Raw genomic sequence first — 405532 nt, forward strand, 5'->3', positions numbered from 1 at the left:
CCGTCTGAACCGGCGTCTGCGCCAGGGATCAGCTTTTCCGCAGGTAACGCTGTGGAGAATAACCTGCTGGGCGCGATCGTAGGTGGTGCGGCGGAAAGTGCAGCGATAGCGGGAGCAGTAGGTCATGGCAGCCAGTCGGAGTCGAACGATGACGACGGCTTCGATATGGGTGGAGACATCTGTGAAGGCACGCGCGAACAGTGTTCGGTACGTGATGGAACGCGCGGGCCGGGACGGATGGAAAGTCGCAACGAAGAGGGCGGCGAGGCTAAACCGAATCTGGGCAAAGACATAGCCAAAGCCGCCGATGCGCAAAAAGCCGAGCTGGGCGGAGTGGGATCGGGAACACCGGGAGGTTGGGGGCCGGAAGACGAAGAGAAAGCCAGAAATAATGACCGAAAAGTTATTACTGTTGAAGAGCTGAGGTCCACCTCCTCAAGGGGGCAAGAAACTTTAGGCAGATCAAAGCTTTTTGAACGAGCAGGTGGAAAAAACGCAGCTAATAAAGAATTTGATGCCTTAGCGCCTGATAATGTTAAACAAATTCCCGGTGGCAGGGTCGGTTCATTGTCTGATGGACGGACAGTCATTATCCGCGAACGTAGTACTGACGGCAGACCTACATTAGAGATACAATCTGGCAGGAATAGAATAAAATTCAGATATGAGGAGTGATTATATATGAAGGAAAAATTAGTTAAACTTGCATATGATGAATGCTCCACGCTGGTTGGTAGCCAATTGATTAATTGTAACTATGCTTCTGGGGCGCTTTTTTTATCTTTACTTGCAAACAATAAAAAAATAAAAATTGCCTTTGATTGGATTTATTGTTTCCGCGTTATTGACGAGGGTGATTTATTGAAAATGCAAGAAGAACAAAAAGGTGAAATGGTCGCTGGCATTTATACTATTTTACATTCACCATATTTGAAGTGGTTTAATGAACAGAGTGCTGATATCCATGCGAAAGAAGGTGTTGTTCACTATTCAATAGTTACAATTGAAGATGTGATAGATGTACTATCGTTAGTTCCACCGGTGATCTCCAGTGAGTAATTTTTTGATTAAAACCCCGGCCTAGCACCGGGGTTCTCCCTCGAGCCAGGACGGTAAAACGGCACTGATATCGCCTGATCAACGCCGTGAGCAAGGTTCTAGGCATACCGGCAACATAGGCGGTAAACCGGTAAGGGGCGGAAATATTTTTGCAAATCCTGGTGCGGATCCTCTTACTATGAGAGATCTGGTTTACCTTTCTCAATAATCTAACAGTAAAATTGAAAACGTCATCACTGAAACATTATCGGGTAAAAAAAACTTCACCAGCTCGACGACGTTAACTACTGACAAAGCATTAGCTGCGGGTTTGAAGTTTTTAGGCTCAAATTACAAGGAAATTGGCAAGACTGGTTCAGGGGTCTACCATAGTGCAGACGGAACAAAAGAATTTAGAATAGATTCAGGTTCTATAAGCGGCATGCATGCTCCCGGTATTCCGCATGTTCATTTTAGTGTAAAAGACCCGGTAACGGGTAAGTATAGTTCGAATAACCATGTTCCTTACGAAGATTAAGGAAAGATGATGATTATGAAAAATGGAACCATAGTTAGTGGAGAGTATAATGGATGGGAAATACAGGTTGTAGATGATACCCTGGGTGATACTGGTGGCTATTATTTAATATTTCAGAACAGTGATAAGGTGGTCTTTGATTATTGGTTTGAAAAAAGGGAATATCTTGATAATCAATTAACCGATTACAGTATCAAATGGAATGATTAGAGGCAGCTTACCCCGACTACTGCCGGGGTTATCACCAGCACCCAAATAGGCATTTAGCATGGGCGATACCTGCGGAAAATCATCCCCTGGACAATGACGGCGCAAGGAGCGGAGGTCGAGGACACCTGATTGATTGCCGAGCCACAGGCAGGTCAAGTGCCCAGAATTTGCGCCAGAAGCGGGCATGACTTTTTAAACGCCCAAGCAGGCAACTCAAGCGTTGCCTGCGATATTGAGCACCAACGCCCGGCAACGCCCGTCCGGTTGTTGCGCCACCGTAAGCGCCAGCTTTAATGCCGGCAGTTCATGTTTAAACCATTTCGGCACATGATCGCAGGTAATGTCGATTTGTTTAAAGGCTCCCGCGCGGAAAAATGGCAGCAGCACCTGTTTTGAGGTTAAGGCGCCATCGCTTTTCAGCGCGTCGATAAGGTTAAGGCAATATTCCCCCGCGCCCTGGCCGGGCTTGATAACGCTTTGGGCCGCCGCTGCCTGCTCCCGCGGCGCGTTTTCTTCCACAAACTGCCGGATACGCGTCAGGAAACCGGCGGGTTCCCCGGTCAGCCGCCACATAGTGATGCCCATGCCGTCAAAATAGGACAGCAGCGCGCCGTGAATAGCGGCGGCGACAAAATGGCGGCAGCCGTCGAGGGACGTCAGCATCTCCAGGGTGCGGGTTCTGATTTCGCTTAATCCCATTTGCGGGCGCAGGGTAAACGGAATATCCGCAACCGGCCGCCAACCGTCGGCGGTTGATTCATACACCCACACCGCGCCTGGCTGGTACAGCGAGGCGGCCCGGCCGCCGGCATCGATAAATACCGCTATCTTCATTTTCCACTCCCTAAAATCCGTGCTGTTTACCCTTCATTGAAATGATATCAATACGCAGCACCAGGGTGGCGCGCACATTGGCGGCGGGAAAGGTCCAGGCTTTGTCGCTGAAGCGGGCGACAATCAGGTTAAGCGCGGCGATCTTTTCCGCCTCGTCCCGGATAAACACCGCGTTGCCCAGACCGATGACCGTACGGTGCCTGGCCTCGAAATTACAGATCACCTCGTCTTCCACCACGCCCTGTTCGGTGGAAACCGCAAAACACAGGGTGCTGTTTTTTTTCAGCATCGCTATTTTGGTGCCGGCCCTGGCGGAATGGAAATAAAGCGACGTGCCGTCCCAGGCGTAAAATACCGGTACCATAAAAGGGATATTGTCCTGCGCCAGGGCGATATACATCACCCTGGCGGAGTCCAGGATCGCCGCTATTTCGGCCGGTTGCGTTATTTCCCGTTCATCGCGACGCATGGCGCCGTGCGGATGTCCCGGGGCCGCGCGCGGTTCTGTCGACTGCATAGGTCGTGCCCTCCTTTATCGCGCCTGGGAACCCTGGGTGCCCAAAGCGGTTAAAATCCCCGACAATTCCCGGCAAATGGCGATAATGCCGACCGAATCCGCCAGGGTCGGGGTGCCGTGGTGGTAGTTTTCCAGCGAACAGAGACCAAAGATGTCATCCAGCGCGCGGATTTTGCCGCTTAATGCCGGCGAAAAGAGAATAACCTCCTCCGCCGTATCCATGAGGCTGCCATAGTTGTGGTTATACGGCATGCTGCCGTACCAGGCGCAGAGTGCGATGAGATAACACTCCACGGCAATGGACGCCACGTTGAAAACCAGACCGGGCGACTGCGCCTGTTCGGCGAACAGTTCCGCCCGCCGGTGATAGCCTTCGGCATCATGGGAAAGCCGGATAAACTTTTGCCGATCGGATTCAAATAACAGTTTTGACATTGGTTTTATCCTTATGAATGACAGGCCGATACCCATTACCAGACGTTAAGGATCCACTCTTTGTTTTTCTTGTATTCCATATCGGTGAACAGCGCGTTGGCAAACTGCTCCGCCAGCCAGATGGCCCCCGCATAGCCCACCACCGGATGGCGCCATAAGCCGGCGCGGTCATAGGTGGGAAACCCAACCCGGACCATGGGGATCTGATTGTCGATGGCGGTAAAGCGCCCTTTGGAATGGCCGAGGATCAAATCCAGTTCCAGCCCTTGGTGGGTAATGCGGTTTTCCAGTTCCCACAGGTCGGCATTGGTAATGATCTCCATGCCGTGATCCACCTGCTCCTGTAGGGCGATAATGCGGGGATCGGTATCATAAAACGCATTATCGTCGCCCAGCAGCAGCAGTACCGGCTTCATTTCCAGATCCAGGCAAAACTCGGCCAGGCCGATGACCAGATCGGGATTGCCGTAAATCGCCACCCGCTTATCGGCCAGGAACATATGCACCAAATCGGTCAAGGCGTCGATGGCGATGCCGCGCTCGCGCACCAGCGATTCCGGAATTGCCTTGCCGGTCAGCTGCCGCAGGTTTTGCAGGAACGTGTCGGTATTACGGATACCAATGGGCGTAGGCCCGATAATGGTGGGGATGGCGAATTGTTCCGCCAGGTAATCCGCCGCCTTGCGTCCTTCATAACGGTTCAGCGCGAGGGTGCCCAGGGCGTTGGCCGTTCCCACCAGGTCCTCGACGGTGGTATTGCCGTGGGAAACGGTGTTGCCGCTGGGCATCACCGGGGAGTCGAAATTTTCAATTTCAAACAGCACGGTGGCATCGATGCGCATTTCCGCCAGCAGATGTTTCAGCGCCGTCACGTCGCCGGGGTTAACCCAGCCGGTGAACAGGTTAATCTTGCCGTTGGGTTCGCTTTTCTTGGCAAAATATTTGATGAAATCCCGCACCGTCACATCGTAGCCGCTTATCATGCTGCCGACAAAACTCGGGGTATGGATCGGGATCAGATAGACCTCGCGGCCGGGAAATTTCTCTTTCAACAGCCCATCATTAAGCTTGCGCACCACGCCGTCCACGTCGTCGCCGATCACCTCGGTGGAGCAGGTGGTGATAATCGGCACCACCCTGACATGGGGGTAGCGCATCAGCAGCACGTCTACCGCCTGCTCCACGCGATCGAGCGCGCCGAATACCGCGCCGTCCTCATGCACCGAGGAAGAGGCGATTTCAAAGCTCTCCTTTAAATGCTGGGAAATCAGCAAGCGCACGAACATCACGCAGCCCTGGCCGCCGTGCACGATGCCGATACAATCCTTGACGCCGATGCTGACATATTGCGCCCCCGCCGGCTGGCAGGTGAATATCGGATTGATAACGCCGGTACGATCTTTCTTTCTTAATTCACACGACATGCTAGTGCCCTCTAATAGCGCCGATCGGTTAATTCCGCGTTTAGCGATCCGGTAATCGTCAGGTAGTTCAGCCGTTCATGGAGCGCGGTGATAAGCGCGGCGATCTCCGCCTTACCCATCATGCCCAGCCAGGAAAAGCGCGTTTTATACGCCTCCACCAGTACCACGGCGTCGGCCCAGTAGCAGCGATTGGCCGGGGTACTGAGATCCACCGGTTCGTCACACAGCAATTGCGCGACGATATGCAAAATGCCCTCATTCTGCTTTTCCCGGTCCCAGACGCGGGAATGAAACTGCCAGAGGCAATTTTTCATGATGTAATCCACCAGCGGCTCGATACGGTCTTCAATCTGGTTTGCCATCGATGGTTCTCCTTATTCCGCCGGAATGACCGTCTGGCCGGGAAAGGTGGGATAAACGCGCTCACGCAACTTGGCTACGCTGTCATAGCCGCCGCTATACTGGCGCAGGGTGGTGGACGTCAGGGTCTGATCGTCAAGGCCTGCGGCCGCGAGCATTTTCTGTGTGGCGAAACCCCGGTCGGTGGGGATGGCATCTTTGCTGATATCCAGCAGGGCCAGCTGATGGATGGGTGAATAAATGGCGTTATAGATATCGCGCGCAAAACGCACCCAGCCTTCGTACCCCTTATAGGGACCGTTATGGTACGCATGGGCGTTCAGGTAGGGGACGCGGATTTTTTTCGCCACTTCGCCCGGGCGCTTGCCGGTAAAAATGACATCCGGCTTGAGCTGGTACATCGCTTCCAGGGTTTCCAGTTCATTGGGATCATCAATGGCCATGGCGCCGGCCTCGCAGCGGGCAATGCCTTTTTCCATATCGCCCTGATGGCCGAATTTGGTATAGACCGACACCACTTCCACGCCCATTTCCGCATGGATCACGTGCGCCCAGTGCCAGAGTTTGGAACCGCCCGGCCATAAGCAGACTTTTTTGCCTTTCAGGCGCGCCATATACCAGTCAAGCTCCGGTTTCCAGCGGGCGGTTTCCTCGTCGATAATGGCCTGCGCGCGGTCTTCGATACCAAAAAACAGTCCGATCTTGCGCAGGGAATCCGATAAGGGGCCAAAACCAAAACCGTCGATATCCAGGCGCGGAATGCCGTAGCGCACCCGCAGTTCATTGGCGATATATTCCGCCGAGCGCGCGCATTCCAGCACATTAAGGTGGGCTTTATGCATGCCGCGCAAATCATCGTAGGAGCCGTTGCCGGTAAAGGTGGACAGCACCTGGATACCCATGCGCTTAAAGTAATCCACCATCACTTCTTGATCGCCCTGGATATTGTATTCGCCCACATAGTTGATGACATGATCGCTGGTGATTTTCGGCTCGACGGTGCCGACCTTCTGGTTAATCCAGGCGATATTGATTTTATGATGGCCGCCGGACTGGCTGGGGCCGGCGAAACCCGGCGAATTGCAGACAAAAATATCCACATCCGGCAATTCGTCCATCACGTCCTGCGCCACGGCGGCGATATCGTCGCCGATCAGCGCCGACGCGCAGGTTTGGTAAATGGTCATGCGCTTAATGGTGGGCTGGGCCTTAAACGCCTCCAGGATATTCTGCTTCAGCACCCCTTCCGCGCCGAACACGATATGTTTTTCCTTCATATCGGTGGCAAAGGTATATTTCAGCTGGAAGTTGTCGTTATCGCTGATGTAGCGTTTGGTTTGCCAGGTATCGTAAGTACATCCCACCGGCCCGTGGCTGATATGGATGACATCCTTCATCGGCGTGCCGATAACATGCTTGGCGCCGCAATAGGCGCAGCCGCGTTCGGACAATGTTCCCGGGATGGTATTCAGATAGCCCAGGGGCAGCACCGAGGTTAAGTCCTCCCCGGCGCCTTTGACTACGGCATGGAGTTTCCGCTCCGGTATACACTTGCTAACCTCAAACTCATGATGTGGCATGGTTCATTCCCCGATTAAGTAACTGGTCATCTTGCCGGCCGGCGGCGATCCGGTCCTTTAGCCCTTGGCGCTGTTCAATCAATCGGCCAGACCGTATTTGACCACCATGGCTTCCAGCGCTTCCATGGTCATGGGTTTAGGGATAACCAGGTTTTTATTTTCAATAATCTTACGTCCCAGCTCGCTATATTCATGGGCCTGGTTAGATTCCGGATCAAATTCAGTAACGGTTTTTTTATTGAATTCCGCTTTCTGCACGATATTATCCCGCGGTACAAAATGCAGTAATTGCGTGCCGATGGCCGCGGTGAACTCTTCAACAAATTCCCGCTCCCCGTCAACCTTGCGGCTATTACAAATAATACCGCCGAGACGGACACCGCTTTGCTTGGCATATTTCACCAAGCCTTTGCAAATATTATTGGCGGCATAGATCGCCATCATTTCCCCCGAGGCGACAATATAGACTTCCTGGGCCTTGCCTTCGCGGATCGGCATGGCGAACCCGCCGCAGACCACGTCGCCCAAAACGTCAAAGAAGATAAAATCCAGATCTTCGGAGTAGGCGCGATTATTTTCCATCAGGTCGATGGCGGTGATGACGCCCCGCCCGGCACAGCCTACGCCCGGCTCAGGGCCGCCGGACTCAACGCAGCTGATGCCGAACACGCCGGTTTTGACCACCATGTCATTGGTGATCTTTTCGGCGCCCCGATCGCGCAGCACGTCCATCAGGGTTTCCTGATGCATGCCGCCTAATATCAGCCGCGTGGAATCCGCCTTCGGATCACAGCCATGAATAAACACTTTTTGACCATGATAATAGGCTAATGCGGCGGCGGTATTTTGTGTGGTGGTCGATTTACCAATACCACCCTTGCCATAGATTGCCAGTTTGCGAGTCACAATAAAGAACTCCTCTGATGAATAATGTATAATGAATAAAAAATAGTAAAGACAGCATGAATAGAGCAATCCCCATGCCAAGGCGTAAAACAGTCCGTACGGCCGCGATAATAATGCGTATTTTTTTGTAGCGGGAATACGTTACCGCCTGTATTTATTGGCAATATCACCATGCGGCGAAATCGCATTTTACTTACCGCCGGTTGCTGACGGGAAAATGCATATCCGCGCATTTAGTACATTCGCGAACATTATTAAAAATAAAAGTTCACGACGGTGTTTTATCCGGTGGGAGGACCCGACCGGCCCGGCGCTTGATCCGTATCATTCACGTTTTAGCGCCGGTTGTGTTATTGGTGATATATCAGGAAGTGGCGACGGCGCATTTACATCATCTCTCTCAACACGACGAGGCACGATCATGCTTTATCTTTCCGATCAGGAACTGGATTCGCTACTGCAGGAAGATATCCGCTACGGCGACCTGACTACCCGCGCCCTGGGCATCGGCAACCGTCAGGGCGTCATGAGCTTTAGCCGGCGCACCGCCGGGAAAGTCAGCGGGCTGGACGCCGCAGCAAGGGTCCTGCAACGGCTGGGGCTCAGCGTGGTGATGGCGATGGCCGACGGGCAGATGGCGCAGGCCGGCGATGTGCTGTTAACCGCAGCCGGGCCGGCCGAAAGATTACACCAGGGCTGGAAAGTGGCGCAAAACCTCTTGGAATGGTGCAGCGGCGTCGCCCAGGCCACTCATGAGATGGTCGCCATGGCGCAAGCGGTAAACCCCAGGATGCGCATCGCCTGCACCCGCAAAACCATTCCCGGCACCAAAACGCTGGCGCTGGGCGCGGTGATTGACGGCGGCGGCATCCTGCATCGCTGCGGAACCGCGGATACGGTACTGTTGTTCGCCAACCACCGTCATTTCTGCGCCGATCCGGCGGATTGGCGCCAGCATGTGGCCACCTTGCGCGGCGCGGCGCCGGACCGGTTAATCGTGGTGGAAGCGGATAATGAAACCGAAGCCATGGCGGCTATAGACGCCGGCCCGGACCTGGTGCAACTGGATAAATTCAGTCCCGCCGCGGTAAGCCGGGCGCTGGCCTATGCCAACAGCCAGGCTACCGGTTGCCGGCTGGCGGCGGCGGGCGGGATCCATTCCGGCAATATCGGGGAATACGCCCGCACCGGCATTGAGCTGGCAATCACCTCGATGCCTTACTACAGTCCGCCCGCCGATATCGGCGTCCGGCTGTATCCCGCCAAGTGATACCGCCGTCATCCGCTTCGCGTCTCAACAGCGCACGCCGTAAGGTATTAGGGATTTCCGGCCGTTATTGGCGGTGAGTCGTGGGTCGCCAGCACAATGCTGGACGCCTTGACCAGGGCAATCACTTCATCACCGTCCTTGAGGCGCATGCCGGCGACGCTCTCATTGGTAATGACCGAAACCAATGACATGCTGGCATCGACGGCGACCGTAACTTCGCTGTTGATGGCGCCTTTGACGATGTTGGTGATGCTGCCGGTAAATTGATTGCGCGCCGAAAACCGCAGGCCGGTGCCGGCGGTCGTCAGGATCACCCAGGGCGCTTTGATAAACGCGCTGGCTTCGCCGCCAAGGCGCAGGTCGAGATAGTGCACGCTGCTATGGGTAATGGTGGCGACCAGCTTCTTGCCGCCCGCCAGGGTGAGTTCTATTTCATCATTGACCGCGCCGGCGACAATGGCCGTTACGGTGCCAGTCAGATGGTTTCTTGCGGATGTCAGCATAGTCTTCTCCAGAAGGTAAAAGGAAGCCTGGGCAAAAAGTCACTACCCCTGCCAATACGCAGCAACTTTTATGCCATATATCCCGGACGGTGTTTATTTAAGTTATGACTCACCAGGAAAATGACCGGGCCGGCGCGGCCTGTTTCCCCAGGATACCTGATAAACGCCCGCCGTTCATCTTGACAACCCCCGTGCGCTTCTGGGGATACCCGACGTTTCGCAATGTGCTCGCCAAGGGAAGGAAAAAGTTATTATCCGTCGCCGGATTTATTTATGACTACTATAAAACATCGGCCATCTAGCCATGGCTTATTAACATTGATTCATCGAACCTTTAATTATTATTCAATATATTTTTCAAAAAATAATGTTTTAATTTTAATAAATATCCCGTTGAGTATTCTCTAAGATTCCTTTGAGGTAAGGATATGAATAAGAAGTTTTTTTTCCTGGCGTGCTGGCTGGGCTGTGGCCTGGCGGGTGTTGCCCGGGCGGTAACCACCACCGGAGCCATTAACGCCTCGCTGACCTTAACCAACGGTTGCCTGATCAACGGCGACCCGGCCACCAGCAATGTTAACTTCGGCACGCTCGATTTCGGTACCCATCCCGCCACTTTCGAGGAGCTGAGCGCGACACTGAGCGGCGCCACCGGCGACGGCATCCGTGTTCGTTGTACCACCGGGGCGACCTTTAGCGTGCAGATAACCGGCAGCAACCCCGCGCCGGTGAATGTGTATGGCGCGGAAACCGCCAGCCCGCGTTATCTGGTGCTCGGCAGCGACGCATCACAGGGCATTGCGTATACGCTGTATAACGACGCCGCGTTTACCACGCCTATTGCCAACAATACCGGCCTGAGGGCTACCGGTGTCCCGGATCCGGTAAACGGCAATATTTATCCGGTATATGGCCGGGTCACCCAGGGCGGGAATAATACCAGCGTGCCGGCGGGTACTTATAGCGACGTGATTAATGTCCAGGTCATTTATTGATAGCGGAATGCTTAAGGGATGTCAGTACTCAACCGACGGCAACGGCCTCATTGCCTGGGCGTGGCGCTCGGGTCGCTGCTGGCGCTGTATCCAGGACCGCTGTCCGCCTTGCCGACGCAAAATTTTCAGATATCGGCGTCGGTGGTGTCGGGCTGCCAGATCCAGGGCGGCGGTGTGCTCGGGACGCTGGATTTCGGTACCTTGTCCGGTATCGATACCCGGGCCGCCAATGCCGCGCTGGTGCAAAGCGCCTCGTTTGCCATCGCCTGCACCCCGGGCACGACCTTAACCATGAATCTGGGCGGCGGTAATCATTTCACCACAACGCGTCATCTTCAGCGATTGAATAATACCGATCTGATTGCCTACCGCCTTTTCACCAGCGCCAGTTTATCGCCGGCCAGTGAAATTCCGGTTAACCAGGATATCGCCATCAGCCACGGCGATGGCGACCACATCCAGCTGCCGGTTTACGGACAGCTGCAGTTGGATGGCTTTCACCCGGCAGGAACCTATACCGATAGCATTACGGTAACCCTGTCCTGGTAACGATTTAGAAGGATCTGAATATGACCATTCTCGCCGTCGGGCGCTTTCTGTTGTCGCTGCTGCTGGGCCTGTGGCTGCCCATCGCCTGGGCGGGGCACGCCGTCCTGATCTGGCCGGTGGATCCCTTTTTGGCCGGCACGCAAAAAGCCACCGAGCTGTGGGTGGAAAACAAGGGCGCCGCCGCCACCTTGCTGCAGGTGCGGATCTTTTCCTGGGAGCAGACGGAGGGCGGGGAGCGCTTTCATACGCAACAGGATATTATCGCCAGCCCGCCCATGCTCAGGCTGGATGCCGGACAAAAACAGCTGATCCGCATTATCAGGCAAGCGCCGCCGGCTTCCGGCCCGGAACAAGCCTTTCGCATCCTGCTCGACGAAATTCCCACCCCTAACGACCGGGCCGACGATCCCGCCAATTCGCTGATGTTCCAGATGCGTTACTCCATTCCGCTGTTTGTCTACGGCGGCCAATCGTCGCCGGACAGCGGCATGCCGCTGTTAAGCTGGCGTCTGGTCCAGGTACGGGGCGAGCCTTATCTGGAGATCCGCAACCAAGGACCGGTACACGCCCGGCTCAGCAAAACGCGGCTGGGGAAATATCAGCTCACCGACGGATTGTTCGGTTACGTACTGGCCAACGCCCGCCATCGCTGGCCGCTTAACGCCGGCGTTGACGCTCACGCGGTGCTGGAGACCCGGGTCGATAACCGCAACAAGGTATGGCGCGGCACGTCTTCCGCGCGCTAGATAATGGACCGTCCTGCGCCGACCTTTCTCCGCCGTTGCGCCGTTACCCTGTTAAGTTATTGGGCTTGCGGGTTTCCCATGGACGGCAACGCGGAAACGTTCTCTTCGCTGCCGCCGCCGCCGGGGATGGCGCCCGGGCAGGCGCAGCGTCAATATATGCTGGAGCTGGTGGTGAATGAATCCGCCGTCGGCCGGATCGTGCCGGTGGCGTTTCGCGACGGGCATTATACCGTGCCCACCGCCGATCTGGTGCAAGCCGGGCTGCCGGCCGATCGGCTAAACGCGCAGCAAACGGATGTCACCGCCCTGCCCGGCGTAACGGCGACTTATGACCGGCCGCGGCAGCGGCTGTTGCTGGCGGTGCCGGCCAGTTGGCTGCCGGAACAATCGATAAGCCTGGAGCCGGGCGGCCGGCGCCATCCTGCACGCGTCAGCCCCGGCGCGTTGTTCAACTATGATATTTATGGCAGTCGCATCAGCGGCGACGTGCGCTTAGCCGTATGGCATGAATTGCGTACCTTTGGCGATGCCGGCCACTTTTCCATTGACGGCGTGGCGCAGCGCCAGATAACCGGCGCGCCTGGCGGCGGCGGCTATATGCGCTACGATACCTATTGGGCCAGCCAGAACGAGGAGCATGCCCTGCGCTGGGCGGCGGGCGATGTGATCACCGACGCGTTATCGTGGAGCAGCAGCGTGCGTATCGGCGGCATCCAGCTCGCACGTGATTTTTCGGTACGCCCGGATATCGTGACCTATCCTCTGCCTTCGTTCGCGGGACAGGCGGCGGTGCCCACCACCGTCGATATGTTTATCAACGGTTATAAAACCAGCAGCAACAACCTCCAGCCAGGTCCTTACTCGCTCAACAATATGCCTTTTATCAACGGCGCCGGCGAGGCGGTTATCGTCACCACGGACGCGGTAGGCCGCCAGGTGATCACTACCCTGCCGTTCTATGTGTCCAGTACCCTGCTCAAACCCGGCTTATCCGATTATTCCGTGGGCGCCGGCGCGCTGCGCCGCGCGTATGGCGTAAAAAACGCCGATTACGGCCCGCCGGTGGCCAGCGGTTCCTTCCGCCGGGGAACAACGGACTGGTTGACGCTGGAAAGCCATGCCGAGGGCGCGCAAAACCTGGCCCTGGCCGGCGCGGGCAGCCTGTTGCGGGTGGGACGCGCGGGAGTGATCAACGGCTCCTGGACCCGCAGCCGTTTTGGCGAATGGACCGGAGAACAATATGGCTGCGGTTATCAATACAGTAACCGGGTCGCCAGCATCGGCACGCAGCATACCTGGCGCAGCAGTCACTTTGCCCATCTGGCGCTCTATGATGCCGGCGCCCGTCATCGGCCGCGCACCGCCTCGACGTTAAGCCGGGCCAGCGCGCAATATAACGCCGGCGTCACGCTGCATCGTTATGGCAGCCTCGGCGCGGCAATGATCGATATCCGCGGCCGGAGGGGCGATCGTACCCGCTTATGGAATCTGTCATGGAGCAGGAATCTGTGGGGCGACGCCAGCCTGTTTGCGACCGCGGGTTTCGATCGGCAACAGCGGGACTATTCCGGCGCCCTCTCGTTGATCATGCCCTTTGGCGGCCTGGCCAGCGCCAGCGTCGGCCTGGAGCGCGACAGGCCCGGCGGCGACGCCCAGCGCCTGACGGTGTCCCGCGCCATGCCCTCCGACGGCGGTTTCAGCTGGGACGCCTCCTATGCCCGCCAGCAAAGAGACAAAGATTATCGCCAGGCCACGCTCGACTGGCGTAACCGTTATGTCGACGCCTCCGGCGGCTTTTACGGCGTCAACGGCAGCGACGTGCAATGGGCGGATATCAGCGGCGCGCTGGTGACGATGGATGGGCGGCTGCTGGCGGCAAACCAGTTAAATAATGCGTTTGTGCTGATAAAAACCGGGCAGCCGCAAGTGCTGGTGCGTTATGAAAACCAGCCGGCGGGCGTGACCGACCAAGCGGGCTACCTGCTGATTCCCAATGTTATCGCCTACTACCCGGCTAAATACGGCATCGATATCTTAAATATCCCCGCTGATTTGACGGCGCCCGCTATCGAGCAACGTTTCTCGGTGCCCCGCCAGAGCGGCTATCTGCTCCATTTCCCTATCGAGCCGCTGCGCGCGGCCAGCATCATCCTGCATGACGGCCAGGGCCGGCCGCTGCCCGTAGGCACCCGGGTCGTGCGCGACGGGCGGCCCGATGATTATGTGGGCTGGGAAGGCCTTACCTGGCTGGAAAACCTGGCAACCGACAACCGGCTGCGCGCCGTCACCCCGGACGGACGGCGCTGCGCCGCCCGCCTGACGCTGCCGGACGGCAGGCCCCGGGCTTTACATACCTACGGGCCGTTGCCATGCCCGCTGTCCGCGACACCTTAAGGAACGCTTGATGAAAACCCTTTCCCCGGGATTGCTGTTGCTCGCATTATTATGCCAGTCCGCCCTTGCCGCCTGCGCCTTGCCCGGCCGTACCGTCGCCTTTGGCAAGGCAAGCTCTTTCAGCATTAACAGCACCGTCAGCACGTCCAGCAACAGTATCGAGGTTAACTGCGGCGCCGGCAGCACGCTTGCCCTGCTGAGCACCGACCATATTGATCTGCAGCTCTATTCCGCCAATGCCACCAGCAGCGGACAGGCGGCGCTGAAAGCCATCGACGGCGGCGATGTTATCCCCATCCAGGTATGCACCGCCGCCAACTGCGCCACGCAACTGGCGCTTAACGGCGCCCCGGTGAGATACCATTCCGCCGAGCTGGTAAACCTGGTTGGGCTGATGGGGGGGTCGAACTTCAGTATCCCGCTGTATTTGCACACCATGACGGGCCAGAACGTGGCGGCGGGAACCTATACCGTCACCCTGAATATCCTGGTGAACTACGCTATCTGCACCGGCATAGGCGCGCTGGGACAATGTATGCCGGGCAGCAGCCAGATGGGTTCCGCCATGGTGCCGCTGACGGTTAACCTGGTCATCACCAACGACTGCGTCGCTATTACCGCCCCCGACATCAGCTTTGGCGCCGCGCCGCTGGTGAGCGGTTTTAATCCGGTATCGCAGACGATCGGCATCGTCTGTACCAAAGGCAGCACGTATACGGTGGGGATGAATAACGGCAATCATGCGGTCGGCAACGTCAGGCACATGGCCAGCGGCGGCAGTCTGCTCGGCTATGAGATCTCTAAATCCAACGGCGCCGAGTCCTGGCGTGACAACGGCAATGACCGTTGGTCCAGCGCGCTATCCAATAGCGTCAGCAGCGACGGCACCCTGCGTACCTACAATTATGTCGCGCGGATTTTGCCAAACCAGCCTACGCCGCCGCCGGGCAATTATACCGATAATGTGGTTATCGATCTGTCGTTCTAGGCCGTGCGGCAGGCGTTAAACAATAAAGAGTGGAAAGGGCTTAATTTCACGAATATCGCTATTATCAATAACCAATCCATTGACGTTTTTTATAGAGTGGATTTTTGCGGCACCCTGGGCGGGCGTTAGCGGACGCTACGCCAGAGGCGTGGGTTTTGGCACCGACTTCCTGATCAATTCATCCGTTTCGAACGCCGGAATAGCCTCGCCGGAAAAGGCGACGGCATACCTTTGTCCCCCTGAACTGATATGCACAACAGTATCGTAGCTTTTACCAGAGGTTTCTTTTCTCCGCTTTGTCCTGCGAGACATCAGCTGAAGCGTTGTTTTTGGCATGACCAGAATACGTCCAAGCCTGAATTCATCATGATAAATAGACGTTTTCCTGTCATTTTCAATCAAAAAGAAATCAACTTTCATATTATCCCCGCATCGCTTGTTATATCGTTTAAAAATGCCCCCAGGGCCTGACTTTATTATACGAATTCATCGTCTCCCTAAAATAGCATCCAATGCCGACAGCAAAATAATATCCAGACTAATTTATAACATGCGCCGTCAGGCCGGCAGATACAAGCCTTTTTAACATTTATTTGACATATCCAGGCAATACCAATGCTAATTTCCTGTTGTAAAGGTAAATTTATTCAAAGAGTTGCTCAGCAATTCATCAGCAATGCTTAAGAAAAAATGCAGCTTTGCCACTTAAGATAATGCGTTAGCGACAAGAGAATTTACGGGCATGATTTATCGATGCCAATTGATTGCCTTTTATAGAAGCGTATTTTATCCCGCCGCGTGCTTTTTATATTTTCACCCGCAGATAAACATATAATCTCAAATATCAGTCAGCTAAATTTTTATAATTAATATATTTTGTAAAACGAATGATGGATTTGCTTATCCCCACCCGGGCCTCAAATCCTTGCCGGCCGTCGTGCCGCGGTTATTTTTACACAGGAAATCACCTGTTCCCGATAATATCGGCTGGCGGGGCTGAAGTGTTTTTCCCAAAACGGGCGCGCTGGTCAGGGACGAGGTTTGCTGCAAAAAAAAAGCACGTCCTAAGACGTGCTTTTTTTCTGCCTTGTCTGGACTGCTGGAGACAAGACCTTGAAGAGGTTGGTCGGTGAGAGAGGATTAGAATTTTAAGATTAACTGATTGTATAATCATAATAATTTAAATTCATCATCATGAAAATATGCCTAATTCCATGCCTAAAAATAGCGATAAAATTTTTTGTTCTCAGTCGCAAATGTGGCATTTATTCGGGCTTGGACCACGAACACAGGTGTTATCCCCTAATGTCATAATAGAACTTCGTCCTTAATAGAAAATCATCCAAATATTAAAAAAATTTAGATTCTTTTCTGCATCGATTGAGGTGAATACAGTTAGTTACAGAATCTCACAGCCTAAAGCTATCCCCCACGTTCCCCCTAAAGGGCACCTTCCCACTTACTCCCCCACTGCGTTCACGTGGATACGGTTTCCCCATTGATTTTAAACTATTTTTTTATGCCCCCACTTACTCTGTGCCTAGACACGCGTAAAGTGGGGGGAATAGCCATTGTTTTTGGTTTTCCCCCAGGTTCCACCACCTCATGCCCTGATTACTCACGACGAAAAAGGCTTCATTTCAGCAAAGCGTGTTCCTGGGATGGTAATGCGCGTTAGCGCATAGCAGGCGGCAAAGAAAGTAGCAAAAAGGAATAATGCTGCTAGCCGCCGTGACCCGGCGTAGCCGGTTGAAGATTAGTAAAATCCACGGAACCCCGCACGCCCTGCAAAGCCATGCGGCCTGTCTGGCAACACAGGCGCTGAGGTACGTCCCGCCCCGTTAGCGCGGCAACACCGCGATGTATCGGGGCTCCGGACGTTGCCCGGTTTTTTGGCAATGTCCGGGGGACGTGTATGCTCATCATATCGTTTAAGGGTGGAACAATAATGTCTGATGATACCGGGCTGCGTGTGACTCACTCCTCTCGATTCGCCTGCCGGGGACGGATAATTTCGCCATCCACAGTCAGCAGACCATCATTGGCCAGCTTATCCAGCCAGCGGGTAAACTTCTTTGACACATCCACCCCCATGGCCCGCAAGTCATCTCGCACCAGCGTCCGGGTACACGGTTCACCGGCTGCGGTACGCGAGCGCACGCACTGCCATAACGCCACATGGTTATTTGTTAAGCGAGGCACCGAGGCCAGGTAAGGGTCCAGGGCCGGATTGTCCGCTTCCGGAGGGTGACCTTCATCGTTCAGCACCAGCGACACAATCTGCTCCTCATCATCATCGGTATACAACGGCACACGATTTAACGTATAGGCCCGGCGCGGCGGTTCTTCCGCATCCTTCATCTTGGTACAATTCAGCACCAGACCCTGACCGGACTCCTCGCGCCGCACATGAAACTCCGCGTCCAACGCCGCTCGAAAAGCGCTGGAGCCGCGTGCGCCCTTTTCCTCATCCTTGCCGGAGTGGTGGATAATCAGCACGGTGGCGCGGGTTTTTGCCTTGATATAATCACAGCCCTGGATGAATGCGCCCATATCGCGGGCGGCATTCTCATCCGAGCCGCCAAAGCAGCGGGCCAGCGTATCGAGCACCACCAGCCTGACCGCCATGCCCGTCTGGTTTTCCACTTCGCGAGCGGCCAATACCACTTGCTCCGCGCTTTCAGGACTGGCCGGGAATACCGGGCAGTCAATGCGCCACAGCGTGCCGATGGGGCTGTCGCCGTTAAAGGTACGCTCCCAGGCTTTAATCCGGCGCGGCACGCCGATACCACCTTCCCCGACGATATACAGTATCGAGCCCTGCGTGACCCGCCGTCCCGCCCAGGGCATGCCGGTGGCAATGTGACAGGCCCAGGCAATCGCCAGGAAGGATTTATAGGAGCCGCTGGGGCCGTAAATGCTGGTCAGGGCGTCACTGGGTAAGTGCCCCTTGATAAGATAATCCTGGCGCGTGTCGTAGCCCTGCGAACCAGGATGCAAGGGTAACGTGGTGGTGAAGGGGGACTTCTGCTGGTCAACCAGCGTTAAGGGTGGCTTCATGGTGACCTCCACAGTCATTTATCCATATTCATAAGGAAGACGTCAGCGCAGCCCGGACAACAAATATCCCTGCGTCCGGGCTGGCGTCTCTGTGGTACTTTTCTCCTGGCTGGCCTCATTTTTTCCCTCCTGCTGCCTGTTGGACATACACCCGTTTGACAAACTCGCCCCGGCCGTCACCGTGCCCCAGGTCCATTGCCACCCGTGCCAGGGCCTCTTTGTGACCCGCGCCCTGCTGTCGGTGCCAGTTCAGGCTGTCCTGCGCCCAGGCGTAACGCAGACTCTGGGACGCCTGCCGTCCGGTCAGACCCAGCCGCCGGAGATGGTAGTGGTAATAGTTCATCGCGGTTTTCAGTTCGGGACGGTCAATCAGTCGCCCGTGGCGCTCAGCGGTAATCTGGCGGGCGGTATCGATAGCGGCGGATACCTGCTCTGTATTGATGGCCGATGTTTCGCGCAGACGTCCGCCCTTGGTGCCGTAAGTTACCGTCAGCCTGGGTTTCCCGCTGTCCAGCTCATGCCGCCAGGTCTCCAGTGATTTCACCGCCTGAACCGCTTCCTGGGCGCGTAGCCCCAGCAGACGCTGCAGTTGTAGCGTGGCTGCCAGCCCGGCATCGCGCTCAAGCGCGCCCTGATAAATTTGTGCATACACCACATCCGGCAGCGGGTCTTTGGTCCCGGCCCGGCTGGCACCACTCAGCCCCAGCGCGGTATTGCTCAGGCGGCTATCATCCGCCAGCCGGTCACGTCCAGCCTGATGGAGTACCGTCCTGATGGCGGCCATCTCGTTTTGCAGGCTGCGCGCACTGATGCCCTCCGCCTTACGGGCCTCGATATAGCTTTCAATATGTTTTGCTTTCAGGTGGTTCACGCTGCGGGACTGAATGTTCAGTGCGCGCAGGTGCTGCACAAACCGCCGGGCCATGCCGGTGCGGTCATGCACGGTCTTGTAACTGCCGCCCGCCTGGCGAGACAGCCGCATTAACTCCCGTTGCAGGGTTGACATAAAACGCCTCCCGTACCTTATCCGTATTGTCTGTAACCCACACTCATCGCTACCTCCCGGCAGCGGTACTGACCTTTCCCCGGTGACGCGGCCCTGAAGACGAATACCTGCACCGGGGCGGGTGTCAGGTGAGGTGTTGCGGGGTACGGTGACGCACTCTGTACGGCCGCCTGACTCTTGTCAGGTTATTCCCCCAGGCCTTCCGGCCTGCCTCGGTATTCGGTCTTTTTCCTCCTTAGGTAGTCGATAGTTGACGGGGATAATCGCAGGCCATAACGGCCTGTCAGATGGTGATGGTTGCGGCAGACGCCGCACGGACAAGGGCTGGCTACGGCAGTGCGGGGACGGTCACTTTGCGCTGTCGCTTAAAGTGACCGTCCCGTCCGCGGGCTGGTGAAACGGCGTATTGCCGCATTTGGCATCGATGAGTGATTGCCGCAAAAGAATGAGGGTCCGCCAAACCGGTGAGCCCGGTGACAGAGAGCAGTAAAAGAGTGGGCAAGCGGAGCGATTGCTCTGAAGAAAAATGCAACAAGGTGAAATCAATGGGCCGTTAAGCCGGAGTAATGAGCATCACACCCATGCGGGAAAGCATGCGCCTGCGTTGACGGTGTGGGAGCAGGCCTGGGCGAGGTCACAGCCGAGGGAATCGGTCTGCACAGCCTTAAAGACCTGGGCTGCCTGGGGTGCTGTTAACAAATAGCTATTGCATAAATTTTATACAACGATTTTGGCATGTGTGCAAGCTCTTGCAGCAGCTCGATAATAGGCTAACGCGCTGCGCTTGTTTTCTTGTGTCTCTCCCTTGCCAGCAAGTAGCAAGGGAGAGACGCAAGAATGATATTTGATATCCTCCCGATTCGGAATTGATAGATATTTATCAATTACGATGACGGAATAGATTAAAAAATTTTGTCATAAACTTAATATAATCGATTTAAAATAGATCAATCTGACATTAATCATAATATAATGCCAGCCAGCTTATATTCATAAGGGATATTCCGTAAATTGATAAAGTGCCAACCGGTAACCATTAGTACGATGACATATTTAATCATTATAATATAAGATAATTAAGTAGAAGATTATAACAACTAAAACCCCTAAATCTAAAAATTAAAGATTTAAAACAAGGAGTTATCTATTTTTTCATCTTATAATAGCATTTTTTCAATTTCAAAAATTTTATTGCTTTTTTCAGAACTCAAATATTCACAAATGACAGACTCAATCAATTCTTTGACTGAATAGAGACTAATATGTTTTGCACAAGTGCCTTTGGCATTATTTTTTAACCAATCAGAACGATTTTGAAGCCAAAAGTTAAGAAAATACTCCCTTATAGAAGCATCAAATATTCTTATGCAAAAAATACAATCACTAACAATGGCACTATTCCCCAAAAAAACTTCTGTTTTACCTAATATCCTTGTGCCCACTCTTGCGATAAGAATATCATTTTTCTGAGCTTTACGTGCTGAGTACTCAATAGAATTCTCAAAAGATTCGAATCTAGCATTGAAACTTGTTGTATGAAAATATGGATAGCTAGATTCTTTACATTCCTTACCTGATAGTTTTCCACGAAATATAATAAAATAGTCATCAAAACTAGTGCTAGTTTCAACGTGACGCTTGGATACAAAATCTTGTAACCTAATTATCTTAGTCCCCTGAAAAGCATTCGGCTTTATTGTTATTTTAAACTCATGTTGCTTTTTTGGAATTCTATTAACCAAATGATATATATGGGTTTTTGCTTCTGTATTGACAAATGAATTATGCTCACACTCAACTATTTGATTGATGACATATTTTTCTGTGAGTGCTTTCCTCAACCACAGGTACTGATCTGAAGAGAAGAAAAGTTCGGGCAAAATAATAGCTAGCTGCCCATTTGGTACTAAATGCAGCAGGTTGATACAAAGAAAAATTATCTCAGCTCGTATTTTTTTCGTTTTGACATTGTAGTTAAAAACTCGACTAATGATACTTCGAAGGTAGTCATTACTAGAAACGGAAAGAAAGGGCGGATTACAAACTGCGACGTCAAAAAGCTGTCCATCTAAGGTGTCCAAAAGTTCTTCATGTGTGGAGTCACAACAAAATATTCTATGCTCAGGATATTTTTCAAGCAGTTTATGGAAGTTTTTATTATCAATATCAATCGCCGTAATTTTAATTCCTGAAAATCTCTTCAAAATTGCGTCTAGCAGAGCACCTTCGCCAGCGCTAAGCTCCAGGCAAGATGCAACGTCTGTGTGCGAAAGTAACGACACCAAAAGATCACTTATAGTTTCGCTTGTGTAAAACTGTTTAAATTCAACCACTTAAACCCTTTGTAATGTCGCCATATATCTTCTATTATGTTAAGCTAATGAGAGAAAAAAATCAAAGGCCATGGTGCTATGGATGATCAACTGGATTTTAATTATTTAGATAGCTTTGAATTCGAAGAAAGGGCAGATTACATACCAGAAAAGATGTTAGTAAGTTGGTCGCCTAAAAATAAACATTTTTTTGATGTGCAAAAAAAATTACTTCAAGTTGGAGCGAAACTTCTGGTTGGGCCCCGAGGCGCAGGGAAAACACATTATATGCGTCATGCATATAGTGACTGCAAACAGAATACTTCGCTCCCCCTACCCTTGTATGTGTCATTTAATCATTATTTACGATTAGAGACTTATTTACACGAGACATCTAATGCAATTGATATTTTTCACTCGTGGGTACTTGCAAAAATCATAAGATCATGTCATGAAGAATATGGAGTTTTTTTACAAGGCGAAGTTTTCAATATTGAAGACCTTAATTCATTCATATCGGATATTGAAAAACAACAATATAAAGAAACGCATAATCCTATTATCGCATCATTAAATATTGAGAAGACGCAACTACTAATTGAAGAATGTATATCAAAAAAAAATAGAAAAAGAGCAGTTCTTTTTTTAGATGATGCGGCCTTGACCTTAACAAAAGAATATATGGTTGAGTTTTTTGATATATTTAGGAGTATCAAAACATCAAGAATATCACCAAAAGCATCAGTTTATCCTGGAACAACTCAATTTGGTCCAAGATTTCATGTTGGGCAAGATGCCGAACCTGTTATGATATGGCAAGATGTAGAGCAACCTGAATATACGCAATTTATGAACGATTTGGTATTAGAAAGGTTCTCTGCAAATTTCAATATCGAGCAGGATATTAATAAATTGTTAATCTATGCCTCATTCGGAATACCTAGAGCATACATTAACTTAATTCGAGCTTATCAAGATTCCAAAGGAAGAAATAAACAATCTAAATTTAATTACGTGATTGAAACTAGGTGCAAATATTTATACGATGAATATTTATCCATAATAGACAAACTACCTCAATATGAGACATATATAACTGCTGGGTGGACATTATTCACAAAAATTATATCTGAACTAAAAGAGTTAAATCACGTAAACATTCGAAAAAACAAAGATCTTTATAAAAAAACAGTTCTAGTTGGCATAGATGATCTTAATCAAGAAAAAATGGAACGTGTAATAAGTTTTTTGATTGAAGCTGGGATTTTATATGAAATAAATAGTACCTCCCATGGTGTCGACAGAAAATTAAGGAGATTCATACCACATTACGCTTATTTAATGAACGAAAAGGTCTTTACATTAAGTAAGGGGTTCAACGCGGCTCAGCTAGCATCAATAATAAGTTCAAATTCAGAGAAACATCCTTTAAGAAAAAAAATATCCACACTTCTTACAAAAGAAAATATTGAATCTATATCACTCACGCTTCCTAGCTGTTCAAATTGTGGAGCGAGAAGACTATCTGATAATCAAAAATTCTGCCATGAATGTGGTACTCAGTTAATAGATGAATCATCCTTTAGGATATGCATGAGGAAAAGTCTGCTTGAGCTACCACTAACGGACTTCCAAAAGAAAGTTATTTCGCAAACTAAGTTCGTAACCGTTGAAGATGTTATATCTTCAAAAAATACGGCAGCAGAATTTATGAAAGTTAAACGAGTTGCCCAAAAAAGAGCTGGATTAATTTCGGCAAAAATAAATGCATGGGTCAACGAGTTTTTAGTTTAATAGGAGCACAGCGTGAGCAAAAAACTTATCTATAATCTTTCGGGGCAAAGAGTGGCGCCGCACATTAACACAATTGATTTTTTTGATAAAAATTACATTGAACCAAATATTTCAGCGATAGATATATTTAATCAAAAAAAAGACTTACATATCAAATTATTAGGGAAGCCTCAGGATACTGATGAATGGCGTTTATTAGCTAATTTAATAATGCTTGGATTTGTTTCTATAGTGGAAAGTTATTGTCGTTGTGTCATTAGAAGAATGCTATCGATCGATCATCAAGCTAGAATATATAGTTATAAAAATACCGTTACGTATGCAGCAGCTTTATATCATAAAAAGGATATATTACCTGAAGCCCTCTTAGAGGATGCATCTTTTACTTCTGTTAGCAATATTATAGATACATTTAAAAAATTCACTGGTTTGGGATTGAATAGACAACAGCCTTTAACATTAGGGTCTGCGTTAGACAAATATGAAGATATTTGCCAGTTAAGACATTGCATCGTGCATAAGTCTGGTCTCTTTGGTACAAATAATGCTTTAAAACTTGGCTTTGATGCTCATCACGATTTTTTAGAAAAACCAATTATCATAAGTTATGATGCAATACAAGCGATTGCATCTTCCTGTGATAATGTTGTCAAAGAATTAAACGATGAACTTTTTTCTTTAATACTTCATAGAAGTATCAAATATTATAGTTGGACAGGTGACTTTAGAACAGATAGAAAATTTTTTGCACCTTACTTTAATCTGTTTTATTCCAACCAGAAAAATGCAGATGTAGCTAAAGAACAGCTAAAATGTTTTCATGGGTTTTGTGCAAATTATGGTTTTAAATAATTAATTCAATATTAGATCAAAGGTACAAAATATGAAATGGTTTTTATATGTTTTACTTATGATTATATTATTTATAACAGGTGCTATTATTTTTTTTAGGACATATGAGATCCAAATTGGCTCAGTTGCGGATTGGGTTAGCTCTATTGCTAATCTAATTATGGCCGGCTCTGCTCTCTACGCTGCAATTAATGCGCAGAAATGGATTACGGCTAAAGCGAACAATAGAGGTTTTGAGTACGCAGAAGATATTTTAAATGATATCGACGAGTTGTTTAATAATTGCGATAAATGCTTGCAGTCGTCTCTAATTATTTATCTTAGACTCAATGACTTACTATTTAATCAAAGCACAGAAAAAGAAAAACTAGGGATATTTAATGAAGAATTCCGGCTCACATTATTTTCCGTACGAAATGGTATATTTTCTTTAAAAAATAAAATTACAAGAATCGAACGTTGGAATATTAAAATTATTGATGTGACTATAATTAATGATATTATGGCTTCTCTAACTGATTTTTCAGAGAAATGTGAATTTACTAGTGAATATGTTGCTAAATTTTTAGCTAATGAAGTCTTAGACGAAGATTTCAAAGTAGTGTTTAACTCCACAAGAGAATCTCACAACAGATTGAAGAAAAGCTACGAATTAATTTCAAAAAACAAATTTGAATCAATTTTTAATTAAAAATACAAAATTTTAACATTATATTTACACGCTTAAATTTGTGAGATTTTAATTTTTTTTGTTCGTGATTTTTTAATATTTATAATATTTTAGTTTGAGACCCCCCCCGAAAAGCATTGATATAGAATATGTTATGTAAATCAAATAAATATAAAATATACTAAAAAATTATAACAATCTTTAGTCTGGCTATATATTGTAATGAAATGTATATTTATAATTCTATATCACATCCAATATTGAATCGCCCTGTTGCGGCCTCCTCCACATACATTCCCCACCAGTCCATCATTTCCCTGCGCTGTTGTAAATACTGTGCCCTGTTGTAGGCCCGGCGCACCTCATTGGTATCGATGTGAGCGAGAGCGGCTTCAATAACATCGGGAGGAAAACCTTGCTCGTTAAGTACGGTCGACGCTATTGCCCGCATGCCATGGGCGACCAGCACATCCTTGAACCCCATGCGCTTGAGCGCCATGTTGGCCGTCTGGCTGCTCATCGACTCTAGCGGATGCCGGTGACTCGGGAAGACATATTCCCGGTGCTGACTGATAGGCCGCATTACCTCAAGCAAGCGGAGCGCCTGCGGTGAAAGCGGGATAACATGCTCTCGCTTCATCTTCATCCGTCCCGCCGGGATACGCCATTCGCGGGCGGTGACATCGATATCGGTCCAACTTGCGCTGGACGCTTCCGCCGGCCGGGTCATGGTCAGCAGTTGCCATTCAATCACGCAGCGGGTTTGGCGGTGGATACTGGCCACAGAGAGCGCTCGCATCAGGTCCGGCATTTGCTCAGGACGCAGAGCGGGCCGGTGCCGGACGTTAGGCCTTTCAAATACCCGGCCAATACGGGCCGCCGGATTGGTGGTGACCAGTCCCGCATTCAGCGCATAGTCCATGACTTCATTAATGCGCTGGGTAAGCCGTTTTACGGTTTCCAGTTTACCGGCGGCGCGTGTAGGCTCCAGTGCGCAAATAAACTGCTGGGCGGTGATACTGGCTATGCCCAGGGAACCAATATGAGGGAACACATATTTGCTCAGGGAGCGCCAGATATCATTGAGGGTATGCTCTGCCAACCCGGCGGATTGCTTGGTTTTGTACCATTGCGCGGTGACTATCTCGAAGGTACTTTCACGGGCCTGTTTATGGCGTAGCTGTTCGCTACGTTGATGTTCCTGCGGATCGATATCTTTGCTCAGAAGGGCGCGTGACTGCTCGCGTAACTGGCGGGCATCAACAAGCGAGACAGCGGGATACACGCCCAGGCTCATCATCGCCCGCTTGCGGGTATGCGGCCGGGAGTAACGCAAACGCCACAGTTTAGAGCCGGTTGGCGTTACCTGGAGCTCCAGGCCGTCGCCATCATAGAGTACCAACGAACGGTCACCGGGCTTGGCGTTCTTGACCTCGGTATGGGTCAGCGGTTTGGTTTGACGGGCCATAAGCCATTCCCCAACGCAAAATGACCGGCGGGTTAGGCATAGCGAATCATCCATCCGGCCATGCCTATGCCCAAACGTATGCCTAAAAGCTGTGGATTTTACTGTATCAGGGGAGAATGCGTTGGACAACAAAAAAACAGCAGGTCATGATAACTTGCTGTTTTATGTTTCTTTTATGGCCCTGTCTGGACGTCTATGGACAAGACCTTTGGGGAATTTGGTCGGTGAGAGAGGATTTGAACCTCCGACCCATACGTCCCGAACGTATTGCGCTACCAGGCTGCGCCACTCACCGAATGCGGGCGCATCTTACTGCGGCCGTCTTTTTGCGTCAATCCCTTTTTCAAGAAATACTGCCGACTGTTTACAAAAGCGCCGCCGGCGGTACCTGTCGCTTACAGGGCCATCCCCTTGGCCGCAGGCTTGGCGCACCAGTTGTTCCGCGGGTTGATGCCGCCGTTAGGCGACGTATAGCCCAGGCAGCCGAGAATGGTATCAAACAGCTCTTCATGGCGATGGGTGGCGCCGATACGCTGCTGGGCCTGCAGGCGGTCGAACGCCTCCCGATGGGGCTGGTCGGCCAGGAACGCATCCGACGCCCAGACCATCATCGGTACGCGGAACTGTTCCGGCGGCGCCATATCGCGCGGCGTGCCGTGTAAATGGTAGTTTTCATCAATGGACTCGCCATGGTCGGAGGCGTAGAACACCAGGGCTTTTTTATTGCGCATCCTGTCGATGACGCTTGCGATAAAACTATCGGTATACAACACGCTGTTATCGAAGGCATTGATAAGCTGCGCTTTGGAGCAGGCATGATCCACGCCCATGCATTCAGGCTGGTAGCGGGCAAAATCCCGCGGATAACGCTGCGAATAGAGGTAATGCGAGCCTTTGGTATGCAACACCATCAGGTGCTTGCCTTTGGGGTAGCGTTTAAGCGATTCGCTCATCTCATCCACCAGCAGCATATCATCCACGGATTTGCCGTCGTTGCGTTTTTCCGCGGCGATCATCTCGCGAAACGAGAAGTTATTGGCATAGGTATTTTTATAAAACCACACCTCGCTCTGCATGGCGAACAGCTCCGAGGTAAAGCCGAGCGAACGCATTACCGCAAAGATATTCTGCTCTTTTAACGTCCGCTGCTGGTTATCCGCTGTCCCGCCCTCGCGCACAAACATGCAGCGCAGGGAGAGTTTGGTGGAGGTATCGCAGGATTGCCCGCGAAACGCCACTAGGTTTTTCTCGCGGGATAATTTGGGCGTGGTATCGCGGTGATAGCCCAGCAGCCCCATATGGTCCCAGCGGGTGGTTTCGCCGATGATAAAAACCACATAGGTATCATCGATACCGGCCGGAGGCACATAGGTAAACTGCTTGGCGGGATCGAACAGCGTGTCATTGTCCTGGTTTTCGTCGAAATGGGTGTAGGCGAACAGGCCGAGGGCCGCCATCCAGTTAACCGGCAGGTAGGAATGCGCGATAACGCCGCCGTAGCTGGGCAGATCGATATTGGTGATTTTTTCGCGCACGTTCTGCGCCTTATCCTGATAGCGCACCGGCAGCCAGATCAGCGCCAACGTAACCAGTAGGATCAACAGAGGCTTAATGCGCTGGCCGGGGGTCTTCATCTGCTGGATCAGGGTACCGCTCACCGAGTGTTTCCAGATCAAAAACAACGGCAAGGCGCTGACCGCCACCATCCACAGGACAAAATAAAACCCGACCACCTCTTTTGATAAATCAATATCCGTGGTCATGACAGAGGCAATAATGCCGTAGCCAATAACGACATTAAAATAGGTCATGTAATAACTGGCGGCAACCGAGATTAACAACAATACTGTAGCCACAGTACGGTAGAAATGACGCCCGCCCAGCGAAATCAGCCGCAGCAAAAAGAAGGTGGATAGCACCGTCACCATAATTTCGGTAAGGGCGATAACCATGTGGCCGACGGTGGCAACCGGATGAAGCACATCGAAACGCCGGATAAAAACCGACAGGTTAAGAAAAAAACCCACATAAACAGCGATTATTATCGATAGTTTTTGCTGCGACAGCTGTTTGACTAATTTAATCAAGGCAATAGTCCATGATAATCAATAAATTAAGGTCTCGCTGCCGGCGATTTGGCTAACGGATTCGCACCCGACTTATGCCGCCATGGCTAACAACGAATGGATAAGCATACCTTTAATGTGCGAAACCATTTTGACAAATTTCATATTAAAAAGTTTTGGGTAGTAACGGTTTACCCTGCGGCGGACGCGCCAGGCAAAAAAAAACGCCGCAAGCAAAGGCTCGCGGCGTTATCCAACCGGTTTCACCGGCAGCCGCGCTGAGCGGCGGCACCGGTTTAACGCTGAAAACTAATTAATGACGTTAAGTTTAACATCAATGTTATTGCGGGTCGCGTTGGAATACGGGCAGACCACATGCGCTTTCTGCACTAACGACTCGGCCAGGCCGCGATCCATGCCGGCTAAATGAATATCCAGCTGGGCTTCAATGGCAAAACCGGTCGGCACCGCGCCGATGCCGACCGTGCCTTCGATAAACGCGTCCGCCGGCAGCTTCACTTTCTCCTGCGCGGCGACATGTTTTAACGCACCCAGAAAGCAGGCGGAATAGCCGGCGGCGAACAGTTGCTCCGGGTTGGTGAATTCCCCGCCCGGGCCGCCCATTTCTTTCGGCACGCCCAGTTTGACATCCAGCACGCCGTCGGATGAGGTGGCCCGGCCATCACGCCCGCCGGTGGCTTTGGCTTTTGCGCGGTACACAACTTTTTCAATAGACATGGTTATTTCCCTCTTACGTTGTTGGATGATGCCTTCGCCGGACCGAGTGCCGGACGAAGATATATTGCAAGCGATTAAATCGCTTGCAACTTAAAAGCAGGGGCTTTATTCAGTATAGCCCATAGCGGTAGCCTGGTCGCCGCTCAGGCCCCCAGGGCGGTTACCACTGCGCCAGCTGGGCGCGCAGGGTTTGCAACTGCCGTTTTAAGTCGTTAAGCTTTTCTTCACTGCAGGCCGTGGCGCACAGGATATCGTCCGGCACCGTGCGCGCGGTTTCCCGTAATGCCCGGCCCTTGTCGGTCAGACGGATAATCACCTGGCGTTCGTCCGCCGCGGAGCGAAAGCGTCCGAGCAGGCCGGCGGTTTCCAGGCGCTTGAGCAGCGGGGTCAGCGTGGCGGAATCGAGATACAGCCGTTCGCCGATATCCGATACCATCACCTCGTCACGCTCCCACAGTACCAGCATAACCAGATATTGCGGGTAAGTGAGATCCAGCTTGACCAATAATTTGCGGTAGACCTTGTTCAAGGCCAGGTTCGCCGAGTACAGGGCAAAGCAGAACTGCTGGTCAAGGGCTAAAGGCGTAGCCGTCGCTTTTGGGTCATCATGTTTCGTTTTCATGGTGTTATTATAAATAGTGCGCGATAGAATCGCAAGTTATTTTTTTGCCCACCTTCCCCCGTCTGGACTGGCGGCGCGGAAAACATACCGTGCGTTTTTGCTACACTTTTTATCGGTAAGTCGTTACCGTAACTTTTCACATCGATGATATCATTAGCAAACTTGCTATTAATCCTTACCTACTGCGTGTGACCCATGGAAGCCTGGAAGATCAATATCTTTTCCGTTTGGTTAGGCTGTTTTTTCACCGGCCTGGCCATGAGCCAAATCCTGCCTTTTTTGCCGCTGTACGTTGAGCAACTTGGCGTGCGATCCCATGAGGCGCTCAGCATCTGGTCGGGATTGGTATTCAGCGCGACGTTCCTGGTTTCCGCGGTAGTGGCGCCGCTGTGGGGCAGCCTGGCGGACCGGCGGGGGCGCAAGCTGATGCTGTTGCGCGCGTCGCTTGGCATGGCGGTGGTGATTGCGCTGCAGGGTTTTGCCAGTAATGTCTATCAGTTATTCCTGCTGCGGGCGCTGATGGGCCTGACATCAGGTTATATTCCCAACGCCATGGCGCTGGTGGCATCGCAGGTGCCGCGCGAGAAAAGCGGTTGGGCGCTCGGCACCCTTTCCACCGGCCAGGTGGCCGGCGTGATTGTCGGCCCGCTGCTCGGCGGCTTTATGGCCGATCACCTGGGTCTGCGGGTGGTATTCCTGGTGACGTCGGCACTGATGTTTACCAGCTTTCTGGTGACGCTGTTCTTGATTAAAGAGAAAACGGTTAACATCAAAAAAGCCGATCAGCTCAAGGGCCGGGCAATCTTTCATTCATTGCCCTATCCAGGCCTGATTTTCAGCCTGTTTATTACCACCATGATGATCCAGCTGACCAACAGCTCGATAAGCCCTATTCTGACTTTGTTTATCAAAGATATCTACAACGATACCGGCAATCTGGCGTTTATCAGCGGCGTGATCGCCGCCGTGCCGGGCGTGTCGGCGCTGCTGGCCGCGCCGCGCCTGGGCCAGTTGGGCGACCGCATCGGCACCTCGCGTATCTTGATGGCGGCGATGATGGCAAGCATAGCGCTGTTTTGTTGCATGGCCCTGGTGAAGACGCCCTTGCAGTTGGGCGTGCTGCGCTTCTTGCTCGGGTTCACCGACGGCGCGCTGATGCCCGCCGTCCAGACGCTGCTGGTAAAATATTCCAGCGATAAAGTCACCGGCCGTATCTTCGGTTATAACCAGTCGTTTATGTATATGGGGAATGTGGTAGGGCCGCTCATCGGCTCCAGCGTCTCGGCGGTACTGGGCTTTCGCTGGGTGTTTTTATTCACGGCCTTGATGGTGCTGATCAATACGGTGCAGCTCTGGTCGGGCTTTCGCAAGATCCCCGCCAGGAACAGTTAAATCCAGGGATAACGGCCGCCCATTTGCACCACCATGATACCGGCGCAGATTGCCACAAAGAATAAAAATACCAGCAGAATTCGGGTCATCGCTTCGCTCCTTATCAAAATATTGCCTGTTTTTTGACCAGCCCTTTTATACTATAGCCGCGCCGGCCGAACCTGAAAAACATCTGTGCAAAAAAAATCGTTCGCCATCCCTTGCCCATGCCGGCAGACATGCAAACAAGCGGGAGCGATGGACGCATGTCCGCCACTCCCGCAAGCCGGGTTTTGCCATCAGACCCGTCTTAGCCCAAGCACAACATGCCCGGGATGTTATTTAAAAATGCGGAAACGTTCTTCATCGTCGATAAATGTTTTTTCGCCCGCCGCCTGCTCAATGGAGCCAAACGGCATTTGCGCGCGCAGTTTCCAGCTGTCCGGCAATTCCCAGGTGCGTTTAACCTCATCGTCAATCAGGGGATTATAATGCTGCAATGTCGCGCCGATACGCTCCTGAGCCAGGGCCGTCCATACTGAAAATTGCGCAATGCCGGTGGAATGTTCCGACCAGATGGGGAAGTTATCGGCATAGGCGGCAAATTGCTTTTGCAAAACATCAATGACCTTGGTGTCTTCAAAAAACAGCACCGTCCCTTTGCCTGCGGCAAATGAGGCCAGTTTGGTTTCAGTGGCGGCGAAGGATTGCGCGGGCACAATCTTCCTCAGCGTTTCTTTAATGATATTCCATAATTTTTCATGCTGTTCACCAAAGAGCACGACAACACGGGAGCTTTGAGAATTAAAGGACGAGGGGCTATGTTTGACCGCGTCTTTCACCAGCGAGGCGATCTGGTCTTCCGATAGCGCGACATTCCTGCCGATGGCGTAAATCGACCGGCGGGCTTTGATGACGTCCAGAAATGCATTGCTCATAGATCTACTCCTGTTAAAGGGAAATTAATGAACGGCGGCTACATGCGGTTCATCGCACCGGCTAGCTTATGCCTTGTCGGTGTAATCTGTAAATCATTCGCATCATTCTCTCGATTAACTATGCTGATAAGACTTATTGCGGATCTTCATGGCATTAGCCCATGACCTACCAGACGAGCAGGAGCGATGATCTTATGACCATAGAAACCCTCGAGTTAAATGAAGCGGTGGGCGGCGTTCCCAACAGTCCGCTGCCCCTGGTCATCTATCGCCGCGTGATACCGGCGCAAACGCCCGATCCGGCGGCCTGGCTGGAACGTCATTTTGCCGCCAATGATTGGCCGGCCCAGTGGCGGTATATTATCTATAACTTCACCCATTTCCATTCCAATTGCCACGAGCTGCTAGGTGTTTACGCCGGCGAATCCCAGGTGCAGTTCGGCGGTGAAAGCGGGCCGGTCGTCACTTTGTCCCTAGGCGATGTGGTGCTGATCCCAGCCGGCGTCGGCCATAAAGCGCTGCAATCAAGCGAGGATTTTATGGTGGTCGGCGCTTATCCCAACGGCATGAACGCCGATTTATGCCGCGACGATCCCGCCAGGCTGGCCTCGGTGCAACAGCATATCGGGCAGGTGCCGTTACCGGCCACCGATCCGATCAGCGGCGATCGGGGCGGCATTACCACGCTATGGCATAATCCGGAACAAGCATAAGCCGGCGCAGAACAGGAGGAAACTATGTCTCGAGTCCAGGCAGTCGATCATTTGGTTATCAGCGTTAGCGATATTGCCGTTTCCAAGAAATTCTACAGCGGATTATTTACGTTCCTGGGTTTTGACGTGATGGACGAAATGCCCGCGGCGATGGGCTGGAGCAACGGCACGACGCGCTTTTGGATTTACCAGGCGGACGAGCAGGGTAAAAAGCATCCTTATCGTAAAGGCGACGTGGGATTCCACCATTATGCCTGGTCGCTGAACAGCCGGCGGGACGTCGATGAGCTGCAGGCGTGGCTGGAACACAACGGCGCCAGCATCGTCGACCCGGCCGGCGAATATTATGCGGACTATTATGCGGTCTTTTTCCTCGATCCCGACGGCCTGAAGCTGGAAGGCATGCATTACGGCAAACAGGAGTAATACGCGGCCGGGCAATGGACCCGCCTGTCATATAGCGGAACCTGGGCCATACTTAGGTGACCCCCACTCACAAGGAGAAATTCCTGATGAAAGAGATCGGCGCAAACGGCCAGGTGGATTACGTTGAGTTCAACGTCAGCGATATCCAGCGTGCCAAACAGTTCTATGGTTCGGCGTTCGGTTGGGCGTTTACGGATTACGGCCCGACCTATACCGAATTCTACGATGGCAGGATTACCGGCGGCTTTACCTCCACCGAGGCGATTACCCCGGGCGGCGGCCCGCTGGTCATTTTCTACGCCAGCGATCTGCCCGGCACGCTGAAAAAGCTGGAAGCCGCCGGCGCGGAAATCGTCAAGCCGATATTCGCCTTCCCCGGCGGGCAACGCTTTCATTTCAAGGATCCCGACGGCTACATATTAGGCGTTTGGACGGAAGATTAGCCGGCGCGGAAAATCTGCGATCCTCCTGTCAAAAATAAAACAGCGTTCTATTTTTGCGACGCCGTCATGCTACCCTATGGCATCAGGTCATGACTTCATAGGATAACAGGAGGAATTATGTCCAAGACAGTCGCCGTATTGCTGGCGAAGGGTTTTGAGGAAGCGGAAGCCATCATCGTAATTGATGTGCTGCGCCGCTTGGATATCAAGGTTGAAACCCTCTCATGTCAGGATAGGCTTGAGCTGGTGAGCTATCACCAGATCCGGATGTTCGCCGACGCCCTGCTCGAGCATCGCCGGGAGACGCTCTATGACGCGGTGGTGATCCCCGGCGGCCTTGAGGGTACGGTCAACCTGGCCGCTAATCCGCTGGTAACGGATTTTATCCGCCGCCACGATGAGGCTGGCAAATGGATTTGTCCTTTATGTTCGGCCGCGGCCCGGGTGCTGGGCGGCAACGATTTACTCAAGGGACGCCGCTATGTGTGCTCCGGCGATCTGCACCGGGGAGTCAGCGACGGCCGCTTTATTGATGAGAAAGTGGTCGAGGACGGCAACCTGCTCAGCGGTAAAGGACTGGGCGTCGCCTTTGATTTTGCCTTTTCCCTGGCCTATCGCCTCACCGGCGATCAACAAAAGACCGACTTCCAGGTTGAGCATATCTATTACGATTACTGGCGCACGTCAGCGCCGTTAGGCGGTATTGTCCCGAATTAGCCCGATCATGGCCGGATTTAGCCTGTTTATGTGCCCTACCCATGGGCACTATAGTGCTACAGCATTATCACGGAGTCCGGAAATGGCACAAAGCGCGTTATTGATTATCGATGTCCAGCAATCTTTCCTGCAGCGTCCCTTCTGGTCGGAAGACGACGTGCCCGCCTTTCAACAGGCGCTGCTGTCCCTTATCGCCGGGTGCCGGCAGCGCGGCGCGGCGCTGGTGGATATTTTCCATAACAGCGGCGACGGCCCCTTTAGCCCGCAGTCCGGCCTGGTAAAACCGCTGCCGTTCCTGACCCATACCGCCGACGCCACGTTCCACAAACATGTCCATAACGCCCTGACCGAATCCGGACTGCGCGCATGGCTGGATGAGCGGGACATCAAGCACGTGATCATCGCCGGCATCCGCACCGAGCAGTGTTGCGAAACCACGGCCCGGGTGGCGTCGGACCTGGGGTATCGCGTCACTTTTGTGACCGAGGCGACGCTGACGTTTCCCATGACCCATGACGGCCGGACGCTGAGCAGCGCGGATCTCAAGCACCACACCGAAACGGTGCTTATCGACCGTTTCGCCGCTATCCGCACCGTGGCCGGCTGCCTGGAGGAACTGGAGCAAGCGTGATGCGTGATGTTTATTTCCTGGTATTGCCCCAGGTCATGGCGCTGGATCTCACCGGCCCGGCGGAGGTGCTGGCGCTGTCCGGCGCCTTCAGGCTGCACTACATCGGCCCGCAGGAGGAGATTACCACCTCCATCGGCATGACCGTCAGCCGGATTGCGCCGCTGCCGGCCTCCCTGCCGCCGGACAGCATCGTGGTGCTGGCGGGTGTCGCCGACTCCCGCCAGCAGCTGGACAGCGCGCCGGCGCTGGAGGCGCAGCGGTGGCTGCGTGAGCGCCGATCATCCTTTCAGGATCGGACATGGACGCTGGTGTGCGTTTGCTCCGGGTCGCTGCTGGCCGGGCGGGCCGGCCTGCTGGACGGGTATCGCTGCACCACCCACCATGACGTGATGGAGCGCCTGCGCCAGCAGGCTCCCGCGGCCCTGGTCAAGGACAACCGGATTTTTGTCGAGGATCGGGGGGTATTTACCAGCGCCGGCATTACCGCCGGTATTGACCTGGCCCTGTACCTGGTCAGCCTGTATGTCGGGCCGCAGCAGGCCATGGCCACTGCCCGGGAAATGGTGGTTTATTTCCGCCGCGGCGGCGACGACCCGCAGCTTTCGCCCTGGCTGCGCCACCGTAATCACCTGCACCCGGCGGTACACCGCGCCCAGGACATCCTGGCCCATGAGCCGGAGGCGGAATGGCGCCTTGACGCGCTGGCGCGGCAGGTATTTATGAGCAGCCGCCATTTGACCCGGCTGTTCCGGGAACATCTGGGGCTTAGCGTCAGGGAATATCACGAACAGCTGCGACTGGCGGTGGCGCAGCAGCGTTTACAGCAGGGCCAGGGCATCGAGAAATCGGCGCTGGCCGCCGGTTTTTCCTCCAGCCGCCAGTTGCGCCGGGCGCAGCAGCGCTGGCAGGAATAACGCCCTGCCGGCATATCAACCCCGGATCCGGGATTTCAGCTGACCCAGCGGCGCACATCAACGCGCCGTAGCCCCGCCGCCAGCAGCAGGCTCACCAACAGCGTGGCGATAAACACATACATGATATCCAGCGGCGGCGCCGCTTTAAAATCCAGGCCATGGGTGCGGATAAAATGAATGATAAACGCATGAAAGCCATAAATAGCCAGCGAATAGCGCGAGATCAGGCGTAGCGGCGGCCACCATTGCCGCCGGCAGGCCTGTTTAAAAAAGACAAACAGGCTGACGGCGCCGATACATACCAGGGGGCCGCAATAAAGGTAATAGGTATCGGCGAAGTCGCCATTAACGATCAGCTGCTTTTTCGTGCCCACCGCCACCAGCACGACACTGATAATAAACAGCGCCGCGGCGATCACGGGGATTTTTTTACCGCGCAGATCAAGCATACCCACGGCCCGGCCCAGCACCGCATACAAGATGTAATAAAACGTATCGCCGCTGATAAACAGGTTTACCGGCAGCAAGGTTATATGGCCGCGATTGAACGTTACGGTGTTGGGATTGGCCATCACCGCCAGCAGCACTATTATCGTCGCCAGAAAACCGGCGGACACCGGTTTGATTTCGATCAGCGGCGACAGCAGATAAATGACCATCACCGCGTAGAAAAACCAAAGATGGTAGAAAACCGGCTTCTGCAAAGCCCCTTCCAGCGCCCGCGCCGCGTTGATGGGGGTAAAAAGCGCCATATACAGCAGCCCGATCAGGCTGTAAAACAGCAGGCATAGCCCCATGCGCAGGAAATGTCTGGCGCCGGCGCGCCTGGCGCCGAAAAAAAGAAAGCCCGATATCATAAAAAATAGCGGAACGGCAACCCGCGACGCGGAGTTAAGCACATTGGCCAGCAGCCAGTTGTGCTCACCGATGTCCAGGCCATGGGTAACATAAAACGAGGTGGTGTGGATCATTATCACCATCATGCAGGCCAGCGCACGCAGATTATCTATCCAGTCAATTCTTTTATCTTCGTCCACTCACTTCATCCCTATCCGCATTTTGTATGCATACGCTTAATCTTCAATATCTTAAAAATAGGCTATATATCTACAAATGAGGAAGCAAAGTAAAAAATGAATTATCCGGATGAAGGATAATTTCGGCCGGGGTTGCGTGGGATTTAAAATAAATGCAAAATAGCCGGCCAATGTTAAAAACATTGACGGATTATTTTGTTTTTAACTTTATATTTCAGCTGGTTATAATATGCAAAGCTCATTATCTCCCTCCGTTCGTTTAGGCCGGAGGGCGTTGCTATTTCCGTTATGCCTGGTGCTGTTCGAATTTGCCGTCTATATCGGCAACGACATGATCCAGCCGGGCATGATGGCGGTGGTCGCATCCTTTAATGCGGGCCGGGAATGGGTTCCGACCTCCATGACCGCCTACCTGGGCGGCGGCATGGTGCTGCAATGGCTGCTGGGGCCATTGTCGGATCGCCGTGGCCGGCGCCCGGTAATGCTGGCCGGGGTGATGTTTTTTATTGCCGCCTGCCTCGGCATTCTGCTGGCGCAAACCATTGAGCAATTTATGGCGCTGCGTTTTTTACAAGGGTTCGGACTGTGTTTTATCGGCGCGGTGGGCTATGCCACCATCCAGGAGTCGTTCGATGAAGCCACCTGCATCAAAATTACCGCGCTGATGGCCAACGTCGCGCTGATTGCCCCGTTATTAGGCCCGCTGGCCGGCTCCATTATTATCCAGCTGGCCTCCTGGCAGGTCATGTTCGTGCTGTTTGCCGGCCTCTCGGCCATCGCGCTGGCGGGCTTGTGGCGCGCCATGCCCGAAACCGCCTCGCGCCTGGGGGAGTCGTTTTCTCCGGGCGGCCTGTGGCGCGACTATAAGGTGGTGCTGACCAACCGCCAGTTCCTGTATGGCGCCATGGCCATCGGACTGGCCTGCCTGCCGTTGCTGTCCTGGCTGGCCCAGTCGCCGGTGATCCTGATGGGCGACGGGGGGATGACGCCGATGGAATACGGCTTGCTGCAGATGCCGGTTTTCGGCGCGCTGATCCTGGGCAACATCACCCTGGCGCGATTAAGCGGCCGGCGTACCGTGGATCGGCTGATCAAGCTCGGCGCCGCGCCGATCATCGGCGGGCTGGTGCTGGCCACCGCGGCCACCCTGTTCTCGCCCCACGCCTATCTGTGGATGACCGCCGGCATGAGCCTGTACGCCTACGGCATCGGCGTCGCCAACGCCGGCCTGTACCGGCTGACGCTGTTTTCCTGCACCATGAGCAAGGGCACCGTGTCCGCCGCGCTGGGCATGCTGAACATTATGGTCTATACCCTGGGCATCGAACTGGCAAAAACGCTGTACGCCCAGGGTGGCAGCGGCCTGTTCAACCTGTTTAACCTGATAAGCGTGCTGGGCTGGTATACGCTGGTGCGGCTGTTTATCCGCCGCCGCGCATCCACGCTGACGTCCATTCCCACGCCCGCGCTATAAGCGTCAGCAAGAGAAAGGCCGGCAAAGGCCGGCCTTTGTCACCCTGGGGTTAAAACAGCCCCATCGGCTGATCGGAGTAGCTGACCAGCAGGCATTTGGTCTGCTGGTAATGCTCGAGCATCATCTTATGGGTTTCGCGCCCGATACCGGACTGCTTATAACCGCCGAAGGCGGCATGGGCGGGATAGGCATGGTAGCAATTGGTCCATACCCGGCCGGCCTGGATGCCGCGGCCCATTTTATAGGCCACGTTGCCGTCGCGGCTCCAGACCCCGGCGCCCAAGCCGTAATCCGTATCGTTGGCCAGCGCCAGCGCCTCATCCATATCCTTAAAGGTGGTTACCGCCAGCACCGGACCGAAGATTTCCTCCTGGAAGACGCGCATACTGTTTTTGCCGAACAAAATGGTCGGCTCCAGGTAGTAGCCCTCGGACAGTTGCCCCTCCATCTGTTTGCGCCGCCCGCCGGTGAGGATCTCGGCGCCTTCTTTTTTGCCGATATCAATATAGTTGAGAATGGTGTCCATTTGCCCCGAGGATACCTGCGCCCCCAGCTGGGTCCGGGCATCAAGGGGATTGCCGCTGCGGATGGCCTCGACGCGTTTTACCGCCCGCTCCATAAACCGCTCGTAAATCGATTCCTGCACCAGCGCCCGGCTTGGGCAGGTGCAGACTTCGCCCTGGTTAAAGGCAAACAGGGCAAACCCTTCCAGCGCCTTATCAAAAAACGCATCTTCCTGGTTCATGACGTCGGCAAAAAAGATATTCGGCGATTTGCCGCCCAGTTCCAGCGTGACGGGAATGATGTTTTGCGCCGCATAGCTCATGATGCGCTGGCCTACTTCCGTGGAGCCGGTAAAGGCCACTTTGGCCACGCGCTTTGAGGTGGCGAGGTATTCGCCGATTTCGGCGCCCGCCCCGTTGACCACGTTAATCACCCCCGCCGGCAGCAAATCCTGAATCAGCTCCATCATCACCAGGATGGAAAGCGGGGTCAGCTTGGCCGGCTTAAGGACGATACAGTTGCCGGCGGCCAGCGCCGGGGCCATTTTCCAGCAGGCCATCAGCAGCGGGAAATTCCACGGAATAATTTGCGCCACCACGCCCAGCGGTTCATGAAAATGGTAGGCGACCGTATCGCCGTCGATTTCGCTGATGCCCCCTTCCTGGGCGCGCGCGCAGGAGGCGAAATAACGAAAATGGTCGATAGCCAGGGGCACGTCGGCGGCGCTGGTCTCACGAATCGGCTTGCCGTTGTCCCAGGTTTCCACCGCCGCCAGCAGTTCGACGTTTTGCTCCAGGCGATCGGCGATGCGCAGCATGATATTGGCGCGGGTCTGTACCGACATTGCGCCCCACTCCGCTTTCGCCTTATGGGCGGCATCCAGCGCAAGGTCGACGTCGTCAGAGCTGGAACTGGCGATTTCGCACAGCGGCAGGCCGGTTACCGGCGTCAGGTTGACAAAATAATCACCTTTTACCGGCGCGACCCAAGCACCGCCGATAAAGTTGTCGTAACGGGGTTTAAGTTCGAGCGGATAACCGTATTCGCCGGGTATTAACCGGCTTGAGGGGGGATTGTAAGCCATGTTTTCTCCTAGACACTGTGACTTTACCAAGAGTGGGCTGGGCTGATAAACGCTATCCTTTAACGTTAGCCGCAGCGGACACCACGAGACAGGTAAGGAGGGAATGAATTTTAACTATTCGAGAGGGTTCACAGTTTGTGTCATAACATTTCAGTGCCATACAGTGCCGCTGCTACTGGCGGCGCAGTACGGGCAAAACTGGTGCGCGCAAACAGCCGTTCCGCCAGCGCCACCAGCATCGGCCGATTCACGCACCAGTTGGGCATCACGCGGCGATAATTGATAAACCCCAGCGTGCAGGCCACGGCAATATCGGCAAGCGTCAGGGTGGGGCCGTTAAGCCGCCTGCCCTCGTGGGCATGTTCCTCCAGCGCGTCCAGGCCGCGGCAGATTTTTGCGCGCTGGTTCAACAGCACGTTTTCATCGGGGCCGCCGCCGCGCCCGCATTCGCGGACGATGGCCATGGCCGCATCCGTCACGCCGTCGGCCAGCGCTTCAATTTGCCTCACCCGCAGCGCTTCCAGGCGATCGGCCGGCAGCAGCGGCGGTTCGGGATGGGCCAACTCCAGATATTCCGCGATGATGGGCGAATCAAAGATACCCTCGCCCCGCTCGTTAAGCAGTACCGGCACCTTGCCCAACGGGTTCACCGCCGTGACGCAGGCATCACGACCGTTAGGAGAGGCGCTGACCAATTCAAAGGCAATATCCTTTTCCAGCAGGATAACTGAGATTTTCCGCACGTAAGGACTGGTATAGCTGCCTAACAGTTTCATTGGTTCGCCTCCGGTGGCCGTGGTCGCACAAATCAGTATGGCTCATGACACAGAAGTTTAAGTTAGAGAAGCCGTATTTAATGGAATGACAACGTGCCCAAGATGTTGCCTACCAGGTCGTCATGAACGGCTGCGCCGGAGGTCGGCGTCAATACCTGGATGGTGATGACGCGATCCAGGTAAGGCGTTATCAGCAAGGTGCCCAGCATGGCTTTGCCCTGCATTTCTTGTTGGGAGTCGATGCGCAGGAATTTATGCTTATCCACCATTACCGGGACCTGGCCGGTTTTCCTGACATTCTTGAACTGGGTTTTCAGGCCCGACAGCGCGCCCTGCGCCATTTTATTAAATGCCGCGTCGCTGGTGTCGTTGGCATCGCCGTTGACCGTGCGCACCTCGCTGATGCCCACCGCCTGCGAATGCGCCCGGTTGGCGAACAGCTGGACCACCACGCCGGTATTTTGCGCGTTGGCGTCCTCCCGCGTCTGGTTAACAAAATCCGGCGGCAGTTGTAAGGTTATCTTGCCGTCCAGCAACGCGACCCGGACACTGTTTTTCAGTTCCGGCGCCGGCGCGGCGGCGGAAGAGGACGCCGCCGGCGCCGATGCCGCCGTAACGCCCAGCACCGATACGCCCGCCAGGGCGATCGCGGTCATAATCCTGATAATACGCCTTGCCATGTCAAACATCCTTCTCGCAATCAACGGAGTGGCCGCCAACGGCAGCCTGCTGTGAAAACATCGTTAAGCAAAAGCATAGCCCCTTTTTAAGCGCAGCGGCGCGCCACATGCGCATTTTGTTACCGCGCCGCCGGTGGAGTAGACTAAGGGCACCAGGCCCACCAGCACAACGGCGAGTAAACCATCGTGACCGACCCTCTTCCCATACAGGATACCGACCCCACCACCCTTGCCGGGATAAGCCGGCTCGGCGTTCGCAAACGGGGGCAGCTCGACCGGGAGCTACCCGACTGGCTGGCCGAGGAAGTGCCGGTGGCGCTGGTCTACAACGGCATTTCCCATGTGGTCATGATGGCCTCGCCAAAAGAGCTGGAGCAATTTGCCCTGGGCTTCTCGCTGTCCGAAGGCATTATCAGCGCGCCGGGCGAGATTTACGGTATGGACGTGGTGACGGCCTGCAACGGCCTGGAGGTGCATATCGAACTGTCCAGCCGCCGTTTTATGGCGCTGAAAGAACATCGGCGCGCCATGGCCGGACGCACCGGCTGCGGTGTCTGCGGCGTCGAGCAGCTTGAGGAGATAGGCAAACCCATCGCTCCCCTGCCCTTTACCCAAACCTGGCCGCTGGCGCGGCTGGACCATGCGCTGGCGCAGTTGAAAAGCGTGCAGCCCATCGGCAGGCTGACCGGTTGTACCCACGCGGCGGCCTGGATCACCCCCGACGGCGAACTGACGCTGGGCTGCGAGGACGTCGGCCGCCACGTGGCGCTGGACAAGCTGCTCGGCTGCCGCGCGCGCCAGGGCGCCGCGCCCGGCGCGGTGCTGGTCTCCAGCCGGGCCAGTTATGAAATGGTGCAGAAATCCGCCATGTGCGGCGTGGAAATCCTGTTCGCCGTCTCGGCCGCCACCGCCCTGGCGGTAGACGTGGCCGAACGCTGCGGGCTGACGCTGGTGGGATTCAGCAAGCCGGGGCGGGCCGCGGTTTATACGCATCCCTGCCGAATCGTTGACAGCAAAAGCTAAACATGTTCTTTAAAAGGGACTGATAAACGTTTTAATAAACGTTTAATTAACTATAATGATCGGATTGCTTACGCGGCACTAACATTCATTCAGGGTGCCGCTCACCTAAAATGGAGAAGATAAATATGAGCTATACTCTGCCATCCTTGCCTTATGCTTATGACGCCCTGGAACCGCATTTCGACAAACAAACGATGGAAATCCATCACACCAAGCATCATCAAACCTATGTCAACAATGCCAACGCCGCGCTCGAAAGCCTGCCTGAACTCGCCAGCCTGCCGGTTGACGAACTGATCCAAAAACTCGATCAGGTGCCGGCGGACAAAAAAACCGTACTGCGCAACAACGCCGGCGGTCACGCCAACCACAGCCTATTCTGGAAAGGCCTGAAGCTGGGCACCACCCTTTCGGGCGATCTGAAAACCGCCATTGAGCGCGATCTGGGTTCCGTCGACGCGTTCAAGGAAGCGTTTGAAAAAGCCGCCGCCACCCGTTTTGGTTCCGGCTGGGCCTGGCTGGTATTGAAAGACGGTAAACTGGCCGTGGTCTCCACCGCCAACCAGGACAACCCGCTGATGGGCGAAGCCATCGCCGGCACCTCCGGCTACCCGATCCTGGGCCTGGACGTGTGGGAACATGCCTACTACCTGAAATATCAAAACCGTCGCCCGGACTATATCAAGGCCTTCTGGAACGTGGTGAACTGGGACGAAGCGGCCAAACGTTTCGGCGAAGCCAAATAACCGGCGACCGTTAAATGCCAAAACCATCCGTGGGATGGTTCGATTGACTGCCAACGTCCCGGCCTTACGGCCGGGACGTTGGCATTTTAGGGACAGCGCCGCCCTGAAGTAGGATTATTTGAGCAGCAGCTTATCCGTAAAGGCTTTTTTGGCGCTGATGCGGACTAAATACTCGGTGGTCGACAGCACCATGGTGGAACGGACAATCTGCTGGTAGCGCTGCTGCTGCATACGCACCAGCGCGTCATCCGCCGGTACGCGGGAAAATTCCGGCAACGGCGGGAACGCCGCGACGCAGTGCAGTTCGCTGAACGGGCCGAGGATTTCATCGTCGGTAAACCGGTATTCCTTGGGATCGTCCTGCAAGGCCTCGTGCAAGGCCATCAGCAGCTCGGCGTCCTCATACTCCTGTCGGCTGATAACGCCCAGGGCGTATACCAGCTTCAGGCGCACCGGTAGTTCGCCCAGCGGACCGGCGCCAATCAGTAGCGGCTCCACGGCATATTTTACCGCGTAATCATCCTTGCGAAAGATTTGCAGCACCAGAATATTGACCGCCTCGGCCAATAATTCCACCGCCGCGCCCATCAAATCCCTGACCGTTGTGCCGGCGTTCAGTTGTTCGAGGACCTGGTTTTCGTACAGTTGAGTATTTTCCGTCATCACCGAACACCATGTAACCCCCGGAGGCGGGATATTGCCCGCCGCCGGATCTTCATCATCATTGCATGGCGTTATAAAGATCCACCACCTGCGCTACCACCTCGCCGTCTTCCTCAAGACCGGAGACCTGCGCCAGCGCCGCTCCGGGGCCTGATTTTTCCAGCAATGCCGCCCATTCCTGCGCCTGGGGATCCTGCTCGCTATGATAATGCATGGCGGCGGCGATGCCCTTAAGCAGGTTGTCGTGGCGCAGGCCGTATTCCATGGTGCCGCGCAGCGGCTTGATCAACCGGTCGCCGGCGCTGAGCTTACGCAGCGGCTGGCGGCCGACGCGCTCTACGTCGTCATGTAAATAGGGATTCTCAAAGCGCTGCAGGATTTTATTGATATAGGCGGCGTGTTTCGCGGCTTCAAAACCGTAACGGTTAATCAGCACCGCGCCGCTTTCTTCCATGGCGCCTTTCACCACCTGGCGGATGTCGGGGTCGAGGATCGCGTCGCGGATGGTCTTATGCCCGGCATGCTGGCCCAGGTAGGCGGTGATGGCGTGGCCGGTGTTAAGCGTAAACAGCTTACGTTCGACAAACGCCATCAGGTTATCGGTCAGCTCCATGCCGGCGATGGCCGGCGGCTCGCCGATGAACTGGGTTTTATCCACAATCCATTCGCTAAAGGTTTCCACCGTCACCGCCAGCGGATCCTGGGTTCCGGCTTCGGCCGGGGGTACGATGCGATCCACCGCGGAATCGACGAAACCGACGTGCTGCGCCACCCAGGCGTGATACTGCTCGGGCAGTGCCTTTAAGACATGCTGTTTCAACTGGCTGGTGCCGCGCACCATATTTTCACAGGCGATAATATTCAGCGGCCGGGTGTTGCCCGCGTCATGGCGCGCGATCAATCCCTTGGCGACGGTACCGGCGATGCGTTCCAGGATCTGCGGCCCTACGGCGGTGGTTACCAAATCAACGTCGGCTATCAATGCCACCACTTCCGCGCCGGTGCTGTTAACGGCGCTGACGCCCCGGACCGTTTCCACATGGGACTGCTCGCCCACGACATGGACCTCGTATTCATGCCTGGCGTTCAAGGCATCAAGCACCGTTTGGTTAACGTCGGCAAACACCACGTCCACCCCGGCATCGGCCAATAATTTACCGATAAAGCCGCGTCCGATATTACCTGCTCCGAAATGTAATGCTTTCATAGATTTAACCTTGGATTCTCTTAGTTAAAAAGGGGCCAACGCAGGCCCCCTCTCAAATACAACCGTTTCCATCGCCCGCGCTGTGGTTAGGCCGTTTTGCCGCCTTTGAGCAGCTCAAGCACTTCATCTACGTCGGTGGTGTTGATCAGGCGTTGGATAACCGCATCGTCGTCCAGCGCGTTTGTCAGGCTGGTAATGACCTGGATGTGCTCGTTATTGCGCGCGGCGATACCAATCACCAGACGGGCAATATCGTCTTCCTCATCACCGAAACGCACGCCCGCCGGATACTGGCAGAATACCACGCCGGTGCGCAGCACCTTATCCTTGGCCTCGATGGTGCCATGGGGAACCGCAATGGACTCGCCCAGGTAGGTGGAGGTCAGCTTTTCACGATCCAGCATCGCTTCCACATACTCCGGCAGCACGTAACCGCCGTTGACCAGTTGTTCACCGGCAAAACGGATCGCCTGTTCCTTATTGTCGGCCTGCCGTCCGAGGAAGATATTGGCCGCGGTCAGGCGGAACAGGTTCTGCTCGCTGTCTTCGAAGCTGTCGTCCAGGGTGGTGATGACTTTATTCTGATTGGTTTCGGTCTTTTGCACCGCGACCAGACGCGCCACCAGATCGGTATACAGCCCGCTGTCCAGGAAGTTGGTCAGCGAGATATGCTGCGCCTGCGGGGCGTGGCGCATGGCCCGCTCGGTCAGGTCGCGGTGGGTGATCACCAGGTCAACATCCTCAGGCAGGCTGTTGATGGCCGTATTGGTGACGCTGATATTGGTCAGCCCGGCTTCCTTGACTTTTTTACGCAGTACCCCGGCGCCCATGGCGCTGGAGCCCATGCCGGCATCGCAGGCCACGATGATTTTACGTACCGAAGCCAGGTCGCCGGTGGCGCCGGCGGTAACCGGCGCGGCCATGCCTTTGGACTGCGCTTTCATGTCTTTTATACGGCGGGTGGCGTCTTCCAGATCGTCCCCTTCCTTGGCCTTCATGCTTTTCAGCAGGATCGAGGCGATAACGAAGGACACGGCAAACGCTGCAATGACCGCGGTGATATTGGCAAAATAGGCGCCTTTAGGCGTCATGGCCAGCACCGCCAGGATGGAACCCGGCGAAGCGGGGGAAACCAGGCCGCCGTGCAACACGCTCAGGGTAAACACGCCGGTCATGCCGCCGAGGATTACCGCTATCAGCAGACGCGGGTTCATCAGCACGTAAGGGAAATAGATTTCGTGGATACCACCCAGGAAATGGATGATGGCCGCGCCGCCGGCGGACTGTTTGGCGTTGCCGCGACCGAAAATCATGTAGGCAATCAGCACGCCCATGCCCGGACCCGGGTTGGCTTCAATCAGGAAGAAGATCGATTTGCCGGTGGCGGTAGCCTGCTGGATGCCCAACGGCGAGAAGATGCCGTGGTTGATGGCGTTATTCAGGAACAGGATTTTTGCCGGTTCGACAAAGATCGAGGCCAGCGGCAATAAATCGTGGCGTACCATCAGGTTCACGCCCGCCGCCAGGATATGGGACAGGATTTCAACCAGCGGCCCGATGGCCAGGAAGGCGATAATCGCCAGGATCATGCCGATGATGCCGGCGGAGAAGTTGTTGACCAACATCTCGAAGCCGCTTTTGATCTTGCCGTCCACCATACGGTCAAAACGTTTAATCGCCCAGCCGCCCAACGGACCGGCCAGCATGGCGCCGAGGAACATCGGCATATCCGCCCCGGCAATCACGCCCATGGTGGTAATGGCGCCCACCACGCCGCCGCGTTCGCCGCCGGCCAGCCGTCCGCCGGTATAACCGATCAGCAACGGCAGCAGGTAGGTGATCATCGGGCCGACTAATTTAGCCAGCGTCGCGTTGGGTGTCCACCCGGTGGGGATGAACAGCGCGGTGATGATCCCCCAGGCAATAAAGGCGCCGATATTCGGCATCACCATATTGCTCAGGAAACGGCCAAAATTTTGTACTCTGACCTTGATATCCGAAGAAGACATAAAAAACACCCCTATTGATACGCGCCGGACAATAAGGGCGCGTGAAAATTGTTGCGACAGTGTTGCATTCTCTGTCGGTAGTTCTATAAGCAGCGGGACTCTACCACGCTGCGTGCCGAATGCGTACTCAGCGGCGTAACTGTGACGAATATCACCATGTCACCCCCTGTTTATCCCCTATATCGGTGATATTCATCACAAATTCCGTATGAAAAAAAACCACAATTATAACTTCAGGGAGTTAACGGCGGGTAAATTGTGATAGAGATCACTCTTGCTTGCTGGGTATTTGTTTGATAAATGTGATTTGTATCACAAATTATTTATCATCCCAGCCGGGCATCGGCGAAGAGAGGGCGATAGCGGCTGATTTAGACGCTAAAAGGCGGAATTGCGTAGCTAAAGCTGTAAGAAAATTACCGCTGTAATACCTGCGTTTTCTCGCACGCACGACAGCCATCATGACGCGGATATGTTACAAAAAGGTGACCCGGCGGGCCACCTTGACTACGCGGCGCGTCATTAACGCAGGGCCGTCCCTGCGGCGGTCTGCGCCTGCATCAGCTGCTGGTGCTGGCTTTGCAGGCCGGCCATCAGCTCGTTATATTGCGTCGCCTGCAGCCGGGTGGGAAAGGCCACCGACGTGGGGCTGTAGGTCACCTGGCTGCCCTGCATATTCAGGAAATTGCCCACCTGGATCAGGGTTTCCGCAAGCTGCGCCGCGCTGGTCACCACCGGCGTCACCTGCTGTGCCGGCTGAATCACCAGCTTGGTATAGGCCTGCTCGTATACCGCCTTCAGGTCGTCGGGCTGCTTTAGCGCGGCGCGGGAGTCATCCGCCTGTTTTTTCAGGCGTTCTATCTGCGGCCCCAGCAGATTCAGCGCCCCTGCGGACTGCTGCAAATCCACCCGGTGGGTAAGATAATCCTGCGGCACGCGGATCTGGCTGACCTGATCCAGCACCGGCAGCAGGCTAGCATTGACCGCCTGGGTATATTGCTGGGTAAAGGTCAGCAGGATCTGGTAGTCGGCCACATAGGTGCCGAACTGTTTTTTCTGATCGTCGGTCAGCGTCGGCAGGCGCTCGCCGCCCGGCAGCACGGTGGTTTGTAGAAACGCCATAAACGCCTTGCGCTGCTCCGGCTCCTTGTCGCCGCAGGCGGTAATCTGCAGCGCCAGCATCAATAGCACTGGAATCATCAGCGCATAGCGCAACTGCGCCAGTCTGTCCCTTAACATCATGACCAACTACTCCTGTAAAATAGCTCACCCCTTTCCCTGGTTACCCAATTAACGCGTCCTGTTTGCAGAGTAAGGATAGTCCACTTTGCGAGGAATAAATATGCTCAAAGCCCTACCGATGGTCTCATTTTTTTACAAAACCCGCGGCGCATCGAACCCATCCACGGCATCAAGGGTAAGGGAGGCACATCCGCTATTGCCATAGCGGTCCGTCAACCGCAACGGCAAGGCCGGAGGAATAAAGCCGTTGCCGGTCAGACTGAAGCCCCAAACGTTATCACCAGCCGGCGAGGGGCCGGCAGACGCATCGTAAACATCGGTCTCGATAATAAAATCAATAAGATTACTTTATTGCATCAGGTCACTTACCTCTATCATGTGATCATTTTAACGAAATGAAATGGCACGACAGCAGCTCTTTTATGATACTTAAATCATTAACGCGGATTTTCTTAGGTTTTATCAAGATGAAAACATGCTAATAAAACACCACATTTATAGTCATGCCGCGCACACAATTATTACTGTATATAAACGATGACTTGATTCAGATATTCCGTCGCTTTATTTAAGACTGAATTTCTTGGTCAAGTGAAAGCGCATGGGATCTTTGATTACGAAGGTATTCGGGGCGTCCCACTCCCATACGCGGCAAAAAATACCGTCAATAGTTTTATAACGCAATCCTTTGTCCTCCAAGTTTTTTAACAAGGTACGTATTGTAACCATTTCAAAATCTTGCGAGGCATGAGAACGCACGGTGATAATATCCACTTTATACTCACTTGCAAGGCGGGACGCAAAAAGATCGTCATCCTTAGGGAATCGCTCTAACCGGTAATTGTGCTGAAAATCACGGCGAGTGACCTCTGCGGGCGTAAAGCTATTGTCGGCTGCTTGCCGCAATCCCAACCTTAGCCTTCTTCCCTCTTTTATACCATACCTCACTTGAGTCCCTTGCGGCGGCGTGAAAAAACCCGCCTCTTGGTGATATTTTCCATGGGACGAAATAATAAGGCGTTCTGAATTTTCAGACCCTTTAAATAAATACAGATCGTCGCCCAACTCTATCCTGTTGCCAAGCGCGATATCTTCAAGACCTCCTCCCCTGGCGGTGTTAGCGCGTCTGGCCGCCAATTTGCCGACGCCCGCCCCCGCCCCCGCGCCTAATCCCAGAGCCAGCGATGCCCATCCCAGCGCCGCCGAGGCCTGCGGATTCTTTTCCTCCAGCGCGATGGAGGCAATGCCTGTCGCCGCCGCCGCCGCTTCAAGGGTAATCAAGACGCCCGCGACCAATGATAGTGAGGCGCCGCCGGTGGGGATGCTCAAGGCAAAGCCTACGACAGCCAAAACGATACCCAGAATGCCCTGCCAGCTGATATGGCCGCTCGGATCGGCGTTATTGACCGGGTCGCCGGCGCAATAGACATAGGCATTGATACCGCCCGCGCCGAACGGACTTAACGAATCCGGCGTATTAAAACGCATCAGCACCGGGTTATAAGCGCGATAGCCGTTGCCCAGGTGATAAGCGCCGCTCACCGGATCGGGACGCTCGCCGGTAAAACCGGGCAACGACGGGCGGAAGGCAGGACTAAAGCCCCAGGGGGTATAACGGACCAGCTCCGAGGTCTGATTTTCGGCCCGTGACCACAGCAGGCTGTTCTGATCATTGGTGGCCGTCAGTCGCAAGTGGGTACCGTCATGCACCGCTGCAGTGGCGCCGCCCAGTTTGGCTAGCCGCACCGGCCGCAACGCGCCGGGTTGCTGCTCGTTGACCCTCTCATCATTGCGGTAATAAAGCGCATGCGCGCCGCGCCCGGTTACCGATTGTCCGACCAATCGATTGAGGGCGTCATAGCCATAACCGCCGCCCGGAGCGGGGCCGCCCGTCACCGAAATCAAACGGCCCAGCGGGTCATAAGCAAGCCGGCGTCCGGCCTCGTCCAGCGTCATCTGGCCGTTGGCGTCATACGTCAGCGCTATCACGGCGGGATAATCCGGATGGCTGTGCTGCACCCGGCTGAGCTGAGTGGGATCGCTGGGGTTATTAAATTGAAACAGCGCATTGTCCACGCCGCCGGGAAACGTGGTGCCGCATTGGGTAATGTTGTCGATGGCGTCATAGACAAAGGTCTGTAACGAGATAGACTTGCCGTAGGGGTCTACCGGCGGCGCGGCGCCGGCGCAGGTATAGCGTTCCAGCCGGTTGCGGCTGTCGTAAAACCAGGCTTCCTGGCGCAGTATTACATTATTGTGCCGTGTTTCGCTGCTGCGCCGCTGGTCGTTGGCATACCAGGTCTGGCTTATGGTCAGCGTTTCGTTATTGGCCGCTGTGACCGAGCGGGCAATCTCGCGGTCAAACTGATCGTAGCCCAGCCTGATGGTGCAGCCATGCAGACCGCGTGGGTCGGCGGTGTGCCGCGTTTCCAGTCTGCCCAGCGCATCGTAGGTCAGTGTTATAACCATATCCGCATCGCTGACCCGAACCAGTTGCCCCACCGCATTATACTGATATTGGGTCTGCGTGCCGGTGACATCGGTATACTGCGTCTGGCTGCCCATCAGGCTCCAGGCGTGGTTTACCCCACGCAACGGCTGGCCCGGCACGGTAAAGGTTTCTCCCTGCAACTGGCCGGAGCGGGTAAACGCGCGCGTGGTAACCACGCCATTATCGCCCGTGGCTCGCGTCATTCTGCCGCTCAGGGGGTCCCAGGTAAAATCCTGGCGCAGGGTGCCGCTGGTCACGCTCCTGACGGCATTATCCAATTGGGGAATATATTCATAGCGCAGCACTTCGCCCATCGGCGTGGTCACAGTGGACGGCAGCGGGCTGGCGCCAGTCCAGCCAAAACGGGTCAGGCGACCGCCGCTGGTACTTTGCATGATGCGCCCACTGCTGTCATATGCCTGGGAGCCCAACTGAAAAATACGCGCAGCGGAATTAGTAACACGGATGGCGGTAGCCCATAGCTGGTCGCTAAACGGCACGTACATTTTACTCACCACGCTACCGTCGGGCAGACGTTGGCCTACTACCCGATCGAAGGCATCATACTGGTAATCGGTGGTGCGGCCCATTTCATCGGTTTCCTGACGCAAACGACCCAGGCCATCATAACGGCGGGTGACCTGCCCCAGCGTCACGCCCGACCGATCGCGCCGGACAATGGTCAGCGGCAGCCCGCGGACGTCCAGAGTGGTCAGGGTCCAGCCGGCATATAGCGTCTGATTATTGGCGAAGCCCTCGCGGGTCTCAGCCTGGGTCAGTGCAATCGGGTCGCTTTGGGTTATCAACGTGGTTCCGTCGTTGAACGCGGTACGCAATAGGTTCCCCCAAATGTCATACGTGATCGCCGCCGTACGCGCCATACGGGCGACCTGGCCGCTACGGGGATAGTCAAACACGCTTTCGGCGACCCGCTCGCCAAAAGCATTATAGGCGGCGGTTTGCGCCTCAAACCACTGACCGTTTGTATCCGGATCGCTAACTTCCTGGCGCGTCACCCGCCCCAGGCCATCAAACCAGCTGCGCGTGGCATTGCCGAGCGGATCGGTGGTGGTGGTGTAAATAGCGGTGCCGCCGGTTACAGGCTGGGTTGCATAGGCAAGCATGGTCACCTGCTGGAACGCGCTGTCGGCATTGCGGGTGGAGCGGGTAGGGCGACCGAGATTATCATAGACATTTACCGTGCGGTTGCCCTGCTCATCGGTCTCGGCCAGCACCCGCCCACTTAATATCGATACTTCCCGGCTGGTAGTGAGCGTTAGCTTATCGTGACCGGTGACCCGCTCGCTGGTGGTCAGCACATTTGCGTTTAACGTATAAAGTTGTTCGAGGAAATTCGGATAACTCAGACTACTGTTGTTGAGGTCATAAAACCAGCGCACCGTGCGCGCAGGTCGCCCATGCATCGTCGGGCTGGCGCGCTGGTTAAGGTAGAACTGCTGGGTATGCAGTATCCGGGTTGCGCCGCTGGCGTCAAAGCGGTCTTCCATCAGCACGCTATAAGGGGCGGGGGCGCCGGCCATGGAGGGCAGGGAAATATAGTTGTAGTTCTCGTCGCGCGCGGGGGTGGAGAACGCCGAGGGAGCCGGGATTGTATTTTTCCGCCGTATAAAGCGTGTAAATCCCCATGGGTCGGGCGGGCAGCCGGGCTCCCCGGCGGGCGAATAATAAAACAGCTCGGTGACCATACCGTCCGGGGTTTGCGTGCGGGTGGGATTGCCTGAGGCATCGAATTCCGTCAGGGTAATTTCGCTACGCGGCGTACCGGAGAGATAGCGCCATATAACAGTCCGGCTGCGCGGCAGCTGAAACTGCGGGGGCTGATTGTCAAAAACCGTGCCCGGCAAGGCATAATACTCGGTAATGGTACGAGTGCTGGCACCCAGGCTTTGCGTTTCCTCTTCGATTTGCAGATGGAAGTTATTGTATGTGCAGATCGTCGCCCGCGAGACGCCGCCGCTGGTCACTGTTCTGCGCGACCAATAGGTATAGGCGTTGAGAACGCCGAAAAGGTTATCGCGGTCCGGCGACCAACTGCCGGCGGTGCCGTAGCCGAGGTAATTCGAGTTGGAGTAGGTATAAGTAGTGTCAATCCCCTCCTGACCGGCGCCGGGAGATTTTAAATGCCTTGATACCGCCGGCAGGGCCGGCAGGCCCGCACTGGTCGGAAACAACATCCGGGCGTTTTGATACCAGACCTGCTCCCTGAGCCCGGTGGGATAGTGAATACCGGTAATCGGATACCAAGACCCGACCGTTGTATAGTCAAACGTCCAGGTCAAGGGCGGCGTCACCGCGTTATTCGTCAACTGGTACAGATTATTATTACGGTAAATCATCGTCAGGACATAACTTTCGCTGCTCCCCGGCCAAAGGGTAAACGTGGAGGCGTTAGTGCCGGAGTAGACCGCCGACAGCAACAGTTTGCCGGTGCTATCGGTAATTCTTTCCAGGCGCGTCAGAGAGCCGAGGATGTTCCAATCAAACTTAAGCCACTGACCGGTGGGTGAATGAATATATTCCGGGACTTTCATCGACCGCGCGTCCTGTGGGCCGGTCAGCACTTCCACGGTGCCGTTTTTCCAGATAATAAAATAATTGGTACTGGTCCGCATAAAGCGAAAGCTGTCCAGCTTATGCTGAACAATGATCGGTTGATCTCCGGTTTCAATAATATTATATCGCTCGCCGGTATTAAGCACTAATAGCCGATTCGCGAAGTCATAATAGGAATAACCCAGTGAGATACCTATTCCGTAACCATCATTTCCAGTGCTAAGCGGTGAATATGTCAACCTGGCGTCAAATGCCGGGCCAACACCGCCGTTACCCACCAAATTGGCAATGGGAAGCGCGATTACAAACAGGCCCGTGCGGGGATCGACTCCGCCCTGCAGACCCTCGATAGAATTTGAGGCCTGGGAAGAAAATAAATTGCTCATAGATCAATCCTTGCGAGTTTATTTACTTTTTTCGTTTATACAATCATCGTAACTGAGGCACATCGAAGTAATCATTGGTATTAAAATACAGTGTGAGATTGCCTTTATTACCGTATTTATCAGTGAGACTAATAACACGCGTGCTCGCTTGGCCGCTACTCCAATAATGAGCCACAATGTCAGTCTCACCCCATATAGAAAACTGATACATGACCAACGTTGCCGGATTCGTAATATTATTATCTACGTCACCGGCATTTAAAGAGGTAAATAATTTAAACGCGAAACCAGAAGCATACCCCAAGAAATGGCCTTGAACTTCTGGATTAAATGGCTTTACATACCAAAAATTCACTTGATAATAAGAGCGGCCCCAGCCACGCTCCATCACAGAAAAAGGCCGACTATAAAGGTAACTAGAGCCTTGAGCAATTCCTGTAAATCCTGCCCCCCCCCAAGGGTCATTACCTAAATTCAAATCGGCGTCCGAAATAATATCCATAGGTTCTGCTAATAAAAAAGTTCCTCCTATTTTTGGATAAAGATTGATAGTTACACAATCGAGCGTTCCATTATAATGATAATAGGTAACTAGTCTATGGGACTCCCAATAAATATTATCCCGTAAAGTTTCTCTCGATCGTTGACTGAGAGTAACGTTTCTCGCGTCAGAATAATCAATGGGGTCCAAGGCATTAATTGTAACAGAACTGAAAAATCCGGGGGTACCGTATAAACCTGTACTTATCACCTTTGGCGAAGCGGCCGGATGGGTCAAGGTTAGTTGCACCGCGATTTCAATGGTTCTGGAAGGACTAGATGCCCCACGTCCTACGAAATAACTAAACGTTCTGCCACTTGTCTCGATAAGTCCATCCACAGGCACCATTTGAGATTCGGTTTCCCTGAACCTTTCGGACATGTTCATCTCATTGATATCACCTTGGTAATATCCCGTTGATGAATAGCTGTTTTCCAACATATGATCTTTTTCAAATGTAGTCTGATGGGCATCTGCATTTGTCTCAGTATTGTCAGGCAGTATGTACGTAGACGGTGTATCCTGGACTGGCGCAAATGATGGTGCCGGAGGGAGAATATCGAACCCAAGGGAACCATAAACAACAAACCAAGTACTGTTGTTAGGATTCTGGCTTAGATGCGCTGTCCTAATAACCTCTATTAGATTTACATTACGTCGAAACTCGTCCAATGAATAATCCGTGAATTCCTGGCCGAATTCATCCAATGCTTTTATATAAATGATAACTTCTACGGTGTTGAAACCATTTCCATAGATATATGCAACACGGTTAGTTGTAGTAAATGAAACCTGCAAGGATTCAATAGATTTGATATCAGACCAAGCCATTTTTTACCTCCTATCATTATAAAATCACAATCGATACTCAAGAAGCTAAAATTATTTTTGTAAAATTCAAATTCCAATTACTGAATTTCATTAACTGAAACGAGAGAAGATTTTTTCATTAACATTATTTTTATATTTTTTCCTATATAAAACAATATGTATTTATTTTCATTAAAATTCCTTAATTATTGTTAAAGGAAAAGTAATTCAAAAGGATGTCAATAAATGGAATTCATAAACGCTACAAAATTCTTTTTTTTCAATCATTTAAAGAATAAATAAGAGAGAGGTGCATACATTAAAAAACTTTATTCTAAGATAAAAACAGATCACATTGCTGTTATAAATTTTTCGCTCACTCGCTATATAACAATAGTACCAGCAGTAAATTGCCATCGGGCATTAATATTTTAATTTATGTCGAGTAAAAGTTAAAAAATGTCATATCAATAAGTTTCATCAATATGATCGATAACGAGGCGTCAGAGAAAAACCATTTGCTGGATTAAGCTCTTTGCTAAAAAAAAACCGGCCAGTATTCACTGACCGGTTCTGTTACCCGCTACGCGGTTACGTCCGAAATGCTATTGCAGCAGCGAAATATCCGCCACCCGCAAAAACAGCTGTTGCAGCTGGCTGAGCAGCGTCAGGCGGTTAACCCGCACCTCGGCGTTATCGTCCATCACCATCACTTTATCGAAAAAGGCGTCCACCGGCTCGCGCAGGGTGGCCAGTTCCGCCAGCGCTTCCTGGTAGCGGCCCGCGGCAAACAGCGGCTCCAGCTTATCGCGCAGCACCGTAAGATGCGTCGCCAGCTGGATCTCCGCCGCGTCTTTCAGCACCGCGGCGCGCACGTCGCCGTTCAGGGTGTCGGTGGCCTTGGCCAGGATATTGGACACGCGCTTGTTGGCGGCCGCCAACGCGGCGGCGGCGTCCAGGGTGCGGAAATAGGTGACCGCGCGTATGCGGGCGTCGAAATCCGCCGGTCGGGTAGGCCGGCGCGCCAGCACCGCCTGGATGGTGTCGACGCTGTGGCCCGCTTCCTGGTACCAGGCGCGGAAGCGGCCGAGCATAAAGTCGACCACATCGTCCACCACCCTGGCATTGGTGAGTTTTTCACCGTACAGGCGCGCGGCTTCGGCGGCCAGGGCCGATAAATCCAGCGGCAGGTTGTTCTCGACGATAATGCGCAGCACGCCCAGGGCGGCGCGCCTGAGGGCAAACGGATCTTTATCCCCTTTCGGATGCTGGCCGATGCCGAAAATACCGGCCAGGGTATCCATTTTCTCGGCGATGGCCACCGCCGAGGATACCGGCGTGGACGGCAGGGCATCGCCGGAGAAACGCGGCTGGTACTGTTCTTTTAGCGCCAGCGCCACGTCTTCCGGCTCGCCGTCGTGGCGGGCGTAGTGCATGCCCATCACGCCCTGGGTGTCGGTAAACTCAAACACCATATTGGTCACCAGGTCGCACTTGGACAGCAGCCCGGCGCGGGCGGCATGCTGCACGTCGGCGCCAATCCGGCCGGCAATCCAGCCGGCAAGCGACTCGATACGATCGCTTTTATCGCGCACGGTGCCCAGCTGCTGCTGGAATAATACGGTATCCAGCCGGGGCAGCCGGTCTTCCAGGCGTGTTTTCAAATCGGTGTTATAGAAAAATTCGGCGTCGGCCAAACGTGGGCGCACGACTTTTTCATTGCCGGATATCACCTGGCTTGGGTCTTTGGAGGCGATATTGGAAACAAAGATAAAGTGCGGCAGCAGCTTGCCCTGGGCGTCGTACACCGGGAAGTATTTTTGATCGCCCTTCATGGTGTAGACCAGGGCCTCGGCCGGTACGGCGAGGAATTTTTCCTCAAACCGCGCGGTGAGCACCACCGGCCATTCCACCAGCGAGGTCACTTCTTCCAGCAAACTGTCGGTCAAATCGGCAGTACCGCCGATTTCCCTGGCCGCCGCCTCGGCGTCGCGCTTGATCTGGGCCTTGCGCAGCTCGTAATCGGCCATCACCTTGCCACGTTCCAGCAGCAGGGCCGGGTATTGGTCCGCGTTGTCCAGCGTCAGTTCGGACTCGCCCATAAAACGGTGGCCGCGCACGGCGCGGGCGGAGTCTATGCCCAAGATACGCCCCGGAATCAGCTCGTCGCCCAGCAGCAGGACGACGGTATGCACCGGACGGATAAACTGCGTGTCGCTGTCGCCCCAGCGCATCATGCGCGGGATCGGCAGTTTAGCCAGCGCGGTGGTGACCATGCCCGGCAGCAGTTCCTGCGCGCGCTTGCCTTTAACCGACGCCCGGTAGAGCAGCCATTCGCCCTTGTCGGTCACCTGGCGTTCCGCCTGCTCGACGGTGATGCCGCAGCCGCGCGCCCAGCCCTCGGCCGCCTTGGTGGGTTTGCCCTCGGCGTCAAACGCCTGGGCAACGGCGGGACCGCGTTTTTCAATGTTGCTGTCGGCCTGGGCGGCGCCAAGGTTTAGCACCTTAAGCGCCAGGCGGCGGGGCGAGGCGAACCATTGCACCTCGCCGTGGGGCAGGTTGGCGCCGTCGAGTTCGGCGGTAAACAGGGTGGCGAACGACTGCGCCAGTTGGCGAAGCGCTTTTGGCGGCAGCTCTTCCGTGCCGATTTCCACCAGGAAAGTGTGTTGCGTCATGGCCGGCCTCTTATTTCTCGTTCTTTTTGCACATCGGAAAACCCAGGGCTTCCCGGGAAGCGTAGTAGGCTTCGGCGACCGCTTTGGTCAGGGTGCGGATCCGCAGAATATAACGCTGACGTTCGGTAACCGAGATGGCCTTGCGGGCATCCAATAAATTAAAGCTGTGCGCCGCCTTGAGAATACGTTCATACGCCGGCAGCGGCAGGGGTTTTTCCAGCGCCAGCAGCGTCTGCGCTTCTTTTTCGTACTGATCGAAACAAACAAACAGGAAGTCGACGTCGGCGTATTCGAAGTTATAGGTGGATTGCTCCACTTCGTTTTGATGGAATACATCGCCGTAGGTGGTTTTGCCCAGCGGGCCGTCGCTCCAGGTCAGGTCATAGACGCTGTCCACGCCCTGCAGGTACATGGCCAGGCGTTCCAGGCCATAGGTGATTTCGCCGGTCACCGGGCGGCATTCCAGCCCGCCCACCTGCTGGAAGTAGGTAAACTGCGTCACTTCCATGCCGTTGAGCCACACTTCCCAGCCGAGGCCCCAGGCGCCAAGCGTCGGGTTTTCCCAGTTGTCCTCGACAAAACGGATATCGTTAATGGTCGGATCCAGCCCGACTTCTTTCAGCGAGCCGAGGTATAATTCCTGGATATTGTCCGGGGAAGGCTTGATGATGACCTGAAACTGATAGTAGTGCTGCAGGCGGTTGGGATTTTCGCCGTACCGGCCGTCGGTGGGACGACGCGACGGCTGCACGTAGGCGGCGGCAATCGGCTCCGGTCCCAGCGCCCGCAGGCAGGTCATGGGATGGGAGGTGCCCGCGCCGACTTCCATATCCAGCGGTTGGACAATGGTGCAGCCTTGGCGCGCCCAGTAGTCCTGTAAGGTCAGGATCAGGCCCTGAAAGGTCTTGGGATCAAACTTTTGCATGTTGAATTCGCACGCGATAAAAGTGGATATATTAAGAATGCGCCAGTATACCCTCTGGCGGTAAGATATACAGCCCAATTAAGGAGTAAGGCGATGATCCGCCCGTTTGTGCCGGGCGATATGCCCGCGCTGCTGGCGCTGTGGCTGGACAGCACCACCCGCGCCCATCCCTTTATCCGCGCCGGCTACTGGCTTGAGAGCCTGCCGTTGGTGCGCGACGACTACCTGCCGCAAGCCCGGAGCTGGGTGGCTGAGCGCGACGGCGTCATCACCGGCTTTATCAGCGTGATGATGGCGCAGTTTGTCGGCGCGGTTTTTGTCGCGCCCCGCTACCATCGCCAGGGCATCGGCCAGGCGCTGATGGCGCGGGTAAAACAGCGCTACCCGGTGTTGACCCTTGAGGTCTACCAGTTAAACCGCGCCGCCTGTCATTTTTACTACCGCCAGGATTTCCGCGAAATCGGCAAGGCGTTTAACGCCGAAACCGGCCATATGCTGCTGACCCTGCAATGGCGCGCCGGTTAAAAGCGGTTGTTACCGCTTCAGGATTGGCTATGCTAACGCTGGTCAGCAGGTTATTTACCCGGGGCGAAACGTTGCCCATGCATGCGCTGGCGCGGCAAGCAAACCAATGCCGCCGGGACGCAGGCACATAATCCGCACATGCACGTTGTTCAATGGTTTAATAATACGCGCCGCCGGGGCGCGGATACATTTATCAGCCGCTCAGGTGCATGAATTTCTATCAGGAGAGGTACGCCGTGAGCCAGCAAAAAGGGACCCGCGCATCGGGACGCGCCACCATCAGCGATGTGGCCAGAGCCGCAAACAGCGGCAAGACCAGCGTGTCGCGCTATTTGAACGGCGAGCTGCACCTGCTTTCCGACGACCTTAAGGCGCGCATCGAAGCGGCCATCGTGCAGCTCAATTACCGCCCCAGCCAGATGGCCCGCAGCCTGAAGGGGGGACAGACCAGGCTGATAGGCCTGATTATCGCCGATATTACCAATCCCTATTCCGTTGACGTGATGCGCGGCATCGAGGCCGCCTGCCGCCGGCACGGCTTCACCCTGCTGGTATGCAACACCAACAACGAAGTGAACCAGGAACGCCACTATCTTCAGCTGCTTAACGGCTATCAGGTGGAAGGGATCGTGGTCAACGCGGTGGGCATGCATGAGGATGCGCTTGCCATGCTGCAGCAGTCCTTGCTGCCGATGGTGCTGATTGACCGCAAAATTCCCGGTTTCGCCTGCGACATGGTGGGCCTGGACAACCGCGAGGCGGCGACCCGCGCCACCGGGCACCTGATCGCGCAGGGATTTGAAGCCATTATGTTCCTCAGCGAGCCCCTGGGCACGGTGAATACCCGCATCGAACGGCTGCAGGCCTTTCGCGCCTGCCTGGCGGCCCATCCGGATCTGGCGGCGGAAGAGGCGGAGTGCGCGCTGAACGATACCGACACCCTGGCCGCCGTTATCCAGGACTTTAACCGCCGCCACCGCGGCATGCGCAAGGCCATTCTGTCGGCCAACGGCGCGCTGACGCTGCACATCGCACGCGTACTGCGGCGCCAGGGCCTGAACTGGGGCAGCGATATCGGCCTGCTGGGATTTGACGAACTGGAATGGGCTGAGCTGGCGGGCGTGGGCATTACCACTTTTAAGCAGCCGACCTACCAAATCGGCTACGCCGCGCTGGAACAATTGTTAAAGCGCATCCAGGGGGCCGACGAACCGGTCAGCGAACAAGCGTTCAGCGGCGAGCTGATCGTGCGGGGGTCCACTACCCGTTAGCGAAGTGGATAAGACCGTAAGGCACCCTTAGGAAACGGAAAAGTCAGATAATAGTTTCCTCCCTGCGGCGACCACGCGCCGTTAATCGCCGCGCACCTCCCCGCCCCGCCCCGGATGCCAGTTGGCTAAATTAGTGACAGCGATCATAAATCTGACATAACGGACTTCTCAATGGAACCGGTACCATCTACCGTAAAACCATCACCGCGGAAAATGTCTCCGCATGGGAGTCCAAGATGAAACATGATGTGTTTGTGGTTACCGCCGCGTACGGCAATGACAATGTCCTCGCCATGGGCGGGCAGCAAAAACTGCTGCCGACCATCGCCGGGGCGGGCGCCGCCGGGGTGGAAATGCGCCGCGAGCTGCTGACGGAAACCGACCTGGCCCGCCTGCCGGAACTGGCCCGGGAGATAGCCGGCCTGGGGCTGCGCTGCTTCTATTCCGCGCCGGAGGCCTTATTTACCCGGGACGGCGCGCCCAACCCGTTGTTGCCGCAGCTGTTCGACGAAGCCGAACGCCTTGGCGCCGAGCGGCTAAAATTATCCCTAGGCCATTATTCCGCCACCGGGGATATGGCCGGCCTGGACGCGCTGCTGACATCCCGGCGCGTGCTGTTAATGGTGGAGAACGACCAGACCGAATGCGGCGCGCTGGCCCCCATCAGCGCGTTTTTGCGCCGGGCGCGGGATGCGCGGCTGCCGGTCGGCATGACGTTTGATATGGGCAACTGGCGCTGGGTCGGGGAAGATCCGCAGGCGGCGGCCGCGGAGCTGGCCTCTTTTGTCAGCTATATCCATATCAAGGTCGCGCTCCCGTCGGATAACGGCTGGCGCGCCACGGCGCCGTTATCCGACGGGCAGGACTGGCGGCGGTTGCTGGCAAGCCTGCCGGACGATGTGCCGCGCGCCATTGAGTTTCCGCTGGAAGGGGACGATCTGGCGGCGGTAACCCGCCGGTTCATCGCGCTATTGCAATAAGCGCGCCGCCTGGCCGGCTTATGACCGGGCCTCTTCCCGGCGGTAGCCGGGTCCGGCCGCCGGCGTCACGACGGCCCCGCCCCCGCGGTGTGCGCCCGGGCGCCGGGGTAATTTATTCGACATAGGGATGGAACCGATACCAAAGAACATGATGATGCCAGCGCGCGCGGCGGCGGATGGCCGGGCAGGCTATTGACGCACCGCGCCGGAACAATAACAACGACATCGGAACACCCGCCCCGGCCCTACCCTGCGGCGGTTGAGACAGCAGCGATATCAATGAAGGAATACATCTATGAGCTTAGCGAAATTAGCACCAAAACGTTGGTGGTATATTATGCCGATTGTATTTATCAGCTACAGTCTGGCATATCTCGACCGGGCCAACTTCAGTTTTGCCTCCGCCGCCGGTATTAACGATGACCTGGGAATAACCAAAGGGGTATCGTCATTATTGGGCGCGCTGTTCTTTCTCGGTTATTTCTTTTTTCAGATACCGGGCGCTATTTATGCCGAACGCCGCAGCGTCAAGACGCTGATTTTCTGGTGCCTGGTCTTATGGGGCGGTTTCGCCGCGCTCACCGGCATCGTCAGTAATATTCCCATGCTGATGGCGATCCGGTTTGCGCTGGGCGTGGTGGAGGCGGCGGTGATGCCGGCGTTGCTGATTTATATCAGCAACTGGTTTACCAAAGCCGAACGCTCACGTGCCAATACGTTCCTGATCCTCGGCAACCCGGTGACGGTACTGTGGATGTCGGTGGTTTCGGGGTATTTGATCAACGCCTTCGGCTGGCGGGAAATGTTTATCTTCGAAGGCATCCCGGCGGTTATCTGGGCTTTTTGCTGGTGGGTGTTGGTTAACGATAAACCCGCCCAGGCAAAATGGCTGTCGGAGGAAGAAAAGCAGGCGCTGCAACGGCAACTGGCCAAGGAACAGGAAGGCATTAAAGCGGTGCATAATTACGCCGAGGCGTTCCGTTCGCGTAATGTGATTATTCTGTGCATCCAGTATTTCGCCTGGAGCATCGGCGTTTACGGGTTTGTATTATGGCTGCCGTCCATTCTGCGCAACGGCATGGAAATGGGCATGGTGCAGGCCGGCTGGTTATCCGCGGTGCCTTACCTGGCGGCCACCATTGCCATGATCATCGTCTCCTGGGCATCGGACAAGCTACAGAAACGCAAAATATTCGTCTGGCCGCTGCTGCTGATTGGCGCCCTGGCCTTTATCGGTTCCTACCTGCTGGGCGCCCACCATTTCTGGGGTTCCTATGCGCTGCTGGTTATCGCCGGCGCCGCCATGTATGCGCCTTATGGCCCGTTCTTCGCCATAGTGCCGGAAATGCTGCCGCGCAACGTCGCCGGCGGGGCGATGGCGCTGATTAACAGCATGGGCGCCCTCGGTTCCTTCGTCGGCTCGTGGGTGGTCGGCTACCTTAACGGCGCCACCGGTTCGCCCTCGGCGTCCTATGTCTTTATGGCGGTGGCGCTGCTGGTATCGGTGTGGTTGACGTTAATTGTCAAACCGGCGGAAAACGCCGTGCCGCGCATGGCCTAAAGCCGGCGCCGCCTGTTCCGTTAACAGGCAAAAATGGTATGCTGGTCTTTATCGCCAAATGACATAACCGACCAACGGAGATCATGATGAAACCTGCCGTAGTATTGTACAAATCGTTGCCCGACGACCTGCGCCAACGTCTGGATGAGCATTTTGACGTGACCGAAATCGGGGATGTGGGCGCAGAAAATGTGCGCAGGCATGCGGACATATTGCAACAGGCTCAGGGTATCATCGGCTCCGGCGGTAAATTCGATAAAACAATGCTCGACGCGCTGCCCAACCTCAGGGCCGCCTCCACCATTTCCGCCGGCTACGATCAGTTCGACGTCGACGAGATGAGCGCGCGCGGCATTGCGCTGATGCATACTCCCCACGCCCTGACGGAAACCGTGGCCGACCTGCTGATGGGGCTGGTGCTGGCCACCGCGCGGCGCCTGGTGGAACTGGCGGAGAGGACCAAGGCGGGCGAATGGCGTGAGAGCGTCGACAGCACCTGGTTTGGCACCGACGTGCATCATAAAACCCTGGGCGTGGTCGGCATGGGACGTATCGGCCTGGCGCTGGCGCAGCGTGCGAACCTGGGGTTTTCCATGCCGGTGCTCTATAACGCCCGTCGTCAGCACGCCGAGGCGGAAAGCCGTTTTGACGCCGAGTATTGCGATCTGGATACCCTGCTGGCCCGGTCTGATTTTGTCTGTATCATCCTGCCGCTGACGGATGAAACCCATCATCTGATCGGCCGCGAGAAGCTGGCCCTTATGAAACCCGGCGCTATCCTTATCAATGCCGGACGCGGTCCGGTAGTGGACGAAGCGGCGCTTATCGAGGCGCTGGAAAACCGTACCATCCGCGGCGCCGGCCTGGATGTCTACGAGCAGGAACCGCTGCCGGTGGATTCGCCGCTGCTGCGCCTGCCGAACGTGGTGGCCATGCCGCATGTGGGCTCCGCCACCGATGAAACCCGCTATCAAATGGCCGCCACCGCGGTGGATAATCTGATCAACGCCCTTACCGGCCGGATTAGGGAAAACTGCGTTAATCCCCAGGTCATCAAATAACCCTTGCTCCCATCGCCTTTACATAACGATTCCCCGTCCACCCGGGCGGGAAAAGCGTATCATGGCCGCTAAAATAAACGTTGCCGGCATCAGCGCTACGCTATGCTTTTTTATGGTATGCGATAAAATGGAATCAAGCGGTATGGAAAGGAACAATAATGACTATTAGTCATACTCACATCAAAATCAGCACCTTTGTGTTGATGCTGCTGTTTATTGCGATCATTATCCCTTTGCACTTATTTCCCTGTTTTGTCGCGGGGTTCCTGGCCTATGAAATCATTTTCGCCCTTACGCCCTGGTTTGAGCGCATCATCGGCGGCCGGGCGCGCTGGGTCGTGGTCAGCATCATCGCCGCCGTGGTAGTGATTGTCATGACGCTATCCATTGTCAGCCTGGTCAGTTTCCTGACCTCGAATATCCAGCGCGGCATTGATTTAACCGCCGAAACCAACCGCATTTTCTCCGGCGTCAAAAATCGTCTGCCCGATATATTGCCAGCCTACCTGCCGGACAGCGCGGAAGAGCTGAAAAACCAGGTTTTCGCCGTGGTGGAAAAAAACCTCATTACCATCCGCAATATGGGACGCAGTTTTTTGCACGGCTTAATCACCATCCTTATCGGGCTGATTATCGGCGCGATTATCTCATTGAATAAGCCATCGGGACGCACCACCTATTTTCGCGAGCAAATGCTGCAGCGCGTACAGAATTTATCCAGCTCTTTTCGTAATATCGTGTTTGCCCAGATCAAGATTTCGCTGGTCAATACCATCCTGACCTCTATCCTGCTGCTGGTGATTTTTCCGCTGTTCAAGGTGCATCTGCCGTTATCCAAGACGCTGGTGGTGGCCACCTTTATCTTTGGCCTGCTGCCGATTATCGGCAACCTGATATCCAATTTCCTGATGATTATCTCGGCGCTCTCCGTCTCGCTGCCGATAGCGGGCGTGGTGCTGGTATATTTGATGCTGATCCATAAGCTGGAATATTTCCTCAACGCCGAGATTGTCGGCAATCGCATCCAGGCCAAATCCTGGGAGCTGCTGCTGGCCATGCTGGTGTTTGAAGCGGCGTTTGGACTGGAGGGGCTGGTGGCCGCCCCCATCTATTACGCCTACCTGAAGACCGAATTGCGCGGTCTGGATCTTATCTGAAGCGCCGTCGCAAAATAGCGGTTGCCTGGCGTGACGCAAACGGTATGGTAACACTCAGGCTTACGTTAATATTATCCGAACCCATTTTATGACCTACTCGCTTTTCGGTAAAAAATTCACCCGCCATTCCGGCATCACCCAGCTGATGGCCGATATGAACGATGGCCTGCGCGCACCGGACGCCATTATGCTCGGCGGCGGCAACCCCGCCGCCATCCCCGAAATGGAGCGTTATTTTCACGCGCTGTGCCAGTCCATGCTGGCCGACGGCACCCTGGGCGAAGCTCTGTGCAACTACGACGGCCCCCAGGGCAAAAACGCGCTGCTGACCGCGTTGGCGGCCATGCTGCGCCAGGAGCTGGGCTGGCCGGTGACCACGCGCAATATCGCGCTGACCAACGGCAGCCAAAGCGCTTTTTTCTACCTCTTCAACCTGTTTGCCGGGCGCGGCGCGGACGGCGGCCTGCGTCGGGTGCTGTTTCCCCTGGCGCCGGAATACCTGGGTTATGCCGATGCCGGGCTGGAGGAGGATATGTTTGTCGCCGCCAAGCCGACCATTGCGCAGTTGCCGGACGGCCAGTTCAAATATCATGTGGATTTCGAACATTTAAAAGTGGGCGGGGATATCGGGCTGATTTGTGTTTCCAGGCCGACCAACCCCACCGGCAACGTGATTACCGACCAGGAGCTGCTGCGCCTTGACGCGCTGGCCCGCCAGCATCAGGTGCCCCTGCTGATTGATAATGCCTACGGCCTGCCGTTTCCCGGCATTATCTTCAGCCAGGCCGCGCCGTTGTGGAATCCCAATATTATCCTGTGCATGAGCCTGTCCAAGCTGGGCCTGCCGGGGGCGCGCTGCGGTATTATCATTGCCAATGAAGAGGTTATCGACGCCGTCAGCAATATGAACGGCATTATCAGCCTGGCGCCGGGCGGGCTCGGCCCGGCGCTGGCCGCCGAGATGATCCGGCGCGGCGATTTAATGCGCCTGTCGCAAACGGTGATCCGCCCGTTCTATCAACAACGGGTGCGGGAAACCATAGCCATCCTGCGCCGCTACCTGCCGCCGGAGCGTTGCCTTATCCACACGCCGGAAGGGGCGATTTTCCTCTGGCTGTGGTTCCAGAACCTGCCGATTACCACCGAGACCCTCTACCAGCGGCTTAAACAGCGCGGCGTGCTGATGGTGCCGGGGCATTATTTTTTCCCCGGGCTGGAAACCGAGTGGCCGCATGCGCAGCAGTGTATGCGTATGAATTATGTGCCCGACGCCGATAAAATCGAGCGGGGCATCGCGATATTGGCGCAAGAGGTGGAGCGGGCGTTTCGGGAAACGGCGGGCAGCGCTGGCCAATAACCTGGCCGCGGTTTTTAATGAGCGAAAACGCCGCGCGGTAACTCCGCGCGGCGTTTTCACGATCAAGACCGGTGTTATTACTGGCCGGCCGCCGGGGCTTCAGCCTGATGCTCAAGCACCTGGGGCTGGGCGTCGCCGATGGCGATCTTGCGCGGCTGCAGGGATTCCGGCACATGGCGTTCCAGCGCAATATGCAGCAGCCCGTTAACGAACTCCGCCTGCGTTACCGTCATATGTTCCGCCAGGGTGAAGCTCAGGGAGAATTCTTTGCAGACCAGCCCCTGATGCAAATATTCAACCTCGCGTTCGGGCGGGGTGGGCTTGCCGGCAATGGTCAGGCGCGGCCCTTCCACTTCAAGCGTGAGCTCTTCTTGCTTAAAGCCCGCCAGCGCCAGGGTGATGCGATAATGGTTATCATCGCTTTTTTCAATATTATACGGCGGGAAGCTAAAGGCTTCCTGATTGCCCTGCATGGTGCTGGCTAATTTATCGAAACCGATCCACTGACGCAGTAAAGGTGACAGATCGTAATTACGCATGGTATTAACTCCTTCTATGAAGCGAGATTATTTTCCCCAACCCGTGGCTGGGTTAGCCCCCGGTTACGGCAGGCGGATGTTATTACATTATCGCGGCGATCGGCCGCGATCGGTTTAATTGATTTCGATACGCCGCGGCTTTAGTGTTTCCGGCACAACGCGTTCTAAATCAATATAGAGCAAGCCGTTTTCCAGATTGGCGCCTTTAATTTGAATATGCTCGGCCAATTGGAATTTGCGCTCGAAATTGCGTTCGGCAATCCCCTGGTATAAATAGTTCCGCTCGGCGGGTTCTTGCGCATGAGCGCCTTTAACCGTTAATAAATTATCATGGGCGGTAATATCCAGCTCATGTTCGGCGAAACCGGCTACGGCGATGGCAATGCGGTACTGGTTTTCATTAACCAGTTCAACATTGTAGGGAGGATAACCGCCATTGCCCTGACTTTGTCCTGATTCAAGCAGATTTACCAGCCGATCAAAGCCAATAGCGGAACGGTACAGGGGTGACAGATCAAAATTACGCATACAACAGCCTCCAACATTCAGCGAGGTGACAAACAACCTTCCGGATGGACAGGTCAGTGACCTAAATACCCTTACGGCGTACTTATCTGGGGTCACATTAATAAAATGGAGCCGGCCGCGGCATTTTCAAGCGTCAATAAGAAAAAAATCTCCTCCATTTAGCAAAAACTGCAAGTCACGGGCTGAATATCCATTACACTGATAACGGCAGTAGGGAATACTTACCGCAATACCGGGCGGAATGCATAGCGTTAGTAAAATTACCACCCTAATGGATGTATAGGAATCATGTTGAAACAAGTATTATTCATTCTGACAACAGGCTGCGCGTTGCTGGCCAGCAACGGGTGCTCAAGCGTGATGAGCCACACCGGGCCCGACCAGGGTTATTATCCGGGTACCCGCGCCAGTGTGAATGTCATCCGGGATGAGGATACCAGTTGGGCCATGGTGCCGCTGGCGCTTATCGATCTGCCGTTCTCGGCGGTGCTGGATACCCTGCTGTTGCCGTATGATTATCTGCGCAAGGATAGCGATAAATCCGCCGATTCACCGCGCGAACGTATGCTGCACAGCGGCGCCAACAGCCCCGGCGGTTCCCGGCATAAAAACAAGGCCGGCGGCGCCCATACCCTATAAGCCGCCACGCCGGCAACCGGGGGAGTTTAAGCTTGCCCGGCCGGATCGGCCTTGCCCTGGGCCTGTTGACAGAACGCCGCCCGCCGGCGGTGCTTAAGCGTCATGGGAATGACCGACTTGACCGGCTCCGTTTCGCCCTCCATGGCCCGCGTCATCGCCTGGAACGCATGCTCGACCCAGGCATCCTCGTCCTGGCGCATCGACCAGGTGTTATTGGGTAAAAAACCCAACATGGGATGCTCATCGAAAGTGCCGATATTCATCTCGGCGGGAATATAGCCATAATGTTCGCGCAAGACGTTAAGCGCGCCTTCCAGTACCGGCAGCGACGAGGCGATAAAGGCCGGCGGCGCGTCCTGGTGCAATTCGAAAAAACGCTGCATCAACAGCTGGCCGTCTTCGCGCCGGTTATGCTGGGCGGTCAGTACCCAGTCCGCGTTTTCGCTGATGCCATGGGCGGCCAGGGTCTCGGTAAAACCCTGTAAGCGCTGTTTTATGGTCGGCTGTTGCATATCGCCGGCCATAAAAAACAGCGGCAATGTCCCGGCATCAATGATGGCATGGGTTAACGCCGCGCTGCCGTTGACGTTATCGCTGACCACCAGCGACACCGCGCTGTCGCTGAAATCGCGATCGAGAAAGACCAGGGGTTTGGTAAAACGCTTGATATGGTGATTTTGCGCCGGCAATGACGAGGGCACCACGAACAACCCGTCGACATTGCGCTGCTGCATGGTTTCCACCAGGGTATTTTCGCGCTCGGTATCGCTATAGGTACAGCTGGTGGTCAGTTGATAGCCCGCCTCGCGGCAGCGGATTTCCAGTTTTTCCGCCAGGGTGGAGAAAAACAGATTGGATAACCTGGGAATAATCAGCCCAAGGGTATCGGTTTTGTTCAGCTTCAGGCTGCGGGCGGCATGATTAATGGTATAACCGTATTCGCCCACATAGCTGGCAATCCTGCTTTGCGTTTTGGCGCTGATACGATATTGCCCGGCTTTACCGTTAAGCACCAGGCGAACGGTGGTGATTGAAATACCCAGCGCTTTGGCTATCTGCTCTACGGTCTTGGCCATCTTATCGGTTAATCCTGTTATCGAATTCTGTAGATAACGCAGTATAACGGACTGGCTAACTCGAATCAGCGGATAATTACGCCAAATACTCACGCCTTGCTCAATAAAAAGTGGTTTTTCCCCTCCGGCCGGCGCGGATGCGTCCATTCCGGTCAGAGTGTCACGCCCTGTTGCCGTGCTTTCTGCGTCCGTTGCCGGGCAATGGGCCCGGCAACGAATGTCAAGATCGCCTCACGCTCAGCGCTGCTTTGCAATAGCGACTCGCCGGTGGCGTAATGAAAATAGCGCCGCCGGGTTATTTTCGTCATGTTGATCAGGTTCAGCGCTCTTTTATCGCGGACAGATCCGCCCGATAGCTCTCCTTGGTAATACACACGCAGCAAATGGTAATCGTCGCCATGACGGCTAAGAATAGCGATACCGGCCAGGAATCGCCGCCGGACCAGGCAATCAGCAGGGTACCGATCATCGGCGTCAGGCCGCCGACAATATTGGCCAATTGGAACCCCAGCGACACGCCGGTATAACGCACATTGGTATCGAATAATTCGGAAAAAAAGGCCGGCTGCACGCTAAACATCATGCCCAGGCCGACGGAATAACAAAAGGTGGTGGCGAAATAGAACATTTTCACCGAGCCGGTATCGATCATCCAAAACAACGGAAACGCAAAAATCAGCGTAATAGCCGCGCCGGCCAGATACACCGGCCGCCGGCCGATTTTATCCGACAGATAACCGAAAAACGGGAAGGTAAAAATACCGACAAAACTGGCCAGCAATAAGCCGTTGAGGGCGGTTTCGCGGCTGAAGTTTAATTGCCGGGTGACATAGGACATAAAAAACGCCACGGTCAGCCAGCCGAGCACGATTTCGCCCATGCGCATGCCCATGGCGGTCAGCACCGCGCGCCAATGGTATTTCAGTACCGCGATAATCGGGAAATCATGTTTTTGGCCGGTGGCTTTGCCTTCGGTAAATACCGGCGTTTCTTCAATTTTGGAGCGGATATACAGGCCGACAAACAACAGGGCGACGCTGAGCAGGAACGGAATGCGCCATCCCCAGCTCATCAGCTGCGGTTCCGGCAGCCAGGCGACGATGGCAAACACCGCCGTGGCGATAAACAGCCCCAGCACATTGCCCAACTGGACAAAGGTGCCGAAAAAACCGCGCCGGTGCACCGGGGCGTATTCCGTGACCAGCGTGGTGGCGCCGCCCCACTCGCCGCCGATGGCGAATCCCTGGCACAAGCGCAGGAAAATCAGCAGCAGCGGCGCCAGATTGCCGATGGCGGCGTAACTGGGCACCAGGCCGATACAGAATGTCGAGGCGCCCATGATCATCAGCGACAGCACCAGCGATTTTTTACGGCCGATTTTATCGCCGTAATGACCAAAAACGATGGCGCCGATAGGCCGGCTGACAAAGGTAATCGACAGGGTAAGAAAAGAAACGATCAGACCCATAAACGGCGTGAGATTGGGAAAGAATAATTTCGGGAACACCAGCGCGGCGGCGGTGCCATAAATAAAAAAATCATAAAATTCGATGGTGGTGCCGCTCAGCCCCGAACCGAGCACCGTCATCAATTTTTTATTCTGCGCCTTTTTTGCCTCTGCGCTGGTGCCGGCGTCGGCCAATGTTGAATCAGTTAAGATAGACATAACTCATTCCTTATGGATAGAGGGAATCATTACCAGACGGACCCGCCGCCATCGACGTTCAGGCTGCAGCCCGTCATATAAAAGGAAGCATCGGGCGCCAGGAAGATAATGGCGCCGTGATATTCCTGCGGACGGCGTCAACGTCTCATTTCTTGCTAAGTCGAGTTAGCAATTTAGCTAACGGCAGATGGGCTGGCAAAGGGTTTTGTTATGAAGTGTGAGCAGGATCGAGGCGAAAGTGTTAACGCCATGATGACGTTAAGATACAGCCAGGGGCAACGCCGCCGGCCGCCGGAAAAAACGGCGGACGGCGGACGGTAAATCAAACGGCGGGCAAACCCCCTGGCAGGGGAAGATCCGTTGCACAGCCCCGGCAATCAGTGATCGAGCGTCAGGTCGCGACGCGAGGTCTCCGGCGCGCGCCAGGCGGCGTAGGCAGCCACCAGCGCGGCAATCACCACGTACGTCGCCACATAGGTCCAGTCGTCATGATCCAGCGCGGTCAGTCCCTTGGCGATAAAAGGAGTAAACCCGCCGGCGACGATCGCGCCCAGCTGCGCGCCGATGGACGCGCCGCTGTAGCGCACCTTGGGGCCGAACAGTTCGGTAAAGAAGGCCGGCTGTACGGCGTTAATGGAATTATGGGCGATATTGATCAGCAGGATATACCCCAACACCATCAGGACAAACGAGCCGCTTTCGAGCAGCCAGAAAAACGGAAACGCCATGGCGGCGGCGAACAGCGCGCCGAAGATATAGATAGGACGACGGCCGACCCTGTCGGACAGCATGCCGAAGAACGCATGCATCGGAAACGCCAGCACGCAGGTGGTCATCACCACATTCAGCATGGTTTGCTTATCCACCCCCAACTGCGAGGTGGCGTACGAAACGGCAAATACCGTGGCCAGAAAGAACGGCACGCTTTCGGCAAAGCGCAACACCATGATCAGCAGAATACTGCGCCATTGGTGACGCACCACCTCCACCACCGGGCTGCTGGCTTTTTCGCCGGGCGCGGTGGTGGGATTTTGCCGCTCGCGACGTTGCACCGCTTGAAATACCGGCGTTTCTTCCAGGCGGCGGCGCATATACAGGCCGACCAGCACCAGGGCGAAGCTCAGCATAAAGGGAACACGCCAGCCCCACGACATCAGCTGATCTTCCGGCAACAACGTGATGAGCGCAAAAATCCCGGTGGCCAGCAGCTGGCCGGAAAAGCCGCCGGTTTGCGGGATGGACCCCAACAGGCCGCGCCGGTTGGCCGGCGCGCTTTCCACCACCATCAGCATGGCGCCGCCCCACTCGCCGCCGACCAGGAAACCCTGGGTAAAGCGCAGCACGACGAGCAGAATGGGCGCCCAGACGCCGATTTGCGCCCAGGTAGGCAGGCAGCCGACCAGGAACGTCGCCACCCCCATGCCGCCCAGGGTAATCATCAGCGTGTATTTACGGCCCAGGGTATCGCCCATATGGCCGAAAAAAATACCGCCCAGCGGCCGGGCGATAAACCCGACGCCGAAGGTGGCGAACGACGCCAGCATCGCCGCCAGCGGGCTGATGGTCGGGAAAAATATTTTGCCGAACACCAGGGCGCTGGCCAGCCCGTACAGCAGGAAGTCATAAAATTCGATGGTATTGCCAATCCAGCTGGAGATCACCACCCGGCGAATATTCGACCTGTCGAGCAGTTTGCGGTCTTGGGTTATATCAAGAGAAATAGACATGGGTTCCTCATTATTTCTTATCTGTCCCGCCTGGGCCGGACAGGTTATAGGTTGTGGCGCGCAGCCGCGCGCCACGGGCGTAGGGCAAAGATCGTCTTAAAACTCTTGTGGCCGGCGTCGGGTTTACTGCGGGAGCACCAGTTGCCGTATTTCGTCGCCCAGGCGCGCCATGCTGTCCACCGCCGCCGGGAAAAAGCTGTCGTTGAACGCGCCGATGCCGCGCACCCGGCACTGCATGGTAGTGAAGTTGCCCAGTTCCCGCTGCCAGTATTTAGCGCAGGCGGGATAGTCCAGGCTCTCGATCAGGGCGGCGGTGGCGAGATAATCAGCCACCCGCCGCGCCTGTTGCGGCTGGCCATGCCAGTTTTCATAGAGCCAGACATAGAGCTGCGGATGGAAATTGGCCATCACGCCGCTGTAGGCGTGGCAACCCGCCTGCCAGGATGCCAGCAGGGTTTGGCTGTTGGCGTTGGCCAGGTGCAGCCGGGAGCCCTGCGTCAGCGCCAGCCGGCGCCGCATGGTGGGCAAATGGCAACTGGTGTCCTTGATAAAGGTGTAGCGATCGCTTAACGCGCACCAGCGGATAATCTCATCCGACAGCAGGCGTTTATACGGCCAGGGACATTCGTAAATACCTAAATCCAGCGTCGCCGGCAGCTGTTGCGTCAGTCGTTGCAGGGTAGCCAGCGTTTTTTCATCGCTCTCGCCTTGCAGCGCCAGACGGTTGCTTATCAGGATCAAAGCGTCAATGCCGGTCTGCGCCATGGCGCCGAGCTGTTCCACCTGCTGGCTCAGCCCGCTGGCGGTGTGTCCCGACGCCACGACCGGCACGCGTCCGTCCACCTGGGCGACGATGCGCCCGACCAGTTCGCGTGATTCTTTATCACTGAGGAAAAACATCTCGCTCGACTGGCAGTCGGCGAACAGGCCGTGCACCCCGGCCGCCAGATACCACTCCACCAGCTTTTCCAGCGACGCCCAGTCAATCTCGCCCCGTTCGTCAAAGGGCGTTAACATCACCGGCCAAATGCCGGCGTATTTTTGCCCATCCCGCGCCGATTGCGTCATGCCCGTGGCCCCGCCAGCAGATCAACCGCGCTGCCCGCCGCCCGTACCCGCACGCCGAGCGTCAGGGCCTGGGCGACAAACGCCTGATAGACCTCGCCCAGCAGATCCTGATCCACATAGGCCAGCGTCAAATGGTTGCTTTGATGGCCCGCCATCAGATCGTCGCGCCCGATGCCGTCCAGCACCGCATTCAGCAGCGGCCATTCATAGTTGGTGGCGCGGCGGCGGCGCTCGAATTCCTCCGGCGGCAGCTCAACGGCGGTGCCGGTGCCCATATGCATGACCACCTGCGTGCCTTCGTAATGGGCGCGCGCCCAGATAAAACGCCCGGCTTTGCCCTGCCCGGCGATGGTGGAGCCGCCGTAGGGGAAAAACATCGCCGGCTGACGATAACCGGTGGCCCCGGCGATACCGCCCTTCAGGTGGGCAAACGGCACCGCGCCGGAGATTTCCAGATCCCAATAAAACGTACCCTGGTAGTCGCTGCCCCAGCGGATATCGTGCAGGGTGGTCTCGGCGGGCAGGCCCAGGCCATCCAGCAGGCGCCACATCATCACCTGCGGGATGGCGCTGCCCATATCCACTTCATTGATGCAGGGAATGGCCTTGCCCGGCCAGATAATCCCGCCCTGCTCATCCGGGATGGGAAACCGCTCGGCGTTGCCGATAGCGCCTTCGGCAAAATCGGACGCGGCGCAGCAATCCTTCAGGCCCTGCTGATATTGCACCCCCACCGCCGCCAGACCGAAGCGCTGCACGAAACGCGCCATGGCAATCATCATCGCGCACTGTTCCAATACCTGCTCACGCGTCAGCGACTGGGCGCCGTCCGTGCCGAAGTCAAATGTCATGCCGCGCTGCTCATACCAGGCGAGGCACTCCTCGCGCAATGACGCCGGCACCTTGGCCATTTCCACCAACAGCGCCGATTGCGACAGGGATTCCAGCGGGATGCCCGCGTTTACCAGCGCCTGCTGCGGAAAGACCCCATTAATCATGCCCATGCAAAAGGTATCGAACAGGCCGATAATCGCCTTATGACGCAGGATGTATTCCCCCGCCGCCCGGCCGATTTGCCCGGCCGGGCTTGCCATCAGCGCATGGGTGGGCGCGATATCGCGCAAATAGCCGGTCTTATGGCTCAACGCGCCGTCGCGCAGCCAGGTGCTTAATCCCTGGTAGAACAACTCGTCGTCAAAATTTTCCGACCACAGGCGGGAATAGGCGGCGCCCAGGCTGGTCAGGGTGCCCGCCATGCAAAGCATACCCACCAGGCCCGGCCAGGTGCCGTCGAAATTGGCCAGCAGTAATACCGGGCCGCGATGATGCGCCAGCGACGGCGCGATATGATGGGAATACTGCCACGCGGTCAGCAGCACGATAACCGGCGCGTCGGGGTCAATGGCGGCGAACAAATCGCCGCCTTCTTTCTGGCTGCTGATAAAGCCATGGCCGCGATCGGCATGGATCGGATGGGCGCGCTTGATGCGGTATCCCAGCTTTTCCAGCGCCGCCTGCAGCTTTTGTTCATAATCCTGCTGGGTCGGCCAACAGGTGACATTAGCCGGTTCACGCAAATCGGCATTGGCGACCAGCAACACTTCCCGATTGCCTGCCTGGATCATCGCCGGTGAAGGCGGAAGGGTAAATTTCAGCATGGTTTGCTCCTGGTAAATAATAAGGTCAGCGCCAAACGCGCATCTCGTTTTCGGCCCGCTGCGCATCGTCATAAAGCCGCAGGTAAACCTGGTATTTCGCCTGATGGAATGCCGCGCTGCCCGCATCGGCGCGGATAACCTCGCCGGGACGCACCAACGCGCGCGCCGCGTCGGTCAGGGTGGGAAAGACACCGGCCGCCACCGCGCCCAACAAGGCCGCGCCGAGAGTGACGGCGTCATCCTCGGCCGACAGCTCGATATCGCAGCCGGTGACGTTGGCGTATTCGCGCAGCCAGAGGGGATTTTTGGTGGCGCCGCCGCAGATCAGCAGCCGGGTAATATGATGACCGGCCTGGTTCATGGCGTCGATAATATGGCGGGTGCCGTAGGCAATGGCCTGCAGGGTAGCCAGGTAGAGCCGGGCCAGCGCATCCGGTCCCTGCTCCAGCGTCAGGCCTATCACCGCGCCGCGGGCGAGCGGATTGGCGCGGGGCGAACGGTTGCCATGATGATCCGCCAGCACATGCAGATGGCGGGTGGGGAACGGGTCGCGCCGTTCAAGGGCGTCCACCCAGGCATTAAGCAGCTCATAGTCGCTGCACTGCCGCTCACGGGCCTGCTGTTGCAGCAACGGCCAGGCGGCATGCCCCCGCAGCGTCCATTCCACCAGCGCGCCGGCGGCGCTCTGGCCGCCCTCGCTCAGCCACCAGTCCGGCAGCATCGCGCCCCAATAGGGTCCCCATACGCCCGGGACATGAATCTCACGCCGGTTAACCAGCATATGGCAATTCGACGTACCGCTGATAATGGCCAGGGCGCCCTCGGGTTGGGTTGCCACCAGCGCCAGTCCGCCCGCATGGGCGTCGATAATGCCGCCTGCCACGGTCACCGCGGTGGTCAGGCCGCACTCCCGCGCCGCCCGGTCGCTGAGTCGCCCTGCGGGCCGGCCCAGTTCCAGGATCGCCGGCGGCACCTTCTCCAGCAGGTCTTCCAGGTCAATCGCCCGCAGCAGCGGGGCGCTGAACTGGTTTTCATGGGCCAGGTAATTCCACTTACAGGTCAGCGTGCAGGTGCTGGCGGCATCCACGCCCGTGGCGCGCCAGACCAGGAAATCCGCCAGATCAAACAGTCGCCAGGCCCGTTGGTAACGCTCGGGAAAATGACGCTTCAGCCACAGGACTTTCGGCAATTCCATTTCCACGCTCACCTCGCCGCCGACATAGTCCAGCGCCCGATCGCCTGTGGCGTTGATATCCTGGGCTTCCCGCACCGCCCGATGATCCATCCACATAATAATATCGTGCCCGGCGGCGTTATCTTCGGCGACCGATACCCCCTCGCCGGCGCTATCCACCGCCACCAGCGAACAGGTCGCGTCAAAGGCCAGGGAAACCACCGATTCAGGCGCCACGCCTGCGGTGGCCACCGCCTCTTGAATCGCCGCGCAGGCCTGCGACCAGATTTCCTGTGACGATTGTTCGACCACATCCGGCCGGGGATGGAACTGACTGATGGGGCGCACGGCAAAGCCCAGCCGGGCGCCTTGCTTATCAAACACGCCGGCCCGGACGCTGGCCGACCCCACGTCCACACCGATAAAGCACTGGTTTTTCATGCTCGCACCCCTTTGCTAAGTCGAGTTAGCAATTTAAGCAAAGGTATTGGCGGTGACAAATGAATTTTATGGGATTTGTGAGCTGGATCGGGAAGCGAGACGTAAGGCGATGATAATCAAAAAATTATAACGACCTGATCTTTCTTTACCGCCGGGCGCGGCAGGCCCTCTGCGCACCGGCCCCGCCGGGCAGGCCAAGCAGCACGCCATAACATTGATAGCCGGACCTTTCTCCCGCATTTAAATGCGGGGCAGCCAGCCTTGGCAGGGGTTTCTCTTGAGCTTGCGGGGGCTTATGTTGCCGCGGTGTGGGCTTCGCTTGCCGTGCGTTAAGGTGTTTTATGAGCGGCCAGGGGGACCCTGCATACGGCTCCCCTGGTCGCTTGCCCGCGCCGGGCAGTTCATCTCTCCGCCCGGCATATGGCAAGCGAAACCCGCGCCGAAGCGACATAAACGTGGCGGCATTCATCTTCGCGGGCACCCCATATTGCCAGGCCACATCAGCCCATAGCGCGCCAAGCGGATTAGTACGGCACCACCGGCGTCAACAGCGGCTTGCCCGCCAAAAACGCCGCGATATTATCAAACACCAGATCCGACATCGCGCGCCGCGTATCATGGGTGGCGCTGGCCATATGCGGCGTAATCACCACATTCGGCCGGTTAAACAACGCCGCGGGCACCTCCGGCTCGTGGCTGAACACATCCAGCCCCGCGCCGCCGATAATCCCCCGCTCAACCGCCTCGATCAAATCACCCTCATCCACTACCGTACCCCGGGCGATATTAATCAAGATCCCCTGGGCGCCGAGGGCGGCCAATACCGGCGCGTTCACCAGCGAACGGGTTTTCTCCCCACCGTTAACGCACACCACCAGGAAATCGCTGGCGGCCGCCAGTTCCACCACCGAGGTATAAAACGGCCAGGGACTGTCAGGCAACTGACGATAATCATGATATGAAATCGCCATATCAAAGGCCGCGGCCCGCCTGGCAATCGCCTGGCCGATACGCCCCATGCCGATAATCCCCAGCCGCCCGCCGGATACTTTTTTGGTCCAGGGATACCCCCCGTCCCGCCAGCCGCCCCGCTCGATAAACCGCTGCGCGCCCACGATCTGCCGCGAGGTCGCCAACAACAGCCCCATCGCCATATCCGCCACGTCCTCGGTCAGCACGTCAGGCGTATTGCACACCGCAATGCCCCGACGCGTGGCCGCGGCCACGTCAATACCGTCATAACCCACGCCGAAATCGGCAATCAGCTCAAGCTGCGGGAATTGCGCGATAAACGCCTCGGTGACGGTGGATTCGCCGTTCACCACCAGCACCCTGGCCTGCTGCGCGGCCGGCAACCGTTCCGGCTCCGGCAGCGAGGAATAATCCACCATATGGAATTGCTCTTCCAGGCGGCGCGTCAGCGCGTCGGGTAACATGGCGGCCTTGATAACGGAATAAGTCATAAATAATCCCTGCGATTAATGTGATAACGGTGAAACGGCGCCTGGCTTTACCGCAGGCGTCCGGGTCCGGCCGACAAAGATGCCCACCACGCCGCCAATCACCAGCGCGACGGCGATAATCATCAGCCCGTAATGATAGCTATTGGTCAAATCCTTGATTTTCCCCAGCAGCGGCGGCAGGCCCAGGCCGGCGAAATTGGCGATGGCATTGATAAAGGCAATGGAGGCCGCCGCCGCCACCCCGGTCAGTTTCTCGGTGGTCACCGCCCAGAATATCGGCGTCAGGGCAAAGTTAAAGCCCACCGTCAATACCAGCAGAATATAGGCCAGCCACAGGTTGGCGGTAAAAATGGAGATGCCCAGCAGCAGCCCGGAGATGATCAGCGGCACGCCCAAATGCAGCGCGCGCTCTTTGGTTTTGTCCGAATGACGGCCGTTGAGATACATAAACAGGCAGGCGAAGACAAAGGGCACCGCCGCCAGCACGCTGATAACAAAATTGCTCTTGTCCGCCACCATGCTTTTTAATATCAAGGGCAGGAATAAGGTAATGCCGATGGAGCAAAACGCTTGCAGGAACCACACCAGGCTCAACAGCCACACCACTTTATTTTTCAGCGCGCTGCCCCAGGAATGGTCCTGGCCCACGACCGCGTCGGCGTTATCCGCCGCCAGGGTCGCCTTCAGCCAGCTTTTTTGCTCCGCACTCAGCCAGTGGGCTTTATCCGGGCTGTCGGAAAGGTAAAACAACACCATCACGCCCATCACAACCGCGGGGATGCCTTCAATAAAGAACAGCCAGCGCCATCCCTCGATACCGCCCAGGCCATGCAGACCCAGGAGACTGCCGGAAACCGGCAGGCCGATAATCGACGCCAGCACCGAACCCATATAAAAAAACGACATGGCCCTGGCCCGGTTGCTTTTCGGGAACCAGCAGGAAATATAATAAATAATACCGGGAGCAAAACCCGCCTCCGCCATCCCCAACAAGAAACGCATGACATACAGCTGGGTCGGGGTATGGATAAAGCCCATGCCGGTGCTGACCAGCCCCCAGGTTATCATGATGCGCGCAATCCATAATTTGGCGCCGACCTTCGTCATTAAAATATTGCTGGGCACTTCGAAGAGAATGTAGGAAATATAAAACATGCCCACGCCCAGCCCATACATGCTGGTGGTCAATCCCAGGTCGGCGTTCATTTGCAACGCCGCCACGGAAATATTGGTTTTATCCAGGTTGGAAATAAAATAGCACAAGATAATAAACGGGATTATTTTTAAATTCAGCTTGGCCAGGGTAGAGGTACTTAAATCGATATTCATATCATCACCTTTAGGCCACGCCCGGCCTGGGAGCACAGGACTCCTGACTGGGCGTGGTGAAGCAACGCGGGATGGTACTGCTTAATATTATGGCATTACTATAATGGCACTCATCTATAGCGGGTAATTACCACTCCGCCACCGCACCGTCAGGATAACGCCATACCGGATTACGCCATTCACCGGCGTTTTTACTGCGCTCAATCACCAATTCCTCATTAATTTCCACGCCCAGACCCGGTTTATTTAATGGATAAAAATAACCGTCAGTCATTTTAAAGTCATCTTTATTAATCACATAATCCAGCAGTTCCGCACCCTGGTTATAATGAATACCCATGCTTTGTTCCTGCAAAACCGCGTTATAGGAAACAAAGTCCACCGCCAGACAGGACGCCAGGGCAATAGGGCCTAACGGGCAATGCGGCGCCAGCGTGACATCGTAAGCCTCCGCCATTGACGCGATTTTCAGGCATTCGGTAATGCCGCCCGCATGGGACAGGTCGGGCTGGGCAATCGCCAGGCCGCCGGCCGCCAGCACGCGTTTAAATTCAAAGCGCGAGAACATACGCTCGCCGGCGGCGATGGGGATCGAGGTTTGCGCCGCCAGGCGCGGATAGTACTCCGCCTGTTCCGCCAGCACTGGTTCTTCGATAAACAGCGGCCGGTAGGGCTCCAGCTCCTTGATCAGCAGCTTCGCCATCGGGGCGTTAACCCGCCCATGGAAGTCGAGGCCGAACTCGATATCATTACCCATGGCTTCACGCACCTGGGCCGCCACCGCCACCGCCGCATCCACCTTGCGTGAATTGTCGAGCAGGCCCATCTCTTCGCAGCCGTTCAGCTTAAAGGTATCAAAGCCAATCGCGGTGAGTTTTTTCATGCCCGCGATCACATCGGCCGGGCGATCGCCGCCGACCCAGCTATAGGCCTTGATGCGATCGCGCACCAGGCCGCCCAGCAGTTGATATACCGGTACGCCCAGCGCCTTGCCCTTGATATCCCACAACGCCTGATCGATGCCGGCGATGGCGCTCATCAAAATTGGCCCGCCGCGGTAAAAACCGGCGCGGTACATCGTCTGCCAAATATCGTTGATGCGCGCCGGATCCTGGCCGATGACATAATCCGCCAGTTCATGCACCGCGGCCTCGACGCTCTTGGCACGGCCTTCAATTACCGGCTCGCCCCAGCCGACGATGCCCTCGTCTGTTTCGATTTTCAGGAACATCCAGCGCGGCGGCAGCCGGTAGGTGGTGAGTTTGGTGACTTTCATACTCTGTTTTCCTCTCAAGCCTGACTTTAATGACTCCAGCCTGCGGTGTGAAGCAGCGCTATCATGCCCATGATTGTAGCACCATCATTTTATATTGTACTACAATCTGGATCACACTTTAGGCAATCCAACGGCGGGAAAACGCCGGCGCCCGGGACTGACAACGGCGTATTCTGGACGCCAGGCATAAAAAAGCCGGTCATATTCTGACCGGCGGGACGAAAAAGGTTTGCGGGCCGGGTGAAACCCTGCCCGGCACCCAGGCGCGTTACAACACTGAAAGCCATCCGCCGTCGACGTAGATGATCTGCCCGCTGACATAGTCGGACGCCGAAGAGGCCAGGTATATGGCGGTGCCGATCAGCTCTTCCGGTTTACCCCAGCGTTTGGACGGATTGCTGCTTTTAACCCAGGCGTCAAATTCCGCGTTGTTCACCAGATCGGTATTCATTTCGGTAATAAAATAGCCCGGGCCAATGCCGTTGGCCTGGATATTATACCCGGCCCACTCCGCCGCCATGGCGCGGGTCAGCATCTTGATGCCGCCTTTCGCCGCCGTATAGGGCGCAACGGTTGCGCGCGCGGCCTCGCTGGTCAATGAACAGATATTGATAATTTTACCGCCGTCGCCTTTGGCGATCATCCTGGATGCCGCCTCGCGGGATACGATAAACGCGCTGGTCAGGTTGGTGTCGATCACCCGCCGCCAGTCGGCAAGCTTCAGGTCGACCAGCGGCTGGCGATGCTGGATACCGGCATTGTTTATCAGGATATCCACGTGCGCGCCCTCGTCATCCAGCCGGGCGAATACCGCCGCCACCTGCTGCTCATCGGTGACGTCAAACGCCATACCGCGCACGGCCAGCCCTTGCCCGCGGAGCTCGGCCACCGCCGCCGCCAGGGTATCCTCATGCAGACCGTTAAGGATCACGGCGGCCCCGGCCCCCGCCAGGCCCTTGGCATAGGCAAAACCCAGGCCGCGCGCCGATCCGGTGACCAGCGCTGTGCGGCCGGACAAATCAAATAAACCCGTCATGGTATTCCCCCTTTCCGTTAAGCGTAACACAGCCTTGGTCGCCTCGCCGGGCGCACGGAAGGGCATCACGCGGCTTGCCGCGCGCGCCGGCCGGCGGGACTAGCGTGCCTGCGCCGCGGCCCGGTAAGCGGCGACAAAAGCCGCGGCCTGCTCCCGCGTGCGGCCGACCGGCTGGCCGGCGCGGTAAAGATCGCTACCCAGGCCCGCGCCGATACATCCGGCCTTCAGGTAGAGATGCAGATTTTCCGGCGTAATGCCGCCGACGGCGAATACCGGTATTTCCGGCGGCAGTACCGCTTTCAGCGCTTTAATATAATCCGGACCGAACGACACCGACGGGAAAATTTTCAGCGCCTGCGCGCCGGCGTCCAGAGCGGTAAAAGCCTCGGTGGCGGTGGCGCACCCGGGACATACCGTCATGCCGTGGCTTACGCCGCGGCGGATCACGTCAGGCTGGATATTGGGCGTGACCAGCAGCTTGCCGCCCAGCCATGCCAGCTCGTCCACCTGCGCGGGCTTCAGCACCGTGCCGCCGCCGATCAGCGCGCGGTCGCCAAACGCCTGCACCGTTTTGCCGATACTTTCCTGCCAGTTCGGCGAGTTCAAGGGGATTTCCACCGCGTCAAATCCCGCCGCCAGCAGCGCCTCGACATGCTCCAGCACTTCGCCGGGCGTAATACCGCGCAGGATGGCGATCAGGGGTAGTTTATCGTTCCAGTTCATTGACTATGCTCCTTATGCCGGCCTGGAATGACGCATCGCCATCCAGTAACCGGTCGTTAAGACCCGCATATTGCAGCGCCTGCCGATAGCGGGCCGCAAGCGACGGATTGCCGATAATGGTAATGGTTTCACCGCCGCCGATGGCCCAGCCGCGCTGCATCTGCGCCACTTCATTGCCAATCAACAGGCCGGAGAGCCATTCGCTCACCGCGCTGGTATCCAGCTGGCCCAGCACGTGGGCGGCGCGGGTTTCGAACAGGCACCGCAGAATATGGCTTTCACGAAAGCCCTGCTCCATTCCCTGGCGGAAAATATCCGGGTTCGGCCGCTGTTCGCCGACGCCGACGCCCACCAGCGACTGCTTCATCAATAAATGGTGCAGTTCTCCGGTCATCACCGTGCGGAAATCATCGATCACGCCGTCATTGACGCGCACCCATTTACTGTGGGTGCCGGGCATCAGGTACAGGGCGCCGGGCTGGGAACAGTAGGCCCCTAGAAGCTGGGTCTCCTCGCCGCGCATCACGTTGCAGTTGCCGTCGCCGATAATGCTGATGCCGGGAATAATCCAGGCCTTCCGCGGCGCGGCCTGCGCCACCAGGGTCAGCCGTCCGGCCAGGTCGCCCAGCCGCGTGGGGCACGGCAGGTAGGGCACCGGCACCCAGCCGGCATTGCTGCCCACCATGCCGGCCATCACCACCGGCACATCGTGCTGCCGCCAGGGCGCCAGCACCTCATGGAATACCTGCTCCGCCGTGCGCGAGCCCAAACGGGTGACCCCGGCCTCGGACTGCTGGCTGCCGGCCAGTTCGCCGTCCAGGTACAGCCAGGCGCGTAAGTTTGTCGATCCCCAATCTATGGCGATATAACTGTTGCTCATGTTATGTCCTTCAGCCTTTTGGTCGAGCTGGCAATCATGGTGACCGCCGCCTGCTCCGCCGCCTCGCAATCCTGATGCCTGATGGCGTCGTATAAGTTTTTATGCTCTTGCAGCGTGCGCGGCATATTGCCTTCGTCCGCCATATAGGTGCGCTCGAACACCGCGCGTTGCAACGAGCTGATGGCCACGCCCAGCTGTTGCAACACCGGATTATGCACCGCGCTCAGCACCGCCTGGTGGTAACGGATATCCGCCTCATTAAAGGCATCACGATCGTGACTGTTGGCAATCATCTCGTTCAGCGCCGTCTCGATAACCGCCAGTTCGCCGGAGGTGGCCCGCTCGGCCGCCCACCGCGCGATGGTCGGTTCCACCAGATGGCGCACCTCGGTCAGCGAGGCGATTAACCGCGGGTCATAATCCAGCGCCAGCACCCACTGCAAGACATCGGTATCCAGGTAATTCCACTTATTGCGCGCGCAAACGAAGGCGCCGCGATAACGAATAATCTCGATTAAATTCTTGGCCATCAGGGCGCGCAGCACTTCACGTATGATATTGCGCGAGGTTTCGAACTCCTCGCACAAATCCGCTTCCGACGGCAGTCCCGTTCCGGGGATATACTTACCGCTGACGATCTGCTGGCCCATTTCATGGATGATGCGATCGGTTTTGCTGAGAGCCTGACGGTCCATAACATTTCCCACAAAGTGATAAAAATAAGGCCACTTTATCATTTAATGGTTTTATGTCGCGGCACTGCTGCACAATTTTGCTTTAAGCGCTAAGAACCTGTGAACTATTGTAGCACCATATTTTTATATTGTACTACAATCTGGATCACGTTTTAGACATGCCATGGGCGGCGAACGCCACGCGCATGGCCGGAAGATGGAAAAGCGGGGAGGATACACTGCTACGGTAAACCGCCAATGCCGCGCGGGCTACTTCCCGTCGTCGAACAGGCGATCGTAGACATGCTGCAGATGCAATTCCATGCACAGCCTGGCACGCGCGGCGTCGCGCTCGATAATCGCCTGGGCGATATCATTGTGATCGCGATTCATGGACAACGGAAAATCGTTATCGGCATAATGGCTTTCCAGCCGGACAAAACGCGAGCTTTTACGTTTGTTCCACAGATATTCCATCATATCGCGCAGCACTTCATTGCCGGTCATTTCACTGATCAGCACATGAAAACGCTTATCCTCGCGCAGGAATTTTTCATCGTTGACATGCAGTTGGGTTAAATCGTGGGTCACTTCCCGCAATTCGGCGCGTTGGTCATCGGTGCCGTTGCGCGCGGCCAGTTCCGCCATCGTTGACTCGAAGATTTGCCGCGCCTTGATCAGGGATTTCAGGCTGAACTCTTCATCGGCGTGGGGCTGGGAGAGTTTGGGCAAGGGATCGGCGACAAAAACGCCGTTGCCGGTGCGGATTTCCACCCAGCCGGTAATTTCCAGCGCAATCAGCGCCTCGCGGATGGAAGAACGGCTGACGCCGAGCTGTTTCGCCAGTTCCCGCTCGGCGGGAATCATTTCGCCTGGCTTGAACTGACCGGTATTGATACACCCGATCAGTAAATTGGAAATCTGCCGGTAAAGACGTTCAACTTTAAGCGTAGGTAATTCCATATTGCCTCCAGCGCAAAACCCGTATCGCCGGCACGTCAGCCGTTAAATTGGCGAGAGCTTAACACAGCGGCCGGGACGGCAAAAAAAATTAATCGCCGCGGATCTCAGCGCTTAAGACGATTAATGAGATCTGCATCACGGAAATCAACCAAATGTTAAGGAATAGTAGCCAGGTCCAGTGGCCTGACCACCAGACCTTCAGTCCTTTTCCCTGTAACCATCGTGAAGTGATTCTCTTACAGGGTCAATAAGACAACAAAAAAATCGCTGTTGAGGATCCTTGTATGCCCACCATTGCCCTAGATCAATTGCAGCCGCTGCAAAAAACGGCCCGGATCAAAAAGATCCAAACGGTCTCGCTGATTTTATTATTTATCGCCGGGATCATTAACTTTCTCGATCGCGGCTCGCTGTCCGTCGCCAACCAGGCGATCCGCGGCGATCTGGGATTATCCGCCACCGAATTCGGCGTCTTGCTGTCGGCCTTTTCGTTATCCTACGGCATAGCCCAATTGCCCAGCGGTATCCTGCTCGACCGCTTTGGCCCGCGCATCGTGCTCGGCGGCGGCCTGTTCTTTTGGTCGCTGATGCAGGCGCTGGCCGGTTCGGTGAATTCATTTTCCCATTTTATTATGCTGCGCATCGGCCTTGGCATCGGCGAAGCGCCGTTTATGCCCAGCGGTGTAAAGGTGATCGGCGACTGGTTCCATCCCAGGGAACGCGGCGTGCCGGTGGGCATATTCAATTCCTCCACCACCCTCGGGCAAGCTTTTGCCCCGCCGATCCTGGTTGCGCTCCTGCTGGCGTTCGGCTGGCGCACCATGTTTGTGATGATTGGCGTCGCCGGCATTGTCATCGCGTTATGCTGGTGCGTCTGGTATCGCAACCGTGAGCGCTTTCCGCTTACCGCCGAGGAGCAGCAATACCTGGATGCTTCCGCCACGCCGCGCAACGTCACCCGCCTGTCCTTCGGCGAATGGGGCGCGCTGTTTAAACGCCGCACGGTATGGGGCATGATCCTGGGTTTCAGCGGCGTGAACTATACCGGCTGGCTGTATTTGTCCTGGCTGCCGGGCTACCTGCAGGCCGAACGCGGGCTAAGCCTGGCCAATACCGGCTGGGTGGCGGCAATCCCCTTCCTGTTCGGCTCCATCGGCATGCTGGTCAACGGCGTGGTGGCCGACCGGCTGGCCAAGAAAGGCTATTCCCTGATTAAAAGCCGCAAGACGCTGATCTGCTTTGGCCTGGTGTGCTCCGCCGCCTGCACCCTGCTGGTGGTACAATCCACGTCCACCACCATGGCGGTGGCCTTTATCAGCCTGGCGCTGTTTTTTATCCATTTCGCCGGTACCTCCGCCTGGGGGCTGGTGCAGGTCATGGCGCCCTCGCGCATGGTGGCGTCGGTAAGCAGCATCCAGAACTTCGGCAGCTTTATCTGCGCCTCTTTTGCGCCAATTGTGACCGGCTGGGTGGTAGATACCACCCACTCGTTTAATCTGGCCTTGATTATTTGTTCATGCGTCACTTTCGCCGGCGCGTTATCTTATTTCTTTATCGTCAAAAATCCGATTGAAGAACAATCCGCTGCGTAGCCCTTTGCGGCTCAAAGCCCGGCTACGCACCGCTACGTTAAACAGCAAGGAGTGAATTATGGAACATACATGGCGCTGGTACGGCCCTAACGATCCGGTATCGCTGGACGACGCCCGCCAGGCGGGAGCCACCGGTATCGTTACCGCCCTGCACCATATTCCCAACGGCGAAATCTGGACCGTCGAGGAAATCAAGAAACGCCAGGCCATCCTGGCGGAAAAAGGACTGGTATGGTCGGTGGTGGAAAGCGTCCCGGTGCATGAGGATATCAAGACCCACACCGGCAATTACCGCCGGTATATCGCCAATTACCAGCAGTCCCTGCGCAACCTGGGCGCCTGCGGCATTGACACCGTTTGCTACAACTTTATGCCGATACTGGACTGGACCCGCACCGATCTGGCCTACCCGATGCCCGACGGATCCCGGGCGCTGCGCTTCGACGCTATCGCCTTCGCGGCGTTTGAACTGCATATCCTCAAGCGTCCGGGCGCCAAAGAGGACTATAACGCCGATGAGCAGCGCCTGGCGGCGGAGTATTTTGCCGCCATGAGCCAGGAACAAATCGACCAGCTGACCGCCAATATCATCGCCGGCCTGCCGGGCGCCGAGGAAGGCTACACGCTGGAACAGTTCCTGGAGCAGCTGGCGCGCTACGACGGCATCGATAAAGCCAAACTGCGCGAACATATGGCCGAATTCCTCAAGGCCATCGTGCCGGCGGCGCAGGAATCCGGCATCGTGATGGCGGTACACCCGGACGATCCGCCGCGTCCGATCCTCGGCCTGCCGCGCATTGTCTCCACCATCGAGGATATGCAATGGCTGAAAGAGACCGTCGACAGCATCAATAACGGCTTTTGCATGTGCACCGGTTCCTACGGCGTGCGCGCCGATAACGATCTGGTTAAGATGGCCGAAACCTTTGCCGACCGCATCCATTTTGCCCACCTGCGCGCCACCCGCCGGGAGGAAAACCCGAAAAGCTTCCACGAGGCCGATCACCTGGACGGCGACGTGGATATGGTAGGCGTGGTTAAAGTCATCCTGGCCGAAGAGCAGCGCCGGCGCAAACAGGGCAATACCCGCGCCATTCCCATGCGCCCGGACCATGGCCACCAGATGCTGGATGATTTAAAGAAAAAAACCAATCCCGGTTATTCGGCTATCGGACGGCTGCGCGGATTGGCGGAAGTGCGTGGCGTCGAGCTGGCGCTTAAGCAGACTTTTTTTAACGACTAAGGCGTATCACCGCTGAATGCCGCCCGTTCCCGACCGGGGGCGGGCGCTCTCCGTTCCACACGCCTCACGCGTCCAGCACGAGCTGGCGAATGGCCACCGCCACGCCGTCTTCCCAATTGGTTTTAGTGACAAACTGGCTGGCCGCCTTGATCTCGTCGATGGCATTGCCCATGGCGACGCCGGTGCCGGCGTAGTTAATCATCGCCAGGTCGTTGGCCTGATCGCCAATGGTCATGACCTCGTCCGCCGTCAGGTGCAGATGCTCCGCCAGCGCTTTAACGCCCTCGCCTTTATTAGCCTGTTTATTCAGCAATTCCAGATAGTATTCGGCACTTTTCATAATGGTGTAGCGCTCATACGCCTGCGCGGGAATGTGGCTAATCGCACGGTCCAGGATGGCCGGCGGGTCAATCATCATCACCTTCGGAAAGCGCATGGCGGGGTCCATTTCATCCACGCGGCGGAATTTAAACGGCATACCGGTTAGATAGGCTTCATGAACGGTATAAGGGCTGATATCCCGATTAGCGGTATAGAGGGTATCGAAGTCCAGCGCGTGAAAATGGACGTTCAGTTGTCGCGACAGCGCCTCCAGATAGCGGTAATCGTTGATATCGAGCGTGGTCTGCGATATGCATTCACCGTTTACCGTTTTCTGCACCAGGGCGCCGTTATTGGTGATGCAGTATTGTCCTTCGCCAAGCAGATTTAACTCCAGCAGATAGCGCTGCACCCCGATAAAAGGCCGGCCGGTGGCCAGCGCCACATAAACGCCTTTCTTTCGCGCCGCGTCTATGGCCTGCCTGACCGCCGGGGTGATCTCATGCTGCGGGTTCAGCAGCGTCCCGTCCATATCAATTGCTATCAGTTTTATCGCCATCTTATCCTCGTTATATAATATCATCACGACCTGAACACCGCCGTGGCGTACCGCTTTCAGATTAGCGCGCTAACGATATAATAATAGCTCAATTTGATGTTATAAAAATAGCAATTTATCACGCCGAATGCTGCGGGTTAAAGAATTCTCCGGCGCGTGGCATCTATATTCGGGGGTTCATTGCCGTGGATTTTTGATTGCTCGCATATCCTAACGCCCATTTGCGGCTATTCATTGCGACAGAATGGCTTTTTAATATTACCTCGATATCTTTGCGTTGGTTTTTTACCGCCAACCCTAAGGCTGTAAAGCCATTTTTTTCGGCGATATGTATATCAATTTCCTCACAGTCTAATAAATTCAACACCATTTTTGTTTCTCCCTTAACCACAGCCTGCATCAGGGCGGTAACGCCGAAGTTATTTTTACAATTTATAATAACATCAAGTTTATCCTTCACATAATCGTACGCATTATCGTCATTATGGCAGACGGCGGCATGAAGAAAGGTATTGCCATTTTTATCTTTATTAAGAGGGTTTACCTTTCCATTCATGAAATACCATTTATACAACGCAAAAATATTTTCTTCCATAAAATCATTTAAAACACTGTAACGATCGCCGCACCAGTCTAAACAAAAATTATTGAGCAGCAATTCCGACGGTGTATTGATAATAGCAAAGCGTAGTAGATCGTCGTCTAAAACGCCTTGAACCTTTTCCGAACACAATGCCACCAGGGTTAACGGCCCTCTAAAGACACTTTCGTACTCCACCCAAAAAAAACCATTAAATGATTTTACAATAATTCTACCAAAAATAAGAACATGCTTAATATGAAATACAATCTCTTTATTATTTTCCGCCGCCAATGCTTCCGCTAAAGCGCCATAAATAGCATCGGCATCCTTAAGTAAGAAGGGCCGATTGTTATCCACATTGCGCGCCAGGACAGTGTTGAGATCGACCGGCGGGCTCGATAATTGCGCAAATTTTTCCACCGCCTGATGACCGCGCTCGCTAAAATACCGCATCCCTTCAATGTCCAGGTGATGCCCCGGCTCATTAAGGATCTTCTCTATCCTATGGCGTATCATGTTGCCAATGTCTTTAATAACACTGACAATATCTACTGCCCGGTTAAGTTGTTCAAGCAAAGGCAAGAAATAAGGCTCCGTCTCGGATAGTATATACTTGCCGACAGTGTTATTTTTATATAAATATTGATATAACCAATTAGCTTTTGTCAAATGACCTTTGTACGCATTAATGTATTGCTTCCTTTTGCCATCATCAAAATATTGATGATGGCATGCGACATGTTGTGCCAGCATGGCGTTAATGATGTCGCACCTTCTGGTGTATACATGCCCGCTAACCGCTTTAAAGCCATCAATCGCCGAATCCGCAAGTAAGATGGCGGTCAAAACTTCCCCTACGTTTTTTTTCAAACTTTTGAAAATATCGCCAAACGAGTCTTTAATATGAACGTTTGCAATAGAAAAACAATTGGAATTTAACTGTCTAAACCTATGCAAACATTGGTTAAGATTGATGTACAGAAGCCTTTTTGATTCAGCACTGAAATTTTCATAATGATTTAATTTTTCGCAAAAACTGATGATATCTGTACGGAATTGATCATGGCACTCCAGAAGTTCCGCAATAGCGATTAAATCATTCTCTGTTTGCTTAATATAGTGTTTGAACGCGTCGCTCTTTTCAAAATTCTCATAACTGCCGTATTTTTCCGCCGTATAAGTTATTCTTTCCATCGGGTGATTCTGTTCCAGGGCTGAGTGTTCAGAGGCGGAAGGGGGGTAATAAACAGACGCTGTTATAACCTGCATAAGCTCTCCTGATGAGACATTTTAAATTAAACGGAAACGAAACAAATGATGCATTTTTAATTAATTTGACACGGTTAGACTGGTTGGAGATAAACGCAGATCTTACCCGTTTCATTATGATGTGCGTTACTAATAGTAAATACAAGATGTGATAGAACCCCAGATTGTTTCTTTTAAGGTTGTTGTTATATTATTTATTCTTTAATGCCCAGACAAAAAACAACCGCAGCATATAACGGATGCCAAAAAAAAACCCGTGCAGCCAAAGGCGCACGGGCATTTTATCTTTAGCATAATATCAGATATCGATATTGGCCGCCTTCAGGGCATTTTCTTCAATAAAGGCGCGGCGTGGTTCCACCGCGTCGCCCATCAGCGTGGTAAACAGCAGGTCGGCGGCAATGGCGTCCTTGACCGTGACACGCAGCATACGGCGGCTTTCCGGGTCCATGGTGGTCTCCCACAATTGCTCCGGGTTCATTTCCCCCAGGCCTTTATAGCGCTGGATAGCCAGCCCGCGACGGGATTCCTTCACCAGCCACTCCAGCGCCTGCTCAAAGGTGGTCACCGTCAAACGGCGTTCGCCGCGTTCCACAAAGGCGTCTTCTTCCACCAGGCCGCGCAGTTTTTCACCCAGGGTGCAGAGCTTGCGGTATTCGCCGCCATGGACAAATTCAAAATCAAGCACATAGTCGGTATCGACGCCATGGGTACGGATGCGCAGCACCGCCTCATACTGCTGACGCTCGCGGTTTTCACGAACTTCAAAACTGTAGTTGCTGCCGTGCTTTTCGTTCTGGTTCAAATCCGCCACCAGCGCGGCAATCCAGGCGGTCACGCGGTCCCGGTCGGCCAGATCCGCTTCATTGAGCGAAGGCTGGTAAATCAGGTGATTGAGCAGCGCGCGCGGGTAGCGGCGTTCCATGCGGCCAATCATTTTCTGTACCGCATAGTGTTCGGCCACCAGGCTTTCCAGCGGCGCGCCGGCCAGCGACGGAGCGTGCTCGTTGGTATGCAGGGCCGCGCCGTCCATCGCCAGGGCAATCTGGTATTGGTCCATGGCGTCATCGTCCTTGATGTACTGTTCCTGCTTGCCTTTTTTCACCTTATACAACGGCGGCTGGGCAATGAACACATGGCCGCGCTCGATGATTTCCGGCATCTGACGATAGAAGAACGTCAGCAGCAGGGTACGGATATGGGAACCGTCGACGTCGGCATCGGTCATAATGATGATATTGTGATAGCGCAGTTTATCGGGATTATATTCATCCCGGCCGATGCCGCAGCCCAGCGCGGTAATCAGCGTGGCCACCTCCTGGGAGGAGAGCATCTTGTCGAAGCGCGCTTTCTCGACGTTGAGGATCTTGCCCTTCAGCGGCAAAATCGCCTGGTTTTTACGGTTACGGCCCTGCTTGGCGGATCCGCCGGCCGAGTCCCCTTCCACCAGGTACAGTTCTGATAAGGCCGGATCGCGTTCCTGGCAATCCGCCAGCTTGCCCGGCAGGCCCGCCAGGTCCAGCGCGCCTTTGCGGCGGGTCATTTCACGCGCTTTGCGGGCTGCTTCACGGGCGCGCGCGGCGTCGATGATCTTGCCCACCACGATTTTGGCGTCGGTGGGGTTTTCCAGCAAATAGGCCACCAGACGCTCGTTCATCTGGGTTTCCACCGCGGTTTTCACTTCCGACGACACCAGTTTGTCCTTGGTCTGGGAAGAGAACTTAGGATCGGGCACTTTCACCGATACCACGGCAATCAGGCCTTCGCGGGCGTCGTCGCCGGTGGCGCTGACCTTGGCCTTTTTGCTGTAGCCTTCTTTATCCATGTACGAATTCAGGGTACGGGTCATGGCGGCGCGAAAGCCGACCAGATGGGTACCGCCGTCACGCTGCGGGATATTGTTGGTGAAGCAATAAATGTTTTCCTGGAAACCATCGTTCCACTGCAGCGCGATTTCCACGCCGATACCGTCTTTTTCCGTGGAGAAATAAAACACGGTGGGATGGATCGGGTTTTTATTCTTGCTCAGGTATTCCACAAACGCCTTGATGCCGCCCTGGTAGTGGAAGTGATCTTCTTTATCGTTACGCTTGTCCTTCAGGCGGATGGACACGCCGGAATTCAGGAAGGACAGTTCGCGCAGGCGCTTGGCCAGGATTTCATATTGAAATTCTACGTTATTGGTAAAGGTGGCGAAGCTCGGCCAGAAGCGGATGGTGGTGCCGGTCTGGTCTGTTTCACCGACCACCGCCAGCGGCGCCTGCGGAATCCCGCCCAGGTAGGTCTGCTCATGGACGCGGCCTTCGCGCCGCACTACCAGTTCCAGCTTTTCCGACAGGGCGTTGACGACGGAAATACCCACGCCGTGCAATCCACCCGACACTTTATACGAGTTATCATCGAACTTACCGCCGGCATGCAGTACGGTCATGATCACTTCTGCGGCGGAAATGCCTTCTTCTTCATGGATGCCGGTGGGGATCCCACGCCCGTCATCCTGGACCGATACGGAGTTATCTTCGTGGATTGTAACCACGATTTCTTTACAATGGCCGGCGAGGGCTTCGTCAATTGAGTTATCCACAACCTCGAATACCATATGGTGCAGACCGGTGCCGTCATCCGTATCACCGATGTACATCCCTGGGCGTTTACGCACCGCGTCCAGTCCTTTGAGTACTTTGATACTTGAGGAGTCATAAGAATTCGACATCAACGTTTCTCGCTCATTTTAAACTTCGGATTGAATACGTATTTTACCTTGTTCCACCTGGAACATCCTGCCCTTTTCGTCCGTAATATCACGGATTTGTTCAGCGCTCAGCGCGCTGACAAACACCTGTGCCCGGGTGGCTTTCAGGCGCTCCGCCAGTAACCGGCGCCGGCCGGTATCCAGCTCGGAAGCGAAGTCGTCTATCAGGTAGAGACACCGCCGCCCGCTCTGGCGGGTGAGAAATTCGCCCTGCGCCAAACGCAGGGCGCACATCAATAATTTAAGCTGCCCGCGCGAGAGGATATCCTCCACCGGCACCCCGTCGGCGCGAATGCGAAAGTCCGCTTTATGCGGGCCGGATGCAGTATAGGTCAAGGCCCGATCGCGCTCAAACTGACGCTCCAGCAGCTCGCCGTAATCGCTCTCGCGATCCCATCCGCGCTGGAAGCTGAAATCCAGCTGGAACTCCGGCAAAAACTGGGCGCAGGTGGCGGTGATATCCACCGCTATCGCCGCGCTGTAGTCGGCGCGCCATTGGCTAATCCTGGCGGTCAGGGGCACCAGTTCCTGATCCCAGGCGCGCAGCTGCGCGTACCGGCTGACCTGGCGCAGCGCCGCATTCCGCTGCCGGAGCAGGCGCTTGAGGTTGCTCCAGGCATTGAAAAAATCGGGATCGTGATGAAAGCACCCCCAGTCCATAAAGGCGCGACGGTATTTCGGCCCCCCGTTAAGCAGGGTGAATCCTTCGGGAGTAATCAGCTGCATCGGCAGCAGTTGGGCCAGTTCGGCGATTTTATGGCCGTCGCTGCCGTCGATGCGCACCCGGCTATCGCCCTGGCGGCTTTTACTTAAGCCCACCGAGGATTGGCGGTCGTCCGCCGTATTGCCGTCAATGCGGCCATGGAGGGTAAATTCCGGCTGCTCATGGCGGATAACGCGCCCAATCTGCAAACTGCGGAACGCCCGGCCGTGCCCGAGGGTGTAAATGGCTTCCAGCACGCTGGTCTTCCCGCTGCCATTGGCGCCGACCAGAAAATTAAAATCGGCCGCCAGGGCCAGATCGGCGGACTCGATATTACGAAAATCACGGATAAGCAGGCGGGACAAGGCCATTTAACACACTACCTTACCACATCTCTAGAGACGCATCGGCATAACAACATATGCTGCCGCCTGGCTGGCGCAGTCTTCGATCTGCACGCTGGACACCCCATCGGTAAGCAATAAACGGACGTTTTCGCTTTTCAGGGCGTTAAGCACATCCAGTACGTAGCTGACGTTAAAACCAATTTCCATCTCGGTTCCCTGGTAAACAACGTCCAGGATTTCCTCGGCTTCTTCCTGTTCGGGATTGTTGGCGGTAATTTTCAGCTGATCGGTGCTGAGGTACAGCCGCACGCCGCGGAATTTTTCGTTGGAGAGAATGGCGGCGCGGGCGAAGGCCTGCTTAAGCACATCGCAGCCCGCTTCCAGGGTTTTATCGGGATTTTTCGGCAATACGCGGCGATAATCCGGGAAGCGTCCGTCAACCAGCTTGGAGGTAAAGATATAATCACCGACGCTGGCGCGAATATTGTTGGTGCCTATCTGCAGTTTCAGCGGCGTTTCGCCGCCGTCCAGCATCCTGACCAGCTCCATGACCCCTTTACGCGGCACGATCACCGAATGGGTGGGCAATTGCTGGCCGACCGGCATCGAACACACCGCCAGGCGATGGCCGTCGGTGGCCACGGTACGCAACTCTTCGCCTTCGGTTTCAAACAGCATGCCGTTGAGGTAATAGCGCACATCCTGATGGGCCATGGAAAACTGAGTCGATTCAATCAGGCGCTTAAGCGTGGACTGGGGCAGGGTGAATTCGACATCGCTCTGCCAGTCGTCCAGATTGGGAAAATCGGTCGCCGGCAGAGTCGACAGCGAAAAACGGCTGCGCCCGGAGCGGATCAACATGCGATCGCTTTCCAATATCACCGTGATCTCCGCCCCATCGGGCAGGCCGCGGCAGATATCAAAAAATTTCCGCGCCGGCACGGTGGTCGCCCCCGGCTCATGGGGCTGGGACAGGGCCACTTTCGCCACCATCTCCATTTCCAGGTCGGTGCCGGTCAGCAACAGACTGTCTTCGGCGACCTGCAATAACAAATTGCCCAGGATCGGCAGGGTGGGACGGCCGCCCAGCGGGCTGCTGACCTGTTGCAGTGGTTTAAGCAGATGCTCTCGTTCAACGATAAATTTCATAGTTTAGGAAGATAATGTTCTGATTAAGTTGGAGTAATCTTCTTTGATATCGTGGCTCTCTTCACGCAGCTGCTCGATTTTCCGGCAGGCATGCAGCACCGTCGTATGATCGCGTCCGCCGAACGCGTCGCCGATTTCCGGCAGGCTATGGTTGGTCAGCTCTTTCGACAGCGCCATCGCCATCTGCCGCGGACGCGCCACGGAGCGGGATCGCCGCTTCGACAGCAGATCGGCCACCTTGATTTTATAATATTCCGCCACGGTTTTCTGGATATTATCGATGGTGACCAGTTTTTCCTGCAGCGCCAGCAGATCGCGCAGCGCCTCGCGCACAAAATCGATGGTAATGGCGCGGCCGGTAAAGTTGGCGTTGGCGATTACCCGGTTCAGCGCGCCCTCCAGCTCACGCACATTGGAGCGTAGCCGTTTGGCGATAAAAAAAGCCACTTCCCCCGGCAGGCGGATATCGTTCTCGTCGGCTTTTTTCATCAGGATCGCCACGCGGGTCTCCAGCTCCGGCGGTTCGATCGCGACCGTCAGACCCCAACCGAAACGTGATTTCAGACGATCCTCCACCCCGTTGATCTCCTTGGGATAACGATCGGAGGTCAGGATGATTTGCTGATTACCTTCCAAAAGCGCATTAAAGGTATGGAAAAACTCTTCCTGCGAACGCTCTTTATTGGCAAAAAACTGGATATCATCGATCAGCAGGGCGTCGACGGAGCGATAGTAGCGTTTAAATTCTTCAATGGCGTTGTTCTGCAGGGCCTTCACCATATCCTGCACAAAACGCTCGGAATGCATATACACCACCCGGGCATTGGCCTTACGCGCCATGATGCCGTTGCCCACCGCCTGCAGCAGATGGGTCTTGCCCAGGCCGGTACCGCCGTACAAAAACAGCGGGTTATAAGCGCCGCCGGGATTGTCCGCCACCTGCCGCGCCGCCGCGCGCGCCAGCTGGTTGGATTTACCCTCGACGAAATTATCAAAATTATGTTTCGGATTTAAATTTGAACGGTAGGACAATTCAGGCTGCACCGGCGAGCTGTCCCAGCTTGGCCGCGCGGGCCTGGGACGGGACGCCTGCACCGGCGCCTCGCTGGCATGGTTGACCGGCTGCTGATGGGCGACCACCACCGATAACGGCGGCTTGCTGCCGACTTCAAAACGCAGCAAAGGCGCATCGGTGCCGCAAAAATCGTTTAACAACCCATTGATATTATTCAGATATTTATCGCGCACCCAATCCAGGACAAAACGATTCGGAGCATATAGCGCCAGCGTGTTGTCGTTGAGCTCCGCCTGCAAAGGGCGAATCCACATACTGAATTCTGTGGCAGGTAATTCATCCTGTAGTCGGGCAAGGCATTGCTGCCAAAGCGAAAGTGACACGGCGGACTCCAATCGAACAAGATCAACAAAAGAAAAGAAACACAACTGTATGATTCAGGATCATCTTTTTGACACCGGCTACCGCGATGGCAGCCCGCGAACCGCCTTTAACGGTTTACCGCGACGAAATCCCCGGAGGATCCCCGTCAGGGACTGCGGATCATAACGCAAAGCGCGTCCAAGATCCTCCTCTTCTACACAGTTTTGATCCTTTTTATCCACAGGCTCCCAGGGGCGCGAAAGAGTGTAACCGATTCTCCATTCGCTGGATAAAATGTAACTCTTATATCAGTGAAATTAAGCATAGTCTGATTTCCGACCACTGCCCGCCGCCGCGGGATCCTAATAATAATGCGCTTGATCCCGGCAGATCCTTGCGCTTTGCCCCGGAACCCGTATAATTCTCAGCCCTACGCGTGACACCTGGTCAGCTTGTCTGGTTAAGTTTGATTTTCAGACGGGGTTGCCGGGATGGACACGGGTATCCAGGTGGGTAAAACGTGATGAGAATTGACTCAGGACTGTACAATTATTACAATCCCCGCCTCTTTGTCCTTTGATGCGATTGAGGCGTCGGTCTTTTTCACGCCGAGTAGCCAAACGCGTTTACTGTGAAGTCACACATTTGTTAGGTATAAATCGCTATGAAACGCACTTTCCAACCGTCCGTCTTGAAACGCAACCGTACCCACGGTTTCCGTACTCGTATGGCAACGAAGAATGGTCGTCTGGTTTTAGCACGTCGTCGTGCTAAAGGCCGTACACGTCTGTCCGTATCTTCTAAGTAATAAAGCTAACCCCCCCGGTGGTTAAGCTAGCATTTCCCAGGGAGTTACGGTTGTTAACTCCCAATCATTTTACTTTCGTCTTCCAGCAGCCACAACGGGCCGGCACGCCGCAAATCACCATCCTCGGCCGCCTGAATACGCTGGGGCATCCCCGCGTCGGTCTGACGGTCGCCAAAAAACATGTCAAACGGGCCCATGAACGCAACCGGATCAAGCGGCTTACCCGCGAAAGTTTCCGGACGCACCAGCACGCCCTGCCCGCCATGGATTTTGTCGTCATCGCCAAGAAAGGGGTGCAGGATTTGGATAACCATGCCTTGACGGAAGCGTTGGAAAAATTATGGCGCCGCCATTGTCGCCAGTCTCCTGGTTGTTAATCGGGTTGATACGCGGGTATCAACTGTTTATCAGCCCGTTGCTGGGATCTCACTGCCGGTTCCAGCCCAGTTGCTCGCAGTACGGTATTGAGGCGATACGCCGGTTCGGAATGTTAAAAGGCAGTTGGTTGACATTGAAACGCGTATTAAAATGCCATCCTTTGAACCCAGGTGGCGATGACCCCGTGCCGCCGAAAACCAACGATAACAGAGAACATTAAAGATGGATTCGCAACGCAATCTTCTTGTCATCGCTCTGCTGTTCGTGTCTTTCATGATCTGGCAGACCTGGCAGACGGACCACAATCCGCAGCAGCAGGCCGTCACGACAACGCAACAGACAGCGAACACGGCAACCGGTGACGCAGCAGTAACTCAGGGACTACCCGCCAGCGGGCAGGGGCAACTGATCAACGTGAAAACCGATGTGCTTTCACTGACCATCAATACCCGCGGCGGCGATATCGAGCAGGCCCATCTGCTGACTTATCCGGATAAACTGGGTTCCGATCAGCCGTTCCACCTGCTGGAAACCTCCCCCGAGTTTGTCTACCAGGCGCAAAGCGGCCTGACCGGCAAAAACGGCCCGGACAACCCGGCCAACGGCGAGCGCCCGCTGTATAACATCAACCAGGACACCTATGTGCTGGCCGATAACCAGGGCGAGCTGCGCGTGCCGCTGACCTACACCGGCGCCGACGGCGTGGTGTACACCAAGACCTTTATCCTGAAACGGGGCGACTACGCGGTGGGCGTCGAGTACGCTGTTAAGAACACCGGCGATAAGCCGCTTGAACTGGCCCTGTTCGGCCAGCTGAAGCAATCCGTCGATTTACCCAAGCATCGCGATACCGGCAGCAGCAACTTTGCCCTGCACACCTATCGCGGCGCGGCCTACTCGTCCAGCGACACCAAATATAAGAAATACAGCTTCAGCGATATTAAAGACGGGCCGCTGAGCATCAATACCCAGGGCGGCTGGGTAGCCATGCTGCAACAATATTTCGCCACCGCCTGGATCCCGGGCACCCAGGGCACCAATACGTTTTTTACCACCCATATGGATAACGGCCAGGCCGCGGTGGGGTTTAAATCCTCGCCGGTCACCGTTGCCCCGGGCGGTGAAAGCACCCTGGACGCCACGTTATGGGTCGGCCCCGAAATCCAGGACAAGATGGCGGCCATCGCCCCGCATCTGGATTTGACCGTGGACTACGGCTGGCTGTGGTTTATCAGCCAGCCGCTGTTTAAGCTGCTGAAGTTTATCCACAGCTATGTGGGTAACTGGGGCTTCTCGATCATCGTCATCACCTTTATCGTCCGTGGCATCATGTACCCGCTGACCAAGGCGCAGTACACCTCCATGGCGAAGATGCGCATGCTGCAGCCGAAGCTGGCGGCCATGCGCGAGAAAATCGGCGACGATAAGCAGCGCATGAGCCAGGAAATGATGGCGCTGTATAAATCCGAGAAGGTCAATCCGCTGGGCGGCTGCCTGCCGCTGGTGGTGCAGATGCCGATATTCCTGGCGCTGTACTATATGCTGATGGGCTCCATCGAGCTGCGCGGCGCGCCGTTTATCCTGTGGATACAAGACCTGTCCGCCCAGGACCCGTACTATATCCTGCCGATCCTGATGGGCATCACGATGTTCTTCATTCAGAAGATGTCGCCGACCACCGTCGCCGATCCGATGCAGCAGAAAGTGATGACCTTTATGCCGGTCATCTTTACGGTGTTCTTCCTGTGGTTCCCCTCCGGCCTGGTGCTGTACTATATCGTCAGCAATATGGTGACCATTATCCAGCAGCAGCTGATTTATCGCGGCCTGGAAAAACGCGGCCTGCACAGCCGGGACAAAAAGAAATAACCCCAGTCGGTTTTCCGGACGCTAAACCCTGCCAAGGCGGTCATCTGACCGCCTTGGTTTTTTTAAGCGCGCCAGCGGCGCGAAGAGAGAACAGTATGAGCCAAATGGATACCATCGTTGCCCAAGCGACGCCGCCCGGACGCGGCGGGGTAGGCATGCTGCGCGTTTCCGGGCCCATGGCCGCGGAGGTGGCGCGCCAGGTGCTCGGCACGTTGCCCAAGCCCCGTTATGCCGATTACCTGCCGTTTCGCGCGGTGGACGGCACCACGCTGGACCAGGGCATCGCACTGTTTTTTCCCGGCCCCCATTCCTTCACCGGCGAGGACGTGCTGGAGCTGCAGGGCCACGGCGGCCCGGTAATACTGGATATGCTGTTAAAACGCATCCTAGCCCTGCCAGGGCTGCGTATCGCCCGTCCGGGAGAGTTCTCCGAGCGCGCGTTTCTCAATGATAAGCTGGATCTGGCCCAGGCCGAGGCCATTGCCGACTTAATCGACGCCAGCTCCGAGCAGGCGGCCCGTTCGGCGGTAAACTCATTACAGGGCGTATTTTCCCAGCGCGTGCATCATTTGGTGGAAGCACTTACTAACTTGCGCATCTACGTCGAAGCGGCCATCGACTTCCCGGATGAGGAAATTGATTTCCTTTCCGATGGCAAAATCGAAGGCAGCCTTAACCGCGTCATGGACGACCTGCGCCAGGTGCGCTCAGAGGCCCGCCAGGGCAGCCTGCTGCGCGAGGGCATGAAGGTCGTCATCGCGGGGCGGCCCAACGCCGGCAAATCCAGCCTGCTGAACGCCCTGGCCGGGCGCGAGGCGGCTATCGTCACCGCCATCGCCGGCACTACCCGCGACGTGCTGCGCGAACATATCCTGCTCAACGGCATGCCGCTGCATATTATCGACACCGCCGGCCTGCGCGAAGCCGGCGACGAAGTGGAGCGCATCGGCATTGAACGCGCCTGGCGGGAAATCGAGCAGGCCGACCACGTATTGCTGATGGTGGACGGCGCCCGCACCGCCGTTAACGACCCAGACCAGCTGTGGCCGGAACTGATTGCCCGCCTTCCGCCGGCCATGCCGCTGACGGTAATCCGCAATAAGGCCGACCTGACCGGTGAAGCGCCGGGTATCACCGAAGTAAATGGCCACTCACTTATTACCCTTTCCGCCCAGTCCGGCGATGGCGTTGATCTGCTGCGCGCGCATTTACAGCAGAGCGTGGGCTTTAACGGCAGCCTTGAGGGCGGGTTCCTGGCCAGGCGGCGGCATTTGCAGGCGCTGGATATCGCTGGCGCGCATCTGGTACAGGGTAAAGAACAGTTAGTAAGTGCTTACGCGGGGGAGTTGCTGGCGGAAGAACTGCGGCTGGCGCAGCAGGCGCTGAGCGAAATTACCGGGGAATTCAGCTCGGATGATTTGCTGGGGAGGATATTTTCGAGTTTTTGTATCGGGAAGTGAGAACGGAAAGGTAATCTTGGAAAAAATAACATCTTTTGCTTTGTTGGACGCCATCATGTCAACACCCGCTATCCCTCTCAAAATCGACGACAGGCTTAAAACGCGTGTCAAAGAGTGGGCGGATGCACGCGAGAGTTTTAAGCGGGAAGCCATCGACTCTTGGCATCACTACCAGGAGAGCGGTTTGCATCTGACCGGTGATGAAATCAACGCCTGGCTGCGTGATTGGGGAATAGAAGCGGGCAAGGATAGTCCTGAATGCCACAACTCATCATCGCAGAGCGAACCGCAACCCCGTTAATTCGCCGCCGTAAGTTTATTACCCGAAAATAAATTTTTAAATCAATTACATATAAATTTTTTAGCTTCTGTAAGAGGGGACGCCCACGCTATGGCGTATTTGCTGCGCGAGTTCGCTCACTGCACGTGGAAGCTGTCCTTTCGCGTGGTAAAGATTAATGGCGAACGGGGGAAGTTTGGGCAGGTTCTCGCCAAAGGGCAGGATGCTGAGATCGTTCGGAACGGTCGAGGCCAGCCACACCGTTACCGCCAAATCAGCCTGAACCGTGGCCCGTGTCGCATCAATGCTGCCGCTCTCGAACATCGTTCGCCAGGCAAGATCGCATGCGCTGAGCGCCTGCAAAACAACGGGGCGAAAAGCGCAGGTTTCCGCGACCATGGAAACCGGAAGCGGGTTCTTAAGATACGCCGCGCCGCCCTTCGCGCCGACCCAGACCAGACGATCCACCGCCAGGCATTCTCCCCCCGACGTCCCGACCGGCTCCTCGATCAGGGCGAGATCTATTGCGCCATCAGTAATGGCGGTCAACAGTTCAGGGGAAGCAAGACAAACAAGTTTGATATCCACCTGCGGATACGCTTGCGAAAAAGCCTTCAGGATCGGAGGTAGCCAGGTTCCGACCAGATCATAAGGCGCGCCAAGGCGGACGAGGCCATCTATGGGTCCTTCCGCCATCTCGGCCCACAGCTCGTCATTCAAAGTGATAAGGCGCCTTGCCTTTGCCAGGAACCGCTCTCCGTTTGAGGTCAGGCGAAGAGCTCTGTTCTGACGTATAAATAATGCGCCGGATAAGTCCTCCAGCCGGGCAATCTGCTGGCTGACCGCGCTCTGCGTAAGATGCAAAGCATTACCGGCCGCTGTCATGCTGGCGTGATCGGCGACGGCGACGAAGGTGCGAAGTAGAACGATATCGAGATTGCGAGCCATGGCATGCATTATGACTTGTAATGCATGCCATGCACAATATGAGATTCAATTATGCATGGCGCCGCGATAGAGTTCCCCAATACGTTTGAGATGCGTGGGGAGAATTGCATGTCCATCGCTGAGTTTTTGCCATTGGTTCTGTTTGTCATGGTCTCGACGATAACGCCGGGCGGCGCCACGACGTTAGCTACCGCGTCCGGCGCCCATTTTGGCTATCGCCGCTCCTTGCCATTGATGTGCGGAATCGCGGTGGGTCTTGCCGCCATGGCCGCCGGTGCCGCTGCCGGACTAGGAAGCGTTATTTTGGCGTTTCCATCTCTCCAGCTTGCCATGAAGCTCGTCGGCACCCTTTACCTGTTATGGCTCGCATGGAAAATGGCGCGCAGCGGCCCGCCACACCTGCATTCGAACATTGCCAGGCCCACGGGATTCTTCGGCGCGGTCTGGCTGGTCTGGCACAACCCGAAAGGCTGGGCGATGACCTTAGGCGCCGCCGCCTCCTTCGCCTCGCTGGCGGCCGGGCCAATTCATCTCGCCCTCACCCTCGGAGGTTCGTTCGGGCTGGCGGCGATCCTTTCCCTGTCCCTTTGGTGCATCGCCGGCTTGCTACTCGCCCGCCTGCTTCGGACAGATACGCAATGGCATGCGCTCAACGCTTTATTGGGCATTCTGCTCGCTGTGTCCATTATTCCGATGTGGCTAGAATGAATAATACTCTTCGCCTTGAGCGGCGCGGCAAAACACGAGCGGAATAACACTGTCTGTGTTACCGATGAAGAAATGACAAACCCACTAAAATCAAAAAAGCCGATCGAACGACGAAAGTCAGCTATTAAATAATGGCATTATCGCATTAATTTAAAAAATAATTATCAAACATACAGGAGCGCGCGCATAGACGTTTCATTAAAATGCGCACCTCCCCACAAATTGATATCGGCCTCCCTCCCCCCGCAATGGCGTTTATATCCTGTATACCATAACGCCGCTACAGTACGCCGATGAAAACATTCCCCACACCCCATGATTCGTTATTCAGGCAATTTTTTAGCGATATCGGCGTCGTAACCGATTTCCTGCACATACATTTGCCGCCGGTGCTGCGGGAAATGTGCGACTTAGGGACGCTGGCCATCACCTCCGGCACCTTTATCGAGGACGATATGAGCACACAGTGCTGCGATATCCTTTACAGCCTGCGTACCACGGCGGGAGCGGGGTATATCTATTGCCTGATTGAGCATCAGTCCAGCGCCGATGAGATGATGGCGTTTCGCCTTCTACGCTATAGCGTGGCGGCGATGCACCGCCACCTTGCCCAGGGCAATAACACGCTGCCGCTGGTGATACCGCTGTTGTTCTACCACGGGACCCGCAGCCCCTATCCCTACAGCACCCGCTGGCTGGACGGCTTTCACGACCCGGCGTTGGCGCAGGCGCTGTATTGTCAGCCGTTTCCCCTGGTGGATGTGACGGTTATCCCCGACGATGAAATCAAAACCCACCGTAAAGCGGCGTTGCTGGAGTATGTACAAAAGCATATCCGGGACAGGGATATTAACCTTCGGCTGCGGGATATCGCCTTATTGCTGGAGTTGGCGCCTCCCGGCAAAGAGCTGGTGGTATGCCTGATGCACTACCTGGCGCAGGAAGCGAATAGCCTTGACCCGGAGATTTTTTTCCGTAATCTGGGAAGAAATACGCCACGCTACAAGGAGGAGATGATGACCATCGCAGAGCACTGGGTATTGAAAGGACGACAGGAAGGACGAAATGAAGGACGCAGCGAGCGAGATAAAGAAATCGCCCGTAACATGCTGGCCATGGGCCTGGATCGGGCCACGGTATCACAGGTTACCGGCTTGGGCGACGCGGAACTTGATGCCCTGGCGGACGCCGGGGCATAAAAGCGACATTTCCGCCCCGGGAACATGCCGCCAGCAGTCTGCCGCTGCCTCTTGATACAACTTATCATGGCGGCTCAATAACGTGAAAACGCCCCACGACCTATCCAGTAGTAAGATAAGCACAAGCCGCGTTTAGCCGCCGACCGCCCTACTGCTCCAGCAGCGCGACATCTTCCGCCGATAGCCGCACTTCGGCTGCCGCCAGATTTTCCCGCAGATGCGCCGGCGACGACGTGCCGGGGATAAGCAAAATATTCGGCGAGCGCTGCAACAGCCAGGCCAAAGCCACCTGCATGGGGGTGGCATTCAGCCGGCGCGCGACATCATTGAGCGCCCCGGATTGCAGCGGCGAAAATCCGCCCAGCGGGAAAAACGGCACCAGGGGAATACCCTGGGCGGCAAGCGTATCAATGAGGGCGTCGTCCTGGCGATTAGCGAGATTATAGAAATTCTGTACACAGGCGATGGGGGTGATCTTCCGGGCATCGTCTATCTGCGTTGGCGTGACGTTACTCAGGCCGATATGGCGAATCAGGCCGCGCTGCTTTAACTCGGCCAGCGCGGTAAGCGGCGCTTCCAGGGAGCCTTCCACCGGATGCTGAATATCCAGCATACTGCGCAGGTTGACCACCTCGATCACATCCAGCCCCAGATGACGCAGGTTATCTTCGACCGCTTGAGTGAGCTCTTCCTTTGAAGAGGCCGGATGCCAACCCCCCTTGTCATCCCGGCGCGCGCCTACCTTGGTCACAATACACAGATCGGCGGCATAGGGGTGGAGCGCGTCTTTGATCAGCCGGTTGGTGATGTGCGGCCCATAAAAATCGGAGGTATCAATATGGTTGACGCCGGCGGCCACCGCGTCTTGCAGCACACGCAGGCACATGGCGGGATCCTTGGGTGGGCCGAATACGCCCGGCCCCGCCAGTTGCATGGCCCCATAGCCGATACGGTTGACCTGGCGGTGGCCGAGTTGATAAGTGCCGGCGGCGGTGTTGTTGTTTGTCATAGTGGCTCTCCTGTGCAATATATCCACCATTGTAGGCGCTGCGGTCCTGTGCGACTATAGGGTTAAATAGAGACGGGCTGTGCGGGATTCTGGACAATGCAAATCGATCTTGGGCTGCTGAACGCGGTAATGGCAGTGGCCAAAGCCGGCGGTTTCCGGGAAGCGGCCCGGGCCATCAACAGCAATCCCTCGCGCCTGAGCGATGCCGTGCGCCGCGCCGAGCAGCAGCTCGGCGTGCGGTTGTTTAATCGCACCACCCGTTCCGTGGCGCTGACCGCCGCCGGAAAGATGTTATTGGATCGGTTGCTGCCGGCAATGAACGAAGTGGAATCGGCGCTTGACGCCGTCAACGCCTTTCGCGATACCCCCAGCGGCACCCTGCGGCTGAATGTGCCCGTCAGCGCGGTGCGTTTGGTCTTACCCGGCATCATCCCGGCGTTTCTGGCCCGATATCCTGAAATACAGCTCGAAATAATGGCAGACAGCAATGTGGTGGATATCTTTTCCGCCGGCTGCGACGCGGGCATACGCTACGACGAAAAGCTGGAGCAGGATATGATTGCCGTCCCCATCGGCCCCAGGCGACAGCGTTTTGCCGTCGCCGCGGCGCCCGGCTACCTTGACCGCCGGGGCCGGCCGGCGCATCCCCGGGACCTGCTGCGCCACGCGTGCCTGCGCGGTAAATATGCCAGCGGCATCATGCCGGAATGGGAATTTGCCAAAGATGGCGAAAGGGTCAGGGTGCAGCCCTCGGGACCGCTTATCGTAAGCGTAGGGGCGGCGGTGGATCTGGCGGTGGAAGCGGCGGTGGCGGGCATCGGGGTGATCCAGCTGTTCGAAGAGTGGCTGCGTCCCCATCTCGCCAGCGGCGCGCTGGAGCCGATACTGGAATCCTGGTGGACGGATTTTTCCGGTCCTTATCTGTATTACCCGGACCGGCGGCTGGTGCCGGCGCCGCTGCGCGCCTTTATTGATTTTATTCGCGAGTAGCAACAGTAACTCTATATAGCGACATAATAAGTCAGACCATTCATTAATAAAAATTGATATTTAAGAGACTAAAGAATAAATTTATTTAATAAACAGCCGCCCGTTTAATATTAATTGTGCTTTTACCGGCAAGCACCGTCCCCGTTCAACCAGGCTCACCGAAAAATATCCGGCTAATTAATTATTACACTCCTGTTAATAAGCTGACCGATCTCTCATTGATAACGGCATGAGGCTGTTATTATTAGGTTACTTTTCATCGCCTTTTTAATACCCAAACGCCGCCGTCGGCCGGGTGTGGCCACGCGGCGGGTCAATGTTATTTCGCTGCGGAATAAAACAACGCGTCATTGTCTTGTAAACATAATCTATTATTTGTTTGCCCTTTGGAGGTCATTACATGGCTACCGCACCGGTAAAACCATCTGTTTCACCAACGAACCCGGACCAAGCCTGGTACAGGCTGGATACGAAGGAAACGTTGCGCCAGCTTGACACCACCGATGCCGGATTAAGCGCGCACGAGGCCGCCGAACGGCTGCGCCGCCATGGCGCCAATGAACTGCCCGCGCGCAAAACCCGGCATCCGTTATTACAATTCCTGGCGCACTTTAATGATGTGCTGATTTATATACTGCTGATTGCGGCGGTATTAAAAGGGATTATGGCGCAGTGGGTCGATATGGTCATTATCCTGGCGGTGGCGGTGATTAATGCGCTGATTGGTTTTGTGCAGGAAAGCAACGCTGAAAAATCGCTGAAAAGCATTCAGGGCATGCTGTCCAGCACGGCGGTGGTGATTCGCGCGGGGATTACCCAAACCATTGCAGCCCGGGATTTGGTGCCCGGTGATATCGTCACCCTGCGCCCGGGCGACAAAATTCCGGCCGACCTGCGGTTGTTGGAGGCCCATAACCTGCTGGTGGAAGAGGCCATTCTAACCGGTGAATCGACGGTGGTGGCCAAACATATCGGCGCGATTGATCGGGAGGTGACGATTGGCGATCGCGTTAATTTGCTGTTTTCCGGCACCACCATCAGCGCGGGCACGGCCAAAGGCGTGGTGATAGCCAGCGGCGGCGATACCGAGTTAGGCCATATTAACCAGATGATGGCCGCCATCGATCCGCACCGCACACCGCTGTTGACGCAAATGGATCGCCTGGGCAAAGGCATTTTCATGCTGATCCTGGTGATGATGGGGCTGCTGTTTATCTTCGCTTTTTTCCTGCGCGATATGCCGTTCACCGACTTGCTGCTGGCGCTGATAAGCCTTGCCGTCGCCGCGGTGCCCGAAGGATTGCCGGCGATCATCTCCATTATCCTGTCGCTGGGCGTACAGTCCATGGCGCGGGCGCGGGCGATTATCCGCAAGCTGCCGACGGTGGAAACCCTGGGAGCCATGACCGTGGTCTGCTCCGATAAAACCGGCACGCTGACGATGAATGAAATGACGGTAAAAGCGGTGGTGGTGGCGGATCGCAGCTATCGGGTGGCCGGGGAAAGTTATGAGCCGGTGGGTAAAATTTACCCGCAGGAAAGCGAGCAGGCGGTGGCACTGAGCGAGGATGCCGCCCTGGCGCGCTTTATTACCGCGGTGGAATTGTGTAATGACAGCCAAATCCGGCAGGACGAACGGGGCCTGTGGGGCATTACCGGCGGGCCGACGGAGGGCGCGCTGAAGGTACTGGCCGCCAAGTCCGGCCTGCGGCTTGGCGAGGTCAGCCTGCTGGATAAAATCCCCTTCGACTCCGCGTATAAATATATGGCGACCCGCCATCAGATCGGCGATGAGACCCTGGTTTTCCTTACCGGCGCGCCGGACGTGCTGTTTACCTTCTGTCACCAGGAACTGGCGCAAGAGGGATTACGCCCGTTTCGCCGTGATTTCTGGGAAGAGGAAATGGCGCGCTATGCCAGGCAGGGATTGCGGATGGTGGCCGCCGCCTTTAAACACCCCATACCAGGAGAGACGGGCCTGGAGCATGCGGATATCCAGCGGGGCATGGTATTTGCCGGCATCGCCGGCATGATGGATCCGCCGCGTCCCGAGGCCATCGAAGCCATCGCCCTGTGCCAGCGTGCCGGCATTCGCGTGAAAATGATTACCGGCGACCATCAGGAAACCGCCATGGCCATCGGCGCCATGCTTGGGATCGGCAATGGGGTTGAATCCATTACCGGCAGCCAGCTGGAGCATATGGATGACAACCAGCTGGCCGGCGCCGCGGTGCATTATGATATTTTTGCCCGCACCAGCCCGGAGCATAAGCTGCGATTGGTCAAAGCGCTGCAGGACAAAGGCGGGGTGGTCGGCATGACCGGCGACGGCGTTAACGATGCACCGGCGCTGAAACAGGCCGATGTGGGTATCGCCATGGGAATTAAGGGTACCGAGGTCACCAAGGAAGCGGCGGACATGGTATTAACCGATGATAATTTCGCCACTATCGCCAACGCGGTTAAAGAAGGGCGACGCGTTTACGACAACCTGAAAAAAACCATCCTGTTTATTTTGCCCACCAACCTGGCGCAAGGGCTGTTGATTATCTTCGCCATCCTGGCCGGCACGGTGATCCCCCTGACCGCCCTGCAAATATTGTGGGTGAATATGGCCACGTCCACCACGCTGTCGTTCGGCCTGGCCTTTGAACCGGCGGAAAAAGGCGTGATGCTGCGCCCGCCGCGCGATCCCGCCCGGCATGTGCTGGACGGCCATGCCATCTGGCGTATCGCTTTTGTCGGCACGCTTATCGCCTGCAGCGCCTTTTGGCTGGAATCATTGCTGCTGCCGCGCGGCTACAGCGGCGAATTTATCCGCACGCTGGTCATGCAAACGCTGGTCACCGCGCAATGGATTTATATGTTCAATTGCCGGGTAATGGACCGCTTCCCATTGAACCGGGAAATATTCCTCAACCGGGGATTATGGCTGGTCACCGGCGTGCTGATAGTGCTGCAACTGGCCATTATCTACCTGCCGTTTATGAATCGGGCGTTCGGCACCGAGCCGCTGCCGGCTTTTTACTGGGGTGTTACCCTGCTGGTCAGCATCGGTATATTCATTATTGTTGAAATTGAAAAATGGGTGTTTGCCCGGTTAAGAACCACGGCTAACGCGGCCTAAGTCCAAAGGCCCGGCCATCGGCGCCGGGCTGGCATACCAAACACAGGATTAACCGGATCTTTTCGTCCCGGCCGTCACTCTAAAAGGGGCGTGCCGGGCAATCATCCATAGACCCGTAAACAGGCGAACAGTAGCGCCAGCATCACGATAATAAGCCCGCTGATCAAAGCCAACTGTTCGGCGACACGTCGTTGCATAATCTAGGTTCCTCAAGCGAAGTTATAGCGTTCGGTATGGTATTTGGCCATCGGCACATCCATCTCGGACAAGGCGTGTTCAATGGCATCCATCATCACGTTCGGCCCGCAAATAAAGTATTCATGCAAATTATACGGCGGCGGCAGGTGACGCCTGAACAAGGCGGCGTTAATAAAGCCGGTCTCTCCCGTCCAGCCCTCATGGGGGTGGGACAGAACATGCACCAGCGTCAGATCAAGCCGTGCCCGCAAGGCGTCCAGCTCCTCGCGAAAAGTAATGGATTCCCAGTCCTTGCTGCCGTATATCAGTACCACCGGGCGTTTATCGCCACGATCGGCCAGGGTGCGCAACATGCTCATCATGGGGGTAATACCGACGCCCCCGGCAATCAGCACATGCATGTCGGCCGGGTTGCCGATGGTGAATGCTCCGTACGGACCGTCGAGATATACCCGTTGTCCGGCGGTAACCCGGGCGATTTTAGCGGTGAAATCGCCCAAGTTGCGGATCGACATCTCTACGCGTCCGCCTTCCGCCTCCGCGCTGGAGGAGAACGAGAAGGGATGGCCAGTAATATTAAACGGACCCTTCCACAGCGTCAGCCAGCCGAACTGGCCCGGCGTAAAACCAAACCCCTTATGTCCCTCCGGCATCATCACCAAGGTGGTGGTGGCGCCGCGTTCGGCTTTCACCTGCGTTACCCGGTAGGGCCGGCGTAGCATAAAAAGAGGTTTTACCAGGCGGACATACAGCAACAACGCCAGCCAGAACAGCATCAGCCCGCACCACAACGCTTTTTTTACCGGGTCATTAAGATAAAAGCCCCATGCGGCCATATGCAAAAGTCCCGCCGCCACGGCCGCCACAGCCAGGATGATATGGGTGAGGTGCCACACCTCATAGCTGAGCCTGAGCTTTACCCGCCATAGCGCCATGACGATCAGGGCAATCAGCGAATAGGTGGATATCGCCGCCAGTCTGGCGCGCCAGGGGGCCGCGAAAAAATTAAGCAGCGCGAGCAGCTCCGGGCGGATAATAAACAAAATCAGCGGATGGGCCAGCACCAGGCCAAGGGCGATTAACGAGATGCGCCGGTGGAAGTGATAGATAACATCCTCGCCCCAGGGTTTGGTTACCCAGCGAAAGCGCGCCGTCAGGCCGAATTGCAGCCCCATGATCGCTAATCCCGAATATCCCAGGGCCATGGATAACTCGGTCCAGAAATCACGCGCGGGCGGCAGCGAGCCTAACAGCAGGACAAACAGCGGAGCCGAAATAAAGAACAGATAAACCAGCAGCCACAGGCTATTACGCAGCGCAAAGGTAAGCATGGTTAACTCCCCGCACAGATCATTATTATCAGATTTCGGTCAGTATAAGCCTGTTTAACCTGGCAAAAATTGCGTCAGCTCTCCGTTTGTAAATAATCTCTATTAAAAAATAGAGTTCATCTCGAGTAAAAATTAAATTGTGATCGCGGTACGGAATAAGAGTAATTATTCTTAATATTCCAATGGCAGAGAGAGTTAAATAAATAACCTTGTTATTAATATTCCATTGATCATTTTATTTATAAGCTTTTTTTATCGTTTATCCGGGTGGCATAACGCATTTTTATAATATTACCGCCGGTCGCAATGATGGCGTCAGACGTCCCCGGTCAGCGCCGTTACCCGCTGGTAAATAACGAAGATACTTGCCGCTGAGCCAGAAACTAATACATGCCGCCGGGCATTTTAGCCCCGCGGCATGGCAGAACGTAATCACCCGCGCGTTGTTCTTGCGGCCATCCCGTCAAACGGGCTTAGCGCGGCAACGTCTTATCGGTAAAGGCGGACAGATCGCGGTTAAAGCGCTCCGGCTCCTCGATAAAAGGCGCATGGCCCGAATTGGCGTAAAGCTTCTTTTGTATCGCCGGATTCAGCGCCTGCGCGCGGGCCATGGTCGTCGTTGGCCGCACCAGCGCGTCCCGGGCGCCATAAATCAGCAGCACCGGCACCCGGACCTTGCCCAGGGCCCTGGCCGCATCGACTGTTATCGACATCACGGCTCGCTGCATATCCCATGAGGCCATGGCGGCATTGGCGTATAGACGCCCGAAAGTGGCCGCGTCCGGCTGGGTATAGAAGCACAGGCTGAGGAAATCACGTACGGCGTCGAGGTGGGCCTTTAAATCAGGCGCATTCAAATCGCGATAGACCGCAGGATGCGGCGGTAGCTGATCGGGCTTAAGTTCAATCACGCCGTCAACATAAACCGCGCCGGCGATAGGACTATCGCCGTACTCTTCCAGATAATTGGAGATAACGACCCCGCCCAGCGACCACCCCACCAGCACCGGTTTTCGCGCATGCGACGTTTTGATGACCGCGGCGAGATCTTCCGCCCAGCGCCGTCCGTCGGTGTAAGACGCGGCGTCGGTGGGCTTACCGGACAGGCCGTGGCCGCGCATATCGTAGGTAATCAGACGATAGCGCGCAAGCTGCGGGCTGTTGATTTGCCCCTCCCAGTTAAGATGGCTGCCAAGCAGGCCGTGGATAAAAATAATGGCGGCGCCGTCGGGATTGCCCGCTTCCTGGACGGCTATTTTTACGCCGTCCGGCGCGGTAATAGTGTAGTTTTTCGTGTCGGCAAGCGCTGCCGGGGGAAAAGTGAACAGCGTGGCGGTCACCACCAGCGCGGACAAGATGCGGCTAAACGTAAATGTGGACATAAGCAATGCTCTTCGGTTGGACAAGAGCCCACAGACTCAACCCTCACACTGATGTCAGGGTCAAGGTAAAAATGTGCTATGCTGTTGCCATGAATAAAACGATTCCGCCAGACTCGCTGACCGTTGGCCAGCTCGCGCGCGCAACCGGCGCCAGCGTACGCTCTATCCGCCACTACGATGAGCAGGGGTTGCTCACGTCCATCCGCACCTGTAACGGCTACCGGTCATTTCCCCCGGCGGCGGTGGCTCAGGTCAGGCAGATCCAGCGCATGATCGCCACCGGCTTTAGCCTGGCGGAGATCCGCGCGTTCCCCGACTGCATGCGGATGATCGAAGGGGCGAGCGCCTGCCCCCAGACCACCGAGGTCCAGCGCAAGCGCCTGGATTCCATCGAGCGCCAGATAGCTGACCTCGAGCGCCGCCGCGCGCGCCTGCTCAAGACGCTGGCCGAGGGCGTTATCCCTCCCCTGGACTGAACCCTGAACGGATTGCCCGCGGCCATGGGCTAAACATCCCGCCCGAACCGGTTATTATCACTGGGGCAAAGGCCGGTAGCTTAGCGACGCAAAGTCGGCGTGGCAGCCGTGCCGGCTGATATCATCGCAATGCACTCCTACAAACGCGCCGGTGAAGCAGCCCTTGCCGAGGGTATAATCATCGGACAGCTTCCAGGATTCCAGGGCCGGGCCGATATCATGCCAGCCGTCGCCGTCAAAGGAGTAGCTGTAGCGATAGGTTAATCCGTTCACCGTCACTTTCAGCCATATCGATTGCGCCCCGGTGGCAACCGAGATACCCGGTTCATCAATATGATAAATGGCCTCGCCTTTATCAAGTTGCATCAGCTTGAGAGTTCGCCCCTGTTTGCCGTCGCCGGCGACAAAACAATATGACCAGTTAAGCGAGCTGTAATAGCAGGCGAGGCCGGCGCTTTGCTGGAAGTTATCGGGATTGAACTGAAAGCGGGTTTCGCAGGTAAAATGCACATGCTGCCAGCGCCGGGCCACGGTGGATTGCAGGAAGGTGGATAACAGCGAGTCATTGCCATACAGGCGCAAATATCCCGGACGCGCCGTTAAACTGCCCATTTCTTCGCAAAAGGGCAGCCGCAGCGTTTGCAAATCGGCATCCAGAATGGCGCGATTAAAGTCATAGTGTTTGGCCTGCGGCGCGGGATCCGCTTGTGTTTCCGGCCAGGGCGCCGGCACCGACAAGGCGGGCAGCGGACCGCCGGCGACATAAGGCCAGCCGTCGCGCCACTCAATTTCGGCGATAGCCGTTTCGCGGCCCAGCGGGCAATAACCGCGCACCTTGGTGGTAATCAACGGCGTATCCGGCAACTTTAACGGCCGGCTGGTCAAATAGACCATATACCAGCGATCCCGATCGAATTGTATTAATGAACCATGCCCCGCTTTTTGCAGGGGATGTCGCGGCTTATCCCAGGCGGTTAAAATATGCCAGTCCGGATGTAATTCATAGGGCCCGTCGATTTGCCGGGCGCGCGCCACGGTAACGGCATGTTCATAACGGGTGCCGCCTTCCGCCGTCAATAAATAATAATATCCATCCTTAAGATAGATATGCGGCGCTTCGGTGTATTTGAGATCCGTGCCTTCAAAAATAACGCGCCATTCACTGGCCAGCTTTTGTTCCTGCGGGAAATATTCTTGCAGGACAATCGTATTATGGGGATTGCTATGGTGTTTCGGCCCCCACAGGCGATAGGACAGGTATTTCCTGCCGTCGTCGGCATGAAATAGCGACGGGTCGATGCCCCCCGCCCCCAGTAACACCGGCTCGCTCCATGGCCCGTTGATATCCGGCGCGGTGACCAGGTAGTTGTAACCGATTTTCCAGGGCGCATTGACCACCTTGATATTGGTATAGACCACCCAGAACAGGCCGTCGTGATAGCTGATATCCGGCGCCCAGATACCGCCGGAATCCGGATTACCCCGCATATCCAGTTGCCCCACGGTGGTCAACACATAACCGGCGGGATGCCAGTTAACCAAATCGGTGGAATGGTGCAGGCGGATGCCCGGAAACCATTCGAAGGTGGAGCTGGCGATATAAAAGTCGTCGCCCCGGCGACAAATACAGGGGTCAGGATGGAAACCTTTCAAAATCGGATTTTCAATATTCATTTTATCCCCAGGTTATGAGCGTTGCGTGGCGTTGTCGCCAACGTTATGCCGGGAGGGCTCATCGGTCTTTTGATGGCGCAAAGCCAGTTCTTCGGTGATGCGCTGGACTGTTTCGCTGTTTAGCCTGTAAAACAACAGCATCAGGATTTGCAGCGCGGAAAAAACGGAGGGAATAATACAGAAAACAAATTTCACCATGAGCACCACGGAACCGTCCTGGATGCCCACGCCCGGCTGGTAATGGGCAAAATGCAACGACCAGCCCAACAGCGCGCCGCCCAGCGCCAGGCCGATTTTGATGCTGAACAGATAGGTGGAAAAAATTAAACCATCCAGCCGGTGGCCGCTGCGGTGTTCTTCATAATCGACAATATCGGAGGCCATAAGCCATTGCAGAGGATTGGTCAGGTTAAAAAAGAACATAAAAATCATATTGAGAACAAAAATCATGCTTATGCTGGTGCTGGGCGTGAAAAAGATGATCAGGTTCAATACGATATAAATCAATACCGTTGCCTTGCAGCTTTTTATGCGGTCATACTTGCCCAGTAATTTCGCCGACAGGATGGAACCAATCATGGCGGCAATACTGCCGTAAAAGACAAAATTCGATGCCAGCTCAGGGTGATCCATTACATATTTCACAAAATACATCATGGCGCCGACCCGGATGGTATTCGACGCCGAGCCGACGATTTTGAACAAGGTAATAATCCGCCATTGGCTGTTGCCCCATAATACTTTAATGTCTTCCTTGATATTAAAATGCTGGCCGCTATTGAGAATATATTTCTCTTTGGTCATGGCAAAACAAACCAGGAAACACAAGGCGCCCAGCACACCCAGCACGCACATGGCGCCGAAATAACCGACACGATCGTTGCCGCCGCCGATGATGTTAACCAGCGGCAGCGATACCCCTGAGACGATAAGCGCGGCCAGGGCGGCCATAAAAAAGCGATAGGATTGCAGGGAGTGCCGTTCCCGTGAGTCTGAGGTAATGGCGGCCGGCATTGAACAATAAGGCACGTTGATCGCGGTATAGGCTAATGTCAGTAAAATATAGGTAACGCTTGCGTAAATAACCTTGCCGGTATACCCCAAGTCCGGGGTATAAAAGGTGAGCGCCAGTATCACGCCGAAGGGGATAGCGCACCAGAGAATATAAGGCCGGAATTGGCCGTGCCGGGTGCGGGTACGATCGACCAGGATACCCATCAACGGGTCGGTAATGGCGTCCAGCAACCGTGAAACCAGGAATATGGTTCCCATCACGCCGGGAGAAATACCAAAAACGTCAGTATAGAAAAATGCCAGAAATAGCAGCGTGGATTTCCAGACAAAATTAGATGCGGTATCACCCAAGCCGTAACCTATTTTTTCTTTTATCGTCAGCATGGCAACCTATAGTCCTGTAGAGGGATAAGAGGAATTTCACTCTATCCAGCCGCTGACCTGGTGTCTTTTCATAAATGTTGCAAGAGGGTTATGAAATATAGTTTTTGTTATCGTTATCACAATTCATATATTGTATTTGTCTTATTTATATTGTTGGCAAATTTGTTGGAGAAAATATTTTTTATAATGTTATCAATTGGTAATAGCATAAAAATACTCTGGTGTATTTTCCCTGATAATGCATTTGCACAATTATATTTGTTATATTTTACAGTGAAAAAGCGAAATAGGCTTTTTGCCAGGGTTAATGGTGTTGCAATAAGATCATTGCCGGTAAAACCCAGAGCCGCGCCGTCGCCCGTCTTAGCCGACTTGGCCTGATGCTATAACTTATGGCAAAAACATATTACCGCCACGCCGGTTTGATACGCTATCTTTATCCATAATGCCCCGTGGCGCGTCCTGGCTCGCTGACGGACGACCAGCCTTTCTGCCCTTTGTTAAGAGCAATAATGACATTCTTTCTCGGTGGTGATACGGCGTTAACCGTGGCGACGCTTGCGCGCATAGCCCGGGAACACCAGCCGGTGGCGTTTAGCCCGGCGGCGCTGCTGCGCATAAAAAAGGGCTTTTCTTTCCTTTATCAACGTATAACCGCCGGCGATCGCATTTACGGCGTAACCACCGGCCTGGGCGCCGGCGTGGATACCTCGGTGCTGAGCGGCGCGGACGGACGGGCCGATATCGCCCGTTTGCCTGACATCCAGCAGCGTATTCCCCTCGCGCGAGCGGTGGGGGTAGGCCCGCTTGCCGATAGCGCCCAGGTACGCGCAATGATGCTGGCGCGGCTTGCCGGCATTGCCGAGGGGTACTCCGGCATCTCATTGCCGAGCGCGCAGGCTTTGCTGAATTTATTAAATCTCGGCGTGCATCCCCAGGTGCCATTGCTGGGTTCGATCGGCGAAGCCGATCTGGCGCCGCTGGCGCATATCGGCAGCGCGCTGGCGGGCGACGGTTTGGCGGAATACCAGGGACAGGTCACCGATATCCGCGCGCTGGCGCGGAGCCTGGGTTTCACCCTGCCGGCCCTCACCGGCAAGGATGGCCTGGCGCTGGTTTCCTCCAATGCGGCAAGCGTCGGCCTGGCCGCCTTGCTGCTGGCCGATATTGCCCAACTGGTTAACGTCCAGGCCGGCGCCATTGCCCTGTCGTTCGAAGCGTTCCGCGCCAACATCTCCCCGCTGTCGCCGTGGGCCAGCCGTATCCGCCGGCTGCCGGGCGGGGCGGAATGCGCGTCCCATCTGCTGTCGCTACTGGCCGGCGGCGCCTTGTCCCAACCCGGCGGCGCGCGTCTGTTGCAAGACCCCTTGAGTTTCCGTTGCTCGGCATCGGTGCTGGCCAGTGTCTACCAGGCCTTTAACCTGGCCCGGCAGTCAACGGAGCTGGAGCTGAACAGCGCCGATGATAATCCAGCCCTGATTGCCGAGGCGGAGCAGGTGTTGCCCAACGCCAATTTCGACGTCACGCATTTGGCGTTGGCGTTTGAAGCCCTGGGTTTGGCGCTGGCGCGCCAGGCCAGCTGCGCCGCTGAACGCATGATGAAACTGATGTCCGAGAGCGCCAGCGGGTTGCCGCGTTTCCTGACGCCGCACCCCGGACAAACGGGGTTCGCCACACTGCAAAAAACCATTTCCGCGCTGACCAGCGATATTGTGCATCACGCCAATCCGCTGTCCGCCATCACCATACCGGTGGCCGATCGGGTAGAGGATTATGCCTCGCAGGCCATGGCCGCCGTCGGCAAAACGGCGCGCCTGGCCCAAAGCCTGCGCTATTTGGTGGCGATTGAACTGATGGTGGCGGCGCAGGCCATAGATTTGCGCCCGGACATCAAGGGGCGACTCGGGCAGGGCGGCGCGGCCATTTATGGCCGCGTGCGCGCACAGGTTGCCGGACTTGATCAGGATCGCGCAACCGCCCGCGATATTGAAAACCTCGCGCAGGCCATCTCCGCGCCCGGCTGGCTGACCGCCGGCGAACGCCTTCTGGATATCGGTCAGGAACTACCCTACACATGATCGCCAACGGACGTATGTATTCGGTCACCGCGGCGGCGGCGGCGGGCTGGAAAACGCTGCTGCAGGCGGTCTACCGGCGCGCCGGCATCTCTGGGGAAGTGATTGATTATCCGGCCCCCGCCCCGCTGGAAGCGCTATGGCAACGTCCGGATCTGGCCGGGGTATTTATGTGCGGCCTGCCGTTTTCGCTCGGGCTGTTTCCCGTCGTGGCCATTGCCGCGCCGGTTCCGCTGCATTCGCTGCCCGATGGCCCCGGCAGCTACCGCAGCCGCCTGATCGTCGCCCGCGATGCGCCCTACCGGCAATTGCGGGATACCTTCGGCGGGCGCCTGGCGTTTACCAACCCGGAATCGCACTCCGGCTACAGCGCCCTGCGCTTTCACCTGCTGCCGTTCCTGCGCCCCGGGCAAACCACATTGTATCGCGAAACCACCGGCCCGCTGGTGACCCCGCGCCGGGTCGTGGAGGCCGTCGCCGGCGGCGACGCCGATATCGGCCCGGTGGACAGCTATGCCTATGAACTGCTGGCGCGCGACGAGCCGGCGCTGATAGAAAAAGTACGGGTGATAGATCACACCGCGCCGGCTCCGATGCCCCTGCTGGTGGCGTCGGCTTCACTGCCGCCGGCCGCGCTTGCCGCCCTGCAACGCGCATTTATCGCCTTAGCCCGGGACAATAGCGGCTCCGCGCTGCTGGCGGCCCTGCAGCTGCAAGGATTTAAGATCCCCGACCCACGCGACTATCAGTTGCTGGCGCGGCGGGCAGCCGCCGCTGAACAGGCGGGATACCGGCTACTGCGCTGACGGGCCGCGCTCATCTTTATACGGCAGGTCATCACGGGTAAGGCCGATGTCCCGCAATTGCGCGTCATTAAGCGACCTCAGCGCCTTGCGGCTGCGGGAGTGTCGCCGCCACTGTTGATACCGGCCATATAACCGCCGCCACCAGCCGGTATTGCCGCAAGCGATGCGCTCAGGCGCGTTATCAGGGTCCGCCGTAATAAGATTCTTCATGGCTGTCGTCCATCCGCAATTGATGGCAACAGCATGAATCCTTTGCCTAAAAACGAGTAGATTCAACCGATTAATGGTTTGTCATAGACAGATGGCGTCACCATGACACATTATGTTATTTATAGAGGCCATCTGTATCCTTTTCCTGGCTGACCGCTACCAACATGGGTTAATTGACGACACGCATATGGCTATGACCCGCTACCACAATCTGGCTGCCCTGCTGGGCCAGCGTATTGAACAAGGTTTATATCCCATCGGTGTTCGCCTGCCCTCTATCAGGGTGCTCAGCAAAGAGCACGGGGTCAGCATCACCACCGTACAGCAGGCTTACCGCGAGCTTGAAGAACAACAGCTGGTCGAGGCACGGGCTAAATCCGGCTATTTTGTCGCTCACCGCAAACTGCGCCCCGGCCTGCCCGCCGGTTGTGATATGACCCAATGCTCGCTGGCCATCCCGCAGTGGGACCTGGTGCTTGGCATGGCCGGCCCGGCGCAGGCGGGCGAGACGGCCTTTGGGACCGCCGCGCCCGACGTTACCGCCAGTAGCCTCAAGCCGTTAACCCGGGCGTTGAGCCATGTGAGCCAGCGGCAACATCTGCGGACGTTCGATGACGAGGATATCCGGGGTAGCGTTGAGCTGCGCGGGCAAATCGCCCGGCTAATGATTGACGGCGGCAGCCGCATGGATGCCGGCAACATCCTGATTACCGACGGCGGCCGGGAAGCGCTGTCGATTGCGATTCGCTGCGTCTGCAAGCCAGGGGATCTGGTGGCGGTGGAAAAACCCTGTTTCCCGGCCGGTTTGCAACTGTTGCACGGACTGGGCATGCATATCCTGGAAATCCCCACCGACCCGATAACGGGCATCAGCGTCGAGGCGCTGGAACTGGCGCTGGAGCAATGGCCGGTAAAAGCCATCCTGGTCACGCCCACGGGGCAAAACCCGCTGGGCTGCCATATGCCGATCGCGCGCCGCAAGGCGCTGCTGGAGCTGGCTCAGGGACATGATGTGGCCATCGTTGAAGACGATGTCTACGGCGAGCTGTCTTATCCCTATCCCCGGCCGGCCACGATTACGTCAATGGATTTTTCCGGCAATGTGCTGTTATGCAGCTCCTTTTCCAAAACCCTTGCGCCGGGCTTAAGGGTGGGCTGGCTTGCCCCCGGCAGCTATATGAACCGCGCCGTCCATATGAAATATATCGGCACCGGCCCCACCGCCAGCCTGCCGCAGCTGGCCATCGCCGATTTTATCAGGCAGGGGCATTACCTCAAGCATGTCAGGCGTATGCGTGGCCAGTACCAGCATAATCGGGATGTGATAACCGGATGGGTGACGGATTATTTTCCCTGCGGTACGCGGGTAAGCCGCCCGCAGGGGGGCTTTTTATTATGGATTGAGCTGGATCGCCGTATCGATGCCCAGCGACTGAACCAGGCATTATCAGACCAGGCGGTTTCCATAGCCATCGGCGCGGTGTTTTCCGCCGCCGGTAAATATGACAACTGCCTGCGGATAAATTACGCGCGCCCGCTTTCAGACGAGATAAAGCAGGCCATACGGCAGATCGGTATGAAGGTTCAGCAGTTGCTGGAGCAACCCTGATTTCGTCCGGACCTTAAACAGCCAATGATTTAGTCAGCGTGATAAGCGCCAGATCGTCGCGTAAAGGCACGCCCACGTTGGGATCATTATAGGGAAAGGGCTCCGTATCACCGGTTTTGGCAAAACCGCGCCGTTCGTACCACGCAATCAGCTTATCCCGCACATTGATAACGGAAATCTTGAGGCTCCCGGCACCCGCGTCGCGGGCAAATTTCTCCGCGCCCGCCATGATGCTTTTGCCGAGACCGGCGCTTTGCGCATGCGGGCTTACGGCCAGCATCGAGAGATACCATTCGCCTTGATCCAAGGGCGTGAGCGCCACGCACCCGCATAATTCGCCGCGAGCGGGCTCCACCGCCAGCAGAATGATCGACGCGCCATTCTCTATCATGTCGGCCAGGTCGCGCCGGCTGGTGCGCGGCCCGTCGATCAGCCCGACTTCAGTGGTCCAATCCGGCGCCGAGAGGCCTCTGTATGCCTGGTTAACCAGTTCCGCCACGCCGTCCAGTTCTTGTGCCCCTGCGATGGATAGCTCCATGTTTTCCTCTGCTTTCTGGCCGTTTTCCAGTGCTTATTAAAGCCGCATTATCACCGGCCCGTCAATAAAATCGGTCATGAGCAGAGGCCGGTATGACGCCCCCTAGGCGGCCACATCAGCGCAGGCGCGCGGTTTTGCGCATTGTCGCCTGACTTACGGCTGTTCAGGTGTGGGAAACCGGCCCAACTGCTGAAACAAACCGAACCAGTCCTCGAGATGCCAGGTCCTCTTAATGCGCGCCCCTTCGAATTCGTGGAATTCATGGATAGCAAAACCGACCTGTTTGCCCGTCGCCGGAATGCCGAACAAAGACCCTAGATGGGTGCCGGTAATCTCCGCCCGCACCCCCATGCGCCCGGCCGTCTGGATGACATCGAGGATAGTGATTTTGACGTCGGGCATCGCCGCGATAAAGGCGCGGATAATCGGCTTAAGACCATCGGGGCCGGGACCCTGGCCGGGCGCCAGGGGAATATCGTCCCAGTCGGCGGTGACGGCGATATCCAGCAAATCCGGGTTCTGGTCGTTAAACGCACGGTAGAGCATGTCGACCGTTTGCCGTTCAACACGCAGTTGTTCTGTTTCAGCGAGCGCGGTGGAGGATGTCATTTGCGGCCGTTCCTTTCTGATAAGTGGAAATATAAGGTTGGAGTCTGATGAATCCGCTATTATTTGTCCAACAGATATAAGATATGAATGAGTATTTGATTTATGGATTTCCACGGTATCGATCTGAATTTGCTGGCCGCCTTTGACGCGCTGATGGACGAGCGGAACGTCACCCGCGCGGCGGCGCGCGTAGGGGTAAGCCAGCCGGCGATGAGCGCGGCGCTGTCGCGTCTGCGCGCGTTATTTGGCGATCCGTTGTTCCTGCGCAGCGCCGAGGGGCTGCTGCCCACGCCGCGCGCCAGGGATATCGCGCAACCCATCGCTCAGGCGCTGCGGCAGATAGAAGCGGCCCTGGTGGCCAAACCGGCGTTCATGCCGGCGAAGGCGTCGCTGGCCTTTACCCTCGGGGTGCCCGACTATCCGGCCTTTGTGCTGCTGGCGGCCCTGGTCACGGCGCTGGAAAAGCAGGCGCCGGGCGTGTCGTTAAACGTGCGCGCCTTTACCGGCCGGGATAGCGCCGTCGATCTGCTGGACGCGGGCACTATCGACGTCGCGGTCGGGGTCATGCCCACCCGCCCGGAGACCCGGATAATGACCCGGCCCATCCTGCGGGACGAGTTTGTCACCATTACCCGCCGCGCCGGCGCGGCGGTGGAAGACGCGATGACATTGGCGCGCTTCCTGGCCCTGCGCCATGTTCTCGCGTCCCCGGAGGACGACCGGCACGGCCTGGTGGATCAGGCGCTGGCGCAGATGGGCAAACAGCGTATCCTGGCGCTGACGCTGCCCCAGATGTTCGCGGTGCCCGGCGTCGTGGCGCGGACCGCATTGACGGCAACCCTGCTGCGGCGGGTCGTGCTGAATTCGCCCGTCCGGCACGAACTGGCCTTGTTTGCGCCGCCGGTGGTATTGCCGCCGATAGAATTCCACCTGATCTGGCACCGGAAAAGCGATCAGCACCCGGCCCAGCGCTGGTTCAGGGAACTGATCGCGTCACATGCTTTAGCGTTGCAATAACCATTTGCCTGGCGGGCAAACCGGCGTTACGGTAATTCAGCGATTATTTTTCCCGCGAGGACATGATGACGGCAAAAAACAGTGAAAACGACAACCCCGCTTCCTTATCGGCCATCGCCCTGGCGCAAAAATTACAGGCTTTGGCGCAAACCGGGCTGACCTATACCAAAGATCGTTATGATATCGAGCGTTACCTGGAGCTACGGAATATCGCCGCGCAGCTGACAGCCGACGTATTGGCGTTAGATAAGCCGCCGGTATTGGACATGTTCAAACAACAGGAAGGGTATGCCACGCCAAAGGTCGACACCAGGGCGGTAATTCTGCGCCAGGGTAAAATACTGCTGGTGAAAGAGGCCGATGATCGGCTGTGGAGCCTGCCCGGCGGCTGGGCCGATGTCGGCGATAGCCCGTCCGACGCGGTGTGTCGTGAGGTCTGGGAAGAAACCGGCCTTACCGCCAGCGTGGAGCGCTTGCTGGGCGTATGGGACCGTAATCAGCATGGCCATCCGCCTTATCCCTGGCATGTCTATAAGCTGATATTTCATTGCCGGGAACTGGGCGGCGAAATCCGCTTAAGCGAGGACTCGCTGGACGTTGATTTTTTCGACCCCCTCGACCTGCCGCCGTTATCGTTAACCCGCATCGTGCCGGTAGAAATTGCAACCAGCCTGGAGATTATAAAAAACAATAAAAGCACCTGGTTTGATTAGCGCCAGGGGAAGAATATCCGCGGGTAAACATCGCCACGGATTTCTTCCGGCGGGATATTATTCCCTATTTTCAGCGGTATTCCCGGCTTTGCGTTGCGATATTTTACCCGCCGGTTTCCGGCCCGTCTTCTGCCAATAAGGCGGTAGCAGAAAGCTGGCCACGGCAATAACGCCCAGCCCCGCCCCCGCCAGCAATAATGTTTGGGCGCCGTAATGGTCCATCCAGATTCCGCCCGACATGGCGCCGGCGCCGATGCCGATATTAAAGGTCATCACGTACAGCGCCGACGCCGCCTCCGCCTGCCCGGGCGCCAGCTCTATTACCCAGCTCTGCAGGCCGATAATCAGCATGGCGATGGATGCGCCCCATAGCGCCATTACCAGCCAGGAAATACCCGGCAGCCCGGCGAAGCACAGCATCAGCAGTTGGCTGATAACAATACCGATGGCGGAAACCACCGCCAGGCGCATCGGCCGCGGCCCCAGCCAGCCGGCCAGCAGCGTACCCGCGGCACCCGCCAGGCCGAAGACCAGCAACGCCAACGGCAGGCGCGCGCCGCGCATCCCCAGGGTCTCGGTCACCAGCGGGGTGATATAGGTATAGCCGTTAAAATGGGCGGTAATTATCAACAGCGTTATCGCGGCGGCCCCGTAGAGCGGCCAGTTGCGACGGGGAAACCCCGCGCCCTCGCCGCGCGCCGCCACGGCCATCGGCGGCAGCCAGAAATAGCCCATGATAAGGATTATCAGCCCGAACGCGCCGAAGATCGCGAAGCCCTGCTGCCAGTTAAAAGCCTGCCCCAGGGCGGTTGATAACGGCACGCCGGCCACGATGGCCAGGGAAATTCCCGAGAACACCCAGGCGGTGGCGCGGCTGGCCGCCATGCTCGGCGCAATTCTGACCGCGTAGGACGCCAGGCTGGACCAGAAGACGCCATGCCCCAATGCCGCCACGATCCGCAGTCCCATCAGCTGTCCCCAGGAATGGGTTATCAGGGCCAGGCCGTTGCACAGGGTAATAATCCCCAGCAGGACCAGAAATAGCGGCCGGCGATCAATGCGGTTGGTCGAGAGCGTCAGGGGGATTACCGTCAGGGTAATGATCCAGGCATACCCCGTCACCAGCGAGCCGACCGCGGCGTGGGAAACCCGCAGATCCGCGGCAATGCGCGACAGCAGTCCAATAGGCAGGTACTCGGTGGTTTGGGAAACAAACGCGCCCAACATCAATACCAGCAACGCACGTATCATCTTTTGGATATCCAGTAATGCACGGGAGGTGCGTAAAGACCGACGGATGGCGTTAACCATAACCGCTAAAGGATTAAAGAAAAATACGATACTATTCACTTCTCAGATGACATTTAAGTCATGAATGGAGGGAGCATGGGCTCTTTAAACGGCCTGGAACTTTTTGTCCAGGTGGTCAGAGCGGGCAGTTTTGTCGAGGCGGCCCGTCTTTGCGGCCTGTCGCCCTCGGCGGTGAGCAAAGGCATCGCCCGGCTGGAGGCGCGTTTAAGCGTCCGTTTGCTGAACCGAAGCACCCGCAGCGTCGCCCTGACGGCGGAAGGCGCCCGCTTTTACGACAGCAGCCAGACTATCCTGCGCGCTGTTGAAACCGCGGAAAATGAGCTGACCCAGATAAAGGAATATCCCCGGGGCAAGCTTAAGGTCAGCCTGGCGGATGAAAGCATGGTATTGCCCCGCCTGGCCGACTTTGCCCTGGCCTGGCCGGCGATATAGCTGGAACTGGATTTTTCCGATCGCATGGTGAATGTTATCGCGGAAGGCTTCGACGTGGTGGTGCGCAGCGGCGCTATCCGTGATTCCCAATTGATGGCCAAAAAACTGGCGGTCTTCAGTTCAAAAGTGGTCGCCTCGCCCGCTTATCTTGCCAGGGCCGGCATTCCTCTGCATCCGGATGATTTACAGCGCCATGCCTGCCTGCATTACCGTTTCCCCCACAGCGGTAAACTTGAATCCTGGCAATTGCTGGGCGTGGATCCGGCATCGGCCAACCCGCTGCCTGTCGCCATGGTGTGCAATAACACTCAGGGACGGCTGAGCTTTGCCCGGCGCGGCGCGGGGCTGGCATGGCTGCCGGATTATATTGTCCGCCCCGCGCTGGATGAGGGCGCCCTGGTCAGCGTACTGGATGAGTATGCCGTCAGGGCGGAGCCGTTATGGCTGTTATGGCCTTCCGGGCCGTACCTGCCGTTAAAGACCCGGGTTTTTATCGATTATCTGGCCGGGTGTTTCCAGCCCGGCGCGAACCTTGCCGGCGGATAGCGCTGTAATGCGCCAGGCTCAGGCCGCGCCGGGCTCGGAATCACCCGCCACGGTCGGACGCCGGTGCGCGGCAAAACCGGACTGCCCCGGCGCAATCTCAGGCCGCAGCGTCAGTTCGGGGATAATATACTCGCCGCCGTTCTGCGCACGAAAAGAGAGGGGCGGGGTGCGCCACAGGTTGTCCAGGCGTTGCGCGAGCGTGTCGCTGATAGCCGAAAACCGCGCCTCGTCCATGCGGCCGGTGCGATAGACCAGGAAGGGCGGCAAGACGTCGAACCCGGGATAATAGAGGATCCCGTGTTGGATCGGGAACAAAATATCCTCTATCGGGCCATTGATGCCGCGCGGGCTATAATGCGGCTCCCATCCCCCCGTGGTCACGATCAGCATCGCCCGTTTTCCCGCCATGGCGCCTTCCCCGTAGCGATCGCCCCAGCGCGCGTCGGAGTGTTCTCCCACACCGTAAGCGAAGCCATACGCATAAACGCGCTCCACCCAGCCCTTCAGGATTGCCGGCATCGAGAACCACCACAGCGGAAACTGCAAAATCACCGCATCCGCCCAGCGCAACTTGTCCTGCTCCTGGGCGATATCCGCGCTTTGCCGGCCGTTTTCGAAGGCGAGCCTGGAATCCAGCGAGGGATCGAAGCGCGCGCCGGCCGGTCCGTCCAGGCTATCGTTGGCATCAAGCGCGGCTTTCCACTTCATGGCATAGAGGTCCGATACCTGGACCCGGTGGCCCGCCTGTTCTAAATGGGTAACCGCGAAATTTTTCAGCGCGCCGTTTAAGGATTGAGGCTCGGGATGGGCATAGACGATCAGGATATTCATAGCGGGACCTTGGTGATGGCAAAAAGGCAGAATAGGCCGTGTTCAGGTATAGTAGAAATTAATTTATTCTATTCCGGGTATAGCGATGATTAATCTCCAACGGCTGGATCTTAACCTGCTGGTGACGCTGGATGTGCTGCTCGCGGAACATAACGTTACGCGCGCGGCGCGGCGGCTGAACCTGTCGCAGCCCTCGGTCAGCGTCCATCTCGCCAAATTAAGGGAAACCTTTGGCGATCCCCTGCTGCTGCCGGGACCCAGGGGCATGATCCCCACGCCAAGGGCCGAGGAGCTGCGCGCGCCGTTACGGCAAGCGCTTGACGCGCTTTCGCATGCGATGTCGCCCGGCGCGCCCTTTGACCCCGCCACATCCAGCCATACCTGGCGCGTCGCCGCCTCCGACTACAGCGAATCGACGGCGCTGCTGCCCGCGCTGCCGGGATTACGCCTGATGTCCCCCGGCAGCAGGCTGGCGGTGCTCGCGCCGGTGCCGTCGCTTATCGCCCGGCAAGCGGAACAGGGTGAAATTGACCTGGCCTTTCATACCAGCGAAGGATCGCCGCCCGGCCTGCATCGCCGGGTGCTGTTCGCGGAGCGCTATGTACTGGTCGGCCGCGCCGGTCATCCGCGCTTGAAAAAACCGCCGACCCTGGCGCAGTTCTGCGAACTCGATCAGGTGATCGTATCGCCGGACGGCGGGGGATTTTACGGCATTACAGACAAAACGCTTGCCGATCTGGGGCTGGCGCGCCGGGTGGTGCTGTCAGTGCCCCATTTCCTGCTGGTGATGGCGGTGCTGGCCCGCACCGATCTGGTGGCCATGCTGCCTTCGCGCCTGGTGCGCGACGCTACCGCGCTGCGGGTGACCGAACCGCCGGTGGAGGTCGAAGGATTCGAACTGGCCATGCTATGGCACGATCGCGCCCATCACGACCCGGCGCATCAATGGCTGCGCGGCCATATCGCGGCGTCGGTGTGAACAAGGGCCTCTTCTCATCCGGCCGGATATTTAGAGGCTTTATATCCCGCTGAAAAGTGATCTGTCGCAAAGGTTATTATGACGATGATTAAAGAATGTATACTGTAAATATAATCTATTGAATATAGATATTTTATTGAACCAACCCTATCTAGCCGTTTATTTATAAAAATTGTATTAGCCACATTATTTATTTTTTTGCGGAGGAATGATGAAAATATTAACCACTGTTGTGCTGGTCCTGTTAATCATTGGCGGACTGAACTGGTTACTGGTCGGACTGTTTCAATATGATCTGGTCGCCGCCCTGTTCGGCGGACAGGCCGCCGTCGTATCACGGATTATTTATGCGCTGGTGGGGCTATGCGCTATTTACACGATCGCGCTGTTGCCGAAACTGCGCACCGCCTGCCACCACGCATAACAACACCGCCTCCCGTCCGCGGCGGGACGGGAACAATAATGACTCTCCCGCCGCGCAGGATGAAAAAACCGATAAATACCCCGGCCCATTCCGGGCCGGGGATATTATTATCACGATTTAAAAATCGACGTTGACCCCCACTTGGAACGAGCGTCCCGGCTCGACGGCCAGCGCCTGGTTGGCGAAATCCTGCCGGGTGACATTGGTTAACTGGCGGCTGCTCAGATAATCCCAGTATTTGCGATCGGTCAGGTTATAAATGCCGCCGCTGAGTTTGACGTTTTTCGCCACCTGCCAATAGGCGGTAAGATCCACCAGGCCGTAACCGGGAATACGCATATAGTCCGTGGTGGCGTCGGTTAATGCGCCACCGCTATTGGTATAGCTTTGGCGGTTGGTGGCGGTGGCCTTTTTCCCCTTCTGGAATGTCGAGGTAATGGCGGTGCCGTAGCGCCGGCCCGGATCGTCCCAGGCCAGTCCCACAATGGCTTTCATCGGCGCGACGCTGTCTAAATCGACATAGTCGTCGCCCATATAGCTGGATTTGGACTTGCCCTTATTATAACCGAACGCGACGGTGGCGCTTAAGCCATTGACCGATTCAAACCAGGTGCCGAAATTAAATTTGCTGCTGAATTCTCCGCCGTAGATATAGGCTTTGTCGCGGTTCTCAGCTTTATAAGCGACAAAAATATTACCCGGAACGCGGGTAAATTCCCCCGGATTGGCGCTACGGGTATAGCGGGTATTGGCAATAAAGTTTTTATAGGTGTTGTAGAACAGCGCACCGTTAAAGGTCACGCCGGGAGTAATATCGCCTTTCAGGCCCCATTCAAAGTTATTACTGGTCTCTGTTTTCAGATCGCTATTGCCAATCAGGGCATATTGCTGGCTGCCGGCATAGCTCGAGCCGAGATTCCACGACCCATATAACTGGCTGGCGTCGGGGAATTGCGCGCCGCGTTTATATTGCAGGTAGGTGGTCATGGCCGGGGTGAGATCGTACAGGAAACTCAGGGACGGCAGTATCTGGGTATCGCTGTTGGTCTTGCCGTACAGGGATTCCACTTCGCCCGGAGTGAGCACCGCGCTGCCCGAGGCCAGGCTGGACAGGTTGGTGGGTTTACTGTTCTGGTAGACCGCCCGCGCCCCGGGCACAATGGCAAAGCCGTGCCCGGCCAGGTCAAGGCTGATGCGGTCCTGAACAAAACCGCCCAGGGTGTAGGTGCGGCTGTCGGCCTCGGGCTGCATAATGGCGGTATAGATGCTCGGGGCCGGGAATTGCGCGAACGGCCGCTCTGTTTCTGATTGACGCGCATTAAGGCCGGCGCTCAGCGCATGAATGCCGACGGTTTTCAGCCAACGGCTATCAAAGCCCCAGGTATCGACATTGTAATCCGACTGCACCCGCTCGCGCGTGGCGGCGGTCAGCGGCATGTCGGTGTTGTCGTGGGCCTCGGCGTTCTGGTAATAGAGCTGCGTATCCAGCTGGTCTACCCAGCCCAGGTCAATCGGCGTCCAGCGATCCTTCACGCTCAGGCTCCAGCGGCGGGTATCGCTTTGCTGCCGGGACGTGCCGATCACGCTGCTGCCCGCGCTGTTCCAGGTATCAAAGTGGGTATGGTTGGTCTTATCGTAATATTCCGCCGTCCCGGTGAACTGATGCTCTTCGTTGGGTTGCCAGATGCCGCTGGTCATGATGGCGGTGGAATGCCAGTTGGCCGGGAAGGCGTCGGCGCTGTCGCTATTGGTCCGCGTCTCCTGTCCGTCCCGACGGCTTATCACCACCAAGCCCCGCAGCTCCTCATCGCCCGCCGCGGCGGTAATGCCGTTGTGCCAGGCGCGGTTGGCCGAATCATAATCGCTTTGATAACCAAAATAGGTGTTCTTTTTATAGCTCAGGTAATCGTCAGGCGACTTGGGCAGGAAGGATACCGCGCCGCCGATGGCGGTGTTGGCGCGTGCGATGGGGGTGGCGCCGGAGGCGATATCCACCTGGCCGTACATATAGGGGTCGATATAGTCGCGGCCGATGCCGAAGGTTCCCAGGCCGGCGCGGCTGGCGTAGGCGCGGCCGGTGGCGTTGGGCAAGGGGATGCCGTCCACGTCGATGGCGACGCGGTTGCTTTCCAGTCCGCGGATGTTATAGCCGGTATAACCGCTGCGATCGAAGCCGCTTTTACCCGACGACGAACCGGCGCTTGAACCGGTGGCGCTGATTAACGGCTGGTAGCGCATGATGGTGCCGAAATCATTGCCGCCGTGGCGTTGCATATCCTCCGCGCTGATGCGCGTAGCGGTGCCGGCCTGTTTCACCAGGCGGGGCGCATTGACCTTCATGACATCCTCAACGGCGGCCGGTTCTTTTGCCGGCTGCCCCTTGGCGTCATTATCCGAAGCGGCCGGCGGCACTTTGTTTTCCACGGCGCTTGCATGCCAGGCCGGCAAGGTAAATAGCATCGCCGAAATAAGGGCGTTAAAAGGCCTGTTTCGCCTTTTTTCAGTGAACATAATAGAGCCTCAAAGCGGTCAAATTATAAGTTAATGCTCAACCATTGCCGGAGTATTAGTAAGGGAATAGCTATCCCAATTATTATTATTGCTAAAACGCGCTGCATTTAATGACGTAAAAACCCTACGGAAATAAGCAGTATTAGTCTGGCTACCCGTTATAAAAGTCAGGTTTTTGCTTTCCTATTCGCTGACGATAACATTATTTTAATTACGGTTATCTGACGGCTTCAGGCGTTGACGCTTGCTGGCGTGGTGTTATATCCCTAATAAAAAGTGGTGAGCCGAAGGCATATTCACAATTGATAACGATAATCTTTACGATAACAGAAATCATTATCATCTTTATACATTTTTAAGTTATATTTGCAACAGTTTCACTGCGAATGATTTACACGCCCGTTAAGCAGGCCCATTCGCAGCCGTATCCCGCTAACATCCGCTTTCGCCGGCACAAAAAGGAACCCTGAATGAACCAGCGTTATCAGCATTACCTTGAGCTAAAACAGCAGCATCCGAAAAAATATGCCCGGGAATTGGCGCAGTTGCTGAATATCAGCGAAGCGGAGCTGGCCTGGGCCAGGGTCGGGCATGACGCGCGGCGCCTGGACGGCGATATGCCGGCGCTATTGCAGGCGCTGGCCGCCGTGGGCGAGACAAAATCCATTACCCGTAATGAATATGCGGTACATGAACAGATCGGCCATTACGACAACCTGCGTCTCGGCGAGCACGGCGGCCTGGTGTTAAACCCGCGGGCATTGGATCTGCGCCTGTTCGTCGGCCAGTGGAACTGCGCCTTTGCACTTATCGAACCGGGTCCGCGCGGCGAGCGCCAAAGCCTGCAGATTTTTGATCATCAGGGCGACGCGGTATTGAAAATCTATGCCACGGAGCAAACCGATCGCCATGCCTGGGAACAGCTTGTCGCGCGTTTCGCCAGTGAAGATAATGCGGCGCTGGCGCTGGCGGCGGCGGATAAACCGGCGCACAACGACAGTCCGGATAACCGGCGCATCGAACTGGACTGGCGCGCCATGACCGATGTGCATCAGTTTTTCCCCTTGCTTAAACGCCACAACATTACCCGGCAGCAGGCGTTTCGCGCGGTGGGCGACGACCTGGCCATACGTGTGGATAACCGGGCGCTGAGCCGGGTATTGCAAGCGGCGCTTGCGGATGCCAACGAAATCATGGTGTTTGTTGGTAACCGCGGCTGCGTGCAGATATTTACCGGCGCCATAGAGAAAGTGGTGCCGATGGAAAAGTGGATCAATATCTTTAACCGCCGGTTTACGCTGCATCTGGTGGAAGACGCCATTGCCGAAACCTGGGTAACGCGCAAACCGACCCGGGACGGCATGGTCACCAGCCTGGAACTGTTTGCCGCCGACGGCACGCAAATCGCCCAATTGTTCGGTCAGCGCAGCGAAGGGCAACCCGAGCAGACCGCCTGGCGCGGACAAATGGCCCTGCTGACGCAAAAAGGCCTACCGGCATGAAAAAATGGCTTATCGTATTGCTGGCCCTGCCGATGGCGGCGCTGGCGCAAACGCGGGTGGTCAGCATCGGCGGCGATGTAACGGAAATCATCTATGCCCTCGGCGCGGGCGACCAACTGGTGGCGCGCGACAGCACCAGCCAGCATCCCGCCGCGGCCGTCGCCTTGCCCGACGTGGGTTATATGCGCATGCTCAACGCCGAGGGCATCCTGGCCATGCACCCCGGGATGGTATTGGCCAGCGATCAGGCCAAACCGTCGGTGGCGCTGCAACAGGTAGCCGATAACGGCGTCACGGTGGTTACGGTGCCCGGTACGCCCGATATCGCCGTCATCGACAGTAAAATCGCCCGCATCGCCTCGGCGCTGGGCCGGCAAACGCAGGGCGAGACGCTGCGCGCGGATATCCGCCGCCAGATGGCGGCCATCCCCGCCACGCCGCTGCCGGTAAAAGTCCTGTTTATTTTCAACCATAGCGGCATGACCACCATGGCCGCCGGCCAGGAAACGGCGGCCGATGCGGCCATTCGCGCCGCCGGCCTGCAAAATGCCATGCAGGGATTTAAACATTACCAGCCGCTGTCGCAGGAAGGCGTCATCGGCAGCGCGCCGGATCTGGTGCTGATTACCACCGACGGGGTAAAAACCCTGGGCGGCGAGGAGAAGGTCTGGGCGCTGCCGGGGCTGGCATTGACGCCGGCGGGCAAGGCGCGACGGCTGCTGGTGCTGGACGATATGGCGCTGCTGGGGTTCGGCCTTGAAACGCCGGCGGCCATTGCCCGCCTGCGCCAGACCGCTGAAACGCTGCCATGATGCGCCAAGCCCGGCCGGGACGGTTTTTACTGTTGCTGGCACTGGTGCTGCTGGCCATGGCGGCGCTGGCGGTAAATGTCGGCGCGATGCATTTGTCGCTGGTTAGCCTCTGGCGCCGGCCTTTTGACGCGGCGCTCTGGCATATCTGGTGGCATATCCGGCTGCCGCGCATCCTGCTGGCGGTGATCATCGGCGCGGCGCTGGCGCTGTCCGGCGGCGTGATGCAGGGGCTATTCCGCAATCCGCTGGCCGACCCTGGCCTGCTGGGCATCAGCAGCGGCGCGGCGCTGGCGGTGGCCCTGTCGGTGGTCCTGTCCGTGACGCTGCCGCCGCTGCTGGCGCTTTATTCTCCCATGCTGGCGGCTTTTATCGGCAGCCTGGCGGTGACGCTTATTATTTTTTCCCTCGGACGTCCCGGTCATCGCTCTTTGTCGCGCCTGCTGCTGCTGGGCATTGCCATTAACACCCTGTGCGGCGCTGCCATCGGCGTCTTGTCCTGGATAAGCGACGACCGGCAGCTGCGGCAGTTGTCGTTATGGGGCATGGGCAGCCTGGGGCAGGCGCAATGGCCGACGGTACTGGCCTGCGCCTCCCTGGTGCTGCCCGCCGCCCTGCTGGTGCAGCGTCAGGCGGCGCGGTTAAATCTGCTGCAACTGGGCGACGAGGAAGCTCATTATCTTGGCGTGGACGTGAAACGCACCCAGCGGCTGTTGCTGATGCTCAGCGCGCTGCTGGTGGCGGCGTCGGTGGCGGTCAGCGGCATTATCGGCTTTATCGGCCTGGTGATCCCGCATCTGGTGCGCATGTGCCTGGGGGCCGACCATCGCTGGCTGTTGCCGGGCGCCACCCTGGCCGGCGCCGCCCTGCTGCTGCTGGCCGATACCCTCGCCCGCACGGCGGTGGCGCCGGCGGAAATGCCGGTGGGATTGCTCACCAGCCTGCTGGGCGGCCCCTGGTTTTTGTGGCTTATCCTGCGCCGGCGCGGAGGCGAAAATGAATAAGGGCTTAACCGCCGAAGGCGTGGGCTATCGCATATCCAACCGGACGTTATTAGAGGATATCTCGTTATCGCTGGCCCCCGGCGAGCTGGTTGCGCTGATAGGCCCCAACGGCGCCGGAAAATCCACCCTGCTGCGCCTGTTGACCGGTTACCTGACGCCAAGCGTTGGGGAATGCCGCCTGCTGGGCCGCCCCCTGCGCCGATGGCCGGCGCAGGAACTGGCACGGCAGCGGGCGGTCATGCGCCAGCAAAGCAGTCTCTCCTTTCCGTTTACCGTGGCCGAAGTGGTGGCCATGGGCCGCGCGCCCTGGCAAACGCAGCCAAACCGCGACCGCGTGGCGGAAATCATGGCGTTTACCGGCTGCGATGCCCTGGCGGGGCGCGATTTCCGTCGTCTGTCCGGCGGCGAGCAGCAGCGGGTGCAGCTGGCCCGCACCTTGGCGCAGCTGTGGCAGGACGACGGCCCGGCCGGCTGGCTGTTTCTGGATGAACCCACCTCCGCGCTGGACTTATATCATCAGCAGCATATCCTGCGCCTGCTGCGCCGGCTTACGCAGACCGGCCGCCTGACGGTCTGCTGCGTACTGCACGATCTGAACCTGGCGGCGCTGTGGTCCGATCGGATTTTGCTGTTGCATGAAGGCAGGCTGGCGGCAAGCGGCGCGCCGGGCGATGTCCTGACCGAAGCGCGGCTAACGCGGTGGTATCAGGCGGATCTGGTGGTGCGGCCCCATGCGGAGTATGGGGTGCCGCAGGTTTCGCTGAAACGGTAAATAAGAACGCTCTGGCATCTGTGACCAGTCATGACTCGCGCACAGATGCTGCGCCCTGTCCTCTACGATATTTTCTCCTGCAAACGCTGCGTTATGAAAGCTGTGGCGACCAGCCGCGATGCCGGAGCGTTAGTCTGGACATCATAGCCGTCGCCTATCGTCAGCCCTGGCGGGTACCGCCCACCACCAGGTTATCCACCTTAAGCGTCGGCTGTCCCACGCATACCGGCACGTTTTGCCCCGCCTTGCCGCACACGGCGGTGCCACGATCCAGCGCCAGGTCGTTGCCGACCATGCTGATTTGTTGCAGGGTTTCCGGGCCATTGCCGGTCAGGGTGGCGCCTTTGACCGGCGCGGTGATTTTGCCATCCTCAATCAGGTACGCCAGGGCGGTCTGGAAACTGTATTGCCCGCTGACGATATCCACCTGCCCGCTGCCCAAGTCAGCCAGATATAATCCGCGTTTGACCGAGGCGATAATCTCACCTGGATCATATTGCCCGCTGCGCATAAAGGTATTGGTCATGCGCGGCATCGGCAAATGCGCATAGGACTGGCGCCGGCCGTTGCCGGTGGGCGGCAGCTTCATCAGGCGCGCGCTCAGGCTGTCGTGCATATAGCCTTGTAAGACGCCATCCTCGATAAGGGACGTGCACTGTGTCGGCTGTCCCTCGTCGTCCACATTCAGCGACCCGCGTCGTCCCGCCACCGTGCCGTCGTCGACGATATTGACCCCCGGCTGCGCTACCCGTTCGCCGATGCGCCCGGAATAAACCGAGGTGCCCAATCGGTTAAAATCGCCCTCAAAGCCGTGCCCCATGGCTTCATGCAGCAACATACCGGGCCAGCCGGCTGCTATCACCACCGGCATGCTGCCGGATGGTGCCGCTACCGCCTCCAGGTTAATCAATGCCTTTTCAACCATAGCGCGCAATGAGACCTGCAGCGCGACGTCATTGAACATGCCGAAATCCCCGCGCCCGCCCATGCCGGTACCGGCCGATTCCTTATTGCCGCGCTGCTCGACCACCACGCCGACATGCAATACCAGCATCGGCCTGATATCCGCCGCCTGATGGAAATCATGACGCAGAATATAATTGACCGAATGGGTTAATTCCAGGCTGGCGGTAACCTGGACGACCCGCGGATCGAGAGCCCTGGTCATGCGGTTAATTTTTTGCAGCAAGCCGATTTTCTGCGCCGCGTCGCACGCCAGCAGCGGGTCATCGTCGATAAAACGCAGCCGTGCCGGGGGGTAAGCCGCAGGCGCTGGCAAAGAGAGCCGGCCCGGCACCGCGATACTTTTTACCGAGCGGGCGGCCTCTTGCAAATACTTAAGATCAATATGCTGAGAATAAGCGAACGCGGTCTGGTCATGTTCGACCGCACGCAGGCCGAAGCCCTGGTCGACGTCAAAAGAGCCGAAATTCACCACGCCGTTCTCCATGGCCCAGCTTTCACGTCTCAGACTCTGTACAAAAAGATCGGCGTAATCCACCCGGTGCGACAGCACCTGATCCATCACCTCCTGTAGTTGCCCATCGGATATGCCATGCGATTCCAGCAACTGCTGTTTAGCCGGCGCCAGATGGGAGGTGGCTAGTGTTTCAATCATGATAAAACTCCTTTGGCTTAGCGTCCTGCCACCTGCAGGCTGTTGATTAACACGGAACCGCTGGTAAAGGCGCCCTGGGTGAAATTATCGGTGCCGACAGCGGCAATATCGCGGAATATATCCGCCAGGTTGCCCGCCACGGTCACTCCATCGACGGCATGGCGTATTTCACCGCCCTCGACCCAAAAGCCACGCAGGCTGCGGGAGTAATCACCGGTTATCAAACGCGCTCCGCCGCCGCTAAATCCGGTAATCAGAAGACCTGTATGCAGTTTTTTCACCATGGCGGCAAAGTCATCGCCAGGCTGGGTCAGGCTGCTGCGCAGCGTCAAATTGCCCGGTCCCCAACCGTTGCCGGTGGGCGTCATTCCGAGGCGCCGCGCCGCATAGGCCGACAGAAAAAAGCCTGTAAGGTGTCCGTCGTCCACCACCCGCCGCACCGCACCGCCGATACCGTCGCTATCGAACGCCCGGCTGGCGAGCCCCTGCGGGATAAAGGGATTTTCCTCAACGGTGATATGCCCGCTAAAGATCGCCTGGCCAAGCCGTCCGGCGAGAAAACTGTTACGGCGATACAACGCCGCGCCGCCGGCGGCCTGCACCAAATGATCAAGCAGCGTGAGGGCGCAAAGGGGATCGAACAACACCGGACAGCGTCGACTACCGGCCAGCGGCGCGCTATCCAGGGCGGCCAGCGCACCGCTCGCGGCCCGGCGCCCAATAGCTTCCGGCGTCATCATCGTCGAAGCAAGATGGGAATGGGAATTACAGAAATCCAGTTGGCTGTGGCCCTGATTTTTGGCCAGCGCCTTGGCGCTCATCACATGGTCGGTTTGCCGCTGGCCCTGGGCGAAACCACGGCTGTTCATCAAAAACCAATGGGACTGACCGGAACGTACCCAAACACCGTCACTCATCGCGCCCTTGCCCGCTGATGAAATACCGGACTCGATACGATGAGCCAGCGCTTGCGCGCCGGGCTCGTCCAGACCCCAGGGATGCCATAAATCGAGCTGTCGCGGCTCCCGACACAACAACGGCTCCGGTGGCAGGCCGGTAAATTCATCCTCGCCGGTATAACCGGCGATACGACATGCCGCCTGCACCGTTTCGCGCAGGCGCGCGGGTGAAAAATCGGTGGAGCTGGTAGTGCCCTGATGCTGTCCGCGATAGACGGTGAGCGACATGCTGGACTGCGCATCGCGGGTGCGCGCCCGCAGCCGGCCCTGGCGCATTTCAATCAGCAAGCCGTTGCTTTCGGAAAATATCACCTGCGCATCGGATGCGCCTTCCCGGACAGCCTGCGCTATGACGTTATCGGCCAGTTCAGCCAATTGCTGCTGGCTGTGCGCAAAAGTATTCGGCATGGATGCCTCCTGGTCAAAGGTCATGGTTTAAAAGTCCGGCGCTTCGGCCAGCAGCCGGTTCAACGCCCGCTGGATCTTGGTGTTTATCGGTTCGCTGAGCTGGTTGTAATTTTGATGAAAGGTATTTTCTTTGGCGATAAACGCCGGATTTTGCGCCAGCCACTCCGCTCTTAACAGAGTGATTTCCTCCTGGCTAAGCTTGCCGGCCGGGGACAAACGCTCTTTTTCGGTAAACCAGGCGAAACGTATATCGGGCGTGGCGCGATCATCGTCGCTCCACCCTGCTAGGATCTGCAATTGCTGGAACTGGGCCCAGCTTACGCCAAGGGCTACGTTGCCCCATTTTTCGTCATCGGCGGCGGCGGGCAACGGCGAGAGGTGCTGCAAAAGCGTGGCGATGATTTTTTCCAGCTGGCGTTCCGGCTGCTGGTAATCATGCAGCAGCAGGTCCGCCTGCTCCTTGATGGCCGACCAGTCGCCCGGTGCCGTCTCCCCTCCCGCAAGCCGCCCGGCGCTCAATGTCAGCCAGCGCATGAGCAGTTGCCCCAGCCTAGGATCGCGCAGGTAATCAGCCCATGGCGCCGATTCCTCACTCAGCCACCAGTGCATAAATCGCTGCGGCACCAGCCGGTAATCCTTGCCTGGGCGTAACGCGGCGAACAAACCGCCGATCTGCTCCGGGGTCAGGTAGCCGCAGCGGTCCAGCAGCCTACCCAGAGCAATCGGTAACCCGGTAATACGTTCAAAGGCAACGCTATCCGGCTGATGAATCATGGCCGCCATAGTAGTGCCTTTGCCGTCAAGCCAAAAGCTCCCAGGGGCAACAGTAATATCCCCGGCCTTAGCATGTCCGAGGGTGCGTTGCGCGATAAAACCATGCAAGCCCTCATCGCCGTAAAAACTGCTCCACTCCAGCGCCTCCGTCTGACGTACCGGCGGTTGCGAAACGACGTCCACCTCATGAGCCGCCAGCCAGGCATTCAACTGGCCCAGGGATTGGGCACCCACCTGGCGTACCGGTTCCGCCTCGCCTCTGAACAGCAACAGGGTGGGAATGCCGCGCACGCCATAGCGCTCCATGATGGCCGGGTATTTTTCCACATCAATCTTGGCGACCAGTAGCTTGCCTTCGGTATTATTGGCCAGCTTATCGATAACGGGCGCCATGGCGCGGCAAGGTACGCACCAGGGCGCCCAGAGATCCACCAGCACCGGCAGTCGCGCGCCCGCCAGGTAATTATCAAAATTGCTATCGGTTAACTCGTTGGGTTTGAGCGACATACAGGTTCCTATAAAATGTTAGCGACCCTGATCGGGTGTCAGGGTTAAAATATGCTGGTGGAAGTGTTCCAGCTCTTTGCGATGGGCCACGCTGATAATGGTGCTGCCGGGCAATTGATCGATCAGCGCCTGGTATAAACGCCGCTCCGTTTCCGGGTCCAGGGCGCTGGTCGCCTCGTCAAGGAAGAGAACCTCCGGGCGATGCAGCAGTACCCGCGCCATGGCCAGCCGCTGCTGCTCGCCGCCGGACAACACTTGCTGCCAGCGGTCGGACTGGGTAAGCGAATCGGCCCGTTCCGCCAGGCAACAGTCCGTCAGCGCCTGGCGGTACTGCCGATCGGTAAAGGCCTCCGGCTCATCGGGATAGGCCAGCGCGCTTTTTAATGTACCCACCGGGATATAGCTCTTTTGCGGTATAAATAGACTACGCGCCGTATCCGGCCGGATGATACTGCCTTCCCCAAAAGGCCATAACCCCGCGCAGGCCCGCAGCAAGGTGCTTTTGCCGCTGCCGGACTGCCCGCGAATCACCCAGCGTTCGCCGGCCTCGACCTGCCAGCGCGCCACTTGGCATAACGCCGCGCCGTCCGGACGCCGCAGGGTTAACGCCTCGCAGCAAAGCGCTGTGCCCTGGCGCATTAGCTGAATGCCATGGGGCTGGTCGCGGGCTTTGTTTAACGCCCACAGCATATCCCGCAGCCGGTTGGCCAGCGCTATCCAGTTAGTAAAGGATTGATAAGCCTGCGGGAAAAAGGCCAGGGTGCTCAATAGCGTACCGTAAGCCATGGTGATCTGGGTCAGGCCGCCGAGGGTAATTTTTCCCGACAGCAGTAAGGGCAGCGCCAGCAGGGTGGGCAGCGGGGAAAATATCTGGGAGAAAATGCTCTGGAAGAAATTCAGCTTAAAGGTTTTACGCATCATCAATAGGGTATTATTCCGTACCCGTATAAAACGGGACAGTAATCTTTCCCCCTCGCGCTCGCCGCCGCCAAAAAAAGCGATTTGTTCGGCGTTTTCCCGCACCTGCATGCCGAGAAAACGAAAATCGGCTTCTACGGTTTGTTTATTCATATTCACGCCGATCAGCACCTTACCCAGCCAGTGGGCCAGGGCGAGATGGGCAAATGAATAAAGGTACACGGCAAACACCATATAGCCGGGGATAGACCAGGTCCTGCCGCCAAGAGGAAACGACAACGTGCCGGACAGTCCCCAAAGCATAATAGTGAAAGTGACGACGCTGACCACGACGTTGATAATATTGGTGGACAGGTTAATCGTCACATCGGTAAAGAGATTGATATCCTCGGCGATACGCTGATCGCCGTTGCTGATTAAATTGTCGCGCTCCAGTTGGTAATACGCTGGATGACGGGTCCAGCGTTCTACAAAGCGGGTGGTCATCCAGGTACGCCAGCGCAGCGTCAAGTAATTAATCGCCAACACACTGACCAGCGGCAATAATACCGTTACAGTGCCAATGGCCAGGCTTCTTACCATCGTAGCGCTGATGAGGCTCCAATTCAGCGCCACCAATGCGTCGGTTAACTGCCCCTGCAGTTTATTTAAAGCCACAAACGCATAGGTGGTGGTGAAATTAATGGTCAGGATGACGGCAATTAAAAATATGGCCAGCCACTTTTCCGGCGATACCCAGAAAGGACGGATTAATTGCCATATCCCCGGTCGATTACCATCATTGGGTATTTCTTTTGTAAACTTTTGAGCCGTCATAATGTCCATTGCTTAAAACGAATAGGTCACCGATAACCTGGCGGTACGGCCTGGCTTGACGCCGATATACGTTGGTGTGGTCGAGTAATAATACAGATCGCGGTCAAAGATATTTTTCACGCCCAGGGTGACGGTATATTTCGGCTGATGGTAAAAAATAGAGGCGTCGGTCTGGGCCCAGCCACCCATTTTGAAGTAATTACCCGTATAGCCGTTGACCGTGTTGCTGGCCGCCTCTACGCCTACGCCGGCGCCCAGGCCTTGCAAACTCCCCTGCTGTAGTTCGTAGGTAGTCCAGAGGCTACCGGAGTGTTTGGGCTGTGCGGTAACCTTGGTTTTATAGCCGGTAAGATCGGTGGTATCCGGATCCTTAGGCTGGGCAAAGGTGTAGCTGGTGGTGATATTCCATCCCGGTAAAATCTGGCCGTTTAAATCAAAATCGAAGCCTTTGGTTTCCCGCCCCTGCGCGCCGACCGCGTCGCCGGCGATATTGTAGACCACCACATTGTCCTGCACGATATGGAATACCGCTGTGGTAATGGTCAGGTTATCGTCCAGCAGGTTAAATTTAAACCCAGCCTCCTTGGATTTACCGGTCGACGGCGCCAACGGTTTACCGGTAAGGGTATTGATCGTGCCGACGGTTTCGAAGCTATTAAGCAGGTTGGCATAGACCGTCACTTCCGGCGTGATATCATAGCTGATGCCATAGCTGGGTATCCATTTGGTCTCATCTGAAAACGAGGTCACATGACGGGTGGCGGAGTAATTCGCCGTGCTTTGCATCGTCCATTCAGCCCGCTTAGCGGAAAGCTGGAGATGCAATTTTTTCCAGAAATCGATCTGGTCTTGCAATATCAGCCCCCTTTGATCCTGGGTGTTTTTATAGGATTTAAAGGTGGGGTCGGGGATATCGGGAAACGACAGGCTGTCGGGATCGTTGTAGTTGGCGGTGGTGAAAATCCTGCCGTCAGATAAATCCCAGCTGGTGGTTTTTGAATGCTGATAGTCGTAGCCGACCAAGATATTATGGGTTAACGGGCCCATATCAATCTTGCCGCGAATATCGTTTTGCAGGCTTAATGAATTTAAATCCTGCTTATTGCCCAGCTCATGAGTGACCAACGAGCCGTTGGGGTACGCCACGTAAGTCTCATGAATGCGATAATTAAGGGTATTATCAAGATAGGTGGCTTTACTGTTAAAAGACCAGTTGTCGCTTAAATTCTGGTTGAATTCATAATAGGCGGTTTTCGCATTGCCCGCAAAATGATTATCTTTATCCCCCAGACGATATTCCGGCAGGCGCTGAATACGGCCGTTGTTATACAGGGTCGCCGCAGGTCCTGAGGTTCTGCCGGTACTGAATTCCGCGCCTACTTTAAATTTGGTTTTATCCGTTACCCAGGCCAGCACCGGCGCAACATAATCGGCGCGCTTGCCGTTAAAATCAGGAAAGCTGTTATCTGCCCGCATAGTGGAAGCGTTAAAACGGTATTGAAAGGTTTTGTCATCGTTTATCGGGCCGCCGAGATCGATGGCGGTTTTCACTTCGCCATACTTGGCGACCTCGAATTTTAGCGTATGCAGCGGATCGGCCGTGGGGGCTTTACGCACTATGTTGACCGAACCGGCGGGAGAACTGTTGCCCGCCAGCACCGCCTGTGGCCCTTTCAGTACCTCGACACGCTCGATACCGTCGATATTGGAATAGCCGGTGGCGCTGCCGTTCATGGTGCTGTTGGGGTTGGAAACGCCGTCCGTAGAGCCGGAGGTGACGTTAAATCCACGAATATTTATCGAATTAATACCGCGATTACCGCCCTGCATCGTGACGCCGCCGGCGTTGCGCAACGCATCCTCCACCGAGACCGCCTGGCGGTCTTCGATCAGTTTGCGGCTGACCACCTGCACCGACTGCGCGGTATCCTGCAATGATAAATTAGTGCGGGTGGCGGAACTGGACATTGACGGATTATAGACCGTGGCGTCTTCGCTTTGCTCGGCGCCGCCGCTGACGGTAATAGTCGGCAGCGTCTGGCCGCTGTCCTGCGCCGCCTGTAAATCCGACGAGGCGGTGAGCGGCTTGGCCGTGGTGACGGCATCAATGGTCAGGGTGCCGTTGGCAGTGGTGGTGACAGACAGCGGCGTACCCTGCAACTGTTGTAAAATGACCTGTTCCAGGGTATAGCGGCCGTCAACGGGTTTAGCCTGGTAAGGGGCCACCAGTTTAGGATCAAATGAGATGGTCTGTTGGCTTTGCCGCGCTATGGTTAATAGCCCTTGCTCCAGGGAACCCGCCGGTACTGAATAATGAGCTAAAGCCGCCGGCGCGGCATAAGCCGTTTGCGGCAATATCAGCGCCATACCCGCCACGGCAAATGTTAAATCAATCGCCAACGCCAGCCGGCCTGGGGTAAAACGAGTTTTCCTTGCGCGTTGCAGTACTGCATTCATTGTTACGGCTCCCGGAGAAAAGGCAAAGGTTAAGCGACGCCAGTTTGGTAGGGGTCTGCGTTTCATCTCAGTGGGTATGTGCAATGAGGGAAAAAATGTGTCACCGGGTTATATTTATTTTTTTGCGACTTATCGGGATTTTTAACTTAATTTATTAATTACATTACTGTTTTTATTTTAACGGATAAAGTTGTTGCGCGTAGACTTTCGGTTAACGCTCAAAAGCTGAGGGTAAAATGGCTTCTGCGGTACTGAATTGGTGCAAAAAAACGTGCATTGATCGACAACAGTGCACGTTTGTTTTCGTTTGTTGTACAAAACGGCTTGCAGTTACGGCCTTATAACAAAAGCGGCCTTAGTTAATAAAAAAATATACTTATACTCTATGGATATAACCTAGATGTAAAAATTATTGGCTCGCTTATTGCTGGCCAGGCTTGAATGCTCATTCCACTCCCCCCGCGCTGACACGCAACGCAGGAAAGAGCGGCAAAACTGAGGATTGGCCGTAACGGTCCTTATTTGAAAGCCTGAGAAAGGTATTTACGTTAGATTTAGCAAGACGGACAAGACGATGCCTGGCGAATTTACCAACCGTTCAGATGTATTAACGTTTATTTTTCGCAGTGATTACCGTTGGCTCACTGACAAATTAAGACGGCGTATCAGCCATGGCACCGGCGCGGAGGATATTGCGTCCGAGGCGTTTGTACGGCTGGCGGCAATTCCTGAACTGCTCAATATCCGCGAGCCGCGGGCCATGCTCACCACGCTCGCCCAGCGGGTGTTGTATGAAAACTGGCGGCGCCGCGACCTGGAGCAGGCCTATCTGAAAGCGTTAGCGGGCAACCCGCAGCTCTGTCATCCTTCGCCGGAAGAACAGGAACTGGTAATTGAGTCTTTACTGGCCATTGACCGGGCGCTGGACGGTTTATCCATTAATGCCCGCAAGGCGTTCTTGTTTAATCAGCTTGACGGCATGACCTATGCGGAAATAGCACAAGAGCTGGGCGTCTCCACCAGTATGGTGCGCAAGTATGTGGCGAAAGCGCTCACCAGCTGTTATCTGATAACCGCTGGCCAACATGAATAACCGGTTGAACAACGCATGATAAAATTAACCCAGCATCCCGACGCCGCCGCCCAGCACGCCATTGAATGGATGGTGCTGCTGCGTTCCGGCGAAGCCACGGAGGAGGATTTCAGGGAATATGAACGCTGGCGTTATGCCGATGCCAGCCATGACGCTGCCTGCGCCAAAATTGAAACCACCCTGGGTAAAATCCAGTTCCTGACGCACGCCATGCCGCCGGAAAACGTGCGCCAGACTCTGCTGGCGCCTTCCAGCCGGCGTAAATTCCTGCAAAACGCGCTGGGCGTGGCCGCTATTGCCATGGTCGGCGGGACGGTGGTAAACCAAAAATACCCTTTGCCCTATCTGTTGACCGATGTGCATACCGACACCGGCCAACGGCGGCGTATTGAGCTCGATGACGGCAGCACCCTGGATTTGAACGCCCGCACGGCGCTGAATATTTCCCTCAGCGAGACCGTGCGCAGCGTTGAGTTACGCACCGGCGGCATTATTGCCCGCGTGGTGGGCGACGGCAATCGCCCGTTTAGCGTCAATACCGCCATGGGACAAATCCTGGCCGGGGAGGGACTTTTTCACGTACGCCAGGAATCCGGGGGTATTCATCTGGCGGTGCTGGAGTCGGTGGTAAAGGTGACGAACCGGCGTGGCGGCAGCCAACAAGTCGGGGCCGGCCACGGCCTGTGGTTTAATCAGCATACGTTGATGCCGGTGGGCATTTCCCCTTACGCGGAAATAGCCTGGACCCAGGGCAGGCTGGAAGTGAGGGATACGCCGTTAAGCTCGGTGATCGCTGCGCTGAAAAATTACAGCCCGGCGGTTATCCGCCTGGATCCGGCGATAGCCAATCTGCGCGTCAGCGGCAACTTCCCGCTGGACGATGTACCCTATGCGCTCGACGCCTTGGCTCAGACCATGCCGATTGCCATTACCCGCACCACCGGCTATTGGATCCGCATCACCGCGGCCGACGCATGATTTTTTTCAATTCTGCGCTTTTTTTTGCCAACGCCGGTGTCACTTTTTATTCCTCGTTGCACATAGAAAATAAGTCTTCCAGAGATTGCTGGTAATACATATTTGCGGGCAGTCAGGATTTATCACGAGGTAGGGGTGAAAGCACAGCACCGGATGTTGAAAGATAAAATCGAAGTGCCTGCACTGACGGCGACGGCGACGGCGACGCTGTTGTCCGCGCTCGCCTCGGCGCCGAAAAAAAATTATCAGCCTAAATTAACCATTGCCGCCGTGGTGCTGGCGCATTTGGCGCTGATTGCCGTGGCGATTACCCATACCACGCAATATCGACCGCTGGACATCATCAATCCCGCCGAGCAGACCAGCGTCGAGGTGACCATGGTCGAAGCGCCGCAGCCCGAGGCGCCGCCGGTGCCCCAGGTTACTGAAACGCCGCCGGTGCTGACCGCGGATAACGGCGAACGCGACGTGGCGCAAACCGAGGCGGCTCCGGTTGTGGCTGCGCCGGAAATCAAGCCGGAAACACCGCCGCCGCCAAAACCGCAGCTCAAGCCGAAACCCAAAATCATCGTAAAACCCAAGCCTGAGCCGGTGATATCTCGTTCGCAAGCACAGGCAAAGCCGTCACCGCTACAAAATGCCAAGGTCGCCGACCAGGCGGCCCTGCCGGCGACCTCTCAGGGTGAAATGCTGAAAAGCGTGCCCAATGCCGTGCCGAAGACGGTTTCCACCGTCGGCTGCCAGGTACCGGCGCCAGACTATCCGCGCAAGGCAAAACGGCTGCAGGAGGAAGGCGAGGTACTGATCCGGCTGGTGATCAACGCCAACGGCACCCTGGGCCGCAGCGACGTTGCGCGCAGCAGCGGTTATGACGACCTGGATCAGGCGGCAATGGCGGCAGTATCCCGGATACGCTGCAACCCCTATGTGGAAAACGGCCAGGCGATCGCTGTTATGACGGTGCAGCCCATTACGTTTAAATTAACCCGCTAGCTCTCACGGGCGGCGCATGAATATTACCGATAGCCTTTTTTGATAATCGAGGTAGCAAAATGAATGAGTTTGGCATTGAGCACGTTTGGCAGCAGGGCGACATAATCACCCGCGCGGTGGCCCTGGTGCTGCTGGTCATGTCCGTAATGTCCTGGTCGGTGATTGTGATTAAATGCATCCAGGGAGCGGGACTGCGTAAAATCGCCCAGCGCACTAAAAACCGGTTTTGGAGCGAAAAGAATTTACCGTCCGCCATTGATTCATTGGGCGACGGCGGCAACAATCCGTTTCGCGAACTGGCGATCGCCGGCCATGCCGCGATGTCTCACCAATACAATGTAGAGACCAGTATCAGTAATAATCTGGATATTAGCGACTGGCTGGCGCGCGGCCTGAAAAACAGTATCGACGACAGCAGCGCGCGTCTGCAAGCGGGCCTTGGCATCCTTGCCTCCATCGGCAGCACCGCGCCGTTTGTCGGGCTATTAGGTACCGTCTGGGGCATCTATCATGCGCTGCAGTCCATCAGCCTGGCGGATCAGCCGGATCTGGCCCACGTCGCCGGCCCGGTGGGCGAAGCGTTGATCATGACGGCGTTCGGCCTGTTCGTCGCTATTCCGGCGGTGCTGGGATTCAACACCATCAGCCGGCGCAACCGCGGCCTGCAGCATGCCATCGCCCGCTTCGCCCACGATCTGCATGCCTACTATCTCACCGGCTCGCGTATTACCACCGGCGATGTCACCGAACTGCGGGCCGGCGACGCCACGGCCGGTAATCGTGTCCAGCCGTTTCGCGCCGGTCAGTCGATGTAAAGGCAAGTGAGAGGAGTAAAAATGAGCATATCCGGTAATTCACAATTCGAGATAGACGAAGAGCCCCTGGTCAACGATATTAATATGACGCCGTTTATCGATGTCATGCTGGTGCTACTGATTGTATTTATGATCACCCTGCCGGTGATCAATCACTCGGTAAAGGTAAATCTGCCCAAAGCCAATGCCAGCGTGGTGGATAAAGACGTTAAATCCGTTGATATCTCGGTCATGGCCGACGGCAGTATCGCCTGGGATAAGCAGGCGGTGGATGACGCTACCTTTAAATCCCGGCTGGAAGAGACCGCAAAACTGCCGCAACTTCCCCACCTGCGCATTTACGCCGATAAAGCGTCGGAATATGGCCGCGTCTCATTTATCATGACCAGCGCACAGAGCGTCGGTCTGACCAAGTTTGATTTTATCGTCGATAAACACGGTGCCTGAGCTCGCCGCCGTCAGCTTTGCGCCAACCCCATCCGCTGCGGGAAGTAGATCGACGGCGCATGACCCAGTTCGCGTCTGAACATGGTGGCGAACGCGGCGCTGCTTTCGTAACCGAGATCGAAGGCGATGGCGGTGACCGGTTCGCCGTCGGCGAGCCGGGCCAGCGCCAGTACGACACATGCCCTGCGGCGCCATTGCGCGCAAGCCATGCCGGTTTGCTGGCGGAAAAAACGCCTGAAGGTGCTGATGCTCATAAAAAACCGCGCCGCCCATTCTTCCGACGGCTGGTGTATGGTCGGGTGATCAAGGAACTGCCGGCACAGCGCCAGCAGGCGCGCGTCCTCCGGCAAGGGAATATCAAACGGTACGCCGGGCATTAGCGCCAGCTCATGCAGCAACAGGTTAATCAACTGTCCGTCGCGCCCCGCCGGATCATACAGCGGCGTTACGGCCACCGCCTCGATAAGCAGCTGGCGCAGCAAGGGGGATACCGTGACGATACGGCAACGGTCTATGGCAAACAGCGGCCGGACCGATTCCGGTTCGATATACAGGCTGCGGGTGGAAACCCCCTCGAAACGTACGCTGTGCTCCATCTCCGGCGGCACCCAGACCGCATGCTGCGGGGGCACGATCCAACTGCCGGTACGGGTGCGGACATGCATCACGCCCGACGCGCCGTACAGCAGCTGCGCGCGCCGGTGCCGGTGGGCGGGCAGGAAAAACCCCCGCGGATAATCAGTGCCGATGGCGACGACCGGACGCGCCACATGATCGACATCGTTTATGGCAATATTGTACATTCACCGCCCGGCATGACGTGAAATGACCGAATCTCGATGATAGTTGATTGGTAATATCAAGTAAACGCCGCCACGGACGCCTATTATCCCCCTGCCCCGTATAAACCCGCCCGGAATAACCCCAAGCCTTGCTTATTCACCGCCAGGGCTATCAGGCATCATTAACCGCAGGAAATAGGATATGAACGAAATCATCATCATACTCGCCGCCGGCTTGCTCACCGGTATTACCACCATTATGTTCGGCTTCGGCGGCGGTTTTGTGGTGGTGCCCTTCGTTTATCATCTGGTATCGGCCACGCCCGGGCTATCTCATGAGGCTATGCATATCGCGGTCGCCACCTCGACGGCGGTGATGGTGGTGAATTCAGGTTATGCCACTATCATGCAATGGCGCGCGGGGGGCCTGCTAAAAGAAACCGTATTGCCCATGATCTATTTTATTGCCGCGGGTGCGCTGGGCGGCGCGCTATTATCCTTAATATTAACGGATCGGATCATCCGGGTATTGTTTATTCTCTATATGCTGCTGACCCTAATGGATTGTGTTTTTCGCCGCGGTTTTCTCGACCGTCCGGCGGAAAAACGCTTGTCAGGCACCGTCTCGGCGGGAGCGGGTCTCGCCATCGGCGCCGTTGCCGCCATGCTGGGGGTGGGCGGCAGCGTTATGACGGTGCCTTTACTGCGCCGGCACGGCTACGCGATGAAGCATTGCGTCAGCGCCGCCAATCCTTTATCCCTGCCGGTGGCGCTGGCGGGTTCGGCGATATACGCCGTTGCGGCGTGGGGCCGCGACTGGGGCCTGGATTATATCGGTTTTATCAATCTCAAGATCCTGGGTTTGCTGATTATCGCGGGTTTTAGCGGCATCTGGCTGGCGAAAAAGTGTATCCCGCCGGTAAACGACGCGCTACATGCCGGGATATACGTCGGTTTACTGGCGGCGGTGCTGCTGGCCATCGCGCTCTAGGATGCGCGGCGACCGTCAGAGCGCCTGGATATCCTCCTCATGGATAGCGCCGTGCTCCAGGCGGAAAAGGCGATTGCACAACCGTTTGACCAATCCCAGGTCATGGGAGGCAAAAACAAAAATATCGGTCCCGGCAATCCAGTCCTGCATGCGCGTCTCGGCCTTTTGCCGAAAAGCGGCGTCGCCCGTGCCGAACATTTCGTCAATCAGCAGGATATCGGGCCGCACCGAGGTGGCCACGGCAAACATCAGCCGCATGGTCATCCCGGATGAATAGGTGCGCACCGGCAGGGCCAGAAAGTTGCCCAGTTCGCTAAAATCCTCGATATCCGCCACGGCGGCCCTGGCCTGTGCCCGGGAATGCCCCATCAACAGCAGCATGCGCATGATATTTTCATAACCGGACAATTCGGGGTCCATGCCTGCGCCCAGCTCGAACACCGTCGCCACCGACCCCGTGCGCGTCACCACGCCGGCGGTAGCGCTGTAAATGCCGGCCATGGTTCGCAGCAGGGTGCTCTTGCCTGCGCCGTTATGTCCAATCAACCCCACGGCATCGCCGCTCTGCAAGCGAAAACTCACCCGATCCAGCGCGGTCACCGTGACGATGGCGCCGGCGCCCTTGCCGATGCGGCCGCCGGTGCCGATCCTGACCAGCTGATTACGCAGGGATTGCGCATGGGCGTTGTAAATCGGATACGCGACCGTGACATTATCAAAGACAAGAGAAGCCATAAGAAGAGTTCCACCCCAAAGAACCGCGCGGTTAAATCCAAAATGCCAGACGCGGAGCGCGGCGGTTAAACAGTATCAGCGTCGCCGTCCAGCCCAGCACGGCCATGGCCCCCGCCGTCAGGTAGACAAAGGCCCCCGGCGCCGCGCCGAAAAGAGGTTCACGCACCAGGGCGATAAAATAGGTAAAAGGATTCATCCAGATAATCGCCTGGTTCACGCCGGCATGGCCCGCCTTATAGATAACCGGCGTCAGGAAAAAGACTATCGGCATCAGCGACTGCACGATTTGCTCCACGTCGCGGAACCGGGCGCCGATTAACCCCAGCAGCACCGACATCCACAGCAGGTTAACCAGCACCAGCGCCAGGCCGGGCAGGCAGAGCAACGTGACCCATCCCGCCGGCTGGGGATAGACCAGCAGCACCAGGACCAGCACTATCAGGTTATGCAGCAGCGTAATGGACTGGCGCGCCATCAGCTGGATGGGATGGATAAAAAAAGGCAATTGCAGGTTGCGGATAATCTGCGCCTGGCGCACAAACACCGAGGTGCTTTCCGTCACGCAGCCTGAGATGAATTGCCATAACAGCAATCCCACGGTCAGCGAAGGGATAAGCTGGCTGCGCTCCTGGTTGAGCAGCTGGCTCCAGACCAGGCCCAGGCCGACCACGCCGATGGCCGCGCCAAGCGTGAGCCACAGCGGCCCCAGCATGCTGCGCTTATACCGCGCTTTGGTGTCGCTGTAGGCCAAATGGCCGATCAGCGGCAGGTGGCGCAGACTGTTAAGCAAGTCGTTAAAAGCAAAGTCCATTGCGGCGGCTCATCCTAAAGCGCGGTGGTAGAAAGGATAAAAGTTCACATCCGGCATTGCCCGGACCCGGGGGCGTCATCAGGTCCCGCCTCCGTGGCACCCAGTGTAGTGATTTACCGGCACGCCACCAATTGCTACAGCCGCAATATCTTTTTCACCCGGGTAAACACTCTATTCCCTGCGCCGGCGACCATTCCTGTACTAGCATTTCCGCAATGGATGCCTGCCTCATCGCCGTATCGAGGCCATTATTTGCCGGAGAGGGAGAGGGACTCGTTTGGATACCTTGCAGCCGCAGAACGCCGACAGGAATAAGGTCGCAATAGTGATGGGCACCTACAACGCCCAGGAATTTCTTGCTATGCAATTGGAATCCATTGCGCGGCAAACCTGCAATGATTGGTCGTTATGGATTTCCGACGACGGCTCGCAGGACGCAAGCCTGGCGATAATTTCCACCTTCGCGCAACGCTGCGGCGCGCGCAGGCTTACCCTGCTGGCAGGTCCGCGCCAGGGCTTCGCCGGCAATTTCCTGTCGCTGATATGTAACCCGGCAATCAAGGCGGATTATTATGCTTACGCCGATCAGGACGATATCTGGGAGCCGGATAAACTGGCGCGGGCGCTGGCTATTCTCGCGCCCAAAGGACAGACGGAACCTGCCATGTACTGCTCCAGAACCCGGCTGGTGGATGAATGCAACCGTGAAATCGGTTTTTCGCCGTTATTTCGCAAGCCGCCGAGTTTTGCCAACGCGCTGACGCAAAGCCTGGGCGGCGGCAATACCATGATATTTAACCACGCGGCGCGCGGCCTGCTGCTGGAAGCCGGGCGGGTCAATATTGTCTCCCATGACTGGTGGACCTATCTGCTGGTCACCGGCTGCGGCGGCTGCGTGATTTATGACGACTATCCGTCGGTACGCTATCGCCAGCATGCCAATAATCTGGTGGGCACCAATAAAGGCGTTAACAACAAAATACGCCGCCTCAAGATGTTATGGCGCGGCGAATTCCGCCAGTGGGTCGATCGCAATATCATGGCGCTGCTGCTGGCCAAAAATCAATTGAAGCGGGAAAACATCGGGCTGCTGCATACCTTTATCCGCGGCCGTGATGTGCCCTTGTTCGCCAGGTTGAAAGTGTTAAAGCAGACCGGCATCTATCGTCAGACTCTATTGGGAAACATAGGGTTATTTTTCGCCGTGATTTTCAGGAAGATTTGAGGCTATGAGTATATTGGTAACGGGCGGGGCGGGATTTATCGGCGCGAACTTTGTCCTGGATTGGTTGGCGCAGCACGACGAACGGGTAATCAACCTCGACAAGCTGACCTATGCCGGAAACCGGCAAAACCTGGCGGGACTGGCCGACGATCCGCGCTATATCTTTATCCGTGGCGATATTGGCGATCGCGATGTGGTCGACAGTCTGCTGAAAATCTATCAGCCCCGGTGCGTGGTCCATTTTGCCGCCGAAAGCCACGTCGATCGCTCCATTCTCAACCCCGGCGAGTTTATCCAGACCAATGTGGTCGGCACCTTCAATTTACTCGACAGCGTGCGGTTATACCTGGACTGCGCCGATAGTGCCGTCAGGACCGGTTTTCGTTTTATTCACGTGTCCACCGACGAAGTCTACGGCACCCTGGACGCCGGCGCGCCGGCCTTTCGTGAAACCGATAACTATCTGCCCAATAGCCCCTATTCCGCCAGCAAGGCGGCAAGCGATCTTTTGGTGCGGGCCTATTGCCATACCTACGGCCTGCCGGCGATTACCACCCATTGTTCGAACAACTATGGCCCGTATCATTTTCCGGAAAAGCTGATCCCGCTGGTAATCCACCAGGCGCTGGCCGGCAACCCCCTGCCGGTCTACGGCGACGGACGGCAAATCAGGGACTGGCTATACGTGAAGGATCACTGCGCGGCCATTCGCTGCGTCCTGGCCTCCGGCCGGGTGGGGGAAACCTATAACATCGGCGGATGGAACGAGCATAGCAATATCGATGTAATAACTAAAATCTGCTTCCTGCTTGATACGCTGCGGCCGAGGGCGGACGGCAAGCCTTACGCCGGGCAAATCCGCTTTATCAAAGACCGGCCGGGGCACGATCGCCGTTATGCCATCGACGCCACGAAGATCGAGGCCGAACTGGGCTGGCGGCCGGCGGAAACCTTCGAGACCGGCATCCGCAAGACCGTACAATGGTATCTGGACCATCAGGACTGGGTCGGCAACGTCGTCAACGGCGCGTATACCCGCTGGGTGGAGAAACAGTATTTATGATGTTGCCCCTGATGTCCGTGGATACGCGTCGGGACGTATAGAAAAATGGCTTCGCCTTGTGTTGGCGCGGTAATCGTCACCTATCATCCCGACCCGGACGTGCTGTCCGAACTGCTCGCCGCCGTCGACGGGCAGGTACAGGAAGTGGTGATCGTCGATAACGGATCCGCCGCCGCATGCGTAGCGGGCCTGCTGGCATTCGCCCACGGCTCGCCGCGCCGGCATATCCTGCCCCAGCCCGGCAATCTCGGCATCGCCGCCGCCCAGAACCGTGGCATCAGGCGGGCGCTGGACCTGCATTGCACCCATGTGTTGCTGCTGGATCACGACAGTATCCCGGCCGCCGATATGGTGGCGCAGCTGTTGCTGCTGGAAACCCGGCTCTTAGCCGACAATATCCAGGTCGGCGCGGTCGGTCCGACCCAAGTGGACAGACGCACCGCCACCCGTTCAGGCTTCGTGCGCAAACAAAGCCTGTTTATTCGCCGCCGCTATCCCCGCCGCGGGGGCTACGCGGAAACAGATTTCCTTATCTCCTCCGGCATGCTGATCCGCGCCACGGCGCTGCGGGAGATTGGCCTGATGAACAGCGGCTTTTTTATCGATCACGTCGATACCGAATGGTGCTTTCGCGCCGCTCACCGCGGCTACCGCCTGTTTGGCGCGCAGCAGGCGGTTCTGCGCCATACGTTAGGCCACGGGGTAGTCAAAATCTGGTGCGGCCGCTGGCGCGAGGTGCCGCAACATAACCCGCTGAGAAATTATTATCTCTTCCGCAATACCCTTGTTATGGTACGCCGCACGCCGATGAGCATGACCTGGCGTCTCGCCCATCTTTATCGCCTGGCGCTGTTCCTGGTCTTCTTCCTGCTTGCCGGCAAGCGTCGGGCGCGGCGCCTGCGCATGATGCTGCGCGGCATCCGGGACGGCGTAATGGGGGTGGAGGGCATGATTGACCGCGGCAAGATTACGCCGGGCGAATAGGCCCGGCGCGGTTGTCCCGCGCCAAGCCGGGTGGGAAAACAGGCTATGTCATCCGCTATTAGCCGCGACGTACTCATAGATGTCCGTCATCTGCCCTTCCCAGTCCAGCGGCGCCATGGCGGCCAAACCGCCGTCCGCCAGGGTTTGCCGCAGCATGCGATCGTGATAGAGCGCGGTAAACGCCTCCAGCATGGCCTGCGGGGTGGGATCCGCCAGCCAGGCGTTGACGCCGTGGCGGCAAAACCACTCCACCTGCGGTCCATTATTGGAAATAACCGGCACGCCGCAGGCCATTAACTCCACCGGCAGGTACGACAGATTAGTACCGGAGAACGCCATGCCCAGATCGCAGGTGCGATACAGATCCCCGGTGTCTTTAAGCGTCATATTGCCCAGCAGGGTGGCCGGGAACGGCGGGCGGGCTTTTAAGTCCAGGCCGGCAATCACGATGTCGACATCGGGGAAATGGCGGGCGATTTTCTTCAGCGACGCCATGCCCAAATCGAAGCAGCGGCGCTCCGTAGACGGCCGGCCGTAAAAGAACAGCCTAGATACCGTCTTGCGCACCCTCGGTTCGCCCGCCGCCGGATAAAAGATGTTGCGATCGGCGGCAAACACATAGTTCCGCGCGCGGCCGCCATGGGACTCGTAACATTGCTTAAGCCAGCCCCCGCCGGTAATACCGGTAAAACCAAAACCATAGGTGGCGTTGGCCTGCATGGACGCCGTGCCATAGGCATAAAACAGGCTTTCATAATCCTGCATAAAATAGAATTTCTGGCGCGCGAACGGGAATGCCCGCACCTGGTATGCGGATTGCCAGGTGGTGGCGATAGCGCCGGCGCACGCGGGAAGCAGGGTGGGGTCGGTAATCACTTCCAATAAACAGCCGGGCAAGGCTTGCATTAACTCCTCCTGTAATTGCGCCGGAGAAGCGTGGCGTTCATTGTTATAAATAAATATAATATTCCGGGTATCATATTTAGCAAAATGGTTGGCAAAACGAAATAAGGTATAATGGCCCCCGCCCCAGACATTAGACCAATCCGGGACAAACCAGATAAAGGCCGGCCGTTCCTCTTTACTGCGGGCGGCAACCGGCGCGCCGCCATAGGCGGTCCAGGGGATATAATCCAGCACGGCGCTAGCGGAAACGACAGGGTCCACCGTCGCCATTTCCGGCCACACCGTATTCGTGCCGGCATTGACTTTTTGATGCAATAAAACAAAAAAGCGGGGACAGAGCTTGAATAACGAAAATATCAGCGCGTTGCCATAGCCAAATTCACGGGCATAGTGAAAAAAATAGTGCATTTTACTTTTTATCATGCCGTTTCATCCCTGAAATGAGGCAACATAGCTTGCCAGATCATCCTTCCAATAACCCGGTGCGCACGCAGTATCCAACGACGGAAGATAAATGGATTGGATGCCCTCGGAAAAGGGACGCGGCGCGGACAAAGGGAATCGGGACGACTCCACCGGCACGATATCGCCCTGGAACTTTAATATATCGCCGATGGCGCGCGCGATATCAAAACGACTGATGGTACCGTGGCTGGCAAAATGAAAGGTTCCCGTCTGGCGATTCGCCATCGCATTCATAATAAAAGCGCTCAACTGACCGGCGGAGGTAATACTGCCCAGACGATCGCTGACCGCTTTAAGTTCGGTAGCGCCGTCCTTGATTTGCCGGACAATCTTGCCGACAAATTTATGATCCTTCCCCGGACCGCCACCTATCATCCAGCCGGCGCGCAATATCAGGTGATTATCCGGACAGTTGGACCTGACCGCCTCTTCGCCGTTAAGTTTCGAGCGTCCGTAATAATTGGTCGGCAGGGGGATATCCAGTTCGTTATAGCTTATCTTGCCCTCGGCGCCAAAAACGTTCGACGAGGAAATATATAACATCCAGGCACCGCAAGCCTGGGCCGCCCTGGCGATTTGTTCCGTTGCCAGGTGATTGCAGATGCCGGCCCGCGCCGGTTCGCGCTCACAGAGATCCACATCGGTTTCGGCGGCAAAATGCAGGACCACATCCGGCGCGATCTCTTTTACGTAGTCATAGATGGCCTTGTGATTGGCTAAATCGAAATGGCGGCGATCGGCAACGATAATCTCGTAGCCGCGATCGTTAAGCGTGACGGTGACATAGCTACCGAGCATGCCGGTACCGCCGGTAAGGAATATTTTTTCCATAACGTTAAAATACCTCGGCATCGGCCAGCAGGTTGCCGCGCTGGTCCTTGGCGGATAATGTCGGTTCAACGGGCCCGCCGTCGGGCGCCGTTATCTCCCGCCATGTCACCCGGATATCGGGATCGTCGAAACGGATGCAGCGGTCGTATTGCGGACACCAGTAATCGGTTACCATATATTGCAGTTTGGCCGTGGCGGACATGACCTGGAATCCGTGGGCAAACCCCTGCGGGATCCACAGCTGGTGGTGATTGTCCGCGGACAGCAGCGCTCCCGTCCAGCGGCCGAAAGTCGGTGACTGGCGGCGCAAATCCACCGCCACATCAAACACCTCTCCCGCCACCACGCGCACCAGTTTGCCCTGCGGCCGGTGAATTTGATAATGCAAGCCGCGAATCACATGTTGCCCGGAAAAAGATTCATTGTTCTGGACAAAACACAGGTCGCGCTTAACGGCCCATTGGAATTTCTCCAAATTAAAGCTTTCATAAAAATAACCGCGTCCATCTGCAAATAACGTGGGTTCAATTAACACGACGTCGGAAATAGACTGGGGGGTGAATTTCATGGCGTATTTTCTTCCAGTAAAAATTTCAGATATTGTCCATAACTATTTTTCATTAACGGCCGGGCCAGCGCGGCAAGCTGCCGTTCGTCGATCCACCGCTGTTTGTAAGCAATTTCCTCCGGGCAAGACACTTTTAATCCCTGCCGGCTTTCAAGCGTGGCGATAAATTGCCCCGCCTCCAATAATGCCGTATGAGTGCCCGCGTCCAGCCAGGTGTATCCCCGGCCCATGACGTGCACCGTCAGCGCCTCTTTTTCCAGATAGAGCCGGTTTAAATCGGTAATTTCCAATTCACCGCGCGGTGAAGGTGTTAACGTTTTAGTTAATTCACAGACCTCCTCATCGTAAAAATACAGTCCGGTTACCGCGCAGGTGGAATTAGGATTGATCGGTTTTTCCTCGAGACTGACGACTTTTCCTCCCGGGCCGAATTTTACGATACCGTAGCGTTGCGGGTCATGGACGTGATAAGCGAAGGCGCAGGCCCCCTTATCGCAACCCATGGCTGTATTCAGTAGTTTTGGCAAATCATGACCGTGAAAGATATTATCCCCCAGGATCAGCGCGCAGGGGTGGCCATTCAAAAATGATTCCGCCAGGATAAACGCCTGCGCGAGGCCATCGGGGGAGGGCTGTACCTGGTAATTCAGATTGATTCCCCATTGTTCCCCGCTGCCTAACAATTGTTGGAAGCGCGGCGTATCCTGCTCGGTGGAGATAATTAATATATTTTTTATACCGGCAAGCATCAGGGTGCTTAGCGGATAATATATCATCGGTTTATCGAATACAGGCAAAAGCTGTTTAGAGATGGCCAAGGTGGCAGGATGCAGGCGTGTGCCCGCACCGCCGGCGAGAATGATTCCTTTCCGTTCCATTTAAATAGTCCTCAACGCTCGGAGCGCACCCTGCCCAGGATATGGGGATAGAGTTTACGGAAATATTGCAAAAAATTGATGATTAACTATTCGTTACCTATTTTCCTTGAATACAATTTTATTGGTTGCGGTGCAATTCCCTTAATATAGCGTATTTGGCGAGAATAAATACCCGCGCGCCGGAAACTTATTATTATCTCAATCGGCCGGACGTAATAACGGACCGAACTCCGCGGCCGCCTTATTCAGCGCAATGGATGCCGGGGCGAGGGCGCTGAACCGCGCCTTGAGATCGCTAAGCGGGGCAAAATAGCCGATGCTGATGGCCGCCAGCTGCTGGCGGGAGCCGGGATCCAGCGCCTCGATTTCCACCGACGCCCCGCCCCGGTCCAGGGGCGCGGCAAACATCGCCACGCTCAGCACGTTTAACGAGGGGGATACGGTGGCGATATCGGTGATCGCGGCGCGGATTTCCGCCGGGCGGCCTTCAGCCGCCGCCGGCAGGCGGTTGATCTGCGCCTGGAGTCCCGCGCGCAGTTCGTTGAGCAGCCTGGCGCGCTCGAGCGGGGACAGCGAATCGCCCTTCTTTACCCGCCATTCCACCGTGGCGATAACCGTATGCGCCGGATCCAGCGCATACGGCGTGCGCAGCCTGCGTTGGCTGCCGTCGGGCGATGGCGCCAGGCGATCGTAGGAACCGAGAAACCCACTGGCTTTGGTCGGCATGGTGGTGCTGCAGGCCGATAACAGCAGGACCGCCGCTGCCAGGCTTAATGTCCGCTGACGCTGATAACGCATATTGACTCCGGTGATAATGCCTGGCCGCTTGCCGCGCCGATGCCCACCAAATTATCATCCGCCGCCGGAGAAAGCGACCCCGGCCGCCGGCGCCGGCGAATTACCGCCATGGGGCGCGTCCGGCCAACCCCTGGCACCCGCCAGGCATTGGCCGCGTGAGCTGTTTCACACATTCCCACCCGCCCCGCCCCGATTACTTGAGTGGCCTCACAAAAGCGGCGCAAATGAATGGAAACCGGTTTCCGTTTTGTGTCCAATGGCGCTCGTAACTTCCCTTTCCCCAGAGGCTGAAAATGAAAAGCATTATGTTGTGCTGTTCCGCCGGGATGTCCACCAGCATGCTGGTGAGAAAAATGCAGGCCGAGGCTGAAAAACGCGGGCTGGATGTGAAAATCGACGCCTACGGCGTGAGCGAATTCGACGGGCAGTTCGCCCGCTACCAGGTGGTGCTGCTGGGTCCGCAGGTCAAATATATGTTGGCTTCGCTTTCGGCCAAAACGGCGGCGCAGGATATCCCGGTGGCCGCCATCGATATGATGGATTACGGCATGCAGCGCGGCGACAAGGTGCTGGATTTCGCCCTTTCCCTGATTAAATAACCGCGCATAATCAAAACAGGACGACACCATGAGTACTCTTTACCAAGCTATGGTCGAGGTCATTGAGCGTTATATCACCCCCATGGCCGGTCGCGTCGGCCAGCAAAAACACATTATCGCCATCCGCGACGGCTTTCTGGCCGCGCTGCCGTTTATGATTATCGGCTCGTTTATGCTGGTGTTTATTTTTCCGCCGTTTTCACCCGATACCCAGTGGCGTTTCGCCCGCGGCTGGCTGGATTTTTCCGTGCGCTATCGCAACCAGCTGATGCTGCCGTTTAATCTCAGCATGGGCGTGATGACGTTTTTTATCTCGGTGGGCATCGGCGCCAGTCTCGGCAAGCATGATAAGCTTGACCCCATCATGACCGGCCTGCTGTCTTTTATGGCCTTCCTGCTGGTGGCCGCTCCCTATCACGACAAACAGATTTCGGTGGCCTATTTCTCCGGCCAGGGCATTTTTACCGCCATTCTTGCCGCCATTTACGCCAGCGAAATGTACGCCTGGCTAAAACGCCGCCATGTCACCATCCGGCTGCCGAAAGAGGTGCCGACCGGCGTGGCGCGCTCGTTTGAAATCCTGATCCCGGTGGTGGTCATCGTCGCCACCCTGCATCCGCTGAACCTGCTGGTGGCGCATTTCACCGGCATGATCATTCCCGAAGCCATTATGCAGCTGCTGGCGCCGCTGGTGTCCGCGTCGGACTCGCTGCCCGCCATGCTGCTGTCGGTGCTGGTATGCCAGATCCTGTGGTTTGCCGGTATCCACGGCGCGCTGATCGTCACCGGCATCATGAATCCCTTCTGGATGACCAACCTGGCGCTGAACCAAAGCGCCCTGGCCGCGGGCACCCCCTTGCCGCATATCTACCTGCAGGGGTTCTGGGATCATTACCTGCTGATAGGCGGCGTCGGGTCCACCCTGCCGCTGGCGTTCCTGCTGCTGGTCAGCCGTTCGGTCCATCTGCGCACCATCGGACGCATGGGCGTGGTGCCGAGCTTCTTTAATATCAACGAACCCATTTTGTTCGGCACGCCGATTATCATGAACCCGGTGATGTTCCTCCCGTTTACCCTGGTGCCGATGATTAACGCCACCTTCGCCTGGACCGCCACCAGACTGGGCTGGGTCGCGCAGGTGGTACAGCTGACCCCCTGGACGACCCCGGCGCCCATCGGCGCGTCCTGGGCCGCCAACTGGACCCTGAGCCCGGTGATCATGTGCCTGTTTTGTATGGTGATGTCGGCGGTAATGTACTACCCGTTCCTGAAAGCCTACGAACGCGCGCTGCTGAGAAAACAGGACGAGAGCCTGGCCGCGGACGCGCGCATGGCGCTGGATTCGTGACGGCGTGACGCCATAAACCCCGGCAGATCCAGCCGGCGGGAAGGGAGCAGGCAAGACGCCCGATGCCGCCGGCATAACATGGAGACCTTTTTATGCAGTATCAATTTCCGGATGATTTTTGGTGGGGCAGCGCCAGCTCGGCGCCGCAAACCGAGGGGGAGAGCCTGGGCCACGGCAAAGCCGCCACCGTCTGGGACCACTGGTATGCCTTGCAGCCCGAACGTTTTTTCCAACGGGTCGGGCCGGGGGATACCTCGACCTTTTACCGCCACTGGCGCGACGATATCGCCCTGCTCAAACAAACCGGCCATAACAGCTTTCGCACCTCGATATCCTGGGCGCGGCTGATCCCGGACGGCCGGGGCGACTGCAATCCGCAGGCGGTGGCGTTTTACAACCAGGTTATCGACGAACTGCTGGCGCAGGGCATTACGCCCTTTATTAACCTGTTCCATTTCGATATGCCGATGAGCATGCAGGCGCTGGGCGGCTTTGAAAACCGCCAGGTGGTGGACGCCTATGCCGATTATGCCGCCCGGTGTTTTGCCCTGTTCGGCGATCGGGTCAGGCGCTGGTTTACCTTTAACGAACCGATCGTGCCGGTGGAAGGGGGGTATTTATATGATTTCCACTATCCCAACGTGGTGGATTTCAAACGCGCCGCCACTGTGGCCTATCACACCATGCTGGCGCACGCCGCGGCGGTACGGCGTTTTCGCCAGGACGGCCGGGACGGCGACATCGGCATTATCCTCAACCTGACCCCCTCCTATCCCCGCTCGCAGCACCCGGCGGATCTGGCGGCGGCGAATAACGCCGATCTGCTGTTTAACCGCAGCTTCCTCGACCCGGCGCTGCGCGGGCATTATCCGCAGGAGCTGATCGCGCTGCTGGCGCGTTACGATCAACTGCCGGCCTGCCGTCCCGGCGACGACGAGCTGCTGGCCGCGGGCATCGTGGACCTGCTCGGCATCAATTATTACCAGCCGCGCCGGGTGCAGTGCCGGATGAACCAGGTCAACCCCGACAGCCCGTTTATGCCCGAATGGCTGTTCGATCATTACCAGATGCCCGGGCGTAAAATGAATCCCTGGCGCGGCTGGGAAATCTACGAGCGCGGCGTCTACGATATTCTCACCAACCTGCGGGAAAACTATCATAACCCGCGCTGTTTTATTTCCGAAAACGGCATGGGCGTAGAGGATGAACTGCGTTTTATGCAAAACGGCAGGATCGAGGATGACTATCGCATCGATTTCGTACGCGAACATCTTATCTGGGTACACCGCGCGCTGGCGGAGGGCAGCCGCTGCCTCGGTTATCATATGTGGACCTTTATCGATAACTGGTCCTGGAGCAACGCCTATAAAAACCGTTACGGCCTGGTGCAGCTCGACCTCGCCACGCAGCGACGCACGGTGAAAAAAAGCGGCCGCTGGTTTGCCGGCGTGGCGCGCAATCACGGCTTTGACGGAGAAAGTACATGATAGATATGGAAACCACGATAATGACCCTGCTGGTCAACGCCGGCGAAGCCCGCAGCCTGTGCATGACGGCGCTGGCCTGCGCCCGCGACGGCGATGTCGACCGCGCCGGGATGCTGCTGGCGGACGCGGATAACTTTATCAAAGCCGCCCATCGCCTCCAGACCGGCCTTATCGGCGCGGACCAGGGCGAAGGCAAAATCCCCATGACCCTGATTTTGGTGCATGCGCAGGATCATTTAATGAATGCCATCTTGGCGCGGGAATTGATTAATGAGATGGTGATACTTTATCAACGGCAACAAGCACAGCAGGATTATGGCGACCATAAATGATGTTTCCCGTTTGGCGCGGGTATCAAAAGCCACGGTATCCCGTGTGCTCAGCGGTAATCGCGGCGTCAGGGAAGAGAGCCGCCAGGCGGTGCTGAAGGCCGCCCAGGCGCTGAACTACCAGCCCAACCTGATTGCCCAGTCCCTAAGCGCCCAGTCCACCGGTTGCGTGGGGGTCATCTGCGCGATGGAGTCCATGCAGCATGCGGTGAATTACCTGCCGGCGCTGGAAAAACAGTTCCGCCGCCATAACAAGCATCTGCTGCTGCGCTTTGCCGATAGCGCCGCCGGCGTCGAGAGCGCCGTATCGTCGCTGGGACGGGGGTTATGCGATGCCATGATTGTTATCGGCGCGCGTTTCGAACTGCCGCCATTGGACGGCAGCGTGGTGCTAATCGACTGCCTGAACGCGCCGGGCGCGCTCAGCATCAGCTTCGATCACGCCTTTGCCGCCGAAACCGCCTGCCAGTACCTGATAAGCCACGGCCGCCGCCAGCTGGCGCTGCTGAACTACCCCGACGGCGAAACCGCGGAAAACGTGCTGCACGGCTACCGCCAGGGGCTCGAATACCATCTGGTGCCCTATAACCGCCGGTTGGTCGCCTGCCGCGCGCCCTCGCCACGCGCGGCGCTCCAGGCGCTGATTAACAGCGGCACCCCGTTCAACGGGCTGGTCGTCATGAACCAGGCCGACGCCCAGGAGGCCATCTCGGTACTGCACGCCTACCGGCGCGACGTACCGGAGCAATTGGCCATCATCAGCCTGGATGGCGCCACGCCCCTGCCCGGATCCCTGCGGCCGCTGCCGGCCATTGAATACCCCCTGGAAAAACTGGCGGAACAGGCGCTGGCGATGATAACCGATGCCGACGGCCGCGGCCCGCTGGTGATCCGCGGCGATCTGGTGGCCGGATAAAACGCCCGCGCCGGCGGCGGCGGGCCTGCATCGGTTATCACCTCGTTATTAAACATACCCGTACCTGTAAATGATAACTGTTAATTGCGGGCGGTCCTTCACCCCTGCATAGCGATATTTACATCCCCGGCCCGGTTGTTTATGATGTTTACACCGCAGCGGACATCATCAGGATAAAACTATTTCTTTAGCGGCTTTCCATCAGCACGTTAATTTTTTTATTAGTCTAATAAACTGACCTAAAGAAATTTTACCGACACCATTAATACTTAAATCATTTACAGGGAAATGTAGAAAATGAATCTTTTAAAACCGGCCGTTGTTTTTTTTGTGTGCATTCTCGCCCTGGCCGGCTGCGCCCGCACTGCCGCCATCGCCAACGTCAATACCCCGCTGGCGGCCCACTATTCCGACGATCGGGTAAAAAACGCTATTTTACAAGCGGGCCTGGCGCGGCAATGGAAAATGACCCCGGTCCAGCCCGGTATCATTAACGGCCGGTTTGACCTGCGCGGCCATCAGGCCGATATTCAAATCGTCTACAGCGCTACCGGTTATAAGATCAATTATATTGCCAGTAAAAATCTGTTGGCAGACGGCAAAGGCCATATTCACCGCAATTATAATAACTGGATAAATAATCTCGATAAGGATATCCAGTTAAAATTGTCCGCAACCGCGCAATAAGTCAAGCCAGTGATTTCAGGGCCGGTCTATAACCGGCCATTTTTGCAGGCCTTGACCTTTCCTGGTTTCTCATCACGGCAAGCTGCCCGACAGTCCGGCTAATTCTCGCCGGAGCGGCCGGATTGCGCCAAACAGCCATGCTATCCTGCCGTCGGCATGCGCGGGTTGGCGGCCAACGGCGCATTTATGCATTGTAAACAAATGTAAACGTGGCATCAACGTATCGGCTATGATAGATAAGAGACCTGAAAGGGTGATGCCAGTGAGATTATATGCAAATATCGTTAAACATCCTTGACTGGCAGGCCTCGGCGCCCGGCTTGTCCGGGCGGGACGACTGGCGGCGCTGGAGCGTTGCCGCGCCGCTTATCGCCCGCGATGCGCCGCTGCCGGACTGCCCTCACCTGCCGATGATGACGGCCCGGCGCCTGAGCGCGGGCAGCCGGCTGGCGGTAGACAACGGCCTGGCGTTGTTGCAGCGCCATCAGCCCGATGCGGTAATTTTTTCCAGCCGTCACGGCGAGCTGGAGCGCAACCAGCGTATACTCGAGGCGCTGGCGGGGCTCACGCCGCCGTCTCCCACCGATTTCGCCATGTCGGTACACAATGCCGCCGTCGGCAGCCTGACGATAGTGGCGAAGGCGCCGCTGGCATCCGCCTCTCTTTCCGCCGGGGAAGACAGTTTCCAGCAGGGCCTGGTTGAAGCGCAGCTATTTTTGCACAGCGGTTATCAGCGGGTGCTGCTGGTGGATTTCGATAATACCATCCCGGCATTCTACCGCCCGTACCTGGCGGAACAGACCCCGGATTATCCTTATGCAGTGGCGCTGTTGCTGACGCCGGGCGCTACGCTGCGCTGCCGATCGCAGCGCCTGGATAAGCCCATTTCTCCCGGCATGCTGCCGCAAAGCCTGGCTTTCCTGCACGGCTGGTTAAGCGGCGCGCCGGCGTTTACCCTGACCAGCGAGCGCCTGAGCTGGCACTGGAGTTGTTAATGAGCACCCGCGTGGCCACACCCGCCGTCCGCCGGCCCGATAATCAACTGAAGTTTGTCTGGCGCATGCTGATGACCGGCTGTTGCTTCGCTTTATTCGGAATCGGCGGATTGCTGCTGACGGCGTGGTTTCATATCCTGTGCCTGCGGCAAAAAGATCCGCATGCGCGCACCCGCCGCGCGCGCGCGGTCATTTCCGGCAGCTTCCGGTTATTCCTCGGGGTCACGCGACGGCTGGGCGTTCTGGATTACCATATCCACGGCGCGCATCTGTTGCGCGAAGATAGCGGTAACCTGGTACTGGCGAATCATCCGACGCTGCTTGATTACGTACTGCTGGCCTCGGTCATGCCGCAATGCGATTGCATCGTCAAGCGGGCGCTATTGGATAACATTTATGTCCGCGGGGCCATCAGGGCGGCGGATTACCTGATTAATACGCAGGCGGAGCTGCTGCTCATGGAAAGCAGTAAACGGCTGCACGCGGGGAGCAGCCTGCTGATTTTTCCGGAAGGAACGCGATCGCGCCCCGGCGTACCGATGAAGCTGCACCGCGGGGCGGCGAACCTGGCGGTGCGCAGCGCATGCGATATCCGTATTGTCCATATCCACTGCAGCCAGCTGTTTCTCAGCAAGGGCAGCAAGTGGTACCAGATCCCGCGGACCAAGCCGCTGTTCACCGTTGAGGTCAAGACGCGGTTTTCCGCCGGTGATTTTTTTGCCGGTGGGGACCCGTCGCCCGCGCTGGCGGCGCGGCGTCTGACCCGGCATTTGGCCGGGATCCTGGCACCGGAACATAGCTAAATTTTTTGAGATAACATCATGGAACAGCTTAACCAGGAAATTAAACAGTTGATAATCGACACCCTGAATCTGGAAGGGATCGGCAGGGACGACATCGACACCGACGCACCGCTGTTTGGCGATGGGCTGGGCTTGGACTCTATCGACGCCCTGGAATTGGGGCTGGCGGTAAAAAACCGTTATAACGTCGTACTTTCGGCGGAAAACCAGGAAATACGCAGGCACTTTTTTTCGGTGGCTACCTTGGCGGCGTTTATTCAGTCGCAACGCGCCGCCGGATAAGTATTCTTCAAAGCAGTGCTTATAAAAACAGGTCCAAAGATGGATAAACACGCAATTTACCAAGACGTGACGCAACTGCTGATCGCATTATTTGAAATCGACCCGGCACTTATCACGCCACAGGCGCGCCTGTATGAGGATTTGGATCTCGACAGCATCGACGCCGTGGATATGGTGGTGCATTTGCAGAAAAAAACCGGCAGGAAAATCAAGCCCGAGGCATTTAAATCCGTACGCACGGTGCAGGATGTGGTGGATGCGGTGGCCATACTGCTGGCGGAATAACGCCGTGACTGCCCGTTGCGCGGCTGTCCCGGCCCGCTTCCTGGCGCTCGGGGCGGCCCGCCTGTTCAGCCTGGGGGGGATGATACTGTATCCGTTCGCCGTGTGGTACGGCAGCGCCCATGGGCGACCCGGCCTGACGGCGCTGGCGCTGGCCGCCGTTTTCCTGCTGCGTCTGCTGGTGCTGCGGGGCCTGCTGCCGGCGCTGGACTGGCTGGCCAAAGCGCTGGCGCTGTTCGGCATTCTGCTGTGCGCGGCCAGTTGGCTGCTGCGAAGCCATCATTTACTGCTCTGGTATCCGGTGATGATGAACCTATTGATGCTGCTGCTGTTTGGCGCATCGCTGCTCAGCCGGGCCAGCGTGGTGGAACGTCTGGCCCGGCTGCGGCGACCCCGTCTGCCGCCGCGGGCGATAGCCTATACACGGCGGGTGACCCAGGCCTGGTGCCTGTTTTTTATGATTAACGGCGGCGTGGCGCTGTTTACCTGCCTGTACGGGAATATGTCCTTATGGGCGCTGTATAACGGCGTCATCAGTTATCTGCTGATGGGGCTGCTGATGGGAACGGAATGGATAATCAGGAAACGGACACAAGCCGGCTAGCGCCTTTGCCATTTTTCCCTCCCGCGCGCTGGCTGAGCCGGGAGCGCCCCGATGCCACGCCTGTCGCCTGGCAGGGCGATCGATGCCTCGACCTGGGGCAATTGCGCCATGACGTCACGGTATTATGGCATGCCCTGGCCGATGCCGGCGGCACTCGGTGGGCGCTGTGCTTCGACGATGCCTACGGCTTCCTGGTGGCGCTGCTCGCGCTTTGGCATAGCGGCAAAACGCCGGTCATTCCCGGCCATAACCGGCAGGCGCTGCTGGCGGAGCAACGGCATTTATTCGACGGCGTCATCAGCACCCTGCCGCTGGCCCTGGACTGCCCGCTGCTTGACCCCCGGCAGCATCAACAGCCCGCCGCCCTGCCCCTGCCGCCGCTGGCGGAAGACGCCCGTCTGGTACTGTTCACCTCCGGCTCCACCGGCCGGCCGAAAGAGGTGACCAAAACGCTGCGCGCCATGGAAACCGAATCCCGCTGGCTGGCGGCGCTGACGCGCGACCAGGCGGGGGGGGATACGCTTGCCGGGTGCCGGGTGATCTCAAGCGTTACCCATCAGCATTTATACGGACTGACCTTCGCCCTTTTTCTACCGATGAGCCTGGGCCTGCCCTTTACCCTGGAAATCGCGCGTTATCCGGAACAATTTATCCGCCAGTGCGCCGGGCACCCGGTGCTGTTTATCAGCAGTCCGGCCTTTCTGGCGCGCATCGACCCCCGGCTGCCCGCGCCGCGCTGTATTGCGCTATTTTCCGCCGGCGGGCCGCTGTCCTGGCCCGACGCACGGGCCGCCGGTCAATGGCTGTCGGCCGCGGTGACCGATATTTACGGCGCCACCGAAACCGGAATTCTGGCCTGGCGGCGCCGCTTTGGCGAGACTGATTTATGGCAACCGTTCGACGGCGTTGAATTTCATGCCGCCGCGGGCGGGATCAGAGCGACTTCGGCGCTGATAGCCGGGCCTGAAGGGCAATTACTGGACGATCGGCTGGTATTCGGCGAAGATGGCCGTCAGTTTTCCCTGGCGGGACGCGACGATCGGGTGGTCAATATCGAAGAAAAGCGGCTGTCGCTGGCCGACATCGAGCAGCGCCTGAACGCGCTGCCGGATATCGCCGAGGCGGTGGCGCTGCCGCTGACCAGGCACGGCCGCCACACCCTCGGCGCGGTGATAGTGCTGTCGCCGGCGGGAAAAGAACGCCTGGCCGCAGGCTCCCTGCCGGCGCTGGTGCGGCAATACCGGCGCGCGCTCGGCGCCTGGCTCGAACCGGTGGCCGTGCCGCGTTACTGGCGCGTGGCCGGCGCGCTGCCGCGTACGGCGCGAGGCAAATACGACTGGGATCGGCTCAAGGAGTTGTTTTTTATTATGCTTCCCACTGAGATTTCCCGCCTGACGCCGGACTGGAACCGGGCCGAACTGCTGCTGCGGCTGGATCCGGCTCTGTTCTGGTTTCGCGGCCATTTTCCCGCACGGCCGATATTACCGGGGGTGGCGCAGGTAGATTGGGCGCTGCACTATTTCCGGGAGCTGCTGGCGCGTGAAGCGCCGGGCGGCGATCAGCCGGCGCCCGCCGTTCAGTTCAGCGGCATTGAGAACGTTAAGTTCCAGCTTCCGGTTAAACCGGGCCAAACGCTGCGCCTGCATCTGGAGTGGCAGGCGCCGCACCGGTTATTACGCTTTCGCTATACGCTTTGCGATGCCGATCTCAAGGACGGGCCCACGGTCAGCAGCGGGAAAATAATGCTATGTCCCTGACCGATGCCCGCGCCGCGGAGCCGACGACCTGTGTCATCATCCCCTGTTTCAACCATGGTCCCATGCTGACCGGGGTACTGACGCGCCTGCGGCCCTACGGCCTGCACTGCTTTATTATCGACGACGGCAGCGGCGCCCCTACCCGGAACATTCTTGAGCGGCTTTGCGCCGGGCAAGACGGCATCACCCTGCTGCGCCTGGCGGCAAACCAGGGTAAGGGCCGGGCGGTAATGACGGGACTTGCCGCCGCGGCGGCGGCCGGTTATACCCATGCGCTGCAGGTGGACGCCGACGGCCAGCATCAGTTGGAGGACATCCCCCTGCTGCTGCGCGCCGCCGCCGCCGCGCCGGATAAGCTGATTTCCGGCCGGCCGGTATACGATGATTCGGTGCCGCGCGCCAGGCTGTATGGCCGCTATATTACCCATGTCTGGGTATGGATCGAAACGCTGTCGCTGTCGCTGCAAGACAGCATGTGCGGCTTTCGCGTCTATCCCATCGCCGCCACCCTGTCGCTTGGCCGGCGGGTTACGCTTGGCGCGCGCATGGACTTCGATACCGAGGTGATGGTCCGCCTTTATTGGCAGGGCAACGAGAGCCTGTTTGTGCCGACCCGGGTCATCTACCCCGTGGACGGATTATCCCATTTTGACGGGCTGCGCGATAACTGCCGCATTTCCTGGATGCATACCCGGCTGTTTTTCGGCATGTTGCCGCGTATTCCCGCGCTGTTGCGGCGCAACTGGCGGCGGCGCCCGCCGTCCCTGCATTGGTCCGGCATGGCCGAGCGGCACGGCGCCATGGGTATGCGTTTTATGCTGGCCGCCTACCGTTGCGGCGGCCGCAGGCTATTTAACGCCTTGCTCTATCCGGTTATCGGTTATTTTTGGCTCACCGGCCGGGCCCAGCGCCGCGCGTCCGGGCAGTATTTGCACCGGCTGAGACAGACCGCCGCCCTCCAGGGTATTGAGCTGCCGGGCCGCTTGTCCAGTTTTCGCCATTTTATGCGCTTCGGCGACGCGATGCTGGATAAGCTGGCCGGCTGGCAAGGCGATATCAGGCTCGGGGAGCAGATTGATTTTGCCGAACAGTCCCCGGCGCAGCCGGATATCGACCGCCAGCGCGGCCTGCTGATCCTGGCCTCCCACCTGGGCGATATTGAAGTCTGCCGCGCCCTGGCGCAGGGCGGCGGCCGGGTCAGGATCAACGCGCTGGTATTCAGCGCCCACGCGCAGCGTTTCAGGAGGCTGCTGGAACAGATCAACCCGGATGCGGGCATCAACCTGATCCCGGTGACGGATATCGGGCCGGAAACCGCCATCCTGCTGCGCGAGAAGCTGGATCTGGGGGAATGGGTGGCCATCGTCGGCGATCGCACGCCGGTACAGGCGCAGCAACGGGGCGCCGGACGCCGGGTAATATGGAGTGAATTCCTCGGCCGGCCCGCGCCGTTCCCCCAAGGCCCGTTTGTGCTGGCGGCGGCCCTGCGCTGCCCTGTAGCCCTAATGTTTGCCCTGAAAGAGCAGGGCAAGCTACGTATTTATTACGAACATTTCGCCGACCGGCTCGAACTGCCGCGCCAGCAGCGGCAGCAGGCGCTGCAGCAAACCGTCGACAGGTATGCGGGGCGGTTGCAGCACTACTGCCTGCGCTCGCCGCTCGACTGGTTTAATTTTTTTGATTTCTGGCGCCTGCCCGACGAGCAGGCGCCGCAGCCACCCGAGGCCTGATATGCTGTTAACCGATCCGCGGTTTAGCGCGGAAATAGAGATAACCGTTCCGTTTCATGATGTCGACGCCATGGGCGTCGTTTGGCACGGCCACTATTTGCGGTATATGGAGATCGCGCGCGAGGCGCTGCTTAATCAGTTCGATTACGGCTACCGGCAGATGGAAGCTTCCGGTTATCTGTGGCCGGTAGTGGATGCGCGCGTCAAATACCGCGCGCCGCTGACCTTTGAGCAATCCATCCGCGTTCAGGCGCGCATTGAGGAATACGAGAACCGCCTGCGCATCGGCTATAGCATTTTCGACCGGCCGAGCGGTAATAAAACCACCACCGGCTACACCATCCAGGTGGCGGTGGAGCGCCACAGCCGCGAGCTCTGTTTTGTCAGCCCGCAGGCACTGTTGCAACGCATGGGGATAGTATGATGAAAAAGCTGTTGCCGGGCCTGCTGCTTTGCTGCCTTGCCGCCGTCAACGCCCGGGCGGTTACGCTTGATGCGCTGCAGCAGCGTTTCGCCGGGCAGCCGGTGGTGCGCGCGCATTTTGATCAGCAGCGCAGCATCAGCGGCATCGCCCGCCCGCTGCGCTCATCGGGCGAGCTGCTTATCGCCCGGCAAAACGGTCTGTGGTGGCAGCAGCAGCAGCCGTTTCTGCTAACCCTGATCCTCAACGACAGCAAAATGGTGCAAATCACCGGCAACCAGCCGCCTGAGGTGGTCACCGCCGCCGGTAATCCGCAGATGTTCCGCTTTAATCATCTGCTGCGCGCCCTGTTCCAGGCCGACCGCGCGGTGCTGGAGCAAAACTTTACCCTGCAATTCACCGATAAAGGCCAGGAAAACTGGCAACTGGTGCTGGTGCCAAAGACTTCACCGCTGGATAAGCTCTTCACGGCCATCACGCTTACCGGCCAAACCTATCTTGATCATATCCTGCTGGAGGATAAGCAGGGAGACAGCACCGCCATTACCTTCAGCCGGCAGCGCACGCAGCCCGGGGTACTGAGCCATGACGAGCAGCAGCGCTTTGAGCAGTGAATCCTTCAGTAAATTCTACCTGCGCGCGGCGGCGGCCTGGCTGCTGATCTGCCTGGGGCTGTTGCTGGCGTTGGCGCTGCTGCTGCCGCGCAGCCAGATTAACAGCAGCGTATTGGCGTTGCTGCCGCGCCAGGCCATGGGCCCGTTGCCGCCGGCGGTGTACGACGGTTTTATGCAACGCCTCGACCGCCAGCTGGTCTGGATGGTCAGTCCCGCCGACGGGCAGGGATTGGCGCCGGTGCAATGGTGGGCGCAACAGGTGGCTGCCCTGCCCGGCATGGGCGCGGTGAAAGGCCCGATGACCGAACAGCAGCAGCAGCAATGGGGCCGGTTTTATTTCCAGCATCGTAACGCCATGATTGACGACCAGACCCGCGCGCGGCTGCAACAGGGCGGCGGCGCGCAGGCCGATTGGATTGCCGGCCAGCTTTACTCCGCGTTTGCCGGGGTCGGCGGCCAGGAACTGCAGCACGACCCGCTGCTGCTGGTGCGCGGGTCCCAGCTGGCGCTGCAACAGTCCGCCGGCCGCCTGACCCTTGACCAGGGCTGGCTGATGAGCCGGGACCCGCAGGGCGCCGCATGGTATCTGATCCACGCAGAGCTGGCCGCCTCCTCCTATGATATGCAGTCGTCCCATCAGGTGGCCCTGCGGCTGGCGCAACTGCGCCAGCAATTGGAAACGCGCTGGCCGGGCGCGCGGCTGTTATCCCGCGGCACGCTGTTTTACAGCGACTACGCCAGCCAGCAGGCCAGGCATGATATTTCCACCCTGGGACTGGCGACGGTCATCGGCGTGCTGCTGCTGATCGGGCTGGTATTCCGTTCGCCGCTGCCCCTGCTATGCTGCGCCCTGTCGGTGGCCGTCGGCGCGCTGGCGGGCACCGTGGCCTGCCTGCTGCTCTTTGGCGAGCTGCATGTCATGACGCTGATGATGAGCATCAGCATCGTCGGCATTTCCGCCGACTACACGCTCTACTACCTGACCGAGCGCCTGGTACACGGCCGGCAAAATACACCGATGGCCAGCCTGCGCAAGGTACTGCCGGCACTTTCGGCGGCGCTGGCGACCACGGTGGCGGCCTACCTTATCATGGTGCTGGCCCCCTTCCCCGGCCTGCGTCAGCTGGCGGTGTTCGCCGCCGCCGGGCTGAGCGCCGCCTGCCTGACGGTGATCTGCTGGTACCCGCTGCTCACCAGGCGTTTGCCGGTGCGGCCCACCCCGGCGTTGCCGCTTATCCGCGCCTGGCTGTCCGCCTGGCGGCATCGTAAGGTCCTGCGCATCGGCCTGCCGCTGGCGCTGGCCGTATTTACCCTGGCCGGGCTGCTGCAACTGCGGATTGACGATGATATCGCCCAATTGCAGGCGCTGCCGCAGCAGATTCATCAGCAGGAAGAAGACATCGCCCGGCTCTCCGGCCAGGAACAGGATCAAAAATGGTTGGTGGTTACCGGCGCCAGCGCGGAGCAGACGCTGCAGCGCATGGAGCAACTGGCGCCGGCCCTGGCGCAGGCGCAAAGCCGGGGCATTCTGGCGGGCTACCGGATGCCGCCGTTGTCGTCGCAGCGGCGCCAGCGCGAGGATCTGGCCTTGCTGACCCGGGCGGCGCCGGCGGCGGTCGAGCGCCTGGGGCAAATCGGGGTGGGCGCCGCGGCGCCCGATCTCAGTCCGATGCCGGTATCGCCCACGGACTGGCTGGCGAGCGTGGTCAGCGAAGGCTGGCGCCTGTTATGGCTTAGCCTGGCCGACGGGCAAAGCGCGGTACTGATCCCGGTAAGCGGCGTGACCGACAGTGCGGCGCTGCGACACCTTGCCCAATCCCGGCCCGGCGTCAGCTGGGTGGATCGCAAGGCGGACTTCGATGCGATGTTCGCCGCCTACCGGCATAAGCTCGGCTGGCTGCTGCTGGCCTCGATTGGGGTGATTGCCGCGAGCTTTATCGCGCGCCAGGGCTGGCGGCAGGGCCTGCTAAGCCTGATCCCGACGCTATTATCCCTGGGGGCGGGCCTGTCGGTGCTGGCGTTAAGCGGCCATGCGCTGAATTTATTTTCCATGCTGGCGCTGGTATTGGTGCTGGGCATCGGCATCAACTATCAGCTGTTTTTCGCCAATCCGCGCGGCACACCCTCCACGTCGATGCTGGCGGTGACCCTGGCGGTGATGACCACTTCCCTGACCCTGGGCATGCTGGTGTTCAGCCACACCCAGGCCATCGCCAGCTTCGGCATCGTTCTGTGCAGCGGTATTTTCACCGCCTTTTTATTGTCGCCGCTGGCTTTGCCGCCCGGGCGGGGGGATTATTGATGAAAGCATTATCCGCACTGGTGCTGCTGCCGGCCCTGCTGCTTGCCGCCTGCGCCGCCGGACCGAAAGCGCCGTCGGCCTGGCTAAAACCCGGGGTGTCCGTAAGGCTGCCGCAGCCCGGCATAACACCGGCCATCAGCGAACAGCAGTTACTGACCGCCACAGTACCGGGACACGGTGCGCAATCCCTGCTGGTGCTGCTGAATGCCGATGGGCAGCGGTTAACCCTGGTGGGGCTGTCATCGCTCGGTATCCGCCTGTTTAAAGTCGCCTACGACCGGCAGGGGATCCATACCGAGCAATCGGTGGTGCTCCCGCAGCTGCCGCCGGCGAGCCAGGTTTTGGCGGATATCATGCTAAGCTATTGGCCGGCCGCGGCCTGGCGCGAGGTGCTGCCGCCAGGCTGGACGCTGGTGGACCAGGCCGACCGGCGGGTGCTGGCGGATCCCGGCGGCCATAGCGTAACCGAGATACGCTATGGGTTAATTGCGGGCCGGCGTCAGCCGGTCGAGCTGCATAACCTGGTTTTCCATTACCAGATCGCCATTCAACATCTGGACGACTAAACGATGATTTCAATTTCAGCGGTCGGCATGCTAAATGCCCTGGGTAACGATATGGCGGAGATCGCCGCCAATCTTACGCGCGGCGTGGCGCCGGGGATGAAACTGAGCCATGACTGGCTATTGCGGGGGCGTCCCTGCTGGCTGGGAGCGGTTACCGGCCCTCTGCCGCGGATACCCGCCCGGCTTCAGCGCCACGATAGCCGTAATAATCGCCTGCTGCTGGGGGCGCTGGCGCAAATCCGCGCCCAGGTGGACGACGCCGTGGCCGCCTTCGGCGCGGAGCGCGTGGCCATCGTGCTGGGCACCAGCACCTCGGGCCTGGATGAATGCGATCGGCAGGTTACCGCCGCCGCGCGCGGGGAAACATCGCCAGGATATTATTATCAGATGCAGGAATTAGGGGATCCGGCGCGTTTTCTCGCCGCGTTCCTGCAATTGGAGGGCCCGGCCTATACCTTATCCACCGCCTGCTCTTCCAGCGCGCGGGCGATTATCAGCGGACGCCGGCTGATTGAAACCGGCATGGCGGACGCGGCCATCGTCGGCGGCGCCGATAGCCTGAGCCGGATGCCGATCAACGGGTTCGACAGCCTGGAATCGTTATCCGCGGAACGCTGCCGGCCGTTCAGCGCCGAACGCGACGGCATCAGCATCGGCGAAGGCGCGGCGCTGCTGCTGCTGACCCGGGCGCAGGGCGCCGTTGCCCTGCGGGGCATCGGCGAATCCTCCGACGCCTGGCATATGTCAGCGCCCCATCCCGAAGGCAGCGGCGCGATCCGCGCCATTGAAATGGCCCTGGCGGACGCCAATCTCGCGGCGTCGGATATCGGTTACATTAATCTACACGGTACCGCCACCCCGCTGAACGACCGCATCGAAGCGCTGGTGATTCACCGTCTGTTCGGTCAACAGGTTCCCTGCAGTTCAACCAAACACCTGACCGGCCATACGCTGGGCGCCGCCGGGGCAATCGAGGCGGCGCTCGGCTGGTTATTGCTGACCGACTCCCTGCCGCTGCCGCCGCAGGATTTCTCCGCCGCCACCCTCGATCCCGGCCTGGCGGAGTTCGGCCTGCTGACCGCGCCCGCCCGCCTGGCCCGGCGTTATATCATGTCCAACTCGTTCGCCTTCGGCGGCAATAATACCTGCCTTATTCTGGGCGATAACGAGGTAAGCCATGTTGCCTGAAACACCCGTCATGCCCGATGCCTTGCCCGCCGCGCACTATCTGCCGCACGACACGCCGATGGTGCTGATCGAACACGTCTGCGCTATCGACGATCTGCATGCCCGCTGCCGGGTCGCCGTCGGCCGCGAAGGCGTGCTGGGTCCCTTTCTGAATAGGCACGGCGATTTGCCCGCCTGGTACGCACTGGAGATGATGGCGCAAACCATCGGCGTCTGGTCCGGCTGGCATGGGCGGCAGCGCGGCGAGCCGCCCCGTCCCGGACTGCTATTGGGCGCGCGCGCCTTACACTGCGCCCGGCCGGTATTCCCCCATGGCAGCGAGCTGGATATCAGTATCAGCCTGTTGCTGCGGGATGAGCGTATCGGCAGCTTTGAATGCCGGATAGAGTGCGCCGGCGACACCCTTGCTTCCGGGCGGCTGAATACTTATCAGCCCGATGAAAATGAAATTAACCCATTATTACAGGAATAATACGATGACACGCTCGGTATTGGTGACGGGAGCCAGTAAGGGAATAGGACGCGCAATCGCCTGCCAGCTGGCGCGGGACGGCTTTACGGCAATCGTTCACTATCATCATGACCGGGCAGGGGCGGAGGAAACGCTGCTGCGGATAACGGCGCAGGGCGGCCGGGGGCGGATTATCGCCTTTGATGTCGCCGACCGCGACGCATGCCGTCAGGCGATAACGGCGGATATCGACCGGCACGGCGCGTATTACGGCGTGGTCAGCAATGCCGGCATGACCCGCGACGGCGCCTTCCCGGCGCTGGACGGCGAGGATTGGGACAGTGTAATGCATACCAATCTCGACAGTTTCTATAACGTGTTGCATCCCTGCATCATGCCGATGATCGGCCTGCGCGACGGCGGGCGCATCATCACCCTGTCCTCGGTATCCGGTCTTATCGGCAACCGGGGACAGGTCAACTACAGCGCGGCCAAGGCCGGCATTATCGGCGCCACCAAGGCGCTGGCGGTTGAGCTGGCGAAACGGCATATCACCGTTAACTGCATTGCGCCGGGGCTGATTGATACCGGCATGATCGACCTGGACGCGCGCGCCCTGGACCAGGCCATGGGCCTTATCCCGATGAAACGCATGGGGCAGGCGGATGAAGTGGCGGGACTTGCCGGCTACCTGATGTCGGACATAGCCGGTTATATCACACGCCAGGTCATCTCCATTAACGGAGGCATGCTATGAACCGCCGCGTGGTGATTACCGGCATGGGCGGCGTCACCGCCTTTGGCGAAAGCTGGCAGGCGGTGGCGCAAGGCCTTAAGCGCCTGGAAAACGCCGTGGTCGCCATGCCGCAGTGGCGCGAGTTCGACGGGTTGAATACCCTGCTGGCCGCCCCGCTGCCCGCCTTTGCGCTGCCCGAACATTATACCCGCAAGCGCATCCGCTCCATGGGCCGGGTATCGCTGCTGGCGACCCGGGCCACCGAACTGGCGCTGGAACAGGCGGGGCTGCTGAATGATGCCATCCTGACCGGCGGCGAAACAGGCATTGCCTACGGCTCGTCCACCGGCAGCACCAAACCCATCAGCGATTTCGCCACCATGCTGACGGAGAAACACACCCACAATATCACCGGCACCACCTATGTGCAGATGATGCCGCATACCACGGCGGTCAATGCCGGATTGTTCTTCGGCCTGCGCGGCCGGGTAATCCCCACCTCCAGCGCCTGCACCTCCGGCAGCCAGGCCATCGGGTATGCCTATGAAGCCATCAAGCATGGCTACCAAACGGTCATGGTGGCCGGCGGCGCCGAGGAACTCTGTCCTTCCGAGGCGGCGGCCTTCGATACGCTGTTTGCCACCAGCCAGCTTAACGACGCGCCTAAGCTCACACCCGCCCCCTTTGATGTCAACCGGGACGGACTGGTCATTGGCGAAGGCGCGGGCACGCTGGTATTGGAAGCGCTGGATTTTGCCCGGGCCAGGGGCGCCACTATTTATGGCGAGCTGGTGGGGTTCGCCACCAACTGCGATGCCAGCCATATTACCCAGCCGCAGCAGTCCACCATGCAAATCTGCATGGCGCAGGCGCTGCAAAACGCCGGCGTATCCAGCGGGGACATCGGCTATATCAGCGCGCACGGCACCGCCACGGAACGCGGCGACATTGCCGAGAGCCGCGCCACCGCCGCGCTATTCGGTAATACCACGCCGATATCCTCGCTGAAGAGCTATTTCGGCCACACGCTGGGGGCCTGCGGCGCGCTGGAAGCCTGGATGAGCCTGGAAATGATGCGCGAGGGCTGGTTTGCCCCAACGCTTAACCTGCGCCAGCCGGACCCGGAATGCGGCGATTTGGACTATATCACCGGCCAGCCCAGGCTCATCGACACCGGTTATATCCAGTCCAATAACTTTGCCTTCGGCGGTATTAATACTTCACTGATTATTAAACGCTGGGCACACTGACGCCGCCCGCGCGCTCATCCACCAAGCCGATGCCCGTTCCATTGGTGCCGCCGGTCGCGGCATTGGCAAGAATATAGCCCCATAACACGGCCATGGCATGCAGTGAATCGCCATATTCTTTAGAACCGGAACACGACAAATCCATACGGCCTATTTCCATGGCCAGAACGAGCAGCGACACGGCAAAACTTTTCTGCCCTTTGCAGCTGCTATCTATATGCCTCAGCATACCGATGCCCGGATGGTCATCACCCTTATTTATTATTTCACATGCCTTTTTCTTTGCGCGGCCATGAATTAAGTTCTGCGCTTTCGATTCAGCCAGCCGTATAACGGCAATCCCGATAAAATAAACCTTTTCTTCAACTGTCTGTTGTTTATCTCCCAGGGACGGCAAAGGGACCATAAGGTCGTTAATGATAAGGGTAGCTCTTGCCATTGACGGCTCATCAAGTAATGGTACGATAGCGCCCATCTTGGGGTGAGAACTGTTTGTGGCGCCAAAAGACCACTGTTGGTCGCCATGATGAAAATAATTGCCGACATAAGCCAGCATATCGGCCATGCGCTGCATTACGCGCCGGAAAAAAGGCTTGTGAACGGGCATATTAGTAGCGCTAGCATTTATAGATATTTGACTATTACTGATCGAGTTTACCTCGGATATAAGCGGTTGATTGGCCTCCTCAGCATAATCAAGGTAATCATTATTTATATCATGCCGTATATTGGTTGCCGAAAAATACCACATAACCTTCCTTGGTAACGATAAATTAAATATAAGCACCTTTTCCCGGCCCATTTAATGATAAACCAACGCGGTTGTACATGTACTTTTATGCAATGATAATTTGACGATCCTTGCTTAATATTGCTTAAACCAAACAAACCGGGACAGCAAGCGAACACCGGACGCCTATTTTTTAGGTTTTGCCGCGATCATCTCCACCTGAACGGAAGGATCCATGGCCTCCACCGCCTTTTGCAGCTCCGCCAGGGCGAATTTCAGGGAGGCGATCTCCTGCTGCAGCGCCCGCACTTCGAGCGAAGTGCGGTTGGCTTTGGGAAACGCGTCAAGCACGTCATGTTCATGAAACATGCGCACCTGACGGTTATCCAGGTTAACCATCTGATATTTCAAGCGGCCGCTGTTGATGGCGTTATAAACCGTCTTGCGGCTGACCATTGCTATCTCAATCACCTGGCTTATTCTTAACATCGCATTTCTCTGAAGGCGTAGGGAGATTCCGGCTTCATTCTAACGGGTAGTGATGGATTCAGTGAACAGTTTCGCGATGCCCTCCGGCGAGTTTCCGCCGATTTTGTTAACCTGCTCAATATCCCCCAGCAATGCAAACAGGGATTGGATAATGGCCACTTTTTCGCACGACGGATCGATGGCCATCAACACCACGACGGCCGGTTTTACCACCGCTTGTGGCTCATCGGTGCGATGGAACTCCACCCCCGCCTGGTTTACCGCGACGGCAAAGCCGGTGGCGAGCACATGTTCAAACTCGGTATGGGGTATGGCGATACTGTGCGTCTCCATATCGATGCCGGTGGGATAAACCGCTTCCCGATCAAGCACGCCCTGGCGAAAGCTTGCTTTGACCAAGCCGTCCGCGTACAGGCTGTCCGCCATCAGGGTCAGCAGTTCATCACGGCTTATCGGCTGGGTAATGGTGAAGACGCGCTCGGCGCTGAACATCATGATTATTCTCCCATCTCTGTGCCGGCGGCGCCCGTTTGCGCCGCCAACCGGTCCTCACGGAGGATTTTTTTGCGGTTCCATAGCGCCAGCAGCAGCGCCAAGAGGATCAGCACGCCGACGCCGATGGCCTTGAAATAGAACCCCTGGATAATGACCCAGGGCAGCATTGCGCCGGCATAATCAACGCTGCTGATACTGGTTGCGCCATGGGGTAACGAGAACCCGGTGCTGACGGCGGTACTGGTCACCAGCGGCGCCAGGCTGGTGCCGATTAACAGCGCCAGGCTCAGGGTAAGCAGGCCGGTGAGCAGGGTGCGGAACATATCGCCCCGGCATACGGCGGTCACCAGCACAAAGGCAAACGGCAGGCCCGTCAGCGAGGCGAACGGCAGAAACTGATTACCGGGGATAATCGCCGCCAGCACCAGCATAATCGGGATCATCAGCATCGACACCGACAGGGTAACCGGATGGCCGACGCTGACGGCGGAATCCAGCCCGATGGAAATTTTGCCGAACGAACCGGCCCGGGACTGCGCAATTTCCTGGATACGCTCGCTGATGGGATAGACCCCTTCCATCAACATCTTGGCCATGCGGGGGATAATGGTCATCACCGCGGCCATGGTGATGGCGGTTTGCAGGATGGCCTTCACATCAACCCCGGCGATAACGGCCAGGATGGCGCCGATAATCGCGCCCAGGCAGGCGGGATCGCCTAATATCGATAAGCGCTTTTGAATCACATCGGTATCGATTTTAATATCGCGCACGCCGGGGATACGATCGACTATCGCGTTAACCAGCCAGGCGGCGGGCACAAACGACGCGGAAAAACCATGCGGCACCGAGATACCCGGCAAATTGAGGTATTTTTCCACATCGGCGGTGGTGCGATCGGCTATCACCATGGTGACGATACAGTTCAGCCCGGCGGCCAGCACCCCCAGCCAGAGATTACCGGTGATAATGGCCACCAGCGAGCCGGTAAACGCGTGATGCCACAGGTTCCAGATATCCACGTTCAGGATACGGGTGGTCTTGGTATAGAGCATCAGGACATTGATGGCGACGCACACCGGGATCACCAGCGCGCCGACCCGGGTACCCATGGCCACGGCGGCGGCGGCGGGCCATCCCATGTCCAAGACCGTCAGGTTCAGGCCGAACCGCTCGACAATGGCATGGCTGACGGGCGTTAACGAATCAATCATCAGGTTAACGGTAATGCTTAATCCGATAAAACCGATCCCCACCATCAGCCCGGCTTTAATCGATTTGGCGATGGATAAACGCAGCAGCAATCCCAGCAGAATGAAGATCAGGGGCATCATGACCGAGGCCCCCATGCTCACGATATAATCGATAACAAACATGGTATTAACCCTCGGCGAGAATCAATTCTTTAACGCTGCTGAATACTTTGTCGGTCCCCATGCCGGTCAACAGGGGCAAAGCGTTAATGACCGGTACGGACACTTTCACCGGCGAGGTGGAAACGATAAAGTCCACATCGTCGCGGGTGGCGGCTTCCGCCACGGTACCCTGTGATATGCGCACCTTATCCAGCAAGTTTTCCCCCTGCAGGTAAGCTTCCAGTTTTTTCAGCGCCACGGTGCTGGTGGCAACGCCGGCGCCGCAGCAAATCATCATATGTTTCATAGTCAGTTCCCAGTCGAAGAAGTGGGATGATTAAAACATGTTAATGAATCGCTAAATGTGATCGATGTGTAATTTTACACACTTAGATGACAATATATTTTTAACCACACTATTATACTTATATATGTTGTTGATATATAATTATTTATATTATAAAAAACATTATGGCCGTGTGTTCCACTGTGTAACACCCACCAGCCGGGTTAAGCGGGTATCCACCGCTGCCCGCGGCCGGGGCCAAAAAACAGGCGCGGCAACGGGTTAAGCGATCGCTTGTCCGCCCTGATCGGGTAAAGTAAGAGCGGATATTCCCGGCAACGGTATAAGGACAGGGTTAATGACGGACAAAACATGCGTATTATTTGATTGTGACGGCACGCTGGTGGACAGCGAGATCTTGTGTTGCGAGGCCTATGTGCTCCTGTTCGCCCAATACGGCATTGCGCTGACGCTTACCGATGCCATCAGGGATTTCAAAGGCGTAAAACTCAATGACATCTTCGATCGCATGAGGGAACAGCACGGCCTGCGCCAGCGGGCGGATATCCTGGAAGCCGAGTACCGCGCGCATGTAGCCCGGCTGTTTGATGAGCGGCTGGTTGCCATCGAGGGCGTGCGCGAGCTTTTGCAGCGGATCGTCGTACCGATGGCGGTGGTGTCCAACGGTCCGGTCAGTAAAATGGAGCACTCGCTCGGCCTGACGTCGCTGCTGCCGTTTTTTGCGCAACGTCTGTTCAGCGGTTACGATGTGCAGCGCTGGAAGCCCGACCCGGCGGTGATCCATCATGCCGCCGCCCAGCTGGGGGTACCGGTGGCGCAATGCATTTTAGTCGAGGATTCGGTGTCCGGCGTCCAGGCGGGCATCGCCGCCGGCATGCCGGTATTTTACTATTGCGCCGATGCGCATAATCCGCCGATCGACCACCCGCTGGTCACCCGCTTTGATGATATGGGTCAGCTGCCGGCGTTATGGCGCGCGCGGGGATGGACGTTGACCGGCGCACCGGAAGTATTGGTATGATCGGCCAGGATTATTATTCCTTCGGCGGACTGGCCTCGCCGCCGGCATCCGCGGCCTTATCTTTACCCGTGCCCGTCAGCAGCGTTTCCAGCGCGTCGCCGCCCACATGGCGGAAGTCCTGTCCCTTAACAAAATAGAAAATATATTCGCAGATATTCTGGCAGCGATCGCCGATACGCTCGATGGAGCGGGCGCAAAACAGCGCCGTCAGCACGCTGGGAATAGTGCGGGGATCTTCCATCATATAGGTCATCAGCTGACGGACGATACCCTCGTATTCCTGGTCGACTTTTTTATCCTCGCGATAAATCCGGATCGCCTCATCCAAATCCATGCGCGCAAAGGCGTCCAGCACGTCATGCAGCATCTGCACCGTATGGCGTCCAAGCGACTCCAGGCTGACCAGCATCTGCAAATGCTGCTGGGAGTATTTTTCCAGCGCGGTACGGCAGATTTTATCCGCGCCGTCGCCGATACGCTCCAGTTCGGATATGGTTTTGATGATCGATATCACCAGGCGTAAATCGCTGGCGGTAGGCTGGCGCTTGGCAATAATACGCACACAGGCTTCATCAATGGCCACCTCCATCGCATTCACCTTGACGTCCCCGGCGATGACCCGTTTGGCCAATTCTTCATCCTGGCTGTGCATCGCGCTGATGGCGTCGGTAAGCTGTTGCTCCACCAGGCCGCCCATCGCCATCACCTGGGTGCGTATGTGTTCCAGTTCGGCGTTAAACTGGCCGGAAATATGCTTATTGAGATTCAGGTTTTCCATGATATATCCCGTTATTAACCATAGCGGCCAGTAATATAATCTTCGGTTTGTTTGTTCTTCGGTGCGGTGAAAATGCTATCCGTATCGTTGAATTCAATTAACTCGCCGAGATACATAAATGCCGTGTGATCGGAGCAACGCGCCGCCTGCTGCATATTATGCGTCACTATCACTACGGTATAATCCGCTTTCAATTCTGAAATCAGCTCTTCGATACGTCCGGTCGAGATCGGATCCAGGGCTGAACAGGGCTCATCGAGCAACAGCACATCGGGGCGAATGGCGATGCCGCGCGCGATACATAAACGCTGCTGCTGGCCGCCGGACAGGCTATAACCGCTCTGGTGCAATTTGTCCTTGGTTTCGTTCCACAGCGCCGCTTTGGTCAGCGACCACTGCACGCGCTCCTCCATCTCGCTGCGCGACAGTTTCTCAAACAGGCGCACGCCGAACGCGATATTGTCATAAATAGACATCGGAAAGGGGGTCGGCTTCTGGAACACCATGCCGACCCGGGCGCGCAGCAGGGAAACATCGCGCTTATCGGTGAGGATATTGTCCCCGTCCAGCAGGATCTCCCCTTCGGCGCGCTGCTCCGGATAAAGCTGGTACATTTTATTAAAGCAACGCAACAGCGTGGATTTACCGCAGCCGGACGGGCCGATAAAAGCCGTCACCTGGTTACGGGCAATGTCCAGGCTGATATTTTTCAGCGCATGAAATTTACCGTAATAAAAATTCAGATCGCGAACCTGTACTTTGCTGTCGTTGGCGTTGTTGATCCCGCTCATGCAACACTCTCTCTTTCGATCAAAGACGCGTCGGCGCCTGACGCTTAATAGGTTTTTTTGGCGAAAATAATCCGCGCGATAATGTTCAGCAACAGCACGCACAGGGTAATCAGCAGCACGCCGGCCCAGGCCAGCTGTTGCCATTCGGCAAACGGGCTCATGGCGAATTTGAAAATCGTCACCGGCAGGTTGGCGATGGGCTGCATGAGATCGGTACTCCAGAACTGGTTGGAGAGCGAGGTAAACAGCAGCGGCGCCGTTTCGCCGGCAATGCGCGCCACCGCCAGCAATACGCCGGTGATGATGCCGGAAACCGAGGCCTTAAGCGTGATGGCGGAAATCATTTTCCATTTCGGCGTACCCAACGCATAGGCAGCCTCACGCAGCGTATCGGGCACCAGCCGCATCATGTTTTCCGTGGTACGGATAACAATCGGCACCTGCAGCAGCGCCAGGGCGATCACCCCGGCCCAGCCGGAGAAATGCTCCATTTTCGCCACCACCAGCGTATAGACAAACAAACCGATAACGATGGACGGCGCGGACAGCAGGATATCGTTAATAAAACGGATCACTTCCGCCAGCGCGGACTTACGCCCGTATTCCGCCAGGTAAATCCCCGCCATGATGCCCAGGGGCGTGCCGAAAACAGTGGCCCAGAGAATCAGCAATCCGCTGCCGGCCAGGGCATTGGCCAGCCCTCCGCCGGCGGTATTGGGCGGCGGCGTCATTTCGGTAAACAACGCCAGCGACATACCGTCAAAACCCCGGCTTACCGTGGTCAGCAAGATCCAGCATAACCAGAACAGGCCGAAGGCCATGGTGATCATGGATAATAACAGCGCCAGACGGTTCTTCTGCCGCCGCCAGGACTGCATTTTACGCCGCGCTTCCATTTGTGGCGCGGTATGGGTCATTTGGTGCTCGACGGTCGCCATTATTTGACCCCCTCGTTTTTCGCCAGGCGCATTATCATGAATTTGGAGCAGGCCAGCACGATAAAGGTAATCACAAACAGGATTAACCCCAGCTCCATCAGCGCGGCGGTATGCAGACCCGCCTGGGCTTCGGCGAACTCATTGGCCAGCGCCGAGGTAATGCTGTTGCCCGGGCTAAACAGGGAAATGCTGTCCAGCTGGTTGGTATTGCCGATGATAAAGGTCACCGCCATGGTTTCGCCCAGCGCCCGTCCCAGGCCCAGCATCACGCCGCCGATCACGCCGTTTTTGGTGAAGGGCAGCACGATACGCCAGATCACTTCCCAGGTGGTGCAGCCGATACCGTAGGCCGACTCCTTCATCAACACCGGCGTTTGCTCAAACACATCGCGCATCACGGCGGCAATATACGGGATGATCATGATAGCCAGGATAATACCGGCGGCCAGGATGCCGATACCAAACGCCGGCCCCGAAAACAGGACGCCGATAAAAGGGATGGTCGACATCACATCGCCCAGGGGCTGTTGAAAATACTGGGCGAACAGGGGAGCAAAAACAAACAACCCCCACATGCCGTAGACAATGCTTGGGATGGCCGCCAACAGCTCAATGGCGACGCCAAGGGGACGCTTCAACCAGCTGGGGGCAAGCTCGGTAAGGAACAGGGCGATGCCGAAGCTGACCGGAACGGCAATCAGCAACGCGATAAAAGAGGTCACCAGGGTGCCATAGATAGGAACCAGCGCGCCGAATTTTTCACCGGGCGGATCCCACTCCTTGGTCCACAGGAAAGCGAAGCCGAACTTTTCCATGCTCGGCCACGAAGCGACAATCAGCGAAACGATAATTCCGCCCAACATCAATAAGGTAATCAATGCGGCCAACCTGACCAACGTACCGAATATCAGGTCGCCTTGTTTACCGGGGGCATGCCGTGCCGGCGTATTGTCAGCCATAGAGTACTCTTTTTGTTGGTTCGTAATCCCTTCCCGTAAGGGAAGGGACGAAACACAAGGACTTAGTAGAGCGCTTTACCGTTACTGTCTTTGATATTGGCCTTCCAGGCGGCGCGGATCTGTTCGACCACGTCCTTTGGCAAGGTGGCGTAGTCAAGGGCGTTAGCCTGGTCGGCACCCTTGTTGTAGGCCCAATCGAAGAATTTCAGGGTTTCGCGGCCCTGCTCAGGCTTGGTTTGGGTAGTATGCAACATAATAAACGTGGTGGAGGTGATCGGCCAGGCATTGTTGCCCTTCTGGTTAGTCAGATCCTGGGCAAAAGATTGCTGCCAGTTGACGCCTTTCGCCGCCGCGCTGAAGTTATCCTGCGTCGGCATTACCGGCTTGCCGTCGGCGGAAATCAGCTTGGTGTAGGCCAGGTTGTTCTGCTTAGCGTAGGCGTACTCCACATAACCGATGGAACCCGGCAAACGCTGGACAAAGGCGGCGATGCCGTCATTGCCCTTGCCGCCCAGTCCGACCGGCCAGTTAACCGTGGAACCGGCGCCGATTTTTTCTTTCCAGGTCGCATTCACCTTGGACAGATAGCTGGTGAAGACAAACGACGTGCCGGAACCATCGGCGCGGCGTACCACGGCGATATTCTGATCCGGCAGCTTCAGGCCCGGGTTCAGCTTGGTGATGGCCGGGTCGTTCCATTTTTTGATGTTGCCCAGGTAAATTTCACCCAGGGTATGGCCGTCCAGGGTCAGTTCGCCGCTTTTGATTCCCGGTACGTTGATGGCCAGCACCACGCCGCCAATCACGGTCGGAAATTGGAATAAACCTTCTTTCTTCAGGTCGCCATCGCTTAAAGGAGCATCGGACGCGCCGAAATCAACGGTATTGGCGATAATCTGTTTAATGCCGCCGGAAGAACCGATGCCCTGGTAGTTAACTTTCACGCCGGTTTCTTTTTGATAGGTATCAGCCCATTTAGCATAAACCGGGGCGGGGAATGTGCCGCCGGCACCTGTCAGGTTGGCGGCAGCGAACGAAGAAATACTCGCCAGGGCGAACGTAGCTGCTACAACACTGGCAACGGTGGTATGCATCAGTCTCATAATCCCTCCTGTGGGATATTTAAAATCGGCCCATGGCCGTTTTCTTCAATTATTATAATTGCTGCAGGAGGGAAAATAGGACAATTAGGTTACAGATACATGTCGGTAATATGACATTTTTATGACACCGGGATGGGTACCTATTTTAATGGCATATTAGCCTTTTTTTTCAATCCCCGCCTCCGCAATCCGATCAATTTCGCGCATAATGCCGGCGGCCGGCCGATGGTGCGCCAGTTCGCCGGCCATATACGCCATATAGGGCGCGATATGGGAAAAAATAGCTTTATAGCCGGGGCAAAGATGATTATGCCACTGGCCCCCGATGCGGTGAATACGGTGCTTAGGACAGCCGCCGTGACAGGCAAACCGATAGTCGCATGACAAACACGGCGTCGCCACATTGGCTTTTAGCTGGCCGAACTGGCGCTGTTTTTTCCCACCGGCCATGGCGGCCAGGTTCCCTGTCATCAGATTGCCCAGTCTATGCTCAGGGTAGACGAAATGATCGCAGCTATAGATATCGCCGTTCTGCTCGACGACCAGGCCCTGGCCGCAGGTGGGCTGCATCACGCACAGGCTTGGCATCACGCCGCACCAGGCGGCCAGGGCATTATCGAATAGCTGCACAAACACCCTGCCGACATCATGCCGTACCCAGTAGTCAAACAGGGTATTGATAAACGTGCCGTAGGCTTCGCCGCTCACCGACCATGGCGTCAGCGTTTTATCCGCCGTCGACCGGGGATAAATCAATTCCCCCCGCGCGGCTCCGGACAACCTTTGTTCCACTGCCGGGATAAATTGCACATACTGCGCGCCCAGCTCTTGCGTGATAAAAAAATATATTTCCAGCGGCGCCTGGGCGGTTTTATCGTTCACCACGCTCAATACGTTGTAATCTATATGATATTCCTTAAATATCCGGATGGCGTTGATCACGCTGTCAAATACCGGCCGGCCGCTGGCGGTATGGCGATAATGATTATGCAGCCTGGCGGTGCCGTCCACGGAAATACCCAGCAGGAAATGATTATCGGCAAGAAAACGGCCCCATTGATCGTTTATCAATACGCCGTTGGTTTGCATGCTGTTGGTAATCCTTTTTCCCCGGGCGTAACGCTGCTGATAGCGCAGCGCGGCGGCATAAAAGTCAATTCCGGCCAGGGTCGGCTCGCCGCCCTGCCAGGCAAACATGACCTCGTCGCCAGCGCTGGCGTCAATATACTGCTTAATAAATTCCCTGAGCACATCGTCGGCCATATGCTTCGACGCCGATGCTCCGGCGGGTAACAGGGTATTTTTTTTGTCCACATAAAAACAATAATCGCAGTGAATATTGCATTGATAACTGGTGGGTTTCGCCATCAGGGAAAACGGGCGTTTCATAACCGCGACTCCAAACAATATTGCGCGTCAAATACCATGCCGCACCGGCAGCGGCGGCAGTTAACCGGTAAATTCATCCGGCAACAGTCCCTGTAGCTTGAGCTCACTGCCATGGCGGATAGCGGTTTCCGTTTCGCAACCCGCGTATTCGGCAATTTCACGCCAGGTCCATTCATAGCCCGGCCATTGCCGGTATAAATAGTGAATGCCCAGTAATACCCGTTGCTGGGATTTATCGTAGGCCATGCTGGCCAGCCTTTTTTCCGCCTCGCCCAGATCACGCGCCAGCCGCATGAACAAATAGACATTCAGGCGCGGATAGCGGCATAAAAACCGCTGCGGCTGATAGGGGGTAATGCGCGTTACCGTAGCGGTGCGCTGCACGCGCGAGGAACAGTGGTAAAACGTATTACCGAACAGGCTGCGGTAGCCGAAAAAATCACCGGGGCCAAACAGGCGGATCAGGCACACCTTACCGTTCTCCAGCATATGGTACAGCCCCACCAACCCACTGTGCAGGTAATAAAAAGAGAGGGCCTCATCCTCCTGGGGATAAATGCGCGTTTGCTTCGGCAACTGATCCAGCCGGGTAAACATGGCGTGTTCGCTGCCGGACAATTCTGCGAATACGGCGCGGCCCTCGTCCCCATCCTCAGAATTTTTGTCTTTTTTCCTCAATTTTTACTCCCTTGGTCGGCAGGCCGGTATCGTAATCCCTGACCACCGGCGAGACGTAATCATCCGGTTTAGGACGAAACGCGCCCAGCCATTGCTCATGCCTGTCGGGCCGCCACGGGCGCATGGCCCAGCGATAGCTGCGAAACGGATCGCGAATACGATCCATAAAGTCTAATAAGCTATCATGCAATGCATTACGCCGTTCCGCATAGTCGTCCCGGCCAATCAGGTTTATCAGTTCCTCGGGATCGTTGCGCCGGTCATAGAGTTCATCATCGTCAAACAGATTAATCACCAGTTTTAAATCATTGGTGACCCAGGCGCGCATCGGGATAAAACCGCCGAAGCTGTCATGTTCTATTTCATAACGGTTAAATTCCACCATGACCGACCGCTCCCGTTCCCGCTCCGCCGACGACAGCATAGGCAGCAGGCTTTCGCCGTGCAGCGACGGCGGCACCGGGATACCGGCAATCGATAATAACGTCGGCAACAGGTCGATATGGCTCACCGGTGTATCAATCTCCCGCGCCGGCAGGCCGGGCCCGTGGATGATAAAGGGAATGCGGCAGATGTCGTCATAGCCTGCCGAGCCTTTGCTGATAAGTTGATGCGCTCCCATCATTTCACCGTGATCGGAGGTATACACTATCCAGGTATTTTCCCATTCGTCGGGGGTAAGGTGGTTCAGCACGCGTCCTATCTGGTCGTCGACAAAATCATTGCAGGCAAAATAAATCGGATGATGATAGGTGGCGCCATCCGTTACCGGCGACGGCATCGCCCTGGCCCACAAACGCTGGTGCATCGGTTTATCGCTGAGATCATCGGTTCCTTTTGCGCCCAGCGGGTAATGGAAATCGGCAAAACGGTCGAGATAACGCGGCGGGCAGGTAAAGGGATGATGCGGCTCATCGTAAGAAAGCACCAGCAGGAACGGTTTCTCGCGCCGCAGGCGCTGCTTATCGATAAAATGTATCGCGCGCTGGCTGATGCGATAGCCCCAGGTAAATTCATCATCAATCTGATGTTGTTCAAGTTCTTCCTTTGAATTCAGCCCGTTGCGCCATAAGCTGATTTTTTCTTCCGGCAGGTCATGCAGGTAATTAGCGCCATCGTACCAATATTCCGCCGCCCATTCCGGCGGACAGATGCCGGTGCCGAAATAGTCGTGGCCATCAAGATGCCATTTACCGATATAGGCGGTTTGCCAGCCGGCATCCTGAAAATAGTTGCCCAGGGTGCGCATATTCTTACCCGGCGCCAGATTATTGGTCCAGGGACCGCTTTGGTTGGAATACAGGCCGGTGAACAGTCCCGCGCGCGCCGGGGTGCACAGCGGCGCGGTGGTAAATGCCGAATTGAATTTGGCCCCGCGCCCGGCCAGCGCATCGATATGCTCGGTATGCAGGGGAAGGCCGGTATAGCACCCGACCATATTGGTGGCCTGCGTATCGGTCATGATAAAAATTATATTAGGTTGCATCAGGCGATTTCCTCCCTGGTTTTGGTTTTTCTCAAACCGGCGAATATCAGCCAGCCGGAAATGGCGACAACGGTTATGCCCGCGATCCAGCATAACCAGAGGCTGTGCCAGCCGCCGAAGCGGGCGAGAAAGGCATAAATAAATATCATCGCCGCAATAACGCCGACGGAGGCGATTTTTACCGACCGCCACGGCGACATATCCACCGCCAGGGAATCATGGAAGACAAACGGGGTGGCGCGCGGCGCAAGTTTACCGATAACCAGCATCACCAACGCGTTCAGGCAAAACGTTATCGCCAGCACATACAGGAAATGAATAGGGAAATGGAAAACGTAATTGATCAGGATATAGCTGACGATACCTAACAGCAGCGCCAGCTTGGCCGCCATGGCCGGGATACGCGGGAAAAAGAACCCCATGATGATAATGGTGACCAGGGGAACGTTGTACACCCCGTTAAGCTGCTTCATCCAGCTGTATAATCCTTCGGGGGCATTGGCAATGCCGGGGGCCACCACCACCGACACCAGCGCCAGGATCAGGGCGAAATAACGCCCCACCAACACCTGTTTCTTGGACGTGGCGTCAGGATTGATAATACGGCTGTAGATACCCATGCTGAATAAGGTGCTGGCGCTGTTTAAAAACCCGTTGAACACGCTGATAATGGCGCCGAACAGCACGGCGCCGAAAAAACCGACCAGGGGCGCGGGCAGGATCTGGTTGACCAGCACCGGGTAGGCCATATCCGCCTTGGGCAGCCCTTGATACAGGTGATAGGCGATAACGCCGGGCAGGACCAGGATTATCGGGTCGAGCATTTTCAGCAGCGCCGTCAGCAGCGCGCCTTTTTGCCCTTCGGCCAGGTTCTTGGCGGCCAGGGTACGCTGGACGATGCCCTGGTTGGTACACCAGTAAAAGGTATTCACCAGCACCAGGCCGGTCAAGGCGGCGCCGATGGGCACCGGGTCATGGGCGCCGCCGATGGAGTTGAGGCGCTCGGCATGATCCGCCGTCAGTGTATTCAGGCCGGCGATAACACTGCCGCCGCCAAGCGCCATCAGCCCGAAAAACGGCACCATCAGCCCGCCAATCACCAGGCCGATGCCATTGACGACATCGGCGACGGCAATCGCGCGCAGTCCGCCGATAACCGCGTACAGGGTGCCTATCACGCCAAGGGCTATCACCATGACTATCGTCGCGCTGCCCTGGCTCAGCCCGGTAAGGTCGCTGAAATGAAACAGGCTGTTGAGCGCCAGCGAGCCGGAATAGAGTACTATGGGCAGAAAACAGACGCCGGTGGCGATTAAAAAACAGCAGTCCACCATAATACGCGTGGTTTTGTCGTAGCGTTCTTCGATAAAATCCGGAATGGTAATAATGCCCCGCTGCAAATAACGCGGTAAAAACACCAGCGCCAGCAGGACCAGGGGAATAGCTGAAATCACCTCCCATGCCATCACCGACATGCCGAATTTATAGGCCTGTCCGCTCAGGCCGACCAATTGTTCCGTTGAAAGATTGGTCAGCATCAGCGATGCGGCAATTATTGGCGCTTTAAGGGAACGACCGGCCAGGAAATAGCCCTGCTGGGTATGGGTATCGTTTTTCCTTACTTTCCACCAGGTAACAATAGCGACAAGGCACGTAAAAAATACAAAAGAAAATATCTGTAGGCTATTCATAAATCGCACCTTTTAGTTATAAAAATATCAGCATAGATGTGACCCTTCCAATAAAATCAGAATAGTGGGCGGTCGATTAATGAGAGAAATGCGCAGCTTAAGCCGTTACGATTATTCCGTTCGGTACAGGCAAGCGGCGAGCGGAACCATGCCGCACGTCAGGCGGCATTTCCCGCGGTAAAAACCCAGGAGAAAGTCGTCGCAGGCCAGACAAGCCGGTAATAGTGTATTGTTGACATGACAGATGTTTTACACTTTTCAGCACCCTATTTTTATGACCGTTGTCATAAGCCGGCATGACCCCGCTCACATAATCATTATTGTTATATTCCGGGTGGGAACAAGAAGTTTCTCGTAAATAACCATGCGTAAATTAATTAAGCTTATTTGAATTAAGCATTTGCAATATCAATATAAGGAAAAGGATTTATTGGGGGGTGATCGGGCAAAAAAAATCCGCTGGGGCTTTGCCATCCCCACCGGATCCGATTAACGCTGTGTCGGTTTTTGCGATCACTTTGCAAGCGGCGGCTTAGGTGCCGCCGCAGACGCGGGTTACTCCACCGTCACCGATTTTGCCAGATTACGCGGCTGGTCGACATCGGTGCCTTTGATCAGCGCAATATGATACGCCAGCAGCTGCAACGGCACCGTGTAGAATATCGGCGCCACAATCTCTTCTACGTGCGGCAGCGGGATGATTTTCATATTTTCGCTGTCGGTAAAACCGGCGTTCTCTTCGGCAAAGACATATAACAGGCCGCCGCGGGCGCGCACTTCCTCGATGTTCGACTTGAGTTTTTCCAGCAATTCATTATTGGGGGCAATAACGATTACCGGCATATCGGCGTCGATCAGCGCCAGCGGGCCGTGTTTCAGCTCGCCCGCCGCATAGGCTTCGGCGTGGATATACGAAATTTCCTTGAGCTTCAGCGCGCCTTCCATGGCGATGGGGTAAAGCTCGCCGCGCCCGAGAAACAGGGCGTGATGTTTATCAGAGAACCCTTCCGCCAGCTGTTCAATCGGCTTATCCAGCGCCAGCATTTGCTCGATACGGGCCGGCAGGGCCTGCAGCGCATGCACAATCTGCTGCTCGACCTGGCTATCCATGCCCTTCAGGCGGCCCAGGCGCGCCACCAGCATCAGCAATACCGTTAACTGGGTGGTGAAGGCCTTGGTGGAAGCCACGCCGATTTCCGTCCCGGCGCGGGTCATCAGCGCCAGATCGGATTCGCGCACCAGCGAGGAGCCGGCCACGTTACACACCGCCAGCGAGCCGAGGTAGCCCAGGGTTTTGGTCAGGCGCAGGGCCGCAAGGGTATCGGCGGTTTCGCCGGATTGCGACAGGGTAATGATCAGGCTGCCCGGCCGCACGGCGGATTTGCGATAGCGGAACTCGGAGGCGATTTCCACATCGCAGGGCACGCCGGCCAGCGCCTCGAACCAGTATTTCGATACCATGGCCGAATGGTACGAGGTGCCGCAGGCGATGATTTGCACATGCTGTACCTGCTCCAGCAAACGATCGCCGGCCTCGCCCAGTTCGGATAAGGTGATCTGGCCGTGTAAAAAACGGCCCGCCAGGGTGTTTTTAATCGCCTGCGGCTGTTCAAAAATCTCTTTTTGCATGTAGTGGCGATAGATGCCCTTATCGCCGGCGTCGTATTTTACCTGGGACTCAATCTCCGCCCGTTGCACCGGGTTGCCGCGCGTATCCCATACGCGCACCGTGCGGCGGGTAATTTCGGCGATATCGCCCTCTTCCAGGAACATAAACCGGCGGGTGACCGGCAGCAGCGCCAGCTGATCGGACGCCAGGAAGTTTTCGCCCACGCCCAGGCCAATCACCAGCGGACTACCGGATCGCGCCGCCACCAGCACGCTTGGGTCCTTGCTATCCATGATAACTGTGCCATAGGCGCCGCGCAGGTGCGGGATCACGCGCAGGATCACTTCAGCCAGCGTGCCGCCGCCCTGGCGCTGTTCCCAATGCACCAGGTGGGCGATAACCTCGGTATCGGTTTCGGACGCGAATACATAGCCGCGCTCCACCAGCAGTTTACGCAGCGGTTCATGGTTTTCGATGATACCGTTATGCACCACCACGATATGCCCGGAGACATGGGGATGGGCATTATTCTCCGAGGGTTCCCCGTGGGTGGCCCAACGGGTATGGGCGATGCCCGTGCCGCCGGTCAGCGGATGCTCCGCCGCCGCCTGCGACAACGCGGCAACCTTGCCGACCCGGCGCAGCCGTTGCAAATGCCCCTCGTTATCCACCACCGCCAGGCCGGCGGAATCATACCCACGATACTCTAGCCGGCGTAATCCCTCTAACAGGATTTCGGCAATATCACGCTGCGCAACCGCGCCTACTATTCCACACATCAGTGTTATTCCTAAATGAACGGCATGCTCCGCCGTATCGATGTCTTTGACCTGACAGAGACCGGTTTTTCCGGTTTCCCCGAGCCTGTAGAACTGGGGATTATTATGTTTTGTCAGCCACTCTCGTGAAAATGGCTGACAAAACCATGATAACGGGCATGATGGGCAAGATGGTAAAGACGCCCTATCTCTCGGCGCCAGGCTTTACTCTCATTGCGCATCATACCCGCGGCAAGCTCATGCCCAGATTTGACAAACTGCGCGTAATACCATTAACGATGCTTCTTAACCGGCCGTTGCCAGCCGGTGATATGCACCTGCCGCACCCGGCTAAGCACCAGTTCGTTTTCCCCCACGCTGCGCGTAACTGTGGTGCCGGCGCCGATGGTGGCGCCGTTGCCTATGGTAACCGGCGCCACCAGTTGGGTATCCGAGCCGACAAAGACATCATCGCCGATCACGGTCTGGTGTTTATTGGCGCCGTCATAATTGCAGGTAATGGTGCCGGCGCCGATATTCACACCGGCGCCAATTTCCGCATCACCCAGATAGCTCAGGTGCCCGGCCTTGGATCCGCGCCCCAGGCGCGCTTTTTTCATCTCGACAAAATTGCCGACATGGGCGCCCTCTTCCAGCTCCGCACCGGGCCGCAGGCGGGCGAACGGCCCGACGGTACAGTCCGCACGCAGCCGGGCTTGATCTATGACCGTGTAGGGGCTGACCACCACGTTATCGCCAATGTCGCAGTCTTTTAATACGCAGCCGGTACCGATAACCACATTGTTGCCCAAGGATACCCGGCCCTCGATAATGACATTGGTGTCAATGGTCACATCGCGGCCGTACGCCAGCTCGCCGCGCAAATCAAAACGCGCCGGGTCGAGCAGCATGACACCGGCCAACAGCAGATTTTCGGCCTGCTGGCGCTGATAAACCCGCTCAAGGGTTGCCAGCTGCAAACGATTATTCACGCCCTCCACTTCGCTTAGGCGATCGGGGTTAACGGTATTGATACGCCGGCCCTCGCCCCAGGCCAGGGCGATAATATCGGTAAGGTAATACTCTCCCTGGGCGTTATTGGTGGTCAGCCGGCTTAACCAGCGCTTCAGGTCGGCGCCGTTGGCCACCAGAATGCCGGTATTGATTTCGCGGATGCCCCGCTGCGCCTCGTCGGCGTCTTTGTGCTCGACGATACCGCATACATTGCCGTTTTCCCGCACGATGCGGCCATAGCCGGTAGGATCGTCCAGGGTAACGGTCAGCAGGCCGATACCGCCCTCGGGCTTGGCGGCCACCAGGCGCTCAAGGGTTGACGGCGCTATCAACGGCACATCGCCGTACAGCATCAGGATATCTTCATCATCCTGGAAAAACGGCGCCGCCTGCTGCATGGCATGGCCGGTGCCGCGCTGTTCGGCCTGCAATACCCAGCTCAGTTCCGGACCAGGGCCGGCCAACGCCTGCCGCAGTCGCTCGCCGCCGTGGCCGTAAACCAAATGGATACGCGCCGCGCCCAGGGCGGCGGCGGCGTCAATAACATGCCTGACCAGCGGTTTGCCAGCCAACGGATGCAAGACCTTGGGCAGATCGGAATACATGCGGGTGCCCTTGCCGGCGGCAAGGATCACTACGCTCATCAATCGATTCGACATAACCATCCTGATGAACCTGATTCAATAGACGAAAGTAAACCCGTTCAGAGAAGGGATTACCACATATTTTGGGCCGAAAAACACATTATGGCCGCATAATGACGTAAGCCGGGATCATTTTACCCGGTTTAGGACGCAATGCGGAAATAGTGGGCGTTTCGGGGCCAATTACCGCAGGTACAGGCTGGAATTAGCGGTTTAGGTAGGCGAAGAAGGTGAAACTTATTTCAGATCGAAAAATAAGAGCGTCAAGTTGTGACACTCTATGCGTGGAAGAGAATGAATTCCAATAAAAAAGCCAGTCACAAAGGACTGGCTTTTTAATCACACTAGCTTGATTACATTGCTTTTCTGGTCAATTCAATGACCCGCAGCTTGGCGATGGCCCTGGACAGTTCGGCCGAGGCCTGAGCATAATCCACGTCACCATGTGAATTATTGATATGCTCTTCCGCCATGCGCTTGGATTCCATTGCGCGCGCTTCATCAAGATCTTTGCCACGAATGGCGGTATCGGCCAAAACGGTAACGATGTCCGGTTGCACCTCGAGGATGCCCCCCGACAGGTAGATATACTCTTCTTCGTTATGTTCTTTGACGATACGCACCATACCGGGCTTAATGGCAGTGAGCAGCGGGGCATGGCCGGGAAAAATCCCCAGTTCGCCTTCGCTTCCCGTCACCTGGATTTTTTCCACCAGCCCGGAAAACATTTTCTGTTCCGCGCTGACGACATCCAGATGGTAAGTATTTGCAGCCATATCACCCTCCTATCACAGCGTTACAGTTTCTTGCCTTTTTCCACTGCTTCATCAATGGAACCGACCATATAGAACGCCTGCTCGGGCAGGTGATCGTATTCACCGTCCATGATGCCTTTAAAGCCGCGGATAGTGTCTTTCAGGGAAACATATTTACCCGGCGAACCGGTGAACACTTCGGCGACGAAGAACGGTTGCGACAAGAAACGCTGGATCTTACGTGCGCGGGACACCACCAGTTTGTCATCTTCTGACAGTTCGTCCATACCCAGGATGGCGATAATATCTTTCAGCTCCTGATAACGCTGAAGGATGGACTGCACGCCACGGGCCACGTCGTAGTGTTCCTGGCCGACAACCAACGGATCCAGCTGACGGCTGGTGGAGTCGAGCGGGTCAACCGCCGGGTAGATACCCAGTGAGGCGATTTGACGGCTCAATACCACGGTGGCGTCAAGGTGGGCGAAGGTGGTCGCCGGCGACGGGTCGGTTAAGTCATCCGCAGGCACATATACCGCCTGTACCGAGGTGATGGAACCGGTTTTGGTGGAGGTGATGCGTTCTTGCAGCACGCCCATTTCTTCCGCCAGCGTCGGCTGGTAGCCTACCGCTGAAGGCATACGGCCCAGCAGCGCGGATACTTCGGTCCCGGCCAGGGTATAACGATAAATGTTATCGATAAACAGCAGGACGTCGCGGCCTTCATCACGGAATTTTTCCGCCATGGTCAGCCCGGTCAGCGCCACGCGCAGACGGTTTCCCGGCGGCTCGTTCATCTGGCCGTACACCAGGGATACTTTGTCGATAACGTTCGAATCGGTCATTTCGTGGTAGAAGTCGTTCCCTTCGCGGGTACGTTCGCCCACGCCGGCAAACACCGAATAACCGGAATGCTCGATGGCGATATTACGGATAAGCTCCATCATGTTGACGGTTTTACCCACGCCGGCGCCGCCGAACAGGCCGACTTTACCGCCTTTGGCAAACGGGCACATCAGGTCGATAACCTTGATGCCGGTTTCCAGCAGTTCCTGCGAACTGGACAAATCTTCATAGCTCGGCGCCGGACGATGGATGGACCAACGTTCTTCCTCGCCGATCTCGCCTTTCATATCGACCGGTTCGCCCAGCACGTTCATGATGCGGCCCAGCGTGGCTTTACCCACCGGCACTTCGATCGAACGTTCCAGGTTGGTCACTTTCAGGCCGCGACGCAGACCGTCGGACGAGCCCATGGCGATGCAACGGACAACGCCGCCGCCTAACTGCTGTTCTACTTCCAGCACCAATTTGGCGGCGCCGTTTTCCACTTCAAGGGCGTTGTACACCTTAGGTACAGCATCCTGCGGGAACTCGACGTCAACCACGGCGCCGATAACCTGGATAACATTTCCAGTAGCCATCTTGAATCCTCTACGTAATTCGTAACCCTAAACCTAAACCGCGGCGGCTCCCGAAACGATCTCGGTGAGTTCCTGAGTGATGCTGAATTGACGAGCCTTATTGTAAACAAGTTGCAACTCTTTGATCAGGTTGCCACCGTTATCCGTTGCGGCTTTCATCGCTACCATTCGCGCGGCCTGTTCGCTGGCCAGGTTTTCAACGACGCCCTGATAAACCTGCGATTCCACATAACGGCGCAACAATGTATCCAGCAGCGCCTTGGGATCGGGTTCATACAGGTAATCCCAGGTTTTCTTCTTCAGCTCTTCCCCATCTTCCGCGGGCGGCAAGGGCAGGACCTGAAGCAGTTGCGGTACCTGGGACATGGTATTAACGAATTTGTTGCTGACAATATAGAGCTTATCCAGGCGGCCTTCGTCATACGCCTGCAGCATGACTTTAACCGGCCCAATCAGTTCAGACAGCGTGGGGTTATCCCCCATGCCGGTGACCTGGGCAACCACGTTGCTGCCGACGGCGTTAAAGAACGACACCGCCTTGGAGCCGATCAGCGCCAGTTCCGCATCAACGCCCTTTTCACTCCAGGCTTTCATGTCCGTCAGCACTTTTTTGAACAGGTTAATGTTCAGGCCGCCGGCCAGACCACGGTCGGTGGCCACCACCAGATACCCGACGCGCTTGACGTCGCGCTCTTCCAGGTAAGGATGTTTATATTCCAGATTTCCCAAAGCAAGGTGACCAATCACATTACGCATAGTTTCTGCATAAGGACGGCTGGCCGCCATACGCTCCTGCGATTTGCGCATTTTGGATGCGGCAACCATCTCCATCGCTTTGGTGATCTTCTGCGTGTTTTGCACGCTGGCGATCTTAGTACGTATTTCTTTGGCGCTGGCCATCTCTGCTTCTCCTCATGGCGTCATGGCCTGCCGAAACAGGCCATAGCGCGTTACCAGGACTGGGTTGCCTTGAAGTTATCGAGGATGCCTTTCAGCTTGCCTTCGATTTCATCGTTATAAGCGCCGGTCTGGTTGATTTGTTGCATCAAATCGCCTTGCTCGCGGTCTACGTAGGCCAGCAGCGCGGCCTCGAAGTCGCCGACCTTTGCCAGTTCGATGTCTTCCAGGTAACCACGTTCAGCGGCGAACAACACCAGGGACTGCTGCGATACCGACATGGGAGCATATTGTTTCTGCTTCAACAGTTCGGTCACTTTTTGTCCATGATTCAGCTGCTTACGCGTTGCTTCATCCAGATCGGAAGCAAACTGGGAGAACGCGGCCAGCTCACGGTACTGAGCCAAAGCCGTACGAATACCGCCCGACAGTTTTTTCATAATCTTCGTCTGGGCTGCGCCGCCCACACGGGATACGGAAATACCGGGGTTAACGGCGGGACGAATACCGGCGTTGAACAGGCTTGATTCCAGGAAGATCTGGCCATCGGTGATGGAAATCACGTTGGTCGGAACAAACGCGGAAACGTCGCCCGCCTGGGTTTCGATGATCGGTAATGCGGTCAGCGAGCCGGTCTTGCCCTTCACTTCACCCTTGGTAAAGGCTTCTACGTATTCGGCGTTGACGCGCGACGCACGTTCCAGAAGACGGGAGTGAAGATAGAATACGTCCCCGGGATAGGCTTCACGTCCAGGCGGACGACGGAGCAACAGGGAAATCTGACGGTAAGCCACGGCTTGTTTGGACAAATCATCATAGATGATCAGCGCATCTTCGCCGCGATCGCGGAAATACTCGCCCATGGCGCAGCCTGAATACGGCGCCAGGTATTGCAGGGCGGCGGATTCGGACGCGGTGGCGACCACGACAATGGTATTGGCCAGGGCGCCGTGCTCTTCCAGCTTGCGCACGACGTTCGCCACGGTGGAGGCTTTCTGGCCGATGGCGACATACACGCACTTGATGCCGGATTCGCGCTGATTGATAATCGCATCGATCGCCAGGGCCGATTTACCGGTCTGGCGGTCGCCGATGATCAGCTCGCGCTGGCCGCGGCCGATGGGAATCATGGCATCCACGGATTTATAACCGGTCTGTACCGGCTCATCCACGGATTGGCGTTCGATAACGCCCGGCGCAATAGCCTCGACGGCGGAAAAACCGTCGTTCTCTACCGGGCCCTTGCCATCGATGGGCGCGCCCAGCGTGTTGACCACGCGGCCCAGCAGGCCACGGCCAACCGGCACTTCCAGAATGCGGCCGGTGCACTTGACCTTCATGCCTTCGGCCAGGTCTTCATAGGGTCCCATCACCACGGCGCCGACGGAGTCGCGTTCCAGGTTCAGGGCGATAGCGAAGCGGTTGCCCGGCAGGGCGATCATTTCACCCTGCATGACTTCGGCCAGGCCGTGAATACGGATAATCCCGTCACTCACGGAAACGATAGTACCTTCATTGTGAGCTTCGCTCACCACATTGAACTGAGCAATGCGCTGCTTGATCAGTTCGCTGATTTCGGTGGAATTCAGTTGCATGCTCCAGTCCCCTTAAGACTGCAATACGTCTGCCAGTCGTTCGAGACGACCGCGTACGCTGCCGTCTATCACCATATCGCCCGCGCGAATAATCACGCCGGCAATGACAGACTTATCAATTTTGCAATTCAGCTTAACTTTGCGTGACAGACGTTGTTCCATCGCGGCAGTAATTTTCGCCAGTTGCTCGTCTTTTAGATGGCTTACGGAAATGACGTCCACTTCCACAGTCGATTCGTGCGCGGCGCGCATCTCCATAAACTGTTCCAGCACATCCGGCAAAACTGCTAATCGTCCGTTTTCGGCCATGACCTTGATAAGATTCTGGCCCGCCTGGTCGAGTTGATCGCCGCATACCGCGATAAACGTTTCCGACAGTGTTTCTGGTGCAACCGCACCGGATAACAGTTCAGCCATCTGATCGTTGCGGCTAACCTCGGCGGTAAACGACAGCATAGCCTGCCACTGTTCAACGCTTTGATGCTCGACGGCAAAGTCAAAAGCTGCTTTGGCGTAGGGGCGAGCTACCGTTACTAATTCAGACATCAGCCCCTCCCTCCCTACAGTTCAGCGACCAGTTTATCTACGATGTCGCTGTTGGCAGCTTCATCCACGGAACGTTCGATGATCTTCTCGGCACCCGCTAAAGCCAGCAGCGCGACCTGTTTACGCAGCTCTTCACGAGCCCGTTTGGTTTCGGCCTGAATTTCTGCCTGAGCCTGCGCTACGATTCTGTTACGTTCGTCTTCCGCTTCCGCTTTCGCTTCGTCCATAATCTGAGCTTTGCGCTTGTTGGCTTGCTCGATGATTGCCTGGGCTTCGGCTCTGGCCTTCTTCAGTTGATCGGTCGCATTGGCTTGCGCGATATCCACCTCTTTTTTCGCCAGATCCGCAGAAGCGAGGCCATCAGCAATTTCTTTCTGACGCTTCTCTATGGCTGCGATAAGCGGCGGCCATATGTATTTCATGCAGAACAGGACAAACAGGATGAACGCGATGGCCTGGCCGAGGATTGTTGCGTTAAGATTCACAGCACAATGCCTCTTATAAAGTTAACGGTTTGATGTTGTATTAATTTCACGCAATGCTACACACTACGCTACGGCAAACATCACGTACAGTCCCAGACCCACGGCAATCATCGGGATGGCGTCGACCAGACCCATAACGATAAAGAACTGAGTACGCAGCAGAGGGATCAGATCCGGCTGACGCGCTGCACCTTCCAAAAATTTACCACCCAGGATGCCGATACCGATCGCAGCACCGATTGCCGCCAGACCCATCATCACAGCGGCAGCCATGTACAGCAGATCGAGATTCAGGTTTTCCATGACAGTCTCCAGTTTGTTTCAGATTAAACGCAACAGTATTGTAAAAATATCAGTGTTCTTCGGACGCCATCGCTAGATAGACAATCGTCAGCACCATAAAGATAAAGGCTTGCAACGTAATGATCAGTATGTGGAAAATGGCCCAGGGCACATTCAGGATCCACTGCGACCACCACGGTAACAGACCGGCAATCAGAATGAAGATCAACTCACCCGCATACATATTGCCGAACAACCGAAGGCCTAAGGAAACTGGTTTGGACAGTAAGCTCACGCCTTCGAGAATCAGGTTGATGGGTATAAACGCCCAATGGTTAAACGGCTGCATGGTGAGTTCTTTGACAAAACCACCGATCCCTTTCATCCGCACGCTATAGATGAGAATGAGGATAAAGACCCCCAGCGCCATGGATATGGTGATATTCACGTCGGCGGAAGGCACCACGCGCAGCGCCGGTAGTCCCATATAACGCTCGGCGATGGTCGGCAGCAGATCGATAGGCAGCAAATCCATCAGGTTCATCAGGAAAACCCAGACGAAGATGGTCAGCGCCAGCGGCGCGATAAGTTTGCTTTTACCGTGGAACATATCCCGCACGCTGCCGTCGACAAACCCGATAATCAGTTCAACCGCCGTCTGCAGTTTACCGGGAACGCCGCTGGTAGCCCTTCTGGCGACGCGCGAGAAAATCGTAATAAAAATCACGCCGAGCAGAACGGAAAAGAACATGGAGTCAATGTTCAGCGTCCAGAATGTTGCCGGGCCGTTATGGGGATTAACCAGTTCAAAAGTACGCAGGTCCAACTGAAGGTTGTTCAGGTGGTGGCCTATGTATTCCTGTGGAGTAGAGATTTCTCCTGATGCAGACATGATGCCTCTTACCCTTTGTTGTTAATTACGGCCGGTGCCAATATCTGCACAATCAGCACCGATAAATAGGTCAGGCCCAATGGAACAAACGCGGCCCTGAACATCCCAAGCGCTACGATAAGCAAAGCTATGGTAGCGACGACCTTGAGCGCCTCTCCGATGGCAAAAGACCAGGCAACACGCCCCGCGGCCGGAACTTTCACCTGATGGCGCCAGGTAAAGAGTACAAACAACACGTTCGGCAGCCAGGCCGCCAATCCTCCGCCCATGGCGGATGCGGCCCACTGCGGGCTGCGCAAGGCGAACAACGCGCCCAGCAGGCCCAACGTCAATAACTGGATAAACAACACTTTTCCAGCAACTTTCCCACTGTAGAGGGAAAAGGACATTATTTCACTTCCCCCATACCTGTTCCGGTCAGGCTGAAGGTGTATAAAACTGCCTTTAGCGCGATGAGTCAAGTAGCGAAAAACGTGCAAATTATACGGGTAGACACTACGAATTCAATGCATAAGTAGCGAAAAGGTGAACAATAATTTAAATTCCTTCGTTTTACCCGTTTTCCCCGCTAAAGCGCGGGAATGATACCATGCATAACTTTATACTGCTTGGGCAATTATTGCTTCTGAAACTGTGCGTCTGATCACGTTATAGTTCGCTAATTTTTATGGCTCGTCGGCGGGCTTTTTTTGCCTCTGATTAAAATAACTATAAAAACACATTAATTTTCAAACAGTTATATATTAACGTGTCCTTAAAAAGCCTTATATCATCACAATCGCGCCGGAGTGTGATGAGGCGGCTTATTCTCCGCCAAAGCCGGCGGTAATATCACTGACATTTTTGGACACATATATTTTACACAGTGACTATTAGCCTTAGAACTAAATGAGCGACAATACAATATGATAAAATAATGTAAAATTTAAGTAACCGAGATTTGAAATTACACCGCCGGGAAATGCGGCCGTCCGGCAAAAACCGCGATAATTCTATTCAATCTTTTATTGATAAAAAACAAATTTAACGCACCCCGATCACCACTAAATGCCGCTCGCCCTGCAATTGCGGCACGGACAGCGTAATCACTGATTCCAGCACGTATTTTTCCGGCAACGCGGACAATTCCTCCGCCGGCACCTGCCCTTTCAGCGCATAAAAACGGCCTGCCGGCACGGCGGGCAAATGATGACACCAGGCCAGCATATCGCCCACCGAAGCAAAGGCGCGGCTGATAACGCCGTCAAAACCCGTGACCGGCGCATAGTCCTCCACCCGGCTCTGCACCGGTTCGATATTGTCCAGCCGCAGTTCGTGTTGCACCTGGCGCAGGAAGCGAATGCGCTTGCCCAGGCTATCGAGCAGGGTAAAGCGGGAATCGGGGCGGACGATGGCCAGCGGAATGCCGGGCAAGCCGGCGCCGGTGCCCACATCGATAAAATGCCGGCCGCGCAGATGCGGATCGACCACGATGCTATCCAGGATATGGCGGATCAGCATTTGCGCTGGATCGCGCACTGACGTCAGGTTATACGCCTTGTTCCATTTATCCAGCAGTTCAACGTAGCGTACCAGCTGCCGCTTTTGCCCATCGGGCAGCGCAATGCCGGCGGCGTTGAGTAAGACTTCCAGTTTGGCCAGCATGGCGGGATCCTTAAAAATAAGCGGGGTGGCGGACATGTCATCTCAGGCGCTGCGGCGCAGCATGCCCTGCTTTTTCAGCCATACCAGCAAAATGGAAATCGCCGCCGGGGTGATGCCGGAAATGCGTGAGGCCTGCCCAATGGAATTGGGTTTGTGATCGTTAAGCTTGGCGATCGCTTCATTGGACAAGCCTGATACCTGCCGGTAATCCAGCTCCGCCGGCAACAGGGTATTTTCATTACGCAGCTGGCGGTCGATCTCTTCCTGCTGACGGGTGATATAACCCGCATATTTAATCTGGATTTCCACCTGCTCCGCCGCCTGCGGATCGGTAAGCGCGGGCGAAAACATCGGTAGCCCGGTCAGGACGCCGTAAGTCATCTCCGGACGCCTGAGTAGTTCTTCGCCGCTGGCTTCGCGTGACAAAGGCGCCTTAAGCAGCAGGTTGATCTGTTCAACCTCGGCGGTGCGGGGATTAACCCAGACGTCGCGCAGGCGCTGGCGCTCCCGCTCGATACTGTCCAGTTTCTCGCTAAAGCGCGCCCAACGCTCATCGTCCACCAGCCCCAGCTGCCGGCCGGTTTCGGTCAGGCGTAAATCCGCGTTATCCTCGCGCAGCAGCAGCCGGTATTCAGCGCGCGAGGTAAACATACGATAGGGTTCCTTGGTGCCCAGGGTGCAAAGATCATCCACCAGCACGCCCAGATAGGCCTGATCGCGGCGTGGGAACCACCCTTCCTGGTCATTGGCCAGGCGGCCGGCGTTGATGCCCGCCAGCATGCCCTGGGCGGCGGCTTCTTCGTAGCCGGTGGTGCCGTTGATCTGCCCGGCGAAGAATAATCCGGCAATGTATTTGCTCTCAAGCGTCTGCTTCAAATCGCGCGGATCAAAAAAATCATACTCGATGGCATAGCCGGGCCGAACGATGGCGGCGTTTTCCAGTCCTTTCATCGAATGCACGATTTTCATCTGCACATCAAACGGCAGGCTGGTGGAAATGCCGTTGGGATAAACCTCATTGCTGGTCAGCCCTTCAGGTTCAAGGAAAATCTGATGGGAGTCGCGATCGGCAAAACGCATGACCTTGTCTTCGATGGAAGGACAATAGCGCGGTCCCACGCCTTCGATGACGCCGGCGTACATCGGGCTGCGATCCAGGTTCTGCCGGATCACCTCATGGGTGTTCTCATTGGTGTAGGTAATATAACAAGGCACCTGGCGCGGATGCTGTTCAACCGAGCCCATAAACGAGAATACCGGCAGCGGCACATCGCCCTGCTGGGTCGCCAACTGGCCGAAGTCGATGGTTCTGGCGTCCAGGCGCGGCGGGGTGCCGGTTTTCAGGCGTTTTACCCGGAACGGCAGCTCACGCAGGCGTTTGGACAATGAGATCGACGGCGGATCGCCCGCCCGGCCACCGCTGTAATGATCCATGCCGATGTGGATCTTGCCGTCCAGGAAAGTCCCGACGGTCAGTACCACCGCCCTGGCCCTGAATTTCAGGCCCATCTGGGTCACCGCCCCGACCACGCGATCGTTTTCGACGATAAGATCTTCCACCGCCTGCTGGAAGATCATCAGGTTGGGCTGGTTCTCCAATGCGGTTCGGATCGCCAGGCGATACAGCAGCCGATCCGCCTGGGCACGGGTGGCGCGCACCGCCGGCCCTTTGCTGGCGTTTAGTATCCTAAACTGTATCCCCGCCAGGTCGATCGCCTTGGCCATCAGGCCGCCCATGGCGTCGATTTCCTTGACCAAATGGCCTTTGCCTATCCCGCCGATTGCCGGATTACAGGACATTTGTCCAAGCGTATCAATATTATGCGTCAACAGCAGGGTCTTGCGGCCCATCCTGGCCGCCGCCATGGCAGCTTCGGTGCCGGCATGGCCGCCGCCGATGATGATGACGTCAAATTGATCGGGATAAAACATGATAACTCTTCCTCGCATGGGGCCATCGCCTGGGGCGAACGATCGTCAAGGGCGGTTGGGAAAGTGGATTCTACTCAACTTTGCGGGTGATACAAGCCCTGGGGATCCGCAGGTAATTAAAGAAAGATCTTTTTATTTAAAGATCTCTTTATTATGTCTACTACTATGATCGCGATCCTCTGTGGATAAGCCTTTAAACAGCCGCAATATCAGATCGTTGCTGACGATCGTTTGCTGTGAATGATCGGTGATCCCAAACGGTATAAGCTGGGATCAAGATCGGTACTTATCCACTGATTGAAAAACGAACAAGGGTTATACAGTGGATAAGTACCGGTTATAGGCGGGTTTTAAGCATACTTATACACAAAAAATCAGCGATCTTTTTTAGTTTTTATTAAGTCGATCCAGCTTTCCGCCCATTCTTCCGCCGGATCCTCGGGAATTTCATGTTGCGTGATATCGATCTTTAATATTTCGCCGATGCGCACCGCGCCGCGCGCGATCATGTGACGATCGATAGCATCGATCGCCCCGCAAAAGGTATCGTATTCACTGCTGCCGATGCCGACCGCGCCATATCTAACATTGGCCAGCGACGGCTGCTCGGTTTCCAGTTGTTCAAACAGCGGCTGCAAATTATCCGGCAGATCCCCGGCGCCGTGGGTCGAGGATACGATCAGCCACAGGCCTTCCAGAGCCATCTCTTCCAATTCGGGACCGTGCAGCACAGTGGCGGTAAACCCCTGATTTTCAAGAATACCGGCAAGGTGTTCCGCCACGTATTCGGCGCTGCCCAGGGTGCTGCCACTGACGATCGTTATATCGGCCATATTCTTTCCGTCTGATCAAAGAGCCGATATTGTACGCTGTGTATCGCCTGGGATCTACCTGTGGACAATAGGGGTATAACAATTTGCCGTCAGGGGACGATCGTACGGCTGATGGGGTTTTGCAGCGAGATCAGCGTTTCCGTGGATTGGATTTCATCAATGGTCTGGATCTTGTTGATAAGTACTTCCTGCAAGGCATCGATGGAGCGGCACATGACTTTGATAAAAATGCTGTAATGCCCCGTGGTGTAATAGGCTTCCACCACTTCCTCCAGCGCATCGAGTTTTTTCAGCGCCGACGGGTAGTCCTTGGCGCTCTTGAGAATGATGCCGATAAAGCAGCAGACGTCATAACCCAGGTGCTTGGCGCTGACGTCTACCCGGGCGCCGGTAATAATACCCGCCTGCTTCATTTTCTCCACCCGCACATGAATGGTGCCGGCGCTGACCGCTAATTGCTTGGCAAGCTCGGCATAGGCGGTACGGGCATTGGCCATCAGCGCCTGCAAAATGGCGCGATCGAGCGCATCTATCTGATAATTTTCCGGCATTATTTCCTCTTTGGTGACAACAGGCGACCCCTGCTGCCGGCGGTCAGTCCTGACGGCGCCAGCGTCGTAGCAAACGGTTTTTCAGGCCGGTATCGAAGCGCCAGATATGATCGAATATCTTCAGGATACCCGGTTTTCCCAGGGACGACAGCGCAACGGCATGAAACCGCTGAAGCTGCCGCTGCCGCTGCTGTTTTATCCTGGCGGCCAGGTTGTCCGGCAAACGCTGGGCGATAAAATCGGAGATCACTACCGCGTCCGCGTCCCGCCACTCGGGCGTATCCAGCCGATCGGCCAGGGCGGCGATGCAGGCGGTTAAGTCGGTGCCGCCGCTAAAGCGCTGGCCGAGAAAACGGATCGCCTGTTCCAGCCCGGATAGGGCGCTAAGCTCATAGCTGACCATGCCGGTGGAGAACAGCGTAATATAGCAGCGCCGGTTATCCGCCAGCGCAATACGCATCAGCGCCAGGCAGAACGCCTTTGCGCATTGCTCGTTAAATCCGCCCATCGAACCGGACGTATCGACGCAGACGATAAACGGCCCCCGCGGCTGCGGTTGCCGCTGCTCGCCCTGCGCCGACTGTTTTACCACCCGCTCCCGCCAGCCCTCGCCCTGCAGGCGATAGGTCAGCAAGCGTTTCTCCAGCAACCGCCGGTAGAATTCATACTCCAATTCATCAATACCCAGTGTTGCCAGCTCGGTGGGCAGCAACCGCAACAGATCGTCGCTTTGGTGAATACCGCCGACTTCCTCGGGTTGTACCATGGGTTCGCGCACCCGCAGCCGCATCCATTGCTGCGGCGCCTCGGGTGCGGCGGCGGCGTGGGCTTCCCGGCTGCGTCCCAAGCTTTCGGCCAGCCGGCGTAATTCCGGTTGCCGGCGTAAAAACTCGCCGTAATGGACCAACTGGCGGTAATCCTGCTGCTGCCTTTGCGCGGCGGCCATGTCCCACAAACGTCCGGCCGCGGCTTCGTTTTCCGCCATCAGGGGCGCCAGCGCGCCGCTGGTCGCCAGCTGCTGCGCGAGCTCGTCAAGCAGCAGTTCGCGTTCCGTATCCAGCAACTGATGGTGCAGGGTGACCGCCCTCAGCGTCAGGTCGATGCGCCAGCGCTGTAAAAACAGGGGATGGAAGCTTTCCTGCGGGCGCGCCCGGGCAAAGGTCGCCGCCGCGGCCAGGCTTGCGGCCTCCGGATAAAAAGGCGAGGAAAGCCGCTGCAGCAGTTCCAGGGTGGGGGCAAGCGCGTCCCTGAACTCGCCTGGCGATAGCAGTTGGCAGTGTTGGAAGTGGTAAAACTCCGTGGCCAGTTCGGATGAAACCCGGGTTTCCATCAATACCCGTGCCAAACGTTGCCGGATAACCGGCATGCGCTTGAGCAAAACGGTTTTGAACAGCGGGTATTTTTCCATGAACACGGCTAACTGCGGGCTGGCAAGCAGCGTCAGGATAAAATCGTCCAGCAGCTCGCCTTCGTTGATGGATAAAAATAAATCCAGAGTGCTCAAGGCCAGCACGATGGGTTAACCTTGTCCGGCTTGCGCGAGCTGGCGGGACACTTCCAGCAGGCTGTCTTCTATTTTAGCCACCCAATCGCGCGGGATGAACAGACAGGCTTGCTGTTCGCTGAACCGGGCGCGCTGCTGGCGATACTGCCTCTCCACCAAGGCCAACGCCTCTTGCAGCGCTTGCGGCGGTGCCGCCGGCGGGAGTTGCTCCTCCAGCGCCAATAGCGAGGCTTGCCGGCTGATATCCAATATTTCCAGCTGTCGCTCGGCGTTGATGCGTACCTCCAGGGGCTGGGCAAAGCCGATATTATTGAGCCGCCCTTTTAAAACCGTATCTTTAAGCAGCCACTGTTGCAGCGCCTCACGCTCGACGGCGATATGGGTCACGTTGACGTCATGCAATACCAGCGGTGTTTGCAATACCAGCCGCAGGGTGCCGTCGGTTATCGCTGCGGGCAGGGAATAGACCGGTTTACGATTTATCAATCCTTTGCGCGACTCGAACGCCAGGGCCTGCCGTTGGTTTTGCCGGCGACGGTGCGCCAGGCTTTCCCGCTGTATATCCTGGATTTTCAACAGCATGGTTTGCTGTTGATAGCCTTGCTCGATAAGCAACAATTCAACCTGGCGTTCCACCAGTTGCAGACTGTCCGGATCGTGCCACAGGCAATCCTTTAACAAGATGATGTCTATCGGGGCGATGGCCTGCCGGTCGCTGAAAAACGCGCTTGCCCGCAGCAGGCGCAACGCTTTTTTCCACCGCCGGTCGGAGACATAAGGCGCCTGAGTCACGGCATCCAGGCGCTGGCGCAGCAGGTAAATCAATTCAAAACATTCCGCCGGCAGGCTGATGAGATCTATTTTCGGCTGCCATGCCAGATACTCTTCATCGGTAACGCCCAGGCCGTCGGGTAAAGCCTGCTCCCCGCTATCAGCCGTGTGAATCAGCAACGCGTGGAAATTGGCTTTCTCTTTGACCTTATGCAGCCACAAACGGATCAGCATACGGTCATACAGGGCTTCCAGGCCGCTGTCATTATCCGGGAGTTCATTGGACGCGGTTATCAGCAGCCGCATCGGCAATACCTGCTCGGTATCGCCGTTGCGAAAACGCCGCTCGTTAATGGCCGTCAGCAGGGTATTCAAAATGGCCGGTCCGGCTTTCCATATTTCATCAAGAAAGACAATTTCCGCCTCCGGCAGGTAGCCTTTGGTCAGGCGATGGTAACGCCCGTCTTCTTTCAGGGCCTGGATGGACAGGGGGCCGAACACTTCTTCCGGTGTGGAAAAGCGCGTCATCAGATAATCAAAGGCCCGCGCATGGCTGAACGCCAGTTTAAGACGGCGCGCAATAAGACTTTTGGCGATGCCGGGCGGACCCAATAAAAACACGCTTTCGCCGCATAACGCCGCCAGCAGGCACAGGCGCACGGTATGCTGCCGTTCGTACAGCCCGCTTTCCAGCGCGCTGCTCAGGCGATAAATTCTCTCAACCAGCGGGGATGAATGAGCCATAATAAATGTCTGATCCCGAGTAATTATGATGACGCAACAATAAACTACCGCTTTTTATAATGATAGGACTGAAAACAGGCGGGAGGCAGGGTCATTTCTTCCCGACGGGCTGATATCGATGCGAAGAAAGATGATATTAGATTAGGTATTCTGCTAGTTTCATGCATACTGTGCGCTTTTTGATGAGCTATGGATTAAGCCCACCAAACGCTACGGATACATTACAGCGCGAAAGAGGTTATGAGTAGAGAGAATAAGCAATCCCTATCGGCGGTAACATTGGCCGCTATCGGCGTGGTTTATGGAGATATCGGCACAAGTCCTCTATATACCCTCAGAGAATGCCTAGCAGGGCACTATGGTTTCGGCGTTGAACGGGGCGCGGTGCTTGGTTTCCTGTCGCTCATCTTCTGGCTGCTGATCCTTATTGTTTCCTTCAAATACCTGTCTTTCGTCATGCGGGCGGATAACGCCGGGGAAGGCGGTATTTTAACCCTGATGTCGCTGGCCGGCAGGAATACGTCGGCGCGCATGACCTCGGTGCTGGTTATCATGGGGCTTATCGGCGGCAGTTTCTTTTACGGCGAGGTTGTGATTACGCCGGCCATCTCGGTGTTGTCGGCCATTGAAGGGCTGCAAATCGCCGCGCCGTCGCTTGATGCCTATATCGTCCCCTTATCCGTAGCTGTCCTGACGCTGCTGTTCCTTATCCAGAAAAAAGGCACCGGCGGCATAGGCAAATTGTTCGCGCCGGTCATGGTGGTGTGGTTTCTGGCCCTGGCGGTGTTGGGCGCGCGCGGCATCATGGACAATCCCGAAGTGCTGTACGCCCTCAATCCCAAATGGGCGGTAAGCTTTTTTATTCAATATAAAACCATTTCGTTTTTTGCCCTTGGCGCGGTGGTGTTGTCGATTACCGGCGTGGAAGCGCTGTATGCCGATATGGGCCATTTCGGCAAGCTGCCGATCCGTATCGCCTGGTTCAGCGCGGTTCTGCCCTCGCTGGTATTAAACTATTTCGGCCAGGGCGCGTTATTGCTGAAATACCCCGCCGCCATCAAGAACCCTTTCTTTTTGCTGGCGCCGGACTGGGCGCTGATTCCCTTATTGATATTGGCCACCCTCGCCACGGTGATTGCCTCCCAGGCGGTGATATCCGGCGTCTTTTCCCTCACCCGACAGGCGGTGCGCCTGGGTTACCTGCCGCCGATGCGCATCGTCCATACTTCCGAGATGGAATCCGGCCAGATCTATATCCCCTTTATTAACTGGCTGCTGTATGTTGCCGTGGTGCTGGTGATCATGAGCTTCGAGCATTCCAGCAATCTGGCGGCGGCGTACGGTATCGCGGTTACCGGCACCATGGTGCTGACCAGCATCCTGTCCTGCACCGTCGCCATAAAAAACTGGCATTGGAACCGTTTGCTGGTGTTGGTATTGCTGATATTGCTGCTGGGCATGGATATTCCCATGTTCGCCGCCAACGCCCTGAAGATTTTCTCCGGCGGCTGGCTGCCTCTGCTGCTGGGTTTCCTGATGTTTATCGTCATGACCACCTGGAAGAGCGAACGCTTCCGGCTGTTGCGCAGGATGCATGAGCACGGCAATTCCCTGGAGGCGCTGATCGCCTCGCTGGAAAAATCGCCGCCGGTCAGGGTAGCGGGCACGGCGGTATTTATGTCGCGGGCGATGAACGTCATTCCTTTTGCGCTACTGCACAATCTCAAGCACAACAAGGTGCTGCACGAACGCGTGGTGCTGTTGACGCTGCGCACCGAAGACGCGCCATTTGTACACAATGTGCGGCGCGTCACCATCGAGCAGCTTTCGCCGACCTTCTGGCGGGTGGTTGCGAGCTACGGCTTTAAAGAAACGCCGGATATGGAGGAAATTTTCCATCGCTGCGGCCTGGAAGGGCTGTCGTGCCGGATGATGGAGACCTCTTTCTTTATGTCCCACGAATCGCTGATCCTGGGTAAACGCCCCTGGTATCTGCTGGTGAGGGGCAAGCTGTTCATCGCCTTAAGCCGCAACGCCCTGCGTGCGCCCGATCAATACCTGATTCCACCTAACCGGGTTATCGAGCTGGGCACCCAGGTGGAAATCTAAGTCGCCGGCTGATCTGTACTCCAGGCGAGCCAGCCCGGCAGGCCGTTTGTTAACGGTGGCGCGGGGGCCGCTTGCCGTCTTGCGCCGCTGACTAATCGTTTCCTGCCAGCAGCCGCTGGCAGGCCGCCATCGCCTCCCGCGAATCGCCGGCCAGAATGGCATCCACGATAGCCTGGTGCGGGTCGGCCTTCACGTTTTCATCGCTGACGATGGCGCGAAAATAGTTCTGATAGATGGAACTGAACAGATTGGCAAAAGATGAAAGGAATGGATTGCCGCTGATTTCATAGATATGCCGGTGGAACTGGGCATCGACGTGTATCCAGCGTTCACGGTCAAAATGCGCATGCAGCAACTGCATCTCCTCCATCAGCATCACCAGCCTGTTTTTTTCCTCATCGGTGGCATTCACCGCCGCCAGCGCGCAGGCCTGCGGCTCAAGGCTGGTGCGCATGACCAGGAAGTGATCCATCACGCCGTCAAAATTCTCGCGGGTGACCCACCACCCTAGTAATTCCTGATCCAGAAAATTCCACTGGTGGCGCGGTAAGACGCGCGTGCCGATACGCGGCCGGGGCAAGAGCATGCCTTTTGCCGCCAATATTTTCACCGCCTCCCTGACCGCGGTACGGCTGACGCCAAACAGATCGCCCAGCTCAATTTCACCCGGCAAAATGTCGCCGGCGGCATATTCTCCCGCCAGGATGCGTTGTCCCAGCTTCTCGGCCAGAATATAGGAAAGGTTTCGTTGTGCGGCTTGTTGTTGCGGTGTCAAATGCATCGCGTCCCGTCCCATGTGTTTTAATTGACTCTATATTATGCCTGCGCACGGGCATATGGCGGGGTAAATGTCGTAAATGCAGTCCCGATCCCTGAATTTATCCAAGATTTGCTGAAAAATAAACCGATTGGCTTATTTTTACCAATTAACCCTTGTCAGGCTGGGGAAAGTCCCTATAATGCGCCTCCACTGACCGGGAACAAACGCTAACGCGATGCCGGGTCGGGAAGGGAAAAGCGCCCGGTACGGGCAAATAAAAGCTTGACTCTTCAGCGGGAAAACGTAATATACGCAACCCGCGCCAGGTGAGATTGATGCACGCTGGCCATGCTCTTTAACAATTTATCAGACAATCTGTGTGGGCACTCACAAGACCGTATCGAAACACAAAATACCAAGTCTTGAAGAGTGAACAAACAGTTAATTCATAAGATTAACAGTATGACAATCTTTGAGCATCAAGCTTTTAATTGAAGAGTTTGATCATGGCTCAGATTGAACGCTGGCGGCAGGCCTAACACATGCAAGTCGAGCGGCAGCGGGAAGTAGCTTGCTACTTTGCCGGCGAGCGGCGGACGGGTGAGTAATGTCTGGGGATCTGCCTGATGGTGGGGGATAACTACTGGAAACGGTAGCTAATACCGCATAACGTCGCAAGACCAAAGTGGGGGACCTTCGGGCCTCACGCCATCGGATGAACCCAGATGGGATTAGCTAGTAGGTGAGGTAATGGCTCACCTAGGCGACGATCCCTAGCTGGTCTGAGAGGATGACCAGCCACACTGGAACTGAGACACGGTCCAGACTCCTACGGGAGGCAGCAGTGGGGAATATTGCACAATGGGCGCAAGCCTGATGCAGCCATGCCGCGTGTGTGAAGAAGGCCTTCGGGTTGTAAAGCACTTTCAGCGGGGAGGAAGGCGATAAGGTTAATAACCTTGTTGATTGACGTTACCCGCAGAAGAAGCACCGGCTAACTCCGTGCCAGCAGCCGCGGTAATACGGAGGGTGCGAGCGTTAATCGGAATTACTGGGCGTAAAGCGTACGCAGGCGGTCTGTTAAGTCAGATGTGAAATCCCCGGGCTTAACCCGGGAACTGCATTTGAAACTGGCAGGCTAGAGTCTCGTAGAGGGGGGTAGAATTCCAGGTGTAGCGGTGAAATGCGTAGAGATCTGGAGGAATACCGGTGGCGAAGGCGGCCCCCTGGACGAAGACTGACGCTCAGGTACGAAAGCGTGGGGAGCAAACAGGATTAGATACCCTGGTAGTCCACGCTGTAAACGATGTCGATTTGAAGGTTGTGGCCTTGAGCCGTGGCTTTCGGAGCTAACGCGTTAAATCGACCGCCTGGGGAGTACGGCCGCAAGGTTAAAACTCAAATGAATTGACGGGGGCCCGCACAAGCGGTGGAGCATGTGGTTTAATTCGATGCAACGCGAAGAACCTTACCTACTCTTGACATCCAGAGAAGTTTGCAGAGATGCGAACGTGCCTTCGGGAACTCTGAGACAGGTGCTGCATGGCTGTCGTCAGCTCGTGTTGTGAAATGTTGGGTTAAGTCCCGCAACGAGCGCAACCCTTATCCTTTGTTGCCAGCGAGTAATGTCGGGAACTCAAAGGAGACTGCCGGTGACAAACCGGAGGAAGGTGGGGATGACGTCAAGTCATCATGGCCCTTACGAGTAGGGCTACACACGTGCTACAATGGCGCATACAAAGAGAAGCGAACTCGCGAGAGTAAGCGGACCTCACAAAGTGCGTCGTAGTCCGGATTGGAGTCTGCAACTCGACTCCATGAAGTCGGAATCGCTAGTAATCGTGGATCAGAATGCCACGGTGAATACGTTCCCGGGCCTTGTACACACCGCCCGTCACACCATGGGAGTGGGTTGCAAAAGAAGTAGGTAGCTTAACCTTCGGGAGGGCGCTTACCACTTTGTGATTCATGACTGGGGTGAAGTCGTAACAAGGTAACCGTAGGGGAACCTGCGGTTGGATCACCTCCTTACCGAAAGATACGTAATGTGAAGTGTCCACACAGATTGTCTGATAACTGTAACGAGCAAGAAAAACCTTCTATAGGCTTGTAGCTCAGGTGGTTAGAGCGCACCCCTGATAAGGGTGAGGTCGGTGGTTCGAGTCCACTCAGGCCTACCATTCCTTCCCATGCTGCGTTGCGGCGCCACTCGTTTATTTCAATAAACTTCGTGACCCCACGCCTTGCCTGGAAACGAATGGGCTATCAAGTTGTTCTCCTTTCTAAATACCATTGCTTTGTAGCTTAATTGATGCACAGCAATTTCAGTGCGGGAAAGAGTCTGGTTGATGTTAAAAGGTTAAACGACTTGGGGCTATAGCTCAGCTGGGAGAGCACCTGCTTTGCACGCAGGGGGTCAGCGGTTCGATCCCGCTTAGCTCCACCATTTCCTGACGGGGATGGGTGGTAAGATTGTCTGGTTTTTCTTATTTATTTCAGAGCACATTGTTACGCAACCGCGTATCAGTATGCTGCGAAATACATGCTCTTTAACAATCCGGAACAAGCTGAAAATTTGAAAAAAACATGCTGAGCAAAATCAGTATGCGATTCTCTCAAAGCAAGCAAACCTAATGATTGCCGTGTCGATGGCAATCTCTGTAGCCCAGGCGAGGGTTTACTCTCACCAGGGTGAGACTGTGCGAACAGTGTCAGGGCAAGGCGCACGGCGCGCAGCCAGCGGAGTGGACTCAATGTCCATGAGCATGGCGAGCACCGCGCAACGATGCCCTGGCAGTGTGCAGCCAGTCGCAACACAGACACTTTAGGGTTGTGAGGTTAAGTGAATAAGCGTACACGGTGGATGCCTAGGCAGTCAGAGGCGATGAAGGACGTGCTAATCCGCGAAATGCGCCGGTGAGCTGATATGAAGCGCTATCAGCCGGCGATGTCCGAATGGGGAAACCCAGTGCAATTCGTTGCACTATCATTACGTGAATCCATAGCGTATTGAGGCGAACCGGGGGAACTGAAACATCTCAGTACCCCGAGGAAAAGAAATCAACCGAGATTCCCCTAGTAGCGGCGAGCGAACGGGGAACAGCCCAGAGTCACCATCAGCATTTGTATCAGGAGAACGGTCTGGAAAGTCCGGCAACACAGGGTGATAGCCCCGTATCCGAAGGTGCAAGTGCTGTGAGCTCGATGAGTAGGGCGGGACACGTGATATCCTGTCTGAAGATGGGGGGACCATCCTCCAAGGCTAAATACTCCTGACTGACCGATAGTGAACCAGTACCGTGAGGGAAAGGCGAAAAGAACCCCGGCGAGGGGAGTGAAATAGAACCTGAAACCGTGTACGTACAAGCAGTGGGAGCCTTGATTTATCAGGGTGACTGCGTACCTTTTGTATAATGGGTCAGCGACTTATATTCTGTAGCAAGGTTAACCGAATAGGGGAGCCGTAGGGAAACCGAGTCTTAACTGGGCGTTAAGTTGCAGGGTATAGACCCGAAACCCGGTGATCTAGCCATGGGCAGGTTGAAGGTTGGGTAACACTAACTGGAGGACCGAACCGACTAATGTTGAAAAATTAGCGGATGACTTGTGGCTGGGGGTGAAAGGCCAATCAAACCGGGAGATAGCTGGTTCTCCCCGAAAGCTATTTAGGTAGCGCCTCGTGAATTCATCTTCGGGGGTAGAGCACTGTTTCGGCTAGGGGTCCACCCCGGATTACCAACCCGATGCAAACTGCGAATACCGAAGAATGTTACCACGGGAGACACACGGCGGGTGCTAACGTCCGTCGTGAAGAGGGAAACAACCCAGACCGCCAGCTAAGGTCCCAAAGTCATGGTTAAGTGGGAAACGATGTGGGAAGGCATAGACAGCCAGGATGTTGGCTTAGAAGCAGCCATCATTTAAAGAAAGCGTAATAGCTCACTGGTCGAGTCGGCCTGCGCGGAAGATGTAACGGGGCTAAACCATGCACCGAAGCTGCGGCAGCGATACCTTCGGGTATTGTTGGGTAGGGGAGCGTTCTGTAAGCCTGCGAAGGTGGCCTGTGAGGGCTGCTGGAGGTATCAGAAGTGCGAATGCTGACATAAGTAACGATAAAGCGGGTGAAAAGCCCGCTCGCCGGAAGACCAAGGGTTCCTGTCCAACGTTAATCGGGGCAGGGTGAGTCGACCCCTAAGGCGAGGCCGAAAGGCGTAGTCGATGGGAAACAGGTTAATATTCCTGTACTGGGTGTGACTGCGAAGGGGGGACGGAGAAAGCTAGGTTCGCCGGGCGACGGTTGTCCCGGTTTAAGCGTGAAGGTGGAAAGAGCAGGTAAATCCGCTTTTTCATTCAACACTGAGGCGTGATAACGAGCCACTACGGTGGTGAAGGAATTGATGCTACGCTTCCAGGAAAAGCCTCTAAGCTCCAGGTCACATCGAATCGTACCCCAAACCGACACAGGTGGTCAGGTAGAGAATACCAAGGCGCTTGAGAGAACTCGGGTGAAGGAACTAGGCAAAATGGTGCCGTAACTTCGGGAGAAGGCACGCTGGCATTAGGTGGAGGGACTTGCTCCCCGAGCTGAAGCCAGTCGCAGATACCAGCTGGCTGCAACTGTTTATTAAAAACACAGCACTGTGCAAACACGAAAGTGGACGTATACGGTGTGACGCCTGCCCGGTGCCGGAAGGTTAATTGATGGGGTTATCCGCAAGGAGAAGCTCTTGATCGAAGCCCCGGTAAACGGCGGCCGTAACTATAACGGTCCTAAGGTAGCGAAATTCCTTGTCGGGTAAGTTCCGACCTGCACGAATGGCGTAATGATGGCCAGGCTGTCTCCACCCGAGACTCAGTGAAATTGAACTCGCTGTGAAGATGCAGTGTACCCGCGGCAAGACGGAAAGACCCCGTGAACCTTTACTATAGCTTGACACTGAACATTGAGCCTTGATGTGTAGGATAGGTGGGAGGCTTTGAAGTGTGGACGCCAGTCTGCATGGAGCCAACCTTGAAATACCACCCTTTAATGTTTGATGTTCTAACTCCGGCCCATAATCTGGGTCGAGGACAGTGTCTGGTGGGTAGTTTGACTGGGGCGGTCTCCTCCTAAAGAGTAACGGAGGAGCACGAAGGTTAGCTAATCACGGTCGGACATCGTGAGGTTAGTGCAAAGGCATAAGCTAGCTTGACTGCGAGAGTGACGGCTCGAGCAGGTGCGAAAGCAGGTCTTAGTGATCCGGTGGTTCTGAATGGAAGGGCCATCGCTCAACGGATAAAAGGTACTCCGGGGATAACAGGCTGATACCGCCCAAGAGTTCATATCGACGGCGGTGTTTGGCACCTCGATGTCGGCTCATCACATCCTGGGGCTGAAGTAGGTCCCAAGGGTATGGCTGTTCGCCATTTAAAGTGGTACGCGAGCTGGGTTTAGAACGTCGTGAGACAGTTCGGTCCCTATCTGCCGTGGGCGTTGGAAGATTGAGAGGGGCTGCTCCTAGTACGAGAGGACCGGAGTGGACGCACCACTGGTGTTCGGGTTGTCATGCCAATGGCATTGCCCGGTAGCTACGTGCGGAAGAGATAACCGCTGAAAGCATCTAAGCGGGAAACTTGCCTCGAGATGAGTCTTCCCTGTGGCTTTAAGCCACCTGAAGGGACGTTAAAGACGATGACGTTGATAGGTCGGGTGTGTAAGCGCAGCGATGCGTTGAGCTAACCGATACTAATGACCCGTGAGGCTTAACCTTACAACACCTAAAGTGTTTGACGCGAAGAGAGCGTTGCCCCGAGGGGTGGCGAGAGAATTTTCAGCGAAGTTCCGGATAAAGGCCGATGGTCATCAGAAGCAGGATGGCGGTTGGTAAACGAATTTGCCTGGCGGCACTAGCGCGGTGGTCCCACCTGACCCCATGCCGAACTCAGCAGTGAAACGCCGTAGCGCCGATGGTAGTGTGGGGTCTCCCCATGCGAGAGTAGGGAACTGCCAGGCATCCAATTGACGAAGCCCTCTGTGCAAACAGAGGGCTTTTTCATGTCCGTAACCCTGGCGGTTCGCTACTCGAGTAAGAGAGTAGGACCACCGGCAACGCCGGTGGAACGGAGCCGCAGGCGACGGCCCGCAGGGTGGCCGCCGCAGGCGGACATCAACTGCCAGGCATCCAATTGACGAAGCCCTCTGTGAGAACAGAGGGCTTTTTCATGTCCGTAACCCTGGCGGTTCGCTACTCGAGTAAGAGAGTAGGACCACCGGCAACGCCGGTGGAACGGAGCCGCAGGCGACGGCCCGCAGGGTGCCTGACGCAGTCAGGCATCCACTGCCAGGCATCCCATTGACGAAGCCCTCAAAGAAAACAGAGGGCTTTTTCATGTGCGTAACCCTGGCAGTTCGCTACTCGAGTCAGAGAGCAGGACAACAGGCGGAGCCTGTTGAACGCCGCCGCAGGCGACGGCCCGCAGGGTGCCTGGCGCAGTCAGGCATCAACTGCCAGGCATCCCATTGACGAAGCCCTCTGTGCAAACAGAGGGCTTTTTCATAGCGATAAAACAGGCAAGCCAGCAGGGCAAAAGGGTACCCATTGGTAATAAAATAGCATCTGGCTGGCCTGACGTATTTTATACTATTATCGGTTGAACAAATATTGGTTTATTAGCGTCCACCTGCGTCGCGGAAATAACCTCAGTACTAACTTCATCACCATTATGTTTATCATCAATATCTTCATTTTTATCACCAATTACATGTCCTCGACGGCGAGCAAGTGTTTCAATAAGACTTTTATTAAGTTTTTTTGCGGAGTGAGAAGGATCTTTTGACTCATTTGATGGAATATCCTTTTTAAGCACCTGGGGCACTGAGGCTTTAATATTAGAAAGTAAATCATGCTCAGACGGTTGCCGCCCAAATTGGTCATGATGTTCATTCGAGAAATTACTGGGCTGCCCCGATACTTTTCTTAACCCCTCCCGCGCTTTCTGAATAACATCCAATGTTATCTCCGGCCGGTGCGGTGGTTGTTGCCCAGAGCTTTTTTTGAGAATTCGCCTTTCCTTGGATTCACTATTGAAAGGCGGCGGTGGTGGCGGCGGCGGCGGTGGCGGCGAACCATTGGTACCGCTAGTGTCAGTGGCGATTCCATTATCTTCTGTCTGTGAAGACACTGACTTAGAATTCTTTTTTCCTCTGTCGCTCATATCACTATTAATATCGCTAGTGTCATCGGGGATGCCATCATCATCTGTCTGTGAAGACACTGACTTCATATCCTTTTTTTCATTTCCGCCCGGATTATTTATAGGCTGGATAATCTCAGGTTGATTTATATTATCCTGCGTTGATATAACCATCTTGCTCTCATCTGCGGTATTTTGTTCGTTAAGCTGACGCCACGGGTAGGGCTCGGTGTTTATGGTCATCTCACTGCGATTTGACGCATTTCCCCGCTTATCATACGCAACGGCTGAGACGACATACTGGTTGGTACCATGGCTGCTGAAGTCCGGAAATTGTACCTGGTAAGCATTATTGTTGAGGGTAACGACTTGACCCCCTGCAGGCTTCAGCGCGCTGTCGTCCCATTCAATACGGCTAATATCATGTTTAGACGAGACCCTAAAATTAATGTGTTTCCGTTCGCCTTCAACCCCGCTCAGCTCCGTGGGTAGCTGGAAATGAATTTGTTCCCTGCGCTGATACTCAAGCACAATATTATTATTACGCGCCACAACATCCAATCGGCTGCCGGCCAGGCTGCGCCGCAGCGGCGTATAATGCGGATCCAGCTGTTTTGCTAAAGGTACATTAAAATGATAATTTAATGAAAGATTGGCTTTACCCTCTGTTTTGCCATTATTCCAACGCGCATGATCCGCGCCAAATGTAATCAGCGGTACCGGAGAATAGGTCAAGCCCGCGGTAAGCGCCGAGGGGTTTCGATACCGTTCATTGCGGCTGAGGGTTACGACCTCAGCGCCGAAATAGCGCTCATATTTTACTTTGGCGCCCACCTGGGGGTATGCCGGTAAAAACGTCTCCGCTACAAGATCAAAACCATTCGCGGCGCGTTCCTTGGTACCTGTGAGTAATGAAGACGTTTTCCAATCCGACAGGCGATAATAGCCGTTAGCCGCAAGCTTAATATTATCTCCCCAGACTTCAAATCCGATACCTGCCCGTTGATGATGATTGCCTGAGATTTGCGCGTCGTAAAAGGCGTTATATCCCAGCATCCAGCTCTCGAAAAAATGACGCTGCCCCACACCAATATTGATGATACTTTTGGCATTATGCCGTCTTATACCGAGCTGGCTGAAGAGCATCCGCTCGTCCCTGTTTGTCAAGGGCACCAGGAAATCAAATGAGGCGCCAGTCAATAAATTGTGTTTTATTGGCAAATTGACTGCCGAGGTGCCAGACGGCGTTCCGTGTTTAACGCGCGGGGCTGTCGTGTTGTCCTTGGAGGAAAGGGCATTTTCATTGAGCGAAGGGATTGATAGTAAAGATTCATGTAATGTATGGTCGTTAAAATTGGGTTGGGGTAATTTTTCCCTGATGGTAATATCTTCGCCTTTATGGGTGCTGGTTTTTTTAAGTTCCTTTTTTTTGTCAGTTGAAAAACAGCCGGCCAACAAGGCCGCTATACTAATAACGGTAACGTGCCATTTTGTATAAATCATATATAATGCCGTAAAGTAAATATTTCAAGCAGTTGCCAATACTGCCACATGATTATATTTATATGCAGGAAGTTATAAATCAAAAGAGAATGAATAATCAGTTTTCTCTGGCAGGCTTCACTGCATGTTTAATGATTATTTAATCTATGGTTAAAACACAGGCTCGCTCCTTTCCGGGCCGCTTAGCAGCAAAACAGGCACGATCAAGGAAAGACCCCCCATCGGCATGCCGGGACCAGTATAATAAATAAAAATAAATTGATCCCTCAATAGCCTGTTATAAAGCTATTTTGGAATTTTTTAAAATACAATTTATCTGAATGAAACGACGGTAATTCTCGTCTTGACCTGGTGATAGTAAGTTAATCTATATAAACAGTTGATAACCTATTTGAAGAAATATCTTTTTTAGGGAAGTGATGAAAATCCAATCCCCTTTCAAAAGTTATTCAAGAGGGATTTTAATGCCACTTCCGTCTGCGTCCGGGCTAGCCGTTCGCGCCGGCGCCGCCCCATCAACCTACGCCGGACTGCTGCTGTACACGCAGCCAGTTGGCGATAAAAATCGCGATAGCATCGGGTTGGTTGATATCCAGCAGCGGCAGGTTGACGTCAATCTGCACGTCGCAGGCCACGGCAATGACATGGCCGTCAATCAATGGCCGCCACTCTTTGCCGGTATCCTGGCGAAACAGGGCGATTTTAGGCACCGGCTCGTCTTTGAACCCTTCGACCAGGATCACATCGATAAGCCCGCTGTCCATTTGACCGGCCAGCCAGAGTAATGTCGGCATCGCCAGGTCCGGCGTTTCGGTCATCAACGCCCAGCGCGCCTCGCTTGCCACCATGGTTTGCCTCGCGCCTGCCTTACGCAGTTCATAGCTGTCTTTCCCGGGTGTATCGACATCCACGTTATGATGGGTGTGCTTGATGATGCCCACGCGTATGCCGGCCTGGTTAAGCCGGGGAATGAGCTGGGTCAGCAAGGTGGTCTTTCCAGTGCCGCTGAAGGCGGTAAACGCCAACAAAGGGGGAACGGCATGCGACATAAAATAGTCCTTAGGTTTTTACCCAGTTCTGCACGTCAAGGGGGGTATTGAGATTATGGAAATTCGGGTTTTTCACCGGGAATATCACTCTTTCGGCGGCGATGCGGTTAAAAAACAACATTACCTTGCGTTCTCCCTGCGCCAGGAAGGCCTCCAGCTGAGAAATCAATACCCGGTGGAGCAGCGCAAAAGCCGGATGTTCCCGCCCTCCTGCGCTGGCAAAGGCGGCAAGAGCTTCCCGCTTACCATCCCATAACCGTTGCACTAAATCCCCCGGGAAAACCGGCACATCGCAAGGGGCGAACACCACCCATTGGGTCGGCGCTGCTTGTAACCCCGCCAGCATGCCGGCAAGCGGTCCGGGATAACCGGGCATGCTATCGCTCACAACCCGCAACCCGCTTTGCCGGTAGAGAGCGATATTGCGGTTGGCGTTAAGCAGCACGGTACCGACCTGGGGCGCCAGGCCGTCCAGGACATAGCGATAAAGGGGGATATGATTGACCATAACCAACCCTTTGTCTTTGCCGGCCATACGTGTTGCTTGGCCGCCGGCCAGGATTACGCCTGTGATGTCCGCTTTTATAATAACTCTCCTCCAAAGCCTAATCATTGATAGGCAGGCTCACATATTAAGATACAATGTTTCACATGTTACAGAACAATCATGTTTATCCTGCCTGGTGGATCTTGATACATTAACACTGGGACCTATAGAGAGGGATTGCGTTATGAAATATCACCGCCTTAATGAGCTTATCGAACTGCTGCATCCGGCATGGCAAAAAGAGCCGGATTTGAATTTGCTGCAATTCCTGCATAAATTGGCGCAAGAGGCCGGTTATGACGGTGATTTAACCGCTTTGTCGGATGATACGTTAATTTATCACTTAAAAATGCGCGGTGCCGACAAAACGCAAGCTATCCCGGGTCTGCAAAAGGATTATGAAGAGGATTTCAAAACCGCGATTCTGCGGGCGCGCGGCATCATTAAAGACTAGGCAAGGGCGACGAAATGAGCGTTTTATGAATATAACCGCATTTAATTTCAAGACGTTGATGCCGGAGCTTATAATGGATGCCCTGGAAAACGTCGGTTTACGCATAGATTCTGGGCTTACCGCCCTCAATAGCTACGAAAACCGCGTTTACCAATTCCTGGATGAAGACAGAAAACGCTACGTTGTGAAATTTTATCGACCTGAGCGCTGGTCGGTTGAGCAGATCCTTGAGGAACATGAGCTTTCATTGGGATTGAACGAGGCGGAAATCCCGGTGGTGCCGCCGATGCTTATCAATGGATCCACGCTTTTGCAGCATGAAGGCTTTCATTTTGCCGTATTTCCAAGCGTCGGCGGCAGGCAATTTGAACAGGATAATGACGAACAGCTTGAATGGGTGGGGCGTTTTATCGGACGTATCCATCGCAATAACGGCGATAAATGCTTCACTACCCGTCCGACTATCGGCCTGGATGAGTATCTGTATGAGCCAAGGCGTGAATTTGAACGCAGCACACTTATCGCGGGCAAACAAAAAACCGCTTTTTTACAATCCGTTGACACCCTAATAGCCGAAGTTAAGTTATGTTGGACGACGCAATGGCGTCCGCTGCGTCTGCATGGCGATCTGCATGCGGGTAATATTATGTGGCGGGACGGTCCGATGTTTGTTGACCTGGATGATGCCAGAAACGGACCCGCGGTTCAGGATCTTTGGATGCTGCTTAATGGCGATCGTATCGAACAGCAATATCAGCTGTCGCTTTTGCTTGAGGCTTATAGTGAATTCATGGATTTTAATCCGCGCGAATTGGCGTTGATAGAACCATTACGCGCGATGCGGATGATCTATTACCTGGCCTGGATTAGTCGGCGGTGGGGCGATCCCGCATTTCCCTATAGTTTCCCCTGGATGGTGGAAGCTGAGTTCTGGTCACAGCAAACACTCATCTTTACAGAGCAGGTGAAGCTATTGCATGAACCACCTTTACAGCTTATGCCTACGTATTAAACATTTGGAGAATAACTTAATGAAGAAGATTTGGTTGGCGCTTATGGGGCTCGCGTTGGCGTTTAGCGTTTCGGCCGCGCAATTTACCGAAGGGCAGCAATATATCCAACTTGATAAGCCAGCGACCGGTGAGCCGCAGGTATTGGAATTTTTCTCGTTTTATTGCCCGCACTGCTATGAATTTGAACAAAACTTCCATGTTTCCAGTACCGTAAAACAGGCTTTGCCCGCAGGAACCAAAATGATCAAATATCATGTGGATTTCCTGGGCGGCGATATGGGCAAGCAGGTTACCCAGGCCTGGGCCGTTGCCATGGCATTGGGCGTGGAGGACAAAGTCAGTCCGCTGTTGTTTGACGGTATTCAAAAAACTCAGACGGTGCAAACACCCGCCGATCTGCGTAATGTCTTTATCCAGGCCGGTGTGAGCGGCGAGGAATATGACGGCGCCTGGAATAGCTTTGTGGTCAAATCCCTGGTAGTCCAGCAGGAAAAAGCCGCGTCCGATTTGCAATTACGCGGTGTTCCAGCCATGTTCGTGAATGGCAAATATATGGTTAAGAACGATGGTCTGGATATGTCGTCAAAGGATGTCTACGTCAAACAATTTGCCGACGTGGTAAAATTCCTGCTAACGCAGAATTAAATACTTTAATGTATTACTTCAAAACGCCGGCCATGTCCGGCGTTTTTTATGCAATTGATTAACCTGCCTCACTAAGTTATTTCCCGCGTTGCGCCTGTCGGTCTGGAGGATTTGTGTATATCCTTTTTTAGCCAAAAGCGCTTATCATTTTATGCAGGACTTTAAGCGGCGGGTTATATCCACAAACGCGAAATGCTACTGATAAATATGGGATTAGTGAAAAAATAACCATAACGCGCTGATAAAGAAAGGTTTTTTTGTAAATCTCAACGTTATTAAAGATATAAACATATTAGCGGTTTTTTTTACTCACAAAGTTATCCACAGCACGATCGCGCGGATCAAGTCCAATCGCCAGTTTTTTTATCGTCCTTTTGCTACGCAAACATTCGTCTCAGGCGGCCAGCTGTGGCATGCTACCCCCTATGATGGCTGACTAAAAAGATCGAATTACGCTATGGCTCATATTGCAGACAATCCGTTAATCCTGGTTGATGGTTCCTCCTATCTCTATCGTGCCTACCACGCCTTTCCGCCGTTAACCAATAGCGCGGGAGAACCGACCGGCGCCATGTACGGCGTGTTGAATATGCTGAAAAGCCTGCTCACGCAGTATAAGCCCAGTCATGTGGCGGTGGTGTTCGACGCCAAGGGTAAAACTTTTCGCGACGAATTGTTCGAACACTACAAAGCTCACCGCCCCTCGATGCCGGATGATTTGCGCAGCCAAATCGAGCCGCTGCACAGCATGGTCAAGGCGATGGGATTACCCTTGCTGGCGGTATCCGGCGTCGAGGCGGACGATGTGATTGGCACGCTGGCGCTCGAGGCGGCGCGTACCGGCCGCGAAGTTCTGATCAGCACCGGCGATAAAGATATGGCGCAGCTGGTATCGCCGACGATTACGCTTATCAATACCATGTCCAACACCATTCTCGGGCCGGAGGAAGTGCGGGAAAAATTCGGTGTTCCACCGGAACTGATCATTGATTACCTGGCGTTAATGGGCGACAGTTCGGATAACATTCCGGGTGTGCCGGGCGTAGGCGAGAAAACCGCCCAGGCGCTGCTGCAGGGACTGGGTAGCCTGGATAATATTTACAGCGACCTGGCAAGCGTGGGCGGGTTGCCATTTCGCGGCGCCAAGACGTTGGCGCCAAAGCTGGAACAAAATAAAGAGCTGGCGTATTTATCTTATCAATTGGCGACGATTAAGACCGATGTGCCGCTTGATTTGCCTTTCGATAAGCTCATCGTGACCGAACCCGACGCGGCGGCATTGCTGCTGCTGTTCAAGAAATACGAATTCAAACGCTGGCTGGCGGATTTGGAAGCGGGCAAATGGCTGCAAGGCCGCATCAGCTCGGCCCCCGTCGCGCGCACTCCGTTTAATGCCCCGCCGGCCCCGGCCGATGAGGATGTTGAGGAGGCGGTGCAGCTTTCCCAGGAGGGTTACCAGGTCATCTACGCGCTGGCGGACCTCAACAGCTGGATAGAGCGGATAAAACAGGCGGGGCAGTTCACCTTCGATACCGAAACCGACAGTCTGGATACCCTGAGCGCCAACCTGATCGGGCTTTCTTTCGCCATTGTCCCCGGCGACGCCGCTTATTTGCCGGTGGGCCACGATTATCTCGACGCGCCGGACCAGCTAAATCGCGACGACGTGCTCAGGCTGCTGAAACCGGTGCTTGAAGACCCGGCCATTCGCAAAATCGGCCAGAACCTGAAATTCGATCGCGGCGTGTTGCAACGTTATGATATCGAACTGGCCGGCATCGCCTTTGACACCATGCTTGAATCCTATGTGCTTAACAGCGTGTCGGGCCGTCATGATATGGATAGCATGGCCGATCGTTTCCTGAAACACACCACGGTGACCTTTGAAGACATTGCCGGCAAAGGCAAAAACCAGCTGACCTTCAATCAAATCGCTCTGGAGCAGGCGGGCCCCTATGCCGCTGAGGATGTGGACGTGACGCTGCGGCTGCATGAAAAACTCTGGCCGCAGATTGAGCGCGAGGACGGCCTGAAAAAGGTCTTCGAGGAAATCGAAATGCCGCTGGTGCCGGTGCTGTCGCGCATTGAGCGTACCGGGGTATTGATCGACGAGAAGATCCTGGCTGCACATTCGGTTGAGTTGACGAAACGGTTGGGCGAGCTGGAAACCGAGGCGCATGAACTGGCGGGGGAAGCCTTTAATCTCTCCTCCACCAAGCAGTTGCAGGCGATTTTATATGATAAGCAGAAACTGCCGATCTTGAAAAAAACGCCGGGCGGCGCGCCGTCGACCAACGAGGAGGTGCTGGCGGAGCTGGCGCTGGATTACCCGCTGCCGAAGCTTCTCCTCGAATATCGCGGCCTGGCCAAGCTGAAATCGACCTATACCGATAAATTGCCGCTGATGATTAACCCGCACTCAAAACGCGTGCATACGTCTTATCAGCAGGCGGTTACCGCCACCGGCCGGCTGTCCTCAACCGATCCGAACCTGCAAAATATCCCGGTGCGCAATGAGGAAGGACGGCGGATCAGGCAGGCATTTATCGCGCCGAAAGATGCCGTTATCGTGGCGGCGGACTATTCGCAAATCGAACTGCGCATCATGGCGCATCTCTCGCGCGACCAGGGCCTGCTCAAGGCCTTCGCCGAGGGCAAGGATATACATCGGGCCACCGCCGCCGAAGTCTTCGGCCTGGCGCTTGAGAAGGTGTCTAATGAGCAGCGCCGCAGCGCCAAGGCGATTAACTTCGGCCTGATTTACGGCATGAGCGCGTTTGGTCTGGCGCGCCAGCTTTCGGTTGGCCGCGCGGAGGCGCAGCGTTATATGAACCTTTACTTCGAGCGGTATCCGGGCGTGCTGGAATATATGGAGCGTACCCGCAGGCAGGCAGAGGAACAGGGCTATGTTTCCACCCTCGACGGCCGCCGGCTGTATCTGCCCGATATCCATTCCCGTAACGGGACGCGCAAAAAAGCCGCCGAGCGCGCGGCGATAAACGCCCCCATGCAGGGCACCGCCGCCGATATCATCAAACGCGCGATGATCGCCATTGACGCCTGGCTGCAAAAAGACCGGCCGGAGGTGCGCATGATTATGCAGGTCCACGATGAACTGGTGTTCGAGGTGCGGCGTGACGCCGTGGAGTCGGCCACGCCGCGCATCAAATCCCTGATGGAAGGCTGTTTCGCCCTGGATGTGCCGTTGCGGGTCGATGTGGGTATGGGGGAAAATTGGGATCAAGCGCACTAAGTGGCGATACACTAAGCATTTTTCGTAATTAAGCTACATAAAAAGGTGATTTGGGCTGGGATTATGGCGCTGGGAACACCAAAAAAGTGAAATTAAACTACAAAAAATTCTTTTGCACAGCGATAATTTGATGTAAAGTTACAGATGTAGGGTACAGAGGTAAGATGTTCTATCTTTCAGACCTTTTACTTCACGTAATCGGATTTGGCTAAATATTAGCCGCCCCAGTCATTATTGGCTGGGGCGTTTTTTATTGTGCGCCATCCCGGCGCCGCGGGTTATTCCGTATACGGCGGTTCTTCATCCGTCGCCGGCGGGGTTTCACTGAACCAAGTGTCCAGCTTAAGGCGCAGCTTGTCGACGCCGGTTTTTTTCAGCGACGAAAACGCTTCCACCTGTATATCTCCCTCAAAAGCCGCCGCGGCTTCCCGCACCAGGTTCAACTGGGCTTTGCACGCGCCGGAAGCCAGTTTATCGGATTTGGTCAGCAGCACCAGGACCGGGATATCCACCCCAACGGCCCACTGCACCATTTGCTGATCCAGGTCTTTCATCGGATGGCGGATATCCATCAGTACCACCAACCCTTTTAAACTATGGCGCTTTTGCAGGTATTCGCCCAGGGCGCGCTGCCACTTACGTTTCATTTCTTCAGGCACTTCGGCGTAGCCATAGCCCGGCAGATCCACCAGGCGTATTTCCGGCTCGACCTCGAACAGATTGATGAGCTGTGTGCGTCCGGGCGTTTTACTGGTCCTGGCCAGGCTTTTTTGATTGGTCAGGGTATTCAGGGCGCTGGACTTGCCGGCGTTGGAGCGCCCGGCAAACGCGACTTCGATGCCGGTATCCGCGGGCAAATGGCGGATATCGGGAGCGCTCATGACAAAATGCGTCATATGGTAGTTGTATGAGGTGATCAAATTTTCCTCTCCCTCGGGATGACTTATTGCCGCCAATTATACGGGGTAAACGCTAAAAAGCGGTTTTTATCTTTATCCGCAACCGCGCCGCCGCCATTGTTATGGCCCGATGTGAACAACCAGGCCGGTTCACGTGAGTAATCGGCATTTTGTCTTTGTAAGAGATCGGCTCGCTACTCACTAAGCATTCTCGTTTAAATTAGAATTAATTAATTATAAATCATAACGTTAAATAATCATCGCGTTAACAAGAGCCCGTTGGCGCGCGCGGAGCGTATTGCGGGTAAAGCTCATTAGGCTACATTAGCAGACAAGGCATGGAGCGCCTGAAAGTGGCACTTTGCAGCGCGCAAAGCGCCATACTTGGCCCAGTGCTCCGCTTTAGCCCGGCACAAAGCCCTTTTCCTACCTTTCCCAGGGATGAATTCTGCTCAGGATGAGCGCGTAAGGGAATACACCCTAACCAATCCGCTTCGTATAGCGTAGAATAAAACATCATCGCAGCGACGACCCGATACACAGGATGTGGACCGTCAGGTTCATTGCCGTGGGGACTGTTTTTCTCGCGAAGCACCTTTACTTTATGGTGGCAGATTAACTGCCACCTTTTTTATTGGCAGGGTTTCTGATAGATTTCGCCGCAATTCCATACTTAATGACACTTACGACAGAGCAGACAACATGAATCCATCAGCAAAAGGCGGGCGCGGTAAACCCGTCGTCGCCAAGAACAAGCGCAAAAGCCGCGAAGAGTTGAATACCGAAGGGCGCGCCCGCCAGCGTCAGAAAAAACGGCGCGGCCTGGCTTCCGGCTCGCGGGCGCAGGAAGGTAATAAAAGCGGGAGCCATAATACTCAGGCGCACGCCCCCGATCGCCGCATCGGCAGCAAAAAACCCGTGCCGCTTCTCGCCGACGGCCCCACGGTAAAAAAACCGGTGGCGCCGGACATCGTTATTCCCGTCACCACCGCTATTCTGCCGGAAGTGGAGCTGGAGAATCTGGAAAACGACGAACGCCTGGATGAATTATTGCAACGTTTGGAGCAAGGCAAAGAACTGTCGGCGCCCGAACAGGCCTATGTGGATAAGACGCTGGATCGCATCGATGAGCTGATGACCCAACTGGGCATTGAGATCGAAGATGATGAAGACGACGACGCCAAAAATGAAGATATGCTGCAATTGCTCAAGCGCGGCCAGAAAGATTCCTTTTAATCTTTGAACCCGCTGCTGCTGCTGATCGCGACGCCGTTGACATGTTATTTAGTGTGGTTATTGAGTAAACTATGGCGGCTCTCGCGACGTAAAGAACGGTTACGTTTGGCCCGGGTCGCCAGGCGAAAACCGGCCGCGCCCGTAAAACGGCGGGGACGGCGTAAATTTGGTAAGGAGTAAGCAGCCATGTCAGTGCCAGCGATAGAATGGGATTCGGCCCTCATTCAAAAATATAACCAATCCGGGCCGCGCTACACGTCCTACCCCACTGCCCTGGAGTTTAGCGAAGGGTATGGCGAGCCGGCTTTCCTCCAGGCGGTGGCGCGCTATCCCGCCCGGCCGCTGTCGCTGTATCTGCATCTGCCTTTTTGCCATAAGATCTGTTACTTCTGCGGCTGTAATAAAATCGTGACCCGCCAGCCGGAAAAAGTCGATCGTTACCTGGATGTGCTCGAGCAGGAAATCCGGCGCCGGGCGCCGTTGTTCCAGGACCGGCTGGTTACCCAGATGCACTGGGGCGGCGGCACGCCTACCTTTTTGTCGCCGGCGCAAATATCGCGCCTGGTGGCGGTGGCGCGCGCGCAATTCCGCTTTGCCCCCGGCGCGGAAATGTCCATTGAAATCGACCCGCGCGATATCGCGCTGGACATGATGGATCATCTGCATGGCGAAGGGTTTAACCGCATCAGCATGGGCGTGCAGGATTTTAACCCTGAGGTCCAGCGGCTGGTTAACCGCGAGCAGGACGAGCAGCTGATTTTCGACCTGATCGGCCGCGCCAAGGCGCTGGGTTTCCTTTCCACCAATATCGACCTGATTTACGGGTTGCCGCGCCAAACGCTGGCAAGCTTCCGGCATACCCTGGAACGGGTGATAACGCTTAACCCCCAGCGCCTGAGCGTATTCAATTATGCGCATATGCCGGCGCTGTTTGCCGCCCAGCGAAAAATCAACACCGCTGATTTACCCGATGCCGCGCAGAAAATGGACATTTTACAGTATTCCATTGCTGCGCTATGCGACGCGGGCTACCAGTTTATCGGCATGGATCACTTTGCGCGCCCCGACGACGAATTAGCCCTGGCGCAGCGCGCCGGCAAGCTGCATCGCAATTTCCAGGGCTATACCACCCAGGGCGACTGTGATTTGTTGGGGCTGGGTATCTCGGCGATAAGTATGATCGGGGATAGTTATGCGCAGAACCAGAAAGAGATGAAAAGCTACGTGGCAAGCGTTGCGCGCCAGGGCAACGGCTTATGGCGCGGCGTGGCGCTGTCGGAAGACGACTGCCTGCGGCGTGATGTGATCAAGGCGTTGATTTGTCAGTTTTATATCGATTTTAATGTGCTGGAAAGCCGCTATGGCATCGTTTTTAACGAGTATTTCGCCGATGACATCGCCCTGCTGCGGCCCCTGGAGCGCGACGGGCTGGTGGCTGTGGCCGACCGGGCGATTACGGTCACGGCCAAAGGTCGCCTGCTGATCCGCAACATTTGCATGTGCTTTGACGTTTACCTGCGCACTAAATCGCGCCAGCACCAGTTCTCGCGGGTGATTTGATCAGCTGAAAAAGTTAAGCAGCGCGGCGCAAAGGATGGCGGCCAGCGCGGTTTGCGGTGCATGGCCCACCGCGGCGGTCATATCCGCGCCCTGGGACAGCAAATTGATTAATGAATCTAACATGGTCTTCCTCCCGGTCAGCGACAAGATCATACTGTCTGCAATCGGGATGTAAAGGGCAAAATAACGCCGTTTTGCACGTTATTTTGCTTTTTTCTACGCCGCTATTCCGCCAGGTTATAAAACCTGGACTTTTATTCCATGCCCAGCTCTTTTAGCTTACGCGTCAGGGTATTGCGGCCCCAGCCGAGCAGCCTGGCCGCTTCCTGTTTATGACCTTGGGTGTGGCGCAGGGCGGTGGTCAGCAGGGTTCTTTCCATCTCCGGCTGGGCTTCGGAAAGCAGGTTCTGGTGACCGGAACGCAGGGCGCGGTCCGCCCATTGCGCCAGCAGGGTGGCCCAACTGTCCGGCAATGATTGAACCGTGGCGTCCGGCGCCGTGCTTTCAAATAACTCCGGCGGCAGATCCTGGATCAACACTTCCTGGCCGGCGGCCATGACGGTTAGCCAGCGGCAGGTATTTTCCAACTGACGGACATTGCCTTGCCATGGCAGGCGGGTCAGCGCGGTTTCGGTTTCCGGATGCAGGTTTTTCGGTTCAACGCCCAGCTCCTTGGCCGCCACCTGCAGGAAATAGCGCGCCAGGCGGGGAATATCCTCCCGCCGTTCCCGCAGCGGCGGTAAATGCACCCGGATAACGTTCAGGCGATGGAACAAATCCTCGCGGAATTTGCCCTCTTGCACCCGTACCTCCAGATTCTGATGGGTGGCGGCGATAATCCTGACGTCGACTTTGACCGGCGCATAACCGCCGACCCGGTAAAACTGGCCGTCCGCCAATACGCGCAGCAGACGGGTCTGGACATCCAGCGGCATATCGCCGATTTCGTCCAGGAATAGGGTACCGCCGTCCGCTTGCTCAAAACGTCCCTGGCGTACCTGATTGGCGCCGGTAAAGGCGCCTTTCTCATGGCCGAACAGTTCCGATTCAATCAAATCCTTCGGAATCGCCGCCATATTCAGCGCGATAAACGACGCCTTGGCGCGCGGGCTATGGCGGTGCAGGGCATGGGCAACCAGTTCCTTACCGGTACCGGATTCACCGTTAATCAAGACGCTGATGGAGGAGCGGGACAGGCGTCCGATAATGCGGAAGACGTCCTGCATGGCCGGCGCTTCACCAATGATATCGGTAGTCGGGCCATTAGGCGGCTGCGCGCGCGCCGGCTGCTGCTGTTCCAGATAGTGGCTGACCGCGCGCTCAACCAGCGCCACCGCCTCATCGATATCGAATGGCTTGGGCAGGTAGTCAAACGCGCCCTGCTGGTAAGCGCTGACCGCGGCGTCCAAATCGGAGTGTGCGGTCATGATGATGACCGGCAGCATCGGATGGCGCTGTTTAATCTGTTTGAGTAATGCCAGGCCGTCCATGCCTGGCATGCGGATATCTGATAACAATACGTCCGGAGTTTGGGTGGAGAGCGCTTCCAGCACTTCATTGCCGCCTTCAAAAGTGGCGCAAGTCAGTCCGGCTCCAGTGAGGGCGCGTTCAAGCACCCAGCGGATGGAGCTATCGTCGTCGACGATCCAGACTATCCCTCGTTGCATAGTGACCTCACTGGCGAATAGGCAGGAACACCGAAAATTCGGTATGCCCCGGCCAACTGTTGAATTCAATTTTACCCGAATTTTGATCGATAAGACTGCGGGCAATGGATAACCCTAAACCGGTCCCGCCCTCACGGCCGCTGACCATGGGGTAGAACAGCGTATCCTGTAATTGCGCCGGTACGCCCGGGCCGTCGTCTTCTATATCAATTCGCGCTACCAAACGATAACGAACGCCGTGCAACGTTAACTGGAACGCGGTACGGGTGCGTATCGTGATCGTGCCACCGTCTTCACCCAGCGCCTGCAGCGAATTACGGGTAATATTCAGCAATACCTGTTCCATTTGATCGGGATCGTGAGCCAGTTCAGGCAGGCTGGGATCGTAATCCCGCAGGAGAGTGACGTTATCCGGCTTTTCCAGCGAGACCAGTTGGAAAACCCGCTCGGCCACCTGGTGAATGCTTTGCGTAACGTGCATGCCGGGCTGCTGCGGCCCGAGCAATCGGTCGACCAGGTTGCGCAGGCGGTCGGCCTGTTCAATGATCACCTTGGTGTATTCCAGCAGCGAGGGATCGGGCAATGCTTTGGCCAGCAGTTGCGCCGCGCCGCGCAGACCGCCCAGCGGGTTTTTGATTTCATGGGCCAGGCCGCGCACCAGATCCCGTGCCGCCACCTGCTGGGCATGCTGAATCTGTTCCTGGCTGAGGCGGCGCTGATTATCCATCGGCGCCAGCTCCATCAGGAAAAAATCCTCGGGCAGGCGTTGCACGGTAAGGGAAAGGATATGCGCCCGCCCGTCAACCACCAACGTGACCTCGTTATCGGTAAACCCCTGGCCGGCGTTAAGGCTTTCGCGCATCAGTTCGACGTTGAGCGAAAAATAGCCCAGCAGCTCAGGCAACGGCGTGCCAAAAAGCTTGCGCGAGCTTTGCGCTAAAAGTTGTTGCGCCGCCGGATTGGCGTAATGAACGGCAAGGTCATTATCCAGCAGCAATATGCTGTTGATCAGGGAATTAAGGATCTGCCCAGCATCGGGCAATGAGCCTGTAGCCATAAAGCAGTCTCCCGCACTCTACCAGTGCATTTAGTCCGTTATGTCGTCATGCGCATGGCTGCGCGCAAGCTTTGCTGGAGAAAAAAGCCCATCCGAAGATGGGCTGAAAGTTTCCACGGCAACAAAAAAACGTCAAGTTATACGCTGTAATACAGCTCGAATTCCACCGGATGCGGCGTCATGCGAATACGGTCTACTTCTTCCGTGCGTAAGGTGATATAGGCGTCGATGGAGTCGTCGGTGAAAACACCGCCACGGGTCAGGAACTCGCGATCCGCGTCCAGCGCCTTAAGGGCTTCTTCCAGAGAACCGGCCACCTGTGGGATTTCTTTCGCTTCTTCCGGCGGCAGATCGTAGAGGTTTTTGTCCATGGCATCGCCAGGATGGATTTTGTTGATAACCCCGTCCAGACCGGCCATCAGCAGGGCGGCAAACGCCAGGTATGGGTTGGCGGCCGGGTCCGGGAAGCGCACTTCGATACGACGGGCTTTCGGGCTGGCGACCACCGGGATACGGATGGAGGCTGAGCGGTTGCGGGCGGAGTAGGCCAGCATAACCGGCGCTTCATATCCCGGGACCAGACGCTTGTAGGAGTTGGTGGTCGGGTTGGTCAGGGCGTTGATGGCCTTGGCATGTTTGATGACGCCGCCAATGTAGAACAAGGCGGTTTCGGACAGGCCGCCGTACTTGTCGCCGGAGAACAGGTTATTGCCGTCTTTGGTCAACGACATATGGCAGTGCATGCCCGAGCCGTTATCGCCGAACATCGGTTTCGGCATAAAGGTCGCCGTTTTGCCGAAGGCATGGGCAACGTTATGCACGACATATTTATAAATTTGGATCTCGTCGGCTTTTTTCGTCAGGCTGTTGAAGCGGGTGGCGATTTCGTTCTGGCCGGCGGTGGCGACTTCATGGTGATGAGCTTCAACCACCAGGCCCATTTCTTCCAGGGTCAAACACATGGCGGAACGCAGATCCTGTGATGAATCCACCGGGGGAACCGGGAAATAACCGCCTTTGATGCCGGGACGATGGCCTTTATTGCCGCCTTCGTAAACTTTATCGGTATTCCATGCGGCTTCAACGTCGTCAATAGCGACATGGGAACCGGAAATGGACGAACCAAAGCGGATATCGTCAAACAGGAAAAATTCAGGTTCCGGCCCAAACAGCACGGTATCGGCAATGCCGGAGGTTTTCAGAAACTCTTCGGCGCGTTTGGCGATGGAACGCGGGTCGCGATCGTAGCCTTGCATGGTGGCAGGCTCAAGGATGTCGCAACGGATAATCAGGGTGGTTTCTTCATAGAAGGGGTCGAGCATCGCCGTGCTGGCATCGGGCATCAGCACCATGTCGGACTCGTTAATGCCTTTCCAGCCGCCAATGGAGGAGCCGTCAAACATTTTTCCATCTTCAAAGAAGTCGGCATCTACCTGATGGGCTGGTATAGTGACGTGCTGTTCTTTACCTTTCGTATCAGTGAAACGCAGGTCGACGAATTTTACTTCGTGCTCGTTAAGCATCGTCAAAACGTGTTCAGCGGACATAACTTGTATTCTCCCGGATGTGCCATTGTCGTCGTGGAACGAAATCGTATGGATCGAATTTTATTTAACTTAGCTGGGCTAGGCTAAACTGGACTGGTATAAACAGTAGCTAAAAGTGTGCCAACATTGCCAAAATGATGAGAAGGGCCGCGTTTCCGGCCTTATTAACCAAAGTCCGCCTGCACCAGATTGGTGGGATAGCGCTATATTAGTGCATTTGGGCAGTAAGTGGGCACTATTTTGGTGCAATAAATGGGGCGAGGTGAAATAATGCACTGAGAAAGGGATGACGAAGCGTCAAAAATGACGCAAATGCAGAGATCGTCGCGATCTTGTTTAGTCCCTCGCTTATTACGTGTACAATAACGCGCTATTTCTAATGCCTGAGGCAAAGTTGTGATCGAAAATTTGCGTAACATCGCCATCATCGCGCACGTCGACCATGGTAAAACTACCCTGGTCGATAAGCTGTTGCAACAATCCGGAACATTGGGTGACCGCAACGACGCCACCGAGCGCGTCATGGACTCCAACGATTTGGAGAAAGAGCGCGGGATTACCATCCTCGCTAAAAATACCGCTATTAACTGGCACGACTACCGTATCAACATCGTTGATACCCCCGGACATGCCGATTTCGGCGGCGAGGTTGAGCGCGTGATGTCCATGGTTGACTCGGTATTGCTGCTGGTCGACGCCATGGACGGACCCATGCCGCAAACCCGGTTCGTGACCCAGAAAGCCTTTGCTTACGGTCTCAAACCCATTGTGGTCATCAATAAAGTCGACCGTCCCGGCGCCCGCCCTGATTGGGTAGTGGACCAGGTGTTTGATTTATTTGTCAACCTCGGCGCAACCGATGAGCAACTGGATTTTCCGATCATATATGCCTCCGCGTTAAACGGTGTTGCGGGCTATGAGCACGAGAACATGGCCAGCGACATGACCCCGCTGTTTGAATCCATCGTCAAGAACGTCGAAGCGCCGAACGTCGACAGCGACGGCGCGTTCCAGATGCAGATTTCGCAGCTTGACTACAACAGCTATGTTGGCGTCATCGGTATCGGCCGCATCAAACGCGGCTCGGTTAAACCGAACCAGTCTGTTACCATCATCGACCATGAAGGTAAGCGTCGCAACGGCAAAGTGGGCCAGGTGCTGGGCCATATGGGCCTGCTGCGCATCGAGTCCAAGCTGGCGGAAGCGGGTGATATCATCGCCGTTACCGGCCTTGGCGAGCTGAATATCTCCGATACCATTTGCGATCAGGCCCTGGTCGAAGCGTTGCCGCCGCTGACGGTGGACGAACCTACCGTTTCCATGTCGTTCGGCGTCAACACCTCGCCGTTCTGCGGCAAGGAAGGCAAATACGTCACCTCCCGCCAGATCCTTGAGCGCCTGAACAAAGAGCTGGTGCACAACGTGGCCCTGCGCGTGGAAGAAACCGTCGATCCGGATACCTTCCTGGTCTCGGGCCGCGGCGAGCTGCATTTGTCGGTGCTGATCGAAAACATGCGGCGTGAAGGTTTTGAAATCGCCGTATCGCGCCCGAAAGTTATCTATCGTACCGTCGACGGCAAGAAACAAGAGCCGTTCGAACAAGTTACCCTGGATATCGAAGAACAGAACCAGGGCCCGGTTATGGAAGCCATGGGCATCCGTAAAGGTGAAATGCGCGATATGCTGCCGGATGGCAAAGGACGCATCCGTCTTGATTACATCATCCCCAGCCGCGGCTTGATTGGTTTTCGCACCGACTTTTTAACCATGACGTCCGGCACCGGCCTGCTGTATTCGTCGTTCAGCCATTATGACGATGTCCGTCCGGGTGAAATCGGCCAACGCCAGAACGGCGTGATGATTTCCAACGGCCAGGGCAAAGCGGTAGCCTACGCCTTGTACAGCCTGCAGGATCGCGGCCGTTTGTTCCTGGGCCACGGCGCGGAAGTGTACGAAGGCCAGATTATCGGCATTCACACCCGTTCCAACGACCTGACGGTAAACTGCCTGACAGGTAAAAAACTGACCAACATGCGTGCTTCCGGCACCGATGAGGCCACGACGCTGGTGACACCGATCAAGATGTCGCTGGAACAGGCCCTGGAGTTTATCGATGATGATGAACTGGTGGAAGTGACACCGCTGTCCGTGCGTTTACGTAAACGTCATTTGACCGAAAATGACCGTAAACGCGCTAACCGTTCGGGTAAAGAAGCTTAAACCCGTCGGCCCAGGCGGCGATAACGTAACAATGCCGGTCTGCGTAAGCAGCCCGGCATTTTTTTGCCCGCCGTTCAGCTATTCCCGGCGATAAAGCAGCCTGATGTCATGCTGTTGGCAATACTCATGAAATTTCGGCGGCGGCGATTGGTCGGTTATCAGGGTATGAAACAAGGATAAAGCACCGATAAAGGCGGGTTTGATGTTGTCGAATTTACTGTGATCGGCCACCAGGATCGCCTGCTGCGACATGGACAACGCGCGATGCTTCATGGTGAGTTCGTCAAAGTTAAAGCAGGTGGCGCCGAAACCGATATCAATACCCGCCGCGGAGATAAACGCTTTATCGGGGCGGATATTATCCAGGATGGAATATTGGGTCAGCGGCGTAAAGATGCAGTTGGCGGGGTGGAACTCGCCGCCGCATAAAATAACTTTGCAATTAGGATGATCCTGTAACGCCAGGAAAGTATTCAGGGAATAGCAGACGGCGGTAAACGCCAGGTCATCGTCAATCGCATCGATGATAAACGGGGTGGTGGTGCCGCAGTCGAAAAAAACCGTGTCGTCCGGCTCGATCAGCGCCGCCGCCAGGCGGCCGGTAAGGGTTTTTTCCTCAACGTGCTTGGCTTTTTGATCCGAAACAAAATAGTGGGTAACGTTATTATTGCGCGGATCGTTAACCACGTAACCGCCCAGCAGTACGACCTGCGCGGGTTCGGCGCTGAGATCGCGGCGGATGGTCATCTCCGAGACGCCCAGCAGGACGGCGGCATCTTTCAAATGAAGCTTATCTTCCCGCTTCAGGGCGAGTATCAGTTTATTAATCCTTTCTTCGCGCCGCGTTTCCATATGACATCCTGCGTTATCAGACCCGATTTCCGCCGGGTTCTCAGAAATTAATAGTCGCTGGCGGACGCCTTGCCCGATACGATCGCGACACCTGAACTGGTGCCGATTCGGGTGGCGCCGGCCAGGATCATGGCGGTGGCGGTCTGGCGATCGCGTACGGCGCCGGAGGCCTTTACGCCCATACCCTCGCCGACGGTTTCGCGCATCAGCCTGACATGTTCTTCTTTTGCGCCGCCGGTGCTGAAGCCGGTGGATGTTTTCACAAACGCCACCTTCAGTTCGCGGCATATCCGGCAAACCGCGACAATTTGTGGTGAACTCAACAAACAGGTTTCCAATATTACCTTCAACGGAATAGCCGCGCAAACCTCGCGGACCGCGCGGATATCGGCGGTTACCGCGTCAATATTGCCGCTTTTGAGCCAACCGACGTTAATCACCATATCTATTTCCTGCGCACCCGCCGCAATCGCCGCCTGCGCCTCGAACGCCTTGGCGGCGGTCAGGCCGGCGCCCAACGGAAAGCCGATCACCGAGCAGACCTTTACCGGGCTGTCGCGCAGCAAGCGCGCCGCAAGCGGCACATACCCGGAATTGACGCAAACCGCATAAAATCCGCACTGTTTAGCCTCGCCGCATAACGTGGTGATCTGCGCTTCGGTGGCATCCTGCGCCAGCAGGGTATGGTCGATGTAAGGGGCAAAATCGATTTCAGGGGAAGTCATGTTAATGTCCTTTATGTGTATTATCACGATAATAATGTGAGAATAATAACATTACAGAAGCCTCTTACAATAGGCATGTGGCAATTTAATTTTCATTAAACGATGTGATCATTGTCATGTTACTAACATTTTTGTCTTGTTAGTGTTAATAAAATAACATTGAATAAGGTTAAAAATATGAGGGCTAATAATTATGGATATCGCAGTTATCGGTTCCAACATGGTGGATTTAATCACCTATATCAAAGAGATGCCTAAAACCGGGGAAACGCTGGAAGCCCCCGGTTTTGAAATCGGCTGCGGCGGCAAGGGCGCCAATCAGGCGGTAGCCGCCGCCAAGCTAGGGGCGGAGGTGATGATGATCAGTAAAGTCGGCGAGGATCTCTTTGCGGACAATACCGTTAACAACCTGGTGCGCCATGGGGTCGATACCCGCTATGTGGAAACGGTGGCGGGCGTATCCAGCGGCGTAGCGCCGATTTTTGTCGATCCAGATTCACATAATCGCATCCTGATTATCAAAGGCGCCAACGATCACCTCGGCGCGCAGGACATCGATCGGGCGGCGGAACAGCTCAAGGGCTGCCGGCTGATTATCCTGCAGCTGGAAATTCCGCTCGCCACCGTCTATCACGCCATTGATTTTGCCGCCCGGCATCAGGTTCCCGTAATCCTTAATCCGGCGCCCGCCACCCGGGAACTGGATATCGCGTATGCCTGCCGGTGCGACTTTTTTATGCCTAACGAGACAGAGCTGGAAATTCTGACCGGCATGCCGGTGGACAGCGAGGAGCATATCCTGCTGGCCGGCCGTTCGCTGCTGGCCAAAGGATTGAAGAACCTGATTATTACCATGGGGCATCGCGGCTCGATGTGGCTAAGCGGCAACGAGGTGTACCGGGTCGATCCGGTACCGGTCGACGCCGTGGATACCAGCGGCGCCGGCGATGCGTTTATCGGCTGTTTTGCGCATTATTTTGTCGCGCGCGGCGATATCAAACAGGCCATGCGCTACGCGTCCGCCTATGCCGCCTACAGCGTCCGGGGTAAAGGCACCCAGCGTTCCTATGCCGAGGCTTCCCAGTTCCATGATTTCCTTGCCACCCTTCATCAGGAATAACATCATGCGCCACAATACGGTACAAATGCCTGACGGCTATTTAAACAAAACACCGTTGTTTCAATTTATCCTGCTGTCCTGCCTGTTTCCGCTATGGGGCTGCGCCGCCAGCCTTAACGATATCCTGATCACCCAGTTCAAAACGGTGTTCGCATTGAGCGATTTTGCCAGCGCCCTGGTGCAAAGCGCCTTTTACGGCGGTTATTTCCTGATTGCCATCCCGGCGTCGATGGTTATCCGCAAAAGCAGCTACAAAATGGCCATTATGATCGGCCTGTCGCTGTATATCATCGGCTGCGTACTGTTCTATCCCGCCTCCCATATGGCCACCTATACCATGTTCCTGGCGGCCATTTTTGCCATCGCCATCGGCTTAAGCTTTCTTGAGACCGCGGCCAATACCTACAGCTCGATGATCGGTCATCGCGATTACGCGACCCTGCGGCTGAACATCAGCCAGACGTTTTATCCCATCGGCGCGCTGATGGGTATTGTGCTGGGGAAATACCTGGTGTTTCAGGAAGGCGGCAGTTTAAGCAGCCAAATGGCCGCCATGACGCCGGAGCAGGTGCATCAGTTCCGTCTCAATATGCTGGAACTGACCCTGGAACCCTATAAATACCTGATTATGGTGCTGGTGGTGGTGATGGTGCTGTTTATGCTCACCCGGTATCCCCACTGCAAACCGCAGCCCGATAAGCAAAACCGCCGCGCCGCGCCCGGCATGGGCGAAACGCTGCGTTATCTTGCCGGCAATGCGCGTTTTCGCAAGGGCATCGCGGCGCAGTTTCTCTATGTGGGCATGCAGGTGGCCGTATGGTCGTTTACCATCCGTCTGGCGCTGAACCTGGGGGCGGTAAATGAGCGTGACGCGTCCAACTTTATGATTTACAGCTTTATCTGTTTTTTTATCGGTAAATTTGTCGCCAATTTCCTGATGACGCGCTTTAACCCGCAAAAAGTCCTTATCGCCTATTCTATCCTGGGCGTGGCGACGCTGGCCTATGTGGTGCTGGTGCCGAACTTCACCGCCGTCTATGCCGCGGTATTTGTCAGCGTACTGTTCGGACCCTGCTGGGCCACCATTTATGCCGGCACGCTCGATACGGTGGATAATAAATATACCGAAGTGGCCGGCGCGGTGATCGTTATGGCCATCGTCGGCGCCGCCGTGGTGCCGGCAATCCAGGGGTATGTCTCCGATCATCTCGGGTCGATGAAACAGGCGTTCGGCGTGTCATTATTGTGCTTTGCCTATGTCGGTTACTATTTCTGGGGCGAACTGCGCAATAAACAACCGCGAATCGCGACCGCGGAATCGATGATGGATAACCAACTTTAAGCAAGGAGTCGATATTATGGCCGCTGTTATTCATCTTACGCGCCAGCAATTCACCGGACAGCCGTTTCGTCTGGTGGAGAATGGTGAACTTAGCGTCACGTTATTTACCTATCCTTCGGGTATCGAAGCCGTGACCCTGCGCAATAGCCGGGGGTTTATCACCCTGCTGCCCTTTTACGGGCAGATGGTATGGGACGCGCAGTTCGACGGCCATAGCCTGCGCATGGAGAACCCCTTTAGCGAGCCCAAATGGGGCGAGTCGGTGGTGGATACCTATGGCTGCTTTGCGTTCCACTCCGGCCTGCTGAGCAACGGCTGCCCGGCGCCGGAAGATACCCATCCCCTGCATGGCGAAATGCCCTGCGCACGTATGGATAGCGCTTTCCTGCTGGTGGATGGCGACAGCGTAACCCTGGGCGGCGGCTATGAATATGTTAAAGGCTTTGGTGATCATTACCTGGCGTCGCCCTCGGTCAGGCTGGGCGCCGGCGCGACACTGATGACCATCGCCATGCGGGTCACCAATCTGGCCAGCGTGCCGATGCCGCTCCAGTATATGTGCCATATGAACTACGCCTATGTTCCCCAGGCGACCTTTAGCCAGAATATTCCTGCCGCGGCGTTTGCGCTGCGTACCTCGATTCCAGGCCATGTGCACCCCACGCCGCAGTGGCTGGAATATACCGCCGGGCTGGCCCGCGATCCGTCGGCGCTTAAGGCGCTGGACCAACCGCAGTTCTACGATCCGGAAATTGTCTTTTTTGCCGACAACCTGGCAACCTATACCGATCGGGTGGAATGTGTTATGCAGGCGCCGGGGACGGGGCCGCGCTTTGTCACGCGTTTCGATACGGCGCAGTTTAACCATGCCACGCGCTGGATACTCCATAACGGCGATCAAAAAGTGGCGGCGTTTATCCTGCCGGCCACCTGCCGTCCCGAAGGCCATATCGCCGCCAGCCGGGCCGGCACACTGATTGCGCTGGAGCCGGGCGCGACGCGGGAATTCAGCGTGGAGACCGGACTGGCCGGTTAGCCTTCAGGACGCGGCACAATCGAATCGGCATGGCTGAGGTCAACGGCCGGCCGGCGAAAGCATCCGAATGCGTGTTCATGGCTGTTCAGTTGGCCCTTTTCCCGCTACAGTGGGAACATGATGAAAGATCGGGAGGGAGCCATGCTTTATATCTTTGATTTAGGTAATGTCGTGATAGATATCGATTTTAACCGCGTTTTGGGTGTATGGAGTAATCTCAGCGGTGTGCCCCTGGCCCGTCTGAAGAAACAGTTCGTCATGGGCGATGCTTTCGAGCAGCACGAAAGGGGCGATATTACCGATGAGGCGTTTGCCGCCCTGATCTGCAATGAATTGGGCATCGCCCTGAGTTTTGAGCAGTTTACCGCCGGCTGGCAGGCGGTGTTCGTCGGCGTGCGTCCCGAGGTCATCGACATCATCCATCGCCTGCGCGAACAGGGCCACCGGGTAGTGATATTGTCCAATACCAACCGTTTGCACTGCGACTATTGGCCGAGCCAGTATCCCGAGATCCAGCAGTGCGTGGATAAGCTCTATTTATCGCAGGACCTGGGCATGCGCAAACCCGACCCGGCGATTTATCGCGCCGTGCTCGAGCAGGAAGGGGTAAGCGCCCAGGACGCGGTTTTCTTCGATGATAACGCCGAGAATATCAAGGGCGCGCAAAGCATTGGCTTACAGTCGGTTCATGTAACGGATCCGGGCGTAATACCCGCTTATTTTGCGTAAGTGGCGTATTCATCGGGGAGGCTGTGGCGATGAGAGCTGCTTATCGGAAAAAATTTATCCGTTTTTTCTCGTTCTGTTCCCTGTTATATAAACGTATCGACCATGACGGGATGACGGTGCTGGCCGGCCATCTGGCCTATGTATCCCTGCTTTCGCTGGTGCCGCTGGTTACCGTCGTATTTGCGCTTATCGCCGCCTTTCCGGTCTTTTCCGGCGCCAGCGTCCAGCTGAAGTCGTTTATCTTCCATAACTTCATGCCGGCCACCGGCGACGTTATCCAGCGCTATCTCGAGCAGTTTATCCTTAATACCAGCCAGATGACGGCGGTGGGAACCTGCGGGCTTATCGTGACCGCGCTGCTGCTGATTTATTCGGTCGATACGGTGCTGAACACCATCTGGCGCAGCAAAAACAAGCGGCCGATCATTTTCTCTTTCGCGGTTTACTGGATGGTGTTGACGCTGGGGCCGATACTGACCGGCGCCAGTATGGTGATAAGCTCATATTTAATCTCCCTGACCTGGCTTAACAATACCGGCACCACGACATTCGTCACCCTGGTGCTGCGGATATTCCCGTTGGTGCTTTCCTGCGCCTCATTCTGGTTATTGTATTGCGTCGTGCCCACGGTGCGCGTTCCCGGCCGGGATGCCCTGATCGGCGCGGTGGTGGCGGGCGCGCTGTTCGAACTGGGTAAAAAGGCCTTCGGCTTATATGTCACCATGTTCCCATCGTATCAGCTGATTTACGGCGTGCTGGCGGTGATACCCATCTTATTTCTTTGGGTCTATTGGAGCTGGTGTATTGTATTACTGGGGGCGGAGATCACCGCCTCGCTGACGGAGCACCGGCGGTTGCGGCAAGAGGAGCGGTTATCGCGATGATTGCCTTGATACAACGGGTATTGCGCGCGGATGTCGCCATCGGGGGCTTAAGCGTGGGCGCCATCGGCCCCGGTTTGCTGATCCTGCTCGGCGTCGAACGGGATGACGACAGGCAAAAGGCGGCAACGTTATGCGAGCGCGTTTTGGCCTACCGCATCTTCGGCGACGGGCAGGGTAAAATGAATCTTAATGTCCGCCAGGCCGGCGGCGACGTGCTGGTAGTTTCCCAGTTCACGCTGGCGGCGCAAACCGATAAGGGGCTGCGCCCCGGCTTTTCGCACGCCGCGCCGCCCGCCCTGGCCGAAGAACTGTATGAGTATTTTAACGACTGCTGCCGTAAGAAGGATATCAGGACCGAGACCGGCCGCTTCGGCGCTGATATGCAGGTCTCGCTGGTGAATGACGGCCCGGTGACCTTCTGGCTTCAGGTATAAGACGTTAAAGCCCTTTATAGAGAGAACATGGCATGTATCACCTGCGCGTTCCACACACCGAACAAGAACTCAGCGACTACTATCAGTTCCGCTGGGAAATGCTACGCAAGCCGTTGCATCAGCCGCAAGGTTCCGAAAGGGACGCCTATGACGCGACGGCGCATCACCAGATGGTGGTCGACGAAAACGGCAAGCCGGTGGCCATCGGCCGGCTGTACATCAATGCCGACAATGAAGCCTCCATCCGGTTCCTGGCGGTCGACCCCCAGGTACAGGATAAAGGCCTGGGCACGCTGGTGGCCATGACGCTGGAGTCCGTGGCGCGCCAGGAAGGGGTCAAACGGGTGGTCTGCAGCGCGCGCGAGGACGCGGTGGATTTCTTCGCCAAGCTGGGGTTTATCAACCAGGGCGAAATCACGGTGCCGTCCACCACGCCGATACGCCATTTTTTAATGATCAAGCCCATCGTGACCCTGGATGATATTTTGCACCGGCCGGACTGGTGCGGCCAATTGCAGCAGGCCTGGTACCAGCATATTCCGCTCAGCGAAAAGATGGGCGTGCGCATCAGCCAGTACACCGGCCAGAAGTTTATGACCACCATGCCTGAAACCGGTAACCAGAATCCCCACCATACCCTGTTTGCCGGCAGCCTGTTTTCGCTGGCGACCCTGACCGGCTGGGGGCTGATATGGCTATTGCTGCGTGAGCGCCAATTGGGCGGCACTATTATCCTGGCCGATGCCCATATCCGCTATCTCACCCCGGTGACCGGCCGGCCCTGCGCCGTGGCGGATCTGGGTTCGCTGAGCGGCGATCTCGATCGCCTGGCGCGCGGACGCAAGGCGCGGGTACAGCTTGAGGTCGAGTTGTTCGGCAATGAAGATAAAGGCGCCATATTCAAAGGCGTTTACCTGGTATTGCCGCCAACGCCGGACAAGCCGCTGGAGCGCGGCGGCTCCCAGGCCGGCTAATATGGGCAAAAAGTGGGCATGAGGGACAAGTCATGCCGTTTACGGCGCCGCCGGCGCCAGTTCTCCGTTGACCATGGTTTGATCCACCGTTTGGCCCTGTACGTTCAGCGCATGCAGCCTGCCGTTCAGGGTGGGTTTAAACGGCGCGTTGGCGGGCATTTTCCCGGCCAGCGTGAGCTGCGTATTGCCGTTGCCCGGCAAGGGCGCCACGGGCCAGCCCCAGCGCTGCAGTATGTTTAACGGCACCGCCCGTCCGTTAAGATTCAGCGTAAACCCCCGTTCGCCCTGCTGGTTGATCACCGCCGTGGCCTCAAACAGCCCCTCGCCGGCAAAGGCGCTCAGTTCGGTGACGGCGATCCTGCCCTGGTCGGCGGTTAACGCCAGCGACGGGCGCCGGACATCGATTTTGTTAAAGGTGGCGTCGCTGCCGTTAAGGGTCAGGCTGCCGGACCAGATGCCCCATTGATGATCCCGCGCCAATACCAGGTTTTTGCCATAGCCGTCCAGCGCGGTGATTTGAAATGGAAACGCGGGATTAATATCTATCAGCAGATTGCGGTTGGCGGTAAATTTGTTCACCTGCACGTCGGCCAGCCACGAGGGCAGGGGTTGCAGCCAACTGTCCAGCCATTGCCCGGGCAAGGTATATTCCAGCCCAGCCACCATGAATTCGTCCAATTCCAGACGCTGGCCGTCCCGCAGCCAGCGACCCGAGGTGCGCATCAGTCCCCCCTGCCAGCGCCCGCTGAACTGGCGTATTTCGATGCCCTGCGGCGACAGGGTCATATTGGCTATGGGATCGTTTAAATGCACGGCGCCGTTAATCAGGTCGCTGGCGTTAAACGACAGGCTACCGTCATCCGACGACCAGTCGCCATCCTGAAAGGTAATATTGCGCAGGGTTAAATCCAGATCGCTAAAGGCCCAGTTCTTGCCTTCCATACGCGCATCAATCAAATCGAAGCGATGGATGGTGATTTTAGGCACCTCCGATAGCTGGCGCAGAAACTCATCCAGGCTTTGCGTGGTCTGCATGCGTACATTGCTCAGGCGCAGGTTATCCACCTGCCAGGCGCCGTCTTCGTCCCGCCGCGCATTGCCGGTTAATTCCCCCTGGGATAAATCGGCGCCCAGATTATCCAGCCGCAGCTGGTTATTATTGATTTCGCCCTGCACCAGGACGTTTTCCGCCGGGATGCCGTTAAGGGTGAGGGAACGGGCGCTGATCTGGAAACGGGCGTTACGCCCCAAGGGAAAGCCGGTCTGCGGTTGCCAGGGAGTGATGCCGGCATTGACGTTTTGACCGTTCAGCTCCCAGCCGCCGTAAGGGGACTGGATGGCCATGCCATTGAGCTGCAGCACATCCGCCTGCAGCGGGAATGCCAGCGAGGCGGGGTCCAGGTTTAGGGTGCCGTCCTGCAGCTGGATGCGGTAGAAGTGATAGGGATCGGTGAATTGGCGGATGCTGAATCCGGCCACCAGCCGTTTGGCCACAAGCGTAGCCCGGCGTTCTTTTTGCCCGAAAGAGATGTTGTCGAAATAAATGTCGCCCGGATCGGACCAGTTGTGGGTGATCTTATTAAACGATAATTGGTAGCCGGTATGCTGGGTGACTAACCGGCTAACCCAGCCGGCGCCCCAGGTGGTTTGCAGCAACACGTAGATCAGGATAATTATCAATAGCACTATCAAAAGTATTGATAATAAGAGTTTCCCAATAAATTTCATTGCTCAAATCCATCGCTGTCATAAAGGTTACCCAGTTTATGCCGTAATTAACGGGGCTTCTCAATAGCCAATGTGCTTCAGACAAAAAAAAGCCGCCGTATTGATACGGCGACCGCAAAAAAATGATAGCTAACTAATTAATTATGTTCCGGCGGGAACAATAAATTCAAGATGATGGCGGTAATGCCGCCGGCGGCAATTCCGGAGGACATCAGGGTCTTCAGCCACTGCGGCGCGAACTGCAAAATCAGCGGCTGCTGCGACACGCCCAGCCCTACCGCCAACGATAGGGCGATAATCATAATGGCGCGGCGATTAAGCCGTTCACGGGATACGATACGTACGCCGGACGCGGCGATGGTGCCGAACATGACGATAGTCGCGCCGCCCAGCACCGGCTCGGGAATATGCTGTACAAAGCCGCTGACCACCGGAAACAGCCCCAGCGCAATCAGCATCAGCGACACCACAAAGCCGACATAGCGGCTGGCGACGCCGGTCAGTTGGATGACGCCGTTATTTTGACCGAAACAGGAGTTTGGGAAAGTGTTGAACACGGCCGACAGCATTGAATTCAGGCCGTTGGCCAGCACGCCGCCTTTCAGGCGCCGCATATAGATGGGGCCGCGTACCGGCTGTTCCGAGACGTCGGAGGTGGCGGTAATATCGCCGATGGTCTCCAGCGAAGTGACCATAAATACCAGCATCAGCGGGATAAGCAGATCCCAGTCAAAACCCAGGCCGTAATACAGCGGGGTCGGCACCATGATTATGGATTGCGCCGGCGCGGGAGCGGTCTGCGGCAACATGCCCATCATCCAGGCCGCCAGATAGCCCACCGCCATGGCGATCACCAGCGAGGCGACCCGCAGATAGGGATTGCGCTGACGATTGAGCAGGATGATGACCAGCAGCACCACGCCCGCCAGCATCAGGTTTTTCGGCGCGCCGAAGGTATGATCGCCCATGGCGGCGAAACCGCCGCCGATGGAAGTCAGGCCGACCTGGATCAGGGAAATGCCGATAATCATCACCACGATACCCGATACCAGCGGCGTAATGATGCGCCGGGCCAGGTGCAGCACGCGGGATAATAAAATTTCCGTGCAGGACGCCACCATCAGCGTGCCGAACAGGGCCGCCATCATCGTGGGCACATCGGCGCCGCCGTTTTTCAGCGCCAGGCCGCCCATGATAAGCGGCGTGACAAAGTTAAAGCTGGTGCCCTGGATGGACAGCAGGCCCGATCCCACCGGTCCCCAGGTCTTGATTTGCAGCAGTGAGGCCAGGCCGGAGGCAAACAGCGACATGCTGATAATATGCTGCGTGTCCTGCGCCGGGAGCCCCAGCGCCTGGCAGATTAACAGGCCGGGCGTAATCACGGCGACAAACATGGCCAGCAGATGTTGGCAGGCGGCAAACAGGGTTTCCGCCAGCGGCGGACGATCGTCGAGGTGATAAATCAGCTCGCTTTTGGCAACGGGAATCGGCGCGTCATCAACGTCAGTGGCTGGCATGGTCATGGGGGGAAACATTCCTGGGCGGCAAAGGAGGCATTTTAATCATCCTGTTTTTAAAAGCAAACGATTGCTCGCGACCTGCGCCCGCGCCGGTTGATATAGGTCAATGCCGGCGCAGATTTCAGGCCGGCGCCCCGGGTGCCGATGCCGGCGGGAGTGAACAAGAGGGAATACTTATGGCTCAGGCGTTGGTATAGCGCACGCGCTCCGGCATCCAGCGCTCAATCAGCGCCTGGGCGGCGGCGGGATAGTGTTGGTGGATATGGCGCGCCAGCCGCTGGACTTCCGGGATCATGGCCTGGTCGCGCAGCAGATCGGCCACTTTGAATTCCGCGTTGCCGGTCTGGCGCGTGCCCAGCAATTCCCCGGGGCCGCGGATCTCCAGATCTTGTTGCGCGATGATAAAACCGTCGTTGGTATCCCGCAGCACCTGTAGACGCCGCTGCGCGGTTTTGCTCAGGGGCGATTTATAGAGCAGCACGCAGTGCGAGGCCACCGCGCCGCGCCCCACGCGGCCGCGCAGCTGATGCAGCTGCGCCAGTCCCAGGCGTTCCGGGTTTTCGATAATCATCAGGCTGGCGTTGGGCACATCGACGCCGACCTCGATAACGGTGGTCGCCACCAGCAAGTGAACCTCACCGGCCTTGAATGCCTGCATAATCTGCTGTTTTTCCTGTGATTTCATGCGCCCATGCACCATCCCGACGGTCAGCTCCGGCAGGGCGGCGGCGAGCCCCTCCCAGGTGGCCTGCGCCGCCTGGGCTTCCAGCAGATCGGATTCCTCGATGATGGTGCAGACCCAATAGGCCTGGCGCTGCTCCTGTAAGCAGGCTTGGCGCACCCGCTGGATGACATCTTCGCGCCGGGTGTCGGGAATGGCCACCGTGGTCACGGGCGTGCGGCCGGGGGGCAGCTCATCGATAACCGAGGTATCCAGATCGGCGTAGGCGGTCATGGCGAGCGTGCGCGGGATGGGGGTGGCGGTCATGATGAGCTGGTGGGGATGGAACCCCTGCGCCAGGCCCTTCTCCCATAATGCCAGGCGCTGATGCACGCCAAAGCGGTGCTGCTCGTCGATAATCACCAGCGCCAGCCCCGAGAATTGCACCTGTTCCTGGAAAATGGCATGGGTACCCACCACCATCGCCACCCTGCCGGCGGCGATGGCATCTTGCTGGGCAATACGCGCCTTGCCTTTTTGTTTGCCGGCCAGCCAGCCCACCTCAATGCCCAATGGCTCAAACCAGTTGCGAAACGTTTGCGCATGCTGCTCGGCCAGCAGTTCGGTGGGCGCCATCAAGGCCACCTGCTTGCCCTGGGCAATGGCTCGCAGCGCCGCCAGGGCCGCCACCAGGGTTTTACCCGAGCCGACGTCGCCCTGCACCAGACGCATCATCGGCACGGGTAGAGCCAGGTCGCTCTCGATTTCCGTCGCCACCCGTTGCTGGGCGCCGGTGGGCGCGAAGGGCAGCCGGCCGAGGAATTGCTGCTTGAGATGATGATCGGCGGTCAGCGCCAGCGCCAGCTCCTTGCGTACCCCAGCCCGCACCGCCAGCATACTGAGATTATGGGCCAGCAGCTCCTCCAGGATCAGCCGCCGTTGCGCCGGGTGTTTGCCCAGCTCCAGATCGGCGAGCGAAATGTCCGGCGCCGGACGGTGCAGAGTGCGCAGGGCGTCGGGCAGGCTTATCAGGCCCCGGCTCAGCTCCGGCGGCAGCAGCTCGGCAATCGGGCAGGTATCAAGCAGGGTCAGCGCCTGGTCTGTCAGGCTGCGCAACGTCGCCTGGCGCACGCCTTCGGTGGTGGGATAGACGGGAGTTAACGACGGCGCGAGGGTGACGTCGTCATGATCGCCGAGCACATGATATTCAGGATGGATAATTTCGGCGCCCTGCTGGCCGCGGCGGATTTCGCCATAGGCGGTAACGCGCCGGCCGGGAGCCAGGCTATTTTTCATCGCGGCGTTAAAGTTGAAAAACCGCAGGGTCATCATGCCGCTGTCGTCGCGCATGCGGCAGGTCAACATGCGCCGCCGGCCAAAGCTGATATCGCAGGCCAGCACCTCGCCCTGCACGGTGACAAACATGCCGGGCAGCGCATCGCCAATGGGGTAGAGACGGGTGCGATCCTCGTAGCGCGAGGGCAGATGCAGCAGCAGGTCCTGCAGGTTTTCCAGGCCAAGCCGCGCAAGCCTTGCCGACTGGGCGGGGCCGACCCCTGAAAGCGAACTCAGCGGTATGGCATTCAGCAGACGGCCTTCCATCATTCAGCACTCCGTGGCAGGTAAACTGGCCCGCAATGGCGGAACGGCCATGATGTCGCGCCGGTTGGCGGCCAGGTTGTTAGTTGCGGTTACGGGTGACCCGGATGACATCCGGCATAACGCGTATTTTACGCATAATATTCGCCAGATGGACACGGTCGCGCACGGTCAGGCGGATAAACGCGCTATAGACCCGCCCGTCTTTCTCTTCGGTGTTCAGGCTTTGGATATTGGAATCGGCGGCATTGATAGCCGCGGTCAGGTTGGCCAGCGCGCCCTGGTGATTAAACATATCCGCTTTAATCTCGGCGATAAACTCCTGCTCGGTATCCAGATCCCATTCCACCGCCATGAATTTTTCCGCTTCTTTCTGGTAGCCGCGGATATTGCGGCAGGATTCATGATGAACCACCAGCCCTTTACCCGGGCTGACATGGGCGATAATCGGATCGCCGGGAATAGGGCGGCAGCATTTGGCAAAGGTGATAAGCACGCCTTCCGCGCCTTTGATCGGCAGGGTTTTGGGACCGGAAACGGAGGCGCCGGACGGCGCCATATTGGACTGGTCGCCCTGCAGATTACGGGCAATCACCACGCTCATGGCGTTGCCCAGGCCGATTTCCGCCAGCAGATCGTCCAGGGAGGCCAGTTTCATCCGGTCCAGTTCATGCTGGATATTTTCCGGCGGCACCTCGGCCAGTTTACGGCTGCCGCCAAGGGCGTGGTTCAATAAACGCCGGCCCAAACTGACGGAATCGTCGCGTTTGAGGTTTTTCAGCATCTGGCGAATTTTGGCCCGCGCCTTGGAACTGACGACAAAATTCAGCCAGGCGGCGTTGGGACGGGCGCCGGGGGCGGTAATAATTTCCACCGCCTGTCCGCTGGTCAGGGCCTGGGACAAGGGGTAAGGCTGGCGATCGACCCTGGCGCCGACGCAGGCATGGCCGATATCGGTATGCACCGCGTAGGCAAAGTCCACCGGCGTGGCGCCCGCCGGCAGTTCGACGATGCGTCCTTCCGGGGTAAAGACGTAAATTTCGTCCGGAAACAGATCGGACTTAACGCTTTCAATAAATTCAAACGAGCTGCCGGCGCTTTGCTGCAGCTCCAGCAGGCTTTGCATCCAGCGCTGCGCGCGGATCTGCGCCGTGGTGCCGGTTTCACCCTGTTCTTTATAAGCCCAGTGCGCCGCCACGCCCATTTCCGCCATCTGGTCCATGTCCTCGGTGCGGATTTGTACTTCCACCGGTACGCCGTGGGGGCCGATCATCGAGGTATGCAGGGATTGATAGCCATTGGCCTTGGGAATGGCGATATAGTCCTTCACCCGTCCCGGGCGCGGTTTATACAGGCTGTGCATCTGTCCCAGTACCCGGTAGCAGGTATCCACTTCGCCGACGATGACCCGGAAGGCGTAGATATCCATGATGGAGTGAAAGCGCTGCTCTTTGAGATGCATTTTGCAATAAATGGAGTACAGATGTTTTTCGCGTCCGCTGACGCGACAGGGAATGCCCGCTTCGGTCAGCCGTCCTTCAATTTCCGCCAGGATTTTCTGGATCATCTCTTTGCGGTTGCCGCGCGCCGACTTGACCACTTCCTTGATCACCCGGTAGCGGTTGGGATACAGCGCCTCGAAGCCCAGTTCCTCAAGTTCGGTCTTAAGGTGATGGATACCCAGCCGGTGGGCCAGCGGGCTATAGATTTCCAGGGTTTCGCGGGCGATGCGGCGGCGTTTATCAGGACGCAGCGCGCCAAGGGTGCGCATATTGTGGGTCCGGTCGGCCAGCTTTATCAGCACCACCCGGATATCCTGCACCATGGCCATGATCATTTTGCGGAAATTTTCCGCCTGGGCTTCTTTTTTGTCGCGAAACTTAAGCTTATCGAGTTTCGACACGCCTTCGACCAACTCGGCCACGGTTTTACCGAACAACTGCTCCATGTCCTGGTAGGTGGCCGGGGTATCCTCAATCACATCATGCAGCAGCGCCGCCATCAGCGTCTCATGGTCAAGACGCATTTCGGCCAGAATACAGGCCACGGCCACCGGATGGGTGATATAAGGCTCGCCGCTGGAGCGTGACTGTCCCTCGTGAGCATCACGGGCGACAAGGTATGCCTGCCGGAGGAGTTTAATCTGATCCTCGGGCAGGTATCGTTGAATCAGCAGATTCAGGCTTTCAAACAGATACAATTGTGAACCGTTGTCCGAATTTAGCGACGACCTTCAGCAATAGCGGTTACCGCCTGGATTTCCGCGGCTTCCTGCTCCTGCTGTTCCTGGCGATCCCGCAAGTCGAGGATCTGATTGGTAATCAGGCCTTCTTCTATTTCACGCAGGGCGATAACGGTGAATTTGTCGTTTTCTTCCGCCACCAGGGGATCTTTACCGCCGACCTGAAGTTGGCGAGCGCGACGGGCAGCGACCAGCACCAGGTCAAAACGATTACCAATTTTTTCAACGGCGTCTTGTACAGTTACGCGTGCCATATGTGAGCTACTCCGCAAATAGAGAAATGACTGGGCATCATACTGAAAGTTGTTTCAGTCCGCCAACAGTTTGGTGATTAAAGCGTCATGCCGTAATTTTTGCCGGCCCAGACGCAGACGTTCGGCACGAATAATGGTTTTTAAATCCATCAGGGCCGTATTGAACTCGTCATTCACAATCAGGTAATCATACTCGGCATAATGCGACATTTCCGCCACCGCCTGCGCCATACGGCGGGCAATGACCTCTTCGCTATCCTGCCCGCGGCCGCGCAGGCGCCGATCCAGCTCTTCCCTGGACGGCGGCAGCACAAAGATGCTGCGGGCCTGGGGCATGCGCTCGCGAATTTGCTGCGCGCCCTGCCAGTCGATATCCAAAAACACGTCCACGCCGGTGGACAACACCTGTTCGATGGCCTCGCGCGACGTGCCGTAATAATTGCCGAAAACGTTGGCGTATTCGAGGAAGCACTCCTCCCCGATCATGCGCTTGAACTCAGCCTCCGAAATAAAAAAATAATGTTCCCCGTCTTTTTCCCCCGGACGTATGGGCCGCGTGGTGTGGGAGATCGATACCTGGGTGTCGTAAAGCGGTTGTGTTTTAAGCAACGCCTGGATCAGGCTTGATTTTCCCGCGCCGCTGGGAGCGGAAACAATGTAAAGCGTACCATGAACCATAGTGGGAATTTTTCGGCTGTAGTTGATGTCTGTAGTGGATAACCGTCGTTGATGAATCGACGCGTGAAGACGATATCGTCTCACATTATACACGGCATTGATGCAGGTTGCAGCTTCCCTTGCTGTTTAGCGCCGGGCTTTTGCGCCCTTGGCGCCAGGGTGACGGCGGCGGCAAGCATAGCGGGCGCTCAAATAATGGATGTGGTTTACGCTTTTTCGATTATTACATAAAGGAAACTTAAGTGATGAGCCGCTAACTATTTCAGAATCATAGGGGGATGGGATGTCATGGTCAACGTTGCCCCGATAGTAGTCGCATATATCCAGCGAGGTTGGGCTTTATTAACGGCCAGTTTTCCATTCAACCCGGTGTGGCCGAAAAAGCAATAGACATGCATTTATCAAGAATTGCTTATACTTTTGCTACCCGAAGGCGTTCCCTCATCGACAAATAACGCCCTGTGGATGAGGGAAATTTGATACTGCTTATATTTTAGAGCGGCATGGTTTATGCCGCCCATTAAATAGGATATGCAGCGGTCTAAACCGACAATTAACGCTGGCCTGCTTCGAGGGTATTGCAAATTTCACCGAATTTTTCCAATTGCGCTTCAGATAAAGGCGCCAGAATACGCTCAAGGATAGTACGATGAGTCTGCTGGGCAATTTCCAGTTTATCGCGTCCTTTTTCTGTAATATAAACATGTTTAACCCGGCGGTCGGTCGGGCTTTGCTGGCGCTGCAGCATTTCGTCTTTCTCCAGGGCGTCCAGCACCGTCACTACCGTACGGGAAGAAAATCCCATATAATTTTTGATATCCGTGGCGCTGGTCTTGCCATGGGTAATCAATTGCAGGATCTTCATTTTGGACAATGAAAGTCCTTCATTGACCAATTGGCCGTTCACTTCTTTTCTCAGGCGATGATAGATGCGAGATAAAGATTCTACGGTAACTGACATGTCTATTTTTTTGTCCATTGTCGTTCCTCTCTGTAAATTAAGACGATTTACTCGCCGCGATGGCAGGTTAAAAGCTGTTATATTGATACAGGGATTAATTTATCCCTCCGGCATTGAGTTAGTGAAAAACGCCTTGCACAGCAATAACGTTCTACCCGCAATCCACCGGTAGCAAAGAAACCGTCAATATAGTTCGCGCAAAGCGCTACAAGAATCATGAATTGCCCTTCCCTAAGAAGAGCCATTTACAATATTGATTGTTAAAGCCAGTGCAGTTTATATGAATATTTTCTATTTTGAAACATGGCTAATAGAAAAATACGCATGTAATATTGAAATATCACGGCAGTGATATTTTATTTTATTTTATTACTTTTATATTAACTTTATAGCCTGCTATCTTTATATTTTTACAAAAAGTAAAAAATAATAACTTCATGATATATATAGGTATTTTACAAATAACATCAATTAAAAAAGTGACTCACTTATATTGTTAAGTAATAAAATAATAAAGATTTAAAAAAATTAATTTAAATAAATTCCTCACAAAAACATCACCGCGGAATAATTTCCGGGAAATTTTCATTTAAATAACTGATTTATAATCATAATTTTTTCGTTTTACCAAAACCCGGCTAAGACGTCGACGAATAACCGTGAAGTATCAAGGCGTTATTATTTTATACTCCAGCGCCAGGCTGTAAATGCGTCGGCGATAAATCTATTGTCGCGCCGCGAATAGGGGTGGGTAGGGCCGGGACACCTATAATCAATACGTATCTGTTCATTTCGGAGGATAGCCGATGTTTAGCCATATCCAACTGGGCGCACGGGAGCTGCCGCGCATGATTGCCTTTTATGATCGCGTTCTCGCCGAGCTGGACTTAGTAAGGATGACGCCGCAGGAGCTGGACTGCCCCGCCGGCATTATCTGGAGCAAAGCCGGTCAGCGCTGGCCGCAGTTTGTGGTCCGGCGTCCCATCAACGGCCTGCCCGCCACCTGGGGCAACGGTTGCCAGGTGAGTTTTGCCGCGCCATCGCAGGACGCGGTGGCCTCAGCCTGGTCGGTGGCCCTCAGCCAGGGCGGAATCGACGAGGGCGAGCCCGGTGTCCGCGCCATCTATGCCGATGATTTTTACGCCGCCTACTGCCGCGATCCCGAAGGCAATAAACTCTGCTTCGTCCATGCCGGCGGGGTAAATCCCTAGCGGGAAGCGCGGCGAGGCATACGGCGTTCTTATATGTCGTTTTTTTGCTAAAACGCGTCGTAATAACGACGTTCAATGGGTGTAAACACTGGCAAGCTTGCTTACGTTTCCTGCTGCCATCAAGCAGAATCCGGCCTGTCCACCGTGGCCTTACCGGTGTGCCGGCGGATGTTCCTTAGCGAAAACTTAAACAGGCTGGGCTTATGTTTTTTTACCTGCTTCGGCGGCTTATGCTGGCGGCGTCAGTGATGTTGCTCGCCATCTCGTTACTTTTTTGCCTGGTGTTCCTGGTGCCGGGCGATCCGGCGTCGGTGGCGCTGGGGCCGCGCGCCAGCGAAGCGCAAAAACAGGCGCTGCGCGAACATATGGGGCTGGACCGGCCGGCCGTCGTGCAGATCGCCCGCTTTATCGCTAACGTGGCCACCGGCGATCTAGGCGAAGACGTCCTCACCCACCGGCCGGTGGCCCAATTGATTGCCCGCGCCCTGCCCAATACCCTGATTCTGGCGCTGTCGGCCATCGCCTGGGCCATTCTCCTGGGCATCCCGCTGGGCTGCTGGGCGGCGCTGCGCCAGAACAGCCTGGCCGACCGCCTTATCGGCCTGATGTCCACCAGCGTTATCGCCCTGCCGGCCTTTGTGGTGGCTATCTATGCCCTGCTGATTTTCGCGGTCACCCTGAAATGGTTTCCCGCCATTGGCGCGGGACAGCGGGACGATCCCGTTTCCCAGCTGAATGCCCTGGTACTGCCGTCGCTGACGGTGGGCCTGAGCTGGATCGGTTATCTATCGCGGCTGGTGCGGGCGTCCATGTTGGAAGTGCTTAAGGAGAACCATATCCGCACCTATCGGGCGTTCGGCATCGGCGAGCGGCTTATCGCCATGCGTTATGCGCTGCCGATTGCGGTAGTGCCGGTGGTATCTGTGCTGGGGGTCGGCATCGGCTCGCTGTTATCCGGCGCGGTGCTGACTGAAATCGTTTTTGCCCGTCCCGGCCTGGGCAAGCTGGCCTTTGATTCGGTGATTTCACGTAATTTTCCGGTGGTGATGGGCACGGTGGTGGTGACCTCCGGCTTTTATGTGCTGGCCAACCTGATTGCCGATTTGATTAACACTTTTCTCGATCCGCGCGTGCGGCAGGAGCTTTGACCATGGCTCTTATCACCACCAATACCCCGGTCGCGGCCACCCCGGTTTCCGCCGCCGCGCCGCGTCCCGGCGCCTTTCGCGTGCTGCGCCAGGTCTGGTCGGGCGGGATGGGCCGTTTTGCCCTGATCTGCGTCGCCGCGCTGCTGGCCTGTGCCGTTTTCGCCCCGTGGCTGGCCCCGCACGATCCCATCGCCATCAAGGCGGCGCTCAGGCTGAAGGGGCCAAGCATGGAATATTGGCTGGGCAACGATCAGCTGGGGCGCGATATTCTCTCGCGCCTGATTTATGGCAGCCGTATCGCCATGACGGTGGCGTTTATCGGCACCGGCGGCGCGCTGTTGATCGGGTCCATGCTGGGGCTGCTGGCCGGGTATGGCCCACGGCAAGTCGATACGCTGCTGATGTTGTTTTGCGACGCGCTGATGTCGATTCCGATGATTTTATTCGCGCTGGCGGTGGTGACGCTTATCGGCTCAAGCGTCGTCACCATCATCATGATCATCGTCACCTTTATGGTGCCGGGGTATTTCCGGGTCGTGCGCAGCCAGACGCGGGTGCTGAAACGTATGGAATATATTGTCGCCGCCCGCGCCATGGGCGCCTCTCCCCTGAGCGTGGTATTCCGCCACCTGATCCCCAATCTGGTGGGTACCTTGCTGGTACTGGTGGCCATGGATATCCCGGCGGTGATCGCCATCGAATCCGGCCTGAGTTTCCTCGGCCAGGGCGTGCAGCCTCCCGACGCCAGCTGGGGCACGGTGCTCAACGACGGTTATTCCTATATCCGCCAGGCGCCGCATATCGTTATCGCCGCCGGCATCCCCATTATCCTGGCCACCCTGGGGTTCACCTTTCTTGGCGAGGCGCTGCGCGACGCGCTTGACCCGCGCACCGCCCGGCAATCCAGAGGAGAGAGCTGATGGCCCTGCTGGACATCCACGATCTGTCGGTCACCTATGACTCGGCCAAAGGTCCGCTGAAAGCGGTGCGTAATATTTCCCTGTCCGTGGACAAGGGCGAGGTATTGGGATTGGTGGGGGAGAGCGGCTCGGGCAAATCGACGCTGGTCGGCGCCATGCTGACCCTGCTGCCGGCCAACGCCCATGCGAGCGGTCAACTGCGCTACAAGGACCAAAACCTGCTCGACCTGCCGGAATACGCCAAGCGACGGCTGCGCGGCAACGGCATCGCCACGGTTTCCCAGGACCCGTTTACGGCCCTGAATCCGGTGATTACCATCGGCAGGCAACTGCTGGCGTTTCAGCACCATAAATCGGGATCTAAAGCGGAAAAGCTGGCGCGCGCCCTGGTAATGCTTGAGCGCGTCGGAATTTCCGACCCCAAAGGGCGGTTAAAGCAATACCCGCATGAGCTGAGCGGCGGCATTCGCCAGCGCATCGCCATCGCCGCTGCCCTGCTGACCGAACCGGAACTGCTGATCGCCGACGAACCCACCACCGCGCTGGACGCCACCACCGAAATGCAGGTGGTGGAGGTGCTCAGGGCCAGCCGGAAGCTGGTGGACGGCGCCATTATTTTTGTCACCCACGATTTACATCTGGTCAGCGCCCTGTGCGACAAGGTGGCGGTGATGTACGCCGGGGAAATTGTCGAAGCCGGGCCGATAAAGCAGATTTTTTCCGCGCCGTCCCATCCGTATACCCAGGCGTTGCTGGCCTGTGATCCTGAACGTATCGAGGTGGCGACGCGGGAACTGCCGTTTATCGCCGGCTCGGTGCCCATGCCCAGCATCAATCGCGTCGGCTGTCCTTTCCAGCCCCGCTGCGGTGTGGCCTTTGCTCCGTGCGGCGTGCAAAACCCGCCCGACACCCTGCTTGACGCCGACGGTTGGGTGGTTCGTTGCCATAAGGTGAATGCCCATGCTTGAGATCCGGGATTTAGTCGTCCGCTACAAGACGGGCACCCTGCTGAGCCGCCTGCGGCCCGGCGCGGTCCGCCATGTCGATGTGTTGGCGGGCGTCAGCCTGCATGTGCCGCCGGGCAAGACGTTGGGCCTTATCGGTGAAAGCGGCAGCGGCAAAACCACCCTCGGCCGCGCGGTTATCGGCCTGGCGCCTACGGCGCGCGGCAGCATTCAGGTCAACGGCCGCGAACCGCATGACGCCAGCGATTTGTCCTGGCGCGCCATTCGACGGGAAACCGGGCTGATATTCCAGGACCCGATGGCCGCGCTCGACCCGCGCATGACCGTCGAACATCTGGTTACTGAGCCGTTTACCGTCAACGGCCGGGAGATTAAACGCCGGGTGGAGGCCTCCCGGCTGCTCGACCTGGTGGGGTTGCCGTCGCTGTTCCTCGACCGCTATCCCCATCAGCTGTCCGGCGGCCAGGCGCGGCGGGTGGCGGTGGCGCGGGCGCTGGCACTGCGTCCGAAGCTTATCATCGCCGACGAACCCACGGCGGGGCTGGATCTGTCGGTGCAGGGCGAGTTGCTGAACCTGTTGACCGCCCTGCAGCGCGAGCTGGGCATGAGTTACCTGATCATTACCCATAACCTGGCCATCACCCGCCACGTTACCGACCGTATCGCCATTATGTATCTAGGGCGCATCGTGGAAACCGGTCCGACCGACGTGGTGTTCCGCCAGCCGGCCCATCCCTATACCCGGGCGCTGCTGAGCGCGAAAAGCAAACATAATCCGCCCAATGCCGGCGTGCTGACCGGCGAGGTGCCCACCCTGGCGCGCCGGCCTTCCGGCTGTGAATTCCATACCCGTTGTCCCCTGGCGACCCTGCTTTGCCGGACCGCCGCACCCGTATTACGTCCCCTCAGCGGGGAGCACCAGGTTTCCTGTCATACCCCTTTGATTAACGCGCAACCCCAACAGGCTCAGCCCAGCCGCATCATAGTTAAGGAGATGCATCCATGAAAGGCCCCTCGATGAACAGACGTTCCCTTCTCAAGACGATGGCGATTCTCGCCGCGGGGGCTTCCAGCTCGCTGATGATCGGCGGCCAGAGGCTGGCCTTTGCCGCGGATAATAAAAATAAGATCCTGCGGGTGCAAAACGACCTGGATATTACCAACCTCGATCCGGCCAACCGCAGCGGCTGGTATGACGAAATGGTGATGTTCGCGGTGTACTCCGGCCTGTGCCAGTACAAGGCGGGCACCGAGTGGGGCTGGCAGTTGGATGCGGCTGAATCGCTGGAGCAGGTGGACCCGCTGACGGTGCATTTCAAGCTGAAGCCGGGCATAAAATGGACCGGCGACTTCGGCGAGATGACGGCGGAGGATGTTAAATACTCTTATGAACGTTTCCTTGACCCAAAACTGTCCGCCATCTATGCCTCCGACTGGGAGGCGTTGGATCACGTGGAAATCAAGGGCACCTATGAGGGCGTTATCCATCTCAAGCACCCGTTTGCGCCGTTGTTCACCAGCACTCTGCCGCACGCCTCAGGCCTGATCGTCTGTAAAAAAGCGGTGGAAGCCGCCAAGGACAAAAAAATCGCCACCGATCCGCTGGCGTCTTCCGGCCCGTATAAGATTGGCGAATGGCTGCCGCGCGAGCGGCTGACCCTGGTGCGCAATGAAAAATGGAGCGGCCCGCACAGTTTTTATGATCAGATTCAACTGGTGCCGATTGGCGATTTGAACACGGCGGAAATCGCCTTTGAAGCCGGCGATCTGGATATGACCAAAATCAACATCAGCGCCATACCCAAGTACCAGGGCGGCGTTGAAGGCACCACGCTTACCGTGCGGCCGGCGCTGGCCTATACTTGGCTCGGCATGAACGTTGATCATCCGCTGCTGAAAGACCTGCGGGTGCGCCGGGCCATCCAGCAGGCGATCGACGTGCCGTCCATCCTGGATGCCGCCTTCGGCGGCGCGGTGAAACCGGCGTTTGGCCTGGTGCCGCCGCCGCTGCCCGGCGCGCGCGGCAAAAATATCTATCCGTACTCCCCGGAGGCCGCCAAAAAGCTGCTCAAGGAAGCGGGCGTGTCCAATCTGCAACTGCGGCTGGACTTAACCACCTCCACCGACGGCGGCACCGTGGCGCAGGTGATCCAGGCGCAGCTGGCCGAAGTGGGCATCACGCTTAAAATCAATCAGATGGATGGCGCCGCTTTTGTCGCCGCGGGCCAGGAGTCCGAAGGCACCGCCTGGAAGGACGCGCAGCTGCGCATGACCACATTCACCACCGCGCCGGACGCCAGCTGGGTTACCGCGTGGTTTACCTGCAGCCAGGTGGGCATCTGGAACACCCAGCGCACCTGCGACAAGGCATGGGATCAGTTGAATCTTGAGGCGGCCAATGAGCTGGATCAGGCTAAGCGGGCCGCCATGTACGTCAAGCTGCAGGATCAGTTGGAAGAGACCGGCGCCTATGTCTTTTTATATCACGGCAGCAACGCCTGGGTGACACCCGCCGCTATCCATGGCGCCTGGACGCCCGACGGCCAGTGGCCGTTGTTCCGCGAAATCAAAAGCGTCTGATCGGCCGGTTTTACCGCCCGGGCGGGTAGCGCCGGGCTTTATCACTGAAAAAAAGAATATCGGCCCGGGCTGTTGAGTGCGCCCGGCGCCGGATGTGGGAGCTTCCTTGACTACTGCCCGTATTCCCCTCGCCCCGAAAAAAAGCGTACGCACCGCCGCCAGCGCACTGAGACATCCCAACTACCGACGGTTTTTCGGCGGTCAGCTGTTATCGGTGATTGGCAGCTGGATTCATACCATCGCCCTGGGCTGGCTGATTTGGCGACTGGGCGTGTCGTCGCCGGTGATGCTCGGGCTGCTGGCGTTTTGCAGCCAGGGACCCATTCTGCTGTTTGGTTTGTTTACCGGCGTTATCGTCGATCGCTGCGATCGGCGCCGTCTGGTGCTGGCCACGCAAATCGGCCTGACGCTGCTGGTGGCGCTGCTGTCGATACTGACGTTAAACCATTGGATTACCGGGGAAATCGCTATTGTCATCGCCCTCGGCCTGGGCCTTATCAGCGCGTTTGATCTGCCGGGCCGGCAGTCGCTGGTGGTCGACCTGGTTGAATATAACGACCTGGGCAACGCGCTGGCGCTGAACTCGGTTATTTTTAACGGCGCCCGCCTGATTGGACCGGCGCTGGGCGGCGTGCTGGTGGATACCGTCGGGGAAGGGTGGTGTTTCGCCTTTATCGCCGCCTCTTATGTGCCGCTGATTCTGTTTTTATCCACCATGCGTATTCCGCAGCGTCCACCGGTAACGCGCGACGGCAACCTGCTGACGGAAATGGCGGAAGGGTTGGCCTTTCTGCGCCAGGATCCCGACGCCCTGCGCATCCTGCTGCTGGTCGGGCTGTGCAGCCTGACCAGCGTGCCCTATTTTTCCTTTCTGCCCATGCTGGCGGATACGGTGTTGCAAGGGGGCCCCGCCGGGTCGGGCATTTTAATGAGCATTACCGGCGTTGGCGCGCTTATGGCCGCCCTGCGCCTGGCATGGAGCAGCGATATCGGCAAGATGCGCCCCTGGCCGATGTGGGCGGCGCTGATGCTGGGCATCTCGCAGATATGCCTGGGCCTGTCGCATCTGTTCTGGCTCAGCGCCCTGATAGCCGCGCCGATAGGCTATGCCATATTGACCCAGAACCTCAGCTCGAACTCGCTGCTCCAGCACCGGGTGCCCGACGCCCTGCGCGGCCGGCTGATGTCGTTTTATTCCATGATGCTGATAGGCACCGTGCCCATCGGCGCCATTATCTGCGGCGGCGCGGCCGAACTGCTCGGCCTGCCGCTGACCATGATCATCGGCGGCCTGGCATGCCTGGCGGGCGTCGCCGCCATTGCCGGCTGGGACCATTTCGGCGCCCGGCGCAACGCATGATTTCCCCTTTTCAGCCCTTATCGCCGGGAGGCACCCGCATGTCTGACATCGTTGAACCATCACTCGTGGTACCGCCATATCGCCAAATCGTTATTCCGCTGTCGGATGGCGTGCAGCTCGCCGCCCGGCTATGGCTGCCGGAAGGCGCGGCGCGAGTCCCCCTGGTGCTGGAATGGATCCCGTACCGCCAGTCCGATAATACGGCGGTGGGGGATGCGATGATCCATGGTTTTTTCGCCGCCCACGGCATGGCCGCCATGCGTATCGACCTGCGCGGCAGCGGCAACTCCACCGGGCTGCTGCAAGACGAGTATCTGGCCCGGGAGCAGGACGACGCGGTGGCAGTCATCGCCTGGATTGCCGCCCAGGAATGGAGCAACGGCAGCGTCGGCATGATCGGCATCTCCTGGGGCGGTTTTGCCGCGCTGCAAATCGCCGCCCGCCGCCCGCCGGCGTTGAAGGCCATTATTACCTGCTGCTCCACTGACGATCGTTATGCCGACGACGTGCATTTTATGGGCGGGGCGCTGCTGACCGACGGGCTGCAATGGGGCAGCGGCTTGTTTACCCAACTGGGACGGCCGCTGGACCCGGCCCATGTGGGCGAAAGCTGGCGCGATCTGTGGCTGGAACGCCTTAACGGCATGGAGCCGCCGCTTGGCCGGTGGCTGGCGCATATGGAGCGCGACGATTTCTGGCGGCATGGTTCGGTGTGCGAAAACTACGATGATATCCAATGCGCGGTCTATGCGGTGGGCGGCTGGACCGACGGTTATTCAGACGCCATTCTGCGCCTGATGGCTAATCTGAAGGTGCCGCGCAAAGGGCTAATCGGTCCCTGGACCCATATCTATCCCAACTGGGGCACGCCGGGGCCGGCTATCGACTTCCTCGGCGTTTGCCTGCGCTTCTGGCGGCAATGGCTGCTGGGGGAGGAGACCGGCATCATGGACGAGCCGATGCTGGATCTCTGGCAGGGGGAAAACCTGCGTTCCGAACCGTCGTCGCTGACCCTGGACGGTCATTGGATCAGCGCGCCGGGCTGGCCGGTGGGATCGCAAACCCGGGATTTCTACCTGTCCGGCGGCGGGCTAGCCGACAGCGCGCCCGCGCCCGCCTCACCGCGGGTGATAGCCACGCCCATGCACTGCGGCCTGATGGGCGGCGAATGGTGCCCGCTGGACGGCGGCGGCAATGCCCCTGAATTCCAGGCCGATCAGCGCCAGGACGATGGCCTGTCGGTCTGTTTTGATACGCCGGTCCTCGGCGAACCGCTGACCCTGTGCGGCAAAGCCGGGCTGGAGGTGGATATCGCCTTTGACAGCCCCTCCGCCATGCTGATATTGCGCCTTAACGAGGTGGCGGCCGACGGCCGCTCAGCCCGCATAACCTTTGGCATTCACCGGCTGGTGCGTCCCGATGTGCCGGCGGGGCAGGCTTTCCGCGTGGTTTTGCCGTTGAAAGGCGTGGCCTACCGTTTCTCCGCCGGTTGCCGGATACGTCTGGCGCTCTCCACCACCTATTGGCCGATGGCCTGGGCGGAACCGGGGCAGGGGCCGGTTACGCTGTGGCCGCACGGCGCGGTGTTGCGCCTGCCGTCCCGGCCTGCCGGCGTAGTGGATCGCGCGCGGCCGTTTGGCCCCGCCCGCTCGGCACCCGCGCTTGCGCATGAAGTGCTGGCCCCGGAAATCACGTCGCGCCAGGCGCTGTGGGACGCGGCCAGCGGCACGCACCGCCTGACCATGGATGCCCAGCGACAGCAAACCCGTATCGGCGAGCTGAGTTTTGACGGCGAGGGCCATGAGTCTTACGTCATTGGCGCCACCCCTGAAAGCGCCCGCTGGGAGGCGGTGCGGATGCAGCGTTACACCCGGCCCGGCTGGCATATCGCGCTACGCAGCGAAACCTCCCTGGCCTGGAAGGACGGCGGCCTGATCCTGACCTCGGCTTATGAGGCGCGGGAAAACGGACAGGTGGTGTTCGAGCGGCGATGGGAACAACACTTCGCCGCCAGAATTAGCGGCAAACGCGGCTGATTACGTTACTATGGTGAACATGACGGGCTTATTGGTACGTAACCGGATTCAGTAATATGCAGTCAAACGACCCCATCGTGTTCACTTTCCTGCTGGGTCATGATTTTTCCATGATGAGCCTGGCATCGGCTATCGAGCCGCTGCGCTCCTATAACCGGCTCTACGAGGCGAAAACCTTCGCCTGGCACCTGGCCAGCCTGGCCGGGGAGCCGGTCGAGGCGGCCAACGGCATTCCCTTTCCTACCGTGCCGGTTAACGATGTGCTGCCGGTGTCCCACTATCTGTTTATCTGCGGCGGCGAACGCGTGGTGGCGCCCAGGTTCGAGCGCGGCTACCTTAAGGCGGTGCGGCAGGCGGCCCGGGCCGGACTGTTTATCGGCTCGCTGTCCACCGGCACCTTTCTGTTGGCCAAATGCGGCCTGCTGAAGGGATATCGCTGTACTATCCATTGGGAAAGCCGCACGGCGTTCGGGGAAAGTTATCCGGAGATTAACTGTACCCGCAAAATCTTCGAGATCGATCGCAACCGGCTGACCTGCTCCGGCGGAACGGCGGCGATGGATATGATGCTGACCCTGATTGCCGAGCGTTATGGCGACGATCGCGCCACCGCCGTCGCCAATCAGTTCCATCATGAACGCATCCGCAGCGCCGCCGACGATCAGCGGGGCGGCCGCCCCACCCAGGGACCGATCCCGGCGACGCTCGCATCGGCCATCGCCATTATGCAGACCCATATCGAAGACCCCCTGCCGCTGCCGGATATCTCGGCACGGGTAGGTATCGGCAGCCGCCAGCTGGAACGCCTCTTCGCCCGGTATTTCGCCAGGACGCCGCAGCGCTATTATCTGGAGCTGCGCCTGGAGCAGGCGCGGGAAATGCTGATCTATTCCGACCTGTCGATTATCGATATCGCGGTATCCGTCGGCTTCAGTTCCACATCGCACTTCGCCGGCGGCTTCAGGCGCGCGTTCGGCGTCCTGCCGTCGGATATGCGGCGCGCCAGGCATGCCCGAAACCGCTGATGCCGCTCAATACCGCGGCGGACCTGCCGCTGTGGCGCCAGCCCGCATCCCGCGGCAACGCTTGGCCGGCGCTCGGCCGGTCATATCGAAAGTCAAATCCGGACGGATTTAATAAAGATCGGCCCTGCGGTCCGCCAGATAAGGATGGTCGCGCCGCCAGGCTTTTAACGTTTCCAGGCTGATTTGCGCCGTGATAAACGCCGCTGCGCCGGAGGACGCCGTCGCGATAATGGCGCCGTCCGGGCCGGCTACGCGGCTTTGCCCGACGCAGGGGAACGCGCCGCTGTCGTCGCCGCGATTGGCAAACGCGACAAAACAGCCGTTTTCATAGGCGCGGGCGGGCACCGTATGGCGCGGCACCACGTCATAACCGACGCTGGTGGCGCTGACGCACAGCAGGCAATCCATGCCGTTTGCCGCCAGAAAACGCGCCGCTTCGGGAAAATCCAGGTCGTAGCAGATAAGCAAACCAAAGTTCACCCCCTCAAGCACCACGTTGACCAGGCGTCCGCCGGGACGGAACAGCGTGGTTTCATAACCGGACCACAGATGGACCTTACGGTAATTCGCCAGCACCCGGCCATGGCGATCGATCAGGCGCAGCGCATTGTACAGCCCGTCGGCGCCCTGCTCGGCATAACCGAAGGCCAAGGCCTGCCGTTTTTCCCGCGCCAGCTCCGCCAGCGCCCGCAGGATGGCGTCGCCCTGCGCCAGCGCCATTTGGCGGATGCGTTCGGGTTCGTCATAACCGCACAGGGCCAGCTCCGGCAGCATCACCAGATCGGCCTGCGGCAGGGCCTCCATCGCCGCGCGTACCCATGCCACGATCTCCTCCCGCCCGCCGGGCGCGCCGGCGACCTGGGCGATACCGATGTTCATGGCATCTCTCCGTCAGGAAGGGCGGCGGGGAAAAAGGGGAAATACTCATCCCAGCGGCGCGAAAAGAAGGGCTGGTCATGATCAAACGCGTCCAGGCTGGATTCGAGCCGCCACCCGTCGTTATCCGCGCTCAGGCGGTGGGTCACCTCCAGCCTGGCATGCCAGTCGCCGCGCTGGAAACCGGCGCTGCGCACCGCCTGCGAGGTGGCGGATAACGGGTCGAGGGCGTTCACTTTATAGGTTTCCCGGCCCAGGGCATCCAGGCGCAGGCCGGTTTCTTCCAGCATCAGCGCCCCCAGGTTGCGCACCACTTCCAGGGTGGTGTCGCCGTCATCCATATCCCGGATCAGGCGCAGGCGCCCCCGCTGCGGCGGCACCAGAACCCGTGCGGGCACGGCCGGCGGCGACCAGGGCGCGCCCAAATCCGGCGCGGCGCAGGGGGCCGTGGCCTCGCCGCGCAGCGGCAGGTCAATAGCGCCGCCGTGCAGCGTCAGGACCGCGCGCGCCGGGAGAGGCGCGGCCAGCGGCCAGTAGGCGGTGGAAACGGCCACGCGCAGGCGAAAGCCGGCGGGCAGCTCAAACGCGACGGCCTTAAGCGGCAGCCGGACGGTATAACGCTCGCCGGGCACCAGCGGCTCGCAGCGATCGTGGCCGTTACGCTGGGCCAGGTTGAGCAGACCGTAGGTGATACGGATAGAGACGCCGTCCGGGCCCACCGCGTTCAGGCGTACCGCAATCATGGCCTGCCGTCGATCGGCGGCCAACTGAATATTGATGACCGGCCGGCCCACGATTTGCAGCGCCGCCACCGTTGCCGGGCCGTCAAAACAGGCGGAGCCGGCATCATCCCCGCGCTGGTCGCCGGGCATATCCGGGCCCCACCCATAGGGGCACCATTCGCCCGAGGCGATACCGGTGGTGGCCGGCGAGCAGACGCTGACGGCAAACGGCTCCGGCGCGTCCTCGCGCAACCCCCCGGGAGAGAGGTGCAAGCGCCGCGGGACTGTAGCGCCGGCGGGCCATTGACGCTCGGCGGCCCACCGGCCGCGCCGCACGGTATAACGGGCGCGGGGAGGTTCCGCCTCCTGCAGCCAGTAGGTCAGCATCGGTTCGTCCATGATGCCGGTCGGTTTATTGCCGAGCCAGTGATCGAACCAGCGGGTGACATAACCGATAAAATCAATTTGCGGCCCCGGCGTGGCGATATGGGGGAAGGCGTGTCCCCAGGGGCCGATCAGCCCTTTACGCGGTCCGGACAGGTTTTCCAGCAGGCGCAGTACGGTATTGGTATAGCCGTCCGCCCAGCCGCCGATCGCCAGTACCGGTATCTGGATAGCGGAATAGTCCTCGCACACCGATCCGCTGCGCCAATAGTCATCACGCACCGCATGTCGCATCCAGCGCGCGGCGGGCGGCGGGTCCATGGCCTGGAGCCGTTCCAGCCACATCTCCCGCCAGCGTTCACCGACGATGGCGGGATCGGGCGGTGTCGGCGTCCAGGTAAACAGCGTGGCGCCGTATTGCAGGTTATCGTTAAGCAGCACGCCGCCCATATAATGCATATCGTCGGCATAGCGGTCATCGGTCGAGCAGGCGGTGACAATTGCCTTCAGCGCAGGCGGGCGCAGGGCGGCGATTTGCAGCGCGTTAAAGCCGCTCCAGGAAATGCCTATCATACCCACCGCGCCCGCGCACCAAGGCTGCGCGGCAATCCAGGCAATCACTTCACAGGCATCCGCCCATTCCTGCGCCGTATATTCGTCGTTCATCAGGCCGTCGGAATCGCCCGCGCCGCGCATATCGACCCTGATCGCGGCATAACCGGCGCCGGCCAGCGCCGGATGCAGGATGGCATCGTCGCCGCGATGGCGATCCCGCCGCCGGTAGGGCAGGTATTCCAGTATCGCCGGCACCGGTTCCGGGCTGTCCGGCAGCCAGAGGCGCGCCGCCAGCCGGCAGCCGTCCGCCAGGGTAATCCATACCGTTTCCTCTATCCGCATGGGCATTTTTCCGCGCTGGTCGTCATGGTTCTATCTTTACACAGCGGCAGGCGCGGGCCATGATGAATACGACAAGATTTGCCATAAATACGACACATTTTCCAGCCGGGGCCGGGGGGGAGGTCGTCCCTGCCGCGTGCGCGGCCTGGTAAGCATACCCTATTGTCCCGCGGGAAATTGACGTACTATATTCGGCGGGACGCATCGCGCCTTAGGGACGGCATGCCCTGCCAAGCGAGTGCGCGCCGGATTTGCGGCCATCTCAAACAGCGCCGGCGTTAATGACACCGCGCCGGCATCTCTTCAAGCCCGACCCTTGCTGTAGGAATCCGATGAACCTGGACTGGTATGACTGGCACCAAAGCGAACTGACGCCACAGAGACTGTATGACATCCTGGCCTTTCGTAACGCGGTGTTTATTATCGAGCAAAATTGCATTTACCAGGATGTGGACGGCCGGGATCTGGTGGGCGACAACCGCCATGTGGCGGGTTATCTGGACGGTGAGCTTAGCGCGTATGCCCGTATTCTGGATGAGGGTGACCAATTGGCCATCGGCCGCGTCATCGTGGCGGCCAAGGCCCGCGGCATGAACCTGGGCCTGCAGTTGATGGCGCGTGCGCTGTCGGCATGCGCGGCGCATTGGCCTGAACGGACCGTTCATCTGTCCGCCCAGGCGCATTTGCAGCCGTTTTATGCCCGGTTAGGTTTCCGCGCGGTAACGGAGGTGTATGACGAAGACGGCATACCCCATATCGGCATGGATAATTACCGGCCGCCGTCAGCGTAAGCAGGGTCCCGCTAAACCAGCAGCCCGCGGCGCAGGCTTCTCGATGACAGCATTATCATCGTCGGGCCGCGCCGCCGGCCCGGGATAAATATATCGGCATTATTCCCATTGCGATAAGCTCATTTCAGCGACGATGCCCGGCCCGAAACCCGCGATTATTGCTTTGCCTCCTGCGCTGAATACGCTGGATTCATGCATTCGCCGGTAGGCTTCGAATACCACGGAACTGGCGATATTGCCGCAATTCACCAGCGTGTCGCGGCTAAATGAAAATTGCTCCCTTTGTACGCCCAGATATTTACACAAATCATCCAGTATTCTTGGTCCGCCCGCATGGATAATATAATAATCAAGCTTGTCGATCTCCCAGCCATGCTTCTGGGCAAACTCCGTCATCACCGGCGCCAGGGGTTTCATCGTACCCGGCACGCGTTTATCCAGCCGGAAATGGAAGCCGGTATCTTTTACGGCGTAGCGGATCCATTCATCGGTCTGCGCAATGAGATAACTGCAGTTGCGCTGTAGCTCCAGCCCGTGGCCGGAATGGGAGGTGACCGCCGCCGCGGTTATCGCATCGCCAAACAGGCCGTCGGAAAGAAGACTGCCGATATCATCGTCGGTAGGCTGGTAGCTTAGCGAACAGAATTCGCAGCTGACGATCAATACATTGCTGCCGGGATGCGCGCTGATAAAATCAAGCGCCCGGTTTATCGCAGCGCCGCCCGCGGCACAGCCCATTTGTGATATAGGGATTTGCACGGTATCAAGCGGCATGCCCATTTTATTGATAAGCCATGCGGTCAAGGACGGCATCAAAAAGCCCGAGCAGGAAACATAAATTATCGCTGAAACATCCCTGGCGGAAATATCCGCATGGCTCAGGGCTTCTTCAATCACACCCGGAACAAGCCGTTTTGATTGATATTCAAAAATCGCATTCCTGTAACCAAAGCCAGGATGAAGGGATGCAAGCTCAATGGGTTGAATGATATGTCTTTTTTTAACTCCGGTGTGGGTGATGAGTTCGATTGCCTTGTCCAGGTTGGGACTGTCCTTGAATTCCCTTTTCGCTAATTCAATCGTATCTTCCAAGGTAATAACATATTCCGGAAGGTAAATGGCTGGTTTGTGCAGTGTAGGCATTTTTTGTATGGCTCCATAATATCTTTATAATAAGTTAATGCGCTGAATGACATCTCTAATTAATAAAAATTAACCGCTTTAAGATTGGTTGTCCGCAATCAGTTTGTCAATCCTGATAATCCATTGCAGATGGAAAAAATGTTATTTTAAAAATGGCACAATTTTTATTAAATGAGTTGTGTTGACCTGTTTTTTCAGGAGAGGGCTGATTAAGGATCGGGAATAAATATCGGCTTAACTCGTCAGAAATAATTCTTTGCACATAATATTTTCTTATGGAATATGCCTTATTTTTATATATCGGCATTATGTGTTAAATAAACTCATTAGCAATGATATTGGCAATAATAACAGAGGTTAACCAGTCGAATATACTATTACCGATATGAAAAATAGGGTAAAATATAGGCTCTGTTAGGCGAGAAATGACGTGCATAGTGTGGCGATATTATAAAAAATATATATTGATATTTTCATGATAAGTTAATTAATTATTAATATGTCATGGTGTGAAACCCGCTACCGTTGCCTGAAAAAGGGTGAAAACCACCACCGCCAACACGCCAACACGCCAACACGCCAACACGCCAACACGCCAACACGCCAACACGCCAACACGCCAACACGCCAACACGCCAACACGCCAACACGCCAACACGCCAACAAAGGCGGATGGCGGTGGCTTAATCGTTACCCAGGCGAAGCAGCGCGATCAGGCCCATCAGGACGATGGTAAACGTAATGGCCAGGCTGGCGTCGGCATTGCGGGTCAGCCAAAAAATAGCCTGAGTGCCGCCTTCACCCAGCGCGCCGGAAAATGATAATAATCCGAGGTAAAATGTCTTGCGCTGGGTAAATCGGGTCCGCATGGCCAGACCGTACAACTGCCCGAAGGCGAGATAGCCGCCGAAGGCCAAGACCGACAGCGCAAACAGCAGAATATAAAAATTATGCTGACACAGTACGAATAACAGCAATGCCGCCAGAATCGCCATCAAGCCGATACCGGCATTAAACGTCGTGTTATGCTGGAATAGATTGATATGTTTGAGCAGGAAGAACAGCGCCACAACGACGACGGCATCAAACGATAGCCAGATATTTACACCGTCCCGCCCCAGGAAATGTGCATCAAGCGAGGGCAAAATGATATAAACAACAGAACAGGCCGCCCATACGGAAAGCACCGCGACCCAAATAAGGAAAAACCTTTTATCAAAACTTGGCAGCTTATCGCATCCCATGATGCGATGCTCCTGTGAGCCAACCTGGCCGAGACGGAAAAAATTACCAATAAACATCATTAAAATTAATAGAATAACCGTCATCATGCCTTGGTAGAATCGGGTGGGAAAAAAAGCGAAAAATGGACTAATAAATGCCGACGCATTTATCAGCATTAAGTGAATATTGAAAATATCATGATTGACGCTATTCCCCGCCAGCATTTTGGCATCCCGATCGGCTGATTCAATCAAGCTCACCATCATCGTGGCGGCGGCCCCGCCGCCAATGCCCGCCAGCAGCGCGAAGCCATATGACCAATGCGGAACCTGGACGTAGGCCATAAACAGTAAGGATGCCGATTCAATTATTATCCCAGTGATAAAGATCAGTTCCCGCCGGATAAACCGGCTCAGGTAACTGAACAGTAGCGGCGTGCAGCGGTACATAAATAGGAGAAATGAGTAAAATAATCCCGTTTGTGCAATACTCATTTGTCCGGCGCCTGTCATTTTCAACGGTAAAACAATCGCGACGCCGAGAAAGAGCAGGCGTTCTAGAAAATGCGCGGATAGCAAATTAAACAAACGGTATCCCGCAAGCCTGATGACCCTTTCATTTTTTCCGGCAACATTTCCTTTGTTTAATAAGTTTAACATCAGTAATTATACACTCTTCTCAGGTCGTTTTTTTGGCTATAAAAATCGACTATCTGCCTATCCTCCTCATTGAGCATTTCAATGAGGCTGCAAATATGTACTAATATCACATTCTGCTCTTCAGCGGAGATGACTGGGATCTCCTTCAGCAGGTTCAGCGTGATAAGGCCATGCTCTCCTTCTTCATTGATATCAGAATGTTTTATTATTGGCGTATAGAAATTTTCCGGAAGGCCATTTTTAATGCAAGCGTTAATGAATGCTTCATTAAAAATATGGCTTGGCGTTTCAAACAACAACAGCGCACAAATGAAGCTTAATAAATGCTGCCTGGCATAGACGCCAAGGCTGGCATTGGCCATAAAAGTAGCAGGTAACGGCTGGCGGGCTGATAAAACCGATTCATCAATGCCAACCGTATCAAGGCAGGCTATTAGCATTTTATCATGATCATATTCCTCGACAAACAGGTTTAACAGCCGGTTGCGGATAGGGTTATTGACGTTATGGCTTAAGGCGGGCGCAATAATCGCCGGGGACATGTGTACCAGATGATAGTACTCCATGGCAAAACCTATTATTTCATTATTGGTAATTTTACCAGAAAGCATTCTGCTATAAAATGGTGAATCACCAGCATTATATTGCCACTTTCTGATGACGGGTATCAGGCGAGAGTAATAAAAATCATCCCCGCTGAGCGCTCCGGAGGGTTGTGTTTGCATACCGTCGTCTATCAGCCCCAGTTGGTCGAGGTGTTTGATAACGTCATTGCAGCTGAAACTTTCTTCTTCAGGGAATTTTTCTATCAATTGCAAGATATTGTATTTACCTTTGGCTAAGGTTTTCAGAAAGGCAAGCAGGCTGTTTTTGGCTTCCGTTCCTACGGTAATGTCGCAACCCTGCTCATGGTAGTGCAACGAAATCCCGCTATCAATAACCGTAATGGCGACCCCTTTCCTGAGCCGTGGTAAACAGAAAAAATTGTTCATAAGAGATATCCTCCCTTGCTGGGTTATATCGATCGCACAAGGCTGGTGGCATCAGAATAATGCTCCCAAATGGCACGATAATAGGCGTCGTATAATTCTACAAAAAGGTGGGTTTGCCTTTTCATCCTGATCAAATTTTCTCTAGATACTACGGGGATGGTTGATAGTAACTGTCGGCCAAAGCTGGCATGGTTATGTTCAATATTTATCAGCGAATGAGATTTTATTTTTTCGATAAATTGGGCATCCATCTTGCCGGATTTTTCCATGGCAATGACATAGCTGTCTACCGCGCAGTCTTTACCCTCCAGTACTTCCATGGTGCTAAAGAAGAACAGCGGATCGCTGGCCGACCAATAGGCGAGGGAATTGGCCAGCCCCAGCGTTTCCGGCAGCGGGACCGACGCGATGATATTGTTTTCGTCAATACCGAGTAATGCCAACGCTGAAAGGATAATCTCAGCATGGCCATGCTCGCTGCAAAAGACGGCGTTCATTGCCTGCCGGGTCTTCCTGCATCCGTGGAAATAAAGGGCATGGGCATCGAACGAGCTGCCACGGGCAAGCAAATGATAATTTTCAATCGCCATACCGATAAAGACATTTTCCGGCACGTCATCGGGTTCATTACATTTTTGCCAGAATATGTTGTTATATAATGATTTATCCATCAGACGATTTTGGAGATCTTCTATTTCGAGTATGGCCTGTTTTCCGGTGATAAACTCTGTTGGAATGTTTCTGGTGAGCAACCCAGATTCAGACAGGCATTCTATCAGCAAGGTGGCGTCTTCACAGGTCAGGTGGGTTTTGTTTTTCTTAATGATGTCAGGAATGGATGTTTTTCCATCTAATAATAACAAGAATTCATAGGCTTCGTTTGGCGTCACCGGTAATACGTTAATGGTGAACTCATCTTCATCAGTGATCGCCAATAAATGATTGTTAGACAATGAAAGCGTACAATTTAAATGGGGACAGTAGTTTAAGTCGCTCATGACAATGACTCCATGAAGAAAGGCATCTCATGGAGATGCCTTATTGGTTTGGGTTATCATAGGTGCGATGGCATCAGGACAGGACGGGTTTTTTTAGCCACAATGATAATTTTGCGTTTAGTCATATTCATGATTGCTTCTCCTTTGGGTTAAAATGCGTGCCGGCTATCAACACGCACGTGATATTTAATTTATTTTGCAATGTAAAGTGGTAAAATATCTATTTAAATTATTATTGAAGTCAATATGCGCGTAAAAATACACAGTTATTTATAAAGATAATAATAAATAAGTAATAATAATAGTATTTATTTTATTGTAATAAACTTTGCTTTTGTAATGACTTATGATGGATAACCCTTAAATGTGGCCAATGACTTTACCCTAAATCATAGGAATGAAGATTGCAATATCAAAATTAAATTAACTGCTCTGATAGAGGAAGTGTTAATTTTTACCCTTTCTTCCGCGAGTATTCTAAAATCAAGTGAAACATAATTTATGTGATTATATAATTTGCTAATTGAATAGAGTGCTGTTGCAGGCCGGATTAATTTTCTTGCAGCGCGAGATGAATCATCTCATTATTCACTGTGTGGTACGCTTGTTACGCTGCCTGTAATTATGCACGATAAACAACCCATCAGCTGCTGCCATGGCCTTGTCGTGGGCACGCCGCGGGCGGCATTTCACCGTATGAAGGTTTTTGCGCGCCACCCGCCGGCTATCTACCCTTTTTGGAACAGTTCGAACCGGCCCAAGGCCTCGTCGATGGCAATGCGCAGATCCGGCCGCGGCTCCGTGAACCAGGTCCACTTTTGTACCATTAGCCTGCCCGCAGGACGATCCATCTTGAGATCGAGCGCGGCCACGATCTCATCCCCTACCAGCACCGGCAGCGCAAAATAACCCAGTACCCTTTTATCGGCGGGCACATAGGCCTCGAACCGATGTTCATACCCAAAAAACAGGTGTAGCCGCTTGCGCTGGATGATCAGGGGATCGAAGGGTGACAGAATGGCGGTACGGGGAGTCACTAACGGTTCAATGCTATTTTCCAGCGCCGCCGGAACGACCCAATGCTGGCTTTTCGCGTGGTTCTCGATATGGACCGGCACCAATTGCTTTTTCTTTACCGCCGCGTCAATCAGCGTACGCACCGCCGCCTTGGCCCCGGCATTGCCGAAACAAATGGAATCCAGGCTGACCATGCCCTGGGAACGCACGGCGCGCGCCAAAAGATAGTGGGCGAACTGCTGGGCGGTTGCCGGGCGGGGCCGGCGGGGCCAAGCGAAATGGCGGGCGGATAAATCATAGCTTTTTAGCATGCCGGTGCGTTTGCTCACCGTCAGGTCGCCGCTGAAAAAGCCATAACGCAGCGCGCGCCGTGACGGCTTGCGGCTGCCCCACGGATGCGTCTTCTCAACCAGCACGTCATCGTTGATATCCCGGATCGACAGCGCCCCGTCGTCACGGATGCGTTTTAGCAGCGCGGCGTAATGCTGTGCATCCATGTCGGCATACGACGCATGAGGCCTGGCGCGAAACTGATTCATGGCCGGCAGGTACATGCGGTAATCCGACGTCGGCACGTAGGCCAGGGCATGTGTCCAGTATTCAAAGACCGATTTAGCCTCCGACTGGGACTGCTCAAGGTCGACGCGTCGATAGGCGGGAATACGGGTATGGAGAATATGATGGTGGCTGCGCTCGATGACGTTGATGGTATCGATCTGCACATACCCGAGATGTTTGGTGGCTAAACGTACGGCGTCAGGCCCTTCGCCGAAAGGGGCGGGGATATCGAGCCGCTGCGCCCGCAGCCAGATCGCGCGGGCCTGCCGTGCGGTTACCGGGATAGAAGATAGGGTCATAATGTTAGCTTTTCACCATGATGGGAAAAATGCCGGGCATGGTTCACCTGAGCGTGATTGACGGGTTAAACAGGTTATGCGGGTCAGCATCAGGCGGTTTTATTTCGCCGACTGTATGACGGTATATTACTGGCCTATTTTACGCTTGTCTGCACCCTCCGCGCTTTTCACCACGGTGGTGCGTCCGTCCCTTTTTAGTGCAGACATACCTTTTGTCGCGCGTTTTAAAGAGGTTAATAACCCGAGGGTACCCAGGTAAAAACCAGTATTCCCGTGTAATGGGATTCTGTTCCCATACTGTGGCATGGATCCTGCTTGCCAAGGTTACGTCCTTTGCTCAATACGAAGCCGCCGATGTCCATTAACTCAGCATCTATGCCGGTCCAGGGTCGGGAAAATATTTCCTCCCATGAACGTGTTTTAATGATTTTAAAAGTGCTGGCGCAATTTGGCCGTCCGGTCAACGCGGCGGAGTTAATGAAGGCGACCGGCCTGGCCAAGAGTACGCTTTACCGCCAGTTGGTGATGTTGAAGCGTTGGGGGTTTGTTTTTGAATCAGGCAATTTATATGCCCCCGGCCCGGTCAGCCTGCAGCTCGCCCTGGGCTTTAACACCGTGTCGCTGCTGACGCACCATGGCCGGCCGGAAATGCAATGGCTTTCGGATCTTGCACGTGAAACGGTGGCCATCACGGTTGCCGTGGATGCCCAGGCGGTCTGCGTCGATATGATCGAGGCGCCCCAGTCTCTGCGCTGCTCTTTCGAAAAAGGACGCAGCCTGCCGTTAAGGGATGGCGCCACCGCTAAATGTCTGTTGGCCCACCTGCCTGACCTGCAACAGCAATCTATCCTGCAGGCGGAATTTCCCGATCCGGCCGAGAGAAACGACAGGCTGGCGCAATTACAGGACATCCGTACCCAAGGTTATGCCTGCAGCCAGGGTGAGGTTGACGACGGCGTCTGGGGGATTAGCGCACCCTTGTTTGCCTCCGGCGCGTTTGTGCTGGGCGTGTTATCGCTGATGGCGCCTTGGCAACGGGCCGTTGACCGGCAGTCGCAATTGATAAGCATCGCCATCGAGGCCGCGGGACGTATCAATAAGCGCCTGCGGACAAGCTGATTTTTACTCTTTTATTCATTCAAAAGGAAAGAACCATGTCCATTATCCGTCCCGTTTTAGCCCGCCTGTTTGTCGCCGGCATGTTATGCCTGTCCGCAACGTCTTTTACCCAGGCCGCCGAACCGATTAAAGCGGTTACAGACGCCACTTTCCCGCCCATGGAATATATGGAAAACGGAAAGTTTGCCGGGTTTGATATCGAGCTGGTCGAGGCGATTGGCAAGGTACTTAACCGGCCCATCGCCTGGACCAATGTGGATTTTAAAGGACTGGTGCCCAGCGTGACCGCCAACCGGGCCGATATCGCCGTCTCCGCTATCTATATCACCCCGGCGCGCGCGGAAGTCGTCGACTTTACCCACGCTTACCTGAGCGGCGGCCTGGTGGCGATGGTCAAAGAGGACAACACGACGATCAAAACCCTGGATGACCTGAAAGGCAAAAAAATAAGCGTCCAGGTGGGGACCAAATCGGTGCAATGGCTGCACGACAATATTCCGTCGGCCCAATTGGTCGAGGTGGAGAAAAACCAGCAGATGTTCAGCCTGGTGGATATCGGACGTGTCGATGCCGCGGTCACCGGCAAACCGGCGGCGTTCCAATATGCGCGCACCAAAGGCGGCGTCCGGATATTGGCCGATCAGCTGACATCCGAAGAATATGGTATTGCCGTACAGAAGAACCAGCCAAAGCTTACGGCGGAGATCAACGGGGCGCTTGACCAGCTCAAGGCCAACGGTACTTATGCCGCCCTGGTGCAAAAATGGTTCCCTACCGCTGCCAAGTAAGCATGGCGCGATGAGGCATTGGCATCCTGTATTCGGCTGTTACGCTTTGATGTAACTCTTTGTATCCGAGGCACAATCGACGGAAATACTATGACCCTAGACCTGAACTTTTCACCCGTCTTTGCCGGGGCCGGACTGTTGCTTCAAGGCACGATAGTGACCGTTGAAATCACGCTTTGCGCATTGCTGTTGAGTTGTACGCTTGGATTGCTGTTAGGCATCGGCCGTCTCAATCCCGAACGGCGCGTTATCTATGCCCTGTGCAGCGCCTACGTCGCGTTGATCAGGGGCACGCCGCTTCTGGTGCAGCTGTTTATTTGGTATTACGGCCTTCCCCGGCTTGGCCTGGTGCTGCCGTCGTTTTTCTGCGGTGTTATCGGCTTGGGATTGTATTCGAGCGCCTACGTGGCGGAAGTGGTGCGCGGCGCGATCCAGTCCATCGAAAAAGGGCAGAATGAAGCGGCGCGATCGTTGGGTATGTCCGGCGGCCAGGCAATGTACAAGATTATCCTGCCGCAGGCGGTTATCCGGATGATACCGCCGCTCGGCAATGAGTTTATCGCGTTAATCAAGAATTCGGCGCTGGTGTCGCTTATCACCATCCAGGATGTGATGCAGGCGGGCTCGACGATTATCAGTAACTCTTACCGGGATCTGGAAACCTATCTGGTGATTGCCGCCGTGTATTTTTTCCTGACCGGAATCTCAGTGCTGGCGTTGCGTTATTGTGAACAACGGCTCAAATCGAAGGGGGCGCTGCAATGACAGAATCACGCGCTATGGGCAATCCCATTATCAGGATCCGCCGTCTCGGCAAACGCTTTGGCGCCAACCGGGTGCTTAACGGTATCGATTTTGAGGTCTTCCCCGGCCAGGTGGTCGTGATTATCGGGCCCAGCGGGTCGGGCAAAAGCACTTTCCTGCGCTGCTGCAACGGGCTTGAGCAAGCGGAAGAAGGCGACATTGAGATTTGCGGCAGCACCCTGATAAAACAGGGGAAAATGTTGCCTGACGTTGAGCTTAACGAACTGCGCAAAAACGTCGGCATGGTTTTCCAGTCGTTTAATTTATTTCCTCATCTGAGCGTACTGGACAATATTTGCGTCGCTCCCCAGATGCTGCGTAACCTTAAAAAAACCGACGCCCGGGCGCAGGCGGTTAAACTGTTGGGCAAAGTCGGTTTGGCAGCCAAAGCGGATGCCATGCCCAACAGCCTGTCCGGCGGTCAAAAACAGCGGGTCGCCATTGCCCGCGCGCTGGCGATGGAGCCGCTGGTGATGCTGTTCGACGAGCCGACGTCCGCGTTGGATCCCGAACTGGTGGGCGAGGTGCTGCGGGTCATGAAAATGTTAGCCCAGGACGGCATGACCATGATTGTGGTGACGCATGAAATGGCCTTCGCCCAGGAAGTGGCCGATGTGGTGGTGGTCATGGACGGCGGGGTGATAATCGAGGCGGGCCCGCCCGCCGCTATTTTCGGCGCGCCGAGGGAAGCGCGGACCAGGACCTTCCTGCAAAGCGTACTGTCCCGCGCATGACAGCCCCGGCGCCGCTGCGCCATCGGCCGGCGGTCTGCCATGAGCGCTCCCGACCTGATGTGCCGCCGCCTGCTTCCGCGCTGCGCAAGGGCGTATTCAGCACGTCAGCACTATTTTTCCGAACGGGCCGCGATCGAGATGATCCAAGGCATCGGGCAGTTGATCGAATCCGTATTGCCGGTCGATCACCGGCTTCAGGCCGATAGTATCCACGGCGCGCACCAGATCTTCCAGCGCGCGTCGGTGGCCGACGCCAATGCCCTGGATGACCGGCGATTTCAGCAGCAATGGGCCGCCGGGGCCGCTGATGTCAAATCCCTCAAACACGCCGATCGCTGAAATAGTACCGTGGACGGCCACCGCGCGAATCGAATTCGCCAGGTTGGGGCCGCCCACGGTATCGATAATATGGTCGATGCCCCGGTCCTGCGTCAGGCTATAAACCGATTCCACCCAATCGCCGTTCAGGCGGTTGATGCCGTAATCGGCGCCCAGGGCCTTGGCGCGGGCCAGCTTTTCATCGCTGCCGGAGGTGACGTACACCGTTGCGCCGTGCGCTTTGGCAATCTGCAGGGCCAGCAGCGCCACGCCGCCGGTGCCCTGCACCAGCACCGAGTCCCCGGCGCGCAGGCGGCCGCGCTCCACCAGGGCGAACCAGGCGGTCAGACCGGCGCAAGGCAGGGTACTGGCCTGCGCGTCGTCAAGCGTGGCGGGGGAGGCGGATACCCAGTCTTCATGCAAAATCACATATTCCGCCAGTACGCCTTGCAGGGCGCCACCCAGGGTAATATAGGGCGGCGTGCGGGCATTACCCCCTGGCTTCCCGTCGATCCAGCCGGGCGTAAAATTCGATATCACTCGATCGCCGGCCTTGAACCGGGTGGTGCCCGCGCCGGTGGCATCAATCACGCCGGCCATATCCGACGCCGGGGTAAACGGCAGCGGCAGATCCAGCCCCATGCCGGTTTCGATAGCCAGCTTATCGCGGTAATTGAGGGAAACGGCGTTCACTTTTACCCGGATTTCACGCGGTCCCGGCTGCGGGACGGCGATCTCGGTCAGCTTAAGATTTCCACGCCCAATAGCGTCCATCGTCCAGCGTTGCATGGTGTCGGCCATGATGTCCTCCTGATAATAAAATGTGTTACGTCAGGATAGCGTTGATATCACGTCGCCAGTGGCGATAATATTTCCAATTATTGTTTCCAAAAAGGCGACAACCCATGACGGATCGGCTGAAAGGTATTTCGGTGTTTGTCACCTCGGTCGAAGCGGGCAGTTTTGCCCTGGCGGCCAGCCGGCTGCATCTCTCCCGTTCGGCGGTGGGCAAGACCATAGCCCGGCTTGAGCAGCGCCTCGGCGTACGTTTGTTCCAGCGCACCACCCGCAGCCAAAGCCTGACCGCTGACGGCGCGTTATTTTACGAACGCTGCCAGCGGGCGCTGGAGGAGATCCACACCGCCGAAACCTTGCTGGAAACCGGTAAACAGCAGGTCAGCGGTCGCTTACGGGTATCAATGCCGGTGCTGTTCGGCCGTCTGTGCGCCGCGCCGCTGTTGATCGAGCTGACACGGGAGCATCCCGGGCTGGAGCTGGAGCTTTCGTTCAGCGATCGCATCGTGGATTTGATCGAGGACGGCTACGATTTGGCTATCCGCAACGGGCCTTTACCCGACAGCGCCCGGCTGGTGGCGCGCCGTATCGGCGATCACCGCATGACCTTCTGCGCCTCGCCCGGTTACCTGGCACGGGCCGGCACGCCGCATACCCTTGCGTCACTGGCCCGCCTTGAGACGGTGGCTTATTTGCGCGCGGGAATGTTACAGCATTGGCAGGTTAGTCTGCCCGACGGCACGGTGGAAGAAGTGGTGCCAAAAACGCGTCTGTTAATGGATGATTTACAGGCGATCGCGGATACCGCCGCCGCCGGCTTCGGTATTGCCTGGCTGCCCTGCTGGCTGGTACGGCAACGATTGCAGCAAGGTGAATTGGTCCAGGTACTGGCGGAATACGCGGGCGTTTTTTTTCAGTCCTATGCCGTATGGCCCAAGACCACTCACCTGCCGCTGAAGGTCCGGCTGGCGGTGGACCGTCTGGCGGAGAGATTGGCGACCAGTATGAGTTTGTCGCCTGATCTCTCGGCCGCGGCTGAATAGAAACAGCGTCCAATGCTTGCCGGACAATGGCTTGCCCGCACTGAACGACCGCCAATGGAGGCCAGGATCAACGCGCCGGCCAAAGATGTCTTGCGTGACGCCGGGTTTCCGTCGTGTGGACAAAGCGTTATTTAACGGGCCGGTATCTCGTTGTCAACGTACCTTTTCTGCGGGGTATAAAACGTCATCAGCACGGAGAGAACGGCAAACATCGTAAGGGCGAAGGCGGCTCCCGTTTCGGTATAGAGCATACCAAAGACCACCGACCCCGCGACCTGCCCCGCCGCCAGCATGAAAAACACCGCTCCTGCGCCTGAGGCCGGGGCGTCTTGCGCCGCTGAGGTCCCGCAGACCAGCAATACGCCGGTCAGCGTGACATAGCCGGCGCCGCACAGCGCAACCGCCGGAAAGAACCACCACGAGAACCCGTGGCTGAACGCCAGCAGCAGAAGCGGCGCCGCCATAAACAGCTGTGAAATACGGTAAACCTGATTAAGACCGGCATACGTGGCCATGGGGCCGGTCATTGCGCCGAGTATGCCCGCGCCGCCGCTGACCAGCCAGAGCATACTCGCGGTATTTTCATCCACGCCGGAATGATGGCGCAGCACGTCCGGCCCAAAACTCCACCAGGCCGCGCTGGCCATTCCGCTGGCGAAGGCGATGATGACCAGCCGCGCTACCGGACGCCGGAGAAGCGTTTCGCGCCGGTTTTTTTCCCCCAGACGGATATTGAGGCGACCGCCGGGCAGGCAGCATATCACCGGCGCCAGGCTGGCCAGCGCCACGATGCCGAATACCGTGCAGGCTGCGCGCCATCCGCCCGGCAGATAGAGCAACACCGGCACGGACAGGATAATGCCCGCCCCGGAACCGGCGTTGATGACGGTATTCACCAGCGGCTGTTGTGTGACGGAAATAACCCGGCTGACCGCGGCGGCAAGGGATGGCGAGGCCAGGCCTGAACCCAGGCCGGCAATAAAAAGCCCGGCCGCGAGCATACCAGGAGAAAAAGCGAGGGCAAGCAGCATCAGGCCGGCGGCGGCGCAACAGGCCGCCGCCGCCGCCGGCAAGCGCGGGCCAAAACGTGCGGCCAGTACCGATGCGCATAGGGTGGACAGACAATAAGCCGCAAAGCTGCAGGCGGAAATGACGCCGGCCACCCGGGGGCTGAAGGGAATATCGCTCATGATGGCGGGCAGCATCAGTCCCCATGAGAACCTGGCCATGCCGTAGGTGACGGCGATCAGCGAGAAACCGGTGATTCCGAGCGCCACGGACGCTTTCATCGCCGTTCCCCGCCGGCGATAAGCAGCGCGGCTGCTTCCCCCGCGCGGGTCGCGGCTTCGGGACCGATAATCAGCGCCGACGTGATGGCGCCTTCAAACAGCATCCATATGGCGTCGGAAAAGGCGGCGCCGGCCGCGCAGGGCGAATTCCCGCTACAGGCCGCGATGTAGTCCCGCATCGCATAGCGATAGTCAAGAGCCTGCGCCGCCAGCCTGATATCCTGCTGCGCATATTCGCCCCAGGCCTTCAGGAAGAAGCATCCCGATGTGCCGTAGTCCCGCATCCACTGCCCGAGCACCGCGAAAAGCCTGCTGACCGCCTCCGGATGCCGCGCAGGATACAGCGCCGAAAAAAACCGGTTTTTACGATCGTGCATCACCGCCGCCGTCAATGCCTCGCGTGAAGGAAAATAACGATACAGGGTGCGCGTTGATACGCCCGCCTCGCTGCAGATCCGGTCCGTACTGGTGGCGTGGAAACCGTTGGTATAAAACAGCCGCTCCGCGGCCTGGATGATGTCTTGTTTTTTGTGCATAACCGCAAAAGTAAACCGATCGTTTTACTTTTGCAATGATTACCGCAAACATTTACCGCGTTGGGCGATAAGCGGGTGTTTTCGGGATTGACTATAACCCTCCGGGCTGGCCAATCGTCTCCGCCATCGCCTCCACACGCCTGATGGCCGCGTACAGATCCGCCGCCGTAACCTTCCCCGGCATATTTGCCATATCCGGCGCGTGTACCGACGCCCGCACAATGCTGTCCAGCTCTTCAGCGGTCAATTCCGCTATCTCGTTTAACCGCAGCGGCACCGCGCAGGCTTGCGCCAGCGTGATGGCCGCGCGCAGTTCGTCGTCGCAACGGTTTTCCAACGCCAGCAGGCAAAGATTGCCGAACCCCACCAGCAGGCCGTGGCCGAAATCACGGGTTTTATGGCAGACGGTAAAGCCTTCGTAAATGGCGTGGGCGGCGGCGGCATGGGCACCGTTGCTCATCAGCGACGTCAGGCCCGCGAACATAAAAATGGCGTCTAGCACCTGATCCAGCTCCGTATTGGCCCGGCCGTCACGCACCGCCTGGCAAGCCGCCGGCCCGTAGGCGGCAATCAGGTCGTAACAAATTAAACTATTGGCCTGGGACGAGCGCTGGATCCCTATCAACCGGGTCTGTTGCGCGCTGATGGCGCGGAATTCGTACCATTTCGCCAGCGTATCGCCAAGGCCGGCCGCCAGCCAGCGCATCGGCGCGCGTGCCAGCAAATCACTGTCGATAATCACCGCCGCCGGCGCCTGCGGCAGCGGATAAAGATCCTGGAACCGGCCGTCATCAAAATAGCGTATCGACAGCGGTGTAACCGCCGCGCAGGTGGCGGCGATAGTGGGGACGGCGACCACCGGCACGGCGGCGGCCACGCCCACCGCTTTACAGGTATCCAGCGCCTTGCCGCCGCCGGCGCCAATGATCAAATCGATACCCAGCTCAGTCACCCTTTGCGTTAACCGGTGGATGTGCGTTGCGCTGCATTCGCCGCCGAACCATGCGCTGTCGACCAGCGTCACCGGGCCGGCGGCCAGCTGTGTTTTAACGGCCGCGTCCACCGCCGCCAGCGCCTGGTGGCCACCTATGAGCAGCGCGCGCCGCCCGAGTTTGCCGCACACCTCACCCAGCCGGGACAGGGTGCCGGGACCGCGCAGGATCTGCGCCGGGAAAATAATGGATTGTGCCTGCATATGTCCTATCTCCGATGACATGTTGTTCTCAATAAAGGCTAATAAGTTAACCGGCATGTCATGCATAAGCCGGGTCGTCCGGCTGCTTGCGCCTGCGGCCGGCCCTGTGCGCGTCCGGGGTGATGCGCGTGATCCTGATATTCCCACGCTCTGCCCGGGGGTTCTTGGCGGCGCTCAGATAAAATCATGACTGGGGATCAGCAGTCTGGCCAGCGCGCCGATATCCGTTTCATGCTCCAGATCCATTCCCCTGGCCCACAACGTCTGCGCCTGGGTGGCCGGCAACGCATGAGCCGCCAGGGATAAAAATTTATCCCGCAGCTGCCGGTCGCTGACGGGATTGGCCGGATTGCCGAGCGCGATGTCCACCCGCAGCGTCAGGCGATCGCCCTCGCGGGTATGCAGGGTAATTTCCGGTTCGCCGTCCGCGCTTAGCGCCGGATCCACCCGTAATTCAATGCGGGCCATCATGGCCAGCAGCCGGGGGTCCCGACGCTGCTGTTCCCCATAGGCGTCCAGGCCCGCGTGACCCAATACCAGCCGCGCCGCCACCGCATAGGGCAGGCTCATCTGCGCGGCCGCCAGCGTCTGCAGATGCATATTGCCGCACATATCGTTAAGAAACGGGCAGAGACGGACCTCGATTTTTTCAATTTCCTGATAGCCGGCATTAAGCCTGCCGAGCAACAGACCGGCGGCGTCAATCGCCGCATGGGTGCCGCGACAGGAGGCATAGGGTTTTATCGAGCAGCGCTCCAGCTTCCATATCCGCGCCAGCTCATGTGTTAGCGCCCCGGGAGCGGCGCTGGCGGCAGCGAAGGTGGACAGGAAACCGCCCCAGCGATCGTCAAACAGCGCCCCGGGACCGGTGATACCCCGGCGCGCGCTGAGCGCCGCCAGTACGCCGCCCTCGGCGGCGCGGCCGGCATGCAGTTTTTTACTTTGCGAGCCGTCGTGAATAAATCCCCACAGACCGCCGCTTAAGCTGCCGGCAATACCCAGCGCGGAGCTGGCCTGCGCGGCGTCCAGTCGCAGCAGGCTGGCCGCCGCCGCCGCCGCGCCGAACACGCCGCAGGTGGCGGTGGAATGCCACCCGGCGCCGTTATGGGCGGCATAACCGCCGCAGGCTTCCAGTACCCGGCGAGCAATGTCATAGCCTATGACGGTCGCCAGAATCAAGGCCTTGCCGCTGACCGGCTGCGGGCACAGCGGCAACACCGCCAGCAGGGCGGGGATTACCACCGCGCCGGAATGGTCGCAGCCGCCGGTATCGTCAAGCTCCAGCGCATGGGCGGCCACGCCATTGAGCAACGCCGCGTTGCGGGCCGAGGTTGCCAGTGAGGTGCCCCAGACTACCGCCTGCGGCGCGGCGCCTTCCTCCGCCAGCAGCCGGGTCATCTCCTGCGCCACCTGGCTGCCCGCGCCCGCCAGGCCCGCCCCCAGGGTATCAAGAATATGCCGTTTACAGCGCGCCACCAGCGCCGGCGGCAGCCGATCGAAGGAGGTATTAGCGATAAAATCCACCAGCGCCTGCTGGGGATTGGCCGCGACGGGCGTGCCGGTGTTCGGCAGTGGTGCGTCAGGCATGGGGCATCCTCTTCGGTAACTCCCCTGCGGGGAAGGGGCCGGCAGGGTTTTCCCGCCCGCGATGGCGCCGCCAGACTTCGGCCGGATGCGCGGGATCGTTATCCGGCTGGCTGCGCCGCCACCAGTCGGCAATGTCGCCGGCGGTGGCGACCCAGACGTCGGGATGCGCGGCAATATAATCCAGCAGTTCGCCCAGTACGCCGATGCGGCCGGCGGTGCCGATCACCTCGGGATGCAAACGCAGGACATAGCACAGGCCGAAGCGGTAAAACCCGTCGAAATCCATCTTCATATTGCCCAGGGTCTGGCTATAGGACGCGATGCGCGACTGCGCCGGCGGCACCGCCGGGCTGAGGTTAAAGGCAAAATAGGGTTCGTCTTCCAGCTCATAGTGCAGCGGCAGTTCCACCAGCCGGGGCGCGGGTACCGCATCCGCAGGCGAGTGTAAGGGAATAAAAAAAGGCAGATCGTCGCCGCGCCAGCCCGAGGTCCAGCATAGGCCTTCAGCCACCAGGGCATCGGGCAGGCCGTCGGCCCAATTGCCCGCCGGCAGGCGAAAACCCCGCGGCGCGGCGCCGGTTATATTGGCGATGGCGGCGTTGCCGCGCCGCACGCTTTTTATCTGCTCCGCCAGCGTCAGGGCGTCAAACGATTCAAACCGATAGCCGCGGCCGGCAAGCTCATGGCCGCCCTGCCGGATTTGCCTTATCCGGTCGGGATGTTCTTCCGCCACCACGCCCGGCACGCACCAACTGGCGGGGACGTTTTTTGCCGCCAGCAACGCCAGTAAACGATCGATGCCGCGCAGGGTGCCGTAGCGCCATACCGACAGCGTTTTTTCCCGGCCGGCCACCGCCGGTACCTGGCTCAGGATGCCGTGGATATCATTAAAATCAACCGTCACCGCCACGGCGCAGCGTTTGCCGCCGGGCCAGCGTCCCGGGGATAAACCCGCGTCATTATTCATTGCCATGCTCCTGTAGCCACCAGCGCGCCACATCGCGGCAGCGGGCGAACCACACGTCGTCGCGCCGGCGCAAATGGTCAAAAAACCGGTCGAGCAGCATAATGCGGCCCGGTTTACCGGAAATCTTCGGATGGAATAATGTGGTCAGGCTCAGGCCTTCGTCCATCGCGCCGTCAAATTCGCGGCACCAGTTATCCAGCGTCAGCGCATAACCGGCGGTGCGATCCAGGCCCGAGGGAAAGTTCGGCTCGCGGGTATAGGCCAGGGAGGCATAATCGTCCATCTCCCAGCGTCCGGGGATTTCCACCAGCGGCCGCGGCTGTCCCGGCACCCGTATCAGATAAGGCCGGTCATCACCGCGCATGCTGCTGGAATAGGTTACGCCCGCGTTGAGCAGCATCGCCGGGGTTTCCTGGTGCCAGTCGCCGGATGGCGTACGAAAGCCCTCGGCGCGAACGCCCAATACCTGCTGGAAAATATCCCGGGATGTGTCCATCACCCAACGCTGCTGTTCAGGACTCAGGGCATAGAACGACTCATGCCGGTAGCCGTGGTAGGCCACCTCGTGACCCTGCTCCACAATGGCCCGGCACTGTGCCGGCCAGTTCTCCACGACCCAGGCCGGCACAAAAAACGTGGCGGGCAACTGGTGCGCCTTGAGCAGATCGAGGATGCGCCCCAGCGCGCGGAAAGGACCGTAGCCGCCGAAGGTAAAATAATCCGCTTTGCGCCAAATGCTGCCGTTCAGCATGGCATCGCCGGTAGGGCCGTCGACATCGAACGCCAGCGCCATACAGCCCGTTTTACCCCCGGGCCAGCGGGTGGAAGTAGAAGACATGATTACGCGCTTTCTCCGCTAACAGGCCGCGCGGCCGCAAACCGTCCACGCGGTAAAACCACGACCGGTTATTTGCCGCCGTTGATGGTGACCTCGGTTACCGCGCCGTCCTGCATGCCCCATTTCGTCAGTATTTTCATGTAGGTGCCGTCGGCAATCATCGCGGTCAGGGCCGATTTCACCCCGTCGATAAGGGCGCTGTCGTCCTTGGCGATGCCCATGCCGGTGACCTGGTAGGCAAACGCCTTGCCCAGCGGTTTATAGGTATTTTTCTCCAGGTTCATGATATACGGCAGGGTTTCGCTGCCCTGCACCACGCCGTCGATGCGGCCCTGGCGCAGCTGGGTACGGGCATCGGCAGTGCCTTCCGCGCCCACCACCACGATGGCCGGTTTACCGGCGGCCTCGCAGTTGGCCTGGCTCCAGGCGGCAATTTCCGCCGGGAAGGTGGTGCGCCGGCTGGTGCCGACCTTCTTGCCGCACAGATCCAGCATCTGGTTTATTTCACTGTGGGCGACGGTGGTGTAGAACTGCGGCCCGCTGTGGTAATAATCCACGAAGGTCGCTATGGGCTGGCGGGCTTTGGTATCGGTCATGCCGGAGAGGATCATATCGATGCGCTTGGTCGCCACCGCATTGACCATTTGTTCAAAGCCGATTTCCTGCCAGTTGATTTTGCGGTTCAGGCGTTTGCCGATCTCCATGCCCAGATCGTAATCCATGCCGGTCAGCTCGCCGGTGGCGGGATCCTTGAATTCCAGCGGCGGATAGTTAGGCATCATGGCCACTTTGATTTCGTCTTTTTGCGTCAGTTCCGCGGCACCGGCAGTCGTGATGCCGGCCGCCGTATTGAGCAACACGCCGGCGGTTAACAAGGACAACAGCGTTTTTTTCATGATCAGGTTCTCATTATGTAATGATGTTTAAATCAGGACGGCAGAGATAAAATTCTGGGTCCGCGGATTCTGGGGATGGAGCAAAACATCTTCCGGATTACCACTCTCAATGATCCCGCCTTCATCCATAAAGACCACGCGGTTGGCTACTTCCCGGGCAAAACCCAACTCATGGGTGACCACGATCATCGTCATTCCCTCGGCGGCGAGGCCGCGCATCACCGCCAGCACCTCGCCCACCATCTCCGGATCCAGCGCGGAGGTGGGTTCGTCAAACAGCATCAGCTTGGGTTTCATGGCCAGCGCGCGGGCAATCGCCACCCGCTGCTGCTGTCCGCCGGACAGTTCCAGCGGATAGGCGTCGCGCTTGTGGGCCAGCCCCACCCTGTCCAGCAGCGCCATGGCTTCCTCGGTGGCTTCTTTTGCCGGCCGCAGCAGCACCTGCGTCGGCCCCTCGATAATATTTTCCAGGGCGGTTTTATCGGGAAACAGGTTAAAGCGCTGGAATACCATGCCGGTCTTCAGGCGCTGGCGGGCCACCTGACGGTCATTGAGCGGATAGAGCTTTTTACCCACGATGCGGTAGCCCACCAGCTCGTCATCCACCCATATGCCGCCGCTGTCGATGCGCTCCAGCTGGTTGATACAGCGTAAAAACGTGCTTTTCCCCGAGCCGGAAGGGCCGATAACGCACATGACCTCGCCGTGGTCTACAGACAGGTTAATGTTCTTAAGGGCCTGAAATTGGTCGAAATACTTATTCACATTGACGGCGTTGATGATGTTTTTCATCGGTCCTCCCGTTAGCGATCGCGGCGCCGGGTGCCACGGCCGAAATACCGTTCCAGACGCACCTGTCCAAGCGACAGCAGAGTCACCGCCACCAGATACCAAATGCCGGCGACAAACAGCAGTTCCATTACCCGGGCGTTGGCGAAATAGATGGTCTGGGCGTTATACAGCAGCTCGGAATACTGGATCATGCTGGCCAGGCTGGTGGTCTTCACCATGCTGATAAATTCGTTGCCGATGGGGGGGATAATCACCCGCATCGCCTGGGGTAAAATAATGCGCCGCAGGGCATGCAGGCGGGTCATGCCAATGGTTTTAGCGGCTTCATACTGGCCCTGGTCCACCGACAGCAGGCCGGCGCGCACCACTTCCGAGGTATAGGCGCCCTGATTGATGCTCAGGCCGAGCAGCGCGGCCATAAACGGCGTCATGATATCGACGGTGTGAACGCTGAATAGCCCGGGAATGCCCATGACCGGGAAGATCAGCGCCAGGTTGAACCACAGCAGTAATTGCAATATCAACGGGGTACCGCGGAAAATCCAGGTGTAGCCGATAGCGACGGCGCGCAGCACCGGGTTTTGCGACATGCGCATCACCGCGATAACGACGCCGAAGATGACGCCCAGCAGCATCGCCAGGACAGACATCACGATAGTATTGCCCAGGCCGAACAGAATGGCTTTGGCGGTCAGGAACTGGCCGACGAAGCGCCACTCGATGTTGCCGTGGGCGAAGGCATTGATCAGCAACGCCAGCAGCGCCAGAATAATCACCGAGGAGAAAATCCGGCCATAATAGCGCTGCGGCACGTGCTGATATTCGCTGAGATCGATCCTGGCGGACGGGTCGCCGCCAGGATAGCGCTGTTCGTTCATAGCCACTCCCGCCGGTTATTCAACAGAGGTTAACGTCAGACCGGCATAGCTGGTCACCCAGGCGGCCTGGGCCGCCAGTTTCAGGCGTAGCCGGGCGATTTGTTCGGCTACGCGGACCGGCGCGGTTCCGCCCCAGGCGCAACGCGCGTTGATAGCCGCCTCCAGGGTCAGGCACTGGCGCACCTCGCCGGTCAGGCGGGCATCCACCCCGGCCAGCTGTTCGTCGCTGAGCTGGTGCAACGCCAGTTGTTGCTGTTCGCACAGCTGTACCAGCCGGCCGGTGATTTCATGGGCTTCTTTAAACGGCACACCCCGGCGGGACAGCCAGTCCGCCACCTCGGTGGCCAGGGTAAAGCCCTCCGGCGCCTGCTGCAGAAGTCGTTCGCGGTCGACGACCAGGGTCTCGATCATGCCGGCCATGGCCGGCAGAACCAATAACAGCTGTTCAACCGTATCCATGGCATTGCGCTTGTCTTCGATCAGATCGCGGTTATAGGACAGCGGCAGGCTTTTCATGGTGGCCAGCATCGCCGTCACGTTGCCGATTAAGCGCCCGCTTTTGCCGCGGGTCAGCTCGGCGATATCGGGGTTTTTTTTCTGCGGCATAATGGAACTGCCGGTGGCGTACGCATCATGCAGCGATACCCAGCGGAACTGGCGCGAGGCCCACAGGCAGACCTCTTCGCACAGCCTGGAGAGATTGACGCCGAGCATGCCGCCGGCAAACAGAAATTCCGCCACATGATCGCGGCTGGCCACCGCGTCGATGGAATTTTCGCAGGGGCCGTCGTAACCCAGATCCCGCGCCGACAGCTCGGGGTGCATGGCAATCGCCGAACCGGCCATGGCGGCGGCGCCCAGGGGGGACAGCGCGCAACGTTTATCCCAGTCCTGCAAGCGCTCGACGTCGCGGGCAAACGATTGGGCATGGGCCAGGAGCTGATGACCGAACACGATGGGCTGGGCCTGCTGCAGGTGGGTAAAGCCGGGGGCGATGCTGTTGATATGCTGCTGCGCCTGCTGCACCAGCGCCGTTTGCAATCCCAGCAGGGCGAGGACGATTTTCCGCGCGTTATCGCGCAGGTAAAGGCGCAAATCGTTGGCGGTCTGGTCATTGCGGGACCGGCCGGCGCGCAGTTTACCGCCCAGTTCCCCCAGCCGCTCGGTCAGCATGCGCTCAATAAAGGTATGCACATCCTCATCATCAATACTGGGCTGGATACGGCCCTGGCGGTGGTCATCGGCCAATTGCCCGATGGCCGCCACCATCAAGTCGGTTTCCCGCGCGTCCAGCAGCCCGGCGCGCTGCAATTCGTAAGCATGGGCGCGGCAGCCTTCCAGGTCGTAGGCGGTGAGGGCAAAATAGGCGTCGGGGCTGCGCGACAGCGCGCTGAGCGCGGCGGCGGGGCCGCTTTTGAAGCGTGCTCCCCATAAACGTTCTACCGGTTGTGGCATGGCATGCTCCTTTCATGGCATGGATGTTGCAATCTTTGCTTTATCCGCGGTCGGTGATGAAGACCGGAAGAAAAGAGGACAAACATCCGCTGGCCATGGCGAAATGAGATAAAAGAGGCTGTTAAATTGATAATGGAGAACGAGGGCGTGGGGGTAAATAGTTATTATGGAAAGTCCACTTTCCAAATTTGGAAACACGTCGCCAGTCAAAAGTGATATTAATCAGCAGAACATTGGCGTTGCCGATTTAAAGCTTTTGCGGGTATTCAAAACGGTAGTTGAGGCCGGAGGATTTACCGCGGCCTGCAATGAATTAAATATCGGACTGGCGGCGATAAGTAAACAAATATCTGATCTTGAAATCCGTTTCGGCATGAAACTGTGCACCCGGGGACGTGAAGGGTTTTATCTTACCGAGCATGGCAAAGTGGCTTATCTGGCGTGCCTTGATTTGTTCTCATCGATAAATCAGTTCCGGGATACGTTAAACCATGCCCGCCATGAAATATTCGGTGAATTAAATATCGGCATTATCGATAATACCATCACCGACGCGCAGTCACCGGTGGTGGGGGCGCTAAGCGAGATACACCGCCAGGCGCCCAAGGTCAGCGTGCGTCTCCATGCCACCCAGCTTGAGGAAATCGAGCGCGGCGTTATCGACGGCCGTTTCACCTGTGGCATAATACCCGTCTACCAGGAAAAACCCGATTTTGATTATTTCTTCCTTTATCATGAAATAGCCTATCTTTGCTGTTCAAACCGGCATGAGCTGTTTTCTTTGGCGCCTAACGCATTAACCAATGAGCGTATTGCCAGCGCCAGTTTAATCAGGCATTTCTACACCAATCATGGCCATCAAAATCCCGGGCTTCATTTTTCCTCTTCCAACGCCGTGGCGGTACAGGTCGAAGCGGTTACCATGCTTATCCTTACCGGTAATTATGTCGGATTTTTGCCCGCACATTATATCAGCCGCTATGAGCGCGAAGGAAAAATCAAAGCGCTCAAACCGGAGAATATCTCGGTGACCACGCCGTTTAATCTGGTGGTAAAAAGAGGCGCGGCGTTAAATTCCGTGGTGAAGTTATTTCGTGATGCGCTTAAAAATGCCGCCATCGCCCCGGCGGATCATACCGGGGCAGAATAATGCACCGGCCCCGCGGCATTGCACCACCCCTGGGCAATCGCTTAAAAGATTTATCACCCACTTGGAGAATATCCCGCAGCGCCAGTCACCTTACCGATTCCGCCCGCCGAACTGACATTGGTTAAATTTATTTACATATGTAAAGCTAATGAGTAGTATTCTCATTATCTTCTTTACGCGCCCTTCTATGCCAGACTCATCAGGCTGCGCGGGGGCGGGAAAGAATCATAAAAATAGCGGTCAACTCATTGATTTAACAAAACAACGGTCTTGTGGAGAAAGAGAATGTCGGCAGTGCCAGGGGTAATGAAACGTAGCGCGGGGCAACGGGTAACTCATTCAGGCTGGACATGCTCTTTGTCCCTTATTGCCACGTTGATTTCATCCTTTGTCAATCCGGCATGGGCGGATGAGCCGGCCGGCGAAAAAGCGTCTTCTGATGAAACGATGGTGGTCAATGCCCAGGCAAGCGGCGCAACCGATGCCGCCCGGCAAGATTACAGTGTGCCGGTCACCCGCGCCGGAACAAAAATGCTGCTGGTGCCGCGTGATATTCCTCAGTCCGTCAGCATCATCAGCAAACAGCGCATGCAGGATCAAGACCTGCAAACCGTGGGCGAGGTGCTGACCAATACCACGGGCATAACCGCCAATAATATCGACTCCGATCGTTCAACGTATTATTCCCGCGGTTTTTTCATCAACAATTTTCTTTATGATGATATTCCCACCACCCTGAGCGACGTTTGGAACTTCGGCGACGCCGGTTCGGATACCGCTATTTATGATCGTATCGAAGTAGTGCGCGGCGCAACGGGGCTCCTGACCGGATCGGGCAATCCCTCCGCCGCTATCAATATGGTGCGCAAACGTGCCGATAGCCGCGAATTCCAAGGCTCTGTTTCCGGCACTTACGGCACGTGGGATAAGCAACGGATGGTAGCCGATCTTTCCGCGCCGCTGACGGAATCAGGCAACGTGCGCGGCCGCGTTATTGCCGGCTACCAGGATAACGATACCTGGCTTGATCGCTATCATAACCGCAAAAAATTCATTTATGGCGTTATTGACGCCGACCTGACGGATTCCACCACGCTATCATTGGGTTATGATTATCAGGAAAGCGATACCAGCAATCCCACCTGGGGCGGGTTGCCGACCTGGTACAGCGATGGCAGCCGCACGCATTTTGACCGCAGCTTTAATCCGGCGCCGGACTGGAGCTACTCCAGCCATGAGTCGAAAAAAGTCTTTGCCGATCTGACCCAGCGCTTTGCCAACGGCTGGCAGCTGCGCGTCAACGGCACCCATGCCGAAACCGATTTCGACTCCAAGCTGATGTATGCCGACGGTTTCCCGGATAAGGACACCGGCGAGGGCGTTTCCGCCTACGGCGGCTGGAATAAAGGCAAACGTAAGCTGGATTCCGTCGATACCTACGCCACGGGACCCTTTGAGCTGCTGGGCCGACAGCATGAGCTGGTGGCCGGCGCCAGCTACAGCAAACAAAATAATCATTTTTTTAACTCCCAGGCCACCATTACCGAGTCCGATATCGGCAATTATAACAATTGGAACGGCCATATCGCCGATGCGGACTGGAGTCCATGGGTTGATTATTCCAACGACACCATCCGGCAAAAATCGGTCTATACCGCGGCCCGTTTTTCGCTAGCCGATCCGCTGCACCTGATCGTCGGGGCGCGCTACACCGACTGGCGCGCCAATGGCTCGACCGCCACCAGCGATAAAGACGACGTCACGCCCTACGCCGGCCTGATTTATGATATCAACGACACCTGGTCCGCTTATACCAGCTATACCGCCATCTTCCAGCCGCAGACCTACCGGGACGCCAGTAAAAACTATCTGGACCCGACGACGGGTAAAAACTATGAAGCCGGCCTGAAAGGCGACTGGTACAACAGCCGCCTGACCGCGTCTTTGGCGATTTTCCGTATCGAGCAGGATAATGTGGCGCAAAGCGAAGGCACCTATATTCCCGGTACGACGGAAATGGCCTATCGCGGCGTCGACGGCACCGTCAGCAAAGGCGTCGAGTTCGAACTTAACGGCGCGGTAACCGACAACTGGCAAGTCACTTTTGGCGGCGCGCGTTATGTGGCCGACGATCAGGACGGCAACGCCATCAACGCCGAACTGCCGCGCACCTCGCTGAAATTGTTTACCCGTTATCAACTGCCGATGCTGCCCGATCTGGCGGTGGGCGGCGGCGTAAACTGGCAGAACCATACCTGGCAGGATGCCGCCGGCCCGCAGGGTACGATGCGCGCCGACCAGGGCAGCTACGCGCTGGTCAGCCTGTTCAGCCGCTACCAGGTTACCCGCCAGCTTTCGGTGCAGGCCAATATCAACAACCTGTTCGACAAAGAGTACTATGACTACCTCGGTCCTTACGCGGTATATGGCGCGCCGCGCAATATGTCGGTAACGGTGGGTTACACCTTCTGATCTCAGACCAGGCGGGAGATATCCCGCCTGGTCCTCTGGCATCCATACCCGTTAACCCGCTGTTTTAACAGCGGCGTCAAATCGTACCTCCTTTAAAAATCTGATAGCCTAAGTCAATAGAGTAATTGACATCTTCATGGCGGATTTTTTTCAGAACCATTTCCGCCGCGCATTTTCCCATGCCGATACGCGGGGTAATAACGCTTGCCAGGCGGGGGGTTATGGCCCGGCCGATATCCAGCCCATGGAAACCGGCGATGGCGATATCGCCGGGGACGGGGATATTTTGCCGCAGGCATTCCAGCAGCGCGCCCACGGCGATGTCGTCATTGGTGCAAAACAGGCCGTCCAGATCGGGGAAGCGTTTTAGCGCCTGGTTAAAAATATCGGCGCCGAGGGAAAACGAGGATATTTCATTGGCGGTGAGCATCAGCGGGGTTAAATCGTAAGACTTCATCGCCTGGGCATACCCCTGGTAGCGCTGGCGGTCGCGTAAATCATCCCGCGAACCAAGATAGACAACCCGGCGTTTGCCGCTGGCCAGCATGGTCGACATCATATCGAAAGCCGCTTCCTGGTTATCATAGCCCACCTGGATATCCATAAATTCCTCACGGGTATCCATCACTTCAACAACGGGGATTTTAGCGGCCAGCAGGCTTTTTATACTGCGCAGGGTATGTTCTTTTTCCATCAAAATAATGCCGTCGATGCTGTAGGAAAGCAGATTAACAATCTGCTGCTCTTCCGTTTCCTTGCTGTAATTATAATTGGCGATTAATGTCTGGTAATTATTAACCGAGGTTACGGACTCGATACCGGCCAGCACGTCGGAAAATACCTGATTATTAAACGACGGCACCAGGATGCCGATGGAGTGGCTGATGGAATTCAGCATCATCTCCGGCGCCCTGTTTGGAATATAATTCAACTCTTCGATAATACCGGCTATTTTGGTCCCGGTCGCCTTGGCAACTTTTTCCGGCGTGCGCAGATAACGGCTGACCGTGGTTTTGGTGACGCCGGCAAAGGTGGCGATGTCTTGCATGCTGACCCGGTATTTTTTCATTCCACCCTCTCTGATGATCCCGGTCCGGCAGCCATGGCCGGCAGACCGGGGATAGTTTTTCGCGCGACGCTCCAGGCGTTCTGTCGGACTGGGCGCGTCTGGTGCATATCCCCGGCCTCCCTTATCAATTATTTTCAGTGCGCCAACTAATGGATAATCATATTGAGCAATAGTACACCGGCTAATCCGATAAACGAGATCAGTGTTTCCATGACCGTCCAGGTTTTCAAGGTTTCAGCCACGCTCAGGTTAAAATACCCCTTAAACAGCCAAAAACCCGGGTCGTTGACATGGGATGCGATCACGCTGCCCGCGCCGGTCGCCAGCACCATAAGCGCCGGGTCGGCATGGGTGACGGCGATAATCGGCAAAACAATGCCCGAGGTGGTGATCGCCGCCACGGTGGCCGACCCCAGCGCGATGCGCAATAACGCCGCGACGCACCAGCACATGACAAGCGGCGACAGCGACGTGCCGCGCATGATATTGGCGATAAAATCACCGACGCCGCTGTCCACCAATACCTGTTTAAAGGCGCCGCCGCCGGCGATAATAAAGATGATCATGGCGATGGCGGCAATGGAATCGCCCAGGATATCCATCACCTGGCCGATCTGGCGCCCGCTGCGCAGGCCGAGAGTAAAAATACCCAGTACGATGGCGGCAAATAGCGCCACGGCGGGATTACCGATAAATTCCAGCAACAGACGCACGCCGTCGTCTTTCGCCATGGTCATATCGGCGATGGCGGCCAATGCCATCAGAATGACCGGGATAATGGCCACGGTCACGCTGACGGCAAAACCGGGCATTTCCTGTTCGGTAAAAATTTTTGGGTTGAATAATCCCGCCGGCGGTTCTTTTTCAAATTTTTTCAGCAGCTTGGAAAAAAGGGGGCCGGCGATAATGACGGTCGGAATAGCGATGATCAGGCCATAAATCAGCGTGGTGCCCAGGTTGGCGTTAAAAATGATGGCGATAGCGGTAGGGCCGGGATGCGGCGGCAAAAAGCAGTGGGTCACCGACAGGGCGGCAACCATCGGAATGCCCACATACAGCAAAGGCAGCCCCGAGGCGGCCACAATGGTAAATACCAACGGCAACAAGAGGACGAAACCGACTTCATAGAACATTGCCAGGCCGACCACCAGCCCGGTTATCACCAGCGCCCACTGGATGCGTTGTTTGCCAAAAAACTGTATCAGCGTCGTGGCGATGCGCTGGGCGGCGCCGGTATCGGAGATCAGGCGTCCGAGCATGGCGCCGAATCCCAGGATCATCGCCAAACCACCCAAGGTGCCGCCAATACCGTTTTGAATCGAGTGCATGACCGTCAGCGGTTTCATGCCCTCGGCGATACCCACCACCGCCGCCACAAACACCAGGGCGATAAAACCATTGACTTTAAATTTGATCATCAATATCAGGAGTAATATTACCCCCAATGCAATAATTATAATCGGCATATCCAATCCCCATGCTAATGACGAAAAGTCGCCCGCGGGCGGCTCCCGTCATTTATTTATTATTCGTTATTTTTTTTACTTTCAGACTGCCGCCAACATACCGCCGTCAACAAAGATCAGGTGACCGTTGACAAAATCAGAGGCTTTCGCCGCCAGGAATACCGCGGCGCCGATGAGTTCCTGCGGGTCTCCCCAGCGGGCGGCCGGGGTGCGTTTGGTCAGCCAGGCGGTGAATTCCTGGTTATCGACCAGGGCCTTGGTCATTTCGGTATTAAAATAGCCGGGGGCGATGCCGTTAACCTGAATATTATAACGGGCCAGTTCCACACACATGCCGCGGGTCAGCATTTTAACCGCGCCCTTTGACGCCGCATAGGGGGTAATGGTGTCACGGCCGAGTTCGCTTTGCATGGAGCAAATATTGATGATTTTACCCCGGTTGCGTTTGATCATGTTACGGGCAACCGCTTGTGAAACCAAAAATACCGCCGTTTGATTTACCGCGATAATATCGTTCCAGTCTTTCTCAGGAAATTCGGTAAACGGATGGCGTCGCTGGATGCCGGCATTGTTAATCAAAATATCAATAGGGCCGATATCGGACTCAATTTGCTCAATAGCGCTATTAACGGCCTGGCTTTTCGTCACATCAAATGCGACAGAATAAGCGGTATACCCTTGGTCCCGTAACTGCTGCGCCGCTTTTTCCGCGCGGGCGGCGGTAATATCATTGATGATGATTTCCGCACCCGATTGCGCCAGTCCGTTGGCCAATAAAAAACCAATGCCTTGGGCGGAGCCGGTAATCAGCGCTTTTTTATTTTTTAATGAAAAAATATCGTTCATTTTGGATCCCTATTTTCAAAAAACCAACTGTACTTTTGACGCTAACGATTTGTCCGCCGCGAAGATCAACGCCTGTTCAAGTTCGGCCTGCGGATATTCACCGGATAACAACGGCAGCGGGTCGATGGTGCCGTTGCCCAGCCAGGCCACGGCGGTATTAAATTCGGTGGTGAAACGAAAACTCCCCACCAGCCTGATTTCCTTGGCTATGACCATCATCATGGGGAACTCCGGCGTCACGCCGCCCATGCCGACCTGGACTAAGGTACCCCTGGCCCGGGTTAATTCCAGGCAGCGCGTAATGGACTGGGGATGGCCCGAGGCTTCGAACGCGATATCGAAGTAGCCTTTTTGATCGGCATACGCGGAGAAATCACCGGCCGCCGCATGCAGGGTTTTGGTGGCGCCCATTTGGGCGGCGATATCCAGGCAACGCTGGCTCAGGTCGGCGCAGATGATTTCCCGCGCGCCCGAGGCCTTGGCGGCCGCCACCAGCAAGCTGCCGATAGGCCCGACGCCGGAGACAAAAACGGTTTTACCCTTAACGTCCCCGGCCTGATTCACGGCGTGAATGGCCACCGCCAGCGGTTCGGCAAAAGCCATGACGCGTTCATCGAGGGCATTGTCAAAGGGGATGCATTGTTCCGTATCCACGACTTTAAATTGCGTGAATCCGCCATCCACATGCGGGAAATACATGGCGCTGCCGAAAAAGCGCATATTAATACATTGATTTTCCTCACCGGACAGGCAATATTTACACTGTTTACAGGGCTTGCTGGGGTTAATGGCCACGCTCTGGTTAACGGATAACCCCGGGGCATCGCTTTTTACCACATGGCCGATAACTTCGTGCCCCAGAATCATGGGCTGGCGCACTTTGAAATTTCCGACCGCACCCTCCTGGTAATAATGCAGATCGGATCCGCAAATCCCGCCGCGGGATATTTTAACCAAGGTCCCCTGGCCGGAATATTCTACGTTTTGCGCCACCACGGCAACGGCTTTTTTTCCGGTAACCACGCAAGACTGGGTATCAACGTTCATTTTTATTTCCTCAACGGTAATGTCGTTGAGGTGCAGTTAAACGGCTATGGATGTGCAAAACTGTGATGGATGTCACTTAAAAATGATGTAACGAAAATGATGTAACGCATAACGTGATTGACTTAATAAAAAGCAACCTCCGTTCAAAATGAACAAGAAATAATGTGAATAACCCGGTATGGTAAATTGGCCGCTAAATAGATGCTAATTATGTTATTAGGTATTTGCTATCCCTCATTATTACGGATCGCGAGAGTACGCCTCTGATAAACAGGCGATAGTTACCGCCGCCGCCTGTCCAGGCATTGTCGGTTGCCGGTGCTGGCTTTATGTATGCTTGGCCATTGGGTTCTATTTTTTATTTTTATGGATTTTATAGCGCGTTATATTCCGCAGGGAATCATTTATCAATTAAGCGCGTCCCAAATCATTGAGGCGCCCGCCACCAGCATCATGGCGTCAATCAGGCGGTTAAAGGTTTTTTCAGCCATTTTCACCAAGAATATTTTACCGATGTACATGCCGGCAACCAGCGTACCGCCTACCATCAGGCCACTGATAACGACGGACCGCGGCAGGGCGCCGATGGCCCCGAACGCCGATGCCTTGGCAAGGTAGATAGCAAAGGAGGCGGCCGCTTCCGTCGACAGCAGCGCGCCTTTTGTCAGCCCATACCCGGCAAAAAGGGGGATGGTCAGCGGGCCCGTGGAGAAAACCACCCCGGTGAGGTAACCGACCAGTGCGCCCGCCAGCGCCAGTTGCATGGGGTTGAGCGTTATTGCCCGGGCATTGGCCCAGTGGCGCGCCGGGATCAGCAGGAAGAAAAACAGGCCGATGCAGAAGTTGGAGAGGGGCGCAGGCATCAGCCACAGCGTATTGGCGCCCAGGACGGCGGCGGGGATACCCGGCAGGGAATACCACAGAAAGGCCCTGATATTGATGTCCCTGCGCCACATAAGCACACGCGAAACATTACCCATAATGGCGGCGATGGCCATGATGGGAACCGCGGCCTTGGGACCAAAGGTATACGCCAGCGCCGGCAACAGCATGATGGAAGCGCCTGTGCCCACCATGCCGCTGATGATGCCGGCCGCTATTCCAATAATGACAATGATCAGATACATCACGCCGGCACGTCCTTTTTCAGGGGGTAGTAACCATGATGATAGCGATCAGAAATGGAATGGCTCGTGATAAAATATCACGCAATAGTGATAAAAAAGGACTGGTTATGCATTCACTCCCACCCCTGGCGGCATTACGGGCATTTTTGGTTGCATGCCATGCCGGCAGCTATACCGCCGCCGCCAAAGAATTATGTATTACCCATGGGGCGGTCAGCCGCCATATGCAGGTGGTTGAAAAATGGTTCGGCGTTAATTTATTCAGCCGGGAAGGCCAGCGACGCGTGCCGACGCCTTACGCCCTGACGCTGGCCCGGGAGCTGGGGAGCGCGTTTGATAACCTGTCCGACATCGCCCTGCGCTACGGCAACGGTGGACGTAATAATGTCTTTAATGTCAGCGTGCCGACCACACTGTGCCTGAAATGGCTGCTGCCCCGCCTCGATGATTTTTATACGCGCTTTCCCCAGGCAAATTTGCAGATTTCCACGGCCAATACCGAGCAATTGCACATTATCGGGCACTATGACCTGTTGATCCGGCGTGATATTAGCGTAGCGGAGTATTCCGCGATCGCGTTTTTGCAAGATCAGCATTGCCTGATGGCCTCCCCCGCGCTGCTTAAGCGTTATCCGCTCCGCCTGCCTGAGGACGTCCTCGCCTGTCCCCGCATTGAAACCCTGACAAGGCCTGGACAGTGGAATCTGTGGCTGGCGGCGGCCGGCCTGCGAAAAACACCCGCGAGCTTATTTCGCCGTTACGACCATTTCCACGTTTCCCTGCAGGCGATGCTGGAAGGGATCGGGGTGGGATTGGGGCCGGTCAACACGCTGTCGGCGGAGATAATGCATGGCCGTCTTGTCCCGCTGTTTCCGCAATTTACCGTTGCCCCCTGTCAATACCAGGCCTTAACGCCGGTGAGCGTGCAAAAAACCGTATTGCACCAAGCGTTTGAGCAGTGGCTGGTGGTGCAGGGGAAAGCGCTAAATGCCGATGGCGATAACGACGCAAACACAACAGTCTGAGCGAATGCCGTGCCGGATACGGGGTCAGGAATGCCGGCAACAATGGAATAGTCGGGGCGCTGGCAACGTTTACTTCACCGGCGGCGTGCGGTGCGGCGGTGGTATTATTCTCCGTTGCCGGACAGCGCATCAAGAACAAACGTGGCCCGATCCGCTACGTTGGTTTTTGGTATTGCCAAAATGTCATAATCCAATGCCGGGTAGGCGGTGACCAGCAGGCCGTATTCAGCCAAAGCCGCGTCAAAAGAATGCCGCCGTTCTGGATCTTCGGCATAAATTTCGGCCCAGGGCGGCGTTAAAAAAACCTTGTGATGATAGCGCAAAGAAATGCCATAGCGCTTTAAATAAGGCTTACCCGTGATGTGCTCTAGGCTGGCCGCCGCGTCCACCACCCCGCGATCGAAAAATATCCATTCGTTTGCGGTGCCGGCCCTGGTCCAATCGGTTATGGACAGTTGGATAACGTTGCGTAAGAACGCCGCCATATCAATCCAGGGTAATGCCTGGCCGCCTCGTTTCAACTCTTCGCTCACGACGCGCCGGCCGGGTTCTTCGACAACGGTATAGCCGCGTCGCTTCAGCTCGGCGAGTAACGTGGATTTCCCACCACCGGAACAGCCGGAAATAACGACAAGTCGATTCATGTTTTCCTGTGCCTGCTGGATATGCATGCCACGATAGAATTATGCCAGGTTTGAACGTTGAGCCACCATGGGTAAAGGCCATCCTGGCCTGTTAACGTCTCTGATGATCCCCGCTATTAATGACCGGTATGGGCTTAGAAAGAGACGCGCACGGGGGAAGGCTTGCCCACCCGCGGTCAGAAAGCATGGCATCGCCTTAACGGCCGGGATCCCCTTGCTTAAATTATCGGCGCCCAGTCAATAGATGAGGGTATTGGAGCAAAAATGGATCCGGCAGGGTGTAAAAATCGCCGGACCCGAAAGCCCGGCCAGCAACATTAGCCTACCAATGCAACCCGCCCATAGCTCACAGAACCAAAGCTTGAATGAGACTGTATAGTGGCAGAACGAATCTTAATGGTTCCCTAACTGTTCCTAATCTTGCCAAATCAGTGTAGTGAGGCCATGGGACAACGTCTCGCCCGGCATAGCGCGTTTGTCGCCGGCGCGCCTGCAAAAGCGGATTGAGGATCATTCGCCCCAATCAACGTGCACTTCACTTCCCTCAATGCGATCTCCTCACCCACCCTTATCCAGCCGCAATTCCGGGGCGGCTGCCAGGCATCCAAATCCCGCGCAGATATTTCGGCCGCCTTTGCGGGTGGCGGAAAACGTGAATATTTTTAATGACATAAAGCTACCCAGGCTAAAATATTTATCAATTATTTTTCAGTTTCTTAATCAAATTGTCGTGAACGTTATCACAAATCTTACAGGGCATGATTGCCGGGGTAAAAATCTTCGGTAAAAATGCTAACTCGAATTAGCAAGAATATCTTTACCTGAAAAAACGTGCCGGCGGCAAAGCCTGTGCTCATTTTATACAGGCAAGCATGTTAACGCATTGTTTTGAAAATGCTTAATGATGTAACGGGACGGGTGCGGTTTCGTCTTCACCTGGCGGCGGACCCGTATTGACGGCCCATGGGGCGGGTTGTGGGGCAGAGCCGCCGGTGGGCGGATAACGCGCAATGCCGCGCCTGTGAGCTTAAGCATTGTTTCCCCTGTATTTTTTTTGTCGCCAAAGCTAACTCGAAGCAGCCTGTTAAATGTCATTGGATACACGTCATGGCATTTGGCGCCCGGGCGCTGACGCAATATAGACGGGTCTTTATCGCCGGCGATGCGGTGAAACCTAGCAACGCGTGACCCTGTTGCCGGCCGCTGCGTCTGGCGCGGCCAACAGGAAGCGCCGGCATCAACGAAGGATGAGTAGGACAGACAGAACGGCGAAATACTCGTGTACCTCAATAAGCAAGGTAAATGGGAGTATATATGCACCAGAATATGAATATCGACAAGCTGATCCTGATGGCCAAGAAACGGCTGGATTTGCAGGAGGCTCCCGGATCCACCAAAGCAGGATGGCTGATGATCACCGCCCTGCTTATCGAGTCATGGGATATCTATTCGATGGCGTTTATTATCTACGCTCTCAAAGATATCTATCATCCGAGCAGCTGGCTGCTGGGATTCACCGCCGCCGGCACCCAGTTCGGCGCCATTATCGGCGCCATGTTGGGCGGCTGGCTAACGGACAAGGTGGGCAGGCGTAAAATCTTCCTCGGCTCAATGCTGATGTTTGCGCTGTTCGCCATACTGCAGGGGCTGGCGCCGAATATCTACTGGCTGGCGATTATCCGCTGCTTCGCCGGCATTCCGGTGGGCGCCGATGTCGCCAACGGCTTCACCTACATCATGGAGGTGATGCCGAAAGGCAAACGGGAGGTGATGGCCAACCGATGGCAGTTTATGTTCGCCCTCGGCATCCTCGCGGCGATTTCCCTGGTCACTCTGTTGGTCGCCCTTGGCGTGCATAGCGATCATGTTTGGCGCATCGTCCTGGCGGTACCCGCCATCCCCGCCTTTATACTGCTGATGCTGCGCCGTGAACTGCCCGAAACCCCCGCCTGGTTTGTGGAACGGGGCCGGTTTGTCGACGCCCGCAAGGCAGCGCGCCAGTACTATGGCGATCGCGATGGGCAACTGCTGGACGATCTGCTGCCTGAACACGATGTCACTATCCAACAGCCGAGCATGGGCGAAGCGCTAAAAGATTTGTTCAGTCGCAAATTTTCGCGCCGCACCACGCTGTTCGGCTGGATTTCCTGCGCGGTCCAGTCGTTTGAAAACTACGCTTTTTCCTTTTACCTGCCCCTGATCCTGGTGACCATCGGCATTTCCGGCCAGATCCAGAACAACCTGGCGCTGCTGGCGGTGAACTGCGTGGCGGCGCTTTCGGCCTTTGTCGGACCGCTGTTGCTCAAACGGCTGGGACATCGCGGCTTAAGCCAGCTCGGCTTCCTGCTGGTGACTTTCGGCATATTGTTAGCCGCCTACGGTGTATTCAAACTGAATTATCTGATGATCACCGGCGGCGCCGCCCTGATGCTGTGGGGCCATTACTGGGATTCGGAAAGCGGCATGACCGTGGTATCGCTGGTGGCCAAACCGAAATACCGCGGCGTGGCATCCGGCATCGGCTATACCATCGTAAAAATCACCGCGTTCCTGACCACCCTGGTCTTCCCGCCGCTGTTTGACACCCTGGGCGTGCCGCTGGCCTCATCGCTTATCGCCATCGCGCCGTTCCTGGCTTTTCTGGCCGCGACATTCCTGCTGCCCGAAGTCTTCGGCCATGTCGCCGGCGACAATGAATATGAAAATGATGTGCAAGACACTTCCCACGGGATGTCGGGATTCACGCATCCGGAATTGTTGAACGGACTAAAGAAAGAGGACTGATCATGACTATCACCAAAATGCCGGTAATTGAAAATATCGAACTGATGACGGCGCGCGTACCGCTGCCGGAAGGACCCTGGGGCGACCAGATCCACCACGTCACCGATATTGAGGTGGCCATCGTCGATGTGCATGGCTCCAACGGACTGGTGGGCACCGGCTTCAGCCACACTTCCGGCTGGTGCGGCGCCACCATTTCGGCCTTGATCAAGGAAATCATCCCGGATGTTATCGGACAGCGCTTGTCGCCGCGCGCGCTCTGGGATCGCAGTTACAAATATATTCACGATGTCGGCGGCGCCGGCGTCACCACCCATGCGCTTTCCGCCCTGGATATCGCCTACTGGGATTTGCTGGGCAAAACGCTGAATGTGCCTCTCATCGACTTGCTCGGACGGGTGCGCGATCGCGTGCCGTTGTATGGCAGCGGCATCAACCTGCACATGTCGGTGGAGGAGGTGATCGAACAGGTGCGCCGCTGGAAATCGAAGGGGTACCTCGCGGCCAAGGTCAAGGTGGGTAAACCCGACCTGGAAGAGGATGTCGAGCGCTTAATCAAAATCCAGGAAGCCGTGCCGGGATTCCCTCTGGCGGTGGATGCCAATCAGGGATGGAATTTCCCCCAGGCCCTGCGGGCATTCAAGCTGTTTGATCCGTTGAACCTGCTGTGGATTGAGGAGCCGCTGCCGTCGGACAATATCGCCGGCCATAAACAGCTGCGCGAGAGGACCAGCACGCCGATTGCCCTGGGCGAGAATGTCTATAATCTCAGCCAGTTCAGCCAATATATCGACAACGGTTCCGTGGATTTTGTCCAGGCCGACCTGGGGCGCGTCGGCGGTATCACCGGATACCTGGATGTCGCGACGGTCGCCCGCGCGCATAACCTGCCGATGACGCCGCATTTCGTCCTGGAACTGAGCGCCAGCCTGCTGGCCGCGGTGCCCAATGTGTCCTATGCGGAAGTCACCGACGGCGGACGCTGGAAAGATCTGCGCATCGTATTATCCGCCGGCGAGGAGGTGGACGGTTATTACGTTCCCAGCGAGCGGGCCGGTCACGGCATCATTTTGGACAGAGACTATTTGCATGCCCACAAAATATAACGTCATCACTCGATAGCAGGAGATCCCTATGGAAGATACCTTATTTTCCGTCAAAGATAAGATTATCGTCGTGACCGGCGGCCTGGGGCAATTGGGCGCCCAATATGTCAAGGAGCTGCATAAACGGCAGGCCCGGGTGGCGGTTTTCGCGCAGAACATCGCTGAAGAACGGCTGCTGAAGGTGTTCGGCGAGCAGCGGGAATCCCCGCGCCTGGCGTTTTATCAGGTTGATATCACCGACAGCGGCAGCATCAATCGTGCGCTGGATGATATCGAGCGGCAATGGGGCGTGCCGGACGGCCTGGTGAATAATGCCGGCATCGATACCCAGCCCAGCGCGCCGCCGGAGGTCTCCGGCCCCTTTGAGCAGTTCCCCGTGGACGTCTTCCGTAAAGTGGTGGAGGTCAACCTGGTGGGCACATTTCTGGCGACCCAGCAGGTAGGCGCCAGGATGAAAGCGGCGGGGAAAAAGGGATCCATCATCAATGTCGGATCGATCTACGGCGTGGTATCGCCGGTGCAGGATATCTACAGCTACAAAAAAGAGGATACCGGCGTGCCGTTCATCAAGCCGGTCGCCTATTCCGCGGCCAAATCGGGACTGTACAATTTTACCCGTTATTGCGCCACCTACTGGGGCCGGGACGGTATCCGGGTCAATACGCTGACCATCTCCGGCGTGGCGCGGCCGGATCAGGATCCGCGGTTCCAGAAAAATTATATCGCCCGCATGCCCATCGGCCGCATGGCCAATGAAGATGAATATAACGGCACTATCGTGTTTCTCCTTTCCGACGCGTCAGTGTATATGACCGGCGCCAATGTGGTGGTGGACGGAGGATGGACGGCATGGTAAAGCGCGGCGGGTGGGATAAATACCGGGGGGTCATTTCAGCGCTGGTCACACCGATGCATGAGGATGAATCCGTCAATTACGATGTGCTGGCGAAGGTGGTGGAACGTCAGCTCGCGCGCGGAGTGGAGGGATTTTATTGCTGCGGATCTTCCGGTGAGGGCCCGCTCCTGGGCATGGAGGAGCGGGCACAGCTGCTGCGCGTCCTGGCGGCGCAGGTGAAAGGCCGGGTGCCGGTGATCTCCCATGTCGGTACGGTGAGGACCGCTGACGCGGTCTCTCTGGCCCGGCAGGCGGAACAGGATGGCGCCGACGCGGTATCGCTGGTGCCCCCTTATTATTACAAATTCTCCAAAAAAGAGATCATCGCGTATTACCGGCGGGTGCTTGCGGCCATATCGCTGCCGGTGATTGTCTATAATATCCCGCAATTCACTTCGGTTGAACTTGACGAGGAAACCGCCGACGCGCTATTAACCGATGAACAGGTGCTGGGAGTGAAGCATACCTCGCACAACCTCTATTCCCTGGAGCGCATGGCGGCAAAATATCCCGGCAAGGTTTTTTTCAACGGCTTTGATGAGATCTACCTGTCGGCGCTATCGGCCGGCGCGACCGCCACCATCGGCACCACGGTCAATCTGCAGCCAGAGCGATTTTTGGCCATTCGCGACTTATTCCGGCGGGGCGAGCTCAACCGGGCGCGGGAAATCCAGCTGCAGATTAACAATGCCGTCGAATTTATGGTGGCGCGGGGGATCTTTCAGTCGGCGAAGTATATGACGGGCCTTGGCCTGGAGGACCTCGGGCCGGTGCGGGAGCCGTTCGTTCCCTTGACGGACCGGCAAAAACACGAGCTGGGCGTGCTCAATGACACTATCCGGGAGGGTATCGCGCATGGCCAATGAACCTGCCGGCCTTGCCGCGCGTTATATCCTGCAGGATAAGGTGGCTATCGGTAAAGTCGCCGAAATCATCGCCTCGGCTTCGCTGGATCCCGCCACCACTGGGCTGGCGGTGGCCGTGGTGGGCGTTCACGGCGAATTGGCGGCCTTTGGCGCCCATCACTCCTGTCCGCCTTTGCCGCGGCTGTTGGCGCAACGTAAAGCCTATACTGCGCTGATGCTCAGGCGCAGTACCCGTCTGGTGTCGGAGGAGGTGAAAAACGGTTCCCTGGATATGCGCATGCTCAATGACGCCGCCTTATTGCCAATGCCCGGCGGCGTGCCGATCGTGATAAACGGCGCCCTGGTGGGCGCAATCGGCATAAGCGGCTTGCCGGCGGAAAAGGATATCGCGCTGGCGGACCACTGGGCGCGGCAGTTCGGTTGATACGGCGCGGATGTCAAGACGGCACGCAAGGCTATGTACCTGACCCAGCAAGACATCTCGCTCAAAACCGGGATAATAAAGCAGCACGTTTCCACCAGCGTTACGGTTTCGCCGTTTCACCTGCACGGGAGCAGCAGTTGCCGTTATTGCGCAAAGATGCGCGTAAGTTGCTGCTGGTTGAGTATTCCAGCGGCAGATAAATCACATAGCGGCTTGCATGGCTCCCGGCATGAGACCAGCAAGACTTGTTTAATGGGAATGGATTACAGCACATACAGCCGTTGAATGTGTGGTGGACGATGAGCGACACTTGCTGATATACTGGCTATAATTACAGTATTGGAGGCGGTTATGGCTATTGAAACAAAATATGTGGTCGTCAGAAAGGGTGAAGAGAAAATGACATTTGCCAGTAAGAAAGAAGCGGAGGCCTACGACAAGATGCTCGATATGGCTGAAGCGTTCAGCGACTGGTTGTTGACCAGCGGGATGCCGTTGGATGAACCGCAGGCTGAAAAGCTAGGTCTTTATTTGGCCGAGCATAAAGATGACGTCCAGCATATACTGCGCACCAGCAAATTGCCGGAAGCCATCGGCGCTCAGGCTCCCGCAGATGAATCGGAAAGCATGGAAACCGATGATAATGCTGATGCCGGCACAAAAAAAATCAGAGCGGTAAAAGCAGCCTGATCCCCTGCGGGAAGTACCCCAATACAGAACAGCGCCGTGAGTGATAACGCCTTGCGGTGTAGCGGGATTTTTTCATCGGCCTCACCTCCGTCAACGGCATGGATTTATCATGCCGGATTTCCAGTTCTGGGTGGAGCAGAATATTGGGGTAGGGCCATGCCCGGTGCCGCTCCGGTTAAAGATGCATTTTATAACGTTGCTTTACTGGTTAAGCTGCTGCAGGGATAATTTTGGCTGATTAATTAATAATCTGCCTGATCCCTAACAGTATGATCAACCCGCCGCAAAGCCTATCAATGACTTTTTTGGCCCGCTGATAGGCGGAAGAAATGCGAGGTTGAGAAAGGGTGATGGCAACCGCTCCGTACCAGAGTGATGCAATGATGCCGACAACGCTGAGCATGGCGATAAAGGTGCCCGCAGAAACATGCGCCGGAGCGGCAGTAGAGAATATGGCGGCGTAAAAAGCCATGGATTTCGGATTACCGATATTAGTCATCACGCCCTGAATAAAGGATTGGCGGAAATGACCTGGCAATACGGCATTTTCGTTCGCAACGGGTTGGCTTCCCGCATTGAGGATAAGGCGTAAGCCAAACCACAGCAGATATCCTGCCCCTACTATTTTCACAATCAGCGCAACCCAAGGGAATACGGCAAATAGCAAACCGATTCCGCCGATAGCGCAACTTGCCCAGAATAGGTTGACCACCACAATGCCAGCAACCAGCGCAAGGGCGGCCGAGCGCGTGGAAGCGACCGCTTTATGCACCACGGCGACAAAGTTTGGCCCGGGTATCACCACGCCAGCGAGATAAATCAACAGCACGGTAAGAACCGCATGTGTATCGATCATGTGTTTTCCTTATAACTCGCTGACGTTAAATCAGTTTAAACTCACCAATAAATCATTGGCTTTCCATTATGCCGGGAGCAGGCCAGCAGTTCGATAACTTTGTATTAATCCATCAAACAAGCTGAGATCGGGCCGACTCCTGGCTATTTTCACCGCTTCGGGTAGCTCATTGTCTTCAGCGGCCATCCATATAGCTGCCCAGACACATGCGATTATCACTCTACAGCGAACGGCGAAAGATGTCCGGATATTGGCGCAGGCCGTTTAATGGGTCCTGCGGTTCGCCTCACATAGCCTGCAGGTCAGCCGCAAAGCCTCATTAAGCAGGGAATAAAGCGAAGTTGACCAGCTGCTTTGAGCGAGGAGCGGAAGCTCAGTTGTCCTGGTGCTCACGCAGCACGCTTAAAGTATCTGTACGTTCCACGGTATACAGAAAAAATGAAAACGATTAACTACTGATCTTTTGGACGATCACACACCGAATCGGTCAGTGTAGCCCTCACGTGAGGAAGGCTCTGCGGATAATTTTGCTGAATAAACTCAATCATTTTTTCCCGCACGTGGCAGCGTAAATCCCAGGCGATGGGGGAATTCTGTGCAGTCATCAATAATCTGATGGTCATGGTTTTGTCAGTAGTTTCGGTTACCTGGAGCACCTGAGTCTGTTGATCCCAGAGTTTTGTTTCACTGAGGACTTTTTCAAAATGCTTACGGAGAGGATCTAATGGCATGGAATAATCGAGGTAAAGAAAAACAGAGCCTAATATCTGTGCGTTATTACGCGTCCAGTTCTGGAAAGGATTTTCTGTAAAGTATGTGATGGGCAGGACCAGTCGACGAAGGTCCCAGATACGCACAACGACATAAGTCAGATTTATCTCCTCTATCCAGCCCCATTCATTTTCGACGACTACAGCATCATCAATTTTTATAGGTTGCGTAAAAGCTATCTGAATTCCGGCAAACAAGTTGACAAGCGACTTCTGAAGGGCAAACCCAATGATTATTCCGGCAACCCCCGCGCCGGCTAAGATTGTCGTGCCGAATTTTCGGAAACCGGGAAAACTGAGAAGTATCAGAGTAAGGCAGAATGACACGAGCAATACAATAGCGACTTTTTTTACATACATTATTTGAGTGCGAATTTTACGGGCACGAAGATTATTCGAAAGATTAATGTCATAGCGGATAAAAAGCATATCTTGCGCAACATTAACTAATCGAATTAAAATGGAGCAAAATGATAATATAATAAAGATATTAAGGGTGGATGTAATAAAATCAAGGGAGTTTGGCTGAATGTTAATATAATTAACCCCTACATTTATCAACAGTAAGGGAATGAAAAGAAACATTGATCCACGAAGATGTTTTTCAAGTGATTTGAAGAGCTTTCGGTCACGATTCTGCCAGTAGCGGATGAACCTGAGAAGTATAAATCGGGCCAGGAACCCCAGTGCGAGTGAGAGAATGACGAGCAATACCGCAGGCACCCAAATTGGAGCACCAGATAACTCATCGAATATCATTAGCATTCTTTTCCCTTATATCAAGTCAACAACCTCTGGTTGTCAGATCAGTAATAAAAATTCAGTAACCGTTGTCTTAACGGTTATCTGCGGAGTAAATGGTGAACGCACATGAGTTGATGAGAAATGTAGTTAACTGATTTTTTTAACATAAAAAAACCTCGAAAGGAAACCGATAATACAAGCGTAGCATAAATGCAACTCACTGAAATTAGTGATGACGTTTAATTTACTCAATCCGCTAGCAGGATGTCCGCGCTCAAACCGCTCTCGTGTCATCTGCCTGTACCCGCCCCTAGTGATGTGTTCATGCTAATAGCACAGGTTACAGATATCCATGCCGCACCTGAGTACGATCTTTTGCGCGTTGGTCACCCAAAGCGCCAGGGTCAGCTTCTGGCACAGGGCTGCTGTAGCAGCCCTGACGACCTCATACTTCAATCGACTCAGAGATCTCCAACGCATCATCGACTTCAATGCCTAGGTAACGAACCGTGCTTTCCAGTTTCTTATGACCCAACAGAAGTTAGATCACCCGGAGATTCTTGGTTTTCTTGTATATCAGGTAAGGTTTTGTTCTTCTCATGGAATGTGTGCCGTACAGCGAAACTTCGAGACCAAGCTTTGCGACCCAGCCATGAAAAATTCGGTTGTATTGCCGAGTTGATATATGTTGGCAAGAACCGACGCGGGATTGGAACAAATAGTCTTTACTGTGCAGCTTGCCAAGTTTTATCAACTCGGCGACAGATTCTCTCGTCCCCTTAGTTAACTCGAACTGTACAGGGCTACCGGTCTTCTGTTGCAACACCGTCGCTCTGCTTGAAACAGAATTACCATATGAAACATCTGACACTTTTAGTTTAACCAGATCACAGCCACGCAGTTTGCTGTCCAAAGCCATGTTGAACAGAGCCAGATCGCGTGTTCTACCCTCCAGTTCAAGCCTGATTCTAATCCCCCAGATATGAGATATCTGAAGTGGTCTTTTCTGGCCGATGATACGGTCTTTGTTCCACGGTGATGTGTTCATACTCAAATCTCATGCAATGTGGGAGATTTGAGTATGGTTGTCCCTCAAGAGCGAAAAGCGGAAGTTAGTACCTCTGATGCTATAGCGCAGTATTCTTAATTATGTAAAGATATTCTACCATCCAAATACAGTAAGTGAAAATAATGGAATTTAAACTTGATCTAAAATCTAATGCTTTAGATAGTTTTAATGAAGCTATCAAAAAATTCAAACAAGGAGAAGATGGTGATTATAAAGCTTTCAAGTTTGCTATTCTACATTTCTCTCATTGTTTTGAGTTAACTCTAAAAATGTATATTCAAACATTAGACGAAAACTTATTTTTTTCAAAATGCTACAAAGCAGTAAAAAATCGCGCAAAAAGTGACAAAATCAATCTTATTGAAGCTTTTAATAAAATGGAGGCTGAAGAATTCGACTTTGAAGAACTTATTAAAGGGCATAAAAATCCTCACACTATTACTTTGGACCAAGCATTATCGATAGCTACACTTGAAAAGTGCAGTATAACCTCAGTGGACTTAGTTGATAAAGAGTTACTAGATGATATCGGTTGGATGAAAGATCTCAGAAATTCAATTGAGCATTACGAATTCGCGTTTACTATTAAATATGTTCGTCTAGCAATGGGGCGTTTGGTTAGAGGGTTAGCTGAGTTTTCTGATATATTTAGTTTATACGATCTAGACAAAGAAATTTCGAAGGAAGCATCTAATTCCTATAATATACTATCTGACGAATATGAGCATAATATTCATGAAGGTTATTTGGATGTAACTGATGCTAGAAAAGAAGCATTTCTTGGGGTTAGACCAAAATTTGTTGAGCTAGTTAATTGGAAAGAATATATCTGTGATTATTGTGGTCATGAGACAATGATTCAAAATAACGATTCTACATCAGGATATCGTTGCACGTATTGCAGTGCCGAAGACTCAGGCTCAATTGAAGTCACATGTGATGTTTGTGGTGCTGAATGGCCTGAAGAGGAAATGAGTTCTTGGCTTGGAAAGGGAACTCACACTTGCCCTGACTGTATCGATATTAGCAATAAACCATAATTAAGATTGATCCTTGATTGAAAATGCAGTCTCGTCCGATTCTAATGCTTTGTAATGCATAGTGTTTCAGGCATTATAGAGCGAGAGACGAAAAGAAATAGTTAACCGAAGTGGTCAGCCTAATTTAGGACATTATTGCCAATGTGGAGGAATGGGTTTCTGTCCATCTTCTTACATGGAGTATATGCTGTAAGCCTTACATCATTTGAATCAAAAGGATGGGGGCGGTATCCATCCTTTTTAACATTTTCAGCATAAATATTACAACTTCCTTATTCTTCTGAAGTAAGCATCCCCTCCTGACGGGGGCGATACTTATAGGCATAATTAAAGAGGGCCAGATCTAGTTCAAACGTTTCTCTCATACCATCCACCGTTACGGACGTATTCAGTAATCCACGACGGGCCAGAGATTCTACGCCCGGTTCTGGATCATCAAGCTTATTCATTTGCCCCCATGTCATAACAGTGCCACCATGCGTTACAAAGTGCATTACCACATCTTTTTCTCTTCCAGTCAGAGAATGATAAAGCGTTGTCAGTCGTTTTTCTGCAACTGCCTCTCCCTTGCGGGTAATAATTCGCTGATATAATCCTCCTGCTATAATCTTTACAACCGGAAAAGTAATAACAAAAGAAAACAGCGTCAGCACATAATCGCGAACAATAAGATAACAGGTAACTCCCGCGATTCCGGAGACAAATATGGCGATGTTAATGCTGAAGTCTTTCTCCGAATAAACACGATCAAACATTTTTTCGAGAAATTCTGTCACGGTTTCACTCCTTGTTAAACACTAAAGGTGCTAGGATACGCGTTTATATGGCGCAATTGATCCGAGGGGATTACATTAATGTCCCATCAAAATCTGGCTCTAACTGGCTATTCAGGCACTCATCATTACAGATGCTAGCTGCCAATGCTACCATAGTACATAGCAGCATTCTCAGGAGTTGTGGCGAACCCAACAAAACTCTCCCCCAACAACCCACTTATCAAGATGCTTTTATGTTTCTAACGTCCGCTCTTGGCACATAGCCGACCATCCGTTCAGATGAGATTGTCCAGGATCCGGGGCGCGGATCAAATGCGAGAGGGACGTTAGTGGCAATAAAAGTGCCCTGAAAACAGGGCATTGCGGCATTCAGAGGATGTCAGCAGAAATTATTCGATATTCTGTATCTGCTCCCGCATCTGCTCAATCAGCACCTTCAGTTCAATCGCCGACGTCGTCACGCTGGCATTAATCGACTTCGAGCCCAGCGTATTCGACTCGCGGTTAAATTCCTGCATCATAAAGTCCAGGCGGCGGCCGACGGCTTCTTGCTTGGTCAGGATATTATAGGTTTCCTTGACATGGGCATCCAGGCGGTCCAGCTCCTCGGAGACGTCCACCCGCTGGGCCAGCAGCACCAGCTCCTGCTCCAGGCGGTTGTTTTCCAGCTGTACCTGCGCGTCTTCCATTTTGGCCAGCAGGCGCTCGCGCTGCCATACCAGGATATCGGGCATCTGCTGGCGCACTTTGGCCACTTCGGCGCTGACGCCGGCCAGGCGCTGCTCAATCATGATTTTGATCGCCGCGCCTTCGGATTCGCGGGCGAGGATAAAGTCATCGAGGGCGGCATCCAGGGCGGCCAGCAGCTCCGCGCCGATGGCGTCCAGATCCTGCTCTTCGGCCGCCATCACGCCGGGCCAGCGCAGGATTTCCATCGGGTCGATTTCGCCTTCGTCGCTTTGCATCTTGACCCATTGGGCCGCTTCCACCAGCTGCTTGGCCAGCGGCTGGTTTAAAATCAGCGCGCTTTGCGTATTGGGATTGACCTCGAAACGCAGGTTGCATTCAATCTTGCCGCGGGTGAGGCGGGTGCGGGTGCGTTCCCTGATGGCAGGCTCAAGGCCGCGAAACTGCTCCGGTAAACGAATATAGGTTTCCAGATAGCGTTGATTAACGGAGCGCAGCTCCCAGGCGGCGTTGCCCCAATCACCTTTAACTTCGCGCCGTGCGAATGCGGTCATACTGCGGATCATATGCGTACCCGTCTCGATAAAAAAGTTGGGGGGATTATACCGTCGCATGGCCGGGCATGATAGGCATATGGTCCCGAAGACCGTATAATGCGCAGCCAATACACGAAATACCAGCCCGGAGAGAGCCATGCGTCCAGCAGGCAGAAACATTCAGCAAGTCCGTCCCGTCACCATTACCCGCCATTTTACCAAGCACGCCGAAGGTTCGGTGCTGATTGAATTCGGCGAGACCCGGGTGCTGTGCACCGCCACGGTGGAGGAGGGCGTGCCGCGTTTTCTGAAAGGCCAGGGCCAGGGCTGGATCACCGCCGAGTACGGCATGCTGCCGCGCGCCACCCATACCCGTAACGCCCGCGAGGCGTCCCGCGGCAAGCAGGGCGGCCGCACCCTGGAAATCCAGCGCCTGATTGCGCGCTCGCTGCGCGCCGCGGTGGACTTGAAGAAGCTTGGCGAATATACCATTACCCTCGACTGCGATGTGTTGCAGGCCGACGGCGGCACCCGCACCGCGTCCATTACCGGCGCCTGCGTGGCGCTGGCCGACGCCCTGGCGGTAATGCAGAAAAAGGGCCAGCTCAAGGCCAGCCCGTTTAAGGGATTTGTCGCGGCTATCTCCGTCGGCATCGTGGCGGGAGAAGCGCGCTGCGATCTGGAATATGTGGAAGACTCGATCGCCGAAACCGACATGAATGTGGTGATGATGGAAGACGGCCGCATGATTGAAGTGCAGGGCACCGCCGAAGGCGAACCCTTCAGCCAGGAAGAGCTCATCACCCTGCTGGAGCTGGCCCGCGGCGGCATAGAAACGTTAATCCAGGCGCAAAAGGCCGCCCTGGCCGGGTAAAGGCCGGTAATATCGGGCGGCGTTAGTCGCCCCGTTGTGAGGAGTGGTAGCCGTGAAAGCGTATCAGCGTGAGTTTATCGAGTTTGCTTTAAATAAACAGGTCTTGAAATTCGGCGAATTTACGCTGAAGTCGGGCCGGATAAGTCCTTATTTTTTTAACGCCGGACTGTTTAATACCGGTCGCGACCTGGCGCTGCTCGGGCGTTTTTACGCCGCCGCGCTGATGGATTCCGGCATCGATTTTGATTTGGTGTTCGGCCCGGCCTATAAAGGCATCCCCATCGCCACCACCACGGTCGTTGCGCTGGCGGAACACTTTGAGCGCGACGTGCCCTACTGCTTCAACCGCAAGGAAGCCAAGAACCACGGCGAGGGCGGCAGCCTGGTCGGCAGCCCGCTGCAGGGCAAGATTATGCTGGTGGACGACGTTATCACCGCCGGCACCGCCATCCGCGAATCCATGGCGATTATCGAGGCCCATAAGGCGCAGCTGGCCGGCGTGCTGATTTCCCTCGACCGGCAGGAAAAAGGCCGGGCCGAGATCTCGGCGATACAGGAAGTGGAACGCGATTACCATTGCCGGGTGATCGCTATCGTCACGCTGCGCGATCTTATCGATTACCTGGAAGAGAAAAGCGAATTGGCCGATCACCTGGCGGCGGTGCGCGCCTATCAGCGTCAATATGGTGTCTAAGTTAACCCGGCGGGCAAAACAGTGTAACAATCGGCTGCCGCCGGACCATGCCGCGCGCTAAGGGCTCAGCGCCGAAAAGCGCGGCTGGACCCGCTCAGCGCAGCTGGGCCACCAGCAGCGGCCAGCGCACGTCGAACTCGTGCATCGGCGAATAGCGGAATTCAGTACGCACGAAACGCGACAGCATGCCCTCGCAGTACGCCAGCAGCTGGCTGGCCAGCAGGGCCTCATCCAGTTCGAACGCCTGTCCTTCCCGTAATTTCCGCTCGCGCAGCACCTGGCGCAGCTGCACTTCGATACGTTCATACAGCTGGTTAATCCGGCCCTGCAACCGGTCCTGCTCAAACATCAGCGCATGACCGGTCATGATGCGGGTCAGCCCCGGGTTGCGTTCGGCAAAACCCAGGATCAGCTGCAGAATCAGGCGCAGACGATTAAGGGTGTCCTTTTCATCTTGCAGGATCAGGTTGATACGGGAAATCAGGCTATCTTCGATAAACTCGATCAGGCTGTCGAACATCCGCGTTTTGCTGGGAAAGTGGCGATACAGCGCCGCTTCCGAAACGCCGACGGTGGCCGCCAGCTTGGCGGTGGTGATACGTTGGCTGCCGTCGCCGGATTCAAGCATTTGCGCCAATGCCTGAAGAATCTCCTCGCGGCGATTACGTTTCGTATTCTTTTTTTCTACCATGCCGAATAGGTCCCTGAGTAACAACATCAATAATGAATTAACATCAGGCATCGGCCGTAACAGCATGATGTGTTACGGCGTTAAAAGAGTGAATTGTCGATGCCGGGGAAGATCCGCCCGTTAACGCCTACTGGCGGCCGGAATGGCCGAAACCGCCTTCCCCGCGGGAGCTGGCGGTAAACTCGTCGACGACGTTGAATTCCACCTGGACGATGGGTACAAACACCATTTGCGCCAGGCGTTCTCCCGGTTCGATGGTGAACACATGCTGGCCGCGATTCCAGACGGACACCATCAGCGGTCCCTGGTAATCCGAATCGATGAGCCCCACCAGATTGCCCAGCACGATGCCGTGCTTATGGCCCAGCCCTGAACGGGGCAGCACCACTGCCGCCAGGCCGGTATCGGCGATATGTACCGCCAGGCCGGTGGGGATAAGGGTGGTTTCACCGGGCGCCAGCACCACGGCGTCGTCGATACAGGCGCGTAAATCCAGCCCGGCGGAGCCCGTCGTGGCATAGGCGGGCAAGGGGAAACGATCGCCTATGCGGCTATCGAGGATCTTAAGGTCGATTTTTTTCATCATAACGGCTGACAATCTCGTCAATTAAACGTTGACCAAGCAGGGACTTATCGCTTAGCGGTAACCGGGTATCCCCGTCTTGCCAAAACAGATGCAGCGCGTTGGTCTCGCTGTTAAAACCCTGTCCCGGCTGGGAAACATCATTGGCACAAATCAAATCCATATTTTTCGCCGCGCGTTTGCGCCGGGCGTATTCTTCCATATTCTGGGTTTCAGCGGCAAATCCGACCACATAGGGACGATGTTGCGTTAGCGCGCCGACGCTTGCCACGATATCCGGGTTCTTGATCATCCTGATGGTGATTTCCTCACCCCGGGTTTTGATTTTTTCCTCCGCCGGCTCGGCCGCGCGGTAATCCGCCACGGCGGCGCAGCCGATAAAGATGTGCTGATTGCCGATGTCTTTCATCACCGCATCCTGCATTTCCTGCGCGGTGGTGACATTGACGCGCCAGACGCCGGCCGGCGTGGGTAAATTCACCGGGCCGGTCACCAGCGTGACGTGGGCGCCTTTCCGGGCCGCCGCCATGGCAATGGCGTAACCCATCTTGCCGGAGCTATGGTTGCTGATATAGCGCACCGGATCGAGGGCTTCGCGGGTGGGGCCGGCGGTCACCATGATATTGAGATGTTCCAACGAGCGATCGACGGTAAAATGCCGGCGCGCCAGATCGACCAGATCCAGGGGATCGAGCATCCTGCCCGGGCCGATGTCGCCGCAGGCCTGGCTGCCGATATCCGGACCCCAGAGCAATACGCCGCGGGACTCCAGGGTGCGCAGGTTGGCCTGGGTAGCCGGCGCCCGGTACATTTGCTGGTTCATGGCCGGCGCTATGGCGATCCTGGCGGCGGTGGCCAGGCAAACGGTGGTGAGCAAATCGTTGGCCATGCCCGCGGCGATACGGGCCATCAGATCGGCGCTGGCGGGGGCAATCAGGACCAGATCCGCCCATTTGCCCAGCTCGATATGGCCCATGGCCGCTTCGGCGGCGGGGTCGAGCAGATCGTCGGAAACAGTATGGCCCGATACCGCCTGCATTGTCAGCGGAGTAATAAACGCCTTGGCCGCGGGCGTCATGACCACCCGCACATCCGCGCCCCTGTCGCGCAGACGGCGCACGAGTTCAGGGCTTTTATAGGCTGCGATGCCACCGCTCACACCCAGCACAATATGCTTGCCGGCAAGTTCCGTCATTTCGGTTGTCCGCTTGTAAGCTTAAGTAAAAAACATTTTATCATAACCCTTCCGAGAACAGGCATCTCTCTCGTCAAGAAGCACCCAGTGTTAAATTGCAGCGCCGGCCGCAACTTCTCTCTTATCGCGTCGAGCCGGGCCGCGCATGGTGGCATGATAGGCGGGCGGATGAACGGAGGCGGGCGGATGGAAGAGCAGCATAAGGTGAAAGGATGGCGCGATAAACTGGCGCCGCGCGAGAAATTACTGTTGTTCGGCCCGGCAATGCTCAGCGATGCGGAGCTGCTGGCGCTGTTCCTGCGTACCGGCGTGCCGGGCATGCACGTTATGCAATATGCCGAAAGCCTGCTGGCGCGGTTCGGCTCCGTCCATAAACTCATCACGGCGGACCGGCAGACCCTTTGCGCCGTCAAGGGACTGGGCAATTCTAAATACGCCCAGTTGCAGGCCATTGGCGAGATGGCGCATCGTTTTTATTGCTCCCATCTGATGCGCGAAAACGCCATGACCAGCCCGGAGATCACCCGCGGCTACCTGCAATTATTACTGGCGCGCCGGGAGCGCGAAGTCTTCGTGGTCATGTTCCTGGATAACCAGCACCGCCTGATTAGCCATCAGGAGATGTTCCAGGGCACGGTGAACAGCGTTGAGGTGCATCCGCGTGAAATCCTGCGCGAGGCGCTTAAAGTCAATGCGGCGGCGATAATTTTAGCGCACAATCATCCGTCGGGAAAAGCCGAACCCAGCCGCGCCGATCGGGATGTAACCGATCTGGTGGTCAAAGCGTGCTTGTTCCTGGATATCCGGGTACTCGATCATTTGGTCATTGGGGCGGGAGAATACGTCTCTTTTGCCGAAAAAGGGTGGTTGTGAGACGCTTTCCTGCGATCCTCCGGGATCTTTAGTTGCGCGGGACTTGAGCACTTGCGCTTCAAAGCGTATACTACGCCACCTTTGAGAATCCTGGGTGTAGCGTTGAGAGCCTATCTCAGCAGATTTAAATCTGTTGAAAGTCTCTCCTCAGTGAATGTGCTGAGATGGGCTCTAAAGCCTGACGAGGCGGCTAACACCTTTTTACGAAGCTCGAGCTGATTAGATTTTTGGAGAATAGACATGTCCCGAGTCTGCCAAGTTACCGGCAAGCGCCCGGTGAGCGGCAACAACCGCTCCCACGCAATGAATGCGACCAAACGCCGTTTTCTGCCTAACCTGCACTCTCACCGTTTTTGGGTTGAGAGCGAAAAACGCTTTGTTACGCTGCGTGTATCTGCTAAAGGTATGCGTGTGATTGATAAGAAGGGCATCGAAACGGTCTTGACCGATTTGCGTGCCCGCGGTGAAAAGTATTAAGGAACTGAATCATGGCTAAAGGTGTTCGCGAGAAGATCAAGCTGGTTTCTTCTGCTGGTACTGGTCACTACTATACCACTACGAAGAATAAACGTACCAAACCGGAAAAGTTGGAATTGAAAAAATTCGATCCGGTTGTACGCCAGCACGTACTTTACAAAGAAGCTAAAATCAAATAATTTTAGCGGATTGCAAAAAACCCGGCCCCGGCCGGGTTTTTTTATGACGTGTTTTGCAGGCGTTTTGTTGAAAAGGGCAATTGTGCTTCGCGCTCTTTATCATCATGTTATTTTACCTGAGCAACATGTGCCTGCGCGGCATTAAAAAACAACAGGTGGTATATGCCAGAACTCCCCGAGGTGGAAACCAGCCGGCGCGGCATAGAGCCTTGGGTCGCCGGTCAGCATATTGTCCGGGCGGTGGTGCGCAACGCGCGCCTGCGCTGGCCGGTGTCCGACGAAATCATCGCCCTGCGCGACCGTCTGGTCATCAGCGTGCAGCGGCGGGCCAAATATCTGCTGCTGGAGCTTGGCGACGGCTGGATCATTATCCACCTGGGTATGTCCGGCAGCCTGCGTGTCTTGCCGCAGCCGGCGGCGCCGGAAAAACATGACCATGTGGATCTGCTGATGAGCAACGGCTGCACCATCCGCTATACCGATCCCAGGCGTTTCGGCGCCTGGCTGTGGAGCGCCGATCTGGCCACCAGCCGCGTGCTCGCGCATCTGGGGCCGGAGCCGCTGAGCGATGAATTCAATGGCCGCTGGCTGTTCGGCAAATCACGCAATAAGCGCACGCCGGTCAAACCCTGGCTGATGGATAATAAACTGGTGGTGGGCGTGGGCAATATCTATGCCAGCGAGTCGCTGTTTGTGGCGGGCATCTTGCCCGGGCGCCCCGCCGGTTCGCTGACCGAGGCCGAGTCCGGGCTGCTGGCGGAAACCATCAAGGCGGTATTGCTGCGCTCCATAGCGCAGGGCGGCACCACGCTGCGCGATTTTATGCAAACGGACGGCAAGCCCGGCTATTTTGTGCAGGAACTGCAGGTCTATGGGCGCGGGGGAGAAAGCTGCCGGGTATGCGGGACACCGATCCAGACGGCGAAGCACGGCCAGCGCAGCACCTTCTTTTGCCCCCACTGCCAGCATTGAGTCAGGGCTGCAGGCGCGCGTTGACTTCCCGGGCGATAGGGTCCGGCAGGAAATGATCGACGTTGCCGCCGTGCAGGGCGACCTCTTTGACCAGCGTCGATGAGATATAAGACCACGCCTGGGCCGGCATCAGGAACACGCTTTCCAGTTCCGGCATCAGGTGCTGGTTCATCTTGGCCAGCTGCATTTCATATTCGAAATCCGATACCGCCCGCAGTCCGCGCACCAGGATATTGGCCTGCTGCTGGCGGGCAAAGTTGGCCATCAAATCGCTAAAACCAATAACCTCGACGTTGGGCAAATGGCCGGTAACCTGCCGGGCCAGGTCGACGCGTTCCTCAAGGGAAAACAGCGGCTTTTTGCTCGGACTGTAGGCAATGGCCAGGATCACGTGGTCGAACATCTTCGCGGCGCGGGTCACCAAATCGAGATGGCCGTTGGTGAGCGGATCAAAGGTGCCCGGATAAATGGCTTTGGTTGTCATCAGGCTTCTCTCTTGATAGTGCGGCCAAGCGCCCACAGGGCGGCATACTTATTAAATGTATACTGCGCGTTCACTATTGCCAGCAACAAACCCTGCTTGCCGTCCAGAAAACCGGCGCGGAGCAGCCAGGTCTTGATAAACGCGCCGAGCGTATGTCCGATGATGGCGAAAAAACCACATTTTTTATTTTGCCGGTGGCGCTCAAGCGCCCAGGCCTCGGCATATTGCAGCTGTTTGCGCTGGAAGGCCATCAGATCGCGGCAGGTAAGATGTTGCAGGCAACCTTCAAGTTTGACGACCCGTGCGCTGCCGATATCCAGGGATTCATGCACCGGATTATCGTTGTAGCGAAAGTGTTCGCGGGCATACAGCCGTACCACCCGATCCGGATACCAGCCGCTGTGGCGCATAAAGCGGCCGAGAAACAGGTTGGAGCGCGCGCAGCTGTAAACGGTATCAGGTTGGGGGGGCAGGCGGATTATCTGTTCAATGGCGCGCTTGAGGCCGGGTGTTACCCGTTCATCGGCGTCGAGCATCAGGATAAAATCGCCGGTGGCGTACCCCTGCGCGCGCTGGCGCTGTTTGCCGAAGCCCGGCCACCCTTCGGCTTCAAAAACCCGGGCGCCGGCCTGCAGGGCGATGTGGCGCGTCGAGTCGGTGCTGGATGAGTCCAGCACCACGATTTCGTCCGCCCATTGCACCGATGCCAGGCAGTCCGGCAGCAGCCCGGCTTCGTTATGGGTAATGAGCACCACCGACAGACGCGTTTGCGACGGCATTTATTGACTCCGCTGTGGCAGGTATGGCTCCAGCAAGTGTAGCAGCCGCTGCAGGGCGCCCTGGTTTTGGTGCAACACTTCCACCGCGTGACGGCCGTAATACAGGCGATAATCTTCGTCGGTCAGCAGGGTAGTGATTTCCTTGACCAGCGTCGGGACGTCGGTCACGGTAATCAATCCCCCGGCTTCGGCAAGCTTGCCGCAGATGTCCTTGAAATTGATGGTATGGGGGCCCATCAGCACCGGGATGGCATGGGCCGCGGCCTCCAGCGGATTATGGCCGCCGCGCTCGACCAGGCTGCCGCCGACAAAGGCCAGATCGGCAATACCGTACAGCAGCATCAGCTCGCCCATGGTGTCGCCGATCACCACCTGCGTATCATGAGCGGGAATATCGCCGGAGCTGCGTAATATCGAGGTTAAACCGGCCTTTTGCGTCATTTCCCGCGCCACCGGGAAGCGTTCCGGATGGCGCGGCACCAGGATCAGCAGCAGATCGGGAAAGGCGGCCAGCAGCTGGCGATGGGCCTGCAGGAGAAGGGTTTCCTCACCTTCGTGGGTGCTGGTGGCAATCCATACCGGGCGGCGCGACGCCCACTGGCGCCGCAGCGTCAGCGCCCGCGCCGCCAGTTCCGGGGTGACTGATATATCGAATTTCAGGCTGCCGGTGACGGCCAGCTGGTTTCGTTTCAGCCCCAGTTGCAGAAAGCGGTCGCCATCTTCCTGGGTTTGCGCGGCGATAAGCGTAATCCGCTCCATGATCCGGGCGATAAACGTGCTGAATTTTTTGTAACCGGCGGCGGAGCGGGCGGATAAACGCGCGTTGGCGACCACCAGGGGGATTTTACGTTTGTGCAGGGCTTTGATCAGGTTAGGCCAAAGTTCGGTTTCCATCACGATAACCAGCTTGGGATTCACCTGGTTCAGGAAACGGTTCATGGCCCCCGGCAGATCGTAGGGCAAATAAACATGGTGCACATCCTTGCCGAAGGCGGACTGGACCCGCTCCGAGCCGGTGGGCGTCATGGTGGTGACGGTAATGGGCAAAAATGGGTAACGGTGGCGCAGTGCGCGTACCAAAGGTATCGCCGCCAGGGTCTCGCCGACCGATACCGAATGCAGCATAATGCCGCCGGGTTTTACCTTGCCCTGGCAATATCCGTAGCGTTCAGCCCAGCGGCGGCGATATGCCGGCGCCTTACGGCTGCGCCATAATAACCGAATCCATATCAGCGGCTGGATAAGATAGATGAGTATGTTATAGATCATTATAGTTAGCTATAGTAAGGCACCGCGGCTGGTGTGCAGAGTTAATGTTTAACCAAATTATTAAAAGCGCATTTTAAGCGCGTCCATGCTAACAGATAAGTCGCTTTCCCACATTATATCAAGTGTTTTTATACGGATAACAATTGGGTGTATAGCCCGGTCAATTGCTGGGAAAGACGCGCGGGAGTACAGTCTTTCACCCGTTCACGGGCGGCCAGACCCATTCCGGGCTGGCGCTGGCGCGAAGGTATGGCGTTGGCGCACTCCGTCAGCGTTTTGATATCTAGCGCATCGCAGACAAATCCTTCTCTCCCGGCCTCGATAAACTCCGCGCCGCCGCAGCGCTCGCTGGTAATCACCGGCAGGCCGCAGGCCATGGCTTCCAGTATTACGTTTGGGAACGGATCGTAGAGGGTGGGTAAAATCAAACCGTCGGCCCCATGATAAAAGGGGAGTACGTCCGTTTGTACCCCGACAAAACGAATGCGCTGCAGGCAGCCTAATCCCTGGGCGAAAGCGCGATATTTATCCTGCTGCTTATCCTGGCCCACCACGATCAGGTAGCGATCGGTGGCGGCGATGGCGGCGATGGCCGCTTTCAGCCCTTTGCGTTCAAATCCGGAACCGACATAGATCAGGGCGCAGGCCTGCTCCGGGATAACCATGCGCTCCCTGACGCGCCTGCGCTGTTCCGGCGCGGCGGGATAAAAGCGGGTTGAATCGATGGCGTTGTAAATCAGGGCGAATTTCTCTTCCGGCACTTGATAGCAACGGATAATGTCGTTTTTCACCATCAGGGAATTGCAAATGATCTTTTTTAACTCGGGCGCGTGGAACATCGCCTCTTCCGCCGCCAGCACATAACGGTGATAGCCGCTTAACGAGGTCAGCCACCGTTGGTGCGCCGGGATAATACGCGCCCGCTGCTCAAGCCAGACCCGGTGCACGCCGTCGCCGGCGCGGAAAACATCGCAGCCGGCGATACGCTCATGGCTTTGCACTAAATCGAAATGCTCATGTTGCCAGCAACGCCGGGCGGCCCGGGCAAAACCGCGCTCACGGGACACCCGGCCCCATTTGGCCGGGTTGCAGATATGCACATGCCAGTCGGGCCGGGGTTCGCCCGACCATTGCCGTGTCAGGATATTCAGTTCCAGCCCGGAATTATCCAGGGCATCCAGCGCCCGGGTAATAAAACGCTCCGCGCCGCCGTCGGGGCGGTACTTTTGCCGGACTATCGCCAGCCTGGTTTTTTTCATCATGCCCTGCTTACGGTGCTGTTGATAAATAATACCGCGCGGCGTCCAATACCGTCTCAACGGGAATGGCGTCGAGATAACGCTCCCGTGTCCGGGTATCTATGGCGTCGGGCCGCGGGATCTCGGCAAAATCGCCGGCCCAGATCACGGTGCTGTTATCGCTCCACGGCCGCCAGTGCTGCAGTTTGGTCGGGCCGAACAAGGCCACGCAGGGGGTATTGAGCGCCGCGGCCATATGCATCGGCGCCGAATCGACGCCGATAAACAGCCGGGCATGATCGATAAGCGCCGCCAGCTGGGTCAGCGTCAGCTCCCCCGCCAGGGAGACGACCTGGGGATTATGGCAAAGGGACTGGATATGCGCGATCATGTCGCGCTCTTTTTTATCCGGCCCGGCGGTGAGGATAATGGCTAATCCCTGGGATTGCAGGGCGTCGATTAACTGCGCCATCTTGGCGTCGTCCCAGCATTTGTAGGTCCAGCGCGACGTGGGCTGGATGACGATATATTCGCCGGTGACGGCGCGTTCGGCCAGCAGGCGCCGCCGGCTGGCCTCGTCGTCGGGCGAGTAGTGCATCGAGGCGCGGCGGTCGGTAATCGCGATATTCAGCGGCGCCAGGATACTGAGGTTTTGCTCAACGGTATGCAGCGCGCCATGGTTGTCGGTGGCGACCAGGCAGGTATGCGCCCTGCGCCAGATAAACGACTGCCGTTTTTGATAGTTGAAGCCGATGCGCACCGGCGCCCCGCTTAATAACGTGATGGCGGCGCTGCGCCACTGATCGGCCAGGTTGATCACCAGGTCGAAATGGCGGGCGCGAATGCTTTTCAGCAGCGCCAGCTCCTGTTTAAGCTGATAGCGGATGCCTTGTTTTTTCCAGGAACGATCGATGGCATGGATAACCGCTATCGCCGGATGGTAGCGGAGTATGGCTTCGGTTTCTTTGTAGAGCAGCACATCGATTTCGCAATCAGGATAGTGCCCGCGCAGGGTATTGATAACCGGCGTGGTCAACAGCATATCGCCGTGATGGCGTAGTTTGATTAACAGAATTCTTTTTACCGGGGCGGATGGAACGGCATGGCGAATGGACATGTTGGCGCAGACCTATTGATATTCTGATAACTCAGACCATGGAATTACGCTAAAATTCAGCGCTCGCGCCACGCATAGATCCTGCGCAGCCACAGCAATAGCTGGTACCACTGCTTAATGCCGCGGGCATTGCGGATCATACGCTTATGGGTTCCGCTGGCAAAGATATCATTAATCATGATTTGCCTGGCCGCCGGGTCAGGTTCGCGGCGCAGGGAATGACAAACGGATAATGCTTCATGCGTCACCTGGAAGGCGAATTCGGGATACATTGTTATCTTGCCGCGATAGCGTTGGTTTATTTCTTCCAGGCGTTGCGCAATGCGGATGTAATGGCGCTGGTACTCAACGTTTTTCATGCCGGTTCTTTTTTGATTGCTGATGGACTGATCATGGATGTAATAGCGGTACAGCACCTCTTGGGTATAGCGCACCCGGCGGGCGTTGAACATCAGCTCCGTGGTCCAGGGAATATCCTGATGATGCAATCCCGGCTCAAAGCTGAGGTTGAGCTGTCTTATCAACGCCAGGCGATAGATGCCAAGCCATACCACATGCAGATAGCGTCTGGTCGCCAGGGCCTTGCGCAGCCAGGTCGGTCCGTCCAGCACCCCGGTGGATGTCAGGCGCTCCGGCGGTATTAACGTTTTAATGCGCTTCGAGCCAAGGAAAAAACGCTCGCCGTTACATTGGGCGACGTCAAGGTCATCCCCCTCGGCCATGTCCATGAGCGTCTGGTACAGCGCGGGATACAGCAGATCGTCGGCATCGGGGAAGGTGACATAAGCGCCGCGGGCAATGGCCAGGCCGGCATTGCGCGCGCGCGATACGCCGCCGTTGGGCTGGTTGATAACGGTAATATGCCCGTAGTCTTGCGCATATTTTTGGGCCAGGGTTTGCGAACCGTCGGTGGAACCGTCGTTGACGATAATGATCTCAATGTCATGCAGCGTCTGGGCGAGCAGCGAATCCATAAAAGCGGCAAACTTTTCGCCCGCGTTATACAGGGGGATAATGACGCTCAGCTTAACGGGGGCTACGGACGGCATGTTAGCAGTCATACAATAAACTTTCCGGCCAAAGTGACGCTATACCCCCGGGCCGTATCGGCCGATAGGCTTGCATGGTTAAACGGCATTGGTGGTCTTATCAGCGCTGTCTACCCGGCTTTTTACCGTTTCGGGGGCCGGGGCGACCTGGCGCAACAGCAGCAGATAACCCAAAACCATCATGATAAAGTAGGGCGATTCGCGATTATAAAATTGGCAGTCGACCTGGCTAAAGATAACCACCGGCAGCGACAGCAGTAAAAATGCCCCCGCGCCCGAAAACAGGACAAACGGGTAAACCAGCAGCGCCACAAACACCGCCAGCATCAAAAGCGCGCCAAAGATACCCTGTAATGAGAGCGTATCCAGCAGATCGTTATGCATGTGATATTGTACGTTATTCAATGCTTCCTGGTTTCCCGCTTCGTGCTGCTGAATATAGCGCGTTGCCAGCGCATTGCGGCTGTCCACCGATTGTCCGAACGGGTGCTCGCCAAAACTGTGCCAGGCGGATTTCCATAAGCTAAGGCGCGCTCCCAGCGAGGTGCTGTTTTGACCTTGCATATAGAGCTCCGCCTCTTGCTGGATACCGTCCAGGCGGTCCAACGCCGGGTGATAATAGGATTTGCCGTAGAGCAGGGCGCAGACGCCTAAAATCACAATGGCGGTGGCAAAAATGCGTTTATGGTTTTTTTTGCCGTAAAACAATTCATGCCCCAGGCAAAAGATCACGAATATCCCATAAAACACCAAGGCCGAACGGGTCTCGGTGGCCAACAATGTCACCAGGGTCAGGCCGATGGCCAGCAGGCAGAGCGGACGGTAGAGATGCGGCGCAAATCGGCGCAGGCAGTAGACGGCGATCATTGAAAACAGCACCAGCATATAGGCGCCCGAGGTGGCGGCATCGGCGTTGATTTTTATCCGCACGCCGGTCTTCAGGTATTGCAGCGTATCGGTAATAGCGATGAGCGCCAGCAGCGCAAACATCAGGTAGCCGGCGAGGTTGGCGGCGCGGAAGCTGAAATGCCAGGTTGTCCTGTTGCGTTCGATGCAGTAAAGCACAAAAGCCCCCAGAACCATACGCTTACCGCTAATTTGATAATGGTAGGCAACCAAGGGGAAATCGGGACTGCTGGTTAACGACAGCCACACTAATTTGCTCAGGCCCAACAGGAAAAACAAGGTCGGAAAAACGTAAAAATGAATTTTTTTATCGACTTTGAAAACCAGGATGAGGAAATGTATGACGCTGATATAGGTCAGGATGTAAAACGCATTGCGGCTCACCGGTCCTGAAAACAAAAAAAAAGCGATGGAAATACTGATGAGAAAAAAGTAGGTCAGCGAAAGAACGTGATCAACATTGCGCCAGCGATAAGCATTATTCAAAGCAATCATTTAGCGGTTCCAGCATGGAAATATTTATTTTTTATGTATCTTATCAGCCACATCAGGCTATCAGAATAACGCTTTTGAAACCAAAGCACATAAGCGTAGCGCTTCATTTCCTTATGTTTGACCGGGATATCCAGGGGTTCGGATTGCCAGGGCGTACGCAGATAATACGTACTGTAGAGATCGGCCAACGGCCCCGAGCCCCATAAATGCCAGGGTTTACATTTGCCGGTGTAGTGGATCAGCACGGTATCGGCGGGGAGTTTGGGCCGATGATTGACCTTATTGGCAATAATATCATAGATGTAGTTATATTTTTTAGGCAATAGCAGGACTTCTTTTTCCAACACCAGGTTAAGCGCATCCTGGTCGGGAAAACGGAAATAACCGCCCTTTTCGTTCAGTACCTTCAGCAAGCGCGCGGTGGTGTTACGCTCCAGCCATAGCGGGACATTGATATACAGAAACCCCGAATTAAAATAATTTCCCGAGGCCAGGCTCAGCTCCGGGCAAAGCGTAGCGCGCGCGCGTTTATTATCGTTGACCGCGCAGAGGGTGTAATTATCAAAAGAGAGATCAATCAAGGGCTTGATGCTACCAATGCACAACGTATCCGCGTCCAGATAGATCACCCGCGACACCCTGTCCTTAAGTATTAACGGAATAAAAATACGGTAGTAAATCGTTTTGGCATACCGGCCGATACAGGGCATGTCATCAAAACAGCCGCTATGGTATTTGTATAATGTCATGGCAAGCGCGCGCCCCGCCACCAGGGTAAGCAGCTTCTTTTTGACGTCATCGGCCAAGCCGTTGCTGAAAATATGGATATGAAAATAGCTATCCGGATTATTTTCCAGCAAAGAAAACAACGTTACACCCATACCGCGCGCATACTGGTTATCAACGCCAAACGCAATATGACAGACAGGTTGGGAGGCGGCCGGCAACGTATCAATGAGCATCTCTTGATGCTCAATCATGTTTGTCACGACTTTGCTATCCATTGATCACTTCCTTATGACTAAGTCTAGCAACAAAGGCGAAAATATCGTCGCGATTAGCCGGCGTTAGCGCAAATAATCTGAGCGGCGAGTGTTCAAAGCGGTAAGGCGCGGAAAATACAAACGATGATGGCGCAATATCCGCCGGCGCGATGATAAGCACCTGGCCCAAAGGCCGCTGTTCGGCCATACAGCATGGGCCCGCCAGGCAGATTACCGGTACCCGCTGCGCGTCGGCGATATACACGTTGCCCGAATCCGATGCTATGTAGCAATCCATGCGCGCTATGGCGCAGGGAATTTCCTCCAGCCGCAACTGTCCGACCAGGCTAACCACATTGCCGGCGTCGCCGTTAACCTGGTAAAACTCGTCCAGGTAGCGCTGTTCATCCTGTGGCCCGAAAACATAAAAAACACAGGGCAGGGGCGCAAGGGTGGCCAGGATTTGCCCCCAGACGGCGGCGGGAATGGTTTTGGCTTTATTGCCGGCGGAGATGCTGATGCCGATTTTTATTTTCCCCGGCGCGTCAGGTATCGGCAATGCCCGCGGCGGTTGCCAGAGCGGAAACGTGGCATGTTTGGGCTGGCTGCGCCAGGTCAGAGAGCGGTCGGCAAGCTTCAGGTAGTTCTCAAGCGTCAGCGTGTCGCGGCGGTGTTCAACGCAGCCTGAGGCCGTCAGATAAAAAATGCCGTGGTACCATTTGCGCGTGTAGACGGTAAGAAACTGTTTATTGGGCGCATTGCAGACGGCGGCGTAAAACAGGTTGGTGCTATTGGGTTGCAGCAGGTAGACATTGCTATAGCGGTTAAGCAGCTTCAGCGCCAAACGCATTTTTTTTACCAAGCCGGACTTGTATTCTTCAATAAAAAAGTAGTCCGCCAGCGTGCTGTCGCGGGAGGCGAGCGGCGCCACCGTCCGGCTAAGCAGCCCGTCCGATCGGCCAAGCTGCTGCAGCAGCGGCGTGATATTGACAAAATCGCCAATCTTGGCGGTTTGGATAATTAAATTTCTACCAGTGTGCTTTTGGAATGGCTTTAGCGCTAACTTTATTGGTAGCAATAAAATAAACAGAAACACATAGCTCATTAGTTAATTCGTCCGCTTGCCTCACGCGATAACAGGACAGCCAACTCGGCGTAAACACGCGTTGCCGGGAGATTCTCCAGCCGGTTATCCTCTGACTGCAATGCATGCTGATTATTGCCGTAACCACCAATAAGCCCGGGATCGGTGGGACCGTATAGCGTAATATTCGGCCGATCGAGCGCGGCGGCAAGATGGCTTAAGCCGGTGTCAACCGAGACCACCGCCGTCGCGCCGGCCAGCACGTCGGCCACTCCCGCCAGATTAAGCCTGGGAAGCACCACAACTGAAGGGAAATTGTCCGAAAGACGCAGGGCGCGTTCATATTCCGACGCGGTGCCCCAGGGCAGCCTGATGTCAAAACCGCTGGGCGATAACAATTCTATCAGCTCGCGCCAATGCGTTTCCGGCCAATGTTTTTCTTTCCGGGTGGTGGCATGCAAAAAAACCAGATAAGGCGCGACAGGATCATGCCGGGCGGCGGCGCCGGTAAAATGTCCGGCAATGGCATAATCCCCGGGTCCCGCCGGCACGTCATAACCGAGGCTGACGGCAAACAGCTGGCGAATGCGCTCAACGGCGTGCTGCTGGCGATCGATGTGATGGCGATGATTATAAAACCAGCTCGCAAAAGGTTCACGCGCGCTTTTGCCATCCAGTCCATGTTTTTCCCCCCGGGCAACCCGGGTCACCAGCGCGGCGCTTTTTATCAATCCCTGCGCATCGATCACCCGATCGTAGCGTTTTAGCTGCAGCTGGCGCTTAAAGTCGCAGCGTTCCTGGCGGGTTGCCGCGCCAAACCAGTTTTTGCGCCAACGCCTGATTGCCACCGGTATCACCCGGTCGACCGCCGGGTGCCATGAGGGGATCTGCGCAAAACCTTCTTCCACCACCCAATCAAAACGAATGCCCGGCAACGCATGCATGGCGTCGGTCAGGGCGGGCAGCGTATGCAGCACGTCGCCCATGGAGGAGGTTTTGACAATCAGCACCTGCATCAGCGCCCCTCATCCGCAGCGAGCAGTGTGTCCAGCTCTGCCGCCACCCGCTCGGGCTGGATATCCATCAGGCTCTGATGATAGCCTTGTGCGTCGCTCCCTTTACGGATGCGCTGATAACCGCTGATTAAACGGATCACTTTGGCATGCCGGGCCAGCGGCGGGGTAAAATCGGGACTGCTGGGGCCGTAAAGCGCCACCAGGGGTCTCTCCAGCGCGGCGGCGATATGCATCAAGCCGGAATCGTTGCTGACCACCGCCCGACAACCGGCCAGCAGGGCCACCGCCTGTTCAAGGGATGTTTGCCCCGCCAGATTGCGGCAGTGTTCGCCCGCGGACGCCTCCAGCATGCCGGTTATCTCGTCGCCGGTGGCGCGATCTTTCGCCGAGCCGAACAGCAGGACCTGATAGCCGCGGGCGATAAGCGTGCCTGCCAGCGCGGCGTAATGATAATGGGGCCAGCGCTTGGCCGGCCCGAATTCCGCGCCGGGACAAAAACCGATGGCCGGCCGTTCCGTGGTGAGGGAAAAGGCGGCGCGGGCAGCCAGGATTTCATCCCGCCGGACCTCAAGGCGCGGCCAGAGCAATGGCTGCGGTAAATCCTCCGCGCTGCGGATATCCGCTTTATCATATGCCAGCGCCACATAGCGCTGCACCATGAGGGGAAACGCGGTTTTATCCAGCACGCGCAGATCGTTTAACAGGCCGTAGCGCATTTCACCGCGCCAGCCGGTGCGCCTGGCGATGCCGGCAAAAAAAGGCACCAGGGCGGATTTGAAGGAGTTGGGCAGTACGATGGCCTGCTGATAATGCTGCTTTTTCAGGCTGAGGCCAAGCCGCCGCCGCTGCGCCAACGCCAACGCGCCATGGCCAAGCGGCATCGACAGCGCCTGCTTCACCTCCGGCATACGGTTTAGCAACGGACGGCACCAATCGGGCGCCATCACCTCTATTTCCGCGCCGGGATGAAGGCTCAGCAGGGTACGGTACAGGCTTTGCGACATCATCATATCGCCAACCCACGACGGCCCGATAACCAGTATTTTCATACCGCTGATATCATCCTTGCCAGTGCATTAATGGTTGCGATTTAACCATGCTAAATATTCGCCCACGCCTTCGGCCACGGTTTTGAACGACTTAGTGTAGCCCGCGGCCCGCAGCTGGGTCAGATCGGCCTGGGTGTAAGCCTGGTAACGCCCCCTGAGTTTCTCGGGGAAATCGATATACTCAATCTGGCCTTTTTTATGGAAATCCAGCACCGCGTCCGCTACCGCCTGGAAGGACTCCGCCCGTCCGGTGCCGCAGTTGAAAATACCGGAAACCCCTTTTTGCCAAAACCATAAATTCACCTCGGCCACATCGCCGACGTAGATGAAATCACGTTTAAAGCCTTCGCTGCCGGAAAATAATTTGGGGTTTTCACCGGCATTGATCTGGTTATTCAAATGGAACGCGACGCTGGCCATGCTGCCTTTATGACCTTCATGCGGACCATACACGTTAAAGTAGCGAAAACCGCAAATCTGGGACTCGGCTTCCGGCAATATAGCGCGAACATACTGATCGAACAGGAATTTTGAGTAGCCGTACACATTCAGCGGCTGCTCGTACTGCCGTTGTTCGATAAAATGTTCCGTCCTGCCGCCGTAGGTGGCGGCGGAGGAGGCGTACAGAAAGGGAATCGAACGCTCAAGGCAATAATGCAGCAGCTCCTTGGAGTATTGATAGTTGTTATCCATCATATACTTGCCGTCCCATTCGGTGGTGGAGGAACAGGCGCCCTCATGGAATACGGCTTCGATATCGCCAAAATCATCGCCGGCCATGATGCTGGCGATAAAATCTTCCTTATCCATATAATCGGTGATATTCGCCTCTACCAGATTAATGAATTTTGTGCCGTCCTTGAGGTTATCCACCACCAGGATATCGCTGTGCCCGAGGTTGTTCAGCGACTTAACAATATTACTGCCGATAAATCCGGCCCCACCTGTGACGACTATCATGGGATACCCTTGTTGAGCTTACGCGGAGCTGGCACTGTGTCTGCTCCTTTATGTCCACTATGATACCATTTCCTCTGTGACCTTAGTATCCGTGCGGTAAAATGCCGCCGGGTTATCGCCATGCCATGAGGAATGCATGCAGTCATAATGATTGCTTTTCATTATCAGTGAGATAGCGCACTTTTCGGGTATAATCCTGTGATTTGAACAGCAGTTCGCCATCGGGGGACGCCAGATATTTTTGCCACTCCGCCAGCGGAAAACCCCCATGCGCCCCCACTACCTGCGCTGGAATCACCGAGGGCGTGCCGCCGATTTTTTTCGACACCGGCCAATTCATCCAGTCGCCCAGGTTGATGGTGCGGATATCAAGCGTATCGAGCATGGCGGCCAGAGGCAATTGGTCGGTCGGCGGCTGATCATCGCCCAACTGCGTCCAGGTATCGATGAAAAAAGCCGTCCATATGGGACACATCCGCCGCCAGGTGCTGGCCGTAGCCGCAAGAAAAGCGCCGTTAACATGATCCAGCAGGCCCGGCCGCACGGCATCGCGATAATATGCCGGGATGCGTTCCGGCGCGGCGCGGCTGAGTTTAGCCGTCATTTTCCCCTGCCGGAAACTGGAGTAAATATGATCGTCCACCAGGCGGATAACGGGCATCCGCAGCAGGTTCAAATCGGAATCGATCATCAATATACCCTCGGTGCGGGCCTGCAGAGGCGCCTGCAGCTTGACCAGGCGGCTGAGATAGATTTGTTTATAGCGATAATCGCCGTCACGGGTTTCCAGCGCCAGGGTAACTATCCTGACCTTTTCGGGCAGCGGCGGAAATTTATGCGCCGGCTGGTCGGTGACAATCACGATTTCACGCACCTCCTGCGCATAACGCTGCGCAAAGGTGGCGCTCAGCATCGCTTCCTCAATATAATCCTCGCCCACCGAGGGGATCACGACGGACGTTACCGGCACCCAAGGCAGGGAAGCGTCTATTTTTTCGTCATAAGCGATATTATGACGACGGACGATATGGCGATATTTGGCGTTAAGAAATTCGAACATATCTACCTCAAAGCGTTTTTATGCTGCCGAGCACGGCTTCGACACCCAGGACATATTTATCAATGGTGAAGTGGGTCTTTACCATATGGTTGGCCTGCTGGGCCAGCGTGCGGCGGTATTGGGCGTCCAGGTAAACCGTTTTCAACTGTTTGAACAGGGCCTGGGTATCGCCGTAGGGGAATAGCAGTCCGGTTTCCTGATGTTTAATCAATTCCATGGTGCCGGTGACATCGGAACCGATGACCACCGTATTCAGCAGCATGGCTTCAAGGATCACGCGCGGCAGTCCTTCGCTGCGCGACGCCAGGATGAAGGTATCAAAGGCGGCCAGGTATTCCATGGCGTTGCTTTTGAAACCGGTAAAAATCACCTTATCCAGCAGACGAAAGCCGGCGGCCATCCGGACCAATCGCTGATGCTCGGGACCCGCGCCGACGATCACCATTTTCCAGCGTGCCTCGGGGTAGGCCTGGTTGAATAAATGCAGGGCCTGCAGGGTATGGTGATGGGCCTTGCGCGGGATAAGCGAGCCTATGCTGCCGAAGATAAAGGTGTGATCGTCGGCGCCAAGGGTGTGGCGCAGCGGGAGTCCGTCCGGCAGGGGCTGATCGATGTCGATACCGTTAAACACCGTATAACAGATCTCCGGCTGCACGCCGCTTTGGATCAGCTTGTCCTGCACCCCGGAGGATACCGAGATAATGGCATGGCAAAGGGTATTGACCATTCTGACTATCTGGCGGCTCATCACGGGTTCGATACGGCAATGTTGCACCACGGTGGTCGATAAGCCCATGGTGGCGTAGTACCCCTCGACATTGGAGCTGGGCTGGTTGTTCATATATAAAATATCATATTGGCCCATTTCCAGTAATGAACTGATTTTATTGATATTGGGATCAATTCGCCAGATTTTGTCGATGGCGTAAATCGCGGCGAGACGAACCTTTTTATTGAAGAAAAGCAGGGTGCGCAGGATTTCCTTGCCCCATTTGGCCCAGGCAGGTTGCCGGGTCTGGGGAATGAAGAACACCTGAATCCCCAGCGCGGCCAGGACCTCGCTGACCGTTTCGTTATTATCGCGGGCATAATTATTGTAAAAACAGCAGCTGATGTCGAATTTTTCGCGGTCGATGCGTTTAAGCAATTCCAGCATGCTGTTGGTGCCGCCGCCCCATTCCTTGCCGCTGTCCAAGAGAAGAATTTTCATCCGGCTTTGTGGCATCGTCATGCATTCCCAATATTTGAATGATTATCATTTAAGGTACATTAACGCGGGCACCGCCCCGTCACTATTTCGTTATTTATTGCCGGGATCCGCTATTTTTCCGGGCGCAGCGGCGCCGGGAGCGGTTTGCCATGCTCCCCGAGCATAACCCGCCGCGTCTCATCCAGGCTAGAGAATATGGCCTTGAACATGGCGTCGGCGTACACCGGCGGCGGCGCCTGTTTCACGGTACATTGCGGGATGCCGTGGAACGGGTTGCGCGGCCTGACGGGCTTCGGTTCCGGCGCGGGGGCCGGGGCGTAACGTTCATTCAATAACATGCTCGGGCGCACCAGCACAATATCCGCGGGCAGCGTGGGCAACATTTGCGCCAAGACCCTGACGGTATTGGGGTGGGGGTGACCGATGGCGATGGCTGAACCGTTACGCCGGGCCAGGGCCACGGCGCGGTTAAACTGCTGGCGAATGTCCGCTTCGTTGCTGGTATCGTCCAAAAAAACGTTGCGCCTGATGACGCTGATGCCGGTGCCCGCCGCCGCCTGGCGCGACTGGCTGTTGCCGATGGTCATGCTATCGAGAAAATAAAAGGGGTATTGTTTCAGCACCTGCATGACATTCTGCATGCCGCCAAGGCTTGAGGTCATGGCGCTGCCCATATGGTTGTTGACCCCCACGGCGAAGGGCACCTTGCCGACCGCGTCGCGCACGATGCGCGTTATTTCATCGCGGCTCATCTCGGGGCGCAGGGTATCGCGTTCCAGGGGTTGCTTGCTCAGGGGCGCCATCGGCAGGTGGATCAGCACTTCGCGCCCCTGCTGATGCGCCCTGGTGGCCATTTCCCGCGCGTAGGGTGCATTCGGCAGCACCGCAATCGAAACCGCCGTCGGCATGGCGAGTACCTGATACTCGTTATGCGGCTGATAGCCGAAGTCATCAATGACGATGGCCAGTTTGCCGGCGTCCACACCGGTGGAGGCGGCGAGCAGCGTGCAGACTAAAATGCGATGAAGGTTTTTCCTTAGCAAACTATCTTCCTAACCAGGGTAACGGATTCACCGCCTGGCCCTGGCGACGAATTTCAAAATAAAGCGCAGGAGTGCCCTGGCCGCCGCTGCTGCCCACCAGCGCAATAGGCTGGCCGGATCGGACCTGGGCGCCCACGCTGACCAGCGCGCTCTGGTTATAACCGTAAAGGCTCATATCGCCTTTGCCATGTTCAACCACCACCACCAGCCCATATCCCTGCAGCCAGTCGGCCATCAGGACGCGTCCGTCGGCGATGGCCCTGACTTCGCTGCCTTCGGCCGCGGCGATGACCATGCCCTTCCAGCGTAGTTCACCCTGCAGGGATTCACCAAACCGATGCAGCGTACGTCCCCGGACCGGCCACAGATCCTGGCCCGCCGGCTGGCCCAGGCCGCCGGTGCGGGATACCAGGGCGCGTTCGCTGGGCGAAGGTTTATACGTATCGCCTTTGCGTTTGGCCTGTTCCTGACGTTCGCGCACCTGCTGCGCCTCCCGCGCTTCACGCTCGGCCCGCGCCCGCGCTTCCCGCTCCGCCCGGGCGATATTATCCCGCAGTCGCGATTCGTTCTGGCGCAGTTCGTTCAGTGTTTGCTGATCCTGCGCGATAGACGAGTCGAGACCGGAGAGGGTTTTACGCCTGGCCGCGCGGGCTTTTTCCAGCGCATCTTGCTGCGCGTGCTGCTGTTGCAACAGGGCGGTTTGCTGCTGCTGCTTTTGCTGCAGGTCTTTTTTCTGGTCCGCCAGCGCCTGCCGGGTCGCGCCCAGGTCGCGGATGGATTTTTCCCGCGCTTCATTCAGGTAGCTGTAATAAGCGAAGATACGCTCGTTACGCTGGCTCTGCTCACCGCTCAGAATCAGCTGCATGCCCGCATTGCGGCCTTGGCGGAACGCGGCGTCAAGCTGTTGTGCCAGCAGTTTTTGCTGCTCGGCCAAACGTGCTTCCAATTGTTTGATGGACTGGTTCAGCCGGGCGATAGCCTTGTCCAGCGCCGCAAGCGTGGTCTGCGTTTCGTGCAGGATGCGGCTGGATTGGGAAACGGCGATTTCCTGCTGTTTCAACTGTCCGAGCAGTTTGCCGCGCTGCTGCTGTTGCAAATGCACGTTTTTTTCTTTTTCGGCAATGCTTTGCTGCAGGGTTTTGAGCTGTTCCTTGTTATCCTCGGCATGGCTGCTGGCAGGCAATAACATAACGCCAGCGAAGATAATGCTGGCGTACATGGTAAGTTTTCGCGCGGAAGGACGGCGCTGCGGGCCGTTTTCCCTGTGACTCAATCTGTTCAACGATGCCTTTCCCCTCATTGTCTGGATTATTCCACGTTGACCAGCCGCTTACCAGTCATCTCTTGCGGCAATACCGCGGCGGCGGCGCGCGCGGACCGGAGGAAACGGTTGATAAACCGCCCGGTTTTTAGCGACATGACGCGCATTGCAGGTAGTTTCTTCTTTCCGGTCATGTATATTGGCTGAATTTGCCGTAATGCGAGGGTATACTCGAAGGCTTTAAAGCGTGGCCACAACTAACGGGAGCTTTTACACCCCATGCAAGAAATTACGCAGTTTGTCAGCGATCACCCTATGCTATGTTTGGCGTGGGTCGCTTTATTGATCGCCGTCATCGTAACAACGTTCAAAAATCGTTTTTCCAAGGTTAATGAAATTTCCCGCGGCGAAGCCATCCGCTTGATCAACAAGGAAGACGCAGTGATCGTTGATCTGCGTACCCGGGATGATTACCGTAAAGGGCATATCGCCAACGCGCTTAACCTGACGTCGGCCGAGATAAAAAGCGGCAGCCTGGGCGAGCTTGACAAGGCCAAGACCAAACCGGTTATTGTCGTTTGCGCCACCGGCAGCACGTCTCGCGAACCGGCCGAAAACCTGAATAAAGCAGGCTTTGATCGGGTTTATGTTCTGAAAGAAGGCATATCCGGCTGGAGCGGAGAAAATTTACCGCTGGTCCGGGGTAAATAAATTATCACCTGAGAGGGGGAACCATGGCCAATATAGAAATCTACACTAAATCAACGTGTCCATATTGCCATCGCGCCAAGGCTTTACTCACCCGCAAGAACGCCGTGTTCCAGGAAATACCCATTGACGGGGACGCGGATAAACGGGAAGAAATGATTAAACGCAGCGGGCGCACCACGGTTCCACAAATTTTCATCGACGGACAGCACGTGGGTGGCTGTGATGATTTACACGCGCTTGATGCGCGCGGCGGCCTGGATCCCCTGCTGAAATAGACGGGGCCGGCTGACGTGCGCGGGCGCATGCAGCAAATTAACCATAGGGTTTTTTTAATGTCAGAACAAAATAGTACCGAGATGGCGTTTCAGATCCAGCGTATCTACACCAAAGACGTCTCGTTTGAAGCGCCGAACGCGCCGAAGGTTTTCCAGCTGGAATGGCAGCCGGAAATCAAACTGGATCTGGATACCGCTTCCAGCCAGCTGGCGGAAGGCATCTATGAAGTGGTGCTGCGGGTTACCGTCACTGCCTCGCTGGGCGAGGAAACCGCGTTTTTATGTGAAGTCCAGCAGGCGGGGATTTTCACCATCTCCGGCATCGACGGCACGCAAATGGCCCATTGCCTGGGCGCGTACTGCCCGAATATCCTGTTCCCGTATGCCCGTGAATGCATCACCAGCCAGGTTTCGCGCGGCACGTTCCCGCAATTGAACCTGGCGCCGGTAAACTTTGACGCCTTGTTCATGAACTACCTGCAACAGCAGTCGGAAAGCGAAGGAAGCCAACCGGCGCAGGAAGCCTGATAATGCACGCTAACGCCTCAATGATTGTTATCGGTGCCGGTTCCTACGGTACGGCCCTGGCTATTACCCTGGCACGCAACGGTCATGAGGTGGTGCTATGGGGGCACGATCCGCAACATATCCAGGCGCTGCAGGCGGCGCGGTGCAACCAGGCGTTCTTGCCCGATGTGCCTTTCCCGCCCTCGCTGCGCCTGGAGAGCGATTTATCGCTGGCGCTCGCCGCCGGCCGCGATGTGTTGATCGTAGTCCCCAGCCACGTGTTCGGCAGCGTCCTGACGCAGCTTAAGCCGCACCTGCGGCCGGATGCGCGGGTGGTCTGGGCGACCAAGGGCCTGGAGACGGAAACCGGACGGTTGCTGGCGGATGTCGCGCGCGACGTGCTGGGCGACGCTATTCCCCTGGCGGTCATCTCCGGACCGACCTTTGCCAAGGAACTGGCGGCGGGCCTGCCCACCGCTATCGCCCTGGCCGCCACCGACGCCGTTTTTTCGGCGGATTTACAGAATTTACTCCACTGCGGCAAAAGTTTCCGGGTCTATGGCAACCCTGATTTTATCGGCGTCCAGCTCGGCGGCGCGGTTAAAAATGTCATTGCCATCGGCGCCGGCATGTCCGACGGCATCGGTTTCGGCGCCAACGCCCGTACCGCCCTGATTACCCGCGGACTGGCTGAAATGACCCGCCTCGGCACGGCGCTGGGCGCCGATCCGAGCACGTTCATGGGCATGGCCGGTTTGGGCGACCTGGTATTGACCTGTACCGACAATCAATCCCGTAACCGGCGTTTCGGCATGCTCCTGGGCCAGGGCATCGATGTGCAGTCCGCGCAGGATACCATCGGCCAGGTGGTGGAAGGTTACCGTAACACCAAGGAAGTACTGGCGCTGGCCGGGCGCGCAGGGGTGGAAATGCCGATCACCGAGCAAATCTACCAGGTGCTCTACCGGGATAAAAATGCCCGGGAAGCCGCCCTGACCTTGCTGGGCCGGGCGCAGAAAGATGAGAAAACCGGCGGCTGACGCCGGTATGTCAGAAGATAGCCATCCGCGGAAGGTAGTGAGTATGTCCACTGAAGAATTGGAATTAGTCTGGAATAACATTAAAGCTGAAGCACGTTTGCTGGCGGATTGTGAACCCATGCTGGCCAGTTTTTTTCATGCGACCCTGCTCAAACATGAAAACCTCGGCAGCGCGCTCAGCTATATGCTGGCCAATAAGCTCGCCAACCCGATTATGCCGGCCATCGCCATCCGGGAAATCGTCGAAGAGGCCTACAGCGCCGATCTGCAGATGATTATTTCGGCCGCGCGCGATATCCACGCGGTGCGCCTGCGCGATCCGGCGGTGGATAAATTTTCCACCCCGCTGCTGTATCTCAAGGGGTTCCACGCCCTGCAGGCCTATCGCATCGGCCACTGGTTGTGGCGCCAGGATCGCAAGGCGATGGCGATCTATTTCCAAAACCAGATTTCGGTTTCCTTCGGCGTCGATATCCATCCGGCCGCCAATATCGGCTGCGGCATTATGCTCGATCATGCCACCGGTATCGTTATCGGTGAAACGGCCGTTGTGGAAAACGATGTCTCCATCCTCCAGTCGGTCACGCTCGGCGGGACCGGAAAAACCAGCGGCGATCGCCACCCCAAGATCCGCGAAGGCGTAATGATTGGCGCCGGCGCAACTATCCTTGGCAATATCGAGGTCGGGCGGGGCGCCAAAATCGGCGCGGGTTCCGTGGTGCTGCAATCGGTGCCGCCCCATACCACCGCCGCCGGCGTGCCCGCAAGGATTGTCGGCCGGCCGGATAGCGATAAGCCCTCCATGGATATGGACCAGTTTTTCGGCGGCCATGGTTTTGAATATGGCGACGGCATTTGACCGGCGTTAACGGCTACGGGCGCGCGCTTTCATACCCTAATTGGCGCCAGGCTTCATAAACCACCACTGCGACGGCATTGGACAGATTCATGCTGCGGCTGCCGGGTTGCATTGGAATGCGGATTTTATGATCCCCGGGCAGGGTATCGAGAATGGCGGGCGGTAAGCCGCGCGTTTCCGGACCGAACAGCAAATAATCTCCCGGCTGATAGCTCACCGCGCTGTGGGCGGGACTGCCCTTGGTGGTCAGGGCAAACAGCCGCCGCGGCGCCTGCGCGGCCAGGAAGGCGCCATAATCATGGTGACGCCTGATATCGGCGAACTCATGGTAATCCAGCCCGGCGCGGCGCAGGCGCTTATCATCCCAGGTAAACCCCAACGGCTCGATCAGATGCAGCTGAAACCCGGTATTAGCGCACAGGCGTATGATATTGCCGGTATTTGGCGGGATTTCCGGCTCGAATAAAACGATGTGTAGCATGGTGCCCCCTTGACGAGGGCGAAGGATAGCAAATAAAACGCCGCCATGCCGCAATTGCCCACTTCCGGCCGCGTCTTATTTGCTCTCGGCTTTGTTCTCCGTGCCCGCCGCCGGGCGCCGGTGATGCAACGGCAGCCACATGACCAGCCGCAGCCCGCCAAGCGGGCTGTCTTGCGCTTTAACCCAGCCGTGATGCTGCTCCACCGCTTTTTCGACAATGGCCAGGCCCAGTCCCGAGCCGCCGGATGCGCGATCGCGCGCTTCATCGGTGCGATAGAACGGGCGAAAAATCTGTTCGCGATCTTCAGCGCTGACGCCCGGCCCGTCGTCATCGACGATAATGGTGACCCCCTGTTGATCGGCGGTAAACGTCACCGAAATTTGCTGATTCGAGTAACGCAGGGCGTTGCGCACCACATTTTCCAGCGCGCTGTCGAGCGCGGCGGGATTGCAGACCAGCATCCAATTGCCGGGAGGCGAGGCGATGCGCAGGGTTTTGCCCATCTGTTCGGCTTCGAATTTGGCATCGTCCAGCACATCGTTCCACAAGTCGCCGGCCGTGACGTATTCGCGGGTCAATTCGTTCTTATGCTGATTGCGCGACAGCACCAGCAAATCATTAATCATCGAGTCCAGACGCTGCGCCTCGGTCTCGATACGGGCCAGTTCATGGCCCTCGCCATGTTTACGCCGCATCAGGGCGGTGGCCAGCTGTAAACGCGTCAGGGGGGTGCGCAGTTCGTGGGAAATATCGGACAGCAGGCGTTGCTGGGCATTAACCATTCTTTCCAGGGCGCTGACCATCTGGTTGAAGCTGACGCCGGTGGCCAGAAATTCTTGTGGACCGGCTTCCAGCTCGGGATGCTGGCGCAAATTGCCCCGGGCCACCTCATCGGCGGCATGCTTGAGTTTACGCGCCGGTTTCGCCAGGCTCCAGGCCAGCCAGAGCAGCAGCGGGATGCTGATAAGCATGGTGACAATCAACAGCAGCAGCGGCCGGTCGAACATCAGGCTGATGAAGTCCGACTGTGAATTGCCGGCGGGGCGGATTTGATACAGCTGATAGTTATCCTCGCCGTCCCGCACCGGGAACGGCCCCACCAATTCCACGCGGCCATATTTTTTCTTTTGCGGATGATCGGAGTTGTCGGACTGGCCGATAAAATTACGGATAACCTGCATTTCATTACGCTGGGCGCCGATGACCCGCCCTTCGCTGGTGACCAGAATCAGCCGCTGCCCGGGAGGCGCCCATTTATCGATGGAGCGGAACAGCCGCCGCCACCACATCAGGTCGTTGGCAGGATCTCCCGCCAGCTCCGCTTCCACATGCTGTTGCAGCATAATGCCCTGGCGCTGTTCGCTGTCGAGCAGCGGCGTCAACTGACGGGAATCCAGCTTGGGCACCATCAGCACCAGCATCAGCACCAACGCCAGGGTCAGCCAGAAAATGGCGAAGATCCTGGCGGTTAAACTGTTTATCATGCGGCGGATACCATCAGGTAGCCTCGTCCCCGCAGGGTTTTAAACCACGGATGCCCGTCCCTGCGTTCCGGCAGTTTACGCCGCAGGTTGGAGATATGCATATCGATCGCCCGGTCGAACGGCGTCAGGCGTTTGCCCAGCACCTCCTGGCTCAGGTGTTCGCGGGAGACCACTTGGCCAAGATGCTGGGCCAGCAGGTAAAGCAGCGTAAACTCGGTACCGGTCAGCTCCAGCGCAACGCCGTCGAAGGTGGCTTCCTGACGCCCCGGATTCAGGCGCAGAAAATCCACCTCCAGCGCGGGCGTGCCGGCATCGCCGGCCTGCTGCTGCTCGGTCCAGTGCGAACGGCGTAAAATGGCCCGGATACGCGCCACCAGCTCGCGATCGTTGAACGGTTTGGGCAGATAGTCATCCGCGCCCAGCTCAAGCCCCAGCACCCGATCCAGTTCGCTGCCGCGCGCGGTCAGCATAATCACCGGCGTTTGATGCTGCTGGCGCAGCTCCTTAAGCGTATCGATACCGTTTTTACGCGGCATCATCACATCAAGCAATAGCAAATCCACCGAGCTGTCCAGCATGTTCAGCGCCTGCTCGCCGTCATAGGCGACCAGGACTTCAAAGCCTTCCATCTCGAGCAATTCTTTTAATAATGCTGTTAATTCGCGATCGTCATCAACCAAAAGGATTTTATTCATTTTTATTCACCTCATGATGCAAAATACGTCAACAATCACTACCAATCCATGACTTTACGTAGCTTTACATCCCCTGACGCATGTTTGCAGCGGCCTCAGTAGAATGACTTCATGGTTAAGCAACAAAGAAAGAGTCAAGGGGTTAAGGATGCACAAGCTTAACGTATTGGTCATCGCCGCCGCCCTGGTAACAGGAAGCACCCTGGCCGGCGAGCAGACCGCTACGGAAAGTTGGCATCACGATGATATCGCCAGTCGGCTAAGCGATAGCCATTACAGCATGTTTGACGGCGTCAGGCTCACCGAACAACAGCGGCAACAAATGCGTGATTTAATGAGTCAGGCCCTGCTTGCCACTCCTCGCTTTAATATTAGCGAAATGGAACGGCTGCATACATTGGTGACGGCGGAAAATTTTGACGAACCGGCAGTGCGGGCCCAAACGGAAAAAATGGCGCAGCAGCAGGTGATCCGTCAGGTTGAAATGGCCAAAGTACGCAACCAAATGTACAACCTGCTGACCCCGGAGCAAAGACAAATTTTGAATCAAAAACATCAGCAGCGTATCGCCGAGATCCAGCTGCAGATGGCGGAAATGACCCAAACTTCGTCCCAGAAGCCAGCGTTGAGTAACGAGTAGCAACGCCCAGTGTAGTGATGTGAGATGTGAAAAGTTGTGATGAGTACCGTAACGCGTAAGTAAGTAAATAGTGCATTCCCATTTTTCCTTGCCATAGACACCATCCCTGTCTTCCCCACCGAAAGGTGGGGTTTTTTTTGCCTGAAGATCCTGGATGCGACCCGCTCGGAAAAACCGGGCGTCGGCCATATGGCATCGGAGGCCTACAGCAAGACGGTAACATCTGTTATCAACTGCAATGCTGCATTCATCCGGCGGCGGCATTATGGTATTACGCGGCTGCGTTTATCGGCACCCCATATCCTTTTTGTGGCGAAAAAAAGCGCGGGCAAGCGGAAATGCAATGCATTATCATATGGCTTAAAACCAGCAGATAGTCGGATGTTGCCTGACCTGAATCAATTCAGCAAATCGGATTTGAGATACTATTTTTACCATAAGCCAAGGGCCTTAGTGCAAATGGGACCCGATATTCAGCCGGCATAGTGTATTCTACAATTATATTTAAAGTTCAGAGGTAGTCATGATTAAGAAAATCGGTGTACTGACAAGCGGCGGTGATTCACCAGGCATGAATGCAGCGATCCGGGGCGTGGTGCGCGCCGGCCTGTCCGAGGGATTGGAAGTGTACGGCGTCTATGACGGCTACCTCGGCTTGTTTCAGGATCGGATGAAGAAGCTGGACCGTTATAGCGTGTCGGATATGATTAACCGTGGCGGCACCTTCCTCGGCTCCGCCCGCTTTCCAGAATTCCGGGAAGAGGGTACCCGCGCGATAGCCATAGAAAATATGAAAAAGCGCGACCTTGACGCCCTGGTGGTCATCGGCGGCGACGGTTCCTATATGGGGGCGAAACGCCTTACCGAAATGGGTTTCCCCTGTATTGGCCTGCCCGGCACCATCGATAACGACGTCGCCGGCACCGATTATACCATCGGCTATTTCACCGCGCTTGAAACGGTGGTCGAGGCGATAGACAGGCTGCGCGATACGTCCTCCTCGCACCAGCGCATCTCCATCGTCGAAGTTATGGGGCGCTATTGCGGCGACCTGACTATGTCCGCGGCTATCGCCGGCGGCTGTGAATTCATCGTGCTGCCGGAAGTGGAATTCAAACCAGACGATCTGGTGTATGAAATCAAAGCCGGGATCGCCAAAGGTAAAAAACACGCCATCGTCGCCATTACCGAACATATCTGTAATGTTGCCGAGCTGGCGCAATATATCGAAAAAGAGACCGGCCGCGAGACCCGCGCCACGGTTTTAGGGCATATCCAGCGCGGCGGCAGCCCCGTGGCCTACGATCGCATCCTCGCCTCGCGCATGGGCGCGTTTTCGATTGAGCTGCTGCTGCAAGGCTACGGCGGGCGTTGCGTCGGGGTGCAAAACGAAAAACTGGTTCACCATGACATCGTCGATGCCATAGAAAATATGAAGCGACCATTTAAAAGCGATTTGCTGGAATGCGCTAAAAAACTGTATTGATATCCGCGCCGCAAGCCGATGGCCACGGCGCCGCCAAAGGACAAGGCCTTGGTTCTCACGGATGAGAACGCCATTGCGGCGTTTCCCGGCCCCCCTAGAATAATACCCGGCCTTTCTTGCCTCACCCGCCTTTACTCCGCCCAACCTCTCGTAGACGCCAATCCCAGAGCACGCCCGTTACGCCGCCGTTCCTTTGCCGTGCCGTTGCGGCACATTCACTGGTTATCTCTTTTGATTATATAAATTACGTTTTTATTCTTTAAAACACGCAGCGATTTCTGACACTCTCTGGTTAAGCACTATTCACATGACAAAAAATTCTCTTGGGGAGTGGAACGATGTCGAAATGGCAAGCAGGGCTGTTGTTGATGCTGTTATCTGGAAGCGCACTGGCAAAGGATGTTCAATTATTAAACGTATCCTATGACCCGACGCGTGAGTTATACCAGGATTATAACGTGGCTTTCAGTAAGTATTGGCAGGACAAGACCGGAGATAAGGTGACGGTGCGCCAGTCGCACGGCGGCTCCGGCAAACAGGCCACTTCGGTTATCAACGGACTCGACGCGGATGTCGTAACCCTGGCGCTGGCATACGATGTGGATGCGATTGCCGAGCGCGGCAGCATCGATAAAAACTGGATAACCCGCCTGCCCGATAACTCCGCCCCCTACACCTCCACCATTGTCTTCCTGGTGCGTAAAGGTAATCCTAAACAGATCCATGACTGGCCGGATCTGATTAAACCGGGTATTTCGGTCATTACGCCAAACCCGAAAACCTCCGGCGGAGCGCGCTGGAATTACCTGGCTGCCTGGGGTTACGCCCTGCATCATAATAATAACGATCAGGCGAAGGCCCAGGACTTTGTCAAAGCCCTGTTTAAAAACGTCGAAGTACAGGATTCCGGCGCGCGTGCCTCTACCAATACGTTTGTGGAACGCGGCATCGGTGATGTGCTGATCGCCTGGGAAAACGAAGCGCTGCTGGCCGTCAATGAAGTCGGCAAAGATAAATTCGATATCGTGGCGCCAAGTGAATCCATCCTGGCTGAGCCTACCGTATCGGTGGTTGACAAGGTGGTCGACAAGCGGGGCACGCGTGACATCGCGACCGAATATCTGAAGTATCTTTATTCAACCGAAGGTCAACGTATCGCCGCCAAGAATTATTATCGCCCGCGCGATCCGGCAATCGCCAAAGAGTTCGCCAAGGAGTTTCCGCAGATTAAATTATTTACCCTTAAGGATGACTTCGGCGACTGGCAGAAAGTGCAAAAAGTCCATTTCTCCACCGGTGGCAGTTACGATCAAATCAGCCAGCGTTAATTATAAATTAACTCAATACGAAGTTTTATCTTAAAAAAATGCCGTGCGGCGACACCGTACGGCATTTTTATGATTTGTATGACAGCCGTTTAAAATATCCCGCAGCGCGGTCTGCCGCCGGCACAAGGGCTGGCCGCTTCGTTAATCTATCGTTAACCCACTGTATTCCATATTTTAATTATCTCCCGCTAATTTTTTATGCAACATATGGATAACAGCACCAAATTCTCAATTAATGAACACCCGGCTTGTCATGATTAAGGGTTTTTTGCCTTGGCAAAGGTCATTGCGACTTGAATAACATCATGATAGAGGGAGGGAAGGGATTCACATTATGCCATCATCCGCTATTCAGCACAGGGAACATATCGGACGCTACCACAGCCAGACTCACGATTATGTCAGTAATAAAAAAATCCAGCAAAAATTGAACGGCATGGCCGCGTCGCCAGGCGATGGGGTCGTGGGCGCCAGGGCGCATCTCATGCTTCAGGCGCTCACGCTGGCCACCAATATATCAGTGAGCCTGGCGCCGGCAGCCGTGCGGCCATCCGGGCGCGCCGTTTCCCCGTTGCTTTTTCGCCAGGCCGCGCCCGCAGGCCCGGCGGCGCCACCACCCGCAAACAGCATCCATGAAATGAAGGGCAAGGCACCACAACGGCTACTGTTTAACATGTTAAGCGCGGGACAAGGCTATGCGGAGCATGGCATCGGTCAAGACGCGATTGCGTTTATGTATATTTCGTCAAAAAAGGATAAGTCTTTTAGACAGAAGCGAATATCTTTAGATATCTCAGTCGGTCTGCAAGAACAGGATTACCGGGATTATATTGAAAAGAATTGCCATATCAGGACCAAAACCAACCAAGGGAAAGTATTGGGGGATAGTCTGCTTGTCACCGGCGAATATATCAGGAATCCCGTTCGTGGTTTCGCCGAAAAACTTAAGGAGTGGATCTGGGGTAATGGTGAACTTTCTGAAATAGGGGCCATACTGTTTGAAGTTGTCAATCTTGGTCATGACATCATTTTCGGGATTTACACTATTGGCGCGTACCCGATTATAAAATATACTTCGGCAAAAGCCTTGTCTGTATCAGGCCATTCCATCAATGGTGACAGCAACTGCGTCAGGAACGAATTTTCGGCTGAGGAAATGGCCAATCTACTGTTCAATACCGAGGTTGGCATTACCGACCGCAGGGCTTTTTCAAATCCACTGTTACATCACAAACCACGGGAATTGCAAAAGGCAAATGCCTTTGATCCAGACGGGGTATTTGTTCACGAAAAATATCCGACCGGTATCAATACTGTCAAACATCTTGCCGTTGACCTGGATGGCGCCATCCAGCGTGTTCGGCAAACAGAAGCGGGTGAATACATTATTCCAACTGGGCAGCAGGGTAATAACGCTAAAACTGGCCGGAAAGTTTTTTATGACGCGATAAATGATAAGATCCATATCGACGGAGATGTGCCTGAAGGGCAGGGAGTTGATTATACAGTACAAAACGGTAAGAAATTTATTAAATTATATGGCGAGAATTATGAACTTAAGTATAGCGCGGGGAAAAGAACGCACGAAGTGAAATTGCGGAACCATGACGGAACGGAATCCCGGATTCCGGTATATCATGAAAAAATCAGCCATTCTTGGCATCTTGGCACACACAATAACAAACCTGCCTTCACGTTTAGACAAGAGAAAAGAATTAAGTCGTTCAAGGTGAGGTTTGACGGCGCCTATGAATATATTCAGGTTGATAACCTTAATCCCAAACACTATGGTGCCGGTAAAATTATTGAAGTCAGGTCAAAAGACACAATGGCTATGGGTGATAATGTCATAATGAGGGTGGTTGAGCTGAAGGGAGAATTAGTGCCTGTGCGCGCGGCGGTAGTGCCCAAAAGAGGCCTTAAATATGAAATTTTTAATCGGGCTATGCCTGGCCGGCGCGGCCATCCCGTCGAGTTTGACGGTCGCCGCTGGTTGTTTGAAGCGCCGACGTCAATCCATGTCGCCAAAACGCTGCGACGCGCCATTGCCAAGGATATTGTCGGGGAGAGCGTCAACGCGTTCGATTTGTCCACGCCTGATAAGCTTGGCCTGCGCTGGGATATAAATAATAATTCATATCTGAAAATTAAAAATAAATATTTTAAAGTGAAAAGATATCCGCAAACCGCATACAAGTTTTTTCTGATGAATAATCATCGAAAAATCAACCTTCGCTTCAAGAAAAATAAATTTCATGTCGAAAATTTTAGGGAAAGGATTAACGATCTCCTTAAGATTGGCATGAGCGGCCGGGGGGGACTCAGGCCGCGTAAGCATGCTGTGGATATTCTCAAGGACCTGGATGGGTTCGACCTTGAACAGGCCAAAACACTGCTGTCTCAATACCATTTCCCCCAGGAGGGACTGTTTAACGAATATTCGTTTGCCTTACATATTGAACAGTTTAGTGAAATTCCTCCCTGGGCAAAACGGTTTAAAATTGATGAAAGCGCCGTCAATGTGGCGCCGGCGCAAGGGCGGAAAGTGCCTGTGTTTGATCCCGATGACGAATCCGTTAACCTTGAACTCCTGCTCGGTACGCAGATTGGTGAAGGTGATTACGGTATCGTTTTCCAGGATGGCCAGGATCCCAATTGGTATATCAAGATGATGCGCCCACATCCGGATGGCGACGCCGATATAGATATTGAAATGTTGGCGGAAAAGGAGGCTGAAAGCTTTCGTTTATATTATGGCCCGGAATCGGCAAAGGTATTTGCTGATAATGATGGTAATTTTTATAACAGAATGTACAAAATTCCCGGCATAACGTTAGATTCACTTCCCGAGGGCTCCCTGCCGCACGATGCAGTTGAACGCTTTGTCGATATGCTGGAAAAACTAAATAATGTCAATATGATACACGCTGATCTCCATGGGGCGAATATGTTGTGGGATGCAGAAAGTGAAATGTTTTTCCCCATTGATATCATTGATATTAAGAAAGATTTTTTTCGCAGCGGCAACGACTATAAACACAGTCTAAACATGCGTGGCGAAGAAAGATGGGACGATGTGATTTATGAGATCAAACAAAAGATGGCGCCCTGAGGCCATGGCAAGGATGCGGCCGCTCTTTATCCGGCGATAATGAACAACGCGCCGGTGGTCACGCCAGCCGCCGCCGTGCCGCCTGGTCCAGCGAAACGTTTCGATGGCGATCACATTTTTGATGTTTCCCGCTTGTGGCTTGGCCCGTTTGTGATTATTTTCAGCCCAGCGAAACGTTTCGCTGGGAGGATCTGCCAATGAAAAAAGGATTACTGCTCAACGCCGAGGTTTCCGCGTTGATTTCCCGCTTGGGGCATACCGATGAAATCGTCATTGCCGATGCCGGGTTGCCCATACCCGCGACAGCCGCCAGGATCGATCTGGCGTTGACCCAGGGCGTGCCGGGTTTTTTACAGGTGTTCGACGTCGTGGCCAGTGAGATGCAGGTGGAAAGGGCGATAATCGCCAGCGAAATGGCCGCCCATAATCCCGCGCTGCACCAGGCGTTGCTGGCCGGGCTGTCCCAGCTGGAGCAAGCGCAGGGCAATACCATCGTCATCGACTATATCAGCCATCAGGCATTCAAAGCGCAGACCGCCCATAGCCGGGCCGTTATTCGCAGCGGGGAGTGCTCGCCCTTCGCCAACGTTATCCTCTGCTCCGGCGTCACCTTCTGAGGCATTTATGCAACCCTTACTGCAACTGAGCGGGATAGACAAGTCGTTTCCGGGCGTCAAAGCGCTTTCCGGCGCGGCGCTGACCGTGTATCCCGGCCGCGTGATGGCGCTGGTGGGGGAGAACGGCGCCGGTAAATCCACCATGATGAAGGTGTTGACCGGGATTTACAGCAAGGATGCCGGTACGCTCATATTTATGGGAAAGGAAGTTGCCTTCAGCGGCCCCAAGGCGTCGCAGGAGGCCGGTATCGGTATCATCCATCAGGAACTTAACCTGATCCCTGAACTGACGATCGCCGAAAATATCTTCCTGGGGCGCGAATTCCTTAACCGTATCGGCGGCATCGACTGGAAGCGGATGTATCGCGAAGCGGACCGACTCCTGGGCCGCCTGAACCTGGGCTATAGCAGCCACCGGTTGGTGGGGGAATTATCGATTGGCGATCAGCAGATGGTGGAAATCGCCAAGGTAATCAGCTTTAAGTCGCAGGTGATCATCATGGACGAGCCCACCGATGCGTTAACCGATACGGAAACGGCATCGCTGTTCAGTGTGATAAACGAACTGAAGCAGCAGGGGTGCGGCATTGTCTATATCTCCCATCGGCTAAAGGAAATTTTCGAGATCTGCGACGATGTCACGGTGATGCGCGACGGGCAGTTTATTGCCGAACGGCCGGTAAACGAGCTGCAGGAAGACAGGCTGATTGAAATGATGGTGGGCCGCCGCCTGGAGGAACAGTATCCGCGCGTCACACAGCGTCCGGGCGAGGAGCGCCTGCTGGTCAGCCACCTGTCGGGCCCCGGGGTGCATGACGTCAGTTTCTCCCTACGCCAGGGGGAAATCCTGGGCTGCGCCGGGCTGATGGGCGCCGGCCGTACCGAACTGATGAAAACCCTCTATGGCGCCGCCAGGCGCACCGGCGGCAGCGTGACGCTCGACGGACGTGCCGTGGTCGCCAGGTCGCCCCAGGACGGGCTTGCCAACGGCATTGTCTATATTTCCGAGGATCGCAAGCGCGACGGACTGGTGCTGGGCATGTCGGTAAAGGAAAACATGACTTTAACCGCCCTGCGCTACTTTAGCCATCAGGCCGGTTGGCTGAAACACGCCGACGAGCGGGTGGCTGTCGGGGATTTTATCCGTTTATTTAATATCAAAACGCCGTCGATGGAGCAGCCTATCGGCCTGCTGTCCGGTGGCAACCAGCAAAAAGTCGCCATTGCGCGCGGCCTGATGACACGCCCTAAGGTGCTGATCCTGGATGAGCCGACCCGGGGCGTCGACGTGGGCGCCAAGAAAGAGATTTACCAGTTGATCAACCAGTTTAAACAGGAAGGGCTCTCCATCATCCTGGTGTCCTCCGAGATGCCGGAGGTCCTTGGCATGAGCGATCGCGTCATGGTGATGCATGAAGGCCGCTTAAGCGGCATATTCCCCATCGAACAGGCCACCCAGGAAGTGCTGATGGCCGCGGCCGTCGGCAAGCTTTATCGTACCCAGCAGGAGAATCAGTAATGAATTCCCGGACTATCCCCGTTAAACGCGGCATCAGCAAAGCCTGGCTGCTGGAGCAAAAATCGTTGATTGCGCTGCTGGTGCTGATCGCCGTGGTTTCTTCAATGAGCGCCAATTTTTTCAGCCTCAACAATCTGTTCAATATTCTCCAGCAGACCTCGGTCAACGCCATCATGGCGGTGGGTATGACGCTGGTGATCCTCACCGCAGGCATTGACTTGTCCGTCGGGTCCCTGCTGGCGCTGACCGGCGCGGTAGCCGCCTCGGTGGTGGGGCTGGAAATGAATGTCATGGTGGCGGTGGGCGCCTCCCTGGCGCTGGGCGCGGCCATCGGCGCCATCACCGGCCTGATTGTGGCGAAGGGCAGGGTACAGGCCTTTATCGCCACCCTGGTCATGATGCTGCTGCTGCGCGGTATCACCATGGTGTATACCAACGGCAGTCCGGTAAACACCGGTTTCAGCGATACGGCCGACGCGTTTGGCTGGTTTGGCATCGGTCGTCCCCTTGGCGTGCCCACGCCGGTATGGATCATGGCCGTGGTGTTTCTTGCCGCCTGGTACATGCTGCATCACACCCGCCTGGGCCGTTATATCTATGCGCTGGGCGGTAATGAAGCCGCCACCCGGCTGTCCGGCATTAGCGTCGATCGGGTCAAGGTCATCGTCTACGCGCTGTGCGGGTTGCTCGCGGCGTTGGCGGGCGTTATCGAAGTGGCGCGCCTGTCCTCGGCGCAGCCCACGGCGGGTACCGGCTATGAGCTGGACGCCATCGCCGCGGTGGTGCTGGGCGGTACCAGCCTGTCCGGCGGGAAAGGGCGCATCATGGGGACGCTGGTCGGCGCGCTGATCCTGGGCTTTCTTAATAACGGACTGAATTTATTGAGCGTTTCCTCCTACTACCAGATGATTGTTAAAGCCGTGGTGATTTTGTTGGCGGTGCTGGTAGATAACAAAAGCAGTAAATAACCTCTCCCGCAGGAATGATAAAGATGAAAATGAAAAAATTAGCTTTTTTGATGTCCGCCGTGGCGTTAAGCGCCACTCTCAGCGCCAATGCCCTGGCGAAAGACAGCATCGCGCTGGTGGTGTCCACGCTGAATAATCCGTTCTTCGTTTCCATGAAAGACGGCGCCCAGCAGGAAGCGGATAAATTGGGTTATCAGCTGGTGGTGCTCGATTCGCAAAACAATCCGGCCAAGGAACTGGCCAATGTGCAGGATCTGACGGTGCGCGGCGTTAAGCTTTTGCTTATCAACCCAAGCGATTCCGACGCGGTGGGCAACGCGGTCATTATTGCCAACCAGGCCAAGATCCCGGTGATCACCCTCGATCGTAAGGCCAGCAAAGGGGCCGTCGTCAGCCATATCGCCTCCGACAACCGGGTCGGCGGCAAAATGGCCGGTGATTTTATCGGTGAAAAACTGGGCCAGAACGCCAAGGTTATCCAGCTGGAAGGTATCGCCGGCACGTCTGTTGCGCGTGAGCGCGGCGAAGGGTTTAAACAATCGGCCGATCAGTATAAATTTACTATGCTGGCCAGCCAGCCCGCCGATTTCGATCGCACCAAAGGGCTTAACGTGATGCAGAACCTGCTGACCGCGCATCCGGCGGTGCAGGCGGTATTCGCGCAGAACGACGAAATGGCCCTGGGCGCCATGCGCGCCCTGCAAACCGTGAATAAAACCGATGTGCTGGTGGTGGGTTTTGACGGCACCGCCGACGGCATCAAAGCGGTGCAAAGTGGTAAACTTGCCGCCACCGTGGCGCAGCAGCCCGACCAGATCGGTATAATCGGCGTGGAAACCGCAGACAGGGTTCTGAAAGGCGAAAAAGTGGATGCGGTGATCCCGGTTGCCCTGAAGCTGGTCACCAAATAAGCCCGTAAAACCTCGACAGCAGCGCCTTGCGTTATCGCCGCGCGCCGGCGATAACGCTTCTAACCAGGATACAGGCTATGGCAATAAAAAAGCTGGTGGTTCTCGGCAGCATTAACGCGGATCATATACTTAATCTACAACAGTTTCCCCGTCCCGGTGAAACGGTAATTGGCGGCAGCTATCAGGTGGCGTTCGGCGGCAAAGGCGCTAATCAGGCGGTGGCCGCCGGCCGCAGCGGCGCCGATATCGCCTTTATCGCCTGCGTGGGCGAGGATGCCATCGGCGCGCAGATTCGCCGGCAGCTGCAGGCGGACAACATTGATATTCTGCCCGTGGAACCCAGCCCTGGCGCCAGCACCGGCGTCGCGCTGATTTTTGTCAACGCGGAGGGTGAAAATGTCATCGGCATCCATCCCGGCGCTAACGCCGCGGTAACGCCGGCCTACCTGGCCCGCTATGAGCAGTTGGTCATCCATGCCGCGGCATTACTGATGCAGTTGGAATCCCCCCTTGATACCGTGATCGCCGCCGCCCGCCTGGCGCGCGATCACCAGACCCAGGTGATATTAAACCCGGCCCCGGCGCGTCAGCTGCCGGACGAATTGCTGGCCTTGGTAGACATTATTACGCCCAATGAAACCGAGGCGGAGCAACTGACCGGCGTCGCCGTCACCGATGACGCCAGCGCCGCCCGCGCCGCGCGGATTTTGCATGATAAGGGCATCGCTACGGTTATCATTACCCTTGGCCGCCGCGGTGTGTGGCTGAGCGAACGTGGCAATGGCAAGCGGGTTCCCGGATTCAAGGTCAAGGCGGTGGATACCATCGCGGCGGGCGATACGTTTAACGGCGCGCTGATGACCGCGCTGCTCGAAGACCAGGACCTGGATAACGCCGTCAGGTTCGCCCATGCCGCCGCCGCGTTGGCGGTAACCCGTCCGGGGGCGCAGCCGTCAATTCCCTGGCGTGATGAAATCGACGCTTTTCTGCAGGGTTAGGAGCTTATTTGGCCACCATGAAGGATGTTGCCCGTCTGGCGGGCGTTTCCACGTCCACCGTATCGCACGTGATCAATAACAACCGGTTTGTCAGCGATCGGGTGCGCGCTAAAGTGATGGCGGTGGTGGAACAGCTCAACTACGCGCCGTCGGCCCTGGCCCGCAGTTTAAAGATCAACCAGACGCGCACTATCGGCATGCTGATTACCTCCAGTAATAACCCGTTTTACGCGGAGGTGGTGCACGGCGTCGAACGCAGTTGCTACGAGCGGGGCTACAGCCTGATCCTGTGTAATACCGAAGAGGATGCCGATCGCATGAGCCGTAGTATGGAGACGCTGCTGCAAAAACGCGTCGACGGGCTGCTTATCATGTGTACCGAAAATAACCGGCCTTCCCGTCTGGCGCTGCGCCGCTACCCCTCGCTGCCGATTGTCATGATGGATTGGACGCCGTTTGAGGACGCGCTGGATATTATCCAGGATAACTCGTTATTGGGCGGGTGCCTGGCTACCGACTATCTGATTGCGCGCGGCTACAGCAAAATCGCCTGTATATCCGGCCCGCAGGATAAAACCACCGCCCGCCATCGCCTGCAGGGGTATCGCCTCGCCATGGCGCGCGCCGGGCTGGCGGTGCCGGCCGGTTATGAGGTTTTCAGCGATTTCGAATTTGGCGGCGGCGTAAGCGCGATGCAACAACTGCTGTCCCTCAGCGAGCCGCCCCATGCGGTATTTACCGGCAACGATGCGGTTGCGGTGGGCGTCTACCAGGCGCTGTACCAGGCCGGGCTGTCGGTGCCGGGAGATATGGCGGTCATCGGTTATGATGATATCGAGCTGGCAAAATACCTTACCCCGCCGCTGACCACGATTAACCAGCCGAAAGACTCGCTTGGCCAATTGGCGATCGACACCCTGCTTTACCGGTTGGAACATCCCGATACCGAACCCCAGGTGCTGGTGCTGACCCCCGAGCTGGTGGAGCGGGCGTCGGTCGGCCGTCGCTGAGTTGTGCCGTGGGTTTAATCATGGCGAAAAAAAACCGCAAACACGGGGGATGAGACCCGGTTTACGGTTCAGGGCGACGATAACGAGGGGGCGGGACGGTTAACGCGTCGTGAACCCGCCCGTGGCGTTATCTCAGGCCTGTTTGGCCTGCGCCGCCGCTTTGACGATCACCGCAAAGGCGTCGGCTTTCAGCGAGGCGCCGCCTACCAGCGCGCCGTCGATATCCGGCTGGGTAAACAGTTCCGCCGCGTTGCCGGCATTCACCGAGCCGCCGTACTGAATAATAACCTGTTCAGCCACCGCGGCGTCGTGTTTGGCGATATGGCCGCGGATAAATTTATGAACCGCCTGCGCCTGCGCCGGGGTGGCCGATTTGCCGGTACCGATGGCCCAGATAGGTTCGTAGGCGATAACCGCGTTGTCAAAGGCCTTGGCGCCCATGGCGTTTAATACCGCGTCCAGCTGGCGGGCACAGACCGCTTCGGTCTCACCGGCTTCGTTTTCGGCTTCGCTTTCGCCGATACACAATACCGGGATCAGGCCCGCTTCTTTCAGAACCGCGAATTTCTCGGCGATAAGTTCGTCGCTTTCTTTATGATAGGTGCGGCGCTCGGAGTGGCCGATGATGATATATTTGGCGCCAATATCCTTTAGCATCTCGGCGGACACTTCACCGGTAAACGCGCCGGAGAGATTGGTATCGACGTTTTGGGCGCCCAGCGCCAGTTGGCTGCCGGCAAGCTGGCGCTTAGCCTGCTCCAGATAGACGACCGGCGGCGCAATAGCCACGCCACAGCCGGTCACGCCGTTTAATTCCGTGCGCAGCGCGGCGATCAGATCGTTAACCAAACGCTTGCTGCCGTTCAGCTTCCAGTTACCCATCACTAACGGATATCGCATTTTAAAATCTCCAATAGGGAACGCGAAATAAAAAAATTGACTGTCCCGGGGACAGCATTACCTGTCCCCAGTATAGAGAGAAAGCGCCGCGGTGGCTTTGTTTTTTGTCATGAAACCGCGGCCGCTCAGGGTTCGGATAAGGCGAGCTTAACCGGCTCTATGGCAAAAGTGAGACCTTTATCACCATTATCGGCCACCACATAACGCAAGGCTCCCCAGGACTGCTGGAAAAAGCGCGAGCCTTTCCCTTTGGCCAGCAGGTCGGCCACCCGGGCGTTACTTTGCGCCGCCGTCAATGCCGGCTCGAACTCCCGCAGCAGCGCGGCCATATAACTCACGGCCACGGCGCGCGCCGCTTTTTCGCTGCCGCCTTCCACCGCCAGATAGGTCAGTTGCAAGGTCTTGATCTTGCCGCTGCCCTTTTCCAGGGCGGTGGACGCATACAGGGTGCCGTTGATTTTACTGGCGGCGCGCGTGAGATTCATGCCGTCGCCACGGCTGTCGATAGCCCGGAACTCGCCTATCTGCAGCGCGGGATTGTGCGCATTAAACTGCTCGCGGAATGTCACCACCGTCAGATCAAAGGTGGGGGCGCCGGCCAGCAAATAAGGCGCGGGGGCGGGCGTGTCGGCGGGGTTTTCCGCCGCCGCGCCCATCGCCGCCGGGAACAGCAATGCCAGCAACAGGGCCGGGATAACGAAGCGGATTTTGCTGTTCACAGTGCGTAGATTCCCAGTGATCTTAACCAGTAAATTCGCATGGCGCTTACCAGTAGTGCTCGCTGGTAATATGGCCCGGCTTGCGCCGCAGATGTTTACGCATTTCGCGGGTATCTTTTAATATCTGCTGGGTGTCCCTGACCATTTGCGGATTACCGCATAACATCACATGGCCGGTTTGGGCATTTAACGGCAGCCCAACCGCGGCTTCCAGGGACCCGTCGGCTATCAGGGCGGGAACGCGGCCGGTCAGCGAGCCGGGAACCTCCTCGCGGCTGACCACCGTCTGCACATGCAGCTTGCCGTTAAAACGCTGCTGCAGTTCCAGCATCAGGGGCAGGTAGCTGAGGTCACGGGCAAAACGCGCGGCGTGTACCAGCACGATATCCTTAAAGCGCTCCAGTCCCTCCCCCTGCTGCAGGATGGACAGAAAGGGCCCCAGCGCCGTGCCGGTCGCCAGCATCCATAGCGTTTCACATTCCGGGATTTCATCAAGGACAAAAAAGCCGGCGGCCTCTTTGGTGATCATTAACGAATCCCCGGGCTGCAAGGCGTGGAGCGGCGGGCTAAGCTTACCCTCCGGCACCGTCACCAGGTAGAATTCCAGGTTATCGCTGTGCGGCGCGTTGACGTAGGAATACGCGCGCTGGACACGCTCGCCGTTGATCTCCAGGCCGAGTTTGGCAAACTGTCCGGCGGTAAAAGGATCGACGGGAGCGTTAACGGTTAAGCTAAACAGGCTCTCCGTCCAGTGTTCCACATGTATGATTTTCCCGGTCACCCATTCTGCCATAACTCACTTTCCCCTTGGTCTTTCCGGCCGGTACCCGGACCGGCTAACGATTCTCCACTCTGTCACAGCGGCTGGTGATGATAGCGGATCCGGTAAGCGCCGGCATGGTTGCCTGCGCTACCTTTTTTGTTACGCCGCGAACGCGTCATTATCGGCTAATTCAGCCTTGGCATCCAGCGGGACGACTGTAATTGTTAACAATACGTTTTGCAATTGATGCCATGGCGCGAAATCCGCGGGTTAAAGAATAAAGGGGTGCAGGGCGGCATCCTTGCGATCAAGGTAATGGGTTGAGGCGATACGCCTGATGGTGCGGCTGTTGCCGCGGATCAACAAGGTTTCAGTGGTGGCCAGGTTGCCTTTGCGGGTGATGCCGTTTAACAGATCCCCTTTGGTAATGCCGGTGGCGGAAAAGACCACGTTGTCATTGCGCGCCATATCGTTAAGCGTCAGCACGGTATTGGCGCTGATGCCCATGGCGGCGCAGCGCGCCAGCTCATCGTCGCCTATCAGGCGGTTGGCCGCGGTGTCGCCTTTGACCTGATGGCGGGGCAACAGCCGGCCCTGCATATCGCCATCCATCGCGCGGATGGCCGCCGCCGAGATAACCCCTTCAGGCGCGCCGCCTATACCGTACATCACGTCCACTTCGCTATCCGGCATGCAGGTAAGCAGGGAGGCGGCCACATCGCCGTCGGGAATGGTAAATACGCGCACGCCAAGCCGCTGCAAAGCGGCAATACAGTCGTCATGACGGGGTTTGGCCAGAATGGCCACGGTCAGCTGCGAAAGCGGCTTATTCAGCGTATGGGCAATATTACGCAGGTTTTCGTCCAGGGGCAGGCTAAGGTTAATGGCGCCTTTGGCATCTGGGCCGACCACCAGCTTTTCCATATACATATCAGGCGCATGCAGAAAAGCGCCTTTTTCACCCACCGCCAATACCGCCAGCGCATTTGCCTGGCCCATGGCCGTCATACGGGTGCCTTCGATAGGGTCCACCGCGATATCCACCGCGTCTCCCTGGCCGGTGCCGACGGCTTCGCCGATGAAAAGCATCGGCGCTTCGTCAATTTCGCCTTCGCCAATCACAATCCGGCCGTCGATCTGCACCTGGTTGAGCATAATGCGCATGGCCTGAACCGCCGCATTGTCGGCCGCGTTCTTATCGCCGCGGCCCAGCCAGCTATAGCCCGCCAGCGCGGCGGCTTCGGTCACCCGGGAGAATTCGATGGCTAATTCACGTTTCATGCTTAAACCTTGCGTATCCACTTAAGAGAAGTTTATCGCAAAGTTTATCACACCTGGCGCGCATTCCGGGCGCGGGGACCGCGGCGCAATGCGGCCAGGGTAAAAAAACGTGCCGGCCGGGGTATTATTCGTCCGAGCGTTCTTCCCATGAGCGGGCGCGCTCAACCGCTTTTTGCCAGCCGCTATAGCGAACGTTGCGTTCCACCGTTTCAATGCTTGGGCGGAATTCTCGCTCGATAATCGCCTTGCTCCTGACCTCCTCCAAATCGCTCCAGAAGCCTACCGCCAGGCCGGCCAAATACGCCGCGCCCAGTGCGGTCACTTCCCGTACTTCGGGACGCTCGACGCGGGTGCCGAGGATATCGGACTGGAACTGCATCAGGAAATTATTGGCCACGGCGCCGCCGTCAACCCGCAGGGACTGCAGGCGGGCGCCGGAATCGGCCTGCATGGCGTCAAGAAGATCGCGGGTCTGGAAGGCGATGGATTCCAACGTGGCGCGAATAATATGATTCGCATTAACGCCGCGGGTCAAACCGAATATCGCGCCGCGCGCATAGGGATCCCAATACGGCGCGCCCAGGCCGGTGAACGCCGGCACCACGTACACCCCGTTGGTATCCTTCACCTTGCTGGCGAAATACTCCGAATCGGTGGCGTCGCTTATCAGTTTCATTTCGTCGCGCAGCCACTGGATGGCGGCGCCGGCAACAAACACCGCGCCCTCCAGGGCGTAATTGACTTCCCCACGCGGTCCGCAGGCGATGGTGGTCAGCAGGCCGTGTTTCGATTGCACCGCCTTGGTGCCGGTATTCATCAGCAGGAAGCAGCCGGTGCCGTAGGTATTCTTGGCCATACCAGGCTGGACGCACAGCTGTCCGAACAGCGCGGCTTGCTGATCGCCGGCAATACCGGCGATGGGAATACGGGTCCCGCCTTTACCGCCGATATTGGTCTGGCCGTACACTTCGGACGAGGGACGGACCTCGGGCAGCATGGAGCGGGGAATATCCAGGATTTCCAGCAGCTTGTCGTCCCATTGCAGGTTATGGATGTCATACAGCATGGTACGGGAGGCGTTGGTATAGTCGGTAACGTGCACGCGACCCTGGGTCATGCGCCAGATAAGCCACGTATCTATGGTGCCGAACAGCAGTTCGCCGCGTTTGGCGCGTTCCCGGGCGCCCTCGACATTATCCAGGATCCATTTCACCTTGGTGCCCGAGAAATAGGGATCGATAACCAGCCCGGTGGTTTTGCGTACGTACTCCTCATGGCCATCGCGTTTAAGCTTTTCACACATATCCGAAGTACGGCGGCACTGCCAGACGATGGCGTTGTAAACAGGCTTGCCGGATTCCTTATCCCAGACCACCGCCGTTTCACGCTGGTTGGTAATGCCGATGCCCGCGATCTGGTCGGAGCGGATGTCGGCTTTAGCCAGCACTTCCACCAGTGTCGAGCTTTGCGATGCCCAAATTTCCATCGGGTCGTGCTCTACCCAGCCTGGTTTGGGATAAATCTGGGTGAATTCGCGCTGCGAAACGCTGACGATATTGGCGTCATGATCCATGACAATGGCGCGTGAGCTGGTCGTTCCCTGATCGAGAGCCACAATATATTTTTTATCTGATGACATAATAGATTCCTGCAAAAGTTAACATTGGCACAGTAAGCATTACGCTTTGCGTTCGGATTTTGCTGTGTTTGCCGAGCGGGTCTCTTCCAAACCATCCTCGATAATATTAGAAGGAAGGTAAGGGCTGATCAGCGAGCGATAGATAAAGGCGCCAAGGCAGCCGCCGATGATCGGTGCAATCAGCGGCACCAGGAAGTAGGGAATTTCACGGCCGCCGGTAAAGGCTACCTTGCCCCAGCCCATCAGGTAGGCGAATACCTTGGGACCGAAATCACGGGCGGGGTTAAGGGCGAACCCGGTCAACGGCCCCATGGATGCGCCGATGACCGCGATAAGGATACCGATCAGCAGCGGCGCCAGCGGGCCGCGGGGAATGCCATTGCCGTCGTCGGTCAGGGCCAGGATCAGGCATAACAGAATGGCGGTAATCACCGTTTCCACTAAAAACGCCTGGATCACGGAAATATGCGGGTTAGGATAGGTTGAGAATACCCCGGCCAGCTGGAGGCTTTCCACGCTGCCGCGGACCATATGGTTTGCCTGCTCGAAGTCGATGAACAGGCTGTAGTAAAGACCGTAGACCACCGCTGCGCCGCAGAAGGCGCCGAGCATTTGCGCAACGATGTAGGGCACCACCTTGCGGCGCTCGAAATTGGCGAACAGCCATAGCGCGATGGACACCGCAGGGCTGAGATGCGCGCCGGAAACGGCGGCGGTAAGATAAACCGCCATGGCGACGCCAAAGCCCCAGATGATACTGATTTCCCATTGGCCGAAGCTGGCGCCGGCCAGCTTCAGTGCGGCAACGCAGCCGGCGCCGAAGAAAATCAGCAAGGCGGTGCCCAGAAATTCAGCGATACATTGGCCTTTCAGTGTTGGAGTTTTTTGTTGGCTCATAATCTTTTCCTGCTGGCGAAAAGTGGGGTAGCAGCGGTGGACATGTCTGCTTACCGAATCAAATCTTACCTAGTAAGGCATGTAGGTATGTTGTAAATTTATCGTTAACGAGCAGAAACGAGAAATATCGAAATCAAATTGTGTGCAGTACGTCATAAAAATGAGCGTATTCGCTTAATTTAGGCTGTTATGGGCAAAATTTCTGTGTGCTGGCTATCACCTTTTTTAACAAAATGTGTTAATTGCTAAAACGAGCATCTCATCGCCGGCAAAACTTTCCGCTGCACGTTGGGTTCATAGCGTACAATAACCGACTCATTCGGCCGTTTAGACGATTGCGGCTGGACACTGGGGGAGGCGCTACATAAAATCCCCTCTCCAGGCTGTACCCGGGGCAATGTGATACGCGCCTGTAGCGGTGCTGACGCCAAGACGATTTAAGGGCTACACGCCGGCGTGTAGCTCCCATTCATGATTACACCTTGTAGGCTTAAGGGGGCTGAAATGGCTTTTGAAGTATTTGAAAAATTAGAAGCGAAGGTACAGCAGGCGATAGATACCATCACGCTGTTGCAAATGGAAATTGAAGAATTGAAAGAGAAGAATAACAGTCTGGCTCAGGAAATTCAGCAAGCGTCCAGCAACCGCGAGTCGCTGGTTAACGAAAATGAGCAGTTGAAGCAGGAGCAGGGCGTGTGGCAAGAGCGTTTACGCGCATTGCTCAGTAAGATGGAGGAAGTGTAACGCCGGCTTGCGGGCAACAACAAGGGCGATGCCAGATCGCCCTTTTGCGCGTTGCCGCCAATTACTCAAGATCTAGCGCGTCTTCCGACAGGATAATACCGGTATTGTCGGCGTAAAGATGATCGCCGGAAAAAAAGGTTACCCCGCCAAAATTGACCCGGATATCGCTCTCGCCTATGCCTTCGCTCGCGGCGCCGGCAGGCGTGGCGGCCATGGCCTGGATGCCTAGGTCAAGCTCTTCAAGATCGTCCACCTGGCGCACCGCGCCGTAAACCACGATACCTTCCCACTCGTTTTGCACCGCAAGCGTGCCCAGCTCGGCATTAATCAGCGCGCGCCTGACCGACCCGCCGCCATCAACGACCAACACGCGGCCAAGGCCGTTTTCTTCAAGCACGTCATAAAGCAAACCATTATCCTCGAAACATTTCACGGTAACGATTTGCCCGCCAAACGATGTCCTCCCGCCGAAATTGCTGAAGAGAGGTTCGACAACATTCACGTCTTCATGATAAATGTCGCATAGTTCTGAAGTATCGTATTTCATAGGATTTACGTCGGTTTGCCGCTGGAGCGGAAAGTATATCGCGTTCTCGCGCCAGTTGCCAAAACCATCAATTGTTAACTTGATGCGCGTCAGAAAACGTTTAGCTAAACAGCAGCCCCACGGCAAACAGGATATTGATCAGCAGCGCGCATTTTACGGTTTTTTCCAGCATGGGACGGATGCCTGACGGGTCTGGCTCGTGCAGGACATAACGCGCCTGCATATACAGCGCCGGCACGGCCAGGGCGAACAGCCAGCCTACCAGGTTGCGCAACTCAAGCAGGGTGAAAACGGCCAGGCACAACACCGCGCACGCCAGCAGGCCCGCATGATAATAACGCGCCCGCAGCGGCCCGAGACGCACCGCGAGCGTGTTCTTCCCGGTCAGGCGATCGGTTTCGATATCCCGCAGATTATTGATATTCAACACGGCGGCCGCCAATAGCCCACAGGCGGTAGCCGGTAGCATCACGATGGTATGGAAGGCGCCGGTTTGCAGATAATAGCTGCCGCCGACGCTGAGCCAGCCGAAAAAAATCAGCACCGACAGATCGCCCAAGCCCATATAACCGTAGGGGCGCGTACCCATGGTATAAGTAATGGCGGCGATAATCGACAGTACGCCGAGGGCCAGGAAACCCAGGATATCGGCGGGTTTTTCGCAGGCCACGGCAATAAGCGTTGCGCCGGAAATCAGCGACAGGGCGATGGCGATAATCAACGCCAGTTTCATCTGCCCGCGGGAGATAACGCCCATCTGCATACCGCGCAGCGGCCCGATGCGGCCGTGATCGTCGCTGCCTTTCACTGAATCGCCATAATCGTTGGCCAGATTGGACAGGATTTGCAGCAGCGCGGCGGTAAGCAGCGCCAGCAGCGCGACGCCGGGTTTAAAATGGCCTTGCCAGCCGGCAATCGCCGAGCCGGTGACGATAGAGGCCAGCGCCAGCGGCAGCGTGCGCAGGCGCAGGCTGACCATCCAGGCTTTGGTCGGGCTGATGGTGACGGTTTCGCTCATAATTAACGAATCTTATGTGTAATACCCGGTTTTGGCAAAAAAAAACGGGAGGCCGGAGCCCCCCATTGCGGATGTCGTTTACCCCTTGGCGCTTACAGGATAAATCGGCTCAAATCTTCGTCAGATATTAGCTCATCCAGATGGCTACGAACATAATCTGCATCAATTGAAATTGTTTTACCATCCCATTCGCTGGCGTCATAGGAAATATCTTCCATCAGGCGCTCAAGCACGGTATGCAGGCGACGGGCGCCGATATTCTCGGTGCGTTCGTTGACCTGCCAGGCGGCCTCGGCGATGCGTCGGATGCCGTCGGCGGTGAATTCGATGCTGACGCCTTCGGTGGCCATCAGCGCTTTGTACTGAATCGTCAGGGAAGCGCTGGGTTCGGTCAGGATACGCTCGAAATCGTTGGTCGTCAGGGCTTCAAGCGCGACGCGGATCGGCAGCCGGCCTTGCAGCTCCGGAATCAAATCGGACGGGCTGGACACCTGGAACGCGCCGGAGGCGATAAACAGGATATGGTCGGTTTTTACCATGCCGTGTTTCGTCGAGACGGTACAGCCTTCCACCAACGGCAGTAAATCCCGTTGCACGCCCTCGCGGGAGACATCCGGGCCGGACGTTTCGCCGCGTTTGCAAATTTTATCAATTTCATCGATAAATACGATGCCGTGCTGTTCGACGGCTTCGATAGCCAGCTCTTTCAGCTCTTCCGGATTGACCAGCTTTGCCGCCTCTTCCTCGACCAGCAGCTTCAGCGCTTCCTTGATTTTAATCTTGCGTGGTTTTTGTTTTTGCCCGGCCAGGTTTTTGAACATCGACTGCAACTGATTGGTCATCTCCTCCATTCCCGGCGGCGCCATAATCTCGACGCCCATCGGCGCGGCGGCCAGGTTTATCTCGATCTCTTTATCGTCCAGCTGGCCTTCGCGCAGCTTTTTACGGAAATTCTGACGCGCCGCCGACGGTTCGGCGGTCTCCTCCGGCTGGCCCCAATTATTTTTCGGCAGCGGGATCAGCACATCCAGCACGCGTTCTTCCGCTAATTCTTCGGCGCGCTGGCGGTTTTTATCCATGGATTGCAGGCGCACCATTTTTACCGCCGCGTCGGTGAGATCGCGGATGATTGAATCCACTTCTTTGCCGACGTAACCGACTTCGGTAAATTTAGTGGCTTCCACCTTGATAAACGGCGCGTTGGCCAGTTTTGCCAGACGGCGGGCGATTTCTGTTTTACCGACGCCGGTCGGGCCGATCATCAGGATATTTTTTGGCGTCACTTCATGACGCAATGCTTCATCCAGCTGCATGCGGCGCCAGCGGTTGCGCAGCGCGATGGCAACCGCGCGTTTTGCATTATGCTGTCCGATAATATAGTCGTCGAGTTCGCTGACGATTTCGCGTGGAGTCATCTCAGACATTTTCAGGCTCCTTCACTTTGGAGGTGATTTCTTTAATCGTGTGAAATTGATTGGTGTAAATGCAGATGTCCCCCGCTATCGTCAATGCTTTTTCCACGATATCCCGCGCGCCAAGCTCGGTGTTATCAAGCAAGGCGCGCGCGGCGGCCTGGGCATACGGCCCGCCGGAACCAATGGCGATCAGATCGTCTTCCGGCTGGATAACATCGCCATTGCCGGTAATGATAAGCGACGTCTGTTCATCCGCCACCGCCAGTATGGCCTCCAGCTTGCGTAACATGCGATCCGTACGCCAGTCCTTAGCCAACTCCACGGCCGCCTTGGTCAGATGGCCTTGATGCAGTTCCAGCTTACGCTCGAACAGTTCGAATAAGGTAAAGGCATCCGCGGTGCCGCCGGCAAAACCCGCTATCACTTGATCATGGTAAAGCGTACGGACTTTGCGCACATTCCCTTTCATCACGGTATTACCCAGGGTAGCCTGGCCGTCGCCGCCGATGGCCACACGGCCATTGCGGCGTACGCTTACGATTGTTGTCACGTGCAACCCTCCGGTAACTATAGATTCAAGCGTCTCATAATGAGTATGAGACATATTGAATGTATAGATGGGGTGGGATTAAGGGTTTTCAACCCCCACTGGCAATGGGAATGCAATTTGACACCCCGGACGCGCGTAAATTTTGCAGCGACTTATCGGCGCCGGCGCGGGTGGAATAGGGGCCCAACATGACGCGGTTCCAGCCGCCATTGCTGGTGATCCGGCTTTCAATGCCGCCAAAGGCGAGCTGGGCGCGGATAGACTCGGCCTGATCCATCGCTTTAAACGAACCACACTGGATCAGCCAGCGTTGGGCTTTTTCCGCCGGTTCTTTTTCCGCCTTCGCTTCGGCCTTGGGTTCGGCGCGGGCTTCCGTTTTCGTCTGGGGCGCCGGTTGTATGGCGGTCACCGGCGCCTGATGAGGCTGTTGCACCTGCTGTGCGGCCGGCGCCTGGCGCGGCGGTTGTTGCACCTGCTGTACGGCCGGCGCCTGGCGCGGCGGTTGTTGCACCTGCTGTGCGGCCGGCGCCTGGCGCGGCGGTTGTTGCACCTGCTGTGCGGCCGGCGCCTGGCGCGGCGGCTGTTGCACCTGCTGTGCGGCCGGCGCCTGGCGCGGCGGCTGTTGCACCTGCTGTACGGCCGGCGCCTGGCGCGGCGGCTGTTGCTCAACCGGCGCGGAGAAAACCTGGCGCGGTTGTACCGGCGTGGCGGCAGGCGTTGGACGCGGCGCAGGCGTCGTCTGGAATGACTGCTGGTTCTGCTGGTTACGGGCGTGATTTGCCGCCGACGATTTCACCTGGTCGTTATAAGGCACTTCGTTGAGGTGGGTCGGCTGCTGGCGCATGTCCGCTTGCATCTGCTCAAGCAACTGGCGCTGCTCGTCGGTCAACTGGGCGGGTGTTTGCACCTCGCCGCCCGCGGTGGGCTCGGTAGGAGTTTGCACCCCTATCTGGCGATTTTCCAGCTCTTTAATATAACGCCAACGCTCTTCCGGTTTAGGCGGCAGGCCGTTGCTGGTATGGTTGCCGTGGCTCGGCAGAATGACTGCCTCCTCCGTCTTATTGTGGGCAATAAAGTAGAGACCGCCAATAAACGTAATCAATACGGCAACGGCCAATGCGATCATGGTCTTTGAGATGCCGGAAGAGGTGCGTTTTTTTCGACTGTTGGTTTTTTTGCGCCGCGTGTTTGTCCTTCCACGGCCTACATAGTCTCTTTGTGCCACTGTCGTTTCGCTAAGTTTGAGAAAGTAACCAGCCCGTCATGTTACTGAAGGCAATAATATTTGACCAGCGCCTGTAGTCCTAAAGCGCATTTCGTTTTATGCGGGGCATGGCGGTACTGCCCCGGACGATCAGTTTGCTATCCAATAGCAGGGAGGTATTCGCTACCGCCTGTTGCCTGAGCTGCTGCAAGAGTAACAATAACGCCTCTCGGCCAAGCTGGTAGCTCGGCTGGGCCACGGTAGTCAACGGTGGGTCGCAGAATTTCGCAAGCGTTATATCGTCGAAGCCGACCAGGGACAAATCCCCCGGCACGTCCAGCCCAATTTTCTTCGCCTGGGATAAAACGCCAAACGCTATGATATCACTGTGACAAAAGATAGCAGTAGGCGGATACGTTCGCGAAATTAATGCATTAAGTCCCGCCGCGCCGGCCTCGTAACTCACGTCGCCCTGGATGACAATATGATCTTCGGGCGGGATGCCATGACGTCGCAGCGCCTGAATATACCCCTGTACCCGATAATGACAAAGCGTCAGATGCTCCGGGCCGCTAATGCAGGCGATACGCTGGTGGCCAAGGCTGAACAGATAATCCACCGCCTCATAGGCCGCGGTAAGATTATCGATATGCACCGTGGGCAATGCAAGCTCCGGAACAAACTCATTGACCATCACCATCGGCGGCAGGTTTTGCTGCTCTGCGATATCAATGGCAAATGGCGGCTCGGACCCGAGCAGCAACATACCATCTATCTGCCTGGCAATGATCAAATCACTGAAGCTTTTTTTATGTGGGCGCTGGTGGGCGTAGTCGGCAATCAGGACCAGATAGCCGTTTTCATCGGCGGTTTCCTCAATGCCGCGCAGGATTTCAGAGAAAAAGGGATCGCAGATATCCGGCACCAGGGCCAGCAGGTTGCAGGTTTCATTTCGTTTTACCTGGCGGCCGAGAGGCTGCGGGGAATAGCCGACATCGCTTACGGCGAGCTGGACTTTTCTACGCGTGGTGACGGAGACTTTCTCCGGATTCATGAGCGCCCTGGAAACCGTGGCTGTCGACACGCCGGCTTTTTCCGCCACATCCTTCATGGTCGCCAGGCCGGCAAACTTTTTAGATTCCACATCTTTCTCCTGATGTCAGCGCAATAGGCACGTTTTATCGCGCATGTTCCATACGGTGTTCCGGTGCGACCCTCAACACCAGCGCCCGGAAAGATGCCGGCCGCGCGTGGCGGCACGGGACGATCCCAGGGTCCCCTGGCCCGTCTTTTCTATCAGATAGTGCGTTACTTGAGTGACTAAAAAGATCGTTCCGGTACAAACTTTGAATATTATCCGAATGTGATGCGCAAAATACTGATAACCCCGTCAGGATTAAATATCCACCGGATCCACATCCAGCGACCACTTTACCTTGCGCGCCTGGGTCATGGTGCCCACCAGCGGCAGGCTGGCGGCGACCAGTCGTTGCAATTGCGCGCGCGAAGGGTGCTGCAGCAGCAGTTGCCAGCGAAAACGTCCGCCGCGTTTGGGCTGTAGCGCCGGGATAGGTCCCATCAGCCACAGGGACTCATCGCGTAACGGGCTGGCATCCAGCAACTGGCGCAGGCGCTCCAGGAACTGCCTGGCCTGTTGGTTATCGTGGTCTTCCGCCCGAAACAGAATATGGCTGGTAAAGGGCGGCAACAGCACCGTCTGGCGTTCGGCCAGCGCCTGTAGCGCAAAAGCCATATACCCTTCATGCAGTAATACCTGCAATAACGGATGATCGGGATGATGCGTTTGCAAGAACACTTCGCCCGGTTTACCGGCGCGCCCCGCGCGTCCCGAAACCTGGGTATAGAGCTGCGCGAACCGCTCCGCCGAGCGGAAATCGGCCGAAAACAGCGCGCCGTCCACATCCAGCAGCGACACCAGCGTGACGTCCGGGAAATGGTGCCCTTTCGCCAGCATCTGGGTGCCGATTAAAATACGGGCGCCGCCTTTATGCACTTCGGCCAAATGGTGTTCCAACGCGCCTTTGCGCGACGTGGTGTCGCGATCGACACGGGTAATGGGGGTGGTGGGGAATAATGCCGTCAGCGTTTCTTCAAGCTGCTCGGTACCGAGGCCGACCGGCACCAACTGGGTTGAACCGCACTGCGGGCATTGATTGGGGATCGGTCGCTGGCTGTCGCAATGATGGCAACGCATCAGGCGCTGCTGCTGGTGAAGGGTATAATAATGATCGCAGCGCTGGCATTCGGCGATCCAGCCGCATTCGTGGCATAACAGCGCCGGGGCGAAGCCGCGCCGGTTTAGGAACAGCATCACCTGGTTGCCGGCATCAAGATGGGTACGCATTTTTTTCAACAGCGGCTGCGACATGCCGTTGGTCAGCGCCAGTCCCTTCAGATCCTGCAACTGCTGCGTGGCGGGCCTGGCGTTTCCTGCGCGTTTGCCAAGCGTCAGGCTGCGGTATTTTTTCAGTTGGACGTTATACAGCGTTTCCAGCGCGGGCGTCGCCGACCCCAGCACAATGGGAATGTTTTCTTCGCGCGCGCGGAATACCGCCAGGTCGCGGGCATGATAACGCCAGCCCTCGTGTTGTTTATAAGAGCTGTCATGCTCTTCGTCGATAACGATAATGCCCAGGCGGGCAAAGGGCGTAAACAGCGCCGATCGGGTGCCGATGACAATCGCCGTTTCGCCGCTGCGCGCGTTCAGCCAGACCGCCATGCGTTCACTGTCGTTTAAACCGGAATGCAGCACCTCCACCGGCGCGTGAAAGCGTTCACGAAAGCGGGCAATCGTCTGCGGGGTCAGGCCTATTTCCGGCACCAGGATCAGTGCCTGCTTGCCTTTGGCCAGGATATTTTCCAGCACCGTCAAATAGACTTCTGTCTTGCCCGAGCCGGTAACCCCGGCCAGCAGCCAGGCGGCGAACCGATCGTCTTCACTGCGGATGGCGCCGACGGCGGTGGCCTGCTCGGTATTAAGCCGCAGTCGTTCCCCCTCGACCCGATAACTCTCGCGCCAGTCGCCGACGGCGGCGGGGCTGGAACGTAAATCACTCAACCCCTTGGCGCGCAGGGCCTGCAGCGCGCTGTCGGCCAGCATGAGTTCCCCAACCTGATGCCGGTAGACAGGGCCTTGCAACAGGGCGGCCAGCGCCTGCTGCTGTTTCGGCGCCCGTTTCAGGGTGTCAAGCGCCGTCGCGCGTCCCTGCTCGGTGGCGAACCATTGCCATAACGGCGCCGTTTCCGCCGCTTTGCCCTGGCGAATCAATACCGGCAACGCGTGGAACAGCACTTCCCCGACCGGGTAATGATAATAACCGATGGCCCAGTTCAGAATCCGCCACAGACTTTGCGGGAATAGGGAATATTCATCAAGCACGTCGGTGATGCTTTTGAGTTTATCCAGCGGCAGTTCGCTTTCTTCGCTGATGCCGGTGACGATGCCGATGGCGTGGCGTTGTCCAAAGGGAACGCGGACGCGCCCACCCACCGCGGGGCGCAGATGGCCGGGCAAAAGATAATCGAACGTGCGTGCCAATGGCACCGGTAGCGCAACGTGAACAACAGGCATCGACTCATCCAGGGTGGAAAAATTGCGCTGATAGTGTACACTGTGTCGCCTTCAATGCACGGATGTGTTTGCAAAGCCCGGCGGCATTCTGTATGATTCGCCGCCTTTGGTGCCATCCGGCATTAGAGAAACTCAACTCCCTTCGCGTGGTGTCCGGCGGAAGAAGACTGGATAGCGACGCGGCCTTACGACGAGGTTTTCCATGAAAAAAGATATCCATCCGAAATACGTAGAAATTACTGCAACCTGTTCTTGCGGTAACGTTATCAAGACCCACTCCACCCTGGGCCACGATTTGACCCTGGACGTTTGCGGCGCCTGCCATCCGTTCTACACCGGTAAACAACGTGTTGTTGATACCGGCGGACGTGTTGATCGCTTTAACAAACGTTTCAGCGTTCCGGTCAGTAAAAAATAATTGCCTGACCGACAGCACAAAAATCACCCAGTGTGACTTTTGCTGTTTAACGAAGCCCCGGCCGCAAGGCTGGGGCTTCGTTTTTTAACGGCAGGAAAAGAACGCGCCCGCCCCGCTGTGTTGATCGCCCTTGATGTTCAAGCCCCCCGCAGAAAAGTGCCGCGCTGGTCGTTACCTTTCTTTCAGCAGCCTGGTAATGCCGCCTTCGCGCCGGATTAACGCATAGAATAATGCGTTGCAGCCATAATTATCCGTGGCTTTAATATCGATATCCGGCTCGTCAAGCAAACGTCTTATCGCCTGGGTATGACCATTGAGGACGGCGCAATGCAACGGGGTCCATCCGTCATTCTGGCGCCTGTTGATCTGGATATTGGGTTTGCGCAACAGAAGGTCCACCAAAACGGTATTGCCTTGGGCCGCGGCATAATGCAGCGCTGTCCAACCTTCAGCCTGGGCGGAATTGATATCGATGTCCTGCAATGCAATCAAGCGGATAGCGATATCGGTGCGCAACAGGGCCAGCGCGCTTAGCAACGCCGTGTAGCCGAGGCTGTCGGCGCAATCAGCATTAATCCCGGGCGCGGACAGCAGCCGGTGAACGATGGGATCAAGACCGTCCTTGGCCGCGAGTTGCAAGGGGGTACAGCCGTCGTTATCACAACGGTTCACATCAATGCCAGGGGTGGCCAGCAATTGTTGTATCGCCGTTATTTTCCCGGCAAGCATGTCCTTTGCAACATCCGCCGGACCGAGAGTCATGGCGGCATAGTGCAGAGGGGTGGCACCGATATGATCGCCGGCGTTAACGTTAATCTCCCGCCTTGCCAGCAGTAACTCCAGCACGGCGACATGACCGAACGCGGCGGCGCAATGCAGCGCCGTTGAACCGAGATGGTTAACGGCGTGGATATTAACGTCGGGCTGGGCCAGCAGTTGCGCGCTGATAGCGTCATCATTGTTCAGGGCGACAAAATGCAGGGCGCTGAGTCTATTCCGATCGGCGGCATTGACGTCTATTTTCGGCAGCGCAAGCAGTTGTCTGACGATAACGGGATGATGATGCCGGATCGCCTCCATTAACAGCGTCCTGTCATTTTCTGCTTTAGTGAGCGTGGCGATATCCAAGGCCATGGCTTGGCAAAACGGCACTATTCGCGTATTTCCCTGGCAAACTTGGGCAAATATTTGCTGCGCCAGCGCAGTTTTTTCAATGCGCCGAAACGCAAAAAGCGCCTCGTCCCGGTCGATACCGCCCAATCTCATCACATTAAGCAAATCACCCAAGTCCAGGTTGCGGAAAATAGCGGCCTTTATTTCGGATGGCATGGCGGCGAAATCCGGCCCGGAAGGCGGAACGACATTTTTTATCTGGAGGATAGGGCGCGCAGCAAATGCCCGGGCCATGTCCACGCCTTGGCTATGCACGATCGCGCGCCCGGCGAGGGCTTGCGCCTTTTTCTTCACCCGGCCGCCGGGGCGAGACAGTGTTTCCGGCCATGACGTTACCGATTGTATTTTTTTGAGGAAGTGTTGAGGCAACGATATCTCCTGAGAATATGGCAAACGGCGTTGCGTCGAAAATAAGCAGATTGGCGCAGGGGCCCCGGAAATAGGTAAACAAAAAGGATGCATAATGTTAAGCCTATAGGATACAAGGATTTTTATGATAATGGTTACAACAGGGAAATCAGCTTATTTTATCGCGGCTATGCGACGATGGCGGCGTCCCCCGACAGGCACGCAGGAATGGGGTGAATTTATTTTTCTGATTTTGAAGGGCTTTTTTTCATTATTGCGGCCGGCTAGAGTTGGGCGGAGGGTAAAGGGAGCCGCTTATAATGTTAATGCCCGTCAGTTAACGACCAGCAGCGTGCAACGGCACAGGCATTTATGCCAGGCAACGGGGGACGCAGGCAACGATTGCCCGCGCGCGGATGGCGCTAGCGCGAAGCCTTCGCCACGCGCTGTCTTTACCTGGCCGGGGTTAGTATTCCCACGTGTCGGGATTGATGCCCATTTCGCGCATCAGCTCCTTGGCGGCTTCGGGAATTTCGTCGCTACGTTCTTTACGCAGGTCGTTATCGTCTGGCAGCGGCTGGCCGGTAAACGCATGCAGGAACGCCTCGCAAAGCAGTTCGCTATTGGTGGCATGCCGCAGGTTGTTGACCTGGCGCCGGGTTCTTTCGTCGGTCAGGATTTTGAGAACCTTCAGCGGAATGGATACCGTAATTTTTTTTACCTGCTCGCTTTTTTTACCATGTTCAGCATAAGGGCTGACATACTCACCTTTCCATTCCGCCATGGGATACCTTAACTCTCATCAAATGAATATAATATGCTAAAAACGGGCAGATTATGCCGTAACTGTCTGTCTCTCACTACCGTATGCCCGCTTATTTTGCGATTTATCAACTTTTCCTATCACCCCGCCCTCGACCTGGCCTGGCGGCTGCGGTAAAAAGTCAGTTAGATTTTAACACTTAAAACCCGCATAATTTTAGCTGTTATTAATGCATTGCTCAATCTATACGCAAAGAAGTTTAGATGTCCAGATGTATTGACGTCTATCGCCGGGCGGTTTACTCTTTGACCTTCACTCTCACGCACACAGTCAGGATGCGAGTACATGACGCGTAAGCAGGCCACCATCGCAGTTCGCAGCGGGTTAAATAATGATGAACAGTTCGGCTGCGTCGTTCCCCCCATCACCCTTTCCAGCACCTATAACTTTACCGACTTCAATCAACCGCGCGTGCATGATTACTCGAGGCGCGGTAACCCGACCCGGGATGTGGTGCAGCGCGCGTTGGCGGAACTGGAGGGCGGCGCGGGCGCGGTGATGACCAGCAGCGGCATGTCGGCGATACATCTTGTCTGTACCGTATTCCTGCAACCCGGCGATCTGCTGGTGGCGCCGCATGATTGCTACGGCGGCAGCTATCGCCTGTTCGACAGTCTGAGCAAACGCGGCGCGTACCGGGTCAAATTTGTCGATCAGGGGGATGCGGGGGCGTTGCAGGCGGCGCTTGACGAAAAACCCAAGCTGGTACTGATCGAAACGCCCAGCAACCCGCTGCTGCGGGTGGTGGACATCACCGCTATATGCCAGGCCGCCCATCGGGCGGGCGCCCTGTGCGTGGTGGATAATACCTTTATGAGCCCGGCCCTGCAGCAGCCGCTGGCCCTGGGGGCCGATCTGGTGGTGCACTCCTGTACCAAATACCTTAACGGGCACTCCGACGTGGTGGCCGGCACGGTGATAGCCAAGGACGACGCGCTCGCCACCGAGCTTGCCTGGTGGGCCAATAACATCGGCGTGACCGGCGCCGCCTTCGATAGCTATCTTTTGTTGCGCGGCATCCGCACCCTGGCGCCGCGCATACGCCAGCAGCAAAGCAATGCCCTGGATATCGTGGCCTATTTGCAACAGCAGCCGCTGGTGAAAAAATTATATTACCCCGGCCTGCCGGACAATGCCGGTCATGAAATCGCCTGTCGCCAGCAAAAAGGGTTCGGCGCCATGCTCAGCTTTGAAGTGAACGGCGATGAATCCGTGCTGCGCCGCTTTTTAGCCAGCCTGGAATTATTTACCCTGGCGGAATCCCTTGGCGGCGTAGAGAGCCTGATTTCCCATGCCGCCACCATGACCCACGCGGGTATGGCGCCTGCGGCACGCGCTGCGGCCGGTATATCGGAAACATTATTGCGGGTGTCCGTCGGCATCGAAGACAGCGAAGATTTAATTGCCGATCTGGAACAGGCTTTCCAGGCGGCGGCGAAGAGGTAGTTATGAGTGCTCTGGGAACGACGGTACGCTTGGCCGGCAGGCAACTGCACAAGTTTGGCGGCAGTAGTCTGGCCGATGTGAAGTGTTACCAACGGGTCGCGGGCATTATGGCCGATTACAGCCAACCCGGTGATTTAATGGTGGTCTCCGCGGCGGGCTCCACCACCAACCAGCTGATCAGCTGGCTTAAGCTGAGCCAAACCGATCGCCTTTCCGCGCATCAGGTCCAGCAGACCCTGCGCCGCTACCAGCAGCAACTGTTCGCCGGCCTGCTGCCGCCCGACCTGGCGGATGCGATGATGACGGAATTTATCCGTGATCTGGAGCGTTTGGCGGTATTGCTGGACGGCGCGGTGACCGATAGCGTGTATGCGGAAGTGGTCGGCCACGGTGAAATCTGGTCGGCGCGTCTTATGGCGGCGGTACTCAACTGCCAGGATATCGAGGCGGTCTGGCTGGACGCGCGGGATTTCCTGCGCGCTGAATATGCCGCCCAGCCGCAGGTAGACGAAGGGCGTTCATGGCCCTTATTACAGCAGCTATTGACCCAATACCCCAGCAAACGTCTGGTGGTCACCGGCTTTATCTGCCGCAATCAGGCCGGGGAAACAGTATTGCTTGGGCGTAACGGCAGCGACTATTCCGCCACCCAAATCGGCGCGCTGGCCGGTGTGGCCAGGGTGACCATCTGGAGCGACGTGGCCGGGGTCTATAGCGCCGATCCGCGCAAGGTGAAAGACGCCTGCCTGCTGCCCCTGCTGCGATTGGACGAAGCCAGCGAGCTGGCGCGCCTGGCGGCGCCGGTATTGCATACCCGCACCCTGCAGCCGGTATCCGGCAGCGATATCGATCTGTTATTGCGCTGCAGCTATCAGCCGGAACAGGGGTCTACACGTATCGAGCGGGTACTGGCTTCCGGCACCGGGGCGAAAATCGTCACCAGCCACGACGATGTCTGCCTGATCGAGCTGACCATTGCGCCGCAGCACGACTTTTCCCTGGCGCAGAAAGAACTCGACCAGGCGTTAAAGCGCGCGCAAATCAAGCCGCTGGCGGTAGGCGTTCATCGCGATCGGCGGCTGTTGCAGCTGTGCTATACCTCCGAACTGGTCCATAGCGTGTTCCAGACCCTGCAGCAGGCTGAGCTGCCGGGAGAGCTTAAGCTGCGCGCAGGACTGGCGCTGGTGGCGATGGTCGGCGCGGGGGTTACTAAAAACCCGCTGCACTGCCATCGTTTTTACCAACAGTTAAAATATCAGCCGGTGGAATTTTTCTGGCAGGCGGAGGACGGCATCAGCCTGGTGGCGGTATTGCGCGTCGGTCCCACCGAACATGTGGTGCAGGGATTGCACACCTCGTTGTTCCGCGCCGAAAAGCGCATCGGCCTGATCCTGTTCGGCAAAGGCAATATCGGCTCGCGCTGGCTGGAGTTGTTCGCCCGCGAGCAGGAAAGCCTGTCGGCGCGCACTGGTTTTGAGTTTATCCTCAGCGGCGTGGTGGACAGCCGGCGCAGCCTGCTCAGCTATGACGGGCTGAACGCCAGCCGGGCGCTGGCTTTCTTTCATGATGAGGCCGTCGAGCAGGAGCCGGAAGACCTGTTTTTATGGATGCGCGCCCATCCCTATGATGATTTGGTGGTGCTCGATGTCACCGCCAGCGAAGCGCTGGCCGGACAATATCTGGATTTCGCCAGCTATGGTTTTCACGTTATCAGCGCCAATAAGCTGGCGGGCGCCTCCAGCGGTGACAACTACCGCCAGATCCGCGACGCCTTTGCCAAAACCGGTCGTCATTGGTTATACAACGCCACCGTGGGCGCCGGCCTGCCGGTTAACCATACGGTGCGCGATCTGCGCGACAGCGGCGACAGCATCTTGTCCATAAGCGGCATTTTTTCCGGTACCCTTTCCTGGCTTTTTCTGCAATTCGACGGCACGGTGCCTTTTACCGATTTGGTGGAACAGGCCTGGCAGCAGGGGCTGACCGAACCCGATCCGCGGGTGGATTTATCCGGCCAGGACGTGATGCGCAAGCTGGTGATCCTGGCGCGCGAAGCGGGTTATGAAATCGAGCCGAACCACGTGCGGGTGGAATCGCTGGTATCGCCCGACAGCGTGCTCGGGTCGGTGGATCAGTTTTTTGAGGACGGCCATGCCCTTAATGAACAAATGGTCCAACGTCTGGAGGCGGCGAATGAGATGGGCCTGGTGCTGCGCTATGTGGCGCGTTTTGACGCCAACGGCAAGGCGCGGGTCGGGGTGGAGGCGGTACGTCCCGAGCACCCGCTGGCGTCGTTGCTGCCTTGCGATAACGTGTTCGCCATCGAAAGCCGCTGGTACCGCGATAACCCGTTGGTCATCCGTGGGCCGGGCGCGGGCCGGGATGTTACCGCCGGCGCCATCCAGTCGGATTTGAACCGGCTGGCGCAATTATTATAATGCCATTCACGGGCGGAGAAATCCGCCCGCTGCTACCTGTGTTTATCTCCCCCTCTATTGAGCAGAATTCGGTATCTGCTTAATTAAACGAAGTATAACCTTAGCTTTGAAAATTCATTAATTTTTTGTCTGCTTCTGAAATTTATCATATTGTGTATTTTACTTATTGCCGTAAATATAGCGGGTAATACCCATCGTCAGTAGATAATAAAAGGAGTTGTCAAAGGATGAATGGATGCCATCAATTGCAGGCCGAATCCCTTAGTATCATCAAGACTAATCTCAAACCTCTACAGCAACAGAACGACTGTATCCCGGGGCTGAAATCATGTGTTAGCATAAAAAATAACTGCATCGCGCTCTATTTTGATAGATTGCCCAAGGAGATTATCGGCGATATTTTGGGTAGGCTGCCGGTGCCGGACTTGATCCGATTGTCACAGACGACGCCAGATTTCGAGGCGGAATCTCAACGTATTCTGAATTTATTACAGGAAAAGTCTAAATCGGAAATTTATTTTCAATTGGTCGCCAGTGGCGATGATAGTGCCTTGCGTACTCTTATCAAGCTGGGCCAGAACCTCGACCATAGCATTGATCATGAAACGGGTAATACGCTATTGCATGAAGCGGTGAATGCTAATCAACCTACAGTAATGGAAGCCCTTTTAGAGCCAGGAACGATAGATGTTAATACCAAAAATCTTACAGGATTCACGCCATTGCTGATGGCGGTAAAAAAGGAAGATATTGTTGCGGTTAATAAGCTGATCAATGCGCCTGGCATTAACATGAATATTAGTTATGATATCAGTGATAGAGGTATTTATGGTTTTGGAGAATATGATTTTGTATTCGCCCTCTCGCATAAATATAATTCAGGCGCCACCGCTCTCCATTTTGCCGTCGATGCCGGTAATGTTGAGGTGTTCGACGCTATATGTAAAAATGAAAACACGGATGTCAATATTGTTGACCAGAACGGTAACACTGCTTTAATGAAAGCAATTTTCAAGAAACAAAATGAAATGGTTCGCCGGTTGTTAAAAAGAAATGATATTATTCTGTGCCAGCAAGACCAACGGTGTCGCGAATTGCTGCATACCGCCGTGCTGGGCGGCAATGATGATATCTTGCCGGATCTGCTGGAAACCCTGGCCGATGTAAATATTGAGGACCGTCGGGGCGACACCGCTTTGCATATTGCGGTGATAAAAGGCGCCAAAGAAACAGTCGACAGATTACTTACTGCGTCAAAGATAAATATTGATGCCCGCAACCGCGGACTGTGGACACCGCAACAAATAGCGCATTCCGGAGGATTTGCCGATATTGTACGTTTATTAGAACAAAGACGACTGCGCGACCGGCGGCCTCGGACATCAGAATCGGTTGAACATCACAGCGGCGGATAAAGTGAATTTTTTTCATAATGCGTGAAGATTACTCCCCATCCTGCCAAATGATTTTGTTGACTCCACTAACGATTTCAGTCAAATTCTATTTAGCCGTCTAAACGTATAGACGCATAAAACAACCGATCGCAACGGACCACCACCGGCGTAGAGTGTTAGTGAACCATCACACGCGTTAAGAGGAAAAGGTATGAGTTTTTTTCACGCCAATCAGCGGGAAGCCCTGAACCAAAACCTGGCTGAATTACAGGGCAGCATTAATGTCTCGTTTGAGTTTTTCCCTCCGCGCACCAGTGATATGGAGCAAACCCTGTGGCATTCCATCGACCGGCTAAGCGCCCTCAAGCCCACCTTTGTCTCGGTGACCTACGGCGCCAATTCCGGCGAGCGCGACCGCACCCATAGCATTATCAAAGATATCAAGGAGCGCACCGGCCTGGAGGCCGCGCCCCACCTGACCTGTATCGACGCCACCCCGGACGAGCTGAAAAAAATCGCCGAGGATTACTGGCATAGCGGTATCCGTCATATCGTGGCGCTGCGCGGGGATTTACCCCCCGGCAGCGGGGCGCCAGCCATGTATGCCGCCGATCTGGTGACATTGCTGAAAAAAGTCGGCGATTTTGATATCTCCGTGGCCGCGTATCCAGAAGTACACCCGGAAGCGAAAAGCGCGCAATCGGATTTGATTAACCTGAAAAAGAAAGTGGACGCGGGCGCTAACCGGGCGATTACCCAATTCTTTTTTGATGTGGAAAGTTACCTGCGCTTTCGCGATCGCTGCGTGGCGACCGGGATTGACACCGAAATTGTGCCCGGTATCCTGCCGGTCTCCAATTTTAAACAGTTGCAGCGTTTTGCCGCCATGACCAATGTCAAGGTCCCTAACTGGATGACCAGTATGTTCGAAGGACTGGACGACGATGCCGAGACGCGCAAAATGGTCGGCGCGTCCATTGCCATGGACATGGTGAAAATCCTCAGCCGGGAAGGGGTGAAGGATTTTCACTTTTATACCCTCAATCGCGCCGATTTAACCTATGCCATCTGCCATACCCTGGGTGTGCGGCCGCAGATAGCCACCGCCCCGTCCGCGCGTTAAAAAGCATCTTCACCCGGCAATCATAAAAAAACCGGACCATAACAGGTCCGGCTTCAGGGTATTGAGATCAGGGTTTCACATTAACCGGTATTACGCATTCCCGCCGCCACGCCGGCAATGGTCACCATCAGCGCCTGCTCGACCCGTGGGTCGGGGTGTTCCTGCTGGCGCGAGCGATGCAACAATTCAGCCTGCAGTACATTCAGCGGGTCGGTATAAACATTGCGCAGCGCGATGGACTCCGCAATCCACGGCAGATCGGCCATTAAATGATCGTCGTTGGCAATGGTCAGCACCACGTTAATGTCGTCCGCCAATTGCTTGCGCAGCTGTTTACCCAGCGGCCAGAGCTTTTCTTCCACCAGGCGCTGATCGTAATATTCCGCCAGCCACAGGTCGGCCTTGGCGAACACCATTTCCAGCATGCCGATGCGGGTGGAGAAAAACGGCCAATCGCTGCACATGGCTTCCAGCTGATCTTGTTTGCCTTCTTCCACCGCTTTTTGCAGCGCCGCGCCGGCGCCCAGCCACGCGGGCAGCATCAGGCGATTTTGCGTCCAGGCAAAAATCCACGGAATGGCGCGCAGGCTCTCAACGCCGCCGGAGGGACGCCGTTTGGCCGGGCGCGAGCCCAGGGGCAGTTTACCCAGTTCCTGCTCCGGCGTAGCCGAACGGAAGTAAGGTACAAAATCGGGGTTTTCACGCACGTAGCCGCGATACATATTGCATGAGGTGGTTGAAAGGTCGTCCATCAGGGCGCGCCATTCCTGCTTCGGTTCCGGCGGCGGCAGCAGGTTGGCTTCGAGGATCGCACCGGTGTACAGCGCCAGGCTGCTGATGGCCACTTCCGGCAGGCCGAATTTAAAGCGGATCATTTCGCCTTGTTCGGTCACCCGCAGGCCGCCCTTCAGGCTGCCCGGGGGTTGCGACAGCAGGGCCGCGTGGGCCGGCGCGCCGCCACGGCCGATAGAGCCGCCGCGGCCGTGGAACAGCGTCAGGGCGATGCCCACTTTTTCGCAGGTTTTGATTAACGCGTCCTGCGCGCGGTATTGCGCCCATGAGGCCGCCATGACCCCCGCATCCTTGGCCGAATCCGAATAGCCAATCATGACCATCTGTTTGCCCTGGATAATGCCGCGGTACCAGTCAATGCTGAGCAGCTGGCTCATCACCTCATCGGCATTATTCAAATCGTCCAGGGTTTCAAACAGCGGCGCCACCGGCAGGATAAACTGGCAGCCGGCTTCCTTTAGCAGCAAATGTACCGCCAGCACATCGGAGGGCGTCTTGGCCATGGAGATGACATAGGCGGCAATGGAGCCTTCCGGCGCGTCGGCGATCACCCGGCAGGTATCGAGCACCTCGCGGGTTTCGTCGCTGAGCTGGTAATGACGGGGCAACAGCGGGCGTTTGGAGTTCAATTCGCGGATCAGAAACGCCTGTTTATCGCTTTCAGACCAGCTTTCGTAATCCCCCAGCCCCAGGTAGCGGGTGACTTCGCTTAACGCTTCCGTGTGACGCGTGCTTTCCTGGCGCACGTCGATACGCACCAGCTGGATGCCGAAGCACTTGATACGCCGTAGGGTATCCAGCAACTGGCCGCTGGCAATAATGCCCATGCCGCAGGCTTTCAGCGATTCGTAACAGGCAAACAAGGGCGCCCAAAGCTGATCGTTGTGCTCCAGCAGATCTTCCGGCGGCAGCACCAGCTCGCCCCTGAGTTTCGCCGACAGCCAGTTCTGGGTGCCGATCAATTGGGCGCGCAACCGCTTCATGATGACCCGATAAGGTTCCTGGATTTCGTCGCCGCCGGCCAATGCCCGTAGCTCCGGCGTGCATTCCGTCATCGACAGCTCGGATACCAGTACCTGGATGTCGCGGATAAACAGATCGGCGGCTTTCCAGCGGCTTAACAACAACACGCGCCGGGTGATATCGGCGGTGACGTTGGGGTTGCCGTCCCGATCGCCGCCCATCCAGGAGGTAAATCGCACCGGCACGTTCTCCACCGGCAGTTTATAACCGAACACCGTTTCCAGCTGTTCGTTCAGTTCGCGCAAATACTGCGGCACGCCTTCCCACAGGCTGTTTTCCACATTGGCGAAACCCCATTTTGCCTCGTCCACCGGCGATGGACGGTTTTTGCGTATCTCGTCCGTATGCCAGTATTGCGACACCAGCTGGCGCAGACGCCGCATAATCTGTTTACGCTCATAGTCCGCCAGATCGCTGTGATCCAGCTGTTTCAGGCAGCTGTTGACTTCAACCATCATATGGATCAGGGTGCGGCGGGCAATTTCGGTGGGATGGGCGGTTAATACCAGTTCGATTGACAGTGACTCCACCGCGGCGCGAATATCTTTATCATCCAGCGCGTTATTCTCTTTCAGACGGGCAAAGACCTTACCCAGGCCTTCCGGGTTATTCGCCGCCTCGCCGTGGGGGGAAATGACGTGGAACTGTTCCGCGGTATTGGTCAGGTTCAAAAACTGACTGAAGGCGCGTGCCACGGGCAGCAACTCGTCATTGGATAAGTTCTGTAAAGTGGAAAGCAGTTCCTGGCGATGGGTTTCGCTACCCGCACGGGAGGACTTTGACAGCTTGCGGATGGTCTCTACCTTATCCAGGATATTCTCGCCCATCGCATCTTTTATGGTGTCGCCCAGAAGTTTCCCGAGCATACTAACGTTGCTTCGCATTGCCGAATATTGTTCGTTCATAAGGACCCTGATCCAACTCACCTGAAAATTTATTTCACCCGAATGACGTAAATCACCCACCGTTATCTAGCCATGTATCCATTCATTCGTCAAATGACATCAATTCACGCCATATAACATTAAAATCGCGTCAATTCTTGAAAGTTAACAACATGTAATGATTATAAGAAATACTTATCGCCATAAACCTGGCCGCGCCTTTCATACGGGGCCAGGCGCGCGAAGTCTGGGGCAAAGGACAAAAAGTCAGCGATGATCATTGCAGGCAGAAATGTCGTATCACTTGGGAAATTAATTCCCGCGTCGGTTTAATAAAGGCGGTATCAATATATTCGTCGGGCTGATGCGCCTGTTTTATCGATCCCGGGCCCAAGACGAGAGTGGGGCACAGCTGCTGGATAAACGGCGCTTCGGTACAATAATTGACCACATCGGTTTTGACGCCCAGCAACGTCTCCACCACTGCCACCAGACGATGGTCCGCCGGGCATTCATAACCGGGGATGGGCGGATGCAGGGCGGTAATGGTTAACCGTCCCGGCCAGCGCGCGCTTACCGGCGCCAGGGCCTCGGTCAATAACCCGTCCAGGTCGCCGAGCGTCAGGCCGGGCAACGGGCGGATATCCATATGCAGCTCGCAGCAGCCGCAAATGCGATTGGCGGAATCACCGCCGTGGATGTGGCCGAAATTCATGGTGGGGTAGGGGATGTCGAAGGCCGGGTGATGGTAACGTTCCTGCAACGTATTGCGTAGTATCATCAGGTGGGAAATGGCCTCGTGCATCAGTTCGATAGCGTTAACGCCCAGGCTCGGGTCGCTGGAGTGGCCTGATTGGCCCTGGATACGCACCGCATTGGAAATATGGCCTTTATGGGCGCGCACCGGCTGCAGCGAGGTCGGTTCGCCGATAATGGCGCAATCCGGGCGCAGCTCGCTGGACTGGGCGAAATAGCTGGCTCCCGCCATACTGGTTTCCTCATCGGCGGTGGCGAGGATATATAATGGCTTTTGCAGCTTGCTGGTATCGATATCGCGCAGCGTGTCGAGGATAAAGGCAAAAAAGCCTTTCATATCGGCGGTGCCCAGGCCATACAGCTTATTATTGTCTTCGGTCAGGGTAAAGGGATCGCGTGTCCAGCGTCCGTCGTCAAACGGGACGGTATCGGTGTGCCCCGTCAGCAGCAGGCCGCCGGCGCCGCTGCCGATACGGGCCAGCATATTATATTTGTTGCGCGTGCCCGGCACCGGCTGGATTTCGACCTGGAAACCCAGCGTCGTGAACCACCCCGCCAGCAAATTGATTAAGGTCTGATTACTTTGATCCAGGGCGCTGTCGGTGGCACTGATGGACGGCGTGGCGATCAGGGCGCGGTACAACTCCATAAACGGGGGTAATTTTGTCTTCACTGTTGACAGCCTTTAGTTTGGATAGTATCAATATTCATGCAATAATAGTGAATAAAAATACACTAACGTTGAGCGTAAAGTAAACGGATACTTACCAGACTACTACGCTTGACCTCGCGGGTGAACAGCGAATAGTTGCTTAAGCGACGACTTAGGCGACAAAGAGTTGCTGGAGATCCCTTCTCGTCGTGATAGCAAATCAAGAAGGTGAACAAAAGTCATGCTGAATACGCTGATTGTTGGTGCCAGCGGATACGCCGGAGCTGAGCTTGCGGCCTATCTCAACCGTCACCCGCATATGAACATAACCGCTTTGGCGGTTTCAGCGCAAAGTGCGGATGCCGGGAAATTACTGTCCGAACTGCATCCCCAGCTTAAGGGAGTGGTCGATTTACCACTGCTGCCCCTGACCGACGCCGCTGAACTGGCGAAAACGGTGGATGTGGTGTTTCTCGCCACCGCCCATGAGGTCAGCCACGATCTAGCGCCGGTATTCCTGGCCGCCGGCTGCGTGGTGTTCGACCTCTCCGGCGCGTTCCGCGTCAATCAGGCATCGTTCTACAGCCAGTATTATGGTTTTGAACACCAGCATGCCGACTGGCTGGCGAAGGCGGTCTACGGCCTGGCGGAATGGCAGGGCGAGGCGTTGCAGCAGGCCCAGCTGATTGCCGTGCCGGGCTGCTATCCCACCGCGTCCCAGCTGGCGCTCAAGCCGCTGGTCGACGGCGGTCTGCTTAACGGCGCCCAGTGGCCGGTGATCAACGCCGTCAGCGGCGTCAGCGGCGCTGGCCGGAAAGCGTCGCTTGCCGCCAGCGTCTGCGAGGTCAGTCTGCAACCCTACGGCATATTTACCCATCGCCACCAGCCGGAAATCGCCGCCCATCTTGGCATCCCGGTGATATTTACCCCCCATTTAGGCAATTTTGCCCGCGGTATCCTGGCCACCATCACCTGCCGCTTAAACGCGGGCGTGACGGCGGGCGATGTGGCCGAATCCTATCATAACGCCTATCACGATAAACCCCTGGTACGGTTGTATGAGAAAGGCGTGCCGGCGCTGAAGGCGGTAGTGGGACTGCCGTTTTGCGATATTGGCTTCGCGGTGCAGGGCGAGCATTTAATCGTGGTGGCCACCGAAGATAATTTATTAAAAGGAGCGGCCGCGCAGGCAGTACAATGCGCTAATATCCGCTTTGGTTTTGCACAAACGCAGGCGCTGCTGTAACGGCTGGCGACGAGGTAATAAAAATAATGAATCCGTTAATTATAAAACTGGGTGGCGTGTTACTCGATAGCGAAGAGGCGCTGGAGCGTTTATTTTCGGCGCTGGACAGCTATCGCGCGCAGCATCAACGCCCGTTGCTGATTGTTCATGGCGGCGGTTGCCTGGTGGACGAGCTGATGAAAAAACTGGCGCTGCCGGTGACCAAGGTCAACGGCCTGCGGGTTACGCCGGCGGATCAGATTGATATCATCACCGGCGCGCTGGCCGGCACGGCCAATAAGACCCTGCTGGCCTGGTCAAAAAAACATGCCATCCCGGCGGTCGGGTTATGCCTGGGCGACGGCAATAGCGTCGATGTTACAACGCTTGATGAGAAACTCGGCCATGTCGGCAAGGCGCAGCCGGGTTCGCCGGCGTTGTTAAATACCTTGCTTGGCGCCGGTTACCTGCCGGTTATCAGCTCTATCGGCATTACCGCCGACGGCCGGCTGATGAACGTCAATGCGGACCAGGCCGCCACCGCGCTGGCCGCCACCCTGGGGGCCGATCTGATCTTATTGTCCGATGTCAGCGGCATTCTCGACGGCAAAGGCCAGCGCATTGCCGAAATGACCGCCCATAAAGCGGAGCAGCTGATAGCGCAGGGGATCATTACCGACGGCATGATTGTAAAAGTCAACGCGGCGCTGGATGCGGCCCGCACGCTGGGCCGTCCGGTGGACATCGCCGGCTGGCGGCATGCGGAGCAACTGCCGGCGTTGTTTAACGGCGAGTCCATCGGCACGCGCATCCTGGCCTGACGTTGCCGGCGGGATACCGGCTGGGTAAGATAACGTGCGCGGCCGCATGGCTATCCGGGGGGCCTGGCGCAGGTTCAGCAGCATTTCCATGGGAGCGCCGTTTCCGGCGTCCCCTCATCATTCGGCATGGGCGCGCGGCGGCGAGCGCGCCGGCAAAAAAAATAATGGAGCACGGTTATGGCACTTTGGGGCGGACGGTTCAGCCAGGCGGCGGATCAGCGGTTTAAATCATTTAACGACTCGCTGCGCTTTGATTACCGGCTGGCGGAGCAGGATATTATCGGCTCGGTGGCCTGGTCGAAAGCGCTAGTTACCGTCGGTGTGCTGACGGCGGAGGAACAGCTGCGCCTGGAGGAAGCCCTGTCTTTTCTTCTGGAGGAAGTGAGTGCCGCGCCCGAGTCCATCCTTGCCAGCGACGCCGAGGATATTCATAGCTGGGTGGAGCAGCGCCTGATTGAAAAAGTCGGCGACCTGGGCAAAAAACTGCATACCGGCCGCAGCCGCAACGATCAGGTGGCCACCGATCTGAAGCTGTGGTGCAAGATGCAACTGTCCGAGCTGCTGGCCGCCGTGCGCCAGTTGCAAACCGCGCTGGTCGCCACCGCCGAGGTCAACCAGGACGCGGTGATGCCTGGTTATACGCATTTGCAGCGCGCCCAGCCGGTCACCTTTGCCCATTGGTGCCTGGCCTATGGCGAAATGCTGGCGCGCGATGAAAGCCGCCTGCGGGACACCCTAAAACGTCTTGACGTCAGCCCGCTGGGTTCCGGGGCGCTGGCCGGCACCGCTTACGCCATCGATCGCGACCAGTTGGCCGGCTGGCTGGGTTTTGCCACGGCAACGCGCAATAGCCTCGATAGCGTGTCCGATCGTGACCATGTGCTGGAGTTGCTGTCCAATGCCGCCATCAGCATGGTCCATCTCTCGCGTTTTGCCGAAGACCTGATTCTGTTCAACAGCGGCGAGGCGGCGTTTATCGAATTGTCCGATCGGGTCACTTCCGGCTCGTCCCTGATGCCGCAAAAGAAAAATCCCGATGCGCTGGAGCTTATCCGCGGCAAGTGCGGCCGGGTCCAGGGGGCGCTTACCGGCATGATGGTGACCCTGAAAGGGCTGCCGCTGGCGTATAACAAGGATATGCAGGAAGACAAGGAGGGCCTGTTCGATGCGCTGGATACCTGGCTGGATTGCCTGCATATGGCCGCGCTGGTGCTGGAAGGGCTACAGGTGAAGCGTGCGCGTTGCCGCGAGGCGGCGCAGCAGGGCTATGCCAATGCCACCGAACTGGCCGATTACCTGGTCGCCAAGGGCATCCCGTTTCGCGAGGCGCATCATATCGTCGGCGAGGCGGTAGTCGAGGCCATCGGCCAGGGCAAAGCCCTGGAAGCGCTGGAGCTGGCTGAATTGCAGGCGTTCAGCCCGGTTATTGGCGAGGATGTTTATCCGGCCCTGTCGCTGCAATCGTGCCTGGACAAACGCTCGGCAAAAGGCGGCGTGTCGCCGCAGCAGGTGGCGGCCGCCATTGCCGAGGCGAAAAACCGTTTGGCGTAGCTGTCAGGCCGGTTGCAGTAAAAATGCTTCCAGCTCTTCGCTGCCGCCGATATGGCGCCCGCCGATAAACACCTGCGGCACGGTGGAACGGCCGGTTACCGCGCGCAGACTGACGGTGGTGGCGTCTTTACCCAATGAGATTTCTTCATACTGGATTCCGTTGTCGCGCAGCATCTGCTTGGCTTTGGCGCAGAACGGACAGCCTGGTTTGGTAAACAGCGAAACGGATTCCTGGACTTTGCATTCCGGCGCCAGGTAACACAGCATGGTATCGGCGTCGGAAACTTCGAACGGGTCGCCCGGTTTGTTCGGTTCAACAAACATTTTTTCCACCACGCCGTCGCGTACCAGCATCGAATAACGCCATGAGCGCGGGCCGAATCCCAGCTCGGCTTTTTCCACCAGCATGCCCATGCCCTGGGTAAATTCACCGTTGCCGTCGGGGATAAAGGTAATATGTTCGGCGTTTTGGTCGGCTTGCCAGGCGTTCATGACAAACGTATCGTTAACCGAAATACAGACGATGCTGTCCACGCCGTGCTTGTGGAATAACCCGGCCAGCTCATTGTAGCGCGGTAAATGGCTGGAGGAGCAGGTAGGCGTAAAGGCGCCCGGCAGTGAAAATACGATAACCGTTTTATGCTTGAACAGTTCGTCGGAAGAGATATCGACCCAGTTGTCATCCTTACGGGTGTGGAAAGTAACCGATGGGACTTTCTTGCCTTCATGACTACTAAACATTGAAGAACCTCTTAACAGAAAAGAAAAAAGTGACTTTAACAGCTTGTCATACTGCGCGGGAATTATTATTAAGATTAACTATTGATAGGGATAATCGTTGATTGCTATCCTATCTATCGACGCGAACTATCGCGGCACGGAGGATGTTAATGAATATTCGCGATCTTGAGTATTTGGTGGCCCTGGCCGAGCACCGTCATTTCCGACGGGCGGCCGATGCCAGTCATGTCAGCCAGCCCACCCTGAGCGGCCAGATTCGTAAGCTGGAAGACGAACTGGGCGTGATGCTGCTGGAGCGCACCAGCCGTAAGGTCCTGTTCACCCAGGCCGGGCTGCTGCTGGTGGATCAGGCCCGCACGGTCCTGCGCGAAGTGAAAATACTGCGCGAGATGGCCAGCCAGCAGGGGGAGTCCATGTCCGGCCCATTGCATATCGGCCTGATCCCTACCGTCGGCCCCTATTTACTGCCGCATATTATCCCCACCCTGCATGAGACCTACCCGAAGCTGGAAATGTACCTGCACGAGGCCCAGACCAGTCAACTGCTGCTGCAACTGGACAGCGGCAAACTCGATTGCGCCATCCTGGCCTTGGTAAAAGAGAGCGAAGCTTTTATCGAAATCCCGTTATTCGATGAACCAATGCAACTGGCTGTTTATGCCGATCATCCCTGGGCGGACCGTGAACGTGTGCCGATGTCGGATTTATCGGGGGAGAAGCTGTTGATGCTGGAAGACGGCCATTGCCTGCGCGATCAGGCGCTGGGCTTCTGCTTCCAGGCCGGCGCCGACGAGGATACGCATTTTCGCGCCACCAGCCTGGAAACCCTGCGCAACATGGTGGCGGCCGGCAGCGGCATTACCTTGCTGCCCGCATTGGCGGTGCCTAATGAGCGTAAGCGTGACGGCGTCTGTTATATGAAATGCTATAAACCAGAGCCGAAACGCACCGTGGCGTTGGTCTACCGGCCCGGCTCACCGCTGCGCGCCCGCTATGAGCAGTTGGCCGAGTCGATACGCACCCATATGCAGACCTATATGGGTACCGACTTAAAAGAGGCGGTTTAAGCCGTTCAGCGCCGCCACACGGAAGGCTTCCGCCATGGTGGGATAGTTGAAGGTGGTATTAACGAAATAATCGATAGTATTGCCTTCGCCTTTTTGCTCCATGATGGCCTGGCCGATATGGATGATCTCCGCGGCGCGCTCGCCAAAGCAGTGGATGCCGAGTATCTGCCGGGTATCACGGTGAAAAAGGATTTTCAGGCTGCCGACATTCATGCCGACAATCTGCGCGCGCGCCAGATGCTTGAACTGCGCCCGTCCCACTTCGTACGGCACCTTCAGCAGCGTTAATTCCTGTTCGGTTTTACCCACCGAGCTGATTTCGGGAATGGTATAGATACCGGTGGGTATATTTTCAATCAGCTGCACATTGGCCTGGCCCTTGATGATCACCTGTGCGGCGATTCGCCCCTGGTCATAAGCGGCCGAGGCAAGGCTTGGGTAGCCGATAACATCGCCGACGGCGTAAATATGCGTCAGGGCGGTCTGGTACATGCTGTTGACTTTAATCAGCCCCCGGCTGTCCGCCTCCAGTCCCACGTTGCCAAGGGACAGCGAATCGGTATTGCCGGTGCGCCCATTGGCATACAGCAGGCAGTCCGCGCGCATCCTTTTGCCGGAACGGAAGTGGACTTCCACGCCATTCTCGGTGCCTTCGATTTTTTCATATTCTTCGTTATGGCGGATAACCACGCCGTTTTCCCAAAAATGGTATGACAGCGCGTCCGACATTTCCTGGTCGAGAAAGGCCAACAGCCTGTCGCGCGTATTGATCAGATCCACCTTGACGTTCATGCCGCGAAAGATTGATGCATATTCACAGCCGATCACGCCGGCGCCATAAATAATCACATGCTGCGGATCGTGCTTTAAATCCAGGATGGAATCGCTGTCATAAATGCGCGGATGGGTGAAATCGACATCGTTGGGATGATACGGACGGGAACCACAGGCGATAACGATATGCGCCGCGCTGAAATGCTCGGCGGTATTATCCGGATACTGGACCTTGACGGTATGGGCATCCACAAAAGTTGCGTCGCCGGTAATAATCCGGCACTGATTACGTTCATAAAATCCCTGGCGCATCCGGATCTGCTGTTTTATCACGCTATCGGCGTGATGCAGGATATCGGCGAAGCTGGCGCGCGGCAGATGTTGACTACCGTTATACAGCGGATTCTGGTTAAATTCGATAATCCGGCTAACCGCCTGGCGCAGCGCCTTGGAGGGAATGGTCCCCCAATGGGTACAGCCGCCGCCGACGCTGTTATAGCGTTCGATAACCGCGACGCGGGCGCCCTGTTTCGTCAGTCCCATGGCGGCGCCTTCCCCACCCGGGCCTGAACCAATGATAATGGCATCGTAATCGTACTGTGGTTGCATACCGGCTTAGCCTATATTTATACAAAATCACAACGTCAATGTAACATTGTAGACGGGAGATCCCAATCTTAACGGCCTTTTTTCTTGGTCTATGGCACCGGCGCCTACGGCGAACAACATTACGTCAAAATTCGCAGTTTGTATCAACGCTGTTGCAACAAATTTTGATATAGTGGCATTTTTACCGGTAATGTGGGGCAGGTCAGGACTATGGGCGTCAGAGCGCAACAAAAAGAGCGGACCCGTCGTTCCCTTGTCGAAGCGGCCTTTAGCCAGTTAAGCGCCGAGCGTAGTTTTGCCAGCCTGAGCCTGCGCGAAGTAGCCCGTGAAGCCGGCATTGCGCCCACCTCGTTCTATCGCCACTTTCGCGATGTCGATGAACTGGGCCTTACCATGGTGGACGAAAGCGGCCTGATGCTGCGCCAACTGATGCGCCAGGCGCGCCAGCGTATCGCTAAAGGCGGCAGCGTTATCCGTACGTCGGTGGCCACGTTTATGGAGTTTATCGGCAATAACCCTAACGCTTTTCGCCTGTTGCTACGCGAGCGATCCGGCACTTCGGCGGCGTTTCGCGCCGCCGTCGCCCGGGAAATACAGCATTTTATCGCGGAGTTGGCCGATTACCTCGAGCTGGAAAACCATATGCCGCGCAGCTTCACCGAAGCCCAGGCCGAGGCCATGGTTATCATTGTCTTTAACGCCGGCGCGGAAGCGCTGGATGTGGACGTCAATCAGCGCAGGCTGCTGGAAGAGAGGCTGGTCCTTCAGTTGCGCATGATTTCGAAGGGCGCGTTTTACTGGTATCGCCGGGAACAGGAAAAGTCGACCGCCCTCTCTTTTGACGCAAGCAGGTAGATAATATGACGACACGACCCCTGGGTGAAAAAGGCACGCTCCTATTGGCGCTGATTGCCGGTTTATCCATTAACGGCTCCTTCGCGGCCCTGTTCAGCACTATTGTGCCTTTTTCCATCTTCCCGCTGATTTCGCTGGTGCTGTCGGTATACTGCCTGCACCATCATTATCGCGACTGCGCCATGCCGGAGGGTTATCCTTCCCTGGCGGCGGCAAGCTTCCTGCTGGGCCTGTTGATGTACAGTGCTATTATCCGGGTGGAATACCCGGTTATCGGCTCAAATTTTATTCCAGCCATCCTGATGGTGGTCCTGGTATTCTGGATTGGGCGCAAATTGAAACGGCTAGACAAAATCCAACGGGATTCATAAATTTCTTGAGCCTGGATTATTAAACAATAGCCAATACTGAACGCGAAGACCGCATCTGCTATTTTTAAATGACGTATAATCCGTCGTTTTACAAAATGAACTCCGCTATGCTCAAAGGTTGCTAATTTATCAAAGAGAAAAGTATAATTATTAATTCTTTTGAACGCTATACAAAAATTTTCATTAAGATATTCTCTCCTGTTGTTTTTTATGTATTTATAGTAAAGTTTTTTCCTGCGGTTAGCCTTGTAAAATATAAGCAAATGAAGTTTTACTTCAAGTAAAATAGGGTGTTAATTATGTGTAATTTGAATTTCTCCAACATAACTATGCGTAATCCAATAATACATGACAATTTTTTTTATATTTCATCGGATGATGAGACTGACGATGAGTTTTCTGCGCGCCCCCTGTTTTCCCAGCCATTAGTCCAGGTCAACAATGCTGTAATGACGCTACCTAAAATTTGCTATAAAGCAGGGGTTGCCCTGTCCACGGCGCTGTCGGCAAATAGCTATTTCCGAGGAATTTCTATTGTGACCAACCGAAATGAAGCACCCCCTATGGGTTCTACCAGCTTGCAGATATATGATCCGCAGTATAATATTTTCAACTATAAGCTATGTATGGGTATCATGGCGGCTTGTTTTGTCGCTGGGTTTACGCTCGGTAATATAAACTCGTTAATTAATAAGTTATTTAATTTTAATCGTATTGCTAGAGTTCCATTAGCTATGTACTGTATAGTCGCCTTATTCTATTTCTCTCTAGGCTTGTTATGGTACCCTCACTTTTCAAGTGCGCTTAATTATCTGTGATTCTTAAAAAGGCCTATGGCGGGGGGTATTCTTATGATGATAGGTAGAAATATCAGCCTTCAGTTTATCTTCGGATCGATTTTATGTAATAGAAAATTAGTTAGTATTGATAGGAGTTAATGATGCCTGTCTCAGACCCAACAATGCCGACCACAACAACCCATTGCCCTTTAGAGGAGATTAGCCAGGGGGATAATGGTTTCGGTCAGGGCGTTACGCGTTTTGCCAGATCATTTAGCGGCGCGGCCAACAGCGCCTTACCCTTTATCAAGACCCTGTCTGTAGTCACTTTGTCTGCCGCGTCGGCAATAGGTATCGTCTTTGGCGCCCAACGGCTTATCGCTGTTTCAATCCAAAATATCAGCAAGCCGCCCCCCGTTACCCATCTGGACGTCAGGGAATGGAAAGGCAAAATCATGGGCCTGGGTTTGAGCATCGGCATGTTGGGCGGCGGCGCTGCGGGATTCGCCGCAGGCTGTGCGCTAGAATCATGCAAATCATTTTGTGGTGCGGATCCGCTGCGTCATCGTGATAGTGTTTTTTATACCGTAGGAATTGGTTTTATCGTAGGCGCTTTAGCCGGTGTGGCTTATACAAACTTTATCGACATTGAACTGGACAATATTACCCAATAGGATAGTTAATCTGGTCAGGCGGCTACTGTAAGCGAACCGGCTAACTTCGGAATCAATTTTGCCGCTTGCAGGCACCGACCCGGGCGGTTGTTAGGGATATTACCGGCTTCGGGGAGTTTAACCTTTATTTGTGAAAATAGTCTATCAGCGCTTTCGTCTTTTTACATCGTTATGCCATTTAATCCCTTTGCCGAGGAATCATTATATGAACCCTGAAATTAATAATCGAGAAAAGAATAATGCCGGGATGGACAGCCAAGTGTCTCATGCCGATAAATATCACAATAATACGACAAGCAAATTTTTTAAGTTGATGACGAAATTGGCACGTGCCTGCAATTCCGCCACGGCGTTTTGTTGCTCTAATCCTTTATCGGTGATTTCCATCCCGCTTACCGTATCATTAACAAATAAGTTAATTTATGATTTGTTAGGTAGCCTGAAAGCCGCAAGGGCCGACCGATGCTACTTCCAGCTTGAGTTGGAAGGATGCTGGAAACCGCTGCAAGATTGCAGGATTAACATTGATAAAACGTTAGCGATGGAAAAGTCTTGCGCAGAGTTGAAGGAGATATGCAGTGAAATCCGCACGAGATGCGATACAGAACAGTGGCGCCACGAGCTATTTGAAAATACGCTGGTAAATTGTTTCATGACCGGACTTATGGCCGGCGCTGCAGCCTTTGTAATAGATTATGTTTATCAAGCCGCCCATAACCAGTTTAATCATAAGCCTGGCATGTTAAAGATGTCCATGGTCAGTTTTTTTATGGGTGCGTTATTTTATCTCGGTCTCATGAAAATAAACGATACCGCTTTAGGCTTCGATTGCTAGTTCAGCGCCTTTGCTGTCCGCACCCCGGGGGCGGTCGGTCAAGCTGAAATGTCACCAGCATTGACTATGACAGTGACAAATAAACATCCTTTAAGGGGGATCAGCGGCTCTAGGCGGGCACGAAGCATGCGTAAGAGCCTCATTTTAGGTGCCATTGATCTATGGCTGCGTTTTGGCGGTTAACAGCACTCCGCATTCCATATGGCGGGTATAAGGAAATTGATCAAACAGCGCCAATCGTTCGATACGGTGGGTTTCCGCCAACGTTGTCAAATTACCGCACAACGATTCCGGGTTACATGAGATATACAGGATGCGCGGATACCCCTGCACCAGCCTGACGGTGGCATCATCCAACCCGCTGCGCGGCGGGTCGACAAATATGGTTTCGCAGCGGTAGCTTGCCAGGTCGATGTCCTTCAGGCGGGTAAACTCCCGCACCCCTTGCATGGCTTGGGTAAACTCCTCAGCCGACATGCGGATAATCTGCACGTTGGTCATTCGATTGGCGGCGATATTAAACTGTGCCGCTTCCACCGAAGGCTTGGCTATTTCCGTGGCCAGCACCCGGTTAAAATTGCCCGCCAGCGCCAGGGAAAAATTGCCGTTGCCGCAATACAGCTCCAGCAGATCCCCTTGTGCCGGTTCAGTGGCCGAGAGCGCCCACTCAAGCATTTGGATATTCACGGCGGCGTTGGGTTGGGTAAAGCTATTTTCGATTTGACGGTAAATGATTTCCCGTCCCGCCACCGGCAAGCGCTCATCGACATAATCACGGTCCAGGCAAATTTTGGTTTTGGTGGCGCGGCCAATCAGGTTGACCGCAAAACCCTGCGTCCTCAGATGATCGCGCAGCGCGCCCGCATGCTCGCGCCATTCGTCGTCTAACGGACGATGATAGATAAGGGTAATCACCGCTTCACCGCTCAGGGTCGTCAGGTAATCAAGCTGGAACAGCTTGCGCCGCAGGATCGGCGATGGCCGCAATGCGTCCATCATGGCGACCATCAATCGGTTCATCAGTTCGCCGCCGGCGGCGAAGTGATCGATGCGGATCCGGTCCTTGGTCTGCTGATCAAACATTATATGATACAAATCCTGCTCATCATGCCAGACCCGGAATTCAGCACGCATCCGGTAATGTTCGGGCTGCGAGCGGAATATTTCCGCCTCGGGCGCCTGAAACGCCGCCATCATCGCGTTCAGTCGAGCGGCTTTTTCCGCCAGTTGGGTTTCATACGCGCTAATGGGTAACGTCTCGTCGGTCATGATGATCTCTCGCTAATATCCGTTATTTGTACCACTTTGTGGGGGATTGTAGGGGATAAACCGGTGATGTCCAGTGTTGTTGCGCTTATAAATAGTTTGATTATTAGTGCTATAGACATGCTTATCTCTTTGATTGTAGGATTATTGTCCGGTCTTTCGTAAGTTAAAAGGGAATCCAGTGGAAAGCTGGAGCTGACGCGCAGCGGTAAGGGGACTTCAGGGCGATCGCGCAAGCAGACACTGTCTTTATGATGGGAAGTCGTCGCCTGGCGTATTATACGCATCCCAAGCCCGAAAACCTGCCGGTATTCTGTCGCAATATCCCTGTTTATCGCGAGCCATCAAACATGGAACCTGCGGCATCCTATTTTATCATTTGGATGCTATGGCAATGCCTAAGATTAACAATACCGTGCTGCTGGCGCTCTGCGTCACGGCATTCTCCGGGTGGGCGCAAGACGGCGCCCAGGATCAGGCCGCGCAAATGATGGTCGTATCCGCCAACCGTTTTCCCCAGCCAATATCCACCGTACTGGCACCGACCAGCGTGGTTACCCGCAGCGATATCGACCGCGGCCAGATCAAATCGGTGGCCGAAGCGCTAAGCCGTCTGCCGGGCGTGGATATCGCCCAATCCGGCGGATTGGGGCAGCAAAGCTCACTGTTTATCCGCGGCACCGATTCAAGCCATGCCCTGGTGCTGATAGACGGCGTGAGGCTGAACCAGGCCGGCATCTCAGGTTCTTCCGACCTTAGCCAGATTCCGCTGTCCCTGGTGCAGCGCATCGAATATATCCGCGGCCCGCGTTCCGCGGTCTATGGGTCGGACGCCATCGGCGGCGTGGTGAATATCATTACCACACGCGAGCAGCCGGGCACCACCCTCAGCACCGGCATAGGGTCCCATGGCTATCAAACCTATGATGGCTCCACCCAGCAACAGCTTGGAGAGGACACCACCGCCACCGTTGCGGGCAACTATACCTATACCCATGGTTTTGATGTGCGCGCCAACCTGCCGGATACCTATGGCGATCCCGCGCAGCCCGACCGCGATGGTTTTATGAGCAAAACGTTGTTTGCCTCGCTTGATCATATCTTTAACCAGCAGTTCAGCGGTTTTGCCCGCGCCTATGGCTACGACAACCGCAGCGGCTATGACGGCAGCTACGCCTATACCGACCCTGATCATTTTGACGCGCTGCCCGATACCCGTAAACTCTACAGCCGTACTTACGATACCGGCATGCGTTACCAGGACGGGATCTACGCGTCGCAGCTGTCCTTTAGCTATAACCATACTCAGGATTATAACTACGATCCTCAATATGGACCCTATTCCGCCTCCGCCACCCTTGACGATTCCAAACAGTATAATGCGCAGTGGAGCAATACCCTGCAGACAGGCCATGGCACGGCAGGCGCTGGGGTGGACTGGCAAAAGCAGACCACCGAACCAGGCACCGGTTACCTTACCGACGGCTATGAGCAACGCAATACCGGTATCTACGCCACCGCTTCGCAGCTTGTCGGGCCGGTTACCCTCGAGGGCGCGGTGCGCGGTGATGATAATTCGCAGTTCGGCTGGCACGGCACGTGGCAAACCAGCGCCGCCTGGGAGTTCATTGAGGGCTACCGGCTTATCGGGTCTTACGGCACCGCCTACAAGGCACCCAACCTGAGTCAGCTTTACAGTGGTTTTGGCGGCAACGAAGATTTAAAACCCGAGGAGAGCAAGCAATGGGAGGGCGGGGTGGAAGGGCTGACCGGCCCGCTGACCTGGCGCGTCTCGGCGTACCGCAATGATATCGACAACCTGATTGATTATGACACCAACGACGACACTTATAAGAATATCGGCAAGGCGCGGATCAAAGGTGTGGAATGGACCGGCTCGGTCTATACCGGCCCGCTGCAGCATCAACTGACGCTGGAGTACCTCGATCCCCGCGACGCCTCCACCAATCAGGTGCTGGCGCGACGCGCCAAGCAGCAGGTGAAATATCAGCTGGATTGGCAGGTGGCCGATATCGACTGGTCGCTTAACTACCGTTATCTCGGCGAGCGTTACGATACCAACTACAACACGAATGACCGGGTGCGAATGGGCGGCGTCAGTTTGTGGGACATCGCCGCCTCTTATCCGCTAACCCCCCATCTGACGGTTCGTGGTAGAATAGCCAATCTGTTCGACAAAGACTATGAGACGGCTTATGGCTACCAGACCGCAGAGCGAGAATTTTATCTCACCGGAACTTATTCCTTCTGACGGTAGCAACATCAAACGGCCCACGATCCTGATTTTCGACTCTGGCGTGGGCGGTTTATCTATCTATGATGAAGTGCGGCAACTGTTGCCGGACCCGCATTATATCTACGTATTCGACAATGAGGCTTTTCCGTATGGCGAAAAGCCGGAAGACTTTATTGTCCAGCGGGTCGTGAATATCGTTGCGGCGGTGCAGCGCCTGCACGTGCTTGATATGGTGATTGTCGCCTGCAATACCGCCAGCACCATTTCCCTGCCGGCCCTGCGCGAGCGGTTTGAGTGCCCTATTGTCGGCGTAGTGCCGGCGATAAAACCCGCCGCCAAGCTAACCCGTAATGGTATCGTCGGGCTGTTGGCTACCCGCGCCACCGTGCACCGTAGCTATACCCATGAGCTGATCGCTAAATTCGCCGCGGATTGCCATATCATTACGCTTGGATCCGCCGAGCTGGTGGAGCTTGCTGAAGCCAAGCTTCATGGCGAAACCATCGCCCTGCCGGTGCTGCAGAAAATCCTGCGCCCCTGGTTGCGGCTTCCCGAGCCGCCCGACACTGTGGTCCTTGGTTGTACCCATTTTCCATTATTAGGCGACGAGCTTAAAGCGGTGTTGCCGGACGGTACCCGGCTGGTGGATTCCGGTTCAGCGATCGCCAAACGCGCGGCCTGGCTTATCGCCCATGAAATCGACGGTGCTTATTCGACGGAAGCGAACCAGGCCTATTGCCTGGTGGCTTCACCGCAGGCCATGGAGCTGGTACCGGTATTACAGCGCTATGGCTTCGTTTCGCTGGAAAAATTGCCGATGCAGCCTGCGGTTGTGTGATAATTCAGCGGTCGGCGCAATATGTGAAATAAGTACTTGTCAGGCTGGGGAAAGT

At 56.3% G+C, this 405532-nt stretch carries 361 protein-coding genes, 3 tRNA genes, 3 rRNA genes, 1 pseudogene and 1 riboswitch (1 of these 369 running past the window's edge); of the genes and pseudogenes, 170 read left to right on the forward strand and 198 right to left on the reverse strand.

Going from position 1 to position 405532, the window contains the following annotated elements:
• The 3 genes from ACL2XQ_RS25350 to ACL2XQ_RS25360 form a co-directional block, all read left to right on the forward strand.
• A protein-coding gene (locus ACL2XQ_RS25350) for a hypothetical protein (protein ID WP_413739824.1) crosses the window boundary here: on the forward strand, positions 1–675 show its 3' portion. 999 nt of this gene lie to the left of the window's left edge; only the last 675 of its 1674 coding nucleotides appear in the window; its start codon lies beyond the left edge, outside the window; its stop codon occupies positions 673–675.
• A 6-nt stretch (positions 676–681) separates the two neighbouring features.
• Entirely contained in the window at positions 682–1059 is a 378-nt protein-coding gene (locus ACL2XQ_RS25355; RefSeq protein ID WP_413721681.1) for a hypothetical protein, read from the forward strand.
• A gap of 526 nt (positions 1060–1585) precedes the next feature.
• Positions 1586–1786: a hypothetical protein gene (locus tag ACL2XQ_RS25360; protein ID WP_413723513.1), complete on the forward strand. Its 201-nt coding sequence runs from the start codon at positions 1586–1588 to the stop codon at positions 1784–1786.
• Between the two features lie 213 nt (positions 1787–1999).
• Here ACL2XQ_RS25360 and anfO read toward each other — a convergent pair whose 3' ends face one another.
• The 7 genes from anfO to nifH form a co-directional block, all read right to left on the reverse strand.
• Complete coding sequence (gene anfO / locus ACL2XQ_RS25365) at positions 2000–2620, reverse strand: Fe-only nitrogenase accessory protein AnfO (protein ID WP_413739825.1); 621 nt, start codon at positions 2618–2620, stop codon at positions 2000–2002.
• A gap of 10 nt (positions 2621–2630) precedes the next feature.
• On the reverse strand, positions 2631–3137 hold the full coding sequence (locus ACL2XQ_RS25370; RefSeq protein ID WP_410013005.1) for a pyridoxamine 5'-phosphate oxidase family protein: 507 nt from the start codon (positions 3135–3137) through the stop codon (positions 2631–2633).
• A gap of 15 nt (positions 3138–3152) precedes the next feature.
• Positions 3153–3572 (reverse strand): hypothetical protein, encoded by a 420-nt coding sequence (locus ACL2XQ_RS25375; protein WP_410013004.1) that lies wholly within the window; start codon positions 3570–3572, stop codon positions 3153–3155.
• Between the two features lie 35 nt (positions 3573–3607).
• On the reverse strand, positions 3608–4996 hold the full coding sequence (gene anfK / locus ACL2XQ_RS25380) for a Fe-only nitrogenase subunit beta (RefSeq protein ID WP_410013003.1): 1389 nt from the start codon (positions 4994–4996) through the stop codon (positions 3608–3610).
• 11 nt (positions 4997–5007) lie between these two features.
• Complete coding sequence (anfG, locus tag ACL2XQ_RS25385) at positions 5008–5358, reverse strand: Fe-only nitrogenase subunit delta (protein ID WP_410013002.1); 351 nt, start codon at positions 5356–5358, stop codon at positions 5008–5010.
• Between the two features lie 12 nt (positions 5359–5370).
• Positions 5371–6936, reverse strand: a complete 1566-nt coding sequence (anfD, locus tag ACL2XQ_RS25390) for a nitrogenase iron-iron protein, alpha chain (protein ID WP_413739826.1) — start codon at positions 6934–6936, stop codon at positions 5371–5373.
• 78 nt (positions 6937–7014) lie between these two features.
• Positions 7015–7842: a nitrogenase iron protein gene (nifH, locus tag ACL2XQ_RS25395; RefSeq protein ID WP_410013000.1), complete on the reverse strand. Its 828-nt coding sequence runs from the start codon at positions 7840–7842 to the stop codon at positions 7015–7017.
• Between the two features lie 421 nt (positions 7843–8263).
• On the opposite strand from nifH, the gene modD reads away from it, so the two are divergent.
• A complete protein-coding gene (gene modD / locus ACL2XQ_RS25400) occupies positions 8264–9112 on the forward strand; it encodes a ModD protein (RefSeq protein WP_410012999.1) in 849 nt (282 codons plus the stop codon).
• Positions 9113–9159: 47 nt separating this feature from the next.
• Here the strand turns inward: modD and ACL2XQ_RS25405 are convergent, their stop codons facing one another.
• A complete protein-coding gene (locus ACL2XQ_RS25405) occupies positions 9160–9615 on the reverse strand; it encodes a molybdopterin-binding protein (protein ID WP_410012998.1) in 456 nt (151 codons plus the stop codon).
• A gap of 428 nt (positions 9616–10043) precedes the next feature.
• Here ACL2XQ_RS25405 and ACL2XQ_RS25410 point away from each other — a divergent pair, with 428 nt between their 5' ends.
• From ACL2XQ_RS25410 to ACL2XQ_RS25430, 5 genes are all read left to right on the forward strand, one after another.
• On the forward strand, positions 10044–10610 hold the full coding sequence (locus tag ACL2XQ_RS25410; protein WP_410012997.1) for a spore coat U domain-containing protein: 567 nt from the start codon (positions 10044–10046) through the stop codon (positions 10608–10610).
• Positions 10611–10628: 18 nt separating this feature from the next.
• Entirely contained in the window at positions 10629–11159 is a 531-nt protein-coding gene (locus ACL2XQ_RS25415) for a spore coat U domain-containing protein (RefSeq protein WP_410012996.1), read from the forward strand.
• Positions 11160–11179: 20 nt separating this feature from the next.
• Positions 11180–11905, forward strand: coding sequence for a molecular chaperone (locus tag ACL2XQ_RS25420; RefSeq protein WP_410012995.1), 726 nt, complete (start codon positions 11180–11182; stop codon positions 11903–11905).
• A 78-nt stretch (positions 11906–11983) separates the two neighbouring features.
• Positions 11984–14299 (forward strand): fimbria/pilus outer membrane usher protein, encoded by a 2316-nt coding sequence (locus tag ACL2XQ_RS25425; RefSeq protein ID WP_413739827.1) that lies wholly within the window; start codon positions 11984–11986, stop codon positions 14297–14299.
• Positions 14300–14309: 10 nt separating this feature from the next.
• A complete protein-coding gene (locus ACL2XQ_RS25430; protein ID WP_413729215.1) occupies positions 14310–15287 on the forward strand; it encodes a spore coat protein U domain-containing protein in 978 nt (325 codons plus the stop codon).
• 135 nt (positions 15288–15422) lie between these two features.
• Here the strand turns inward: ACL2XQ_RS25430 and ACL2XQ_RS25435 are convergent, their stop codons facing one another.
• From ACL2XQ_RS25435 to ACL2XQ_RS25450, 4 genes are all read right to left on the reverse strand, one after another.
• Positions 15423–15707 (reverse strand): hypothetical protein, encoded by a 285-nt coding sequence (locus ACL2XQ_RS25435; RefSeq protein WP_410012992.1) that lies wholly within the window; start codon positions 15705–15707, stop codon positions 15423–15425.
• 1557 nt (positions 15708–17264) lie between these two features.
• Positions 17265–18347, reverse strand: a complete 1083-nt coding sequence (locus ACL2XQ_RS25440) for a helicase RepA family protein (RefSeq protein ID WP_413739828.1) — start codon at positions 18345–18347, stop codon at positions 17265–17267.
• A gap of 115 nt (positions 18348–18462) precedes the next feature.
• Complete coding sequence (locus ACL2XQ_RS25445) at positions 18463–19353, reverse strand: integrase domain-containing protein (protein ID WP_413739829.1); 891 nt, start codon at positions 19351–19353, stop codon at positions 18463–18465.
• Positions 19354–20510: 1157 nt separating this feature from the next.
• Positions 20511–21686: an N-6 DNA methylase gene (locus tag ACL2XQ_RS25450; protein WP_413739830.1), complete on the reverse strand. Its 1176-nt coding sequence runs from the start codon at positions 21684–21686 to the stop codon at positions 20511–20513.
• 78 nt (positions 21687–21764) lie between these two features.
• Between ACL2XQ_RS25450 and ACL2XQ_RS25455 the strand changes: the two genes are divergently transcribed.
• The 3 genes from ACL2XQ_RS25455 to ACL2XQ_RS25465 are packed head-to-tail and all read left to right on the forward strand — an operon-like array spanning position 21765 to position 25002.
• Complete coding sequence (locus ACL2XQ_RS25455) at positions 21765–23459, forward strand: zinc ribbon domain-containing protein (RefSeq protein WP_413739831.1); 1695 nt, start codon at positions 21765–21767, stop codon at positions 23457–23459.
• A 12-nt stretch (positions 23460–23471) separates the two neighbouring features.
• Positions 23472–24311, forward strand: coding sequence for a hypothetical protein (locus ACL2XQ_RS25460; protein WP_413739832.1), 840 nt, complete (start codon positions 23472–23474; stop codon positions 24309–24311).
• Between the two features lie 31 nt (positions 24312–24342).
• Positions 24343–25002 carry a hypothetical protein gene (locus ACL2XQ_RS25465; protein ID WP_413739833.1) on the forward strand — a complete coding sequence of 220 codons (660 nt, stop codon included), beginning with the start codon at positions 24343–24345 and terminating at the stop codon, positions 25000–25002.
• Between the two features lie 214 nt (positions 25003–25216).
• Here the strand turns inward: ACL2XQ_RS25465 and ACL2XQ_RS25470 are convergent, their stop codons facing one another.
• From ACL2XQ_RS25470 to ACL2XQ_RS25490, 5 genes are all read right to left on the reverse strand, one after another.
• The gene (locus ACL2XQ_RS25470; protein WP_413739834.1) at positions 25217–26449 is read right to left on the reverse strand and encodes an integrase domain-containing protein; all 1233 of its coding nucleotides are present in this window, start codon (positions 26447–26449) and stop codon (positions 25217–25219) included.
• A 218-nt stretch (positions 26450–26667) separates the two neighbouring features.
• A tRNA-Pro gene (locus ACL2XQ_RS25475) sits at positions 26668–26744 on the reverse strand.
• A 100-nt stretch (positions 26745–26844) separates the two neighbouring features.
• Positions 26845–28533: a kdo(2)-lipid A phosphoethanolamine 7''-transferase gene (eptB, locus tag ACL2XQ_RS25480; protein WP_413740553.1), complete on the reverse strand. Its 1689-nt coding sequence runs from the start codon at positions 28531–28533 to the stop codon at positions 26845–26847.
• 291 nt (positions 28534–28824) lie between these two features.
• On the reverse strand, positions 28825–29253 hold the full coding sequence (locus tag ACL2XQ_RS25485) for an organic hydroperoxide resistance protein (RefSeq protein ID WP_410012991.1): 429 nt from the start codon (positions 29251–29253) through the stop codon (positions 28825–28827).
• A 160-nt stretch (positions 29254–29413) separates the two neighbouring features.
• Complete coding sequence (locus ACL2XQ_RS25490) at positions 29414–29875, reverse strand: MarR family winged helix-turn-helix transcriptional regulator (RefSeq protein WP_410012990.1); 462 nt, start codon at positions 29873–29875, stop codon at positions 29414–29416.
• Between the two features lie 195 nt (positions 29876–30070).
• Here ACL2XQ_RS25490 and ACL2XQ_RS25495 point away from each other — a divergent pair, with 195 nt between their 5' ends.
• Positions 30071–31267 carry a multidrug efflux MFS transporter gene (locus ACL2XQ_RS25495; protein ID WP_410012989.1) on the forward strand — a complete coding sequence of 399 codons (1197 nt, stop codon included), beginning with the start codon at positions 30071–30073 and terminating at the stop codon, positions 31265–31267.
• A 317-nt stretch (positions 31268–31584) separates the two neighbouring features.
• Here the strand turns inward: ACL2XQ_RS25495 and ACL2XQ_RS25500 are convergent, their stop codons facing one another.
• Positions 31585–32184 (reverse strand): nitroreductase family protein, encoded by a 600-nt coding sequence (locus ACL2XQ_RS25500; RefSeq protein WP_410012988.1) that lies wholly within the window; start codon positions 32182–32184, stop codon positions 31585–31587.
• A gap of 194 nt (positions 32185–32378) precedes the next feature.
• Here ACL2XQ_RS25500 and ACL2XQ_RS25505 point away from each other — a divergent pair, with 194 nt between their 5' ends.
• The 6 genes from ACL2XQ_RS25505 (at position 32379) to ACL2XQ_RS25530 (ending at position 36028) form a co-directional block, all read left to right on the forward strand.
• The gene (locus ACL2XQ_RS25505; protein ID WP_413721689.1) at positions 32379–32897 is read left to right on the forward strand and encodes a cupin; all 519 of its coding nucleotides are present in this window, start codon (positions 32379–32381) and stop codon (positions 32895–32897) included.
• Positions 32898–32921: 24 nt separating this feature from the next.
• Positions 32922–33323: a VOC family protein gene (locus ACL2XQ_RS25510; protein ID WP_413721690.1), complete on the forward strand. Its 402-nt coding sequence runs from the start codon at positions 32922–32924 to the stop codon at positions 33321–33323.
• A gap of 86 nt (positions 33324–33409) precedes the next feature.
• Positions 33410–33766, forward strand: coding sequence for a VOC family protein (locus ACL2XQ_RS25515; protein WP_410012985.1), 357 nt, complete (start codon positions 33410–33412; stop codon positions 33764–33766).
• A gap of 117 nt (positions 33767–33883) precedes the next feature.
• Positions 33884–34483: a DJ-1/PfpI family protein gene (locus ACL2XQ_RS25520; protein ID WP_410012984.1), complete on the forward strand. Its 600-nt coding sequence runs from the start codon at positions 33884–33886 to the stop codon at positions 34481–34483.
• An 82-nt stretch (positions 34484–34565) separates the two neighbouring features.
• Complete coding sequence (locus ACL2XQ_RS25525) at positions 34566–35114, forward strand: isochorismatase family protein (RefSeq protein WP_410012983.1); 549 nt, start codon at positions 34566–34568, stop codon at positions 35112–35114.
• On the forward strand, positions 35111–36028 hold the full coding sequence (locus ACL2XQ_RS25530) for a GlxA family transcriptional regulator (protein ID WP_410012982.1): 918 nt from the start codon (positions 35111–35113) through the stop codon (positions 36026–36028). The genes ACL2XQ_RS25525 and ACL2XQ_RS25530 overlap by 4 nt, the downstream gene beginning before the upstream one ends.
• 35 nt (positions 36029–36063) lie before the next feature.
• On the opposite strand, the gene ACL2XQ_RS25535 is transcribed toward ACL2XQ_RS25530, so the two are convergent.
• Positions 36064–37065 (reverse strand): acyltransferase, encoded by a 1002-nt coding sequence (locus ACL2XQ_RS25535; RefSeq protein WP_410012981.1) that lies wholly within the window; start codon positions 37063–37065, stop codon positions 36064–36066.
• A gap of 229 nt (positions 37066–37294) precedes the next feature.
• Here ACL2XQ_RS25535 and ACL2XQ_RS25540 point away from each other — a divergent pair, with 229 nt between their 5' ends.
• The gene (locus tag ACL2XQ_RS25540) at positions 37295–38539 is read left to right on the forward strand and encodes an MFS transporter (protein WP_413739835.1); all 1245 of its coding nucleotides are present in this window, start codon (positions 37295–37297) and stop codon (positions 38537–38539) included.
• Between the two features lie 49 nt (positions 38540–38588).
• Here ACL2XQ_RS25540 and ACL2XQ_RS25545 read toward each other — a convergent pair whose 3' ends face one another.
• The 3 genes from ACL2XQ_RS25545 to ACL2XQ_RS25555 form a co-directional block, all read right to left on the reverse strand.
• On the reverse strand, positions 38589–40127 hold the full coding sequence (locus ACL2XQ_RS25545) for an aldehyde dehydrogenase family protein (RefSeq protein WP_410012979.1): 1539 nt from the start codon (positions 40125–40127) through the stop codon (positions 38589–38591).
• 140 nt (positions 40128–40267) lie between these two features.
• The gene (locus tag ACL2XQ_RS25550) at positions 40268–40903 is read right to left on the reverse strand and encodes a glutathione S-transferase (RefSeq protein ID WP_413721693.1); all 636 of its coding nucleotides are present in this window, start codon (positions 40901–40903) and stop codon (positions 40268–40270) included.
• A 77-nt stretch (positions 40904–40980) separates the two neighbouring features.
• Entirely contained in the window at positions 40981–41583 is a 603-nt protein-coding gene (locus ACL2XQ_RS25555; protein ID WP_410012977.1) for a hypothetical protein, read from the reverse strand.
• A gap of 237 nt (positions 41584–41820) precedes the next feature.
• Between ACL2XQ_RS25555 and fdhD the strand changes: the two genes are divergently transcribed.
• Both fdhD and sodA read left to right on the forward strand, forming a co-directional pair.
• The gene (gene fdhD / locus ACL2XQ_RS25560; RefSeq protein WP_413740554.1) at positions 41821–42606 is read left to right on the forward strand and encodes a formate dehydrogenase accessory sulfurtransferase FdhD; all 786 of its coding nucleotides are present in this window, start codon (positions 41821–41823) and stop codon (positions 42604–42606) included.
• Between the two features lie 125 nt (positions 42607–42731).
• Positions 42732–43352, forward strand: coding sequence for a superoxide dismutase [Mn] (gene sodA / locus ACL2XQ_RS25565; RefSeq protein ID WP_413721695.1), 621 nt, complete (start codon positions 42732–42734; stop codon positions 43350–43352).
• Positions 43353–43466: 114 nt separating this feature from the next.
• Here sodA and ACL2XQ_RS25570 read toward each other — a convergent pair whose 3' ends face one another.
• The 8 genes from ACL2XQ_RS25570 to glyQ form a co-directional block, all read right to left on the reverse strand.
• Positions 43467–44015, reverse strand: coding sequence for an MltR family transcriptional regulator (locus tag ACL2XQ_RS25570; RefSeq protein WP_410012975.1), 549 nt, complete (start codon positions 44013–44015; stop codon positions 43467–43469).
• Between the two features lie 58 nt (positions 44016–44073).
• Positions 44074–45222 (reverse strand): mannitol-1-phosphate 5-dehydrogenase, encoded by a 1149-nt coding sequence (locus tag ACL2XQ_RS25575; RefSeq protein WP_410012974.1) that lies wholly within the window; start codon positions 45220–45222, stop codon positions 44074–44076.
• A gap of 86 nt (positions 45223–45308) precedes the next feature.
• Positions 45309–47231, reverse strand: a complete 1923-nt coding sequence (locus ACL2XQ_RS25580) for a PTS mannitol transporter subunit IICBA (protein WP_410012973.1) — start codon at positions 47229–47231, stop codon at positions 45309–45311.
• A gap of 522 nt (positions 47232–47753) precedes the next feature.
• Positions 47754–48470 (reverse strand): DUF3053 domain-containing protein, encoded by a 717-nt coding sequence (locus ACL2XQ_RS25585; RefSeq protein WP_410016685.1) that lies wholly within the window; start codon positions 48468–48470, stop codon positions 47754–47756.
• A gap of 567 nt (positions 48471–49037) precedes the next feature.
• Entirely contained in the window at positions 49038–53597 is a 4560-nt protein-coding gene (locus ACL2XQ_RS25590) for an RHS repeat-associated core domain-containing protein (RefSeq protein WP_413739836.1), read from the reverse strand.
• 370 nt (positions 53598–53967) lie between these two features.
• Positions 53968–55296: a hypothetical protein gene (locus ACL2XQ_RS25595; protein WP_413739837.1), complete on the reverse strand. Its 1329-nt coding sequence runs from the start codon at positions 55294–55296 to the stop codon at positions 53968–53970.
• A 584-nt stretch (positions 55297–55880) separates the two neighbouring features.
• On the reverse strand, positions 55881–57950 hold the full coding sequence (gene glyS / locus ACL2XQ_RS25600; RefSeq protein ID WP_413739838.1) for a glycine--tRNA ligase subunit beta: 2070 nt from the start codon (positions 57948–57950) through the stop codon (positions 55881–55883).
• 10 nt (positions 57951–57960) lie between these two features.
• Entirely contained in the window at positions 57961–58875 is a 915-nt protein-coding gene (glyQ, locus tag ACL2XQ_RS25605) for a glycine--tRNA ligase subunit alpha (protein WP_410012968.1), read from the reverse strand.
• A 93-nt stretch (positions 58876–58968) separates the two neighbouring features.
• Here glyQ and ACL2XQ_RS25610 point away from each other — a divergent pair, with 93 nt between their 5' ends.
• The 7 genes from ACL2XQ_RS25610 (at position 58969) to ACL2XQ_RS25640 (ending at position 66787) form a co-directional block, all read left to right on the forward strand.
• Entirely contained in the window at positions 58969–59400 is a 432-nt protein-coding gene (locus ACL2XQ_RS25610; protein WP_413731636.1) for an N-acetyltransferase, read from the forward strand.
• Between the two features lie 236 nt (positions 59401–59636).
• Positions 59637–60671: a LacI family DNA-binding transcriptional regulator gene (locus ACL2XQ_RS25615; protein ID WP_410012966.1), complete on the forward strand. Its 1035-nt coding sequence runs from the start codon at positions 59637–59639 to the stop codon at positions 60669–60671.
• Positions 60672–60907: 236 nt separating this feature from the next.
• Entirely contained in the window at positions 60908–61651 is a 744-nt protein-coding gene (locus ACL2XQ_RS25620) for a sugar phosphate isomerase/epimerase family protein (RefSeq protein WP_413731634.1), read from the forward strand.
• 295 nt (positions 61652–61946) lie between these two features.
• Entirely contained in the window at positions 61947–63212 is a 1266-nt protein-coding gene (locus ACL2XQ_RS25625; protein ID WP_410012964.1) for an MFS transporter, read from the forward strand.
• 86 nt (positions 63213–63298) lie between these two features.
• Complete coding sequence (gene ghrB, locus ACL2XQ_RS25630) at positions 63299–64273, forward strand: glyoxylate/hydroxypyruvate reductase GhrB (protein ID WP_410016684.1); 975 nt, start codon at positions 63299–63301, stop codon at positions 64271–64273.
• Between the two features lie 158 nt (positions 64274–64431).
• Positions 64432–65430, forward strand: coding sequence for an AI-2E family transporter (locus ACL2XQ_RS25635; RefSeq protein WP_410012963.1), 999 nt, complete (start codon positions 64432–64434; stop codon positions 65428–65430).
• An 88-nt stretch (positions 65431–65518) separates the two neighbouring features.
• Positions 65519–66787 (forward strand): valine--pyruvate transaminase, encoded by a 1269-nt coding sequence (locus tag ACL2XQ_RS25640; RefSeq protein ID WP_410012959.1) that lies wholly within the window; start codon positions 65519–65521, stop codon positions 66785–66787.
• A 77-nt stretch (positions 66788–66864) separates the two neighbouring features.
• On the opposite strand, the gene ibpB is transcribed toward ACL2XQ_RS25640, so the two are convergent.
• Entirely contained in the window at positions 66865–67326 is a 462-nt protein-coding gene (gene ibpB, locus ACL2XQ_RS25645; RefSeq protein ID WP_410012958.1) for a small heat shock chaperone IbpB, read from the reverse strand.
• A 114-nt stretch (positions 67327–67440) separates the two neighbouring features.
• Complete coding sequence (gene ibpA / locus ACL2XQ_RS25650) at positions 67441–67854, reverse strand: small heat shock chaperone IbpA (RefSeq protein WP_410012957.1); 414 nt, start codon at positions 67852–67854, stop codon at positions 67441–67443.
• Between the two features lie 288 nt (positions 67855–68142).
• On the opposite strand from ibpA, the gene ACL2XQ_RS25655 reads away from it, so the two are divergent.
• Entirely contained in the window at positions 68143–68493 is a 351-nt protein-coding gene (locus ACL2XQ_RS25655; RefSeq protein WP_413721704.1) for a YceK/YidQ family lipoprotein, read from the forward strand.
• Positions 68494–68519: 26 nt separating this feature from the next.
• On the opposite strand, the gene ACL2XQ_RS25660 is transcribed toward ACL2XQ_RS25655, so the two are convergent.
• From ACL2XQ_RS25660 to ACL2XQ_RS25730, 15 genes are all read right to left on the reverse strand, one after another.
• On the reverse strand, positions 68520–69569 hold the full coding sequence (locus tag ACL2XQ_RS25660) for a LacI family DNA-binding transcriptional regulator (protein WP_413739839.1): 1050 nt from the start codon (positions 69567–69569) through the stop codon (positions 68520–68522).
• A gap of 152 nt (positions 69570–69721) precedes the next feature.
• Positions 69722–69877 (reverse strand): hypothetical protein, encoded by a 156-nt coding sequence (locus ACL2XQ_RS25665; RefSeq protein ID WP_413729208.1) that lies wholly within the window; start codon positions 69875–69877, stop codon positions 69722–69724.
• Between the two features lie 11 nt (positions 69878–69888).
• On the reverse strand, positions 69889–71235 hold the full coding sequence (locus ACL2XQ_RS25670) for an MFS transporter (protein WP_410012954.1): 1347 nt from the start codon (positions 71233–71235) through the stop codon (positions 69889–69891).
• Between the two features lie 377 nt (positions 71236–71612).
• Positions 71613–72962 (reverse strand): MFS transporter, encoded by a 1350-nt coding sequence (locus ACL2XQ_RS25675; protein WP_413729207.1) that lies wholly within the window; start codon positions 72960–72962, stop codon positions 71613–71615.
• A gap of 123 nt (positions 72963–73085) precedes the next feature.
• Positions 73086–74030, reverse strand: a complete 945-nt coding sequence (locus tag ACL2XQ_RS25680) for a dihydrodipicolinate synthase family protein (RefSeq protein WP_410012952.1) — start codon at positions 74028–74030, stop codon at positions 73086–73088.
• Entirely contained in the window at positions 74027–75688 is a 1662-nt protein-coding gene (locus ACL2XQ_RS25685) for a signal transduction protein (protein WP_410012951.1), read from the reverse strand. The genes ACL2XQ_RS25680 and ACL2XQ_RS25685 overlap by 4 nt, the downstream gene beginning before the upstream one ends.
• A 25-nt stretch (positions 75689–75713) precedes the next feature.
• On the reverse strand, positions 75714–77303 hold the full coding sequence (locus ACL2XQ_RS25690; protein ID WP_413739840.1) for an FGGY-family carbohydrate kinase: 1590 nt from the start codon (positions 77301–77303) through the stop codon (positions 75714–75716).
• A gap of 524 nt (positions 77304–77827) precedes the next feature.
• Positions 77828–78766 carry a 2-hydroxyacid dehydrogenase gene (locus tag ACL2XQ_RS25695; protein ID WP_413739841.1) on the reverse strand — a complete coding sequence of 313 codons (939 nt, stop codon included), beginning with the start codon at positions 78764–78766 and terminating at the stop codon, positions 77828–77830.
• 15 nt (positions 78767–78781) lie between these two features.
• A complete protein-coding gene (locus ACL2XQ_RS25700) occupies positions 78782–80095 on the reverse strand; it encodes an MFS transporter (protein ID WP_410012948.1) in 1314 nt (437 codons plus the stop codon).
• A gap of 127 nt (positions 80096–80222) precedes the next feature.
• On the reverse strand, positions 80223–81371 hold the full coding sequence (gene dgoD / locus ACL2XQ_RS25705; protein WP_410012947.1) for a galactonate dehydratase: 1149 nt from the start codon (positions 81369–81371) through the stop codon (positions 80223–80225).
• Positions 81372–81639: 268 nt separating this feature from the next.
• A complete protein-coding gene (locus tag ACL2XQ_RS25710) occupies positions 81640–82407 on the reverse strand; it encodes an SDR family oxidoreductase (protein WP_413729205.1) in 768 nt (255 codons plus the stop codon).
• A gap of 99 nt (positions 82408–82506) precedes the next feature.
• Complete coding sequence (locus ACL2XQ_RS25715) at positions 82507–83130, reverse strand: 2-dehydro-3-deoxy-6-phosphogalactonate aldolase (protein WP_413727480.1); 624 nt, start codon at positions 83128–83130, stop codon at positions 82507–82509.
• Positions 83114–84010, reverse strand: a complete 897-nt coding sequence (locus tag ACL2XQ_RS25720; RefSeq protein ID WP_410012944.1) for a 2-dehydro-3-deoxygalactonokinase — start codon at positions 84008–84010, stop codon at positions 83114–83116. Before ACL2XQ_RS25720 ends, ACL2XQ_RS25715 begins: the two co-directional genes overlap by 17 nt.
• Positions 84007–84705, reverse strand: a complete 699-nt coding sequence (locus ACL2XQ_RS25725) for a FadR/GntR family transcriptional regulator (RefSeq protein WP_410012943.1) — start codon at positions 84703–84705, stop codon at positions 84007–84009. The genes ACL2XQ_RS25720 and ACL2XQ_RS25725 overlap by 4 nt, the downstream gene beginning before the upstream one ends.
• A 249-nt stretch (positions 84706–84954) precedes the next feature.
• Positions 84955–85647 carry a FadR/GntR family transcriptional regulator gene (locus ACL2XQ_RS25730; protein WP_410012942.1) on the reverse strand — a complete coding sequence of 231 codons (693 nt, stop codon included), beginning with the start codon at positions 85645–85647 and terminating at the stop codon, positions 84955–84957.
• A gap of 284 nt (positions 85648–85931) precedes the next feature.
• Here ACL2XQ_RS25730 and ACL2XQ_RS25735 point away from each other — a divergent pair, with 284 nt between their 5' ends.
• Positions 85932–87239 carry an MFS transporter gene (locus ACL2XQ_RS25735; protein ID WP_410012941.1) on the forward strand — a complete coding sequence of 436 codons (1308 nt, stop codon included), beginning with the start codon at positions 85932–85934 and terminating at the stop codon, positions 87237–87239.
• Positions 87240–87297: 58 nt separating this feature from the next.
• A complete protein-coding gene (gene uxuA, locus ACL2XQ_RS25740) occupies positions 87298–88482 on the forward strand; it encodes a mannonate dehydratase (RefSeq protein WP_413739842.1) in 1185 nt (394 codons plus the stop codon).
• A 64-nt stretch (positions 88483–88546) separates the two neighbouring features.
• On the opposite strand, the gene yidA is transcribed toward uxuA, so the two are convergent.
• The 6 genes from yidA to dnaA form a co-directional block, all read right to left on the reverse strand.
• A complete protein-coding gene (yidA, locus tag ACL2XQ_RS25745) occupies positions 88547–89362 on the reverse strand; it encodes a sugar-phosphatase (protein ID WP_413723517.1) in 816 nt (271 codons plus the stop codon).
• A gap of 163 nt (positions 89363–89525) precedes the next feature.
• Positions 89526–91214 carry an ankyrin repeat domain-containing protein gene (locus tag ACL2XQ_RS25750; RefSeq protein WP_413739843.1) on the reverse strand — a complete coding sequence of 563 codons (1689 nt, stop codon included), beginning with the start codon at positions 91212–91214 and terminating at the stop codon, positions 89526–89528.
• Between the two features lie 298 nt (positions 91215–91512).
• Positions 91513–93927 carry a DNA topoisomerase (ATP-hydrolyzing) subunit B gene (gene gyrB / locus ACL2XQ_RS25755; protein WP_410012937.1) on the reverse strand — a complete coding sequence of 805 codons (2415 nt, stop codon included), beginning with the start codon at positions 93925–93927 and terminating at the stop codon, positions 91513–91515.
• Between the two features lie 18 nt (positions 93928–93945).
• A complete protein-coding gene (gene recF, locus ACL2XQ_RS25760) occupies positions 93946–95040 on the reverse strand; it encodes a DNA replication/repair protein RecF (protein ID WP_410012936.1) in 1095 nt (364 codons plus the stop codon).
• Positions 95041–95064: 24 nt separating this feature from the next.
• Positions 95065–96165 carry a DNA polymerase III subunit beta gene (gene dnaN / locus ACL2XQ_RS25765; protein WP_410012935.1) on the reverse strand — a complete coding sequence of 367 codons (1101 nt, stop codon included), beginning with the start codon at positions 96163–96165 and terminating at the stop codon, positions 95065–95067.
• Between the two features lie 3 nt (positions 96166–96168).
• A complete protein-coding gene (gene dnaA, locus ACL2XQ_RS25770; protein ID WP_413721713.1) occupies positions 96169–97563 on the reverse strand; it encodes a chromosomal replication initiator protein DnaA in 1395 nt (464 codons plus the stop codon).
• A 644-nt stretch (positions 97564–98207) separates the two neighbouring features.
• On the opposite strand from dnaA, the gene rpmH reads away from it, so the two are divergent.
• The 6 genes from rpmH (at position 98208) to ACL2XQ_RS25800 (ending at position 102359) form a co-directional block, all read left to right on the forward strand.
• Positions 98208–98351 carry a 50S ribosomal protein L34 gene (rpmH, locus tag ACL2XQ_RS25775; RefSeq protein ID WP_162368595.1) on the forward strand — a complete coding sequence of 48 codons (144 nt, stop codon included), beginning with the start codon at positions 98208–98210 and terminating at the stop codon, positions 98349–98351.
• Between the two features lie 17 nt (positions 98352–98368).
• Positions 98369–98728: a ribonuclease P protein component gene (rnpA, locus tag ACL2XQ_RS25780; protein ID WP_162368594.1), complete on the forward strand. Its 360-nt coding sequence runs from the start codon at positions 98369–98371 to the stop codon at positions 98726–98728.
• Positions 98692–98949 carry a membrane protein insertion efficiency factor YidD gene (gene yidD / locus ACL2XQ_RS25785; protein ID WP_410012933.1) on the forward strand — a complete coding sequence of 86 codons (258 nt, stop codon included), beginning with the start codon at positions 98692–98694 and terminating at the stop codon, positions 98947–98949. Before rnpA ends, yidD begins: the two co-directional genes overlap by 37 nt.
• A gap of 2 nt (positions 98950–98951) precedes the next feature.
• Positions 98952–100598 (forward strand): membrane protein insertase YidC, encoded by a 1647-nt coding sequence (gene yidC / locus ACL2XQ_RS25790; protein WP_410012932.1) that lies wholly within the window; start codon positions 98952–98954, stop codon positions 100596–100598.
• A 95-nt stretch (positions 100599–100693) separates the two neighbouring features.
• Positions 100694–102058, forward strand: coding sequence for a tRNA uridine-5-carboxymethylaminomethyl(34) synthesis GTPase MnmE (gene mnmE / locus ACL2XQ_RS25795; protein ID WP_413721714.1), 1365 nt, complete (start codon positions 100694–100696; stop codon positions 102056–102058).
• A gap of 16 nt (positions 102059–102074) precedes the next feature.
• Positions 102075–102359: a CopG family transcriptional regulator gene (locus tag ACL2XQ_RS25800; protein ID WP_410012930.1), complete on the forward strand. Its 285-nt coding sequence runs from the start codon at positions 102075–102077 to the stop codon at positions 102357–102359.
• Positions 102360–102419: 60 nt separating this feature from the next.
• Here ACL2XQ_RS25800 and ACL2XQ_RS25805 read toward each other — a convergent pair whose 3' ends face one another.
• On the reverse strand, positions 102420–103286 hold the full coding sequence (locus tag ACL2XQ_RS25805; protein WP_410012929.1) for a LysR substrate-binding domain-containing protein: 867 nt from the start codon (positions 103284–103286) through the stop codon (positions 102420–102422).
• Between the two features lie 108 nt (positions 103287–103394).
• Between ACL2XQ_RS25805 and ACL2XQ_RS25810 the strand changes: the two genes are divergently transcribed.
• Entirely contained in the window at positions 103395–103994 is a 600-nt protein-coding gene (locus ACL2XQ_RS25810) for a LysE family translocator (protein ID WP_410012928.1), read from the forward strand.
• A 293-nt stretch (positions 103995–104287) separates the two neighbouring features.
• The gene (locus tag ACL2XQ_RS25815) at positions 104288–105193 is read left to right on the forward strand and encodes an Rpn family recombination-promoting nuclease/putative transposase (protein WP_413721717.1); all 906 of its coding nucleotides are present in this window, start codon (positions 104288–104290) and stop codon (positions 105191–105193) included.
• A 148-nt stretch (positions 105194–105341) separates the two neighbouring features.
• Here ACL2XQ_RS25815 and ACL2XQ_RS25820 read toward each other — a convergent pair whose 3' ends face one another.
• Positions 105342–106202: an aldo/keto reductase family oxidoreductase gene (locus tag ACL2XQ_RS25820; RefSeq protein WP_410012925.1), complete on the reverse strand. Its 861-nt coding sequence runs from the start codon at positions 106200–106202 to the stop codon at positions 105342–105344.
• A gap of 96 nt (positions 106203–106298) precedes the next feature.
• Between ACL2XQ_RS25820 and ACL2XQ_RS25825 the strand changes: the two genes are divergently transcribed.
• A complete protein-coding gene (locus tag ACL2XQ_RS25825) occupies positions 106299–107192 on the forward strand; it encodes a LysR family transcriptional regulator (RefSeq protein ID WP_413721718.1) in 894 nt (297 codons plus the stop codon).
• A gap of 400 nt (positions 107193–107592) precedes the next feature.
• Entirely contained in the window at positions 107593–110319 is a 2727-nt protein-coding gene (locus ACL2XQ_RS25830) for a cation-transporting P-type ATPase (protein WP_413739844.1), read from the forward strand.
• A 209-nt stretch (positions 110320–110528) separates the two neighbouring features.
• On the opposite strand, the gene ACL2XQ_RS25835 is transcribed toward ACL2XQ_RS25830, so the two are convergent.
• Positions 110529–111848 (reverse strand): ferric reductase-like transmembrane domain-containing protein, encoded by a 1320-nt coding sequence (locus ACL2XQ_RS25835; RefSeq protein WP_410012922.1) that lies wholly within the window; start codon positions 111846–111848, stop codon positions 110529–110531.
• Positions 111849–112321: 473 nt separating this feature from the next.
• Positions 112322–113230 (reverse strand): alpha/beta fold hydrolase, encoded by a 909-nt coding sequence (locus ACL2XQ_RS25840; RefSeq protein WP_413721721.1) that lies wholly within the window; start codon positions 113228–113230, stop codon positions 112322–112324.
• Between the two features lie 89 nt (positions 113231–113319).
• Here ACL2XQ_RS25840 and ACL2XQ_RS25845 point away from each other — a divergent pair, with 89 nt between their 5' ends.
• Positions 113320–113706 carry a MerR family transcriptional regulator gene (locus tag ACL2XQ_RS25845; protein ID WP_410012920.1) on the forward strand — a complete coding sequence of 129 codons (387 nt, stop codon included), beginning with the start codon at positions 113320–113322 and terminating at the stop codon, positions 113704–113706.
• Between the two features lie 57 nt (positions 113707–113763).
• Here the strand turns inward: ACL2XQ_RS25845 and ACL2XQ_RS25850 are convergent, their stop codons facing one another.
• Positions 113764–115380 (reverse strand): glycoside hydrolase family 43 protein, encoded by a 1617-nt coding sequence (locus tag ACL2XQ_RS25850; RefSeq protein ID WP_413739845.1) that lies wholly within the window; start codon positions 115378–115380, stop codon positions 113764–113766.
• Between the two features lie 12 nt (positions 115381–115392).
• Positions 115393–116778 (reverse strand): glycoside-pentoside-hexuronide (GPH):cation symporter, encoded by a 1386-nt coding sequence (locus ACL2XQ_RS25855; protein ID WP_413739846.1) that lies wholly within the window; start codon positions 116776–116778, stop codon positions 115393–115395.
• A gap of 512 nt (positions 116779–117290) precedes the next feature.
• Here ACL2XQ_RS25855 and ACL2XQ_RS25860 point away from each other — a divergent pair.
• Entirely contained in the window at positions 117291–118856 is a 1566-nt protein-coding gene (locus ACL2XQ_RS25860) for an aromatic amino acid lyase (RefSeq protein ID WP_413739847.1), read from the forward strand.
• Positions 118853–119659 (forward strand): phosphate/phosphite/phosphonate ABC transporter substrate-binding protein, encoded by an 807-nt coding sequence (locus tag ACL2XQ_RS25865; RefSeq protein WP_413739848.1) that lies wholly within the window; start codon positions 118853–118855, stop codon positions 119657–119659. Before ACL2XQ_RS25860 ends, ACL2XQ_RS25865 begins: the two co-directional genes overlap by 4 nt.
• On the opposite strand, the gene ACL2XQ_RS25870 is transcribed toward ACL2XQ_RS25865, so the two are convergent.
• Positions 119648–119869: a DUF1127 domain-containing protein gene (locus tag ACL2XQ_RS25870; protein WP_410012912.1), complete on the reverse strand. Its 222-nt coding sequence runs from the start codon at positions 119867–119869 to the stop codon at positions 119648–119650. The two genes, ACL2XQ_RS25865 and ACL2XQ_RS25870, sit on opposite strands and share 12 nt — an antisense overlap.
• 193 nt (positions 119870–120062) lie before the next feature.
• On the opposite strand from ACL2XQ_RS25870, the gene ACL2XQ_RS25875 reads away from it, so the two are divergent.
• Positions 120063–121478 (forward strand): PLP-dependent aminotransferase family protein, encoded by a 1416-nt coding sequence (locus ACL2XQ_RS25875; RefSeq protein WP_413740555.1) that lies wholly within the window; start codon positions 120063–120065, stop codon positions 121476–121478.
• Between the two features lie 13 nt (positions 121479–121491).
• Here the strand turns inward: ACL2XQ_RS25875 and ACL2XQ_RS25880 are convergent, their stop codons facing one another.
• Positions 121492–122016, reverse strand: coding sequence for a GNAT family N-acetyltransferase (locus ACL2XQ_RS25880; RefSeq protein WP_413721724.1), 525 nt, complete (start codon positions 122014–122016; stop codon positions 121492–121494).
• A gap of 153 nt (positions 122017–122169) precedes the next feature.
• Positions 122170–122625 carry an ester cyclase gene (locus ACL2XQ_RS25885; RefSeq protein ID WP_413739849.1) on the reverse strand — a complete coding sequence of 152 codons (456 nt, stop codon included), beginning with the start codon at positions 122623–122625 and terminating at the stop codon, positions 122170–122172.
• A 102-nt stretch (positions 122626–122727) separates the two neighbouring features.
• Between ACL2XQ_RS25885 and ACL2XQ_RS25890 the strand changes: the two genes are divergently transcribed.
• Together ACL2XQ_RS25890 and ACL2XQ_RS25895 are read left to right on the forward strand one after the other, a co-directional pair.
• The gene (locus tag ACL2XQ_RS25890) at positions 122728–123642 is read left to right on the forward strand and encodes a LysR family transcriptional regulator (RefSeq protein ID WP_413721725.1); all 915 of its coding nucleotides are present in this window, start codon (positions 122728–122730) and stop codon (positions 123640–123642) included.
• 62 nt (positions 123643–123704) lie between these two features.
• Complete coding sequence (locus tag ACL2XQ_RS25895; protein WP_410012908.1) at positions 123705–124355, forward strand: NUDIX hydrolase; 651 nt, start codon at positions 123705–123707, stop codon at positions 124353–124355.
• A 57-nt stretch (positions 124356–124412) separates the two neighbouring features.
• Here the strand turns inward: ACL2XQ_RS25895 and ACL2XQ_RS25900 are convergent, their stop codons facing one another.
• On the reverse strand, positions 124413–125606 hold the full coding sequence (locus ACL2XQ_RS25900) for an MFS transporter (RefSeq protein WP_410012907.1): 1194 nt from the start codon (positions 125604–125606) through the stop codon (positions 124413–124415).
• A 135-nt stretch (positions 125607–125741) separates the two neighbouring features.
• Between ACL2XQ_RS25900 and ACL2XQ_RS25905 the strand changes: the two genes are divergently transcribed.
• Together ACL2XQ_RS25905 and ACL2XQ_RS25910 are read left to right on the forward strand one after the other, a co-directional pair.
• A complete protein-coding gene (locus ACL2XQ_RS25905; protein ID WP_413739850.1) occupies positions 125742–126098 on the forward strand; it encodes a LysR family transcriptional regulator in 357 nt (118 codons plus the stop codon).
• Positions 126099–126104: 6 nt separating this feature from the next.
• Positions 126105–126644: a LysR substrate-binding domain-containing protein gene (locus ACL2XQ_RS25910; RefSeq protein WP_413740556.1), complete on the forward strand. Its 540-nt coding sequence runs from the start codon at positions 126105–126107 to the stop codon at positions 126642–126644.
• 18 nt (positions 126645–126662) lie between these two features.
• Here ACL2XQ_RS25910 and ACL2XQ_RS25915 read toward each other — a convergent pair whose 3' ends face one another.
• Positions 126663–127475, reverse strand: a complete 813-nt coding sequence (locus ACL2XQ_RS25915) for an NAD(P)H-dependent oxidoreductase (RefSeq protein ID WP_413739851.1) — start codon at positions 127473–127475, stop codon at positions 126663–126665.
• Between the two features lie 85 nt (positions 127476–127560).
• Between ACL2XQ_RS25915 and ACL2XQ_RS25920 the strand changes: the two genes are divergently transcribed.
• Together ACL2XQ_RS25920 and ACL2XQ_RS25925 are read left to right on the forward strand one after the other, a co-directional pair.
• Positions 127561–128454, forward strand: coding sequence for a LysR family transcriptional regulator (locus ACL2XQ_RS25920; protein ID WP_410012904.1), 894 nt, complete (start codon positions 127561–127563; stop codon positions 128452–128454).
• A gap of 208 nt (positions 128455–128662) precedes the next feature.
• Positions 128663–128878, forward strand: a complete 216-nt coding sequence (locus ACL2XQ_RS25925) for a DUF378 domain-containing protein (protein ID WP_410012903.1) — start codon at positions 128663–128665, stop codon at positions 128876–128878.
• Between the two features lie 117 nt (positions 128879–128995).
• Here ACL2XQ_RS25925 and ACL2XQ_RS25930 read toward each other — a convergent pair whose 3' ends face one another.
• Positions 128996–131389 (reverse strand): TonB-dependent receptor domain-containing protein, encoded by a 2394-nt coding sequence (locus ACL2XQ_RS25930; protein WP_413739852.1) that lies wholly within the window; start codon positions 131387–131389, stop codon positions 128996–128998.
• Positions 131390–131859: 470 nt separating this feature from the next.
• Between ACL2XQ_RS25930 and ACL2XQ_RS25935 the strand changes: the two genes are divergently transcribed.
• Genes ACL2XQ_RS25935 through ACL2XQ_RS25950 form a run of 4 tightly spaced genes read left to right on the forward strand, consistent with a single transcriptional unit; the run spans position 131860 to position 135476 of the window.
• Positions 131860–132891: a hemin-degrading factor gene (locus tag ACL2XQ_RS25935; RefSeq protein WP_413739853.1), complete on the forward strand. Its 1032-nt coding sequence runs from the start codon at positions 131860–131862 to the stop codon at positions 132889–132891.
• Positions 132888–133703, forward strand: a complete 816-nt coding sequence (locus ACL2XQ_RS25940; protein WP_410012901.1) for a hemin ABC transporter substrate-binding protein — start codon at positions 132888–132890, stop codon at positions 133701–133703. The genes ACL2XQ_RS25935 and ACL2XQ_RS25940 overlap by 4 nt, the downstream gene beginning before the upstream one ends.
• Entirely contained in the window at positions 133703–134704 is a 1002-nt protein-coding gene (locus ACL2XQ_RS25945) for a FecCD family ABC transporter permease (protein ID WP_410016678.1), read from the forward strand. The genes ACL2XQ_RS25940 and ACL2XQ_RS25945 overlap by 1 nt, the downstream gene beginning before the upstream one ends.
• Positions 134697–135476: a heme ABC transporter ATP-binding protein gene (locus tag ACL2XQ_RS25950; protein WP_413727464.1), complete on the forward strand. Its 780-nt coding sequence runs from the start codon at positions 134697–134699 to the stop codon at positions 135474–135476. Before ACL2XQ_RS25945 ends, ACL2XQ_RS25950 begins: the two co-directional genes overlap by 8 nt.
• 160 nt (positions 135477–135636) lie before the next feature.
• Here ACL2XQ_RS25950 and tldD read toward each other — a convergent pair whose 3' ends face one another.
• Genes tldD through ACL2XQ_RS25975 form a run of 5 tightly spaced genes read right to left on the reverse strand, consistent with a single transcriptional unit; the run spans position 135637 to position 143933 of the window.
• Entirely contained in the window at positions 135637–137094 is a 1458-nt protein-coding gene (tldD, locus tag ACL2XQ_RS25955; protein ID WP_413721734.1) for a metalloprotease TldD, read from the reverse strand.
• Between the two features lie 17 nt (positions 137095–137111).
• Positions 137112–138461 carry a TldD/PmbA family protein gene (locus tag ACL2XQ_RS25960; protein WP_413729191.1) on the reverse strand — a complete coding sequence of 450 codons (1350 nt, stop codon included), beginning with the start codon at positions 138459–138461 and terminating at the stop codon, positions 137112–137114.
• A 27-nt stretch (positions 138462–138488) separates the two neighbouring features.
• Positions 138489–139742 (reverse strand): thioredoxin family protein, encoded by a 1254-nt coding sequence (locus ACL2XQ_RS25965; protein ID WP_413729190.1) that lies wholly within the window; start codon positions 139740–139742, stop codon positions 138489–138491.
• 18 nt (positions 139743–139760) lie between these two features.
• A complete protein-coding gene (locus ACL2XQ_RS25970; protein WP_413729189.1) occupies positions 139761–141476 on the reverse strand; it encodes an ABC transporter ATP-binding protein/permease in 1716 nt (571 codons plus the stop codon).
• 12 nt (positions 141477–141488) lie between these two features.
• Positions 141489–143933 carry a TonB-dependent siderophore receptor gene (locus ACL2XQ_RS25975; protein ID WP_410012895.1) on the reverse strand — a complete coding sequence of 815 codons (2445 nt, stop codon included), beginning with the start codon at positions 143931–143933 and terminating at the stop codon, positions 141489–141491.
• Between the two features lie 574 nt (positions 143934–144507).
• On the opposite strand from ACL2XQ_RS25975, the gene ACL2XQ_RS25980 reads away from it, so the two are divergent.
• The 5 genes from ACL2XQ_RS25980 (at position 144508) to ACL2XQ_RS26000 (ending at position 148259) form a co-directional block, all read left to right on the forward strand.
• On the forward strand, positions 144508–145026 hold the full coding sequence (locus ACL2XQ_RS25980) for a sigma-70 family RNA polymerase sigma factor (RefSeq protein ID WP_410012894.1): 519 nt from the start codon (positions 144508–144510) through the stop codon (positions 145024–145026).
• An 18-nt stretch (positions 145027–145044) separates the two neighbouring features.
• Positions 145045–146004 carry a FecR family protein gene (locus tag ACL2XQ_RS25985; RefSeq protein WP_410016677.1) on the forward strand — a complete coding sequence of 320 codons (960 nt, stop codon included), beginning with the start codon at positions 145045–145047 and terminating at the stop codon, positions 146002–146004.
• A gap of 135 nt (positions 146005–146139) precedes the next feature.
• A complete protein-coding gene (locus ACL2XQ_RS25990) occupies positions 146140–146997 on the forward strand; it encodes a TonB family protein (RefSeq protein WP_413739854.1) in 858 nt (285 codons plus the stop codon).
• A 59-nt stretch (positions 146998–147056) separates the two neighbouring features.
• The gene (locus tag ACL2XQ_RS25995) at positions 147057–147812 is read left to right on the forward strand and encodes a MotA/TolQ/ExbB proton channel family protein (RefSeq protein ID WP_413721739.1); all 756 of its coding nucleotides are present in this window, start codon (positions 147057–147059) and stop codon (positions 147810–147812) included.
• A 21-nt stretch (positions 147813–147833) separates the two neighbouring features.
• The gene (locus tag ACL2XQ_RS26000) at positions 147834–148259 is read left to right on the forward strand and encodes an ExbD/TolR family protein (RefSeq protein ID WP_413727459.1); all 426 of its coding nucleotides are present in this window, start codon (positions 147834–147836) and stop codon (positions 148257–148259) included.
• A gap of 11 nt (positions 148260–148270) precedes the next feature.
• Here the strand turns inward: ACL2XQ_RS26000 and ACL2XQ_RS26005 are convergent, their stop codons facing one another.
• On the reverse strand, positions 148271–149062 hold the full coding sequence (locus tag ACL2XQ_RS26005) for an AraC family transcriptional regulator (protein ID WP_413739855.1): 792 nt from the start codon (positions 149060–149062) through the stop codon (positions 148271–148273).
• A 181-nt stretch (positions 149063–149243) separates the two neighbouring features.
• Between ACL2XQ_RS26005 and ACL2XQ_RS26010 the strand changes: the two genes are divergently transcribed.
• On the forward strand, positions 149244–150032 hold the full coding sequence (locus ACL2XQ_RS26010; protein WP_413731593.1) for a sulfite exporter TauE/SafE family protein: 789 nt from the start codon (positions 149244–149246) through the stop codon (positions 150030–150032).
• A 15-nt stretch (positions 150033–150047) separates the two neighbouring features.
• Here the strand turns inward: ACL2XQ_RS26010 and ACL2XQ_RS26015 are convergent, their stop codons facing one another.
• Positions 150048–150767, reverse strand: coding sequence for an ABC transporter ATP-binding protein (locus ACL2XQ_RS26015; RefSeq protein ID WP_413731592.1), 720 nt, complete (start codon positions 150765–150767; stop codon positions 150048–150050).
• A gap of 31 nt (positions 150768–150798) precedes the next feature.
• Positions 150799–151578 carry an ABC transporter permease gene (locus ACL2XQ_RS26020; protein WP_410012887.1) on the reverse strand — a complete coding sequence of 260 codons (780 nt, stop codon included), beginning with the start codon at positions 151576–151578 and terminating at the stop codon, positions 150799–150801.
• Positions 151579–151855: 277 nt separating this feature from the next.
• On the opposite strand from ACL2XQ_RS26020, the gene ACL2XQ_RS26025 reads away from it, so the two are divergent.
• The 3 genes from ACL2XQ_RS26025 to ACL2XQ_RS26035 are packed head-to-tail and all read left to right on the forward strand — an operon-like array spanning position 151856 to position 154850.
• Positions 151856–152803, forward strand: a complete 948-nt coding sequence (locus ACL2XQ_RS26025) for a glycosyltransferase family 2 protein (protein WP_413721742.1) — start codon at positions 151856–151858, stop codon at positions 152801–152803.
• Between the two features lie 4 nt (positions 152804–152807).
• A complete protein-coding gene (rfbB, locus tag ACL2XQ_RS26030; RefSeq protein ID WP_413721743.1) occupies positions 152808–153866 on the forward strand; it encodes a dTDP-glucose 4,6-dehydratase in 1059 nt (352 codons plus the stop codon).
• 45 nt (positions 153867–153911) lie between these two features.
• Positions 153912–154850: a glycosyltransferase family 2 protein gene (locus ACL2XQ_RS26035; protein ID WP_413731590.1), complete on the forward strand. Its 939-nt coding sequence runs from the start codon at positions 153912–153914 to the stop codon at positions 154848–154850.
• 48 nt (positions 154851–154898) lie between these two features.
• Here ACL2XQ_RS26035 and ACL2XQ_RS26040 read toward each other — a convergent pair whose 3' ends face one another.
• From ACL2XQ_RS26040 to ACL2XQ_RS26060, 5 genes are all read right to left on the reverse strand, one after another.
• On the reverse strand, positions 154899–156179 hold the full coding sequence (locus ACL2XQ_RS26040) for a glycosyltransferase (protein WP_413739856.1): 1281 nt from the start codon (positions 156177–156179) through the stop codon (positions 154899–154901).
• A 6-nt stretch (positions 156180–156185) separates the two neighbouring features.
• Positions 156186–157052, reverse strand: a complete 867-nt coding sequence (locus ACL2XQ_RS26045) for an SDR family oxidoreductase (protein WP_413739857.1) — start codon at positions 157050–157052, stop codon at positions 156186–156188.
• Positions 157053–157056: 4 nt separating this feature from the next.
• Positions 157057–157620, reverse strand: coding sequence for a dTDP-4-dehydrorhamnose 3,5-epimerase (gene rfbC, locus ACL2XQ_RS26050; RefSeq protein WP_410012881.1), 564 nt, complete (start codon positions 157618–157620; stop codon positions 157057–157059).
• Positions 157617–158498 carry a glucose-1-phosphate thymidylyltransferase RfbA gene (gene rfbA, locus ACL2XQ_RS26055; RefSeq protein WP_410012880.1) on the reverse strand — a complete coding sequence of 294 codons (882 nt, stop codon included), beginning with the start codon at positions 158496–158498 and terminating at the stop codon, positions 157617–157619. Before rfbA ends, rfbC begins: the two co-directional genes overlap by 4 nt.
• Positions 158499–158696: 198 nt before the next feature.
• Complete coding sequence (locus ACL2XQ_RS26060) at positions 158697–159296, reverse strand: DUF3313 family protein (protein ID WP_413721746.1); 600 nt, start codon at positions 159294–159296, stop codon at positions 158697–158699.
• A gap of 293 nt (positions 159297–159589) precedes the next feature.
• Here ACL2XQ_RS26060 and ACL2XQ_RS26065 point away from each other — a divergent pair, with 293 nt between their 5' ends.
• The 21 genes from ACL2XQ_RS26065 to ACL2XQ_RS26165 all read left to right on the forward strand — a co-directional run bounded on the left by ACL2XQ_RS26065 (position 159590) and on the right by ACL2XQ_RS26165 (position 178643).
• Positions 159590–159895, forward strand: a complete 306-nt coding sequence (locus ACL2XQ_RS26065; RefSeq protein WP_410012878.1) for a PTS sugar transporter subunit IIB — start codon at positions 159590–159592, stop codon at positions 159893–159895.
• 28 nt (positions 159896–159923) lie between these two features.
• Positions 159924–161243, forward strand: coding sequence for a PTS sugar transporter subunit IIC (locus ACL2XQ_RS26070; protein WP_413739858.1), 1320 nt, complete (start codon positions 159924–159926; stop codon positions 161241–161243).
• A 92-nt stretch (positions 161244–161335) separates the two neighbouring features.
• Positions 161336–162730, forward strand: a complete 1395-nt coding sequence (locus tag ACL2XQ_RS26075; RefSeq protein WP_413739859.1) for a glycoside hydrolase family 1 protein — start codon at positions 161336–161338, stop codon at positions 162728–162730.
• Positions 162727–163062 (forward strand): PTS lactose/cellobiose transporter subunit IIA, encoded by a 336-nt coding sequence (locus ACL2XQ_RS26080; protein ID WP_410012875.1) that lies wholly within the window; start codon positions 162727–162729, stop codon positions 163060–163062. Before ACL2XQ_RS26075 ends, ACL2XQ_RS26080 begins: the two co-directional genes overlap by 4 nt.
• On the forward strand, positions 163046–163975 hold the full coding sequence (locus tag ACL2XQ_RS26085; RefSeq protein ID WP_410012874.1) for a LacI family DNA-binding transcriptional regulator: 930 nt from the start codon (positions 163046–163048) through the stop codon (positions 163973–163975). The genes ACL2XQ_RS26080 and ACL2XQ_RS26085 overlap by 17 nt, the downstream gene beginning before the upstream one ends.
• A 297-nt stretch (positions 163976–164272) precedes the next feature.
• Positions 164273–164662, forward strand: a complete 390-nt coding sequence (locus ACL2XQ_RS26090; RefSeq protein WP_413739860.1) for a hypothetical protein — start codon at positions 164273–164275, stop codon at positions 164660–164662.
• Positions 164663–164934: 272 nt separating this feature from the next.
• Positions 164935–165657 (forward strand): beta-ketoacyl synthase chain length factor, encoded by a 723-nt coding sequence (locus ACL2XQ_RS26095; protein ID WP_413727452.1) that lies wholly within the window; start codon positions 164935–164937, stop codon positions 165655–165657.
• On the forward strand, positions 165657–166460 hold the full coding sequence (locus ACL2XQ_RS26100; protein WP_413727451.1) for a lysophospholipid acyltransferase family protein: 804 nt from the start codon (positions 165657–165659) through the stop codon (positions 166458–166460). The genes ACL2XQ_RS26095 and ACL2XQ_RS26100 overlap by 1 nt, the downstream gene beginning before the upstream one ends.
• A gap of 18 nt (positions 166461–166478) precedes the next feature.
• Complete coding sequence (locus tag ACL2XQ_RS26105; RefSeq protein ID WP_413731585.1) at positions 166479–166742, forward strand: phosphopantetheine-binding protein; 264 nt, start codon at positions 166479–166481, stop codon at positions 166740–166742.
• A gap of 39 nt (positions 166743–166781) precedes the next feature.
• Positions 166782–167027 carry an acyl carrier protein gene (locus tag ACL2XQ_RS26110; protein WP_410012869.1) on the forward strand — a complete coding sequence of 82 codons (246 nt, stop codon included), beginning with the start codon at positions 166782–166784 and terminating at the stop codon, positions 167025–167027.
• Positions 167028–167031: 4 nt separating this feature from the next.
• Positions 167032–167628, forward strand: coding sequence for a hypothetical protein (locus ACL2XQ_RS26115; RefSeq protein ID WP_410012868.1), 597 nt, complete (start codon positions 167032–167034; stop codon positions 167626–167628).
• A 5-nt stretch (positions 167629–167633) separates the two neighbouring features.
• The gene (locus tag ACL2XQ_RS26120; protein WP_413739861.1) at positions 167634–169385 is read left to right on the forward strand and encodes an AMP-binding protein; all 1752 of its coding nucleotides are present in this window, start codon (positions 167634–167636) and stop codon (positions 169383–169385) included.
• The gene (locus ACL2XQ_RS26125) at positions 169376–171115 is read left to right on the forward strand and encodes a glycosyltransferase family 2 protein (RefSeq protein WP_413731582.1); all 1740 of its coding nucleotides are present in this window, start codon (positions 169376–169378) and stop codon (positions 171113–171115) included. Before ACL2XQ_RS26120 ends, ACL2XQ_RS26125 begins: the two co-directional genes overlap by 10 nt.
• Before the next feature lie 4 nt (positions 171116–171119).
• Positions 171120–171539: an acyl-CoA thioesterase gene (locus tag ACL2XQ_RS26130; protein WP_410016676.1), complete on the forward strand. Its 420-nt coding sequence runs from the start codon at positions 171120–171122 to the stop codon at positions 171537–171539.
• Entirely contained in the window at positions 171539–172150 is a 612-nt protein-coding gene (locus ACL2XQ_RS26135; RefSeq protein ID WP_410016675.1) for a LolA family protein, read from the forward strand. Before ACL2XQ_RS26130 ends, ACL2XQ_RS26135 begins: the two co-directional genes overlap by 1 nt.
• Positions 172122–174452 (forward strand): MMPL family transporter, encoded by a 2331-nt coding sequence (locus tag ACL2XQ_RS26140; protein WP_413739862.1) that lies wholly within the window; start codon positions 172122–172124, stop codon positions 174450–174452. Before ACL2XQ_RS26135 ends, ACL2XQ_RS26140 begins: the two co-directional genes overlap by 29 nt.
• The gene (locus ACL2XQ_RS26145; protein ID WP_410012864.1) at positions 174452–175018 is read left to right on the forward strand and encodes a DUF3261 domain-containing protein; all 567 of its coding nucleotides are present in this window, start codon (positions 174452–174454) and stop codon (positions 175016–175018) included. Before ACL2XQ_RS26140 ends, ACL2XQ_RS26145 begins: the two co-directional genes overlap by 1 nt.
• 3 nt (positions 175019–175021) lie before the next feature.
• The gene (locus ACL2XQ_RS26150; protein WP_413721756.1) at positions 175022–176206 is read left to right on the forward strand and encodes a beta-ketoacyl-[acyl-carrier-protein] synthase family protein; all 1185 of its coding nucleotides are present in this window, start codon (positions 175022–175024) and stop codon (positions 176204–176206) included.
• 10 nt (positions 176207–176216) lie between these two features.
• Entirely contained in the window at positions 176217–176678 is a 462-nt protein-coding gene (locus ACL2XQ_RS26155; protein ID WP_413723519.1) for a 3-hydroxy-fatty acyl-ACP dehydratase, read from the forward strand.
• 4 nt (positions 176679–176682) lie between these two features.
• On the forward strand, positions 176683–177414 hold the full coding sequence (locus ACL2XQ_RS26160) for a 3-ketoacyl-ACP reductase FabG2 (RefSeq protein ID WP_413729172.1): 732 nt from the start codon (positions 176683–176685) through the stop codon (positions 177412–177414).
• Positions 177411–178643 (forward strand): beta-ketoacyl-ACP synthase, encoded by a 1233-nt coding sequence (locus ACL2XQ_RS26165; protein ID WP_410012861.1) that lies wholly within the window; start codon positions 177411–177413, stop codon positions 178641–178643. The genes ACL2XQ_RS26160 and ACL2XQ_RS26165 overlap by 4 nt, the downstream gene beginning before the upstream one ends.
• Here the strand turns inward: ACL2XQ_RS26165 and ACL2XQ_RS26170 are convergent.
• The 5 genes from ACL2XQ_RS26170 to ACL2XQ_RS26190 form a co-directional block, all read right to left on the reverse strand.
• Entirely contained in the window at positions 178624–179394 is a 771-nt protein-coding gene (locus ACL2XQ_RS26170; RefSeq protein ID WP_413729171.1) for a hypothetical protein, read from the reverse strand. The two genes, ACL2XQ_RS26165 and ACL2XQ_RS26170, sit on opposite strands and share 20 nt — an antisense overlap.
• A gap of 165 nt (positions 179395–179559) precedes the next feature.
• Complete coding sequence (locus ACL2XQ_RS26175) at positions 179560–179844, reverse strand: DNA-binding protein (RefSeq protein WP_413721759.1); 285 nt, start codon at positions 179842–179844, stop codon at positions 179560–179562.
• A 57-nt stretch (positions 179845–179901) separates the two neighbouring features.
• Positions 179902–180357, reverse strand: coding sequence for a PTS sugar transporter subunit IIA (locus tag ACL2XQ_RS26180; RefSeq protein ID WP_410012858.1), 456 nt, complete (start codon positions 180355–180357; stop codon positions 179902–179904).
• Positions 180358–180359: 2 nt separating this feature from the next.
• Positions 180360–181733 carry a PTS galactitol transporter subunit IIC gene (locus tag ACL2XQ_RS26185; protein ID WP_410012857.1) on the reverse strand — a complete coding sequence of 458 codons (1374 nt, stop codon included), beginning with the start codon at positions 181731–181733 and terminating at the stop codon, positions 180360–180362.
• Positions 181734–181737: 4 nt separating this feature from the next.
• On the reverse strand, positions 181738–182019 hold the full coding sequence (locus tag ACL2XQ_RS26190; protein ID WP_410012856.1) for a PTS sugar transporter subunit IIB: 282 nt from the start codon (positions 182017–182019) through the stop codon (positions 181738–181740).
• A gap of 337 nt (positions 182020–182356) precedes the next feature.
• Here ACL2XQ_RS26190 and yieH point away from each other — a divergent pair, with 337 nt between their 5' ends.
• Positions 182357–183040, forward strand: a complete 684-nt coding sequence (gene yieH / locus ACL2XQ_RS26195; protein WP_410012855.1) for a 6-phosphogluconate phosphatase — start codon at positions 182357–182359, stop codon at positions 183038–183040.
• 13 nt (positions 183041–183053) lie between these two features.
• On the opposite strand, the gene phoU is transcribed toward yieH, so the two are convergent.
• The 26 genes from phoU to ravA all read right to left on the reverse strand — a co-directional run bounded on the left by phoU (position 183054) and on the right by ravA (position 211733).
• Positions 183054–183818, reverse strand: coding sequence for a phosphate signaling complex protein PhoU (phoU, locus tag ACL2XQ_RS26200; protein WP_410012854.1), 765 nt, complete (start codon positions 183816–183818; stop codon positions 183054–183056).
• 14 nt (positions 183819–183832) lie between these two features.
• Positions 183833–184609, reverse strand: a complete 777-nt coding sequence (gene pstB, locus ACL2XQ_RS26205) for a phosphate ABC transporter ATP-binding protein PstB (protein ID WP_410012853.1) — start codon at positions 184607–184609, stop codon at positions 183833–183835.
• A 44-nt stretch (positions 184610–184653) separates the two neighbouring features.
• Entirely contained in the window at positions 184654–185547 is an 894-nt protein-coding gene (gene pstA, locus ACL2XQ_RS26210; RefSeq protein ID WP_410012852.1) for a phosphate ABC transporter permease PstA, read from the reverse strand.
• A complete protein-coding gene (gene pstC, locus ACL2XQ_RS26215) occupies positions 185547–186506 on the reverse strand; it encodes a phosphate ABC transporter permease PstC (RefSeq protein ID WP_413739863.1) in 960 nt (319 codons plus the stop codon). The genes pstA and pstC overlap by 1 nt, the downstream gene beginning before the upstream one ends.
• A 62-nt stretch (positions 186507–186568) precedes the next feature.
• Positions 186569–187609 carry a phosphate ABC transporter substrate-binding protein PstS gene (gene pstS / locus ACL2XQ_RS26220; protein WP_410012850.1) on the reverse strand — a complete coding sequence of 347 codons (1041 nt, stop codon included), beginning with the start codon at positions 187607–187609 and terminating at the stop codon, positions 186569–186571.
• 156 nt (positions 187610–187765) lie between these two features.
• Positions 187766–188998, reverse strand: coding sequence for an anaerobic sulfatase maturase (locus ACL2XQ_RS26225; RefSeq protein WP_413739864.1), 1233 nt, complete (start codon positions 188996–188998; stop codon positions 187766–187768).
• A gap of 60 nt (positions 188999–189058) precedes the next feature.
• Positions 189059–189676: a Crp/Fnr family transcriptional regulator gene (locus ACL2XQ_RS26230; protein WP_410012848.1), complete on the reverse strand. Its 618-nt coding sequence runs from the start codon at positions 189674–189676 to the stop codon at positions 189059–189061.
• The gene (locus tag ACL2XQ_RS26235; protein ID WP_410016673.1) at positions 189651–191165 is read right to left on the reverse strand and encodes a sulfatase-like hydrolase/transferase; all 1515 of its coding nucleotides are present in this window, start codon (positions 191163–191165) and stop codon (positions 189651–189653) included. Before ACL2XQ_RS26235 ends, ACL2XQ_RS26230 begins: the two co-directional genes overlap by 26 nt.
• On the reverse strand, positions 191162–192853 hold the full coding sequence (locus tag ACL2XQ_RS26240; RefSeq protein ID WP_410012847.1) for a solute:sodium symporter family transporter: 1692 nt from the start codon (positions 192851–192853) through the stop codon (positions 191162–191164). The genes ACL2XQ_RS26235 and ACL2XQ_RS26240 overlap by 4 nt, the downstream gene beginning before the upstream one ends.
• 555 nt (positions 192854–193408) lie before the next feature.
• A complete protein-coding gene (gene glmS, locus ACL2XQ_RS26245) occupies positions 193409–195241 on the reverse strand; it encodes a glutamine--fructose-6-phosphate transaminase (isomerizing) (protein ID WP_410012846.1) in 1833 nt (610 codons plus the stop codon).
• A 272-nt stretch (positions 195242–195513) separates the two neighbouring features.
• Positions 195514–196893 (reverse strand): bifunctional UDP-N-acetylglucosamine diphosphorylase/glucosamine-1-phosphate N-acetyltransferase GlmU, encoded by a 1380-nt coding sequence (gene glmU / locus ACL2XQ_RS26250; RefSeq protein ID WP_413739865.1) that lies wholly within the window; start codon positions 196891–196893, stop codon positions 195514–195516.
• Between the two features lie 338 nt (positions 196894–197231).
• Positions 197232–197654, reverse strand: a complete 423-nt coding sequence (locus ACL2XQ_RS26255; RefSeq protein ID WP_410012844.1) for a F0F1 ATP synthase subunit epsilon — start codon at positions 197652–197654, stop codon at positions 197232–197234.
• Between the two features lie 20 nt (positions 197655–197674).
• Positions 197675–199057, reverse strand: a complete 1383-nt coding sequence (gene atpD / locus ACL2XQ_RS26260; RefSeq protein ID WP_410012843.1) for a F0F1 ATP synthase subunit beta — start codon at positions 199055–199057, stop codon at positions 197675–197677.
• Positions 199058–199090: 33 nt separating this feature from the next.
• Positions 199091–199957, reverse strand: coding sequence for a F0F1 ATP synthase subunit gamma (atpG, locus tag ACL2XQ_RS26265; protein ID WP_410012842.1), 867 nt, complete (start codon positions 199955–199957; stop codon positions 199091–199093).
• Between the two features lie 50 nt (positions 199958–200007).
• Positions 200008–201549 carry a F0F1 ATP synthase subunit alpha gene (gene atpA / locus ACL2XQ_RS26270; RefSeq protein WP_410012841.1) on the reverse strand — a complete coding sequence of 514 codons (1542 nt, stop codon included), beginning with the start codon at positions 201547–201549 and terminating at the stop codon, positions 200008–200010.
• A gap of 12 nt (positions 201550–201561) precedes the next feature.
• The gene (atpH, locus tag ACL2XQ_RS26275) at positions 201562–202095 is read right to left on the reverse strand and encodes a F0F1 ATP synthase subunit delta (protein WP_410012840.1); all 534 of its coding nucleotides are present in this window, start codon (positions 202093–202095) and stop codon (positions 201562–201564) included.
• A 14-nt stretch (positions 202096–202109) separates the two neighbouring features.
• Entirely contained in the window at positions 202110–202580 is a 471-nt protein-coding gene (gene atpF / locus ACL2XQ_RS26280; RefSeq protein ID WP_410012839.1) for a F0F1 ATP synthase subunit B, read from the reverse strand.
• A 63-nt stretch (positions 202581–202643) separates the two neighbouring features.
• Positions 202644–202883, reverse strand: a complete 240-nt coding sequence (gene atpE, locus ACL2XQ_RS26285; RefSeq protein ID WP_132924133.1) for a F0F1 ATP synthase subunit C — start codon at positions 202881–202883, stop codon at positions 202644–202646.
• Between the two features lie 49 nt (positions 202884–202932).
• The gene (atpB, locus tag ACL2XQ_RS26290) at positions 202933–203754 is read right to left on the reverse strand and encodes a F0F1 ATP synthase subunit A (protein ID WP_410012838.1); all 822 of its coding nucleotides are present in this window, start codon (positions 203752–203754) and stop codon (positions 202933–202935) included.
• A gap of 8 nt (positions 203755–203762) precedes the next feature.
• Entirely contained in the window at positions 203763–204143 is a 381-nt protein-coding gene (atpI, locus tag ACL2XQ_RS26295) for a F0F1 ATP synthase subunit I (RefSeq protein ID WP_413739866.1), read from the reverse strand.
• 634 nt (positions 204144–204777) lie between these two features.
• A complete protein-coding gene (gene rsmG, locus ACL2XQ_RS26300) occupies positions 204778–205398 on the reverse strand; it encodes a 16S rRNA (guanine(527)-N(7))-methyltransferase RsmG (RefSeq protein ID WP_410016672.1) in 621 nt (206 codons plus the stop codon).
• 42 nt (positions 205399–205440) lie between these two features.
• Complete coding sequence (mnmG, locus tag ACL2XQ_RS26305) at positions 205441–207330, reverse strand: tRNA uridine-5-carboxymethylaminomethyl(34) synthesis enzyme MnmG (protein ID WP_413739867.1); 1890 nt, start codon at positions 207328–207330, stop codon at positions 205441–205443.
• A gap of 374 nt (positions 207331–207704) precedes the next feature.
• Positions 207705–208163, reverse strand: coding sequence for an FMN-binding protein MioC (gene mioC / locus ACL2XQ_RS26310; protein WP_413721764.1), 459 nt, complete (start codon positions 208161–208163; stop codon positions 207705–207707).
• An 89-nt stretch (positions 208164–208252) separates the two neighbouring features.
• Positions 208253–208714, reverse strand: coding sequence for a transcriptional regulator AsnC (asnC, locus tag ACL2XQ_RS26315; RefSeq protein ID WP_410012834.1), 462 nt, complete (start codon positions 208712–208714; stop codon positions 208253–208255).
• 43 nt (positions 208715–208757) lie between these two features.
• Positions 208758–210227: an ATPase RavA stimulator ViaA gene (viaA, locus tag ACL2XQ_RS26320; RefSeq protein ID WP_410012833.1), complete on the reverse strand. Its 1470-nt coding sequence runs from the start codon at positions 210225–210227 to the stop codon at positions 208758–208760.
• A gap of 6 nt (positions 210228–210233) precedes the next feature.
• Entirely contained in the window at positions 210234–211733 is a 1500-nt protein-coding gene (gene ravA, locus ACL2XQ_RS26325) for an ATPase RavA (protein ID WP_410012832.1), read from the reverse strand.
• Between the two features lie 240 nt (positions 211734–211973).
• Here ravA and kup point away from each other — a divergent pair, with 240 nt between their 5' ends.
• The gene (kup, locus tag ACL2XQ_RS26330) at positions 211974–213842 is read left to right on the forward strand and encodes a low affinity potassium transporter Kup (protein ID WP_410012831.1); all 1869 of its coding nucleotides are present in this window, start codon (positions 211974–211976) and stop codon (positions 213840–213842) included.
• A gap of 91 nt (positions 213843–213933) precedes the next feature.
• Here the strand turns inward: kup and ACL2XQ_RS26335 are convergent, their stop codons facing one another.
• Positions 213934–214623 (reverse strand): FadR/GntR family transcriptional regulator, encoded by a 690-nt coding sequence (locus ACL2XQ_RS26335; protein ID WP_410012830.1) that lies wholly within the window; start codon positions 214621–214623, stop codon positions 213934–213936.
• Between the two features lie 467 nt (positions 214624–215090).
• On the opposite strand from ACL2XQ_RS26335, the gene ACL2XQ_RS26340 reads away from it, so the two are divergent.
• From ACL2XQ_RS26340 to rrf, 5 genes are all read left to right on the forward strand, one after another.
• Positions 215091–216633 (forward strand): 16S ribosomal RNA (locus ACL2XQ_RS26340).
• Between the two features lie 72 nt (positions 216634–216705).
• A tRNA-Ile gene (locus tag ACL2XQ_RS26345) sits at positions 216706–216782 on the forward strand.
• A gap of 190 nt (positions 216783–216972) precedes the next feature.
• Positions 216973–217048: transfer RNA gene (locus ACL2XQ_RS26350), tRNA-Ala, on the forward strand.
• A 390-nt stretch (positions 217049–217438) separates the two neighbouring features.
• Positions 217439–220352 (forward strand): 23S ribosomal RNA (locus tag ACL2XQ_RS26355).
• A gap of 126 nt (positions 220353–220478) precedes the next feature.
• Positions 220479–220594 (forward strand): 5S ribosomal RNA (rrf, locus tag ACL2XQ_RS26360).
• Together the 16S, 23S and 5S rRNA genes with 2 tRNA genes alongside form the textbook arrangement of a ribosomal RNA operon.
• Positions 220595–221217: 623 nt before the next feature.
• Here rrf and ACL2XQ_RS26365 read toward each other — a convergent pair.
• From ACL2XQ_RS26365 to mobA, 3 genes are all read right to left on the reverse strand, one after another.
• A complete protein-coding gene (locus ACL2XQ_RS26365) occupies positions 221218–223278 on the reverse strand; it encodes an inverse autotransporter beta domain-containing protein (protein ID WP_413739868.1) in 2061 nt (686 codons plus the stop codon).
• 515 nt (positions 223279–223793) lie between these two features.
• The gene (gene mobB / locus ACL2XQ_RS26370; RefSeq protein WP_413729168.1) at positions 223794–224327 is read right to left on the reverse strand and encodes a molybdopterin-guanine dinucleotide biosynthesis protein MobB; all 534 of its coding nucleotides are present in this window, start codon (positions 224325–224327) and stop codon (positions 223794–223796) included.
• Positions 224328–224337: 10 nt separating this feature from the next.
• The gene (mobA, locus tag ACL2XQ_RS26375; protein ID WP_413740557.1) at positions 224338–224913 is read right to left on the reverse strand and encodes a molybdenum cofactor guanylyltransferase MobA; all 576 of its coding nucleotides are present in this window, start codon (positions 224911–224913) and stop codon (positions 224338–224340) included.
• Positions 224914–225058: 145 nt separating this feature from the next.
• On the opposite strand from mobA, the gene ACL2XQ_RS26380 reads away from it, so the two are divergent.
• The 4 genes from ACL2XQ_RS26380 (at position 225059) to polA (ending at position 230239) form a co-directional block, all read left to right on the forward strand.
• A complete protein-coding gene (locus tag ACL2XQ_RS26380; RefSeq protein WP_410016670.1) occupies positions 225059–225328 on the forward strand; it encodes a YihD family protein in 270 nt (89 codons plus the stop codon).
• Between the two features lie 25 nt (positions 225329–225353).
• Complete coding sequence (locus ACL2XQ_RS26385; protein WP_410016669.1) at positions 225354–226340, forward strand: serine/threonine protein kinase; 987 nt, start codon at positions 225354–225356, stop codon at positions 226338–226340.
• Between the two features lie 19 nt (positions 226341–226359).
• Positions 226360–226986, forward strand: coding sequence for a thiol:disulfide interchange protein DsbA (gene dsbA, locus ACL2XQ_RS26390; RefSeq protein ID WP_410012827.1), 627 nt, complete (start codon positions 226360–226362; stop codon positions 226984–226986).
• A gap of 457 nt (positions 226987–227443) precedes the next feature.
• Positions 227444–230239 carry a DNA polymerase I gene (gene polA / locus ACL2XQ_RS26395; protein ID WP_413729167.1) on the forward strand — a complete coding sequence of 932 codons (2796 nt, stop codon included), beginning with the start codon at positions 227444–227446 and terminating at the stop codon, positions 230237–230239.
• Between the two features lie 278 nt (positions 230240–230517).
• Here the strand turns inward: polA and yihA are convergent, their stop codons facing one another.
• The gene (gene yihA, locus ACL2XQ_RS26400) at positions 230518–231135 is read right to left on the reverse strand and encodes a ribosome biogenesis GTP-binding protein YihA/YsxC (RefSeq protein ID WP_410016668.1); all 618 of its coding nucleotides are present in this window, start codon (positions 231133–231135) and stop codon (positions 230518–230520) included.
• A gap of 705 nt (positions 231136–231840) precedes the next feature.
• Between yihA and yihI the strand changes: the two genes are divergently transcribed.
• Together yihI and hemN are read left to right on the forward strand one after the other, a co-directional pair.
• Positions 231841–232374, forward strand: a complete 534-nt coding sequence (gene yihI, locus ACL2XQ_RS26405) for a Der GTPase-activating protein YihI (protein WP_413739869.1) — start codon at positions 231841–231843, stop codon at positions 232372–232374.
• Between the two features lie 186 nt (positions 232375–232560).
• Positions 232561–233934, forward strand: a complete 1374-nt coding sequence (gene hemN / locus ACL2XQ_RS26410) for an oxygen-independent coproporphyrinogen III oxidase (protein WP_413739870.1) — start codon at positions 232561–232563, stop codon at positions 233932–233934.
• On the opposite strand, the gene ACL2XQ_RS26415 is transcribed toward hemN, so the two are convergent.
• From ACL2XQ_RS26415 to glnA, 4 genes are all read right to left on the reverse strand, one after another.
• Complete coding sequence (locus ACL2XQ_RS26415) at positions 233935–234057, reverse strand: YshB family small membrane protein (protein WP_410012823.1); 123 nt, start codon at positions 234055–234057, stop codon at positions 233935–233937.
• A gap of 131 nt (positions 234058–234188) precedes the next feature.
• Positions 234189–235601: a nitrogen regulation protein NR(I) gene (glnG, locus tag ACL2XQ_RS26420; RefSeq protein WP_410012822.1), complete on the reverse strand. Its 1413-nt coding sequence runs from the start codon at positions 235599–235601 to the stop codon at positions 234189–234191.
• 7 nt (positions 235602–235608) lie between these two features.
• Positions 235609–236658: a nitrogen regulation protein NR(II) gene (glnL, locus tag ACL2XQ_RS26425; RefSeq protein WP_410012821.1), complete on the reverse strand. Its 1050-nt coding sequence runs from the start codon at positions 236656–236658 to the stop codon at positions 235609–235611.
• A 137-nt stretch (positions 236659–236795) separates the two neighbouring features.
• Entirely contained in the window at positions 236796–238205 is a 1410-nt protein-coding gene (gene glnA, locus ACL2XQ_RS26430; RefSeq protein ID WP_410012820.1) for a glutamate--ammonia ligase, read from the reverse strand.
• Between the two features lie 396 nt (positions 238206–238601).
• Between glnA and typA the strand changes: the two genes are divergently transcribed.
• Complete coding sequence (gene typA, locus ACL2XQ_RS26435) at positions 238602–240425, forward strand: translational GTPase TypA (RefSeq protein ID WP_410012819.1); 1824 nt, start codon at positions 238602–238604, stop codon at positions 240423–240425.
• Between the two features lie 78 nt (positions 240426–240503).
• Here typA and deoR read toward each other — a convergent pair whose 3' ends face one another.
• Both deoR and deoC read right to left on the reverse strand, forming a co-directional pair.
• Complete coding sequence (deoR, locus tag ACL2XQ_RS26440) at positions 240504–241277, reverse strand: DNA-binding transcriptional repressor DeoR (RefSeq protein WP_410012818.1); 774 nt, start codon at positions 241275–241277, stop codon at positions 240504–240506.
• A 47-nt stretch (positions 241278–241324) separates the two neighbouring features.
• Entirely contained in the window at positions 241325–242002 is a 678-nt protein-coding gene (gene deoC, locus ACL2XQ_RS26445) for a deoxyribose-phosphate aldolase (protein WP_410012817.1), read from the reverse strand.
• Between the two features lie 193 nt (positions 242003–242195).
• Here deoC and rbsK (ACL2XQ_RS26450) point away from each other — a divergent pair, with 193 nt between their 5' ends.
• From rbsK (ACL2XQ_RS26450) to fabY, 7 genes are all read left to right on the forward strand, one after another.
• Entirely contained in the window at positions 242196–243122 is a 927-nt protein-coding gene (rbsK, locus tag ACL2XQ_RS26450; protein ID WP_410012816.1) for a ribokinase, read from the forward strand.
• A 4-nt stretch (positions 243123–243126) separates the two neighbouring features.
• Positions 243127–244464 carry an L-fucose:H+ symporter permease gene (gene fucP / locus ACL2XQ_RS26455; protein WP_413727437.1) on the forward strand — a complete coding sequence of 446 codons (1338 nt, stop codon included), beginning with the start codon at positions 243127–243129 and terminating at the stop codon, positions 244462–244464.
• 16 nt (positions 244465–244480) lie between these two features.
• Entirely contained in the window at positions 244481–245500 is a 1020-nt protein-coding gene (locus ACL2XQ_RS26460; protein WP_413739871.1) for an aldose 1-epimerase family protein, read from the forward strand.
• Between the two features lie 141 nt (positions 245501–245641).
• Complete coding sequence (gene yihX / locus ACL2XQ_RS26465) at positions 245642–246229, forward strand: glucose-1-phosphatase (protein WP_410012813.1); 588 nt, start codon at positions 245642–245644, stop codon at positions 246227–246229.
• Positions 246230–246258: 29 nt separating this feature from the next.
• Positions 246259–247113: a virulence factor BrkB family protein gene (locus ACL2XQ_RS26470; protein ID WP_410012812.1), complete on the forward strand. Its 855-nt coding sequence runs from the start codon at positions 246259–246261 to the stop codon at positions 247111–247113.
• Positions 247110–247547: a D-aminoacyl-tRNA deacylase gene (gene dtd, locus ACL2XQ_RS26475; RefSeq protein ID WP_410012811.1), complete on the forward strand. Its 438-nt coding sequence runs from the start codon at positions 247110–247112 to the stop codon at positions 247545–247547. The genes ACL2XQ_RS26470 and dtd overlap by 4 nt, the downstream gene beginning before the upstream one ends.
• A gap of 32 nt (positions 247548–247579) precedes the next feature.
• Entirely contained in the window at positions 247580–248521 is a 942-nt protein-coding gene (fabY, locus tag ACL2XQ_RS26480) for a fatty acid biosynthesis protein FabY (protein ID WP_413731569.1), read from the forward strand.
• Between the two features lie 39 nt (positions 248522–248560).
• Here the strand turns inward: fabY and ACL2XQ_RS26485 are convergent, their stop codons facing one another.
• From ACL2XQ_RS26485 to ACL2XQ_RS26515, 7 genes are all read right to left on the reverse strand, one after another.
• Positions 248561–250249, reverse strand: coding sequence for an AsmA family protein (locus ACL2XQ_RS26485; protein WP_410012809.1), 1689 nt, complete (start codon positions 250247–250249; stop codon positions 248561–248563).
• 137 nt (positions 250250–250386) lie between these two features.
• The gene (locus ACL2XQ_RS26490; protein ID WP_410016667.1) at positions 250387–251766 is read right to left on the reverse strand and encodes a nucleobase:cation symporter-2 family protein; all 1380 of its coding nucleotides are present in this window, start codon (positions 251764–251766) and stop codon (positions 250387–250389) included.
• Between the two features lie 184 nt (positions 251767–251950).
• Complete coding sequence (gene recG, locus ACL2XQ_RS26495) at positions 251951–254032, reverse strand: ATP-dependent DNA helicase RecG (RefSeq protein ID WP_410016666.1); 2082 nt, start codon at positions 254030–254032, stop codon at positions 251951–251953.
• Between the two features lie 79 nt (positions 254033–254111).
• A complete protein-coding gene (gene spoT, locus ACL2XQ_RS26500) occupies positions 254112–256229 on the reverse strand; it encodes a bifunctional GTP diphosphokinase/guanosine-3',5'-bis pyrophosphate 3'-pyrophosphohydrolase (RefSeq protein WP_410012808.1) in 2118 nt (705 codons plus the stop codon).
• 20 nt (positions 256230–256249) lie between these two features.
• On the reverse strand, positions 256250–256525 hold the full coding sequence (gene rpoZ, locus ACL2XQ_RS26505; protein WP_132924177.1) for a DNA-directed RNA polymerase subunit omega: 276 nt from the start codon (positions 256523–256525) through the stop codon (positions 256250–256252).
• A gap of 54 nt (positions 256526–256579) precedes the next feature.
• Positions 256580–257203: a guanylate kinase gene (gene gmk / locus ACL2XQ_RS26510; RefSeq protein ID WP_410012807.1), complete on the reverse strand. Its 624-nt coding sequence runs from the start codon at positions 257201–257203 to the stop codon at positions 256580–256582.
• 553 nt (positions 257204–257756) lie between these two features.
• A complete protein-coding gene (locus tag ACL2XQ_RS26515; protein ID WP_410012806.1) occupies positions 257757–258182 on the reverse strand; it encodes a MarR family winged helix-turn-helix transcriptional regulator in 426 nt (141 codons plus the stop codon).
• Positions 258183–258970: 788 nt separating this feature from the next.
• On the opposite strand from ACL2XQ_RS26515, the gene ACL2XQ_RS26520 reads away from it, so the two are divergent.
• The 9 genes from ACL2XQ_RS26520 to ACL2XQ_RS26560 all read left to right on the forward strand — a co-directional run bounded on the left by ACL2XQ_RS26520 (position 258971) and on the right by ACL2XQ_RS26560 (position 269409).
• A complete protein-coding gene (locus ACL2XQ_RS26520) occupies positions 258971–259375 on the forward strand; it encodes a VOC family protein (RefSeq protein ID WP_410012805.1) in 405 nt (134 codons plus the stop codon).
• A gap of 203 nt (positions 259376–259578) precedes the next feature.
• A complete protein-coding gene (locus ACL2XQ_RS26525; protein ID WP_413739872.1) occupies positions 259579–260523 on the forward strand; it encodes an ABC transporter permease in 945 nt (314 codons plus the stop codon).
• A 2-nt stretch (positions 260524–260525) separates the two neighbouring features.
• Complete coding sequence (locus ACL2XQ_RS26530; RefSeq protein WP_410012803.1) at positions 260526–261443, forward strand: ABC transporter permease; 918 nt, start codon at positions 260526–260528, stop codon at positions 261441–261443.
• Positions 261443–262411, forward strand: coding sequence for an ABC transporter ATP-binding protein (locus ACL2XQ_RS26535; protein ID WP_410012802.1), 969 nt, complete (start codon positions 261443–261445; stop codon positions 262409–262411). The genes ACL2XQ_RS26530 and ACL2XQ_RS26535 overlap by 1 nt, the downstream gene beginning before the upstream one ends.
• On the forward strand, positions 262404–263414 hold the full coding sequence (locus ACL2XQ_RS26540; protein ID WP_413721770.1) for an oligopeptide/dipeptide ABC transporter ATP-binding protein: 1011 nt from the start codon (positions 262404–262406) through the stop codon (positions 263412–263414). Before ACL2XQ_RS26535 ends, ACL2XQ_RS26540 begins: the two co-directional genes overlap by 8 nt.
• Positions 263415–263425: 11 nt before the next feature.
• A complete protein-coding gene (locus ACL2XQ_RS26545) occupies positions 263426–264988 on the forward strand; it encodes an ABC transporter substrate-binding protein (RefSeq protein WP_410012800.1) in 1563 nt (520 codons plus the stop codon).
• Positions 264989–265094: 106 nt separating this feature from the next.
• Positions 265095–266348, forward strand: a complete 1254-nt coding sequence (locus ACL2XQ_RS26550) for an MFS transporter (RefSeq protein WP_410012799.1) — start codon at positions 265095–265097, stop codon at positions 266346–266348.
• 38 nt (positions 266349–266386) lie between these two features.
• Positions 266387–268384, forward strand: a complete 1998-nt coding sequence (locus tag ACL2XQ_RS26555; protein WP_413739873.1) for a CocE/NonD family hydrolase — start codon at positions 266387–266389, stop codon at positions 268382–268384.
• 56 nt (positions 268385–268440) lie between these two features.
• Positions 268441–269409, forward strand: coding sequence for a GlxA family transcriptional regulator (locus tag ACL2XQ_RS26560; protein WP_410012797.1), 969 nt, complete (start codon positions 268441–268443; stop codon positions 269407–269409).
• A gap of 108 nt (positions 269410–269517) precedes the next feature.
• Here the strand turns inward: ACL2XQ_RS26560 and ACL2XQ_RS26565 are convergent, their stop codons facing one another.
• Positions 269518–270288 (reverse strand): nitrilase-related carbon-nitrogen hydrolase, encoded by a 771-nt coding sequence (locus ACL2XQ_RS26565; RefSeq protein WP_413739874.1) that lies wholly within the window; start codon positions 270286–270288, stop codon positions 269518–269520.
• On the reverse strand, positions 270285–272288 hold the full coding sequence (locus ACL2XQ_RS26570) for a CocE/NonD family hydrolase (protein ID WP_413739875.1): 2004 nt from the start codon (positions 272286–272288) through the stop codon (positions 270285–270287). The genes ACL2XQ_RS26565 and ACL2XQ_RS26570 overlap by 4 nt, the downstream gene beginning before the upstream one ends.
• A gap of 332 nt (positions 272289–272620) precedes the next feature.
• Between ACL2XQ_RS26570 and ACL2XQ_RS26575 the strand changes: the two genes are divergently transcribed.
• Positions 272621–273079: a GNAT family N-acetyltransferase gene (locus ACL2XQ_RS26575; protein WP_413739876.1), complete on the forward strand. Its 459-nt coding sequence runs from the start codon at positions 272621–272623 to the stop codon at positions 273077–273079.
• Positions 273080–273178: 99 nt separating this feature from the next.
• On the opposite strand, the gene ACL2XQ_RS26580 is transcribed toward ACL2XQ_RS26575, so the two are convergent.
• From ACL2XQ_RS26580 to ACL2XQ_RS26600, 5 genes are all read right to left on the reverse strand, one after another.
• Positions 273179–274222 carry a type III polyketide synthase gene (locus ACL2XQ_RS26580; RefSeq protein WP_410012793.1) on the reverse strand — a complete coding sequence of 348 codons (1044 nt, stop codon included), beginning with the start codon at positions 274220–274222 and terminating at the stop codon, positions 273179–273181.
• Between the two features lie 683 nt (positions 274223–274905).
• Positions 274906–276105, reverse strand: a complete 1200-nt coding sequence (locus ACL2XQ_RS26585; RefSeq protein WP_413739877.1) for a hypothetical protein — start codon at positions 276103–276105, stop codon at positions 274906–274908.
• A complete protein-coding gene (locus ACL2XQ_RS26590) occupies positions 276105–277097 on the reverse strand; it encodes an iron-containing redox enzyme family protein (RefSeq protein ID WP_413739878.1) in 993 nt (330 codons plus the stop codon). Before ACL2XQ_RS26590 ends, ACL2XQ_RS26585 begins: the two co-directional genes overlap by 1 nt.
• A 23-nt stretch (positions 277098–277120) precedes the next feature.
• A complete protein-coding gene (locus ACL2XQ_RS26595) occupies positions 277121–278095 on the reverse strand; it encodes a hypothetical protein (RefSeq protein WP_410012790.1) in 975 nt (324 codons plus the stop codon).
• 728 nt (positions 278096–278823) lie between these two features.
• Positions 278824–279969 carry a winged helix-turn-helix domain-containing protein gene (locus ACL2XQ_RS26600; RefSeq protein ID WP_413739879.1) on the reverse strand — a complete coding sequence of 382 codons (1146 nt, stop codon included), beginning with the start codon at positions 279967–279969 and terminating at the stop codon, positions 278824–278826.
• 423 nt (positions 279970–280392) lie between these two features.
• On the opposite strand from ACL2XQ_RS26600, the gene ACL2XQ_RS26605 reads away from it, so the two are divergent.
• The 4 genes from ACL2XQ_RS26605 to ACL2XQ_RS26620 all read left to right on the forward strand — a co-directional run bounded on the left by ACL2XQ_RS26605 (position 280393) and on the right by ACL2XQ_RS26620 (position 283414).
• The gene (locus ACL2XQ_RS26605) at positions 280393–281088 is read left to right on the forward strand and encodes an IclR family transcriptional regulator (RefSeq protein ID WP_413739880.1); all 696 of its coding nucleotides are present in this window, start codon (positions 280393–280395) and stop codon (positions 281086–281088) included.
• Positions 281089–281123: 35 nt separating this feature from the next.
• Positions 281124–281876, forward strand: coding sequence for a transporter substrate-binding domain-containing protein (locus tag ACL2XQ_RS26610; protein WP_413739881.1), 753 nt, complete (start codon positions 281124–281126; stop codon positions 281874–281876).
• A gap of 90 nt (positions 281877–281966) precedes the next feature.
• Positions 281967–282641, forward strand: a complete 675-nt coding sequence (locus ACL2XQ_RS26615; RefSeq protein WP_410012786.1) for an amino acid ABC transporter permease — start codon at positions 281967–281969, stop codon at positions 282639–282641.
• A 26-nt stretch (positions 282642–282667) separates the two neighbouring features.
• A complete protein-coding gene (locus ACL2XQ_RS26620; protein WP_413723522.1) occupies positions 282668–283414 on the forward strand; it encodes an amino acid ABC transporter ATP-binding protein in 747 nt (248 codons plus the stop codon).
• Positions 283415–283510: 96 nt separating this feature from the next.
• Here the strand turns inward: ACL2XQ_RS26620 and ACL2XQ_RS26625 are convergent, their stop codons facing one another.
• Complete coding sequence (locus ACL2XQ_RS26625; protein ID WP_413739882.1) at positions 283511–284533, reverse strand: zinc-dependent alcohol dehydrogenase family protein; 1023 nt, start codon at positions 284531–284533, stop codon at positions 283511–283513.
• Positions 284534–284637: 104 nt separating this feature from the next.
• Here ACL2XQ_RS26625 and ACL2XQ_RS26630 point away from each other — a divergent pair, with 104 nt between their 5' ends.
• Positions 284638–285570 (forward strand): LysR substrate-binding domain-containing protein, encoded by a 933-nt coding sequence (locus ACL2XQ_RS26630; RefSeq protein ID WP_413727426.1) that lies wholly within the window; start codon positions 284638–284640, stop codon positions 285568–285570.
• A gap of 131 nt (positions 285571–285701) precedes the next feature.
• On the opposite strand, the gene ACL2XQ_RS26635 is transcribed toward ACL2XQ_RS26630, so the two are convergent.
• The 10 genes from ACL2XQ_RS26635 to argH (ACL2XQ_RS26680) all read right to left on the reverse strand — a co-directional run bounded on the left by ACL2XQ_RS26635 (position 285702) and on the right by argH (ACL2XQ_RS26680) (position 296003).
• The gene (locus ACL2XQ_RS26635) at positions 285702–286859 is read right to left on the reverse strand and encodes an MFS transporter (RefSeq protein ID WP_413739883.1); all 1158 of its coding nucleotides are present in this window, start codon (positions 286857–286859) and stop codon (positions 285702–285704) included.
• Positions 286856–287395, reverse strand: a complete 540-nt coding sequence (locus tag ACL2XQ_RS26640; protein WP_410012779.1) for a TetR/AcrR family transcriptional regulator — start codon at positions 287393–287395, stop codon at positions 286856–286858. The genes ACL2XQ_RS26635 and ACL2XQ_RS26640 overlap by 4 nt, the downstream gene beginning before the upstream one ends.
• Before the next feature lie 91 nt (positions 287396–287486).
• The gene (locus ACL2XQ_RS26645; protein ID WP_413740558.1) at positions 287487–288590 is read right to left on the reverse strand and encodes an iron-containing alcohol dehydrogenase family protein; all 1104 of its coding nucleotides are present in this window, start codon (positions 288588–288590) and stop codon (positions 287487–287489) included.
• Positions 288591–288764: 174 nt separating this feature from the next.
• Positions 288765–290177 (reverse strand): MmgE/PrpD family protein, encoded by a 1413-nt coding sequence (locus ACL2XQ_RS26650; protein ID WP_413739884.1) that lies wholly within the window; start codon positions 290175–290177, stop codon positions 288765–288767.
• On the reverse strand, positions 290170–291144 hold the full coding sequence (locus ACL2XQ_RS26655) for a polysaccharide deacetylase family protein (RefSeq protein ID WP_413739885.1): 975 nt from the start codon (positions 291142–291144) through the stop codon (positions 290170–290172). The genes ACL2XQ_RS26650 and ACL2XQ_RS26655 overlap by 8 nt, the downstream gene beginning before the upstream one ends.
• Positions 291137–291982, reverse strand: a complete 846-nt coding sequence (locus ACL2XQ_RS26660; protein WP_410012776.1) for a polysaccharide deacetylase family protein — start codon at positions 291980–291982, stop codon at positions 291137–291139. The genes ACL2XQ_RS26655 and ACL2XQ_RS26660 overlap by 8 nt, the downstream gene beginning before the upstream one ends.
• Positions 291983–292050: 68 nt before the next feature.
• The gene (locus ACL2XQ_RS26665; RefSeq protein ID WP_410012775.1) at positions 292051–292878 is read right to left on the reverse strand and encodes an ABC transporter substrate-binding protein; all 828 of its coding nucleotides are present in this window, start codon (positions 292876–292878) and stop codon (positions 292051–292053) included.
• Between the two features lie 27 nt (positions 292879–292905).
• Positions 292906–293670, reverse strand: a complete 765-nt coding sequence (locus ACL2XQ_RS26670) for an amino acid ABC transporter ATP-binding protein (protein WP_413721784.1) — start codon at positions 293668–293670, stop codon at positions 292906–292908.
• 11 nt (positions 293671–293681) lie between these two features.
• Positions 293682–294548 (reverse strand): amino acid ABC transporter permease, encoded by an 867-nt coding sequence (locus tag ACL2XQ_RS26675; RefSeq protein WP_410012773.1) that lies wholly within the window; start codon positions 294546–294548, stop codon positions 293682–293684.
• Between the two features lie 15 nt (positions 294549–294563).
• Entirely contained in the window at positions 294564–296003 is a 1440-nt protein-coding gene (gene argH, locus ACL2XQ_RS26680) for an argininosuccinate lyase (RefSeq protein ID WP_413739886.1), read from the reverse strand.
• A gap of 166 nt (positions 296004–296169) precedes the next feature.
• On the opposite strand from argH (ACL2XQ_RS26680), the gene ACL2XQ_RS26685 reads away from it, so the two are divergent.
• The gene (locus ACL2XQ_RS26685; protein WP_410012771.1) at positions 296170–297153 is read left to right on the forward strand and encodes a LysR family transcriptional regulator; all 984 of its coding nucleotides are present in this window, start codon (positions 296170–296172) and stop codon (positions 297151–297153) included.
• A 306-nt stretch (positions 297154–297459) separates the two neighbouring features.
• Positions 297460–299625 (forward strand): ferric-rhodotorulic acid/ferric-coprogen receptor FhuE, encoded by a 2166-nt coding sequence (gene fhuE / locus ACL2XQ_RS26690; protein ID WP_413730987.1) that lies wholly within the window; start codon positions 297460–297462, stop codon positions 299623–299625.
• 76 nt (positions 299626–299701) lie between these two features.
• Here fhuE and idnR read toward each other — a convergent pair whose 3' ends face one another.
• The 5 genes from idnR to ACL2XQ_RS26715 all read right to left on the reverse strand — a co-directional run bounded on the left by idnR (position 299702) and on the right by ACL2XQ_RS26715 (position 305180).
• On the reverse strand, positions 299702–300694 hold the full coding sequence (gene idnR / locus ACL2XQ_RS26695) for a DNA-binding transcriptional regulator IdnR (protein WP_410012769.1): 993 nt from the start codon (positions 300692–300694) through the stop codon (positions 299702–299704).
• A gap of 146 nt (positions 300695–300840) precedes the next feature.
• Positions 300841–302160, reverse strand: coding sequence for a gluconate:H+ symporter (locus ACL2XQ_RS26700; RefSeq protein ID WP_413739887.1), 1320 nt, complete (start codon positions 302158–302160; stop codon positions 300841–300843).
• 81 nt (positions 302161–302241) lie between these two features.
• Positions 302242–303006, reverse strand: a complete 765-nt coding sequence (gene idnO, locus ACL2XQ_RS26705; protein ID WP_410012767.1) for a gluconate 5-dehydrogenase — start codon at positions 303004–303006, stop codon at positions 302242–302244.
• 15 nt (positions 303007–303021) lie between these two features.
• The gene (gene idnD / locus ACL2XQ_RS26710; protein ID WP_413727419.1) at positions 303022–304053 is read right to left on the reverse strand and encodes an L-idonate 5-dehydrogenase; all 1032 of its coding nucleotides are present in this window, start codon (positions 304051–304053) and stop codon (positions 303022–303024) included.
• 407 nt (positions 304054–304460) lie between these two features.
• Complete coding sequence (locus ACL2XQ_RS26715) at positions 304461–305180, reverse strand: sulfite exporter TauE/SafE family protein (protein ID WP_410016663.1); 720 nt, start codon at positions 305178–305180, stop codon at positions 304461–304463.
• Between the two features lie 107 nt (positions 305181–305287).
• Between ACL2XQ_RS26715 and ACL2XQ_RS26720 the strand changes: the two genes are divergently transcribed.
• Positions 305288–306205, forward strand: coding sequence for a LysR substrate-binding domain-containing protein (locus ACL2XQ_RS26720; RefSeq protein ID WP_413727418.1), 918 nt, complete (start codon positions 305288–305290; stop codon positions 306203–306205).
• Between the two features lie 104 nt (positions 306206–306309).
• Here ACL2XQ_RS26720 and ACL2XQ_RS26725 read toward each other — a convergent pair whose 3' ends face one another.
• The gene (locus ACL2XQ_RS26725; protein WP_413739888.1) at positions 306310–306876 is read right to left on the reverse strand and encodes an AAA family ATPase; all 567 of its coding nucleotides are present in this window, start codon (positions 306874–306876) and stop codon (positions 306310–306312) included.
• 1287 nt (positions 306877–308163) lie between these two features.
• Here ACL2XQ_RS26725 and ACL2XQ_RS26730 point away from each other — a divergent pair.
• The 6 genes from ACL2XQ_RS26730 (at position 308164) to ACL2XQ_RS26755 (ending at position 313614) form a co-directional block, all read left to right on the forward strand.
• Positions 308164–309633: an MFS transporter gene (locus ACL2XQ_RS26730; RefSeq protein ID WP_410012763.1), complete on the forward strand. Its 1470-nt coding sequence runs from the start codon at positions 308164–308166 to the stop codon at positions 309631–309633.
• 2 nt (positions 309634–309635) lie between these two features.
• Positions 309636–310739: a mandelate racemase/muconate lactonizing enzyme family protein gene (locus ACL2XQ_RS26735; protein WP_410012762.1), complete on the forward strand. Its 1104-nt coding sequence runs from the start codon at positions 309636–309638 to the stop codon at positions 310737–310739.
• A 28-nt stretch (positions 310740–310767) separates the two neighbouring features.
• Positions 310768–311595, forward strand: a complete 828-nt coding sequence (locus ACL2XQ_RS26740; protein ID WP_410012761.1) for an SDR family oxidoreductase — start codon at positions 310768–310770, stop codon at positions 311593–311595.
• Positions 311589–312500, forward strand: a complete 912-nt coding sequence (locus ACL2XQ_RS26745; protein ID WP_413739889.1) for a dihydrodipicolinate synthase family protein — start codon at positions 311589–311591, stop codon at positions 312498–312500. Before ACL2XQ_RS26740 ends, ACL2XQ_RS26745 begins: the two co-directional genes overlap by 7 nt.
• Positions 312490–312924, forward strand: a complete 435-nt coding sequence (locus tag ACL2XQ_RS26750) for a GlcG/HbpS family heme-binding protein (RefSeq protein ID WP_410012759.1) — start codon at positions 312490–312492, stop codon at positions 312922–312924. Before ACL2XQ_RS26745 ends, ACL2XQ_RS26750 begins: the two co-directional genes overlap by 11 nt.
• Positions 312925–313275: 351 nt before the next feature.
• The gene (locus ACL2XQ_RS26755) at positions 313276–313614 is read left to right on the forward strand and encodes a YebG family protein (protein WP_413721791.1); all 339 of its coding nucleotides are present in this window, start codon (positions 313276–313278) and stop codon (positions 313612–313614) included.
• Between the two features lie 238 nt (positions 313615–313852).
• Here ACL2XQ_RS26755 and ACL2XQ_RS26760 read toward each other — a convergent pair whose 3' ends face one another.
• The 3 genes and pseudogenes from ACL2XQ_RS26760 to ACL2XQ_RS26770 all read right to left on the reverse strand — a co-directional run bounded on the left by ACL2XQ_RS26760 (position 313853) and on the right by ACL2XQ_RS26770 (position 317032).
• Positions 313853–314470: a LysE family translocator gene (locus ACL2XQ_RS26760; RefSeq protein WP_413739890.1), complete on the reverse strand. Its 618-nt coding sequence runs from the start codon at positions 314468–314470 to the stop codon at positions 313853–313855.
• A 452-nt stretch (positions 314471–314922) separates the two neighbouring features.
• Complete coding sequence (locus ACL2XQ_RS26765) at positions 314923–316005, reverse strand: mechanosensitive ion channel family protein (RefSeq protein ID WP_413721793.1); 1083 nt, start codon at positions 316003–316005, stop codon at positions 314923–314925.
• Positions 316006–316429: 424 nt separating this feature from the next.
• A pseudogene (locus ACL2XQ_RS26770) lies at positions 316430–317032 on the reverse strand (site-specific integrase).
• Positions 317033–317175: 143 nt separating this feature from the next.
• Between ACL2XQ_RS26770 and ACL2XQ_RS26775 the strand changes: the two are divergent.
• Complete coding sequence (locus tag ACL2XQ_RS26775; protein WP_413739891.1) at positions 317176–318093, forward strand: hypothetical protein; 918 nt, start codon at positions 317176–317178, stop codon at positions 318091–318093.
• A 272-nt stretch (positions 318094–318365) separates the two neighbouring features.
• Here the strand turns inward: ACL2XQ_RS26775 and ACL2XQ_RS26780 are convergent, their stop codons facing one another.
• Positions 318366–318869 (reverse strand): hypothetical protein, encoded by a 504-nt coding sequence (locus ACL2XQ_RS26780; RefSeq protein ID WP_413739892.1) that lies wholly within the window; start codon positions 318867–318869, stop codon positions 318366–318368.
• 389 nt (positions 318870–319258) lie between these two features.
• Positions 319259–320122: a YicC/YloC family endoribonuclease gene (locus tag ACL2XQ_RS26785; RefSeq protein WP_413721797.1), complete on the reverse strand. Its 864-nt coding sequence runs from the start codon at positions 320120–320122 to the stop codon at positions 319259–319261.
• A gap of 127 nt (positions 320123–320249) precedes the next feature.
• Between ACL2XQ_RS26785 and rph the strand changes: the two genes are divergently transcribed.
• On the forward strand, positions 320250–320966 hold the full coding sequence (gene rph, locus ACL2XQ_RS26790; protein WP_413739893.1) for a ribonuclease PH: 717 nt from the start codon (positions 320250–320252) through the stop codon (positions 320964–320966).
• A 52-nt stretch (positions 320967–321018) separates the two neighbouring features.
• Entirely contained in the window at positions 321019–321660 is a 642-nt protein-coding gene (gene pyrE, locus ACL2XQ_RS26795) for an orotate phosphoribosyltransferase (RefSeq protein WP_410012749.1), read from the forward strand.
• A 94-nt stretch (positions 321661–321754) separates the two neighbouring features.
• On the opposite strand, the gene slmA is transcribed toward pyrE, so the two are convergent.
• The 3 genes from slmA to coaBC form a co-directional block, all read right to left on the reverse strand.
• Positions 321755–322351: a nucleoid occlusion factor SlmA gene (slmA, locus tag ACL2XQ_RS26800; RefSeq protein ID WP_410012748.1), complete on the reverse strand. Its 597-nt coding sequence runs from the start codon at positions 322349–322351 to the stop codon at positions 321755–321757.
• Between the two features lie 127 nt (positions 322352–322478).
• The gene (dut, locus tag ACL2XQ_RS26805; protein ID WP_410012747.1) at positions 322479–322937 is read right to left on the reverse strand and encodes a dUTP diphosphatase; all 459 of its coding nucleotides are present in this window, start codon (positions 322935–322937) and stop codon (positions 322479–322481) included.
• Positions 322915–324129 carry a bifunctional phosphopantothenoylcysteine decarboxylase/phosphopantothenate--cysteine ligase CoaBC gene (coaBC, locus tag ACL2XQ_RS26810; RefSeq protein ID WP_413739894.1) on the reverse strand — a complete coding sequence of 405 codons (1215 nt, stop codon included), beginning with the start codon at positions 324127–324129 and terminating at the stop codon, positions 322915–322917. Before coaBC ends, dut begins: the two co-directional genes overlap by 23 nt.
• Before the next feature lie 186 nt (positions 324130–324315).
• Between coaBC and radC the strand changes: the two genes are divergently transcribed.
• The 4 genes from radC (at position 324316) to mutM (ending at position 326630) form a co-directional block, all read left to right on the forward strand.
• Positions 324316–325002 (forward strand): RadC family protein, encoded by a 687-nt coding sequence (gene radC / locus ACL2XQ_RS26815; protein WP_410012745.1) that lies wholly within the window; start codon positions 324316–324318, stop codon positions 325000–325002.
• Positions 325003–325242: 240 nt separating this feature from the next.
• Complete coding sequence (gene rpmB, locus ACL2XQ_RS26820) at positions 325243–325479, forward strand: 50S ribosomal protein L28 (RefSeq protein WP_132924257.1); 237 nt, start codon at positions 325243–325245, stop codon at positions 325477–325479.
• Between the two features lie 11 nt (positions 325480–325490).
• Positions 325491–325658: a 50S ribosomal protein L33 gene (gene rpmG / locus ACL2XQ_RS26825; RefSeq protein WP_012882902.1), complete on the forward strand. Its 168-nt coding sequence runs from the start codon at positions 325491–325493 to the stop codon at positions 325656–325658.
• A gap of 162 nt (positions 325659–325820) precedes the next feature.
• On the forward strand, positions 325821–326630 hold the full coding sequence (gene mutM, locus ACL2XQ_RS26830; RefSeq protein WP_410012744.1) for a bifunctional DNA-formamidopyrimidine glycosylase/DNA-(apurinic or apyrimidinic site) lyase: 810 nt from the start codon (positions 325821–325823) through the stop codon (positions 326628–326630).
• A gap of 1 nt (position 326631) precedes the next feature.
• Here mutM and coaD read toward each other — a convergent pair whose 3' ends face one another.
• The 16 genes from coaD to envC all read right to left on the reverse strand — a co-directional run bounded on the left by coaD (position 326632) and on the right by envC (position 343672).
• On the reverse strand, positions 326632–327114 hold the full coding sequence (gene coaD, locus ACL2XQ_RS26835; protein WP_410012743.1) for a pantetheine-phosphate adenylyltransferase: 483 nt from the start codon (positions 327112–327114) through the stop codon (positions 326632–326634).
• The gene (locus tag ACL2XQ_RS26840; protein WP_413721800.1) at positions 327114–327893 is read right to left on the reverse strand and encodes a glycosyltransferase family 2 protein; all 780 of its coding nucleotides are present in this window, start codon (positions 327891–327893) and stop codon (positions 327114–327116) included. Before ACL2XQ_RS26840 ends, coaD begins: the two co-directional genes overlap by 1 nt.
• Positions 327894–329162 (reverse strand): lipid IV(A) 3-deoxy-D-manno-octulosonic acid transferase, encoded by a 1269-nt coding sequence (waaA, locus tag ACL2XQ_RS26845; RefSeq protein WP_413721801.1) that lies wholly within the window; start codon positions 329160–329162, stop codon positions 327894–327896.
• Between the two features lie 128 nt (positions 329163–329290).
• Entirely contained in the window at positions 329291–330421 is a 1131-nt protein-coding gene (locus tag ACL2XQ_RS26850) for a glycosyltransferase family 4 protein (protein ID WP_413740559.1), read from the reverse strand.
• A gap of 10 nt (positions 330422–330431) precedes the next feature.
• Positions 330432–331517 (reverse strand): putative lipopolysaccharide heptosyltransferase III, encoded by a 1086-nt coding sequence (rfaQ, locus tag ACL2XQ_RS26855; protein ID WP_410012740.1) that lies wholly within the window; start codon positions 331515–331517, stop codon positions 330432–330434.
• A gap of 56 nt (positions 331518–331573) precedes the next feature.
• On the reverse strand, positions 331574–332578 hold the full coding sequence (locus ACL2XQ_RS26860) for a glycosyltransferase (RefSeq protein WP_410012739.1): 1005 nt from the start codon (positions 332576–332578) through the stop codon (positions 331574–331576).
• Between the two features lie 66 nt (positions 332579–332644).
• Entirely contained in the window at positions 332645–333967 is a 1323-nt protein-coding gene (locus ACL2XQ_RS26865) for an O-antigen ligase family protein (RefSeq protein ID WP_413721802.1), read from the reverse strand.
• Complete coding sequence (locus ACL2XQ_RS26870; RefSeq protein ID WP_413739895.1) at positions 333964–334971, reverse strand: glycosyltransferase family 8 protein; 1008 nt, start codon at positions 334969–334971, stop codon at positions 333964–333966. The genes ACL2XQ_RS26865 and ACL2XQ_RS26870 overlap by 4 nt, the downstream gene beginning before the upstream one ends.
• Positions 334964–336055: a glycosyltransferase family 9 protein gene (locus ACL2XQ_RS26875; RefSeq protein ID WP_413739896.1), complete on the reverse strand. Its 1092-nt coding sequence runs from the start codon at positions 336053–336055 to the stop codon at positions 334964–334966. Before ACL2XQ_RS26875 ends, ACL2XQ_RS26870 begins: the two co-directional genes overlap by 8 nt.
• Positions 336055–337050, reverse strand: a complete 996-nt coding sequence (rfaC, locus tag ACL2XQ_RS26880) for a lipopolysaccharide heptosyltransferase RfaC (RefSeq protein WP_413739897.1) — start codon at positions 337048–337050, stop codon at positions 336055–336057. Before rfaC ends, ACL2XQ_RS26875 begins: the two co-directional genes overlap by 1 nt.
• On the reverse strand, positions 337050–338099 hold the full coding sequence (gene rfaF / locus ACL2XQ_RS26885) for an ADP-heptose--LPS heptosyltransferase RfaF (protein ID WP_413721804.1): 1050 nt from the start codon (positions 338097–338099) through the stop codon (positions 337050–337052). Before rfaF ends, rfaC begins: the two co-directional genes overlap by 1 nt.
• Positions 338100–338126: 27 nt before the next feature.
• Positions 338127–339059 (reverse strand): ADP-glyceromanno-heptose 6-epimerase, encoded by a 933-nt coding sequence (rfaD, locus tag ACL2XQ_RS26890; protein WP_410012733.1) that lies wholly within the window; start codon positions 339057–339059, stop codon positions 338127–338129.
• 142 nt (positions 339060–339201) lie between these two features.
• Positions 339202–340119: a hypothetical protein gene (locus ACL2XQ_RS26895; protein ID WP_413727406.1), complete on the reverse strand. Its 918-nt coding sequence runs from the start codon at positions 340117–340119 to the stop codon at positions 339202–339204.
• A gap of 7 nt (positions 340120–340126) precedes the next feature.
• On the reverse strand, positions 340127–341344 hold the full coding sequence (locus ACL2XQ_RS26900) for a glycosyltransferase (protein WP_410016661.1): 1218 nt from the start codon (positions 341342–341344) through the stop codon (positions 340127–340129).
• Positions 341345–341439: 95 nt separating this feature from the next.
• Positions 341440–342372 (reverse strand): divergent polysaccharide deacetylase family protein, encoded by a 933-nt coding sequence (locus tag ACL2XQ_RS26905; RefSeq protein ID WP_410012731.1) that lies wholly within the window; start codon positions 342370–342372, stop codon positions 341440–341442.
• Position 342373: 1 nt separating this feature from the next.
• Positions 342374–343672, reverse strand: a complete 1299-nt coding sequence (envC, locus tag ACL2XQ_RS26910) for a murein hydrolase activator EnvC (RefSeq protein ID WP_410012730.1) — start codon at positions 343670–343672, stop codon at positions 342374–342376.
• Between the two features lie 240 nt (positions 343673–343912).
• Here envC and ACL2XQ_RS26915 point away from each other — a divergent pair, with 240 nt between their 5' ends.
• From ACL2XQ_RS26915 to cysE, 5 genes are read left to right on the forward strand one after another with little or no spacing between them, the layout of a single operon-like run.
• Complete coding sequence (locus ACL2XQ_RS26915; RefSeq protein WP_410012729.1) at positions 343913–344344, forward strand: rhodanese-like domain-containing protein; 432 nt, start codon at positions 343913–343915, stop codon at positions 344342–344344.
• A 23-nt stretch (positions 344345–344367) separates the two neighbouring features.
• Positions 344368–344619 (forward strand): glutaredoxin 3, encoded by a 252-nt coding sequence (gene grxC, locus ACL2XQ_RS26920; RefSeq protein WP_331122111.1) that lies wholly within the window; start codon positions 344368–344370, stop codon positions 344617–344619.
• Between the two features lie 57 nt (positions 344620–344676).
• Positions 344677–345147, forward strand: coding sequence for a protein-export chaperone SecB (gene secB / locus ACL2XQ_RS26925; protein WP_410012728.1), 471 nt, complete (start codon positions 344677–344679; stop codon positions 345145–345147).
• 2 nt (positions 345148–345149) lie between these two features.
• Positions 345150–346166 carry an NAD(P)H-dependent glycerol-3-phosphate dehydrogenase gene (gpsA, locus tag ACL2XQ_RS26930; RefSeq protein WP_410012727.1) on the forward strand — a complete coding sequence of 339 codons (1017 nt, stop codon included), beginning with the start codon at positions 345150–345152 and terminating at the stop codon, positions 346164–346166.
• Between the two features lie 43 nt (positions 346167–346209).
• The gene (gene cysE, locus ACL2XQ_RS26935) at positions 346210–347025 is read left to right on the forward strand and encodes a serine O-acetyltransferase (RefSeq protein WP_410012726.1); all 816 of its coding nucleotides are present in this window, start codon (positions 346210–346212) and stop codon (positions 347023–347025) included.
• A 13-nt stretch (positions 347026–347038) separates the two neighbouring features.
• On the opposite strand, the gene trmL is transcribed toward cysE, so the two are convergent.
• From trmL to cpxR, 3 genes are all read right to left on the reverse strand, one after another.
• Positions 347039–347506: a tRNA (uridine(34)/cytosine(34)/5-carboxymethylaminomethyluridine(34)-2'-O)-methyltransferase TrmL gene (trmL, locus tag ACL2XQ_RS26940; RefSeq protein ID WP_410012725.1), complete on the reverse strand. Its 468-nt coding sequence runs from the start codon at positions 347504–347506 to the stop codon at positions 347039–347041.
• A gap of 75 nt (positions 347507–347581) precedes the next feature.
• Positions 347582–348991 (reverse strand): envelope stress sensor histidine kinase CpxA, encoded by a 1410-nt coding sequence (gene cpxA, locus ACL2XQ_RS26945; protein ID WP_410012724.1) that lies wholly within the window; start codon positions 348989–348991, stop codon positions 347582–347584.
• Positions 348988–349686 (reverse strand): envelope stress response regulator transcription factor CpxR, encoded by a 699-nt coding sequence (gene cpxR / locus ACL2XQ_RS26950; RefSeq protein WP_413729119.1) that lies wholly within the window; start codon positions 349684–349686, stop codon positions 348988–348990. The genes cpxA and cpxR overlap by 4 nt, the downstream gene beginning before the upstream one ends.
• Before the next feature lie 148 nt (positions 349687–349834).
• On the opposite strand from cpxR, the gene cpxP reads away from it, so the two are divergent.
• The 10 genes from cpxP to rbsR all read left to right on the forward strand — a co-directional run bounded on the left by cpxP (position 349835) and on the right by rbsR (position 362275).
• Positions 349835–350326, forward strand: coding sequence for a cell-envelope stress modulator CpxP (gene cpxP, locus ACL2XQ_RS26955; protein ID WP_410012722.1), 492 nt, complete (start codon positions 349835–349837; stop codon positions 350324–350326).
• A 523-nt stretch (positions 350327–350849) separates the two neighbouring features.
• The gene (gene pfkA / locus ACL2XQ_RS26960; protein WP_410012721.1) at positions 350850–351812 is read left to right on the forward strand and encodes a 6-phosphofructokinase; all 963 of its coding nucleotides are present in this window, start codon (positions 350850–350852) and stop codon (positions 351810–351812) included.
• A 338-nt stretch (positions 351813–352150) separates the two neighbouring features.
• Positions 352151–353140: a sulfate ABC transporter substrate-binding protein gene (locus ACL2XQ_RS26965; RefSeq protein WP_410012720.1), complete on the forward strand. Its 990-nt coding sequence runs from the start codon at positions 352151–352153 to the stop codon at positions 353138–353140.
• Positions 353141–353474: 334 nt separating this feature from the next.
• Entirely contained in the window at positions 353475–356252 is a 2778-nt protein-coding gene (locus ACL2XQ_RS26970; RefSeq protein WP_413739898.1) for a hypothetical protein, read from the forward strand.
• A 197-nt stretch (positions 356253–356449) separates the two neighbouring features.
• Positions 356450–356869, forward strand: a complete 420-nt coding sequence (rbsD, locus tag ACL2XQ_RS26975) for a D-ribose pyranase (protein WP_413721806.1) — start codon at positions 356450–356452, stop codon at positions 356867–356869.
• Between the two features lie 7 nt (positions 356870–356876).
• A complete protein-coding gene (gene rbsA / locus ACL2XQ_RS26980) occupies positions 356877–358388 on the forward strand; it encodes a ribose ABC transporter ATP-binding protein RbsA (RefSeq protein ID WP_413729116.1) in 1512 nt (503 codons plus the stop codon).
• A complete protein-coding gene (gene rbsC, locus ACL2XQ_RS26985) occupies positions 358388–359356 on the forward strand; it encodes a ribose ABC transporter permease (protein WP_410012716.1) in 969 nt (322 codons plus the stop codon). The genes rbsA and rbsC overlap by 1 nt, the downstream gene beginning before the upstream one ends.
• Before the next feature lie 23 nt (positions 359357–359379).
• On the forward strand, positions 359380–360267 hold the full coding sequence (gene rbsB / locus ACL2XQ_RS26990) for a ribose ABC transporter substrate-binding protein RbsB (protein ID WP_413739899.1): 888 nt from the start codon (positions 359380–359382) through the stop codon (positions 360265–360267).
• Positions 360268–360344: 77 nt separating this feature from the next.
• Positions 360345–361265 carry a ribokinase gene (rbsK, locus tag ACL2XQ_RS26995; RefSeq protein WP_413721807.1) on the forward strand — a complete coding sequence of 307 codons (921 nt, stop codon included), beginning with the start codon at positions 360345–360347 and terminating at the stop codon, positions 361263–361265.
• A gap of 8 nt (positions 361266–361273) precedes the next feature.
• The gene (gene rbsR, locus ACL2XQ_RS27000; RefSeq protein ID WP_413721808.1) at positions 361274–362275 is read left to right on the forward strand and encodes a ribose operon transcriptional repressor RbsR; all 1002 of its coding nucleotides are present in this window, start codon (positions 361274–361276) and stop codon (positions 362273–362275) included.
• Positions 362276–362407: 132 nt separating this feature from the next.
• Here rbsR and tpiA read toward each other — a convergent pair whose 3' ends face one another.
• The 6 genes from tpiA to ACL2XQ_RS27030 form a co-directional block, all read right to left on the reverse strand.
• Positions 362408–363175 carry a triose-phosphate isomerase gene (gene tpiA, locus ACL2XQ_RS27005; RefSeq protein WP_410012712.1) on the reverse strand — a complete coding sequence of 256 codons (768 nt, stop codon included), beginning with the start codon at positions 363173–363175 and terminating at the stop codon, positions 362408–362410.
• Positions 363176–363300: 125 nt separating this feature from the next.
• Entirely contained in the window at positions 363301–363894 is a 594-nt protein-coding gene (locus ACL2XQ_RS27010) for a DUF1454 family protein (RefSeq protein ID WP_410012711.1), read from the reverse strand.
• 46 nt (positions 363895–363940) lie between these two features.
• Positions 363941–364687 (reverse strand): ferredoxin--NADP(+) reductase, encoded by a 747-nt coding sequence (gene fpr / locus ACL2XQ_RS27015; protein WP_410012710.1) that lies wholly within the window; start codon positions 364685–364687, stop codon positions 363941–363943.
• A gap of 240 nt (positions 364688–364927) precedes the next feature.
• Positions 364928–365938 (reverse strand): class II fructose-bisphosphatase, encoded by a 1011-nt coding sequence (gene glpX / locus ACL2XQ_RS27020; protein WP_410012709.1) that lies wholly within the window; start codon positions 365936–365938, stop codon positions 364928–364930.
• Positions 365939–366062: 124 nt separating this feature from the next.
• Entirely contained in the window at positions 366063–367577 is a 1515-nt protein-coding gene (gene glpK / locus ACL2XQ_RS27025) for a glycerol kinase GlpK (protein WP_410012708.1), read from the reverse strand.
• Positions 367578–367616: 39 nt separating this feature from the next.
• Positions 367617–368474: an MIP/aquaporin family protein gene (locus ACL2XQ_RS27030; protein WP_413739900.1), complete on the reverse strand. Its 858-nt coding sequence runs from the start codon at positions 368472–368474 to the stop codon at positions 367617–367619.
• Between the two features lie 504 nt (positions 368475–368978).
• Between ACL2XQ_RS27030 and zapB the strand changes: the two genes are divergently transcribed.
• On the forward strand, positions 368979–369218 hold the full coding sequence (gene zapB / locus ACL2XQ_RS27035; protein ID WP_410012706.1) for a cell division protein ZapB: 240 nt from the start codon (positions 368979–368981) through the stop codon (positions 369216–369218).
• A 61-nt stretch (positions 369219–369279) separates the two neighbouring features.
• Here the strand turns inward: zapB and rraA are convergent, their stop codons facing one another.
• The 7 genes from rraA to priA all read right to left on the reverse strand — a co-directional run bounded on the left by rraA (position 369280) and on the right by priA (position 377544).
• Positions 369280–369765, reverse strand: a complete 486-nt coding sequence (rraA, locus tag ACL2XQ_RS27040) for a ribonuclease E activity regulator RraA (RefSeq protein WP_162367566.1) — start codon at positions 369763–369765, stop codon at positions 369280–369282.
• Positions 369766–369865: 100 nt separating this feature from the next.
• Entirely contained in the window at positions 369866–370783 is a 918-nt protein-coding gene (locus ACL2XQ_RS27045; RefSeq protein WP_410012705.1) for a 1,4-dihydroxy-2-naphthoate polyprenyltransferase, read from the reverse strand.
• 92 nt (positions 370784–370875) lie between these two features.
• Complete coding sequence (hslU, locus tag ACL2XQ_RS27050) at positions 370876–372207, reverse strand: HslU--HslV peptidase ATPase subunit (RefSeq protein ID WP_410012704.1); 1332 nt, start codon at positions 372205–372207, stop codon at positions 370876–370878.
• Positions 372200–372748, reverse strand: coding sequence for an ATP-dependent protease subunit HslV (gene hslV / locus ACL2XQ_RS27055; RefSeq protein WP_410012703.1), 549 nt, complete (start codon positions 372746–372748; stop codon positions 372200–372202). The genes hslU and hslV overlap by 8 nt, the downstream gene beginning before the upstream one ends.
• Positions 372749–372836: 88 nt before the next feature.
• Positions 372837–373973: a cell division protein FtsN gene (ftsN, locus tag ACL2XQ_RS27060; protein ID WP_413739901.1), complete on the reverse strand. Its 1137-nt coding sequence runs from the start codon at positions 373971–373973 to the stop codon at positions 372837–372839.
• A gap of 79 nt (positions 373974–374052) precedes the next feature.
• Positions 374053–375096, reverse strand: coding sequence for a DNA-binding transcriptional regulator CytR (gene cytR, locus ACL2XQ_RS27065; protein ID WP_413729111.1), 1044 nt, complete (start codon positions 375094–375096; stop codon positions 374053–374055).
• A gap of 252 nt (positions 375097–375348) precedes the next feature.
• Positions 375349–377544: a primosomal protein N' gene (gene priA / locus ACL2XQ_RS27070; protein ID WP_413739902.1), complete on the reverse strand. Its 2196-nt coding sequence runs from the start codon at positions 377542–377544 to the stop codon at positions 375349–375351.
• Between the two features lie 202 nt (positions 377545–377746).
• On the opposite strand from priA, the gene rpmE reads away from it, so the two are divergent.
• Positions 377747–377962 carry a 50S ribosomal protein L31 gene (gene rpmE / locus ACL2XQ_RS27075; protein WP_162367573.1) on the forward strand — a complete coding sequence of 72 codons (216 nt, stop codon included), beginning with the start codon at positions 377747–377749 and terminating at the stop codon, positions 377960–377962.
• A gap of 171 nt (positions 377963–378133) precedes the next feature.
• On the opposite strand, the gene ACL2XQ_RS27080 is transcribed toward rpmE, so the two are convergent.
• Together ACL2XQ_RS27080 and metJ are read right to left on the reverse strand one after the other, a co-directional pair.
• The gene (locus tag ACL2XQ_RS27080) at positions 378134–379291 is read right to left on the reverse strand and encodes an ankyrin repeat domain-containing protein (RefSeq protein WP_413739903.1); all 1158 of its coding nucleotides are present in this window, start codon (positions 379289–379291) and stop codon (positions 378134–378136) included.
• Positions 379292–379949: 658 nt separating this feature from the next.
• Positions 379950–380267: a met regulon transcriptional regulator MetJ gene (gene metJ / locus ACL2XQ_RS27085; RefSeq protein ID WP_410012698.1), complete on the reverse strand. Its 318-nt coding sequence runs from the start codon at positions 380265–380267 to the stop codon at positions 379950–379952.
• Between the two features lie 324 nt (positions 380268–380591).
• Between metJ and metB the strand changes: the two genes are divergently transcribed.
• The 4 genes from metB to metF all read left to right on the forward strand — a co-directional run bounded on the left by metB (position 380592) and on the right by metF (position 386707).
• Positions 380592–381752, forward strand: a complete 1161-nt coding sequence (gene metB / locus ACL2XQ_RS27090) for a cystathionine gamma-synthase (RefSeq protein ID WP_410012697.1) — start codon at positions 380592–380594, stop codon at positions 381750–381752.
• Between the two features lie 2 nt (positions 381753–381754).
• Positions 381755–384190: a bifunctional aspartate kinase/homoserine dehydrogenase II gene (locus ACL2XQ_RS27095; protein WP_413727400.1), complete on the forward strand. Its 2436-nt coding sequence runs from the start codon at positions 381755–381757 to the stop codon at positions 384188–384190.
• A 227-nt stretch (positions 384191–384417) separates the two neighbouring features.
• Positions 384418–385605 carry an ankyrin repeat domain-containing protein gene (locus ACL2XQ_RS27100; protein ID WP_413731535.1) on the forward strand — a complete coding sequence of 396 codons (1188 nt, stop codon included), beginning with the start codon at positions 384418–384420 and terminating at the stop codon, positions 385603–385605.
• 190 nt (positions 385606–385795) lie between these two features.
• Positions 385796–386707, forward strand: coding sequence for a methylenetetrahydrofolate reductase (gene metF, locus ACL2XQ_RS27105; protein WP_413731534.1), 912 nt, complete (start codon positions 385796–385798; stop codon positions 386705–386707).
• Positions 386708–386787: 80 nt separating this feature from the next.
• On the opposite strand, the gene ppc is transcribed toward metF, so the two are convergent.
• Positions 386788–389427, reverse strand: coding sequence for a phosphoenolpyruvate carboxylase (ppc, locus tag ACL2XQ_RS27110; protein ID WP_410012693.1), 2640 nt, complete (start codon positions 389425–389427; stop codon positions 386788–386790).
• Positions 389428–389683: 256 nt separating this feature from the next.
• Positions 389684–390835 carry an acetylornithine deacetylase gene (gene argE / locus ACL2XQ_RS27115; RefSeq protein WP_410012692.1) on the reverse strand — a complete coding sequence of 384 codons (1152 nt, stop codon included), beginning with the start codon at positions 390833–390835 and terminating at the stop codon, positions 389684–389686.
• Positions 390836–391055: 220 nt separating this feature from the next.
• Here argE and argC point away from each other — a divergent pair, with 220 nt between their 5' ends.
• The 3 genes from argC (at position 391056) to argH (ACL2XQ_RS27130) (ending at position 394411) form a co-directional block, all read left to right on the forward strand.
• Positions 391056–392060 (forward strand): N-acetyl-gamma-glutamyl-phosphate reductase, encoded by a 1005-nt coding sequence (argC, locus tag ACL2XQ_RS27120; protein ID WP_413739904.1) that lies wholly within the window; start codon positions 391056–391058, stop codon positions 392058–392060.
• 26 nt (positions 392061–392086) lie between these two features.
• Positions 392087–392860 (forward strand): acetylglutamate kinase, encoded by a 774-nt coding sequence (argB, locus tag ACL2XQ_RS27125; protein ID WP_410012690.1) that lies wholly within the window; start codon positions 392087–392089, stop codon positions 392858–392860.
• A 177-nt stretch (positions 392861–393037) separates the two neighbouring features.
• Entirely contained in the window at positions 393038–394411 is a 1374-nt protein-coding gene (gene argH / locus ACL2XQ_RS27130) for an argininosuccinate lyase (protein ID WP_413721813.1), read from the forward strand.
• A gap of 3 nt (positions 394412–394414) precedes the next feature.
• On the opposite strand, the gene ACL2XQ_RS27135 is transcribed toward argH (ACL2XQ_RS27130), so the two are convergent.
• Positions 394415–395152 (reverse strand): glutathione peroxidase, encoded by a 738-nt coding sequence (locus tag ACL2XQ_RS27135; RefSeq protein ID WP_410012688.1) that lies wholly within the window; start codon positions 395150–395152, stop codon positions 394415–394417.
• A gap of 149 nt (positions 395153–395301) precedes the next feature.
• On the opposite strand from ACL2XQ_RS27135, the gene oxyR reads away from it, so the two are divergent.
• Positions 395302–396219: a DNA-binding transcriptional regulator OxyR gene (gene oxyR / locus ACL2XQ_RS27140; protein ID WP_413739905.1), complete on the forward strand. Its 918-nt coding sequence runs from the start codon at positions 395302–395304 to the stop codon at positions 396217–396219.
• Here the strand turns inward: oxyR and sthA are convergent.
• Positions 396202–397602, reverse strand: coding sequence for a Si-specific NAD(P)(+) transhydrogenase (sthA, locus tag ACL2XQ_RS27145; protein WP_410012687.1), 1401 nt, complete (start codon positions 397600–397602; stop codon positions 396202–396204). The two genes, oxyR and sthA, sit on opposite strands and share 18 nt — an antisense overlap.
• 210 nt (positions 397603–397812) lie before the next feature.
• Here sthA and fabR point away from each other — a divergent pair, with 210 nt between their 5' ends.
• The 5 genes from fabR to ACL2XQ_RS27170 all read left to right on the forward strand — a co-directional run bounded on the left by fabR (position 397813) and on the right by ACL2XQ_RS27170 (position 401116).
• Complete coding sequence (gene fabR, locus ACL2XQ_RS27150; protein WP_410012686.1) at positions 397813–398457, forward strand: HTH-type transcriptional repressor FabR; 645 nt, start codon at positions 397813–397815, stop codon at positions 398455–398457.
• A 5-nt stretch (positions 398458–398462) separates the two neighbouring features.
• Entirely contained in the window at positions 398463–398828 is a 366-nt protein-coding gene (locus ACL2XQ_RS27155) for a YijD family membrane protein (RefSeq protein ID WP_413729104.1), read from the forward strand.
• Between the two features lie 299 nt (positions 398829–399127).
• Complete coding sequence (locus ACL2XQ_RS27160) at positions 399128–399646, forward strand: hypothetical protein (RefSeq protein WP_413729103.1); 519 nt, start codon at positions 399128–399130, stop codon at positions 399644–399646.
• A gap of 119 nt (positions 399647–399765) precedes the next feature.
• Positions 399766–400281 carry a hypothetical protein gene (locus ACL2XQ_RS27165; RefSeq protein ID WP_410012683.1) on the forward strand — a complete coding sequence of 172 codons (516 nt, stop codon included), beginning with the start codon at positions 399766–399768 and terminating at the stop codon, positions 400279–400281.
• 205 nt (positions 400282–400486) lie between these two features.
• Entirely contained in the window at positions 400487–401116 is a 630-nt protein-coding gene (locus ACL2XQ_RS27170) for a hypothetical protein (RefSeq protein WP_413727395.1), read from the forward strand.
• Positions 401117–401275: 159 nt separating this feature from the next.
• Here the strand turns inward: ACL2XQ_RS27170 and trmA are convergent, their stop codons facing one another.
• Positions 401276–402385 (reverse strand): tRNA (uridine(54)-C5)-methyltransferase TrmA, encoded by a 1110-nt coding sequence (gene trmA, locus ACL2XQ_RS27175; protein WP_410012681.1) that lies wholly within the window; start codon positions 402383–402385, stop codon positions 401276–401278.
• A gap of 132 nt (positions 402386–402517) precedes the next feature.
• Positions 402518–402707: riboswitch (cobalamin riboswitch) on the forward strand.
• Between the two features lie 69 nt (positions 402708–402776).
• Here trmA and btuB point away from each other — a divergent pair.
• Together btuB and murI are read left to right on the forward strand one after the other, a co-directional pair.
• Entirely contained in the window at positions 402777–404654 is a 1878-nt protein-coding gene (btuB, locus tag ACL2XQ_RS27180; RefSeq protein ID WP_413739906.1) for a TonB-dependent vitamin B12 receptor BtuB, read from the forward strand.
• Positions 404599–405477: a glutamate racemase gene (gene murI, locus ACL2XQ_RS27185; protein ID WP_410012679.1), complete on the forward strand. Its 879-nt coding sequence runs from the start codon at positions 404599–404601 to the stop codon at positions 405475–405477. Before btuB ends, murI begins: the two co-directional genes overlap by 56 nt.
• Positions 405478–405532: the final 55 nt, after the last annotated feature.

Origin of the sequence: Sodalis sp. RH14, from assembly GCF_047324285.1 — a bacterium.
GTDB lineage: Bacteria > Pseudomonadota > Gammaproteobacteria > Enterobacterales > Enterobacteriaceae > Acerihabitans.

Coding starts and splice junctions, on each gene's coding strand:
- ACL2XQ_RS26785 (WP_413721797.1), bottom strand. CDS start 320,122: ATGATCCGCAGTATGACCGCATTCGCACGGCGCGAAGTTAAAGGTGAT.
- ACL2XQ_RS26735 (WP_410012762.1), top strand. CDS start 309,636: ATGACTATCACCAAAATGCCGGTAATTGAAAATATCGAACTGATGACG.
- ACL2XQ_RS25620 (WP_413731634.1), top strand. CDS start 60,908: ATGAAACATGATGTGTTTGTGGTTACCGCCGCGTACGGCAATGACAAT.
- mnmG (WP_413739867.1), bottom strand. CDS start 207,330: ATGTTTTATCCCGATCAATTTGACGTCATCATCATCGGCGGCGGCCAT.
- dsbA (WP_410012827.1), top strand. CDS start 226,360: ATGAAGAAGATTTGGTTGGCGCTTATGGGGCTCGCGTTGGCGTTTAGC.
- ACL2XQ_RS25440 (WP_413739828.1), bottom strand. CDS start 18,347: ATGAAGCCACCCTTAACGCTGGTTGACCAGCAGAAGTCCCCCTTCACC.
- ACL2XQ_RS26060 (WP_413721746.1), bottom strand. CDS start 159,296: ATGCGTTATCAGCGTCAGCGGACATTAAGCCTGGCAGCGGCGGTCCTG.
- rfbA (WP_410012880.1), bottom strand. CDS start 158,498: ATGGAACGGAAAGGAATCATTCTCGCCGGCGGTGCGGGCACACGCCTG.
- tldD (WP_413721734.1), bottom strand. CDS start 137,094: ATGATTGAAACACTAGCCACCTCCCATCTGGCGCCGGCTAAACAGCAG.
- coaD (WP_410012743.1), bottom strand. CDS start 327,114: ATGACAACCAAAGCCATTTATCCGGGCACCTTTGATCCGCTCACCAAC.
- ACL2XQ_RS25870 (WP_410012912.1), bottom strand. CDS start 119,869: ATGAAGAATCTTATTACGGCGGACCCTGATAACGCGCCTGAGCGCATC.
- yihX (WP_410012813.1), top strand. CDS start 245,642: ATGCTTTATATCTTTGATTTAGGTAATGTCGTGATAGATATCGATTTT.
- ACL2XQ_RS25505 (WP_413721689.1), top strand. CDS start 32,379: ATGACCATAGAAACCCTCGAGTTAAATGAAGCGGTGGGCGGCGTTCCC.
- modD (WP_410012999.1), top strand. CDS start 8,264: ATGCTTTATCTTTCCGATCAGGAACTGGATTCGCTACTGCAGGAAGAT.
- ACL2XQ_RS26625 (WP_413739882.1), bottom strand. CDS start 284,533: ATGGCCGACACCATGCAACGCTGGACGATGGACGCTATTGGGCGTGGA.
- ACL2XQ_RS25425 (WP_413739827.1), top strand. CDS start 11,984: ATGGACGGCAACGCGGAAACGTTCTCTTCGCTGCCGCCGCCGCCGGGG.
- ACL2XQ_RS25810 (WP_410012928.1), top strand. CDS start 103,395: ATGTCCATCGCTGAGTTTTTGCCATTGGTTCTGTTTGTCATGGTCTCG.
- glnG (WP_410012822.1), bottom strand. CDS start 235,601: ATGCAACGAGGGATAGTCTGGATCGTCGACGACGATAGCTCCATCCGC.
- ACL2XQ_RS25980 (WP_410012894.1), top strand. CDS start 144,508: ATGCCTGGCGAATTTACCAACCGTTCAGATGTATTAACGTTTATTTTT.
- zapB (WP_410012706.1), top strand. CDS start 368,979: ATGGCTTTTGAAGTATTTGAAAAATTAGAAGCGAAGGTACAGCAGGCG.
- ACL2XQ_RS25675 (WP_413729207.1), bottom strand. CDS start 72,962: ATGTCTATTTCTCTTGATATAACCCAAGACCGCAAACTGCTCGACAGG.
- ACL2XQ_RS27100 (WP_413731535.1), top strand. CDS start 384,418: ATGAATGGATGCCATCAATTGCAGGCCGAATCCCTTAGTATCATCAAG.
- ACL2XQ_RS25540 (WP_413739835.1), top strand. CDS start 37,295: ATGCAAAGCTCATTATCTCCCTCCGTTCGTTTAGGCCGGAGGGCGTTG.
- ACL2XQ_RS25555 (WP_410012977.1), bottom strand. CDS start 41,583: ATGGCAAGGCGTATTATCAGGATTATGACCGCGATCGCCCTGGCGGGC.
- ACL2XQ_RS25750 (WP_413739843.1), bottom strand. CDS start 91,214: ATGCAGGTTATAACAGCGTCTGTTTATTACCCCCCTTCCGCCTCTGAA.
- metB (WP_410012697.1), top strand. CDS start 380,592: ATGACGCGTAAGCAGGCCACCATCGCAGTTCGCAGCGGGTTAAATAAT.
- ACL2XQ_RS26870 (WP_413739895.1), bottom strand. CDS start 334,971: ATGGATAGCAAAGTCGTGACAAACATGATTGAGCATCAAGAGATGCTC.
- anfD (WP_413739826.1), bottom strand. CDS start 6,936: ATGCCACATCATGAGTTTGAGGTTAGCAAGTGTATACCGGAGCGGAAA.
- ACL2XQ_RS26630 (WP_413727426.1), top strand. CDS start 284,638: ATGACGGATCGGCTGAAAGGTATTTCGGTGTTTGTCACCTCGGTCGAA.
- ACL2XQ_RS25945 (WP_410016678.1), top strand. CDS start 133,703: ATGCGCCAAGCCCGGCCGGGACGGTTTTTACTGTTGCTGGCACTGGTG.
- ACL2XQ_RS25595 (WP_413739837.1), bottom strand. CDS start 55,296: ATGGCTTGGTCTGATATCAAATCTATTGAATCCTTGCAGGTTTCATTT.
- ACL2XQ_RS26065 (WP_410012878.1), top strand. CDS start 159,590: ATGAAAAGCATTATGTTGTGCTGTTCCGCCGGGATGTCCACCAGCATG.
- fucP (WP_413727437.1), top strand. CDS start 243,127: ATGCGCCACAATACGGTACAAATGCCTGACGGCTATTTAAACAAAACA.
- ACL2XQ_RS27165 (WP_410012683.1), top strand. CDS start 399,766: ATGATGCCTGTCTCAGACCCAACAATGCCGACCACAACAACCCATTGC.
- ACL2XQ_RS26605 (WP_413739880.1), top strand. CDS start 280,393: ATGATTTTAAAAGTGCTGGCGCAATTTGGCCGTCCGGTCAACGCGGCG.
- deoR (WP_410012818.1), bottom strand. CDS start 241,277: ATGGAAACGCGGCGCGAAGAAAGGATTAATAAACTGATACTCGCCCTG.
- ACL2XQ_RS25940 (WP_410012901.1), top strand. CDS start 132,888: ATGAAAAAATGGCTTATCGTATTGCTGGCCCTGCCGATGGCGGCGCTG.
- ACL2XQ_RS25485 (WP_410012991.1), bottom strand. CDS start 29,253: ATGTCTATTGAAAAAGTTGTGTACCGCGCAAAAGCCAAAGCCACCGGC.
- gpsA (WP_410012727.1), top strand. CDS start 345,150: ATGCACGCTAACGCCTCAATGATTGTTATCGGTGCCGGTTCCTACGGT.
- glyQ (WP_410012968.1), bottom strand. CDS start 58,875: ATGCAAAAGTTTGATCCCAAGACCTTTCAGGGCCTGATCCTGACCTTA.
- ACL2XQ_RS26665 (WP_410012775.1), bottom strand. CDS start 292,878: ATGAAAAAAACGCTGTTGTCCTTGTTAACCGCCGGCGTGTTGCTCAAT.
- ACL2XQ_RS26035 (WP_413731590.1), top strand. CDS start 153,912: ATGGCTTCGCCTTGTGTTGGCGCGGTAATCGTCACCTATCATCCCGAC.
- ACL2XQ_RS26860 (WP_410012739.1), bottom strand. CDS start 332,578: ATGACTGCTAACATGCCGTCCGTAGCCCCCGTTAAGCTGAGCGTCATT.
- cpxP (WP_410012722.1), top strand. CDS start 349,835: ATGCACAAGCTTAACGTATTGGTCATCGCCGCCGCCCTGGTAACAGGA.
- rfaQ (WP_410012740.1), bottom strand. CDS start 331,517: ATGTCCATTCGCCATGCCGTTCCATCCGCCCCGGTAAAAAGAATTCTG.
- ACL2XQ_RS26555 (WP_413739873.1), top strand. CDS start 266,387: ATGTCTGACATCGTTGAACCATCACTCGTGGTACCGCCATATCGCCAA.
- rraA (WP_162367566.1), bottom strand. CDS start 369,765: ATGAAATACGATACTTCAGAACTATGCGACATTTATCATGAAGACGTG.
- ACL2XQ_RS27160 (WP_413729103.1), top strand. CDS start 399,128: ATGTGTAATTTGAATTTCTCCAACATAACTATGCGTAATCCAATAATA.
- ACL2XQ_RS25580 (WP_410012973.1), bottom strand. CDS start 47,231: ATGTCTTCTTCGGATATCAAGGTCAGAGTACAAAATTTTGGCCGTTTC.
- ACL2XQ_RS26190 (WP_410012856.1), bottom strand. CDS start 182,019: ATGAAACATATGATGATTTGCTGCGGCGCCGGCGTTGCCACCAGCACC.
- rpmB (WP_132924257.1), top strand. CDS start 325,243: ATGTCCCGAGTCTGCCAAGTTACCGGCAAGCGCCCGGTGAGCGGCAAC.
- ACL2XQ_RS26740 (WP_410012761.1), top strand. CDS start 310,768: ATGGAAGATACCTTATTTTCCGTCAAAGATAAGATTATCGTCGTGACC.
- rpmE (WP_162367573.1), top strand. CDS start 377,747: ATGAAAAAAGATATCCATCCGAAATACGTAGAAATTACTGCAACCTGT.
- ACL2XQ_RS25445 (WP_413739829.1), bottom strand. CDS start 19,353: ATGTCAACCCTGCAACGGGAGTTAATGCGGCTGTCTCGCCAGGCGGGC.
- ACL2XQ_RS26915 (WP_410012729.1), top strand. CDS start 343,913: ATGCAAGAAATTACGCAGTTTGTCAGCGATCACCCTATGCTATGTTTG.
- ACL2XQ_RS26040 (WP_413739856.1), bottom strand. CDS start 156,179: ATGATAAAAAGTAAAATGCACTATTTTTTTCACTATGCCCGTGAATTT.
- ACL2XQ_RS26070 (WP_413739858.1), top strand. CDS start 159,924: ATGAGTACTCTTTACCAAGCTATGGTCGAGGTCATTGAGCGTTATATC.
- ACL2XQ_RS26600 (WP_413739879.1), bottom strand. CDS start 279,969: ATGACCCTATCTTCTATCCCGGTAACCGCACGGCAGGCCCGCGCGATC.
- ACL2XQ_RS25570 (WP_410012975.1), bottom strand. CDS start 44,015: ATGACGGAAAATACTCAACTGTACGAAAACCAGGTCCTCGAACAACTG.
- atpA (WP_410012841.1), bottom strand. CDS start 201,549: ATGCAACTGAATTCCACCGAAATCAGCGAACTGATCAAGCAGCGCATT.
- rsmG (WP_410016672.1), bottom strand. CDS start 205,398: ATGCTGGCCAAACTGGAAGTCTTACTCAACGCCGCCGGCATTGCGCTG.
- anfO (WP_413739825.1), bottom strand. CDS start 2,620: ATGAAGATAGCGGTATTTATCGATGCCGGCGGCCGGGCCGCCTCGCTG.
- ACL2XQ_RS26240 (WP_410012847.1), bottom strand. CDS start 192,853: ATGAATAGCCTACAGATATTTTCTTTTGTATTTTTTACGTGCCTTGTC.
- ACL2XQ_RS25960 (WP_413729191.1), bottom strand. CDS start 138,461: ATGCCGAATACTTTTGCGCACAGCCAGCAGCAATTGGCTGAACTGGCC.
- ACL2XQ_RS26570 (WP_413739875.1), bottom strand. CDS start 272,288: ATGCGGATAGAGGAAACGGTATGGATTACCCTGGCGGACGGCTGCCGG.
- ACL2XQ_RS26015 (WP_413731592.1), bottom strand. CDS start 150,767: ATGGCTTCTCTTGTCTTTGATAATGTCACGGTCGCGTATCCGATTTAC.
- yihI (WP_413739869.1), top strand. CDS start 231,841: ATGAATCCATCAGCAAAAGGCGGGCGCGGTAAACCCGTCGTCGCCAAG.
- ACL2XQ_RS26255 (WP_410012844.1), bottom strand. CDS start 197,654: ATGGCTGCAAATACTTACCATCTGGATGTCGTCAGCGCGGAACAGAAA.
- ACL2XQ_RS26970 (WP_413739898.1), top strand. CDS start 353,475: ATGCCATCATCCGCTATTCAGCACAGGGAACATATCGGACGCTACCAC.
- rfbB (WP_413721743.1), top strand. CDS start 152,808: ATGAGTATATTGGTAACGGGCGGGGCGGGATTTATCGGCGCGAACTTT.
- ACL2XQ_RS26490 (WP_410016667.1), bottom strand. CDS start 251,766: ATGCCAGCCACTGACGTTGATGACGCGCCGATTCCCGTTGCCAAAAGC.
- pstA (WP_410012852.1), bottom strand. CDS start 185,547: ATGGCGACCGTCGAGCACCAAATGACCCATACCGCGCCACAAATGGAA.
- ACL2XQ_RS26685 (WP_410012771.1), top strand. CDS start 296,170: ATGGAAAGTCCACTTTCCAAATTTGGAAACACGTCGCCAGTCAAAAGT.
- ACL2XQ_RS25925 (WP_410012903.1), top strand. CDS start 128,663: ATGATGAAAATATTAACCACTGTTGTGCTGGTCCTGTTAATCATTGGC.
- dgoD (WP_410012947.1), bottom strand. CDS start 81,371: ATGAAAGTCACCAAACTCACCACCTACCGGCTGCCGCCGCGCTGGATG.
- metJ (WP_410012698.1), bottom strand. CDS start 380,267: ATGGCGGAATGGAAAGGTGAGTATGTCAGCCCTTATGCTGAACATGGT.
- mutM (WP_410012744.1), top strand. CDS start 325,821: ATGCCAGAACTCCCCGAGGTGGAAACCAGCCGGCGCGGCATAGAGCCT.
- ACL2XQ_RS25735 (WP_410012941.1), top strand. CDS start 85,932: ATGCCCACCATTGCCCTAGATCAATTGCAGCCGCTGCAAAAAACGGCC.
- ACL2XQ_RS26640 (WP_410012779.1), bottom strand. CDS start 287,395: ATGCACAAAAAACAAGACATCATCCAGGCCGCGGAGCGGCTGTTTTAT.
- ACL2XQ_RS25840 (WP_413721721.1), bottom strand. CDS start 113,230: ATGTCCACATTTACGTTTAGCCGCATCTTGTCCGCGCTGGTGGTGACC.
- ACL2XQ_RS25455 (WP_413739831.1), top strand. CDS start 21,765: ATGGATGATCAACTGGATTTTAATTATTTAGATAGCTTTGAATTCGAA.
- ACL2XQ_RS26150 (WP_413721756.1), top strand. CDS start 175,022: ATGATTTCAATTTCAGCGGTCGGCATGCTAAATGCCCTGGGTAACGAT.
- ACL2XQ_RS26670 (WP_413721784.1), bottom strand. CDS start 293,670: ATGAAAAACATCATCAACGCCGTCAATGTGAATAAGTATTTCGACCAA.
- ACL2XQ_RS26585 (WP_413739877.1), bottom strand. CDS start 276,105: ATGTTAAACTTATTAAACAAAGGAAATGTTGCCGGAAAAAATGAAAGG.
- ACL2XQ_RS25625 (WP_410012964.1), top strand. CDS start 61,947: ATGAGCTTAGCGAAATTAGCACCAAAACGTTGGTGGTATATTATGCCG.
- ACL2XQ_RS26415 (WP_410012823.1), bottom strand. CDS start 234,057: ATGTTAGATTCATTAATCAATTTGCTGTCCCAGGGCGCGGATATGACC.
- ACL2XQ_RS26575 (WP_413739876.1), top strand. CDS start 272,621: ATGAACCTGGACTGGTATGACTGGCACCAAAGCGAACTGACGCCACAG.
- ACL2XQ_RS26540 (WP_413721770.1), top strand. CDS start 262,404: ATGCTTGAGATCCGGGATTTAGTCGTCCGCTACAAGACGGGCACCCTG.
- ACL2XQ_RS25665 (WP_413729208.1), bottom strand. CDS start 69,877: ATGACGAAAATAACCCGGCGGCGCTATTTTCATTACGCCACCGGCGAG.
- ACL2XQ_RS25405 (WP_410012998.1), bottom strand. CDS start 9,615: ATGCTGACATCCGCAAGAAACCATCTGACTGGCACCGTAACGGCCATT.
- ACL2XQ_RS26460 (WP_413739871.1), top strand. CDS start 244,481: ATGGCCGCTGTTATTCATCTTACGCGCCAGCAATTCACCGGACAGCCG.
- atpI (WP_413739866.1), bottom strand. CDS start 204,143: ATGTCCTTTTCCCTCTACAGTGGGAAAGTTGCTGGAAAAGTGTTGTTT.
- dnaN (WP_410012935.1), bottom strand. CDS start 96,165: ATGAAATTTATCGTTGAACGAGAGCATCTGCTTAAACCACTGCAACAG.
- ACL2XQ_RS26525 (WP_413739872.1), top strand. CDS start 259,579: ATGTTTTTTTACCTGCTTCGGCGGCTTATGCTGGCGGCGTCAGTGATG.
- ACL2XQ_RS25995 (WP_413721739.1), top strand. CDS start 147,057: ATGAATGAGTTTGGCATTGAGCACGTTTGGCAGCAGGGCGACATAATC.
- radC (WP_410012745.1), top strand. CDS start 324,316: ATGGAAGAGCAGCATAAGGTGAAAGGATGGCGCGATAAACTGGCGCCG.
- ACL2XQ_RS26085 (WP_410012874.1), top strand. CDS start 163,046: ATGGCGACCATAAATGATGTTTCCCGTTTGGCGCGGGTATCAAAAGCC.
- grxC (WP_331122111.1), top strand. CDS start 344,368: ATGGCCAATATAGAAATCTACACTAAATCAACGTGTCCATATTGCCAT.
- ACL2XQ_RS25515 (WP_410012985.1), top strand. CDS start 33,410: ATGAAAGAGATCGGCGCAAACGGCCAGGTGGATTACGTTGAGTTCAAC.
- ACL2XQ_RS26515 (WP_410012806.1), bottom strand. CDS start 258,182: ATGGACAAAAAAATAGACATGTCAGTTACCGTAGAATCTTTATCTCGC.
- argC (WP_413739904.1), top strand. CDS start 391,056: ATGCTGAATACGCTGATTGTTGGTGCCAGCGGATACGCCGGAGCTGAG.
- phoU (WP_410012854.1), bottom strand. CDS start 183,818: ATGGAAAACCTGAATCTCAATAAGCATATTTCCGGCCAGTTTAACGCC.
- ACL2XQ_RS26875 (WP_413739896.1), bottom strand. CDS start 336,055: ATGAGCTATGTGTTTCTGTTTATTTTATTGCTACCAATAAAGTTAGCG.
- argH (WP_413721813.1), top strand. CDS start 393,038: ATGGCACTTTGGGGCGGACGGTTCAGCCAGGCGGCGGATCAGCGGTTT.
- ravA (WP_410012832.1), bottom strand. CDS start 211,733: ATGGCTCATTCATCCCCGCTGGTTGAGAGAATTTATCGCCTGAGCAGC.
- ACL2XQ_RS26075 (WP_413739859.1), top strand. CDS start 161,336: ATGCAGTATCAATTTCCGGATGATTTTTGGTGGGGCAGCGCCAGCTCG.
- recG (WP_410016666.1), bottom strand. CDS start 254,032: ATGGAAGGCCGTCTGCTGAATGCCATACCGCTGAGTTCGCTTTCAGGG.
- ACL2XQ_RS25820 (WP_410012925.1), bottom strand. CDS start 106,202: ATGACAAACAACAACACCGCCGCCGGCACTTATCAACTCGGCCACCGC.
- ACL2XQ_RS26760 (WP_413739890.1), bottom strand. CDS start 314,470: ATGATCGATACACATGCGGTTCTTACCGTGCTGTTGATTTATCTCGCT.
- idnR (WP_410012769.1), bottom strand. CDS start 300,694: ATGAAAAAATACCGGGTCAGCATGCAAGACATCGCCACCTTTGCCGGC.
- ACL2XQ_RS25715 (WP_413727480.1), bottom strand. CDS start 83,130: ATGAACTGGAACGATAAACTACCCCTGATCGCCATCCTGCGCGGTATT.
- ACL2XQ_RS25730 (WP_410012942.1), bottom strand. CDS start 85,647: ATGGAATTACCTACGCTTAAAGTTGAACGTCTTTACCGGCAGATTTCC.
- ppc (WP_410012693.1), bottom strand. CDS start 389,427: ATGAACGAACAATATTCGGCAATGCGAAGCAACGTTAGTATGCTCGGG.
- ACL2XQ_RS26135 (WP_410016675.1), top strand. CDS start 171,539: ATGAAAAAGCTGTTGCCGGGCCTGCTGCTTTGCTGCCTTGCCGCCGTC.
- ACL2XQ_RS26965 (WP_410012720.1), top strand. CDS start 352,151: ATGTCGAAATGGCAAGCAGGGCTGTTGTTGATGCTGTTATCTGGAAGC.
- ibpA (WP_410012957.1), bottom strand. CDS start 67,854: ATGCGTAATTTTGATCTGTCACCCCTGTACCGTTCCGCTATTGGCTTT.
- ACL2XQ_RS25905 (WP_413739850.1), top strand. CDS start 125,742: ATGGGCTCTTTAAACGGCCTGGAACTTTTTGTCCAGGTGGTCAGAGCG.
- ACL2XQ_RS25680 (WP_410012952.1), bottom strand. CDS start 74,030: ATGACGCAATCGGCGCGGGATGGGCAAAAATACGCCGGCATTTGGCCG.
- ACL2XQ_RS25465 (WP_413739833.1), top strand. CDS start 24,343: ATGAAATGGTTTTTATATGTTTTACTTATGATTATATTATTTATAACA.
- rbsB (WP_413739899.1), top strand. CDS start 359,380: ATGAAAATGAAAAAATTAGCTTTTTTGATGTCCGCCGTGGCGTTAAGC.
- ACL2XQ_RS25825 (WP_413721718.1), top strand. CDS start 106,299: ATGCAAATCGATCTTGGGCTGCTGAACGCGGTAATGGCAGTGGCCAAA.
- deoC (WP_410012817.1), bottom strand. CDS start 242,002: ATGACTTCCCCTGAAATCGATTTTGCCCCTTACATCGACCATACCCTG.
- ACL2XQ_RS25685 (WP_410012951.1), bottom strand. CDS start 75,688: ATGCTGAAATTTACCCTTCCGCCTTCACCGGCGATGATCCAGGCAGGC.
- rbsA (WP_413729116.1), top strand. CDS start 356,877: ATGCAACCCTTACTGCAACTGAGCGGGATAGACAAGTCGTTTCCGGGC.
- ACL2XQ_RS25935 (WP_413739853.1), top strand. CDS start 131,860: ATGAACCAGCGTTATCAGCATTACCTTGAGCTAAAACAGCAGCATCCG.
- ACL2XQ_RS26020 (WP_410012887.1), bottom strand. CDS start 151,578: ATGGACTTTGCTTTTAACGACTTGCTTAACAGTCTGCGCCACCTGCCG.
- ACL2XQ_RS26180 (WP_410012858.1), bottom strand. CDS start 180,357: ATGATGTTCAGCGCCGAGCGCGTCTTCACCATTACCCAGCCGATAAGC.
- coaBC (WP_413739894.1), bottom strand. CDS start 324,129: ATGACGGAACTTGCCGGCAAGCATATTGTGCTGGGTGTGAGCGGTGGC.
- ACL2XQ_RS25610 (WP_413731636.1), top strand. CDS start 58,969: ATGATCCGCCCGTTTGTGCCGGGCGATATGCCCGCGCTGCTGGCGCTG.
- ACL2XQ_RS25950 (WP_413727464.1), top strand. CDS start 134,697: ATGAATAAGGGCTTAACCGCCGAAGGCGTGGGCTATCGCATATCCAAC.
- ACL2XQ_RS25355 (WP_413721681.1), top strand. CDS start 682: ATGAAGGAAAAATTAGTTAAACTTGCATATGATGAATGCTCCACGCTG.
- ACL2XQ_RS25520 (WP_410012984.1), top strand. CDS start 33,884: ATGTCCAAGACAGTCGCCGTATTGCTGGCGAAGGGTTTTGAGGAAGCG.
- gyrB (WP_410012937.1), bottom strand. CDS start 93,927: ATGTCGAATTCTTATGACTCCTCAAGTATCAAAGTACTCAAAGGACTG.
- pfkA (WP_410012721.1), top strand. CDS start 350,850: ATGATTAAGAAAATCGGTGTACTGACAAGCGGCGGTGATTCACCAGGC.
- glnA (WP_410012820.1), bottom strand. CDS start 238,205: ATGTCCGCTGAACACGTTTTGACGATGCTTAACGAGCACGAAGTAAAA.
- glpX (WP_410012709.1), bottom strand. CDS start 365,938: ATGAAACGTGAATTAGCCATCGAATTCTCCCGGGTGACCGAAGCCGCC.
- ACL2XQ_RS25690 (WP_413739840.1), bottom strand. CDS start 77,303: ATGAAAAACCAGTGCTTTATCGGTGTGGACGTGGGGTCGGCCAGCGTC.
- ACL2XQ_RS25700 (WP_410012948.1), bottom strand. CDS start 80,095: ATGAATATCGATTTAAGTACCTCTACCCTGGCCAAGCTGAATTTAAAA.
- ghrB (WP_410016684.1), top strand. CDS start 63,299: ATGAAACCTGCCGTAGTATTGTACAAATCGTTGCCCGACGACCTGCGC.
- ACL2XQ_RS25490 (WP_410012990.1), bottom strand. CDS start 29,875: ATGAAAACGAAACATGATGACCCAAAAGCGACGGCTACGCCTTTAGCC.
- ACL2XQ_RS26595 (WP_410012790.1), bottom strand. CDS start 278,095: ATGAGCGACTTAAACTACTGTCCCCATTTAAATTGTACGCTTTCATTG.
- ACL2XQ_RS26755 (WP_413721791.1), top strand. CDS start 313,276: ATGGCTATTGAAACAAAATATGTGGTCGTCAGAAAGGGTGAAGAGAAA.
- ACL2XQ_RS26725 (WP_413739888.1), bottom strand. CDS start 306,876: ATGCATATCCAGCAGGCACAGGAAAACATGAATCGACTTGTCGTTATT.
- ACL2XQ_RS25635 (WP_410012963.1), top strand. CDS start 64,432: ATGACTATTAGTCATACTCACATCAAAATCAGCACCTTTGTGTTGATG.
- ACL2XQ_RS26700 (WP_413739887.1), bottom strand. CDS start 302,160: ATGCCGATTATAATTATTGCATTGGGGGTAATATTACTCCTGATATTG.
- ACL2XQ_RS25815 (WP_413721717.1), top strand. CDS start 104,288: ATGAAAACATTCCCCACACCCCATGATTCGTTATTCAGGCAATTTTTT.
- ACL2XQ_RS25830 (WP_413739844.1), top strand. CDS start 107,593: ATGGCTACCGCACCGGTAAAACCATCTGTTTCACCAACGAACCCGGAC.
- ACL2XQ_RS27135 (WP_410012688.1), bottom strand. CDS start 395,152: ATGTTTAGTAGTCATGAAGGCAAGAAAGTCCCATCGGTTACTTTCCAC.
- cpxR (WP_413729119.1), bottom strand. CDS start 349,686: ATGAATAAAATCCTTTTGGTTGATGACGATCGCGAATTAACAGCATTA.
- ACL2XQ_RS26635 (WP_413739883.1), bottom strand. CDS start 286,859: ATGAAAGCGTCCGTGGCGCTCGGAATCACCGGTTTCTCGCTGATCGCC.
- pstC (WP_413739863.1), bottom strand. CDS start 186,506: ATGGCTGACAATACGCCGGCACGGCATGCCCCCGGTAAACAAGGCGAC.
- ACL2XQ_RS26000 (WP_413727459.1), top strand. CDS start 147,834: ATGAGCATATCCGGTAATTCACAATTCGAGATAGACGAAGAGCCCCTG.
- atpD (WP_410012843.1), bottom strand. CDS start 199,057: ATGGCTACTGGAAATGTTATCCAGGTTATCGGCGCCGTGGTTGACGTC.
- ACL2XQ_RS26100 (WP_413727451.1), top strand. CDS start 165,657: ATGAGCACCCGCGTGGCCACACCCGCCGTCCGCCGGCCCGATAATCAA.
- ACL2XQ_RS26470 (WP_410012812.1), top strand. CDS start 246,259: ATGAGAGCTGCTTATCGGAAAAAATTTATCCGTTTTTTCTCGTTCTGT.
- trmA (WP_410012681.1), bottom strand. CDS start 402,385: ATGACCGACGAGACGTTACCCATTAGCGCGTATGAAACCCAACTGGCG.
- ACL2XQ_RS26110 (WP_410012869.1), top strand. CDS start 166,782: ATGGATAAACACGCAATTTACCAAGACGTGACGCAACTGCTGATCGCA.
- dut (WP_410012747.1), bottom strand. CDS start 322,937: ATGATGAAAAAAATCGACCTTAAGATCCTCGATAGCCGCATAGGCGAT.
- ACL2XQ_RS26165 (WP_410012861.1), top strand. CDS start 177,411: ATGAACCGCCGCGTGGTGATTACCGGCATGGGCGGCGTCACCGCCTTT.
- rbsD (WP_413721806.1), top strand. CDS start 356,450: ATGAAAAAAGGATTACTGCTCAACGCCGAGGTTTCCGCGTTGATTTCC.
- ACL2XQ_RS26095 (WP_413727452.1), top strand. CDS start 164,935: ATGCAAATATCGTTAAACATCCTTGACTGGCAGGCCTCGGCGCCCGGC.
- ACL2XQ_RS26750 (WP_410012759.1), top strand. CDS start 312,490: ATGGCCAATGAACCTGCCGGCCTTGCCGCGCGTTATATCCTGCAGGAT.
- rpoZ (WP_132924177.1), bottom strand. CDS start 256,525: ATGGCACGCGTAACTGTACAAGACGCCGTTGAAAAAATTGGTAATCGT.
- ACL2XQ_RS26140 (WP_413739862.1), top strand. CDS start 172,122: ATGACGAGCAGCAGCGCTTTGAGCAGTGAATCCTTCAGTAAATTCTAC.
- ACL2XQ_RS26365 (WP_413739868.1), bottom strand. CDS start 223,278: ATGATTTATACAAAATGGCACGTTACCGTTATTAGTATAGCGGCCTTG.
- mioC (WP_413721764.1), bottom strand. CDS start 208,163: ATGGCCGATATAACGATCGTCAGTGGCAGCACCCTGGGCAGCGCCGAA.
- fabY (WP_413731569.1), top strand. CDS start 247,580: ATGTATCACCTGCGCGTTCCACACACCGAACAAGAACTCAGCGACTAC.
- ACL2XQ_RS25855 (WP_413739846.1), bottom strand. CDS start 116,778: ATGCTGACGATAAAAGAAAAAATAGGTTACGGCTTGGGTGATACCGCA.
- ACL2XQ_RS26610 (WP_413739881.1), top strand. CDS start 281,124: ATGTCCATTATCCGTCCCGTTTTAGCCCGCCTGTTTGTCGCCGGCATG.
- ACL2XQ_RS25835 (WP_410012922.1), bottom strand. CDS start 111,848: ATGCTTACCTTTGCGCTGCGTAATAGCCTGTGGCTGCTGGTTTATCTG.
- ACL2XQ_RS25890 (WP_413721725.1), top strand. CDS start 122,728: ATGGATTTCCACGGTATCGATCTGAATTTGCTGGCCGCCTTTGACGCG.
- slmA (WP_410012748.1), bottom strand. CDS start 322,351: ATGGTAGAAAAAAAGAATACGAAACGTAATCGCCGCGAGGAGATTCTT.
- ACL2XQ_RS25805 (WP_410012929.1), bottom strand. CDS start 103,286: ATGGCTCGCAATCTCGATATCGTTCTACTTCGCACCTTCGTCGCCGTC.
- ACL2XQ_RS26655 (WP_413739885.1), bottom strand. CDS start 291,144: ATGAATAATGACGCGGGTTTATCCCCGGGACGCTGGCCCGGCGGCAAA.
- ACL2XQ_RS26185 (WP_410012857.1), bottom strand. CDS start 181,733: ATGTTTGTTATCGATTATATCGTGAGCATGGGGGCCTCGGTCATGATG.
- recF (WP_410012936.1), bottom strand. CDS start 95,040: ATGGCCTTGTCCCGCCTGCTTATCCGTGATTTTCGTAATATCGAGTCC.
- ACL2XQ_RS25360 (WP_413723513.1), top strand. CDS start 1,586: ATGATTATGAAAAATGGAACCATAGTTAGTGGAGAGTATAATGGATGG.
- rpmG (WP_012882902.1), top strand. CDS start 325,491: ATGGCTAAAGGTGTTCGCGAGAAGATCAAGCTGGTTTCTTCTGCTGGT.
- ACL2XQ_RS26865 (WP_413721802.1), bottom strand. CDS start 333,967: ATGATTGCTTTGAATAATGCTTATCGCTGGCGCAATGTTGATCACGTT.
- ACL2XQ_RS26380 (WP_410016670.1), top strand. CDS start 225,059: ATGAAATATCACCGCCTTAATGAGCTTATCGAACTGCTGCATCCGGCA.
- ACL2XQ_RS26650 (WP_413739884.1), bottom strand. CDS start 290,177: ATGCCTGACGCACCACTGCCGAACACCGGCACGCCCGTCGCGGCCAAT.
- rpmH (WP_162368595.1), top strand. CDS start 98,208: ATGAAACGCACTTTCCAACCGTCCGTCTTGAAACGCAACCGTACCCAC.
- ACL2XQ_RS26155 (WP_413723519.1), top strand. CDS start 176,217: ATGCCCGATGCCTTGCCCGCCGCGCACTATCTGCCGCACGACACGCCG.
- ACL2XQ_RS25510 (WP_413721690.1), top strand. CDS start 32,922: ATGTCTCGAGTCCAGGCAGTCGATCATTTGGTTATCAGCGTTAGCGAT.
- ACL2XQ_RS27095 (WP_413727400.1), top strand. CDS start 381,755: ATGAGTGCTCTGGGAACGACGGTACGCTTGGCCGGCAGGCAACTGCAC.
- ACL2XQ_RS26715 (WP_410016663.1), bottom strand. CDS start 305,180: ATGTATCTGATCATTGTCATTATTGGAATAGCGGCCGGCATCATCAGC.
- ACL2XQ_RS25725 (WP_410012943.1), bottom strand. CDS start 84,705: ATGGACCGTCAGGCTCTCAGCAAAACCGATCGCATCATCCATGAAATG.
- ACL2XQ_RS25550 (WP_413721693.1), bottom strand. CDS start 40,903: ATGAAACTGTTAGGCAGCTATACCAGTCCTTACGTGCGGAAAATCTCA.
- fabR (WP_410012686.1), top strand. CDS start 397,813: ATGGGCGTCAGAGCGCAACAAAAAGAGCGGACCCGTCGTTCCCTTGTC.
- ACL2XQ_RS26675 (WP_410012773.1), bottom strand. CDS start 294,548: ATGAACGAACAGCGCTATCCTGGCGGCGACCCGTCCGCCAGGATCGAT.
- ACL2XQ_RS26160 (WP_413729172.1), top strand. CDS start 176,683: ATGACACGCTCGGTATTGGTGACGGGAGCCAGTAAGGGAATAGGACGC.
- atpH (WP_410012840.1), bottom strand. CDS start 202,095: ATGTCTGAATTAGTAACGGTAGCTCGCCCCTACGCCAAAGCAGCTTTT.
- atpE (WP_132924133.1), bottom strand. CDS start 202,883: ATGGAAAACCTGAATCTCGATCTGCTGTACATGGCTGCCGCTGTGATG.
- ACL2XQ_RS25915 (WP_413739851.1), bottom strand. CDS start 127,475: ATGAATATCCTGATCGTCTATGCCCATCCCGAGCCTCAATCCTTAAAC.
- ACL2XQ_RS25850 (WP_413739845.1), bottom strand. CDS start 115,380: ATGAATATTGAAAATCCGATTTTGAAAGGTTTCCATCCTGACCCCTGT.
- fhuE (WP_413730987.1), top strand. CDS start 297,460: ATGAAACGTAGCGCGGGGCAACGGGTAACTCATTCAGGCTGGACATGC.
- gmk (WP_410012807.1), bottom strand. CDS start 257,203: ATGGTTCATGGTACGCTTTACATTGTTTCCGCTCCCAGCGGCGCGGGA.
- ACL2XQ_RS25975 (WP_410012895.1), bottom strand. CDS start 143,933: ATGAATGCAGTACTGCAACGCGCAAGGAAAACTCGTTTTACCCCAGGC.
- ACL2XQ_RS26850 (WP_413740559.1), bottom strand. CDS start 330,421: ATGAAAAAAACCAGGCTGGCGATAGTCCGGCAAAAGTACCGCCCCGAC.
- sthA (WP_410012687.1), bottom strand. CDS start 397,602: ATGCAACCACAGTACGATTACGATGCCATTATCATTGGTTCAGGCCCG.
- rbsK (WP_410012816.1), top strand. CDS start 242,196: ATGGATATCGCAGTTATCGGTTCCAACATGGTGGATTTAATCACCTAT.
- glpK (WP_410012708.1), bottom strand. CDS start 367,577: ATGTCATCAGATAAAAAATATATTGTGGCTCTCGATCAGGGAACGACC.
- envC (WP_410012730.1), bottom strand. CDS start 343,672: ATGAGGGGAAAGGCATCGTTGAACAGATTGAGTCACAGGGAAAACGGC.
- argB (WP_410012690.1), top strand. CDS start 392,087: ATGAATCCGTTAATTATAAAACTGGGTGGCGTGTTACTCGATAGCGAA.
- ACL2XQ_RS26580 (WP_410012793.1), bottom strand. CDS start 274,222: ATGCCTACACTGCACAAACCAGCCATTTACCTTCCGGAATATGTTATT.
- ACL2XQ_RS26090 (WP_413739860.1), top strand. CDS start 164,273: ATGAATCTTTTAAAACCGGCCGTTGTTTTTTTTGTGTGCATTCTCGCC.
- idnO (WP_410012767.1), bottom strand. CDS start 303,006: ATGAACGATATTTTTTCATTAAAAAATAAAAAAGCGCTGATTACCGGC.
- ACL2XQ_RS25670 (WP_410012954.1), bottom strand. CDS start 71,235: ATGTCTATCTTAACTGATTCAACATTGGCCGACGCCGGCACCAGCGCA.
- ACL2XQ_RS27155 (WP_413729104.1), top strand. CDS start 398,463: ATGACGACACGACCCCTGGGTGAAAAAGGCACGCTCCTATTGGCGCTG.
- ACL2XQ_RS26775 (WP_413739891.1), top strand. CDS start 317,176: ATGGAATTTAAACTTGATCTAAAATCTAATGCTTTAGATAGTTTTAAT.
- anfK (WP_410013003.1), bottom strand. CDS start 4,996: ATGTCGTGTGAATTAAGAAAGAAAGATCGTACCGGCGTTATCAATCCG.
- trmL (WP_410012725.1), bottom strand. CDS start 347,506: ATGCTACACATCGTTTTATTCGAGCCGGAAATCCCGCCAAATACCGGC.
- ACL2XQ_RS25865 (WP_413739848.1), top strand. CDS start 118,853: ATGATCGCCAACGGACGTATGTATTCGGTCACCGCGGCGGCGGCGGCG.
- ACL2XQ_RS26745 (WP_413739889.1), top strand. CDS start 311,589: ATGGTAAAGCGCGGCGGGTGGGATAAATACCGGGGGGTCATTTCAGCG.
- polA (WP_413729167.1), top strand. CDS start 227,444: ATGGCTCATATTGCAGACAATCCGTTAATCCTGGTTGATGGTTCCTCC.
- ACL2XQ_RS25410 (WP_410012997.1), top strand. CDS start 10,044: ATGAATAAGAAGTTTTTTTTCCTGGCGTGCTGGCTGGGCTGTGGCCTG.
- ACL2XQ_RS25575 (WP_410012974.1), bottom strand. CDS start 45,222: ATGAAAGCATTACATTTCGGAGCAGGTAATATCGGACGCGGCTTTATC.
- ACL2XQ_RS25370 (WP_410013005.1), bottom strand. CDS start 3,137: ATGCAGTCGACAGAACCGCGCGCGGCCCCGGGACATCCGCACGGCGCC.
- ACL2XQ_RS26080 (WP_410012875.1), top strand. CDS start 162,727: ATGATAGATATGGAAACCACGATAATGACCCTGCTGGTCAACGCCGGC.
- mnmE (WP_413721714.1), top strand. CDS start 100,694: ATGAGCCAAATGGATACCATCGTTGCCCAAGCGACGCCGCCCGGACGC.
- ACL2XQ_RS25375 (WP_410013004.1), bottom strand. CDS start 3,572: ATGTCAAAACTGTTATTTGAATCCGATCGGCAAAAGTTTATCCGGCTT.
- ACL2XQ_RS26335 (WP_410012830.1), bottom strand. CDS start 214,623: ATGCATTTGACACCGCAACAACAAGCCGCACAACGAAACCTTTCCTAT.
- atpB (WP_410012838.1), bottom strand. CDS start 203,754: ATGTCTGCATCAGGAGAAATCTCTACTCCACAGGAATACATAGGCCAC.
- ACL2XQ_RS25860 (WP_413739847.1), top strand. CDS start 117,291: ATGACATTCTTTCTCGGTGGTGATACGGCGTTAACCGTGGCGACGCTT.
- rbsC (WP_410012716.1), top strand. CDS start 358,388: ATGAATTCCCGGACTATCCCCGTTAAACGCGGCATCAGCAAAGCCTGG.
- ACL2XQ_RS26765 (WP_413721793.1), bottom strand. CDS start 316,005: ATGCTAATGATATTCGATGAGTTATCTGGTGCTCCAATTTGGGTGCCT.
- btuB (WP_413739906.1), top strand. CDS start 402,777: ATGCCTAAGATTAACAATACCGTGCTGCTGGCGCTCTGCGTCACGGCA.
- ACL2XQ_RS25590 (WP_413739836.1), bottom strand. CDS start 53,597: ATGCGGACCAGTACCAATTATTTTATTATCTGGAAAAACGGCACCGTG.
- ACL2XQ_RS26615 (WP_410012786.1), top strand. CDS start 281,967: ATGACCCTAGACCTGAACTTTTCACCCGTCTTTGCCGGGGCCGGACTG.
- tpiA (WP_410012712.1), bottom strand. CDS start 363,175: ATGCGATATCCGTTAGTGATGGGTAACTGGAAGCTGAACGGCAGCAAG.
- kup (WP_410012831.1), top strand. CDS start 211,974: ATGAGTAGAGAGAATAAGCAATCCCTATCGGCGGTAACATTGGCCGCT.
- ACL2XQ_RS26720 (WP_413727418.1), top strand. CDS start 305,288: ATGCATTCACTCCCACCCCTGGCGGCATTACGGGCATTTTTGGTTGCA.
- hemN (WP_413739870.1), top strand. CDS start 232,561: ATGTCAGTGCCAGCGATAGAATGGGATTCGGCCCTCATTCAAAAATAT.
- ACL2XQ_RS25965 (WP_413729190.1), bottom strand. CDS start 139,742: ATGTCGCTCAAACCCAACGAGTTAACCGATAGCAATTTTGATAATTAC.
- ACL2XQ_RS26105 (WP_413731585.1), top strand. CDS start 166,479: ATGGAACAGCTTAACCAGGAAATTAAACAGTTGATAATCGACACCCTG.
- fpr (WP_410012710.1), bottom strand. CDS start 364,687: ATGGCAGAATGGGTGACCGGGAAAATCATACATGTGGAACACTGGACG.
- ACL2XQ_RS25655 (WP_413721704.1), top strand. CDS start 68,143: ATGTTGAAACAAGTATTATTCATTCTGACAACAGGCTGCGCGTTGCTG.
- ACL2XQ_RS26645 (WP_413740558.1), bottom strand. CDS start 288,590: ATGCAGGCACAATCCATTATTTTCCCGGCGCAGATCCTGCGCGGTCCC.
- ACL2XQ_RS26005 (WP_413739855.1), bottom strand. CDS start 149,062: ATGTACAATATTGCCATAAACGATGTCGATCATGTGGCGCGTCCGGTC.
- waaA (WP_413721801.1), bottom strand. CDS start 329,162: ATGATCTATAACATACTCATCTATCTTATCCAGCCGCTGATATGGATT.
- murI (WP_410012679.1), top strand. CDS start 404,599: ATGGCTACCAGACCGCAGAGCGAGAATTTTATCTCACCGGAACTTATT.
- ACL2XQ_RS26545 (WP_410012800.1), top strand. CDS start 263,426: ATGAACAGACGTTCCCTTCTCAAGACGATGGCGATTCTCGCCGCGGGG.
- rfbC (WP_410012881.1), bottom strand. CDS start 157,620: ATGAAATTCACCCCCCAGTCTATTTCCGACGTCGTGTTAATTGAACCC.
- ACL2XQ_RS26535 (WP_410012802.1), top strand. CDS start 261,443: ATGGCCCTGCTGGACATCCACGATCTGTCGGTCACCTATGACTCGGCC.
- ACL2XQ_RS26145 (WP_410012864.1), top strand. CDS start 174,452: ATGAAAGCATTATCCGCACTGGTGCTGCTGCCGGCCCTGCTGCTTGCC.
- ACL2XQ_RS26045 (WP_413739857.1), bottom strand. CDS start 157,052: ATGGAAAAAATATTCCTTACCGGCGGTACCGGCATGCTCGGTAGCTAT.
- secB (WP_410012728.1), top strand. CDS start 344,677: ATGTCAGAACAAAATAGTACCGAGATGGCGTTTCAGATCCAGCGTATC.
- rph (WP_413739893.1), top strand. CDS start 320,250: ATGCGTCCAGCAGGCAGAAACATTCAGCAAGTCCGTCCCGTCACCATT.
- pstS (WP_410012850.1), bottom strand. CDS start 187,609: ATGAGACTGATGCATACCACCGTTGCCAGTGTTGTAGCAGCTACGTTC.
- ACL2XQ_RS25895 (WP_410012908.1), top strand. CDS start 123,705: ATGATGACGGCAAAAAACAGTGAAAACGACAACCCCGCTTCCTTATCG.
- glnL (WP_410012821.1), bottom strand. CDS start 236,658: ATGGCTACAGGCTCATTGCCCGATGCTGGGCAGATCCTTAATTCCCTG.
- ACL2XQ_RS25970 (WP_413729189.1), bottom strand. CDS start 141,476: ATGACGGCTCAAAAGTTTACAAAAGAAATACCCAATGATGGTAATCGA.
- argH (WP_413739886.1), bottom strand. CDS start 296,003: ATGCCACAACCGGTAGAACGTTTATGGGGAGCACGCTTCAAAAGCGGC.
- ACL2XQ_RS27030 (WP_413739900.1), bottom strand. CDS start 368,474: ATGAGCCAACAAAAAACTCCAACACTGAAAGGCCAATGTATCGCTGAA.
- ACL2XQ_RS26730 (WP_410012763.1), top strand. CDS start 308,164: ATGCACCAGAATATGAATATCGACAAGCTGATCCTGATGGCCAAGAAA.
- ACL2XQ_RS26560 (WP_410012797.1), top strand. CDS start 268,441: ATGCAGTCAAACGACCCCATCGTGTTCACTTTCCTGCTGGGTCATGAT.
- ACL2XQ_RS25845 (WP_410012920.1), top strand. CDS start 113,320: ATGAATAAAACGATTCCGCCAGACTCGCTGACCGTTGGCCAGCTCGCG.
- cysE (WP_410012726.1), top strand. CDS start 346,210: ATGTCCACTGAAGAATTGGAATTAGTCTGGAATAACATTAAAGCTGAA.
- ACL2XQ_RS26125 (WP_413731582.1), top strand. CDS start 169,376: ATGTCCCTGACCGATGCCCGCGCCGCGGAGCCGACGACCTGTGTCATC.
- rfaC (WP_413739897.1), bottom strand. CDS start 337,050: ATGCAGGTGCTGATTGTCAAAACCTCCTCCATGGGCGACGTGCTGCAT.
- yihA (WP_410016668.1), bottom strand. CDS start 231,135: ATGACGCATTTTGTCATGAGCGCTCCCGATATCCGCCATTTGCCCGCG.
- ACL2XQ_RS25500 (WP_410012988.1), bottom strand. CDS start 32,184: ATGAGCAATGCATTTCTGGACGTCATCAAAGCCCGCCGGTCGATTTAC.
- ACL2XQ_RS26660 (WP_410012776.1), bottom strand. CDS start 291,982: ATGTCTTCTACTTCCACCCGCTGGCCCGGGGGTAAAACGGGCTGTATG.
- ACL2XQ_RS26565 (WP_413739874.1), bottom strand. CDS start 270,288: ATGAACATCGGTATCGCCCAGGTCGCCGGCGCGCCCGGCGGGCGGGAG.
- yidD (WP_410012933.1), top strand. CDS start 98,692: ATGGCGCCGCCATTGTCGCCAGTCTCCTGGTTGTTAATCGGGTTGATA.
- glmS (WP_410012846.1), bottom strand. CDS start 195,241: ATGTGTGGAATAGTAGGCGCGGTTGCGCAGCGTGATATTGCCGAAATC.
- ACL2XQ_RS25875 (WP_413740555.1), top strand. CDS start 120,063: ATGACCCGCTACCACAATCTGGCTGCCCTGCTGGGCCAGCGTATTGAA.
- yidC (WP_410012932.1), top strand. CDS start 98,952: ATGGATTCGCAACGCAATCTTCTTGTCATCGCTCTGCTGTTCGTGTCT.
- anfG (WP_410013002.1), bottom strand. CDS start 5,358: ATGGCAAACCAGATTGAAGACCGTATCGAGCCGCTGGTGGATTACATC.
- ACL2XQ_RS25415 (WP_410012996.1), top strand. CDS start 10,629: ATGTCAGTACTCAACCGACGGCAACGGCCTCATTGCCTGGGCGTGGCG.
- ACL2XQ_RS25710 (WP_413729205.1), bottom strand. CDS start 82,407: ATGACGGGTTTATTTGATTTGTCCGGCCGCACAGCGCTGGTCACCGGA.
- ACL2XQ_RS26385 (WP_410016669.1), top strand. CDS start 225,354: ATGAATATAACCGCATTTAATTTCAAGACGTTGATGCCGGAGCTTATA.
- ACL2XQ_RS25920 (WP_410012904.1), top strand. CDS start 127,561: ATGATTAATCTCCAACGGCTGGATCTTAACCTGCTGGTGACGCTGGAT.
- rfaD (WP_410012733.1), bottom strand. CDS start 339,059: ATGATAGTCGTCACAGGTGGGGCCGGATTTATCGGCAGTAATATTGTT.
- metF (WP_413731534.1), top strand. CDS start 385,796: ATGAGTTTTTTTCACGCCAATCAGCGGGAAGCCCTGAACCAAAACCTG.
- ACL2XQ_RS25660 (WP_413739839.1), bottom strand. CDS start 69,569: ATGGCCAAGACCGTAGAGCAGATAGCCAAAGCGCTGGGTATTTCAATC.
- ACL2XQ_RS25900 (WP_410012907.1), bottom strand. CDS start 125,606: ATGATACGTGCGTTGCTGGTATTGATGTTGGGCGCGTTTGTTTCCCAA.
- ACL2XQ_RS26520 (WP_410012805.1), top strand. CDS start 258,971: ATGTTTAGCCATATCCAACTGGGCGCACGGGAGCTGCCGCGCATGATT.
- glmU (WP_413739865.1), bottom strand. CDS start 196,893: ATGTCGAATCGATTGATGAGCGTAGTGATCCTTGCCGCCGGCAAGGGC.
- ACL2XQ_RS25430 (WP_413729215.1), top strand. CDS start 14,310: ATGAAAACCCTTTCCCCGGGATTGCTGTTGCTCGCATTATTATGCCAG.
- ACL2XQ_RS25640 (WP_410012959.1), top strand. CDS start 65,519: ATGACCTACTCGCTTTTCGGTAAAAAATTCACCCGCCATTCCGGCATC.
- ACL2XQ_RS26010 (WP_413731593.1), top strand. CDS start 149,244: ATGAACGAAATCATCATCATACTCGCCGCCGGCTTGCTCACCGGTATT.
- ACL2XQ_RS26840 (WP_413721800.1), bottom strand. CDS start 327,893: ATGCCGTCGCAAACGCGTCTGTCGGTGGTGCTCATTACCCATAACGAA.
- atpG (WP_410012842.1), bottom strand. CDS start 199,957: ATGGCCAGCGCCAAAGAAATACGTACTAAGATCGCCAGCGTGCAAAAC.
- ACL2XQ_RS25585 (WP_410016685.1), bottom strand. CDS start 48,470: ATGTTAAGGGACAGACTGGCGCAGTTGCGCTATGCGCTGATGATTCCA.
- hslU (WP_410012704.1), bottom strand. CDS start 372,207: ATGTCTGAGATGACTCCACGCGAAATCGTCAGCGAACTCGACGACTAT.
- rbsK (WP_413721807.1), top strand. CDS start 360,345: ATGGCAATAAAAAAGCTGGTGGTTCTCGGCAGCATTAACGCGGATCAT.
- ACL2XQ_RS26170 (WP_413729171.1), bottom strand. CDS start 179,394: ATGTGGTATTTTTCGGCAACCAATATACGGCATGATATAAATAATGAT.
- oxyR (WP_413739905.1), top strand. CDS start 395,302: ATGAATATTCGCGATCTTGAGTATTTGGTGGCCCTGGCCGAGCACCGT.
- ACL2XQ_RS25930 (WP_413739852.1), bottom strand. CDS start 131,389: ATGTTCACTGAAAAAAGGCGAAACAGGCCTTTTAACGCCCTTATTTCG.
- priA (WP_413739902.1), bottom strand. CDS start 377,544: ATGCCTGTTGTTCACGTTGCGCTACCGGTGCCATTGGCACGCACGTTC.
- ACL2XQ_RS26590 (WP_413739878.1), bottom strand. CDS start 277,097: ATGAACAATTTTTTCTGTTTACCACGGCTCAGGAAAGGGGTCGCCATT.
- ACL2XQ_RS26485 (WP_410012809.1), bottom strand. CDS start 250,249: ATGAAATTTATTGGGAAACTCTTATTATCAATACTTTTGATAGTGCTA.
- ACL2XQ_RS26895 (WP_413727406.1), bottom strand. CDS start 340,119: ATGTTCGAATTTCTTAACGCCAAATATCGCCATATCGTCCGTCGTCAT.
- mobB (WP_413729168.1), bottom strand. CDS start 224,327: ATGTCGCATGCCGTTCCCCCTTTGTTGGCGTTTACCGCCTTCAGCGGC.
- ACL2XQ_RS25545 (WP_410012979.1), bottom strand. CDS start 40,127: ATGGCTTACAATCCCCCCTCAAGCCGGTTAATACCCGGCGAATACGGT.
- ibpB (WP_410012958.1), bottom strand. CDS start 67,326: ATGCGTAATTACGATCTGTCACCTTTACTGCGTCAGTGGATCGGTTTC.
- ACL2XQ_RS25525 (WP_410012983.1), top strand. CDS start 34,566: ATGGCACAAAGCGCGTTATTGATTATCGATGTCCAGCAATCTTTCCTG.
- yidA (WP_413723517.1), bottom strand. CDS start 89,362: ATGGCGATAAAACTGATAGCAATTGATATGGACGGGACGCTGCTGAAC.
- ACL2XQ_RS26900 (WP_410016661.1), bottom strand. CDS start 341,344: ATGCCACAAAGCCGGATGAAAATTCTTCTCTTGGACAGCGGCAAGGAA.
- uxuA (WP_413739842.1), top strand. CDS start 87,298: ATGGAACATACATGGCGCTGGTACGGCCCTAACGATCCGGTATCGCTG.
- dtd (WP_410012811.1), top strand. CDS start 247,110: ATGATTGCCTTGATACAACGGGTATTGCGCGCGGATGTCGCCATCGGG.
- ACL2XQ_RS27045 (WP_410012705.1), bottom strand. CDS start 370,783: ATGAGCGAAACCGTCACCATCAGCCCGACCAAAGCCTGGATGGTCAGC.
- ACL2XQ_RS25420 (WP_410012995.1), top strand. CDS start 11,180: ATGACCATTCTCGCCGTCGGGCGCTTTCTGTTGTCGCTGCTGCTGGGC.
- glyS (WP_413739838.1), bottom strand. CDS start 57,950: ATGACGCAACACACTTTCCTGGTGGAAATCGGCACGGAAGAGCTGCCG.
- ACL2XQ_RS26225 (WP_413739864.1), bottom strand. CDS start 188,998: ATGAAACGCCCGTTTTCCCTGATGGCGAAACCCACCAGTTATCAATGC.
- rfaF (WP_413721804.1), bottom strand. CDS start 338,099: ATGAAAATACTGGTTATCGGGCCGTCGTGGGTTGGCGATATGATGATG.
- sodA (WP_413721695.1), top strand. CDS start 42,732: ATGAGCTATACTCTGCCATCCTTGCCTTATGCTTATGACGCCCTGGAA.
- ACL2XQ_RS26530 (WP_410012803.1), top strand. CDS start 260,526: ATGGCTCTTATCACCACCAATACCCCGGTCGCGGCCACCCCGGTTTCC.
- yieH (WP_410012855.1), top strand. CDS start 182,357: ATGACGGACAAAACATGCGTATTATTTGATTGTGACGGCACGCTGGTG.
- ACL2XQ_RS25470 (WP_413739834.1), bottom strand. CDS start 26,449: ATGGCCCGTCAAACCAAACCGCTGACCCATACCGAGGTCAAGAACGCC.
- ACL2XQ_RS25885 (WP_413739849.1), bottom strand. CDS start 122,625: ATGACATCCTCCACCGCGCTCGCTGAAACAGAACAACTGCGTGTTGAA.
- ACL2XQ_RS25880 (WP_413721724.1), bottom strand. CDS start 122,016: ATGGAGCTATCCATCGCAGGGGCACAAGAACTGGACGGCGTGGCGGAA.
- pstB (WP_410012853.1), bottom strand. CDS start 184,609: ATGAGCGGGATCAACAACGCCAACGACAGCAAAGTACAGGTTCGCGAT.
- ACL2XQ_RS25435 (WP_410012992.1), bottom strand. CDS start 15,707: ATGAAAGTTGATTTCTTTTTGATTGAAAATGACAGGAAAACGTCTATT.
- ACL2XQ_RS25720 (WP_410012944.1), bottom strand. CDS start 84,010: ATGAGCAACAGTTATATCGCCATAGATTGGGGATCGACAAACTTACGC.
- ACL2XQ_RS25495 (WP_410012989.1), top strand. CDS start 30,071: ATGGAAGCCTGGAAGATCAATATCTTTTCCGTTTGGTTAGGCTGTTTT.
- idnD (WP_413727419.1), bottom strand. CDS start 304,053: ATGAACGTTGATACCCAGTCTTGCGTGGTTACCGGAAAAAAAGCCGTT.
- ACL2XQ_RS27170 (WP_413727395.1), top strand. CDS start 400,487: ATGAACCCTGAAATTAATAATCGAGAAAAGAATAATGCCGGGATGGAC.
- ACL2XQ_RS27080 (WP_413739903.1), bottom strand. CDS start 379,291: ATGCCATCCGAAATAAAGGCCGCTATTTTCCGCAACCTGGACTTGGGT.
- asnC (WP_410012834.1), bottom strand. CDS start 208,714: ATGCCGGAAAATTATCAGATAGATGCGCTCGATCGCGCCATTTTGCAG.
- ACL2XQ_RS25695 (WP_413739841.1), bottom strand. CDS start 78,766: ATGACTTATTCCGTTATCAAGGCCGCCATGTTACCCGACGCGCTGACG.
- cpxA (WP_410012724.1), bottom strand. CDS start 348,991: ATGATAAACAGTTTAACCGCCAGGATCTTCGCCATTTTCTGGCTGACC.